Source organism: Pseudoxanthomonas spadix BD-a59 (assembly GCF_000233915.3).
Taxonomy (GTDB): Bacteria; Pseudomonadota; Gammaproteobacteria; order Xanthomonadales; family Xanthomonadaceae; genus Pseudoxanthomonas_A; species Pseudoxanthomonas_A spadix.
Map to the genome: position 1 here is coordinate 1,926,422 of NC_016147.2, position 457,651 is coordinate 2,384,072.

Consider the following 457,651-nt stretch of genomic DNA (forward strand, 5'->3'; position numbering starts at 1 on the left):
GCCATCGCGGCGGCTGGTCCAAGTCGGCCGCCGGCAGCCATGAAGTGCGCGGCAAGACCTTGGGCATCATCGGCTATGGCCACATCGGCACCCAGGTCGGGGTGCTGGCCGAGTCGCTGGGCATGAAGGTGATCTTCCACGACATCGAAACCAAGCTCTCGCTGGGCAACGCCAGCCCGGCGCTGAGCCTGGAAGACCTGCTGCAGCGCGCGGACGTGGTCACCCTGCACGTGCCGGAAACCGCGGCGACCAGGGACATGTTCGGCGCCGCCCAGATCGCCGCGATGAAGAAGGGCGCGCACCTGATCAACGCCTCGCGCGGCACGGTGGTGGACATCGATGCCCTGGCCGAAGCGCTCAGGTCAGGCCATCTCGGCGGCGCGGCGGTGGACGTGTTCCCGGTCGAGCCCAAGGGCAACGGCGATGTATTCGTGTCGCCGCTGGCCGGCCTGGACCAGGTGATCCTGACCCCGCACGTGGGCGGCAGCACCCTGGAAGCGCAGGACAACATCGGCATCGAGGTCGCCGCCAAGCTGGTGCGCTACAGCGACAACGGCAGCACCCTGTCGGCGGTGAACTTCCCCGAAGTCACCCTGCCCGGCCACGAAGGCAGCCGCCGCATCCTGCACATCCACCGCAACGTGCCCGGCGTGCTGTCGCAGATCAACGACGTGTTCCGCGACCAGGGCATCAACATCGACGGCCAGTTCCTGCGCACCGATGCGCAGGTGGGTTACGTGGTGATCGACGTCACCGCCACCGAGGCGCAGACCACCGTGTTGAAGGATGCGCTGGCCGCGATCGATGGCACCTTGCGGGTGCGCACCCTGTATTGAGTCCTGCGCTTGCCCGACGGCCGCGGCGGCCGGGCAATCTCGCGATGTATCGCGACATCTCCTGCCCGTGGGAGCCGCTACAGCGGCGATGGCGCTTCACCGGTACAGCTGCATCGCCGCCATGGCCGCTCCCACGTCAATCGACAGCCGTAATCGCCTGGCGCTTGAGCCACTTGCGCGCCATGCGCCGCAGCGACCGGTCCTGCGCCTGGGCCACCTCGCCCACCGGCCGCCAGGCCAGATCGTGCGATTCCTCGCCGACCACGTAGTCCTCGCGGTCCATGGCATGGACCACGTAGCGCACATCGAAATGCCAGTGGCCCGGCACGTCCCCGCGTGCGGGGATCCAGTGCCGGTCCAGGTCGAAGATCGCCTGCCCGTCCACCCGCAACCCAACGATGCCCGACTCTTCCAGCGCCTCGGTCAAGGCGACCCGGGCCAGGTCCGGATCGCCGTCGGCATGGCCGCCCGGCTGCAGCCAGCGGTCCAGCTTGCAGTGGTGGGTCAGCAGGGTGCGCTGGCCGTCGGCCGAGACCAGCCAGGCCGAGCCGGTGAAATGTCCCTCCAGGCGCGCGCGCACGAAGGGATCGGCCTGCCCGAGCAGTTCGCAAAACCCGGCACGGTCGGCCTGCTCGGCCGGCCAGCGGCGGAAATAGTCGTCAAGCTGCGCCGCCAGGCGCGCGCGGAGGATGTCGGGCATCACGGGTCTCGCGAGGAAGCGGGCCGCGCCATTGTCACCGGCTGGCCATGGGCGCAAGGTAACTTGTGCAACCGACAGTATGCCGGGTAAGGTTCAGCGGCCGTATCCGCGCGCCGAGGGGGCAAGCGGGTCCTTTCCGCTCTTAACCTTCTGGGGAAATCCGCGATGCTGTTCTGGCGCGTCAAGCCGCTTGAGAAAATCCTCGCCACCGCCGAGAAGAAGGCGCTCACGCGCCAGCTCGGTGCGTTCCAGCTGACCATGCTGGGCATCGGCGCCGTGATCGGCACCGGCATCTTCGTGTTGACCGCAGAGGCGGGCCAGAAAGCAGGCCCCGGCCTGATGATCGCCTTCGTCATCGCCGCGATCGTCTGCGCCCTGGCGGCGCTGGCCTACGCCGAACTGGCCGCCATGGTCCCGGTCGCCGGCTCGGCCTACACCTACACCTACGGCGTGCTGGGCGAACTGCTGGCCTGGATCGTGGGCTGGGCGCTGGTCCTGGAATACGCGGTGGCCGCCGGCGCGGTCGCGGTGGGCTGGTCCGGCTACATGAACGGGCTGCTCGACAGTGCCGGCTACGGATTGCCCATGGCCATGAAGGCCGGCCCGCAGGCCGGCGGCGTGTTCAACCTGCTGGCCTGTGGCATCGCGCTGCTGATCACCGGCCTGCTGGTGCTGGGCACCAGCAAGAGCGCCTGGGTCAACGCGGTGCTGGTCACCCTGAAGATCATCGCCCTGATCACCTTCATTGCCATCGCGGTGCCGGCCTCGCAGGACAGCAACTTCCAGCCGTTCCTGCCGACCGGCTGGGGCAGCCCGATGGGCGGGGTGGGCGTGCTGGGCGCGGCCGCGTCGATCTTCTTTGCCTACGTGGGCTTCGACGCGGTCTCCACCGCGGCCGAGGAAACCAGGAACCCGAACCGCAACATCCCGATCGGGCTGATCGGCTCGCTGGTGATCTGCACCATCTTCTACATGCTGGTCGGCTATGGCGCGGTCGGTTCGATGGGCGCCCAGCCGCTGTTCGACGCCACCGGTGCCGCCCTCGCCCCCGGCAGCAAGGAGTTCGCCGCGGCCTGCGCCCTGCCCCAGCACGCCCAGGCGCTGGTCTGCAGCCATGAGCCGCTGGCCCACGTGCTGCGCGTCCTGGGCTGGAGCAAGGTCGGCAATGCCATCGGCATCGTCGCCGCGCTGGCCCTGCCGACCGTGATCCTGATGATGATCTACGGCCAGACCCGCATCTTCTTCACCATGTCGCGCGATGGCCTGCTGCCGGCCCGGCTGTCCAAGGTGCACCCGAGGTTCCACACCCCGCACATCATCACCATGATCACCGGCGTGTTCGTGGCCCTGTTCGGCGCGATGTTCCCGGTCGGGATGCTGGCCGACATCTCCAACTCGGGCACGCTGTTCGCCTTCATCATGGTGGCGCTGGGCGTGCTGATCCTGCGGGTCAAGCAACCCAACCGCCCGCGTCCGTTCCGCACCCCGTTTGCCTGGCCGATCTGCATCCTGGCCATCGCCGGCTGCCTGCTGCTGTTCGTGAACCTGTCCGGCTACACCATCGCCCTGTTCTTCATCTGGGCAGCGATCGGCCTGGTGGTGTACTACCTGTACGGCTACAGGCGCAGCCACATGATCCCGGGCAACGAGCCGGCGGAAGACGGCGAGGGCATGCCGCCGGAGCCGGTCTTCCACGAGGGTCCGCAGGCCTGATCGGTCAACGGCCTGCACACGGGGAAGCAAAAACGGCGCGCTCACCCGCGCCGTTTCTGTATCCGGGTAAAATCGAGCCATGAACGCCCTGCCCTACGATGCCGCGCGCCTGGCTGTGCTGGCCGAGGAGATCACCACCAACGTGGCCGAACTGGCCGCCCTTGGCTGGACCCCGGCCACCAGCAGCAACTTTTCCCGACGCCTGGACGATGGCCATGTGGCAATCACCGTCTCCGGCGCGGACAAGGGCCGCATGGGCCGCGAGCACATCATGGTGGTGGATCTGCAAGGCACGCCGGTGGCCAGCGACCAGCGCCCCTCGGCCGAGACCCTGCTGCACACCCGGCTGTACCAGCGCCTGCCGCAGGTCGGCTGCGTGCTGCACACCCATTCGCCGGTGCAGACCATCGCCTCACGCCTGTACGCCGGCGCCGGCCAGGTCCGCCTGGAAGGCTACGAGCTGCTCAAGGCCTTCCACGGCAACAGCACCCACGAGGCGGCGGTGGATGTGCCGGTCTTTGCCAACACCCAGAACATGAAGGTGCTGGCCGCCCAGGTCGATGCGCTGCTGGACCAGCAACCCCTGTGGGGCTACCTGATCGATGGCCACGGCCTGTATGCGTGGGGCCGGGACATGGCCCAAGCCCGCCGCCACCTGGAAGCCTTCGAGTTCCTGCTCCACTGCGAGCTGGAACTGCGCAAGCTCGGCTGTCGCACCTGAGGTCCGGCCGCAGCGTTGCACCGTGGCAACGTTGTCGGCAGTTTGCACTTGCTACCCTTTGCACCGGTTTTCGCCTTCGCCAGGAACCTGCCATGAGCCGTCTTCGCATCTTCGACCACGCCGACCCGGCCACGCCGCTGCTGGCCAGCAACGACCCGGACCTGATCGCCGCCGAACTGAAGAAAATCGGGGTGCTGTTCGAGCGCTGGCAGGCCTCCAAGGAAGTCGCTCCCGGCGCCACGCCCGAGGAAGTGATGGAGGCCTACCGCGCCGACATCGACCGCCTGGTGAACGCGCGCGGCTTCAAGTCGGTGGACGTGATGAGCATCGCCCCGGACAACCCCAAGCGCGCCGAGCTGCGGACCAAGTTCCTGGACGAGCACTACCACAAGGAGGACGAAGTGCGCTTCTTCGTCGCCGGCTCGGGCCTGTTCACCCTGCACGTGGACGACAAGGTCTACGAGATCGAGTGCGTGCGCAACGACCTGATCGCGGTGCCCGACGGCACCAGGCACTGGTTCGACATGGGGCCTGAGCCCAGCTTCGTGGCGATCCGCTTCTTCACCGAGCCCGATGGCTGGGTCGGGCATTTCACCGGCGAGAGCATTGCCGCGCGCTTCCCGCGCTACACCCCGGGCCAGCCGGGCTGATGGGCACCGTCGTCCTGGCGATCCTCACCGACATCGAGGGCACCACCAGCAGCATTTCCTTCGTCAAGGACGTGCTGTTTCCCTACGCCCGGCGCGCGCTGCCGGCATTCGTCGCCGCGCACGGCGGCCAGCCGCAGGTGCGCGCGCTGCTGGATGCGGTCGCGGCCGAAACCGGGGCGGCCGACGACCAGGCGATCGTGGCGGCGCTGCAGGACTGGATCGACCAGGACCGCAAGCACACCGCGCTCAAGGCATTGCAGGGCCTGATCTGGGAAGCGGGCTACCGCGAGGGCGAGTTCACCGCGCACATGTATCCCGACGCGGTCCAGGCGCTGCAGCGCTGGTACGCCGAAGGCCTGGCGCTGTACGTGTACTCCTCCGGCTCGGTGGCCGCGCAGAAGCTGCTGTTCGGCCACTGCGAGGCTGGCGACCTGACCCCGCTGTTTTCCGGCTGGTTCGATACCGAAGTGGGCGGCAAGCGCGAGCGCACCAGCTATGCACGGATCGTCGAGCGCATTGGCGTGGCGGCGGGCGAGATCCTGTTCCTGTCCGACGTGGTGGCCGAGCTGGACGCCGCGCGCCAGGCCGGGCTGCAGACCGTGCTGGTGGATCGGGTCGAGGACTACCCGCAGCCGCGCAGCGCGCAGGAAACCAACGGCCATCGGCGGGTGACCAGCTTCGACCAGATCGTGCCGGCCGCCTGAGAGGCTGAGAAAAAATCGCCCGCCTACTGCGACCGTCGCCAAACGCCCGTGCCGGCGGCGCGCTGCGGGCAAATCCGGGTCATTTGGCTCACCAAACTCCCCGGATTTGCCCCCAACGCACCTTGTCACGAACGCTTGGCGGCGCTCTCGCTACGGCGGTCGAATTTTTCTCAGCCTCTGAACCTGCGCGAGCCTCAGCTGCCGCGATAGGTCGAATAGCCGAACGGCGACACCAGCAAGGGCACGTGGTAATGGCCCTGGGCGGTGAGCCCGAACTCCAGCGGGATCTGGTCCAGGAACGGCGGCTCGGGCAGTTCCACGCCGGTTGCGCGGAAATAGTCGGCCACCGCGAACACCAGCCGGTAGCGGCCTGCCTGCAGGGCCAGGGTCTTCAGCCCCGGGCAGCGCCCGTCGGCATCGGTCTGCCCCTGCCACAGGACGCTGCCGGCCGCGTCGGACAGGCGCACCGCCACGCCCGCGGCCGGGCCACCGCGGCTGGTGTCGAGCACGTGGGTGGAAAGGGTGGTCATGCCGCCGACCCCTGCAGCGGCCACTGGCCGGTGAATTCCTCCTCGTCGAAGGCCAGAAAGTCATCCAGCGCGGCCTGGCGGTCATCGACGAACAACTGGTTGGCCACCGCCTGGGCCAGGCGCGGCAGCGCGTATTTGAGGCCGGACAACGCCGCGGCCGACAGCCCCAGGTTGATCAGGGCCGAGTAGTTGAAGGCAAACAGCCCGTGCAGCGCGGCGGCATCTGCCGGCGTGCGCGGCTGCAGTTCGAAGCCCGGGCCCAGGTAGGGATGCGCGTCCAGCAGCGGGTTGGCGATCTCCGCCGGTGCGCTGTAGCGGTCGCGCCAGCGGGCGATGGCCGGCGCGATGGCGGCCAGCTCCGGGCGCAGGTCCGGATCGGTCACAAGGCCGGTGGCGATGGCCAGGAAGTCGAACTCATGCTCGCCCTGCGGCGTGGTCACCACCGCGCGGCCATCGCGCTGCCCCAGGTCCAGCCACGGCGCGCCCAGGTGCAGGTGAAAGCCGGGCATGGCCGCGGCGCGGGCGAAGGTGTCGTTGGTCGGCGGTTGGTTGCGGGCGAAGAAACTCGCCATCAGCGCGTACTTGTCCGCGTCGGGCAGCGCGGCAAAGCGCGCGATGATCCCGGCCTGCTCCATGTGCCGGATCGGGTTGACCCGCGGCAGCTGTGCACGGCGCACGAACACATGCGCCTGGGCCACCCCGCGCTGCAGCGCGTACTGGGCGTTGTCGAACGCGGAGGCACCGGCGCCGAGGATGCCGATGCGCTTGCCGGCCAGGGCGTCGTAGTCCAGCGGCCCGGAGGTGTGCGCGTACAGCGATGGCGGCAGCCGCTCGGCGACCAGCTTCGGCACCACCCATTGGCCGCCGCCCTGGATGCCGGTGGCCAGGACCACCTTGCGCGCCAGCAGCGTCTGGCCGTCCTGCAGGTGCAGGCGGTGCAGGCCAATCTCGGGCAGCGGTTCGAGCCGTTCCAGGCTGGTGTCGTTGCGCACCGGCAGGGCCAGCACGCGCCGGTACCAGCACAGGTAGGCCATCCAGTCCTGGCGCGGGATCTTGTCCAGCGCCTGCCAGCCCTGCACGCCGTGCTGGGCTTCCCACCAGGCGCGGAAGGTCAGCGATGGCAGCCCCAGATCGATCGAGGTCAGGTGCTTGGGCGTGCGCAGGGTGAGCATGCGCGCGTAGCTGAGCCACGGGCCTTCGCGCCCTTGCGGGTTCTCGTCGATCACCAGCAGGTTGGACACCCGCTCGCGCATCAGGGCGAAGGCCGCGCCGAGCCCGCTCTGGCCGCCGCCGACGATCACCACATCAAAGACGTGACCGTCGCCGTGCGTGCGCGGCCGGGTCCAGTCCGGCCTGCCATGGTCCAGGCAGGCCAGGTCGTGGGCCAGCCGCGCCTGCAGATCGGCCAGGCTCATGCGTGGCGGCCCTCCAGCGAGATGTGCGCGGCAACCACCTTCCAGCCATCGGCAAAGCGCACCCAGCTCTGGCTCTGGCGGCCGCGGCCGGTGCTGCCTTCGCGGAAGAATTCGGCGTTGGCGGTGGCGAAATCGCGCCCGAAGGTGGCGATCTCCACCCGCGCCAGGGTGCGCTGCGGCGAGCCACCACGGCCGATGCGGAACGCGCGGATCGCCTCGATCCCGTACAGCACCTCGCCCACGCCGTAGCGCACGGTGCTCGGCGCGGCATGGAACAGCGCATCCAGCGCGGCGAGATCATCGGCCATCAGCGCCCGTTCGTAGGCGTCGAACGCCGCGCGCACCTGGGCCACCACCGCCGGGTCGTTGAGCGCCATGCCCTGGCCTGCGCTCATGCGGACAGTTCCGCGTTCCATGCCGCCAGCGCCGCTTCCACCGCCACGCCGGCCGGCGCAGCGAAGCCTTCGGCGCGCAGGACCGTTTCCAGCGCGCCCAGGGTGATCAGGACCTTGTGCTTGGCCGCGTTGTAGCCCATCGCGCCAATCCGCCAGAGCCGGCCCTGCAGCGGGCCGAACGCGCTGCCGATCTCGATCTGGAAATCCTCGCGCATGCGCCGGCGCACCGCTTCGCCATCGACGCCGGCCGGGATCACGAGGCCGGTGACGTTGCTCATGCGATGGCGGTGATCGCCGAACACCTCCAGCCCCAGCGCACGCGCGCCGGCGGTGACCGCGCGGCCAGCGGCGCGATGGCGCGCACAGCGGTTTTCCAGGCCTTCCTGCAACACGATGCGCGCGCACTCGCGGGCGCCGTAGAGCATGGTGGTGGCCTCGGTGTGGTGGTTCAGGCGCTTGTCCGACCAGTAGTCCATGACCATGGCCAGGTCGAAATAGTTGGAGCCGATGCGCGGGCCTTCACCATCGTCCAGGTCATCGCGCACGATGCCGCGCTCCACGTGCCGGCGCGCGAAGATGCGTTCGGCCGCCGCCTCGGACAGGGTGATCGGCGCCGAACCGGACGGCCCGCCCAGGCATTTCTGCAGGCCGCCGCTGACCACGTCCACGGCCCAGCGGTCGGCAGCCAGTTCCATGCCGCCGATGGTCGCGGTGGCGTCCACGTAGGACAGCGCGCCGTACTTGCGGCACAGCGCGCCGAAGCCTTCCAGCGGCTGGGCCATGGTGGTGGAGGTGTCGCCGTGGATGGTGGCCACCAGCGAGGGCCGCACCCGCTTGAGGGCGTCCTCGATGGCATCCAGTTCGACGACCTGGCCCCAGGGCGCGCTGACGGTTTCGATCCTGGCCCCGATCCGCGCCAGGATCTCGCCCAGCAGCAGGCCGAAGCGGCCGAAGTCCACCACCAGCACCGTCTGTCCCGGCGCCACCAGCGATACCAGCGCCGCCTCGATCCCGGCCCGGGCGGTGCCATCGACCAGGAAGGTCTGTTGATTCTGCGTGCCGAAGATCGGCCGATACAGCGCCATGACCTCGTTCATGTACGCGGTCATCTCCGGATCGAACTGGCCCAGCAGGTCGGCGGACATGGCGCGCAGCACGCGCGGATGGGCATTGACCGGGCCCGGGCCCATCAGCAGGCGCTGCGGCGGATCGATCTCGGCAAAGACTTCAGGTGCCACGGGTTGCTCCCAATCGTTCGATGAAATCCAGCATCGCCGCCACGGCCACGCCGGCGTCGGCCGCGTGCGCGCGCTCGGCCGGGTTGTGCGAGATGCCGCCGTCGCAGCGGACGAACAGCATGGCGGTCGGGCACAGCGCACGCATCACCATCGCATCGTGCCCGGCCCCGGACACCAGCCGGTACGGGGCGATGTCCTGCGCGGCCACCGCCTGTTCCAGCAGCGCGATGAAGTGCACATCGCACGGGCTGGCGGGCAGGTCCTGCACCTGGATGGCCTGGACCTGCACCCCGCGCGCGGCGGCGATGGCCTGGAACCGGCCCAGGATCTGCGCCGCCCCCGCATCGCGGGTGGCGTCGTCGCCGGCGCGCACGTCCAGCGAGAACGGCACCTGCCCGGGCACGACATTGGTCGCGCCGGGCAGCACCTGCAGCCGGCCGACGGTGGCGACCAGGTCGCTGTCGTCGGCACGCGCGATGGCTTCGACCGCCAGCACGCATTCGGCCGCCGCCGCCAGCGCATCGGCGCGCAGCGGCATCGGCGAGGTGCCGGCATGGCCGGCGCGTCCGGTCACGGTGACCTCAAAGCGCAGCTGCGCGGCGATGCCGGTGACCACGCCCAGCGCCAGGCCCTCGGCTTCCAGCACCGGGCCCTGTTCGATATGGGCTTCGAGATAGCCGATGACCTGTTCGGGCCTGCGCGCAGCCTCGGCGATCCGGGCCGGGTCGAGCTGCCAGCCACGCAAGGCCTCGGCCACCGACACGCCGGCCGCATCGACGATCCCGTCCAGCGCCTCGGCCGACAGCGTGCCGGCCATCGCGCGACTGGTGAACATCGAAGCGGGAAAGCGCGAGCCCTCCTCGTCGCCGAAGGCGATCACCTCGATGGCAAACGGCAGCCGCGTCCCCGACGCCTGCAGCGCGGCCACGCATTCGATGCCCAGCATGATCCCGAGCGGGCCGTCGTAGCGGCCGGCGTCGCGCACGCTGTCCAGGTGGCTGCCGATCAGCAGCGCCGGGGCGTCCGGCATGTTGCCTTGGTAACGGCCGACCAGGTTGCTGGCCGCATCGATGCGCGTGGCCATGCCGGCCTGGCCCATCCACTGGGCCACCTTGTCCTGCGCGGCACGGTGGGCGGGCGTGAGCCAGGCGCGATACAGGCCGGTGTGCGAGTCGCTGTACGGCGCCACGCCCAGCGCATCGCAGCGGGCGATGGCGCGTTGCCCTGCGGCCTGCAGATCTACCATCCGGCCACCACCCCGTCGCTGCGTGGATCGCTGGCGCCGCTGAGGGTGCCATCGGCTTCGCGCACCAGGGCGCCGGCGTGGCCCATCACCGAGGTATGGGCCGGCAGCAGTTCGACCACATGGCCGGCAGCGCGCAGCGCCTGGATGAGCTCGGGCGCGAAGCGGTCCTCCAGCTTCAGCGAGGTGCTGTCCTCGCCCCAGGTGCGGCCCAGCAGCCAGCGCGGCGCGCTCACCGCCTGCTGCAGCGGCATGCCGAAGCGCGCATAGCGGCTGAAGATCGCCGCCTGGGTCTGCGGCTGGCCTTCGCCGCCCATGGTGCCGTAGCTCATCACCCGGCCATCGTCGAACACCGCCAGCGCCGGGTTGAGCGTGTGGAACGGCTTGCGCCCAGGCTTGAGCGCATTCCAGCCATCGGCGGCCAGGCCGAAGCTGCAGCCGCGGTTCTGCCAGGTGATCCCGGTCGCCGGCAGCACCAGCCCGGAGCCGAATTCGAAATACGTGGACTGGATGCAGCTCACCGCCTGGCCGCGCCCATCGATCGCGCCGAACCAGGTGGTGTCGCCGGCCTGCGCGGGCTGGGGCCACGGCAGGGCGCGGGCCGGGTCGATGCGCGCGGCCAGGCCGTCCAGGGCGGCGGCATCGTCCAGCAGCGCCTGCGGATCGAGCGACATCCAGGCCGGGTCGCCGACATGCGCATCGCGGATCAGGAACGCCTGCTTGGTCGCCTCGACCAGGCCATGCACGTGCGCGAAGCCCTCACCCTGCTGCACCTGCAGGCGCTCGAACAGCGCCAGGATCAGCAGCGAGGCCAGGCCCTGGGTCGGCGGCGCGTGGTTGTACAGCGTGGCCTGCTCCAGGCGCACGTGCAGCGGGGTGCTGGCCTGCGCGCGGTGGGCCTGCAGGTCGGCCAGCGCCAGCGGACTGCCCAGCGCGGCCAGGTCGGCGGCGATGGTCCGGGCCAGCGCGCCGCGGTAGAAATCGTCCAGGCCGGCGCGGGCCAGCTGCGCCAGCGTGTCGGCCAGCCGCGGCTGGCGCAGCAGCTCGCCCTCGCGCAGCGCACGGCCATCCGGTTCGAACGTGGCCGCGTAGGCACCGGGCTGCGCGCGCAGCTCGGCGCCCTTGGCCGCGGCGACCTGGGCGCCGCCAGCGGTCACCGGCACCCCGGCGCGGGCGTGCGCGATCGCCTCCTCCAGCAGCCGCGCCAGCGGCAGGCGGTTGCCTTCGCCGGCCAGCGCCAGCGCCAGCGCCCAGCCGGAGACCGTACCGGCCACCGTGTTGGCCGCGCCCGGACCGCGCCAGGGGATCCGGGTCTGGCCCGCGTAGAAGGCCAGCGTCGCCGCCTGGGCGCTGCGCCCGCAGGCATCGATGGCATGCACCCGGCCGTCGGCTTCGCGCACCAGCCAGAAGCCGTCGCCACCGATCCCGGTCATGTGCGGATACACCACCGCCAGGGTCGCGGCCATGGCCACGCAGGCTTCGACCGCGCTGCCGCCCTCGCGCAGCACATCGCGCCCGGCGTGCGCTGCCAGGTGGTGCGGGGCCACCGTCATGCCGCGGCGCGCGCGCAAGGTGTGCAGCATCAGGCCTGGCCCTCGACCGGCGGTGCGCTGACCCCGGTCAGGCCGATGGCCTCCAGCTGCCGGGCCAGCGCAAACAGGCGATCCTCGCGCCCCGGCGCAGCCACCAGCTGCACGCCCAGCGGCAGCCGTCCCGGGCGATGCAGCGGCACCGCCAGCACCGGGCAGCCGGCCAGGCCCAGCGGCTGGGTGAACATGCCCAGGTTGGCGCGCGCGGAGACCTGCTGGCCATCGACCTCGATGCTCGCCTGGTCGATGCGCGGGGCCACGCACGGCACCGCCGGTGCGATCAGCACATCCAAGTGCTGCCACAGCCGCGCCATCGCCTGGCCGAACCATTCGGCGAAGCGCTGCACCTGCAGCCAGTGTTCGGCCGGCTGCAACAGCCCGGCCAGCAGGCGGTCGCGCACCGCGGGATCGAAGCCATCGGGGTTGGTGCGCAGCGCCTGGCGGTGCAAGAAACCACCTTCCATCGCGGTCATCACGAACGCGGCCCGGCGCGACTGCTCGGCCTGCGGCAGCTCCACCGGGCCGGAAATCTCCAGCGCGGCGCTGATGCCATCCAGCCCGGCGCGCAGGTCCGGATCGAGATTGCGCGCGAACCAGCCGCCCAGGCGCGCGATCCGCAGGCCGGCCACATCGATCTTCGCCAGGGCGGTGTCCGCCATCACTTCATGCACGGTCTGCAGCAGGTCCAGCGACCGCGCAAACGGGCCGGCCACATCCAGGGCCTGGACGAACGGAAACACCCCTTGCAGCGGCACCTGCCCATGCGTGCTGCGCAGGCCATAGATCCCGCACAGCGCCGCCGGCACGCGGATCGACCCGTTGGTGTCCGAGCCCAGCGCGAACTGCACCAGGCCTGCGGCGACCGCCGCCGCCGAGCCGCCGGACGAGCCGCCGGCCAGGCGCGCCGGATCGTGCGGGTTGCGGGTCGTGCCAAAGTGCGCGTTGACCGTGGCAAAGCCGTAGGCGAATTCGTCCATGTTGGTCGTGCCCACCAGCACCGCGCCGGCGGCCTTGAGCCGGCGCACCACTTCGGCATCGCGCGCGGCAGGGGCAGCGTCCACGCGCATGGCCGCGCCGGCCGTGGTCGGCAGGCCCTGCACGTCGAACAGATCCTTGACCGCGAACGGCACCCCGGCCAGCGCGCCCTCGGCCGGCGTGCGAACACCCTGCCCGCTGGGGTCCACCGCGAAGATGCGGGTGAAGGCCATCAGCGCGGGATTGCGCGCGTGCAGCTGTTCGATCAGCGCCGCGTGCTCGCCGCCGACCGTATTGGCGGGCGTGGCGGCGTCGGTTTCATGGGTCGCGGGCAGCTCGGGCGCGAAGCCTGCCAGCGCGCTGGTGTATTCGGCCAGCAGCGCCAGGTTCTGGACCACGCCCGGACGGTGGCGCGGATCGAGGTCAGCGGCGGCGGCTGATGCAAGGCTCATGCGAAAACAAGATCCGGTCGGGTCAGTGCAGGCTTGGTCCCAGCCCTGCGCAGCAGGGGAAGGCTAAAGAGCATTCGGGCCCCCTCCCCTGCAACGTGTAGGGCTGGGGAACATTCTGGCCCCCTCCCCTGCGCAGCAGGGGAGGGCTGGGGAGGGGTTGCTTTTGCTTGCGCCGTGCAGCCAGAGCAAGAGCGACCCCACCCCGGCCCTCCCCTTTGCTGCGCAAAAGGCAGGGGGCAAAAAGTGCGCCGCTTGGATGCCGTGAGCTGCATCATGCCCGCAGCCGGCGCGCGGCGCAGACCCCAATGTGCGCCAGCCACGCTCACAGCGCCAGGACCAGCCGCGGGCTGTGGCTGCGCGAGCAGCACAGGGTCATCTGCCGGTTGCTGCGTTTTTCCTGCGCGCTCTGCACGCTGTCGCGGTGGTCGGGGATGCCATCGACCACATCGGTCAGGCAGGCGCCGCACATGCCCATCTCGCACGACAGGCTCAAGCTCACGCCGGCTTCCTGCAGCACCGCGGCGATGGTCCGGCCCGGGGGGATGGCGAAGACCTGGCCGGACGATGCCAGTTCGACCTCGAAACCGGTGTCGTCACCGTCGCCCTGCACGATGGCCGCCGGCGGCGCAAAGGCCTCGCTGTGGATGCGCTCGGCCGCCCAGCCGCGCGCGCGCGCCGCGGCGGCGATGTGTTCCATGAAGGCGGCCGGGCCGCACAGGTAGAGCTGATGGTCCGCCTCGCCGGCCTGCAGCGCCGCGGGCAGGTGCTGGCGCGCGTGGCGGCCCTCATCGCCACAATGCACCTGCACATGCTGCGGGCCGAGCCGTTCCTGCAGCAGGCGTTCGAAGGCCACTTCGCTGCGGCTGCGGGTGTAGTAATGCAGCTCGAAGGACGCGCCCCGTGCGTGCAGCTGCTGGGCCATGGCCAGCAGCGGGGTGACCCCGATGCCGCCGGCGACCAGCACGTGGTGCGCGCCCGGTTGCAGCGCGAACAGGTTGCGCGGCGCGGAGATGGTCAGCGTATCGCCCACGCGCAGGCGTTCGTGCACGCAGGCCGAGCCGCCGCGCGAGGCCGCTTGGCGCCGCACGCACAGCACGTAGCGCGACAGGTCGGCCGGGGTACTGGCGATCGAATATTGGCGCACCAGCCCGCCGGGCAGGTGCAGGTCCACATGCGCCCCGGCCTCGAACGCGGGCAACGGCGCGCCATCGGCCGAGACCAGCTCCAGGGCCATGTTGCCCGCGCCCTGGCGGCTCATCGCATCCACGATCACCGGCAGCAGGGCCATGGCGATCAGGCCAGGAAGAACGCGCCAAAGCCCATTTTCTTCAGGCCGCGGCGATAGGCGATGGAACTGCGGTCGGCGGGAATGTGCGCCTCCAGCGCCATGTCCAGCGGCAGGCGCTCGGGCTTCTGCATCTCGACCATGGCCCGGTCCTCCTCGAACACCCGCAGGTTGAAGGCGTGCACCTCCTCCACCGGCTGGGCCAGGTTGAAGTTGCGTGCGATCGGCACGAACAGCCGGGTCTTGCGCGCCGACATCGGGCTGGCGCAATTGAAGATCACCAGCCGGTCCTGGCCCGGGAAATGGATGGTCAGCGAGGCGGTGAACGGCAGGTGGGTCTCGAACCTGCGCAGCCAGGCAAAGTCTGCCGGCGCCAGGTGGCGAAAACCCTCGCCGTAGTTGCTGACGCTGCTGATGTAGTCGGCGCGGAAGCCGTGTTCGGTTTCCACCGTCGTGTAGTCCGGCACCCGCTGGTTGTCCGGGTCGGCGAAGGTGCCGGTGTGGATCCAGGCAAAATGCGCCACGTCCAGGAAGCCTTCCATCTGGCGCCCGGCAAAGCCGTTGATGTCGAAGGCCGGGCAGTTGATCTGCTGGAAGCCGGCATCGTCCCAGTGCGGCATCACCGGCAGCGGCGCCGGCGACTGCGGATCGGGCGCCAGGCAGGTCCAGACCAGGCCGTAGCGCTCCACCGCCGGATAGGTTGTCAGGTGCAGCTTGGCCGGGATCGGCCTGTCCGGGCTGGACGGCACCCGGTTGCAGCGCCCGCCGCTGCCAAAGCGCAGGCCGTGGTATGGACACACCACGCCCTGGTCATCGTGGCGGCCCATGCTCAACGGCACGCCGCGGTGCGGGCAGACATCGCGCGCCACCACCACTTCGCCCGCCACCCGATACAGCACCAGGGGCTCGTCCAGCAGCATGGCCTGGTGCGGGGCGCCGGTGACCTCGGCGGCATTGGCCACCGGGAACCACTGGCGCGCCAGCAGCTGCCAGTCCGGTTCGGTGAAGGTGCAGTTGGGCGGCAGCGCGCTGTACGGATTTGCGGGGTGAGCGGCGGCAGTGGCGGACATGCGGGGCAGGCGACCTGATGGCGCCGGGACCATGGACCCACGGGAGCGTGGCCATGGCGAACCGGAGGAACGCGTCCACCTTGCTGCCCGCCCGTGTTGCAGTCTATAAGAGATTTTGCAGCTCCCCGTTGCAAAAAACAGAACAGGCCAGGCCATGCTGCCCTTCTCCCGTTTCGCCAGCTACTTCATCGAGGTCGCCGCCCAGGGCAACCTGCGCAAGGCCGCCGAGGTGCTGCACGTCTCGGCTTCGGCGATCCACCGGCAGATCCAGGGCGCCGAGCAGCAGCTGGAAACCGAGTTGTTCGAACGCCTGCCCACCGGCATGAAGCTCACCACCGCCGGCGAGCTGCTGCTGGACGATCTCACCCGCTGGCGCAAGGAACACGCCCGCACGCTGGAGCGCGTGGGCGACCTGCGCGGGCTGCGCCGCGGCCACGTCAGCATCGCCCTGATCGATGCCCTGAGCGAAGGCTTCGTGCCGCAGCTGCTGGCCGAGCTGACCTGCGAATATCCCGGCTTCTCCTTCGACCTGCGCGTGGTCAAGAACCGCATCGCCAGCGAGCTGGTGGCCGCGGCCGAAGTCGACTTCGGCCTGCTGCTGGACCCGGTCGAGCACGGCAACCTGGAAGTGCGCGCGGCCATCGAGGTGCCGGTGGGCGCGGTCCTGCCGCCCGCTCACGCCCTGGCCGGCGAGAAGACCCTGGCCATGAGCCGGCTGCTGGACGAACGCCTGCTGGTGCCGGCCGCGCCGCTGGTGATCGAGGAGCGCACCCGCAGCCTGTACCTGCGCCACGGCGTGGACCCGCGCCGGGTCACCACCTGCAACGACACCCGCCTGATCCGCTCGCTGATCCGCGCCGGCGGCGGCGTGGGCGTGCTGAGCCTGGTGGACGTGGCCCACGATGTCGAACAGGGCACCCTGGCCTTCGTCCCCCTGCACGGCTGGCAGGCGCGCCCCCTGCAGCTGGCCGTGTGCACCGCCCCGCGCCGCCAGCCCAGCCGCGCCGCCCAGCTGGTGCTGGCGAGGATGGTGGCTGCGCTGCAGGAATTGCCGGAGCGGCTGGTGGGGAAGTCGGGGAAGAAGGTCGCGGCCAGAAAGACTCACAGCGGCTGAAAGCACCAGAAAGACTCACAGCGGCTGAAAGCAAAAGCGCCCGCTTTGTTCGTCATTCCCGCGAAGGCGGGAATCCAGGAACTTCGATTTCTTCGTCATTCCCGCGAAGGCGGGAATCCAGGGACTTCGATTGGCTCCCAGAGATGGGAAGAGGGAAAGTGCACTCTGACCCTGAGGTATCGCATCGCCCACGCTCAGGGTGCGTCTTCGTCTGGCACGTCGAGCAGGCGCTCACTGCGCCAGACCCGAACCACGCGCACCTGCTTCAGGTCACGCCGATAGACGATGCGAAACGGTGGCCGGATCAGCTCGCGCAGAAAAGGCTGGTCGAACTCGGGGACGATACGCCCAAGGTCCGGATGATCGGCGAGTGCCTCGATGCGCGTGACGGTTTCGCCGAGCAAGCGCTCGCCCACTTCAGGCACACCCCGTTCGGCGTACCACGCCCGTATCGACTCTAGATCGACCAGCGCGGATTCGGCGAGCCGGACGGCAACCTTGGCCACGCCGCTACTTCAAACCGAGCCGCGCCTTGGCCTGCGCCAATGACAGCTCCCGGCCCGCCTCGAGGTCGGCGAGACCGGCAACGACCGCCCGCATGAATGCGCGTTCCTCTTCGGCCGTCTCGTAGTCGCGCATCGACTGCACCACGGCCACGCCGCGCCCGCGGCTGGTGAGCAGCACAGGGCGGTGCGCGTCCGCCGCATGCTTGACGACGCGGCCGGGGTTGACCTTCAGGTCGGTCAGCGGAATCACGTCCTCGGAGAACTTGGTGCCCATACCGGTATCCTCAAGGCTCTGTAGACAGGACCAACAATAGCACCCGTTCAAGAACCTATCCAACCCAATACGCCTGTAGGAGCGGCGTTCCCGCCGCGATCGGGCTTTCCCGGCGAACCAAGCCATCGGCCCGAGGGCGGGCCTCCTACAACCGGTGCCCGGCGCGCCCGTAGGCGCTGCCGAACGCCTGCGAAACGCTTCAGTTTGGCCTCCACCTGTGCCCGGAAACGATCGGTACCCAAAGCCCTTTGCTGTTATAGATAGGCTCGTATTTCGGCCACGACCTCATCCATCAACACCTCGGCAAACAGTGCGCGGTAGGCGGCCGCCCGATCTGCCGGGTCGTGGCCCAACGCCAGCATGACCGCATGCGGCGTCGCCCCTCCCATAGCGTCCCGCTACGCCCATGCCGGCCATGGAACAGGCCCGCATAGTTCCGTGCGAACGTTTGCATCATGCGCGACACCGCACCCGCTGCCGACGGCGTCATCAGCAGATGGACATGGTTGCTCATCAGCACATAGGCGTGCAGTTCGCACCCATAGCGAAGCAACCCCTGGTGCAGACATTGCAGGTAGCGTTGCCGATCCTCGTCATCGAGGAAACAGGGCATGCGGTTGTTGCCGCGCTGAACCACATGCTGCGGCACGCCGGCAAGATCGGGGCGCGGAAGTCCGACCATAGCGCCAGAGTCCCACTCTCCGCTCCCCTGCCATATCGGCGACCCACCCTTTCCCATGTCAGATTTCTCCGCTAATGGTGTATGCAGAAAAACGCGTCAGAGTAACTCTCATTCGAAAGTGTCTCTGACACCGTTTCTCACTGACACCGTTTCTCAGACACCGTTTCTCACTGGAAGGTCGGGGCCAGAAAGACTCCCAGCGGCTGAAAGCAAAAGCGCCCTGTTTGTTCGTCATTCCCGCGAAGGCGGAAATCCAGGGACTTCGATTGGCTCCCAGAGATGAGACAAGGGAAAGTGCACTCTGACCCTGAGGTATCTGAGATGAGAAAAGGGAAAGTGCACTCTGACCCGGAGGTATCTGTTCGTCATTCCCGCGAAGGCGGGAATCCAAGGACTTCGATTGGCTCCAAGAGATGAGAAGAGGGAAAGTGCACTCTGCCCCTGAGGTTTGCGCCCGATTTCGGCTATGCCAAAGCCCGCAGCCATGCCAGCAAATCGGCCTGCGGGCTATCGGGCTGCAAGGGCCGTGGCGACAACAGGCAATAGCGCGAGCCGTCCTCCACGAAACCCAGCGGCGCGGCCAGCACGCCGCTGTCCAAGTCGTCGCGCACCAGATGCCACGGGCCGACCGCCACGCCCAAGCCGGCTACGGCCGCCTGCAAGCTGAAATAGAAGTGCTCGAAGGTCTACCCCTTCGCATCGGGTGCGGGCTGGCCTGCGGCCGCCGCCCATTCCGGCCAAGCGCCCGGCCGCGTGCGCGTGTGCAGGCGCGGTGCGCTGGCCTTGAGCGCCGCGCCGGTCTTCTTCGTGGTGAACCAGGCCGTCACCTTGTCGGGGCGGCAGACCGGGCCGACCTGTTCCGCGAACAGGGGCTCGGCGTGGTAGCCCTCGGGCCAGGGGAAGTCGTCGCGGCGGATGGCCAGGTCGATGCCGCTGGCGAAGGAGAACGGCCCGCCACCGGCGACCAGGTGAACGTCGATCCCCGGATGCCGGGCCTGGAAGCCCGGCCAGCGCGGGATCAGCCAGCGCATCAGCAGCGTCGGCTCGCACGACAGCACCCAGCGCCGCCCCTGGCGGACGCTGGCGCGCAACTCGGCGACGGCCTGCCGCATCAGATCCAGCCCATTGCCCACGGCCCGCGCCAGCGTGCGGCCGGCATCGGTCAGGAACACGCGCCGGCTGCGCCGCTCGAACAGCGCCACGCCCAGCTCGTCTTCGAGCAGGCGCACCGCGCGGCTGACCGCGCCGTGGGTCAGGTGCAGCTCCTCGGCGGCCCGGCTGAAATTCTCCAGCCGGGCCGCCGCCTCCAAGCAGCGCAGGGCCAGCAGAGAAGGCAGACGCGCTTCGCTCGATGGTGATTCCAGCTCACCATTCCTGTCAGAAAACATCGTTATTCACCGGGAGATGTTGTCGGTACCATCTCGCTAATTCGTTGTTCTTCGACAGGATACGCCATGACCGAACTGATAGCTGTCATCACAATCACCTTGCTGGCCGTCATCAGTCCTGGGCCGGACTTTGCGATGGTCACGCGCAACAGCCTGATGCTCTCGCGCCGTGCCGGCGTGCTGACGGCCTTGGGCATCGGCCTTGGCGTGCTGGTGCATGTCACCTACACACTCGTGGGCGTGGGCTTGCTGATCCAGCAGTCGCTATGGCTGTTCAACACCATCAAGCTGGTCGGTGCCGTCTATCTGGTCTATCTGGGCGTGAAGATGCTGCGGGCCAAGCCCAGCGGCGCGCTGGCCAACAGCGCCGTGGCGCCACTGTCGGATGCGGCGGCCTTGCGTACCGGCTTCCTGACCAATGCGCTGAACCCCAAGACCACGGTGTTCATCGTCAGCCTGTTCATGCAGGTGGTGCGCCCCGACACGCCGCTGGCGGTGCAGGTCGGCTACGGCGCGTTCATCTCGGTGGCGCACATGGCCTGGTTCGGCCTGGTGGCGCTGTGCTTCTCGGCCGGCGCCGTACGGGATCGGCTGCTGGCCGTGCGCCATTGGATCGACCGTGCCTTCGGCGGGCTGCTGGTCGGCTTCGGTGTCTTGCTGGCGGTGGCGCGCGGGGCGCGCTGACCAAAAACGGTGTCGACCAAAAACGGTGTCAGAGACTGAGGTATCCCCACGTTTTCATGCCGGCGCGACCATCTTATCAAGCACGTGTTCCGGAAGTTCTCGCAGCCGCTGCAGCCACTTCCAGACTGGCTCCATGGGCCAACTTCGGGCCAGCGCTTCGCGGCCCACGCGCAGGGTCGAGTACAGCTTGCGCCGCCGTTTGGCCGGATACAGCCATTGGTCGATCCCGGTGGCCTCGCAGCCCAACCCGGCCAGCCACTGGGCGAAGCTGGCCAGGGCGTTGACCAGCAGCAGCAGATCCAGCCGACGGCGCTTGCGGGTCAAGCTGTCCTCGAAGCCATGGCCGTAGTGATGCGACTTCAGATCGCGGAAGGACGATTCGATCTGCATCCTGCGGCCATACAGCGTGACCAGTTGCCGTGCGCTCATGTGCGACAGACCGGGCGAGGCCACGATCAGCCACGGTTCGCGCTCCCGCGCGGCACATTGCCGGCTGAGCTTGCTGCGCGCCACGGTGCCATGCCGGGTGATGTGTTTGCGGCCCTTGGCCGGCTTGCGATAGACCGCCAGGCAGCACTCCAGCGGACAACTGCGATTGATGTGCATCGCAGGAAGCAGCCGGGGCTTGTCGCTGGCCGACGGATGCAGGGCCCGGCACGGAACCCATTGATCGTTGTGATCTTCCACTTCGACAGGCTTGACCAACGTGGTTCCTCGCAACCGCCCCACCCAGTCCCAACCCTGTGCGCAGACTGCCCGGAACCAGGGGCTGCGGAAGCCGGCGTCGGTGACCAGGATCGGCCGTGCATGCGCCGGTATCAGGGCCGCCAGGCGCTTGAGAAAGCATTTCTCCGCCGCAGGCGATCCCTGCTGCTTGCCTGGGAAGACCATATCCAGCACAGGCAGGGTGCGTCCACCGACCGGAACGGCCGCACGCAGCAGGCACCCGGAACTGGGGTCCGGAACTGGGGGTCAGAGTGCACATTCACGCAGGCCCCCACGTAGCCAGCGCTGGGCGATAGCCAATTTGGCGTTCGCCATCAGCATTGTGCATCGCACCAGCCCCGGCCCAGTTCTTGGCTTGTCCCCGTTGAGCATGCCCGATGTCCCGCGCACTGCCCTCGCCTTCTCCGATCGATGCGGTGCCGCCGGCCGGTCCTGGTTCCTGCTCGCCATTCAGCACGTCGTGCTGATGTGTGCCGGGCGGTGGCGGTGCCATTGGTCGTGGCGGGCGCCGATACCGCCTTCCTGCTCAACGCCGACCTGTTCCGCTGCAGACTGGCCACGCCGGTGCAACCAGACCCAGATCGCGCCAGACTGCGCGCAAGCCGCGCGCCTTTCCATGTGCGGTCGGTTGTTCCTAAAGTGGGTTTCCCGCCCCGCCCTGCGTGACCCGTCCCGATGCCCGATGACGCCTATCCCCGCGACCTGATCGGCCATGGCCGCCACCCGCCGTTCGCCGACTGGCCGGGCAAGGCCAGGATCGCGGTGCAGTTCGTGCTCAATTACGAGGAGGGCGGCGAGAACAACGTGCTGCATGGCGATGCCGGTTCGGAGCAGTTCCTGTCCGAGATCGTGGGCGCGGCCAGCTATCCGGCGCGGCACATGAGCATGGAGTCGATCTACGAATACGGCTCGCGGGTGGGGGTGTGGCGGATCCTGCGCGAGTTCGAGCGACGCGGCCTGCCGTTGACCGTGTTCGGCGTGGCCATGGCGCTGCAGCGCAATCCGGAAGCCACCGCGGCGTTCGTCGAACTGGGCCACGAGATCGCCAGCCACGGCTGGCGCTGGATCCACTACCAGGACATGGACCCGGCGCTGGAACGCGCGCACCTGGAGCGCGCGGTGCAACTGCATGCGCGCCTGACCGGCAGCGCGCCGCTGGGCTGGTACACCGGCCGCGACAGTCCCAACACCCGCCGGCTGGTGGTCGAACACGGCGGCTTTGCCTATGACGCCGATTACTACGGCGACGACCTGCCGTTCTGGACCCGGGTCGAAACCTCCAGCGGCGAGCGCAAGCCGCACCTGGTGGTGCCCTACACGCTGGACGCCAACGACATGCGCTTTGCCACGCCGCAGGGCTTCAACACGGCCACGCACTTGTTCGAGTACCTGCGCGACAGCTTCGATGCGCTCTATGCCGAAGGCGAGGAGGCGCCGAAGATGCTCTCGATCGGCATGCATTGTCGGCTGCTCGGTCGGCCCGGGCGCATCGTGGGCCTGCAGAAGTTCCTGGACCACATCGCAAGACACGACCGGGTGTGGGTGTGCCGACGGATCGATATCGCCAACCACTGGCGGCAGCGGCACCCGTTCGTGGAAGCGGCGGCATGATCGCCCTGGCCGAGCTCAACGCACTGCCCGCCGATGCCTTCATCGGCGCGCTGCAAGGCATCTTCGAGCATTCGCCGTGGGTGCCGGCCGGCGCGGCGGACAGGCGGCCTTACCCCTCGCGCGATGCCCTGCACGCGGCCATGTGCGCGGTGGTGCGCGAGGCCGGCCTGGAGGCGCAGCTGGGCCTGATCCGCGCCCATCCCGAACTGGCTGGCAGGGCCGCCATCGCCGGTGGGCTCACCGCCGCATCGGCCAGCGAACAGCGCGGCGCCGGCCTGGATCAATGCAGCGCCGACGAATACGCCGAGCTGGTGGACTTGAACCACCGCTACCGCCAGCGCCACGGCTTCCCCTTCATCCTGGCCGTGCGCGGCCACACCCGTACCAGCATCATCGCCTCCCTGCGCGAGCGGCTGGCGCGCGACACGCCGACCGAGATCGCCGAATGTCTGCGCCAGATCGAGCGGATCGCCGCGCTGCGCCTGGCCGACCTGGTCCGGGAATGACTCGTGCAAGGCCGCTTCAGCGGCGGCGGCCAAGCACCTCAGCGCGGATCATGCCGCTGCTGCAGCACGGCCACCGCATCGGCCAGCGACAGGCCGCGCGCGCGCAGCAGCACGGTCAGGTGGTAGAGCAGGTCGGCGCTTTCGCCGAGCAGGTCGGCATCCTCCTGCGCCACCGCGGCCAGCGCGGTTTCCACGCCTTCCTCGCCCACTTTCTGGGCGATACGGCGGATGCCGCCTTCGAACAACCTGGTCGTGTAGCTGCCGGCGGGCTTTTGCGCATGGCGCTGGGCGATCAGCGCGTCCAGCTCGGCCAGGAACGCGATACCGCCCGATGCAGGCGTCTCCACGCCCGGCGCGGCGGCGAAACAGCTGGGCCGCTGCAGGTGGCAGGTATCGCCGTGCGGACGCGCCAACACCAGCAGCGTGTCGGCATCGCAGTCGATCTGCACGTCGACCAAATCCAGGAAATGCCCGGAGCTCTCGCCCTTGGTCCACAGCCGCTGCTTGCTGCGGCTGAAGAAGGTGACATGGCCGGTGCTGCGGGTGACCTGCAGCGCCTCGGCGTTCATGTAGCCCAGCATCAGCACGCGCAGCGTGTCGGCGTCCTGGACCACGGCCGGCAACAATCCATCGCCCTTGGCCCAGTCCAGCGTGTCGGTCGTGCTCATGATTCGGATCCAGTCACGGCCGCTCAGGCGGCCAGGCGCATCGGGATGCCGGCCGCGGCCAGCGTGCGCTTGAGGTCGGGGATGGCGATGGCGCCACTGTGGAAGACGCTGGCCGCCAGCGCGGCGTCCACGTCGGCCTGCTGGAAGGCGGCGACGAAGTGCTCTGGCGCGCCGGCCCCGCCGGAGGCCACCAGCGGCACGTGGCACACCGCACGCGCGGCCTTGAGCTGCTCGATGTCGTAGCCGCGACGCACGCCGTCGCTGTCCATGCAGTTGAGCACGATCTCGCCGGCGCCCAGCTCCTGCGCCTGCACGATCCAGTCCAGCGTGCGCAGCGGTTGCGCACGGGTCTTGCTCGGATCACCGGTATGGCTGCGCACGCGCCACTGGCCGTCGGCCTCGCGCACCGAGTCGATGCCCACCACCACGCACTGCACGCCGAAGGCGGTGGCCAGCTCGCCGATCAACGCCGGCCGCTCCAGCGCCGGAGTGTTGATCGAGACCTTGTCCGCGCCGGCATGCAGCACCGCCCGCGCGGTGGCCGCGCTGCGGATGCCACCGGCCACGCAGAACGGGATGTCGAGCAGGCGCGAGACCTTTTCCACCCAGGCATAGTCGACCGAGCGGCCCTCCGGGCTGGCGCCGATGTCGTAGAACACCAGCTCGTCGGCCCCGGCATCGCGGTAGCGCAGCGCCAGCTCGGCGATGTCGCCCATGTCGATGTGGTCGCGGAACCTCACGCCCTTGACCACGCGCCCGCCGCGCACGTCCAGGCACGGCACGATGCGACGGCTCAACATGCGCCCGCCTGCGCAAAGGCCTGCGCCAGGGTGAATCGGCCTTCCAGCAGCGCCCGCCCCAGCACGATGCCGCCGCAACCGGCGGCCTTGGCCTGGCTGACATCGGTCACCGCGTGGACGCCGCCGGAGGCCTGCACCTGCACCTGCGGCAGCAGCGCGACCAGGTGCCGATACAGGGCGAAGTTGGGCCCGGTCAGCATGCCGTCGCGGGCGATGTCGGTGCACAGCAGGTGCGCCAGGCCGGCCTGGGCATAGCGCACCGCCAGCGCGTCCAGCAGCACGCCCGAGCCTTCGGTCCAGCCGTGGATCGGCAACTGCCACACCCCGGCCGCGTCCTGGCGTGCATCCAGGGCCACGGTGATGCGCTCGGGGCCGAACTCGTCCAGCCAGCCCAGCACCTGCAGCGGCGCACGCACCGACAGCGAGCCGATCACCACCCGCGAGGCGCCCGCCTGCAGCAGCGCGGCCACGTCGCCATGGCTGCGCACGCCGCCGCCGGTCTGGACCTGCAGGCCGGTGCTGGCGCGGATCTGCTGCAGCAGCGGCAGCAGCGTGTAGCCGCCGGCGCGGGCCGCGTCCAGATCGACCAGATGCAGCCAGCGCGCGCCCTGCGCGGCATAGGCCTGTGCCGCGGCGAGCGGGTCATCGCCATAGGTCGTTTCGCGGTCGTAGTCACCCTGGGCCAGGCGCACCACCCGGCCACCGCGCACGTCGATGGCCGGATACAGCTGGAACGCCGTGGCGGCGCTGGTATCGGGCACGGCACTCACGCCAGGCCTCCTTCGATGAAGTTCTGCAGCAGGCGCGCGCCCACCGCAGCGGAACGTTCGGGATGGAACTGCGCACCGGCCACCGCTCCGCGCTGGACGATGGCGGCGAAGGTCTGGCCGTGCGTGGTCGCACTGAGGCAGTCCTCGCTGACCGGCGCGGCGTAGCTGTGCACAAAGTAGGCCTGGTCCTGGGCGCCGATGCCGCGGGTCAGCGAAGCCTCGCGCCTGGGCGTGAGCGTATTCCAGCCCATGTGCGGCACCCGGATACCCTCACTGAGCGGCAGCTTGGCGACCTTGCCGGCCAGCAGGCCCAGGCAGGGCGTGTCGTCTTCCTCGGAATGCTCGAACAACACCTGCATCCCGACACACACCCCCAAAAGCGGCGCCTGCAGCGTCTTGATCGTATCCACCAGCTGCAGCTCGCGCAGCCGGCCCATGACCTGCGCCGCAGCGCCGACACCCGGCAGGATCACCCGGTCGGCGCTGCGGATCACCTGCGCATCGGTGGTCAGTTCGGCTTCCACCCCCAGCCGGCCCAGTGCGTAGCGCACCGAGCCGATGTTGGCGCCGCCGGCATCGATCAGGGCCAGCCGCATCACAGCGCCCCCTTGGTCGAAGGCAGCTCGGAGCCTTCGCGCCTGATCGCCTGGCGCAACGCGCGCGCCAGCGCCTTGAAGCAGCCTTCGACCTGGTGGTGGTCGTTGTCGCCGCGCACCTGCAGGTTGAGGTTGAGCCCGGCCGCATCGCACAGCGAGCGGAAGAAATGCGGCACCAGCTCGGTCGGCATGTCGCCCACGCGCTCGCGCTTGAAAGTGCCGTCGAACACCAGGTACGGCCGTCCGGAAAAATCCAGCGCCGCGCTGGCCAGGCACTCGTCCATCGGCAGGGTGAAGCCGTAACGGCCGATGCCGCGCTTGTCGCCCAGCGCCTGCTTCAGGGCCTGGCCCAGGGCCAGGGCGGTGTCCTCGATGGTGTGGTGCTCGTCGATGTGCAGGTCGCCGCTGGCCTGGACCGTCAGGGCGAAGCCACCGTGCTTGCCGATCTGCTCCAGCATGTGGTCGAAGAACGGCAGGCCGGTGTGGACCTTCGGCTCGGCCGCCTGGTCCAGGTCCAGCTCGACCAGGATGTCGGTCTCCCTGGTCTTGCGGTGCACGCGGGCCGTGCGCGGCGCATCGGCCAGGGCGTGGGCGATGCCGGCCCAGTCCCACTGCCCGCCGAACTGCTCGGTCCTGAGCTGGAAGCCGCCGATGCCCAGGTTCTGCGCGAACTGCATGTCGCTGTCGCGGTCACCGATCACCGCCGAGCCGTCCAGGTCGATGCCGCGATCGCGCAGGTAGTGCATCACCAGGGCCAGGCCCGGCTTGCGCGTGGGCGCGTTGTCGGCCGGCCAGCTGCCGTCCACCAGGATTTCGCGAAAAGTGATGCCCTGGCTTTCGAAGATCTGCAGCATCAGGTTGTTGGGGCCGTCGAAGCTTTCGTGCGGATAGGCGTCGGTGCCCAGCCCGTCCTGGTTGGTGACGATCACAAACTGAAAGCCCGCATCGCGCAGCTTGAGCAGCGCCGGGATCACGCCCTTGACCAGGCGCAGCTTGTCGTAAGAGTCGATCTGGAAGTCGGCCGGCTCCTCGATCAGGGTGCCGTCGCGGTCGATGAACAGAATTTTCTGGCTCATGCGGCCACCGCCTGCGCGCTCAGCGCGGCCAGCACCCGGGCGTTCTGCTCCGGCGTGCCGATGGTGATGCGCAGCGCGTCCTGCAGTTGCGGGGCGGCGCGCTGGTCGCGCACCACCACGCCGGCGGCCAGCAATGCGCGGAACGCACCCTCGGCATCGGCGAAGCGCACCAGCAGGAAGTTCGCATCGGAGGCGTATACCCGGCGCACGCCGGGCAGCGCCGACAGCGCGCAGGCCAGCCGCGCGCGTTCCTCGATCACCAGCGCGATGCGCGCCCTGGTGGATGCCAGCGCGCCCGGCGAGAGGCCGGCCACGGCCAGTTCGGCGCACGGCGTGGGCACCGGATACGGCGCCTGGCAGGCGCGCAGCACCGCGATCAGGCGCGGGTCGGCGATCACCACGCCCACTCGCGCCGCAGCCAGCGCATGCGCCTTGGACAGCGTGCGCAGGACCGCCACTTCCGGATGACGCGCACGCAGCGTCAACGCCGAAGGCACCTGCGAGAATTCGCCATAGGCTTCGTCGACCACCACCAGCGCCCTGCCCTGCAGGGTCTGCAGCAGCGCTTCGATCCGGGCCAGCGCAATCGAGGCCCCGGTCGGGTTGGCTGGCGAGCACAGGAACACGATCTTCGCGCCCTGCTCCAGCACTGCCCCGGCAATGCCATCGAAATCCGGGGCGAAGCCTTCGGCGCCGTCGATCAGCGGCACCGCGATCAGCCGGGCATCCTGCAAGCGCGCGCTCACCGCATACATGCCGAACACCGGCGGGGTGGCCACCACCGCGTCCTGCCCGGCCACGCACAGCGCGCGCACCAGCAGGTCGATGGCCTCATCGCTGCCGCGGCCGATCAGCAGCTCCTCCGGCGCGCAGCCATACAGGCCCGCCAGCGCGGTCTTCAGCGCAGCCGGCTGCGGATCGGGATAGCGGCGCGAGCTCGCGTTGGCGTCGGCCGGATTGCTCCACGCGCTTTCGTTGGCGTTGAGCCACACATCGCCACGCAGATCCTCGCTGCGCGCGGACTTGTAGCCGCCAAAGCCGCGCAGGTCCGGGCGCACCAGCTCGAGCAGATCAGGCTTGCTCATCGCCCGGCCTCCTGCAGGCGCAGGCGCACGGCGTTGGCGTGGGCCTCCAGGCTTTCGGCCGTGGCCAGGGTCACCGCCGACGGTCCGATGGCCAGGATGCCGGCCGCACTGGCTGCCTGCACGCTGACGAAATTCTGGAAACTGGCCACCGACACGCCGCTGTAGGCGCGTGCCGCGCCGCTGGTGGGCAGCACATGGTTGGTGCCGCTGCAGTAATCGCCCAGCGCCTCGGGCGTGTAGTCGCCCAGGAACACCGAGCCGGCGGCCTCGACCTTGGCCAGCCACATGCGCGCATCGCGCAGCGCCAGGATCAGGTGTTCCGGGGCGTAGGCATTGCTGATGGCGAAGGCTTCATCCAGCGAGTCGACCTGCACCAGCCGCGAGGCCGACAGCGCCTGGCGCGCGATGTCCGCACGCGGCAGCGCGGCCAGCTGCGCTGCGAGCTCGGCTTCCACCCGATCCAGCAGGCCGGCATCGTCGGACAGCAGCAGCACCTGCGAATCCGGGCCGTGCTCGGCCTGGGAGAGCAGGTCGGCGGCGACGAAGGCGGCATTGGCGCCGGCATCGGCGATCACCAGCACTTCCGAAGGACCGGCCGGCATGTCGATCGCCGCCGCGCCGTTCTGCGCGACCTGCTGCTTGGCTTCGGTCACATACGCGTTGCCGGGTCCGAACAACTTGTCGCAGGCCGGCACCGGGCCAGCGCCGTAGGCCATCGCCGCGATTGCCTGGGCTCCGCCCAGCACGAACACCCGGCTTACCCCGGTCAGGCGCGCAGCCACCAGCACCGCAGGATCGGCGCTGCCGTCCTTGCGCGGCGGCGTGCACAGCACCACCTGGCGGCAGCCGGCCAGGCGCGCCGGCACGCCCAGCATCAGCGCGGTGGAAGGCAGCGGCGCGCTGCCGGCCGGCACATACAGGCCGACCCGAGCGATCGGCCGGATGATGCGTTCGCAGACCACGCCCGGGGCGGTTTCCACCGCGTAGGGCTGGGCGATGCCGGCCCTGTGGAAGGCTTCGATGCGCGCGGCGGCTTCGACCATGGCCTGCTTCAGCGCCGGGTCGATGGCCGCCTCGGCCGCGGCGAACTCGGCTTGGCCGACTTCAAAGGACGCCGGCGCCGCCCCATCCAGACGCGCGGTAATGGCACGCAGGGCTTCAAGCCCGCCACTGCGCACCTCATCGATCAATGCGGCGACCGTGCGCCGCGTCTGCGCAGCCACCGTCTGCGCCGGGCGTTGCAGGGTGCGTGCCTGCGCATCGGCATCCAGCGCGCGCCAGAGGCTGCGCTGCACGGTCAGCGATTGCGTGCGAAGCGATGCGTTCATGCCAGCGAGCGCTCCACCGACAGCACCATCAGCCCGCGCGCGCCCGCCCGCTCCAGTTCCTCCAGCTGCTGCCAGCTGATCGCGGTGTGGCACATGGTCTGCAGCGAAATGCCTTCGGCGTGTTCGCCCGGCAGCTGCACCAGCGGCTCGGCATCGACCAGCAGGCGCGTCAATGCCGGCACCGTATCGGGCGCGGCGCGGAACATCAGCAGCTTGCTGTCCTTGAGCTTGAGCACCCCGTCCATGCGCCGCAGCAACATCGCCGAAAGGTCAGCGCGCGCATCGTTGAAGCCATGCACTGGACCTGCCAGCACGGCCTGGCTTTCCAGCAGGGTTTCGACCGGCTTGAGCTGGTTGGCGCGCAGCGTGGCGCCGCTGGAGACCAGGTCGCAGATCAGGTCGGCGGTGCCCAGCTTGGGCGCAATCTCGACCGAACCGGACAGCTCGACCACCGCCGCATCCACACCGCGCGCGCCGAGCCACTGGCGCAGGATCGCCGGATAGCTGGTGGCGATGCGCAGGCCCTGCAGCTGCTGCGCGCCTTCCCATTCCCAGGTCTCGGGGATGGCGAGCATCAGCCGGCAGCCGCCGAAGCCAAGCGCGCGCACTTCGCGATAGGCCGGTGCCAGGCCAAGTTCCAGGCGCGCGTTGGCCTGCTCGTCCAGCTCGTTGCGGCCGACGATGCCGTAGTCGCACACGCCATCGGCGATCAGGCCGGGGATGTCGTCATCGCGGACCAGCAGCAGGTCCACGGGTAACGATTCGCCGTAGCAGAACAGCCTGTCGCGGCTCTCGCGCCAGCTCAGGCCGCAGGCGGCCAGCAGGCTGCGCGCGGGTTCGGCCAGGCGGCCGGATTTCTGGATGGCGATGCGCAGACGGTCGCGCGTCGCGTTGGCGACGATGGCAGGCATGAGAATGGACTTCACTGTGCGGCGCTGGTGCGCGAATGCTGGCGACGCAGCGCAGCGGCATAGCCGCCGGCGCCGGTCTCCAGCGTGCGCGCGACGCGCCCGATGGTGGTGACGCTGACTTCGGTCAGTTCGTGGATTTCGCGATACGGCACACCCTTGAGGATCAGCGGCACCACCCGCCAGCGGTCGGCCATGGCCTCCAGCTCGGCGGGGGTGCACAGGTCCTGCAGAAACGCGCGCACGTCCTCCGGCCGGGACAGGCCGGCCAGGGCGCGGGCCAGCGACTGCAGGGCCAGGCTGGCGGTCTTCTCGTCGATGTCGGTGCGACGCTTCATGGATGTCTCAATGTATTAACGCGCTATCACGTTAACACAATCCGTGCGCCCGGACAACCGATGGAACGTCCCCGAGCTGCGCCCCCCGCTTGCGGCCATGCGGCTCGCATCCGTGGATTGAGTCAGCCGAAGACGCCTGCAAGGATCCCGAGCTTGCCCGCATGTTCGTGGGCCGCCGCGCCCCGCTCCGGATTGGCGGCAGATGGTTATCCGGGATGCACGTCGTGGCCAGCCGTTCCGACGGGGGCGGAAGCAGAGGCCTCGGTTGCCGGGGCACACCAATGGCATTCATGGGAAATGCGCGCCGACAGGGGCTGGCCACCGAATCGGGTCCCCTGGAACAGGCAGGCCAGGAAGATCGGACGGTCGACCGCCGCATCCACCACGACTTCACCGCCCTCGAAGGTGCAGCGGACAAAGGCCAGTTCATCCTGGCCTGCCTCGATGTCGATTCGGGTTCCCGCGGGGAACCAGCTATCCCGGATCACAAGTCTCATCGGACGCCTCCGGCCGCAGTGCGGACCGCAACCGACCCCAGTCAGTCGGTTTCCACCCTCACATGATAGTCGCAGCCCACCCAGGCGCTGGACACCTGCCATCGGAACGTGAAATCCAGGCGCTGGCCGGGCCGCAGGGGCCGGACGTCCAGCTCCGCCACCTGAAAACCCAGGCCGCTGTCGACGCTGATCAGGTCCTGGGTGTCCTGCCAGCCGTCGACGCCCCAGTGGATCAGGGCTGGCGCAGGTAGCAGGATCACCAGCCCAAGCCCGGGCTGGAGGGTGCCGATGGGCGCCATCTGCGACCAGAACGCGCGCTGGATGCGCGGACGCTGTCCCTTGTAGCGCGCCCAGACCGCTCGGGGCCGGTCGAACGGAGCGCCCAGATGGCGCGACACCATCAGCTTGGTGAACTCCGCATGGGCCCAGACCAGGGGCATGGCCGCCCCGGTCGGACGCCCGAAGACCAGGCGCCGCGCCGGCACGTCCGGGCCATCCCAGACCTGCTCGGGGATCAGGCCAGTGGCATTTGCCAGCCCCGCCATGGTCTCCAGCCAGGGCAAGGGGTCCTGGCCTGCGGCCAGCGCATAGTGCCCGCGCTCGCCGGTCAGCAGGGGCCAGGGCCGTCCGCGACCGGTGCCGTCGTAGGCGCGGCCATCGTCGTGTTCGCCATAGCCGTCGCCGTTGTAGCGCCGCCACACCGGTCCGGCCGGCGTGTCGACCTTGAGCAGATGATCCACCACCGCCAGGCTGTCGAGGATCAAGGGATCATCGGCAAGCCGCAGACCAAAGCGCACCAGCTGGAGAAAGTCGGTGGAAATGTGCTCATCGGCCGGCAGGATCAGACCATCTTCGCGGTTGCGGACCGGCAGCGGCCGGCGCAGGGCGGCCGCTCCCTGCTGCAGCACTTCCGCAGGAGCGGTGCGCACATGGTAGGCCGGCACGCCCAGACGGTCCGCCAGTTCGGTGTTGCGGGCCACGGCCCAGGATTCGAGGCGATCATTCCAGTAGTCGGCCAGCGCCAGCACCCATTGGCGGGCGTCCTCGGCCACGAAGTCACTGCCCGCCACCAGGGCGGCGATACAGGTGGCAAGCGTGAAGCTGTTGATGCCGCTGTTTTCTTCCCAGCGATCCTGCTGGGTGACCGGCCCCTGCAGGGCAATGAAGCCCAGCGCCTGGCCGACCATGGCGCCCACTTCGATTCCACCCAGGCCGCCCCGTTCATCGATTGCTGCAGCCAACAGCACCGGGAAGGCCGTTTCGTCCAGCTGGACCCCCGACCAGAAGGGTTTGCCGCCCAGCCATTGGTTCTGGCTCCAGTGGCCGCCCTCGTGCTGGCTGGCGATCAGGTAGCGCAGGGTGTCGCGGGCTTCCTCCTCGGCGCCCAGGGCCAGCAGCGCGCCTGCACATTCCACCAGGTCGCGCGGCCAGACCAGGTGGTAACCGCCCCGCTCTTCCCCCGTGTCGCCCCAGGGAACGCTGAGGCTGGCCACCATCGCCCCCGGATAGGTCTTGTCCAGATGGGTGCGCAGGACCATGGCCGAGACCTGCAACTGCCGGCGCAGGGAATCGGGAAGATCCAGCGGCACCGCAAAGCGCTCACTGCGGCGCGCCTGCCAGGCCTCCCAATCGGCGACCTGATGTTGCAGGAGCATGTCGAACGGTTGCAGCAGGCTGGAGATGGCCAGGGTCGCCGCCGCGCTCATGCTGCTTCCGAAGCCCAGGGCCAGCACTGCCCGGCGCGGCAGTTCGCCGGTCAGGGCGACATTGCCCGGACCGGCGCTGGGATAACGCCAGGTCAAGGCGCCGTTGCGGGCAAAATCCTGCCAGCCGTCGCTGTGACCGACGTAACCGGCGCTGGCCGCGCTGAACGCGTCGCGCTGGTCCTCATCCACGGCGGCGAGGGCCAGCGCGAAAGGCCCTTGCCCGGCCAGCAGCACGCAGCGGCCACGATGGCGCCCGACCGTGGCGCGGTTGCCATGGCCGGTTGCCCCCAGGCGGGGGGCGAGCAGCACGTAGGGCCGCAGCTGCGCGTCGCCGTCCAGCCGAACCTCGATCGCCAGCACGTCGCGTCGCGGATCGGGGGAGATCCGCAGCCGCAGGGTGTAACGCGGATGTTCATGACAGATTTCCAGTGCCGCAACCCCCGGCGCCACGAAGTTCACTGTGTAGTTTTCCAGTCGCTTGACTTCGGACCAGAAGCCGCGGCCATCGGCCACGATGAAGCCCAGATCGCGGATCTGGGGAAGGTCGACACGCGGGTAATAGACCTCGTTGAGGATCCCGAAGCCGGTGGTGAACCACAGCCGCGAAAGCCCGAGCGAACAGCCCACGGCATCTTTCGCACTGCTGCTCCAGGTCGGCGCGATGCCGGGACGGCCGGGAGCATCCAACGCGAACTGCGGTTTCTTCAAATCGTCCAGATCACCCATCGTGTTGCCCAAATCCTCTGCGAGCTGACGCACTTGTGTCACGCCGGGCCCGTTGATCGCCCTGGAATACCGCGTCTGCCTGTGAAAGCACCAGCGTGACACGGCGAACCGCCGGAGTCAGGAGCCACCGATGCCAATGGGCGTTGACCGCCCTGACATGTCAATCATAGATTGTCGGCCCGGTGCGAGGCGTGCTGCCCGATGCGGCGCTGACACAGGATTACGCGCACATCATTTTCGACACGGCCCCTACCGGCGACAGCAGCCACGGCAGAAGCCGGCGGGCAGTTGGCGACCGAAAGGCGTTTTGATAACAGTTATCAAGTGAGCTATCCTTGGCCAGCTTCCTAGTGAAGGTGAACACCATGATCAGCGCCGACCTCGGCCAACTACTTGAGCACTATGTGGCGCAGCTAGTCGCCTCTGGCCGTTACGGCTCGAAGAGCGAAGTGCTGCGCGAAGGGGTGCGCCTGATTCAAGATCGGGAAACCCGTCTCGCAGCGTTGGACGCTTCCATCGCCCGTGGCATGGCCGACGCCGACGCCGGGCGGACGAAGCCTGCCGAAGCCGTGTTTGATCGGCTTGAAGCGAAGTATCGAGCGCAGGCGGGCTAGCACCGCATGATCGTGCAGCTGTCGGCGGAGGCCGAGGGCGACCTTGAGCGCATCGGCGATTACATCGCCAAAGATAACCCGCGCCGAGCGCTGACCTTTGTGCGCGAACTGCGTGAAAAGTGCATGGATTTGGCGCTGACACCGGAGGCTTTCCCGCTCGTGTCCCGCTATGAGCGGCACGGCATCCGCCGCTGCGTGCATGGCCCCTATTTGATCTTCTATCGTGTCGCGGCGGATCGAGTGCTGATCGTCCAGGTGTTGCACGGCGCGATGGACTACGCACCGTTGTTGTTCGCGTAGGCGAGCCCTTCTGCGGCTCGCCTGCTCGGTGGTGGTGCCTTTTGCTTTTGGCCCTTCTGGGGCGAAGTGGGTGCAGGCGGGGGCCAAGGTGTGGGCGGCGTCAGCCGTCCATCGGCTTGTCCCCCGGTCTGTGCCCACGGTGGCCGCAGGCCCTCCGCCTTGCATCCTTCCCGTCTGGGGGACAAACGCGGGTGCACAAATGGAGTGGCCATGGGGGACGATCGGCCACCGCATCTGGCAGGACACCAACAGGCAGCCCGCCAGATGCGACAGACAGACCGGAAAATCCGGTCACTCCACCTTGACTTCGATGCCTTTGGGCTTGGTTTCGGCTGTCTTGGGGATTTGCAGGGTCAGCACGCCATCCTTGAAGGTCGCCTTGGCCGCACTTGCGTTGACATTATCGGGTAGCGAGAAACTGCGGCTGAAACTGCCATAGAACCGTTCGATGCGATGGAATTTCTTGTCCTTTTCTTCTTTCTCCTGCTTGCGCTCGCCCTGGATGGTGACCACGCCGTTGTCGATCGTGATCTTGACATCGTCCTTGTTCACCTCGGGAATCTCGGCCTTGATCGTGAACTCGTCCGGTCCCTCCGTGATGTCCACCTGCGGTGACCAATCCGCCACGGCGGCGATCTCGCTTCCGCCCCCTGTACGACGCATTCCCATGGCGCGGGTATACCGGTCGAACATGTCTTCGATTTCATGCCAAGGATCCCATTTCACTAAAGCCATGATGCACCTCTCGTCAGCGGGCCGTGAATGAAGACGCTGCCGTCAAATGACCCGCATGCTTTGAACGGCGGCCGGTGAAGGGAATGATTCCGATTGGCCGCGGCGGGGATTGCGCGACCGGGATGCGTAAGGACCTCTTCGACTTGCATGTTGATTCCCGCTCTCGATGGGGTGATCGCTACGGTGTTCACTTGAACTGTTCCCACGCACTGCAGCGAGACCAGGCCACTTGGCCGATACACATCAGGCACCGGCGGCGCTCAGGCACCTCACGAACCACGCGCTGGCCAGCCTGGACACCTCGTCCAGCTTGCCCGGCTCCTCGAAAAGATGGGTCGCCTCCGGGACGATGGTGATGCGATGCTCGCAGGAGAGCCGCTGCGCTGCCCGTTCGTTCAGTGCGATGACGTCTGTGTCCCAGCCGCCGACGATGAGCAGGGTCGGCGCGCGAACCCGGCCGAGCGCCTCGCCAGCCAGGTCGGGCCGGCCACCGCGCGACACCACCGCGGCGACCGAATGCGGACGGTCTGCAGCGGTGATCAACGCGGCCGCAGCGCCGGTGCTGGCACCAAACAGCCCAACCGCCAGTGATCGCGACACGGTTTCATTGCCCAGCCAGTCGACGGCAGATGTCAGGCGCCTTGCAAGCAGTGGAATGTCGAATCGATATTCGGCGGTGACCAGATCGCGCGTGTTTTCCTCGGCAGTGAGCAGGTCGAACAACAGGGTGGCAAGCTTCGCCTGATTCAGGAATTGCGCCACACGCTGGTTGCGACGGCTGAAACGGCTGCTGCCGCTGCCGTGTGCGAAGGCCACGATGCCGAGCGCGTCCGGTGGCATGACCAGACTGCCCTGCAGCAGGGCTCTTCCGGAAGGGATGGCCACGTCGAGGATCTGGACGGGGGACATGGGCATGGGTCTTCAGGCCGCAGCTTCCACGGCTTCGGGCCAGTGCCAATGGCGCGGCGCATCCAGGGGTTCGAGCGCAGCGGTTTCGTCGAGATGGAACACTGCATCGAATTGCTGGGCCAGCGAGGTGACGAAATAATGGCTCGCGCGCTCGGTCTGCGGCACATAGATCACCCCAATGGCGCGCTCCAGCATGGTTTCTCGCAGGGGTTCGGCCGCGGGGTCGTTCAGCTTCAGGAAGAAGCGGTCGATGCCCGTACTGTGAAACAGGTATTCGTAACTGTCATGCAGCGCGGGCCGGACCCATTTGTGTTCGACCTCGCCATCCCACTGCGAGGCCGCCGAAACGTGGCCTGTGTAGGTGGTGAAACCCACCAGCAGCGCCTTGTCCCCGACCTCCTGCCGCATGAGCTGGCCCAGGTTCCATTCGCCGCGCAGATGCGCCTCGGTCGCTCGCGCGTCGCCCAGATGCGAGTTGTGCGCCCAGACGACCACCTTGCCGGTCCCGCCACGGCGAATCCGGTAATCCGCCAGCGCCAGCAGGGTATCGCGCATATGGGCGTCGCGCAGATTCCAGGTGTTGATGCGTCGACCGAACATGGCGCGGTAATAGGTCTCGGCATTGACCACCACGGCCGCGTTGCGCTCGGCAAAGAAATGCGCATCGATCGCCGCCAGGCCGTTGCGTTCGAGATAGGCCTGCGCGTCCTCGCGCAGCTGCAGCAACTGCGCCACTGTCGCCTCGCGGGCGGCCGGACGCTGGCCGAAGGCCGCCTGATAGCCGTACACCTGGGGCTCGCGCACATGATCGAGCGCTGCATAACGACCGCGGGCGATTTCCGCCTGCTCGGGATCGACCTGCTGCAGATAGTGGATCACGGCGTCGGCTGAGCGGTAGAGGCTGTAGAGATCCAGCCCGTAGAAACCGACGCGGGCTTGCGGACCGAGTTCGGCGTTGCAGGTCCGCAGCCATGAGATGAAATTCAGGACTTCGCGGTTGCGCCACATCCACTGGGGAAAACGCTCGAAGTCGTCGAGCGCCGATGCGGCATCGTCATCACCGTCGCCCTGAACGTAGCGGTTGACCCGCCACGCATCGGGCCAGTCGGCTTCGACGGCAACGGCATCGAAGCCGTGCTCGGCAATCAACCTGCGGGTGATCTCCGCGCGCATGCGATAGAACTCCTGCGTGCCGTGGGTCGCCTCGCCGAGCAGCACGAAACGCCGGTCGGCAGCCATCTCCAGCAGGGCGTCATAGTCCGTGGCGCGCTCTTGCAGCCGCTGCGCCAGTGCGCGTGTCGCCAGAAAGGGCGTCATCGGTGCGGTCATCTCAGCGCTCCGGTGGAGTCGAATTGCGCCAGCAGGGTGCGCACCTCGTCGTCGCTGGTCTGACCGAAGTTCCGGTAAAACTGACCGACCGCCTGGAAATCGGCCGGACTGTGCACGCAGACGAATTCGTCGGCCACATCCTGCAGGCGTTCTCGCGTGTCGATGGGTGCAACGGGAACGGCGACGATGATTTTTGCCGGCTTGCGCGTGCGAAGTGCCTTGAGTGCGGCGCGCATCGACGCTCCGGTGGCAATGCCGTCGTCGACGACGATGACCGTGCGCCCTTCGATCCGCGCCGCAGGACGGGCGCCACGGTACAGCGCTTCCCGCCGTGTAAGTTCGCGATATTCCTGCGCCAGCACGCCTTCGATGTCGCGCTGGGTGACGCCGGACATTGCAATCACATTGCGGTTGAGATCGATTGCGCCACCGGACGCGATGGCGCCCATCGCCAGTTCCGGGTGATGTGGCAGGCCGAGTTTGCGCACGATGAGCACGTCGAACTCGGCGCCAAGGGCCTTGGCCACCTCGTAGCCCACGGGAACTCCACCGCGAGCAAGCGCCAGGACAACGAGGTCGCTTCGACCAGCATAGGCACGAAGCGCTCCAGCCAGAAGTCGGCCAGCTGCAGGCCGGTCTTCGAAATGACTTTCCATCGCACTACCTCGCGCTGGATGTTGCGATGCCGGGATATCGGCATGCTCTTCACGCTAGGCGCCGTGCAACCCCGGCGCCTTGATCTGGATCAAACCGGCGTTGGCAAGGCCCGGGCGTTCAAGGGTGTGCCGGGTGCATTACACCTGCGCGACAATCCGGGACCGCGATAGTTCCAGCACAGGCGGCTTGGTCGCGACGTCGTGGATGCAAACGCTTCCCTGCCCGCCAACAGCAATTCCCGAGGGAGTCATCATGCGGCCTTTCTTCACAAAGCCGCGCTGAGCACCGGGACCGATACGTTCTCCGGCAGCAGCTTCGGCATAAGGGTTCGCCCGTCGATCCAGGCATCGACCATGTCCGCCCACTCCTGCAGCATGTGGCGCCGTTGCTCTGCGTACTCGGCCTTGTTGTAGACCGAGCGCGAGGAGCGCCCCTCTCCGTGCGCGAGGCACTTTTCGATCCAGTCGCCGTTGAAGCCCCTCGTTGAGCAGCGTCGAGCCGGTACGGCGCAGGTCATGCACGGTAAAGGGCTCCAGCGGCAGTCCGACCGCCTTGGCCCGCTCCACGATGAGTTGGGCCACCCGGCTCAGGGTCGCATGCGACATGCAACGGATCGGCCCGTAGTGCGAGGGCAGTACGAACATCGAGCCAGCCGCGCAGGTGTGCAACGCCACCAGGATGTGCAGGGCCTTACGTGACAAATAGACCACGTGAGGGTTGCGCCCCTTCATGCGCTGCTTCGGGGCGTCCAGGTCGCGTTCTCGAGGTCGATCTCGCTCCAGGTGGCCTCGATCAGTTCGCTCTTGCGCACCAGGGGCAGCAGGACCATGCGCAGCGCCAGGCGGATCGTCGGGTAGGTCGCGATGGACTCCAACTGGTGAAACGCCAGCCGGATCTCGGCCGGATTTCTTCGATAACTTACGATAGTCCCCCGAAGGACCCGATTTCACTCCCACTCCATCATCAACAGGCCACCCAAACCCGCGTGGTTAAAGGACTTGGCTGTGATCGACATGGGTCTTTACCGTCGTTTTTACCGTCAGAAGCGCAGATCTTTTGCTGGCGCGGGAGATGGAGCGATTCCTGAGGGAACGACGTTTTCGACGTCATCATCAATCAGCAGAAAGGATACATGAAGTGCCTTGCCTCGTGCCCGTTACGATCAGGGCATCAAGTCAAGCGTTTGCTTTACGCGCTGCCAGTTTTGCTTCAAGCAGACGATAGGCCCTCTTCTCATCGAGCTTCGGAAGGTTCGGCTCGTTCTGCAAGAGGTCAGCCAGCACCGGCGTCACAACATCGAACAGCGCCGACAGCAGCGCTTCGCCGACTGCACGCGGCTCTGCTAGGTCCTCCAGTAGTCCCGACATTTCGCCGTGGGCGAGCTTGTTGCGGCCTTCTCGATAGACCTTGTGGACGGCGGCATTCACCGTGAGCGCGCCCTCGGGCACAGTCTCCCCCTCAGGCTTGAGCGCAGTCTCGGCGAAAGCGGTCATGTCCTTGGCGGTCCCCCCCGCGCCGGAAAGTCCGTCGGCCGCGCAGCCATAGTCCACAACGGCCATGAAGTCGGAAGCCTCGCGACGAGCTTCACCGACCCAGTACAGGGCATTCGCCCAGCGCTCGACGAGATGCAGCGCATGTCCGCTTCGTCGTCCATCGACGTAGTGCTGCAAGATGCACCCGGCGGCATCCAGGAAGGATTGCTCGCCCGCCATCTTGGCTGCCAGCGCGCCGGGGCGTCCGCCAAGGCCGGGCATCTGTACGCTCGACCCCCGCAATATCCGTCCGTCCAGCGTGGTCGCGAACCGGTCCTCTGCAAAAAGATGCTGCCGGCCGGCTTTCGTAAATCGTCGCGCATCCTCGACCTGGAACCTCAGGCCGATTGCGTCAATCGCAAGTCCCACCACCACCGACGCTTTGAAATGAGACCGCGCATGCTCATGCCCTTCCATCCGGATGGTCGCTACCCAGCTGTAATGGCGCAGCGTACGCAAAACGTCCAACGCATGGGACGCACAGCGGCCACCCTCGGCTGCAGCTGATCGAGCGGTCAACTCCTCCATGTTCAGTTCACCGGCTTCGACCTGGCGGATGAGCTCGCGGACCTCCAAGTCCTTGACAAAGAAATCGAGCCATTCCGCTCTCGGCAGGAATCGCACCGGCCCCACGGCGAATGCCGGCACGGCCTGATCCGAGTGAAACAGATGGCAAGGGATATGCCGATCGACGTCGGGACTCGCGCTGGCAGCCAGCTGCTGCAAGCGCGCTTGGTAGTCGTCGGCGAGCACCGCATAAAAATCGTCACCGAGCAGCACGTCATGCTCATTCTGGCCGTCCGGTACTGTTGGAAGGCGCGATTGGCAGTCGCGAAGCGTGTCCCCGATGGCCTGGAACGAGAGCTTCATGAAGGCCTCCCGATCAATCGTCTGGCGCAGGGCTTCCCGTGATTTCCAGCTTTGCTGTGACAGCAAGTGAGCTGCGCCCACGCCGACTTGCGTGGCCCGATACTGACCGCCTTGCGACACCGGAATAGCAAGCGGAACCAAGGGGTTCTCGCTGAGGGCATGCCACTGTGCAAAAGTCATCGCCTTCGCCGTGATCACGTCCTCGACGATGGTCTCCATGAGCTTCCCAGGGGGCGTCTCTTTTGCACCGCCCGAGCTTGCAAACTTGTTCTCTCTTGCAATTCTCCCTCCCGCTTAGCCCAATATGGGGCTGGCGCTACACACAACCAGTTTCATTGATCCGCGGGTCATGGCCACATATAAGTGCTGTGCGCTCATGCCCTCCGTATTCAGCACCACCGCCACTTCTGCCTCCAGCCCTTTAAGCAACAGCGTGCTGCCGACCGCACGCTTGGGCAATGGGCGGCCCAGCAATCGGTTCTCTTCGCGCACGCGCCTGGCAGCCTCCGCAAGCGGGACGTTTCCTGCAGAGGCTCCACGCAGTGCCTTGAGCACGCCGTAAAGAATGGCGGGCCGATGCACGCGCACATTCGGCATCTCACGCAGCTCTGACAGCAGTGTTGCGGCCGCGGCGATGGACGGGGCGCGCTGGAACGCCAAGGCACTGCTCTCCGCTGCGGACGGCGGATTCCTTGCAGTTCCTCGGGCCAACGACTCCAGACGCCGTGTCAGCTCTGCGACACCCACGTTGGTCATGACGCTTTGCGCCAGCGCCAGCAACTGCCCCAAGGCACCGGCAGACGCAACATCGAAACTGTTGCCGAAGGCGATGAGGTCCTGTAAGTCGACTGCCTCAACGGTCGAGGCCCCTGGCGTCTGGCTTGCGAAGTTCTGCTGGCTCGATCGGTTACGGCTGTCGGCGATTATCAGCACGCGCCCGTCCGCGGTAGGCGGCAGTGTCCGCGCGGCAGCCAGTCGCTGCGGGTGGTCGTTAGGCGGGATGGTCTGAACCCACGTCACCTGTGCTGGTGGTCCAGTGCGCAGATCCACCGACTGACCGGCCACCAACAGGCGGCGAGCATCCAGCAGCCATTGCCCGAGTGCTTCCGCACCAGCATTGCGCCACCGCCACGGCGTGGCTAGTTCCGCCACGACCGGGAAATGCGCGCAGACTTGCTGCTCCCAGTTGGCCAAGGCGTTGCCACCGAACCCGAAGATGCCCTGCATCGGATCGCCAAGCACGCAGGTCGGCAGGATCAGCGAGAGAAAGTAGACGAGATAGTGCTGTGGCACCGAACAGTCCTGGTACTCGTCAACAATGAGGTGCGCATAGGACGCTTTCAGTACCTCGCTGACGTGCCCGGCCTGCAACAGCTTCCAGGCGAATTCGCGGATCGCCGGGTAGTCCCGCGCAGGCGTGGCGAGCCGCAGGATGTCCGGGTCATGACCGCTGCGACCCGGAAAGCTCGCAATCAACCGAATGGCCCAGCCATCGATGGTGCTCAATCGATAAGCGCTGTGCGGCACACCGGCACGGTCCAGCCGGCCACGAAGTGCCGCCACGCCAGCGTTCGTGTGCGTGAGCACGAGAATGGGTTTGTGACCTTGGTGAGCGGCCAGGGCGTGCGCGATCAACTGTGTCTTGCCGCACCCGGCAGGTGCCGTCACGGTACCGCGGGCAATCGCGCGCAGGTCGATTTCAACGGGGCCCATGGGCGGCCCACGCAGATACCTGGTCCACCAGCGCCTTGAAGCCTGGATCGCATAGCGGCAAGTCCGGCGCCACGATGGTCCTTGCTACGTCCTCCATCCAAGAGATGGACTTGAACCAACCGGCCTTGCGAATGCGCGCCGCCTGCCCGAGCATGGCACGGCTTGGCACCGACAGCGCTTGCGTGTTCTGGATTTCGTCCCAGACGGCCTGAACGGTCAGCGTGTTGTTAGAGACGGTGCGCAGGTGTTCGTGAATCAGGTCGCCATGCAGGTCGTGGGCATATTTGATCAAGTGCTGGCACGCCACCGGCGTAAGGCTGCCAAACAGTTCGTCCTCCAATGCGCGGCCTGCGCGGTAGGCGACGACCGCGCCACCGGCCTGCAGAAATGTCTGTTCGATGGCAGGCGTGGGCTTCTTGTCGTCATCCCGCACCACCATGACCCTGTAGCCCAATGACTGGAAAGCGGCCGCGCGGGCATAGGGCCGGTCGGGCTCGCCACCGCCACAGTCGACCATCGCAATGCCCTGTGCTGCCAGAGACACGCCGCCATGTTCGACCCGGTGCAAATCCAGACCACGCAGGAGTCCGATCTCGCTGGCCCCTTCGCACACGATCACGGAGCCTGCCAGAAAGGCCTCGGGATAGAGGCGAATGGTGCTCTGCGTGTCGTTATCGGTCCCCACCATGCGGGCCTCATGACCGTGGAGACTGCGGCGCAGCACAAAAAGCTGGCCGCCCGACAACTCCCTAAGCGCCACTGGCGAATGCGTGGTGAGGAACGCTTGCAGCGGGGCCGCTTCCTTCGCTCCGAGAGAGCCGAGAAACCGAGCGATGCGGTGCGGCTCAAGGCCGTACTCCAATTCGTCCGAAAGGACTATCAACGCTTGGCTGGCCGCCTTGCGCTGCAGACCGGCAACCAGGAGGCGCGTGGACCCGACGCCGAGACTGCGAAGCGGGATGCCGCCCTCGTTGTGCAGAGAGATGGTCCCGCCCCCGAACGACACGGAATGCGAGTCGAGCAGTGCCCTCGCCTTCGCGCCAATGTGGACGCCGAGTTCCTGGGCGGTCGCGGCGACGATCCCCAGCGCTTCTCCCAATTGCTGCTCGGCCTGGTCGCCAAAGGTGCCGCGCGCATCCCGTGCAGCCTTCACGAGTGCCGCCGAAGCATCAGCGCGTTCCTCCGAGATGCGGTTCAGGACCGAGCCCCGCTGCCAGGCCAAGTTGTAGTCAGCGAGCGCACCGATCCGCGTCGGCGCCAAGGCCAGACGGTCCTTCCATGCGAGTGTCTTCACCAGGCCTTGCTGGGAAGCGCGGTCGGAGATGAGAGTCCACGATGGTTCCAGGTCACTGGTGACGGTCAGATTCAGGCAGAGAACCACTTCTGCACCAGCGGACGGCTCGTCTTCGACGACGCCCGTGGCGGCGTGATAACCGCGCAGAAACGCACCGAAGCTCTCCAGCGTACTCATGCTGTCATCCAGCGCGCCCAGTGTCAGCGTGATGCTGATTGGAGCGGTGATGTCCAGGCCGGAAAAGTCAGCGTCGGAAATCTGGACATTGCGCCTGGCGCCCAAGCACAGATCGATCGCATCCAGCACCGTGGATTTTCCGCTGTCGCCCGTGCCGATCAGACAATTGATGCCAGGCGATGGACACCACACCAATTGCTTGATGCCACGGAAGTTGGCGATCTCGATCTTTCTTATTCTTGCCATTGGGTGCCCCTGTGATGGTGTGCGGCCTGGTCCGCTTTAGAAATCCGTGGTGCAGAAGCACATTGCGAAGTGCTCGATTCTTTGCACTACCTGCATTCCTTCGCAGGACATCGTCTGAGTTCCAGTGGCTCGAGGTCGCATCGAGAACCACCGATGCAACTGGCGCGCCTCAGGTCTTCGGAGCGTCTTTCGCTTCGTAGATCCGTCGGGCTAGAAGGCTGGCGAAGATCAGATACTGCGCGGCCTTCTCCGGGTCGAGGTCATGATTTAGCGAATGAGCCTTGGGATTGCGAATGCCAAGGTAAGCACCGACCAAAATTTGCATGAACCCCTTCTGGTCATTTCTGCCCGACTCCGTGTCGAGTTCGCTGAGAATCAGGTGCGGCTTTTCCAAGCTCAACACTTGTGTCGCCAGAGCCGCGCCGTCGAGATCCAGGCCGGTGCGCCCTCGCATCAGATCAAAGATCGCAACGACGGAGTTCAACACAGCATCGCGGTAGTGTCCGTCCACATAGTGCTGGAAGGCATGCGCGAAGATAACCGGATGCAGCAGTTCCTCGAAGCCTATGCTCGGTTTGGTGCCCATCGCTTCGCGCACATGCGCTTCCGCCCTCACCTCAACCTGGGGTAGATCGCGCGCAAGGATGTCGTCGTAGTCATTGGCGTCGCCAAATCCGATATGCCTGCCAAGATTTCCCATGTCTTGCTCAGGGAACCCTGCACCGGTCCACAGCTTGCGCAGCAGTTGATAGTCGGCTTTCAAATAGCCATTGATCAACTTGGCTCCTGCTTTATCGTCGCTCGCAAGGAGGCCTTGTGCATCGATCGCTTTCTGACGCATTGCCCGAAACAGGGCATTTACTTCCAAGTACCATTCAAGCATTGCGTCTCTCCCCAGTTGATCTTTTCCATTGCGCCTGGGCGACCGTCGGCATCGTCGCGCAACGTACGGGCGTTCATACGTCTACTTTTTCCTCAGCATCAGCTGAATCATGGCAAACAGGCGGTGGAACAGGTAGTCGACCTGATCCACATCGATCACGGCACCTGGCTGATCTCCGAATGTCGAATAAGGTGACTGTTTCCAATGGAGTTCAGTTCTGTCGCTTCTGTCTCCAGTCTCTCCCGTAGCAACGGAACAGAAGTGACGGCATCGAGGATGATCTTGACCGAGCGCTTCTTGTCGCTCGGGTCAGCAAGTGATTTGAGACGCTCCCATGCGTCCCACAACCGCTCCAGCGCTTCGCGACGCACCAATGGATTGCGGTCCGAAAACTTGGCCCTGCACTCGTCAAGCATGTTGTCGAGCGTGCGATCCCCAGTATTGAAGAGTGTTCGTTTCAACTCTTCGCCAAGCACAGGCGGGAGCACTCGTTCAATTCGACCATTGGGCAGCATCTCGAATGCAACCCCGTTGCGCGCGAACATGCGATTGACGGTCGCGCGGAAGTCTTCCTGCCCCGCTTCCTGGTCGAAGGTCAGGTGGTGATGACTGAAGAAGTCGTGATACTTCCCTGAGATCGGCTTTGCCACTGATGCGTGAACGAACTCGATGAAGTCCAAGACGAGTAAGGTGTCCGGCGCGAACGGCTGGCGCTCAGCAAGAAAGCCCTCCCCATCGATGGAGACGGTCTCCAATGGCCAAGCCAGACCCGGCATTTCTGCGCTTACGGAAGCCGCCAAGGCGTCCGCATCGCCACCGCAAGTGGCCTGCCCATCCGGGCAGCGTTCGGGAAAACGCAAGCCGAATGCGCCGCTATTGATCAACGCCTGCACCGTTGCCACCAGGCCCGCCCAGACCGTTGGCGAAATGACCTGCTCGGTGCGTGCGCGCGGACCGTTCTGACGATCGCTAAAGTAGTCGCTCATCGTGTTGACTCCGTTCGCGGCCACGACGCCATGGTGGCAACGTGCCTATCCAAAAAATTCATTTCCCTGAGCAGGACCATGGTGTTCATGCTTGCCCGCCGAAGCAGCTCAAGCACGCACAGCACCGCACGCGCCTTTATCGGCCAACCGTCCGTCTTGTCCGCCCCGCCCGCGAACGGCTTGCCAGCCAAAACAAAGATGAAGGCTATGGCCTTCTAGGATTGCTAATCAACGACAGTGCTCGCTGCAGATCCTCTGCGACTAGGCGTGACAACTCATCCAGCCTGGCAAGACCAGGTTGACGCTTCTCGCCTGACTCGTCAGACCAGGCCATGTCCCACAAGCAGTCCTCTGTTAGCAAGATGTCGGCGACTCGATACGAGCGCGATGCAGACCCACTCGGCGTTGGCTCGCTATTGGCTCCATTGCGCACGCTGTCTGACCGATAGAGAGACAGAAACTCGTCAAGATCCTCTCGCAGCAACGGTTTGGTCTTAAGCGAATAACGTTTGGTGGTACGCAGTTCGTATATCCACAGGTGTTCTGAGGGCAGAATCTTGTCCTGCGCCCGTCTGCGGTCGAAGAAGAGGACGTTCGCTTTAACCCCTTGGGCATAAAACAAACCAGCAGGCAGCCGGAGAAGTGTGTGAAGACGGCACTCTTCGAGTAGACGGCGACGGATGACAGCACCAGCCCCGCCCTCGTAGAGAACGTTGTCTGGCACTACCACTGCAGCGCGTCCGCCGGGCTTCAGCTGGGAAACGATATGCTGAAGGAAGTTGAGCTGCTTGTTTGCGGTCTGCACCCAGAAATCAGCGCGCACGATAGTGAGACTATCGTCGCTCCGGTTGCCTTTCTGGTCTTGCGTGTACGTCACGCTGCCCTTCACTCCGAAAGGAGGATTGGTCAACACAACATCCGCTTGAAACTTCGGTGGATGCTTCAGACTATCGGTGCAAGTGATGGGCAACTCTGATTCCGCGTTCCCACCTACGCCGTGGAGCAAAAGGTTCATGGTGGCAAGGCGCGCAACCTCTTCAACCAGTTCGACGCCCCGAATCGACTTCGTGGCCAGCCGCTTCTGCTGCGCTCGCGTCATGAGTGGATTCGTTCGCTTCAAATAGTCATGAGCGGCGAGCAAGAACCCGGCTGTGCCGCAGGCCGGATCGCACACGACCTCGCCCAGCACAGGATTGACGCATTCGACAATGACATCGATCAACGGCCTCGGCGTGAAGTATTGCCCAGCGCCACTCTTTGTATCGCGAGCATTCTTCTCCAACAGGCCTTCGTATGCATCACCTTTCAAATCGCTAGAGAGACCGGTCCATTCGGTTTGACCGATCAGATCCACGATGAGTAGCCGAAGCTTGGCCGGGTCCTTAATCTTGTTCTTTGCATTCCGGAAGATCAAACCCAGCATGCCATCACGCTCACCCAGTGCCGCAAGCACACGGACGTAGTGCGCTTGCATGCCCTCAGCGTCGAGATCGACCAGCGATCCCCAGGCGTACTCGGCAGGAACGGGGCCGCCCGCCTGCTCATCCGACATCTTGAGGAATAGCAAGTAAGTGAGCTGCTCGACATAGTCGGGATAGGAAAGGCCGTCATCCCGTAAGACATTGCAGTACTGCCAAAGTTTGCGGACAAGAGCACTCGCCTCGCCCGTTGCAGCTGTACTCTTCGCTTTCATGCTGCCACCTTCAATACGATGTCGCGCACCCACCAAAGGTGCTTGAACGACTCAACATAGACTTTGGCCGCGGCCGAGTACTCTTCTTCAGCTTTCATCGCATTCTTCAAATCACGTATGGCATCGACGAACCCATCGCTCGGTGCAAGATTCCCATCAAAATTTTTTGGCGCTTCACGTTCGCCTCGGTCCACAGTTCGCTCGATCTTGTTGTAGAGCACGACGCGTGCCTCACGAAAAGCAGGCCAATCCAAGTGCAGGATGAGTCGGCTGGCGGCGAGCTTGGCTTCTGGACCCGGTTGCCCCTTGAACTCAGGGGAGAGGTCTACTTCGCCACTCTGCCGAAAAGTCAGCAAGGCGACGTCCAAAACATTCGTGGGGTCCAGTAGCGACGGAACCTCCTGCCCTCTTCCTTGCGCCGGCGTAAAGACTCTAGCTCCCGGATCGATGAGCGGAAAATGGCCACCTTTACCGCCGGTTCCTGCGCCCTCTGGATTGATCCGGGGACGATTCGCACGGTGACAACTCAGGCGAAGGTTCGTCCAGTCAAACGCCAACCAGTAGTAGCCGGGATGCGTGGGGTCTTCTTTGACGCCGAGCTTTGGTCGGAAGTGATCTATGTCGTCATCGGTCCCGGGGTTCTTGCACTCAACGTACCAGCACTTACCGTGCGAGAACGCCGAAAACTCTACGCGCAGCGCGACCCATTGGGCACGATTGGCATTGATGATTGCAGCACGTTGCTGCGGATCTGCCTCTGCAAGAACGGCATCACGTGTTGCTTCGAGCGCCGGAATGAGATGGCGAATTTTTGGTTTGAGCTCTTCCAGATCAATGAATCGCATCAGCCGCCCTCGGCTGCTTGGAGCTGTTTAACGATCTTCGCCGCCAAGCGAGTCCGCTCGTCCATCTGCTCGGGCGTCAACTGGACAGATTCCGCCCACGCTGGATCTTGCTGTTCCGTCCATGCCTTCACAAATTGACCATAGAGAGGATCACGAATCGTCTGGTCGAAGCCCAAGGTTCTGAGGCGCGCCTTTATATCTCGAAACTCAGATTCTTCCTCCGGCGTCAGGACCTCTTTCATCGCAAGGATGCGCTGGCGGTCAAGTTCTTCCTGTGTCTTTGGATCGAGTGTGGAGCGCAACCGGAAAAGGTCACTGGTGAGGATTGCGGCGACTCCCATTCCTCGTGGGTCATTGTCCGGCAGCTCTGCAACTGCTCGTCCCTCTGCATCACGGCGGAAGATCCTCACCTGATCACGTTTGAGTCCTGCAAATACCAGTGGGTCATGCGACGACATCACAATGTGGCAACTGTCACGTCCCCGAATAAAGCGATCGAGGAACTCGAGGTACTGCGTGCTCCAGCTTGGATTGAGATGAGTGTCTGGTTCATCAAGCAAGAACAATGCCTCGTCTCGTGCGGTGAACTTCAGAAGGCCAAGAACGAGCAACAGCTGTTGCTCTCCTTCACTCAAGTCGCGATAGGTGACTTCCCCCCCGCCGGCGGAAGGAGTCATTCGAACCCGCGTTCTCACTTCGCCAAGAAGTTTCGAGAGATGCGTACTCTCCAGCGCCGTGAAGAACGCGTATTGATCGGCGTAAGACGCATACACCTCTTCAAGTGCATCTGGCTTTGGTAGGAAGAGATACAAGCTTTCAACGACGGGGTTCTTGGTCAGATCAACGGCAATACGTCTGTCCATACGCGCCGGGAGCATCGCCTTGTCATACAAGCGACTCAGGAATTCCTGCACCTCGCCCACCGCATCCCAAAAGCGTGGGTCGCCGCCGCGACGCCTCCAAGGTGGCTGCTTCAAAGCGAAGAGGACGCTGTCCAGTCCATCAATCTGAAGATGCTCGCGAAGAAATTCCCTGTCGTCATCGGAGTTTTCTTCCGCGTTCATGAAGAACGCAATGAGCGCAAATTGCCCGTGCAGCGTTTGCGCGTAAAAGAGCCTACGCAGATTGTTAGGATCGACGACGCGTACCTTGCCGCGCTGTTCTGCAGACTTGATGATCCAGTTGTAGTAACGCTCTCTATGCTTCTCAAATATCGAAGCCAACCGATCACTCGGGCCAGAGTAGTAGCCAAACACAAAGCCTGGCCGATAGAGGGGACGCCCGCTGTCATCCTCGGCCATGAAGCGCTTCCTGGTTAGCTCCTTGTATTCACTCTCAGCCCTATCCTTTATCCAGAACCTCGGAAACTGATCGCCCTCCGCCTTTATCTCAATGTCTCGATCACGGCATTGGTACTTGAGGTGATACGAAAATGGTGCCTCGACATCAAGGTCAAGATTGCGAAAGATGAGCGAAAGAGCTTCGATCAGATTCGACTTACCCGATCCGTTCTCCCCTACCAAGACCGTATAGGGCGACTGTTCATCAAAATCTACGTGCAAATTTCGCAGATTTTTGAACTCACCGATGGTGACCTCGTCAAGGCGCATCGGTGATGACCTCCAACACGGCATTCTCTGCGGCAGTTCCTGTTTGACGAATCGTTCGATCCAGCTCGGATCGAAGTGCCAAGTAGAAGGACTCCACTTGCTCCGGCTGATCACGGTCAAAGCCGGCTAAGGCGAACAGCTCTGGCAATGGCAATGGACGCCCCGCCTTTCGCAAGACTGCGCTCAGCTGCACTGTGGACTTGCTCGCTTTCGAGGGTGGTGTGCTTTTGGGCTTCACGGTGTCTCCTTTTGACTTGCTGCCCTTCTCCACTTCCGGCAGTGTTACGGCGATTTCCAATGGTTCGCCCAAACGATCCAGTAGCTGAGCCGCTGGTTCATCATCTGGTTGCTGGGGCACCAGTTCGCCGGCGACGGCAGCAGCAAGCAACTCGCGCTCCATTTCTGGGAGCCGGTCGATCGACGCGAGCACAGCATTCCCTTGTGCGTCGGCCACAGCCAGGCGTTGCCGAGCCTCATCAACGATCGCCGCCTGCTCGACCAGCGGAGGAAGCGGAAATGGCATAGATCGAAAGCGATCCAACCCCAGATGAGCGATGTTGGTAGATCCGCGGGCGATCTTGCGAAACTGGCCCGAGTGCAAGTAATGCCTGAAGACCAGCAGCGCGAACTCGGGGTCTACAGCTGGTCCAGCTCGAAAGCGAATCAATGTGTTCTGGAAACATGCCCCAGGCAGTTCATCCCGGAACATCGCTGGCCGACCAACAAGCTCTGGGCTCTGCCCTTCGTTCAAGAGGATGTCGCCCTGTTCAAGGACATACACGGGATACTCTTCCGGCGTGAAGTTCATTTCAAGAACATCACTTGTGTCGATGCGATCCTCAAACACATTCGCAACTCGTAGGTAAGGCCGAATGTGCTCGCCGTGATGATGTTCTGGAGAGCGTTGTCGCCCCAGCCTGACTTCACCTACCTGATCAATCCTGGCCCATACCCACCCGAGCGGCAAAGGCTCTAGAACGCCCTCCGGCGGCACAAGTACTCCTGCCGTGGGTTCAAACAGAGCGCCCTGCGGGGCACCTGACTTCTGATGAATCAGTGCCAACGTCGCCGAAGAATCAGTGGCACCCTCACTGCCCCCTTCCGGCATATCCACAAGCTCACCTGACACAGCCGCTGCCAAGACTTCTTTGCGCTGCGCGCCGAGTCGATCCCAGGCTGATCGCAGATGAGTTCCCGCCTGCCGAATCTCGGCAAGACGCTGGCTGACTGCTTCAGCAATACGTTTTTGCTCATTGATTGGCGGCAGCGGAAACTGCAACTCGGCAAATCGACTGGCACCGAGATGCTGGATGCCCACACCGCGCGCAACACGCCCGAATATTCCGGAGGCGGCGTAGTGACGAAACACCGCCAACGCATAGTCGGGCAGCGTGGCATGCGGGCGGAACCGGACAATCGTGTTTTGGTAGCAGCAGTCCGATAGTTCGTCGCTCCAGAGAGCTGCGCGCCCCACCTGACTCGAACTTCCAGACGCCTCGGTCAAGAGAATATCCCCGGCGTGTAGCGCAAATACCCTTCGTTCCGCTGGCGTGAAATCCATCTCAAGGACATCAGTTAGATCCAGGCCCGTCGGCTTGATATTCGCTGCGCGCAGGTACTTGGTGGCGTGCTCGCCAGTGTGCTTATCAGGGGACCTCTGACGGCCCAGCCTGACAGCACCAACCCTATCCACGCGGACCAACGCCCATCCAGTCGGAAGCTCATTGTTGTTAATGCTCATCAGCCCTTGCCCACCAATTTAGCGTTCGTGCTCACCGCAGCCTGCCTTGTACGAAGATCGCCGCCCTGGCTGACAATAGGCGTAGCCTCAGCCGGCGTTTCCCGGACGAATTGCAGCCGTTCATAGGCCTCAATCGAGAGCACCACGACCACAGCCCGACCATGCTTCTCGATAGCAACGGGCTCTGCCCTTGCGATATCAATCAACTTGCCGAACGAGTTCTTCGCATCCCGGGCCGACATCGATTGCATCGCCGCTCCCTTTGCCAAAAAGAGCCATTTTAGCCACTTTCAAACGCCCTGCAACGCTCTCTTTTCGAGAACCGCAGGGCTGCCTTGCTACGCCCGCGTATGTCGCTGCCGTCGCTGGCTCATAGGTCTACCTGAACGGATTCAGGCCGTCTCCCGGCCCATGCTAGGCCGCGCTGTTGCTGCGCATCGACCCACCTAGGGCGTCTCGCCCCTCCCGGGCGTCCATCGTTCCCTCCTAGGGTCGGCTGACGCTTCGGCCCTGGCGGGTCTGCGCGCTGCGCTGCCTCCAGAGGATCGGGTAGCAGCCATCCCCGCCGCACTTCATTTGGCGCCCCTGAAAGGCCGCCGACCAGGCTGCGCCTGATCGGCGCAGAACCGAAGTCACCGGAAGGCCTGTCGATGGCTACTTGGCTCCTTCGCGTTCACGCTGACGGAGCCGCTTCACGTAGGGGCCATCGACCAAGTCGTCGGCGCCCAGGTCCAACACACAGCTCGCCAAGGTAGCGAGCGTGTTGTCGGTGACCTTGAAATCGTTGGGCAGTTGGCCGTGGTTGCGCCCCCTGTTCTCGTCGATGGCTGCGAGCAGCGCCTTGATGAAATCCGCGCGGGACGGACGCGACGCCATGGTGGCGGCCGCGGTCAAGGGGTCTGTGGCTTCAATGACCGCGTCCTCGGCATCGGAGGCCAGCTCTTGCAGGAAGTCGCTCAGTGACGGCCAATACTTCAGATCGAACTGGCCGTGAAGAGCATCGAGGCGCTCCTGGACGTACGACGTGAAAAGATAGTTGCTCTTGGCCGCCGCCTCGATCACATCGCACACGTGGTAGTGGGTGTCGGTGCTGAAGCCGGAGGTGTTGTGCAGATCCGAGCGCTGCTGCAGCAGACCAGCCAGCTCTGCCGCCCTCCTCGCAATCTGCTGGTTGACGTTGCCGAGATCGCCTCGTGCGGTACGCGCCTGCGCGATCTTCTCCGGGCTCCAGAAGGCGGCGGTGCTCAGGACAAGCCCTAGAAAGACCTGCAGCGCATGCGGATGTGCGTGGAGCTTGCCGTGCAGTTCCTCATAGGCCTCGGTCAGCTCGATGCCACGAGCAAGCAGTCGATCGGAAACGGCATTTTCACTTGGCAGGATGCGGTGCTCGACGTTGTAGCGCTTCCCCTCGATGAGGATTTTTTCGCAGATCTGCTTCGGATTATCGGATTGGGGTGCGCTCATGGCCTGTCTTTGATAGTGAACATGGCTGGTAGCGTATTTGACCAAGCCACTTCTGTCGGTACCCCAGTGCGCGTCATCGAACGGATGCTCAGGTACCCGGATACCGACCTAAGTCTGGACGTCCCCCGGCCAAGAAGGCGGCCGGGCGCGCTGTCGTGCTGCGCATCGAGCCACCCTGCCCTGCGGTCCTGGCGTCTCGCCCCCTTGGGGCTTCCATCGTTCCCTCGCTCCGCTCGGCTGACGCCTTCGGCCCGGCTTCCAGCTTCGGGCCTGCGCGCTTCGCTTGCGTGCGGTCGGCACAAAGGGATGGCCGTTGCCTGTCCAGCCGTCTTCCCTGAACTCATCACCTTGTCCGCGACTGTAGCCCGCGTCCGTGTGCCGTCAAGGCGCGCAGGGCCGTGTCCTCGGCTGCGCCTGCGGGCCGCACCAACCCAGCGCTTGCCTCCTTGACGGCCCCCGTCCACGAGCTCCCTTCCGTCGCGGGCGATGAACTCAGGAAAGACGGTGGCAACGAGGCCAACCGGGTTCTTCGTGCCGACCGCACCGAACAGCCGAGAGGCTGGGCTCCGAATCTAGGAATCCGGTGAGGTTTCTTCAACAGCCAACTTTGTCAGGAGAAAGACCATGCAACTTGCTTCCCGCTTCGCTTCCCGTTCGCCGGTGCTGCGCTCGGAACGTCCTTTGTCGGATGACCAAATCCGAGCCGTCGCCCCATCCATCTTTGCGGACGCCCCACACGAAAGCCGCTCGGACCGTTACAGCTACATCCCCACCGCCACCGTGCTGCAAGAACTGCGTGGGGAAGGCTTCGAGCCTTTCATGGTGTGCCAGACCCGCGTGCGCAACGACGACCGCCGCGACTACACCAAGCACATGATCCGGCTGCGCCATGCCATCCAGATCAACGGCCGTGAGGCCAACGAAATCATCCTGCTGAACTCGCATGACGGCACCAGCAGCTATCAGATGCTCGCTGGAATGTTCCGCTTCGTGTGCCAAAACGGCCTGGTCTGCGGCGACACCGTGGCGGACGTGCGCATACCCCACAAGGGCGACGTGGCCGCGCATGTTATCGAAGGCGCTTACGAAGTCCTGCACGGCTTCGACCGGGCGCAGGAATCCCGCGACGCCATGCAGGCCATCGCACTCGACACGGGTGAATCGGAAGTGTTCGCCCGCGCCGCGCTGGCGTTGAAGTACGACGAGGACAAGCCCGCGCCCATCACGGAAAGCCAAATCCTGATGCCGCGCCGCACCGACGACAGCCGCCGCGACTTGTGGAGCGTGTTCAACCGCACTCAGGAAAACCTCGTCAAAGGCGGACTGTCCGCCCGCGCCGCGAACGGTCGCCGCCAGACCACCCGACCTGTGCAGGGCATTGACAACGGCATCCGCCTGAATCGCGCCCTGTGGCTGCTGGCCGACGGCCTGCGCCAGTTGAAAGCCTGAACCCCACGCGGCAGGGGCAGGCAGCAGCCCTTGCCGCTTCTCTCGCTGCTGCATCCCTAATCGCAAGGAGTTATCACCATGAACGCCGTTACCCAAACTGAAACCATCGCCATCGAAACCGCCGCGCCGCTGGAAGTGGCCGACCCGACCAAAAACCTGATTTTGGTTCCGCTCTCGCAATTGCTGCCGCGCCGCTCCAAGCGCAACGCGCGCAAGACCCCGCGCCTGTCCATCCCTGAACTGGCCGCAAGCATTGCCCGCATCGGCCTGCTGCAAAACCTCGTTGTCATCCTCTCCGCCGATGGCGAGCACTACGAAGTGGTGGCCGGTGATCGCCGCCTGACCGCCTTGAAGCTGCTGACGAAGAAGAAACGCGTCGCCGCCGATCATGATGTGCCGTGCCTGCTGGTGCCCGATGCCTCGGCCCGCACCGTCAGCCTCGCGGAAAACCTGCTGCGAGAGCAGATGCACCCCGCCGACCAATTCGAGGCGTTCGCCGCACTGGTCAAGGAGGGCCGTCCCATCGAAGACATTGCCGCCGACTTCGGCGTGTCTCCGCTGGTGGTGCAGCGCCGCTTGAAGCTGGCCAACGTCTCGCCGCGCCTGCTGGCGGACTACCGCAGCGGCAATCCAGGCGCGGTGACGCTGGAACAGTTGATGGCCCTGACCATCACCGACGACCACGCCGCGCAGGAAGCCGCGTTCTACGGCGCGCCCGAGTGGCAGCGAGGCGCATCCGCGCTGCGCGAGCGCCTGACCGAGCGCGAAATTGACGCCACGCATCCGCTGGTGCGCTTTGTCGGGTTGGACATCTACACGGCGGCAAGCGGTGGCATCCGGCGCGATCTGTTCGCCGAAGGCGATGCCGGAACCTACCTCACCGACGCCGCACTGCTGGAAACGCTGGTGCGCGGCAAGCTGGCGGTGCTGACCGAGGACGTGCGCGCCGAGGGTTGGGCGTGGGTGGAAGCCGTGCCGCACGTAAGCTACGCCGAGCGGCAGGCGTTCCAGAACGCGCCGCGCCAGCGCCGCGAACCGACCGCCCGCGAAGCCCGCCGCATTGCCTCGCTGCAAAACCGCCTCGACAAGATCGACGCCGAGCTGGAAGAAGCCTACGACGCCGAAGACGAGGACAAGACCAAGGTGATGGAACCGCTCCGCGAACAGGTCGCCGGGGAACTGCAAGCCGTGGAGGATGCCTTGCAGGGCTACGCCCCGGACGTGCGCGCCGTGGCCGGTGCCATCGTCACGCTCGACCGCGAGGGAGCAGCCGTGATTCATCGCGGGCTGCTGCGCGAAGCCGAAGCGAAGGCACTGCGCACGCTCGAACGCTTGCGGCAGGGTTTCGGCAGCGCGGAAGGCGAAGCCGGGAACGACGACGACAGCAAGGACGCCGAGCAGCCCAAGGCCGCGAGCCTGTCCGACCGGCTGGCGCAGCGGTTAAGCGCGCACCGCACCGCCGCGTTGCAAATCGAAGTCGCCCGGCATCCACAAGTCGCCCTGGCCGCGCTGGTGCATGACATGGTGCAGACCGTCTTGCAGGACAGCCCCTACGGCCACGACCTGCCGCTGGGCGTGAGCCTGAAAGTGCAAGACCGGCTGGAAGGCATGGCCCCCGACTGGCCGGAATCGGCCGCCGCCGTGGCGCTGCGCGAACTGCAACAGGTGGCGGGCGAAGCCTTGCCGCAGGACAGCGCCGAACTGTTCGCCGCGCTGCTGGCGAAGTCGCAAGACGAACTGGTGCGGCTGCTGGCCGTGTGCGTGGCTTCCACGGTGGACGTGGTGACGCCTCGCGCCACGCCTCATCAGCCCGGCGCAGAACTGGCGCAGGCCGTGGGCCTCGACATGGCCGCATGGTGGAAGCCGACCGCAGAAGGCTACTTCAAGCACGTTCCCAAGGCCGCGATTCTGGATGCCGTGAGCGAGTACGCGCCCGAGCAGGTCAATCGGCTGGCGAAATCGAAGAAGGCCGACATTGCCGGCGAAGCCGAGCGTCTGACCGAGGGAACGGGCTGGATGCCGGCCATCTTCAAGGCCGCTGGCCCGCAGGATGCCACCCAGGAAGAAGGCTCGGAGCAGGACGCCCCAGAGGATGCCGAGGCAGTGGCGGATGAACCCGCCGTGGCGCTGGCTGCTTGACCGCGCCGAAGACGAGCGCCCCGGCCTCGACCGGGGCGCTTCGCGGGAAGCAGAAACCCCATGATCCGCACCACCGCCAGCCGCCCGCGCATGGCGGCGATCTACGCCCCGGGCACGGTACGCGCCCGCCACTGGCACGGCGCAGGCGACGTGCGCGGCTACCGCCCGCCCTCGGGCTGGTCGGCCTGCGCCGACCTCACCGACATTCACCCCATCACGGGCCGCGCCTTGCCGCGTGCCGTGCGGTGGCTCCTCGAGACGAAGAAATAACCGCGATCAGCAGCCCAATCAGAAAGCCGCCGCCATCGTGGGGGGCTCCGGCGGCATTGAAACACCCTCTGGTAGCCTCATATAGCGCGCTTCAAGCGCTTTACATGGTCAAACAATGGACTCCAGAAGGAGAAATAGATGAGGATTTCCGAAATTTTGAAAGACCTTGATGCCGAGAACGACCCGGACGAGATTCTTGTTGAACTCACGTTGGATGTTCTGAAGCGGTGCAACCTGCAACTCGCGCTGGAGAGCATATGGGTGGCTTCCGGGAAAAAAGACTGGATGTACCGAGTTGACCCGCCAAATCCAAGCATTCCATTGAAGCGCCATGTCCACATCGCAAAGAGCAAACACACCAGCTCGAAAAGCATGCAGGCGTCATGGAATGACGATGGTAGTCGCCACGACAAAGGTTCTTTCAATACCTCCGTCGGAGACACAGCACGAGTGCGCGAGATTGCGAGGACGGTTTTGCAGCTTCCACCAAATGTCACGCTCGAAAGCGCTGGCAGTTCCCGTGCTGGAGCTTCCTTTGTTGAAGAAGCCTGGTTTTCTACAGATAGGAAAATCGCCTACGTTTCCATCCGCGCGCTTTGAGCGTCGCGTGCGGTGAGCGTGTCGGCGCAAGCGCCGCCGGGCTTTCGGGCTGCGCCCCGTGCCGACTTCGCTGTCACGGCCATTCGGCTTCAATCCCTCACGCCTTCGCGCCTGCGGCGCTGCGCGCTGCGCTTGCCTCCAGGGGAAAGCCCTGCGGGCTATCCCCGCCGCGCGATGCTTGGCGCCCCTCGATGCCACCGAACCGGCTGCGCCGGATCGGCCCGGCCAGCGCCCCGCCGCGATGGGCGGGCCGCTGGCGAACACGCTGGCACTTGCTGCGGCAGGTTGTGCGGAAGCGTGCCGTCCTCAACGCTGGCGGTTCCTGCCAATCACGTCACGAAGGACAGTTCACTGACACCCGCCCGGCATCGCTATGGAGCTTCCACACCACGCCTCAAGACCTGCGCTGCAAGGTGCGGCCGGGGCGCTCTCGCCTGTCGTTGGGGGTTGACCTGGCCCGCGTCAGCGGGCGAGCCGGTGCAGCCTTCGGGCGGGGATGCCGAGTCGGCCCGATCTCCTTTCGGAGCGGTTCGGCCCAAGGCGTCCTTGTCTCGTTGTGAATCCTGGCGGTGGCGCGGCTGCGCCTCGGGCTTCGTGGCTGCAACCGTGCGGCGAAAACAATTTCCCCTGCGCTGCGCGCATTCCTCGCGGGTCAAATTCTTTTCGCCTTCCGGTTCTCCACTGCGTTGCGACCGCAAGCGGTGCAGCCAGCCCGTCCCCCGCCGGCCGGATCACAACAAGGACGCGATGGGCGCGAACTTGTTCAACCGAAAGGAGAAACATCATGGCCAACATCGGCACCTTCACCGCAGACAAAGACGGCTTCACCGGCACGCTTCGCACCCTGACGCTCAACGTCAAGGTCAAGCTGGCTCCCAACGACAAGGGCAGCAGCGAGAACGCCCCCGACTTCCGCCTCCAGGCCGCCGGCCACGACATCGGCGCGGCGTGGAACAAGACCAGCGAGGCCGGGCGGGAATACAAGTCCGTAACCCTCGACGATCCTTCGTTCCCGGCTCCGGTCTATGCCCGCCTGATCGATGGCGAGGACGGCACGCACGACCTGATCTGGTCGCGCAGCAAGCCCCAGGCGGCGTGACCGCCGCAGCGCCCCGCCCGTTGCGGTGGGGCGATTTCATCCCAGCGGCTATGCCTCGGCAGCTTGAAGTCGGCTTTCCGCCTCGGCCATCAATACCGCGGTACTGCATTCCAGCGCACCGGCGATCTTGAAGATCACCGCCAGGGTCGGTGCATGTTCGCCGCGCTCGATCTTGCCCATGTGTGAACGCTCGATGCCTGCCAGGTTCGCCAGCGTCTCCTGAGCGATGCCGCGTTCCGTGCGCAGCGCACGCACCGCCGCGCCGAAGGCCTGGGCCAATTCGGCGTCGAAGGTAGTGGCGCCGACTGGTCGGCCGCGCTGGACGGGTCGCTTCTGCATAGACAGAAGCGTCGATTCGCAACACAATTAAAACCACGTTATCTTTAACTCATTCATCAAATCTCACCTGTTTTTTGCCTTTACAGAAATCCGCCTCGGCGGATTTCTTCAAAAGCGGAGAGCCTGATCCGTGTCTTTCCTGACTTCCGTACATGCGCCTTCGTGCATCTACGCTTCTGCGGATGCGTGGGCATGCGCATCTGTGCATCCGTGCCAAAACGGGGATGCGCTTTGGCGGCTTCGTTCATTCGTGGAAGCGACACGGCCGTGATCCCGCTTGTCACCGATGAAGAACGGGCGCGCCTGCTGGCCAACGGTCAGGCCCGCGCCACCGGGCAGGACAGCGACCCGCTGCCGGTGGTGCGGCTGTTCACCCCGGACGCGCACGCGACTTGGCTGCTGGCGTCGCTCGATCCTACGGATGGCGACACGGCTTATGGCCTGATCGACCTAGGCATCGGGATGCCGGCGCTGGGCATGGTCAAGCTGTCCGATCTGGCGTTCATCGTCGGGCCGCACAAGCAACCCGTGATGCGTGATCGCTACTTCCAGCCGATGCGGTGGCTGTCGGAGTACCTGCGGCTGGCCGAAGAAAACGGCTCGATCACGGACTGACCGAACCTTGCTCAGTCCGGCCAGCCGGGGCGCATTGTGACTATTTCCGTCTGACTCAAGACCGTGCAGGTCTCAATCCGCATTCTTGCACCGAAGCGGTGCGACCCTGCTGCAAACAGTCATGGTCTTCGACGCGGACTGCGGCACGGTGTCCGATGCTGACCGTCCATTCCTGGCGGCGCAGCCGTCGCATTCAGACGATTTTCGCAATGCACCGGAGCCAATCGGTCTTGACATCAGAAGACGCAACTTAACCCGATAACGATGACGCTTTGATGTTGAACCGATAGCTCCCGCACATCGAAAACCGTGGCGACGTTCCTGCTGACTGACAGGAGGTTGTGTCATGGCTGGCCCGAGCGCCGAACACTGGTATCCGACCGCCGCGTATCTCTACACGCTACACCTTGATGGCCCCGCGCTGGCCTGGGAGTACCGGCGCCGCAATCCCGACTACCGCCGCGACTGGCTGCGCCGACGCCGCCAGCCGGACGCGGCGCAGGCGTGGGGCCTGCGCCTGCTGGAAGACCCGGCCTTGGATGCGCGCGACGCGCATCCGGCCTGGTTCCCCGATCACGACGCCGTGGTGCAGCTTTACCCCGATGCCGATCCGCCGCCCGATGCCTATGCCTTCGAGTTCTGGCACCTCCCCGGTCGCAAACACTTGATCCACGACGGCAAGCGCCTGGTGCTGGTGTCGCACTGGCCCGGCTGCTGCATGCGGCTCGCGCTGGCGCCGGGCCTGGAAGACGGCATGGCCTACCTCTACGCCACCCGCGCTTGCGCTACGCCCTGCGCACGCTATCGCGCGCTCGCGGCCGGGCTGGATGCCCTGGCCGTGGCGACCGTAGCTGCGCCTGCGGCAGCGGCACGTTCCCGGCCCATGCCCGCTGCGCTGCTGGAACTGCACACCTTGCAGGCGCTTGACGCGACCCTGGCGGGCGCATCCCTGCGCGAGGTGGCCGAAGGGTTGTTCGGCGTGGATGCCGTCGCCTCCGACTGGCACCCCGACAGCGCCTTGCGTGCCCGCGTGCGGCGGCTGGTGCGTCGTGGCGAGGCGCTGATGCGCGGCGGCTATCGCAGCCTGGCGCAGCTTCCGCCAGTTGCGCCGCATTAGGGGGACGTCTTACGCCCCCTGCAATTCGTCCCTTAGCAGGAAGCCTCGCTTTCTTGAAAGTGTCTCTATCCGGCTGCGTGGTGTGGCCGGGCTTGATGGAGGACCATCCCATGCGACCTGCTCCCTTGCGACCTGCCGCTGCTGCTGTCGCTGCGCCCGCGCAGCCCCAACGCTACCTGACCAACGACGAGGCCGCCGAGTATCTGCGCCTCAGCCCTCGCACGCTGGAGAAGCAGCGCGTGATCGGTGGTGGCCCCAAGTTCCGCAAGTTCGGCCGTCGCGTCATGTACGCCGTGAGCGATCTCGATGCCTGGGCCGATGCGCGCAGCTACGAGGCCACGTCCGATCCCGAATACGCCGAGAACCATTCGGCCGACAGCCGTGCGCGCTGATCGGTGCATCGCCGGTGGCCATCGCCATGTCCAGCCCGCCAGGGCAAGCCTTGCCGCAGCGCGAACAGCTCGACCTGTTCCGCGCGCTGCCGGGCGACATGGCACCGCGCGACAGTCAGGACTTGATGGCCTTTCCGTTCTTCTCGCTCGCCAAGTCGCGGCGCACCGCGCCGATCGACTTCCGAGCCGGCGGCATCACCATCCGGGTGGAGGGCACGGCCGAGCATGGCATCGCCACCATCTGGGATGCCGACGTATTGATTTGGGCCGCCTCGCAGATCGTGGAAGCGCGCGACGCGGGCATTCGCCCGTCGCGCTGGATACGCGCCACGCCCTACGAGATCCTGCGCTTCATTGGACGAGGAACATCCCTCAACGACTACCTGCGCCTGAAAGTCGCGCTGGATCGCCTGCAATCGACCAGCGTGGCCACGTCCATCCGCGAAACCACGGGAAGGCGCTTGCATCGCTTCTCGTGGATCAACGAGTGGAAAGAACTGGCCGACGCCAGCGGCGTGCCGCTGGGCCTCGAATTGATCCTGCCGGACTGGTTCTATGCCGGCGTGGTGGACGCCGCCTTGGTGCTGACCATCGACCCCGCGTACTTCCGCCTCAAAGGCGGCATCGAACGCTGGCTGTACCGCCTGGTGCGCAAGCACGGCGGGCGGCAGGAACATGGCTGGCAGTTCGACTTCCGGCATCTGCACCGCAAGTCTGGCAGCGCGGCGCGCTTCTCGGACTTCGCCTACGACCTGCGCGTCCTGGTGGCGCGGCAGTCGCTGCCCGGCTACGTCCTCGGCATCGAGGCGATGCCGGACGAAGGATTGGAGCTGCTGACCTTCCGGCCCGTGCTGCATACGGCACGGGGATAACTGCGGTAAAGCCTGTGGACGGCCTCGTGCTATCAGGAGTACCGGGTATCGTGCTATCAGGAGTACACCTATCGTGCTATCAGGAGTACGAAAACGCCGGAAAGCCAATAACGGCGCGGGTTTGCGTCCTCTCTAACTTACCTAACTATAAATCTCTAACTTTTAGTAGAAGCGCGCCGATTCAGTGGACAACCACCGAACGGCACGGCGAACAGCGTTTCGCACGGCAGGCAAAGCCTGGCTTTCCAGCATGGAGGGCCACGCAATGATCGTCGCCTTGCTCAACCAGAAAGGCGGCGTGGGCAAGACCACGCTCGCCACGCACATCGCTGGCGAATTGGCGATGCGCGGGCAGTCGGTCATCCTGCTGGATGCCGACCCGCAGGGGTCATCACTGGACTGGACGCAACGCAGAAGCCAGCAAGGCTTGCCCCGGCTGTTCAGCGCCGTGGGCCTCGCCCGCGAGACGCTGCACCAGGAAGCGCCAGAACTCGCCCGCCGCGCAGATCACGTCATCATCGACGGGCCGCCGCGCATCGCCGCCTTGGCGCGTTCCGCGCTGCTGGCGGCCGAGCGCGTGCTGATCCCGGTACAGCCCAGCCCCTACGACCTGTGGGCCAGCGCGGAGATGGTGGCACTGATCCGCGAGGCCCAGGTGTTCCGGCCTGCGCTGCGCGCGGCCTTCGTCATCAACCGGCGCGTCAGCACCACGGTGATCGGTCGGGAGGCGCGGCAGTCGCTGGCCGAACAACCGCTGCCAGCGCTGCGCGCCGAGGTTCGCCAGCGCATCGTCTTCGCCGACAGCGTAGCCGCTGGCCGGCTCGCACGCGAGACGGCGCCGGACAGCACCGCCGCGCGCGAGATCGCCGCACTGGTGGACGAACTACTGCGGTGGCCGACATGACAGCGAAGCCACCACGCAGCAAGCGCGTCGGTATCGGCGCACGTCCGCCCGCGAATCCGCACGCCGAGGCGTGGATTCGCCAGGGCGATGCCGATGCACTCAACAAAGGCGACCTCTACACCGCACGCCTGACCCTCGACATCACACCCGCGATGCGTGCTCGCATCAAGGTGTCGGCCTTCACGCGAGGCGTGACCGTGGCCGAGTTGCTGCGCGGCTTGCTGGAACGAGAGTTCCCCGACAACCGCACGGAGAACCTGCCATGAACGCATCCGCCTTGCCTGCCGCTCACGCGGCGACGGCTGCACCGGCTGCTGCGCCGCCGCCTTCGCTTTCGACGCTCGCCGGCCAGGCTGGCAGCGTGCCGCTGACTCGCGTATCGCTCGCCTACATCGAACCGCGATTCAAGCTCTACCTGCGCTTCGGCGAGCCGGCGCGCACGCTGCGGCTCGACCGCTGGCGGCGCTGCGCAGTGTTCCTGCCGCGTGCAATGTTCTGCCGCGTGCGCTGGCAGGCCAACGACTACGGCACGATCCGCTGGCAACTCATGGTGATGCAAGCCGCCACGCCGCTGGACGACATGCAGCGCATCCCTGGCGTGCGGCCGGGCGCACGCCTGCTGCTGCACGCCGAAGGCGAAAACGCGGTGCGTGCCGTGCTGGAACGCATCGACGACATCGACGCGCAAGGCATCGCCGCCATCGACGTGTCGCCCGCGTACTGGCGCACGCTGGGCAACCGTCTGGCGGCCCGCCTGGCGCTGCCCGAATACACCGCCGAGCGGCACGCCGCCTGGCTGGCCGGAAGGGCGCTGCCATGACGACCCAATCCAACACCACATGCACGCATGAAGCCGCGCCGCATCCTCGCTCGCGCCTGCGCGTTCGCATCGTGCTGGCGGGCTTCGCCGCCGTCGGCCTCGCTGCGCTGGCCTGGGCGGCTTTCGTGTCGCCGCTGCCGCGTCTGACCTACAACCCGTCCGACAGCGTGGCGGTCGGCTGGTATCGCATCGAACCGTTCGACCCGCGCACCGCCTCGCTGCCACGTCCGCTGTCCGTGGACAACATCGTGCTGGTGCCGCTGCCCGACAGGGCCGCCATGCTGGCTGCGCAGCGCGGCTACCTGCCGACCCGCGTTCCGCTGCTCAAACGTGTGGGCGCGGTCGCGCCGCAACACGTTTGCATCGTCGCCGGGCAGGTACGCATCGACGGCGTGCCTGCGGCCGCCGCGCTGCCTACCGACCGGCTGGGCCGGCCGCTGCCATCCTTGCAGCTTTGCCGCCGCCTCGAACCGGGCGAGCTGTTCCTGTTGAGCGTGACCAATCCGGCGTCGTTCGACAGCCGCTATTTCGGCCCGGTCAGCGCATCCGCCGTGATCGGCGTCGCGCACCCGGTCTGGCTGGAGACACGCCCATGATGGCCGTCGATTCGCTGCACGTTGCCGTGCCTCTCGTCGTGCCATCGAGCATGTCGTTCCAGTGGCTGCCGCCGTGTCGTCGCGCGTGCAGCGCGGGCGCGTTCGCCGGCGGGCTGGCTGCAAGCAGCGCCGCGCCGCCGGGCCGCCGACACCCGGAGCGACAGCGAGGGGCAAAGGCGGAAGGCAAGACAAAAGGGTTCGGCACTCTGCCGCCCGCAAAGCCAGTCTGCACATGGGGGTGGCGCGGCACGGAGCGGCTTCGCCGCCGTGCCGCGTGGGGCGCGAGGGTCGCGCCAATGCAGGCATGTCCGCGTGCTTCGCACGACCGGACACGCCATAGCTTGCAGGGAGCGCAGCCATGACCGACCGCCGCGACGACGATTTTCGGGTGCGCCCCAGCGGCCCGAAGAACCGGGGCAAGGGCCAGGGACAGAGCTTCGTTTCCAAGGTGCTCAAGCAGGCGGGCAAGGCCAGCGGCGGCAAGTCGTCGGTGCGCCAATCCGCAGGCGGTGGCGGCGGCGCACGCGCAGGCCAGCGGCCCGGCTCACGCTTGGGGCGCGGCCACACGGCGGCGCGCTTCGCCGGGGCGAAGCTGACACCCATGTCGCGGCGCGTGACCATCAAGACCCTGCTGGTCAATCAGCGCAACGCCAGCCCGCAATCGCTCGCCAAGCACCTGCGCTACATCGAGCGCGACGGCGCCGGCCGTGATGGCGAGCCGGGCCGGGCCTACGGGCCACAGGCGGATGAGGCCGACCTTGACGCTTTCAAGGAGAGGGCCGCCGACGACCGGCATCATTTCCGCTTCATCGTCTCACCGGAAGACGGCGCCGAGCTGGACGACCTGCGCACCTATACCCGGCATCTGGTGAACCGGATGGAAGCCGACCTGGGGACGCGACTGGATTGGGTGGCGGTCGATCACTGGAACACCGACAACCCGCATACGCACCTCATCGTGCGCGGACGTGACGACACTGGCAAAGACCTCATCATCGCGGGCGACTACATCGCCCACGGCTTTCGCCATCGCGCCGCCGAACTGGCGACGGAATGGCTAGGGCCACGCACCGAACTGGAGATCCAGCAGACCTTGCAGCGCGAGGTGGAGCAAGAGCGGTGGACGAGCCTCGACCGCACCCTGCAACGAGAGGCCGGCGAGGCTGGCCGGGTGCAGATCGAACGCTTCAACGAACCCCGGCTGCAACGCCAGCGCCTGCTGCTGATCGGTCGCCTACAACGCTTGCAGCGTCTGGGCCTGGCTGACGAGATGCAGCCGGGCACCTGGGCCGTCCATACCGACGCGGAGAAGACCTTGCGTGCCCTGGGCGAGCGTGGCGACATCATCCGCACCATGCAGCGGGCCATGAGCGGCCAGCCGCGCGAGCTGGCGGTGTTCGAGCCGGGCGACGATGGCCGCACCGTCATCGGCCGCGTCGCTGCCAAGGGGTTGGCCGACGAACTGCACGACCGCGGCTATCTGGTCATCGACGGCGTGGACGGCAAGGCCCACTACGTCGCGCTGAACGCCCGCGACGAACCGGCGAACTATCCCACCGGCGCGGTGGTGGAGGTGCGCGGTTCCGCCGAGGTGCGGGCCGCCGACAAGAACATCGCCGCGCTGGCGAGCGATGGCCTGTACCGCACCGATCATCACCTGGCGATCGAGCAAGGCCGGGCCAAGCCCGGACGCGATCCGCAGGAAGTTATCGCGGCACATGTCCGCCGGCTGGAAGCCTTGCGCCGGGCGGGCATCGTGGAGCGCGTGGCCGAAGGGCTATGGAGGGTGCCGGACGACCTGGCCGAGCGTGGCCGCCAGTACGACGAGCAGCGGCTGGGCGGCGTGGCGGTGGAACTGAAATCGCACCTGCCGATCGAGCGGCAGGCCCGCGTAATCGGCGCGACCTGGCTCGACCAGCAATTGATCGGCGGTGGCCGAGGGCTGGGCGACCTGGGCTTTGGTGGCGAGGTCAAGAACACCCTGCAACAGCGCGCCGACTTCCTCACCGAACAGGGGTTGGCCGAACGGCGCGGGCAGCGCGTGATCCTCGCCCGCAATCTGTTGGGCACGCTGCGCAATCGGGAGTTGGCGCGGGCCGCGAAGGACATCGCCGGCGAAACTGGCCTGGAGCATCGGCCAGTGGCCGATGGGCAGCGCGTGGCCGGCATCTACCGGCGCTCGGTCATGCTCGCCAGTGGGCGCTATGCGATGCTCGATGACGGCATGGGATTCAGCCTAGTGCCGTGGCGGCCAGTGATCGAACAACGGCTGGGGCAGCAGATCGCCGCGACGGTGCGCGGCGGCGGGGTGTCGTGGGAGGTAGGGCGCGCCCGAGGGCTGTCAGTCGGCTGACGCCTGGCTCAGCCACGGCCTTGTACCAAGCTCCCCCACGATCCAGTCTGTGAACGCCCGCGTCTTGGCTGGCACCAATCGCGCGGATGGATGCACCAGGTAGACCGTCTCGTTGTTCTCCACGGGATGGTCGGGAAGTACCGGCACCAGCCGGCCGCTGCACAGTTCCGGGCCGGCCAGCCAGTCGGACACCATTGCGATGCCTGCACCGGAAACGGCTGCTTGTACGAGGCTTTGCGCATCGTCCGTGACCAGCGGGCCTGCGATCCGAATCGCCGTTGCCTTGTCGCCGTCGTGCAGGTGCCAAAGAGGATGGGAGGCCAAGCGCGAGAACCCCAGGCAGGCGTGTTGCGCAAGATCGGCTGGCCGGACAGGCGTGCCGTGCGCTTGCAGATAGGCGGGCGACGCACAAAGCAAGCGCCGCGATGGCGCGAGCCTGCGTGCCACCAGCCTGCTGTCGGCCAATGTTCCGATGCGGACAGCCACATCGAAGGACTCCGCCACCAGATCGACATAACGATCCTCGAAGGCCGCTTCCACGAGCAGATCGGGATAAGTTGCCAAGAAGGCGGGAAGGATCGGGGCAACCCACATCCGGCCGAAGGTCGCAGGCAAGGCGATGCGCAGCGTGCCGCGCACGCCGGTCGCCGCTGCTGCGGTGTCCTGCTCGATCTCCTGCAAGGCTTGCAAGGCCCCGCGCATGCGCTGATGGAAGGCTTCGCCCGCTTCGGTCAATGCCAGCCTTCGCGTGGTGCGCTCCATGAGGCGCACGCCCAGGCGCCTTTCCAATGCCGTGACGCGCCGCGAGAGGATGGAGCCATCACGCCCCAGCGCCTGCCCGGCAGAGTTGAATCCGCCATGCTCGATGGCGGCCAAAAAAGCTGTGATTTGCTCGAACTCAGTGCCGTTCATATCTGCATTATTTGCAGTAGTCATATGTATTTAGGCCATATTATCATCTTCCGGTGAATTAATTAACCTGTAGGGCAATCGTCAAGCCCTCGGCTCTATGCGCATCCGGCGTGGACGGAGGGCGCATTGGAGTTGTAATGGAAAAGACACGTTCAGCGGTCGCCGTGAAAGACCGATACAAGATACTGGCGGCGATCTGCGTCTCCGCGATCATCATCCCTCTGGTTTTCACTGGCCCGGCCATATCCACGCCGGCGGTCGGGCGCGACTTAGGCGCAATACTGTTCAGATACGCAACACCGGCGTAGGCTGATGCCGCTGGTGAAGCAGTTCGCCGCGATGGCGCACATGGAAGTTGCTCATCTTGCGTTTGACGCCACGCGGGTTGAAGCGCCCGCGACTGCTGACACGCACGCCTGCGCTGATCAGATGCGCGACGTCCGCCCTCGCCGGGAGGGTCTTGCGGGTTCTCGCCATTGTCCATGTCCACCGAAGCTTCGATGGACATGGATTGTCAATGATCTCTTTCTATCTGAACAGTATTGGACTTAGGCGGAGACCAATCCAGCTTGAGCTGGATCGTCAACGCCTACGCCATAGCGTTCGGTGGTTGCGTCATGGCCGCAGGTGCCATCGGTGACCAGATCGGCCGCAAGCGTTGCTTCGTGGCAGGACTCTGGATATTCATCGCCACGTCGCTGCTGATCGGCCTGACCCCCAGCCTACTGTTGCTCAACCTGCTGCGCGCCGCCGAAGGTGTCGGCGGCGCTTTGGTGCTGACCTCGGCCACGTCGCTGCTGGCACAGGAGTTCGAGGGAGCGGAACGCACTCGGGCTTTCAGCTTCCTGGGGACCGCGTTTGGCGTCGGTCTTGCATTCGGACCAATGGCGTCAGGATTCCTGATCGAGCACTGGGGCTGGCGTTCGCTTTACTTCGCCATCGCGCTGATCGCTGTTTTGATCCTGCTGCTAGGTACGCCAAGAATCAGGGAGTCTCGTGACCCCAATGCCCAAGGCATCGACTGGCCAGGCACCATGCTGTTCACGGCCGCCCTTGTGTCTCTGACGTTCGGTATCGTGCGCGGGCCGCAAGACGGCTGGGCTAGCCTGCGCGTGCTGTCGCTGCTGAGTTGCACTGTTCTCCTGTTCGGCGCCTTCGCCACCGTGGAACTACGTCGTCCGCGACCCATGTTGGAACTCGCCCTGTTCCGTTATCCGCGCTTCATCGGCGTGCAGTTGCTGCCGGTGGCGACCGGGTTTAGCTTCATCGCCCTGATCGTCTATGTGCCGATCTGGTTCATGGTCATCCAGGGACGCGATGCGTTCACGGCCGGTCTTGCAATCCTTCCGTTGACCGCGCCGATGCTGGTAGTGAACCGCCCCGAGTTCCGTGGAGGCTGTTTGGTTTAAGTCAGGCATCCGTCATGGCTGCCTGACTGGCGAGTTGCCGGTAGTAGTTTGCCTCGGCCTCGGCCGGCGGGATATAGCCGATAGGTTCGAGCAGTCGGTGGTGGTTGAACCAGGCTACCCATTCCAGCGTGGCAAGCTCCACCGCCTCCTTGGTTTTCCAAGGTGCTCGGCGGTGGATCAGCTCGGCTTTGTAGAGGCCGTTGATGGTCTCCGCGAGCGCGTTGTCGTAGCTGTCGCCTTTGCTGCCCACCGACGGTTCGATGCCGGCTTCGGCCAGACGCTCGCTGTAGCGAATGGAGACATATTGCGACCCGCGGTCGCTATGGTGAATCAGGCTGCTGTCACGCTCAGGCTGACATGCGTAGAGCGCCTGCTCCAACGCGTCGAGCACGAATTCCGTGTGCATCGAACGGCTGATACGCCAGCCCACGATGCGCCTGGCAAACACATCAATGACGAAGGCCACATAGAGCCAGCCCTGCCAGGTTGAGACGTAGGTGAAATCCGAGACCCAGAGCTGGTTCGGTCGCTCGGCACGGAACTGCCGATTGACCCGGTCCAGTGGGCACGGCGCCTTGCCATCGCTGACCGTCGTGCGCACCACCTTGCCGCGCCTCACACCGCGCAAGCCTTGTCGCCGCATCAAGCGCTCGACCGTGCACCGCGCTACAGCCATCCCCTCGCGTGCCAGCTGCCGCCAGACCTTGTCAGCACCGTAGACCTGCATGTTGCCTCTCCAGACACGTTCGATCTCCGGCACCAGCATCGCGTCGCGCTTGGCTCGGGCACAGCGTCGTTGCGGGTCGTGCTGAAGCGCCACATGACGTCGATATCCCGACGGGGCGACCTGCAGGACCTTGCAGATCGGCTCGACCCCGAAGGTGCGTCGATGTTCGTCGATGAAGTCCCTTAGGACTTGAGTCGGCGGTCGAGCTCCGCCTGGGCAAAAAACGCGCTGGCCAGCTTCAGGATCTCGTTGGCCCGACGCAGCTCCTTGACCTCACGCTCGAGCTCTTTCACGCGCTGCGCTTCGGCGGTGGTCACGCCGCCGCGAACACCGGTGTCGACCTCGTGCCGCTGGACCCAGCCCAGCAACGTCTGCGGCACACAGCCGATCTTCGGCGCTATTGACTCCACCGCGGCCCACAGCGATGGATACTCTCCGCGGTGCTCCTGCACCATGCGCACCGCACGCTCACGGACTTCGGGGGAAAACTTGGTGGACTTGTTCATGGCTCCATTCTCTCAAGAGTTAGAGCCTCCTCAAATCCCGGGGTGGTTCAGTAGTGCCGCTGCTGGCCGGGCGAGTAGCCCAGCACATCTCACCCGGCTTGCTGTCGGGCATCGGCTTCCTCATCTCCGCACTTGGCGCCTGGCTGTTGATGGGCCTGTCTGCTGACGGGAGCTTGTGGGCGATGGCGATCCCCATGCTGCTGATTGGCATCGGCAATGGTCTCCCGTGGGGCTTGATGGATGCCTTGTCGGTCAGCGTTGTTCCCAAGGAGCGCGCAGGAATGGCGGCCGGCATCTTCACCACTATGCGCGTAGCAGGAGAAGCCATCGCCATTGCCGTAATTGGTGCCGTGTTGGTTGGCTTGACGGCCGCGAATCTGCGCGCAGCGGCAAAGACCGCTTCGCTGTCGCTCCCGCAGAGCGCCACGGCGATCGCCAGCCAGATCGGAGCCAGCGCCGAGCACAGTTCGTCCGTCGACCCCATCAGCACGATAGACGGGGCGGTTATTGAACTTGCCCATCACGCCTACACCTCGGCTTTTCACGGCATCTTTGCTGTCCTGGCCGTGCTCTCAGTCCTAACCGCCGTGGTCTGCATTCTGACGCTGCGACGGTCAGCCGATCAGTAAGGCACATCTTTGAAATCTTGAGGCAAGTCAATGAGCGAAACAACAATCAGTGGAAGCCGAGCGATATGGAGCTTCGCCATCTGCGCTGCTTCCTAGCTGTCGCTGAAGAACTGCACTTCGCCCGCGCAGCAGAGAAGCTGCACATAGAGCAGTCGCCCTTGTCGCGCGCCATCAAGGAACTGGAAGAAGAACTGGGCGTGGTGCTGTTCGCGCGCACCACGCGCAGCACTCGGCTGACCCGTGCGGGCAAGCTATTCTTTGAGCATGTGCCGCGTGTCTTCTCTGCCTTGCAGCAAGCGCGCGACAGCGTGAAGGCGGCCGCCAACGGTTTCCACAGCCAATTGCGCATTGCACTATCCGACGGTATGACGCCCTCGCGTCTGCCGGCCTTGTTGGCACTGTGTCGGCAGGAAGAACCCGAGGTTGAAATCCGCTTCTTCGAGGTGCCGCTGTCGCAACAGATCAAAGGGCTGCACGGCGACCTGTACGACGTGGGCTTTGCGCGCGCTGATGAGGTCGGTGATGGCCTCGTTGCCGAGCCGGTATGGAGTGATCCGCTGATGGTGGCCGTGCCGGCACGGCATCCCCTGCTGGCCCACAAGCGCATCCCCTTGGAAGAACTGCTGCGCTATCCCCTGGTGCTGTGCGATCCGCAGGCGTGCGAGGGCCATGCCCGGCAAGTGGATCGTGTGCTGCGCCGTGTGGACATGGAACCGCTGGTGGCCGAACGGGTGGCGTCCTGCGACCTGATGATGGCGCTGGTGTCCGCAGGCATCGCCCTGGGGCTGACGGGCTGCGCGCACATCTTGGCCAGCCAGGAACCTGGCGTAGTGGCACGGCCACTGACAGGCCGTTCACCGCTGCTGACGACCTACTTGCTGCGTCCGGGAGGCGAGCCTTCGGAAATGCTCGCCCGCTTCATCGACCGTGTGCAGGCCATCGAATCACCCGAAGGTAGCAGGCCCACGCCGGGTCTTGATGCCGACTCCCTGGAGGAACCCGCATGATGAGAAACTCCATTCCGTTCCTGCTGGCCGTGGCATTAACCGCTTGCGGCCAATCGGAAACGCCAAAGCAGGCCGAGGTGCCGACCGTGGAGGAACTGGCCGCCGATCCGGCACTGCTGAAGGAGCTGCGCCAGCAGTGCAAGACTGATCGCGCCAGGCTTGGCGACGTGCTGTGCAATCGAGTCGCCGAGGCTACGCGCAAGCGGTTCTACGGCGATGGCAACACCCCGTACACGCCCCCGAAGGAGCCGCCCAAGTTCTGATCGCGGTCGATTCAACAACATATTCCGTTTTCTCGCCATACACGCCGCAATTCGCCTTCGCTTGCGGCGTTTTTCTTTGGCTCGACGCTGCACGAATTCTTCCTTTTTTCTAGACCTTTCTCCCGATAGCGGTCTTTGACCGGCACCGACTCGGCACCGATCCTCGCGCTATGCGGCACGTCCTTGTGCTGCGTGTGAACGAGGAATCAGCGCAGAGGAAATCGGAGGCCAGTCAATGCAAGCTCAGGGTGTGCTATTCGGGCAGATCGCGGTTGTTTTCAGCATCGTGATCGCCGGTGTGTGGAGTGCAACGCAATGGACAGCCGCCGCTCTGGCCTACCAACTACGCCTTGGCTCGCCCTGGTTCGACTTCTTCGGTACGCCGGTCTATCACCCCTGGCGGCTGTTCGAGTGGTGGTTCTTCTTCGATGCCTACGCGCCGCACGTCTTCGACATAGGCGGCGCCATTGCGGGCGGCAGCGGCCTGGTCGCCGTAGTGGTCGCCATCGCCATGTCGGTGTGGCGCTCGCGGCAATCGCGCCTGGTCACGACCTATGGCTCGGCACGTTGGGCCAATACCGCCGACATTCGCAAGGCCGGGCTGATGCAGTCTGCCGGCGTCTTTCTCGGCCTGCATGACGGACAGTACCTGCGCCATGAAGGCCCGGAACACGTCCTGACGTTCGCGCCCACGCGCTCGGGCAAAGGCGTGGGCCTGGTGGTGCCGACCTTGCTGTCATGGCCTGCATCGGCAGTGATCCACGACATCAAGGGCGAGAACTGGCAGATCACCGCCGGCTGGCGCTCACGCTTCTCGCATTGCCTGCTGTTCAACCCCACCGATGCGAAGTCGGCGGCCTACAACCCGCTGCTGGAAGTGCGGCGCGGCGCGCATGAAGTGCGCGACGTGCAGAACATCGCGGACATTCTCGTTGACCCCGAAGGTGCGTTGGAGAAGCGCAATCACTGGGAGAAGACCAGCCATGCGCTGCTGGTCGGCGCCATCCTGCATGTGCTCTATGCGGGCGAAGACAAGACGCTGCGCGGCGTCGCCAACTTCCTCTCCGATCCGGCGTGCCCGTTCGAGCTGACGCTGCACCGGATGATGACGACGAAGCACCTGGGCGATGCACCGCGCCCGGTTGTCGCGTCCGCCGCGCGTGAAGTGCTCAACAAGTCGGACAACGAGCGGTCGGGCGTGCTCTCCACCGCGATGAGCTTCTTGGGCTTGTACCGCGACCCCACGGTGGCCGAGGTCACATCACGCTGCGACTGGCGCATCGCCGATCTGATTGCGTCCGAGCATCCCGTTTCGCTGTACCTGGTGGTGCCACCTTCGGACATCAGCCGCACCAAGCCGTTGATCCGGCTCATCTTGAACCAGATCGGGCGACGCCTCACCGAATCGCTCGATGGTAGCGACGGCATCGAGCGCCGCCACAAGCTGTTGCTGATGCTCGATGAGTTCCCGGCGCTGGGTCGGCTGGACTTCTTCGAGACGGCGCTTGCCTTCATGGCCGGCTATGGCATCCGCAGTTTCCTCATCGCGCAGTCGCTCAATCAGATCGACAAAGCTTACGGCCAGAACCATTCGATTCTGGACAACTGCCATGTCCGAGTGACGTTCGCCACCAACGACGAACGCACGGCCAAACGCATTTCGGAAACGCTGGGCACCGCGACCGAACTGCGCGCGCAGCGCAACTACGCCGGCCACCGACTCGCGCCGTGGCTCGGGCATCTCATGGTGTCGCGGCAGGAAACCGCCCGGCCGCTGCTCACCCCTGGCGAGGTGATGCAGCTTCCGCCCGATCAATCGGTGGTGATGGTCTCCAGCGTCGCGCCGATCAAGGCGAAGAAGCTGCGCTACTACGTCGACGCCAATTTCAAGCAGCGCGTGCTGCCGCCGCCCACGCTGGCGGCTGGGCAGTACGCCGACGTGCCACCGGCCCGCGCCGACGACTGGATCGGCCTGGCAATCCCCGCCGTGCCCGCCGCATCAGCCACGGCATCCGCCGATGACCTGGGCGGCACCGACGACGGCGGCCCGCGCATCCAACCCGAACTCTCCGAATCCGTCGCGTACGACCCCGAGCTGGATGCGCCCGATGACCTCGCGCTGCTCGATGACGACGACGACCTGCCGCTGCTGCTTCCCGGCCAGCTCGATCCGGCCATGCAGCGCACGGCCCGGCTGGCCTCTCTCGACCCTAACGACGGAATCGACCTATGAGCCAATACCGCCTCAACCTGTTCATCCAGCACGAGCACGCCAAGCGTCTGGAAGAACTCGCCGCCAAGAAAGGCGTGTCCAAGTCGTCCATCGTCGCGGCAGCGCTGGCGTCCTGGCTGTCGCCGGACGCGGGCGACCAGCGCGAGGCCGCCATCGCCAAGCGACTGGATCGCCTGTCGCGGCAGGCCGAACGACTGGAGCGCGACCAGAACATCCAGATCGAAACGCTGGCGCTGTTCATCCGCTACTTCCTGACCGTCAGCACGCCGGTGCCTGAGGCGCATCAGGACGCGGCCCGAGCCCAGGGCAAGGCGCGTTTCGAGCAGTTCATCGAACAGCTCGGCAGGCACCTGCTGCGCGGCCGGAGCCTGGTGCGCGACGTCGTGGAAGAACTGCACCCCGACCCGATGCGAATGGACGACGCGGCGGCGCTGGCCGAAGCCCATGAACGTGCTGCGGAGCGTGCCTCATGAGCGCCGTTCCGCAGATCCCGCCCGAACCACGCTCGTCGGCCAGCACTTCACAGGATCGCCGCATCCAGATGCTGCGCACGGCAATGGGGCCGCTGATCGCCGCCGCGCTCGAAGACCCGGACGTGGTGGAAATCATGCTCAACCCTGATCGCACCCTGTGGGTGGATCGGCTGTCGTCGGGCCGCGCACCGCTGGGCGTCGAGCTGCCCGAAGCCGACGGCGAACGCATCATCCGGCTTGTTGCCGCGCACGTCGGCGCGGAAGTCCATCGCGGCCAACCGCTCTTGACCGCCGAATTGCCCGAGACGGGCGAGCGTTTCGAGGGCATCTTGCCGCCGGCCGCGCCGGGGCCAGCCTTCGCGCTGCGCAAGCGGGCCGTGAGCATCATCGGCCTGGATCGCTATGTGGCCGACGGCATTCTGACTGCCGGTCAGGCGGACTTCCTGCGCCGCGCCGTGCGCGAGCGGCAGAACATCCTGATCGCCGGCGGCACCAGTACCGGCAAGACCACGCTCGCCAATGCCTTGCTCGCGGAAATCGCTGCCACGGGCGATCGCGTGCTGGTGCTCGAAGACACCATCGAGCTGCAATGCGCCGCCCGCGACCATGTGCCGCTGCGCACGCGCGCAGGCGTCGTGTCGATGCAGGAGCTGGTGCGCGCCACGATGCGCCTGCGCCCTGATCGCGTGATCGTGGGCGAGGTGCGCGGCGGCGAGGCGCTGGATCTCATCAAGGTGTGGGGCACCGGCCACCCCGGTGGCATCGCCACGATTCACGCCGGTTCCGCCTTGGGCGCGCTGCTGCGCCTGGAGCAACTGATTCTTGAAGTGGCGGTGAATCCGCCGCGCGCGTTGATCGCCGAGGCCATCAACGTCGTCATCCACATCGCCGGGCGTGGCCGCAAGCGCCACGTCGAAAGCATCGCCCGCGTCGTCGGTTTCGACGGCGTGGGCTATCGCCTGGCGGATGCACTGGAAACGCCGTTTCCCGAGCTGCCGCCAGTTCCTTCCCCGTCCCCTGAACCCTCTGGAGAACTGCCATGACGCAGATGCACATTCATGCTTTCCGCATTTCCGTAAATCCGGCTTCGGCCGTCGCACGCCTGCGGCGCCTGACCGCGCCGGCGCAGCACGGCCTGATGCTGGCCGCCGTCATGCTGATGACGGCTGGCACCGCGCAGGCCGCCGGTTCCTCGATGCCCTGGGAAGGGCCGCTGACCTCCATCCTCGAATCCATCCAGGGGCCGGTGGCGCGCATCGTCGCGGTCATCATCATCATTTCCACCGGCCTGGCGCTGGCCTTCGGCGATACCAGTGGCGGCTTCCGCAAGCTGATCCAGATCGTGTTCGGCCTGTCCATCGCGTTCGCCGCGTCCTCGTTCTTTCTGTCGTTCTTCTCGTTCTCCGGCGGGGCGGTTGTATGAGCGCCGCCAACGAAGGAGTGCCCGGCTTCGCGTCCGGCTTCGAGATCCCACTGCATCGTTCGCTGACCGAGCCGATCCTGATGGGCGGTGCGCCGCGCACCGTGGCGATCGCCAACGGCACGCTGGCCGCGGCCGTCGGGCTGGGCCTGCAATTGTGGATTCCCGGTGCGGTGCTCTGGATCTTTGGCCATTCGCTGGCGGTGTGGGGGGCGCGCGTCGATCCGCAGTTTATGCAGGTCTTCGCCCGGCACATCAAGCACAAGCCGCTGCTGGACGTGTAGGGGGGCGCCGCCATGCTGAACCTTACCGAATACCGCCAGCGCCCCGCGCTGCTGGCCGACTGGCTGCCCTGGGCCGGTTTGATCGCGCCGGGCGTGGTTCTGAACAAGGACGGCTCGTTCCAGCGCACGGCGCGCTTTCGCGGGCCTGATCTGGACAGCGCCACGCAGGGCGAACTGATCGCCACATCGGCGCGGCTCAACAACGCGCTGCGCCGCCTGGGTTCGGGCTGGGCCTTGTTCATTGAGGCCGAGCGCCGGCCGGCGGCGGACTACCCACACTCCGACTTTCCCGAACCGCTGTCCTGGCTCGTGGACGAGGAACGCCGCGCCGCCTTCGAGGAATCGGGGCATCACTTCGAGAGCGGTTATCACCTGACGCTGGCGTACCTCCCGCCGGAGGAATCCCGCGCCCGCGCGGCCAAGCTGCTCTATGAGAACGCGCCCGGGGACGGCGTGGACTGGCGCGGCCGGCTCGATGCCTTCGTGGCGGAAACCGATCGCGTGTTCGACCTGCTCGATGGCGTGATGCCGGAAATCGCCTGGCTCGATGACGCCGAGACGCTGACCTACCTGCACGCCTCGGTTTCGACGCGGCGCTACCGCGTGGGCGTACCCGAAGTGCCGTTCCACATCGACGCGCTGCTGGCCGACTCCGCGCTGGTCGGCGGCCTTGCGCCGACGCTGGGCGACCAGCACCTGCGCGTGGTGTCGGTGCGGGGCTTTCCGACCTCAACCTGGCCGGGCCTGCTGGACGACCTCAACCGCCTGGGCTTTGGCTATCGTTGGAGCACGCGCTTTCTCTGCCTGGACAAAGCCGAAGCGGAAAAAGAGCTGGGCCGCCTGCGCCGCCAATGGTTCGCCAAGCGCAAGAACGTCATCGCGCTGCTGCGCGAGACGATCTTTCAGCAGGAATCGCCCCTGGTGGATACCGACGCCAGCAACAAGGCGGCCGACGCGGATGCCGCGATGCAGGAGCTGGGTGGCGATCAGGTGGCCTTCGGTCACTTCACTGCCACCGTGACGGTGCTCGATGCCGATCCAGCCGCGGCCGACGAAAAGCTGCGCATGGTGGAGCGCGTCATCCAGGGCCGGGGTTTCGTGACCATCCCCGAAACGCTGAACGCCGTGGATGCGTGGCTGTCGTCCATCCCCGGCAATGCCTACGCGAATGTCCGCCAGCCCATTGTCTCGACGCTGAACCTGGCGCACATGATGCCGCTGTCCGCCGTATGGGCCGGGCCGGAAAAGAACGACCACCTGGACGGCCCACCGCTGATCGTCACCCGCACCGATGGCGCCACGCCGTTTCGCCTGGTGACGCACATCGGCGACGTGGGGCACACGCTGGTCGCTGGCCCGACCGGCATGGGCAAGTCGGTGTTGCTTGCCATTCTGGTGCAGCAATTCCGCCGCTATCGCGGCTCGCGCGTGTACGCCTTCGATATGGGCCGCTCGATGCGCGCCACCATCCTGGGCCTGGGCGGCGAGCACTACGACTTGGGTGCCGATGGCGGCATTGCCTTCCAGCCGCTCGCGCGCATCGACCGGGAAAGCTATCGCTCCTGGGCAGGGGAATGGGTGGAAGGCCGCCTGTTGCACGAAGGCGTGACGGTCGGCCCGGACGAGAAGGCGGTCATCTGGTCGGCGCTGGGCAGCTTGGCCGGGGCGCCTGTTGAGCAACGCACGCTCACCGGGCTTTCCGTGCTGCTGCAATCGAACGCGCTACGGCAGGCACTCGCGCCCTATGTGCTCGGTGGCGCGCACGGCAAGCTGCTTGACGCGGACACCGATCGTCTCGGCTTCGGTGACGTGCAGGGCTTCGAGATGGAAGAGCTGATGCACAGCCCCGCCGCTGTGCAAGCCGTGCTGCGCTACCTATTCGCTCGCTTCGATGAGCGTTTCGACGGTGCGCCCACGCTGCTGATTTTGGATGAGGCGTGGCTGTTCCTCGATGAGCCGTCTTTCGCCGCGCGCATTCGCCAATGGTTGAAGACGCTGCGCAAGAAAAACGTGTCGGTGATCTTCGCCACGCAGTCGCTCGCTGACATCAAGGATTCGAGCATCGCGCCCGCGATCATCGAAAGCTGCGCCAGCCGCATCTTCCTGCCGAACCCGCAGGCCGCCGAGCCGCAGATCCGCACGATCTACGAGGGCTTCGGCCTCAACAGCCGGCAAATCGAGATTGTCGCCACCGCCCAGCCCAAGCGCGACTACTACTACCAATCGCGCCTCGGCAATCGCCTGTTCGACCTCGACCTAGGGCCGGCCGCGCTCGCGTTCGCGGGCGCATCCACTCCGCAAGACCAGCGCGACATTGACCGCGTGCTGGCGCAGGCCGGCGCTCCCGGCTTCGCCGGTGCGTGGCTTCGCCATCGCGGCCTCGACTGGGCCGCCGACCTGCTGCCGTCCTCACCGGCGGCTTCTTTCCTCGCTTCTCAACCGCTGGAGGTTTCTCCATGAAGACCCCTGCTCTTTCCGTATCCCTGGCCGCCGTGCTGTCGGTGACGCTGCTGACCGCGCAGCCCGCATCGGCGCTCACGTTCATCGACCCCGCCAACCTTGTGCAGAACACGCTGACAGCAATCCGCACGATGGAGCAGATCAACAACCAGATCAATCAACTGCAAAACGAGGCGCAGATGTTGATAAACCAGGCCCGCAATCTGGCGAGCCTCGATTTCAACGTCGTCAACCGCCTGCGCTCCACGCTCGCCACCACCGAACGCCTGATCGCCGAGGCGCAGGGGCTGGCCTACGACGTGCAAAGCATGGATGCCACGTTTGCCCGTCTGTACCCGGAGCAGTATGCCGCGACCATCAGCGGCGACCGCATGGCGCAAGACGCCCGCGAACGCTGGAAGAACACGCTCAATGGGTTGCATACCGCAATGCGGATGCAGGCGCAGGTGCCGCAGAACCTGGCACAAGACGAAAGCGCGCTGGCCGACCTCGTGAGCCAGAGCCAGTCGGCCACGGGCGCCTTGCAGGCGCAGCAGGCGACCAATCAGCTTCTTGCCTTGCAGGCCAAGCAGTCCATCCAATCCCAGCAGCTCCAGATCACGCAAGACCGCGCCGCGTCGCTGGAACTGGCGCGGCAGGCGGCGGCCACCGAGCGCGCCCGCGAAGTGCGCCGGCGCTTCCTGGGCACCGGCACGCCATACACGCCGCAGTCCATCAATTTCTACAACAACTGACGGAGGCGGCCATGCGATGCGCTCCCGTCTTGTCGGTTTCGCTGTTAGCCCTGCTGCTGACCGCTTGCGGCCAGCAGTCGGCCGAGAGCCTGGCCGATGCCTTGACCGCCGATCCCGTGCGGCTCAAGGCGTTGCGTGCGCAGTGCGCGGCCGACCGGCGGGCCGTGGGCGAAGACGACTGCCGCGCCGCCGCCGACGCCTTCCGGCGGCGCTTCTTCTCCGGCCATGCTGGGCCGGACGAATACCGGACGCTGGCCGAGCTGCCGCCGATTCCGGCGAGTTTCGATGAACCCATGGGAGAGGACACGCCATGAACGACGTGACCATCATCGACCGCTTCCTCGATACGTTCTCGCGCTACATCGACTCGGGGTTCGGGCTGCTCCAAGGCGAAGTGGCGTTTCTGACGGCCACGCTCATCGTCATTGACATGACCATCGCGGGCCTGTATTGGGCCATGAGCCACGCCACCGGCCAAGGCGAGGACGTGATCGCCAAGCTGCTGCGCAAGGTGCTCTACGTCGGTGCCTTCGCCTACATCATCGGCAACTTCAACTGGCTGGCCGGCATCGTCTTCCGCTCGTTCGCCGGGCTGGGCCTGACGGCCACCGGCTCGACCATGACGATGGAGAACTTTCTTCAGCCGGGCCGGCTGGCGAAGACGGGCATCGACGCGGGCGCGCCGATTCTAGAGCAGATCGGCGAGATGGCGGGATTCCCCGAAGTCTTCGTGAACATCGACCCCATCGTGGTGATGTTCCTCGCCTGGCTCACCGTCATCCTGTGTTTCTTCGTGCTGGCGATCCAGCTTTTCATCACGCTAATCGAGTTCAAGCTGACCACGCTGGCGGGCTTCGTGCTGGTGCCGTTCGCGCTTTGGAACAAGACCTCGTTTCTCGCCGAAAAAGTGCTCGGCAACGTGGTGTCGGCGGGCATCAAGGTCTTGGTGCTGGCCGTCATCGTCGGCATTGGCTCGGGCCTGTTCGCGGAGTTCCAGGTTCATCCCGACGAGCCTTCCATCGACCACGCCCTTGTCGTGATGCTGGCCTCGCTCGCGCTGCTGGCGCTGGGCATCTTCGGGCCAGGCATCGCCACAGGTCTCGTGTCCGGTGCGCCGCAGCTCGGCGCGGGCGCTATGGCGGGTGCCGCGGTCGGCGCCGCTGGCACGGCCGTTGCCATTGGTGCTGCCGCAACCGGCGTGGGCGGTGCCATGATCGCCGGCGCACGCATGGCGCCTGCGGCAGCCAAACTGGCCGGCGCCGGTGCGCGTGCCGCCACGTCGGCGGCCGGTAGCGCACGCTCGGCGTTCCAGGCCGGGTCCGCCGCTGCGGGCGGCGGCGCCAAGGGGGCGGTGGCCGGCTTGGGCAATGTCGCCAAGACCGGCGCGCAGGCTGCCGGGCGCAGCGCCGCATCCGGGGCTTCCGGCGCCGCGCAGAAGATCACGGGCTCTTTCCGTGCTGGATGGAACGGCACAGATGCCGGTGGCGGCGCTGCGTCCGGTGCGGCTGGCGCCGGCCAAGCGGCTGCAGGCGAAGCCGCATCCGGCGCCGCCAGCGCGCAGAAGCAGGAGCAGCCCGCCTGGGCCAAGCGGATGCACCGCCGCCAGCAGATCACCCATGCCGCGACCACTGCCGCGCACACGCTGCGCGGCGGCGACGGTGGCGGCTCCGGGCAAGGCCCGAGCCTGCGCGGCTCCGACGACTAAAGCGATTCACAAGGAGAACTGACCATGCGATTCAAACGACCGCAGGTGCGCTATGCCGATACGCCGCAGCCTGCCACTCCGTATCAAGCCGCCGCCCAGGTGTGGGACGAGCGCATAGGCTCATCGCGCGTCCAGGCGAAGAACTGGCGGCTGATGGCCTTCGGCTGCCTCACGCTCGCGCTGCTGATGGCCGGCGGTTTGGTGTGGCGCTCGGCGCAGTCCATCGTGACCCCCTACGTCATCGAAGTCGATCAATCCGGCCAGGTGCGTACCGTGGGCGAGGCCGCCACGCCGTACCGGCCTGCCGATGCGCAGATCGCGTATCACTTGGCGCGCTTCGTGACGCTGGTGCGCTCGCTGTCCATCGACCCCATCGTCGTGCGGCAGAACTGGCTCGATGCCTATGACTACACCACCGACAAGGGCGCGGCCGTGCTCAACGACTACGCGAGCAAGAACGATCCGTTCGCCCGCGTCGGCCGCGAGTCGGTGACGGTGCAGATCACCAGCGTCACGCGCGCGAGCGATGCCTCGTTCAACGTCCGCTGGACGGAGCAGCGGTTCGTCAATGGCGCACCCGCCGGTACCGAACGCTGGAATGCCGTGCTTTCCATCGTCCTGCAAACCCCACGTACCGAACAGCGCCTGCGCAAGAACCCGCTGGGTATCTATGTCAACGGCCTGTCGTGGAGCCGCGAACTGGATTCTTCCGAAGGAGCCAAACCATGAACGTGCCTTTCCGCTTTTACGCTTTCGTGCTGATGTTCTCGACCACCACGTCGTCATTGCTGGGCTGCGCCTCTCAGGGCAAGCCGCCGCCGACCATCTCGCTCGATGAGCCGGTGCAGGCGCAGCCGCTGCCCGAGCCGCCCAAGCCGGTCGAGGTCGTCGCCGTGCCCGAGCCGCTGGCGCTGCCGGCGCAGTTGAAGCCGCTGCCGAAGCTGGACGAGGCGGCGCCCGCGCCGGAGCCGGTCGACGAGAAGCTGCGCGTCTCGCGCGCCAATGCAGAAGCGCGCATCGCGCCGACCCGCGAGGGCTACGTCAACGCGATTCAGGTGTGGCCGTACAGCGACGGCGCGTTGTATCAGGTCTATGCCGCGCCGGGGCGCGTCACCGTGATTTCGCTCCAGCCCGGCGAAGAACTGGTGACGGTCGCTGCCGGCGACACCGTGCGCTGGATCGTCGGCGACACGTCCAGCGGCAGCGGCGAGGCGCTGCGCGTCAACGTGCTGGTCAAGCCCACCCGCTCGGGCCTGAAGACCAATCTGGTCATCACCACCAGCCGCAGGACCTACCTGCTGGAACTGACCTCGACGGAAAAGGCATGGATGGCGTCGGTGTCATGGGACTACCCGAAAGACCGGATGCTGGCCTTGCAGCGCCATTCGCAGGCCGCACAGACAGCCGCACCGGTCGATACCGGCTTGGCGTTGGAGAAGATCCGCTTTCGCTACGCGATCAGCGGCAGCAATCCGCCGTGGAAGCCGCAGCGGGCCTTCGATGATGGCGAGAAGGTCTATATCCAGTTCCCGCCGGGTATCGCCCAAGGCGAACTGCCGCCGCTGTTCGTCATCGGTGCGCAGGGTGACGGTCAGCTCGTCAATTACCGTTTCCGTTCGCCGTACTACATCGTGGATCGCCTCTTTGGCGCGGCCGAACTGCGCCTGGGCGGCGATGGCGGCGACGTGGTGCGGATCGAGCGCACTGACGGCGTGGCGCGGAGGAAATGACCATGAGCCAGGACGACACTTCCAACCTCGCTGCGCCGCAGGCGGCGGGCAAGATCGCGCCCGAGGCGGTGGCGCTACGCGCCCAGCCGCGTCCGGTCACGCGCCTGAACCGGCGCACGCTGGCCATCCTCACCGGCGGCCTGTCGGTCGCCGTGCTCGGCGCGCTGATGTGGTCGCTGCAACCGCAGCGGCGCGGAGCCAACGAGCAGACCGAGCTTTATAACGTCGATCGCGTCTCTAAGTCCGAAGGACTGGACGCGCTGCCGGCGGACTACTCCAAGATGCCGCCGGCTTTGCCGCCCAAGGTGCCCGAGCTGGGGCCGCCGCTGCCGGGCGATCTTGGCCCAGCCATCGTCAAGTCGCAGCAGCCGGTGACGGCCGCCTATGCGGCCCCCGGCCACGACCCGAACGACGCGCTGCGCAAGGAAGCCGAAGCGGCCGCGGCATCATCGGTGTTCTTCCGCTCGGGCACGCAGAAGGCCGCGCCGGTAGCGCAGTCGCAGGCTACCGCCGCGCCGGGCTTCGCCGCCAATGCGGCGTTCGACCCGATGGCTGCCGGGCCAGCCTCCACGGCGGCCCAGCCTGCCGACCCGACGGCCATACAGAACAGGCAAGACCAGAAGGAGGCGTTCCAGAAAGCCGGAACTGCGGAAACCCGCAATTCCGGCAATCTGACCCTTCCGGCTTCGCCGTATCAGGTCATGGCCGGGGCGGTCATCGCCGGGGCGCTGGTGACGGGCATCAAGTCGGACTTGCCGGGCGACGTGATCGCCACGGTGACCGAACCGGTCTATGACACGGCCACCGGGCGCTTCCTGCTGATTCCGCAGGGTTCGCGCATCCTGGGCAAGTACAACAGCCAGGTGAGCTATGGGCAGAGCCGCGTGCAGGTGGTGTGGAACCGGATCATCCTGCCCGACACATCTTCGTTCACGCTCGACAACCTGGTCGGAGCCGACCCGGCTGGCTACGCCGGGCTGGAAGACGACGTGGACTACCACTGGGGCCGCATCTTCGCCGGCGCGGCGTTGACCACGCTGCTGGGCGTGGGAGCCGAGCTGGCCGCGCCCGAGAACCGCCAGGACGGCGACCGCATCATCATTGCCGGGCGCGACAGCGCGCAGGACAGCATCAATCAGGTCGGCCAGGAGATGACCCGGCGCAACATGAACATCCAGCCGACGCTGACCGAGCGGCCGGGCCTGCCGGTTCGCATCATCGCCAACCGCGACTTGGTGCTGCGTCCCTACCAGCCGTTGTTCTTCAACAAGGGGATTTCACGATGACGACGCGCAAGCTGCGGCTCGGGCCGCTACCGAAAACGGAATCCACGAAGCTGACCTTTGCCTGCCCGGCCAGCCTGAAAGCCGACCTCGACCGCTACGCCGCAGTACACGCGCAGGCGTATGGCGAGGCGGTCGATGCCATGACACTGATCCCGCACATGCTTGAGGCGTTTATGGCGGGGGATCGGGGGTTCAGGAAAGACTCGACCCCTGCTATCCCGAAGCCGCCGCTGCGGAACTCACCCCCGTAGTTCAAGCGCGTGTCGCTGCCGAGTATCGACGGGCGTCTTCACGTAGCTGATTCCCGGATTTCCAAGAACTGCCACCAGCAACCGGCACACCATCGCCTGCATTTGCAGTGTGGTGTTGCCCGGATCTGCCGCGGGCTGGTTGCCACCGTAGATCGAAAAGCCCAGCGGCCCATCGAAGAACAAGGCTTCATGAACGGTGTCGTTTCGGACGACGGATAGCGACGAGGGAGTCGCCTTGTCGCTCTTGGCCCAATCGGGTACGGGCATATCGAATTTCTCGCACATCCACTGGACGCGCCCCGCATGTGGCACAGAAGGCTTTTGTGCCTCCTTGACTACGACGAGCTTGAAGCAGGCGTCCAGCGCCATGTAAAGGTATTGGAACTGCTCGAAGGGAAGGCTATGCGGATACTGCGCCAGGAACAAGGCATGGATGACAGCCGCAACCCGCGTGGGCGCACGTGAATCGCCGCCTTCCGAGTCCAGGTAGTCCAGCGCTAACTCGATGACGTCAGCCACAGTGCAGCGAACCAGGGCGAAATCAACAAGCATCCCAGATTTAATGGGCGTCGCATCGAGAAAGCCCGCCTCCGTTGTCGTCAGCCGCATGCCGAAAAAGAAAGACAAACACCACACCACGAAATCGAGCTCTTCTCGGCTCCTGCCTTCATGCAGCGTCAGGACATGTGTCTTGGGCAGGCTGAAGACCCGGGCGCTGTACGGCATCGAGCGAACGTCTCCGCTCATGAAATCCCGCTGCTGCTGCGCACCCGGATAGATCCAGTCCTTGAGGGAATTGGGGTCCCCGGTAACGGTGGCCACGCTACTTTCGTGATCAGGGAGCGTCTGGACGGAGAAGCGGCCGGTCGCGATGTCGCAGGGCTTGGGGTAGTAGCCGAACTCCATGGCAATCCCATTGAGCGGCGCTTTGAGTGGTTGCTCCATCACAGTACAGGTGGCCTCATGAACTTTGTTTCGTGAATTATCTAAAACGACCATGCTCTGACCGAACAATTCATGGGCAATTTTTGTGAGCCAAGTTGGATGGCGCCCTCCCCGCTTCGCCCCAGCGAGTTGTTCCGATTGCTGACGATAGTCACCATAGATCCATACGAACACAGTGCCTTAGGAACCTTCGATGCCCGCTCACGTTCATTGCACCGATGCAGTCGATACCGCCTTGCCGCCGAAAGCATCCATTCCTCATCCGGGTACGGATGGGTACGAAGACCTTCCGCAGTTTTCGGCCAAACTTCCCCTCCCCTTCCGCCGCACCATTCGCCGCCAAGATTTGCACCAGATCGTCCCTTTGGCGGACACGACGATCTATGGAATGGAGCAGCGTGGCGAGTTTCCACGCCGATTCAATCTGACCTCGCGCTGCGTTGTCTGGGATCTGGAGGAAGTCGAAGCTTGGATTGAAGCTCGCAAGCAGTCCTCTCGATCCGGTGCCATCACCAGGTCCAACGGACCTGATGTCAGGCTACGTAAGCGCCGACCCGTGCACGATGTAGCTTCAACGTAGCAACGTGGCTAAGCGATCAGCAGTTTGAGCTCTCGCACCGCTGCCACGGGCAGTCGGTGAATTTCCTTGGTCAGATTAACTTCCAACGCTGCACGCGCGGTTTCCAGCATCTTTCGCTCAAAGGCATAGCCCCCCTTCTCTTCCAGCCAGCCCAGCACTTCGGCCAAGTGCCAGATCGAGGCGCTGCCCTCGTGCACCGGTGCTGGAAAAGTCGCAGCATGAGAAAGCATCACCTTACGCATTGCTTGGCGCGACACACCCACCAATTCGGCGACATCGGTCAGCCCAACGAAATCCGGTGCCGCCTCCACTAGCTTCGCCAAAGGGACGGCACGCTTCACGTCGGCCAGCGCACTGCGCACTGCGGCCTGCGCGCTCTTGGCTTCGCGGGTGAACTCGAGCGCCATTCGGCCCGGCTGCCCAATCCCCACCAAGGCATCGTCGCAGCCAGCTTCACCCAACCGCTCTACCAGCGCATCGGGATCGCTTTCGTGCTCGGCAAGCTGGTACTTTAAGGTGAAGGTGTATTCCATACGTCATTCCTCGGATGAAGGGTCAGCTTCGTTTCGTTGCTTGTGCGTCGTGCAGTTGTCCACGACGCGCCGCAGCGCTCGGGCATGGTTGCCGGGGTTCTTCGGCGTGCTCCATACGCTGGTAATGCAGAACTCACCGCAGCGGCACTCATCGTCGTTGTACGGGCAGTAAATCTTGCCCCAGGCATGACTGCCACCGACCGTGACGCGCCAGCCCTGCGTTTCCGCATGTTTGAGCGCCTCTTCGACCTCCTTCTTTGGATGAGAGGAACGGGCCATTCAAGGTCTCCAGTATGGGGATGAATCGTCAGGTTGTCAACTGACAACCTGACGTGAAGTGACTCAGACCGATGCGCTCAGCACAGGCACGACCGTATTGCTCGGCAACAGCGTGGGCGCGTATGCGCCACCCTCCACCCAGGCATCGACCATGTTGGCCCACTCCTGCAGCATGTGGCGCCGCGGCTCGGCGTATTCGGCTTTGTTGTAGACCGAGCGCGAGGAACGGCCCTCTTCATGGGCCAGGCACTTCTCGATCCAGTCGCCGTTGAAGCCGACCTCGTTGAGCAGCGTCGAGCCGGTGCGGCGCAGGTCGTGCACCGTGAAAGGTTCGAGCGGCAAACCGGCAGCTTTGGCGCGCTCGGACACGATCTGGGTTACACGGTTGAGCGTCGCCTTCGACATGCAGCGGTCCGCGTCGTAGCGCGACGGCAGAACGAACCTTGACCCTGCCGCGCAGGTGTGCAGCGCAACGAAGATGTCCATGGCCTGGCGCGACAGATACACGACGTGCGGGTTGCGACCTTTCATCCGTGTCTTCGGAATCGTCCATGTCGCGTTCTCGAAATCAACCTCGGCCCATGTCGCCTCGATCAACTCGCTCTTGCGTACCAGCGTCAACAGAATCATGCGCAACGCCAGGCGAATGGTCGGATAGGTGGCCACCGATTCCATCTGCCGGTACATCAGACGGATCTCCATCGGTGACAGCGCTCGATCCTTGGGCACGAAGGTCGCGATCGAAGCCGCGCCCACGCCATCGGCCGGGTTGTCGACCTTCTCGCCGTGCAGGATGGCGAAGGCGTAGACCTGCTTCACGATGTCGCGCACGTGGACGGCTGTGGCGGGGGCGCCGCGCGCCTTCACCTTGTTGCACAAGGCGCGCAGGTCGTCGGAGCTGACTTCGTTTAGCAGCCGGTTCTTGAACGCCGGCAGGATGTCCCGGTCAACGATGCTCTTGCGCATCGCTCGTGTGCTATCGGCCATCTTGGCATCGGCAAGCCATCGGACCGTCATGTCGCCAAAGTTCTTGGCGGCAGTTAGTCGACGCTTCTCGCGCTGCTTTTCATGCGCCGGGGACTTGCCCTGGGCGACTGCCCTCTTGGCGTCTAGGAGTTTTTCACGGGCCAAGGCCAGTGAGATGCCGGCTGGCCCGTAGCGACCAATGGTCAGCGTTTCCCGCCGCCCATTGAGACGGTAATCGTAGCGGAAGGTGACGGTACCGGTGGGCGATACCGTCACGTACATACCGTCACGATCGGAAGCCTTGTAAGTCAAGGACTTAGGCTTGAGGTTGCGCAGAGCGGTGTCGGTAAGCATCGAGGTTTTTCCTCCTGTTCTTGACGGCTTTTACCGTCAGGGGTCAGGAGACCTGCTGATGCCTGGAAAGCCGCATGAAACAAGCTTTCCAGAGGAAACATTTACCGTCAAAGACCGGTTTGGTCTCAATAGTAAACGGGCGGGTCTTAATCCGACATCCAGTTCTTACCGTCAGTTCTACCGCCAACACGTTTTGCTGGCCGGCGATAGTCACCGATAGCTACCGCGACGTATTTCTTTCTAAATCAACACGTTACGTCAGTTTTTCGATAGCTGGCGATAGTCCCCGAAGGACCCGATTTCACTCCCACTCGATCGTCGCCGGGGGCTTGCCGGAGATGTCGTAGACCACGCGCGAGACGCCGCGCAGTTCGTTGATGATGCGGTTGGACACCGTGCCGAGGAACTCGTAGGGCAGCTGCGCCCAGTGCGCGGTCATGAAGTCGATGGTTTCCACCGCGCGCAGGGCGATCACCCATTCGTAGGCGCGTGCGTCGCCGACCACGCCGACCGACTTGACCGGCAGGAACACGGCGAAGGCCTGGCTGGTCCTGTCGTAGAGATCGGCCTTGCGCAGTTCGTCGATGAAGATCGCATCGGCCTTGGCCAGCAGCTCGGCGTACTCGCGCTTGACTTCGCCCAGGATGCGCACGCCCAGGCCCGGTCCGGGGAACGGATGGCGGTAGACCATGGTGCGCGGCAGGCCCAGTTCCACGCCCAGGCGGCGCACCTCGTCCTTGAACAGCTCGCGCAGCGGTTCGACCAGGCCCAGCTTCATGCGCTCGGGCAGGCCGCCGACGTTGTGGTGGCTCTTGATCACGTGGGCCTTGCCGGTCCTGCTGCCGGCCGACTCGATCACGTCGGGATAGATGGTGCCCTGGGCCAGCCACCTGGCGTTGGCCAGCTTGCTGGATTGCTCGTCGAAGATCTCCACGAACAGGTTGCCGATGATCTTGCGCTTGGCTTCGGGGTCGCTGACACCCTTGAGCGCGTTGAAGTAGCGATCGGCCGCATCGACCCGGATCACCTTGACGCCCATGTGCTCGGCGAACATGGCCATGACCTGGTCGCCTTCCTGCCAGCGCAGCAGGCCGGTGTCGACGAATACGCAGGTCAGCCTGTCGCCGATGGCCTTGTGCAGCAGCGCGGCCACCACCGACGAATCCACGCCGCCGGACAGGCCCAGGATCACCTCGTCATCGCCGACCTGCGCGCGCACCCGGGCGATCTGGTCGTCGATGATGTTGGCCGCGGTCCACAGCGTGGCGCAGCCGCAGATGTCCACCACGAAGCGGCGCAGCAGGGTCTGGCCCTGCAGGGTGTGGGTGACTTCCGGGTGGAACTGCACGCCGTACCAGCGCCTGGCCTGGTTGGCCATCGCCGCGACCGGGATGCGGTCGGTGGTGGCGGTGATGGTGAAGCCCGGCGGCACCCTGGAGACATGGTCGCCATGGCTCATCCACACATTCAGCCTGGACGCGCCGGCATGGTCGGACAGGCCCGCGAACAGCGCATCGGCGTTGACCACGTCCACCTCGGCATGGCCGAACTCGCGCTGGTCGGCCGCTTCGGTGGCTCCGCCCAGCTGCGCGGCCATGGTCTGCATGCCGTAGCAGATGCCCAGCACCGGCAGGCCGCTGTCGAACACTTCCTGCGGTGCGGCCGGCGCGCCGGGCAAGGTGGTCGATTCGGGGCCGCCGGACAGGATGATGCCCTTGGCGCCGAAGTCGGCGATCTGGCTCGGATCATGGTCCCAGGCCCAGATTTCGCAGTACACCCCGATCTCGCGGATGCGCCGGGCGATCAGCTGGGTGTACTGGGCGCCGAAGTCGAGGATCAGGATCTTGTCGGAATGTAGGTCGTCGTTGCGGGCGTTTGACATCGGGACTCGGGACTCGGGACTCGGGACTCGGGACTCGGGCTCCCATGTCCGCTGGCGATGTAGAAACGGCGACCAAGGATGCGCATCCTCCGCCGCCGATGAACTGCTTTGCCGAGTCCCGAGCCCCGAGTCCCGAGTCCCGGCTCTTACCCCATCCGGTAGTTCGGCGGTTCCTTGGTGATCTGCACGTCGTGGACGTGGCTCTCGCGCTGGCCGGCGCCGGTGATCTTCACGAACGTGGGCTTGGTGCGCATGTCTTCGATGGTGGCGCAGCCCACATAGCCCATGGTGGCGCGCAGGCCACCGGTGAGCTGATGGATGATCGAGCTCAGCGGTCCGCGGTAGGGCACCCGGCCTTCGATGCCCTCGGGCACCAGCTTGTCGGCGTCGGAGGCGTCCTGGAAATAGCGATCCTTGGAGCCCTTCTCCATCGCCCCCAGCGAGCCCATGCCGCGGTAGCTCTTGTAGCTGCGGCCCTGGAACAGTTCGATCTCGCCCGGCGCTTCCTCGGTGCCGGCGAACAGGCCGCCGATCATCACCGTGGAGGCGCCGGCCACCAGCGCCTTGCCGATGTCGCCGGAGTAACGGATGCCGCCATCGGCGATCAGCGGGATGCGGTCCTGCAGCGCCTCGGCCACCATGTTGACCGCGGTGACCTGCGGCACGCCCACCCCTGCCACCACCCGGGTGGTGCAGATCGAGCCCGGGCCGACCCCGACCTTGACCGCATCGGCACCGGCATCCATCAGCGCCAGCGCCGCATCGCCGGTGACGATGTTGCCGCCGATCACCTGGACCTGCGGATAGGTCTTCTTGACCCAGGCCACGCGGTCGATGACGCCCTGCGAATGGCCGTGCGCGGTATCGACGATCACCACATCCACGCCGGCGGCGGCCAGCGCCTCCACGCGCTGCTCGGTGTCGCCACCCACGCCCACCGCGGCCCCGACCAGCAGGCGGCTGGAAGCGTCCTTGGCGGCGTTGGGGCTGTCGGATTTCTTCTGGATGTCCTTGACCGTGATCAGGCCACGCAGGTGGAAGCCGTCGTTGACCACCAGCACCTTCTCGATGCGGTGCTTGTGCAGCAGCTCCAGTACTTCCTCATCGCTGGCCCCTTCGCGCACGGTGATCAGGCGATCCTTCTTGGTCATGATGTGGCTGACAGGATCGTCGAGCTTCTTTTCAAAGCGCATGTCGCGGCTGGTGACGATGCCGACCAGCTGGCCGCCGTCCACCACCGGCACGCCGGAGATGTTGCGCGCGCGGGTCAGCTTGAGGACCTCGCCGATGGTGGTCGTCGGGCCGACGGTGAACGGTTCGGTGATGACGCCGGATTCGAACTTCTTGACCCGGGCCACCTCGGTGGCCTGGTCGTCGATGCTCAGGTTCTTGTGGATGATGCCGATGCCGCCCAGCTGGGCCATGGTCACCGCCAGGCGGTGCTCGGTGACGGTGTCCATCGCGGCCGAGAGGATCGGCAGTTTCAGCCGCAGCTCGCGGGTCAGCCGGGTCTCCAGGTTCACCGCATTGGGCAGCACGGTGGAATGGGCCGGGACCAGGGAAACGTCGTCGTACGTCAGTGCTTCAGCCAGGATGCGGAGCATCGGCCACCTAACCAGGTTCTGGGGAAGCGCGACATTCTAGCGCAGCGCGGCAGCCTTTTCCCCCGCCGCTCGGGCGGGCTGCCACGCTGGCACGAGGCGGAAAACCGCCCGCCTGCCTGCCCGTTCAGCCAGCGTCGCTGGCCTCGGCCGCTTCCAGGGTGTTCTGCATCAGGGTGGCCACGGTCATGGGCCCCACGCCACCGGGCACCGGGGTGATCCAGCTGGCGCGCCGGGCGGCGGCTTCATAGCCGATGTCACCGGTCAGGCGGCCGTCTTCCAGCCGGTTGATGCCCACATCGATCACCACCGCGCCCGGCTTGACCCATTCGCCGGGGATCAGGCCGGGACGGCCCACGGCCACCACCAGGATGTCGGCATCGCGCACCCGCGCTTCCAGCACGGCCGGCGGGGTGAACTTGTGGCAGCTGGTCACCGTGCAGCCGGCGATCAGCAGTTCCAGCGCCATCGGCCGGCCGACGTGGTTGGACACGCCGACCACGGTGGCGTTGCGGCCGCGCACCGGCTGGTCGGTGTGGCCCAGCAGCGTGACGATGCCGCGCGGGGTGCACGGACGCAGGCCGAACTCGCGCAGGGCCAGGTGGCCGACGTTTTCCGGGTGGAAGCCGTCCACGTCCTTGCGCGGGTCGATGCGGTGGATCAGGCGGCGCGCATCGGCGATGCCCGGCAGCGGCAGCTGAACCAGGATGCCGTGGACCTTGGGGTCGGCATTGAGCTGGTCGATCAGCGCCAGCAGCTGGGCCTCGCTCGTGCCGGCCGGCAGGTCATGGTCGTAGGCGACGATGCCGACCTTCTCCGCCGCCCGGCGCTTGTTGCGCACGTAGACGGTGCTGGCCGGGTCGGCGCCCACCAGCACCACCGCCAGGCCCGGCGCGGCCTTGCCGGCGGCCACCCGCGCATCGACCCGCTGCTTGAGCTGGTCCAGCAGGTCCTCCGCGATGCGGCGGCCGTCGAGGATGCGGGCGGGGGCGGAAGCAGTCATCGAGTCGCGTTGTAAAGTGCGTGGCTCCGCATTGTCCCTGATTGCCACCATGACCGACACCACGCAGTTCGAAGCGGCCGCCTTCCGCCGCCTGCTCCAGCACCTCAACCAGGACCGGCACGACGTGCAGAACATCGACCTGATGACCCTGGCCGGGTTCTGCCGCAACTGCCTGGCGGACTGGTATCGCGAAGCGGCCCAGGCCGCCGGCACGCCGATGAGCAAGGACCAGGCCCGCGAGGCGATCTACGGCATGCCCTTCGCGCAATGGAAGGCCAAGTATCAGGCCGATGCCAGCCCCGAGCAGCTGGCGGCGTTCCAGGCGGCGCAGCAGCGCCACGGTTGAGCCCGGGCGCTTGGGTGGGCGGCTTTGCCGGCGCCCGCCTTGCCGATGAAGCGCCGGCGCCGGCCGGCGCGGGGGCACGACCCCCCCCGCGCCGACCCGCCTCAGCCGGCTTCGCGCAGATCGCCGTCGGCGTCGGCGGCGCCCCGCCCAGCACCGGCCTGCTGCGACAACAGGCGCCTGGCCAGGTCGCGGGCGGCGGCGCGCAACTCGGGCACGGCGGTGATTTCCCACAGCTGGCCGCGCAGCAAGGGACCCAGGCAGTACAGGCCGGTGACCGGGGTGCCGAACCGATCGCGCAACCGCAGGTGTGCATCGGCATCCACACCCAGGCCCAGCGGATCGGCGCCGATCAGGCCCGCATCGCGCAGCGTGGCCACCAGCGGGTGGCTGCTGCGCTCGATGTCGGTATCCAGCCCGGTGGCGCGGATCATCACGTCGAAATGGCCCAGCCAGGCACTGTCGGCGCCACGTGGGCGGATCAGCGCTTCCACATCGCCCACCCCCACCCGCGCGCGCAGCAGGCGCCCGGCCACCACCCGCAGCTGACCGGCCGCCTGCATGGCCTGCAGCTGCCCGGCCACGGACGGGGCGAGGCGATGGCGCAGGGTTTCCCAGTGCGAACGCAGGTGGCGCAGGAAGCGCGCGCGCGTGGCCAGGTCCAGGCCGCGCCAGAACGGCTGCAGGTGTGGCCGCAGCGCATCGACCACCCGGCGCCAGTCGTCGACCACCGTGGACAGCTGGCGCAGGGTGCGCACCAGGCCGCGCAGGTCGTGATCGCGCAGCGCCTGGTGCACGCCCGGCGGCAGCTCCAGCGGCGCGCCGGGCACCTCCAGGTGCGCCTGCGGCACCAGGCCGTGGCGCGAAAGCGCGGTGATCGGCCCGCGGTGGCCGCGCTGGCGCAGGGTCACGGCGACATCGGCCATGGTCAGCCCGGCGCCGACGATCAGCAGCCGCGCCTCCGGCGCGATCGTGTCGATCGCCCCGTCCTGCCACGGCCAGCCGATGTAGCGCCGGTCCACCGCCAGGCGCGGACCGACCCCGGCCAGGCGCTGCGGCGGCAGCGCGCCCACCGCCAGCACCACCACCTCGCTGAAGAAATCCTCGCCATTGGCCAGCAGCACCTGGAACCCACCGGGCACCCGGTCCACCGCGACGGCTTCCTCCTCGATCCGGGCAAGGCCGCTGGCCGCTTCGGCGGCCTGCTGCAGGCGCGACTGCAGGTATTCCCCGTAGGCAAGGCGCGGCAGGAAGTCCAGACGGCCGCGCTCGCCCAGCGCCAGGGTGTCGGCAAAGCCGCTGGGCACCGCCGCATCGGCGCCCAGGTCCTTGGCGCGCACGTTGAGCAGGTGTTCGGGCCGGGCCGCGCCGTAGGCCACGCCGCGGCCGAAGGTCTCCGGCTGGCCGACCAGGGTCACGCGCGTGTCCGGGCCGCCCTGGCGCAACAGCTCCACGGCCAGGGTGCTGCCGCAGAAACCGGCGCCGATCAGGGTGATCTGCATGGAAACGTTCTCCTCTCTCCAGGGGAAGGGCGAGTGGAACCCAGCGGCGCCGGCCACGCGTAAAGGTCTGGTTAGGATTGGCGCCGCCGGCCTGCATCCGAGTGCATGAACTCATGCCGCACCGTCATCATCGCCGCCGGCCAGCCGGCGCCGCGATGGCGTGCTGCGCGGGGCTCAGGGATCTTCCAGGTTCACCGGGCTGGAGGGATTGAGGACCTGGCTCTCGCGACGCGGGGCGGTCAACGGGGTCGGCGTCCCGGGCGCGGTGTTGCCGATCAGCAGCGGAAATCCGGCGCGGATATCGCCGGCGGCCAATTCAAGGTCGAAGCGTTCGCCATCCAGGCGCCGGACCTGTTCGGCCGTGCGCGCGGCCTCGTCGGCGTCCACGCCCATCTCCACCAGCGCCGCCTGGCCAAAGCGCAGCGCCGACTCGAAGGTTTCGCGGATCTGGTAATCCACCCCGGCCTTGACCAGCTGCAGCGCGTGCTCGCGGTCGAACGAACGCGCCAGCACCTTGGCCTGCGGAAATGCCTCGCGCACCAGCGCCACGATCCGGTTGGTCACCGCGCGCTCATCGGTGCAGACCGCGATGGCCCGCGCGGTGGCCGCGCCCGAGGCATGCAGCACGTCCAGGCGGGTGCCATCGCCGAAGAAGATCCTGAAGCCGAATTCCTCGGCGCTGCGGACCATGTCGATGTCGTTGTCGATGATGGTCACCGCGATGTCGCGCGCCAGCAGCAACTGGCTCATGACCTGGCCGAAGCGGCCAAAGCCGATGATCAGCACGCTGCCGCTGCGGTCGTGGAGCGCTTGCACCACGTCCATCGAGGCGGCCACCCCGGGCATGAACCGGCGCGGGCCGACCACCACCAGTGGGGTCAGCGCCATCGACAGCACCACCACCGCGGTCATGGTGGCGCCGACCCCGGCGTCGATCAGCCCGGCGGCCCCGGCGGCCGCGTACAGCATGAAGGCAAATTCGCCGCCCTGGGCCATCAGCACCGCCCGGTCGAGCGCCTCGCCATGGGAGCTGCGGGTCAGCCGCGCGATGAGGTAGATGCACAACGCCTTGGTGATCATCATCGCGACCACCAGCGCCGAGACCAGCAGCCAGTTCTGCGCCACCGCGGCCAGGTCCAGCGCCATGCCCACGGCCAGGAAGAACAGACCCAGCAGCACGCCACGGAAAGGCTCGATGTCCGCCTGGATCTGGTGGCGAAAGGTGGACTCGGACAGCAGCACGCCGGCCACAAAGGCGCCCATCGCCATCGGCAGCCCGCCCAGCTGCATCAACAGCGCCGTGCCCAGCACCACCAGCAACGCAGCCGAGGTCATGACCTCGCGCGCCTTGGCCTTGGCCAGCACCCGGAACAGCGGATTGAGCAGCCACATCCCGGCCGCGATCAGTGCGGCCAGGCAGGCGATGCCCAGGCCGATCGCGCGCCAATCCCAGAGCCCGCCTTCGGCCGGCGGCCGTGGCGAGAGCAAGGCCACCAGCGCTAGCAGCGGCACGATCAGCAGGTCCTCCAGCAGCAGCACCGAGACGATCTTCTGCCCGTGCGGCAGCGTGATGTCGCCGCGTTCGCCCAGCAGCTGCATCACCGTGGCCGTGGAAGTCAGCACGAACCCGGCCGCGGCGATGAACGCCGCCGGGCCGTGCAGGCCAAAGGCCCGGCCGACCCCGGTCAGCGCCAGCGTGCACACCGTGATCTGCAGCGTCCCCAGGCCGAAGATCTGCCGGCGCAGGCTCCACAGATGCAGGGGCCGCATCTCCAGCCCGACCACGAACAGGAACAGCACCACACCCAGCTCGGCCACGTGCAGGATGGCCTGCGGATCGTGGAACCACTTCAGCCCGAACGGGCCGATCGCCAGGCCGCCAGCCAGATAACCCAGCACCGAACTGAATCCAAGCCGGCGAAACACCGGCACGGCCACCACGGCCGCCGCCAGCAGGACGACGAGCTTGATCAGTTCATTGGACGGGGGCAGTGCGCTCATGGAGGAAAGTCCAGCCAGGCCATGGGCCCGGACAGGCCGGGGCCAGGGGGAGCGGGCACAGCGGGCATGGCGGGCGCTGCATTTTCATCATCTGGCACAGGCTTGCAAGACCGGTGCGCAAGGGCCGCCGCTGGTTTCCCGGCCTGCGCCCGAGCGCGCATGGCGCCACCGCATCCGCGGCCGTCGCGGGTCTCGTCAGCCGCTGGCCGGCGCGCACACCGGGCACGACGGATCGGGGTCGAGCCGCATCTGGTGGAAATGCATCGCCAGCGCATCGAAGTTGAGCAGCCGCCCGGCCAGCGACTGGCCGATGCCCAGCAGCAGCTTGATCGCCTCGGTGGCCTGCAGCAGCCCGATCACGCCGGGCAGTACGCCCAGCACGCCGGCGTCGGCGCAGTTGGGCGCCAGTTCCGGCGGCGGCGGTGCCGGGAACAGGCAGCGATAGCACGGCGCCTGCCCGCGCCGGCGGCCGGCATCGAACACGCTGACCTGGCCCTGGAACTGCAGCACCGCGCCATAGATCAGCGGCTTGCCCAGCTCCACGCAGGCATCGTTGAGCACATAGCGGGTGGCGAAGTTGTCGGCGCCGTCGATCACCACGTCCACGCCTTGGAGCAGGCGCCGGGCATTGCCGGTGGTGACCCGTTCGGCGATGGCCTCCACGCGCACCTGCGGGTTGAGCGCACCGAGGGCGCGCTCGGCCGAGGCCACCTTGGGCTGGCCGATGCGCGCCTGGGTGTGCAGGATCTGGCGCTGCAGATTGCTCAGCTCGACATGATCGTCATCGACGATGCGCAGCGTGCCCACGCCGGCCGCGGCCAGGTAGAACGCAGCCGGCGACCCCAGCCCGCCGGCGCCGACCACCAGCACGCGCGCCGCGCGCAGGCGTTGCTGGCCGGCCTCGCCCACCTCGGGCAGGCGCAGGTGGCGCGAATAGCGCTCGAGGAAATCGGCACGCTCGGCATCCAGCACCGGCTTGACCAGCGGCAGTCCGTCTTCGGCCCAGCGCGTGGTGCCACCTTCAACCGAGGCCACCTGTAAGTAACCGGCCGCCACCAGCGCCTGGGCGGCGGCCAGCGAACGGCCACCGCTCTGGCAGATCAGCACCACGTCGCCGGCGCGATCGGGCAGGTGCGCGGCCGGGTTGGCTTCCAACGTGGCGCGGGCGATGCCCAGCGCGCCTTCGGCCTGGCCGCCGGCGCGCTCGTGTTCTTCGCGCACGTCGATCAGCACAGCGCCGGCGGCCTGGCGGGCGCGGGCCTGGGCGGGGGTGAGGCGGTGGATCTGCATGCGCCGATTATCGCCCGCGCCGCGGTATCAGAGGCTGAGAAAAATTCGACCGCCGTAGCGAGAGCGCCGCCAAGTGTTCGTGACAAGGTGCGTTGGGGGCAAATCCGGGGAGTTTGGCGAGCCAAATGACCCGGATTTGCCCGCAGCGCGCCGCCGGCACGGGCGTTTGGCGACGGTCGCAGTAGGCGGGCGATTTTTTCACAGCCTCTCAGTACGGCAACACCGGCACCGGCGCGCCGGCCGGGTAAGCGCGCGCGCCGGCTTCCAGCACGATCAGGGCGTCGCTGTCGGCCGCGCCGCGCAGCTGGTGCGAGGCCTGGGCCGGGTTGGGTTCGACCAGCAGCACACCGTCCTCGCTGCAGCGCAGGCGGCCGCGCAGGAACTCCAGCCGCTCGTGCGACTTGTTCCAGGCACAGGCCAGGCGCGCGGTCAAGCGCGGCCGTGGCTCGGCCCGGCCCTGCAGCGCGTCCAGCAGCGGCCGGCCCAGCACCAGGAAGGTGGCCAGCACCGACACCGGATTGCCGGGCAGGCCCAGCAGCAACGCCTGTTCCAGCGTGCCGAACAGCACCGGCATGCCAGGCTTGATCTTCACCTTCCAGAAATGCACCTGGCCATGCGCCTGCAGCAGGCCCGGCAGCAGGTCCTTCTCGCCGGCCGACACGCCGCCGGCGGTGATCACCACGTCGAACGCGCCGGCGGCATCGCGCAGCGCCATTTCCACCCGCTGCGGATCGTCCGGCAGGCGCGGCCAGGCCACCGGCTCCAGGCCGAGCTGGCGCAGCAGGCCCATCAGCAGCGCGCGGTTGCTGTCGTAGATCTGGCCCGGCTTGAGCGCGGTGCCCGGCTCGGCCAGCTCGTCGCCGGTGGAGAATACCGCCACGGTCGGGCACGGCTGGATCGCCAGCTCCGCATGGCCCAGCGCGGCGGCCAGCGACACCCGCGCCGGGGTCAGCACCTGGCCGGCGTGCAGCACCTGCTGGCCGGCCTGCACGTCCTCGCCGGCGCGGCGGATGTCATTACCGGCCAAGATTCCGGGCGGCACGGTGACCTGGTCGCCCTGCAGCTGCACCAGTTCCTTCATCACCACCGCATCGGCCCCGCCCGGCAGCGGCGCGCCGGTGGTGATGCGCGCGCACTGGCCGGCCTGCAGGACCAGGCCGGCATCCGGCCCGGCGAACTGCTCGCCGGCCAGGGTCAGGGTGGTCGGTGCATCGGCCGCCAGATCGGCGCTGCGCACGGCAAACCCATCCATGCGGCTGTTGTCGAACCGCGGCAGCGGGAACTGCGCGGTGACCGCCTGCGCCAGCACCCGCCCGTCGACCCGCTGGATCGCAACCCGTTCGCTGCCCGGCCGGCGCGCGCCGGCCACGCGCTGGACGATCTCCAGCGCGCGGGCGTAATCGATCCGGGTCGGGAAATCGGCCACCGCGCTACTTGCGTCCCTTGACGTGGCGGATCAGGCGCTTCTTCTTGGCGATCTGGCGCTCGGTCAGCACGTTCTTCTTGCCTTCGTACGGGTTGGTGCCTTCGCGGAACAGGAACCGCACCGGCGTGCCGACCAGCTTGAAGCGCTTGCGGAAGAAGTTTTCCAGATAGCGCTTGTACGACTCGGGCAGCACTTTCAGGCGGGTGCCGTGGACGATGAAGGTCGGCGGATTCTCGCCGCCCGGATGCACGTAGCGCAGCTTGGAGACATGGCCGCGGATGCTGGGCGGCGGGTTGGCTTCATAGGCGATCTCCAGCGCGGTATTGACCTCGCTGGTACTGAACACCTTGGTCGCCGAGGCATGGGCCCGGTGCACGGCCTGGAACAGTTCGCGCAGGCCCGAGCCATGCTTGGCCGAGATGCGCACCGCCTCGGCCCATTCGACGAAGTTGAGCTTGCGCGCCAGCAGCGACTCGGCCTGCTGGCGCTGGTATTCGGTCAGCCCATCCCACTTGTTGACCGCCACCACCAGCGCCCGCCCGGCATCCAGGATCGCGCCGAGCACGCTGGCGTCCTGGTCGGTCACCCCTTCGGTGGCATCCAGCAGCAGCACCGCGACCTGGCACTGCTCGATGGCCTGCAGGGTCTTGACGATGGAGAACTTCTCCACCGCCTCCTCCACCTTGCCCTTGCGGCGGATGCCGGCGGTGTCCACCAGCCGGTACAGCTTGCCGTCGCGTTCCAGGTCCACGGCGATCGAATCGCGGGTGGTGCCCGGCACTTCCGAGGCGATCATGCGTTCGGCGCCCAGCAGCCGGTTGACCAGGGTCGACTTGCCCACGTTGGGCCGGCCGACGAAGGCGATGCGCATGCGCGCCGGATCCTCGTCCAGGGTCGCGCCGGCGCCTTCTTCCGGCAGGCGCTCGTGGATCACTTCCAGCAGCTCGTCCAGGCCCTGGCGATGCGAGGCCGACAGGGTCAGCACGTCGGTGAAGCCGTAGCGGGCGAAGTCCGAACGCGCGTTGTCCTCGTCCACCCCGTCGATCTTGTTCAGCACCAGCAGGGTCGGCCGGGTGGTCTTGCGCAACCAGGCCAGGATCTCATCGTCCAGCGCCGAGGCGCCTTCGCGCGCATCGACGATGAACAGCACCAGGTCGGCCTCGGCCGCCGCGCTGCGGGCCTGGCGCGCGGTGGCCCCGGACAGGCCCTGTTCGTCACCGGCGATGCCGCCGGTATCGACCAGCACGAACGGATGCTCCGGATCGAGCCGGCAGATGCCGTAGTTGCGATCGCGGGTCACCCCGGGCTGGTCGTGCACCAGCGCATCGCGGGTACGCGTGAGCGCATTGAACAGCGTGGACTTGCCCACGTTGGGACGGCCCACCAGGGCGACGAGAGGCAGCATGTGAGCAGGGCCGGAAAGACAAAAACGCAGGGCACCTCAGCTCCAGAGCCATCCGGGAACCGGAGCTGAGGCCATGACAGGCGCGACGAAGCGACACAGGATACGAAAACGGGGAGCCGGACGCATGTTCCGGCTCCCCCCGACAGGCTCGCAGGCCTGGTTCAGTTGATGCGGAACGCGGTCAGCTGGCCATCGGTGTTCTGCACCAGCAGCACGCCGTCGGCGACCACCGGCTGGGCCCGGACCGGGTCGCCACCGGCGCGCTCACGGGCCACGATCTGGCCATCGTCCAGGCGCAGCCAGTGCACGTAGCCCTCGTAATCGGCGACCACCGCGTAGTCGCCGTGCACCACCGGCGCGGTCAGCGCGCGGCGCAGCAGCTTCCGGTTGGACCACAGCGAACCGCCACTGCTCTTGTCCAGCGACCACACCGCGCCGCCGTTGTCGGACAGGACCAGGCTGGTCGGCCCCATGCCCAGGCCGCCCGGACCGCCGTTGTCGCGGTTCCACAGCGGGCGACCGCTGGGGCCGTCGATGGCGATGGTCGAGTTCTTGTAGCTGGTGGCGTAGATGGTGGTGCCGTCCAGGGCCGGCGCGCCATCCACATCGGCCATGCGCTCCAGCTCGGTGCGGCCCTCGGGCCGGCCGACGGTCTGGTCCCAGATCGGGTGGCCATCGTTGAGCGCCAGTGCGCTCAGGGTGCCGTCGTCGTTGCCGACGAAGACCAGGCCAGGGCCCAGGGTGACCGGACCATTGCCGCGCACGATCAGCGCCGGCTGGTCCCGGTTCCAAAACCAGCGGCGGGTGCCGTCGGTGAGCTGGTAACACAGCACCTGGCCATCGTTGGCGTGCACGACCACGTTGCCCTGGCCGATCACCGGCGGGGCGATGATCTCGTTGTTGGCCTGGGCCGACCACTTCTCATCGCCGGTGGCCGGATCCAGCGCGATCACCCTGCCCGACAGCGTGCCGACCACCACCAGACCCTGGCCTGCGCCGACGGCCGAGACCCGCTCTTCCTTCATCTTGTGCTGCCACAGCTCCTTGCCGGTCTGCAGGTCCAGGGCGCGCACGCCACCTTCGATGGCCGCTGCATAGACACGGCCGTCGAGCACGGCCGGCCCCTGGCGCGTGCCGAGCAGCTGCTCGCCCTTGCCGGCGCTGGCCGACCACAGCTTGTCGACCTTGATCGCGTTTTCCAGCTTGTCCAGCGGCAGCGGCTCGGTGGCGGCCTTTTCGGCGGCCTTCTGGTCATCGCCGAACCAGCCCTTGATCGTGCTGCAACCGGACAACACTGCGACCAGCGCGACCACCACGGCGGCGCGCTTCATGTTGACAACCACATTCATCAGATCGACTCCGCGGGCCCGGGCGGGGTTCCGCCGGCGTTGGTGAGTTTGACTTCCACCAGGCGGCGCTGCGGCGAGGCAACGTCCAGGCTGGTCAGCGCCTTGAGATAGGAATCACGCGCCTGTTCGCGCTTGCCGGCCAGGACCAGCGCATCGCCGCGCACTTCAAGGGCCAAGGCGCTGTCGTAGGCGGACAGCAACTTGATCGCATCCTCGGGCTTGCCGGCGTCGTTGAGCAGGCGCGCGGCATGCAGGTCGGCGTAAGGCTTCATCGCCGCCTCGGCCGGCATGGACTTGAGCGTGGCCAGGGCGGCATCGGCCTGCCCGGCCTTCACCTGCGCCTGGGCCAGCTGCAGCACGGCCAGCTGGGCATAGACCGAATCGCCCTGCTTGCGCAGTGCGACAACCTTGTCCTGGGCAGCCTTCAGGTCGGTGCCGGCGATGGCCTTGACCGCCGCGGTGTAATCCCCATGGCCGGCCTGGGCCTGCTGCTCCCGGTGCTGGCCCCACCACTTCCAACCGAAGATCAGCGCCAGTCCGAGTGCGATACCGCCGAGCAGGCCGGCGCCGTTGTTCTTGAGCCAGGTGCGGACGCGCTCACTCTGTTCGTGCTCGTCCAGCAGGTCATCGATTGCCATGCGTACTCTCGCCCCGCGCCGATGCGGGGTCATCTGATTGCGACTGTCTGGACCCTTCGCGGGTCAGTCCTGAACCGGCGCCAGTGATCCGTCAGAGGATACCGCAAAGCGCGCCACGTTGGCCCGCTGGTACGGCGCCAGATCCACCGTACTCCCGCCTTGCTGAACCTGAACCGCGCTCGCATTGCCGAGCTTGACCCGCGCGACTTGACCGGGCTGGAAGTGGCGCTGCTGACCTGCCCTGAGCAGCCCGCGCTCGATGATCTGGCCGTTCGGGCCGTCGATCTCGACCCAGCTGTCGCCGCTGAATTGCAGCTTCAGCGCAGGCGTGGCATTGGCCGCCGCTGGCGGCTCTCGATTCAGGCGCGGCGCCATCGACGCGGTGATCGGGGCGTCGGCCACCACGGCCGGCACCACCACCGGCGCGGACGAGGGCGCGGGCACGGCAGCACCTGGCCTGGCCTGCGCCTCGGTCGGCGGCTTGGGCAGCACGTCCAGCGAGGCGGTCCTGAGCACCTGCTGGCCGGCGCCGTCGGACAGCAGCAGCCACACCGGCACGGCGAAGAAGCACAGGGTGATCACCACGTACACCGCGCGCCGCGAAGCGCTCTCGAACATGCGCTGGTAGCGCGGGGTGTGGGTGTGGCTGACCAGTTCCACCGGCCTGACGGCCTGCAGGGTGGAGCGCTCCAGGTCATCGTCCAGGTTCACCCCGACCAGCCGGGCGTAGCTGCGCAGGTGGCCGCGCACGAACACCGCCGCGCCCAGCTGCTGCCAGCGCCCGGCTTCGATCGCCTCGACGATCCGCGCAGGCAGCTTCAGCGCCGCAGCGGCCTGCTCAAGCGTCATGCCCTGCTGCTCACGGGCGCGGCGCAGGCTTGCGCCAGTCTCCTTCTGCTGCCCGTTCTCGGGCGCCGAATGGGTCCTGTTCGGATCGGTCATGGCCGTGCACTTTCCCCGGAGCTTGCCGCAGCGGCATCGGGGAACTCCGCCCGCAGCCGCTGCCGATATTTCTCGGCGGCTGCCCTGTCGCCGAGCTTGGTTTCAATGTCGGCTGCAAGTTGTAACACGCCCGGGTCGACAGGTGCAGCTGTCATCCTGCGTTCGATGAAGGCACGCGCATCCATGAACTGGCCCAACCTGTATTTGTTGCGGGCCATCGACACCAGGGCGTACGCGTTGGTCGGGTCCAGCGCCAGCGCCTTGCGCAGGTCGGTTTCCACCCGCTCGTACTGGCCGGTCTGCAGTGCACAGCCGCCGGCATTGGCCAGGGCGCCGGCCGGGTTGTAGTTGGGTGCGGCGATGGCGCGGTCGAACCACACCAGCGCCTCGGCCGGGAAGCCGTTGCCGCAGAGCCAGGCGCCATAGTTGTTGAGCATGCCGCCATCGTTGGGTGCCAGTTCGGCAGCCTTGCGGTAATACGCGCCAGCCGCCTTGGACTGGCCGCGGCGATCGGCCACGATCGCCAGCAGCGTCAGTGCGCCGACCGAACCGGGATTGCGCCTGAGCACCTTCGACGCTTCCTGCTCGGCGGTCTTCAGGTCGCCGACCCGCAGGCGCTGTTCGGCCAGCCCCAGGCTGTCCTGTTCTTCCAGGCGTTGCCGGGTGGCCTTGCTGTCGCTGACCCTGTATTCGCTCTTGGGCGCATCGAACTCCCTGATGCCGCCCTTGGGACGGACGAAGGTCAGCCGCGAGCAGCCGCTGGCGGCCACCGCGATGAGCGTGGCAACCAGCAGCAGGTTACGCAGCCGCATCACCCAGGCCTTGTTCGCGCAACTGGCGGTTGAACGCGGCCTGGCGGCGGGTGCGGTCCATCACCTGTCCCTTGAGCTGGCCACAGGCCGCATCGATGTCGTCGCCGCGCGTGCGGCGGACCATCGTCAGTACCTGCTGGTCCAGCAGGATTTTCTGGAAGGCGCGGATGTCGCCCTCCTCCGAGCGCTGGTAGCGCGTGCCGGGGAACGGATTGAACGGGATCAGGTTGACCTTGCCCGCCTCGCGCGACTGCATCTGGTTGCCGAACTGGCGCATCAACCGCGCCAGCGCGCGCGCATGCTCAGGCTGGTCGTTGACGCCCTTCATCAAGGTGTACTCGAAGGTGATCGAGTCGCGCCTGGGGCTGGCTTTCAGATAGCGCGCGCAGGCGGCCATGAGCTGCTCGATCGGGTACTTCCTGTTGAGCGGCACCAGCTCGCTGCGCAGGGCGTCGTCGGCCGCATGCAGGGAGACGGCCAGCGACACGTCGCTTTCGCTGGACAGGCGATCGATCATCGGCACCATGCCGGCGGTGGAGAGCGTCACCCGCTTGCTGGCCAGGCCGTAGCCCAGGTCGTCGCGCATCACGCTCATGGCGCGCACGACGTTGTCGAAATTGGCCAGCGGCTCGCCCATGCCCATCATCACCACGTTGGTGAGCCGGCGGATCTGCGCCGGCACGTTGCCCAGATGGCGTGCAGCCACCCAGACCTGGCCGATGATCTCGGCCGTGGACAGGTTGCGGTTGAAGCCCTGAGTGGCGGTCGAGCAGAACTGGCAGTTCAGCGCGCAGCCGACCTGCGAGGACACGCACAGCGTGCCGCGGGTCCTGTCGGGGATGTAGACCGTTTCGATGGCGTTCTTGCCATCGGCGCCCATCGACAGCAACCACTTGTGGGTGCCGTCGGTGGAGGGCTTGTCGAACACGATGTTCGGGACGATCACTTCGGCATGCTGCTGCAGCTTGGCACGCAGGGCCTTGCCGAGGTCGGTCATTTCGTCGAAATCGGTGACGTAGCGGTGATGGATCCACTTCATGACCTGGTGGGCGCGGTAGCGCTTCTCGCCGAGGGTGTCCTCGAAGAAGCGCTCCAGCCCGAGGCGATCGAGATCGAGCAGGTTCTGCTTGCGCACCGCTGCCACGGCGACGGAGTCACCGGGCGTGGTCACGCTGGGAAGCGACACGATCTCGTTCACGATGGCGCGACCTCAGCGCGAAACCACATCGGTGGAAGCGAACCAGTAGGCCACTTCAATGGCCGCATTCTCGACCGAGTCCGAGCCGTGGGCGGCATTGGCCTGGATCGAATCGGCAAAGTCGGCGCGGATGGTGCCCGGCGCGGCGTCCTTCGGGTTGGTCGCGCCCAGCAGGTCGCGGTGGGCCAGCACGGCGTTCTCGCCTTCCAGGACCTGGATCATCACCGGTCCGGAGATCATGAACTGGACCAGCGCATTGAAGAAGGGGCGGTCCTTGTGTACCGCGTAGAAGCCTTCGGCCTCGCGACGCGAGAGTTGCCTGTACCTGGCCGCGACGACCTTCAGGCCGGCCTGCTCGAAGCGGGTATAGATCTGACCGATGACGTTCTTGGCCACGGCATCGGGCTTGATGATGGACAGGGTGCGCTCCAGCGCCATGGGGTCTTCTCCGAAGGGCGGGCCACTTGAGCCCAAGGTTACATGAAAAAACCCGCGTGGGAACGCGGGCTTAGGTTTGATTGTTGTACAAATTCTAACGTATCACCGGGCATCATGCAGCGCTTGGCCGCGCACTGATTTTGCGGCGATGCAGCATGACTTGGGCACACTGCAGGCGCAGACTCAAACAAGCGTTTGATTCAACCAATCGGAACCCATGGCCGCAGCCACTCCATTTTCCACCAAGGACCGCATCCTGGGCGCGGCCGAGGAGCTGTTCGCGCTGCACGGATTCGCCAGCACCTCGCTGCGTCAGGTCACCACCCGCGCCGATGTCAACATCGCCGCGGTCAACTATCACTTCGGGTCCAAGGAAAATCTGGTCAACGAGGTCTTCCGCCGGCGCATGGACGTGATGACCGCGGCCCGCCTGAGCCAGCTGGAAACCGCGCTGCAACAGGCACCGGGCAAGCTCGAGCCGATCCTGGCCGCGTTCGTGGAGCCGGCGCTGGCCATGGCCCAGGACGGCCAGGGCGGCGGCGCCTTCGTCCGGGTCATCGCCCGGGCCTATGCGGAGAAGAACGACAATCTGCGCAAGTTCCTGTCCGAACACTACGGACATGTGCTGCGCGAGTTCGGCAAGGCCATCGCCGGGTGCCTGCCTGAACTGAGCAAGGAAGCGCTGTACTGGCGTCTGGACTTCCTGGCCGGCGCCCTGACCTATGCCATGGCCGATTTCGGGCTGATCAAGCGCCCGGCCCACGTCGCCGAAGCTGCGCATCGCGAGCGCGCCGCACGCGAACTCATCCGCTTCGCCGAGGCCGGGCTTCGCGCCGGCAGCGTCGAATCGTAATTTCAACCAAAACAAAGGCTTGTTGACTATGTCTGAGAAACTGCTTGTCCGTCGTGCCGCGGTGCTCGGGGCCGGCGTCATGGGCGCCCAGATCGCCGCGCACCTGACCAACGCTGGCGTGGACACGGTCCTGTTCGACCTGCCGGCCAAGCAAGGCCCTGCCGACGGCATCGTGCTCAAGGCCATCGCCAACCTGGGCAAGCTCTCGCCCGCGCCGCTGGCCAGCAAGGCCCTGGCCGAGGCGATCACCCCGGCCAACTACGGTACGCCTGATGACAGCAGCGGCCTGGACCAGCTGTGCGAGTGCGACCTGATCATCGAGGCGATCGCCGAGCGGATGGACTGGAAGCAGGAGCTGTACCGGAAGATCGCCCCGTTCGTCTCGCCCACCGCGGTGCTGGCCTCCAACACCTCGGGCCTGGGGATCAACGCGCTGGCCGATGTCCTGCCCGAACAGCTGCGCCACCGCTTCTGCGGCGTGCATTTCTTCAACCCGCCGCGCTACATGCACCTGGCCGAGCTAATCCCGGCCCGGACCACCGACAAGGCCGTGCTGGAAGGCCTGGAGACCTTCCTGGTCACCACCCTGGGCAAGGGCGTGGTCTACGCCAAGGACACCCCGAACTTCATCGGCAACCGGATCGGGGTGTTTTCGATCCTGTCCACGATCCACCACACCGAGGCATTCGGCCTGGGCTTTGATGAAGTCGACGCGCTGACCGGCCCCCTGGTCGGGCGGCCCAAGTCGGCCACCTACCGCACCTCGGATGTGGTCGGCCTGGACACCATGGCCCACGTGATCGCGAACATGGCCCAGACCCTGCCCGACGACCCGTGGCACCAGTACTTCAAATCGCCCCAGTGGCTGGAAGCGCTGGTTTCAAAGGGCGCACTGGGCCAGAAGACCGGCGCCGGCATCTTCCGCAAGGCCGGCAAGGACATCGTGGTGCTGGACCTGGAAAAATTGGGATCGGCCAATCCCTACCGCCCGGCCGACCGCGCCGCGGCACCGGAAGTGGTCGAGATCCTGAAGATCAGGAATCCGGCCGAGAAGTTCGCCAGGCTGCGCGAAAGCCAGCACCCGCAGGCCCGGTTCCTGTGGGCGACCTTCCGCGACCTGTTCCATTACAGCGCCTACCACCTGGCCGACATCGCCGAAACCGCGCGCGACGTGGACCTGGCCATCCGCTGGGGCTACGGCTGGTCGCTGGGCCCGTTCGAGACCTGGCAGGCCGCAGGCTGGAAGCAGGTGGCGCAGTGGATCGCCGATGACATCGTCACCGGCAGGAGCATGTCCAGCGCACCGCTGCCGGACTGGGTGTTCGATGGCCGCGACGGCGTGCATGCGGCAGAGGGCTCGTACAGCCCGGTGCAGAACGCCAAGCTGCCGCGCTCGGCGCTGCCGGTCTACAAGCGCCAGCGTTTCCCCGATCCGCTGCTGGGCGAGCAGTTCGCGCAGGGCGAAACGGTGTTCGAGAACGAGGGCGTGCGCATGTGGCACGACGGTGACGAAGTGGCCGTGGTCAGCTTCAAGACCAAGATGAACACCGTCTCGGACCAGGTGCTCGATGGCCTGCAGGAAGTGGTCGGCCGCGCCGAGCGTGACTTCAAGGGCCTGGTGATCTGGCAGCACGCCGAGCCCTTCTCCGCCGGTGCCGACCTGGCCGGCGTGCTGGGCCTGCTGCAGGCCGGCAAGATCGATGCGTTCGAGGCGATGGTCACCAACTTCCAGGCCACCAGCCAGCGGATCAAGTATTCGCTGGTCCCGGTGGTGGCCGCAGTGCGCGGCCTGGCCCTGGGCGGTGGCTGCGAGTTCCAGATGCACGGCGCCAGGACGGTGGCCGGGCTGGAAAGCTACATCGGCCTGGTCGAGGCCGGGGTGGGCCTGCTGCCGGCCGGCGGCGGCCTGAAGGAGCTGGCGGTGCGCGCCTCCGAGGCCGCCGGCCCGGGCGGCGACGTGTTCGCCGAGCTGAAGAAGATCTTCGAGACCATCGCCATGGCCAAGGTCTCCACTTCTGCGATCAACGCCAAGGAGCTGGGCCTGCTGCGCACCACCGACAAGGTGGCCTTCAACCCGTACGAGTCGCTGTACATCGCCCGGAACGAAGCCTGCGCACTGGCCGAGTCCGGCTATCGCCCGCCCCTGCCCGCGCGCCGCATCCAGGTGGCCGGCGACGTCGGCATCGCCACCTTCAAGATGCTGCTGGTCAACATGCTGGAAGGCCGCTTCATCAGCGAGTACGACTACGAGATCGCCAGCCGTATCGCCACCGTGCTGTGCGGCGGCGAAGTCGACCGCGGCGCGCTGGTGGACGAGCAATGGCTGCTCCAGTTGGAGCGCCGCCATTTCGTCGAACTGGCCCAGCAGGACAAGACCCAGGCGCGCATCAGCCACATGCTCAAGACCGGCAAGCCGCTGAGGAACTGATTGAAGCCGGGACTCGGGTTGCGGGACTCGGGACTCGGAAAACGCCGGCCGCCCTGGCTTTTTCGAGTCCCGAAACCCCAGTCCCGAGTCCCGATCGCCCATCGCCCCAAATTTTCGAGAACCCCATGACCAGACAAATCCAGGATGCCTACATCGTCGCCGCCACCCGTACTCCGGTGGGCAAGGCGCCCAAGGGCGTGTTCCGCAACACCCGGCCCGATGACATGCTGGCGCACGTGCTGAAGTCGGTGATCGCCCAGGCACCGGGCATCGATGTGGCGCGCATCGATGACGCCATCATCGGCTGCGCCATGCCTGAGGGCGAACAAGGCATGAACGTGGCGCGCATCGGCGTGCTGCTGGCCGGCCTGCCAAACACCATTGCCGCCCAGACCATCAACCGCTTCTGCTCCTCCGGGTTGCAGGCCGTGGCCCTGGCCGCCGACCAGATCCGCCTGGGCAACGCCGACCTGATGCTGGCCGGCGGCACCGAATCGATGTCGATGGTGCCGATGATGGGCAACAGGATCGCGCTGTCGCCGTCAGTGTTCCACGACGACCACGTGGCCATCGCCTACGGCATGGGCATCACCGCCGAGAAGGTCGCCGAGGAATGGAAGGTCTCGCGCGAAGACCAGGACGCCTTCGCCGTGGCCTCGCACCAGAAGGCCACCGCCGCAATCCAGGCCGGCGAGTTCAAGTCGGAAATCTCGCCTTACCAGGTCGTCTCGCACCAGCCGGACCTGGCCGCTGGCGGCACCATCCGTTTGCACAAACTGCTGGTGGAAAACGACGAAGGTCCGCGCCCGGATTCGTCGATCGAAAGCCTGGCCAAACTGCGCCCGGTTTTCCGCAACGGCCAGTTCGGTGGCAGCGTGACCGCCGGCAACTCCTCGCAGATGAGCGACGGCGCCGGTGCGGTGCTGCTGGCCTCCGAGCAGGCGATCAAGGACTACGGTCTGACCCCGCTGGCGCGCTTTGTCAGCTTCTCGGTCGCCGGCGTGCGACCGGAGGTGATGGGCATCGGCCCGATCGCCGCGATTCCCAAGGCGCTCAAGCAGGCCGGCCTGAACAAGGGCCAGCTGGACTGGATCGAACTCAACGAAGCCTTCGCCGCGCAGGCGCTGGCGGTGATCCGCGACAGCGAGCTGGATCCATCCAAGGTCAACCCGCTCGGCGGTGCGATCGCCCTGGGCCATCCGCTGGGCGCGACCGGCGCGGTCCGCACCGCCACCATCGTCCACGGCATGCGCCGTCGCCAGCACAAGTACGGCATGGTGACCATGTGCATCGGCACCGGCATGGGCGCAGCCGGCATCTTCGAAGCACTTTGATCGGATCCTGGCAGCGCCCTGGAATCGAACCTGGCGAACCGGCATGAAGAAGGCGGCCATTGGCCGCCTTCTTCGTCAGCACACTGAAACCGGCAAGATCATTCGGACTCGCGAACGCCCAGTTCCTTCAGCGCATTGCGCATGGCTTCGGCCGCGGCTTCGCCGATCTTTTCGCTATGCAGCGCGTAATGGATGGTGGCCTCGACCAGGCCGATGTGCGCCCCGCAGTCAAAGCGCGTGCCCTTGAAGCGATACGCATTCACGGGCTTGCGCTTGAGCAGCGCGGCGATGGCATCGGTCAGCTGGATCTCGCCGCCGGCACCGGGCCTGGTGTCTTCCAGCAGTTTGAAGATGCTGCCATCGAGCACGTAGCGTCCGACCACGCCAAGGTTGCTCGGCGCGTCCTCTGGCTTGGGCTTTTCGACTATCGCATTGATCCTGCCACTGCGACCGTCAAAGGCATCGGTGGCGACGATGCCGTAGCTGGCGGTCTGTTCAGGCTCGACATCCTGCACCGCGATCTGGCTGGCGCCGGTGGATGCATGGGCGTCGGCCATCTGCTTGAGCGCGCCGGCACCGTTGCGATTGACGATCAGATCGTCAGGCAACATCACCGCAAATGGCTCGTCGCCGACAATGGTCTTGGCGCACAGGACCGCATGGCCCAGGCCCAGGGCTTCGGTCTGGGTCACGAAAATCGCACGCACGCCCTTGGGCAGCGGATTGCGGACCTTGTCCAGCAGCTCCAGCTTGCCCGCGGCCTCGAGCTTGTCTTCCAGCTCGTAGGCCTTGTCGAAGTAGTCGCCGATCGCATGCTTGTAGCGGTTGGTCACGAAGATCAGCGTATCGCAGCCGGCTTCGACGGCCTCATCGACCGCGTACTGGATCAATGGCCTGTCAATGATGGGCAGCATTTCCTTGGGCACCGTCTTGGTTGCCGGCAGAAAGCGCGTGCCAAGCCCGGCAACGGGAAACACTGCCTTGTGGATACGCTGGGTCATCGGTAAGTCCTGGCCTCTCTGGTTGGGAAGGGAACCACGGTGCTGCTCGCCTTGTGCTCCGGCGCGGGGCTGAACTCTGGGATCGCCGCGTGCAGGATGCGGGTGATCGCATCGGTGTCGTAATCGGCGACAGCTTGCCGCAGCTGTTGCAATGCACGCGTGATGGATTCGCCGGAAACCTCGCGCGCGCGCGCTTCCAGGATCTTGGAATGGGCCGTGGGTTGATACAGCTCATCGGCATGGAACAGGGTCTCGTGCAGCTTCTCGCCCGGACGCAGGCCGGTGTAGGTGATGGCCACGTCGCGTCCGGGCTGCTTGCCTGCAAGGCGGATCATCTGTTCGGCCAGCACGCGGATCGGGATCGGCTCGCCCATGTCCAGGGTGTAGATCGACGCATGGGCCGCGCTGGCGGCGGCCTGCACGATCAACTGGCAGGCTTCCGGGATGGTCATGAAGTATCGGGTCACCTCGGGATGGGTCACCGTCACCGGGCCGCCATTGCGGATCTGTTCGCGAAACAGCGGCACCACCGAGCCGGCCGAATCGAGCACGTTGCCAAAGCGCACCGTGGTGAAGCGGGTCCGGCCACGTTCGTCCAGGCTCTGGCAGGCCATTTCGGCCAGGCGCTTGCTCGCCCCCAGCACGTTGGCCGGGTCGACCGCCTTGTCGGTGGAGATGAAGACAAAGGTCCCGACCTCGGCCTGGCGGCAGGCGCGCGCCATGGTTTCGGTCACCAGCACGTTGTTGCAGATGGCCTCGCGCAACTGGCCTTCCAGCAAGGGCACGTGCTTGTAGGCCGCGGCGTGGAAGACCGCGTCGGGCCGGGCCATGTCCAGTGCACGCCTGATCGCGGCCGGATCGCCGCAGTTGCCGAGAAATGGCAGGATTTCCAGGTCGGGAAACGCCCGGGTCAATGCCTCGTGCGACTTGATCAGGGCCAGCTCGCTGATTTCCATCAGCGCGATGCGCTGCGCACCGTGGCGCGCGCACTGCCGGCACAGTTCCGAACCGATCGAGCCGCCTGCACCGGTCACCAGCACCGTGCGCCCACCCAGCCAGCCGCGGATCAGCTTCCAGTCAGGGGTGACCGGCTTGCGGCCCAGCAGGTCGTCGATCGCCACTTCCTTGAGCTCGCCCGGCAGCGAGCGCCCCTCGAGGATGTCGACCAGCCGCGGCACGGTCCGGAACGGCAGGCCGGTGCCTTCGCAGATGCCGACCACGCGCTGCATCGCGGTGGCATCCAGGGAAGGCATGGCGATGACGATCAGGCGCGCGGCGGTCTCGCGCGCGATCGTGCCGGCGTCGGCCAGTTCGCCCAGGACCGGCACGCCGCGCAGCTTGGTGCCGTGCAGGCGTTTGGCATCGTCGAGGATGCCCACCGGCTCCCAGGCGCCGCTGCGGCGCAGGTCACGCAGCAAGGCCTCGGCGGCGCGCCCGGCGCCCAGCACGAGCACCCGCTTGGCCCCCAGCTCCATGACATCGCTGGTCTGGTTGTCCTTCCATGCGCGGTACAGCAGCCGCGGCAGGCCCAGCAGGCCCACCAATGCGAACGGATACAAGACCAGCGCAGCACGCGACACCGCATCAATGCGGTTGTAGATCACCAGTCCGATGGCAATGGCGAGCAGGCCGACCAGACCGGCCTTGAAGATGTTGCCCAGGTCCGGGACGCTGGCAAAACGCCACAGCCCGCGATACAGGCCGACCCGCCAGAACACCAATCCCTGGGCGCCCAATACGATCCACGATTCGGTCGACCACCAGGGGAGCGCAGGGGCCCCGGGCACCATCGCGTAGCGCAGCCAGTGCAGTCCATGCCAGCACAGCCAGACCATGACCAGGTCGTGGCAAATGATGGCCACGCGTGGCAGCGAAATGGACAGGCGTGTGCGCCATTGCTTCATTCAGCGTTCCTTATCCCTGGAGTTTCGAGCCTTTGCTGCCGCGACCAGATCCAGGACGCGAGCACACACACACCCAGTGTGACCATCAGCGCGACCATGAAGGTGGTCTGCCAAAGGGTCACCATGGAAATGGTAGCGGCGATTGAGAACAAAGCACAGAGGACGGTCACCGGTGTGTGCCCATGGCGACGCGCAGCGCGCTGGTAGGCATGCGTGGTGTGCGGCTGCCACCAGGCTTCTTGGCAAAGTACACGACGGAGCAGAGTGAAGCCTGCGTCAATGCTGAACGCGCAGATCGGCAACAGCGTCAATGGCAGCGCTTCCACACCCGTGATCGACAGTGCGATCAGCCCGGCGAGCACATAGCCCAGCGCCCCGCTGCCGACGTCGCCCATGAAGATCCTGGCGCGCGGGAAGTTCATCGGCAGAAAGCCCAGGCATCCGGCACACAGCGCCCAGGCAATCCAGGCCCACGGTGCGGGCAGCACCAGGGCATAGCCGGCGGCGGCAATGGCCGCCTGGCTCGCGGCCAGGCCGTTGATGCCGTCCATGAAGTTCCAGATGTTCACCAGGCACACGGCAAACAGCCAGCCCAGCACGACCTGCCACCATGGCAACGCCTGCATGGCCAGTGCGCCGGCCAGCAGCGAGGCGGCCAGCAGGTGCACCACGAAGCGTCGCGCAGCAGGCAACGGGCGATGATCGTCCATCCAGCCGATCGCCGCCACCATCAGCAGTCCACCTGCAAACAGGCCGATCGACCGCGCATGCGTCGGCGCGCGCCAGGCCAGCCATGCACAGGCAAGCAGGACCACGGCCGCGATCGCGATGCCGCCACCGCGCGGGGTGGGCACCCGATGGCTTCGGCGTTGGCCCGGCGCGTCCAGCAGGCCACGCCACAACGCGTAACGACGGGTTCCCCAGGTCAGCGCAGCAGCGGCGCCTGCGTGCAACAACAGCCACGGCAGCAGGCCCGGCATCAGACGACGGCGTAGTTCAGCAAGGGCTTGACCGTGCCCCACTCCTTGCAGCTGGGACATTGCCAGTGGTGGGTCCGTGCGCCGAAGCCACAACGGGTGCAGCGATAGCTGGGGTTGCGCACCAGCAACTGGTCGGTGATGTGCTTGAGGTCATGCAGCGTGGCGTCCGGATCGGTGCCTTCCTGCAGGGTCAGATCGATCAGGGCCGCCTCGCCACGCACCGAGGGGCGATCCTTGAGCTGGCGGGCCAGGTACACGCGCGCCTGGTGCAGGCCGTCGTGCTTTTCCACCAGCTTGGCCAACGCCAGCACTGGTGCGATGCCGCGATAGTGCTCGCACATCTCCGACAGGAACGCCCGTGCACCCGGCACATCCCCCACCTTCTCGTAACTGTCCAGCAGTCCGGGCAGGACTTCGGGCAGGTAGTCTGGATCGTGCCGTGCGGCACGCTCGAAGGCGCGAATGGCCGCCTCGGGGTTGCCTGCCTCCACTTCCAGCCGCCCTTCCAGGATGCCGGCCCGCACCGACTTGGCATCGGCCTGGTAGGCACGGGCGATGGCGGCGCGGGCCGAATCAATGGCATTGGCCGTGCGATAGCGCTCGGCCAGCTCGCATTCGAACTGGGCCACCAGCTTGCCCATCGGCTCGCCCGTGGCTTCCTCGAAACGGGTCGCGTTGTCGATCGCCTTTTCCCAGTCGCGCTCGGCCTGGTAGATGCCGATCAGATGGCGCAGCGCCTGCGGCGCGCGCTGGTCGATCCGGGCCAGGTCGGTGAATACGGTTTCGGCGCGGTCCAGCAGCCCGGACTTCATGTAGTCCTCGCCCAGGGCCAGCAGCGCCTGGACCCGCTGCTGATCGCTCAGGTCGTTGCGCTGGACCAGCCCCTGGTGCAGGCGGATCGCGCGATCGACTTCGCCGCGACGACGGAACAGGTGTCCCAGGGCGACCTGGGTCTCGAAGGTTTCCTTGTCCAGCTCGGCCACATGCAGGAACAGCTCAATGGCCTTGTCCGGCTGTTCGTTGAGCAGGTAGTTCAGGCCGCGGAAGTAGGTACTGGACAGATGGCTGACCTGGCTGACGTTGTGGCGCTGGCCACCGCGGCGGCCGATCACCCAGCCGATCAGCGCAGCCAGTGGCACGAACAGGACAAACCAGAACCACTGGTCGAGGAACTCCATCGAATCAGACTCCGCTGCCCGGGGGGGCGTCGCTGGTGGGCGGGGACACGGGCGCGGCGGCAACGGGAAGCTTGCCGGCCTTGCGCAGGCGCGCATACAGCGGCCAGGCGACGGTGGCCAGGACGATCAGCGCACCGATGCAGACGCCGGCCAGCAGCGAGACGATGATCGCCGCGCCCGAGCCGGTGGAGATCTGGGTAAACAGCAGGTTGAGCGTGATCGGCTGGGTATTGAGAATGCCGATGACCAGCCCGATGGCCAGGAATGCCAGGGCAATGAGCAGGCGAAGAATGTTCATGGAGCCCCTTCTTTCGGGTACGTCGGGCGCCTAGCTTAGCCGAGGCACGATCGGGGGCGGGACAGACGCGGGCCGCCGAAGGCGGACCTGAAGCATGCGGGCAGACAGCAGGCGACCTTCAGTCGCTGCCGATCTCCTCGATGGGCGCCACGGTGCTGACGCGTTCGCGCAGCTCCTTGCCGGGCTTGAAATGCGGCACATGCTTGGCCGGCAACGCGACCGGATCGCCGGTCTTGGGATTGCGGCCCATGCGTGGCGGACGATAGTGCAGCGAGAAACTGCCGAAGCCGCGGATCTCGATCCGTTCGCCACGCGTCAGCGCCCCGCCCATCATTTCCAGCAACGACTTGACCGCGAGGTCGACGTCGTCCGGCTTCAGGTGTGGCTGCTTGCGGGTCAGGATTTCGATCAGTTCGGATTTCGTCATCGTCTGCGATGTGGAACATGGGGCATGCATGACCACAGCCGGCCCGGGCGAACCGGGCCGGCGTGGCTTCACGCGTACGACTGACTTACTCGGACTTGCCGCCGTCCAGCTGCGCGCGCAGCAGGGCGCCCAGGCTGGTGGTCCCGGTGGAGGCTTCGGCCGTGGTCTTGTTGTACTCGGCCAGGGCTTCGGCGGTGTCTGCCTCATCCTTGGCCTTGATCGACAGCTGCAGGGTGCGGCCCTTGCGGTCCATGCCCATGAACTTGGCTTCGATCTTCTGGCCGACCTTCAGGTGCTGGCTGGCATCGTCCACCCGGTCATAAGAGATGTCACGGGCCATCACGTAGCCCTCGACGCCGTCGGCCAGTTCGATCGTGGCACCCTTGGCATCCACTTCCTTGACCGTCCCTTGGACCTTGGAGCCCTTCGGATGGGCGGCCATGTACTGGCCGAACGGATCCTGCTCCAGCTGCTTGACGCCCAGGCTGATGCGCTCGCGCTCCGGGTCAACGGCCAGGACCACCGCTTCCAGGGTGTCGCCCTTCTTGAAGTTGCGCGCGACATCTTCGCCGGTGGAGTTCCAGCTGATGTCCGACAGGTGGATCAGGCCGTCGATGCCGCCGTCCAGGCCGATGAAGATGCCGAAGTCGGTGATCGACTTGATCTGGCCGGACACCTTGTCGTTCTTCTTGTGGATCGCAGCAAAGGTTTCCCACGGATTGGCGGCAACCTGCTTCATGCCCAGCGAGATGCGGCGACGCTCCTCGTCCACGTCCAGGACCATGACTTCCACTTCGTCACCGACCTGCACCACCTTGGACGGGTTGACGTTCTTGTTGGTCCAGTCCATCTCCGAGACGTGCACCAGGCCTTCCACGCCCGGCTCGATCTCGACGAACGCGCCGTAATCGGTGACGTTGGAGACCTTGCCGAACACCCGGCTGTTGGACGGGTAGCGGCGGGCGATGTTGTCCCACGGATCCTCGCCCAGCTGCTTCAGGCCCAGGCTGACGCGGTTGCGCTCGCGGTCGTACTTGAGCACGCGCACTTCCAGTTCCTGGCCCACTTCGACCACTTCGGATGGATGGCGCACGCGCTTCCAGGCCATGTCGGTGATGTGCAGCAGGCCATCGATGCCGCCCAGGTCGACGAAGGCGCCGTAGTCGGTGAGGTTCTTGACCACACCCTTCAGCACCACGCCTTCCTGCAGCCGGTCCATCAGCGCCTCGCGCTCCTCGGAGTGCTCGGACTCGACCACGGCGCGGCGCGAGACCACGACGTTGTTGCGCTTGCGGTCAAGCTTGATGAGCTTGAACTCCAGCTCCTTGCCTTCCAGGTAGCCGGGATCGCGCACCGGGCGCACATCGACCAGCGAACCTGGCAGGAACGCACGCACGTCCTTGATGTCGACGGTGAAACCACCCTTGACCTTGCCGCTGATGCGGCCGGTGATGGTTTCGTTCTTTTCCAGCGCTTCTTCCAGCTCGTCCCACACCATGGCGCGCTTGGCCTTCTCGCGCGACAGGACGGTTTCGCCAAAGCCGTTCTCGAGGGAGTCCAGCGCGACCTTGACCTGGTCGCCCACACCCACATCGATCTCGCCGGCGTCGTTACGGAACTGTTCGATCGGCACGATGCCTTCGGACTTGAGGCCGGCATTGATCACCACCACGTCGTTGCGCACCTCGACCACGGTGCCGACCACGATGGAGCCAGGCTTCAGCTTGGCCAGATGGGTCTGGCTCTGCTCAAACAGTTCTGCAAATGATTCGGTCATTGTTGAATACTCGGTTGGACACACGGACAGGTGGCGGCCTTTCGGCCATCGCCCCTGTCCACCCTTCAAGGCACCAAGACGGCTGCCGTGTGTAGTTGGTTTAAGGTAAACCGCGACGGCGACATGCCGGCGTGGCGCTGTTCTGCTGCGAAGGACCTTTCAGGCCACCGGTGTTGGCACCAGGGCCAACACCCGCTGGACGACGGCATCGATGGCCAATCCGGTGGTGTCGATGAGGACGGCGTCTTCGGCCGGCCGCAGCGGCGCCACCGTGCGTTGGGCATCGCGGGCGTCGCGCGCGAGGATCTCGCGCAGCAGACCGTCAATTGTCACCGAAACCCCCTTGTCTTTCAACTGCTTATAGCGACGCTCCGCGCGCTCCTCGGCGCTGGCGGTCAGGAACACCTTGTAAGGAGCGTCCGGGAAGATCACCGTGCCCATGTCGCGGCCGTCGGCGACCAGGCCAGGCGCGACCCGAAACGCCCGCTGGCGCTCCTTCAGCGCCGAGCGCACCTCCGGGATGGCGGCGATGGCCGAAGCGACCGCGCCGGTGGTTTCCAGGCGCAACTCGTCGGTGGCATCGACCCCGTTCACGATGACCCGCATCTCCGCGCCGGCCTGTTCACGAAAGGTCACGGTCGTGTCGAACGCGCAGCGCACCAGTGCGGCCGAATCGGACAGGTCCAGGTTGGCCCAGCTGGCCGCCACGCCGACGGCGCGGTACAACGCGCCCGAATCCAGGTAGTGCCAGCCCAGCCGCGAGGCGACCATGCGGCTGACCGTGCCCTTGCCAGCGCCGGACGGGCCATCGATGGTGAGCACGGGGATCGGTAAAGTCATTGCAGGACCTGCGTGGGGGGCAAGCGTGAAATTATGGCCGAAGCGGCCGCGCGCCCGGCCCCATTTCCAGGCGCCGGAACACATGTCCATTCAACTGCTTGAATCGGCTGGGAAAGGAAGGCTAGAATGGGCGGCTTGAGTCCGCTTCAATCCATTCTACGCCGAGGTTTTACATCATGAAGGTCCTGTCCTCCCTGAAGTCGGCGAAGGCCCGTCACCGCGACTGCAAGGTGGTTCGCCGTCGTGGCAAGGTCTTCGTGATCTGCAAGTCCAACCCGCGCTTCAAGGCCCGCCAGCGCTGAGTTGCAGCGCCGGCCGGTCCAGCAGAAGCCGCCCGCCCGGGCGGTTTTTTGTTGCCCACCATCCCTGGCGGCCACCCTTCGGGCCGTTGCTGCGCAACGTCAAAAATCGCTCCAGGCGATCTTTGGTGGCCCGCCATCCCTGGCGGCCACCCTTCGGGCCGTTGCTGCGCAACGTCAAAAATCGCTCCAGGCGATTTTTTGTGGCCGGCACTGCTGTTATAAAGACCGCCTCACCCGGGGGTCCCTTGCCATGAAAGCTCACCTGCGCGCGCTGTCCCTGCTCGTCCTGACCAGTCTGGGCACGCCGGCATGGTCGGAAACCCTGCTGGTGGACCGTACCCGCGACCCGGCGTCGAACCTGCCCGTGCGTGGCCTGACCACCGCGCAGGTGGAGGCCAGGTTCGGTGCGCCCGCCCAGCGCCTGGAGCCGCGCGGCGGCCAGAAGCGCCAGTGGCCGACGATCAACCGCTGGGTCTACCCGGACTTCACCGTGTACTTCGAGAAGAACAAGGTGATCGACGTGGTGGCCAACAAGGCCAGCCCCAACGAGATTGGCCCCAAGCCGCCGATCCGCTGACACGACGTGGCGCGCGTGCCGCGTTGCGCCGTGCCGCTTGCCTGCCCGGCCAGCGAGGCGGCCCAGCGCATCCTTGAAAATCGCCGGTGACCCATCCCGGCCCAGCCGATGGAAAATCCGATGACCAATGTCCGTTTGCCCGCGGAGTGGGAACCCCAGTCCGCGATCCTGATCGCCTGGCCGCACGCAGGAACCGACTGGGCGCCGCGCCTGGAGTCCGTCGAAGAGACCTATATCGCCCTGGTGGCCGGCATCACCGGCTTCGAGCCGGTGGTGATCTGCGTGGCCGACGCCGACCTGCAGATCTACGCCGAAGCACGGCTGCGCTCGGCGTGCGTGGACATGGGCCAGGTGCGCTTCATCGAGGCACCGTACAACGACACCTGGCTGCGCGATTCCGGCCCGATCTGCCTGCGTGGCCAGGACGGCTTCAAACTGATGGATTTCCGTTTCACCGGCTGGGGCGGCAAGTACGAAGCCTCACTGGACGACCAGCTGGTCGGCACCCTGACCGGCGCGGGTGTGTTCCGCGATGACTATGTGCAAAGCGTGGATTTCGCCCTGGAAGGCGGCGCCATCGAGACCGACGGCCGCGGCACGCTGCTGACCACTTGGCGCTGCCTGCACGAGCGCCATCCGGATGCCTCGCGCGAGCAGATCACCCAGACCCTGCAGTCCACCCTGCACCAGCAGCGCGTGCTGTGGCTGGACCATGGCTATCTGGAAGGCGACGACACCGACGCGCACATCGACACCCTGGCCCGCTTCGCCCCGGACGACGCGATCGTCTACCAGGCCTGCGATGACCCTGCCGACGCGCACCACGCCGAACTCACCGCGATGGCCGGCGAACTGGCGGCCTTGCGCACGCTCGACGGTGCGCCCTACACGCTGTATCCGCTGCCGTGGGCGCAGCCGATCCTGGACGGCGGCCGTCGTCTGGCTGCCAGCTATGCCAACTACCTGATCGTCAATGGCGCAGTGCTGATGCCAGCCTATGGCGATCCGGCCGATGACCCGGCGGCCAAGGTGCTGGCCAAGGCGTATCCAGGCCGCCAGATCGTGCAGATCCCCTGCCGTGCGCTGATCTGGCAGAACGGCAGCCTGCATTGCGTGACCATGCAGCTGCCCGAGGGGCTGCTGGCGCTGTGAACGTTCGCCGCGTCGCTTCACCCAAGGACGGGTGATGCGACCTGTGGAGCGCGGTGCAGCGCGCGCCAGGTGTTTTCGCCATCCGCGTTACCATGGCTTCTCCCCGCCGTCCCGCCACAATGCCATGACCCGTAATCGCCTGCCCGTCGCGCTGATCCAGGAAAACAACCATGGGGACGCCGATGCCAACCTGGCGGTGATCGAGCAGCGCGTGGCCGAAGCGGCCCGCCGCGGCGCCAGGCTGGTGCTGCTGCAGGAACTGCACAACGGCGCGTACTTCTGCCAGCACGAATCGGTCCAGGAGTTCGACCTGGCCGAACCGATTCCCGGCCCCAGCACCCAGCGCCTGGCCGCACTGGCCAGGCAGCACAAGGTCGTGCTAGTCAGCTCGCTGTTCGAGCGCCGCGCCGCCGGGCTGTATCACAACACCGCGGTGGTGTTCGACGCCGACGGCAGCATCGCCGGCAAGTACCGCAAGATGCACATCCCGGATGATCCGGGCTTCTACGAGAAGTTCTACTTCACCCCGGGCGACCTGGGCTTTACCCCCATCGACACCTCGGTCGGCCGGCTGGGCGTGCTGGTGTGCTGGGACCAGTGGTATCCGGAAGGCGCGCGCCTGATGGCGCTGGCCGGTGCGGACCTGCTGCTGTATCCGACCGCGATCGGCTGGGACCCGGATGATGCACAGGACGAAAGGAATCGTCAGCGCGATGCCTGGGTGCTGAGCCATCGTGGCCATGCCGTGGCCAACGGCCTGCCGGTGCTCAGCTGCAACCGGGTTGGCCATGAACCCTCGCCGCTGGGCGCGGCGGGCATCGACTTCTGGGGCAACAGCCACGTGCTGGGACCGCAGGGCGAATTCCTGGCGCAAGCCGGCGGCGGACCGGAAATCCTGAGCGTGGAAGTGGACCTGCAGCGCAGCGAGCACGTGCGCCGGATCTGGCCGTTCCTGCGCGATCGCCGCATCGACGCCTACGGCGAGCTGACCAAGCGCTACATCGACTGATGGCGATCCCCGCGGGCATCGGCCGCAAGCACGGCCGCTGGCTCGACACGGTACACAGGCAGCGGGCGCCGGCGACGGCACCGCATGCGATCCCCTTGATGAGTAATCCATGACCGATCCAGACTCCCCCGCCCTGCCCGCGCCGCTGGTGCTCGACGATGCGGTCGAACAACCCATGCGCGTGGTCGAGCGCGATGGCGTGCGCTACACCCTGCTGGGCACCGCACACGTGTCCAGGGCCAGCGTCGATGCGGTGCAGCACGCCATCGATTCGCATCCCTACGATGCGGTGGCGGTGGAACTGGACACCCAGCGGCTGCAGGCCCTGAGCGATCCGGATGCGCTGGCCAAGCTGGACCTGGTACAGGTGATCCGCAAGGGCCGGGTGGCGCTGTTCGCCGCCAACCTGGCCCTGGCTGCCTACCAGCGTCGCCTGGCCGAGCAGCTGGGCATCGAGCCCGGCGCCGAACTCAAGCGCGCGGTGGCCGCCGCACACGAACGCGGCATGGCCGTGCACCTGATCGACCGCGAGGTCGGCCTGACCTTCAAGCGGGCCTCGGCCAAGCTGGGCTTCTTCGGCAAGCTCAAGCTGGGCACCAGCCTGCTCGGTGGCCTGTTCGCCTCCGAACACGTGGGCGAAGCGGAGATCGAGCAGCTCAAACGGGGCGACATGCTGGAAGCCAGCTTCGGCGAGTTCGCCAGGGAAAGCCCGGCCCTGTTCGAGGCGGTGATCGCCGAGCGCGACCGCTACATGGCCGCCAGCCTGCGCCAACACGCCGGCACCGCGCGCGAAGTGCTGGCGGTGGTCGGGGCCGGCCACCTTCAGGGCCTGGCCCGGCACCTGGCCGAGGACCACGACGACCCGGCCACCGTGCGTGCCGAACTTGAACACGTGCAGGCCCGGCGCAGGCTGCCGTGGATCATGATCCTGCTGAGCGTGCTGGTGCTGGGCGGCATCGGCTGGGGCTTCTACAGCGGCGGGTTCAAGCTCGGCAGCACCCTGCTGCTGCAGTGGCTGGTGCTGACCGGCGGCCTGGCCGGCCTGGGTTGCCTGGCCGCGGCCGGCCACCCGCTGAGCATCCTGGCGGCGGTCATCGCCGCCCCGCTCAAGCCGTTCCGTCCCGGCCTGCCTGCCGGCGCCTTCAGCGCCCTGGCCGAAGTGCACCTGCGCAAGCCGGCCTACGGCGATTTCCTGGCCCTGCGCGACGATGCGCAGACCCTCAGGGGTTGGTACCGCAACCGGGTGTGCCGGGTGGTGCTGACCTTCCTGCTGACCAACCTGGGCAGCATGCTCGGCTTCTGGATGACCGGTGCGCTGATCGCCGGCAAGCTGCTGGGCTGACCACCGCAACCTGCCCAAGTGTGCAAGGCACGGCCAGCTGCGCGCCCGCCGCAGCACATGGCCTGGTTCTCGCAAGGCCAGGTCCGCACCCGGAACGTGCAAGTTGTTGCGATGCATCAATTTTTCCCCGGCATGTGCCTTGCCGGAGACGCTGAACGGCAGGCTATACTCGGCATGGCCAAGCGCTGCGGATCGAACGCGGCGCGCGCAAATTTCGGAACACGACATGACGCGACCGCTGTTGTTCGCCGCCTGTTTCGGCTTGCTGCTCGCTGGGGTGATCCCCGCCAGCCAGGCTCGCCAGGATGCCAAGGATCCCGTTTCCCCACCCGCAACGCCGGCACCTGCCGCGCCGGCTGCCGAACCGGCTCCGCCCGCGCCGACGGCCCCCAAGCCCAACCTGGAAGCCGGCAAGCAGCTTGCCTACACCTGCCAGGGCTGCCATGGCGTCACCGGCTACAAGAACGCCTACCCCAACTACCATGTGCCGCGGATCGGCGGGCAGACGAGCCAATACCTGGTCCAGGCGCTGACCGAGTACAAGGCCGGCAAGCGCAAGCATCCAACGATGCAGGCCCAGGCCCAGAGCTTCTCCGACCAGGACATCACCGACCTGGCCGCCTACCTGTCCAGCCTGAAGTAAGCCGACCATGCGCACAGCCGTCCTCGTTCCACGCCCGCCACGCCTGCCCCTGATCGTGGCCCTGCTGGCCGCCCTTGCGCTTGGTGCCTGTTCCAAGACCGAGACCTCCGACACCGCCGCGGCCAACCCCGGCCACGCCAGCGGCGAATACGGCAGCGGTTCGTCCGCAGGCCTCCCGCCCGGCAACATCGCCGCCGGCGAAAAGCGCGCCCAGGAAAAGGGCAAGGCCACCGGCCAGAGCTGCGTGGACTGCCACGGCCCGGAAGGCAACCAACCCATCGCCGCCAGCTACCCGCGCCTGGCCGGTCAGTACGCCGACTACCTCGCCCAAGCGCTGCAGGCCTACCGTGCCGGCGATCGCGATCAGGCCCTGATGACGCCGCAGGCCAAGGACCTCAGCGATGCGGACATCGCCAACCTTGCCGCGTACTTCGCCTCGCGCAAGGGCCAGCTGCGCGACCTGCATGGGTTGGACTGAGTCCGGCTCCGCCGAACGAATAACGGGGCTGCAGGGCCCTTTTCCCCTGATACAGCCGCGACCAGCTGCGACCTCAGGCCGGTGCAGCCGCTGCGTCAGCTGCCCACCGGGATCGGCTTGCGCTTGACCGGGATGTCCGGCGGCGGTCGCGCGCCTGCAGGTTGCGCATTCTTGTCCGGATCGAACAGACCGCACGCGCCGCCTGCCTGCAGCACCGAGATCACGCAGCGGATCCGCTTGCCGGTGCCGGGGATCGGGATCTCCATCTCGCGCACGCCGGCACGCACCCAGTCCTGCAGCAGCGAGCCGCCGGGGATCCAGTACTTGTCGAACATGGTCGGCTCGTAACCGAAGGACGGGCGGTCGAGCCAGGTGCCGGCGTGGTCGGCATCGATCCTGGCCTGCTGGCGCGAGCCGGGCACACCCGGCTTGACCGTACTGCCGCCGGCCAGCCCGTCGGGCAGCCTGGCGCTGCCGTCGGCATTGAACAGGCCCTTCAGCCCCTGGCCGGCGCCGGCCTCGGTTCCTGGCGCGGCCTTGCTGGACCGACCCCAGTCGTCGGCGGCCTTTGGACCCGGCGTGCCCAGGCCGTCGCTGGCTTTGGCGCCGGCGCCAGGGGCGTTGGCCAGGCTGCCGGCGGTCTGCCCGCCCGGCATCGGCGAAGCAGGCGCGCCGCTGTCGGCGGTGCTGCTGGACGCCTGCGCGGCCTGGCCCTGCTCGGCCTGGGCACTGGCCGTGGAGGGGCGGCTGGCGCTTGCGGAAGCGGCGGCGGTCGCCTGCGCTTCTGCAGCAGCCTGCGGGGCGGCGGCGCTGGAGGCTGCACTGGCCGTGGCCGGGGCGGGGGTGTCCGCTGGCGCGGCGGGCGCGGGCGGCATCGGAATCTCGCGCACGCGGGCCTGCGCCGGCTGGGCGGCGCGCAGCGGGACCTCGGCGGCCGTGGTCGCGGCCGGGCGGCTGTTCGGCCGGCGCCGGTTGCGGCGGTTCGGGCTGCGGTTCGGCTTGCGCCGCCGCGGGCGGCGCGGCGAGCGGCGGCTGGGCCGCGGGTGGCGGTGGCGCGGGCTCGGCAGGCGCCGGCGGCGCCGCCACGGGTGCCGCCGGCGGCGCCGCCACGGGTGCCGCCGCCGCGCTGGCCCGACGCGGCGGACTGGGCGCACGCGCCGCTGGCGCCGCCGCGGCCTGTGCACCGGTGTCCGGGGTCTGCGGACCGGCGCCACCGCCCTCGCCCTGGCTGCCGCGTCCGATCAGGGTCAACTCCACGCGCGTGCCGTCAGTGTCCTGTTGCGGCGCGGGCATGTTGATCAGGCTGGCCAGGATCAGTAACGCGAAGAACCCCAGGTGCAGCAGCAGGCTGCCCAGGCCGCCGGCCCAGCGCGTGCCGCGTTCCTCGCGCGGCGGCGGATCCCAGTGCTGCCACAGCAGCGAACGCAGCGCGCGCCAGCGGCCCATCGGCACCACCGGCGGCGTCGGCCTGGCCGCACGCGCGCCCAGCTGCGCGATCAGCGCATCGATCGGCTCATAGGTCAGCCGGCCATGGCGCTGCGGCGCGTTGCGCAGCCAGATTTCCCAGCCATGTGGCAGCAGGCCGGTGGTCCTCTGGATAATGGGCGCGGTCCTGCGTGACAGCAGGAAGGCGATGATCTCGGTGGCTGTCGTCACCGGGCCGCGGAATCAGGCAGCGTCGCGCGGCATGTACGGTGCTTGGCCGGTGTCATGGTCGGTCGCGTCGCGTACCGCGGTGACCCCCGGCACGCGCGTGAGCAAGGTCTTCTCGATGCCCTGCTTCATTGTCACATCGGCCATGCCGCAGCCGTGGCAGCCGCCACCAAAGCGCAGCAGCACCACGCCTTCGCCGGTCACCTCCTCCACCGCCACCCGGCCGCCATGCGAGGCCAGCTGCGGATTGACCTCATGCTCGACCACCCAGCGCACGCGCTCGACCAGCGAGGCGCCCTCGGCCGGCGCCTTGCCCTTGATGTGCGGCGCCTTGATGGTCAGCTGACTGCCGGCGCCCCGGGTGACGAAATCGATCTCGGCATCGCCCAGCCACGGCACGCTGGCCGCATCGATGTAGACGGTGAATCCCTCGCAATCCACGGCCCATTCGTCGCCGGCCAGCTCGCGCGGTTCGGCGAACTCCAACCGCGCATCAGCGCGCGGCGTACCGGGGTCGACCGCGCTCAGGCGCACGCCCAGGCCGGGCGTGGCCTCGCGTTCGATCAGCTTGCGGAAATGGGCTTGGGCAGTGTCGGTGATCTGGATCATGGCCGTATTCTACCGAGCCCACGGCCGAGCGGTCAGAACACAGCGGTCACGCCGGGCAGTGGTACGTTCAGCTGGTTGAACCCCATACGCACATTGCACCCACGCAGGAGATTGTCCATGTCCGATCTGATTCCCCTGGCGCAGGCGCACTGCCTGCGGCGCAGCGGTGTCGAACACCGCCTGGGACAGGCGCGCGTGGCCGAGTTGCTGCCGCAGATTCCCGGCTGGGAACTGGCCGAACAGGGCAAGGCCCTGACCCGCACGTTTCGTTTCCCCGACTACTACCGCACCCTGGCCTTCGTCAACGCCATGGCCTACATCGCCCACACCGAGGACCACCATCCCGACCTGGGCGTGCACTACGACCGGGTGGTGGTGCGTTTCTCCACCCATGACGTCGGCGGACTGAGCGAGAATGACTTCATCTGCGCCGCCAAGGTGCAGGCACTGGAGCCCGACGCATGAACCTTTCTTTTGTCCGTACCCCGCTGCGTGTCGCGGCGTCCTGCTCGCTGGTTGCGCTGATCGCCGCCTGCGGCCGGCAGCCCGAGGCCGCCGCCCCGGCCACCCCGCCACCGACCGAACTGGCCGCCCTGGAAACCCCGCCGCCACAGTACCCGCTGGAAGCAGCCTGCAACGGCAACGGCGGCACCTCCACGCTCAAGGTCACCGTGGGCACGGCCGGCACCCCGACCGAGGTCACCGTCCTGCGCGGCAGTGGCACGCCTGCGCTGGACGAGGCCGCCGTGGCCGCGGTCAAGACCTGGAAGTTCAAGCCCGCCACCCGCGCCGGCCAGCCGGTTCCGCAGACCATCAACGTGCCGGTGAACTTCCCCACCCCACAGGTCCGGCCGGACGCCTGCCTCACGCTGGACGAGAACAAATCCGCACAACCCTAGACCTGATTGTGCGGCCGGCTCGGGCATGGCCGCGAGAGGCTTTACCGGGAACGCCCATCGCGCCCCTGCGGTGCGCTCCTACGCCAGCGCGTCCAGCGCCGCGGCCAGGTCGTCGGCCAGCGGCGCATTCAGGACATAGGGCGTGCGTCCGGCATCCAGCGAGAACTCCAGCGAGGCGGCGTGCAGGAACAGCCGCTTCAGCCCGGCCTGTTCGCGCAGGCGCCTGTTGGCCTGCGGATCGCCGTACTTGTCGTCCCCGGCCACCGGATGGCCCAGGTGCTGGGCGTGCACGCGGATCTGGTGGGTGCGGCCGGTTTCGATCAGCACCTCGCAATAGGACTGGCCGCCGCGGCGTTCCAGTACCTTGAAGTGACTGACGCTGGGCTTGCCGGCGTCGTTGACCTGGACATGGCGCTCGCCGCCCTGGCGCAGGCCGACCAGCAGTGGTGCGTCCACGGTCATGGTGCCGTCGGGCAGGCGCCCGGTCAGCAGGGTCAGGTAGCGCTTGCGAATGCCCTTGTTCGGGCCGGCGTCCTCGCGCAGCAGCGCCTGCAACTCGGTCAGGGCCGCGCGCTTCTTGGCCAGGACCAGCAGGCCGGAGGTGTCCCGGTCCAGGCGGTGGACCAGTTCCAGCGCCTGCTTGGGGCGCAGCGCGCGCATGGTCTCGATCGCGCCGTGGCTGATCCCGCTGCCGCCGTGGCTGGCCACCCCGGTCGGCTTGTTGATCACCAGCAGGCGCGCATCCTCGAACACGATCGCCGCCTCCATCCGGGCCAGGAACCCGGCCGGCGGGGCTGAACCGGGCGCGGTGTCCTCCAGGTTCACCGGCGGCACCCGCACCTGGTCACCGGCCAGCAGCTTGCGCTCGGCCTTGGCCCGGCCCCCGTTCACCCGGACCTGGCCGCTGCGGACCAGCTTGTAGACCAGGCTGCGCGGGGCCCCCTTGAGCTGGCCCAGCAGGAAATTGTCCAGCCGCTGGCCCTCCCGATCCTCGGGCACCACCACGGTCCGCACGGCGCTGCGCGCGGCGGGATGTTCGGGGCGTGCGGGGGCAGTCATTCGTCCATCTTGTCTGTTACACTCGGCGTGCGAGATAAGGGTTTGATTTCGCAGGGAAGTTGCTTCATGGGCCAGAAGCCCAGCTTTCCTGGCGAAGCCCGGCACAGTACGCGACCACCGTCCCCGGGGCGGCCATGTTAGCGGCTCGCCGGCAATCCCTGACACCGCCGGGTGCGTCAGACATCCGAGCTGAACACGTCCCGCGCGGCACAACCGGCCTGATGGCCGGATGGCCGACGGTCCCGCAACACCGACAACAACAACAAGCGCTCCCGCGGCTCGCCGTGGTGTCGAAGCGCTGGAAGCTCCAACCCGCCCACCCGCGCCTGCGCGGGAAGCGGCCGAACGTTCCAGAAGCAAGAACGCCATGGCGTTTGTCGCGCGGTAGAGCGCGAGGAACGCGACAATGAAACGTATGTTGATCAATGCCACGCAGGCAGAAGAACTGCGCGTGGCCATCGTCGACGGGCAGACGCTCTACGACATCGATATCGAGCAGCCGTCCAAGGAACAGAAGAAGTCCAACATCTACAAGGGCCGCATCACCCGGCTCGAGCCGTCGCTGGAAGCGGCTTTCGTCGACTATGGCGCCGAGCGCCATGGCTTCCTGCCGCTCAAGGAAATCTCCCGCGACTACTTCCAGTCCGGGGTCGACCACAACAAGGCCGGCCTGCGCGAACTGCTGCGCGAGGGCCAGGAAGTGGTGGTCCAGGTCGACAAGGACGAGCGCGGCAACAAGGGCGCGGCCCTGACCACGTTCATCTCCCTGGCCGGCCGCTACATGGTGCTGATGCCCAATTCGCCCACCGCCGGCGGCGTCTCGCGCCGGATCGAGGGTGACGACCGGGCCGCGCTGAAAGCCGCCATGGATGCGCTGACCATTCCCGAGGACATGGGCGTGATCATCCGCACCGCCGGCGTCGGCCGCGATGCCGAAGAGCTGCAGTGGGACCTGGATTACCTGCTGAGCGTATGGAAGGCCGTGGCCGAAGCCGCCCTGTCCAGGCCGGCGCCGTTTCTGATCTACCAGGAGTCGCGCCTGATCGTGCGTGCCCTGCGCGACTACCTGCGCGCGGACGTGGGCGAGATCCTGGTCGATACCGAGGAGCTCTACGCCACCGCCCAGGAATTCATGCAGCAGGTCATGCCGCACAACCTGCGCAAGCTCAAGCTTTACACCGACGACATTCCGCTGTTCAACCGCTTCCAGATCGAATCGCAGATCGAGGCGGCCTACGAGCGCAACGTGCGCCTGCCCTCGGGCGGCTCGATCGTGGTCGACCAGACCGAAGCGCTGACCGCCATCGACGTCAATTCGTCCCGCGCCACCAAGGGCGGCGACATCGAGGAAACCGCGTTCCAGACCAACTGCGAGGCGGCCGAGGAAGTGGCCCGCCAGCTGCGCCTGCGCGACCTGGGCGGGCTGGTGGTGATCGACTTCATCGACATGTCCTCGGCCAAGCACCAGCGTGAAGTCGAGAACCGCCTGCAGAACGCGCTCAAGTACGATCGGGCCCGGGTCCAGCTGGGCCGGATCTCGCGCTTTGGCCTGATGGAAATGAGCCGCCAGCGCCTGCGCCCCAGCCTGGGCGAGTCCAGCCAGATCGTCTGCCCGCGCTGCGAGGGCCACGGCCGCATGCGCAGCGTCGAGTCGCTGTCGCTGTCCATCATCCGGGTGGCCGAAGAGCACGCCATGAAGGACAACACCGGCCAGGTGCTGGTGCAGGCGCCGCTGGAAATCGCCAACTACCTGCTCAACGAGAAACGCAACGCCCTGCGCGAGATCGAGCAGCGCCACGATGCGCCGATCATCATCGTCGCCGACGAGCAACTGCAGACCCCGCACTACGAGGTCACCCGCCTGCGCGAGAACGAGCTGGGCGAAGAGTCCGCCAAGCCCAGCTACCAGCGCGGCACCCCGCGCAAGCTGCCGGTGCATGCACTGACCAAGGCCCAGCTCAACATCCCGGCCGCACCGGCGGTGACCACGGTCAAGCACGCCCAGCCGGCGCCGGTGCGTCAGGAACGCGAGGCCCCGGCCCCGGTCGAAGCAACGCCGGCACCCGTCGTCGCAGCGCCGGTCGCCCAGCCCGCAGCCGGCGGCGTGGTCGGCTGGTTCAAGCGCGTGTTCGGCGCCGCCAGCAGCCCGGCCACCGCGCCAGCCCAGCCGCAGCGCAGCCAGACCGCTCCGGCCCGCAACGATCACGCTGGCAACACCGGCCCGCAGCGTCGCGAGGGTGGCCGCGGCCAGGGCGGCAGCCATGCCCGCGGCGGCCAGCAGAACGCTCAGCGCCGTGAGCGCGACGCCCGCAACAAGGACAAGGATGCCATCCAGGCCCCGGGCAATGGCTCCTCGCCGCGCACCCGCGCAGAACCGCCGGCCCGGCCGCAGCAGCCGCAACAGCAGGCCAAGCCACAGCAGCCGCCCAGGCCGCCCCGGCCGCAGCACGACGGCGCCCAGGAGCAGCCGGCCAACGGCAACCGTCCGCCCAGACCGCCTCGCGAGCCACGCGAGCCGCGCAAGCCGCTTGAGAGCGGTGATGCGGTGACTGCAGCGGCGGTCGCGACCGCCCTTCAGCCCGATGGTGCCGCACCGGTCCAGGCCGCGCCCGCGCCGCAGGCCGAAGCGCCCGCAGCGGTGACCGAAGCCAAGGCCGAGCCGCAGGCAGAACCGCGCAAGCCCAAGCCGCCGGTCGCCCCTGAGGAAGACCAGGCCCTGGCCGATGCCGAGGATGGCAGCGACGAGGCGGGTGACGACAACCAGACCGAGGGTGTCGATGAAACCGGCACGCCGCGTCGTCGTCGCGGCCGTCGCGGCGGTCGTCGCCGTCGTCGCGGCAGTGGCGAGGCCGCCAATGTCGCCGGCGAACTGGACGAATCCGAGCTGGGGGGCGAGGAGGAACCGGTGGTGGTGCCTTCCTCCTCGCAGCCGGAGTTCGACTTCGACGACGCCGAACCGGCGACCGCCAGGCCGACCCCGGCGCGGGCCCAGGCCAATGCCGCCAGCACCGCGGCGGTGGCCGCCGCCAGCGCGACCGCCGTGGTGGTCGAGGCGAGCACCGGCAAGCAAGCGCCGATCGCGCCCGCACCGGGCAGTGAAGCAGCGCAGCCCGCCGCACCGGCCGTGATCGCCTCGCCTGCCCCGGTCGCCGAGCAGGTGAACCCGCCGAGCCCGGCCGCCGCTGCAGCCTCGGCCGAAGTCGCACCTGCGACCGAGATCGAGGTCGAACCGCGGATCGCCAACCACCGGCCCGCCGGACCCGAGGCCGTCGTCGCCGAACCGGCACAGGCGCAGGTTCAGGCGGTGGCCAGCGAGGCCGCGCCGAGCATCTCCACGCCTTCGGCTGGAGCCCCGGAACCGGTCGCCGTTGCCCCGGCCCAGGACACGCCAGCCCGGCACGCCCCGATCGCGCAGCCGCAGCCCGACCTGCCGGCCGAAGCCCAGTCCGCGCCGTCCGTGCGCCAGGCCGAGGCCGCCCGGCCCATTGAGGACGCGTCGGTCGGCCCGGCGCCGCCGGCTGCAGCACCGGCCATGCCGGCCAGCGGCCCGGCAGCAGGCTCGCCGTTCTTCAGCGCCGACCCCGACCTGCCGGAGTCGATGACCGGCCACCTGTTCGAGCCGGTGTCGGCCCCGCGTCCGACCCAGGGGGAAACCGAAGCCCACAACGACGACCAGCGCGCGCCGGACAGGCCCGGGAGCGAACGCAGCGCCTGATTCCGGGCGCTGCTCGGCAGGCCCGCGTCTAGACGACCCGGGCCGTGTCGACCAATCCATATTGCGCGGCCAACCGGGCCAGCGCCACCGTGTCCTGCACCCGGGCCTTCTGGAACACGCGGGTCTTGTGCGTGCTCACCGTCTTGGGACTCAGGCTGAGCCGGGCAGCGATTTCGTTCTGGCGCAGGCCCTGCACCAGCAGCATCACCACTTCCAGCTCGCGCGCGGTCAGCCCGTCAAACGGCGAGGCGTCCTGGCTCATCGACGACAGCGCCAGATTCTGGGCCACGTTGCTGCCCAGGTAGCGCTTGCCACGCGAGACATCGCGCACCGCGCGCAGCAGTTCGTTGGCATCGCCACCCTTGCCCACGTAGCCCGAAGCACCGGCTTCGAGCACGCGCTTGGGCAATGGCCCGTCCTCCAGCACCGAGACGATGATCACCCGGCTGCCGGAGCCACCGCGCACGATGCGCTCGGTCACATCGAACCCGCTCAGGCCCGGCAGGTGCATGTCGCACAGCACCACGTGCGGCTTGAGCCTGCGGATCTGCGGCAGTGCCTGCTCGCCGCTTTCGGCTTCCCCGACCACCTCGATATCGACCTGATCGGCCAGAATCATCTTCAGCCCGGTGCGGACCAGCGCGTGGTCGTCCACCAGAAAGACCCGGATCGTCATCCCTGTCCCCCTTGTCAAACACGGCAATTCCCCGCCTCGGAGCCTACCCCCGGCGTCTGCGAGGGGCAAGCCTGCCGGGCTAGTCCCTCTTGCGCAGCACGGTGATCCTGCCGGAGGTCTCCAGGATGGCCAGGTCGATCTCGCTGTCGTCGCGGCAGTCGGCCTCACGCTTGGAGGTTTCGAAATCGGCGTAGCTGACATTGCGCTTGACCAGTTCTTCCCAGGCGATCTGGCCGTCGCGGGCCAACACCACCGGCCTGCCCTGGACCAGCAGGTCCAGACGCCTGCTGCGCGCGGTGGCGAAGCCCACCAGCCAGTTCAGCAGCAGCAGCACCGCCGCCAGGATCAGCCCGCCCAGCAGCGAGGTATCCTCGCCGATCAGGGAGTTCTGCACCGCCTCGCCCAGCAGCACGATCACCAGCATGTCGAACGGCGCTGTCTGCCCCAGGGCGCGCTTGCCGGTCACGCGCACCATCAACAGCACCACCACGTACACCGCGACCGCGCGCAGGACGAACTGCCACCACGGCATCGCCAGATCAAACAGGCTGTGTTCCATTCCCGCGCTCCTTCCCCGGGCGCACCGGCGGCCCGATCATGGCGCGCAGCTTGCGCACGCGCCGACGTTCAAGGTGTGAACAGTGCGCGCTGTCGCGTCAGCGCTCCGGTCCTTGCAGGACAGCCGGACCGACCCTGATGGCGGGCAACGGCATTGACGGGCCGCGCGCCCGGCAGTGACTTTTCCGGGAAACACCCGAGCAGGACCACGGGGCTCCACCTTGCCTGCTGGACACGCCACGATCGACCCACGATCACGCTGACCCTCCCACCCGCTGGTGATGTCACCCGACAATTGGCTGGAGGCGCCGCGCGCGAACCCCTCAGGCCGAGGCACGATTGCGCAGCAGGCCGATGAGCTGGGCCAGGCTGTAGGGCTTCTGCACGAACTCCACACTGGCCGGCAGCTCCGGCAGTTGGTGGCGGCCCTGGCCCGAGGCCAGGATCACGCGCACCTCGGGAAACTTGCTGCAAACGCGCACGGCCAGCTCGGCGCCGCTCATCTGGCCGGGCATGTAAACGTCGCTCAGGAGCACGTCGACGACGGGGTCCGCATCGAGCAGCGACAAGGCACTGTTGGCATCGGCGGCGGTGGCGACCTGCATGCCAAGGCCGGTCAAGGCATCGGCCATCAATTCGCGAAGGTCGGCCTGATCCTCGACAAGGAGGACGCGCAAGGGTTGGCTCATGGAAAACCTGTCCTGACGATCAAAAACGGCGGCGCGGCGCGCCGCACGCAGCCCACGCCCCGGAGTCTGGCAAGCTGCGGCGTGAAGGATTCGTGCATGCGTCAAAGGCGGCTGCGCGCGCTGGTGATCGGATAAAATCCTCCGTCTTTTTCGACTTCCACGATCAAGCATGAGCGCTGCGCCCGTATCGCGTGACCCCTGGATCTGGGCGGCCGCAGCCGCCCTGTCGATCGCAACGCTGTTTGCGGAACTGGTCACACCGCTGGGTTATGCGGTATGGCTGGGCTACTTCCTGGCCGTGTCCGTGTGCCTGTTCCAGCGTCGTCCTCAGGTGCCGCTGATCCTGGCCCTGCTCGCCTGCGTACTGCTGGTGGTGGGCTACCACCTGGCACCGGCCAGCAACAGCGCATCGTTCTCCATCGTCAACCGCAGCATGGGCGGGATCTGCTTCATCGCCACCGGGTTGATCGCGATGCAGGCCATCCGCGCACGCCTGCACGCCGAATACATGCTGTGGCTGCAGGAGAGCGAAAACGCGGTGGCGGTCAGCCTGCAGGGCGATCTGGAACCTGCGCAGATGGCCGAACTGGCACTGCGCATCCTGTGCGAGCAGCTCGATGCGCAGGTCGGCGCCCTGTACCGGGTGCAGGGCCAGCGCCTGCTGCTGACCGGCGGCATTGCCCTGCCCCAATCAGCCGTGCGCGAGCTGCCACTGGACAGCGGCCAGTTGGGCGAAGTGGTGCAGCAGGCACGCCCGCGCCATCTGCGCGGCCCGCAGGGCGCACACTTGCCGATCGAATCGGCGCTGGGGCGCAGTGCGCCGGCCGAGCTGTTCATCGCGCCGGTCACCGCCGACGGGCGCGTGGTCGGCGTCCTGGAACTGGGCCGACTTGCGGTCAGCGACGATGGCCGCCGCGCGCTGGCGCTGCTGGAGCGCTGCATGGAAACCATCGGCGTGGCCCTGCGCACCGCGCAGCTGCGTTCGGAACTGGTCGAACTGCTGGAAGAAACCCAGCGCCAGAGCGAGGAACTGCAGACCCAGCAGGAAGAACTGCGGGTGACCAACGAGGAACTGGAGGAGCAGAGCCGCAGCCTGCAGCAATCCCAGGCCAACCTGGAGCAGCAGCAGGCCGAGCTGGAACAGATCAACGTGCACCTGGAAGAACGCACCCACGAGCTGGAATCCCAGCGCCACCTGCTGCTGAGCGCGCAGGCCGACCTGGTGCGCAGCAGCCGCGAGCTGGCGGCCTCCTCGCGCTACAAATCCGAGTTCCTGGCCAACATGTCCCATGAGTTGCGCACCCCGCTCAACAGCTCACTGATCCTGGCCAGGCTGCTTGCGGACAACCGCGAGGGCAACCTCAACGCCGAGCAGGTCAAATATGCGCAGGCGATCCATTCGTCCAACACCGACCTGTTGGCATTGATCAACGACATCCTGGACCTGTCCAGGATCGAGGCCGGCCACGTCGAACTGGCCGAGGAGACCGTCGCCACCGAAGCGATCCTGCTGCGCCTGCGCGAGACCTTCGAGCCGCTGGCCGCACAGAAGGGCCTGCAGCTGCAGATCGCCGCCAGCGCCGACGCGCCGGCACAGCTGCAGGTGGACAGCCATCGCCTGCAACAGATCCTCAACAACCTGCTGGCCAACGCGGTCAAGTTCACCGAACGCGGCAGCGTCACCCTGGACGTACAGGCCCACGGCCCGCAGCGGGTGCGCTTCGTGGTCCGCGACACCGGCATCGGCATCGCCCCGGAACAGACCGAGGTGATCTTCCAGGCCTTCCGCCAGGCCGACGGCAGCACCCAGCGCCGCTTCGGCGGCACCGGCCTGGGTCTGTCGATCTCGCGCGATCTGGCCGTGCGCATGGGCGGTGCGATCAGCGTGGCCAGCACGCCCGGCCAGGGCAGCAGCTTCACCCTGGAACTGCCGGTGGACGGCGCGCCCGCCGCCGCGCTGGCACCCGCCGTGCCGGCCAGCAGCCAGGCCACGTCGGCGCCGGTCGCAATGCCTGCACCGGCGGCGGTGGCGCGCACCCAACGCCCCGCCACTGCAGCCGCGCAGTCCGCGCCGTTGCCCAGGGCGCAGGACGACCGCGACCGTGGCCACCGTCCGGGCCGGATGATCCTGGCGGTGGAGGACGATCCGGCCTTCGCCCATGCACTGGTCGAGCTGGCGCACGACATGGACTTCGACTGCGTGGTGGCGTCAACGGCCGAGGAAGCCATGGCCCTGGCGGCCGAGCTGCGACCCAGCGGCGTGCTGCTGGATCTGGGCCTGCCTGACGTGTCGGGCCTGAGCGTGCTCGAGCGGCTCAAGCGCGATCCGTCCACGCGCCACATCCCGGTGCACGTGGTCTCGGCGCAGGAGCACAGCCAGGTGGCGATGGAACTGGGCGCGGTGGGGTACCTGCTCAAGCCGGCCACGCGCGAGCGCCTGGTCAGCGCGATCCGCCAGCTGGAGGAAACCAGCGCGCGCGACCTGCGCCGGCTGCTGATCGTCGAGGATGACCGCGAGCTGCGTGAAAGCCTGCGCCGCCTGCTGGCCCACGAGCAGCTGGAAATCACCACCGTGGGCAGCATCGCCGAGGCGATGGAGCAGCTGGCCGCGGCCACCTTCGACTGCATGGTCACCGACCTGGCCCTTCCCGACGGCAGCGGCTACGACCTGCTCGAACGCATGGCCGACAACGAGGCGGTCGCTTTCCCGCCGGTGATCGTCTACACCGGCCGCGCGCTGACCCGCGACGAGGAACAGCGCCTGCGCCGTTACTCCAAGAGCATCATCATCAAGGGCGCGCGCTCGCCGGAACGGTTGCTGGACGAGGTCACCCTGTTCCTGCACAGCGTGGAGGCCTCGCTGCCCAGCGACCAGCAGCGCCTGCTGCGCGAGGCGCGCCGCCGCGATGCGGTGCTCGACGGACGCACCGTGCTGCTGGCCGAAGACGACGTGCGCAACATCTTCGCCCTGTCCAGCGTGCTCGAGCCGCTGGGCGTCAAGCTGGAAATCGCCCGCAACGGGCTGGAGGCGCTGGAGCGGCTGAAGGTGCGCCAGGTCGACCTGGTGCTGATGGACATCATGATGCCGGAGATGGACGGCCTGACCGCGATGCGCGAGATCCGCAAGATCCGCCACCTGCAGCATCTGCCGATCATCGCGCTCACCGCCAAGGCCATGGCCGACGATCGCGAGCGCTGCCTGGAAGCCGGCGCCAACGACTACATCGCCAAGCCGATCGACGTGGACAAGCTGGTCTCGCTGTGCCGGGTGTGGTGCTCGCGCCAGTGAAGGAGGCCGAGCTCTTCGACCTGGAGCTGAAGCTGCTGCTGGAGGCGATCTACCAGCGCTACCACTACGATTTCCGCCAGTATGCGATGTCCTCGCTGCGCCGGCGCGTGCGCCAGGCGATGGCGCGCTACGACTGCACGCAGGTGGCGCAGCTGCAGCACCGGCTGCTGCACGAGCCGGAGCTGTTTGCCCAGGCCATGCAGTTTTTCACCGTGCAGGTCTCGGAAATGTTCCGCGATCCGGATTATTTCGGCGCATTGCGCGAGCAGGCTGTCCCGGTGCTGCGCACCTATCCGTCGATCAAGCTGTGGGTGGCCGGCTGCAGCACCGGCGAGGAAGTGTGGTCGCTGGCGATCCTGCTGCGCGAGGAAGGCCTGCTGGAGCGCAGCATCCTCTATGCCACCGACATCAATCCCGAGGCGCTGAGCACGGCCGAGGCCGGCATCTTCGACCTGGAGCGGATGGCCTTGTTCAGCCGCAACTACCTCAAGGCCGGCGGCAAGGGATCGCTGTCGGACTACTACACCGGCGCCTACAACGGCGCGGTGTTCGACCGCACGCTCCGGCGCAACATCGTGTTCGCCGACCACAGCCTGGCCACCGACACGGTGTTCTCCGAGGTGCACCTGGTGTCGTGCCGCAACGTGCTGATCTACTTCAACCGGGCCTTGCAGGACCGGGCGATCGGCCTGTTCCACGAGGCCCTTGTGCATCGCGGCTTCCTGGGCCTGGGCAGCAAGGAGTCGCTGCAGTTCGGCGCCCATGCCCGTGCCTTTGAAGCCTGTGCGCGCGAGCAGCGCCTGTACCGCAAGGTCGCATGAGCATGCCGGCGCCCAGCTCGCGCTTCGACGCCATCGTCATCGGCGCATCGGCTGGCGGCGTGCTGGCGCTGCAGCAGCTGCTGGCTTGCCTGTCCGCGCAGCTGCCGGTGCCGGTGCTGATCGTGTTGCACCTGCCACGCGACCGCACCAGCCGCATCGCCGAACTGCTCGCCACCCATTGCCGCCTGCCGGTCAGCGAGGCGCAGGACAAGCAGCCGCTACAGCCCGGCACGGTGGTGTTTGCGCCGCCGGACTACCACCTGCTGGTGGAAGATCGCAACACGCTGGCGCTGTCGGTGGATGCGCCGGTGCTGTTCTCGCGCCCGGCGATCGATCCGCTGTTCGAATCGGCCGCCGAGGTGTTCGGCACGCGATTGCTGGCGATCCTGCTGACCGGCGCCAGCAGCGATGGCACGGCCGGCATCGCCGCGGTGCGCGCGGCCGGCGGCACCGCCTGGATCCAGTCGCCGCAGGAAGCCAGCTCGCCGCTGATGCCCGCTTCGGCCCTGGCCCACGCCGGCGCCGATGCCGTGCTGACCCTGCAAGATCTTTGCACCCATTTGAGGCAGCTTTATCCATGAAGCTCACCCAGTCCGACGCCACCCCACCGCCCAGCGAGCCGGTCAACCTGCTCATCGTCGATGACGTTCCGGAGAACCTGGTGGCGATGGAGGCGCTGCTGCGCCGCGACGGCCTGAACATCCTGTGCGCCAGTTCCGGCGCGCAGGCGCTGGAACTGCTGCTGCAGCACGAGGTCGCCCTGGCCCTGCTGGATGTGCACATGCCGGACATGGACGGCTTCACCCTGGCCGAGCTGATGCGTGGCTCGCAGCGCACCCGGCAGGTGCCGATCATCTTCCTCACTGCCTCGCCCAACGATCCCACGCGTGCATTCAAGGGCTATGAAAGCGGCGCGGTGGATTTCCTGCACAAGCCGATCGAGCCGCATGTGATCCTGGGCAAGATCAAGGTGTTCATCGAGCTCTACCAGCAGCGCCAGCTGCTGGCCAAGCGCAACGCGGCGCTGGAGCGTGCGCTGGAACTGAACGAGACCATGATGGCCGTGCTCACCCACGACTTGCGCACGCCGCTGTCGGTGGTGCTGCTCTGCGCCGAGAAGCTCAGCCACGAGCTTCCACAGGACCAGGGCACCCGGCGCACCCTGCGCTTTCTGGAGAGCAGCGGCCGGCGCATGGCGCGCATGGTCGAGCAGCTGCTGGATTTCTCGCGCATCCGCAGCGGCGGGCTGCGCATGAAGTTCAGGCCTGGCGACCTGGCCGAGCTGGCCCGCGCAGCGGTGGAGGAATCAGCCCAGGCTCACCCCGGCGCGGACATCCAGCTGACCTGCACTGGCAACCTGCAGGCCAGCGTCGATGCGGACCGCTTCGCCCAGGTGATGTCCAACCTGATCGGCAATGCGGTGGTCCACGGCGGCGGCGCGCCGGTGCAGGTGGAACTGGAAGGCCTGGACGCGGACAAGATCCGGCTGCGGGTGCGCAACGCCGGGGCCATTGCCGATGAACTGCTGCCGCGGTTGTTCGAGCCGTTCAAGGGCCGCTTCCGGGCCAGCGATGGGCTCGGGCTGGGCTTGTATATCGCGCAGCAGTTCGTACAGGCCCACCGCGGCACCCTGGTCGCACGCAACGAGGATGGACAGGTGGTGATGGAAGCATTGCTGGCGCGTGGCAACAGCTGAGGCAACGCCGCCGGCCTGGGCGCTGCTCAGCGGGCGCGCATCAGCCGGAACAGGAAGCCCTCGCCTTCCAGCATCTGGCGCATGCGCTGCTCGGCGTCGTGTTCGAGCACGTCCATATGCGCGGCCAGAAGATAGGTGCGATCGTCCTGCTGTCCTGGCTGACGTGAGACGCTGATATCAGGGCAGGCGCAGGCCATTTTCCACATCTGCTGCAGGCGCGCCGGGCCGATCGACTGGCTGCGGCCCAGGCGCAGGATGAACATGTGATTTCCGGCTGGCCTCACCGCAGGCGCGGTTCGGGCGCAACAAACGAGGGCAGCAGCGTCGCCGGGTCCAGCGGGAAAGCCGGCGGCTGACCATCGTTGCTGGCGCGCTCGGGCACGCCGCCGCCGGCGATCACCGTGCCCGGCGCAAAGGATCGACACACGATCCGATGCAGCTTGATGCCGTCCATGCCAATCCTTCTCGAGCGGGCGTAGCTGCCACCTTCGGCACGCTACGCTGATTCACTGCAGCGCATGCGGGATTCGGACAGACGGTGCAGGCCCTGTCGCTGCAGGGCTTCAGCGATCATCGTAGCCACCGGGCCCATGGCCCCGGTGCAGGCCATGTTGCTGTTGCATCAGCGCCAGGCGGTGCTGCACGTACTGGACATCCTGCGGCGGGGCGTCGTCGACGATGGCCTGGGCCAGAGCATCGAACTGCGGCCAGAACTCGCTCGGGTGGCGCAGCTTCTCGATCCAGATCGGCAGCATCTGCTCCAGCTGGTCCAGTTCGCGGTCCAGCTGCATGCGCGTACTCATCGCCCGCCTCCCGGCCAGACCAGCGTCACCGCGTGGTCGGCCCCGTCATCGATCAAGGGAAAGTCCAGTCCGTCCTGGACGATGCCATCCAGCTGCAGGCTTGGCGCCGCGTCTGCGCGCTGGACCACATCGATCACATAGCCGCTGCCGCCGTGACGATAGCGCAGCTGATAGCCCGGCCAGGCCGCGGGCATGCACGGCACGATCCGCATGCGGGTGCCGTCACGCTGCAGGCCCAGCAGCGATTCGGTCAGCAGCCGATACATCCAGCCGGCCGCGCCGGTGTACCAGCTCCAGCCACCGCGGCCCTGGTGCGGGGGCACCGCGTAGACATCGGCCGACAGCACGTAGGGTTCGACCTTGTAACGTTGCACCGCCGCCGCGTCGCGGGCATGGCCGATGGGATTGATGATGCCGGCCAGTTCCCACGCGCGCTGGTGGTCACCGAGCTCGGCGAAAGCCATCGCCGCCCACACCGCAGCATGGGTGTACTGGCCACCGTTCTCGCGCACGCCAGGGACATAGCCGCGGATGTAACCGGGGTCGTGTCCGCTCAGGTCGAACGGCGGTGCCAGCAGCTTGACCACCTGCGCATCGGCATCGACCAGCTGCGCGTACATCGCCTCCATCGCCTGCTGGCGCCGCGCCGGGCTGGCCGCGCCGGACAGCACCGACCAGCTCTGCGAGAGCGAATCGATCCGGCATTCGGCCGACGCACTCGAGCCCAGCGGCGTGCCGTCGTCGAACCAGGCCCGTCGATACCAGGTGCCGTCCCAGGCGTGGGTTTCCAGTGCATCGCGCAGGGCCTGCGCCTGGGCGATGCACTCGGCGGCAAACCCGGCATCGCCCTGCCGGGTGGCCAGCGGCGCAAACCGCAGCAGCGCATCGTGCAGGAAGAAGCCCAGCCACACGCTCTCGCCCCTGCCGTCCTTGCCGACCCGGTTGAGGCCATCGTTCCAGTCGCCACTGCCGATCAACGGCAGCCCGCGCGCACCGCGCTGCGCCAATCCGCGCTGCAACGCCAGCCGCGCATGCGCATACAGCGACTGCGCCGGGCCGGCTGGCTGCGGCTGGTCGTAGTAGGACTCCTCGTCGGCATTCAACGCACGGCCGTCGATGAACCCCACCGGTTCGCCCAGCACCGCCGCATCGCCGGTGACCTCGAGGTAACGACACAGCGCCTGCGGCAGCCACAGGAAATCATCCGAACAATGCGTGCGCACGCCGCGATCGTGCGGCGGATGCCACCAGTGCAGCACGTCGCCCTGCAGGAACTGGTGCGCCGCACTGCGCAGCAGATGGGCGCGGCTCAACGCCGGCTGCGCGTGGACCATGGCCATGCTGTCCTGCAGCTGGTCGCGAAAGCCGAATGCCCCGCCCGACTGGTAATAGCCGCTGCGCGCCAGGAACCGGCAGGCGATGGTCTGGTACAGCAGCCAGCCGTTGGCCAGCAGGTCCACCGAAGGCTCCGGCGTGCGCACCTGCACCGCGCCGAGGGTGTGGTCCCAGTAGCGGCGCACCGCCTGCAGCGCCGCCTGCGCGGCCGCCACGCCGCGCACCTGGGTGGCCAGGGCCAGCGCTGCATCGCGGCCCTGGCCTGCGCCGAGGCGGAACACGGTCTGGAACTGCTGGTCGATGCCCAGTTCGATCGGGACCTGCAATGCCGCGCACGGGTCCAGCCCGGCGCCCACGCGCCCGGACAGCCGCTGCCGGCGCAAGGCTTCCGGCGCGGCCAGGCTGCCGTTGCGGCCGATGAATTCCACCCGGTCGGCGCTGACGCTGCGCACCTGCGCATCCACATCGAAGAACGCCACCCGTCCGTCGAACTCGGTGTTGTAGGGATTGCGCGCGGTCAGCACGCCACTGGCCAGGTCCACCTCGCTCACCACGTGCAAGTGCGAGCGCGCGCGGATGTCGCCCAGCACCCATTCGACATAGCCGGTGGCGCTGAGCCGGCGCGCACGACCGCTCAGGTTCTTCAGGCGCAGCAGGCTGTACTTGACCGGTTGCTCGACATCCACGAACACCCACAGCTCGCTGTCGATGCCGTGCTCGAGGTGGCTGTACACGCTGTAGCCGAAGCCGTGGCGCACCTGGTAGCGGCCGTGGCCGCGGCGCGGCAGCGCCATCGGCGACCACACCTGGCCGCTGTCCTCGTCGCGCAGGTAGAAGGCCTCGCCGCTGGCATCGGCCACCGGATCGTTGTGCCAAGGCGTGAGCCGGAATTCGTGCGCGTTCTCGGCCCAGGTGTAACCGGCGCCGCTGTCGCTGAGCACGGTGCCGAAGCCGGCGTTGGCCAGCACGTTGGCCCAGGGCGCGGGGGTGGGTGCGCCCTCTTCCAGCACGATCCGGTATTCGCGGCCGTCGGCGGCGAAGGCACCGATTCCATTGTCGAACAGCAGCGCCGCCTCATCCGGCGGCGGCGTGCTCGCAGGCGCCGGCTCGAACGCGCCGGCGGCCATCGCATCGCTTGCAGGCGCCAGCGCGATCGGCTCCAGCAGCGGCGGCTGCATGCGCAGGGTGGGATGGCGTTCCAGCTGCGCGGCCAGGCTGCCGTTGGCATCGCTGAGGATGGCGCGCGCCACGGTCTGCAGCAGCACCCGGTCTTCGTGCGGAATGTGTTCGATCGCGCGCACGAAGATGCCGCCGGGACGGTCGAGCACGTTGGCTTCCGGGTCGGCGGCAAGCAGGCCGACGATGGTGTCCTGCAGCTGCTGGCGATAGCCGGCCTGGCTTTCGTTCCAGATCACCAGGTCCACGCGCAGGCCCTTGAGGCGCCAGTACGCGTGCGCCTGCACCATCTGCCTGACCAGGGCCATGGTGTCCGGGTCGGCCAGGCGCAGCAGCACGATCGGCAGGTCGCCGGAAATGCCATGCGCCCACAGTGCCGACTGCCCGCGCCGGTTCTGCAGCAGCACCTCGGCCTCGGCCCGTAGCTGCGGATCGGCGAACAGCACGCGCGCGGCCAGGCGCTCGTACAGCAGCGCATCGTCCAGCGAGGCGTTGATCTGCCGACGCGTCACCTGGCTCTGGGTCAGGGCCAGGTCGAACACCCGGTCGGCCAGGCGCCGGTCGCGATACTTGTCGATCAGCGCCACGCAGGCCGCGCGGTCCCCGCCGAGGCCATAGACCATGTCCACCTGCGCCTGCTGGTCCGGTGCCAGGGTGATCCGGCAGCGGATCGCCACGATCGGGTCGAGCACCGAGCCGGCGGTGCCGGACAGGGCAGCGGTCTCCACCAGCGCGATCGGATCGCGCGTGCTGCGGCCGCGACCGATGAAGGCCGCGCGGTCGGTCTGGTAGGAAATCGTGGCGATGTCCGCGTCATGCACGGCCACCAGGTGCAGCATCCATGGCTGCGCCTCGTCATCGGCGCGCGGACGCCGTGTGCACAGCAGCGCCTGCCTGTCGGCCAGCAGCTCGGTCTGCACGAACAGGTTGCTGAAGGCCGGGTGCATCTCGTCGGACAGCGCCGGGGCCAGCACCACTTCGGCGTAGGTGGTGATCTCGATCACCCGCGCGTGGCGCGAACGGTTGCGGATGCGCAGCCGGCGCAGTTCCACGTCGTCCTCGGCGGAGATGGCGATCTCCAGGTGACTGTCGTAGCCAAGGTGGCTGCCCTTGAACTCGGCCTTGGCGTCGGAAAAGATCGCCTCATAGCGGTCCACCGGCACGCAGGTGGGCTGGTGGGTGGCCGACCAGAACGCGCCGCCCTCCACCGCCCGCAGGTAGCAGAACGTGCCCCATGGATCGCGCGTGCCGTCCTCGCGCCAGCGGGTGACGGCCATGTCGCGGACCCGGCTGTAGCCGCCGCCGGCGCTGGTGAGCATGCCGTGGTAGCGGCCGTTGGACAGCAGCTGCAGCGCCGGCTGGGCCTGGTCGGGATCGCGGAAGATGCGCAGCGGCATGCCGGTGTCCAGCGGTGCGGCGCGCGCGGCCACCTCGGCCAGGCCCTTGGCGTACACCCCGCCGGTGCGTGGCGCGCGCTCCTGCAGCAGCAGCAAGGTGGCCTGGAACTCCGGGTCGGCCACGAAGCGCTTGTGCATCGGCCCATCGCGCAGCACGTGGTCCAGCGCCAGCAGCGCCATGCCCTGGTGGTGCGACATGAACGAGCGCACCAGCACATGGGTTTCGCCGCGCGGCACCCGCGAAGGCGTGTAGTCGATCGCTTCGTACAAGCCGAAGCGCCCGCCGAAGCCCAGTCCGTCCAGCCGCTGCAGGTTGCGGCAGGCCGCGTCGGGTTCGACCATCAAGGCCATCGCGCTGGCATAGGGGGCGATCACCAGGTCCTGGCCCAGCCCGCGCTTGAGCCCAAGGCCGGGCACGCCGAAGGCGCGGTACTGGTAGTTGCGGCGGGTGTCGACGCTGTTGTAGCCGGACTCGGACACGCCCCAGGGCACCTGGTGCTGCGCGCCGTAGCGGATCTGCGCCTGCACCGCGCCATGCGCGGTCCGGTCCAGCAGGGTATGCGGATAGCTGGGCATCACCAGCTGCGGCATCAGGTACTCGAACATCGAGCCGCTCCAGGACAGCAGCGTCGGTTCGCCGCCGGTCTCGGTGAGCGTGCGGCCCAGCGCGAACCAGCTTTCCTGCGGCAGCTGCCCCTGGGCGATGGCCACGAAGTTGCCCAGCCGCGCCTCGGAGGCCAGCAGGTCGTAGCGGCTTTCGTCCAGGCGCCGCTCCTCGACGTTGTAGCCGATCGAGAGCAGGTGCTGGGTGCGGTCGTAGAGGAAGCCATAGTCCATCAGCGACAGCTGCCCGGCCACGTGCGCCAGGCGCTCCAGCTGCTGGATGCGCTCGCCGGCCCAGCGCTGCACGCTGGCGATCTGACTGGATTGGCGCAGCTGGCGCAGGCTCGGCACCGCGCGCGGGCCATGCTGCTCGCCGTCCAGGGCCGCGCTGACCAGCCACGGCGCGCAGTGATGCAGATCGGCGCGCGCGGCCTGGCACGCGCTGACCAGGCGCTGCGCCCAGGGTTCGTCGCCGTCGCTGCCTGCCGCCTGGCCCGCCATCACGATCAGCTCGCCCTGCTCGATCAGCCTGCCCAGGGCATCGGACACCTGGCGCAGGCTGGGCTCGGGCAGCGCCCGTATCTCGTTGAGCGTATGGCCGAACACGGCGGTGGCCCGCTCGGCCGCTTCGCTCTGGCGAGCCTGCGGCAGGCGCAGCAGGCCCAGGGTGTCGGCCAGCCCGTCGAAGGTCGCCATCGACATGGCCGGCGCATCGACCAGCGCCAGCAGCCCCTGGCGCAGGGTCAGCAGATGGCCGCCCAGGTTGCCGCTGTCCACGCTGGAGACATAGCGCGGCGGCAGTGGCGCCAGGGTCTGGGTGTCGTACCAGTTGTAGAAGTGGCCACGGTGGCGGGGCAGGGTCTCCAGCGTGGCCAGGGTGTCGGCCACGCGCGTGATCACGCCGGACACGGCCAGGTATCCCAGGTCATAGGCGGCCAGGTTGGCCAGCAGCGCCAGGCCGATGTTGGTCGGCGAGGTCCGGCTGGCGACCACGGCCACCGGATGCTCCTGGATGTTGTCCGGCGGCAGCCAGTGGTGCAGCGCGGTGCAGTGGGTTTCGAAGAACGCCCAGGTGCGCCGCGACAGGCGCCCAAGGAAGGCGCGCTGATCGGCATCCAGCTCGGTCCCCGGCGCCGGTGGCGGCGCGCCCAGCCAGGCCATCAGCCAGGGCGCGGCCACCCACGCGGCCAGCAACGGCAGTGCGGCCCACAGCGCCAACGGCGACCGCCACGCCACCGCGACCGCGATCACCACCGCCAGGCCTGCGGCCGGCGCCATCATCCGGTGCTCGGCCTGGCCACCTCGCAGGCTGCGCTCGACCTCGCTGGACGGGCTCCACTGCAGCAGGTGGCGCCGGCTCACGCCCATGCGGTAGAGCGTGCGCACGATCGCCGAGATTTGCAGGCCGGCCTCGAACGGCAGGCAGGCCAGGGTCACGCCCACCCGCCGCAGCTGCCGGCCCAGGTCCCACGCCACCTGGCGCGCGTGATGGCGCATGGTCATGCCTTCGGGCACGTGCACCAGGGCGTGCACCGCCGAGGCCAGGCCGGGCAGCAGCCACAACACCAACAGCCACAGCGTCCAGCGCAGCGGTGCGGGCGAATACAGCCAGCCAGCCACCAGCAGCACCAGCGCGGCCGGCGCGACCAGGCTGCGCCGCAGGTTGTCCAGCAGCTTGCCGCGCGAGAGCCAGGACAGCCGATTGCGCACGCGCCCGCCCGTCGCGGTGGGCACCCACGGCAGCAACCACGGCAGCAGCTGCCAGTCGCCGCGCACCCAGCGCGCTCGGCGCTTGGCGTCGGCGGCATAACGCTGCGGATGCTGTTCGTACAGGCGCACGTCGCTGACCAGCCCGGCACGCGCGTAGCAGCCTTCCAGCAGGTCGTGGCTGAGCACGCGGTTGTCCGGGAAGCGACCGGCCAACACGTGTTCGAACGTGGCCACCGCGTAGATGCCCTTGCCGATGAACGAGCCTTCGCCGAACAGGTCCTGGTAGACGTCCGACACCACCCGCGTGTACGGGTCGATGCCCGGCTCGATCCCGAACATGCGCGCGAAGCGCGAGTCCTCGCCGCGGCCCATGCCCGTGCCCAGCCCGGGCTGCAGGATCCCGTAACCGGCCTGGACGACCTGCCCGGTCGGATCCAGGCGCGGCACGTTCAGCGGATGCGACATCGCCCCGACCAGCGCCCGCGCCGCATCGCGTGGCAGCTGGGTGTCGCTGTCCAGGGTGATCACGTAGCGCACCTGGCGCAACCCGGCCAGCTCGCCGCGGGTCTGCAGGAAATCCCTGGCCGCCTGGGCCGGCATGTCCGGCGCGCTCAGCAGGCGGTTGAGCGCCTCCAGCTTGCCGCGCTTGCGCTCGGCGCCCATCCAGCAGCCTTCGGCCGCATTCCAAAGGCGCGGCCGGTGCAGCAGGAAGAACCGGCTGCCGTGTTCGGGCGCATAGCGGCTGTTGAGCCCGTCGATCTGGGTGGCCGCGTGATCCAGCAGCGCCAGGTCTTCGGCCAGCAGCGCCTGGCCGGCATCCAGGAAATCGGTGAGCAGCGCGAAATGCAGCTGCCCGTCGCGATTGGCCAGGTAATGCACTTCCATCCCGGCAACCAGTTCGTCGATCGCCTCGCGCCCGGCCAGCATGCTGGGGATCACCACCAGCGTGCGGCAATCCTCCGCAATGCCCAGGCGCAGGTCCATGCGCGGCAGCGGTCGCGGCGGCACCTGCAGGGTGGCGACCCAGTTGACCAGGACGATGCCCAGCTCGCTGGCCGCCAGCAGCGCAAGCGCGCCGGCCAGCCACCACCAGCCTGCCGCCACATGCGCCGGCATCGCGCGCAGCAGCACCGCGCTCCACAGCAGCATGACCGCCGCGATCGGTGCCAGGTAGGCGGCCAGCGGCACGCGCCGCGCCCGATGCCGCGGCAGACGCGCTGGCGATGCCTGCGCCTGGCCGCGCAACACCGCGCGCAGCAGCGGCAATCCGGCATCGATCAGGAAATAGCCGACGTGGGCCTGGAGGTCGGCCGGCGACGGCGCGCGCCGGGCCAGCGTCACCACTTCGCGCGCCACATCCGGCTCGTCGCGACCACTGCGGCGCGCCAGGTTTTCGACCACGTGGCGATAGGCGTCGCGGGTCTGGAAATCCATGCGCGCGTACACCCCGGCCGGATCCTCGCGCAGCGCCTGTTCGACCACGCTCATGGTCTCCACGAACTGGCGCCAGTCCATGCCATCCAGGAACCGCAGGCTGCCGATGCTGTTGCTCACCGACACCTGGTCGGCGGCCTGGCGCTGGCTTTCGGCATGGACCAGCCCGCCCACGCTGTGCCCTTCGCTCGCCAGCCACTGTTCGACCCAGCCGCTGGCCATCGACAGCACCGGTCCGCGCCCATGCAGGCCACGGGTCAGTTCGGCCACGAACGCACCACTGGCCGGCGGCCGCGAACGGGCCAGCTCGGCCACCACCAGCACCAGGTCCGCCGGCGCACGCGCGGCGGTCGCGTTCAGGCGCTGCGACCAGGCGTTGGCCAGGCGATGATCCTCGCCCTCACGCATGATGGCGTCGGCAATCCGGCGCAGGTTGTCGATCAGTGCCAACCGCAGCATGATCGGGATCGCCCACAGCTCGCCCAGTTTCAGCGGCGATGTTTGCTGGTAGGCGGCAATGAACCGGCTCAGGGTGAGCGCATCGACCCGGCCATCGCCATGGGCGATCACCTGCTGCCCCAGCGCATACACGCGCGGCAATCCCGGGCAGGTGCCGCTGTGCAGGCGCGGCAACTGCCGGCTGTAGCCGGGCGGCAGGTGCAGCCGGGCCACCCGCATCTGTTCCTCGACCAGGTAGTAGTTGTCCAGCAACCATTCGCCGGCCGGATGCAGGCTCAGGCCATCGCCGGCCAGCTGGGCCAGCTTCGAGGCGGCCTCGGCCAGGGCCCGTTCGTTGGACTTCAGCCGCGCCAGCAGCAGTTCGCGCGAAGAGCCAGCAAGCAGGACGTGCTCCTGCGCCAGCGCGCGCGCCAGCGCTTCCATCTGCTCGTCACCCAACAGGGCTGCACGCAGTGGCGGCGCTTCCACGCGCCGATCGAGCTGCGGCTCGAGCAGCGCTGCTGCGCGTGGCTGAAAGACCCGGCGCCATGCAGAAAAACGGGACATCCTCCCAACTGGAGGCATGGTGATGCGCCTGTGCAGCGTCAGCGCCGCTCGTGCGAACGATCATGCGCGCCCACCCCTTCGATCACGTGAAGGGCGCGTGCAGCCGCACCACCTGCAGCCCGATGCCACGACCCTATCGCGTGCGGCCAGTGGGCAAGCGATCGGGCCGGTGCATGCCACACGAGCAACCACGAAACAGGAGTAACATCAAGGCATGAGCACCATACCCGACTACGACAAGACCCACGCCGAAATCTCCAAGCTACTGGCCGAGACGGCAAAGACCTTGGAGGAAGTGCGCAAGGTGTCCGCCGAGACGGCCAAGTTGCAAACCGAGTCGAAGTGGCACCCGGTCGTGGTCGCTGCAAGCTTGCTCGCCGGCGGCGCCGCCCTCGCCGGCGCACTGTCGGCCGTCATCAAGCTGGTTGGAGGCTAGCTCCGCGCTGGCCTGGATCAGCGCGGCGCGCCCACTTGCGGCGTCCTCCACGGCCGGCGCAGGCCGGAGAACACCGCTGCATAGACCCCCACCGTCCAGGCCATCGCCGCGGCCCAGCCGCCCAGCACGTCCGAGGGATAGTGCACGCCCAGGTAGATGCGCGAGACGCCCACCGACAGGCCGAACAGCACCGACAGCAGCAGCACCGGCCAGCGCCAGCGCGTGCCCCAGGCCAGCAGCACCAGCACCAGCACCAGGGTCATCGAGCCCATCGCATGGGCGCTGGGAAAACTGAAGGTGTCCTGCGGCGAGATCGATGGCCACAGGCTCGGACGGGCACGCCCGAACAACTGCTTGGTGCCCACGTTCAACAGGGCCGAGCCGATCACTGCCACGCCGGCAAAGGTTGCCTCGCGCCAGCGTCGCAGCGCCGGCAGGGCCATGATCAACAGCACATCGGCGATGATCACGCCCTGGTAGCCGGCCCAGCTGATGGCCAGGAAGGCCTGGTCCAGCCACGGACCCGAGGCAGCCCTGGCGCGCAATAGCAGCGGCTGGTCGAAGACAAAGCTTTCCGCTTCGTGGACCTCCTCGCCCAGCTCGGCAAAGCCCCACAGCGGCAGCAGGATCGCCACGAACAACAGGCCCGTGCGCCAGCCGATCCGCCGCAGCACGCGGCCGACGACACCGGCGCCGCTGACCCCCGGCTCAGGCGGCACTGCGCGAATAATGCGCGTCGACGTATTCGTCGATCAGCGCGACGAATGCCTGGGCGATGTTCTCGCCGCGCAGGGTGACGGTTTTTTCGCCATCGACAAACACCGGCGCCGAAGGCGCTTCGCCGGTGCCCGGCAGCGAGATGCCGATGTTGGCGTGGCGCGATTCGCCCGGGCCATTGACCACGCAGCCCATCACCGCCAGGGTCATGTGCTCGGCGCCGGGACGGGTGATCTTCCACTCGGGCATCTTGCCGCGCACGTGTTCCTGCACGACCTTGGCCAGTTCCTGGAAGAACTCACTGGTCGTGCGCCCGCAGCCCGGGCAGGCGGTGACCATCGGCGTGAACGCGCGCAGGCCGGTGGTCTGCAGCAGCTCCTGGGCGACGATGACTTCCTGGGTGCGCGAGGCGCCCGGCTCGGGGGTGAGCGAGATGCGGATGGTGTCGCCGATGCCCTCCTGCAGCAGCACCGCCAGCGCCGCGCACGAGGCGACGATGCCCTTGGAGCCGATGCCGGCTTCGGTCAGGCCCAGGTGCAGGGCGAACGGGCTGCGGCGGGCCAGGTCGCGGTACACCGCGATCAGCTCCTGCACGCCGGAGACCTTGGCCGACAGCACGATGCGCTCGGCCGGCAGGCCGATCTCCACCGCGCGATGGGCCGAATCCAGGGCCGAACGGATCAGCGCCTCGCGCAACACCGCGGTGGCGTCCCACGGGGTGGCGCGCCGGGCGTTCTCGTCCATCAGCTGGGCGGCCAGCGACTGGTCCAGCGAGCCCCAGTTGGCGCCGATGCGCACCGGCTTGTCGTACTGGATGGCCAGCTCGATCAGCTGGGCGAACTGGGTGTCGCGCTTCTTGCCGAAACCGACGTTGCCCGGGTTGATGCGATACTTGGCCAGCGCCTGGGCACAGGCCGGCTCATTGGTCAGCAGCTGGTGCCCGTTGTAGTGGAAGTCGCCGATGATCGGCACCTCGATGCCCATCATCGCCAGCTTGTCGACGATGCGCGGCACCGCGGCAGCCGACTCGGGGTTGTTGACCGTGACCCGGACCAGCTCCGAACCGGCGCGCCACAGCTCGGCAACCTGCCTGACCGTGCCGGCAACGTCGGCGGTGTCGGTGTTGGTCATCGACTGCACCACCACCGGGGCGCCACCGCCGAGCTGCACCTTGCCCACCTGCACCGGGTGGGTGATGCGCCGGGCCTGGCCGGCGGCGGCCACGGGCGTGGGTTCGGGGGTCGCAAGCGGGGCGGGAATGGCGTTCATGCCTGCCATTTTAGCGGAGCGCCGGTGACCGCGAGGCGACCGGCAGCCGGCAGGCCACTGGCGAGCTGACCGGGCTCGGTACACTTGTGCGCAGATGAACGACCTGCCCGCCCGCGACATCCTCACCCCCTCCCAGCTCAACATCCTGGCCCGCGACCTGCTGGAAGGCAGCTTCCCGGCGATCTGGATCGAGGCCGAACTGGGCAACGTCACCCGCCCGGCGTCCGGGCACCTGTATTTCACCCTCAAGGACGCCCGCGCCCAGGTGCGCTGCGCGATGTTCAAGCCCAAGAGCAGCTGGCTGAAGTTCGTCCCGCGCGAGGGCCTGCGCGTGCTCGCCCGCGGCCGGGTGACCCTGTACGAGGCGCGCGGCGAGTACCAGCTGGTGCTGGACCACATGGAAGAGGCCGGCGAAGGCGCGCTGCGTCGCGCATTCGAGCAGCTCAGGGCGCGGCTGGCGGCCGAAGGCCTGTTCGCCGGCGAACGCAAGCGGCCACTGCCCGCATTCCCGCGGCGGCTGGCGCTGATCACCTCGCCCAGCGGCGCGGCGGTGCGCGATGTGATCAGCGTGCTGGGCCGGCGCTTTCCGCTGCTGGAAGTCGAGGTGCTGCCGACCCAGGTGCAGGGCGCCACCGCCGCGTCACAGATCGCTGCACTGGTGCGCGCTGCCGGTGACAGCGGCCGTTACGAGGTGGTGCTAGTGACCCGCGGCGGTGGCTCCATCGAGGACCTGTGGGCCTTCAACGACGAGGCGCTGGTCCGCGCGGTGGCCGCCTGCGCGGTGCCGGTGGTGTCCGCGGTGGGCCACGAAACCGACTTCACCCTGTGCGATTTCGCCGCCGACCTGCGCGCGCCGACGCCCTCGGCCGCGGCCGAGCTGCTGGTGCCCTCCCAGGCCGATCTGGACATGCGCGTGCGCGGGCTGGGCCGGCGTCTGTACAGCCTGCACGCGCACCGCATGGACCGGGTGCAGCAGCGCGTGGATCGCGCCTGGCTGCGCCTGCAGGCACAAAGCCCGCAGGCGCGACTGCAGCTGATGCGTCGCCGCCACGCCGATGCACTGCGCCACCTGCAGGCGCAGTGGCAGGCGCAGCTGGATCGCCGCCGCGCGCGCCTGCGCCACGCGCTGAGCGCACTGGGCGCGCATTCGCCGCAGCGCCGCCTGGCGGCCCTGGCCGAACGCCTGGCCGCCCTGCAGCCGCGTCCGCAGGCGGCCATCGCCCGCCAGCTGCAACGCGACAGCCTGCGCCTGCGCGGCCTGGTGCGCTCGCTGGAAGCGATCAGCCCGCTGGCGACCGTGGCCCGCGGCTATGCGCTGATCACCACGGCCGACGGCACGCTGGTGCGTTCGACCGCCCAGGTGAAGGTCGGCGACCGCCTGAACGCACGCCTGGCCGACGGCCAGCTGGGCGTGCGGGTGGAAACGACCCCGGACTGAGAGGCTGAAAAAAATCGCCCGCCTACTGCGACCGTCGCCAAACGCCCGTGCCGGCGGCGCGCTGCGGGCAAATCCGGGTCATTTGGCTCACCAAACTCCCCGGATTTGCCCCCAACGCACATTGTCACGAACGCTTGGCGGCGCTCTCGCTACGGCGGTCGAATTTTTCTCAGCCTCTGAGGGCCGCCACCACGCCGGGCGGCAACCCGCGCCCGGTGATCGGCGCGGCCGCTGGCGCCGCCCCCTTCCGCGATGGCGCTGGTGCGCTTGCCGGCGGCGCCTCGCGTCACGCACAAGCAGGGCGCCCACGCCCCGGCCGGCCCTGCCCGCGCGGTCCTCCAGGCTGGCGACCCGCTGTCCCGGCTATTGCGGCGCAACATCGTGGGCGCACCGTTCTTGCTAGATTGGCCAGCGTCGCTGCTCCCCGGATCGCCTGCCCATGTCTGCCTCGGCAACCCCAACCCCAACCCCAACCCCAACCCTGCTCCCGCCGGCGCGCGCCGCGCGCAAGGTCGGGCTATGCCGCCGCGGCGAGCGGCGCGTGGAGAAATTCCTGGATGCGGCCACCGAGGTGTTCGCCGAAAAGGGCTACCAGCACGCGCGCCTGAGCGAGATCGTGGCGCGCGCCGGGGGTTCGCTGGCCACGCTGTATCGCGCCTTCGGCGACAAGGAAGGCCTGGCCTTCGCCATCGTCGAGCGCCGCCTGCAGGACATGACCCGGCAGCTGGACGCCATGGAGCTGAAAGGCCTGCCGCCGCCGCAGGCGCTGCGCAAGGCCGCCCGCTCGATCACCGAAAGCCTGACCACGCCTGATGCCTACCTGGTCAACCGCATCGTGATCGGCGAAGGCCGCGATTTCCCGGCGCTGCGCGACTGGTACTTCGACAACGCGGTCACCACCATCCGCAACCGCCTGGCCAGCTATTTCCAGCAACAGGTCGCTGCTGGCGCACTGGTCCTGCACAGCACACCGGAGTTGGCGGCAAGCCAGTTCTTCATGATGCTGTTCGGCGACCTGACCATCCGCACCGCGTGCGGCTACATGCCCAACCCGGAAACCGACCAGGTGCTGGCCTTCATCGACGGTGCGGTCGAGCAGTTCCTGCACGGCGCCCTGCCACGCTGAGCGCCTGCACGCGGCCTGCATGGGCCGACATGCAACGGACGGTGGACCCGGGCCGATATCCCAGGAAGTTGGCCGGCTGCGTTGCCACATCTTGCGCATGTTCGGCCAGGGCCGCCCGGCGTGCGCCCTGACCCAGAACCCACCACACCCATTGCACGCGCCTCTGGTTCCCGCGCCTGACCTGCAGCCAGGCGGTGTCAGTCGGGCAACTGCGCCGGCCACCAGCCGCGCCCGGTCAGCGCATAGCGGTCGGCGGCGCGTTCGAACCGGTTGCGCCCGCTGATCCCGCCGCCCAGCAAGTACAGCGGCAGGAACAGCGGCCCCAGTGCCATGTATTGCAGCACGTGGGCACGTTCGTGATCGCCCAGGCGCACGGCCGGCTCCACGCAGCGCCCGGCCCGGTGCGCATAGGTAGGGCAACGCCGGTCGAGCGAATCGCCGGTATGGACGATGCTGTTGCCGAAGGTGATCGCCCCGCCCGGCCCCCACGGCCAGCGCGAAAACACCAGCGCATGTTCGCTTCGACTGAAGTGCACGCGCGCGCCGCGCAGCATCCCGAACGAGCCGATCAACAAGCCGATCGCGGTATTCGGCGCGGTCCACAGCGCGCCGGCACCCCAGGCCAGCGCGCGCAGCCAGGCCGGCATGGGCGGCCGCTTCAAGCCGGGTCGGCAGTCAGCAACCACGGCGGCAGGCAGACCCCGATGCCCGGGTCCAGGGCCCAGGCCATGACACGATCACCAACACCGCGTTCGACCGTGGCAGCGGCTGCGCTTCAACGTTCGGCCAGCCAGCCGGCGATGGCGGCGGGGACTTCGCGCTGGGCGCGGCTGGACACGTAGATGCCGATATGGCCGCCGCGGAAACCGAGCTCGCTGTAGTCGTCACTGGCGACCAGGCCACGCAGCGCCCTGGAGGCATCCGGTGGCACCAGATGGTCCTGCTCGGCGTAGATGTTCAGGATCGGCATCGTGAGCCGCTTCAGATCGATGGTGTGATCACCGATGACGATGCCGCCCTGGACAAACCCGTTGCCCTGGTAGAACTGCTTGACGAACTGGCGGAAGGATTCGCCGACCTGATCGGGCGAATCGAAGATCCACTTCTCCATGCGCAAAAAGTCCTGCACCGCACGGCGGTCGTCCAGGATGTCCAGCAGGCCCACGTACTTCTGCACGTTCAGGCGGAATGGCTTGAGCATCAGGTAGCTCAGGTTCATCAGGTCGGCCGGAACGTTGCCCAGGGTATCCACCAGCAGGTCCACATCGACCAGCCGCGCCCAGTTGGAGAGCATGTTGTCGGGGGTGTGGAAGTCCACCGGGGTAACCATGGTGATCAGGTTGCGCAGCTTGTGCGGGTGCAGCGCGGCATGGCACAGCGACAGCGCGCCGCCCTGGCAGATGCCCACTACGTTGATCGCGTGCTGGCCGCTGGCCTGGCGCAGGTAGTCGATCGCGCCGTCGATGAACCGATTGATGTAATCGTCCAGCAGCAGGAACCGGTCCGAACGATCCGGGTAGCCCCAGTCGATCAGGTACACGTCCTGGCCCTGGGCCAGCAGGCCCTTCACCAGCGAACGGTCTTCCTGCAGGTCCACCATGTAGGGCCGGTTGACCAGCGCGTAGGTGATCAGCAGCGGCACCCTGGCGGTGGGCGCCTGCTGGCCGATGAAGCGGTACAGCACCACCTTGCCATCGCGCCAGACCTCCTGGCGCGCAGTCACCCCGTAATGCACGTCGCCCACTTCCGGCAGGGTACGCAGGCCGGCGCCCAGCTTGTGCCGCAGCGAAGCGGCTTCGGCCGCCAGGGCCTCGGCGGTGACCTTCAGCGGGCTGCTCATGGGCGCGACTTGGCGCGAGTGCGCGTGGTGGCCGGCGCCTTGCCCGTGCCGCGCCTGCTGGCGGCGGCGACCGCCTTGGCAGTGGACTTGGCAGCCTTGCCGGCGCTGGCCTTGCGTGCCGGGCGCTTGGGCGCCGGGTCAGGCGCGGCCTTGGCCTGGGTCTTGCGCGCTGCCGCCTTGGAACTGGACTTGCGTGCAGCGGACAGGGGCCCGGCATCGGCCGACCGCCTGGACTTCGGCCGCGCTGCAGATGACCCAGCGGATGCGCCTGGCGTGGCTGGCTCGGTCGGCGCCGCAGCCAGCCCGGAGGCGCGCATCAGCCCACGCAGCGCACGTTCGAGCTCCTGGATCTTGCGGTGCGCGGCATCGACTTCGGAACGCGAGGGCAGGCCCAGCATGTCGCCGACCTGTTCGACCTCGCGCTGCATGCCTGCGCGCATGCGCATCTGGGCGTTGGCCAGGGCCGCGTAGACCTGGCTGAATTCGGGGGACAGGGCCATCTTCTCGTAGGCGTCCTCGGCCGCGTCGATCCACTCGTCGAACAACGCGCGGGCGCTGTCCAGCGGCGCGGCTGATTCGGCGCGCTTGCCCAGCTTCTGTTCGAACAGGACATACGCCTGACGCGAGGCCTCTTCCAGCAGGCGCTGGCAGCTTTCGGCGGCCTCGCGCAGCGCCTGCTGGGTCTGCACCAGCGCCTTCCAGCGCTGCTGATGTTCGCGCGCGGGGCCGAAGGCGGGCATCGCGGCCCATTCGTCCAGCGGACCGCGCAGCGCCTCCAGCCACGGCATCCACTGTTCGCCCAGCCCTTCCAGGCCGAACGCGCCGGGGCCGAACAGGCTGCTGAACAGGTCCGGATACGGCCTGGCCTCGGTCGCCCCCAGGGCCTTGCGCCAGGCGGCCACGATTTCCTCGGGGGTATTGTCGCGGTCGGCGAACTGCGCGGCAACGTGCTGCATGCGGCCAAACCAGTGACGGGCGATGCCTTCGGATCGCTCCATCACATCGCCATCGTTCACGCCCTGCGGCGGGGTCCAGCCCGGCCAGCCGCCCGGCACCTGCTGCCAAGCCGGCGCGGCGATCTCAAGCGGCACCGCCGCGGCCTTGCGCAGTGCTTGGCCCCAGGCCTCCCAGGCCGTGCGACCCAGGGCCTCGGCCCGCTCATCCCACCCCGACTGCGCACCCGCCATCACCGCACTCCCGACGCCAGTCCAGATCATAGCAACCTGCGCGTTCGGCCAAGCGTCAGGGCTTGGGAACATGCAGCGTCTTGCTGATCATCAGCGAGCCGGACAGCGCAAACAGCAGCACCAGCGGATGGAACTGCCACGGCCCCAGCTGCCACTGACCCCACCAGATGTCCGCCCCGATGTCGCCCATGGCCGCGGCGACGGCCAGGACCACCACCAGCGTCAGACTGGTCGGGATGGGGGTGCCCTCGAAATATTTCACCTTGCCCTGGTCAGCGGACAGCGCCTCGGCGGTGACGTTGTAGCGCGCCAGGCGGCTCACCCCGCAGCAGATGAAGTAGCTCAGCACCAGCCAGTCCCAGCCGCCCTGCAGGCCGCAGGCATAGGCCAGCGCGGCCGGCGCGACGCCGAAGGAGATCACGTCGGCCAGCGAGTCCAGCTCGCGCCCCAGGGTGGAAGCCGAATTGCGCCAGCGCGCCACCCGGCCATCGAGCGCATCGAAGATGAAGGCCAGCGGGATCAGCGCCATGCCCATCAGCAGCACGCCGACCCGACCCTGCTGCATGTAGTGCAGCGAGGCGAACACCGCACCACTGCCGCAGAACGCGTTGCCCAGGGTGAACCAGTCGGCCAGCTGGAAATCGCGCAACATCGAAAAATGGCGTTGTCGTGGCATGGACCTGACCGGTAGGCGAAGAGAAGCCACAGCCTGACAAGGCCAGTGTCGCCTGGCAATCAAGGCCACGCGGTGCGGATCCTGCGGCCAGCACCGGCACCGGACGCGGCCGGCGCGGTACATCCGGGCAAGCGCCCCTGGCCGGCAGTCACCCCGCCACCGGTTTTCAGCAAGGCGCGTCGAAATCCTTCAACAGGGCTGGTCATTTTTTCGCCAAACCGCTTGACACGCCTGCCGCGCAACGCGCTCCGGCGGTTGTCCACATCCTTGCCCGGAAGTCATCCACAGCCCCTGTGGATACACCGCTGCGCACGGGTCATTTTTTCGCCATCCCGGCCGGGACGTCGCGCTGCAGGCGCACACCGAAGTTATCCACATCCTTGTCCCGAAGGTGATCCACATCATCTGTGGATGAAGCCGCCCCACGCAGGCTCAGGCGCGCGAGACGTTCCACGAGACCATGCGGCCATCCTTGTACGGCATCACCGCGTGGAAGCTGCGCGGGTCACCATCGAACACCAGCGGCAGGAAATGCTGGTCGCCCTCCCACAGCGGCAGCTCCAGCAGCCGGTCCAGGTCCACCCACTCCAGCGTGCCTTCCGGATTTTCGGCCAGCGGGGTGCCGGTCCAGGCGCTGACCACGAACACGAACGCCAGCCAGTCCTCGCCGTGCTTGCCGAAGCCCGGCCAGCTGATCGTGCCGCGCAGGCTCAGTGCCTGACATTCGATGCCGGCTTCCTCGCCGATCTCGCGGCGCATGCAGGCCAGCACGTCCTCGTCCGGCTCGAGCTTGCCACCCAGCCCGTTGTACTTGCCCAGGTGGATGTCATTGGGCCGCGCGTTGCGATGGATCATCAGCACCTGCTTGCCGTCGGCTGACAGCACGTAGCCGAGCGTGGCAACGATGGGGGTATAAGGCATGGAGAGCGCCACGGCAGTGAAGGATCGACCATTGTAGGAGGCCCACGCCGCAGCGCGTCCGCCTGCCTGAAGGCGCTGTTTTTTACTTGCGCAGACGCGAAAGGCGGGCCACTGGCCCGCCTTTTTCGATTGCAGCCATTGCGCGGACCGTTACTCGACCGGCATGCCCTCACCGTCTTCCACCGCCTTCATGGACAGGCGGATGCGGCCCTGCTTGTCCACTTCCAGCACCTTGACCCGGATCAGGTCGCCTTCCTTGAGCTTGTCGGAAACCTTTTCCACGCGCTCGACGGAAATCTGCGAGACATGGACCAGACCATCCTTGCCCGGCGCGATGGTGACAAACGCACCGAAGTCCATCAGCTTGGCGACCTTGCCCTCGTAGATGCGGCCCGGCTCGATGTCCGAGGTGATCTGCTCGATGCGGGCCTTGGCGGCCTGGCCGGCGGCGCCGTTCACCGATGCGATGGTGATGGTGCCATCGTCCTGGATATCGATCTGGGTGCCGGTTTCCTTGGTGATGGCCTGGATCACCGCGCCGCCCTTGCCGATCACCTCGCGGATCTTGTCGGGGTGGATCCTGATGGTGATCAGGCGTGGCGCGAACTCGCTCAGCTCCTGGCGCGGCGTGGTCAGCGCGTGGGCCATCTCGCCCAGGATATGCAGTCGACCGGCCTTGGCCTGGGCCAGGGCCTGCTTCATGATTTCCTCGGTGATGCCTTCGATCTTGATGTCCATCTGCAGCGCCGACACGCCGTTGGAAGTGCCGGCGACCTTGAAGTCCATGTCGCCCAGGTGATCCTCGTCACCGAGGATGTCCGAGAGCACCACGAAGTCGTCGCCTTCCTTGACCAGGCCCATGGCGATGCCGGCCACCGGCGCCTTGATCGGCACGCCGGCGTCCATCAGCGACAACGAGCTGCCGCACACCGAGGCCATCGAGGAGGAGCCATTGGACTCGGTGATTTCCGAGACCACGCGGATGGTGTAGGGGAACTCCTCCATCGTCGGCATGACCGCCAGCACGCCACGCTTGGCCAGACGGCCGTGGCCGATCTCGCGACGCTTGGGGCCCATCATGCGGCCGGCCTCGCCCACCGAGTACGGGGGGAAGTTGTAATGGAACAGGAAGTTGTCCTTGTACTCGCCCGAGACCGCATCAATCACCTGGCCGTCGCGCGCAGTGCCCAGGGTGGTGACCACGATGGCCTGGGTCTCGCCGCGGGTGAACAGGGCCGAGCCGTGGGTGCGCGGCAGCACGCTGACCTTGGCGCTGATCGGACGGACCGTGTCCAGCGCGCGCCCGTCGATGCGGACCTTGGTGCTCAGGACCGCGCCGCGCAGGGTCTGGTATTCCAGCTCGGAAAATTCCTTGGACAGCTCGGCGGTGCTCCAGCCATCGGCCTGCACGCGGCCGGCCAGCGACTCCAGCACGTCGGACTTGATCGCGGCGATGGCGTCGCGGCGCTGCAGCTTGTCGCGCACCTGGAAGGCTTCGGCCAGCCGATTGCCGACGGCTTCCTCCAGCGCCGAGACCAGGGCCTGGTTCCTGGCCGGGGCGGACCAGTTCCAGGACTGGGTGCCGGCTTCGACGACCAGCTCGTTGATGACGTGGATGACCTTCTGCATCTCGCGATGGCCAAACATCACCGCGCCCAGCATCACCTCCTCGGACAGCTCGGCCGCTTCGGATTCGACCATCAGCACAGCGTTGGACGTGCCGGCCACGACCAGCTCGAGCCTGGACTCCTTCAGCTCGGACACGGTCGGGTTGAGCACGTACTGACCGTTGATGTAGCCGACCTTGGCCGCGCCGATCGGTCCGCTGAACGGCGCGCCGGTCAGGGCCACGGCGGCCGAGGCCCCGATCAGGGCCGGGATGTCGCCGTCGATGTCCGGGTTCAGCGACATCACCGTGGCGATGACCTGGACCTCGTTGCGGAATTCTTCCGGGAACAGCGGACGCAGCGGTCGGTCGATCAGGCGCGAGATCAGCGTCTCCTTCTCCGTGGCGCGGCCTTCGCGCTTGAAGAAACCACCGGGAATGCGGCCACCGGCATAGAACCTTTCCTGGTAATCGACCGTCAGCGGGAAGAAGTCCTGGCCTTCGCGGGCCTTCTTTGCGGCCACGGCCGAAACCAGCAGTACGGTGTCATCGAACTTGACGATGACCGCGCCGCCGGCCTGGCGGGCGATTTCGCCGGTTTCCAGGGTGACCTGGTGCTTGCCGTACTGGAAGGTCTTTGTGATTTTTGCCACGTGGGTTTTCCTAAGTGTCTCGAACTGGTTGACCCGGTTGCGACCCTTGTCGCGCGCGGGTGGCCGGCGTATGCGGCCGTTGTTGCAGTGCGATTTTTTCCGATCGCCGGAAAAAATGAACCGCGGCGCATCACTGCGCCGCGGTCGGTCATTCTGGTTTTAGCGGCGCAGACCCAGTTTCTCGATCAGGGCCTTGTAGCGCGGGGCGTCCTTGCGGTGCAGGTAATCCAGCAGGCTGCGGCGCTGGTTGACCAGCTGCAGCAGGCCGCGGCGGCTGTGGTGGTCCTTCTTGTGGGTCTTGAAGTGGCCGGAGAGCTGCTCGATGCGGGCGGTCAGCAGCGCGACCTGGACTTCCGGCGAACCGGTATCGTTGGCGGCGCGCTTGTTCTCTTCGATGATCTTCTGGGTGTCGATGGACATGGTGGTGGCTCTCTTGTGATGCGCGACCTGCAGGAACGCGGACTGTCCACCGCGCGCACCGCCTGGTCCGCCGCTTGCGATTGAGGAAATGGCCCGTGGGCCAGGCGCCTGAAAAGGCCGCAGCATTGTAGGCGGGGCCACCTTGCGGCACAAGGTTTCAGTCCGGCGACAGGCCGCCGCCGGTCGGCCAGTTGAACAGCCGCTGGGGCGAAAGCACCCCGTCCCTGGACAGCTGGGCCAGCCCGACCACCGCGCCGGTTTCGGAAAACACCGCCACCAGGCCGGCCGGCCCGGGCACCTTGTTCAGGCGCTGGCCCTGGCCGAAGCGGGCGGCGGCCTCGACGGTCAGGTCGATCCGCGGCAGGCCGACCAGGCCCGCCTCCACCGGCAGCAGACAGGCCTGCAGGGCGCGTGGGTCGCGTTCGGCCAGGGCCTGGAGCTGCTCGATGGTCCACATGCGCGGCTCGCGGAACGGATCGACCCACAGCCGGCGCAGCTGCGCCACGTGCGCGCCACACCCCAGCGCCTCACCCAGGTCGCGGACCAGGCTGCGCACGTAGGTGCCCGAGCCGCATTCCACGTGCAGGCGCAGCAGCGGACGGCCGTCGTCGAGCAGGTCGTCGGCGGCCTGCAGCTCGAAGGTGCGCACGAACACCTCGCGTGCCTGGACCTCCACCACTTCACCGCGACGGGCCTTGGCATACAGCGGCTCGCCCCCGCGCTTGAGTGCCGAATAGATCGGCGGGCGCTGCTGGATACGGCCGGTCAGCGAACGCAGGGCCGCGTCGATCCGGTCGATCGGATAGGCCTGGACGTTGCGTTCGCACAGCACCTGGCCCTGGGCATCATCGGTATCGGTGACCTGGCCCAGGCGGGCCACGGTGTCGTAGGCCTTGCTGGCGCCGAGCAGGTTGCCGGCGATCTTGGTCGCTTCGCCGAAGCAGATCGGCAGCAGCCCGGTGGCCAGCGGATCCAGTGCGCCGGTGTGGCCGCCCTTCTCGGCGCAGAACAGGTGCCGCACCCGCTGCAGGGCCTGGTTGGAACTCATGCCGGCAGGCTTGTCGAGCAGCAGGATGCCGTCGACGCGACCGAACCTGGTGCGCGCACGCTGCGGACGCCGGCGGCTGCTGGCCGGCGCCGGACCGCCACGTCCGGCACCGTCGTCCGGGGTCGCGGCGGGGTCGATCGACACCATCAGTCCTGGTCAGGCTCGGGTTGCAGCGGCGGCAGCGGGTTTTCGCGCAGCAGCGTTTCGATGCGCTCGCCCTTGTCCACCGAATCGTCGTAGTGGAAATGCAGTTCGGGCACGTGGCGCATCTTCACCGCGCGGCCCAGGGCGTAGCGGATCTGCGGCGCCAGTTCCTTCAGTGCCTTGAGCGCCTCGCGCGAGCGTTCGGGCATCAGCGCGGTGACGAACACCTTGGCGTGGGCCAGGTCGCGGGTCACTTCAACGTCGGACACGCTGACCGACGGCAGGCCGTGCTCGCGCACGGTGTCATGCACGATCGTGCCCAGCTCGCGGCGGAGCTGGGCCGAGACGCGATCGCTGCGGTGGAAGGATTTGGTGGGCATGGTCGGGAACCTCTCTGATTCGCGGGACTTGCGGACTCGGGACTCGGGTTCCTGGACTCGGGAAGTCAGAAGCAGCTGCAGCAATGCCGGGGCCGTGGGCTCGGGACCGGGGAGCCGGGAGAGCAGGGTTGGCGCCTTGCTTTTCCCGAGTCCCGGGTTCCGAAACCCGAGTCCCGGCTCTTACAGCGTGCGCTGGACCTCGATGCGCTCGAAGCACTCGATCTGGTCGCCGACCTTGACGTCGTTGTAGGCCTTCACGCCGATGCCGCACTCCATGCCGTTGCGCACCTCGTCGACGTTTTCCTTGAAGCGGCGCAGCGATTCCAGCTCGCCCTCGAACACGACCGTATTGTCGCGCAGCACGCGGATCGGCTTGGACCGCTTGACCGTGCCTTCGATGACCATGCAGCCGGCCACCGCGCCGAACTTGGAACTGCGGAACACGTCGCGGACCTGGGCGACACCGATGATCTCCTCGCGGATTTCCACGCCCAGCAGGCCCGAAGCGACCTGCTTCACCTGGTCGATCACGTCATAGATGATCGAGAAGTAGCGCATGTCCACGCCATTGGCCTCGACGATGCGGCGGGCCGAGGCGTCGGCACGCACGTTGAAGCCGATGATGGTGGCCTTGGAGGCGACCGCCGAATTGGCGTCCGACTCGGTGATCCCGCCCACGCCGGAGCTGATGATGTTGATCCGGATGTCCTCGTTGGACAGCGCAACCAGCGCGTGGCGCAGTGCTTCGACCGAACCCTGGACATCGGCCTTGATGATCAGGTTCAGGCTGAGCTGGCCCTCGCCCTTGCCCAGCTGGGCCATGATGTCTTCCATGCGGCTGCCGGCCGAGGCGACCAGGCGCGACTCGCGACGCTTGGCATCGCGCTGCTGGGCCACGTCCTTGGCCAGGCGCTCGTCCTCGACCACCACGAAGTCATCGCCGGCATCGGGCACGCCGGACAGGCCCAGGACCTGCACCGGGATCGAGGGACCGGCCGAGGCCGGCTGGCCACCGGTTTCGTCGAACAGCGCGCGCACGCGGCCGTACTGCACGCCGCACACCAGGTAGTCGCCGCGCTTGAGCAGGCCCTGCTGGACCAGCACCGTGGCCACCGGGCCGCGGCCCTTGTCCAGCGAGGACTCGATGACCGTCCCGCTGGCGCGGCCTTCCGGTGCGGCCTTGAGCTCGAGCACCTCGGCCTGCAGGCTGATGGCATCGAGCAGAGTGTCGATGCCCTGGCCGGTCTTGGCCGAGACTTCGATGAACTGGGTGTCGCCACCGAACTCTTCGGCGACCACGTCATGGGCCAACAGCTCGTTTTTTACCCGCAGCGGATCGGCGCCGGACTTGTCGATCTTGTTGATCGCCACGATCAGCGGCACGCCGGCGGCCTTGGCCTGCTGCACCGACTCCACGGTCTGCGGCATGACCCCGTCATCGGCCGCCACCACCAGCACCACGATGTCGGTCAGCTTGGCGCCACGGGCGCGCATGGCGGTGAACGCTGCGTGGCCCGGGGTATCCAGGAAGCTGATGACGCCCTTGTCGGTTTGGACGTGGTAGGCACCGATGTGCTGGGTGATGCCGCCGGCTTCGCCGCTGGCGACCTTGGTGCGCCGGATGTAGTCCAGCAGCGAGGTCTTGCCGTGGTCGACGTGGCCCATGATGGTGACCACCGGCGGACGCGGCGCGGTCTTGCCCTGGACGTCCTCGACATGGGCCAGCAGCGCGTCCTCGGCGTCCTCGCTGTCCGCGCGCACGACCTTGTGGCCGAGCTCTTCGGTGATCAGCGCTGCGGTGTCATGGTCGATGGTCTGGGTGATGGTGGCCATCACGCCCATCTTGAACAGCGCCTTGACCACATCGCCACCCTTGAGCGCCAGCTTCTGGGCCAGGTCGCCGACGGTGATGGCTTCGCCGATCGCCACTTCCCGCACCACCGGTGCGGTCGGACGTTCGAACTGGTGGCTGCCCGAGCCGCCGCGGCTCTGTTCCAGCTGGCGACGCGGCTTGGGCTTGCCGCGGGCGGCCCCGCGACGGGCGCGATCGGCGGCCGACAGGTGCAGCTGGCCGGCAAAGCGCTGGGTGCTCTCGTCGTCCTCGACCCCGGCGACCATCGCGTGCGAACCGCGGGTCTTGTGCTTGGCCGCAGTGGTGGCGCGGTCGGGTTCCTTGCGCGCCGGCGCCGGCGCGGTGCGCGGCGGATGGGCGGCACCGGCCTTGGCCGGGACCCGGATCGAGGTGCCCGGCGCAGGCCCGACGCTCTCGTCGATCGGCGTGCGCACGGGGGCAGCGGCTTGTTCGGCGTCCTCGACGGCGGCGCGGGCTTCGGCCTCGGCCTGGGCGCGCACGGCGGCCTCGGCCTGGCGCTTGCGCTCGCTTTCCTCGTTGCGGGCGCGGTCCATCTCGGCCAGGCGCGCCTGCTCGGCCAGGTTGCGCTGGCGCGATTCCTCCAGCTTGCGCAGGATCTCGGCGCGCTCGTCGCCACCGGCGGCAGCACCGGCACGACGGGCCTCGTTGGCCTGGGCTTCGGTCGGCTTGACGTAGGTGCGCTTCTGGCGCACTTCCACGGCCACGGTCGCATTGCTGCGGCCGGTCTTGACGGTCACTTCCTGCACCTTGCGGCGGGCCAGGGTGATCTTCTTGGAAGCCTCGCTCTCTTCGCCGCCACCCTCGGTCTTGCCGTGGGTGCGACGCAGGAAGCCGAGCAGCTTCATTTTCTCGGTACTGGACACTTCCTGGTCGGGGCCACTGAACTTCATGCCGGCCTCGGCCAGCTGTTCGATCAGTTTATCGACTGGGGTATTGACCAGTTCGGCGAGCTTGCGGATGGTGGTTTGCTGCGACATTCGGATCCTATGATCTGGTTGGCGCCCCCTCGCCCAGAGCAAGGGAAGCGCGAATTCTAAGCCCTGACGCCATCAGGGCGATGGTCATGGCTGGCTCATTGGCCGCGCTCCAGTCGGGCGATCTCCTCGGCGCGTGCGGCCAGGATCAACGTGGCCGCGCGCGCCTCGTCCAGCCCTTCGATGCCGAACTCGACGACCTCGTCGGCGGCCAGGTCGGACAGGTCCTCGCTGGTCTTCACGCCATGGCTGGCCAACGCGTGGGCGGTGTCCTCGTCCATGCCTTCCAGGGCCAGCAGGTCGGCGGCCGGACCTTCGTCCTCGGCACCTTCTTCCTCGGCCAGGGCCGCGTTGAGCAAGGCATCGCGGGCACGGGCGCGCAGCTCCTCGACGATGTCCTCGTCGAAGCCTTCCACCGCCAGCAGTTCGCCGACCGGCACGTAGGCGATTTCCTCGACGGTGTTGAAGCCCTCCGACACCAGGATCGCGGCGATTTCCTCATCCACTTCCAGCTTGTCGATGAACAGCTGGCGGGCCACGGCCTGCTCGGCCTCGGACTTGGCCGAGACCTGGTCCTGGGTCATCACGTTGAGCTGCCAACCGGTCAGCCGGCTGGCCAGACGCACGTTCTGGCCGCCCTTGCCGATCGCCTGGGCCAGGCGATCCTCGGCCACTGCCAGGTCCATCGAATGACGTTCCTCGTCGACGATGATCGACTGGACTTCAGCCGGCGCCATGGCATTGATGACGAAGTTGGCCGGGTTCTCGTTCCACAGCACGATGTCCACGCGCTCGCCGTTGAGCTCGTTGCTCACCGCCTGCACGCGCGAACCGCGCATGCCGATGCACGCACCGATCGGATCGGTCCGGGTGTCGTGGGCCAGCACGGCGATCTTGGCGCGGTCGCCCGGGTCGCGTGCGCAGGCCTTGATCTCGACCAGGCCCTGGCCCACTTCCGGCACTTCCAGCTTGAACAGCTCCATCATGAATTCCGGCGCGGCGCGGCTGATGAACAGCTGCGGGCCGCGCGGCTCGGAACGCACGTCGTACAGATAGCCGCGGACGCGGTCGCCGGCGCGCAGCACGTCGCGCGGAATGCCCTTGTCCTTGGAGATGAAGGCCTCGGCGTTGCCGCCCAGGTCCACGTAGATGTTGCCGCGCTCGGCACGCTTGACGATGCCGGTGACCAGCTCGCCCACCCGATCCTTCCAGGCGTCCACGACCTGGGCACGCTCGGCCTCGCGCACGCGCTGGACGATGACCTGCTTGGCGGCCTGGGCGGCGATCCGGCCGAAATCGGGGTTTTCGATCTTTTCTTCGATGTACTGCCCTACCGCCACGCCCTCGGCCTCCTCCACCGCATCCATCAGGCGGATCTGCCGGTCCGGCGACTCCATGACCACATCGTCGGCCACCACTTCCCAGCGCCGGAACGTCTCGTAGGTGCCGTCCTTGTGGTTGATGGTCACCCGGATCAGCACATCCTGCTCGGGATAGCGCTTTTTGGCGGCCGAGGCCAGGGCAGCTTCGATGGCGTCGAAGATCACTTCACGCGGGACGCCTTTTTCGTTGGCGACCGCGTCCACCACCAGCAACAATTCCTTACTCATCTTTCACTCCGCGCGCGACCCTTGAGGCCGTCGTTGGGTTGGGTTGTCATCAATGCAGCTTCCTCGGCGCGGCAGGCTTTTTCCTGGGCTTGCCTGCGCCGATGTTCTTCTTTGGTTGTGGCGCCATGCCCAGCGCCACCCAGTCGGGCATCAGCCGCGCCTTGTCCAGGTTGTCGGCGGCAAAGGTCAGCTGGCGGTTGTCGAAGGCCAGGGTGATGCGGTCACCTTCGACCGAGACGATGTGGCCTTGCACGCGGCGGCGCCCTTCCTGCGGCAGCTTCAGCACCACCTTGACCTCTTCGCCGATGAAACGGGCGAAATGCGCTGCGTTGAACAGCGGGCGATCGACCCCGGGCGAGGACACTTCCAGGGTGTAGTGGTCGCTGATCGGGTCCTGGACATCGAGCTGGGCGGAGACTTCGCGGCTGACCGCCTCGCAGTCCTCGATGTTGACCACGCGGGTCTGGCGCTCGGCCTGGCTCACGTCGATGTACAGACGCAGGGTCGCATTGCCGGCGGCCGGCAGGTATTCCACGCCCAGCAGCTCCAGGCCCAGGGCCTGGACGGTGGGCTGCAGCAGCTCTGCAATCTCGGTTGCCTTGTCGCTCACGTCGCTGAAGATCTCGTCCTGTGTTTGTTCCAGAAACCGAAAAGGGCCCGAACGGGCCCTTGTCCGATGACGCTGGATGTGGAGGCGCCATCGCACCTCTACGAGCCCAGGCTTCTGGCCAGCGGAAGGCTTCACCTCGAAGCGTCCGGCATACCTGAAACGTTGGTCGCGGCACACAGGGGAAAGGTCGTCCACAAAAGGACCACCGGCATCACACCGTGCCGCAGCAGCGCATCATAAAGAGACCGGGCTTGCCGCGCAACCTGCAGCCATTCAGGAGCAATGGCGCGGCGCCCATCCCATCCGCGCCACACCGCGTCGGTATCGTGGCCGCCCGGCGCACAAGCGCAACGCGCGGCTACCGCGTCGACCGCCGACCCAGCGTCCGCACCCGGAAACGAGAAGGCCGGGACGCTGCCCGGCCTTTGCGCTCCGCCTTGCCGCTGGCTCAGGTCTGCGCAGCCGGTCCGGCAATGGGTGGCAGCGGACGCTTGGGCGTGCCACCGCCGTCGTTGTCGCCCTTGGTCGGGGCCTTGGCCCAGCCCATAGGCGGCGGCGGATCACGACCTTCCATGATCGCGTCGATCTGCGGCACGTCGATGGTTTCGTATTCCAGCAGCAGCCTGGCCATCGTGTGCAGCTTGTCCAGGTTGTCGCTCAGGATCTTGGTGGTGCGCTGATAGGCGTTGTCCAGGATCGCGCGGACCACCTCGTCGATCTTGCGTGCGGTGTCGTCCGAGACGCTCTTGTGCTGGGTCACCGAACGGCCCAGGAACACCTCGTCGTCCTCCTCGCCATAGGCGATGGGCCCCATCTGGTCGCTCAGGCCCCACTTGGTGACCATGTTGCGGGCCATCTTGGTCGCCCGCTCGATGTCGTTGGAGGCGCCGGTGGTGACCTTGTCCGCGCCGAACACCAACTCCTCGGCCACGCGGCCGCCGTACAGCGAGCACAGCTGCGACTCGATCGCGGTACGGTTGTAGCTGTACTTGTCGCCTTCAGGCAGATACATGGTCACGCCCAGCGCGCGGCCACGCGGAATGATGGTGACCTTGTAGACCGGGTCGTGCTCGGGCATCAGGCGACCGACGATGGCGTGGCCGGCCTCGTGGTAGGCGGTCAGGGTCTTCTCGTCCTCGCTCATGGCCATCGAGCGACGCTCGGCGCCCATCAGGATCTTGTCGCGCGCCCGGTCGAAGTGATCCATGCGGACCTCCTTCTCGTTGTGGCGCGCGGCAAACAGCGCCGCCTCGTTGCACAGGTTGGCAAGGTCCGCGCCGGAGAAGCCCGGTGTGCCGCGCGCGATGGTCATCGGCACCACGTCATCGGCCAGCGGCAGCTTGCGCATGTGGACCTTGAGGATCTGCTCACGGCCCTTCACGTCCGGCAGGCCGACCACCACCTGGCGGTCGAAGCGGCCCGGACGCAGCAGCGCTGGATCCAGCACGTCCGGACGGTTGGTCGCGGCGATGATGATCACGCCCTCACCGCCCTCGAAGCCGTCCATCTCCACCAGCAGCTGGTTCAGGGTCTGCTCGCGCTCGTCATGGCCGCCGCCCAGGCCAGCGCCACGATGGCGGCCGACCGCGTCGATTTCGTCGATGAAGATGATGCACGGGGCGTGCTTCTTGGCCTGCTCGAACATGTCGCGCACGCGGCTGGCGCCGACGCCGACGAACATCTCGACGAAGTCCGAACCGGAGATGGAGAAGAACGGCACCTTGGCTTCGCCGGCGATGGCCTTGGCCAGCAGGGTCTTGCCGGTCCCGGGCTGGCCGACCATCAGCACGCCGCGCGGGATCTTGCCCCCGACCTTCTGGAACTTGGTCGGCTCGCGCAGGAATTCGACCAGTTCGCTGACCTCTTCCTTGGCCTCATCGCAGCCGGCGACATCGGCGAAGGTCACCTTGACCTGATCTTCGCCCTGCAGCTTGGCCCGCGACTTGCCAAAAGACATCGCGCCCTTGGCCCCGCCGCCACCGCCCTGCATCTGGCGCATGATGAAGATCCAGAAGCCGATGATCAGCAGCACGGGCAGGAAGTTGAGCAGGATCACGCCCAGCGAGATGCCGCTGTCCGGCTCCTGCTGGGTGACGTTGACGCCCTTGTTGATCAGCTGGTTGATCAGGCTGTCGTCCTTGGGCCCATAGACCATGCCCTGGGTCCCATCGCTGCGCTTGTAGCTGATCGCGTTGGTCTTCAGATCGCCCTTGTTGGTGAAGTCGACCGAACTGATCTGGCCGTTGTTCACTTCCTGCAGGAACTGGGTGTAGGTGGTCTGCCCGCTGCCCTGGCCGGCGCCCATGCGCGGCGAGAAACTCTGGAACACCACCATGAGCACTACCGCCACTACGACCCACAGCAGCAGATTCTTGGTCAAGTCGTTCATCCTCATGGGCCTCGGTATTCCTCTGGCTGTGTCACTACGTTAACGCGGATATTCGTGCCGGCTCGAGGCCGACTTCACTGGGGCAGGCTGCGCTTTCCCTGCCCCAGTGCGTAAACCTCCGGCGACCGCTTGCGCGAGGCGTCCGGCTTGCGGATCACCACGCGCTCGTAGCGCCGGCGCATGTCACGGATGTAATCATCGAACCCTACGCCCTGAAACAGCTTGATCAGGAACGCACCACCGGGCTTGAGATGGCCATCGGCGAAATCGATCGCCAGTTCGGCCAGATGCATCATTCTCGGCTGGTCCACCGCATCCACACCGCTTTTATTGGGGGCCATGTCGGAAAGCACAAGGTCCGCCTGCCGGCCTTCGAGCATGGCCTCCAGCCGGGATAACACGACCTGCTCCCTGAAGTCCCCGTGAAGGAAATCGACCCCGGCCAGCGAGGGCATCTCCAGGATGTCCATTGCCACGACCCGGCCCTGCCCGCCCATGGCCTGACGCACGTACTGCGACCAGCCGCCCGGGGCCGCGCCCAGATCGACCACGACCATGCCTGGTTTGAGCAGGCGGTCACGTTCGATCAGCTCTTCCAGCTTGTACGCCGCACGCGAGCGCAGACCCTCGGCCTGCGCCCGTTTGACATAGGGGTCGGCGAAGTGTTCCTTGAGCCAGCGCTGGCTGCTTTGACTGCGTTTGGCCATGGATGCGAAAACGGCGACCTGCCAGGCCGCGCGATTCAAGGTGGGGATGGCGCCCATGATACGCTGAACGCCCCTCGTCACCTGAAAGCCCCGTCTGCATGTCCGTTGCCCTTACCGCCGCCCAGAACCGTTTCCTGCGTGGGCAGGCCCACGGGCTCAAGGCCGTGCTGCAGACCGGGGACAAGGGCCTGAGCGAGGCTTTCCTTGCCGGGCTGGAAGAAGTGCTGGAACGCCATGAGCTGATCAAGGTGAAGCTGGCCGCCGAGGACCGCCAGGCCCGGGAGGCGATGATCGGGCAGATCGCCCAGCGCACCGGCGCGGCCGTGGTCCAGCGCATCGGCCACGTGGTCATCCTGTACCGGCCCAGCCGCGACAAGCGCACCATCGTCCTGCCGCGCGCCTGACCGAGCCGCCGGCGCCTTCCGGCCTGCCGGCCTCGCCAGGGTCGGCCGTCCGATTCTTGCGGAGCCCCTCCATGCAGCTCAGCCACGAACGCCCCGACTACCCTTACAGCCTGCGCACGGCCAACGGGCACAGCGCCACGGTCAACAACCAGGTCCTGCAGCGCAGCTTCATCCTGACCCCATCGGTCCTGCAGACCGATTGGCCGGCCGCGGCCGCCGAGGCCCTGGATCCGGCCGCCCTGCAGCCGCTGCTGGCGCTGGAGCCGGAAATCGTCCTGCTGGGCACCGGCGCGCGCCAGGTGTTCCCGCCGGCCGAGGCCATGGCCGCCTGCCTGACCCGGGGGGTGGGGATCGAAGTGATGGCCAATGCCGCCGCCGCGCGCACCTTCCATATCCTGGCCGGTGAGGGTCGGCGGGTGGTGGCCGGGTTCATCCTGCAGGCCTGAGCCGCGCGCCGCCGGGCCGCGTCGCCGCAGCGGCGGATACCTACCGCGCCGGCAGGTAACCCAGCGGATCGACCGGCTTGCCGTTGTAGCGGATCTCGAAGTGCAGCATGTCGCGCGAGGCACCGCTGCGGCCCATCTCGGCGATCTGCTGGCCGGCCTTGACATTCTGGCCTTCATTGACCAGGCGCTTGCGGTTATGACCGTAGGCCGAGAGCCAGGCTTCGCTGTGCTTGACGATGATCAGTTCGCCGTAACCCACCAGGCCGGCGCCGGAATACACCACCACGCCGTCGGCCGCGGCCCGCACTGCATCGCCACCATGGCCGGCGATGTCCACGCCCTGGTTGGTGGCATCGCCGGCAACGAACCGACCCACCAGCTGGCCGTCGGCCGGCCAGCGCCATTTGATGTCGCTCTTGATCGGCGCGGCGGCCGCGGCCGTGCCGCTGGCGGATGCGCTGGCCGCACGGCCGCTGGCCACGCTCGTGCCGGCGGAACCGCGCGCAGCGGCGCCACCGGGTGGATACAGCTTCAGGGACTGGCCCGGATAGATCGTGTACGGCGGCGCCAGGCCGTTCCAGGCGGCCAGGTCGCTCGGCACGATGCCGTTGTCGGTGGCGATGCGGTACAGGGTCTGGCCGCGCTGGACGGTGGCGCTCTGGCCATATTTGGGCCTGGACACCGCCCGTGGCGCGCTGGCCGAAGCACTCGTCCCACGACCGGAAGACGCGCTGCCGGTGCGGGTGACCGTGCTGCTGCACGCGGCGACAAGCAACGCTGCGCCGGCGACCAGCCCCAGTTGCGCGGCACGCGCTTTAAAGGAAACGGCCAGGTCCATGCGCTTGTTCATCCGTACTCAGCTCTCCACACCAGGTAACCCACCACCGCCAGCAGCAACACGCTGGCGGTCCAGCCGACCGGTTCGATCCAGCGCCGCAGCGCCGCCTCGGCGCGCACCCCGCCCAGGCGCAGCGCCAGGGCGACCAAGAACACCCGCTTGCCGCGCCCCACCACCATCGCGGCGATGAACGGTAGCAGCGGCACTCCGACGATGCCTGAGGCCCATGTAAATATCTTCAGCGGGATCGGGGTGAATCCGGCCAGCACCAGCAGCCAGAAGGCGCGCCAGGGGGAATGGGCCACCAGCTCGCGCAGCTGCGCGACCTGCCCATCGACCGCCGCCCGCCAGCCCATTGCGTCGATCAACGGCTGCACCGCGTGATAGGCAAAATGGCCCAGGCCATAGCCGGCCAGCGCCCCCAGCAGCGAGCCGGCCAGGCTGGTGGCGGCAAAGGAGAACGCGCGCCGGGGGTGGGCCAGCGACATCGGCGCCAGCATCACTTCCGGCGGCACCGGGAAGAAGATCGCTTCGATCAGGCTCAACCCGAACAACAGGCGCGGGGCATGACGATGGCGCGACCAGGCAATGGTGCGCGCATACAGCGGTGCGAACACCTGCATCAGTCCAGGGTTCCCGACAGCAGGGGCACGAACATCACCGGGGCCAGCGTGGCCTGCTGTAGCTGCCCGTCGGCATCGCGGGTGACCTGCACCAGTTCCTGCGCCGCGGCGCCGCCGACCGGCGCCACCAGGCAGCCGCCGGGCGCGAGCTGTTCGACCAGGGCCGACACCAGCGCCGGCCCGGCCGCGGTGACGATGATGGCGTCATAGGGCGCATGCTCGGGCCAGCCGACGCGGCCGTCGTCATGCTTGCTGCGCACGTTCATGCCCAGCTGGCGCAGGCGCTTGCGGGCCAGGCGCAGCAGGTCGCCGATGCGCTCGACCGTGTAGACCTCGAGCCCCAGCGCGGCCAGCACCGCGGCCTGGTAGCCCGAGCCGGTGCCCACTTCCAGCACGGTCTTCGGATTGCGGCCGGCCAGCAGCACTTCGGTCATGCGCGCCACCACCCACGGCTGGGAAATGGTCTGGCTGTGGCCGATCGGCAGGGCGGTGTCCTCATAGGCACGCGTGGCCAGGGCTTCGTCGACGAAAAGATGCCGGGGCACGGTACCGATGGCGTCCAAGACATTCTCGTCGGCGATGCCCGCCGCGCGCAGGCGCTGGACCAGGCGGTCGCGCACGCGCTGGGAGGTCATGCCCGAGCCGCTGGCCTGCCCAGGGTGCACCCGCAGCCGCAGGGTCATGCCGCCGACTCCAGGCTTGCGCTCAGCCCGCCGACCCAGCTGGCCACCGTTTCCAGCGCCTGGTAGCGGGTCAAATCGACGTGGATCGGGGTGATGGAGATGCAGCCGCTGCGCACGGCGTGGAAATCGGTACCGATGCCGGCGTCCTGCTCCGGGCCGGCCGGGCCGATCCAGTAGACGGTGCCGCCGCGCGGATCGTTCTGCGGCATGCAGGCCTCGGAACGGTGGCGGTTGCCCAGGCGGGTGACCTCGAAGCCCTGCACCTGTTCCCACGGCAGGTCCGGCACGTTGACGTTGAGGATGGTGTTGGCCGGCAGCGGATCGGACTTGAGCCGGGCCACGATCTCCACCGCGGCGCGCGCGGCGGTCTGGTAATGCTGGGCGATGTGGTCGCGGGTCACCAGGGAGACGGCCACCGCCGGCAGGCCCAGGAAACGCCCTTCCATCGCCGCCGAGACGGTCCCCGAATAGATCACGTCATCGCCCAGGTTGGCCGCGTTGTTGATCCCGGACACCACGATGTCCGGATCGAAGTCCAGCATGCCGGTCAGGGCCAGGTGCACGCAGTCGGTGGGCGTGCCGTTGACGCGGATGGTGCGTTCATCCAGCTGGCGGATGCGGATGGGCAGGTCCAGGGTGAGCGAATTGCTGGCGCCGGAGCGGTCGCGGTCCGGGGCCACCACCCACACCTGGTGGCCGGCGCCGCGCAGGCCTTCGGCGAGGATCCGGATTCCGGGGGCGTCGACGCCGTCGTCGTTCGATACAAGTACGCGCACTTGGCTTCCTTCGATGGTGCGCGTCGATGATACCGGATCGACCCGGACGCTTCGCCCTTGCACCCGGCCACATCCGACGTAACCTGCAAGCCATGAGCGATGCAGGCGACGAAGACGACCAGGCCCGCCTGTTCCGCGAGGCGATTGGCCAGGTGCGGCGCATCGCGCCTACGCCCACGCCGCCGCGCAAGCCGCGGCCGCGTCCGCTGGCACGCATGGCCCAGGCCGATGAACGGGCCGCGGCCAGCGAATTCCGCCGGGCGCTGCAGGCCATGCCGATCGGTGCCGGCGATGTGCTTTCACACCGGGTCCAGGCGCTGCCGGTGGGCGTGTTCAACCGGCTCAGGCGCGGCCAGTTCTCGGTCCAGGACGAACTGGACCTGCACGGGGCCACCGCCGCCCAGGCAGAAACCGCGCTGCGCCAGTTCCTGCGCGATGCCCAGCGCAGCGGCAGCGCCTGCGTGCGCATCATCCACGGCAAGGGACTCGGCTCGCAGGCCGAGATTCCGGTGCTGAAGAACGTGGTGGACCGCGTGCTGCGCCACCGCAGCGATGTGCTGGCGTTCCATTCGGCCACCCCGGCCCAGGGCGGCACCGGCGCGGTGGTGGTGCTGCTGGGCGCGCGCTGAGGGGCCCGAGCGGGCCTGCATGGCAATGGCGCCTGGTTCAGGCCGGTGAGCGGTGTTCGTGCCCCTGCGCAGGCGCCTGGTTCGTCAGGGCGATGCCTGGTACCGCAACCCGAAGATATCGAAACGTGAAAGCGCGTCTTCAAGCCCAGGGCTTGAATCCATCACTGTCACCATGTTCCGTTATCTCCGGGCTACGGTACTAGCCAGGGCAGGTGCCGCAGGTCAGCGGGAGCAGGACTTTTGCCTCCAGCCCGCCGAGCGTGTTGGACACGCCGAGCTCGATGCGCCCGCCGTGCGCGATCACCACCTCGTTGGCGATGGACAGGCCAAGGCCACTGCCCTCCACGCCGGTTCCCAGTTCGCGATGGAACCTCAGGAACACCCGCTCACGGGCTTCCTCGGCAATGCCCGGCCCGGAGTCCTCGACGCAGATCATCGCAACGTTGGCCATCAGCTGGGTCGAGACTGCGATGCAACCGCCTTCGGGCGTATAGCGCACCGCGTTTTCCACCAGGCTGCGCACCAGCAGCGCCAGCGTGAACTCATCGCCGCGCAACTGCACCCCTGCCAGCGACAGGGCCAGGACCTGGCCCTTGGCCCGCGCCAGCGCCCGCACGTCCTCCACCTCCATGCTGACCACGGTGTCCAGGTCCAGCAAGGCCGGCCTGTGCGCTTGCGGGCCCTGCTCGGCGCGACTGAGCGCCAGCAGCTGCGCGACCAGTTTTTCGAGCCGGCTGGCGCTGGCCTCCACATGCTGCTGCGACTCAGCCCGCTCATCGTCATTGCTGGCCTGGAGCAGGTTGGCCACATGCACCTTGAGCGCACTGATCGGCGTGCGCAATTCGTGCGCCGCATCGGCGATGAAGCGACGCTCCCGCGCCAGTGCCGAATCCAGCCGCTGCAACAGTCCGTTCACCGCACGCACCAGGCCGTGGACTTCAGCGGGCAGGTTGGAAAATTCCAGGGGCGACATCCGTTCGGGATCGCGCTCGCCGATCTGGTCAGAGACGCGGACCAGCGACCGGGTCGCCCACCGGACCACGATCCAGATCAGCGCGGCCATCAGCGGCAATGCCACCAGCAGCGGAACCAGGGTGGCCATGGCGATGTCCGCGGCCAGCTCCTGGCGGATGTCGGCATGCTCGGCCGACTGGAACCACCACCCTTGCGGCGAGCGCAGCGTGAACACCCGCCAGGTCGCCTGATCGATCCGCTGGTCGGTGAAGCCGGGCCGCAGCGGGGCGAAGGCCTGCACCGGCGCACTGTCCGAACGCAGCAGCAGCCGCCCCTGGGCGTCCCGGATCTGGAAGGCCAGCTTGGTTTCGTAGGCATGCCCGTCCGCAAACGCCAACGCCTCGCCGACCCCTTCCACCCGACCGTGCCAACCATGCAGCACGATGGGTTCGCCGGGATGCTCGGCAAGATCTGCCAGCGACTCGTCGACCAGACCGACCAGGACCCGGGCCGACTGCACCAGGCGCGCATCGAACATCTCGCCAGCTTCCTGCAGACCGGCACGGTAACTGAATGCCGCCGCCAATGCCATCAGGATCGAGAGCAGGCCGATCAGCGCAACCAGCAGCACGCGCCGGATCGAATTCAAGCAGGCGTCTCGCCGGCACGCGCCACCGCGTCCTGGTCGAAGGCGTAGCCGATCCCGTGCACGGTGCGCACCACTGAAGGATGGAGCTTGCGGCGGAGCTGGTGGACATGCACATCGACCGCGTTGCTGGCCACGTCCTCGTTCCACCCATACAGGTGCTGCTGGATCGTCTCGCGGCCCAGCGGGCGGCCGCGTTGCTCCATGAGCAGGCGCAGCAGGGCGAATTCGCGACGGGTCAGATCCACGCCCCGGCCCTGCCAGGTCACCGTCAGGCGGGCCGGATCCAGGTGCAGGGGGCCCGAGTCAAGGGCCGGCTTGGCACGGCCGGCGCTGCGCCGCAGCAGGGCCCGGATGCGGGCGTGCAGCTCGGCGGTATCGAACGGCTTGCCCAGGTAGTCGTCGGCGCCGACATCCAGGCCCAGGGTGCGATCGGCGGCGCGCTCACGCGCGCTCAGGACCAGGATGGGAACATCGCTGTCCTGGGCCCGGACCTGGCGGATCACCTCGATGCCGTCCACCCGCGGCAGGCCCAGGTCGAGCAGGACCAGGTCCACCCCGCCATCGTTGATCGCGGCCAGGGCACTGGCCCCGTCACGTACCCAGTCCACCGCGAAGGCCTCGCGCCGCAGCGCGATGCAGATGCCCTGGCCCAGCGAAACGTCGTCTTCAACCAGCAGGATGCGCATGGGCCCAGTCTCTGTCGGGTCGGCTCAGCGGCCGGCAAGGTGGGCGTTGACTTGTTTCAGTTTCGCCTCGGCCTCCTGGCGCCGGCCGCTGTCGGCCAGCGCCCGCACGGTGCGGGCCCGGCGCGGCCAGGGCCTTCTGCAGGGCCGCCGCCGCGCCCGCCCAGTCCTTCTGGTCACGCAGGAAGTCGCCATAGAAATAATTCGCATCGATGCCGTCGGGGTTGATCTCCAGGCCCTTGCGCAGCATCTGGCGCGCGGTGTCATCGTTGCCAAAGCCCAGCGGCCAGCCTGGGACCTGGTAATACAAGGCGCCCAGGCTGGTATAGGCCGAACCATCCAGTGCGTCGGGATCGAGCTTCAGCGCCGCTTCGAAGTCCGCCCTTGCCTGCTTGACCAGGCTCAGCGCGCCCATGCCGCCTTTCTCGCCGGCCCAGCTGGACAACACGATGCCCTCCCAGATCAGCGTCGCCGCATCCCTGGGCTGGGCCTGGCGCGCCTGCGCGGCCTGCCCGGCCAAGGCCTCGAAAGCCGCCTGGCGCTCGGACTTGGGCAGCTGGTAGTTGATCTGCGCCCAGCGGTCGCGGATCTGGACCACGGCGGGCGACACGGCCTGGCCGGCGGCCTGGGCCAGGCCGGCGAGCAGCAACAGCGCGCCCAGTCCGAGCACGCGCAGCGCGTCAGCGCGAAGAAGGTTCATGGATCGGTTCCTCGAAAGTGGCCGGCGCCTGACTGCTGGCGTGGCGCCGGATGATGGGAAGCTGGGCGCGCAGGCTGCGGTCGACCAGCGCGGGCAAGGCGCCATTGAGGCGCGCGAACAGTTTCTCCGGCCAGCCCAGCTGGCGCCGCAGATCACCGCGCTCGATCGCCCGGACCAGCTGGCGGGCAACCTGCTCGGGCGTGTCCGAGCGGGTCTTCAGCTCGGCATTGAGCGCATCGACGCGGGCCGAATTGAATGCGGTGCGGGTGGCGCGCGGCGACAGGTACTGGAAACGCACCGGGCTCTCGGCGTACTCCCGGGCCAGGGCCTCGAACAGGCCGCGCAAACCAAACTTGCTGGCGCTGTAACCGGCAAAGGCCGGAAAACCGATGCTGCCGAAGGTGGAGCCGATCGCGACCACCGCCGCCTGCGGATGCTGGGTCAGCACCGGCAGCAGCGCATGGACCAGCAGCGCGGGGGCCACCAGGTTGGTGTGCAGCACGTTCTCAAGCTCCGCTGCGCTGTGCTGGCCGAACAGGCCGAACGCACTCTGGGCATGCCCCAGCACCAGCACGTCCGCAGCCGCAGGCTGTTCCCGTGCGGCCTGGACCAGCCGCGCCCGTCCTTCGGCGCCGGACAGGTCGGCGACCACGGTCACCACCCGACCCTGCGGCTGGGACTCGGCCAGCGCCGCCAGGCGCGCCGGATTGCGTCCCACCGCCAGCACCTGTGCACCCGATTGCACCAGCGCCGCGCACAGCGCCGCGCCGATGCCACCGGTTGCGCCGGTCACGATCACGTTCTTGCCGCGCAGGTCCATCAGGCGGCCTCGGCCAGGCGCAGGCCGTCGCGGCGCAGGGTGCGGAAGATGTCGCCATAGAGCACGTAGAAGCGCCGCGCGGCGTGGACCACGGCCTGGCGATCGGCTTCGTCGTCCAGGCGGTTCATCAGTCCTTCGAAGAATCCGGTGTGCTCCACGTCCAGCTCGCCATGCGAGAGCAGGTAGCTGAAGGCATTGCGCGGCAGCCCCAGGGCGGTCTGGATGGTGTTGGCCGCGCGGGTGGCCAGGGCCACGCTGGCCCCTTCCAGGACCAGCACCATGCCGAAGAAGCCCACCGGATTGCCACGGGCGATGGTGTCGTAGGCATAGCTGACCATCAGCTCGGTGGCCAGCGACGGCTGCGAAGCGGCGCAGGTGGCGCGGTCTGCGCCGCAGGCGACCAGGTCGTCCAGGACCCACTCGTGGTGGCCCATTTCCTCGCCGATGTATTCGCCGATCGCGGCCCGCAGCCATTCCAGCCGGGCCGGCAGGCGCGCGCCGCAGGCCATCAGCAGCGGCACGGTGTGGCGCACGTGGTGGTAGGCCTGGCCGAGGAAGGCCACATAGTCCTGGCGGGCGATCTGGCCGGCCAGCGCGGCCTTGAGGATGGGCACGGACAGCAGTTCGGCGCGTTCGGCCTGGGTCTGCTCGAGCAATGTGTCGTGAAAGGTCATGCGGCAACTCCGGAAGCGGGGATGGTAGCCGGGCGGCGATAGCAGGCATCCACCTCGGACTGGTAGCGGGACAGGATCGCCTCGCGGCGCGGGCGGCCGTTGGCGGTGAGCAGGCCGTCGGCGGCGGTGAACGGCGCCCGGGCCCGGACGAATCGCGCCACCCGCGCGTAGTCGGGCAGTCCGGCGTTGACCTCGGCCAGGGCCTGGGCGATGAGCGCGTCATCGGCGTCGGGCCGGCGCGGCCAGAGCACGGCGATGTTGTCGGCCTGGGCCTCGCCCCAGACCACCGCCTGGGCCAGCACCGGGTGCTGCAGCAGCTCGCTTTCGACCCACTCGGGCGAGACGTTGCGCCCGAAGGAGGTGATGAACACATTCTTGCGGCGGCCGGTGATGTGCACGAACCCCTCGCCGTCCAGGTGGCCCAGGTCGCCGGTCCGCACCGGCCCGGGCGCAAGCGCTTCACCGCCGAGGTAGCCCAGCGCGCGCACGCCATCGACCAGGATCTCGCCGCCATCGAAGGACACCCGGGCATGCGGCAGGGCCTGGCCGACGCTGCCGGCGCGCTGCGCCCCGGGCCGGTTCAGGCACACCACCGAGGCGCATTCGGTCAGGCCATAGCCTTCGAACACCGGCAGGCCCAGCGCCTGGGCGCGTGCCAGCAACGCCGGGCCGACCCGGCCCCCGCCCACCGCGATGTAGCGCAACGAGGCCGGCAACGGCGCGCCCTGTTCGGCTGCCATCACCAGCGCCAGCAGCAGCTGCGGCACCAGGATCACGCTCTCGGGCTGGTAGCGGTGCAGGCAACCGAGCAGGGTGGGCACGTCCAGGCCGGAGGCACCGGTGTAGCCGATCTCGCTCAACGACGGCAGCGCGATCTGGGCATCGGCCAGCAGCGCGGCGTAGAGCCCGGCGACGTTCTCCAGCAGCGTGGACAGCGGCATCAGGCACAGGTGGCGGCGCGGGGCGATGGCGCTGGAGGCCTGCACCAGCGAACCGGCCACGGTCAGCAGGCTGGCGCCATCCAGGCACACGCCCTTGGGCCGGCCGGTGGTGCCGGAGGTGTAGGTGACGCAGGCAGTCCCGGTTGGCAGCGCGACCGGGCGATCGGCAGCCAGTCGCCAGCCGGCCAGCCCGGTGCCGGCCAGCGGCGGCCCGAGCACCGGGGCACCGGCAGGCAGCGGCGTGGCTTCGGCCACGATCACCGCCTGCGCGCCGCTGGACGCCAGCGCATGGTCCACCTGCTCGGCCGAGAAGAACGTCGGCAGCGGCACGTGCACCCCGTCGATCAGGCGCAGGGCCAGGTCCAGTTCGAGCCAGGCCACCCCGTTGTCGAGGCGACTGGCGATGCAGGTCGTGCCGGCGCGCTGCAGGCGCTCGGCCAGGCTGCGCACGCGCCCGGCCAAGGCCGCATCGCCGATACCGCCATCGGCGACGATGACCCGCTCCGGGACCCCGCGCAGCGCATCGAACAAGGCCTGTGAGACCGGCGCGCTCACAGCGACACGGCCAGGCAAAATCCCGAGGCGTCCGCCACCGGCTCGGCACGGGCCTGTTCGGCCTGGCGCATGACGTAGCCGTAGCCGGAGGTCACGTTGCCGCACATCACCCTGGGCTGGGCCTGGTAATAGCGGCCCCACTCGCTTGCATCGCCCTGCAGCCGGTCCGCGCGCGCCTCGGCCAGCTCGGTCAGCGACAGATGCAGACGGTCGAACGCATTGCGCAGCTGGCGGGTGGCGGCAAACAGGACCCAACGCACGTGTGCGGCATGCAGCGTGCAGGTCAGCTGCAGGATCAGTTCGCGCGCCGCGCCCGGGGTCGATGCAGCAAAGCTGCCGACCTCGGCCAGGTCGCGGCGCTGCACGCCCTCGGCCAGCTGCCGCGAGGCCAGCAGTGTCTCGGCGGGGACATCCAGGTACTGCTCGACAAACAGCGGGCCCTCCTGGCCCAGCCGCAGGCCCACCGCCGCCAGCAGCTGCCCTTCGCTGTCGCGATAGGCCAGCAGATGAGGCAGGAAACTGTGCAGTTGCGCGCCATGGCGGTCGCGGTAGACCTGGGCGATGAACGCCTCCACCACGGACCGCTGCGGATGGTGCGCCTGAACCAGCTCGGCGCGCGCGAAACGTCCCTCCAGCGGGACAAGGGAGGCGGTGGGGATCCAGGACATGGCGCCAGACTGGCGTGGCCAGATTAAGTCGCAATTAGCCAAATGTTAGCCGTTCATTCGCTTTTCGATCAGGAATCGTTGCACGCGGCCGATACGAACGACCAAAGCCGTTGCCCTTCATGCGCTGCGGTTGGCCTCGCGCACCGGCCCCAGTTCGTGCAGCAGCGCGGTGGCATAGCTGCCCGGCGCCAGGGCGAACCCAAGCTCCAGCGTTTGCCCATCAAGCCAGGTCCAGCGCAGATCGAACGCCTGCTGGCGCAGGGCGCGGCGCTCCTGCTTCAGGCCCGCCGCCTCCAGGCCCGCGCGCAGGGCCGGGCCGTCAGCTTCTGACAGCACGCGCAACTCCAGGGCTGCGCACACGCCCTGCGCACGCAGCTCGCCCTGACCCCATTGCGGGCCAGTGGGATGGATGTCGAACGTGGCCAGGCGCCGGGCCAGGGTGTCGCTGCAGGGTTCCGGGCCGAACACGCTGCGGCTGCCGGCGAGCATCCAGACCTCGCCCTCCAGGCCGCGCTCCCAGCTGCCGTCGGCCACGCGCGCGGCCAGCACCCGGTTGAACAGTTCCGAGCGTGCGGCCGAAAGCAGGATCGAGCGCTGCTCGCGCCTGACCCGGCGTTTTGGAACGTCCGCACATGGAGGTGCGGGCTCTTGCGAGGGACTCGCATATCCGAACATCGCCAGGGCCTGGTTGACGTTGCCGCCGCCACGGCCAAAACGCTGCTCGCCGAACCAGTTGGGCAGGCCGCGATCGGCGATCGCCTGCAGCCGAGCTTCGATGGCCGAGCGCTCGCCCTGGACCTGGCGCAGCACCAGCGTGAAGCGATTGCCGGCCAGCGCCCCGCGCGGCAGCTTGCGGTTGTGCCAGGCCGAATCGACGATCTCCAGCGGGTCGCCGGCCAGGGCCGCCAGCGCCGGCGACACGCGCCTGGGCAGGTGCACGCTGAAGCGCTGGGTGGTGACCGCATGACGGTCCTTCAGCCCGGCGTAGCCGATGCCGACCTCGCCGATTCCGGCCCATTGCGCCAGCCGGCGCGCGACCTCTGATGTGTTCAGGCCGCGCTTGCGCAGGGTCAGCAGCAGGTGTTCGCCCTCGCCATGGGCGGCGAAGCTGTCGATCTCCACGACCTGGAAATCTTCGGGCTGGCTGCGGAATGCCGCACTCAGCACGGGTGGACCATAGGCGTGGGGAAGAAGAGATGTCTCGGTCATGGACCTTGCAGTTCAAAGCCCCTCTCCTTCACCACGGAGAGGATGCCGGGGTGAGGATACACGGGCAAAGGCTATGCCGAATCCGGTATGCGTGGCTTCGCCCGTACCCTCATCCCGAACCTGCAATTGCAGGTTCACTTCGCGCCACCTTCTCCCGATGGGAGAAGGAAGAGCTCACGCCCGCACCAGCAGCAGCACGGCCTGCGCGGCGATGCCTTCACCGCGACCGGTGAAGCCCAGCTGCTCGGTGGTGGTGGCCTTGACGCTCATCGCATCGACCTCGATGCCCAGCACCTGGGCCAGGTGCGTGCACATCGCCCGGGCATGGGGGCCGACCCTGGGCCGCTCGCAGATCACCGTGACATCGGCATTGCCCACCTGCCAGCCACGCGCACGCAGCAGGCCGTCGCAGTGCCGCAGGAAATCGGTGCTGTCGGCATCCTTCCAGCGCGGGTCGCCGGGCGGGAAATGCCGGCCGATATCACCCAGCGCCAGCGCGCCCAGCATCGCATCGCACAGCGCGTGGATGACCACATCGCCATCGCTGTGCGCCAGTACGCCACAGCGGTGCGGCACGCGCACACCGCCGAGCATCAGGTGGTCGCCGTCGGCGGCGAAGGCATGCACATCGAAGCCTTGGCCGATGCGGAAGGGCGTGCCGGGACCCGGGACCCGGGACCCGGGACCCGGAAGAGCCGAGACGGCCGAATCGGCGCTGGAGGCTTGTTGCTGTTGCTGTTGTTGCACCTGCTCTTGCTCTCCCCGAGTCCCGGGTCCCGGGTCCCGGGTCCGGACGATATAGGCAAAGCGCTCCAGATCGGCCCAGGTGGTGATCTTGAAGTTGGTTTCGCTGCCCTCGACCAGCAGCGGGCGCAGGCCCAGCCGCTCCATGGCCATCGACTCGTCGGTCACATCGATGCCGGCGCCGGCGGCCTGGTCCAGCGCCCGGGTCAGCTGCAGGCGCCGGAACATCTGCGGGGTCAGCGCGCGCCACAGCCGCTCGCGCGGCTCGGTGCCGTCCACGCCGCCGTCGTCGCCGGCCCGCTTGAGCGTGTCGCGCAGCGGCGCGGCCAGCAGCGCGCCGACCGGATCCTGGCGGCCGCGTTCGATCAGCTGCTCCAGGTCGGCCCCGGCCAGGTTCGGCCGCGCCGCATCGTGTACCAGCACGAAGTCATCGCCGCGCACCTGCTCGGGCAGCGCCTGCAGCGCGGCCAGCACCGAGGCCGCCCGGGTGCCGCCACCGAGGCAGGCCAGCACCGGCTTGCCGCCGAATTCGGTCCAGCCTGGCCACCACGGATCGTCGGCCGAAATGGCCACCACCACGCCCTCGACCAGCGGGTGCGAGAGCAGCGTGGACAGCGTCCAGGCCAGGACCGGTTGGCCACCGACCTGCAGGTATTGCTTGGGGACCTGGCCACCGAAGCGCAGCCCACGGCCGGCCGCGGGCACGATCACCCAGATACCGCGCATCAGTGGCCCTCGGCCTGCGCCGGGGCCGGATCCTGCGCGGCCTGCGGGACGGCAGGCAGCTGGTCACCGGACATGCCGGCCTGGCCTGCGGGCGTGTCGACCACGCGATAGAACTTCTCGCCCGGCTTGATCATGCCCAGCTCGCTGCGGGCACGCTCTTCCACCGCCGCCTCGCCGGACTTGAGGTCTTCCACTTCCGCCGCCAGCGCCGCGTTGCGCTGCTGCAGGCCCTGATTCTCGCGCACCTGGCTGGCCACCTGCGCACGCATGGCGATCACCTCGCCCGAGCTGCCGCGCCCGAACCACAGGTGGTACTGCAGGAACACCAGCAGCAACACCAGCACCAGCAGCAGCCAGCGCGGCTTGGCCATCTCAGTTTCCCAGGGTGAAGGTGAAACCGCCCAGGCCCATGGCGCTGCCTCAGCGCCTGAGCGAGACGAACGCGTCGCGGCCGGCGTAGCGTGCGCCCTTGCCCAGTGCTTCCTCGATGCGCAGCAGCTGGTTGTACTTGGCCACGCGGTCGGAGCGGCACAGCGAGCCGGTCTTGATCTGGGTGGCGGTGGTGGCCACGGCGATGTCGGCGATGGTGGTGTCCTCGGTTTCGCCCGAGCGGTGCGAGACGATCGCCGCGTAGTTGGCATGGTGGGCCATGGCGATGGCTTCCAGGGTCTCGGTCAGGGTGCCGATCTGGTTGACCTTGATCAGGATGGCGTTGGCCGTGCCGGTCTCGATGCCTTCCTTGAAGATCTTCGGGTTGGTGACGAACAGGTCGTCGCCCACCAGCTGCACCTTCTTGCCCAGGCGCTCGGTCAGCTGCTTCCAGCCGGCCCAGTCGTCCTCGGCCATGCCGTCCTCGATGGTGATGATCGGGTACTGCACGACCCAGTCGGCCAGGAAGTCGATGAACTGCTCGGAGGTCAGGCGCTTGTTCTCGCCGACCAGGTTGTACTTGCCATTGTCGTGGAACTCGCTGGAGGCCACGTCCAGGCCCAGCAGGATGTCTTCGCCGGCGGTGTAGCCGGCCTTGCCGATCGCTTCCAGGATGGTGTCCAGCGCTTCGACGTTGCTGCGGAAGTCCGGGGCGAAGCCGCCCTCGTCACCGACCGCCGTGCTCAGGCCGTGGCCCTTGAGCACGCTCTTGAGTGCGTGGAAGATCTCGGCGCCGGCGCGCAGCGATTCGGAGAACGAATCAAAGCCCACCGGCAGCACCATGAACTCCTGGAAGTCCACGTTGTTGTCGGCGTGGGCACCGCCGTTGATGATGTTCATCATCGGCACCGGCAGGCTGATGTCCGATTCGCTGGTGTCGGCCAGGTGCTGCCACAATGGTTTGCGCTTCGAGGCGGCCAGCGCATGCGCGTTGGCCAGCGACACGCCCAGCAGCGCGTTGGCGCCCAGGCGGCCCTTGTTCTCGGTGCCGTCCAGGTCGATCAGGCGGCGGTCCAGGCCTTCCTGGTCCAGCGCATCGAAGCCCTTGAGCGCATGGGCGATGGCGGTGTTGACGTTGTCCACCGCCTTGCGCACGCCCTTGCCCAGGTAGCGGGTCTTGTCGCCATCGCGCAGTTCCACCGCTTCCCTGGCGCCGGTGGAGGCGCCGGAGGGCACCGCCGCACGGCCAAGGGAACCATCGGTGAGCGTGACTTCCGCCTCCAGCGTGGGGTTGCCACGGGAGTCGAGGATTTCGCGGGCGTGGATCTTGGCGATAATGGTCATGAGGTCAGTCTTGGCTCTTTCGATCGGATGAAGGTCGGCGGCCGGGCAGGCGATGGCCGAGTGAGGTCAAGAACGCGATTTGGCGCGCATCCGCCTCGCGGCGCCGTGCACGTTCGCGCGCGAAGCGATTGTAGAGGGTGCAGGCCAGCAACGCGCCGCCCAGCACGGCCAGCATCAGGCCGCCGGTCGATGCGGCAGCCGAGTCGATGGCATCGGCTGCAGCCAGCGTGCCGCTGGCGACCCGTTGCTGCAGACGCGGCACCAGCAGGTGCCAGGCAATCAATTCAGCGGCAAGGGTGAGCAGGACGCAGGCCACCACCTGGCGATGGCCCAGCCCGGCAAAGCCGCGCGATGGAGGTTGCCCGTCGGACATCAGGCACAGGCGCCTGCGGATGCGCGAGCGCGTTCCATGATGATCGCAGCGGACACGGCGGCCCGTCCGACCCACGCGCGCGGGGCGAGCGCCAGGCCATTCACGCCCGCGCTTCCTTGAGCAGCTTGCCGCCGGCCTTGCGCTCGCGCGCGGCGCGGATGAAGCCGACGAACAGCGGATGCCCGTCGCGCGGGGTGGACAGGAATTCCGGATGCGCCTGGCAGGCCAGGTACCACGGGTGCCTGTCGCGCGGCAGTTCGACCATTTCCACCAGGGTGTCGTCCATCGACTTGGCGCAGATCACCAGGCCGGCGTCTTCCAGCTGGGCGCGGTAGCGGTTGTTGAACTCGTAGCGATGACGGTGCCGCTCGGACACCACGTCCGCACCATACATCTCGCGTGCCAGGGTGCCCGGCTTGAGGCGCTGTTCCTGCAGCCCCAGGCGCATGGTGCCGCCCAGGTCGGAACGCTCGTCGCGCTTTTCCACCTCGCCGGTGGCGGTGCGCCATTCGGTGATCAGGCCGATCACCGGATGCGGGGTCTGCTTGTCGTTCTCGGTGCTGTTGGCACCTTCCAGGCCACAGACGTGGCGCGCGTAATCGACCACTGCCGCCTGCATGCCGTAACAGATGCCGAAGTACGGCACGCCATGTTCGCGCGCGTACCGGGCGGTGAGCACCTTGCCTTCGAAACCGCGGTCACCAAAGCCACCCGGCACCAGGATGCCGTCGACGCCTTCCAGGGCGCCGGTGCCGGCCTCGATATCCTGCGATTCGAGCCACTTGAGGTTGACCCGGGTACGCTGGCGCAGGCCGCCGTGCTTGAGCGCCTCGCCGACCGACTTGTAGGCGTCCTTGTGGTCCACGTACTTGCCGACCACCGCGATGGTGACCTCGTCCAGCGGATTGACCGTGGCGTCCACGGCCGCTTCCCACTCGTGCAGGTCGGCCTGGTTGCGCACCGGCAGATGCAAGCGGTCGACCACGAACTGGTCCAGGCCCTGCTCGTGCAGGTTCAGCGGGATCTTGTAGAGCACATCCACGTCGCGCAGGGTGATCACCGCGCGCTCGGAGACGTTGGTGAACAAGGCGATCTTGCGGCGTTCGCCGTCCGGGATTTCCTGCTCGGAGCGGCACAGCAGCACGTCGGGCTGGATGCCGATCGAACGCAGTTCCTTGACCGAATGCTGGGTCGGCTTGGTCTTCAGCTCACCGGCGGCGGCGATGTACGGCACCAGGGTCAGGTGTACGAAGACCGCCTTTTCCTGGCCGCGCTCGCTGCGGATCTGGCGGATCGCCTCCAGGAACGGCAGCGATTCGATGTCGCCCACGGTGCCGCCGATCTCGATCAGGCCCACGTCGAAGCCGGCGGTGGCCTCGTCGATGCTGCGCTTGATCTCGTCGGTGATGTGCGGGATGACCTGCACGGTCGCACCCAGGTAGTCACCGCGGCGCTCCTTGCGGATCACGTTCTCGTAGATGCGGCCGGTGGTGACCGAGTTCTTGCGGCTCAGGCGGGTGCGCACGAAGCGCTCGTAGTGGCCCAGGTCCAGGTCGGTCTCGGCGCCATCGTCGGTGACGTAGACCTCGCCATGCTGGAACGGACTCATGGTGCCCGGATCGACGTTGATGTAGGGATCCAGCTTCATCATCGTGACCTTCAGGCCGCGCGACTCGAGGATGGACGCCAGCGACGCGGCGGCAATGCCCTTGCCCAGTGAGGACACCACCCCGCCGGTCACGAAAATCAGGGGAGTCATAAAGTGAAGGCTCCTGGAAAGCCATAGTCTACCGGCTGCGGCACCGGCGGCCAAACAACCCGCCAGCCTGTGCCCAACGCTGCGCAAACGGCGAAAACACGCACGCCCCGACAAGCGGGGCGTGGGCGATCGAGCGAGGCAGGAATCGTTCGCGTTACGGCTTGCGCGCCTGTTTCAGCTCTTCTTCCTCCTCCTCGATCGGCGCCGGCTGGCTCGCAGCGGGGTCCAGGCCCTTGAGGCGCTTCTCGTTGGCGGCACGGCGCGCGGCGCGCTTTTCAGCCTCGCTGCGGGTGTCCTCGGTCCTGGCCGGACCGGAGCTGGCGTCCTTGCGCTCGGCCTGCGGCGCGCCCGCATTGGCCAGGGCCAAGGCGGCAGTGGACAGCGCGGCCACGGCACCGGCCAGCAGCAATACGGTTCGGGATTTCATGGATGACTCCTGGTGACGAACCTTGGGGTGTCGCCGCGCGCAGGAGCGCACTGCAACGCGACAAAGGCTACGCCTGTCGCTTTAGCGCGCCCTGAATGTCGTGCCCGTATGCCGTGCGCGATACCACGCGGCCGCCCCGACGATCCCCAGCCAGCCATGTTCGATACGGAACACCGGCACCTGCTGCAGGGCCGACGCGAGCACGCCCTTGTCCAGGAACCGGCGCAGGAAGCCGCCACGGCTCAGGTGTTGGCCGATATGGCCGGTGATGCCGCCGGCCAGGTAGACCGTGCCGGCGCAGAAGGTGATCGCCAAATCGCCGGCCAGGCTGCCCAGCCAGGCGCAAAACACCTCCAGGCACTGCGTGGCCAGCGGATCGTCACCGGCATCGGCCGCGGCGATCACCTCGGCTGGGGTGTGCCAGCGCGGCGCCTGGCCCTGCTGCATGCACAGCGCGGCGTACAGCCGCACCAGGCCGGTCCCGGACAGGATGCGCTCGTTGTCCACGTGCTCGAACTGGTCCTGCAACCGGCGCAGGATCTCCAGCTCCAGCGCGTTGCCGGCGCCCAGCGCGGCGTGGCCGGCCTCGCTGGGCAAGACCCGGTAACCGCCGCCCTCGGACAGCACCAGGGCCGCGCCCAGGCCGGTGCCGGGGCCGAGCAGCAGCGCCGGCAGCCTGGGCACCAGGGCCGCATCGGCGTGCAGCGGCAGCATCTGCCCGGGCGATAGCTGCGGCAGCGCCCAGGCCAGGGCCTGGAAGTCGTTGATCAGCTGTAGCTCCTGCAGCCCGGCGTGGCTGCGGGTGGCGGCCAGCGACACCGGCCACGGCAGGTTGCTGTTGAGCAGCCTGTCGCCCTGCAGCACGCCGGCGATGGCCACCACCGCCGCGCTCGGCGCCTGGCCGCGCCCTTCGGCCTGCAGCTCCTGGCCAAACTGCCGCAGCACGGCCGCCAGGCTGGGGAACTCGGCGCAGGCGTAGCGCCGCTGGGCAATGACCTCGGGCGCGCCCGGGCCGCCACGGGCCAGCCCCAGCCGGGCGAACGTGCCGCCCACGTCGGCGGCGATGAAGCCGCTCTGGCCATCCTCCACATCACCCGCTCGCAGCGGCGCGGTTGTCTCCACCACCGGTTCCCTCTCCTGGCATCCATCGCCCGCGCGGCTCGCCACGCCGCCACGCGCAACGGGCCGCACGCGCCGTCGTTGGGTGATTGTATCGGCCGACGCCGCCGCGACGGGAGCGCATGGCAAAGCATCTCCTGGCCTGTGAGCCATTGCGCCTGCAGCCTACCTGCGCGCAGGCGTGCAAAACCGCGCCCCAGCCCCCACACTTGCCCGCCTTGGTGGCTGCCACACGACCTGAATGACCGCATGAACACCCGCTACAACGCCGCCGATATCGAAGTCCTCTCCGGCCTTGACCCGGTCAAGCGCCGTCCGGGCATGTACACCGACACCACCCGCCCCAACCATCTGGCGCAGGAAGTGATCGACAACTCGGTCGACGAGGCATTGGGCGGGCACGCCAAGGTGGTGGAAGTGACCCTGTTCAGGGACGGCAGCGTCGAGGTCTGCGACGACGGCCGCGGCATGCCGGTGGACATCCACCCGGAGGAAAGGATCTCCGGCGTCGAACTGATCCTCACCCGGCTGCACGCCGGCGGCAAGTTCAACAACAACAACTACACCTTCTCTGGCGGCCTGCACGGGGTGGGCGTGAGCGTGGTCAACGCGCTGTCCACCCTGGTGGAGCTGCACATCAAGCGCGACGGCAGCGAGCACCGCATCACCTTCCGCCACGGCGAGCGCGCCAGCCCGCTGGAGGTGGTCGGCAGCGTCGGCAGGAAGAACACCGGCACCCGCCTGCGCTTCTGGCCCGATCCCAAGTACTTCGACACGCCCAGGATCAACGTGCGCGCCCTGCGCCACCTGCTGCGTGCCAAGGCGGTGCTGTGCCCGGGCCTGACGGTCAAGCTGTATGACGAAGCCAGCGGCGAGCGCGAGACCTGGCTCTACGAGGACGGCCTGCGCGCGTATCTGCAGCAGGAACTGCGCAAGGGCCAGTCCGGCGAGCGCGAGCTGTTGCCCGCGCAGCTGTTCGTGGGCGGCCTGAAGAAGCAGACCGAGATCGTCGACTGGGCGCTGGCCTGGGTGCCGGAGGGCGAGCTGGTCCAGGAAAGCTACGTCAACCTGATCCCCACCCCCCAGCACGGCACCCACGTCAACGGCCTGCGTTCGGGCCTGACCGATGCGCTGCGCGAGTTCTGCGATTTCCGCAACCTGCTGCCGCGCGGGGTCAAGCTGGCCCCGGAAGATGTGTGGGACCGGGTCGCCTTCGTGCTGTCGCTGAAGATGACCGACCCGCAGTTCTCCGGGCAGACCAAGGAACGGCTGTCCTCGCGCCAGGCCGCCGGCTTCATCGAAGGCGCCGCGCACGACGCCTTCAGCCTGTGGCTGAACCAGCACGTGGAGACCGGCCTGCAGATCGCCCAGCTGGCCATCGACCGGGCCAGCGCGCGGCTGAAGACCGAAAAGCAGATCGTGCGCAAGAAGGTCACCTCCGGCCCGGCCCTGCCCGGCAAGCTGGCCGACTGCATCAGCCAGGACCTGTCGCGCACCGAGCTGTTCCTGGTGGAAGGCGACTCGGCCGGCGGCAGCGCCAAGCAGGCCCGCGACAAGGATTTCCAGGCGATCCTTCCGCTGCGCGGCAAGATCCTCAACACCTGGGAAGTGGCTTCGGGCAGCGTCCTGGCCTCGGAGGAAGTGCACAACCTGGCCATCGCCATCGGCTGCGATCCGGGCAAGGACGACATCAGCGGCCTGCGCTACGGCAAGGTGGTGGTGCTGGCCGACGCCGACTCGGACGGACTGCACATCGCCACCCTGCTGAGCGCGCTGTTCCTGAAGCACTTCCCGGCGCTGGTCAACGCCGGGCACGTGTTCGTGGCGATGCCGCCGCTGTTCCGGGTGGACGTGGGCAAGCAGGTGTTCTACGCGCTGGATGAGGAAGAAAAGCGCCTGCTGCTGGAAAAGATCGCCCGCGAAAAGCTCAAGGGCCAGGTCAACGTGACCCGCTTCAAGGGCCTGGGCGAAATGAACCCCTCGCAGCTGCGTGAATCGGCCATCCATCCCGACACCCGCCGCCTGGTCCAGCTGACCGTGGAGGACGGCGACCAGACCCACGGCCTGATGGACATGCTGCTGGCCAAGAAGCGCGCCGGCGACCGCAAGACCTGGCTGGAGACCAAGGGCGACCTGGCCTCGCTGGAAGTCTGAAGGCCAGAAACGAAGGGAGATGAGTGAGAAACGAGAGAAAGCCGGGTCGCAGTGCCTGACCCTCGTTTCTCACTCCTCCCCCCTCGCCCCTCGCTCCACCCCCCTCGCCCCTCGCTCCTGCGCCCTCGTTTCTGGCCGTTTCGGCTAGACTTGCCGGCGTTTGCCCCCACCCCCCAAAGAGGCCACCCCCGATGACCGCGCCCCTCGCCTATCGCCGCATCCTGTTGAAACTTTCCGGGGAGGCGCTGATGGGATCAGAGGATTACGGCATCGACCCCAAGGTCATCGGCCGCATCGCCCGTGAAATCATCGAGGCCCGCGACGCCGGGGCCGAGGTCGCGCTGGTGATCGGCGGCGGCAATATCTTCCGCGGCGCCGGCCTGGCCGCCAACGGCATGGACCGGGTCACCGGCGACCAGATGGGCATGCTGGCCACGGTCATCAACGCGCTGGCCATGCAGGATGCGCTGGAAAAGCTCGGCGCCAAGGTCCGGGTGATGAGCGCCCTGAAGATCAACGACGTGTGCGAGGGCTACATCCGCCGCCGGGCCGTGCGCCACCTGGAAAAAGGCCGGATCGCGATCTTCGCCGCCGGCACCGGCAACCCGTTTTTCACCACCGACTCGGGCGCGGCGCTGCGCGCGATCGAGATCGAAGCCGACCTGCTGCTCAAGGCCACCAAGGTCGACGGCGTGTACGACAAGGATCCGCGCAAGTTCCCCGATGCCAGGCGCTTTGACACCCTGACCTACGACGAAGTCCTCAACCGCGGCCTGGAAGTGATGGACACCGCCGCGTTTGCCCTGTGCCGCGACAGCGAGGTGCCGCTGCGCATCTACGACCTGTCGGTGCCCGGCAACCTGATGAACATCCTGCGCGGCCAGAACATCGGCACCCTGGTCCAGGGCCGCAGCTGAGCCGGCACGCAGGCGCCGCGCGCCTGTCATTGTGTCCGCGGCCACCGCGCGGCACCCTGGCGGCCATGGCACACGCACCTTCCGACGATCACGCAGGCCACGGCCACGCCCACCCCGCCACCGGCGGTCGCGCACACGGCACCGGCACCGGCGGCTATGCCATGGCGATGCTGGTCAACCTGGGCTATACCGCGCTGGAGGCCGGCTACGGCCTGCACATCAACTCCCTGACACTGCTGTCCGACGCCCTGCACAACCTGGGCGACGTGCTTGGCCTGGGCCTGGCCTGGGCCGCTGCGGCCATGGCCCGACGCCGGCCCACGGCCCACCACACCTACGGCTGGCGCAAATCCACCCTGCTGGCGCCGCTGGCCAACGCGCTCGTGCTGATGGCGTTCTCCGGCGGCCTGGCCTGGGAGGCGATCGGCCGCTTCAGCGCGCCACCATCGATCCCTGCAGTGCCGGTGATGGTGGTGGCTGCGATCGGCATCGTGGTGAACCTGGGCGCGGGCTGGCTGCTGCACGGCGGCGGCAGGCATGCGCACGAAGGGCAGGACCTCAACCGCCGCGGCGCAATCCTGCACCTGATGGCCGATGCGGCCGTGTCGCTGGCCGCAGTGATGGCCGGCGCCGGGATGTGGTGGCTGGGCTGGGCCTGGCTGGACCCGGCCACCGCGCTGTTGGTGGGGGTGATGATCGCCGCGGGCACCTATGGCCTGCTGCGCGAAAGCTTTTCGGCGGCGATGGATGCCGTTCCCCGCCATATCGACCAGGGCGCAGTGGCCGCGTTCCTGTCCGGCCAGCCGGGCGTAAGCGCCATCCACCATCTGCATATCTGGCCGCTGGGCGCCGGCGAAGTGGCCCTGACCGCGCACCTGGTGCGGCCCGAGCCGGGCGACGACGATGCCTTCATCGATGCCACCGCGCTGGCACTGTCCGAGCAATTCGGCATCAGCCACGCGACCTTGCAGCTGGAACGCGGCCAGGCCTGCACCCAGCCCTGCCATGGCGCCCCCACGGCCGGGCCCGCACACCACCACTGAGCCTTCCTGCACGCAGCCCAAGTCCGGCCGGTGCGGGCTTTCGCCTATAATCCCCGGTTTGACGAAACCCGGGACCCGGCGATGCTGAACGACATCAAGAAAGACGCGCAGGCGCGCATGAACAAGAGCATCGAATCGCTGCGTCATGACCTGACCAAGCTGCGCACCGGCCGGGCCACCACCGCGCTGGTCGACCACCTGAAGGTCAACTACTACGGTTCGGACATGCCCCTGACCCAGGTCGCCTCGGTGGTGGTCAGCGACGCCCGCTCGCTGACCATCACCCCGTGGGAAAAGCAGATGGTCTCGGCGGTGGAGAAGGCGATCCTGGGCTCGGACCTGGGCCTGACCCCCAACACCGCCGGCACCGTCATCCGCATCAACATCCCGGCCCTGACCGAGGAACGCCGCCGCGACCTGTCCAAGGTCGTGCATGCCAACGGCGAGGATGCCAAGGTGGCCATCCGCAACATCCGCCGCGACGCCAACCAGCAGATCAAGGACCTGCTGAAGGAAAAGGAAGTCACCGAGGACGAGGTGCGCCGCGCCGAGGAAGAGATCCAGAAGATCACCGACAAGGCAATCAAGGATGTGGACGAAGTGGTCAAGGCGAAAGAACAGGAACTGATGGCCGTCTGAGCGGGTCACACCACCTCCGTGACCGCCATGTCGCCTCCCCTGCCCCGGATCCCGCGCCACCTGGCCATCATCATGGATGGCAACGGGCGCTGGGCCGAGCGCCGCCGCCGCCCGCGCATGATCGGCCACCGCGCCGGCGCGCGCGCGGTCAACCTGTGCATCGACTTCTGCCTGGACCGCGGGGTCCAGGTGCTGACCCTGTTCGCCTTCTCCAGCGAAAACTGGGGTCGCCCGGCCGAGGAGGTCAGCGCGCTGATGAAGCTGTTCATGGGTGCGCTGGAGCGCGAGGTGGACGAACTGCACCGCCGCGGGGTGCGCGTGCGCTTCATCGGCCAGCGCGAGAAGTTCCAGCCGGCCATCGTCCAGCGCATGCACGCGGCCGAAGCGCTGACGGCCGGCAACGCCCGCCTGACCCTGGTCATCGCCGCCAGCTACGGCGGCCGCCAGGACCTGGCCCAGGCCGCCCGGGCGCTGGCCGAGGAGGTGGCCGCCGGCCGCCTGCAGCCGGCAGACATCGACGAGGCCCGCCTGGCCGCCCAGGTGGCGCTGGCCGACCTGCCGCCGCCGGACCTGTTCATCCGCACCGGTGGCGACCACCGCATCAGCAATTTCCTGCTGTGGCAGCTGGCCTACACCGAACTATGGTTCACCGAGACGCTGTGGCCCGACCTGGATGCCACGGTCCTGCAGGCCGCGCTGGACGACTTCGCCGTGCGTGAACGCCGCTTCGGCCTGACTGCCGCCCAGGTGGCCACGCAAGGAACCTGCCCATGACCCGGACCCGCGTGCTCGCCGCCCTGGTCATGGGCCCGTCGGCGATCCTCGCCATCCTGTTCCTGCCCACGCGGTGGATGGCGGCCATCGCGGCGCTGATGTTCCTGGTCGGCCTGTGGGAGTGGCTGAAGCTGGCCGAGATCGAGGACACGCTGTCGCGCACCGTGCTGCTGCTGTTGAACCTGGCGCTGATGGTGGTGCTGACCTGGGCCAGCCGTTCGACCAGCGGGTTTTCGCCGGCGCTGTTCCAGATCGTGTCGCTGGTGGGCGCGGCCTGGTGGCTGGTGGCGCTGCTGTGGCTGCGTTTCTACAGTTTCGCCTCGGACCACCAGACCTGGGCGCGGCTGTTCAAGCTGGCCGCCGGCACCCTGGCGATCGTGCCGGCCTGGTGCGCGCTGTGCCTGATCCATTCGGACAATTTCACTGCCCAGGGCGGTTTCCAGGAAAATCTGTGGCGGCAACACCTGTGGCTGCTGACCGCGCTGGCCATCGTCTGGGCCGCCGACAGCGGCGCGTATTTCGCCGGGCGTGCGTTCGGCAGGCACAAGCTGGCCCCGCGCATCAGCCCCAACAAGACGGTCGAAGGCCTCCTCGGCGGCCTGGTCAGCGGCCTGGTCGTCGGCCTGCTGGGTGGCTGGCTGGCCGGGGTGCAAGCCTCCCAGCTCGGGGCGCTGGCGCTGGTCAGCGTCACCACGGTGCTGGTCTCGGTGGTCGGCGACCTGTTCGAGAGCCTGCTCAAGCGGCATGTGGGTGCCAAGGACTCCGGCAACCTCATCCCGGGCCATGGCGGGATCCTGGACCGCATCGACAGTGTGATCGCCGCGCTGCCGGTGTTCCTGATCGGCCGCGAACTGCTGGGCTTCTGATCGCGATGGACACCACCACGCTCCCCTCACGCAACGTCGCGGTCCTGGGCGCGACCGGCTCGATCGGCAGCTCGGCCCTGGATCTGATCGCGCGCCACCCTGGCAGGCTGCGCGCCACCGTGCTGGCCGCCGGCAGCAATGTCGCTGCGCTGGTCGCGCTGTGCCGCAGCCATCGCCCCGAGCACGCCGTGATCGCCGACCAGGCCTGCTTCACCCAGCTGCGCGACGCCCTGGCCGAGGCGGGCCTGGCGACCCAGGCGCACGCCGGCAGTGCGGCGCTGGATGCGCTGGTGGCCGGCGACGCCTGCGACACCGTGGTGGCGGCCATCGTCGGTGCCGCCGGCCTGTCCTCGACCCTGGCCGCAGCCGGCGCCGGCAAGCGGCTGCTGCTGGCCAACAAGGAATCGCTGGTCCTGGCCGGCGCGCTGGTGATCGCCGTCGCCGAGGCCTCCGGCGCGCAGATCGTGCCGATCGACAGCGAACACAACGCCGTCTTCCAGTGCCTGGGCTCGCGCCAGGCCGGCGCGCAGGTGCGCCGGATCGTGCTGACCGCCTCCGGTGGCCCGTTCCGCGGCCGCAGCCGTGCCTCGCTGGAAACGGTCACCGTCGCCCAGGCCGTGGCCCATCCAAAGTGGTCGATGGGCCCGAAGATCTCGGTCGACTCGGCCACCCTGATGAACAAGGGCCTGGAGCTGATCGAGGCCGCGCACCTGTTCAACGTCGGCCGCGAGCGCCTGGACGTGCTGGTCCATCCGCAGAGCCTGGTCCACTCGCTGGTGGAGTTCATCGACGGCTCGACCCTGGCCCAGCTGGGCCTGCCGGACATGCGCACCGCCCTGTCGGTGGGCCTGGGCTGGCCGCAGCGCATCGATTCGGGGGTGGCCGGGCTGGATCTTCTGCGCCACGGCACCCTGGAATTCGAAGCGCCGGACCTAGACGCCTTCCCCTGCCTGCGCCTGGCCTGGAGCGCACTTGAGAGCGGCGGTGCGGCCCCGGCGGTGCTGAACGCCGCCAACGAAACTGCTGTTTCAGCGTTTCTTCAGGGCAAAATCGGTTTCCTAGCGATCCCTGCATTGGTCGAGGACGCCCTCGCCGCCCACGCGCATGCCCCGGCCGGAAGCCTGGAGGCGCTGCTGGCGGCCGATGGTCTCGCGCGGCATTTCAGCCAGGGCTGGATCCACCGCACCACCACAGGCCAAGCCCGTTCCGCATGAGTGAAATCGCAGGCTCCATCTGGTGGATGATCGTCGCCCTCGGCGTGCTGGTCACGTTCCACGAGTTCGGCCACTACTGGGTCGCGCGCCGTTGCGGGGTGGGCGTGCTGCGGTTTTCGGTGGGCTTCGGCAAGCCGATCTGGTCGCGCCGTGACCGGCACGGCACCGAGTTCGCCATCGCCCCGATCCCGCTGGGCGGCTACGTCAAGATGGTCGACGAGCGCGAAGGCGAGGTTCCGGCCGAGCGCCTGGGCGAGGCCTTCAACCGCAAGCCGGTCCTGCAGCGCATCGCCGTGGTGGCCGCCGGCCCGATCGCCAACCTGCTGCTGTGCGTGGCCCTGCTGTGGGCCATGTTCGTGATCGGCAAGGAGGATTACGCACCGGTGGTCGGCCGCGTGGACGGCATCGCCCAGCAGTCCGGCCTGCGTCCGGGCGACCGGATCGTGGCCGTCGACGGGCGCGCCATCGCCACGGCCACCGAGGCGGTGATGGGCCTGACCGGCGCGGCAATGGACCGGCGCGATGTCCAGCTGCGCGTCGAGGACGCCTCGGGCAACGACATCAGCCGTCGGGTCTACACCTCACGCCTGCCGGCCGGCTTCGACGAACAGGACGTCACCGGCGCGCTTGGCCTGCGCTGGCAGTTCACCGTCGAACCAGCCGAGGTCCGCCAGGTCAGGCCCGGTTCGCCGGCCGCCGGCACGCTGCAGGTCGGCGACCTGATCACCGCCATCGATGGCCAAGCGGTGGACACTGCCGACACCTTGCGTCCGCTGCTGCAGAAGTTCGGCGCACGCGGCGGCGAGGTGATGGTGGAAGTCGAGCGCGAAGGCAGCCGCCTGGCCCTGCCGCTGCAGCCGCAGCGCATGACCGATCCGGACACCGGCGCCGAGTTCTGGGCCCTGGGCATCGCCCTGGGCCGCGGCCATGCGCCGGCCTACGACGCCCTGCAGCGCTACGGTCCGCTGGCGGCGATCCCGGTGGCGGTGCGCCAGACCGGGCAGCTGGCGGCCGATTCGCTGGGCATGATCCGGCGCATGGTCACCGGCCACGCCTCGCTGCAGAACGTGTCCGGCCCGGTGACCATCGCCAAGGTGGCCAATGCCTCGGCCGATCGCGGGCTTACCTGGTTCCTGCAGTTCCTGGCCCTGCTGTCGCTGAGCCTGGCGATTGTGAACCTGCTGCCGATCCCGGTCTTGGACGGCGGACACCTGCTGTATTACCTTATCGAGTTGGTCAAGGGCAGCCCGCTGAGCGAGCGGGCCATGGCCGCTGGCCAGTTTATTGGCCTGGCCATCCTGGCCGGCCTGATGGGGCTGGCGCTCTACAACGACATCCTGCGCCCGGTGATCTGAATGCCTTTGCCTGTTTTTCCTGCGGCCGCCCAGCGGCGGCCTGCCCCCTGCGGGGGCCTTTCCGAAACCAGTTCCCCGACGGATGTGACGATGACGCGACTCCCGACCCGCCGCCTGCTCGCCCTTGCCCTGGCGTCCGCCATCGCGGCCCCGGCGATGGCTCAGTCCAGCGGCATGGTGCCGGCCTTCGGGTCCGAGCAGCAGCCGTCCCAGGCACCGGCCTTCGGCATGCAGCCTGCGCCGGCCGCTTCGCCGTCGGACTTCGTCGCCACCGATATCCGCATCGATGGCGTCCAGCGCATTTCCAGTGGCACGGTGCTGACCTACTTGCCGATCGAGCGCGGTGACATCGTCACCCAGGCCAAGGTCGGCGATGCGATCCGCGCGCTGTACCGCACCGGCTTCTTCGAGAACGTCAAGCTCAGCCGGCAGGGTTCGATCCTGGTGGTGACGCTGCAGGAACGGCCGGCCATCAACAAGCTGACCCTGACCGGCAACAAGGACATCAAGACCGAGGACCTGACCAAGGGCCTGAACGACATCGGCCTGTCCGAAGGCGGCACCTTCGACCGTCTGGCACTGGACCGGGTGACCCAGGAGCTGGTGCGCCAGTACAACAACCGCGGCAAGTACAACGTCCAGATCACCCCGACCGTGAGCCCGCTGGACCGCAACCGTGTGGACATCACCATTGCAGTCAAGGAAGGCAAGGCCGCCAAGATCCGCCACATCAACCTGATCGGCACCGACAAGTTCGACCAGGAAGAAATCCGCGCCGGCTGGGAATCGCAGGAACACAACTGGTTGTCCTGGTATCGCCGCGACGACCAGTACTCCAAGGAAAAGCTCTCCGGCGACATCGAGAAGCTCAACTCCTACTATCTGGACCGCGGCTATGTCGATTTCAGCCTGGACTCGACCCAGGTGGCGATCAGCCCGGACAAGAAGGACATGTTCCTCACCGCCGGCGTCACCGAGGGCGAGCAGTACACCGTGTCCGACGTCAAGGTCAGCGGCGACACCGTGCTGCCGCAGGAGCGCGTGGAGAAGATGGTACTGGTGCGCAAGGACCAGATCTTCTCGCGCCGGCTGCTGGAGGTCAGCTCCGACGGCATCACCGCGACCCTGGCCAACGTCGGCTACGCCTTCGCCCAAGTCAACCCGATCCCGACGGTGGACCGCGAAAAGCGCACCGTGGCCATCAACATGCAGGTCGTGCCCGGTCCGCGCGTCAACGTGCGCCGGATCGAGTTCAAGGGCAACTCGCGCACCGCCGACGAAGTGCTGCGCCGGGAGATGCGCCAATTCGAAGGCGCCTGGTACTCGCAGGCTGCGATCGACCGGTCCAAGGTGCGCCTGCAGCGGCTGGGTTACTTCGAAACCGTGGACGTAGCCAACCAGCCGGTGCCGGGCACGCGCGACCAGGTCGACGTGGTCTACACGGTGAAGGAGACCACGTCGGGCAGCTTCGTGTTCGGCCTGGGCTACTCGCAACTCTCGGGGGTGACCACCTCGATCCAGCTGTCGCAGAACAACTTCCTGGGCGGCGGCAACCGGGTCGCGATCGAGGCCTCGCGCAGCGACTACCTGAGCCGCTATTCGTTTTCGTTCACCAACCCGTACTTTACCGACGACGGCGTGTCGCTGGGCTACAACCTGTCCTACAGCGACCTGGACTATTCGGACTACAACACCGCCGCGTATTCGTCAAAGAATACCGCCGCGCAGGCGATCCTGGGCATTCCGCTGAGCGAAAGCGACAGCGTGTCGCTGATGTTCGGGGTCGACTCCACCCAGGTCAGTGTCTATGAAGGCACCACCCCGCAGGCGATCGTCGACTATATCAACGCCCTGGGCAGTCGGACCTTCCACGCCTGGCGCAGCCAGATCGGCTGGGCGCGCGATACCCGCAACGACTATTTCATGCCCACCCGTGGCATTTTCCAGCGGGTCTCGGCAGAAATCTCCCTGCCCGGGTCGACGGTGGAGTACTACAAGCTCAACTACGAGTTCTCCAAGTACTGGATGCTCAGCCCGGCCTTCGTCCTGCGCACCGGCGGCGAAGTCGGCTATGGCGACAGCTATGGCGACGACGTCACCCGCACGGTCTGCTATGACCCCACCACCGGGCTGGCGGTGTCGTGCGACACCAGCGGCGCCGCATCGCGCACGCTCACCGCCTCGGGCCTGCCGTTCTACGAGAATTTCTACGCCGGTGGCGTGCGTTCGGTGCGCGGCTTCGAGGACAACACCCTGGGCCCGCGTTCGGAGCCAACGCCCTACTACAGCGACGGCCAGCCGCTGGGCGGCTCGCTCAAGACCATCGGCCAGCTGGAGCTGATCTTCCCGAAGCTGTTCGACTCCAACGCCGCGCGCGTCTCGGCGTTCATCGATGTCGGCAACGTCTACGACGGTTACGACAATTTCAAGGCCAACGAGCTGCGCGCCTCCACCGGCGTGTCGCTGCTGTGGCGGGCGCCGGTCGGACCGATCTCGATCAGCTACGCGTTCCCGCTCAAGAGCGAGGACCAGGACAAGGTCGAGCGCCTGCAGTTCACCTTCGGCGGTTCGTTCTGAGCCAACGCGCCGGCGCTGGCGTGGCGGGGGCCCGGCTTGTCCGGGCTTTCGTTTGTGCGCTGCGGGCTCGGTTAAAATCCTGCGCATGAGCCCTTCGATCCACACTGCCGGCGCACTGGCCGAGCGCTTCGGCTTGGTCCTGCATGGCGACGCCGACGCGGCCGTGACCGGCGCTGCGCCCCTGGCCACGGCCAGGCCCGGCCAGCTGTCCTTCCTGGGCAACCCGCGTTATGCCGATCTGCTGGCGACCACCCAGGCCTCGATCGTGATCGTGGACCCCGACCATGTCCAGGGCGTGCGTGGCACCGCCCTGGTGGCCAGGGACCCGCACGTGGCCTTTGCCAAGGTGTCCGAACTGTTCGAGTCCAGGTTCGAGCGCCCGCCTGGCATCCATCCCACCGCGGTGATCCATGCCGGTGCGCAGGTGGCCGCCAGCGCCAGCATCGGCCCGCACGTGTGCATCGGCGAAGGCAGCCGCGTGGGCGAGCGCAGCATCATCGGGCCGGGCTGCGTGATCGGCGAGCACTGCAGCGTGGGCGATGACTGCGAGCTGGTCGCGCGGGTCACTCTGGTGCTGCGCGTGCGCCTGGGCCGCAATGTCCGCATCCATCCCGGCGCGGTGCTGGGCGCGCAGGGTTTCGGCATGGCCATGGAACACGGCCGCTGGCTCAATGTGCCGCAGCTGGGCGGGGTGGTGGTCGGCGACGACTGCGAGATCGGCGCCAACACCACCATCGATCGCGGCGCGCTGGAAGACACCGTGCTGGAAGAGGATGTGCGCCTGGACAACCAGATCCAGATCGGCCACAACGTCCACGTCGGCGCGCATACGGCCATGGCCGCGCAGGTCGGCATTGCAGGCAGCGCCAGGATCGGCCGCTACTGCATGCTGGCCGGCAAGGTCGGCGTCTCCGGCCATCTGGAAATCTGCGACAAGGTCACCGTGCTGGCCATGTCGATGGTCGCCGGGCCGATCACCGCGCCCGGCACCTATGCCTCTTCCCTTCCCATCACCGATGTGCGCACCTGGCGCCGGAACGCGGCGCGTTTCCGCCAGCTGGACGCACTCGCCCGGCGCATTCCCGCCGAGAAAAAGGACTCCTGAGACTCGATGAACATGACAATCAAACTGCCCCTGGACATCCAGGCCATCCAGCACCTGCTGCCGCATCGCTATCCGTTCCTGCTGGTGGACCGGGTGACCGAGTTCGAGCCGGAAAAGCGCATCGTGGCCTACAAGAACGTGACCTTCAACGAGCCGTTCTTCAACGGGCACTTCCCGGGCCGCTCGGTGATGCCGGGGGTGCTGATCATCGAGGCCATGGCCCAGGCCGGGGGCCTGATCACCCAGCTCGGCTATGGTCCCGAAGCGGGCAGCAAGCTGTTCTACATGGTCAAGGTCGAGAACACCAAGTTCAGCCGCACCGTGGTCCCGGGCGACCGCCTGGACATGGAGGTGGTCATCAAGCGCCGGATCCGCAACATGGCGCTCTACCACGGCATCGCCCGGGTCGACGGCCAGCAGGCCGCCTGCTCGGAGATCCTGTGCGCAGAAACTTCCAGGGACTGAGCATGACGACCGGCACCCTGATCCATCCCTCCGCGGTCATCGAACCGGGCGCCAAGCTGGGCGTCGGCGTACAGGTGGGTGCCTTTGCCCTGATCGGATCCGAGGTGGAGATTGGCGATGGCACCATCATCGGCCCGCACTGCACGGTGAGCGGGCCGACCCGCATCGGCCGCGACAACCATTTCGTCGGCCATGCCGCCATCGGCGGCCCGCCGCAGGACAAGAAGTTCAACGGCGAACGCACCGAACTGGTGATCGGCGAGCGCAACGTGGTGCGCGAGTTCGTCACGCTCAACCGCGGCACGGTGACCGGCCAGGGCGTGACCCGCATCGGCGACGACAACTGGCTGCTGGCCTACACCCATATCGCCCATGACTGCCAGGTCGGCAACCACTGCGTGTTCTCCAACAACACCACCCTGGCCGGCCACGTGACCATCGGCGACTGGGTGATCATGAGCGGGTTTTCCGGCGCCCATCAGTTCTGCCGGATCGGCGCGCATGCCTTCATCGGCATGGGCGCACTGGTCGGCGGCGACGTCACCCCCTTCACCATGGTCGCGGCCGACGAACACGGCCGCCCGCGCGGCATCAACAGCGAAGGCCTCAGGCGCCGCGGCTTCGATCCCGAACGCATCGCCGCGATCAAGCGCGCCTACCGCACCCTGTACGTGGCCGGCCTGCCGCTGGCGCAAGCCCAGCAGCAGCTGGCCGAACAGGCCCGGGACAGCGAGGATGTCAAGGCGATGCTGGACTTCATCACCAGCGGCGAGCGCCGGCTACTGCGATGAACATGTCCGGGACCCGGGACCCGGGACCGGGGACCCGGGAAAAGCAGCCCCCCCCCCTGGACGCGCCCGGGTCCCGGCTCCACATCGCCCTGGTGGCCGGCGAAGCATCCGGGGATCAGCTTGGCGCCGAGCTGATCGCCCAACTGAAGCAGCGCCATCCCGATGCGCAGTTTGCCGGGATCGGCGGCGATGGCATGCGCGCGGCCGGGCTGGAGGCGTGGTTCGATGCCAGCGAGCTGGCGGTGATGGGCCTGGCCGAGGTGCTGCGCCACCTGCCCCGCCTGCTCAGGCTGCGCCAGGTGTTGCGCCAGCGGCTGCTGGACTGGCAGCCGGATGTGTTCATCGGCATCGATGCGCCCGACTTCAACCTGGCCGTGGAGGCCTGGCTCAAGCGGCGCGGCGTGCGCACCGTGCATTACGTCAGCCCGTCGGTATGGGCCTGGCGCGAGCAGCGCGCCGGCAAGATCGGCCGCAGCGCGGACCTGGTGTTGTGCCTGTTCCCGATGGAACCGGCGATCTACGCCCGCCACGGCGTCGATGCGCGCTATGTCGGCCACCCGATGGCCGATGCGCTGCCGCTGCTGCCCGACCGCGCCGCCGCGCGCGCCACCCTGGGGCTGCACCCCAACACGCCGGTGCTGGCCGTGCTGCCCGGCAGCCGGCTGGGCGAGATCCATCGGCTGGCCGCGGATTTCATCCAGGCCGCGCGCCTGGTCGCCGAGCAGGTGCCGCACCTGCAGGTGGTCATCCCCGCCGCCAACGCCGCCTGTCATGCGGCGCTGGAGCCGCTGCTGGCGGCCACGCCGTTTCCCTCGCCACGGCCGCAGCTGCTCACCGGCCGGGCGCGCGAGGCGATGGTCGCCAGCGATGTGGTGCTGCTGGCCTCGGGCACCGCGGCGCTGGAGGCGATGCTGGCCAAGCGGCCGATGGTGGTGGGCTACAGGGTCGCCCCGCTGTCGGCCTGGATCGCCCGCACGCTGGGCCTGCTCAAGGTCGAGCGCTTCGCCCTGCCCAACGTGCTGGCCGGCCAAGACCTCGCCCCGGAACTGATGCAGGAAGCCTGCACCCCGCAGGCGCTGGCGGCCGCCGTGCTGCACTGGCTGCACGCGCCCCAGGCGGTCGCAGCGCTGCAGCCGCGCTATCAGCAGCTGCACGCACTCCTGCGCCAGGACGCCTCGGCGCGCGCAGCCGAGGCCGTGGACCAACTGCTGGCCGCCGCGCCCAGGGACCTGCCATGAAGATGGCTGCGCCCGCGCTGCGGGTGGCCGGGGTGGACGAAGCCGGCCGCGGTCCGCTGGCCGGTCCCCTGACCGTGGCCGCGGTGGTGTTCGATCCGGCGCGCCCACGCATCAACGGGCTGGACGATTCCAAGCAGCTCAGCGCCGACAAGCGCGCATTGCTCTATGGCCGCATCACCGAACGCGCGCTCGCCTGGCACGTGGTGGTGGTGCCGGTGGCCGACATCGACCGGCTCAACATCTACCAGGCCACGCTGCTGGGCATGCGCCTGGCGGTGGAGGCGGTGGCGCACGTGGCCGAGGTGGCCCACATCGATGGCAACTGCGTGCCGCCTGGCCTGCCCTGCAGCGGGCATGCACTGATCGGCGGCGACGGACGCGACCGCGCGATCATGGCCGCTTCGATCCTGGCCAAGGTCGCCCGGGACCGGCTGATGCTGGGCCTGCACGCGCAGCACCCCGAGTACGACTTCGCCGCGCACAAGGGCTACTGCACGCCGACCCATCTGGCCGCACTGCGCCTGCATGGCCCCTGCATCCACCATCGCCACAGCTTCGCGCCCGTGCGCGAGGCCGCCGATGCCCGCGCCGGGCTGGGCCAGGCCACGCTGTTCTGAAACACACCGCCCGTCGCGCCGCCGTTCCACCTTGACGCAGCACGGCCTGGATGGCCTGAACAGGCCACGCGCCGGCCGACCGCGCGCCCTTCCCGAGGCCCGGTCCGGCGCTGTCAAGCCTGCCCGGCCATCCCTGCCTTGCGTACACTGGCCCCGATGTCCTCGCGCTTCATCCACCTGCACCTGCACACCGAATTCTCGCTGGCGGATTCGACCATTCGCGTGCCCGAGAAGCCGGACGAAGGCTTCCCGGCCAAGGCCAAGCGGCCCAACCTGGTCAGCGCGGCGGTGCAGCTGCAACTGCCGGCGCTGGCGGTCACCGACCGCAACAACCTGTTCGCGCTGGTGAAGTACTACAAGGCCTGCGAGGCGGTCGGGATCAAGCCGATCGCCGGCGCCGATGTGAGCATCGTCGAGGAAGACGGCACGCCGTGGTCGATCACCCTGCTGTGTCGCGACCACAGCGGTTATCTCACCCTCTCGCGGCTGCTCACGCGCGCATGGCTGGAAGGCCACCGCAGCGATGGCGTGGCGATCGACCCGGCCTGGCTGCGCGAGGACACCACCGGCCTGTTCGGGCTCATCGGCCGCAACAGCCAGGCCGGGCGGTTGGCCGGCGGCGGCCGCCACGAGCTGGCCGAACAGCACCTGGCCGGCTGGCAGCGCGCATTCGGCGAGAACCTGCACCTGGAACTGACCCGCACCGGCCGCGAGGGTGAGGACGCCTTCAACGCCTTTGCCCTGCACGCGGCCGCCGCGCGCGGCCTGCCGGTGGTGGCCAGTAACGATGTGCGCTTCCTGGAGGCCTCCGGCTTCGACGCGCACGAGGCACGGGTGTGCATCTCCTCGGGCCGTGTGCTGGACGATCCCAAGCGTCCGCGCGAGTACAGCCCCGAGCAGTTCCTCAAGTCCGCCGCGCAGATGTCGGCCCTGTTTGCCGATGTGCCCGATGCGATCGACAACACCTGGGCCCTGGCCCAGCGCTGCAATCTCGAACTGAAACTGGGCACCTATTTTCTGCCGGCCTATCCGGTGCCCGCTGATCAGACCCTGGACAGCTGGATCCGCAGCCAGGCCCGCCACGGCCTGGAGGCGCGCCTGGAGAAGAACCCGCTGGCGCCGGGCAAGACCCGCCAGGACTACCTGGACCGGCTCGAGTTCGAGCTGGACACCATCATCAAGATGGGCTTTCCCGGCTACTTCCTGATCGTGGCCGACTTCATCCAGTGGGGAAAGCAACAGGGCATCCCGATCGGCCCGGGTCGCGGTTCGGGCGCCGGTTCGCTGGTGGCCTGGGCGCTGCAGATCACCGACCTGGATCCGCTGCCGTACAACCTGCTGTTCGAGCGCTTCCTGAACCCGGAGCGGGTGTCGATGCCCGACTTCGACATCGACTTCTGCATGGACCGGCGCGATGAGGTCATCGACTACGTAGCGCGCAAGTACGGGCGCGACCGGGTCAGCCAGATCATCACCTACGGCACCATGGCGGCCAAGGCCGTGGTCCGCGATGTCGGCCGCGTGCTGGGCTTTCCGTACGGGTTCGTCGACGGCGTGGCCAAGCTGATCCCCAACGTCCTGGGCATCACGCTCAAGGACGCGCTGGGCGAAGGCAAGGACGAATCCATGCATTCGTCCGAGCTGAGCCAGCGCTACCGCGAACAGGACGATGTGCGCGACCTGATCGAGCTGGCGCGCCAGCTGGAGGACCTGACCCGCAACGCCGGCAAGCATGCCGGCGGCGTGGTGATCGCGCCCTCGCCACTGTCCGATTTCTGTCCCCTGTTTGCCGAACACGACGAAGGCACCCGGGGCAGGAACCCGGTCACCCAGTTTGACAAGGACGACGTGGAGGCGGTGGGCCTGGTGAAGTTCGACTTCCTCGGCCTGCGCACGCTGACGATCATCGACTGGGCGGTCAAGGCCATCAACGGCCGGGACTCGGGACCCGGGACCCGGGACCCGGAAAAGCCATCCGGCGGGAATCCTGCCGCGGTGCCGACGGCGAACACCTGGCGAGACGCTCGGGACTCGGGACCCGGGACCCGGGACCCGGCAGCGCCATCCGGCGGCAATCCTGCCGCCGTGCCGACGCCGAATACCTTGCGGGTAGAAACAGCGGCAGCGTTCGCGGAATGCCACGACCTTGCCATCGCTTCTCCCGGGTCCCGAGTCCCGAGTCCCGAGTCCCGGCCGCTGCTGGACATCGCCGCCATCCCGCTCGACGACCAGGCCACCTACCGCGACATCTTTGCCGCCGGCAACACCGGCGCGGTGTTCCAGTTCGAATCGGCGGGCATGCGCCGGTTGCTCAAGGATGCCCGACCCGACCGCTTCGAGGACCTGATCGCGCTGGTCTCGCTGTACCGCCCCGGCCCGATGGACCTGATCCCGGACTTCAACGCGCGCAAGCACGGCCAGCAGCAGATCATCTATCCCGATCCGCGCACCGAAACGATCCTCAAGGACACCTACGGCATCATGGTGTACCAGGAGCAGGTCATGCAGATGGCCCAGATCGTCGGCGGCTACTCGCTGGGCGGCGCTGATCTGCTGCGCCGGGCGATGGGCAAGAAGGTGCCGGCGGAAATGGCCAAACACCGCGAGATCTTCCGCACCGGCGCGGCCGCCGGCGGGGTCAGCGCGGCCAAGGCCGACGAGATCTTCGACCTGATGGAGAAGTTCGCCGGCTACGGCTTCAACAAGTCGCACGCGGCCGCCTACGCGCTGGTCAGCTACCAGACCGCCTGGCTCAAGCGCCACTACCCGGCCGAGTTCCTCGCCGCCACGCTGTCCTCGGACATGGACAACACCGACAAGGTGGTCGGCTTCCTGGGCGAGGCGCGCGTGATGGAACTGGAAATCCTGCCGCCCAAGGTGAATCACTCCGACTACATGTTCGTGGCCACCGACGCCAGGACCGTGCGCTACGGCCTGGGCGCGATCAAGGGCGTCGGCCAGGGCGCGTGCGAGGCGATCGTGGCCGAGCGCGCCCGTGGCGGGGCATTCACCGACCTGCTGGATTTCTGCAAGCGGGTCGGTTCGGCCAGACTCAACCGGCGCACGCTCGAAGCGATGGTCAATGCCGGTGCGCTGGATGAGCTGGGCCGCAACCGCGCCTCGTTGATGCTGCAGCTGCCCGAAGTGATCAAGGTGACCGAGCAGCTCGCGCGCGAACGCGCCTCGGGCCAGAGCTCGCTGTTCGGCGGCGGCGACAGCGGCCCGGCGCTGGAGGTCGAGCTGCCGGAAGTGGACGAATGGCCGCTGGCGCACAAGCTCAATGGCGAACGCGAGACGCTGGGCCATTACCTGTCCGGCCATCCGATGGATCCCTATCGCGATGACCTCAAGGCGCTGGTCGGCAATGACCTGGGCAGCCTGGAGACCATCGTCAACGCCCAGTTCAGCGGCGGCGAGAAGAAGGGCTGGCGCCCGGGCGTGACCGCGGTGCTGGCCGGCAAGGTCGTGGCGGTGCGCCAGAAGGGCGACAGCCAGAGCTTTGTCACCCTCGAAGACGGCCGCGGCCGGGTCGAATGCAGCGCCTTCTCCGATGCGATGGGCGATTTCGGCCACCTGCTCACCCGCGACCGCATCCTGGTGGTCAAGGGCGAACTGCGCGAGGACGAATTCAACGGTGGCTACGCCCTGCGCCTGCGCCAGTGCTGGGACTACGCGCAGCTGGTGCAACAGGCGCAGAAGCTGTCCATGCGCCTGGACCTGCGCGTACCCGGCGTGCTGGCGCGGATCGAGTCGCTGCTGGCCGAGCGTCGCCCCGGCAGCACCTCGCTGCGTCTGGATTTGCTGCTGCCCGAGGGTGTGGCCGGCACGCTGGAGATCAACGGCAGTCAGTCGGTGCGCGTGGATGCCGAGCTGGTCGGCACCCTGCGCGAGCTGCCCGGCGTGTGCGCGGTGAAGATGGCCATGGGCCAGCGCCCCTGGACGCATTGAAGCCGTACCGGCCGTTGCGCCGCCGCACTGCCCGCTCCCGGGGCCTGGCGCCGGCTTGGGCTAAACTGCCCGCTTTACGGCCACGCGCTTGTCGATGACTCCCAATTACCTCGATTTCGAACAACCCATCGCCGACCTGGAAGCCAAGATCCAGGAACTGCGCAACGCCAGCGCCGGCACGGCGGTCAATGTCGATACCGAAGTGCGCACCCTGCAGGACAAGCTGCGCGTGCGCACCGCCCAGATCTTCCGCGATCTCACGCCCTGGCAGGTCTCGCAGCTTTCGCGCCATCCGGCCCGTCCCCACACCGCCGATTACATCAAGGTGTTCTGCGAACAGTTCCAGGAACTGGCCGGCGACCGCGCCTTCGCCGACGACAAGGCCATCATCGGCGGCCTGGGCCGGATCAACGGCCGCGCGGTGATGATCATCGGCCACCAGAAAGGCCGCGCCACCAAGGAAAAGATCATGCGCAACTTCGGCATGCCCAAGCCGGAGGGCTACCGCAAGGCACTGCGCCTGATGAAGATGGCCGAGCGCTTCGGCCTGCCGATCCTCACCCTGATCGACACCGCCGGCGCCTGGCCGGGCATCGATGCCGAGGAACGCGGCCAGTCCGAAGCCATCGCCCGCAACCTGATCGAAATGGCCGAGCTGAAGGTGCCGATCATCTGCACCGTGATCGGCGAGGGCGGCTCCGGCGGCGCGCTGGCCATCGGCGTGGGCGACCGCACGATCATGCTCGAATACAGCACCTACTCGGTCATCACCCCCGAGGGCTGCGCCTCGATCCTGTGGAAGGACGCCGGCAAGGCCAAGGATGCGGCCGAACAGCTGGGCCTGACCGCCAGGCGCCTGCAGGGCCTGGGGCTGGTGGACAAGGTGGTGCGCGAGCCCAGCGGCGGCGCCCACCGCAATCCGCGCGCGATGGCCACCCGGCTCAAGGCCGTGCTGGTCGGCGAACTGGAATCGATGGACAACCTGCCGATCGACCTGCTGCTGCAGCGCCGCTACGAACGCCTGCGCAGCTACGGCGCCTACGAGGTGGCCTGATCGCCAGCGATGGCCCGCCACGACCATCGCTTGTCCCAAAAAAAAACGAAGCAGATCGCAGTGCGAGCGCCGGCGCCTGAGCCGGTGAACCACGCCCACTGCAGGCGGCGACTACGACGAGAAGGGGCCGCACCGGGTGCGGCCCTTCAACTTCCGCGATTGCCTGCGCGGCGTGCGACTACCTGGCGATCAGCAGTTTGCTCAGCGTGTCGGTGGTGCCGGCGATGCGTTCCAGCGACGGATACTGCAGGCCGCCGTGGTAGTCGACCTTGAAGGTCTCGTAGCGGTCCAGGCGCTTGACCAGCAGTTCGATCGGCGCCTTGTCGGTCCTGGCCGCGGTCACCGCGTCCTTGATCACATCACCGGTGAAGGCCATGCCGTTGACCGCCACCACGGTCATTTCCGGGGCGATGCCGGCCTGGAAGGCCGGGCCGTCCCACAGCACGTCGCCCACGTTGCCGTCGTTGCCCACCACCATGCCCAGCGAGTAGGTCAGATTGACGTTCTTGCCGCGGGTCTCGCCCGCCTTCACCGACGCACTGGGCTTGTCGCTGAACACCAGCTTCCAGCCGCTGGCCTCGATGCCGCCGGTCAGCCCCATCTTGCCATCCAGACGATCGCGCAGGAAGCTGGCCCAGTCGTCAGGCGCAACGCCGTTGAGCGTGGCCACCACTTCCTCGAAGTCATACGGCCTGACAACGTAGCTGCCGTTGTCCATGCCGAAGAACGCCCTGGCGAAATCGTCGATGGACTTTTTGCCCTTGCTCAGCGCCCGCAGCCTGGCGTCGGCTTCCAGCCAGATCATCTGGCCGCCGGCGTAGTAATCCTCGCTCAGCTGGTAGTTGCGATACGCCTGCGGCTGGCGACGGTTGATGGTCGGGTCGTTGGTGGTGTCCTGCAGCGCGCGCCATTCCAGGCCCGGACGGCCCCTGGCGTAGGTGGCTGCGACATTGGCCAGCGAATCCATCGCCTGCTCCCTGGACCACAGGCCCGAGCGCGCGGCCAGCACGTAGCCGAAGAACTGGGTCTGACCCTCGTACACCCACAGCAGGCTGTCGCCCATGGGCACGTTGAAGTTGGGCGTGGCCAGGTCGGCGCCGCGACGGAACTTGCCGTTCCAGGAGTGGTTGAACTCATGCGGCAGCAAGTCGCGGCCGGCCCAGGTCTCGTCCCACTTGCTGAAGTAATCCGGGCTGCCGCTGTTCTCGCTGGAGCGGTGGTGCTCCAGGCCGATACCGCCCAGCTGGCTGGTCAGGGCCAGCAGGAAATCGTAGTGGTCGTAGTGATGGGCGCCGTAGAGCTTATAGGCCTGCTCGACCAGCGCCCTGTGCCTGGCGACCTGCTCGGGCTTGGCCTCCAGCGACTTGGGCGTGTCGGCAAACACGTTGAGCTTGACCGGCGTATCGCCCACGCTCAGGTCGAACTGCCTGTAGTGCCGGCCGGCGAACAGCGGCGAATCCTGCAGCATGTCCCAGCCCAGGGTCTTGAACTGCACTGTATCGCCGGCCCTGGAGGCGGTCTCGGCGGCAGTGGCGTACGACCAGCCGGCCGGCAACTTGACGCTGGCCTGGACCGGGATCTGACGCGCGAAGTAGCCGGCCGGATACAGCGTGGTCAGGTTCCACTGCAGGTTGAGCATGCTGGGCGTCATCACCACCCGGCCCTGGCCCGGCGCCAGCGGCGAGAGGTATTCGAACGCGACCTGCAGCTCGCTCGCCCCATCCGGCACCTGCACCTTGAACGCGTACACATCGTACTGATCGCGCTTCCACTCCAGCTTGCTGCCATTGGCGGTGAAGGTCAGGCCGGCGACCTTGTTGATCTGGCCGCTCGGGCTGTGATTGCCGGGAATCCACTGTGGGTACAACAGGGTCAGCTCGCCAGGCTTGACCGGCAGGGTCTGGCGCACCTTGAAGATGCGGCGATTCAGGTCGGTGGCGTCCACCTCCACGCGCAGCGTGCCCGGATACGGGATGTCCTGCGGGGCAGGCGTGGACGACTGCTGGGCGTGGACAGTCCCGGCCAGCGCGCACAATACGGCCAGTGCGACGGGCGGGAAGACGATCTTCATGGCGACTCCGGACGGATTCGAGAGGGAGAGGTAGCGCACCTGTCGATCCTATCGCCTGACATGGCACTGGCGTTCCTGCCATTGGTCATGGTCCGCGCCCGCGCACCGTGCGCCCCAATGCACAAGGCCACCGCTGCGGGTGGCCTTGTGCGCGGGCAAATCCTGGTAGCAGCCTCACTGCATCATGTTTGCGTTCATGTTGTGCATCACCCACAGCGACCCCACGATCACGATGCCGATCACCAGCACGGTGAACACGAATACCAGCACGTTCCAGCGCTGTGTGGCCGAGCGGTCCATGTGCAGGAAATACACCAGGTGCACCACGATCTGCACCGCGGCCAGGACCGCCGCGACCACCGCGGTGACGCCCGCCGGGAAGAAGCCGGTCATGGCCAGCGCGAACGGGATCACCGTCAGCAGCACCGCCCAGAAGAACCCGACCAGGTAGGACTTCACGCTGCCATGGCTGGCACCGGCGTCGTGCAGCGCGCCGTGCGCGTGATCATCGGAGGGGTGGACAGGACCGCTCATCACAGGACTCCCAGCAGATAGACAACGGTGAACACGCCGATCCAGATGATGTCCAGGAAGTGCCAGAACAGGCTCAGGCACGACAGGCGCGTCATCATCTTCGGCGTCAGGCCACGCATCAGCACCTGGATGACCAGCACGATCATCCACAGGATGCCAGCGGTGACGTGCAGGCCGTGGGTGGCCACCAGGGTGAAGAAGGCGGACAGGAACGCGCTGCGGCCCGGGCCGGCGCCCTCGGCGATCAGGTGGTTGAACTCGTACAGCTCCATGCCCAGGAAGCCGGCACCCAGCAGGAAGGTCACCAACAACCAGCCCAGCAGCGTGGCCTTGCTGCCCTTATGCGCCCCGATCATGGCCAGGCCAAAGGTCAGGCTGGAGCAAAGCAGCAGGAACGTCTCGCCCAGCACGAACTTCAGGTCGAACAGTTCCTTGCCGGTCGGTCCATCCACGGTGGAACCGGACAACACCGCATAGGCAGCGAACAGCCCCGAGAACAGCAGGCAGTCGCTCATCAGATAGATCCAGAACCCGAACACCGTGGTGCCGCCGGCATCGTGGTGCCCGTGATCCTGATCATGGTCATGCCCGTCGGGGCGCGCGTGGTTGATCGTGGTCGTGGCGGACATGGTCAGACAGCCTCCTGCGGCTTGGCGGCACGCAGCCGATCGAGCTGGTCGTAGCGCGCGTTCTCGATGCGAGCGACCTCGGCGGCCGGCACGTAGTAATCGGTGTCTTCATCGAAGGTGCGCACGATGTAGCTGCCGATCATGCCGACCAGGCCAACAATGGCCATCCACCAGATGTGCCAGACCATCCCAAAGCCCAGCAACACCCCGAAGGCTCCCATGAACACACCGATGGACGTATTGCGCGGCATGTGGATGTCTTCGTAGTGGGTCGGACGCTGGTAGGCGGTCCCTGCCTGCTTGTCGGCCCAGTGTTGATCACGCCCGGTGACCTTGGGCAGGTGCGCGAAATTGTAGAACGGTGCCGGCGAAGAGCTCGCCCACTCCAGTGTGCGGCCATCCCATGGATCCCCGGTGAGATCCCGGTTGTCGTTGCGCTTCCAGATGCTCCAGCCGATCTGGATGATGTTCAGCGCGATGCCGCAAGCGATGATCACCGCGCCACAGGCGGCCACGTAAAGCCACGGCACCCATTCGGGATTGTTGTAGGTGTTCAGGCGACGGGTCATGCCCAGGAAGCCCAGCACGTACAGCGGCATGAAGGCGATGAAGAACCCCACGATCCAGCACCAGAACGAGGCCTTGCCCAGCTTGTCCACCAGCTTGAAGCCGAAGGCCTTGGGCCACCAGTAGGTCAGGCCGCACAGGCAGCCGAACACCACCCCGCCGATGATCACGTTATGGAAGTGCGCGATCAGGAACAGGCTGTTGTGCAGCACGAAGGACACCGCCGGGATCGCCATCATCACGCCGGTCATGCCGCCGATGGTGAAGGTGACGATGAAGCCCACCGTCCAGTACATCATCGAGGTCATCTCGATGCGGCCGCGGAACATGGTGAACAGCCAGTTGAAGATCTTCACCCCGGTGGGCACCGCGATGATCATCGTGGTGATGCCGAAGAACGCGTTGACATTGGCGCCCGAACCCATCGTGAAGAAGTGGTGCAGCCACACGATGAAGGACAGCACGCCGATGGCGCTGGTCGCCCACACCATGGAGGTGTAGCCGAACAGCGGCTTGCGCGAGAACGTGGAGACCACCTCGGAGAACACGCCAAAGCACGGCAGGATCAGGATGTAGACTTCCGGGTGACCCCAGATCCAGATCATGTTGATGTACATCATGGCGTTGCCGCCGCCGTCGTTGGTGAAGAAGTGCGTGCCCAGGTAACGGTCCGCGGTCAGCAGCGCCAGGCTGATGGTCAGGAACGGGAAGGCGGCGATCATCAGGATGTTGGTGATCAGCGCGGTCCAGGTGAAGATCGGCATGCGCATCAGGGTCATGCCCGGAGCGCGCATCTTGAAGATGGTCGCCACGAAATTGACGCCGGTGAGCGTGGTGCCCAGGCCGGAGATCTGCAGGGCCCAGATGTAGTAGTCGACGCCGACCCCCGGACTGTACTGGAGCTCGGACAGCGGCGGGAACGCCAGCCAGCCGGTCTGGGCGAATTCGCCGACGAACAGCGACAGCATCATCAGCACCACCCCGGCCACGAACAGCCAGAAGCTGAGCGAGTTCAGGAATGGAAACGCCACATCGCGTGCGCCGATCTGCAGCGGCACGATCAGGTTCATCAGGCCGGTGATGAACGGCATGGCCATGAAGAAGATCATGATCACGCCGTGCGCGGTGAAGATCTGGTCGTAGTGATGCGGCGGCAGGAAACCCTCGTTGCCGCCATGTCCCATCGCCAGCTGCATGCGCATCATGATCGCGTCGGCGAAGCCGCGCAGCAGCATCACCAACGCCACGAAGATGTACATCACGCCGATCTTCTTGTGGTCCACCGTGGTCAGCCACTCACGCCACAGCCAGCCCCACTTCTTGTAGTAGGTCATCAACGCCACGACGAGGACACCGGCCAAGCCGACACCTGCGGCGGTCGCGATCAGGATGGGCTCGTGGTACGGAATCGACTCGAGCGTCAGCTTGCCCAGCAACATTAGTGCTTCTCCTGCAAAGTCTGCGTGCCACCCGCCGGCGCCGGGGCGTCGTCGTGGTGCGTGTCCCCCATGCCGGGCATGGAATCCATCGAATGGGTGTCGTGTGCGTCCGAATCGCCGTTGTCGGCCGCCCCGGAAGCGGCATCCGGGGTGGCGTAATCGCCGGCGTGTGCGTTGGCCTGCGCGGCCGCTTCGGTGCCCGGCTCGGCCGGGTTGTCCATGCCTGGCATCCCGTGCTCACCGGTGCCGTGCGAACCCATCATGTACTTGGCGATGATGGTGTCGAACAGCTCGGGCTGTACCGAAGCGTAGTAGGTCGGAGGCACGTCTTCGCTGGGCTTGGCCAGTTCTGCGTAGGCCGCCGCATCCAGGGCACGGCCCGAGGCCCTGACCTTGGCGATCCAGGCGTCGAAGCCAGCCTGGTCGGTGGCCAGGGCCTTGAAATGCATGCCCGAAAAGCCGTGCCCGCTGTAGTGCGAGGACAGGCCACGGAAGCTGCCCTGCTCGTTGGCGATCAGATGGAGCTTGGTCTCCATGCCGGCCATCGAGTAGATCATCGTGCCCAACTGCGGAATGAAGAACGAGTTCATCACCGAATCGGAGGTGATGCGGAAGTTCAGCGGCGTTTGCTCCGGGAACGCCATCTCGTTGACCACCGCGATGTTCTGCTCGGGATAGATGAACAGCCACTTCCAGTCCAGCGATACCGCCTCGATGGTGACCGGTGCGACCTCCGAATCGAGCGGGCGGTATGGATCCAGTGCGTGCGAGGAGCGCCACACCAGCACACCCAACACCGTGATGATCACGCAGGGGATGGCCCACACGACGATCTCGATCGGCGTGGAATGGTGCCACTCCGGCTCGTAGCGGTGCTGCCTGGTGGCGCGGTAGCGGTAGGCGAATACCAGGGTCATCACGATGACCGGGACCACCACCAACAGCATCAGTACCGTGCAGGTCACCAGCAGGTTGCGCTCGTCGATGCCGATCTGACCCTTGGGGTTGAGAATGGCGGACTGGCATCCGCCGAGAAACACACTGGCCAGCAAAATCCATGGACGCGCTCGTCCAGGAAGCTTCAGCAGGGACATGGTCAATCCAGTTGCGAGAAGAAATCGACTCCTAGCGGACGGCCGTGCCTCTGGTCGCCCGTAACACTGTCGCGCGTGGCGGTCGCCTTCAGGCAGGCCGTGTCGCAGGCGGGCAAGTGCTAGAACCGCTCCATTTTATGCTGTCCCGCAGCATCTGGGGAATCCCCTGGCAGATCTCCTTCCTCGGCCTTGCCGCAATCTCGCCCGGGCAGGCGCTGGATGCACAGCCTTCCCATCCCCGGACAAGCGGAACTGGCCACCGCCCGCGCGCAACTCCCAAACAGCGCGCGGGCTGACCCCTGCCCAGCCAGCATGCGGGCAGCGGCGTTGCTGCCGACCACCCGGGGCCACGTGATCGGCCCGGGCCACCGCGATCATCGGTGCGAGCAGCGGCGCGGGGGGATCGCCCGCGCCGCCATGCCACCATCAGTCCAGGAGTTCGCTACACGCCTGGCGATTCCGTCAAGGGGTAAGCACGACCTTGCGGCAGGCGTCCTTCTTCTCATCGAAGATCCTGTAGCCCTGCGCAGCATCGGCCAGCTTCATGCGATGGGAGATGATGATCTCAGGGTCCAGGGTCCCTTCCTCGATGTAGCGCAACAGTTCAGGCAGGTACTTGTGCACATGGGTCTGTCCCATGGCAAAGGTCAAGCCCTTGTCGAAGGCATCGCCAATCAGGAACCCATGGATGAATCCTGCATAGACGCCAGGGACGCTGACAACGCCGCCGCGCCGCGTTGCCGTGATGCATTGGCGGAGCACTTCGCCAGAGCTGGTTTCGAGCTTGAGCGTACTCAACACGGTTTCTGTCGTGCTGCCCTTGGCTTCGAACCCCACCGCATCGATGGAAGCAGACACGCCCCGCCCGTTGGTCTTCTCCAGGATGCGTTCGGAGGGATCGCCGTCACTGAGGTTCACCGGAATGACGCCATAGGCGGTCACGCCGAAGTCGAGGCGGTACTGTTCCGAATCGACCATGAAGATTTGCTCTGCGCCCAGCATGCGCGCGCACGCGGCCGCCATCAGGCCAACCGGCCCGGCACCGAAGATCGCCACACTGGAGCCAGCCTGGATCTTGGCGTTGAGCACGGCCTGATAGCCGGTGGGGAGGATGTCAGACATGAACAGCACCTTCTCATCGGCCAGGCTGCCCGGCACCGCAAACGGGCCCACGTTCGCCTTTGGCACCCGCACAAACTCGGCCTGGCCTCCGGGCACGCCCCCGTAGAGATGCGAGTAGCCAAACAAGGCCGCGGGCGGGGTCATGCTCGCGCGTTTGCGCAGACTCGCGCCCTGGTCGGGGTTGGTCGTCTCGCACGCTGCAAACAGGTCGTTTTCGCAGAAAAAACACTGGCCGCACGCGATGACGAAGGGGATCACGACCCGATCGCCCACCTTGAGCTCGGTGACTGCCGGCCCTGCTTCCTCCACGATGCCCATGAACTCGTGCCCGAAGATGTCCCCGTGCCTGGTTTCGGGAATCTTCCCGTGGAACAGATGAAGGTCTGACCCGCAGATGGCGGTCGCGGTGACCCGCAGCACGATGTCGTCGGACTCGATCAGCGTGGGATCGGGGACTGTCTCAACCCGAACGTCCCTGGAACCGTGATAGGTCAATGCCTGCATTGCTTTCTCCGTGGATGGATGTCTGAAACCACTGGGCCTGGCCATCGCGCGAATCCGGCATCGGCCAAGCCCGCCATGCCGCGCTCAATCCCGTTGCCCACTTGGATCCGAGTAATCGTGCTCTGGATCCACGTGCGATTCCTTTGGATCGTCGGGCATGTCGTGGTGCTTGCGCAGCGCCTTCTCATCGTTGAGCCAGGTCTCGGCGGTATGTCCCTTGGCCTGGTCGCTGTGCTCATTGGTGGCGAATTCTTCCTTCCCATTCCCCTGGTCCCGGACCGCCGGTACGAAGGGCGAGATCGGATCGCTGGCCGGAAAGGTTTCTTCCAGCGCCTCGTCATGCTGCGCGTCCTGATTCGGTTTTTCTGAAGCGCCCTGCGCACCGGACCTGGGCAAGGCGGACTTCCGGGGGTGATTGCTCATGGTGGCTTCCCTCATAACGGCGGGCCGTGGCGGCCCGCCTGTGGTTGTCATTGGGCCAGGGTCCGCGCAGTGGACTTGACCGCACCCTTGACCTTCTCGGCACCGACCCGCGCAAGACCTGCAGCCGATGCCTTCCAGTCCTGGTATTGCTGGTCGAACTGAGCCAGTTCCTCGGCGCTGAACAACGCCCGGGCCAGCTTGAAAACCGTGCCTTCTTCTTCGGTGGCGTGGTGATCGAGTTGCTCGCCAAATACCTTCGCCGCGCCGGCAAACTCCGGGCTTGCCGTGTCCGATGCCTTCACTTCCGGCATCACCACCGATTCGATGGCGTGGTGCTCCAGATAGGCTTCGGCGATGGCTTTCTTGCCATCCCGATCCGCGCGCTCGCCGATCGCCGGATAGAACACCTCTTCTTCCCAGTTGGCGTGCGGCAGCAGCCCCGCCTCCACCTTGCGAAGCAGCTCGGCGCGCGTCTTGACCGCGCGGTCGGTCGTGGCATTGATCTGCTCGAACAGGGCGCGCAGTTCGTCGTGCTCGCTGCGCAGGGTCTTGAGGATGTCGCGTTTGGGGGTTGCCGTTGCCATCTCCGATCTCCGACAGGGTGGGATGCCTACCCTCCCCCATGGCCCGTTACCGCCGCGACGCGCTTGCCGGCGATGCGCATCAAGCCGACTTAACGAAAGCGGGGAGGCGCAATACCGCATGCAGCGACCAAACGAGATCCAGGCCAAAAATGACCCGCTGGCTTCCGGCGCCACCCGCAAACGGCGCGGTCCTGATCGGGGCGTATCAGATGGCAGATCAGGGCTCGGCTGCCGGATTCTTGGTCGCCCCCGCCCCGGGCCCAGCGCCCAGATCGGCACCGGTCAGCGGGTCGCCTTCCGGATTGGAGGCCGTGCGAGCGGCGAAGGCCTGCAACGCGGCCTTCTGCGTTTTCGAAAGCTCCACGCTTGCGCTGCCGTCCCCACCATCGACCGCCGACTGGGCGTCGCGATCGTCCACGACTTCCCATTGCGCGCCCTGATTCCAGGGGCCGCTGGCATTGCCGGCGCCCTGGGAAATATCGAAGTACAGGTCGGTGTATGCGGGATCGCCGGGCAGTTTCCCTGGCGGGAAGTTTGGCGTGATGGCGTACAGGGCCTTTTCGAAGGACTTCTGGTGCGCGATTTCGCGCGTCATCAGGAACGTGAGCGCATCCTTGATTCCCGGATCGTCGGTCACGTTGATCAGGCGTTCGTAGACCATCTTGGCGCGTGCTTCTGCGGCAATGTTCGATCTCAGGTCTGCAGTCGGCTCACCGATGGTATCGATGTAGGCCGCCGTCCACGGCACGCCCGATGAGTTCACCAGAGCCGTGCCACTGCCGTACAGAATGGCTTCTGTCTGACTGGTGCTGTTGCCGGTGAGAAGCCGCATTCCAGCGGCCTCGATCATGCCTTCGGCCAGCTCGCCCTTGGTGCCCTTGTTGAGCAGGGTAATGATCGAGCCGATGATCTCAAGGTGGCTGAGCTCCTCGGTGGAGATGTCGTAAAGCATGTCCTTGCGGCCAGGATCATCTTCTGCCAGGGCCTGGGTGAAGTACCTCATGGCCGCGGCCAGCTCGCCCTGCGGCCCGCCGAACTGCTCCAAAAGCAGAACCGCCAGTTGAGGATTGGGTTCAGCTACATGGACGGTGTACTGGAGGCGTTTGTTGTGCATGTACATGGCAGGCTCCTATGGTGTGTGATCCCCCTCGGGCCCAGACCATAGGACGGCCTCAGTAAATCGACATGAGACCTGCCAAAAATCGCCTTCACCGACGCATAGCACGTGGCGGCAACAGGCACCCCGTTCGCTGACCACCAGATCGCGGCTGCTGCGTGCCTGATTTTCAGAAGGGCATACAGACGAAAGGGTCGGACGGAAACCGGCCAACCCTTGATCTGATGGAGCGTTTTTATCGGCTTGAACCTGGTGCCGGAAACAGGAGTCGAACCTGCGACCTACGCATTACGAATGCGCCGCTCTACCAACTGAGCTATTCCGGCGAGGAGCGCGATTCTAGGGACCGGGCCTGGCCTGGTCAATTGACCAGCTGCAGGCGCAGTTCCTTGGGCAGGGCGAAGACCATGCTTTCCGGTTCGCCGGCCAGCTCGCTGACCCCGCCGGCGCCCAGCTCGCGCAGGCGCTGGATCACCCCGTCGATCAGCACGTCCGGGGCCGAGGCGCCGGCGGTGACGCCGACCTTGCGCTTGCCGTCGATCCAGGCCGGGTCGATCTCCTGCGCACCGTCGATCAGGTAGGCCTCCACACCATCGCGCTCGGCCAGCTCGCGCAGGCGGTTGGAATTGGAGCTGTTGGGCGAGCCGACCACCAGCACCAGGTCGCATTGGCGCGCCAGGTCGCGCACGGCGTCCTGGCGGTTCTGGGTGGCGTAGCAGATATCGTCGTTTTTCGGTCCCTGCATGGCGGGGAATCTGGCCCGCAGCGCGGCGATGATGCCGACCGTGTCGTCCACCGACAGCGTGGTCTGGGTGGTATAGGCAAAATTGTCCGGCTGCTCGATCTGAAGCGTGGCCACCCCGGCGATGTCCTCGACCAGGTAGATGCGCCCGGTGCCGCATTCGCGGTCCCACTGGCCCATCGTGCCCTCCACTTCCGGGTGGCCGGCGTGGCCGATCAGGACCACATCGCGCCCGGCCCGGCAGTGGCGGGCCACTTCCAGGTGGACCTTGGTCACCAGCGGACAGGTGGCATCGAAGACCTTCAGGCCGCGGCGCTCGGCCTCCTGGCGCACCGCCTGGGACACGCCATGGGCGCTGAAGATGACCGTGCTGTTGTCGGGCACCTCGTCCAGTTCCTCGACGAAGACCGCGCCGCGGGCCTTGAGGTCATCGACCACGAAACGGTTGTGCACGACCTCGTGGCGCACGTAGATCGGCGCGCCCAGCGCCTCGATCGCGCGCTTGACGATCTCGATCGCACGGTCGACACCGGCGCAGAAGCCACGGGGATTGGCGAGCAGGACATCCATGGACGCAGTTTAGAGCGAGGGACGCGGGAAGGGGAGTGAGAAACGAAGGACAGCCCTGCAAGCAACGCCACAGGCCGTGAATCTGACCCGCCACGACTCACGCCCCTTTTTTCTCACTCCTCTTCCCTCGTTTCGCGCTTCAACAGTCCGGACAGGGCAATGCCGACGGCCCCGCAGACGATGGCCGAATCGGCGATGTTGAACGAAGGCCAGTAGTGGTCGCCCACGTACCACTGGATGAAATCGATCACGTGGCCATGCAGCAGCCGGTCGATCACGTTGCCCAGCGCACCGCCGATCACCAGCGCATACGGCAGCGCGGTGCGCCAGTCGCCACGCGGGGTCCGCGACAGCCACCAGCCAAGCAGGCCGCAGACGATCACCGCCAGCGCGGTGAAGAACCAGATCTGCCAGCCGCCGGCATTGCTCAGGAAGCTGAACGCCGCGCCGGTGTTGTAGGTCCGGTACCAGTTCCAGAAACCGTCGATCACCTGGACCGCCTCGAACTCGGGCAGGCGCGCCAGGACCCAGGCCTTGGACCACTGGTCCAGGCCGATCACCAGCGCAGAGAGCAGCAGCCAGATCAGTGCCGAAGGCCGGGACCGCGGACCCGGGGCCCGGGAGCCGGGAAGATCCGCTCGGCGAGCTCGCCGAAGATCGGCACCAGGGCTCCCGGCCTGCGGCGGCGCGCCCGACCCTGCCGGTGCATTGCCCGGCGTCTTGGCTGCGTTCAGAACCACTGCCGGTTCTCGCCTGCGCCTTCGATGTTGTCCACGCAGCGCCCGCACAGCTCCGGATGGGCCGCGTTGGCGCCGACATCGGCCCGGTGCTGCCAGCAGCGCACGCACTTGGGCTTGCTGGTCCGCGCGGCCCGCACCAACACCCCGTCGGCCTGCACCGCACTCACCGTCACGTCGCCGCTGATGAACAGGAAGCGCAGCTCATCGCCCAGTGCCTGCCAGCGCGCGGCAGTGGCCGGCTCGGCGGAGATGGCGATTTCTGCTTCCAGCGCCGCGCCGATCGCGCCGCTGGCGCGCATCGGTTCGAGCACCTTGGCCACCTGCTCGCGCAGCGCCAGCAGTGCATCGACATCGTCCGCCGACAGCGCGGCATCGGCCGGCAGCGGCGCCAGGCCGTCGTAGAAGGTGGCGAACAGCACATTGTCCAGGCGCTTGCCCGGCAGGTAGCTCCACATTTCATCGGCGGTGAAGCTCAGGATCGGCGCGATCCAGCGCACCAGGCCTTCGGCAATGCGGTACATCGCGCTCTGCGCCGAGCGGCGCCCGCGCGAGTCCTCCGGCATCGTGTACAGGCGGTCCTTGGTCACATCCAGGTACAGCGAGCCCAGGTCCACGCTGCAGAAGTTCAGCAGCGCCTGGACGATGGCGGCAAAGTCGTAGCGCTGGTAGGCCGCCTTGATCTTCTCCTGCAGCTCCCAGGCGCGATGCACGATCCAGCGGTCCAGCGCGACCATGTCTTGCAGCGGGCGCAGGTGCACGGCCGGGTCGAAGCCGTGCAGGTTGCCCAGCAGGAAGCGCGCGGTATTGCGCAGGCGGCGATAGGCATCGGCGTTGCGCTTGAGGATCTCCTGCGACAGCGCCATCTCGTTGCTGTAGTCGGCGCTGGCGATCCACAGGCGCAGGATGTCCGCGCCCAGGGTCTTCATGATGTCCTGCGGCTCGATCCCGTTGCCCAGAGACTTGGACATCTTGCGGCCATGCTCGTCCACGGTGAAACCATGGGTCAGGCACTGCCTGTACGGGGCCGCCCTGTCGATGGCCACCCCGGTCAGCAGCGAGGACTGGAACCAGCCGCGATGCTGGTCCGAGCCTTCCAGGTACAGGTCGGCCGGCTTGCCGAAGCCGCGTTCCAGCAGCACCCCTTCGTGGGTGACGCCCGAGTCGAACCACACATCCAGGATGTCCGTGACCTTGTCGTAGTCCGCGGCCTGCTCGCCGAGCAGTTCGGCCGCGTCCAGGTCGTACCAGGCATCGACGCCGCCCTGCTCGACCTTCAGTGCCACCTGTTCCATCAACTCGACCGAACGCGGATGCGGCTCCTGGGTCTGACGATGGACGAACAGCGCGATCGGCACACCCCAGGTGCGCTGGCGGCTGATGCACCAGTCCGGACGGCCTTCGACCATGCCGGCGATGCGCGCCTGGCCCCAGGCCGGGAACCAGCGCACCTCCTTGATCGCGGCCAGCGCATCGGCGCGCAGGTTGGCCTGGTCCATCGAGATGAACCACTGCGGGGTGGCGCGGAACACCACCGGGGTCTTGTGCCGCCAGCAGTGCGGGTAGCTGTGGGTCAGCGGGTGGAAGGCCAGCAGCGAAGCGTTGGCCCGGGCCAGTTCGACGATGACATCGTTGGCCTTCCAGATGTGCATGCCGGCCAGCTCGGTGCCATCGAACGCGGGCGTGGACGGCAGGTACACGCCGCGGCCGTCGACCGGGTTGATCTGGGCGGCGGTGTACTGCTCGACCAGCCCGTATTCCAGACCGACCGCGTAGTCCTCCTGGCCGTGGCCGGGCGCGGTGTGGACCGCGCCGGTGCCGTCCTCGGCCGACACGTGTTCGCCCAGGATCAGCGGAATGTCGCGCTGGGCGTAGAACGGATGGGTCAGCACCAGGTGCTCCAGCGCTGCGCCCTTGGCGTGGCCCTTCATCACCACGCCGGTCACCCCATAACGGGCCAGTGCGCGCTGCGCCAGCGCTTCGGCCACCACCAGCCAGCGCGGCGCGCCGTCACGTGCCGGCCCTTCGACCAGCACGTAATCCAGCTGCGGACCGACGCTCACGGCCAGCGAGGCCGGCAGGGTCCACGGCGTGGTGGTCCAGATCGGCACGGCCACTTCCACCCCCGCCGGAACCTCAACGCCGAAGGCGGCGCCCAGCGCCTGTGGATCGCGCGCGGTGTAGGCCACGTCGATCGCCGGGGACAGCTTGTCCTGGTATTCGATCTCGGCCTCGGCCAGGGCCGAGCCGCAGTCGAAGCACCAGTGCACCGGCTTGGCCCCGCGCAGCAGGTGGCCGTTGGCGATGATCTTGGCCAGGGCGCGGATCTCGTCGGCCTCGAAACGGAAATTCAGCGTCTTGTACGGGTTGTCCCAGTCGCCGATCACGCCCAGGCGCTTGAAGTCCTTGCGCTGCAGGTCGATCTGCTCCTCGGCGTATTGGCGGCACTTGGCGCGGAACTGCCTGGCGTCGAGCTTGCTGCCGACCTTGCCGTACTTCTTCTCGATCGCCACCTCGATCGGCAGGCCGTGGCAGTCCCAGCCCGGCACGTAAGGTGCATCGAAGCCGGCGAGATGGCGCGACTTGACGATGATGTCCTTGAGGATCTTGTTGACCGCATGGCCCAGGTGGATGGTGCCATTGGCGTACGGCGGACCATCGTGCAGCACAAACAGCGGCCGGCCGCTGGCGTGGGCGCGCAGCCGGGCGTACAGGTCCTGCTCGTACCAGCGCTTGAGCATGTCCGGCTCGCGCCTGGGCAGGTCGCCGCGCATCGGGAAATCCGTGGCCGGCAGGTGCAGGGTGGCTTTGTAGTCGATGCTCACGGAACTGGGTTTCTCGGCGGCTGTGCTTGGGGGCGTCCACGCCTGACGGCGCGGACATGGGGGCGGACCGGGGCGCGATTCACGCAGTGGCCCTGTAGCGTTCGGTGGACAGCAGCTGGCGCGCCTGGGCGGCGTCGCGCTGCATCTGCGCGGTCAGGGCATCGAGCCCGTCGAACTTCTCTTCATCGCGCAGCTTGGCGACGAACTCGACCCGCAGGTGGCGCCCGTACAGGTCGGCGTTGAAGTCGAACAGGTGCGCTTCCAGCAGCGGTTCGACGCCCTGCACCGTCGGCCGGGTGCCGAAGCTGGAGACCGACGGCCACGGCCGCTCGGTCACCCCATGCACCCAGGTCGCATAGATGCCCGACAGCACCGGCGTCCTGGGAAAGCGCAGGTTGGCGGTGGGAAAGCCCAGCGTGCGGCCCAGCTGCCTGCCGCGCACGACCCGCCCGCTGATCGCGTACGGACGGCCCAGCAGGCGCTGCGCATGGGCAAAGTCGCCCTGGCGCAGCGCCGCGCGGATGCGCGTGGACGAGACCCGCTCGCCATCGTCGCACCGCACCGGCTCGATCTGCCCGGCGGCAAAGCCCAGCGCGGCACCCATCGCCTGCAGCAGCGCCAGGTCGCCACCACGCCTGTGGCCGAAGCGGAACTCCGGCCCGATCCACACCTCGCGCGCCTGCAGCCGGCCAACCAGCAAGGTGTGGACGAAATCCTGCGCCGACATCGCGGTCATGCGCTGGTTGAAGCGCAGCAACCCGACCTGGTCGGCGCCGGCCTCGAACAGGCCTTCGACCTTGGCCCGCGGCAGGCTCAGGCGCGGCGGTGGATCGTGCGGCAGGAAGAACTCGCGCGGCAGCGGCTCGAAGGTCAGCGCGACCAATGGCACGCCCAGGGCACGGGCACGCTGCCGGGCGTGGCGCAACAGTGCCCGATGGCCCAGGTGCAGGCCGTCGAACGCACCGATGCACGCCACGCTGCCACCCGGGGTCAGCACCCCGCCTTCGACGTCACGAAACAGCCTGCTCATCGCTGGGACATCGGGCCGCGCGGCGCGCGCACCGGCCGACCCATGAGATCTCTTGGGAAACCCGTGAAGTATAGCCGCCACGCGCCGGCACAAGCTCGCGTCTGGGTCAGTGCTCGCGCAGATCGCGTGGACGCAATCCGAGCAGCACCTGCACCGTGGCGTAGGTCGCCGCGCCGGCCGCCACCAGCGCCAGCAGCAGGCCGATGCGATGCCACTTGTCCATGCCGGTGAAGTCAGGCAGCCAGTGCAGCCCGGCGCCGACCACCGCCGCCATCGCCAGACACGACACCACCAGGCGCAGCAGGAATCGCCCCCAGCCCGGCCTGCGCTGGTAGACGCCACTGCGCCCCAGCCAGCGCCAGAGCAACCCCAGGTTGATGAAACTGGCCACGGCACTGGCCAGGCCCAGGGCCAGGTGCAGGCCGGGCGTTTGCGCCAGGGCTGCGGTCACACCCAGCGCGCGCACTTCCGGCTTGACCATGACCTGGTACAGCACGGCCAGGAAGATCAGGTTCAGCGCCATGTTGGCGATCAGTGCTGCCACGCCTGCACGCACCGGGGTGCGCGTGTCCTGGCGCGCATAGAACGCAGGCAGCACGATTTTCAGCAGGGCAAAGGCCGGCAGGCCAAAGCTCAGGCCGAACACCGACATCGCCGCCATGCGCGTATCGAACACGGTGAACTTGCCGTACTGGAAGAGGGTGGCCACCAGCGGCGTGCTCAGCAGCATCAGCCCGACCATCGCCGGCACCGCGATCAACAGCGTGGTCCGCAGCCCCCAATCGAGCGCGTTCGAAAAGCCGCTTGCATCGGTGCGTACGTGATGGCGCGACAGCGCCGGCAGGATCACCGTGCCCAACGCCACGCCGAACACGCCCAGCGGCAGCTCCAGAAACCGGTCGGCCTGCGACAGCCAGCTCTGCGAACCGGCAAACAGGTACGAAGCGATCACCGTGTCCAGCAGCAGGTTGATCTGGGCCACCGATGAGCCGAACAGGGTCGGCACCATCAGGGTCAGCACCCGGCGCACGTCCGGATGGTTCCAACCCCAGCGCGGCATGGCCAGCAGGTTGATGCCGCGCAGTGCCGGAATCTGGAACAGCAGCTGCAGCGCGCCGGCCGCCAGCACGGCCCAGCCCAGCGCCAGGATCGACATGCCCATGGCCGGGGCCAGCCACAGCGCGCCGGCAATCATGCACAGGTTGAGGATCACCGGGGTGAGCGCCGGAATGGCGAAGCGATTGAAGCTGTTCAGCGCCCCGCCCGACAGCGCGGTCAGCGAGACGAACAGCAAAAAAGGAAAGGTCAGCCGCAGCAGGTCGACAATGGTCCCGAACTTGGCCGGGTCATCGACCGAGCCCGGATTGAAGATCATCGCCACCTGCGGGGTGAAGATCAGCCCCAGCGCCGTCACCAGCAGCAGGATGCCGCCCAGGGTGCCGGACACCCGCGCCATCAGCTCACGCAGGTCCGCGTGTGGACGGGTTTCCTTGACCTGCATGAATACCGGCACGAAGGCGGTGGAGAACGCGCCTTCGGCAAACAGCCGGCGCAGAAAGTTCGGGATCCGGAAGGCCACCCAGAACGCATCGGTCACCGCATTGGCGCCGAAGCTGTAGGTGATGGCCTGGTCGCGGACCAGCCCCAGCACCCGTGAGACCATGGTCATGCTGCTGAAGGACAGCACCCCGCGCAGCATCCTCGGCGGGCTCACGCGCCCTGCCCCGCCAGCCGGACACCATGCCGTGGCCGGCTCACGCCCACCGCCTTGACCCAACCCATTGAATAGCCCATAATTTCCCGTTCGTTTTTCCGTCCGCCGTCAACCCCAAGAATTCTCAGGATCCCAACGTGGCCAATATCAAGTCCGCCAAGAAGCGCGCCAAGCAGACCGTCGTGCGCAACGCGCGCAACGTCGCCCAGCGCTCCATGCTGCGCACCGCCGTCAAGAAAGTCATCAAGGCGCTGGACGCCAACGACGCGGCCGGCGCAGAAGCCGCCTTCGCCACCGCCCAGCCGATCCTCGATCGCTTCAGCGCCCGCGGCCTGATCCACAAGAACAAGGCCGCCCGTCACAAGAGCCGCCTGGTCGCGCGCATCAAGGCCCTCAAGGCCGCGTGACATCTGCCTGACGGCAGGGCAACAGGAAACCCGGCTTCGGCCGGGTTTTTTGTGGCCCACCCTCCCTGGCGGCCACCCTTCGGGCCGTTGCTGCGCAACGTCAAAAATCGCTCCAGGCGATTTTTTGTGGCCCACCCTCCCTGGCGGCCACCCTTCGGGCCGTTGCTGCGCAACGTCAAAAATCGCTCCAGGCGATTTTTTGTTGTCTGTACGCCTGCCGCCTGCAGTTCCAGGGGTGCCAGACGGCCAGGCCCGCTCGGCGCCGCGAGGGCCCAACCCAGGAAACGGGAAAGCACCGCCAGTGCTCAGCTGGCGTTGCGCGCAGCCTCGAGCGCGTCCTCGCGCTGGCGATCGAAGAAGGCCATCACATCCTTCATGATCGGGAAGGTGCCCTCGCGCGAGATCGCCGAGGTCACATACCACGGCCCGGTCCAGCCCAGTTCCTCGACGATGGCCTTGGCCCGCGCGGCCGCCTCGTCGGCGAACATCAGGTCGGCCTTGTTCAGCACCAGCCAGCGCGGCTTGTCCAGCAACTGCGGGTCGTGCTTGCGCAGCTCGCGTTCGATCGCCCGGACCTGCTCGGCCGGAGAGACGGTCACCCCGGTCCGGGCGAATTCCTCGGCCACCGGCGCCATGTCCACCAGGTGCAGCAGCAGGCGGGTGCGCTGCAGGTGGCGCAGGAACTGCGCGCCCAGGCCCGCGCCTTCGGCCGCGCCCTCGATCAGGCCGGGAATGTCGGCGATCACGAAGCTGCGGTGCGCCTCGACACTGACCACGCCCAGGTTGGGATAAAGCGTGGTGAACGGGTAGTCGGCCACCTTTGGGGTGGCCGCCGAGACCGCCCGGATCAGCGTGCTCTTGCCGGCATTGGGGAAGCCCAGCAGGCCCACGTCGGCCAGCAGCTTCAGTTCCAGCTTGAGCAGGCGCTGCTCGCCTTCCTCGCCCGGGGTGGCCTTGCGCGGCGCACGGGTGATCGAGGACTTGAAATGCATGTTGCCCAGGCCGCCCTTGCCGCCGCGGGCCACCAGCAGCCGATCGCCATGGGCGACCAGGTCGCCGATGACTTCGTCGGTGCCGACATTGACCACCATCGTGCCGACCGGCACGGTGATCACCAGGTCCTGGCCCGCCTTGCCATACATCTGCCGGCCCATGCCGTTCTCGCCGCGCTGGGCCTTGAAGTGACGCTGGTGACGGAAGTCGACCAGGGTGTTGAGGTTCTCGTCGGCCTGCAGCCAGACGCTGCCGCCGTCGCCGCCGTCGCCGCCGTCCGGCCCGCCCAGCGGAATGAACTTCTCGCGGCGGAAGCCGACGCAACCATTGCCGCCGTTGCCGGCAACGACCTGGATTTCGGCTTCATCGACGAGTTTCATGGGATCGGGACCGCAAAAAGGAATGAGGATTGGCCAGCGCACCAGGCGCCGGCGGAAAATTCTAGCGGCTGCGACCCCACCGGGCCTTGCCGCGCCAGGCCGCCGCGCGGATGCGCCAGCGCATGAAACGAAAAACCCCGCCGAAGCGGGGCTTTCGCGGCGCTGTCGCGAAGGCTTACGCCTGGGCCAACACACTGACGGTGCGGCGCTTTTTGGCGCCCTTCACCGAGAAGTCAACCTTTCCATCGACCAGCGCGAACAGCGTGTGGTCGCGGCCCAGGCCGACGCCCTGGCCCGGATGGAACTGGGTGCCGCGCTGGCGGATGATGATGTTGCCGGCTTCGATGGCCTGGCCACCGTAGACCTTCACGCCCAGCATCTTCGGGTTGGAATCGCGGCCGTTGCGCGAGGAACCTACGCCCTTTTTATGTGCCATGAGTGCTTCTCCTTACTGCCTGCTGCCACCGGCGATGCCGGTGATCTCGATTTCGGTGTAGTACTGCCGGTGCCCCTGCTGCTTCATGTGGTGCTTGCGGCGGCGGAACTTGATGATGCGGACCTTGTCGGCACGGCCCTGCGACTTGACGGTCGCGGTGACGCTGGCGCCCTTGAGCGCCTCGCCCAGGGTGATGCCGTTTTCGTCGCCCAGCATCAGCAGGGTGTCAAAAGTGATGTCCTTGCCGATTTCGGCGTCGAGCTTCTCAACGCGCAGGGTTTCGCCCTGCATGACGCGATACTGCTTGCCGCCCGTGACCATAACTGCGTACATGGGTGTTTCCTCTAGGTGTTGGCTTTTCGTAGTTATTCTCATGCCTGCCGCCCATCGAGGGGCGCGCAGAGCTGGCAATGATAGCTGGATCAGTGACTTGGAGCAAGTCACCGCATGAACCGGACGTGCAGGCCAGGCCTTGGCCCGCGCGCCCCGGCCCCGACGCCGGCAATGCCTGCACCGGCTCTTCCAAACACCTCGATTGCCCCCATACAGGGGACTCGCTAGGCTGACCGATTCGCACTGGATCCACACGCGCCAGCGCTCCCCTTCCCTGCACAGGCCAGACCCCCAAAGGCATGGACAGCATCCGCATCCGCGGCGCACGCACCCACAACCTGAAGAACATCGACCTCGACCTGCCGCGCGACAAGCTGATCGTGATCACCGGCCTGTCCGGGTCGGGCAAGTCCTCGCTGGCCTTCGACACGATCTATGCCGAAGGCCAGCGCCGCTATGTCGAATCGCTGTCGGCCTACGCCCGCCAGTTCCTGAGCGTGATGGAAAAGCCCGACGTGGACCACATCGAAGGCCTGTCGCCGGCCATCTCGATCGAGCAGAAGTCCACCTCGCACAATCCGCGCTCGACGGTGGGCACGATCACCGAGATCTACGACTACCTGCGCCTGCTCTACGCCCGCGTGGGGGTCCCGCGCTGCCCGGATCACGGCTATCCGCTGGAAGCGCAGACGGTGAGCCAGATGGTCGACCAGGTGCTGGCGCTGGACGGCGAGCAGCGCTGGATGCTGCTGGCGCCGGTGATCCGCGAACGCAAGGGCGAGCACGCCCAGGTGTTCGAACAGCTGCGTGCACAGGGCTTCGTGCGCGTGCGCGTGGACGGGGCACTGCATGAAATCGATGCGGTGCCGCCGCTGGCGCTGCGGGTCAAGCACACCATCGAGGCGGTGATCGACCGCTTCAAGCCGCGCCAGGACATCAAGCAACGCCTGACCGAAAGTTTCGAGACTGCGCTGAAGCTGGGCGAGGGCATGGCCGCGGTGAGGTCGCTGGATGATCCGGCTGCCGCGCCGCACCTGTTCTCCTCCAAGTATTCCTGCCCGGTCTGCGACTACTCGCTGCCCGAACTGGAGCCGCGCCTGTTTTCCTTCAATTCGCCGGTGGGCGCCTGCCCCAAGTGCGACGGCCTGGGGGTGGCGCAGTTCTTTGATCCGGCCCGCGTGGTCGTGCATCCGGAGCTGTCGCTGTCGGCCGGCGCGGTGCGCGGCTGGGACCGGCGCAACGCGTACTACTTCCAGCTGATCGCCTCGCTGGCCAGGCACTACAAGTTCGACGTCGATGCGCCGTGGATGATCCTGCCGGAGAAGGTCCGGCAGGCGGTGCTGTACGGCAGCGGCAACGAGCTGGTGTCCTTCACCTACCTCACCGAATCGGGCGGACGCAGCCAGCGCAAGCACAAGTTCGAAGGCATCCTGCCCAACCTGGAGCGCCGCTACCGCGAGACCGAGTCGGCGGCCGTGCGCGAGGAACTGGCCCGGTACATCAGCGAGCAGGCCTGCCCCGAATGCGGTGGCGCGCGCCTGAACCGCGCCGCACGCAACGTGTTCGTCGCCGACCGTGCGCTGCCGGAAATCGCGGTGCTGCCGGTCGACCAGGCGCTGGCGTTCTTCACCGGCCTGAAGCTGGCCGGCTGGCGTGGTGAAGTCGCGACCAAGATCGTCAAGGAGATCGGCGAGCGGCTGGGCTTTCTGATCGACGTGGGCCTGGATTACCTCACCCTTGAACGCAAGGCCGATACGCTGTCCGGTGGTGAAGCCCAGCGCATCCGTCTGGCCAGCCAGATCGGCGCCGGCCTGGTCGGGGTGATGTACGTGCTGGACGAACCGTCGATCGGCCTGCACCAGCGCGACAACGAGCGCCTGCTCGGCACCCTCACCCGCCTGCGCGACCTGGGCAACACGGTGATCGTGGTCGAACACGACGAGGATGCGATCCGCGCGGCCGACTACGTGCTGGACATCGGCCCCGGCGCCGGCGTGCATGGCGGCGAGATCGTCGGCCAGGGCACGGTCGCCGACCTGCTCAAGGCGCCGCGTTCGCTGACCGGCCAGTACCTCTCGGGCAAGCGCCGGATCGAGGTGCCCAGGACCCGGCACAGGCCCAACCCGGACATGACCCTGCGGCTCACCGGCGCCAGGGGCAACAACCTCAAGGGCGTGGACCTGGAGATCGCAGCGGGTCTGTTCACCTGCATCACCGGCGTGTCCGGTTCCGGCAAGTCGACCCTGATCAACGACACCCTGTATGCGCTCAGCGCCAACGCGATCAACGGTGCTTCGCATCCGGTCGCGCCGTTCGGCGAGATCCATGGCCTGGACCTGTTCGACAAGGTCGTGGACATCGACCAGTCGCCGATCGGGCGCACGCCACGCTCCAATCCGGCCACCTACACCGGCCTGTTCACGCCGCTGCGCGAGCTGTACGCACAGGTGCCCGAGGCGCGCGCGCGCGGCTACTCGCCGGGGCGTTTCAGCTTCAATGTCCGTGGCGGCCGCTGCGAGGCCTGCCAGGGCGATGGCCTGATCAAGGTGGAGATGCACTTCCTGCCCGATGTCTATGTGCCGTGCGATGTGTGCCACGGCAAGCGCTACAACCGCGAAACCCTGGAGATCCTCTACAAGGGCTTCAACATCAACGACGTGCTGGAAATGACCGTCGAGGATGCGCTGAAGCTGTTCGAGCCGGTCCCCTCGATCGCGCGCAAGCTGGAAACGCTGATGGACGTGGGCCTGAGTTACGTCAAGCTGGGCCAGAGCGCGACCACGCTGTCCGGCGGCGAGGCCCAGCGGGTCAAGCTGTCCAAGGAACTCTCGCGCCGCGACACCGGGCGCACGCTCTACATCCTGGACGAGCCGACCACCGGCCTGCACTTCCACGACATCGAGCACCTGCTGGCGGTGCTGCACAAGCTGCGCGACGACGGCAACACCATCGTGGTGATCGAACACAACCTGGACGTGATCAAGACCGCTGACCAGGTGGTGGACCTGGGCCCGGACGGCGGCCACCGTGGCGGTACCATCATCGCCACCGGCACGCCGGAGGAGATCGCGGCCAACCCGGCATCGCACACCGGCCGGTTCCTGGCCAGGCTGCTGCCGCAGACCGCGGCCAAGGCGACCAGACCGGCGGCAATGGCCAAGGCCGAGGTACTGCCGCCGCGCATGGCCGCCAAGGTCGCGGCCAAGCAGGCGGCGGTGAAAAACAAGATCAAGAAGAAGGCTTCCTCATGAGCGATCACAACGACACCGTCCACGTCCCGCGCCCGGTGCTGGCGCGCATTCCGATCAGCGTGCGCTGGCGCGACATGGATGCCTACGGCCACGTCAACAACGCCAAGTACGTTTCCTATCTGGAGGAAGCGCGCGTGCGCTGGCTGCACGGCGTCACCGACATTTCAAAGATGGGCAGCGGCGTCTCGCCGGTGGTGGCCAATACCCACGTCAACTACCGCCTGCCGATCGTGTGGCCCAACGATATCGTGGTCGAGCTGTTCATCGAGCGCCTGGGCAACTCGAGCATGACCATCGGCCATCGGATCGTGGCCGACAACGACGATACGGTCGTGTACGCCGATGGCCACGTCGTGCTGGTGTGGATCGACACGGCCACCGGCAAGAGCGCGCCCCTGCCCGATGCGGTGCGCGCGGCGAGCACGGTCGCCTGAGGCGGCAGCATCCCGGGGAGCGGATCGGCCCTGCCGCTCCGCCTGCCGCCACCTCCATACCGCGGCGCACGGCGGGCTATCATCCCAAGTTGACCGCTTCCGGGAGGGGCCCGCAATGTCCGAACTGATCCAGGTGGTGCAGCACGACGATGTGCGCGAACTGCGCATGGCCCGCGCACCGGTCAACGCGCTCGACGATGCGCTCTGTGCGGCCCTGCTGGAGGCGCTGCAGGGCGCATTCGACGACGGCGTTGCCGGCGTCCTGCTGTCGGGCAACGAGCGCGTCTTCTCGGCCGGCCTGGACGTGCCGTCCCTGCTCTCGCATGGCGACGACCGCGCTGCGCTGCATGCCAGCTGGAGCGCGTTCTTCAACGTCGCCAGGACCCTGGCCGGCGCGCCGATGCCGGTCGCCGCTGCACTGACCGGCCACGCGCCCGCAGGTGGCTGCGCGCTGGCGCTATGCTGCGATTACCGGGTGATGACGCGCAGCGCCGATCCGGCGCGGCCGCTGCAGATCGGCCTGAACGAAACCCAGGTCGGCCTGGCCGTGCCGGACGGCATCCAGCACCTGATGCGGCGCGTGGTCGGGGTGCATCGCGCCGAACGCCTGCTGGTGACAGGGGCGATGATCCCGGCCGAACAGGCCGAGGCCATCGGACTGGTCGACGCCCTGGCCGACGATGCCGCTGCCACCGTGGCTCAGGCCCTGCGCTGGCTGCAGGAGATGGCCCGGCTGCCGCGGGCACCGCAGCGCAAGACCCGCCAGATCGCCCGTGCCGACGTGCGCGCGGCGCTGAACCGCGTGGACCTGGACGAGTTCATCAACGACTGGTACCAGCCCGATGCGCAGGCCGCGCTGCAGGCGATGGTGGCCCGACTCAGGAAGTAGTCGCGATCGGACGCGCCGGATCGGAAATCCAGCCACTCCACGAGCCGGGATAGACACGCGGGCCCGCCAGGCCGGCATGTTCGAACGCCAGCAGCAGATGGCAGGCGGTGACGCCGGAACCGCACATCAGCACGACCTGGTCCGGCGCGTGCGCGCCCAGCAATGGTTGCAGCTCACCGCGCAAGGCATCCGGGTCGCGCAGGCGGCCCGCGTGGACGTTGTCCAGGTACGGGCGGTTGACCGCACCCGGCACGTGGCCGGCGATGCGGTCCACCGGTTCCTGGCCACCGCTGAAGCGTTCGGCCGAGCGCGCATCGATGAGCCAGCCCGGCGCCTGGTGCAGGCGCGCGGCCACTTCCCCGGTGCCGGCAATGCGGGCGCTGTCGTAGCCGCCCGGATACGGCGGTTGCCGAGGCGGCCACTGGAGCTCATCGGTCAGCGCCAGGCCGCCCGCCTGCCAGGCTGCCAGACCGCCATCGAGCACCGCCACCTGCGCATGTCCCAGCAGCCGCAGCAGCCACCACAGGCGCGCGGCGGCCATGCTGCCGTCGCCGGCGTCGTAGACCACCACCTGATGCCGGGGCGCGATGCCCCAGCGCCCGAGCGTCCCGGTGAATGCGTCCACTTCCGGCAACGGATGCCGGCCCTGCCCCGACGCGACCCTGGACAGATCGGCCAGGTCCTCGTTGAGATCGGCGTAGACCGCATGGGGCAGGTGCGACTGCGCATACGCCGCGCGCCCGGCACCAGGATCGGTCAGCACGAAGCGCGCATCGACGATGCGCAGGTCCGGATCATCCAGATGCAATGCCAGCACGGCCGGATCGACCAGCGTGGTCCAGTTCATGCAACCGCCTCCAGGCGACGCCGCAGGTTGTAGAGGATGGCCGCGGTCGCGCCCCAGATGCGCTGCTCGGCCCAGTCGTATTCCAGCACGGTGCGCGGGCGGCCCTTCAATTCCAGGGCCACGCTGCGCAGGTTGTGTGGCGCCATCAGGTAGTCCAGCGGCACTTCGAACACCTCGGCCACCTCGCCTGGATTGGGCAGCGGCACGAACCCGGGATGGATCACCGCCACCACCGGGGTGACCAGGAAGCCAGTGATCGTGGCAAAGGTGTCGAGCAGGCCGATCGGTTGCACCTGGGCGCGCTTGAGCGCGATTTCCTCATCGCTCTCGCGCAGCGCGGCGGCCACGGCATCGGCATCGCCGGCATCGACGCGGCCACCGGGGAAACTCACCTGGCCGCCGTGCTGGCGCAGCCCGTCGTGGCGACGGGTCAGCAGCACGGTGGTCCCCGTGCTGCGCGGCACCAGGCCGGCCAGCACCGCCGCCGCGGCCGGCGGACCTGGCGGCAGGAGCCCTTCCAATTGATCGGCGTTCCAGCCGCGCGGCGCAGGGCGCGCATCCAGCGGATGCAACGCGCGTTGCAGGGCGTCGTATTCCGGCAACAGGATGTGCAGATCGTGGGGCATGCGTGCGCGTTCGGGCAGGCGTTCCGTCAGCGCCTTGCGTGCATCATCGCCCATCTGCGGCCAGGCGGCGATCTCTTCCAGCGCGCGCAGGCAGCCACGGCACAGGCCATCGCCACGCAGCGTGCACAGGCCGATGCAGGGCGACAACGTGGGGCCGGTGGCGGGGAACATCGGATCTACCTTGCTGTGGGTACGGGCATGGCCATGTCCAAAACGACGATGCGCCGGACAGGCCGGCGCATCGTCTTGGTCATGCAGTCGGCGTCAACTTACTTGGCGACGCTGACCAGCTTGACGTCGAAGACAACCGCCTGGTTCGGGCCGATCGGCGACTGCGGGGTATTGCCGTAGGCCTTTTCCGGCGGCATGGTCACTTCCCAGCGCGAACCGGCCGGCATCTGCAGCAGTGCATCGCGCAGGCCTGCCAGGGGGATCTCGCTGACCTTCAGGCTGGCCGGCGGCGGCGGGGTGGTCTGGCCCTCCCGCGGGCTGAAGGTGTCGACGAAGGTGCGGCCATCGGACAGCGAGCCCTTGTACTGGATGGTCACGGTGCTGGCCTGGGTCGGCTTGGCGCCGCTGCCGGCCTCCACCACACGGTACTGGACGCCGCCGGGCAGGGTCTGCACCCCGGCCTTGGCCTTGTTCTGCGCAAGGAAGGCGTCGGACTTGACCTTGTTGGCGGCAGCGGCCTGTTCGAAGGCGGCCTTGGCCTTGGCCTGCTGGCGCGCTTCCATCTGCTGGACCGCGTTGCGCAGCTGGTCGACCGGCACGGAAGGCTCCTTTTTCGCATAGCCTTCGCTCAGGGCCTTCTGCACGGTGGCCAGATCGATGGACTCACCGCTCTCGATCAGGTTGCGACCCAGGTCGTAACCCAGCGCGTAGCTGAGCGCGTTGCGCTCCGAGCCCGCAGTGGACGCCGGTGCGGCGGGTGAGGTCTGTGCGGCAGCGGTGCCTGCGGCCAGGGTCATGGCCAGCACGCTGGCAGAAAGCAAACGCAACTTCATGTCTTACAAACCTCCGGGGTTTATGGGAATGGGCTCGCGACCGGCGGCCCAGATTGACGCGCTAGGATAGCCCTGCCCGAACTTAACAGCCAGTGAGGCATTGCCGGCATTGACTCGGTCCCGGGACGCAAAGTTCCGGCTTTACCTTTTATTTACGAAAAAACAAGGCTCCCCATATGGACCAAACACCTGTCTTGACCACCGATTCGGGCGCAATCCGCCAGATCACCGTCAACCGCCCCGACAAGCTCAACGCGCTCAACGCGGCCACCATCGCCGCCCTCACCCAGGCCTTCCAGGCGGCCGAGGCCGATCCGGCCGTGCGCGTGGTGGTGCTGACCGGGGCCGGTGCCAAGGCCTTCGTCGCCGGCGCGGACATCGGCGAGATGGCCGACATGGGCGCCATGGCCGGACGCGACTTCGGTCTGCGCGGCCAGCTGCTGATGCGCACCATCGAGACCCTGACCAAGCCGGTGATCGCCCGGGTCAACGGCTTTGCGCTCGGTGGCGGACTGGAACTGGCGATGGCCTGCCACCTGCGCATCGCCGCCGACACCGCCAAGGTCGGCCAGCCGGAAATCAACCTGGGGCTGATCCCCGGCTTCGGCGGCACCCAGCGCCTGCTGCGCCTGGCCGGCCGCGCCGCGACCCTGGAACTGTGCCTGCTGGGCGCGCCGATCAGCGCCGCGCGCGCGCTCGAGCTGGGCATCGTCAATGAAGTGGTCACCGCCGATGCGCTGGATGCGCGCGTGCAAGCGCTGGCCGTGCAGCTGGCCAACGCCGCCCCGCTGGCGCTGCGCGCGATCCTGGAATCGGTGATCCACGGCGGCGAATGCGCGCTGAGCGAAGGCCTGCAGTTCGAAGGCGCGCAGTTTGGCCTGATGTTTGCCACGCAGGACATGCGCGAAGGCACCGCCGCCTTCGTCGGCAAGCGCAAGCCGAGCTTCTCGGGCCGTTGATGAGCGCCATCGACCACGACTGCAGGCCGCTGCAGCAGCTGGCCGTGTTGCTGGCCGACGGCCAGGTCGATGCGGCGATCGAGGCCGGCCTGATGGAGGCGGCCCCCCGGCCCGACTGCGGCCGATGCGCCAGCGCCAGCGGGCAGGTCCAGGCCGCACAGCAACGCCTGCGCAAGGCCTGGGCCGCACGCGAACGTTACCGCGCACGCGGCGCACGCCTGACCCGGCGCGCGGCCGAACGCCAGGCCCGCCGTGCGCCGCCGCCTGCGCCTTCGAACACCCCGGTTGCACCCGCCCTGCCGCCGGCCGTGGCCGCGGCGCTGGCACGTGCCAGGGCGCGCGCGGCCGGAACACCAAACGGGTGAGCACCAAGGCCGCACGCCGCACCCGCACGCTCACGCGCGCGCAGATCGAAGAGATGTTTTCGCGCCTGGCCGAGCTCAATCCACAGCCGACCACCGAGCTGGAATACAGCTCGCCATTCGAACTGCTGATCGCGGTGATCCTGTCGGCCCAGGCCACCGACGCGGGCGTCAACAAGGCCACCCGCCGGCTGTATCCGGTCGCCAACACGCCGCAGGCGATCCTGGAGCTGGGCGAGGAAGGGTTGAAGCGCTACCTGTCCACCATCGGCCTGTTCAACGCCAAGGCCAGGAACATCATCGCCACCTGCCAGATCCTGGTCGACCAGCATGGCGGGCAAGTGCCACGCCAGCGCGAGGCATTGGAAGCCCTGCCCGGGGTCGGCCGCAAGACCGCCAACGTGGTGCTCAACACCGCCTTCGGCGAGCCGACCATCGCGGTGGACACGCATCTGTTCCGCGTCGCCAACCGCACCGGGCTGGCGCCCGGCAAGGACGTGCGCGCGGTCGAGGACAAGCTGGTCAAGGTGATCCCGGCCCGTTACCTGCACAACGCGCACCATTGGCTGATCCTGCACGGGCGCTACGTGTGCAAGGCGCGGCGTCCGGACTGTCCCAACTGCGTGATCCGCGATCTGTGCCGGTATCGAGACAAAACCGCCGGCCAACCCGGGGATGGCGGGCCTGTGGCGCGTGCAGCGCGATCGCTGACACCCGCCTGACGGCCGGTCCAGCAGCAGCACGGTCCTGCTGCTCAGGCGCCGGGTGTGGCGGCCCGGCCCACCGGTCAGGCGGTGCGCGGCGCCATGCCCGGGTGCGCCAGGGGCAACTGCCTGCTAGGCACTGCTGGCCGAGGCAGCGAAGGCGGCCGCCTGCGCCGCATCGGCCTTGCGCTCCGAATACCGGTCGGTGAGCTGGGCGAGGTGCGGGCGCAGCAGCAGGGTGAAGCGCACCAGTTCCTCCATCACATCGACGATGCGGTCGTAGTAAGCCGACGGCAGCATCCGTCCCCGCTCGTCGAACTGTTCCCAGGCACGCGCCACGCTGGACTGGTTGGGGATGGTGAACATCCGCATCCAGCGGCCCAGCAGCCGCAGGGTATTGACCGCGTTGAAGGATTGCGAGCCGCCCGAAACCTGCATGACCGCCAGGGTGCGGCCCTGGGTTGGCCGCACCGCGCCGATGTTCAGCGGCAGGTGGTCGATCTGCGCCTTCATCAGCCCGGTGATCTGGCCGTGACGCTCCGGGCTACACCACACCTGCCCTTCGGACCACAGCGACAATTCGCGCAGGCGTTCGACGGCCGGGTGTGCGTCGCCCGCCACCTGGTCCGGCAGTGGCAGGTCCAGTGGATCGAAAATGCGGGTGTCTGCGCCCAACCATTGCAGGATGCGCGCAGCTTCCTCGGTCGCCAGGCGCGAGTACGAGCGTTCGCGCAGGGATCCATACAGCAGCAGGATGCGCGGCGCATGGCCGGGGTCTGCTTCCCGCCACAGGGGCGCGGGCAACAGGTCCACCTGCAGCGCAGGCAACCGGTCCGCCTCGCCCAGTGGCCGCAGCCGGTCGGGCCTGGCAGCGGGCAGGCAGGGGGGCGTGGTGGCACTCATGCGCGCCCCTGCCCGACGGGGGCCGCGCGCGGCGCGCTGCCGCGGAAATAGCGCCGGCCCAGGCGCAAGGCCACGTGCACCAGCGCAATCATCACCGGCACCTCCACCAGCGGCCCGATCACCGCGGCAAAGGCGACCGGCGAGGCCAGGCCGAAGCTGGCGATGGCCACGGCGATCGCCAGCTCGAAATTGTTGCTGGCCGCGGTGAAGGCCAGTGCCGTGGTGCGCGGATAGTCGGCACGGATCAACCGGCCCATGAAGAAACTGACCACGAACATCACCAGAAAATAGAGGGTGAGGGGGATGGCGATGCGCAAGGCATCCAGCGGCAGCCGGATCACGTCGCCGCCCTTCATCACGAACATCGCGGCGATGGTGAACAGCAGCGCCAGCAGCGCCAGCGGCCCGATCCGCGGCAGGAACACGGTCTCGTACCACTGCTGGCCACGCGCGCGGGTGAGCCCGCGCCGGGTCAGGTAGCCCGCGGCGAACGGGATGCCCAGGTACACCAGCACCGCCCGGGTGATGGTCCAGAAGCCGACATCGACCACGCTGCCCTCCAGCCCGAACAAGGGCGGCAGAACACTGAGGAACAACCAGGCGTAGGTGCTGAAAAACAGGATCTGGAACAGGGAGTTGAACGCCACCAGGCCTGCCGCGTACTGGTTGTCGCCACAGGCCAGCTGGTTCCAGATCAGCACCATTGCGATACAGCGCGCCAGGCCGATCAGGATCACCCCGGTCATGTACTCCGGGGAGTCGTGCAGGAACACGACGGCCAGCGTGAACATCAGCATCGGGCCGATCAGCCAGTTCTGCACCAGTGACAGCAGCAGCACGCGGCTGTCGGCAAACACGCGATGCAGTTCACCGTAGCGGACCCGGGCCAGCGGCGGGTACATCATGACGATCAGGCCGATCGCGATGGGCAGGTTGGTGCCGCCCACCGTCATCGCCTCCAGCGCCTGCGGCAGGCCATCGACCAGCGCCCCCAGCGCCGCGCCCAGTGCCATGGCGGCAAAAATCCACAGGGTCAGGTAGCGGTCCAGGAACGACAGGCCTGGCCTGGCGGCGGACACCGATCCACTCATGCGCGGTCACCCACGCGCCGGCCATCGGCGTCGACCACCACTTCTCCATCCTCCTTGGCGAAGGCGCCTAGTTGCGGCTGGGGCAGAAGCTCCAGCACGCGCTCGGAGGGCCGGCACAGGGCTACCCCCAGCGGGGATACGACGATCGGCCGGTTGATCAACAGCGGATGGGCCAGCATCGCGTCGAGCAGGGCCTGGTCAGGCAAGGCCGGGTCGTCCAGTCCGAGTTGCGCGTAGGGCGTGCCCTTTTCGCGCAGCAATCCGCGCACCGGGATGCCCATGCGCGTGATGAGCCATTCCAGCATGGCGCGGCTGGGTGGCGTCTTCAGGTACTCGACCACATGTGGCTCGATGCCGGCGTTGCGGATCATGGCCAGCGCGTTGCGCGAGGTGCCGCAGTCGGGATTGTGGTAGATGACGATGTCAACAGGATGCGGGGTCATGTGGGTCTCCTGGAATGAATGCTGTGACGGCGATCGCGGTATCGGCACCCACCGCCCGCCGCTTGCCCACCACCAGGCGGGACCGCACCGAGGCCGCCGACGGTTCCTTGCACGGTCAGCTCATTCCCGTTGCCTGCGGCGGGAAGAAGACGGCGGCGCGGTGCGCCGCAGCGGGCGCCGGGCTTCCGGAGCAGTGATTGCGCAGGCGGCCGGGACCCCGCCGCAGCAGTTCTCGGTCAGGAAGTCCAGCAGCTCCTGCATGGCCGCGAAGTCGGCGCGGTACACGATGCTGCGGCCATCAGGCCAGGCCTGGACCAGGCCGGCGTGGGCCAGCGCCTTGAGGTGAAATGAAAGCGTGGAAGGGCTGACGGCCAGGGACTCGGCGATCGCGCCCGGTCGCGCGCCGACCGGACCGAGCTGGACCAGATGGCGGAACACCGCCAGGCGCGAGTCCTGGGCCAAGGCGGCGAGACGGGTCACGGCCGTTTTGATTTCCATATTTCCATGATAATGGATCTATCAAATTGATCAAGCCGACCTCGCACCCCGCCGCCTCAGTCGTGCCTTCGTTCCCGCAGCCACTTGGTGGCCACCCATTTCTCACCCTCGACCACGGGCGCTCCGCCGTGCAGGGTGCCGGTCATCGGGTGGGGACGGTCGTAACTGAAATACACGGCGTTGCCCTTGATCGGCGCCACTTCCAAATGCGCGTCGGGGAAGGTGGTGGCTCCGCCCTGGGTCGGCGTGTTCAGGTAGATGACAAGAGAAGCCACGCGCTGGCCCCCACGGCGCAGGGCCACCTCGGCGCCAGGGCGGGCGGGATCGAAATAATCGTAGTGCGGCTCGTACTGCGCGCCGGGGCCATAGCGCAGGACCTGCAGGCCTTCACCATTCTCCAGCGGCCAGTTCAACAGGGCGGCGATGCGCGCCTCCACCCGCGCGCACAGCGGGTTGGCACCTCGGCCGAAAAACATGCCCTCACTGGTGCGGGCCTGGTGCTGCTGGTCCTGGCCGGTGTCCGGATCGAACACGGGCGAACGCTTGATCTGCCGCCGCGCAAGGGCGATCAACGCGTCGCATTCCTCGGCCGCAAGCAGGTTGCCGAACACGATCACGCGCGGGTGCAACAGGCTGGCCAGCACCTGGACCTGGCGGTCCCCAGCCTGCAACAGCGCAGGTCCGTTGCGCTCGATCGGTGCTGGCACCGGCACCGGCACCGGCAGCCCGTGGCGGCGGGCGTGGCTCTCCAGGTGCTCGCGCATGGTCCGCTCCACCGCGTCGATCGCCGCCTGTTCGGTCCAACCCTGCGCCAGCATCGCGGCGGTGACCTCGCGCGGATCGGTGCCGGCTTCGGCCTGGGTGAGGATCCAGGCACGCAGGTCCGGGGTGGGAAGCGGGCTGGTCATGGGAAATCCTGTAGCGGGTGGGCCATCCCACGGCATCGGAACACTGTGACATGACGATGACAGCGCCAGCGGCCCTGCCCCGGCCACGACTGTGTGGCGGGTGTAGACGACCATCTCGTCACGATCGCCTTCATTTCGTAATGCATCGGTCACATCGGCGACCTAACGTTTGCCCCGCATTCACGTGGGACCGCCGCGGACGTTGCCACGCGCACCGCCCTGGCGCCGACCCGTACCGCCCGCCAGTCCATTTCCGTTTGGAGAACCCGATGTCCATGAGCAACAGTTCCAAGACCCTGTTGATGACCTTCGGCGCCGTATTGGCGCTGAGCGGCTGCGGCGGCGGTGCAGACCGCGTGGCTTCGCCAGGCGAGGGTGGATTCGCACCGCCGCCGCCGCCGGCCGCGCCGCCACCGCCGCCGCCGGCCGCGCCACCACCGCCGCCGCCAGTGGCCGGCCCGCCCAGCGACTGCCCGACCGGCTTCGTCAATGGCGGCCTGGACGTCAACGACACACTGCGCGTGTGCCGCCTCCCGTCGGAGATCATCGGCAACCTGCTGGTGCCCAACCGCGCTTCCACCGTGTATGCCATTTCCGGCCGGGTCAACGTCGGCCAGGACCGCGGCGGTGATGCGCAGAACCCGATCGCCGGGGCCTCGGCCGGCATCCTGACCATCGAACCCGGCGTGCGCCTGTTCGGTTCCTCCGGCCTGGACTACGTCGTGGTCAACCGTGGTTCGCAGATGATCGCCGACGGCACCCCGACCCAGCCCATCGTGTTCACCAGCGCCGCCAGCATCCGTGGCCAGACCAACGTCGACTCGGTCGGCCAGTGGGGCGGCGTGGTGTTGCTGGGCCGCGCGCCGATCAGCGCCTGTCCGTCCGCCACCATCGCCCCGGGCACTCCGCAGTGTCAGGCGCAGGTGGAAGGCACCAACGCGTTCTACGGCGGCAACTCGGCCACCGACAGCAGCGGCCGTTACCGCTACATGCGGGTGATGCATTCCGGCTTCCAGATCCTGCCCAACGTCGAGCTCAATGGCATCAGCTTGGCCGGACTCGGCAGCGGCACGGTGTTCGAGTACGTCCAGGTGCACAACAGCTCCGATGACGGCTTCGAATGGTTCGGCGGCACGCTCAATGCCAAGTACCTGGTGGCCACCGGCAACGATGACGACAGCTTCGATACCGACACCGGCTGGCAGGGCGCCGTGCAGTTCGGCATCGTCATGCAACGCGCCGGTGGCGGCGATCGCATGAGCGAGATGAGCTCGGCCGGCCAGCAGACCGTCCTGCCCTCGCGTCCCAAGTTCGCCAACATCACCTATGTCGGCCGCGCCGGCGGCGGCGCGGGCATCGTCATGAACAGCGGCACCAACAGCACCTTCATCAACACCGTGGTGACCCGCGCGGCCGGCGGCACCGGCGCGGCTGCGGCCTGCCTGGACGTGGATGACAGCACCACCACCGGTCGCTTCGAGTCGGTGTTCTTCTCCTGCCCAGTGGCCTTCGATGACGATGCCAACGGCCAGGCGGCCGCCCTGTTCAGTGCCGGCACCAACAACACCGCCAATGGCACGTCCACCCTCACCGACGGGTTCATCAACGGCGCCAACGAGACGGCGGTGACCGCGTTCCCCACCATCACCACCATCAGTCCCACCTTCACGCAGGTGAACTACATCGGCGCGGTGCGCAATGCGTCCGACACCTGGTGGCAGGGCTGGACCTGTGGCCTGACCGCGGCCAACCCGTGCTGATCGCTGGATGACGCCCCTCCGGGGCCGCGGCACCCGCCGCGGCCCCGCTGCCCGCCAACCGGGCGCGCGCGCGCCCACTGCCGAATCCAGACAAGGCCACCTCCATGAAACGCACCACCCCCAGGGCTCCGCTACGCAGCGGACTGTTCCTTGCCATCGGCGGCCTGCTGGCCAGCCATGGCGCTGCGGCCCAGACCGTCACGCCCGAGACACCCACCCCCCCCGCTGATCAGGCAACCCAGCTGGATGCGGTGACGGTGCGCGGGGCATTCATTCCCGAGCCGATGCAGATGACCTCTGAAGTCGCCTCGTTCGTGACCCGCGCGGACTTCCAGCGCACCGGCGACGACGACGCCGCCGAAGCCCTGTCCCGGGTCACCGGGCTGAGCGTGGCCCAGGGCAAGTTCGTGTACGTGCGCGGCCTGGGCGAGCGCTATTCCTCGGCACTGCTCAACGGCTCGCCCTTGCCCAGTCCCGAACCCCTGCAGCGCGTGGTCCCGCTGGACCTGTTTCCAAGCAGTGTGCTTGAAAGCATCACCGTGCAGAAAACCTACTCGGCCAAGTATCCGGGCGAGTTCGGCGGCGGCGTGATCGACCTGCGCTCGATCGTGACCCCGGACGAACCTTTCCTGACCCTTTCCATCGGTACCGGCGGCAACTCCGAGACCACCAGCCGTGACGGCCTCACCTATTACGGCTCGGAGGATGATTTCTGGGGTTACGACGATGGAACCCGCAAGAAGCAGTCGGACCTGAGCCGCGCGATCGCCACCGGACGGCGCATCGACAGCGGCACCTTCAGCGACGCCGAACTCAAGCGCATCGGCCGCAGCTTCGTCAACGCCCCGCTCAACCTGCTGCAGGTCACCGAGAACGTTGATCCGGATTTCAGCATGGGCGGCAGCGCCGGCACTTCGGTCGAAACGAATTGGGGCAAACTCGGCTTTGTGGCCGTGGCCGGCTTCGAGAACAAGTGGCGCACCCGCGTCGGTACCCAGCAGGAAGGCCTGGTGCAGGGCGATGCGATCGAGGTCCGCACCGACTACGACTACGTGTCCACCCAGAACGACGCCAAGGTCAACGCGCTGCTCGGCACCGGCGCCGAGTGGGGCGACCACAGGGTCGGCCTGACCTCCATCTACGTGCATGACACGACCAAGGAAGCGCGCAGCCGCGAGGGCAACGACGAACTGGCCGGTGCGTACGTGCGCGATGACTACACCGAGTGGTTCGAGCGTGACCTGCTCAGTCACCAGATCAACGGCGAGCACGCCTTCGGCGAGTACCAGGACCTGAAGATCGAATGGCGCGGTGCCTACTCGCGCGCGCGCCGCGACGCGCCCTACGAGAAAGGCATCCGCTATCGGCGCGTCGATGGTCGTTTCGTGCACGACGCGGCGCAGGAGCAGAACTACACCCGCTTCAGCGATGTGGAGGACAAGGTGGCCAGCGGTGGCGTGGACGTCAGCTGGCGCCTGCCGACCGACCGGGAAGTGACCCTGTCCGGCGGCCTGGCGTACTCGGACAACGACCGCAACGCCACCTCGCGCGAATTCCGCTTCCTGGCGCTCAACGGGCCACTGCCGGAAAACGTGCGTCGCGAGCGAGTGGACTTCCTGCTGTCTGACTACAACATCGACCAGGGCCTGATTACCCTGCGCGAGACCACCGGTGGCGATGGCGCCGCGGCCTATGACGCCACCCTCAAGGTCGGCGCGGCCTACCTGCAGGCCGAGGCCGAAATCGTGCCGATGGTGCGGGCCACGCTGGGCGCGCGCTACGAGGATGCCACCCAGGCGGTGCATCCCTACGACATCTTCACTGGCGCGCGGGTCGGCGGGGTCGCGCCGCTGGAGAACGATTACCTGCTGCCCGCGCTCACGGTCACCTGGAACTTTGCCGACAACCAGCAGATCCGCTTTGGTGCTTCCAAGACCATCGGTCGCCCGCAGTTCCGCGAACTGGCCCCGCAGCAGTACTTCGATACCGAGAACGATCGGTTGTTCATCGGCAACCCCTACCTGGTCGACAGCGAACTGCAGAACTTCGACGTCCGCTATGAGTGGTTCTTCGGTGCGGGCGAGTCGTTCACCCTGGGCGGTTTCTACAAGGATATCGACCGACCAGTGGAGTCCCTGGTCAACGAGACCGGTGGCGGGATCCAGCAGACCTACATCAACGCGCCACGCGCCACGCTCTACGGCGCGGAAATCGACGCCAAGAAGTACCTGGACCTGCCGATCGAGGCAGCTTGGTGGGGCGAAAAGCGCCTGTACCTGGCCGGCAACTACACCTATTCCAAGTCCGAGGTGAAGGTGGAAGACGGTGACACCGTGGTGCCGCTGGGGTTCAACGGCGTGCCCCAGGATGCCACCCTGTTCGTGCGCGACGGCAGCCAGATGCAGGGCCAGTCAGAGCATATCGCCAACCTGCAGATCGGCATCGAGGACCCCAACAGCCGCACCCAGGCCACGCTGGCGGCGACCTACGTGGGCGAGCGGATCGCCGCCCGTGGCCGCGCCGGCCAGCCCGACATCATGCAGGAGCCGGGCACCATGCTGGACCTGATCCTGCGCAAGGGCGTGGACATCGGCCAGACCGAGGTCACCGTGAGCCTGGAGGCCCGCAACCTGCTGGACACCGAATATCAGGAGTACCAGGAAATGGGCGGCGGACGGGTCGACATCAACCGATACGACATCGGGACAAGCTTCTCGCTCAACGTCAGCGCTTCATTCTGACCAAACTGTGACAGACGCGGGTCCGGCCGGGCGACCGGTCGGACTTTCATGTCACAAACATTGCCGTTTGAAGCATTACCGTCACAAAACTGTCCCATGCTTGCCCGACCGCAGATCTTCCTGCAGTCCACTGGATCTCGAACGTGCAACTCGCTGCTCATCGCCAGGCCTGGCTCCGGCCGTCTGGTTCGGCCATCAGGCGTGCGCTGCAATGGCTGTTGCTTGGCCTGTTGGCGCTGCAGGCGGTCCGCCTGGCCTGGCTGGTCGCGGTTCCGCCCGCTCCGGTTGGCGCCTTTCGGCCCGATGCGGTACCGCAGGCCCAGGTCACACCAACCGGACCCACGCTCGACCCGTTCTTCCCGTCCGACTCGGCCGCCAGCCAGGCCACCGCCAGCGGCGTGACCCTGCACGGCATCAGCACCGGGCCAGGCGGCGCCTCGGCGATCCTGGGCGATTCAGAAGGTCCGCAGCGATCCCTGCGGGTGGGCGAATCGATGCCATCCGGCGTTCGTCTGGCCGGCATCGGCCCGGACCATGTGTGGATCGAATCAAGCCAGGGCCGCCAGCGGCTCGACTTCGCCGCCGCGCCGGTGTCCCGCTCGGCAGCGGGAACCCTGCCCTCGGCAGCCCCGGTTGCGCCCGTCACGGGCGCCGCGTCGGCGCCCGTGGACCCGGCGCGCCTGCTGGAGCAGGCCGGCCTGGTCCCGCGCGAGGTCAACGGCCAGGTGTCCAGTTACACCCTGATACCGCGCGGCGACGGCGCGGCGTTGCGCAAGGCTGGCCTGCAGGCAGGTGATGTGCTGCTGTCGGTCAACGGTCAGGCACTGACCCCCGAGCGTTACCACGAACTGGCCGCGGAGCTGGCCGGACGGGACAGCGTGGAACTGACCGTCCAGCGCGACGGCGCCACCCGCTCGGTGACGGTGCCGCTGCAATGAGGGTCCACAAGTTGTCCATGCTGACGCTGGCCGCAGTGCTGCTGGTCATGCCCGGAAAGCCCGCGCCGGCCCAGGAAGCGCAGGGCCTGAACCTGCAGGAAGCCGACCTGCGCGCCTTCATCCAGGACGTCTCGCGCGCCACCGGCACCACCTTCATCGTCGACCCACGCGTGCAGGGCACCGTGACCGTGTCACGCGATCGGGCCATGTCCGAATCGGAGATGCTGGGCGTGCTGCTGGCGGTGTTGCGCGCCAACGGCCTGGTGGCCGTGCCCACCGGCGCCGGTGCCTACCGGGTGGTGCCAGACGACACCGCCGCCCAGCAACCGGGCACCTATGGCGGCTCGGCCATGGGTTTTGCCACCGAGGTGTTCGCCCTGCGCCGCATCGATGCACGCATCGCCGCCGAAACCCTGCGCCCGCTGGTGGGCCGCGGCGGCGTGGTCCTGGCCACGCCCCAGGGCAACAGCGTGTTGGTGGCCGACTACGCCGACAACCTGCGGCGCCTGCGCGGACTGGTGGCGCAGATCGACCAGGACCGGGCCAGCATCGACACGGTGACCCTGCGCAACAGTTCGGCACGGGAGATGGCGACCACCATCAACAGCCTGTTCGGCGCCCGCGGGGCGGACACCGCCAGCGCGGTGCTGTCGGTGCTGCCGGTGGAGAGCAGCAACTCGGTGGTCGTGCGCGGTGACCCCACCCTGGTGCAACGCGTGGTCCAGACCGTGCTGGAGCTGGACCGACGGGCCGAGCGCAGCGGCGACGTGCGCGTGGTCAAGCTGCAGCATGCCAACGCCGAGCAGCTGCTGCCGGTGCTGCAGGAACTGATCGGCCAGGCGCCGGGCGCGGCCAACGGCGATGCATCGCAAGCAGCCGCATCCGCCAGCCCGGCCAGCAAGGACACCCAGGTGATCGGCCCGCCGGGCGGCAAGCGCCCGGTGATCGCGCGCTACCCGGGCGCCAACGCGTTGATCATCAATGCCGACCCGGAAACCCAGCGCCTGCTCACCGACGTGATCACCCGGTTGGACACGCGCCGCGAGCAGGTCCTGGTCGAGGCGATCGTGGTGGAGATCTCCGACGATGCGGCGCGCGAACTGGGGGTGCAGTTGCTGATCGCAGGCCGCGAAGGCAGCGACGTGCCGTTCATGGCCACCCAGTATCCGAGCGCGAGCCCGGGCATCCTGCCGCTGGCGGCCGGCGTCATCGCCGCCCAGCGCGGGCGCGGCAGCAGCGATGCGGACAATGACGCGCTGGACCTGGCCGGTCGCACCGCATTGCAGTCGCTGCTCGGCCTCAATGGCGGCCTGGCCGGCTTCGGCGGCAGCCGCGGCGATGCCCTGTTCGGGTTGATCATCAACGCGGTCAAGAGCGATACCAGCTCCAACCTGCTGTCCACGCCCTCGATCATGACCCTGGACAACGAGGAGGCGCGGATCCTGGTCGGCCAGGAGGTGCCAATCACCACCGGCGAGGTGCTCGGCGACGCCAATACCAACCCGTTCCGTACCACCGCGCGCCAGGACGTTGGCATCCAGCTGGAGGTCAAGCCGCAGATCAACACCGGTGGCGGCATTACCCTGTTCCTGCGCCAGGAAGTCTCCTCGATCGCCGGGCCGGTGACCACCGGATCTTCCGACCTGATCCTCAACAAGCGCGAGCTGGAGACCAAGGTCCTGGTGGACGATGGCGCGATCGTGGCGCTGGGCGGATTGCTGGACCAGAACGACCGCCAGACCGTCGACAAGATTCCGCTGCTGGGCGATATCCCGGTGGTCGGTGGACTGTTCCGCAACACCGCGCGCGCACGCGCCAAGACCAACCTGATGGTGTTCATCCGGCCCACGATCGTGCGCGGCACGCAGGATGCCCAGCGCATCGCCGGGCCGCGCTATGACTACATGCGTGACAGCCAGGTGCGCGATCCGGGCGAGCAGGCCATGCTCGATGCACTGGTGCGCGACTACCTGCGCACGGTGCCGCCGGTGGCGCCGCCACCGGGGACGACCGTGCCCGGGCCGACCGCGCCGGCAACGCCCCCCGCCGCGACATCGCCCGCCACGCCCGCAGCCGAGCCTGCCCGCGCGCCGAAGCCGGTCCGATGAGCGCACGCCCGGCCTTCGACTATGGCTTTGCGCGCGAGCACGGCGTCGTGCCGATGGCCGCGGCAAGCGATGACACGCTCGGCCAGCACGTCCGCGTCGGCCTGCGCGAGGGCGCCGATCCGCGCGGCCTGCTGGAGGCGCGCCGCTGCCTGGGTGCACCGCTGCAGGTGGAAGTGCTGCAACGGGTCGCCTTTGATCGGCAACTTGCCGAGACCTATGCCGACGCCGGCCACGGCGCTTCGGTCGAATCGCTGGACCTGCACGCGAACCTCGACCTGCTGGTCGAGGACATCCCGGCCACCGCCGATCTGCTGGAGAGCCAGGACGATGCGCCGATCATCCGCCTGATCAACGGGCTGATCGCCGAAGCCGCGCGCATCGGCGCCTCGGACGTGCACATCGAGCCGTTCGAGGCCGCCCTGGTGGTGCGCTTCAGGGTGGACGGGGTGATGCGCGAGGCGCTGCGCCTGCCTGCCCGCGTGGCGCCGCTGCTGGTCTCGCGGATCAAGGTGATGGCGCGGCTGGACATCGCCGAGAAGCGCATCCCGCAGGATGGCCGCATCTCGCTGTCGATGGGCGTCAAGGCACTGGACGTGCGCGTGTCCACCCTGCCCGCGCGTGGCGGCGAGCGCGTGGTGCTGCGCATCCTGGACAAGGACCAGGGCACCCTTTCGCTCGAGGACCTGGGCATGCAGCCGACCGTGCTGCGCGCGTTGCGCGCCGCGTTGTGCCAGCCCAATGGCATCATCCTGGTCACCGGCCCGACGGGCTCGGGCAAGACCACCACGCTGTACGCGGGCCTGGCCACGCTCAACGACGGGCTGCGCAACATCCTCACCGTGGAGGATCCGGTCGAATACGCGATGGATGGCGTGGGCCAGACCCAGGTCAATACCAAGGTCGGCATGGGATTCGCCACCGGGCTGCGGGCGATCCTGCGCCAGGACCCGGACGTGGTCATGGTGGGCGAAGTGCGTGACCCGGAGACCGCGCAGATCGCGGTGCAGGCCGCGCTCACCGGCCACCTGGTGCTGTCCACCGTGCATACCAACGACGCCGCCGGTGCCATCACCCGCCTGCGCGACATGGGGGTCGAACCTTTCCTGCTGGCGTCCACCGTGCGCCTGATCCTGGCCCAACGCCTGGTGCGCCGGCTGTGCGTGCACTGCCGGCGCGAGCGTGCGTCCGATCCGGCATCGCTGCGGCTGCTGGGCGAGGACTTCACGGGAATCATGTACGAAGCGGTCGGCTGCCCCCGCTGCAACCACACCGGCTATGCAGGACGGGTCGGCATCTACGAAGCGATCACCGTCGATGACCAGATCCGACGGCTTGTGGGCGCCAATGCCGACGAGGACGCCATCGCCGCGGCCGCGTTCGCCGGCGGACCCCGGCTGGCCGATGCCGCGCGCAGCTGCGTCGCCCAGGGCTTGACCACGCTGGAGGAGGCCCTGCGCGTCACCCGGCAGGAGCTGCACGCCGATGCCGACGTTTGACTACGCCGCCCTGGACCTGGACGGGCGCGTCAGCAGTGGCGTGCTCGACGCGCCCAGCGCGCGCGACGCGCGGCGGCAGCTGGAGCAGCGCCGGCTGGTGCCGGTGCGCCTTCAGCCGGTCGCCGGCACCGGCGCCGGTGAGGCCAGCGGCAACACCCGTCCCGGACGCGGCCGCTTCAGCACCAAGGCGCTGACCCTGTTCACCCGCCAGCTGGCGACCCTGATCGTGGCAGTGCCACTGGAAGAGGCGCTGCGCACGATCGGCTCGCAGTCCGAGCACAGGCCGACCCGCGAAGTGGTGATGGCCACCCACGCACTGGTGCTGGAGGGCTTCCGCCTGTCCGATGCGATGACCCGGCAGGGCAATCGCTTCCCGGCGCTGTACCGGGCCATGGTGGCCGCCGGTGAAGGGTCTGGCGCCCTGCCGCAGATCCTCGAGCGCCTGGCCGACCTGCTGGAGCGCGAACAGCAGGTACGTGGCAAGCTGCTGGCCGCGTTGGCCTATCCGGCCGCGCTGTCGCTGACCGCGGTGCTGGTGGTGATCGCGCTGATGGCCTTTGTGGTGCCGCGGGTGGTCGAGCAGTTCGAGTCGATGGGCCGGGAACTGCCGCTGCTGACCCGGGCGGTGATCGGCGTCTCCGATGGCATGGCAGCCTGGGGTCTGCCGGCTCTGCTGGTCATGGCAGTGGCGGCCGTGGTCTTTGCCCGGCTGCTGCGCCGCGACAGGGTCCGTCTGGCCGTCGATGCCCGCATCCTCGCCCTGCCCGTGCTTGGCCGCATCCTGCGTGATGTCCATGCCGCGCGCCTGGCCCGCACCCTGGCGATCATGCTCACCAATGGCCTACCGTTGATGGAAGGCCTGTCGATCACCGCGCGCACCGTGCACAACCGGGTCCTGCGCGCGGCCACCGAGCGCATGGTGGCGGTGATCCGCGAAGGCGGCAGCCTGTCCAACGCAATGCGGCGCGCGGCCGTGTTCCCGCCCACCCTGCTGTACATGACCTCCAGCGGCGAGAACAGCGGGCGCCTGGCGCCGATGCTGGACCGCGCGGCGGACTACCTGGAACGCGAGTTTAACACGTTCACCAATGTGGTCATGAGCCTGCTGGAGCCGGTCATCATCGTCCTGCTGGGCGGGGTGGTGGCGGTAATCGTGCTGGCCATCCTGCTGCCCATCCTGCAGTTCAACACGCTGGCGATGGCGTGACTGCCACCGTCCACGGAGAAACCCCCATGCGCCTGCGATCCCGCGCCCTTGCCCCCAGCCCCCTGCACCTGCCCCGGGTCGCGCCCGCGTCCGGGATGCACCCCCAGCGCGGCTTCACCTTGGTCGAACTGATGGTGGTGATCGTGATCATCGGCCTGCTGGCCACGGTGGTGGCGATCAACGTGCTGCCCAGCCAGGACCGCGCCATGGTGGAAAAGGCCCGTGCCGATGTCGCCGTGCTCGAGCAGGCCATCGAAACCTACCGCCTGGAGAACATGACCTATCCGCGCACCGAAGACGGGCTGAACGCGCTCATGGTCGCGCCGCGCGGCCTGCCGCGGCCGGAACGCTACCGCCAGGGCGGCTACATCCGCCGCCTGCCCACCGACCCGTGGGGCAATGCCTACCAGTACCGCTACCCCGGCAGTCATGGTGCCTTCGATGTGTACTCGTTCGGCGCCGACGGCGTGGAAGGCGGCGAAGGTGACGGCGCCGACATCGGCAATTGGAGCTGAGCCGACCATGCACGGCCGCCGCACCGGCGCGCAGGGCTTCACCCTGGTCGAGCTGCTGGCCGTGCTCGCCGTGGTCGCGCTTGCCGGCAGCGCCGTGCTGCTGACCCAGCCTGGCGATGGACAGCAACTGGTGCGCGAGGGCGAGCGCTTCGCCGCGCGGCTGCAGCACGCGCAGGAGGAAGCGATCCTGGGCACGCGGGCGATCGAAGTGGTCGCCGCAGCGGAGGGCTACCGCTTCAACCGCCAGCACTTTGCCGACTGGGAACCGCTGCGCGAACGGCCATTCGGCGACATCGCCTGGGAGCAAGGCACCACGCCGCGCCTGTCGCGCGAGCTGCCGCAGGTGCGCTTCGACTTCGACCCCACCGGCATCGCCGAGCCGGCCGAGCTGGTCCTGCAGCGCGGCGACGCCAGCGTGCGCGTTGCGGTGGATGCTGCCGGACAGGTACGCCTCGATGCGCTGCGCGACTGAACCCCACCATGCCAGGTTCGCCATGCGCGGCTTCTCCCTGATCGAGTTGCTGGTGGCGCTGGCGGTGTTCGCGCTGGCGGTGCTGGCCCTGCTCAACCTGGCCGGCGAAAGCACCCGCACCGCGGTGCTGCTGGAAGAACGGGTGCTGGCCGGCGTGGTCGCCGAGAACCGCGCGGTGGAGTCGATGATCGAACCCCTGGAACGCATTGCCGCCGAGCCCGCCGGCACCGAAAGCGCTGGCGACCTGCAATGGCAGTGGAGCCGCACCGTGCAGGCAACCGAAGAGCCGGGCATCGTGCGCATCGACATCCGGGTGCAGGCGCAGGGCCGCGATCAGGCGTTGGCGGTGTTGTCGGTGTTGCGCGAGACCGGCCGATGAGCACCACGGCAGCCGCCAGCGCCAGCCCTGCGCCGCGCACGGCACGATCCGGCGGCTTCACCCTGCTGGAGGTGATGGTGGCGCTGGCGATCTTCGGCCTGCTCGCGGCCGCCGGCGTCGGCGTGATGGCCTACGCGACCGACAACCAGGGCGCGGTCGGCGAACGCATGGACCGGCTGGCCGAACTGCAGCGCTCGCGGGGCGTGCTGCGCGCCGACCTGGCCCAGGTGGCCGCGCGGCGCATCCGCCAGGCCGACGGCAGCCCCGCGCGCAGCGTGTTCCATGGGGCTCGCGACGGCGATCCGGGTGCCCTGCTCGGGTTCGTACGCCGCGGCTGGGCCAATCCGGGCCAACAACGGCGCCCGTCCCTGCAATACGTCGAATACCGCATCGCCGATGGCCAGCTGGAGCGCTCGACCCGCCCGGTGCTGGACGGTGGCATGTCCGGCACCCCTCAGGTGCTGCTGACCGGCGTGCGCGCGGCCCACATTCGCTATCGCGACCACGGCCAGTGGAGCGACGGCTGGTCCGGCAGCAGCGAGGCGGTCCCCGAGGCGATCGCACTGCAACTGGACCTGGAGCGCATCGGCGCCCTGGAGCAGCTGTTTCTCTTGCCCGGGAGTGGAGGCTGATGCACCCGCGCAAGCCGCAGCGAGGCGCCGCGCTGCTCACCGTGCTGCTGCTGGTGGCGGTGATGGGCGTGCTGCTGATGGCCATGCTGGACGAGATCCGGTTCGGCCTGCGCCGGGTCGGCAACGCCGAATCGGTCGGCCAGGCGCAATGGCAGGCGCTGGGCGCCGAGACCCTGGCGCGCGCGCGCATCCAGCGCATGGCTCGCTCGGGCGATGGCCGCACCACCCTGGCCGGTGGCTGGAACGGACGCACCGTGGTGTTCCCGCTGGATGCCGACGGTGGTGGGCCCGGCATGGTGCGCGCGCGCCTGTCCGATGCAACCGCCTGCTTCAACCTCAACAGCGTGGTCCAGGGCGCGGTCGGGCAGTGGCAGCTCAACGAAATCGGCCTGGCCCAGTACCGAGCGCTGCTGACCGCGCTGGGATTCACCTCGACGCGCGGCGCGGCCCTGGCCGATGCGCTGGTGGACTGGATCGATTCGGACCAGCAGCAGCGCCCGGCCGGTGCCGAGGACCGGGCCTATGCCACGGTCACGCCGCGCCGGCGTACCGCCTCGACCCTGCTGGCCGAACCCAGCGAGCTGCGCGCCATCGCCGGCTACGACCCCGACGCCTATGCACGCCTGCGCCCGCATGTGTGCGCCCTGCCCGAGGCCGCCCTGGCCCCGGTCAATGTCAACACCCTGCAGGCGCAGGATGCGGTGATCCTGTCCATGCTGTCCGACAATGCGCTCGACCTGCGGGCGGCGACCAGCCTGCTGGCCCGGCGCCCAACCGACGGCTGGCACAGCGTGGCCGAATTCTGGTCGCATCCGGTCCTGGCCGAGGCCGCGCTGCCCAATCCGGTATTGCAGCAGGTCCAGCTGCGCACCCGCTATTTCGACCTGCATGCCGAGGTGGAGCACGGCCACGCGCAGGCGGTGTTGAGCGCACTGCTGCAGGTAGGCAACGACGGCCAGGTGCGCACGGTCGCCAGGCGCTGGGGGCGCGACGAATGAACACGCGGGTGCTGTTGCTGCCGCCGGATGCGGCCGATCCGGTGCGCTGCCTGGCCGTGGACGGCGAGGGCCGCGTCGTGGAGGCGCTGGAGGTGCCGGTCGGCGAACCCGTGCCCGCCGGGTTCGCCGGCGCGGCGCCGCGCACGGTGCTGGTGGTCCCGGGCGAGGAAATCGGAACCTGGCACACGGAACTGCCGACACGCGATGCCGCGCAGGCGCTGGCGGCGGCCAGGCTGGCCCTGGCCGACCGCGTGGCCGAACCGGCCGATGCCCTGCACATCGCCATCGGCCCGCTGCAACCAGGCCAGCCGCGCCTGCTGTGCTGGGTCAAGCCGGCGCGCCTGCGCCAATGGCTGGAGCGGGTCCAGGCCCTGGGCGTGCAGGTCGACTCGGTGGTCCCGGATTACCTGGCACTGCCGGCACCTGCTGACGGCATGATCCTGGCCATTTATCAGGGTCGTTGGCTGGCACGCGGGCAGACGCTGGCCTTCAGCGCCGAACCCGACCTTGCCCGCCAGGTGATTGGAGAGCGCCCGGTCCAATGGCTTGCCCAGGACCAGGTGGAGAGCTGCCTTGCCGCCGGCGCGGGCCAGGCGCCCATCAACCTGCTGCAATACCAATTCCAGCCACGCCGCGGCGGCCGTGCACAGGCCCCCTCCTGGCGCAGGCTGGCACTGCTCGCCGGGCTGGTGCTGGTTTCACCGGTGCTGCTGCTGCTGGTCGATGCGGCGCGCTATCGACTGGTGGCACGGTCGCTGGAGGCACGCGCCGCAGCGCTGGCCGCCCCCCACCTGCGGGCAGGCGCCAGCGGCGATCCGGCCGCTGGCCTGGCCGCCGAGCTGGCCTTGCGCAAGGGTCCGGCCAGCGCCGCGGCCCTGCGCCAGGCACTGTTCGATGCCCTGGCCGCCACGCCGGGGACCCGGCTGGAATCGCTTGATTCCAGTGTCGCCGCCGGGCTGCAGGCCACCATCGTCCATCGCACCCCGGAACAGCTCGAACAGCTCCGGGCAGCGCTGCTGGCACACGGCCATGCCACCACCTTCGCACCACTGGAACCTGGCGGCGACGGGCAACGCAGCCGCCTGCAAGCGGAGCCGGCCCGGTGAGCAGCTTCCAGCGCCTCCACCACTGGTGGACCCAACGCAACCGGCGCGAGCAGGCGATGCTCGCCGTCATGTTCGCGGCCATCGCTGCGTTCGCCTTCTGGTATGGAATGCTGTCACCGGCGCGCGCCCTGCGCGAGGCCGCGCGCCGGGATTACAGCGCTGCAGTGCGCCAGCTGCACCGGGTGCAGGCCGACGCAAGCCAGCTGCAGGCGCTGGCCGACCAGCGCCCCGCCGACCGCGACGCGCTGGCCGGGCTGATCGAGCAAAGCGCTGCCCAGGCCGGGGTCGCCCTCTCGCGCCAACGGCGCGACAGCCAGGACCAGTGGGTGGTGGAGATGGACGCGGTGGATGCGCCCGCACTGCTGGCATGGCTGGATCGACTGCAAGCCCAGGGCGTGCAGCCAGTGGCCCTGGTCGCCGAGCGCGACGGAGCCCGCCTGCGGGCGCAGGCCACCTTCGTCCCGGCCTCGCCGCGCGGTCGGCCATGAACCGTCCGCTGCGTGCCAGCCTGATCGTCGCCGCCATGGCAGGGGTGATCGCCGGCACCCTACCGCTGGGCCTGGCCTTCCGAGTCCCGGCGTGGGTTCCCATCGGGCTGACCGCGGACGACGCCGTGGGCACGCCCTGGCACGGTGTCCTGCGCAATGCCCGCTGGAATGGACAGCCGCTGGGTGATGTCCGGGTGGGCCTGCAGCCGCTCCCCATGCTGCTGGGCCGGATCCGGCTGCAGCTGTCCACGCCCACCTTCGCCGGCGTGGCCGAGCGTGGCACCCGCCAAGGGTTCGAAGCGGCCAACGGCCGGTTGGCCTATCCCCTGCCACTGCTGCCCGGTGCGCAGGCCTGGCTCGAATTGCGCGAGGCGGGACTGCTGTTTGCCAACGGCCAATGCCTGCGTGCGGGCGGCCAGGTCCGCGTGCTGGTGCAAATGGCCGGACCCGACGTGCCGCAACTGCAGCTCGCCGGCACTCCCGCCTGCAAGGGCGCCGAAGGCCAACTGGTGCTGGCGAGCGACCCCGGGGCCGCGTTCGACGTGCAGGTGCACGCCTCGATCGGGCAGGACGGCCACTACTCGGTCAGCACCCGGGTCCGCAGCGAGGACCCGGCCGCCCGCCTGGCCCTGCAACTGGCGGGCTTCGATCCGGGTCCGGAGGGGCTGGTGCGCCTGGATTCGGGCCGCGCCGGACAGCCGCCCGCGCCATGAGCGCGGAGCCAGCGGCTGACCTCCAGGCGCCGGCGCTGGTTCCGCGCACCGCAGGCGCCTTCCCCGCCGCTGGCGGCGAGCAACGGCCCGGAGAGCCGTCGTCGTGATGCTGTAAACCTTGGCGCGATTCAATGCCGTCGGCGCGCGCCGACCGCATCGGACAAGCCCCTGCTCATCCGGGCCGGCAGGCCGGCTTTGCCCCCGCGTCGTTGTGCAAGACCGGGCTTGACCAGCCAGGAGATGCCGAGTTTGTACAATATGTGACAGGCCATGTCACGACCCTGCAACAAAAGAATCATTTCATGGCCCCTCTCGGCCCGCGACCCGGCCACGCTTCCATGGAGATCGACCACATGACCGTCAAGCCCCTGCGCGCCAGCCTGTATGCCCTGGCTGCTGCCCTCACGCTGGCCGCCTGCGGTGGTGGCGGTAGCAACCCGCCCCCGCCCGCCGCCGATGGCGCTCCCACTGATGGCGCCCCCGCCACTGACGGCGATGCACGCAGCTCCGTGCAGATCACCGGCGCCGGCGCGACTTTCATCTATCCGCTGCTGTCGCGCTGGTCGGCCGACTACAACCAGGTCACCGGGGTCCGGGTGAATTACCAGTCGATCGGCTCGGGCGGCGGCATCGCCCAGATCAAGGCCGGGACGGTGGACTTTGGCTCATCAGACAAGCCGCTGTCCTCCGAAGAGCTAGCCCAGGCCGGCCTGGGCCAGTTCCCGTCGGCGATCGGCGGCGTGGTCCCGGTGGTCAACCTGGACGGGGTTGAAGCCGGCAAGCTGCGCCTGACCGGCGAGCTGCTGGCCAACATCTTCCTGGCCAAGATCGAGAACTGGAACGACCCGGCCATCGCCGCGGCCAACCCGGGCCTGAAGCTGCCCGATGCCAGGATCAATCTGGTCCACCGCTCCGACGGTTCGGGCACCAGCTTCAACTTCACCAACTACCTGTCCAAGGTCAGCCCGGAGTGGAAGGACAAGGTTGGCGAAGGCACCTCGGTGCAATGGCCCGGCGGTGTCGGCGGCAAGGGCAACGAAGGGGTGGCCTCGTACGTGAAGCAGATCAAGAACTCGATCGGCTACGTCGAACTGGCCTACGCCCTGCAGAGCGCGATGCCCTACACCTCGATGCAGAACGCGGCCGGCCAGTGGGTCGAGCCGAACGCCGAATCCTTCGCCGCCGCGGCCGAAAGCGCCGACTGGGCCAGCGCCAAGGACTTCAACCTGGTCATTACCAACGCGCCGGGCGAGAAGGCCTGGCCGATCACCGCCACCAACTTCATTCTGATGCACAAGCAGCCAGCCAATGCGCAGCGCAGCGCCGCCACCCTGGCGTTCTTCAGGTGGGCCTTCGAAAACGGCCAGCGGCAGGCGCAGGAACTGCACTACGTCCCGCTGCCGGCGCCACTGGTGCAGCAGATCGAAGCCTACTGGGCAGCCGAGTTCAAGTGACGCAACGGCGCGCCCGCGACTTCGCGGGCGCCTTTGCCGTTGCGTCACCCCCGCGCAGGCGGGGATCCAGGGACGTTGCTATTGCTTCTGCGCGCACCTTCACGCACGAACCGCTGAAACATCCCTGACGTATCACTGCATCCCTCCGAAGTCCTCACGCGAGCGCATCGCCCCCGCATGAACGCAACGACACTCCCCGCCGCCGGCAGCGCTCGCGACAATGCACAGGGCGACCGCATCTTCCGCTGGATCCTGGTCGGCACGGTCATCTTCGTGCTGGTCGCCCTGGCCAGTGCCGCCTTGTCCATGCTCTGGGGCGGCCGTGATGCGCTGTTGACCCAGGGGTTTGGCTTCATCACCTCATCGGAATGGAATCCGGTCGAGAACAAGTACGGTGCCCTGGCGCCGATCTACGGCACCCTGGTGACGTCGCTGATTGCCATGGTGATCGCCGTGCCGGTGAGCTTCGGCATCGCTTTCTTCCTGACCGAGGTGGCGCCGCGCTGGTTGCGCGGGCCAGTTGGGACTGCGATCGAGCTGCTGGCCGGCATCCCTTCGATCATCTACGGCATGTGGGGCCTGTTCGTGCTGGTGCCGGTGATGACCAATCACGTCACCCCCTGGCTCAATGACCACCTGGGCACGCTGCCGCTGGTCGGCCCGCTGTTCCAGGGCCCGCCGCTGGGCATCGGCATTCTCACCGCCGGGCTGGTGCTGGCGATCATGGTGATCCCGTTCATCTCCTCGGTGATACGCGAAGTGTTTCTGACCGTACCCACGCCGCTGAAGGAATCGGCCTACGCGCTGGGTTCGACCAAGTGGGAAGTCAACTGGGACATCGTCCTGCCCTACACCCGCTCGGCAGTGATCGGCGGCATCTTCCTGGGTCTGGGCCGTGCGCTCGGTGAGACCATGGCCGTGGCCTTCGTGGTCGGCAACAGCGTGACGCTGTCGGCCTCGCTGCTGATGCCAGGCACCACCATCGCCGCGCTGATCGCCAATGACTTCGGCGAGGCGACCGAGACCTATCGCTCGGCGCTGCTGCTGCTGGGCTTCGTGCTGTTCGTGGTCACCTTCGCGGTGCTGGCGGTGGCGCGCTACATGCTCATGCAGCTCTCGCGCCGGGAGGGCTACTGATGGACGCGCCGGGCCTGTACTGGCGGCGCCGCGTGGTCAACGTGGCGGCCATCGCGCTGTCCTGCGCCACGGCGGCGTTCGGCCTGCTGTTCCTGGTCTGGATCCTGTGGACGCTGCTGGCCAAGGGCATTGCCGGGATCAACCTCAACCTGTTCACCATGAACACCCCGCCGCCGATGCAGGACGGCGGCCTGCTCAACGCGTTCTTCGGCAGCGCGTTGATGTGCACGCTGGCCATCCTCATCGGCGCCCCGCTGGGGGTCCTGGCCGGCACCTGGTTGTCTGAATTCGGCCACACGCGCAAGGCCGGCACGGTGGTGCGCTTCGTCAACGACATCCTGCTGTCGGCACCATCGATCGTGCTGGGCCTGTTCGTGTATGCGATGGTGGTCTCGGTGATCGGCTTCTCGGCGCTGGCCGGCGCGATCTCGCTGGCCTTCATCGTCCTGCCGGTGGTGGTGCGCACCACCGACGAGATGCTGCGCCTGGTGCCGGCGCAGATGCGCGAGGCCGCGCTGTCGCTGGGCGTGCCGCAATGGAAGGTGACCCTGCAGGTGCTCTATCGCAGCGCCTCGGCCGGCATCGTCACCGGCATCCTGCTGGCCCTGGCCCGCATTTCCGGCGAGACCGCGCCACTGCTGTTCACCGCCTTCGGCAACCAGTTCTGGAGCAGCAGTCTCTTCCGCCCCATGGCCTCGGTGCCGGTGGTGATGAACCAGTTCGCCGGCAGCCCCTACGAATCCTGGCAGACCCTGGCCTGGGCCGGTGCGCTGGTGTTGACCGTGTTCGTGCTGCTGGTCGGCCTGGGTGCGCGCTTCTTCCTGCTGCGCAACAGGATCTCCAATGACTGACTTATCGACGGACCCGACCATGAACGATGTGCAGCACACCGCCCCGAGCCCGCGCCTGAGCCAGGTCACCACCGACCGCGGCATCCTGCCGCCAGCGGCGGTAAAGCTGGAAGCGCGCGGGCTGGACTTCTACTACGACAAGTTCCACGCGCTGAAGAACATCAACCTGCAGATTCCGGAGAAGCGCGTGACCGCGCTGATCGGGCCGTCCGGCTGCGGCAAGTCCACGCTGCTGCGCGTGTTCAACCGCATCTATGCGCTCTACCCCAAGCTCAGGGCCACCGGCCAGGTGCTGCTGGACAATGAGGACATCCTCTCGCCCAAGTATCCGATGAACCGGCTGCGCAGCAAGGTCGGCATGGTGTTCCAGAAGCCGGTGCCGTTTCCGATGACCATCTTCGAGAACGTCGCCTACGGTATCCGCCACCACGAGAGGCTGTCCAAGGCAGAGATGAATGCCCGCGTCGAGCATGCGCTGCACCAGGGCGCGCTGTGGGACGAGGTCAAGGACAAGCTGGGCCAGAGCGCGCTGGGCCTGTCCGGTGGCCAGCAGCAGCGCCTGTGCATCGCCCGCGCGGTGGCACTCAGGCCCGACGTGCTGCTGCTGGATGAACCCACCTCCGCGCTGGACCCCATTTCCACCAGCCGCATCGAGCAGTTGGTGGAGGAACTCAAGCGCGATTACACCATCTGCATCGTCACCCACAACATGCAGCAGGCCGCGCGGGTAAGCGATTACACCGCCTTCATGTACCTGGGCGACCTAATTGAACACGACGTCACCTCGACCATCTTCTCGCATCCGTCAAAGCAGCAGACCGAGGACTACATCACCGGCCGGTTTGGGTGAGGAACGCGCTCGTCTGACGCCAACCGGTCTGAGATGCGCAAGACGCCCGACCATGGCTGCTTGGGCCAGAGGTCGAAGAAGCCACGGGAGCACGCCGCCGACGGCAGCAGCACCCACGGCCAGCACGGCACGACAGCAGCAGCCACACCCAGCAAGCATTCCCGCTTCCCAGGATCCGTCATGCCCACCACCACCCCCCCGCACGAACACATCGTCAAGAGCTACGACGAAGAGCAGCGCCGTCTGACCGGCGAGATCCTGCACATGGGCGAGATCGCCGTGGCCCAGCTGGAAGCGGCCATGGACGTGGTCGACCGGCGCGATGACCGCGCCGCCCAGCGCATCATCGCCAACGATGAGGCCATCGACCTGCTGGAAGCCCAGGTCAGCCACGACGTGATGCAGTTGGCGCTGCGCGGACCGATGGCGCGCGACCTGCGCGAGATCCTGGCAGCCCTGCGCATCCCCACCGACCTGGAGCGCATCGGCGACTACGCGGCCAACGTGGCCAAGCGCTCGATGGCGCTCAACACGCTACCGCCGGTCCCGCACGCCACCGGCCTGCGCGGGCTGGCCCAGGTCGCCGCGCAACTGGTGCGCGATGCCATGGCCGCCTACCGCGACAGCGATGCCGAACTGGCCCTGCAGGTACGTGAGCGCGATGCAGAACTCGATGCGCTCTACACCGGGCTGTTCCGCGAACTGCTGACCTACATGATGGAGGACGCCCGCGCCATCACCCCGTGCACACACCTGCTGTTCATGGCCAAGAACCTGGAACGCATCGGCGACCACGCCACCAACATCGCCGAGAACGTCTGGTTCCTGGTCCGTGGTGACCATCCGTTGCCACCACGCGACAAGCGCGACGAAAGCCCGTTCGCCGGTGCCCCGACGGCCCGCCTCTGAGGCTCCATCGGGGTCCAGCGCCGGACGAGCAGCGGCCATGGACGTCCTGTTCATCCTGGCGGGTGCACGCTTGGCCGGTCCGAAGGCCATCACGGCCATCCACGATGGAGCACACCATGAGGCGCATGTCCATTCTGATGCTGGCCCTGTCCCTGACCGCAAGCGGCGCCGCGATGGCCACCGCGAAGGACCCCGATGACCGTGGTCGCGGCAAGGACAGTCACGACCAGCGCCATGACAAGGGCCGCGACGATCATCGCCCGCCGGCGCACCATGACAACGGTCGGCGCCGCTATGGCCGCGGCGACCACCTGGACAACGGCCGTCGGGGCGTCCCTGTCGATTACCACCACCACCACCTGAAGCCACCGCCGCCCGGCCATGAATGGCGCCGTGTGGACGAGGACTACGTGCTGGTGGCCGTGGCCACCGGAATCATCGTCAGCGTGATCGCCGCAAGCCAGTAATCCGGCGCGCGTGGTTTACGGCGTGCCGGTTGTCCGCTGCACGGGGCGCACCCTTCCGGGTGCGCCCTTTTTTCCGGCCGATGCCTGGGCGTGCACCTGGCCGGCTCTGCTAGGCTTTCCGGATGCAAGACACCCCCGCCACACCTGCTGTTGCCAGCCCCTGCGTTTCGCCGATGACCCGCCGCTTCCGCGGTTTCCTGCCCGTGGTGGTGGACGTGGAAACCGGCGGCTTCGACTGGAACCGCCATGCGCTGCTGGAAATCGCCGTGGTGCCGATCGACCTGGACCAGGCCGGCCGCTTCATCCTGGGCGACACCGCGTGCGCGCACCTGGAGCCGGCCCCGGGCCTGGAGATCGATCCCAAGTCGCTGGAGATCACCGGCATCGTGCTGGACCATCCGTTCCGCCTGGCCAAGCCGGAGAAAGAGGCGCTGGACCACGTGTTCGCCCCGGTCCGCGCAGCCATGAAGAAGCACGGCTGCCAGCGCGCGATCCTGGTGGGCCACAACGCGCACTTCGACCTGAACTTCCTCAACGCCGCGGTCGCACGCACCCAGCACAAGCGCAATCCGTTCCATCCCTTCAGCGTGTTCGACACGGTGACCATGGCCGGCCTGGCCTACGGCCAGACGGTGCTGGCACGCGCGGTGCAGGCCGCAGGCATGGAATGGAACCCGGAACAAGCGCACTCGGCCGTCTACGACGTCGAGCAGACCGCGCGGCTGTTCTGCACCATCGCCAACCAGTGGCCGCAGCCGGGTGCGAGCGGCGCCTGAAGCGGACCGCCACCGAGCCCGTCCCGCCGCTCATTGCCGCCCGACAACCCGGCTGCGGTGCCGTGTGCTTTCGCCATCATCCACACTCCGCGCGCACGGCGGCTGCCGCCACTGCACCTGCCCGCGTGCAACCCAGGTTGGTAGGGCGGGTCTTGACCCGCCACCGCGAAACACGGCCAGCCGCACGATGGATACGGCTTGCGGAAACGAGCAAGCCGAGGCGGGGCGTTGCGAGGACCGGCGAACGAGGGGCTCCTTCGCCGGTGCATGGCGGGTCGAGACCCGCCCTACGTCTGCTCAGCGCTGGCCGTACTCCTGGCGCAACTCGCGCTTGAGCAGCTTGCCCGAGCCGTTGCGCGGCAGCCCGTCACGGAAGAACACCCGCCGCGGCGCCTTGAAATGGGCCAGGTGCGCGCGCGCATGGGCGATCAGCTCGGCCTCGTCGGCGTGCATCCCGTCCTTGAGCGCCACCACCGCGGCCACGGCTTCGACCAGGCGCGGATCGGGCAGCGCGAACACCGCCACTTCGGCCACGGCCGGATGCCGGTACAGGCATTCCTCGACCTCACGGCTGGACACCACGATGCCGCCACTGTTGATGACGTCCTTCACCCGGTCGACGATGGTCAGGTAGCCCTCGGCGTCCATCACCCCCAGGTCGCCGGTATGGAACCAGCCGCCGGCGAAGGCCTCGGCCGTTTCTTCCGGCTTGTCCCAGTAGCCGCGCAGCAGCTGCGGCGAGCGGTGCACGATCTCGCCCTGCTCGCCGGGCGCCACCGGTTGGCCGTCGGCATCGACCACCCGGGTCTGGACGTTGAAGACCGGCCGCCCGGCCGACGCCGGACGCTGTGCGTGGTCTTCGGGCCTGAGCACCGTGGCCAGCGGGCCGATCTCGCTCTGCCCGTAGCAGTTGAACAGGCGCACCGGCAGGCGCCTTGCCAGTTCCTCCAGCACCGGCACGGGCATGATCGAGGCGCCGTAGTAACCGCGCTTGAGGCAGCTCAGGTCGAAGCCGTCGAACCCCGGATGGCGCAGCAGCGAGATCCACACCGTGGGTGGCGCGAAGAACGAATCCAGCCGGTGCTGGGCAATCGTGGACAGGCACAGCTCGGCCTGGGCCGAGGCCAGGATGTGCACGTAGCCGCCCATGATCAGCTGCGGCACGGTGAACACGTGCATCTGCGCCGAGTGGTACAGCGGCAACGCGGCCAGGGCGCGGTCATGCGCGCTCAGTTCCAGCTCGATGATGGCGCTGGTGTATTCGGCCAGCAGCGCCGCGTGGGTGAGCATGGCGCCCTTGGGCGCGGCGGTGGTGCCGGAGGTATAGAGGATCTGGGCCAGGTCGTCGGCGGCGGGGGTGGGCAGCGGCTGGCGCGGCTGGCCCGGCTCGGCCGAAGCCATCGCCAGCACATCGTGGCCCGATCCGCCATGCAACGTGCCGCGCCACTGGACCGCCTCGGCGGCGTGGGCCAGCCGCTCCAGGTCGCCCGGGTCGTGGAACAGCGCGCGGCTGCCGGACTGGCGCAGGATGTAGTCCACCTCCTCTGCGGTCAGGCCGTGGTTGATCGGCACATGCACCAGTCCGGCGCGCGCGCAGGCCAACCACAGCAGCACGTAGGCATCGGAGTTGGCACCAAAGGCGGCCACCCGCTCGCCGCTGGCCAGGCCCAGCGCACGCAGCGCGTTGGCCAGGCCGGTGATGGCCTGCTCCAGCTGCGCGTAGGTCCATTCGCGCTGGCCGAAACGCAACGCCGTGCGCGGGCCGTGGCGGGCGGCCGAACGGGCAAAGGCGGCGGCGATGTTGTCGGCGCGCGCGGCGGCGATGTGCGAGGCGGAAGTGGACGAGCTGGCGCTGCGGTCCATGCGAGGGTCCCTTGTGAAAGTCCCGCGGCGCGGGTGGATGCGGGAGAGCGTGCACCTTAGCGCGGCGTGCGCCGGGCTGTCGTTCCGCAGCGCAGCAACCGCACCGCTTCGGCATGGTCAGCGGCCCGGCGCGCGATCCTGTCCGGGCCACCGCATGGCCTCTTCCGGCAAAGGCTGCCGCCAGGCCGATGCGCCGCTGCCGGAACCATCAACCGTGCTCGCCGCGGCTGCGCCGCTGGGCCGGCGCGGTCGACGCGCTCGTGGAGCCAGGCCGGCGACACGTCTCCGGCCGCAGCGGATCGGCGCTCAGGTGCTCGCCGCACCCGCCGCTGGACCCGGATCTTGCAGGCCGCGCTGGCGGACCGCCTCGAACAGGGTCACGCCAGTGGCCACCGAGACGTTGAGGCTTTCGATATCACCGGGCATCGGGATCCGCACCAGCCCGTCGCAGTGCTCGCGGGTGAGCCGGCGCAGGCCGTCGCCTTCGCCGCCCAGGACCAGGGCGATGTTGCCCTTCAGGTCGAGCGAATACAGCGAGGTCTGCGCCTCTCCGGCCAGGCCATAGATCCACACGCCCGATTTCTGCATCTCGCGCAGCGCACGGGCCAGGTTGGTCACCGCCACCACCGGCACCCGATCGGCCGCGCCGGCCGAGGTCTTGCGCACGGTTGCGTTCAGGCCAACCGACCTGTCCTTGGGGATCACCACCGCGGTCACGCCCGCAGCCGCGGCGCTGCGCAGGCAGGCGCCGAGGTTGTGCGGATCCTGCACCCCGTCCAGCACCAGGACCAGCGCCCGCCCTGCGGCGGCCTGGATCAGCCCCGCAAGCTCGGACTCGTCCCAGGTCTTGGCGGCGGCATAGCGCGCGGCCACGCCCTGGTGGCGCACCTGGCCGCCCACCCCATCCAGTGCCTGGGTGTTGACGCGGCGCACCTCGATGCCCTTGCGGCGTGCGTTCTCCTCGATCTCGGTCAGGCGCGCGTTCTTGCTGCTGCCGTCGATCAGGACTTCGCGCACGTGGTCGGCATCGTTCTCGATCGAGGAAGCCACGGCGTTGACGCCGACGATCCATTGGTTCTGTTTGCTCATGAGGCTCTTGTGGGCGGGCGGTCAGCCGCGCCCGGGCGGCCAGATGGGAGTGTCGTGGTCGGGATGCTGGAAGGACACGATGCGCGAGAGGAACGCCTGCGCGGCGATGTCCTCCTCGGTACGGCGCGCCGGCAGGGCGTGCAGGGAATCTGTGAATGGCAGTCGGCCTTCGACGCCGTACTGGATGTGCGGGGGCAACGCCGCCGGATCATCGAACGCACCGGCCGCCAGCGCCACGCCATCGGGCGCCTCGTAGGTCAGCGGCGTGCCGCACTGCGCGCAGAAGCCGCGCGCAACCAGGTTGGAGGACCGGTAGCGCGCCGGAGTGCCGCGCGTCCAGACCAGTGCGGCACCGCGCGTGGAGACCAGCGGCGCGTAGTACGCACCGAAGGCCTTTTGGCACATCCGGCAATGGCAGATGGAGGCATCGTCCAGCGTGCCGGTGACGTGGAAACGCACCGCACCGCACTGGCAGCCGCCGCTGTACTCGACCATGGGCCAGCTCAGTATTTCTGCTTCTTGCGACGAGCGGGCAAGGCCGGCCGAGGCGCGTCGACGCCGGCCTGGTCCCCACCCGGCTCGACCAGGCGGAAGTCGATCTTGCGCTCTTCCATGCTCGCCTTCATGACCTGCACGGTGACCGCATCGCCCAGCCGGAACTCGGTGCCGCGGCGTTCGCCGGACAGGGTCTTGCGGATCGGGTCGAAGTGGTAATAGTCGTGCGGCAACTGGGTCACGTGGACCAGGCCGTTGACCTTGGACTGGTTCAGTTCCACGAACAGCCCGAAGCTGGTCACGCCGCTGATCACGCCATCGAAGATGCCGCCGACATGCTGCTCCATCCATGCGGCGCGGTAGCGCTCGTCGACCTCGCGCTCGGCCTCCTCGGCACGGCGCGAACGCTCGGAACACTGCAGCGACAGCGCGACCATCTCGTGCAGCGAATACTGGAACTTTTCGGCCCTGGCGCCGGTGAGCGCGTGCTTGATCGCACGGTGCACCAGCAGGTCCGGGTAGCGACGGATCGGCGAGGTGAAGTGCGCGTATGCATCCAGCGCCAGGCCGAAGTGACCGGCGTTGTCCGGCGTGTACACCGCCAGGCTCTGGCTGCGCAGCAACACCGATTCCAGCAACGCCGCGTCCGGACGCTGGCGGACCTTCTTCAGCAGCGCGGTGAAGTCGCGCGGCTCGACCTTGCTCCAGGCCGGCATCGACAGCTTGAACTCCTTGAGGAACTCCAGCAGGTCGGCGTACTTGGACTCCGGCGGCCGCTCGTGCACGCGGTATGGCGCGGGAACGCCCTTTTCCAGCAGGTAGCGCGCGGCCTGCACGTTGGCTGCGATCATGCATTCCTCGATCAGCTTGTGCGCATCGTTGCGCACCTGCATGCCGGCCTGGGTGACCTCGCCGCGGTTGTCCAGGACAAAGCGCACCTCGCTGGTCTCGAACTCGATCGCGCCGCGCTTCTCGCGCGCCTTGGACAGCAGACCGTACAACTCGTGCAGGCGCTTGACGTGCGGCAACAGGTCCAGGCCGATCTCGGCCTGCGCCTGGGCATCGTCCTCGCCCACCGCCTTCCACACCTGGTCGTAGGTCAGGCGCGCGTGCGAGCGCATCACGGCCTCGTAGAACCTGGCGGCGGTCACTTCCCCGTTCTTGTCCACCTGCATGTCGCAGACAAAGCACATCCGGTCGACCTTGGGGTTCAGCGAGCAGATGCCGTTGGAGATGGTCTCCGGCAGCATCGGCACCACGAACCCCGGGAAGTACACCGAGGTCGCGCGCCTGGAAGCCTCCTGGTCCAGCAGCGTGCCAGGACGCACGTAGTGCGACACATCGGCGATGGCCACCACCAGACGGTAGCCGGAGCGGTTGCTGATGCGCAGGCCCTTGCGGTTGGATTCGCAATAGACCGCGTCGTCGAAGTCCTTGGAATCGGCGCCGTCGATGGTCACCAGTGGCAGCTCGCGCAGGTCGACGCGGCCGGCGATCATCGACGGCGCCACCGCCAATGGCACCGCGCTGGCCTCGGCCAGCACTTCCGTCGGGAATTCGTAGGGCAGCTCGTGGCCGTGGATGGCCGTTTCCACCACCAGCGATGGGGTCAGCTTGTCACCGAGTACCGCCACGATCCGGCCGATCGGATCGCGGCGGCCGTCCGGGGCGTGGGTCAGTTCCAGCACCACCAGCTGGCCGTCGCGCGCCTGGCTGCGGGCATCGGGCGGGATCAGGATGTTGCGCTGGATGCGCTTGTCGTCGGGGATCACAAAGCTCACCCCCGACTCCATCGCAAAGCGCCCGATCAGGCGGTGCACGCGACGCTCCAGCACCTCGACGATGGCGCCCTCGCGGCGGCCACGACGATCCAGGCCGGTGACCGAAGCCAGCACGCGGTCGCCGTGCATGACCTTGCGCATCTCCGACGGCGGCAGGAACAGATCGTCGCCACCGGCCTCGGCGCGCAGGAAACCGAAGCCTTCCGGATTGGCGATCACCACGCCGGGCACCAGGTCCATCTGCTCGGCCGGCGCGTAACCGCCGCGGCGGTTGAGCAGCAGCTGGCCGTCGCGGACCATCGCGGTCAGGCGCTTGGTCAGGGCTTCGAAACGCTCCGGCGCGGTCAGGTCGAGCTTGCCGGCCAGTTCCTCGGCGGTCAGCGGACCTTCACTGGCCGCCAGCGTGCCCAGGATCACCTCGCGGCTGGCGATGGGCTGGGCATAGCGCTCGGCCTCGCGCGCGGCATACGGATCGGTGAAGCCGGCCTGGCCCACACCCTGCGCGGGCACCACCACGCGCGGGGCCTGGCGGCCACGGCGTTCAAAGGGACGCGGTGCGTTGCCGTGGTCACCGCCGCCGTGCGGACCCTTGCGTCGGCCACCGGCAGCGTGGGCCTTGCCGCCCTTGCCCGGGCCGGCGGCGGGCGCGGGCATCGATTCAGGCATCCATGGCGGAAGCTTGGACTTGCCGGCGCCTTTGTTTCCCCCTGTGCCCTGGGTCGTCGTCTTTTTCGAGGCCGGGGCCTTGTCCGATGGGGGTCTGCGCCCGCCTGTTCCAGTCTTTTTTGTCATTGCCAAATGGTACACCCCCACCCTGGTTTCCGCCGTCGTGCGCGCCTCCTGCCAGCGCAGCACACGATGCTGTCCCGACCCAACGACCGAACCGCGAGCCGTGCGGCGCCTTTTCGCCTTGTCGTTCATCGAAGACACCTCGCTTGCGAAGGAGCGAAGGGATGGACAAGGGAATGGAATCAAGGGTCAACGGGCCCGCCTGAAAAGGGGAAAGGCCCGTTGCCACTGCCTACCGCAGATCGTTCTAGTGTAGTGTTCCATTCTGTTTGGAACTTAAGCGCTGATTGGCGCGGATCACCTTCTGCAGGATGTCGCGGGCGCTTCTGGTCCAGATGAACGGCTTGGGTTTGGTGTTGTGATGCGCGAGGTACTCGTCGATGGCGGCGATCAGTTCGGGCACGCTGGTGAACACCCCGCGGCGCAGCCGCTCGGCGGTGATGTCGCGGAAGAAGCGCTCAACCATGTTCAGCCACGAGGCGGAGGTAGGCGTGAAGTGCATGGTGAAGCGCGGGTGCTTGGCCAGCCACTTCTGGACATTGGGATGCTTGTGGGTGACCGTGGGCGTGCCAATGCCGCATCACGGTGCTGGGGCTCACGCCCAGCTCGGCGGCCATCTTGCGCGTACTCCAGTGCGTGGCCGCCGCCGGCCGGCTCTGCGTGGTCAACTCCACCAGCCGCGCCGCGTCGACCTTGGCCGGCGGCGCCCCGCGCGGCAAGTCGCGCTCGATCCCGGCCATCCGCGACTGCGCATATCGCGCGCGCCAGCGCGAGACCTGTACGCGCCCCACCCCTACTTGCTCGGCGATCTCCTTGTTCTGCATGCCGTCCGCAGCCAGCAGCACCATGCGGGCGCGCTGCGCCAGCCTCACGCTCGTGCGCTTGGAGCGAACCAGTCTCGTCAACTCGGCTCGCTCCTCGTCGCTCAGCACAATCTCAGGGGCAACTCGCACTTGCACTCTCCACTCTTCGTCCTCGTAGAGTGTTGGAGTGATGGATTTCATCCAAGTTCCCTCAAGAACAGAACGGTACACTAGGAGTCTGTCGGGCTTTGGCGGTCGAGGCGAAAATTCGGCTGCGCGAGGACAGATTTTCGGCGATTCGCCGCCCCATAGTGGTTCTCTGGGGCAAGAAGCGACGGAAATATGGACCGCACAGCCGGATTTGCAGCCCGGCCGGCCAAAGTCCGACAGGCTCCTAGCCCGCCCTCACTTCGCGATACCGAGGAACAGCGCCAGGCACCGTTCCACCTCGACCAACACGTTCGCATCCAATCGCCCGAAGGTCGGCCCTACCTTCTCGCGCTTGACCGTCATGATCTTGTCGATCATCACCTGCGACGGCTTCTGCAAGCCGTTCTCCATTTCCGGCTGGAGCTTGATCCGCAGCAGTGGCGCAGCCACCAACGTGCTGGTCACCGGCAACACCGTCACGGTCGCGCTCTCGCTGAAGTGGTTGGCCTGGATCACCAACGCCGGGCGCGGCTTGCCGAAATCGCCCTGCATGGTGATCGTCACAAAATCGCCGCGCTTCATTCAGTCCAGCCGTCCACCTCGGCCATCGCTTCATCCAGCAACTGCTGCAGGCCGGCATCGGCTTGGTCAGCCTGGGCCACCAACCGCGCTTGGCGATGGCACTCCTGCTCGAAGTCCGGTCGCCGGGTATCGGGCACCCAGATCTGCACCGGGCGCAACCCCGCCACGCGCAGGGCGTCGCGATGCTTCTGGACACGGGAATTTACATGGGCCATCTCATCACTCCACGCTCGTTACATGCAACAAGATAGACCGCCCACGCGTTACATGCAACATTCCCGGAAGCCCTGCGGCAGCAGCCCACCTCCCTGTGTACCGGGACGCCGGATGTCCTGCAGCCCCGGCGCGCGTGCGAAAAAACATTTGACACCCTGCGATGACATCCGCAGAATGCGCGCCCTGAGTCGCCCGGGTGGCGGAATTGGTAGACGCACTAGCTTCAGGTGCTAGCGGGGGCAACTCCGTGGAGGTTCGAGTCCTCTCCCGGGCACCATGACCCAGATAAAAAAGCCCCGTCGCAAGCGGGGTTTTTTTATTGCCGATCGTTTGCGCGCGTGCGTGCCAAGACAATGCGTTCGCGCGCTCATGTGCGATAACCACGCGCGCCGTCCCTTCTCGAGTGCCCGCAGTTGCAACCCCAACAGATCCTGTTCCTGGCCATCCTGGCCGTCACCCTGTTCCTGTTCGTCAGCGAGAAGCTGCGCGTGGACCTGGTGGCGATGCTGGCCTTGCTGGCCCTGGCCCTGACCGGCATCCTCGATCCGCGCGAAGCGCTGTCCGGGTTTTCCAGCGAACCGGCGATCATCGTGGCCGCGGTGTTCGTGCTGTCCTCGGGCCTGGCCGCCACCGGCATCACCGACCGGATCGGTCAGGCCATCGGCAGGGCCGCCGGCGGCAGCGAGTGGCGCACCATCGCGGTGGTGATGCCGGCGACCGCGGCGCTGGCCGCGTTCTCGCACCATCTGATGGTCACCGCGATGATGCTGCCGATCCTGATGCGGCTGGCGCGCGAGCAGAAGCTGGCCGCCTCGCGCCTGCTGATGCCGATGTCGCTGGCCGCTTCGCTGGGTACCACGCTCACCCTGATCGGGGCGCCGGCGTTCCTGCTGGCCAACGACCTGCTCAAGCGCACCGGCAGCCAAGGCCTGGGGTTCTTCACCATTACCCCGATCGGCGCGGTGCTGGTGTTGATCGGCACCGCCTACATGCTGCTGGGCCGCTGGCTGGTGCCCAAGCGTTCGGGCGAAGCCGGCAGCGAAAGCTACATGCGCCTGGAGCGCTACTACACCGAGCTGGTGGTGGACGAAGGCTCGCCGTGGATCGGCAAGACCTACGGCCAGTTCCGCGAGCACTTCGACGAGCGCCTGCAGGTGGTGGACTGGCTGCGCTACGGCATGCGCCGGCGCAACCAGCAGGCCGACAGCCCGCTGCGACAGGGTGATGTCCTGCTGGTGCGTGCCTCGCCCGACGAGATCGCCTCGATCAAGGACGAGCCCGGCCTGTCGCTGCACGCAGTGGTCAAGTACGGCGAGCAGCCCAAGGAAGGCGATGGCCGCCAGACCGAACTGCTGGGCGAGGAGCAGCTGGTCCAGGCGGTGGTCGCGCCGAACTCCGAGTTCATCGGCCGCAGCGTGTCCAGCATCGACTTCCTGCACACCCTGGGCGTGGTGGTCGTGGGCCTGTGGCGCAAGGAAGGCTGGCTGCATGGCGAGCTGTCCGAGCTGAAGCTGGAGGAAGGCGACCTGCTGGTGCTGTGGGGCCGCCAGCAGACCTTCGGCAAGCTCGCCCAGCATCACGGCTTCCTGATGCTGATGCCGTTCCAGGCGCAGAAGCGCACCCGCAAGCGCGCCCCGCTGGCCCTGGCGATCATGGTCGCCTCGGTGGTCGCCGCCGCCAGCGGCTGGCTGAGTCCGCAGATCGCCTTCCTGGCCGGTGCGGTGGCGATGGTGATCAGCCGCTGCGTCGGCATCGAGCGCGCCTACCAGGAAATCGATGTGCGCATCTTCGTGATGATCGCCGGGGTGATCCCGTTGGGACTGGCGATGGAGAAGACCGGCACGGCGGCCTGGTTTGCCGACATCCTGAGCGCGCACGCGCAGGGCTGGAGCGCGCTGACCCTGCTGCTGGTGATGTTCGCCAGCGCCGCGCTGCTGACCCAGATCCTGTCAGATGCAGCCACCACCGTGCTGCTGACCCCGATCGCCCTGGCCATGGCCACAACGCTGGGCCAGTCGCCGACCCCATTCGTCATGTGCATCGCGGTGGGTGCGGTGGCCTCGTTCCTGACCCCGATCGGCCACCACGGCAACCTGCTGATCCTCAATCCGGGCCAGTACACCTTCGGCGACTTCCTGCGCGTGGGCGTGCCGCTGACGATGCTGATCGCCCTGGCCACGGCGTGGATGGCGCGCTGGCTGTGGATGGGCGGCCCGCTGCTGCCGTTCGGCGCCGGCGCTTGATGGGCGCGTGGGCAGGGCGGCATCGGCACCGCGGCCGGCCGGCGGGCGCGGGCTCGAGGAAGGTCCGTGCCAGGGCGTCTGCCCTGCACGTTCTGCAGCGCCGGCGCGCGGGGCCGTGCGCGGCGCGTTGCAGCGGTCGCGGGCGCTGCGACGGGCGCGCGGCTAAACTCCTCAGGTTCACTCCCAGCGCAGTGCCCGCATGACCGACCCGACCGTCCGCCCGACCTTCCACGGCTTCGAACAGATCCCGCTGCGCGAGTACGCCGAGCGCGCCTACCTGGATTATTCGATGTACGTGGTCCTGGACCGCGCCCTGCCCTTCATCGGTGATGGGCTCAAGCCGGTCCAGCGGCGGATCATCTACTCGATGAGCGAACTGGGGCTGGGCGCCGCGTCCAAGCCCAAGAAATCCGCGCGCACCGTCGGCGATGTGATCGGCAAGTTCCACCCGCACGGGGACAGTGCCTGCTACGAGGCGCTGGTGCTGATGGCCCAGCCGTTCTCCTACCGCTATCCGCTGATCGACGGCCAGGGCAACTTCGGTTCGCCGGACGATCCCAAGTCGTTTGCGGCCATGCGCTACACCGAATCCAAGCTCACCCCGATCGCCGAGGTGCTGCTGGGCGAGCTGACCCAGGGCACGGTGGACTGGGTGCCCAACTTCGACGGCACCCTGGAGGAACCGAGCTGGCTGCCGGCACGCCTGCCGCACCTGCTGCTCAACGGCACCACCGGGATCGCGGTGGGCATGGCCACCGACGTGCCGCCGCACAACCTGGGCGAGATCGTCAGCGCGCTGATCCGCCTGATCGACGACCCCGAGGCCAGCGTGGCCGACCTGTGCGAACACGTGCGCGGCCCGGACTACCCGACCGCCGCCGAGATCATCACCTCGCCTGCCGACCTGCAGGCGATGTACCAGACCGGCCACGGCAGCGTGCGCGCACGGGCGACCTTCAGCAGGGAAAACGCCAACATCGTGGTGACCGCGCTGCCCTACCAGGTGTCCCCGTCCAAGGTGATCGAACAGATCGCCACGCAGATGCGCGCCAAGAAGCTGCCCTGGCTGGAGGACATCCGCGACGAATCGGACCACCAGAACCCGGTCCGCGTGGTCATGATCCCGCGCTCGAACCGGGTCGATGCCGAGCAGCTGATGGGGCACCTGTTCGCCACCACTGATCTGGAAAAGAGCTATCGGGTCAACCTCAACATCATCGGCCTGGACGGGCGCCCGCAGGTCAAGAACCTGCGCGCCTTTCTGAGCGAATGGCTGGGCTTTCGCTACGACACGGTCACCCGTCGCCTCAAGCACCGCCTGGAAAGGGTCGAGCGCCGCCTGCACCTGCTGGAAGGCCTGCTGACCGCCTTCCTCAACCTGGATGAGGTGATCGGCATCATCCGCAGCCAGGACGAGCCCAGACCGGCCTTGATTGCGCGCTTTGCCCTGAGCGAAGAGCAGGCCGATTACATCCTGGAGACCCGCCTGCGCCAGCTGGCGCGGCTGGAGGAGATGAAGATCCGCGGCGAGCAGGACGCGCTGGCCAGCGAACGCGAGCGCCTGACCGCCACGCTGGGCTCCAACGCCAAGCTCAAGAAGCTGGTCAAGGATGAACTGCTGGCCGATGCGAGCAAGTTCGGCGACGCGCGCCGCTCGCCGCTGGTCTCGCGCCAGGCCGCCCAGGCCCTGGACCAGACCGAGCTGCTCGCCAGCGAACCGATGACCGTGATCATGTCCGAAAAGGGCTGGGTACGCGCAGCCAAGGGCCATGACATCGACATCGCCAAGCTCGGCTATCGCGAGGGCGACAGCCCGCTGGCGGCCGTGCGCACGCGCAGCAACCACCAGGTCGCGTTCCTGGATTCGACCGGGCGCAGCTATTCCACCGCCGTGCACACCCTGCCCTCGGCGCGTGGCAACGGCGAGCCGCTGACCGGGCGGTTCTCGCCGGCCGCGGGCGCATCGTTCCAGGCGCTGGCCTCGGGCGAGAACGAGACCCGCCTGGTGCTGGCCTCCAGTCACGGCTACGGCTTTGTCACCCGGTTTGAAAACCTCACCAGCCGCAACAAGGCCGGCAAGGCGATGCTCAACCTGACGCCCAACGCCAGGGTGCTGCAGCCGGCGCTGCTGGCCGACGCTGCCAGCGACCGCATCGTGGCAGTGACCAGCGCCGGCAACCTGCTGGCCATCGCCGCCAGCGACCTGCCCGAGCTGGACAAGGGCAAGGGCAACAAGATCATCGACATCCCCAAGGCCAAGCTGTCCACCGAACGGGTGGTCGCCATCGCCGCGATCTCGCCCGGTGGCACCCTGCACGTGCACAGCGGCGCGCGCACGATGACCCTCTCGTTCAAGGACCTGGACCTGTACACCGGCACCCGCGCCACGCGCGGCGCGCTGCTGCCACGTGGCTGGCAGAAAGTGGACGGGCTGGAAGTCCAGTAAGCTCACATCCAGCGCAGCGCGTTGAAGCACTGTGCCTTTTGCCGGCACCGAGCGCGGGGCCGCCTTGATCGGGAGACGCATTGATGCAACCGGAGTTCTGGCACGAACGCTGGCAGTCGCAACGCATCGGCTTCCACCAGAACAAGGTGATGCCGCTGCTGCAGAAGCACTGGCCATCACTGGGATTGCCCACCGGCAGCCAGGTGTTCGTGCCGCTGGCCGGCAAGTCGCTGGACATGGCCTGGCTGGCGGCGCAGGGCCATCGCGTGCTCGGTGTGGAGCTCTCACCGCTGGCCGTGCAGCAGTTCTTCGCCGAACATGATCTGACCCCGCAGATCCGTGAAACCGCTCATGGCGTGCACTACCTGGCCGGTGACATCGAACTGATCTGCGGCGATGCCTTCGATCTGGATGCCCAAGTCCTGGCCGACTGTGTTGGCGTCTACGACCGCGCTGCGTTGATCGCCCTGCCCGAGCCCATGCGCCGCCGTTACCTGGCCGAGCTTTATGCACGGCTGCCGGCGCAGTGCCGGGGCCTGCTGATCACGCTGGAGTACCCGCAGGCGCAAAAGGAAGGGCCGCCGTTCTCGGTCGAGCCGGCCGAGGTGCACGCGCTGTTCGCCCCGGAATGGGAACTGGAGGAGCTCGAGCATCGGGATATCCTGCCGTATGAGCCGGGGTTCGTGGCCGAGGGCGTGACGGCATTGCAGACCAGGGTGTATCGGTTGGCGCGCCGGTGATGGCCGCCCTGGCTTCTGGGTTGAAGCCGTGCACGCTGTCCCGTCGCTTCGCGGAGCGAGCTCCCGCATGACCCGCTGGATCCGACGTTCGCTCTTGCTGCTGCTGACGCTGGGCATCATCGCTGCCGGCCTGGGCTGGTGGCTGCTGCGCGGCAGCCTGCCGACGCTGGAAGGCCAGGTCCGCCTGCCCGGCCTGTCCGCACCGGTCGGCATGGCCCGCGATGACCGCGGCGTGGTCACCATCGATGCGGCCAATCCCACCGACGCGGCGCGCGCCCTGGGGTTCGTGCATGCACAGGAACGGTATTTCGAAATGGACCTGATGCGGCGCAGTTCGGCCGGCGAGCTGGCGGCGCTGTTCGGCGCGCGGGCGCTGCCGCTGGACCGCCAGCGTCGCCTGCATCGCATGCGCGCACGCGCCGAAGCCGGCCTGGCCGATTTCGCCGGGACCCATCGCGCCGAGCTGCAGGCCTACACCGCCGGCGTCAATGCCGGCCTGGACGCGCTCCCGGTGCGGCCCTGGCCGTACCTGCTGCTGCGCCAGAAACCGCAGCCGTGGACCGTGGCCGACGTGGTCCTGGCCGGCGATGCGATGTACTTCGACCTGCAGGACGCCGACGACGCGCGCGGGCTGGCGCTGTGGCAGCTGGGGCAGCACCTGCCGCCGGCGCTGTTCGCCCTGCTCACCGCCGATGGCACCGAGTGGGATGCGCCGCTGCTGGGGGCCGCGCGGCCGGCCCCGACCTTGCCCGATGCGGACACGATCGACCTGCGCCGCCTGCCCACGCCTGGCCAGGGCATGCCCGCCCGGGACGAAGCCAGGGCGCTGGGCAGCAACAACTTCGCCGTGGCCGGCCGCCTGACCGGTGACGGTCGGGCGATCGTGGCCGACGACATGCACCTGGCCCTGCGCGTGCCCAACCTGTGGTTCCGGGTGCGCCTGCACTATGCCGATCCACGGGCGGCCGGCGGCAAGGTCGATGTGACCGGCTTCAGCCTGCCCGGCCTGCCGGCGGTGATCGTCGGCAGCAACACCCATGTCGCCTGGGGATTCACCAACAGCTATGCCGACACCGCCGACCTGTTCCGGGTCACCCCCTGTGCCGCCGGGCCCGCGCCCGGCTGCGCGGCGCTGACCGTGCAGCATGAGCGCATCGCGGTGGCAGGTGCAGCCGATGACCTGCTGGAGGTGCGCCAAACCCAGGCCGGCCCCCTGGTGCGCGATCTGCCCGGTGGCCAGGCGCTGGCGCTGCGCTGGGTCGGCCACCTGCCTGGCGCGCTCAACCTGGGCCTGTCCGACTTCGCCCGCGCGGGCGATCTGGATGCCGCGCTGGGCATGGCCGAGACCATCGCGCTGCCGGCGCAGAACCTGGTCATCGCCGATGCCGGCGGCCGCATCGCCTGGCGCGTGCTGGGCCCGCTGCCCCGGCGCACGCCTGGCTGCGGCGCCGAACATCACGTCCTGCCCGGCGCCAGTCCTGCCGCCACCGCCTGCGTGCCGTGGTCCATCTCCACCACCGAGGTCGCCGCGCTGGCCGATCCGGCCGATGGCCGGCTGTGGAGCGCCAACAACCGCTTGGTCGATGGCCCGCTGCTGGCCACGCTGGGCGATGGTGGCTATCAGCTCGGCGCGCGGGCACAACAGATCCGTGACGCCCTGCGCCAACGCGACCGCTTCGACGAATCGGCCCTGCTGGCGGTGCAGCTGGACACCCGCGCGGTGTTCCTGCAGCGCTGGTGGGCGTTGCTGCAGGACCAGGCCAGGCAGGCGCCGGCCGGCTCGGCGCTGCGCGCGCTGGCAAGCGCCGCGCATCAGTGGGACGGCTCGGCCAGCGTGGACTCGGTGAGCTTCCGGCTGGTGCGCGCGTGGCGGCTGGCGGTGCTGAGGCGGGTCGAAGACGGCCTGACCGCACCGGCGCGCGCCGCGCTGGGCAGCGATTTGCGCATGCCGGCGCTGCCGCAGTTCGAAGGCACGCTGTGGGCCCTGCTGCAGCAGCGACCGGTGCACCTGCTGCCGCGTGCGGACAGCTGCGCGGCGCTGCATCCAGCGCCGGCCAACTGCGACGATGCACAGGGCTGGCAGCGCCTGCTCGAAGCGGCCGCCGCCGGAGTCCGCGATGACCTCTCCGCCGATGCACCGCTGGAGCGCCGCACCTGGGGTGAACACAACACCGCGAAGATCTGCCATCCGCTGGCCGCCGCGCTGCCGGGGCCCGCCGGGCGCCTGCTGTGCATGCCGGCCGATCCATTGCCCGGTGCCGCCGATATGCCACGCGTGCAGGCGCCGGACTTCGGCGCGTCCGAGCGCATGGTGGTCTCGCCCGGCCACGAAGCCGATGGCTTCATCCACATGCCTGGTGGCCAGAGTGGCCATCCGCTTTCGCCGTACTGGGGCGCGGGCCATGCGGACTGGGTGCACGGCCGGCCCACGCCGTTCCTGCCCGGACCGGCCCGGCACACGCTGACCCTGCAGCCGCGCTGAGCTGGGCTGGCGGCGCGCTTCAGAGCAGGCTGGCTTCCTCGGTCAGGGCCGACATCAGCCCGCCGAACTGGTAGGGCTTGGGCAGGAAGCGCACGCCGCGCGGCAGTTCCGGCAGTTGCGTGCGCGGATAGCCGGAGGTCAGGACCACGGCGATCTGCGGGTATTCGCGCGTGACCATGTCCACCAGCTGCACCCCGGACAGGCCGCGCGGCATCAGCACGTCGCTCATCAGCACGTCGAAGCCCTGGTCGCGGATCAGGATATCCAGCGCCGCGGTCGCATCCAGTGCGGTGACGACCTCCACGTCATACATCGACAGCCCTTCCTGCAGCACGCGCAGCAGTTCAGGGTTGTCATCGACCATCAGCACGCGCAGGCGCTTGGACATGCGATTCCTCACCAGATAATGCGGACCCCGGCCGGGACCGGCCCGGACTATGGCGCGGCCTGCGACAAGACCGCGTGTTTTTTGCGCCGCCGCGCTGCGCCCCCCCCGATCGTGGCGCCAGGGTGGGCACTGCACGCCGCCCTTACGCCGGTCCGGGACAATGCTGCGGCGCCGCAGCAGGTTCATGCGGCGCCTTTCCCCGTTTTGTCACAGGTTCCGGATGAGTCACCGACGCTGGTCTTCCCCCCTCGCCCTGATGGCGCCGCTGCTGCTGGCCCTGCCCTTCTTCAGCCCGAGCGCGCGCGCGGCCCTGGCCGACGACCAGCCTGCGGCCTGCACCGCCAGGGCCGGCCCCAAGGACAACCTGCAGGGCGTCATCAACGCCCTGCCCGCCGACGGTTCGCACGCGGTGCTGTGCCTGGCCGCCGGCGATTACCAGCTGCAGGGCCTGCTGTGGATCCTGCGTGACAACACCACCGTGCGCGGGGTCGGCCCCAGGACCGCGCTGCACATGCGCGATGGTGTGCAGCAGCCGCTGCTGGTGGTGGGTGATTACCTCAACCAGGTGCCGGACCGCACCATCACCAACGTCACCATCTCCGACCTGTCCCTGGTCGGTGGCCAGGCCGACAATGAGTTCATGCCCGAACGTCCGTACCTGAGCAACAGCGGCGTGGTCGTGCGCAAGGGCTATCGGGTGCGCCTGACCCGGCTCAAGGCCAGCGGCTGCCGCAGCGCCTGCCTGCTGACCGAACAGCACAGCGATGCGATCACCATCGACCACAACGACGTCTTCGGCGCGGTCTGGGACGGGGTGTCCTTCAACAGCACCTCCAACGTGGTGATGTTCGACAACCACGTGCACGACAACATCGCCGCCGGAATCACCGCCGAGCACCTCACCGACAGCGAGATCCGCAACAACGTGCTGGCCAATAACGGCAGCCAGGGCGTCTACCTGTCCGATTCGGCGCGCAACCTGTTCATCGGCAACACCTTCACCGGCAACCGCGGCGCCGGAGTGTTCCTGACCTGCGCGATCCGTTTCCGCAACGCCGACGGCAGTACCCAGTGCTGGGACAACAGCATGAGCCAGGACAACGTGTTCGAGAACAACCACTTCGACAAGGACCCGTTCACCTACACCATCGGCGTGGACAAGGCTGCCAACTGCAAGAGCGCCGGCTTCAAACCCAACGTGTGGAAGGCCAGCAACCGGGCCAGCGCCTCGGGCGTGGACATCGACCCGCAGCGCTACGGCTATTGCGTACGCCATGAACCGTAGGGCGGGTCTTGACCCGCCATCGCCACCCCGGTAGGGCGGGTCTTGACCCGCCCCATTGCAATGCCCACAACGGCCGGCGGGTCGAGACCCGCCCTACAGCGCCTGCGCGTGCACCCCGGCAATGGCACGGCCGGACGGATCTGCCGCGGCGGCGAAGCTCGCGTCCCAGGCGATCGCCGCCGGCGAGGAGCAGGCGATCGACTTGCCGCCCGGCACCGTCTCGGCCGCGGCCGGCGTCGGGAACGCCTGCTCGAACAGCGCGCGATAGAAGTACGCCTCCTTGGTCAGCGGCGGGTTGAACGGGAAGCGCTTGTCGGCTGCGGCCAGCTCGCGGTCGCTGACCTGGGCCTCGGCGTGGGCCTTGAGCCCGTCGATCCAGCCGTAGCCGACGCCGTCGCTGAACTGCTCCTTCTGCCGCCACAGGATCGAATCGGGCAGGTAGCCTTCGAAGGCCTCGCGCAGCACCGCTTTCTCGATCCGCTTCTTGCCATCGGCACCGACCGTGATCATCTTGTGCGACGCATCCATGCGCATGGCCACATCCAGGAACTCGCGGTCCAGGAACGGCACGCGCGGCTCCACGCCCCAGGCCATCATCGACTTGTTGGCGCGCAGGCAGTCGTAGTTGTGCAGCGCGTCCAGCTTGCGGATCAGCTCCTCGTGGAATTCGCGCGCGTTCGGCGCCTTGTGGAAGTACAGGTAGCCGCCGAAGATCTCGTCGGAGCCTTCGCCGCTGAGCACCATCTTCACGCCCATCGCCTTGATCCGGCGCGCCAGCAGGAACATCGGGGTGGAGGCGCGGATGGTGGTCACATCGTAGGTCTCGATGTGCCTGATGACCTCCGGCAGCGCATCCAGGCCTTCCTCGAAGGTGTATTCGAAGCCGTGGTGCACCGTGCCCAGCGCGTCGGCAGCGATCCTGGCCGCGGCCAGGTCGGGCGAGCCCTTCAAGCCGATGGCGAATGAATGCAGGCGCGGCCACCAGGCCTCGGTCCTGTCGCCGTCCTCGACGCGATGGCGCGCATAGCGCGCGGCCACCGCGGCCACCAGCGACGAATCCAGGCCGCCGGACAACAGCACCCCGTAGGGCACATCGGTCATCAACTGGCGATGCACGGCGGCCTCGAAGGCCTCGCGCAACTCGGTCGGGCTCACCTGGACCCCCTTGACCGCCTCGTAGTCACGCCATGGGCGCCTGTAGTACTGGGTCAACTTGCCGGTGGCGGTGTCGTACCAGTGGCCGGGCGGGAACTGGGCCACATCGGCGCAATGCTCGCACAGCGACTTCATTTCCGAGGCCACGCGCAGGCGGCCTTCGCGGTCGTGGCCCCAGTACAGCGGGCACACCCCGATGGGGTCGCGCGCGATGAGGGCGCGGCCGGTCTGCCTGTCCCACAGCGCGAAGGCAAAGATGCCGTTGAGGCGGTTGAGGAACGATTCCGGCGCATCCTCGCGATACAGGGCGTTGATCACCTCGCAGTCCGAGCCGGTCTGGAACGCGTAGGGCTGGGTCAGCTCGGCCTTCAATTCGGCGTGGTTGTAGATCTCGCCGTTGACCGCCAGCGCCAGCGCGCCGTCCTGACTCAGCAACGGCTGCGAACCGCCGGCCGGATCGACGATGGCCAGGCGCTCGTGCACCAGGATCGCGCCCTCGTCCACGTACACCCCGCTCCAGTCCGGGCCGCGATGGCGCTGGCGCTGAGAGCACTCCAGCGCCTGACGGCGCAGCGCGCCAAGATCATCGCCGGATTGCAGGCCGAAGATGCCGAAGATCGAACACATGGGAAAACTCCTGGGGAAACATGACGTGGGAAAGGGTTCGGGGCGGTCCAAAAAGAAAAAACCCGCATCTTGCGATGCGGGTTTTCTGGTTTCCTGGCTGTTCCGTTCTGTGCCTAGTCGCAGACCCGCATCGGCCGCGCGCGATTGCTCGCACGCAGGGCATTGCGGTTGGTGTTGTTCACGACGGTGGCGCGGCTGGACGGCATGGGGGCAACTTAACCCGGGCGTTTGCTGCAACGCAACTGTTACGCCAGCAACCGTTCGATCAACGTGCGATACAGGTCCGGCAGCCGCTCCAGGTCGGCCACGCGCACGTGCTCGTCGATCTGGTGGATGCTGGCGTTGACCGGCCCGACCTCGATGCACTGCGCGCCCAGCGGGGCGATGAAGCGCGCGTCCGAGGTGCCGCCGCCGGTGCTTTCCTGCGGCGGCGCTCCGGCAAACTCGCCCAGCACCTGACGCGCCACGCAGCGCAGCGTGCCTTCGGGCGTGTAGAACGGCTCGCCGCTGCGATGCCATTGCAGCGCGTACTCCAGGCCGTGGCGCTCCAGCAGTGCGGCGACTTCGGCCTCCAGCCTGGGCGCATCCCAGTGCGGGTTGTAGCGCAGGTTGAACAGCACCTGCAGCTGGCCCGGGATCACGTTGCTGGCGCCGGTGCCGGCATGGATGTTGGACACCTGCAGGCTGGTCGGCGGGAAGCTTTCATAGCCGTCGTCCCACTGGCGCGAGGTCAGCTCGGCCAGGGCGGGGGCGGCCTGGTGGATCGGATTGCGGGCCTTGTGCGGATAGGCCACGTGGCCCTGCACGCCCTTGACCGTCAAGGTGCCGGTCAGGCTGCCGCGACGGCCCACACGCAGCAGGTCGCCCAGCGTGTGCGTGGAAGACGGCTCGCCGGTGATGCACCAGTCGATGCCCTGCCCGCGCTCGGCCAACACCCTGGCGACCCGGCGCACGCCATCGATGGCATCGCCTTCCTCGTCACTGGTGAGCAGCACCGCCAGGGTGCCGGCATGGTCCGGATGGGCAGCCACGTATTGCTCGGCAGCGACCACGAACGCAGCCACGCTGCCCTTCATGTCGGCGCTGCCGCGGCCGTAGAGGTTGCCCTGGCGCACCTGCGGCTTGAACGGATCACTGGTCCAGGCCTCGACCGGCCCGGTCGGCACCACGTCGGTATGGCCCAGCAGCACCAGCACCGGCGCGCCGCTGCCGTGCGTGGCCCACAGGTTGTCGACCCGGCCAAAGCGCAGTTGCTCGCAGGTGAAGCCAGCCGCCTGCAGGCGCGAGGCGATCAGCGCCTGGCAGCCGGCGTCCTCGGGTGTGACCGAAGGCCGGGCGATCAGCTCGCAGGCCAGCGCCAGGACCGGCTCGGTGGGCGCAGCATCGGCAGGCGCGCGCGCGTCGCCGTCGTGGGAGCCGCTGGCGGCCTTCATCGGCACACCCCAGCGGTCATGGCGATGGCGCGGCCTGGCCGGCGCGATACGGAAACTGGGCGAAGATCCCCGCCATCGCCGAATCGATCTTCGCCGCACGTTCGGCCGGGGTCAGCTTGTGCACGGTGCCCACCGCCACGCCTTCCCATACCAGCCGCCGCTGCGCCACATCGACCAGGTCCACGTTGAGCGTGCCCTCGGTGTAGGTGCGCACCGTGGTGTGTTCATGCCAGTAGGGCGAGACGAAATAGCCGCCGGCGCGATAGCTGTAGTAGGCGTCGTAGCCCACGTCCGGGATCGAGGAGACCTGTATCTTCTCCTGCAGGTAGGCGCCCAGGTTGACCCACAGGTCCGGCGCGACCGGATCGTAGCGGTAGCCGCGCGCTTCCATCTCCCGACGCGCTGCTGCCTTAATCGCCTCGCTGGTGGCGGTGGCGTAACCCTTGCTCTCGATCGCCAGCGGCGCATAGAAGGCGAAGCTGCGATAGCGCGAGAAGTCGGCCTGGGGATCGGCCACGCTGCTGATCTTGGGGCCGGTGGCGCAGGCGGCCAGCAGCAGCAGACAACTGACAAAAAGACAACGGATGACCCGGTCTTGCACTGCGTTCATGGCATGGACTCCGTGGGAGGAAAGCGTGCACGCATCACCGCACGCGCGGCATCCTCGCATGATCCCCCTGCTGCGCGCACCGCCGTGTCACTCACCCGATGCCAAACAACCGCTTGAAGCCGTTGTCGGAGAAGCCCTGGCTGAAACGACCATCCTGTGTGATCACCACCGGCCTGCGGATCAGCTGCGGATGCTCGCGCAGCAACAGCTTCCATTCAGCCTCGCTGCCGGGGGTCTTGCGGTTTTCTGGCAACTGGCGCCAGGTGGTGGAGGACCTGTTGACCAGCGCCTGGAACCCACCGGCCCTGCCCGCCCAGTCCACCAGCATCTCTGGCGTGGGTTTGTGATCGCGATAGTCGATGAAGGTGTAGGCCAGGCCGAACCGGTCCAGCCACTTGCAGGCCTTCTTGCAGGTGTCGCAGTTGTTGAGTCCGTAAAGCGTGGTCATGGGGCGAGAGACGAGGGGAGCGGAGTGAGAAACGGAGGCAAGGCTGGAGCGAGAAGGAACAAGCTGGCGGGGCGTGCGCAATGGGCGAGGGCATCTGCCCTCGTTCCTTCGCTTTCAGTCCGCCAACCCGCGCAGCAGGTCGTTCACCGAGGTCTTGCTGCGGGTCTTCTCGTCGACCTGCTTGACGATGACCGCCGCGTACAGCGAATGCGAGCCGTCGCTTGCCGGCAGCGAACCTGCCACCACCACGCTGCCCGGCGGCACGTAGCCGTAGGAAATCTCGCCGCTGGCGCGGTTGTAGATGCGGGTGGACTGGCCCAGGAACACGCCCATGCCGATCACGCTGTGGTGGCCAACGACCACGCCTTCGACCACTTCCGAACGCGCGCCGATGAAGCAGTGGTCCTCGATGATGGTCGGCGCGGCCTGCAGCGGCTCCAGCACCCCGCCGATGCCGGCGCCGCCGGACAGGTGGCAGTGCCTGCCGATCTGCGCGCAGGAGCCGACCGTGGCCCAGGTATCGACCATCGTGCCCTCGCCCACGTAGGCGCCGATGTTGGTGAAGCTGGGCATCAGCACCACGTCCTTGCCGAAATAGGTGCCGCGACGGGCCACCGCGCCCGGGACCACGCGCACGCCTGCGGCGCGGAACCTGGCCGCATCGTAGCCGGCAAAGCGCGCCTCGACCTTGTCCCAGAACGGTGCCGGCTGCGCCGGGATCACGGCCATGTCGTTGACGCGGAAATACAGCAGCACCGCCTTCTTCAGCCACTGGTTGACCTGCCAGCCGCCCTCGGCCGTGGGTTCGGCCACGCGCAGGGCGCCGGTTTCCAGCCCGTCGATGGCCGCGTACACGGCCGGGCGCACCTGGTCGTTGATCTGCTCGGCGGTGAGCTCGGCGCGGCGATCGAACGCGCTTTCCAGGGTGGACTTGAGGGACTCGATGGCAACTGCGGACATGGCGCGGAGCGTTCCTGGAAGGGGGGGGAAGGGATCAGACAGCCGTTTCGAGCTGCGCGCGCAGCGCATCGCGCAGCGCATCGCGCGCCTGGCCACTCAGCGGCCTGTCGGCCTCGTCGCTGAGATGGAACACATCCTCGGCACGCTCGCCGAAGGTGGCGATGCGCGCCTCGTGCACGCGCAGGCGCTGGCCGCGCAGCACCTGGGCCACCTGTGCCAGCAGGCCTGGGCGATCGGGTGCGACCAGCTCCAGCACCGTATGGCGGCCATCGAGCGTGGTGCCGAATTCAAAGCGCGGCGGAAAGCGGAAATGCCGCAGCTGGCGCGGCACCGTGCGCTGGGAGACACGCACTTGGTCCAGCGGGCCGGCCAGCGCGCGGCGCAGGGTTTCGGCCACGGTGGCGGTGTCGGCGCTGGCGTAGGTATCGGCGGGCAGGATCTCGAAGGTATCGAACACCGTGCCATGCGGCCCCATCAGCACGCGCGCCTGGTGGATGCCGAACCCCAGCCGGTCCAGGGTGGCCAGGATCGCGGCGAACAGGCCGTCGCGGTCCGGCGAATGGACGAACACTTCCATCGCCCGCGCCTCCCCGTCGATGTGGCGCACCTTGACCAGGGTCTGCCCGTGCCGCACATCCACCAGCGCGGCGGCCTGCCAGGCCAGCTGCTCGGGACGGAAACGCATGAAGCCCTCGTCCGGCATTTCGGCGAACTGGCGCGCGATGGTGTCCGCGTCGAAACCCTGCTGCAGCATCAGCGCGCAGGTCGCCTCGCGGCCCTCGGCCACGCACTGCTCCACCGCCATCGGCTGCTCCAGACCCTCGCGCAGCACCCGGCGCGTGGCGAAGTACAGATCGGCCAGCAGCCGGTCCTTCCATGCGTTCCACAGCTTGGGGCTGGTGCCGGCGATGTCGGCACAGGTCAGCAGGTACAGGTAATCCAGGTGTTCGCGGTCACCGATCACGGTGGCGAAGCGATGGATCACCTCCGGATCGGCGATGTCCTGCTTCTGCGCGGTGACCGACATGCGCAGGTGCTGCTCGACCAGCCAGGTCACCAGACTGGTGTCCGAAGCCTTGAGCCCGTGCGCTTCACAGAACGCGCGCGCATCGCTCGCGCCCAGTTCGGAATGGTCACCACCCCGGCCCTTGGCGATGTCATGGAACAGCCCGGCCAGCAGCAGCAGCTCCGGCTTGCGCAGGCGCGGCCAGACTTCGTGGGCGATGGAAAACCGCTCGTCGGCGCGGCCGCTGGAAAACACCGCCAGGTTGCGCAGCACCATCAAGGTGTGCTGGTCGACCGTGTATACGTGGAACAGGTCGAACTGCATGCGTCCGGACACCAGCGCGAACGCCGGCAGCCACTGCCCCAGCACGCCCAGGCGCGCCATCCGCGTCAGCGTGTCCACCGCGCGCGGTGCGCGCATCAAGGCCATGAACTGCGCGCGCTGTTGGGCACTGGCGTCGGTGTAGGGCTTCAGGCCGGGCAGTGCCTCGGCCAATGCACGCGCGGTCTGTGAATGCAGCCCGCTGATCTTCGGCTGCCCGGCCCAGGTGGCAAACAGCGCGAAGACATCGCCGATCTCGCGCGGCCACTGCGGGCTGCTGGCGGCCAGGTAGTTGCGGCGCAGCTCGAAGGCCTGGTCCAGCGCGCGCGGCACCGGCTCGCCTTCGAATTGTTCCTCGAAGCGCTGCAGGAGCCGGTCACTGATCTGGCGCACGACCGCCGCGCTGCGGTAGAACCCCTGCATCATCTGCTCGACCGCCAGGCTGCCCGGCGCATCGACATAGCCCAGGCGCGCGGCCAGGGTCTTCTGGTAATCGAAACGCAGGCGCTCTTCCGGCCGGCCCGCCATCAGGTGCAGGCCGTAGCGCAGCCGTCCCAGCGCGCGGCGCTCGCGCGCCAGGGCGATGGCCTCGTCCGGGCCCAGCTGGCCGATGCCGACCAGCGGCTCCAGGTCGCGCACACCAAATGTGCGCAGCGCCATCCAGCCCAGGGTATGCAGGTCGCGCAGCCCGCCGGGACCATCCTTGATGTCCGGCTCCAGGTTGTCGGAGGTATCGCCGAAGCGCGCGTGGCGCAGCGCCATCTCCTCGCGCTTGATCGCGAAAAACTCGCGCGGCGGCCACACCTTGTCCGGCGAGACCGCAGCGGCCAGCGCCTTGCGGGCCACCTCGCTGGCCATCAGCGGGCGCGCTTCGATCAACGCGGTGAGCACGGTCTGGTCGGCGGCCGCCTCGGTGCACTCCTGCGGCGAGCGCACCGCATGGCTGAGCTTGAGGCCGACATCCCAGACCAGCGCCAGACAGCGCGCCAGGGCTTCGTGCCCGCGCTGCTGCGCCTGCGGATCGCCCAGCACCAGCACGTCCACGTCCGAATGCGGAAACAGCTCGCCGCGCCCGTACCCGCCCACCGCAAACAGCGACAGGCCCACGTCCTGGGCCATGCAGCGCCGCCAAGCCTCGCGCAGCAGCTGGTCGACCGCGCGCGCGCGCAGCGCCAGCACATGGTCGATGCGTTCGACATCATCAAACCGGCGCGAGAGTTTCTCGTCGGTGGCGGCCAGGGCCGCACGCGCCTGCTGCGACCAGGCGCTGTCGCAGGCCAAGGCGCTCAAGAGCGGGCGCGGCAAGGCGTCGCTGGCGGCCGCCGGGGTCCTCACAGGTCGTTGTCGTCGCCCGGCAGCCGGGTCAGGATCTCCACCCCGTCCTCGGTCACCGCCACGGTGTGTTCCCACTGCGCCGAGAGCCTGCGGTCCTTGGTCACCACGGTCCAGCCGTCCGGCAGGGTCCTGGTGTAGCGGGTGCCCTCGTTGATCATCGGTTCGATGGTGAAGGTCATGCCCGGCTTGAGCACGACCCCTTCGCCCGGACGCCCGTAGTGCAGCACCTGCGGCTCGTCGTGGTACACCGTGCCGATGCCGTGGCCGCAGTACTCGCGCACCACGCTGAAACGCTCGGATTCGGCGTACTGCTGGATCGCATGACCGACATCGCCCAGCGTCGCGCCCGGCTTGACCGCACGGATGCCGCGGAACATCGCCTCGCGGGTGACATCGACCAGGCGTCTGGCCATCACCGACGGGGTGCCGACGATGTACATGCGGCTGGTATCGCCATGCCAGCCATCCTTGATCACGGTGACATCGATGTTAACGATGTCGCCGTCCTTCAACACCTTGGCCTCGTTGGGGATGCCGTGGCAGATCACGTTGTTGACCGAGGTACACACCGCGGCGGGGAAGCCACGGTAGCCGACGTTGGCCGGAATGGCGTCCTGCACCTTGACGATATGGTCGTGGCAGATGCGGTCCAGCTCGGCGGTGGTCACGCCGGGCTTCACGTGCGGGGCGACGACCTGCAGCACCTCGGCGGCCAGGCGGCCGGCCACGCGCATTTTTTCCAGGTCGGCGGCGGATTTCAGTTGGATGCTCATGATCACCATTATCGCTGATTCGGGCCGTGCCTGAACGGAACCGGGGCGCGCGGCCCGGTTAGGGGGGGCGAAAAATCGCGCGCGGCAAACAGCGCGCGGCTTGCCGCTTGCCAAGCCCGGCGGGAGTCCCCAGGTGACCAACAACGGGCGAACCAGGTGTTGGCCGGCGGCCAAATGTGACGCGTGGATGCACGACAACGCGGCCGCAGTGCCGGTACCCGCCACCACGCAACCCATTGTCTGTACAGGGTTTTAGCCCCACGAGGGCCGGTTGGCACGGCCCATGCTTACACCATCTCCCCAAGGCCGACGCATCCCGCTGCGGCCACTCCCCCGGAAAACCCATGCCATGCGTCTGACCGCCTCGCGCCGCCTGCTGCTGCTCGTCATCCTGATGGCCGCGCCGCTGTTTGCCTGAAACACCCCGACGCCTGCGCGATTTGCGCCAGCGTCCGCCGCGGGGCTATAATCCGCCGGCTATGCGAGGCCTGCCGGCCCGCATGAAGCGCCCACGCCGGGCGTCACCGGCGAATACACACCTGCTGCCACAGCCCGTGCCGGGGTGCCTTTCCACGAGGAAGGTTCGGACACGGACGCCGCAGGGAGGCCCAACCCCGGAACCGTCAAAACCGCATCCAAAACGCGCGGTTGGTTCCACTGCCCTGGAGTTTTGCAATGTCCCAGATCACCATGCGCCAGATGCTGGAAGCCGGCGTCCATTTCGGCCACCAGACCCGCTACTGGAACCCGAAGATGGCTCCGTACATCTTCGGCGCCCGCGGCAAGATCCACATCATCAACCTGGAAAAGACCCTGCCGTTGTTCGTCGATGCGATGAACTTCATCAGCGCCATTGCCCAGAAGCGCGGCACCATTCTGTTCATCGGCACCAAGCGCAGCGCCCGCGATTCCATCAAGGAAGAAGCCGAGCGCTGCAACATGCCGTACATGACCCAGCGCTGGCTGGGCGGCACCCTGACCAACTTCGCCACGGTGAAGAAGTCCGTGGCCCGCCTGAAGGAACTGGAAGCCGCCGAAACCGACGGCACCTTCGAAAAGCTGGTCAAGCACGAAGTGCTGGGCCTGCGCCGCGAGCGCGACAAGCTGCTGGCCTCGCTGGGCGGCATCAAGGAAATGAACCGCCTGCCCGACGCGCTGTTCGTGATCGACATCGGCCACGAGGACATCGCCATCAAGGAAGCCAAGAAGCTCGGCATCCCGGTGGTGGCCGTGGTCGACTCCAACTACGATCCGGCCCTGGTCGACTACCCGATCCCGGGCAACGACGACGCCATCCGCGCCGTGCAGCTGTACGCCCGCGCCGCCGCCGACGCGGTGCTGGAAGGCAAGGCCGCTTCGCCCAACAACGCCGTCGTGCGCGAGGAAGAGTTCAGCGAAGGCAGCGCCGAGGCCAAGCCGGCCCGTCGTGGCCGCAAGAGCGACGAAGCCTCCGCCTGAGGCGTCATCGCCGCGCAACGGTCGGCGCGCCATGGTCGCGCGTCGGCCCCAGCGGCAGGCATGCGTCCGGCCGTTGTCGCTTGGAATGGCGCCATGCGCCTTCCCAACCAATACCCAAAAAACCGAGGTCACCACCGTGGAAATCACTGCTTCCCTGGTCAAGGAACTGCGCGAGCGCACCGGCGCCGGCATGATGGAGTGCAAGAAGGCACTCACCGAGAACGCGGGCAACATCGACGCCGCCGCCGAGTGGCTGCGCAAGTCCGGCCTGGCCAAGGCCGACAAGAAGGCTGACCGGGTCGCCGCCGAAGGCAAGATCGCCTCGGCCCAGGACGGCGGCAAGGCCGTGCTGGTCGAGATCAACTCCGAGACCGACTTCGTCGCCAAGGACAGCAACTTCCTGACCTTCGCCGACGCCGTCGCCCAGGCCGCCCTGGCCTCCGGCGCGACCGATGTCCAGGCGCTGAAGTCGGCCAGGCTGCCCTCCGGCCAAACCATCGAGGAAACCCGCGCCGCCGTCATCGCCAAGGTCGGCGAGAACGTGCAGGTGCGTCGCATGGTCGCCATCAACAGCACCAACAACGTGGCCGCCTACGTCCACGGCGGCCGCATCGGGGTGCTGGTCGAAGTGGCCGGCGGTGACGCCGAGCTGGCCCGTGGCCTGGCCATGCACGTGGCCGCGATGAACCCGCCGTACAACAAGGCCAGCGACGTGCCGGCCGAGTTCGTGGCCAAGGAAAAGGAAATCGAGCTGGCCAAGATGTCCGAGAAGGACAAGTCCAAGCCGGCCGACATCCTGGAGAAGATCATCAGCGGCAAGATCGCCAAGATCGTCAACGAAGTGACCCTGTACGGACAGCCCTACGTGCTGGACACCAACCAGAGCGTGGAGCAGGTGCTCAAGGCGGCCGGCGCCGAGGTCGTGGGCTTCAAGCGGCTGGCCGTGGGCGAAGGCATCGAGAAGGTGGTGGAAGACTACGCCGCCGAAGTGATGAAGCAGGCCGGCCTGGCCTGATCCGCGCCGACTGGTCGGCAACAAAAAAGCCGCGGGAAACCGCGGCTTTTTTGTTGTTCCAGCCCGTGGGAGCCGCCATGGCGGCGATGCGCCTCTGCCGACACCGCCGCCGCAAAACCAGACATTTCCGACAGACCACCACGCCCCATGCTGATTGCAGCAGATCCATCGCCAGACCATGCTGACCGCATGCCGCTTCCCCGATCTCACCTTCTCCGGAAGCACCGATTTTCCGAATCCGGAAGGATTTACCTGATCACCTTCGCGACCCACCGGCGCACGCCCTACTTCTCTGAACACCCTCATGCAGCTGTTGTCGCGCGCTGCCTGAACAGCCCGCAAGCCTGGCCCCATGGAAGACTGCTTTGCTGGACCCTGATGCCAGATCACTGGCATGGCCTGCTTGAGCTGGGCACCGAATCCCTTGATCGCAGCATCGGCCGCGCCAAAGCGCTGGCAACCCGCCAGTGGCACAAGGCGTTGGATTGCCAACACGTGCTGTGGGGGCGCGGATTCCACGACCGCGCAGTCCGCAAGGACGAGGACGTCCTGCACATGGCGCGTTACATCGTGGCCAACCCCGTTCGCGCAGGACTGGTCCGCCGGGTCGGCGACTATCCTTATTGGAATGCGATCTGGCTCTGAAGCTGCCAGGCGTGGAAGCGGCGCGGACCTTCCAGTACCCAAGGTGATTCCAACGCGCCGGTAAGGAAGGCATCGCCGCCGTGGCGGCTCCCACCGGTCTTATCCCACTCAACCCTTATCCCACTCAACCCAGCGCCCTCAACCCAGCGCCGCCTCCAGCGCGTCGGTCAGGCGCTCCACCGCCACGATCTCCATGCCCTTGATGCTGGTGGCCTTGGGCGCATTGGCCCTGGGCACGATCGCGCGCTTGAAGCCGTGGGTCGCAGCCTCTTTCAGGCGGTCCTCGCCGTTGGGCACCGGGCGGATCTCGCCGGACAGGCCGACCTCGCCGAAGGCGATGGTCTTTTCGGCCAGCGGCGCATCGCGCAAGCTTGAGAGCACCGCCAGCAGCACCGGCAGGTCGGCGGCGGTTTCCTGCACCCGGATGCCGCCCACCACATTGACGAACACGTCCTGATCGCCCACCACGATGCCGCCGTGGCGATGCAGCACCGCCAGCAGCATCGCCAGGCGGTTCTGCTCCAGGCCCACGGCCACCCGGCGCGGGTTGGACAGCGGCGAGGCATCGACCAGCGCCTGGACTTCCACCAGCAGCGGGCGGGTGCCCTCGCGGGTGACCATCACGCAACTGCCGGGCTGGCGGGTGCTGCCGCCGGAGAGGAAGATCGCCGAGGGGTTGGAGACTTCCTTCAAGCCCTTCTCGCCCATTGCGAACACGCCCAGCTCGTTGACCGCGCCGAAGCGGTTCTTGAAGGCGCGCAGCAGGCGGAAACGGCTGCCCGACTCGCCCTCGAAATACAGCACCGCATCGACCATGTGTTCCAGCACGCGCGGGCCGGCGATGCCGCCCTCCTTGGTGACGTGGCCGACCAGGAACACGGCCGTGCCGGTCTCCTTGGCATAGCGCACCAGGCGCGCGGCGCTCTCGCGGACCTGGCTGACCGAGCCGGGCGCGGCGGTCAGGGTTTCGGTCCACAGGGTCTGGACCGAATCGGCCACGATCAGCTTCGGCCTGGCCGCCGAGGCGTGTTGCAGGATGCTTTCGATGCCGGTTTCGGCCAGCGCGTTCAGGCCCTCCAGCGGCAGGTCCAGGCGGATCGCGCGGCCGGCGACCTGGGCCAGCGACTCCTCGCCGGTGACGTACAGCACCGGCAGGGTGGCGGCCATGCTGGCCAGGGCCTGCAGCAGCAGGGTGGACTTGCCGATGCCCGGGTCGCCACCGACCAGCACCACCGCGCCTTCGACCAGGCCGCCGCCCAGCACCCGGTCGAATTCGCCGATGCCGGTGGACACGCGCACTTCCTCGCCGTTGCGCACGTCCTTGAGCGCGGTAATCTTCGGCGACTCGGTCTTGCCGGCCCAGCCGGAGCGGCGCGCAGCGGGCGGCGCCCCGGCCGCCGGCTCCAGCACGATCTGCGAGAGCGAGTTCCACGCATTGCACTCGGTGCACTGACCCTGCCATTTGCTGTATTCGGCGCCGCATTCGCTGCACACATACGCGGTGCGCGCCTTGGAGGTGGCCTTGGCCATGAAGCATCCCACTGGAAATCCGGGGATCACTGTAGCGGCGCGGCGTCTCCTGGCGCGAGACCGGGGCGACCGCTGCGGGCAGGTTCTGCCGTGGTAACAAAGGCCGACGCATCGAAGCCCGCGCACTTGGCCAGCCTCCCCCGCGCCACCCGTCCGACCTGGAACCTGCAGCCTGTGCTGGGGCGCGTGCTGCGCGCGACGCTGGCGCTGGCGACGCTGGCAGGATGCGTCTACCTGCTCCTGCCGCTGGACACGACGCCTGCGCCACAGGCGCCACTGGATCCGGCCGACTATTTCAGCGGCCCGGGCCTGGAGATGGCCCGCGCCGTGGACCGCTACGACTGGCCCGCGCTGGACAGGCTGGTCTACCAGCGCGGGATCGATCCGGACACGATCTTCGACGCGCACGGCCGGCCGCTGCTGGCCTGGCCACTGGCCACGCGCAACCCGATGGGCCTGCACCTGCTGCTCAACGTCGGCGCCACGCCTGACATCCGCATGCAGTCGACCGGCATCGGCGTGGGCGCGGCAGCGGAGACGGCGCTGGTGCAGGCCGCGGCGATGGCCGATTCGCGCTACCTGACCGAGCTGCTGCTGCGCGGCGGCGACCCGAACGGGCGCAACGCCGCCGGCCAGCCGCTGCTGTACGTGGCCTTCATCAACGGCCATTGGGACAACGTGAAGGCGCTGGTCATGTCCGGTGCCAACCTGGACACCACGCTGTACACCGAGGACGGCTACGACACGGTGCTGAGCTGGTATTCCAGGATCGGCCGCTTCGACCGCCTGTACTGGCTGCTGGAACACGGCGGCGACCCGACCCGAATCATGCGCGACCTTCCCGATTCGCGCCTGGCCGATACCGCAGACTCCAACGAAGGCCGCATGCCGGTGGTCGAGGACGTCTTCTATGCGCAGGTGCCCGCGCACCAGCGTGACTGGCAGCAGGCCTGCCAGGCCTGGCTGCTGCTGCACAACGTCGATCGCCCGCCGCCGCCACCGACCTGGCGCATGCGCCAACGCCAGCGCAGCCAGGACGAGGACGGCAACGCGATCCAGTTTTAGGAGCCGCGCAGGTGCGTGGCACCATCTGCGCATGTCCCAACCGCTCGCGCTGCTCTGGCTTCCACCGGCCGCACCTGCCCAGGCGCAGCTGTGGGTGGCGTTGAGCGGCGGCCTGGATTCGACCGCGCTGCTGCACGCCATGGCCCAGCGCTGGCGGGGCACACGGCAGCTGCGCGCGATCCACGTCCACCACGGCCTGCAGGCCCAGGCCGATGACTGGGCCGCACATTGCGCCAGGCTCTGCGCGCAGCTGCAGGTGCCGCTGGAGATCGTGCGCGTGCGGGTGGACCGCAGTGGCGGCGCAGGCCTTGAAGCGGCTGCCCGCCACGCCCGCCACGCGGCGTTCGCCCAAGTGATGCAGGCCGGCGAGGTGCTGGTGGCCGCGCACCACCAGGACGACCAGGCCGAAACCTTCCTGCTGCGGGCACTGCGCGCATCCGGGCCGGACGGGCTGGCGGCGATGCGGCCGTGGCGCGCCTTCGCCAGCGGCTGGCTGTGGCGGCCGTGGCTGGCGCTGCCGCGCAGTGCGATCGCCGCCTACGCGCGCGAACACGCCCTGCACTGGATCGAGGACGCCAGCAACGCCGACACCACGCTGGACCGCAATTTCCTGCGCCACCAGGTGCTGCCGCTGCTGCAGGCGCGCTGGCCGCACGCGGCCACCGCCCTGGCACGCAGCGCCGCGCTGAGCGCGCAGGCCAGCGCACTGCTGGAAGGCCAGGACCAGGCCGCGCTGGAACAGGCCCGCACCGCCGATCCGGCCGTGCTGTCGGTGCCGGCCCTGCAGGCGCTGCCGCCCGCGCTGCGCGCACGCGTGGTGCGATGCTGGATCCAGGCCCGCGGCCTGCCGCCCTTGCCCGCCCGCGGCCTGGCCCGGCTGGAAGACACCCTGCTCACCGCGCGAGCCGACGCCCAGGCGCAGTTCGACTGGAACGGCGCCTGCCTGCGCCGCTGGCGCGACCAGCTGCACGCCGGCCCGTTGACGCCGCCGCTGCCGGCGGACTGGGAGGTGCGCTGGGATGGTCGCGCGCCGTTGCTGCTTGCCGATGGCGGCGGCCTGCAGCTTGTGGGTCATGCGGTGTTCGATCCAGCGCTGCGGGTCACCGCGCGCCACGGTGGCGAACGCATCCACCTGCCCGGGCGCAGCCATTCGCACGCACTCAAGCACGTGCTGCAGGCGCTCGACCTGCCGCCCTGGCAGCGCAGGCACCTGCCGCTGCTGCGCGACCAGGCCGGCCAGGTGCTGGCCGCTGGCGATCGCATCCACTCCGCCGATTTCGCCGCATGGCTGCAGGCACGTGCAGCCAGCCTGCGCTGGACACCGCCGGGCGCGTGATTGACCCATCACCCATGCGCGCACACACTTTGCCCATGGCCAAGAAACCCGCAACAGAGACTTCGCCGGTGGCGCATTTCGAAACCTCGCTGGACGAGCTGGAACGGCTGGTCGGGCGCATGGAACTGGGCGAACTGAGCCTGGAAGAATCGCTGGCCGCCTACGAACGCGGCGTCGGCCTCTACCGCAGCTGCCGCACCGCGCTGGAGCAGGCCGAACTGCGCGTGCGCCTGCTCAGCGACCCGGACCGCCCCGACACCGCCGAACCCTTCGCCCCGCTGCCCGATGGCGAGTGAAGCCGTATTCACGCGCTGGGCCCAGCGCGTGGAGGCTTCGCTGGACGCTGCCCTTCCCGACCCGGTCCGCGCCCCGCAGCGCCTGCACGCGGCCATGCGCCACGCAGCCTTGGGCGGTGGCAAGCGCATGCGTCCGCTGCTGGTCTACGCCGCCGGCACGATGACCGGCGCCGATGAAGGCGTGCTGGATGCGCCGGCCACCGCGGTCGAACTGATCCACGCCTACTCGCTGGTCCACGACGACCTGCCGGCAATGGACGATGACGCCCTGCGCCGTGGCCAGCCCACCGTGCACATCGCCTTCGACGAGGCCACCGCCGTCCTCGCCGGAGACGCGCTGCAGACCCTGGCCTTCGAGGTGCTGGCCGGCAGCGATGCCGGCGCCGTGCTGCGCGTGGCCTGGCTGCAGACCCTGGCCCAGGCCAGCGGCGTGGCCGGCATGTGCGGCGGCCAGGCCCTGGACATCGATGCCACCGGACAACTGCAATCGCTACAGGCGCTGCAGCACATGCACGCGCTCAAGACCGGCGCCCTGATCCGCGCCAGCGTGCGCCTGGGCGCCCTGGCCGGCGGCGTGGAAGAAGCCACTTTGCAACGCCTGGATGCCTTCGCTCAGGCCCTGGGCCTGGCCTTCCAGGTCCGCGACGACATCCTCGACATCGAAGCCAGCTCCGAAACCCTCGGCAAGACCGCCGGCAAGGATGCCGCCCAGTCCAAGTCCACCTATCCTGCGCTGCTCGGCATCGACGGTGCGAAGGCGAAGCTCGACGCGCTGGCGGCGCAGATGCACGAGTTGCTGGCACCCTTTGGCGCGCGCGCCGATGCGCTGTTGGCGTTGGGCGAGCTGGCGATCAAGCGCGAGCGTTGAGTTCGCATCAAATGACAAAATCGCTGCGCTATTGTGTGCCAGGCGTGGAACTTCGAACGAAGTGAATTGCGACCCCTGTCTCGCACGCAGGAAACCAGAGCATGTCGGTGGAGGACGCCGATTTACCAGCCCCTCCCCCCGACACAAGGCAAAGGAGCGTTGTCATGCAACCAGTGAATGTGCTTGTGACCGCCAAGCTCGATGAGAATCTGAAAACAATCATCGACGACCATCTGCGCGATGTTGCCAATGTCACGTATCTCGGCCCGGATGAGGGCCGAAACCAAGCCATTGGGCATGCAGATGTGCTTCTTTCCTGGAACCCTTCGCGGGAGTTCTCGGAGGATGAGTACCCGCGAATGAGCAAGGCGCGATTCATGCAGCTGTTGTCTGCCGGTGCCGACCATGTTCCCTTCAGGCTATTCCCCGAGACGCTGGTCGTCGCCGGGAACGCGGGTGCATACGCAGGACCCATGGCTGAGCATGTCATGGCCATGACCCTGGCCCTGTCCAAAAACCTCAGGGAAGGTCACAGGAAGCTTGTCGCTGGGCAGTTCGATCAGTTTGGCATGAACAGATTTCTTCGTGGCTCCACATGCGCCATCCTTGGTTTTGGCGGGATCGGCAAGGCCACCGCCCAGCTCATGAAGGCCTTTGGGGTCAAGATACTTGCGGTCAATACCAGCGGCAGGACCGAGGAAGACGTCGACTTCATCGGCACGACAAAAGATCTGGAGGATGTCCTGGGCCGCGCCGACATCGTGGTCGTCTCAATGCCCTTGTCGCGCTCGACAAAAGGGCTCATCGGCGCGCGCGAGCTGACATGGATGAAGCCCGATGCCATCCTGGTGAACGTGGCAAGAGGGGAGATCATCGATGAAGGCGCTTTCTACGAACATCTGAAGTCGCATCCGGCCTTCAAGGCAGGCATCGACGCCTGGTGGGTCGAGCCCTTCAGGCATGGAAGGTTTGAGGTGCATTATCCCTTCCTCGATCTGCCCAACGTCCTGGGCTCGCCACACAATTCCGGCATGGTGCCCGAGGCCATGGCGCAAGCAACAAAAGAGGCTGCGGAAAACATCAAGCACTACATGACGGGAGGAAAGGTAAAGGGGGTTTTCAGGAGGGAAGAATATCTTTAGATACGGGCCACGGGCTGCCTTGCTGTTGCCAGCGTGGGCCACGCGCAGCACCTGGCCATGGCGAAGCAGACAGTCGCGATGGGAGCCGTGCAACGCGCCGACCCTGGAAGAGCAAAACGAGGACGGGTAGAAAACCGAAAAAAAAGGCAGGCAGGGTCACTCTGCTCTCTTTTTCTGGCAGTGCAGATGCACGAACTGCTGGCACCCTTGTCGGATGCGTCGGCGGTGCCACGTGAATTGGCAGTCAGGGCGCGGGCATCGAGTCCGCATCAGACTACAAGATCTTCGCAACCTGACGTGGGTGCGGACCTTCAACTTACGGTAAGTGCATTCCCCCTGTTTCCCTTGGTGTCGCGATTCGGCGTCGGCTTGAACGGCGCAGCCGTTAGGCCGCGCCGTAGTCAGTCGTGCAGATCGGCCAGATCGGCCGGCATCAGCTGCCGATAGTGCAGCACCGTCAGAATCTCCACCTGCGTCTGCGTCACGCGGTAGATCAAGCGATAGGGCCGCTCCAGCAGCTCCCGCACGTCCGCAGGCCGATAGCGTTCCAGCCGCTTGCCCATCGCTGGCAACTCGCCCAGTTCCAGTGCGCGGCGCGCCAGCTGGAGCGTCACCGACGCCGCAACGTCCGGGGCGTGCGCTTTCAGGTAGGTCTGGTCTGGATCTCCAGCGGCCGGGCCCGGGCGCCTGGCGTCCAGCAGACCCTCATGCGGCCAGTTCGAGTTGCCGAAGCACGTCCTCGGCGGCAATGAGCTGCCCGGCATCGGCCTGCTCGATGCCCTTTTCGATCGCCCGGTGCAAGGCGGCCTGATAGATCAGGTCCTCCCAACTGGCCTCGTCGGGCAGGTCGTCCACTAGCTGATGGGCCTGCTGTTTGAACGCGGCGGCCATGGGCTGTTCTCTCGCAAGGGATGTCCTGATCATCTTAGCCCCGGCCGACCTGGCTGTCCCCATCGTCCCCGGGCAGGCGTTCAGCGTGCTGCAGACGCCGCCAGTGCACCCGCAGCAGCCGTTCGACCACCCGCCGCCACCTGCGTCGCCTCCCGGTTGTAGAGCACCAGGTCGCCGTAGTCGGTGTGCAAGGTGCACTTCTCCACGCCGGCCCCTCCTGGGCGTCAGCGAGGCATCACCGTGTCACCCCAGCAGGCCATCCATCGCCCGCACCTTGCCACTTTCCGGGAACACCGCCTTTTCCAGCCGGCCCTGGTCCACGCGCAGGTGACCGGCCAGCACGGCCTTGAACAGCGCGCGCATGTCGGTGGTCACGCGCAGATCGCGACCGTCGTTGAGGGCCGCTTGCGACAGTCCGGGCCAGTGGCCGGCGATGCGGCCGCCGCGTACGGCGCCCCCTGCCAGCAGGGCCAGGCCGCCGGTGCCGTGGTCGGTGCCGCCGGTGCCGTTGACCCTGGCGGTGCGGCCGAACTCGGTGACCACCACGACCACGGTCTTGTCCCAGAGGCTTTGCGCGCCGTCGTGGAAGGCGCGCAGGCCGTTGTCCAGTTCGGTCAGTTTGTTCTTCAGGATCGCTGCCTGGCCGGCGTGGGTGTCCCAGCCGGAATCCTCGACGAAGGCGATGCGCGGGCCGTCGGGTTGGGACATGAAGGTCGCCGCCGCAGCGGTTGCCGCCGCCATGCGGCCCTTGCCGCCGGCGCCCTGCACCGCGGCCATGCCCTGGTTGGCCACCGCCCGCTGGAAGTTTTCGGCCAACGCGCTATCGTGCGCGTACAGGGCCTGCAGGCGCTGCAGCAGGATCGGGTTGACCTGCCTGGGCAACGGCGGCGACCAGGTGGAGGCATCGCCGGGGCCGCGCATGATCAGCGGCATCACCGTGGTGATCGACAGCGCCTGGGTGCCGGCCATCGCGCCAGCGCAGCGGTTGAGCCAGCCGGTGTTGGCGCCGCCGGGGCGGGCGCTGCCGTTCTCCAGGCAGTCCTGCGCCTCGAAGTGGGAGCGCTGCCGGTACGGCGGGGCAATGGCCACCACCGGCAGTAGCTGCTTCTTGCCATACAGCGCATGGGTGAAGGCCAGCGAGGGATGCAGCGCGAAGTCGGCGTCCAGCTTGCGCGCATCGCCTGGCGCCAGGGCGCCACGCAGGCTGCGGTAGTTGGGGTCGTCGACCGGGATCAACGTATGCAGGCCATCCAGGCCGCCGCGCAGCAGCACCACCAGCAGGCGCGTGTCGTTGCCGCGCGACGCGGCCAGGCCGAGCGAGGGCCACAGCGTCAGGGTGGTCATCGCGCCAGCGGCGCCGAGGAAGGCGCGTCGGGTCAATGGCATTTCAGGTCCTCCACTGGAACGCGGGGCTGGCGAACAACAGCGCCAGGCCATCGCGCGGCGATTCGGCACGCCTGAGCGCGGCCAGGGTGTCGGCGTCGAGGGTGTCGGCGAACACCGCCTGCGCGGTGCCCAGCGGATCGAGCAGGGCCTCAGGCACCGCTTCGGCCAGCGCCTGCGCACTCTGCACCCGCTTCCACAGCGCGTCGGGCCCGCTCCACTGCGCGGCATCGTCCTCGAAGCCGGCCGGCGAGCGCGGGGTCAAGGTCGGCTGGCCCATGCGGTTGAGCAGCGTGGCCAGCGCCTGCGGGCGCCGGTCGTCGGGCCGGCCGCCGGCGCGCAGCGCGGACACCACGAAATCGTCGGGCGTCTTGAACTTGCGCGCCTGCGCGCCCCACGCGGCCGGGTGGCGGATCAGCGTGGCGTAGACGCTGGCCAGATCGCCATCGGTTTTCAGCCAGGCGCGGGTCATGGCCTCGACCACGCCCGGCGGCGGCGCATCGCTGATCAGGTGCCGGGCGATCTTGCTCGAAACATGCCGCGCGGTGGCCGGATGCACGGCCAGCTGCGCCAGCACGGCCTTGCCCTGGTCCATGCCGGCCTGCCGGTAGCGCTTGCCCATGACCGTGCGCGCGCCGCCTTCATGGGCGTTGGCGCGGAACACGAAGGCGCTTTGGACCCCGCCGCGCTTGAAGTCCTGCGGCATCGGCACGCCCCAGCCGGTGATGGCCTTGGCCAGCTCGGTGACATCGGCCTGGGTATAGCCGCCGTTGGCGCCGACGGTGTGCAGCTCCAGGATCTCGCGGGCGAGGTTTTCGTTGAGGCCCGGGGCCTTGTCCGGATTGCGCCGGCGCGCGCGCATGGCCACCATCGAGTCGGCGCCGACCGAGCGCGCGTTGTCCAGGAAGCGCAGCATCGCCGGGTGCGTTTCCACCGCCAGCAGCAGCTCGCCAAAGCGACCGATGACATGTGGGCGGATCGCTTCGCGCTCCATTGGCGCGGCGTAAGGTGCGGCCACCGGCTTGTCCAGCGACACGGCGAAGTGGTTGGACCAGAACCGCACCATGCGCTCGACAAAGCTCGCCTGGCTCTCGACGGCGACCTGGTGGCGCAGGGCCAGTTCGCGCGCCTGGCCCTGGCGCAATGCCTTGACCAGCCCGGCGGGCTTGTCACCGCCGTTCTGCCTGGCTTCGCGCCGTGCCTGCTGCAGGGCGATGTCCTGCTGCAGGACCTCCAGGCTGGTCGGCAGGCCCGCCAACGCCGCGGGCGGCGCGCCGGGATGCAGCTGCGCAAGCAGCCAGCCCTGCGGGTCGGCCAGCCCGGCCAGTTCGCCCGGGCGCGCGCCCAGGCCAAAGCGATTGGTGGCGCTGACGGCGGTCTGGCGGGTCATGCGCATGGCACCTGCTGCGAAGAAACACTGCACATGCAAACGCCCCACCGCGCATCGGGTTGACCTGCGCCGGAACGTGTTCAGTGAGGTTCATGGCGCGAGCGCATTGCGATGCGGCCAGCGTCAACGCCTGGGTCAGACCCGGCAAGATGCAGGTGCGGCGGAAAGCTGGCTCAGGCAGGTCCTTGCCGGCAGGCACCGCGGCGCCCATGCGAAAGGCCTGGCGATGCCGGGCCTGTTTGCTGCCAGTCCGCCGGCTACTTGATCAGGCGCAGCGCGAACGGGTAGCGGTAGCTGACGCCTTCGTTGGCCTTGATCCCGGCCAGGATGCACAGCACCAGGTTGGCGATCCAGACCAGCGGCATCAGCAGGAAACCGATCCCGATCACACCCAGCACGCTGCAGACGAGATAGGCGATGAACACGGTGATCTGGAAGTTCAGCGCTTCCTTGGACTGGTCAGTGAGCCAGGCCTTGGCCGGATTGTCCTTGTTCACCAGCCACAGGATCAGTGGCACGACAAAACTGGCCACGATGCCGGTCAGGTGCACGATCAGGGCGACGGTGCGGTCTTCCTGCGGGGCCACGCCTGTGGGCGGCGGCGGCGGAGCGGTGACGTTCTCGAATTCGTTCATGCGCTTGCGGTTCCTGAAGTGGGGTGGTGGAACGCATCCGGCCGTGGGCTGGCCGCGGCCACTGTCGTGGCCGGCGCGGCGCGCGTCAATCCCCCTGCACGGCAGGTATCAGGCAAGACGTCATTGCCCACCGGCAACGGTCATGCGCCCGACCAGGACCGAGCCGATGCCGATGTGCGAGCGCCGATCCACGTCGCTGCCCACCGCTTCGATCGCGGCGAAGATGTCCTTGAGATTGCCGGCCACGGTGACGTTGTCCACCGGATAGGCGATCTGGCCATTTTCGATCCAGAAGCCGCCGGCGCCGCGCGAGTAGTCGCCGGTCACCGGATTGACCCCCTGGCCCATCAATTCGGTCACCAGCAGGCCGGTGCCCATGTCCTTGAGCATCGTCGTCAGGTCGCCGGCATTGGCGGCGACCTCCAGGTTGTGGATGCCGCCGGCATTGCCGGTGCTGGACAGGCCCAGCTTGCGCGCTGAATAGCTGCCCAGCACATAGCGCTGGAGGACGCCACGGGACACCAGCGCCGAATCGGCCGTGGCCACGCCTTCGGCATCGAATGCGCCCGAACGCAGGCCCTCGCGCAGCAGCGGCCGTTCCTCGATGGAGAACCAGTCCGGGAAGATCTGCCTGCCGGCGTGGTCCAGCAGGAAGCTGGCCTTGCGGTACAACGCCCCACCGCTGACCGCGCCCAGCAGGTGGCCGATCAGCGAGCGGGCGACCTCGGCGCTGTACAGCACCGGGTACTGGCCGGTGGCCAGCTCGCGCGGCCCCAGCCGGGCCACGGTGCGCTGCGCGGCGCGGCGGCCGATGGCCTCGGGCGCTTCCAGCCGCTCGCGCGCCAGCGCGGTCGAATACCAGCCGTCGCGTTGCATGCCTTCACCGGTACCGGCGATCAGCGCGCAGCTGATCGAATGGTGGGTGCCGCGCTCGCGGCCGACGAAGCCATGCGAGTTGGCATACACCGACAGGCCATGGCTGCTGCTGACCGAGGCGCCGTCGGAATTGCGCACTCGCGCATCGGCGTCGCGCCCGGCCGCTTCGCAGGCCAGGGCCAGGTCCACTGCCGCATCGGCATCGAGCTGCCAGGGGTGCCAGCCGCCCAGGTCCGGGAATTCGCGCGCCATGCGCTGCGGGTCGGCCAGGCCGGCCGCTGGGTCGTCCTCGGTATAGCGGGCGATCGCGCAGGCCTGTTCGACCGTGGCGGCCAGGCTTTCCTCGCGCAGGTCGCCGGTGCTGGCGCTGCCCTTGCGCTGGCCGAAGTAGACGGTCACGCCGATCGCGCGGTCCTGGGTGGACTCGACCGTTTCCACCTCGCCCATGCGCACGTTGACGCTCAGGCCGAAATCCTCGCTGCAGCTGACCTCGGCCTGGCTGGCGCCGCGGCTGCGGGCCATGGCCAGCAGCCGCTCGGACAGCTCGGCCAGGTGATCAAGGCGCTGGGCGCTGTCGTCGCGGGCGGGGGAAGTGAGTGCGTTCAATGGCTTATCCTGTTGTCTCTGCTTGATTGATCCGGCGCGCGCATCTGGCGCGCCTTTGAGGAAGGTGTGATGCATGCGCGGACGCGATCCTGAAACCGGCGAATTTCGCGGCCCCAGCCGGACCCAGCAGCGCCAGGGCGCGCTGGAAGTGCGTGCGCTGGCCGAACAGCTGGTGGCGCTGAGCCCGGCGCAGCTGGCGCGCCTGCCGCTGAGCGAGGAACTGGCCGGACATGTGGATGAAACGCGCCGGGTCACCTCGCACATCGCGCACAAGCGCCAGCTGCAGTTCCTGGCCAAGCAGATGCGCAAGGAAGACGACCAGACGCTGGAGGCAATCCGCGACGCGCTGGACACCAGCGGCGATGCGGCGCGCATCGAGACCGGCCTGATGCACCAGGCCGAAAGCTGGCGCGAGCGCCTGCTCGACGATCCCGAAGCGCTGACCCAACTGCTGGACGAATATCCGCACGCCGACCGCCAGCGCCTGCGCCAGCTGATCCGCAACGTGGCCGAAGAACGCAAGCGCAACAAGCCGCCGGCGTCCTACCGCGAGCTGTTCCGGGTCCTGCGCCAGGTACTGACGGCGGCAGAACCGGACCCCAGGTAACAGCGGATCGGCCCCCTCTCCCGCACTTGTGGGGGAGAGCTCGAAGTCGCGGCGAGCGACTGAGGGGGTGAGGGGGTTGCCGAAGACCAGAACCGGCCGATTGTCTGCGCAGGTGCCCAAGCCAACGACATCGTGATGCGCCACCAGCGGAAAACCCCCCTCATCTACCCTGCGGGCATCTTCTCCCCCGCAAGCGGGGGAGAAGGGGCAAGCCTGCACCCCTGTCGGGACATCAGCCGCAAGCCTGCTCCAAGCAAGTGATAAAGAGACAGCGCCTGCGGGCAAGAGGCCGCGGCAGGATCGGCATGCCGAGCAGTCCGTTGCTCCTGCGCAGCTGGGTGTTCCCCGCGACCCGGGGCCCGGGCCCAGAGTCCCGGCGCTGCTCACGCCCTGGTGCCGCCCACGGTCAGCCCGTCGATCAGCAGCGACGGCTGGCCCACACCGACCGGCACGCTCTGCCCGTCCTTGCCGCACACGCCCACGCCGGCATCCAGGGCCAGGTCGTTGCCGATCATGCGCACCTTCTGCATGGTCTCCGGGCCGTTGCCGATCAGGGTGGCGCCCTTGACCGGCGCGGTGACCTTGCCGTCCTCGATCAGGTAGGCCTCGGTCGCGGAGAACACGTACTTGCCGCTGGTGATGTCGACCTGGCCACCGCCGAAGTTGACCGCGTACAGGCCCTTTTTGACCGAACGGATCATCTCCTGCGGATCGTGCTGGCCGGCCAGCATGTAGGTGTTGGTCATGCGCGGCATCGGCAGGTGGGCAAAGGATTCGCGGCGGCCGTTGCCGGTCGGCGCCATGCCCATCAGGCGCGCGTTGAGGCTGTCCTGCATGTAGCCGACCAGGACGCCGTCCTCGATCAGCGTGGTGCATTGGGTGCGCTGGCCTTCGTCATCGACGTTGAGCGAGCCGCGGCGGCCTTCCAGGGTACCGTCATCGACGATGGTCACGCCCTTGGCGGCCACGCGCTGGCCGATGCGGTCGGCGTAGACGCTGGTGCCCTTGCGGTTGAAGTCGCCTTCCAGGCCGTGGCCGACCGCTTCGTGCAGCAGCACGCCGGGCCAGCCGGAGGCCAGCACCACCGGCATCACCCCGGCCGGCGCGTCGACCGCTTCCAGGTTCACCAGCGCCTGGCGCAGGGCCTCGCGGGCGAATTCCTCGGGGCGGCCGGTGCCGAGCAGTTCGGCGTAGGAATAGCGCCCGCCGTAGCCGGCGTAGCCGGATTCGCGGCGGCCGTTCTGTTCGACGATCACCTGGATGTTCAGACGCACCAGCGGGCGCACGTCCGAGGCCAGCACCCCGTCGCTGCGCGCCACCAGCACCGTGTCCACGCCGCCGGACAGGCTGACGGTGACCTGCTGCACGCGCGGATCGGCCGCGCGCAGGAATTTGTCCACCGCGCGCAGTGCGGCGACCTTGTCGTCGTTGTCCATCGCATCGACCGGATCTTCCGGCGCATACAGCGCCCGGCCCTGGCCGCGCACCAGGGTGCGCGCAGCGTGGCTGGCGCCATCGCGCGCGATCGCCCGGGCCGAACCGGCCGCGCTCAGCAGCGCAGCCGCGTTGATGTCGTCCGAGTAGGCAAAGCCGGTCTTCTCGCCGGAGATCGCGCGCACGCCCACGCCCTGTTCGATCGAATGCGCGCCGTCCTTGACGATGCCGTCCTCCACCGTCCAGCTCTCGCGGCGCGCATGCTGGAAATACAGGTCACCAAAGTCGATGCCCGGCCCCAGCAGCGCGCCGAAGGCACGCTCCAGACCGGTCTGGTCAAGGCCAGCGGGAACCAGCAGGCGGGATTGGGCAAGTGCGAGTGCGGATGTGCTCATGGGGTAATGATCGGGTCCTGAAGGGGGAATGCAAGCCGCGCGCGCTCAGCGCGGCTGTGCGGGCGTGACAGGTGCAGGCATCTGGACTGGCTTGGTCGCAGGTGTGGCCGGGCCTTCGTGTTCGGTCACATCCACCTTGGGGTCCTTCCACGGACCGGTCACGTGGTAGGTCTTGGCGCCGATCTCTCCCAGTGGCTTGCCCAGCATCGCGTTGGCGGCCGCGCCGACCGCCGCGCCGACCGGGCCGCCGGTGAAGGCCCCGACCATGGTCAGCAGGTTGCCCGAGCGCGGCAGGACGTGGATGGTCTGGTCGAAGGTCTGCTTGCCCAGGTCGGTGCTGCCACCAATGAGGATCTGCGCCGCTGGACCTTCGATCACGGTGTTGTCGGTGCGGGCGCGGCCATCGTTGAAGGCCACATCGCCCTCGATCCGGTTGAAGGCAAAGCCCTTGGAGAAGAAGTCGCGGAAATCCAGCATCAGCCGGCGCGGCAGCTGGGTCAGGCTGAACAGGCCGAGCACGCGGCCGGCGCCCGGTTCGACTTCCAGCAGCGCACCGTTGTGCGCGCTCAACCTGGCGCTGCCGTCCAGCCCGCCCAGCGAGAAGTCCGCCGGACTCGACGGCCAGGCCAGGTCCAGCTCGACCTTGCCGGTGCCGCCGCGCACCCGCCCGGTGAAGCCCAGGCCGTCCATCAACGCGCCCAGGTCCTGGCTGTCGACCTTGGCCACCAGGTGGGTACGCGCGCTGCGGCCGCGCCCGGTCCAGTCACCGTTGATGTCCAGCTTCTGCTGCGGCGAGCGCATCCTGAGGGCTTCCACGCGCAGGCCGGAGGGCAGCTTGCGCGTGCGCAGGGTGGTCTGGCCCAGCCGGGCCTGGCCGAAGCGCAGGTCGTCCACGTCCAGCGCCAGCGAGGGCAGCGCGGACGGGTCCAGGTCGTCTGCGGCCGGTGTCGAGCCGGTATCAGCCGTCGGCGGCGGCGCGGCCGACACCCAGTGCAGCCGCGCCAGCCGGCCGCGCACCGGCGCGTTTTCATCCTCCGGCACATGCACGCTGCCTGAGAGCGCCGCGCCGTCCAGCTTCACCTCCAGGGCTTGGGGCGCCGGCACCACTTGCACCCGGGTGGCCGGAAAGGCGCCGCCAATCAGCAGCAGCTTCTGCGCGGTGATGTCGATGCCACGCAGCTTGAGCGGCTGGCTGGCGGCGGCCGGAACAGGATCGACCACGGCCTGCGGATTGGTCAGCGCGGCGGCTGCGGCGGCCGCCTTGACCAGGGGAGTATCGGCCGGTGCGCTGCCAGAGGCGCGCGCCACCGCGATCCAGCCGGCTGCATCCAGCGAGGTCGCCGTGCCGCCGGCGCTGAGGCCGCTGTCCGGCACCGGCTGGGCGATGCTGCTGCGGCCCATTTCCACGCGCACACCGGTGTTGCCGCCACGCTGCTGCATGCGCAGTGCCATTAGCTTGCCGAAGCCCACATCCACCTGGCCCCTATCCAACGGCAGCTGCACGTCCACGCTGGCAGGCAGCGCCTGGCTGGCGGATTTCGCCAGCGGCGCGGGCAGACTCAGGGTGGTGCCGACGAGGTTGGAAGCGGCGCTGATCCTGACCGGCGGATCGGCCCCGGCCTGCGCCGGCGCCCCCACTCCGACCTTGACCGTCCACGGTGAACGCCCGTGCAGATAGGCCTTGAGCCAGCCGATTTCCGGCACCCGCTGCAGCAGTTCATCGCTGGTCAGTGGCGCCTGCAGCTGGGCTTCGAAGACATGCGCCGGATCCTGCGTCGAGGTGCCCGCGCGCAGGGCCAGCTGGCCCGGCTGGCCGCCGGTGTTGACGCTGAGCGCGGGCGCCTGGAAGCCGCCATCGCTGAAGCTGGCCGCACCGCGCACCTGGCTGAAATCCAGGTCCCAGGTGCGGTCGGTCAGGCGCGCGCCGTCCAGCGCCACCTGGCCGCCGATCTGCCGTTCCACCCCCGAACCGGCGCGCAGTGGCAGCTGCATCCGGTAGTCGACCGTGGCCGGGCCGGAGGCGCTCAGGCCCTTGATCGCGCTGCCGTAGCGCTGCTGCAGCGGGCTGTTGCGCACCAGCGACAGCAGCCCGCCGGCATCGTCGCCGCCGGCCGCGTCCACCTTGAGCACGGTCTGGTGCCAATCGGCGATGCCGGCCTCGATGCGACTGACCGGCACCTGCCCCAGCTGGCCCTTGCCGCTGAGCTGGAAGCCGTTGTTGACAAAGCGCACGTGCGCATCCACGCCCTGCATGTCCGGCCAGTCGGCCTGGAAGCGGATGCGTCCGCCTTCGATGTCAGCACTGGCATCAAACAACCCCTGGTTGTGCAGGAACGGCCAGTGGTCCAGGTCACCGGCGACCAGCCCGGTGCCGTTGCGCAGCGTGCCGCCCTGCAGGGCCATGTTCAGCCAGCCCAGCGCCGCCCTGGACATGCGGTGGCGCACCCAGAACCCGCGTGCGGCCGCCAGTGGCGTGTCGTGCACCTCGGCGGCCAGGTTGAGCCAGGGTCGGCTGGAATCGTTCTGGAACCACACATCGCCGCGCACGTCCAGCCCGAAATCCGGGCCGACCACCCGCAGCGCCGGCGTGCCGAACTTCCACCCGGCGCCTTCGCGCCAGCCGGCCAGGGTGCCGCGCAGCGACGCGGCGTGGACCACGCCGAAGCCGGCCGGCCAGTCGAACCTGAACGGCGCCGCCTCATCCAGCACCAGCGCCACGCCCTGCGCGTCGCCGGTCAGGCGGCCGGCCAGGCCGCTCAGGCCCGGGGCCTGGCCCACCGGGGCAAACCCGGCGTCCTGGACCTGCGCCGCCAGCCACAGCGGTCCCCGTACCGAGCCGGCCACCTGCACCTGGCGCAACACCGCCTGCGGCCGGGCCTGCCGCAGCCAGGTGCGCAGGCCCGGCTTGAGCTGGTCGCTCATCGCCAGCGCCTGCAGCAGCGGCGCGACCTCGATCCGGTCCGCCACCAACGCCGAGCGCGCGCCGCCGATCAGGCTCACTCCATCGACACCGCCGCTGCCGCCCTTCGGCCCCAGCCGCAGCCGGGGCACGTCCAGCCGCCACTGCTCGGGCTGCTTCTGGAAACGCCCCTGCCCGCTGATTTCCGCGAAGGCCACCGTGCCGCTGCCGTCGCGGGTGGCCAGCTGCACCTGTTTCAGCGCCAGCTCGGCCTGCACCTGCTGGACGCGATGGCCCTTCAGCTGCACCCAGGCCTGCACATCACCACGGCCGCCGCGCAGTTGCATCCCGGCCAGTCCGGACAGGGCCTGCCAGTGGGCCAGGGTGATGCCCTCGCCCTGCAGGTAGGCGCGCCCGTCGCCGCTGTGACGGTCGAACCGGGCGGCGATCCCGATCGGTTTGCCGCCCTGGCGGCTGCCGCGCAGGCGTGCGCCGGCCCGCACCTGCGGCCCCTGCACGCGCAGGCGCAGGTCGATGCTGGGCAGCTGCAGGTCCCAGCCCAGCGAGGGCGCCAGCACGCGCAGGCGGCCGTCGACCACCTGCAGTTCGCCCAGGCCATCGAGCGACTGCAGCGGATCGGGCCTGTGCTGGCCGGGAAATCCACGGATCGTCCAGCTGCCATCCTCGGCACGCACCGCTTCCAGGGCGATGTTGCGCAGGCGCAGCTCGGTGAAGGCCCGGCCCGGCAGCAGGCCCGAATACAGCGCCACCAACACTTCGCCCTGGCCGATCTGCACGCCCTGCCCGGCGCCACTGCCGCCGACCTGCAGGCCATCGAGCCGCAGCAGCGGGCCGCGCCGGGTCCATTCGGTCTTGAGCGTGCGGAAGGTCACTGGCCGCCCGGCGCGCTGGCTCAGCCAGGCCGCGACCCTGTCCGGGTGGCGCTCGGCCAGCGGCAGCAGCTGGCTGACCACGCCCAGCACCAGGGCCACGCAGACCAGCGCCACGGCCAGCGCATACCAGGCCACGCGGCGCAGCACGCGCAGGCGGTGGTGGAAGGCAATGGGCATCAAGCGATGGCCGGGGCCGGGGAGCCGGGACCCGGGGCCCGGGACCCGGGACCCGGGGAAGCAACGGCAAACGCTGGACCGACAGCCTCACGCTGTCGCCGGAGTGTTGGATCTCGCCCCTGAAACGGCGAAAGCGGCAACGGACACGCCGAAATCCCGCTTTGCCGGGTCCCGGGTCCCGGGTCCCCGGTCCCGGCCCCCGGGGAAGCAACGGCAAACGCTGGACCGACAGCCTCACGCTGTCGCCGGAGTGTTGGATCTCGCCCCTGAAACGGCGAAAGCGGCAACGGACACGCCGAAATCCCGCTTTGCCGGGCCCCGGGTCCCGGGTCCCGGGTCCCGGCCTCAAAGCAGCACGACATCAAACTGTTCCTGCAGGTACTGCCCATCGGCCTGGAAGCGGATCGACTTGCCCAGGAACTCCTCCAGCTCGGCCACCGCCTGCGACTCCTCGTCGGTGATCCGCGCCACCACCTGCGGCGAGGCGATCACCAGCAGGCGCGCGGCTTCGAACTGGCGGGTGGCGCGGGTGATCTCGCGGAAGATCTCGTAGGTCACCGTCTCGGCGGTCTTGACCATGCCCCGCCCGCCGCAGGCGCTGCAGGGCTCGGACAGCTGGCGTTCCAGGCTTTCCACGGTGCGCTTGCGGGTCATCTCGACCAGCCCCAGCGGCGAGAAGTCGTAGACCGTGGTGCGGGCATGGTCGCGCGCCAGGCCCTTTTCCAGCGTGCGCAGCACCTGGCGCTTGTGCTCGGCATCGGACATGTCGATGAAGTCGATGATGATGATCCCGCCCAGGTTGCGCAGCCGCAGCTGCCGGGCCACCGCCTGCGCCGCTTCCAGGTTGGTGCGGTAGACCGTTTCCTCCAGGTTGCGCTGGCCCAGGAACGAACCGGTGTTGACGTCGATCGTGGTCATCGCCTCGGTCTGGTCGATCACCAGGTAGCCTCCGGACTTCAGCGGCACCTGCTTGTCCAGGGCGCGGCCGATCTCGTCCTCGACCCCGTACAGGTCGAAGATCGGCCGATCGCCGCCATACAGCTCGATGCGCTCGGCCAGCGGCGGCATGTACTTGGCGACGAAGGCCTGCAGGCGCTCGTAGGTTTCGCGCGAATCGACCTTGACCTTCTCCACGTCCTTGCGGATCAGGTCGCGGACCGCGCGCAGCGGCAGGCTCAGGTCCTCGTAGAGCAGCGCGCGCGGGGCCATCTCGCCGGCGCGCCGGTTGATCACGTTCCACACCCGCGACAGATAGGCCACGTCCTCGGCCAGCGCCTCGGCCGGCTGGCCTTCGGCATTGGTGCGCACGATGTAGCCCATGCTGCCGTGCTGCGAAGACAGCTCGGTGATCAGACTCCTGAGCCGGGCGCGCTCGGCCTCGTCCTCGATCCGCGCCGACACCCCGATCACCCTGGACTGCGGCAGCAGCACCAGATAGCGCGAGGGAATGCTGATCTGGGTGGTCAGGCGCGCGCCCTTGGAACCGATCGGGTCCTTGACCACCTGCACCACCACGTCCTGGCCGTCGCGCACCAGCTCCAAAATGGACGCCGGCGCGATGGGTGCCGGCGGCAGCGGCACTTCCTCGCCGGCAGCCACGTTCGACGGTGGCCCGGCGCGGACGATGTCGCTGGCGTGCAGGAAGGCGGCCCGGTCATGGCCGATCTCCACGAAAGCCGCCTGCATCCCGGGCATCACCCGCTGCACCTGACCCTTGTAGATGTTGCCGACGATGCCGCGGCGCCAGCCGCGCTCGATGTGCAGTTCCTGCAGCATGCCGTTTTCCACCACCGCCACCCGGGTCTCCCGCGGGGTGACGTTGACCAGGATCTCCTCGGACATCAAAGCACTCCGAATTGCGCAAGCAGGCGCGCTGCATCGTGCAGCGGAAGACCCATTACACCGGAATAGCTGCCGGAAAGGTGGGTGATCAGTGCCTCGCCACGGCCCTGGATGGCGTAGGCGCCGGCCTTGCCCATCGATTCGCCGGTGGCCACGTAGCGGGCAATGGCCTGCCCGGTCAGCTCCGCGAAGGTCACCTGCGACACGTTGAGCAGCTGCGCCTGGCGCCCGGCCGCGACCACCGACACCGCGCTGGCCACCGCGTGCGTGCGCCCGGACAGGCGCTGCAGCATGGCCGCCGCATCGGCCTGGTCGGCCGGCTTGCCGAACACGACATCGTCCAGGATCACTTCGGTGTCCGCACCAAGCACCACCGCGCCCGGCTGCTCGGGCAGCCGTGCCAGGCCGGCCTGCGCCTTCTCCTGCGCCACCCGGCGCACGTAGTCCAGCGCCGCCTCGCCAGGCTGGCGCTGCTCGGGGATGTCCAGGGTCAACACATCGAAGCGCACCCCGAGACGGGCCAGCAGCTCGGCGCGCCGGGGGGATTGGGAGGCAAGAAACAGCATGGGTGCAGGATACTCCGCGGCGCCTGGCGCAACGATGACCCGGCGCGCGCGCGCGCGCCGCAACCCCGCCTTGGCCGACCGCCCGTTCATGGCGTGGGATACCCTCCCGCCACCGCCCTGAACAGGACACCGCCATGCGCAACTGCCGTCTTCGCCCGCTGCTGATCGCCCTTGCACTCGCCCTTGGAGGCACCGCCATGACCGCTTCGGCCCAGACCGCCTCCGGCTACACCCTGCCGGCCGACGGCACGCTGCTGTCGGTGTCCTCCCAGGCACAAGCCAGCCGCGCGCCGGACATCGCCACCCTCTCCGCCGGCGTGGTCACCCAGGCCGTGGACGGCAACACCGCCATGCGCGGCAACGCCACCCAGATGACCCAGCTCATGGCGGCGATCAGGAAGGCCGGCATCGCCGAGAAGGACATCCAGACCAGCGGGGTGATGCTCAGCCCGCAATACGACTACCGCGACAACCAGGCCCCGAAGATCACCGGCTACCAGGCCACCAATACCGTCAACCTCAGGGTCCGCAGGCTCGCCGAGCTGGGTCAGGTGCTCGATGCCCTCGCCGCCCAGGGCGCCAACCAGATCAACGGCCCGACCTTCGAGATCGAGCAGCCCGAACCGCTCTACGACCAGGCCCGCCTGTCTGCCCTCAAGCAGGCCCAGGCCCGCGCCGAAACCTACGCCAGCGGCCTGGGCCTCAAGGTCCGGCGCATCGTCAGCATTTCCGAAGGCGCCAGCGGCGGCGGCCCGAGCCCGGTGATGATGACCGCGCGCGCCAAGGTGGCCGACAGCACCCCGGTCTCGCCGGGTGAAGCCACGCTCTCGGTGAGCATCGATGTGGTGTTTGAGCTGGGGCGTTGACCGCGACGCGAGCCAGCCTTCGGCCAAGGCGCGCAGCCGACCGTCTCTGCGGGTGACCGCAACCAGGCAACTTCACATGACTGAATTTGACTCACGTCGGGAAATCCGCCTTCGCACCGGCACTTCATTAATTTTTCGTGACTTGTGCGGCGAAGACCGCTAAATTCCGGTTAACCGTTGTCACGGCTTGCCAGAGATGACACACGGGATCCTTCAATTCATACCGTAGTCAGGAGAGAGACTGTGGCAGTCAACCGCACCAAACAAGCGATGCAGCGCACCGCACTCAGCGTTGCCCTTGGCATGTGTTTCAGCACCGTCGCGTTCGCGCAGCAATCGACCGGCTCCATTTCCGGTCAGGCACCGGCAGGCTCGACCCTGCAGATCACCAACCCGGATACGGGTTTTTCCCGCTCCGTGACGGCGGGCGCAGACGGAAGCTATCGCTTCTCCACGCTGCCCACCGGCACCTATACCCTGACCAAGCAGGGCGCCGACGGGACCACCGAAGTCCGCGAGGGCGTGCGCGTCCTGGTCGGCAGTGGCTCGACCGTCAATTTCGTCACTGCTGAAGGCGCCGCCTCGACCCTGGGCACGGTGCAGGTCCGCGGAACCGCCATGCTCAACCCGATCGACGTGTCTTCGGTAGAGTCCACCACCATCCTGACCGCCGAGCAGATCGCGCGCATCCCGGTGGCGCGCGACACCACCTCAGTCGCCCTGCTGGCGCCGGGCACCGTGCGCGGCGACTCCGCGTTCGGCAACCTCGCCTCGTTCGGTGGCGCCTCGGTGGCCGAGAACCAGTATTACGTCAACGGCTTCAACATCACCAACTCGTTCCGCGGCCTCAACTTTGCCCAGGTCCCGTTTGAGGCGATCGCCGAGCAGCAGATCAAGACCGGCGGTTATGGCGCCGAATTCGGCCGTTCGCTCGGTGGCGTGGTCAGCCAGGTCACCAAGCGCGGTACCAATGAATTCCATGCCGGCGGCAACGTGTTCTTCGAGCCCAAGGCACTGCAGGCCCATACCCGCGACACGCTCTATGCCAATCCGCTGACCGGCGAATACGGCACGCTGCGCTCGGACAACTCCGAAGATGAAAGCGAGAGCTGGGTCACCTCGGCCTGGGCCAGCGGCGCGCTGATCCAGGACAAGTTGTTTGCCTACGGCCTGATCCAGTACGGGAAGACCGAGAGTGACGAATGGGGCTCGGTCCTGTCCAACCAGAACCTCAATGAGGACCAACGCGATCCGACCTGGCTGGTCAAGCTGGACTGGAACATCAGCGACCGCCACACCTTGGAGTTCACCGCGTTCTCCGACAAGGAGAAGACCAAGCAGGTCGCCTACGCCAACACGCCCGGAGAGACCGATCGCGGAGACAAGATCGGTAGCTTCTTCAGTGAGCAGGGCGGCGAGAACTATATCGGCCGCTACACCGGTTACCTCACCGATACATTCACCCTCTCGGCCCTGTATGGCCACAGCGAGTTCTCGCGCGAACAGTATCTGCGCTATCCCGACGGCAGCAAGGCATCCTACGGCGGCGACCTCAACAACCCGGCTACCGGTTGCCCCATCATCCAGGATTCGCGTCCGTTGGCGCAGCGGCAGCTGACCGGCCAGTACCGCAGCACCTGCAACATCACCGGCACGACCATCGACGCCGAGAACGGCGAGGACACCCGCGACCAGTACCGCATCGACGCTGAGTGGGCACTGGGCGACCACCTGATCCGCTTTGGCTACGACCGCGACGACTACGAGTCTGTGGCGGGCGCCTCCTACGAGGGCGGCCGCATTTGGCAGTACAGCACCACCGCCGCCGGCGTCAATCGCGTGCGTGAGCAGATCGTCAACCAGGGCGCCACCGTCGAGGTGAACCAGGAGGCCTTCTACATCGAGGACAACTGGAACATCACCGACAACTTCCTGGCCTATGTGGGCCTGCGCTGGGATTCGTTCGAGAACCTCAACGGCGACGGCGATGCCTACGTCGAGATCGAGAACCAGTTTGGCCCCCGGCTTGGCTTTTCGTGGGATGTCAACGGCGATTCGTCGCTGAAGATCTATGGTAACGCCGGCCGTTATGCGCTGCCGCTGACCTCCAGCGTGGCCATCCGCGGCGCCAGCGCATCGGTGTTTTCGCGGCAGTTCTACAGCTACACCGGCGTCGATCCGGTCACCGGCGCGCCGCTGGGTGCCGTTCCGATCAGCCCGATCCAGTACATCAACGGCGAGTTCGGTGGTTCCAAGGATCCCAAGACGATCGCCTCGACCAACCTCGACCCGATGTACCAGGACGAATATATCCTGGGCTTCCAGCAGGCATTGACCGAGCACCTGAGCTTCGGCGTCAAGGGCACCTATCGCAAGCTCAAGGCCGCCATCGACGACAACTGCGATTACACGCCGATCGCCCATGCGGCCGAGGAGGCCGGGCTGGACTACATCCTTCCCAACGGTGGCTTCCCGTACTGCCGCATGTTCAACCCGGGCGAGGACGCGGTCTACATCACCGATCTGCTGGGCGACGGCAACTACATCACCACCGAAGTGGACGCGGACCTGCTCAGCCCGCAGGCCAAGCGCACCTACAGGGCACTGGACTTCACCCTGGACGGCAACTACGACAAGTTCTTCTTCCAGGCCAACTACACGCTGGCCTACAGCAAGGGCAACACCGAAGGTGGCGTGAAATCCGACATCGGCCAGGACGACACCAATGTCACCCAGGACTTCGACTACAAGGAACTGACGGTCGATACCTACGGCTACCTGCCCAATGACCGGCGCCATACGATCAAGTTGTTCGGCAACTACCAGTTCAACGAGGAATGGTCGGTGGGCGGCAACTTCATCGTGCAATCCGGACGTCCGAAGAACTGCATGGGCATGCTGGATCTGAACGACGCGCCGCCGGTGCGCGACCCCACCGGCAAGATCATCCAGACCAACTTCGCGCCCCACCCGTACGGCTCGTCCTTCATGCGTTGCGGCACGACGACCGATGGTGGCGTGGACGATGCAACGGTCGTGGCGGTCCCACGTGGCAAGGCAGGACGCCTGCCATGGACCAACAACCTGGACCTGAACGTCGCCTACAAACCCTCCGCCATGGAAGGCTGGCAGTTCAAGGTCGACGTGTTCAACGTCTTCAACAGGCAGAAGGTGACCGCCATCAACGAGACGGCGGAAATCAACCCCACCGGTCAGCCTTCGCCGACCTACCTGCTGCCGGACTCGTACCAGACGCCGCGCTATTTCCGCTTCATGGCGCAGTACGACTTCTGATCGAAGCCTGCAACACCATCGTCAAACAGGGGCCGCCGCAAGGCGGCCCTTTCTTTTCTGCCTTTTCTGCCAGGCCCTGCCCGGCGGGGCAGGACGACCGCTATCCTTGCACCCGCACAGACCTTCCAAGATCACGCCAGATGCAGCCACCATTGAACGCCCACTGGGCCCGTGGACAGGAATTCGAGGCGCAGCGCGACCTTCAGTCGGCACGCAAAGAATACGAAGCACTGCTGCGGCTCGACGCGCGCCACATCCCGGCCCGACTGCGCCTGTCGCGGTTCGCGCAATTCAACGGGCGCTATCGCCAGGCCCGCCAGCACGCGCTCCAGGCCGCCGATGCGGTCCGACTGGGGGCGAGCGCGCGCCATCTTGGCTATGTGACCCTGCGACTGCTGGACTTTGCCGAAGACGCCGAAGTGGCTTCGGTCATCCTTTCTGCCGACTGGAGCGACCCTGACGTCCTGCGGCAATCGCCGGCACTGGCCCAGCATCTCTGGCTGGCCGGACGCTATGACGATGCCCTGCGTTTCCTCGATGGCGTCCAGCCTCGGCTGGCTCCCAATGCGCTGCTGGTGTTCACGCGCGCCAACGTGTTGCGCTATCTCGGCCGCCTCCAGGAGGCCGCCGTGCTCCATGAGCGCAGCCTGGCGCTGGACCCGGCCCTGGTCGACGCACACTGGGCGATCGCGACCCAGGCGCGCGATGGCATGCAGGGCCACCGCCTGGCCCGACTGGAAGCCGCGCGCCAGGCGCATCCCGCCGACGGCATCGAGCAGGCGCACCTGCTGTACTCGCTCTTCCATGAGTACGACCGGGGCCGCGATCCGCGCGCCTGGCAGGCACTGGCATCGGGCGCCGGCATCATGCAGCAGCGGCTGCACCACGACCCGGCGCAGGACCAGGCCAGGCTCGAGGCACTGCATGCGCTGGACTGGTCGCCTGGCACCCGAACGGACACCAAGGCCGAGCAACCCACGCCGCTGTTCATCGTGGGACTCCCGCGCACCGGGACCACGCTCCTGGACCGGATCCTGGGCAACCACGGATGGGTCAGCTCGGTGGGCGAGCGCAACGACTTCGCGGTGGCGGTCAGCGAAGTCTCCGACCGGTTCTTCAGCACCCTGCTGGAAGCGCATCGGCCCGCGGACTTCATGCGCCTGGACCATCGTGCGATGGGGCATCTGTACATGCAGCGCCTGCGTCGGCATGCCTCGGCCACCGCCTTTGCCATCGACAAGAACCCGCAGAATTTCTTCAACATCCCGCTGATCGTGCAGGCGTTGCCCCACGCCCGGATCCTGGTGATGCAGCGGCAGCCGATGGATGCGGCGTTCTCCAACCTGAAGGAGCTGTTCCAGGGCAGCGCGTACCCCTACAGCTACGACTTCAAGTCGCTGGCCACGCGTGTTCGCGGCGTCGAGAAGCTGATGGCGCGCTGGCAGCGCATGGCGCCGCAGGCGGTGAAGGTGGTGTCCTACGAGGCACTGGTGGAGGATTCGCCGCGGGTGATCGCCGAGGTGCTGGATTTCGCCGGCCTTCCGGCCTGGCCTGGCCTGACCGACATCACCGGCAACCCGGCGCCGGTTGCCACCGCCAGCAGCGCCCAGGTCCGCGAACCGATCAACAGCCGGGGCGTCGGCGCCTGGAAACGGTACGCCGACGAACTGGAACCGCTGCGGATCCTGCTGGAGGCGCCCGCGGCATGAGCCCTGCCGTTCCCGCGCCCGGATATGGCGCCCTGCTCGAACGCGCCGAAGCCTGCGCGGCGCGGCGGGACATCGACCAGGCCATCGCCCTGTATGGCGCAGCGCTCGTGCAGAAGCCGGCAGACCCCTACGTCCTGGTCCAGTTGTCCTACATGCATTCCCTGCGCGGGCAATACCGCAAGGCGCTCGCCTGTGCGATGCAGGCCCATGCGACCGGGACCAGCTCGCCAAAGGTCCTGGACGAGCTGCTCCCCAGGCTGCGGACATTCAACGAGATCCCGGCCTTGCTGGAGTGCATCAAGCGCATGCTGCCGGCTTCGCGCATGTCCATTCCGGCCCTGATCCGGGCCGCGGCGCAATTGAGCTACGTCAACCTGCCCGATCAGGCCATCGTCCTGCTGGACGAAGCCCGGCGCGCGGACCCCGATTATCCAACGACCCTGCTGGCAAGGACCCAGGTGCTGACTTATCTGGGGCGTTTCAGGGAAGCCGAGCAGGACGTGGCGCGGGCGCTCAAGCGGGCACCGGAGATTGCGCAGGGCTGGTGGCTGCAGGCCGCGCTGCGCAGGCAGCAGCCGACCTCGCACCACGTCGACGCCATCAAGGCGCAGTTGCAGCGGCCGGGCCGCAGTGCCGCCGATGTCGCCCTGCTGGGTTTCGCGCTGCACAAGGAACTGGACGACCTGGGAGACACCCAGGGCGCCTGGCAGGCGCTGATGCTGGGCTGCCGCGCGAAGCGTTCGACCCTGCAATACGAAACTGGCGCGTCCTACCGGTTGATGCAGGCGCTGGCCGCATTCACCCCGCCGCCGACGCCTGCCACGGGCAATGCCGGTGCCACGCCCATCTTCATCGTCGGAATGCACCGCTCGGGCACCACCCTGCTCGAGCAGATGATGGACGGATCGCCGCATGTCAGGGGCATTGGCGAGCTCTATGACTTCACCAGCGCCATGCGCCACGCCACCGACCACCACTGCCGCGGAGTGATCGACACCACGATCGTGGAGCGTGCGCAACGCGCGGACCTGGCTGCTGCCGGGCAGCGCTATCTGGACGGAATTGCGTGGCGCCTGCAGGGCGAGGCGTTCTTCACCGACAAGCTGCCTTCGAACTTCCTCAACATCGGATTCATCGCCGCGGCATTGCCGCAGGCCAGGATCCTGCACCTGGTCCGCGACCCGGTGGAAACCTGCTTCTCCAACCTGCGCGAGCTGTTTTCCGAGGCCAATCCCTATAGCTATGACCTGCAGGAGCTGGCGGCGTACTACCGCCAGTACCGCGCGCTCATGGCCCATTGGCACCGGCGCTTTCCCGGCCGCATCCTGGACGTGGAATACGCACGCCTGGTGCGCGAGCCCGAAGCCGTGCTGCGCCAGGTGTGTGCCTTCTGCGGACTGGACTTCGATCCGGCGATGCTGGAGCTCGCAGGCCGGCAGCGCGGAGTGGTGACCGCCAGCGCGGTCCAGGTCCGTGGCGGCATCCAGGCCAGGGACGTGCCGAAATGGGCGCCCTACGCCAACCACCTGGCGCCCTTGATCCAGGCGTTGCGCCGCCCGGATTGAGCCGGCCAGCCATCGGCATCGCCCTGGTCGCCGGGCGGTTTACGGGGCAGCTCGGGCGTCTTGCGTTTCATCACTGCGGTCCGTGGCGCGGCCGGTGGCGGTGATCAGCCGCGATGGTAGGGATGATTGGCCAGCATCGCCGCGGCGCGGTAGAGCTGTTCGGCCACCACCAGGCGCGCCAGCATGTGCGGCAGGGTCAACGGGCCGAGCGACCAGGTCTCGTGCGCGGCGGCCAGGACCGCTGGCGCGTGCCCTTCCGGCCCGCCGATCAGCAATGCCAGGTCGCGGCCCTGGCCGCGCCAATGTTCCAGGCGCTGGGCCAGCTGTTCGGAAGAGTGCTGCTTGCCGGTGACTTCCAGGGCGACGATGTGCGCGTTCCTGGGCAGTGCGGCGAGCACGCGCTGGCCCTCGTCCTCGATCGCGCGCTGGGCATCGCGGTTCCTGCCACGCAGGCCCGGCGTCACTTCCACCAGTTCAAGCGGCAGCCAGTGCGAGAGCCGCTTCTGGTATTCGGCAAACCCCTGCGCGACCCAGCCGGGGGCGCGCTCACCGGTGGCGATCAGGCGGGCCTTCATCGCCCGGCGCAACCGTCAGCGACGGCCGTCTGCTTCGCCGTCGTCTTCCGGCGGCTGGTCGCCCACCGTCCACAGGCGCTCCAGTGCGTAGAACTCGCGCACGCGCGGCAGCATGACGTGGACGATCACATCGCCCAGGTCGACCAGCACCCATTCGGCTTCGCGCTCGCCTTCCACGCCCAGCGGCATGACGTCCAGCTTCTTGGCGAACTTCACCACTTCGTCGGCGATGGACTTCACGTGGCGGGTCGAGGTGCCCGAGGCGATCACCAGGAAATCGGCGACGCTGGATTTGCCGCGCACGTCGATCTCGATGACTTCCTTGGCCTTGAGCTCACCCACCGCGGCATGCACGCTGGCAAGCAGGTCCGGGACGGACGGGGGCGGGCTGGGCAGGCGGGTCTTGATGACGTGGGCTTGGCTGGACAAAAGAGCGACTTGGTGGACGGACCAGCCGCGATTATAGCGCCGCCGCTCCGTACAGGCCGTGGGCCATGATGAATGCCGCCACTGCAGGCGGCACCAGCGCCTGCCAGGACTGGCCGGCGGCGATGCGCGCACGCACGTCGCTGGCCGATTCGGCCTGCAGCGGCTGGTGCAGGCGCAGGACCCGGCCCGCGGGGGCAGACTGCAGGTCGGCAGACTCGCTGGTCCAACGTGCCGCCACCGCCTCGGCCAGCACTGCCGGCAGCTGCTCGAGCATGGTGTCAGCGCGCTCGGCCACGACCAGATGTGCCAGGCCGAACAGCGCTTGCCATTGGTGCCAGTCCGGCAGGCCCAGGAAACTGTCGGCGCCGATCAGCAAGGCCAGCGGTGCCTGGGGGCCAAGCTCGGCGCGCAGTTCGCGCAAGGTATCGACCGTGTAGGAAGGTCCCGGGCGATCCAGCTCGCGCCGGTCCACGCGCAGGCCCGGGTCGCCTGCGACGGCCGCTTCCAGCATCGCCAGCCGTTGCCCGGCGTTGGCACCGGGCGGCGGGCGATGCGGCGGATCAGCCGCGGGCACCAGGGTCACCGGGACCTGCAGGGTCTGCCCTGCCAGGCGGGCAATGGCCAGGTGCCCGTTGTGGAAGGGATCGAAGGTCCCGCCGTAGATGAGATGGGGCCGGGACTCGGGGCGTGCAAGCCGGGACTCGGGACCCGGGACCCGGGACCCGGAAGCGCCAGAAGCCAGCACAGGCCCCGGGTGGTGCTGTTTACGGGACCCGGGGCCCGGGACCCGGGACCCGGAAGCGCCAGAAGCCAGCACAGGCCCCGGGTGGTGCTGTTTACGGGACCCGGGGCCCGGGACCCGGGACCCGGAAGCGCCAGAAGCCAGCACAGGCCCCGGGTGGTGCTGTTCACGGGACTCGGGACTCGGGACCCGGGACCCGGAAGCGCCAGAAGCCAGCACAGGCCCGGGGTGGTGTTGTTCACGGGACCCGGGACCCGGGACCCGGGACCCGGAAGAGCCAGAAGCCAGCACAGCCCACGGGTGTTGTTGTTGTTGTTGTTGTTGTTGTTGTTGTTGCTGTTGCTGTTCCCGGGTCCCGAGTCCCGGGTCCCGGGTCCCGGCTTTTAGGTCCCGAGTCCCGGCTTCCAGCCCCCCGTCCCTCACACCAGCAGCTCCACCGCCTTGGCATCGGCGATCGCCAGCAGCAGCCGTTCCAGGGCGACCCAGGCATCGCCTTCGGCGCGGCCCTTGGCGATGCGATCGATGTGTCCGGCCTCGGCGACGAAACGGTCCCAGCGGGCCGGGCTGGCATGGCGCTGCAGCGCGCGCTTGAACGGCGCCTGCCGGCTTTCCCAGATGCCCTGCCCCTTCATCGCGGCGGCCAGACCGGATCCGGAGTTGCCGCCCTGCCCGGCCACGCGCGCAAGGTGCGCGGTGCTGAGCAGGTTGCGCACCACCATCGGCATCAGCCCGGCGACCGCCTCGCCTTCGGCGCGCAGTCCGGCGAGCATGCGCGCGGCCTGGCCGGCATGGCCCGACAGGGTGGTCTCGATCAGACCGAACACGTCAAAGCGCGCCGCATCGGCCACCAGCGACTGCATCGTCGCCAGGTCCAGGGTCCGGCCATCGGCCAGCAGGACCAGCTTGTCGATTTCCTGGGCGGCGGCCAGCAGGTTGCCTTCCACCCGCTCGACCAGCAGCGCGATCGCATCGCGCTCGGCGCGCAGGCCGCGCGCACGCAATCGTGCCTGGACCCAGCCGGAGAGTTCGTGCGGCTTGATCGCCCAGGCCACCGAGAGCACGCCGATGCGCTCGATCGCATCGGCCCACTTGCCGCGATGGGCCTTGCTCCATTCGCCGGCGGTGACCAGCAGCACCACGTCCTGCGGCGGGCGCGCGCAGAAGGCACTGATGACCTCGGCCCCCTCCTTGCCCGGCTTGCCGGTGGGCAGGCGGACCTCGACGATGCGGCGGGCACTGAACAGGCTGGGCGCATCGAAGCTGGCCTGCAGCCCGGCCCAGTCGATGTCGCGGCCCTCCAGGTCGAAGATTTCGCGCTCGGCGATGCCCAGCGCGCGCCCGCGCGCGCGGACCGCATCGGCGGCCTCCAGCACCAGCAGCGGTTCCGGCCCGGCGATCAGGTAGGCCGGCGCCAGCGCCGCATCGGCGACCTGCGCGGCCAGCCGGTCGGGGGCCAGTTCCATCGCTACTGCGCGTGAGGTGGCGGCACCCGGCCCACGCCACGCACCACACCGTCGACGCGACGCAGGATCGAGGCGGACATGTCGCGGCGCAGTTCTTCGGACAGGATTTCGCGCTCGGAGGTGGTACCGGTCAGGTCGGTCGCTTCGGCCACATAATCGCGCGAGAGTTCGACCACTTGCTGCGGGACCAGCTCGCTGCCATCGGCGCGCACGAAGCGGAACACCACCGCATAGCGCAGGCTGTATTCCAGCGCGCGGCCCTGCTCGTCCAGCGCGATCGGGCGATCGCCCCATTGCTCGGACAGGATCTCCAGGGTGGCGGCCTTGGCGTTGGCGTCTTCGGCCGGGATGGCGCCGGCGGCTTTCAGGCCCATCGCCACATCACGCGCCAACGGGCTGTACGGATCGCTGGCCGAGACCTTGACCGGGCCCAGATCCGCCGGCAGCGCGATCTTGCTGCGCAGGTGAAAGCCACAGGCCGACAGGGAGACAGCAAGCAGGGTGACGGCCAGCAGCCGCAGCATCGGGGTCGGTTTCATGGCGGGGAGTCTGGACGAGGCCGGCAGGCGCGGCAAGGGTGGCAGGGACGGCAGCTGAGCGACGGGCGAGCCTGCCTGATCCAGCGTGAACGCGGCTTGAGAGCTCACGCTGCGACCAGGTTGACGATCTTGCCCGGCACCAGGATCACCTTGCGGATCGTGCTGCCTGCCAGGAACCTGGCGGTGTTGGGCTCGGCCCTGGCCAGCGATTCGATCAGATCCCTGGGTGCATCGGCGGCGACCTCGATCGTGCCGCGCAGCTTGCCGTTGACCTGCACGGCCAGGGTCACCGAGTCGCGCACCATCGCCGCCGGGTCGGCCTGCGGGAACGGCAGGTCCTCCAGCAGCGTCTGGGCATGGCCCAGCAGCTGCCACAGCGCGTGACTGGAGTGCGGGGTGATCGGGTTGAGCAGCAGCACCGCCGCTTCCAGCGCCTCCTGGCGTACGGCGCGGCCGGGCTCGCTGAGGTCATCGAACCTGGCCAGCGCGTTGGACAGCTCCATCACCGCGGCGATGGCGGTGTTGAAGCCATGGCGCTTGCCATAATCGTCGCCGACCTTGGCGATGGTTTCGTGGGTCTTGCGGCGCAGGGCCTTCTGCTCGGTATTCAACGCCGCCACGTCCAGTGCCGGGGCGGCGCCGCCGGCGGCATGGCGCTGGGCCTGGGTCCACAGCCGGCGCAGGAACCGCGACATGCCTTCCACCCCGGCTTCGTTCCATTCCAGCGACTGCTCGGGCGGCGCGGCGAACATGGAAAACAGCCGCACCGTGTCGGCACCGAACTTGTCCACCATCGATTGCGGATCCACGCCGTTGTTCTTGGACTTGGACATCTTCTCCACGCCACCGATCTGCACCGGCTGGCCGTCGCTGGCCAGGACCGCACCGACGATGCGGCCGCGCTCATCGCGCTGCACCTGGACCTGGGCCGGGTTGATCCACTCCCTGGAACCGTCGGCATTGAGGCGGTAATAGGTCTCGGCGATCACCATGCCCTGGGTCAGCAGATTGGTGGCCGGCTCGTCGCTGTCCACCAGCCGCGCGTCGCGCATGAGCTTGTGGTAGAAGCGGAAATACATCAGGTGCAGGATCGCGTGCTCGATCCCGCCGACGTACATGTCCGCCGGCATCCAGTAGTTGGCGCGCTTGTCGACCATCGTCGCCGCACCCGGGCTGGTGTAACGGGCCACATACCAGCTCGATTCCATGAAGGTGTCGAAGGTGTCGGTCTCGCGCTCGGCCGCGCCGCCGCACTCCGGACAGGGGGTCACGCGCCACGTCGGATCGGCCTTCAGCGGCGACTTCAACCCGTCCAGGGTCACGTTCTCCGGCAGCAGCACCGGCAGCTGGTCGTCCGGCACCGGCACCGCACCACACTGGGGGCAGTGGATCACCGGGATCGGGCAGCCCCAGTAGCGCTGGCGGCTCACCCCCCAGTCGCGCAGGCGATAGTTCACCCGGCGCTGGCCCTGGCCCTTGCGTTCGAAGCGCTCGGCCAGCGCCTCGAAGGCTTCGTGGAAATCCAGTCCGTCGAACTCGGCCGAATTGATCAGCTCGAATTCGCGGGTCTTGTCCGCATACCAGTCCTGCCATTGGCTGCTGTCGTAGTGGCGTTCGGCCTCGTTGCGCGGCTCCTTGAGCTGGATCACCTGCACGATCGGCAGCGCGTACTTGGTCGCGAACTCGAAATCGCGCTGGTCATGGCCGGGCACGGCCATCACCGCGCCGGTGCCATAGCCCATCAGCACGAAGTTGGCCACCCACACCGGCACGCTCTCGCCGCTGATCGGGTGCACGGCCTTCAGGCCGGTGTCCATGCCGCGTTTTTCCTGGGTCTCCAGCTCGGCTTCGGACACCCCGCCCAGCTTGAGCTGCTCCAGGAAGGCGGCCAGTTCCGGGTTGGACGCAGCGGCCTTCAGGGCCAGCGGATGCTCGCCGGCGATCGACACGAAGGTCACGCCCATCAGCGTGTCCGGGCGGGTGGTGAACACCATCAACGGCTCATGGCCGCCTTCGACGTTGAACTGGATTTCCAGGCCTTCGGAGCGGCCGATCCAGTTGCGCTGCATGGTCTTGACCGACTCGGGCCAGCCTTGCAACGTATCAAGGCCGTCCAGCAGCTCCTGGGCGTAGTCGGTGATGCGCAGGAACCACTGCGGGATCTCGCGCTTTTCCACCAGCGCGCCCGAGCGCCAGCCGCGGCCGTCGATGACCTGCTCGTTGGCCAGCACGGTCTGGTCCACCGGGTCCCAGTTCACCACCGAGGCCTTGCGGTAGGCGATGCCCTTGCGCAGCAGCCGGGTGAACATGCGCTGCTCGTGCACGTAGTACTCGGGGCTGCAGGTGGCGAACTCGCGGGTCCAGTCGATCGCGTAACCCAGCGCCTTGAGCTGGCTGCGCATGTGCTCGATGTTGGCGTAGGTCCACTGGGCCGGCGCGGTCCTGTTCTTGATCGCGGCGTTCTCGGCCGGCAGGCCGAAGGCGTCCCAGCCCATCGGCTGCAGCACGTTGTGCCCGGTCATGCGCTTGTAGCGGGCGATGACGTCGGAGATGGTGTAGTTGCGCACGTGGCCCATGTGCAGCGCACCGGACGGGTAGGGCAGCATCGACAGGCAGTAGTACTTGGGCTTGTCCGAGGTCTCGCTGACCTCGAAGGCCTTGCTGGCGTTCCAGAACTGCTGCGCGGAGGTTTCGACCTGCTTGGGGTCGTAGGCGTGGGTTTCGGGAACGGCGGACATGGGTAGGGGCTGCGAAGGCGGCTGCAAAGCCGCAAAGCGTACCGCAGCGCACCACCGGCTGCACCCGCGCGCTGTGCCGGTGCGCAGGCCCGCTTCAGCCTTGCAAGCTGCCCGCCAGGGACCGCGAAGGACCGCTCAAGCCCGCCAGCGCGCACCATCCGAACCACAGCAGCAGCGCGATCCGCTGCGACAGGCCATCCGGCAGCACCGCTGGAAGCACCAGGGCGAACGCGACCACGCCCAGGGCCAGGACCGGCCCGCCCAGGACCAGTCCGCGCCAGGGCGCCTGCCCGCGCAGGCCCAGTGCCAGCAGCAGCGCCGAGGCCAGGCCGGTGGCCCACCACAGGCCCCAGGCAGTGGCGTGCAGCTGGGTCTGGGTACCGCGCAGCTGCTGCGGCTGGAGCTGGAACAGGCCCATCGCCACCAGCCCCAGCGCCGAGAGGAACATCAGCTGTGCCCCGATCCGCTGCGGCCAGGCCGCCCTGAGCGGGATCCGCAGGCGCAGGCCCAATCCGACCATCGCGCACAGCGCGCCGGGCAGGATGAAGCCCAGCAGGTTGAACCACCGCGCATTCGGAACGCCCTGCGCGCCCAGCACCGCCAGCGGATGATCCCAGGGCGAGTACCCCGGCAGCGCCGCGCCGAACCCCAGCGCCGCACCCAGGCAGAGCAAGGCGGCCAGCGGACTGCACACGCGCCACCAGCGCAGGCTCGCCAGCTTCACCGACGGGCCGTGGCGTTGCGCGCGTGGCCGTGCGCGCATTGGATCGAGCGGGGGGATTCCATGCGCGGGCAGGCTACCGGCACCGCCGCCGGTGTCAATGGCCGCCGCCACCCGGCTTGTATCCTCGCCGCCCCGGCACCATCTGCCTGCCATCGCCGTTGCAAGGACCAGACCTCCCATGAGCCCGCTGCCCCACGTCTTCAATGCCACCACCGACACCTTCGAAACCGAGGTGCTGCAAAAATCCATGACCACCCCGGTGCTGGTGGATTTCTGGGCAACCTGGTGCGGCCCCTGCAAGACCCTGGGCCCGATCCTGGAAAAGCTGGCCGGCGAGTACAACGGCGCCTTCGAGCTGGCCAAGGTCGATGTCGATGCCGAGCAGCAGATCGCCGCGGCCTTCCAGATCCGCTCGGTGCCGACCGTGTTCCTGGTCCGCGACGGGCAGATCGTGGACGGCTTTCCCGGCGCGTTGCCGGAGGGCCAGCTGCGCGCCTTCCTGCAGCAGCATGGCGTGGAGCCGGCCGAGGCGGCCGCCAATGATGAGCCCGAAGCGTTGACCGCGCTCAGCCCGGCCGAACAGGTCGCCGCGCTGCGCCAGGCCATCGCCGCCGAGCCGGACAGGGACGAGCTGAAGCTCGATCTGGCCCTGGCCCTGCTGGCCACCGGTGATGCAACCGAGGCCGAAGCCCTGCTCGACGCCCTGCCCGCCAACCTGGCCACCGACGAGCGCGCGGTCAAGGCCCGCGCCCGCCTGGGCTTCGCCGCCCTGCTCAAGGACGCACCGGCCCCGCAGGCACTGGAGGCCGCGCTGGCCAGGGACGAGAACGACCTGCGCGCCCGCCACCTGCTGGGCGTGCACAAGCTGGTCGCCGGCGACGCCGAGGGCGCGCTGGAACAGTTCATCGAACTGCTGCGCCGCGACCGCGCCTGGGAAGACGGCCAGGCCAGAAAGTCGCTGATCGATGCCTTCCGCGTGATCGAAGACCAGGACCTGGTCGGCAAGTACCGTCGCCGGATGTCCTCGCTGCTGTTCTGAACCGTGCCGTCGTTCCTGCCCGGCGGCCTCCACCCGCCGGCCCGTGCTGCCTCAGGGGCGGCCTTGCGTGGGACTGGTGACCCCGAGTGGATTCGAACCACTGACCTTCCCCTTAGGAGGGGGACGCTCTATCCAGCTGAGCTACGGGGCCAAGCGCGGGGGCCATTGTAGCCGCAGTTGCCACCGCCGGCCCGTCCGGTGGCCACGGCCGCCGGCGCTGGGCGCGGCCATGAGGGCTTGGCCCGGACCGGCGCCGGCCACGGGTTAGCAGGCGTCCCCGTCGTGGGCAGAGGCCCGCCGCTGCGGCGCGTGCTACCGTGGCCAAGGTCGGGTCCAGGCCCGGCCTTGGGGGGTGGATCGGGGGAAATCGCGGCACCGGGCCACTTGCCTGATGGCCGCCTCGCGGCGAAGGCTTTCCGCGTCATTCAACCCGTTTCCCGCAGGAGTCAGAGCCCCGTCATGTGTCCGAGCAAGGTCGCCGAGGGTGACCAAAGAGGCTGGATCGTTCCCATCGGCGGTGCCGAGAACAAGGACGAGAACCCGCGCATCCTCAAGCGATTCCTGGCCGTTGCCGGCGGCAGCACGGCCGAGATCGTGGTGATCCCCACCGCCAGCCAGCTGCGCGATACCGGGCCGCGCTACCAGCGCCTGTTCGGCGAGCTGGGCGCGCGCAAGGTGGAGGTGGTCGATTTCGACAGCCGCGGCGACTGCACCGACTCCGGCCGCCTGGACCGGATCGAGCGGGCCAGTGCGATCTTCTTCACCGGCGGCAACCAGCTGCGCCTGTCCACGATCCTGGGCGGCACGCCGGCGGCGCAGATGATCCGCGCCTGCAATGCCGCCGGGGTGACCGTGGGCGGCACCAGCGCCGGGGCCAGCATCCTGTCCGAACACATGATCGCCTTCGGCAAGGAAGGCTCCTCGCCGCGGGCCGACTCGGTGCGCCTGGCGCCCGGGCTGGGCCTGACCAACCGCTTCGTGATCGACCAGCATTTCCGCCAGCGCGATCGGCTGGGTCGCCTGCTCGCGGCGCTGGCCTACAACCCGTTTGCCATCGGCATCGGCCTGGACGAGGACACCGCGGCCTTCATCGGCCCGGACAACACGCTGGAAGTGGAAGGCTCCGGCTCGGTCAGCGTGGTCGATGCCGGCAACCTTGGCTTTTCCTCGATGGCCGATGCCGGCGAGGAGCAGCCGGTGTGCATGCTGGGCCTGACCGTGCACATCCTGCTGGCCGGGGCGACCTTCAACCTGGCCACCCGCAAGGCCTCGGCCGGCACCCTGGCCCGTTCCAAGACATGAGGTAGTGCATGCGCATCCTTGAGCGTTCGGTCTACGTCGGTCCTTCGCTGTACGCGCACTTCCCGGTCATCAAGCTCGAGCTGGACCTGGAGGCGCTGGAAGACTGGCCTACCGGCAGGCTGGGCAGCGCATTCGTCAATGGCCTGGTCGCGGCCCTGCCCGGCCTGGCCGAACACGGCTGCTCGTATCGCCAGCCCGGTGGCCTGATCCGGCGCATGCGCGAGGGCGAAGGCACCTGGCTGGGCCATGTGCTGGAACATGTGGCCATCGAACTGCAGAACATCGCCGGCGAGGACGTCACCTTCGGCAAGACCCGCGGCGTGGGCGACCGGCGCCGCGGGGTCTACGAGGTGATCTACGAATACGCCCAGCGCGAGGAAGGCATCGCCGCCGGCGAGCTGGCGCTGCGGCTGCTGACTTCGCTGCTGCCGGCCGAGCTGCGCGGCAGTGAAAAACTTCCCGAGGACTGGGACTGGGACACCGCGCGGGTGGAGTTCATCCGCTACGCGCAGCGGCGTGCGCTGGGCCCGTCCACCGCCGCGCTGGTCAAGGCGGCCGAGGATCGCCGGATTCCGTGGTTCCGCCTCAACAACCAGTCGCTGGTCCAGTTTGGCCACGGCAAGTACCAGCAGCGCATCCAGGCCACGGTCACCGGCAAGACCTCGCACATCGCCGTGGAGCTGGCCGGCGACAAGGAAGAAACCAACAACATCCTGGGCGGCCTGGGCCTGCCGGTGCCGCGCCAGATGCTGGCCAGCGATGCGGCCGGTGCAGTGCGCGCGGCCAGGCGGCTGGGCGGGGCGGTGGTGACCAAGCCGTACAACGGCAACCACGGCCGCGGCATCACCATCAACATCTCCAGCGACGATGAAGTGCGCGCAGGCTTTCAAGCCGCGCGCGAGCATGCACGTTCGGTGATCGTGGAAACCTACATCGCCGGCGACGACCATCGCCTGCTGGTGGTCAATGGCGAGCTGATCGCCGCCACCCGACGCACGCCCGGTCACGTGGTCGGTGACGGCATCGCCGACATCGCCGAGCTGGTCGACCGGGTCAACGCCGACCCGCGCCGCGGCATCGGCCACGAGAAGGTGCTGACCCAGCTGGAGCTGGACGAACAGGCCGATCTGATGCTGGGCCGTATCGGCTACACCCATTTCTCGGTGCCGGCGCCAGGCGAGGTGGTGTTCCTGCGCTCCACCGCCAACCTGTCCACCGGCGGCACCGCCACCGATGTCACCGACATCATCCATCCGGACAACTGCGACATGGCCGTGCGTGCGGTGCGCGCGATCGGCCTGGACGTGGCCGGCGTGGACTTCATCAGCCCCAACATCGCCGAAAGCTACAAGGCCATCGGCGGGGCGATCTGCGAGGTCAACGCCGCGCCCGGCTTGCGCATGCACGTGGCACCCAGCGAGGGCACCGCGCGCGATGCGGCCGGCCCGGTGATCGACATGCTGTTCCCGCCGGGCACCCCGGCGCGCGTGCCGATCGCCGCGGTCACCGGCACCAACGGCAAGACCACCACCGCGCGCATGCTGGCCCACATCACCAAGATGGCCGGCCACACGCCGGGCCTGACCACCACCGAGGGGGTCTACATCGACGGCCAGCGCACCGTGGAAGGCGACATGACCGGGCCGGTCTCGGCGCGGATGGTGCTGGGCGACCCGCAGATCGACATCGCGATCCTGGAAACCGCGCGCGGCGGCCTGCTGCGCGCCGGCATGGGTGTGCCGGAGGTCAATGTGGGCGCGGTGCTCAACGTCGCCTCCGACCACCTTGGCTTGAAGGGCATCGACACCCTGGAGCAGCTGGCGCAGGTCAAGCGCATCGTGGTCGAGGTGGCGCGCGACTGCGCGGTGCTCAATGCCGACGATCCCAACGTGATCAAGATGTCCGCCTACACCGATGCGCGCACCATCTGCTACGTCACCACCAACCCCTCGCATCCGCTGGTGCGCGAGCACATCCGCGCCGGAGGCCGCGCATGCGCGCTGGAAGCTGGCGTCAACGGCCAGATGATCACCCTCTACGACAAGGGCAGCCACATCCCGCTGCTGTGGACGCACCTGATCCCGGCCACCCTGGAAGGCCGCGCCCTGCACAACGTGCAGAACGCGATGTTCGCCGCGGCGATGGCGTTTTCGCTGGGCCTGAAGCTGGAAGCGATCCGCCAGGGCCTGCGCACTTTCGACACCACCTTCTTCCAGGCGCCGGGGCGGATGAACCTGTTTTCCGAGCATCCGTTCAAGGTACTGATGGACTACGCCCACAACGCGCACGCGGTGGGCGTGATGGCCGAGCTGGCCCAGCGCATGGACGTGTCCGGCCGGCGCATCGTGGTGCTGACCGGCCCGGGCGATCGTCGCGACCAGGACCTGGTGGAAATCGCCGGTGCGGTGGCCGGGCGCTTCGATCATTACATCGTGCGTCGCGACGATTCACTGCGCGGCCGCGATGGCGACGAGGTACCGCGGATCATCGCCGGCGCGCTGCGCCAGGCCGGCATCGGCAGCGGGGCGATCAGCGTGATCCCCGACGAGCAGCAGGCCGTGGACGCGGCGCTGGGCATGGGCCAGCCCGGCGACCTGCTGGTGATCTTCGCCGATGCCCTGGCCCGCACCTGGAAACAGATCACCAAGTTCAGGCCGGCCGGGCAGCCCGCACAGCCGGCGCCGGTGCCCGATGCGCCGGTCACGCTCGGCCAGCCGCCCGGCCAGGCCCTGGCCGCGATGCTGGAGGGCATGGTCCGCGACGAGCGCGGGCTGGTGTTCGAGCGCGTGGATGAGCAGGGCGACTAGTGCCGTCTCCCGCAGAAAATCCCCCGATCGTCCCCATGCGCCCTGAACCCTTCCAGGATTCGCGCCGGCTGACCGGCTGCAACGTCTACTTCGCCGGTCCCGGGGTGGCGCTGGAGTCGGCGCACGGCCTGCCCTTCGACGCCATCGCGCCCAAGCGCTGGCGCGGGCTGGTGCGGCAGATGCGCAAGGCGCTGGGCTGGGCCGACGGCGCGGTGCACCAGCGTGTGCATGCCAGCGGCGTGACCCTGGCCTTCGCCGCGCCGCTGGATCAGCTCTACACCGCCACCGAAGTAAACGAGTGGGCCTGGTGGCAGGCCGCGGGCAGCGATGCGCCGGCCTTCCATGCGCCCGGCCACGCGGCGGTGTGGGATGCGACCCTGGCCCTGCACACGCTGCGCGAGGCGGCCGCTGCCGAGGCGCTTCCACAGCTGGTCACGCTGCAGGCCGAAGCCCTGGCGCACGACCTGCCGTTCCTGCTGGACGAGGACGAACTGACCCTGGGCAGCGGCGACGGCGCGCGCAGCTGGTTCCTGGACGAACTGCCGCAGGCCGCCGAAATCCCGTGGGCGCGCCTGCACGGCATCCCCACCGCGCTGGTCACCGGCTCCAACGGCAAGACCACCACCGTGCGCCTGCTGGCCGCGCTGTGCCGGGCGCACGGCTGGCACACCGCGCACAGCTGCACCGATGGGGTGTTCTTCGAGGACATTGCGCTGGAGACCGGTGATTTCTCCGGCCCCTCCGGTGCGCGCGCCGCGCTGCGCCAGGGCCGGGCCCAGGCTGCCGTGCTGGAAACCGCGCGCGGCGGCATGCTGCGCCGCGGCCTGGCCACCTGCCGCGCCGAGGCGGCGGTGGTGACCAACGTGGCCGCCGATCATTTCGGCGAATACGGCGTGCATGGCCTGGACGACTTGGCCGCGGTCAAGCTGACCGTGGCCCGCGCGATCGGCGTGGGCGGACGGCTGGTGCTCAACGCCGACGATGCGCTGCTGCGGGCCCAGGCCAGCGCGCTGTCGTGCCCGCTGGCGTGGTTCTCGCTGGACTTCGACCATCCGCTGCTGCGCAGCCAGCGCGCCGACGGCCAGCCGGCCTGTGGCGTGCGCGAAGGCCACCTGTGGCTGTCGCTGGCCGGGATCGACCATGACCTGGGCGCCACCGCAATCATGCCGCTGAGCCTGGACGATCGCGCCCGCTACAACCTGGAGAACCTGGCCGGCGCCGCGCTGGCGGCGGCCGCGCTGGGCATCCCGGCGCCGACCATCGCCGCGGTGCTGGCGCGCTTCGGCCGCGATTCCCACGACAACCCCGGGCGCCTGCAGCACTGGACCTTGGGCCAGGTGCAGGTGGTCCTGGATTACGCGCACAACCCCGACGGCCTGCGCGGGCTGCTCGATGCGGTGGGCGCGGGCGAGCGTGCCGGCCGCATGGCCATCGTGCTGGGCCATGCCGGCAACCGCGAGGACGCCGACCTGCGCGCGGTGGCCGCCACCGCGGCGGCGTATCGGCCCGAGCTGGTGGTGCTCAAGGACATCGCCGGTTACGAACGTGGCCGCGCCAGTGGCGAGGTGGCCGGCATCATGCGCGCCCAGCTGCTGGCCGACGGCATCGCCGCGGCCACGATCGCCGTGTGCCTGGACGAGGTCCAAGCGGCCCGCGCCACACTGTGCTGGGCGCGCCCCGGCGACCTGCTGGTGCTGCCGGTGCATGAACTCGATGCGCGCACGCGGGTGGTGGCGCTGCTGGACCGGATGGCCGCCGATGGCTGGCGCCCGGGTCAGCCGCTGCCGGCCGCGCCGCCGGCGGCCTGACGGCGCAGGTAAACCCTGCAACCTTGCGTGATTGGCCGCCCGGATCAAGACATCCGGGCGCAATCACTCGGTGCGCGACATCCAGTCCTGCGCCTCATGCCACACGTGCAGCACTTCCAGCGCATCCACGCCTTGGCGATACACCAGCAGGTACGGAGTCCTGGCCACCCTCCATTCCCGGGTCCCCCCCACTGCACCGGGACGGCCGATCGCCGGCTGCCTGCACAACCGCTGCGCCCCTCCATGACGCGCAGTGCCATGCGTGTGGCCGCTCTCGGATTGAGCGCCTGGTAATAATCCTGTGCGTGTTCGAGTTGGTTGGCAGCGGGTGTGGTCCACTCAAGTCTCAGCATCAACGCCCCATTTGGCGAACATCGCCTTCACCCGCTCGGCGCTGGCGAAGTCACCGCGATCGGCTGCCTCGATGCCGTCCCGCACCGCCTCCTGGAACCGGGCTTGGTCCACCACCCGCACCACATCGTCCCAGCTGGCCGCCTCGGGCAGCGTATCGATCAGCTTGTGCGCTTGCTGTTTGACGGCGGACATGGCGGGCACCTCATCAAGGACCACTCGCATTCTAGCTTCCAGGTCGGCAGGGGCTGCACGGGTCAGCCCGGGAAAGAGGCCGGAACATGCCTGCTAAAATCGCCGGCCTGCCGCGCCCGTCAGCGGCCATTGCCGGAAAACGCCTGCCATGCGCCAGCCGCGACAGCCAGCGTCCCGTGCGACACCGAAAGAGGCCGACATGGCGCTGAACCCGGCCGAACGCTTCACCACCCGGGTGGCCGATTACGTGCGCTATCGGCCCGATTATCCGGCCGCGCTGGTGGACTGGCTGCATCGCGAGCTAGGGGTACCGGCCGAGGCACAGGTGGCCGATATCGGTGCCGGCACCGGCATCTCCTCCAAGCTGTTCCTGGATGGCGGCCACCCGGTGAGCGCGGTGGAACCCAACGCGGCCATGCGCGCGGCCGCGGTCCAGTGGCTGGGCGGCGATGCGCGCTTTGCCGCGGTAGCCGGCAGCGCCGAGGCCACCACCCTGGCCGATGCCAGCGTGGACCTGATCGTCGCCGCGCAGGCCTTCCACTGGTTCGACCAGCAGGCGATCAAGGACGAGTGGCGCCGCATCCTGCGGCCACACGGGCTGGTGGTGGTGTTCTGGAACTCGCGCCGGCTGTCCGGCACGCCGTTCCTGGAAGGCTACGAACAGCTGCTGCTGGACTACGGTCTGGACTACTCCAGCGTGTCCGAGCGCTACAACGACGATGCCTCGATGGCTGCCTGGTTCGAGGGCGGGCTGCGCGGCATGGCCCGCTTCGACCACAGCCAACTGCTGGATTTCGATGCGCTGCGCGGGCGCCTGCTGTCCTCCTCCTACGCCCCGCAGGCAGGCCATCGGCGGCACGCGCCGATGCTGGAGGCGCTGCGCGCCCTGTTCGATGCCAGCGCGGCCGATGGCCGGGTGCGTTTCGACTACGACACCCGGGTCTTTGCCGGTACCCTTGGCGACCGCAACCCCTCAGGAACCCGCCCATGAACACCGTCGCACGTCCCACCAGCAGCCTGGCCGTGGTCTCGCTGGTGTTCGGCATCCTGGGCTGGACCCTGCTGCCGGCCGTCGGCGCCGTGGTCGCGGTGATCACCGGGCACATGGCCCGCGCCGAGATCCGCCGCAGCGCCGGCCAGCTGGAAGGCGACGGCATGGCGGTGGCCGGCCTGGTCCTGGGCTGGCTGGCCATCGGCCTGGCGGTCGCGGCGGTGCTGGCCTTCATCCTGTTCTTCGGCGGCATCGCGGCCCTCGCTGCGCTGGATCACTAAAAATCCATGTACGGCCTGGCCCGCCCGTTCCTGTTCGCCCTGGACGCCGAGCGCGCCCACGGCGTCGGCCTGCGGGCACTGGAAGCGGCGTATCGCAGCGGGACCTTGCGCCTGCTCGCGCCCCGGCCCAGGCCGCTGCCGACCAGGGCGTTCGGGCTCGAGTTCCCCAATCCGGTCGGCCTGGCCGCCGGGCTGGACAAGAACGGCGCGCACATCGACGCGCTGCTGGCGCTGGGCTTCGGCTTCGTCGAAATCGGCACCGTCACCCCGCGCCCGCAGCCGGGCAATCCGCCGCCGCGCATGTTCCGCCTGCCGCAGCACAAGGCGGTGATCAACCGGCTGGGCTTCAACAACCAGGGCGTGGATGCGCTGGTCCGCAACGTGCAGCGTGCGCGCCGCAAGGGCGGCCTGCTGGGCATCAACATCGGCAAGAACAAGGGCACCCCCAACGCCTCGGCGGCCGAGGACTACCTGTTCTGCCTGGAGCGGGTGTATCCGCTGGCCGACTACATCACCGTCAACATCTCATCGCCCAACACCGCCGGCCTGCGCGAGCTGCAGGAGGAACAGGCCCTGCGCCAGTTGGTCGGCACCCTGCGCCAGGCCCAGGAAAAACTCGGCGCCCAGCACGGCAAGCGCGTGCCGATGCTGGTCAAGGTGGCACCGGACCTGTCCGACGAGGACATCGACGCGGTCTGCCGGGTGCTGGGCGACCTGTCGGTCGATGGCGTGATCGCCACCAATACCACGGTGGATCGCAGCGTGGTCCACGCCCATCGTCACGCCGGCCAGGCCGGCGGCCTGTCCGGCGCGCCGCTCATGGCCCAGTCGACCCTGGTCCTGCGGCGCATGCGCGCGCGTCTGCCCGATTCGATCCCGCTGATCGGCGTGGGCGGAATCACCTGCGGCGCCGACGCGGTGGCCAAGGTGTCGGCCGGCGCCACCCTGATCCAGCTCTACACCGGCCTGATCTACCAGGGACCGTCGCTGGTGTACGACTGCGTGGAAGCCATCCGCCGCCGCCGCGAGCAGCCAAGCCGCGGCGCCGTGGCGCCGGTATGAGGGCAGGCTGGCGCCTGACGGAACACGCCCCGCTCCGCTCGCGCAACACCCTGGGCGTCGACGCGCAGGCGCGGTTCCTGCTGGAACTGCAGGATCTGGCCGCGCTGCCTGCCGCCCTGGCGCTGGAGCCGCTGCGGCACCGCCACTGGCTGCCGATCGGCGCCGGCAGCAACCTGCTGCTGGCCGGCGACGTGGACGCGGTGGCGCTGTCCTTCGATGCGCGTGCGATCACCGTGGTGGGCGCGGACGCCGACGCGGTGCTGGTGCGGGCCGAGGCCGGCGTGGCCTGGCACGCACTGGTGCTGTGGACGCTGGACCACGGCCTGTGCGGCCTGGAGAACCTGGCCCTGATCCCCGGCACCGCCGGTGCCTGCCCGATCCAGAACATCGGCGCCTACGGCGTGGAGGCCGGCGAACACATCGTCGGCGTCGAAGCCTGGGACACCCGCGCCGGCGACTGGTGCCGGCTTTCGCGCGCCCAATGCGCCTTCGGCTATCGCGACAGCGTGTTCAAGCGCCAGCCCGGGCGCTGGCTCATCACCGCGGTCACCTTCGCCCTGTCGCGCACCCCGGCCCTGCGCATCGAGTACGCCGGCCTGCGCCACGAGCTGGAGGACATGGGCATCGAGCACCCCGGCCCGCGCGAAGTGGCCGCGGCGGTGATCCGCGTGCGCCGCCGCAAGCTGCCCGACCCGGCGGTGCTGGGCAACGCCGGCAGCTTCTTCAAGAACCCGATCGTGCCGGCCGAAGTGGCCGATCGGCTGCAATCCCGATTGCCGGGCCTGCCGGTGTTCAGCGGTGACGCCGCCGACACCCGCAAGCTCTCGGCCGCCTGGCTGATCGAGCAGGCCGGCTGGAAGGGCCACCGCGCCGGCGATGCCGGCGTCTCGCCGGACCACGCGCTGGTGCTGGTCAACTACGGCCAGGCCAGCGGTGCGCAGCTGCTGGCGCTGGCGCGGCAGATCGCCGCCTCGGTGCAGCAGCGCTTCGGGGTGGCGATCGAACCGGAACCGCGCATCGTCGGGGCCAGCTGGTGAGCGCCGCACCCGTCGCGCCGCTGCGGGCGGCCCTGCTGATGCTGGCCAGCACCCTGTCCTTCGGCCTGATGGCCATCGCCATCCGCCTGGCCTCGCAATCGCTGCAAACCACCGAGGTCGCCTTCTTCCGCAACGCCTTCGGACTGCTGGCGCTGCTGCCGGTGATCCTGCGCCCGGGGCGGCCGCTGCCACGCACCCGCCACCTGCCGCGCTACCTGGTGCGCACCGTGATCGGGCTGGCCTCGATGCTGTGCGGCTTCTGGGCGATCGGCCACCTGCCGCTGTCGCAGGCAATCTCGCTGTCGTATTCCACGCCTTTGTTCGTGACCATCGCGGCGGTGTTCTGGCTGGGCGAAAAGGTCCACATGCGCCGCTGGCTGGCGGTGGCCGCCGGCTTCCTCGGCGTGCTGGTGATCCTGCGCCCGGGCTCGTCGCAGTTCTCGCCCGGGCTGCTGGTGGCCGTGGCCGCGGCGCTGATCAGCGCACTGGTGGCGATCCAGATCAAGCAGCTCTCGCGCCTGGACCCGCCGGACACGGTGGTGTTCTACACCTACCTGTTCTGGGTGCCGATGTCGCTGCTGCCGGCGCTGTTCCAGTGGCAGTGGCCGCAGGGCATCGCCTGGCTGTGGCTGGTGTGCACCGGCGTGTCCGGCACCGCCGGGCAGCTGCTGTGGACGCGCGCCCTGCGCCTGGGCGAAGTCTCGGCCCTGCAGCCGATCAGCTTCATGCAGCTGCCGGTGGTGATCGTGCTGGGCTGGTGGTTGTTCGACGAACGCCTGGACGCCTGGACCGCGCTCGGCGCCGGCATCATCCTGGCCTCCACCGCCTACATCGCCCACCGCGAAGCCATGCTGGCCCGGCGTGCGGCAACCACCGCGCCGGTGGAAGGGGCAAAGCCGGGGGAGTGACGCCACCAGCGAGGACATGCGATGCAGACCATCGGCCTGATCGGCGGCATGAGCTGGGAATCCACCCTGCTCTACTACCAGATCATCAACCAGACCGTCCGCGACACGCTCGGCGGCCTGCATTCGGCCAGGCTGTTGCTGCACAGCGTGGATTTCCACGAGATCGAAACGCTGCAGCACGCCGGCCACTGGGATGCCGCCGGTGAGGCCATGGCCGCGGCGGCGCGTTCGCTGCAGGAAGGTGGCGCCGATTTCATCGTGTTGTGCACCAACACCATGCACAAGGTCGCAGACGCGATCACCGGGGCCACGCCGCTGCCGCTGCTGCACATCGCCGATGGCACCGCCGATGCGCTCGCGGCCGCCGGCATCACCCGCGTCGGCCTGCTCGGCACGCGCTTCACGATGGAGCAGGATTTCTATCGCCAGCGGCTGGAGGCACGTGGCTTCGAAGTCATCACCCCGAACGCCGACGACCGCGATGACGTGCACCGGATCATCTACGACGAGCTTTGCCAGGGCGCGATCCGCGACGACTCGCGCAACACCTACCGCCGGATCATGGCCGCACTGGCCGAAGCCGGCGCCGAAGGCATCATCCTGGGCTGCACCGAGATCTCGCTGCTGGTGGACCATCGCGATGCGACCGTGCCCCTGCTGGACACCACCGCGCTGCACGCGCGCGCAGCGGCGTTGCGGGCGCTTGGCGGCTGAGCGCCTTCAACACATGCTGGCGCACCGTTTGTCCACGGTGCAGCCGGACAAAGCAAAGGGCTGGGCTGCCAAGCCCTTGTTCGTGCTGATGCGCAGCCTGGACTCGCATTTCCTGTCAAAAAACTTTCGGACCGCAAGGCCTCCTGATACCGCGAAAAAACGCCGAAGCACCGCGCCTGGCACTGTCGAGCGGTGCCGTCAAAGAACGTCGACATCGATCCCGTGCTCGGCCAGCCAGGCCTTGCGCTGCGCGTAGTCCGGCATGGCACGCTCCACGCGCAGCCAGAACGCTGGGGTGTGGTGCGGCTCGTGCAGATGGGCGAGCTCGTGCACCACCACGTATTCGGCGATGCGCGCCGGCAGCAGGATCGCCTTCCAGTGAAAGTACAGCCAGTCGCCCTTGCCGCACGATCCCCAGCGGTGGCCCAGCTCCTGCACCTTCACGCCTGCTGGCGCCGCCTCCATGCGCGACTGGTAATCGGCCACCCGGCTCGACAGCCAAGCCCGGCCGCGCTGGCTGTACCAGCGGATGAAGTGCTCGCGCGCGGCGGGCAGCGCGTCGCGGCGCAGGCAGAAGTCGATCTCGCGATCGATCGGTCGGAATCGGCTCATGCAATCGGGCTTCCGGAGGGGTGCTCGATTTTAGCCGGAAGAGGGGATAGTCCGACAGGCTGCTAGTTGATTTATTTCCTCCTCTGTCAAGGCGCTTTGGGTAGAGTTCGCGTCTTGCTGCCCATTTGAATCATCACTCATCTCGCATTCCTTTATAGATGTCTTTGATTAAGTAAAAGAATATTAAAATCGAGGCATACGCCGTTGCTATGAACGATATAACAAATGCTCCATACATCGCACAGAACGCTGCGTGAGATCGACCAACGCTTATAACAAACCTCATTCCTTGGGTAGGCGTTTCAATTGAACTTATTGGCGGCCCCAGTATAATTATACAAAGCAGAACAAATGAAACCGCCGCACAACCCACAGACAAGATGCTTGCCTTTATTCTAGATATTCCTTGAAAACTTGCCATAGAATTAATCCAGATCACTGCAAGCGGAGCCATCAACAAATAAAGCGTTGCCGCGAGCGCATACTCATTAGACCGACCCAAAGCTGCGCTGTAGAATTTCTTCCAACCGTAGATTATACCAATATCATGAATTCCAAATATAGCAGCTGCCTTACTGCCCACCAGCGGCACAACAAAAAATATAAATATAATAATTGAGCGATGTTCTTTTAGTTCGTTCATTTAGAATACTCGACAAGCGACCAAAAAAACGGTGTCAGAGACACTTTCATAGGGGCACGTCCTCCGCTTGTCTTTTCGGCCTATGCGCAGGACGAACGCCTGCGAAACGCTTCAGTTTGGCCTCCACCTGTGCCCGGAAACGATGGGTACCCAAAGCCCTTTGCTGTTGTAGATAGGCTCGTATTTCGGCCACGACCTCATCCATCAACACCTCGGCAAACAGTGCGCGGTAGGCGGCCGCCCGATCTGCCGGGTCGTGGCCCAACGCCAGCATGACCGCATGCGGCGTAACCAGTCCACCAGGCAGGACTTGTAGCGCCCCTCCCATAGCGTCCCGCTACGCCCATGCCGGCCATGGAACAGGCCCGCATAGTTCCGTGCGAACGTTTGCATCATGCGCGACACCGCACCCGCTGCCGACGGCGTCACCAGCAGATTGCGTAGTCAAGTTCGGTCGTCATTTCTCGTTCCTTGAAGAGACAGGGTATGGATCAGCAGTTTGTTTTCACGAACGGCATTATTTTCACAAAACGTTCCGAGGATCTCCGCTTTCGTTCCGACTTCTCTTGCAACGTCACCAAGCGGTCCTCATCTGTTTGACGCGGGCCGGTAAGTAGATTGCTTTTCTGCCCGAAATATCCCACGTCCAACGGCACCAATGCCCAAGGCGCGCCGTCCTGAGTCACGTACTGGAGATAGGGTGCGGACGGCCTCCCCAGTGCATACCACTGCGGACAGGTCAAGACAGTGGCCAACAACGTCCACCGGTCCTGCTGGGCGTCGTAGTCCAGCAGGACCGGTATGTATGTCCCGTGCCACGGCGGCGGCGCCCGCCGGCCCGGCATCACCGCCGGGATGCGCAGTGTCGTCTCACTGGACAACCACTCAACAGGTCCACCCCAGGCACCACCTGTTCGACCCATCACCACACTATTGGTCACCGCCTGTTCGCCTCCCGGCAACCGGACCTGCTCCGACCACGCAAGCCGCATGTCCCCGGCATGTGAACCCATGTCACTCAAGCCGCAGCCCACTAATGACACGACAAATAAATTAGTAAAAAAATCTCTTAAATAATTAATCTTCATCATCACCCCCATCCGCTTAACCTGACATCAAAATAACGGCTATTGATAAACTTCCATATCCCCATCTACTTTCTTCGCGCTTCGCGGCAAATGTACGGACCGTATATAGATGGCGCCACGAATGGATCAAGCTTTCCCAGCGCATTGACGCGATAGATGGAGCAGATGCCCTGATCTTCATTTCTGAACCCATAAAAGCGGAATTCGCCAAAGCTGCGTCAGATACTCACTCGTATCGATAATTGTCTCTGACACCGTTTTTCACCATCTCCGGAATATTGAGCTATAACTCCAAGCGATGTTTCTATTGACGCGTCATTATCTGCAATTGCCCCTAAACCACTATGTAGCATGCCCTGAACGAAAGACTCCTCGCTCGTTGTGTTCCCTTCACTTCCCGTCTCATATGTACCGGTATCTGGGTTAAATTTAATGACATTTGTTGACCCATCCGGATTTTGGAACGTGATATCTCCCGTGACTTCACTAACTGTGTAGTTCGGGTCCACGGGCTTTATCTGCAATGGCATATTATCATCCTCTTAAGGAAGGCAATTGATCACACCTGATTAGCACGCTATTTCAGCCGAGAAAACCGGGACATCGCGCAAGCGGCGCTCGGGCCATGGCTTGATCCTCGCCGCGGCCACCAGCAGTCTTGGCACCAGGGCCACCAGATCGAAGCGCCGGTTGAACCGCCATTGCGTCTCGGCCAGATAGCGATGGGCATACTTGGTGAACTTGAAGGCGTGGTAGGCTCCATCCAGTGATCGCTTCAAATTGGACAGCACGACGTTGACCCAGCGGGCGTTGTCCTGCTCGCAGCCAGCTCGCCCACCGCCTTCAATCACCGTGTGCGCGTGTTCGGCTTCCAGCGCCCGAAAAGCCCCCAGACCGTCGCTGTAGACATCCGAACGCGGGTGCAGGCGCCGGGCGATCCAGTCCGACAGCGCCGTCTTGGTGAATCCCGGGACCGGGTCGATGACCACATGCCGTGGCCGACCGTCCTGCGTGGTTTCCACGGCGATCACGAAAGGACGCTTGTTCTCCGATCCCCGGCCGGCCTTGCCGCCGTTGCGCTCCCCGCCCAGATAGGCATCGTCCAACTGCACCACGCCCCCGAGCTTGCGCCCGGCTTCCCGTTCGTCCATGGCCTGCATCAGCTTGTGCTTCATCCGCCAGGCCGCCGGATAGCTCACTTCAAGATGCCGCATCAACTCCAAGGCAGACAGGTTGGTCTTGCTCTGGCCCAGCAGGTACATCGCCAGCAGCCAGGTCCTCAAGGGCAGCCGGCTGTGCTCGAACACCGTTCCCGAGCGCAGGCTGCTCTGGTGGCGGCACTGCGAACACTGCCAGTAGGCCTGCCGGTGACGGTAGAACTTGCTACATCCCTTGTCGGCGCAGCGGGGACAGACGAACCCATCCGGCCAGCGGGCCGCCTCCAACGCGCGCTCGCACTGACCTTCGCTGCCGTACTGGGCCAGGAAGGCCGGCAGCGACAGCCCTGGTTGGAACTGGACGCGATTCATTGCCATGATCTGACCCCTGCACAAGCGACTTGCCGTCAATGTGCAGGGCTGCTGACTCACAGGCTGCGACCGGGCTGAAGTAGCGTGCTAATCAGGTGATCACAAGAAAGGGAGCATCAGACCTCATTAATACTTCCTCATATCAAGATCCGAGATCCACTCATGGAGCTGTAAACCAAGAAGTGTATGTAAGCACTAAGACCAAACCAAAAATGACAACCCAAAAAATTTCGGTCGCAACTAGGCCAGTCCAAAATCCAATTGAGTCTCTGTGCCGATAGCTGAGAGATGTCGGCTGCGTCCCAGAAACCACTCCTGACTTAATTACGGAAAATGGGTACAAAACTACGAATGAAAACCAAAAAAATAGATTTATTAGAAGTAATATGTTTCTTATCGAACTGGGGCCAATGCGAGAAACGATGATTGCCCCAGACACGCATATCGCAGCAACAAGGAATATGAATGCAATCTTTTTCATCAATACCTATCCAGATCGTATTTCTTGAAGTTTTAGTGGATGACTTCATAGAATAAAATTCAATCTTTTCTCATTATCGTTCCTTAAACGCCTCGGTAGTGTGCTCCTGCAACGGACTGAGCAAGTAATCAATCACCCGCCGCTTGCCGGTCTTGATCTCCACGCTCAGGCTCATGCCAGGCGTCAGCATCACTTTCACCCCGTCGATGACAAGGCTGGCGTTCTGCAACTTCACGCGTGCCGGAAATATCAGCCCCAGGTTCTCGTCCTGTGCGGCGTCATGCGACACTGTCTCAACGATGCCTTCCAAATAGCCGTAGCGGGTGTACGGGAAGCTCTCCACCTTCACCGTCGCCCGCTGGCCCGGCCTGACGAACCCGATGTCCTTGTTCAGCACCGTGGCCTCGACTTCCAGCAATTCCTCGCTGGGCACGATCGCCATCAACGCCTGCGCTGGCGTCACCACGCCGCCGACCGTGTGAATCGCCAGTTGCTGTACCGTGCCCTCCACCGGCGCCCGCAGTTGCATCAACTTGTCGCGCTGCTCGGTCTTGGCGACCTGTGGCGCGTATTGGCCGATTTGCTCGCGTGCCTGCCGCAGCCCGTCATAGGTCTTCTGCCGGGTGTCCGCGATCAGGACGCGAAGCTCTTCCCGCGCTCCGGCAATGGCCGATTGCGACTCCACCAGGGTGGCCTGTTGCGCCGCCAGCAGGCGCTCCATCTCCACCATTTCCTGCTTGCGCGCCAGATACTCGTGCTTGCTGACGTATTGGCTGCCGAGCAGCCGCTCCATGTCCGCCACGCGCTCACGGGCGATGGAGAGGCTGCGCTGCAAGGGATCGATCTGGCTGCGAACCGTCTGCGCCTGCGCCTGCTGCTGTTCGATGGTGGCCTTCAACCGCTGCTGCTGTGCCTGGAAACTGGCGAACTCGCTGCCGGTCAGTTGCCAGGCCGATTGCAGGCGGTCTTCCGCGATGCCCGGTATCGGCAGAGGCGGCGCAGGCAAGCGATCCGTACCCAGAGCCTGGGTCATCGCCGCATGGCGCAGTTCGGCCAGCCGGGCGCTGTCCAGCGCGTCGTCCGCCTGCCGGTAATCCGCGCCGGTGGCGGTGGCGTCCAGCTCGATCAGCAGGTCGCCCCGCCTGACCGTTTGTCCATCCTTGACCCGGATGCTGCGCACCACCGCTGTCTCGGCCGTCTGGATGACCTTGGTGCGGCTGCCGACCACGGTCTTGCCCGGCGCCACGGCCACGATGTCCAGCTTGCCGACGATGGCCCACAGCAAGGCCACGCAGAACAGCGCCATGATGATCCGCGCCGTCCAGCGTGCCGCCGGCGAAGTCGGGCTCTCGACCAGTTCCAGTTGCGCCGGCAGGAATGCCAACTCGTCTTCGGTCCGCTTGGGCGGATCCAACAGATCGCGGATCTTCCACGCCGCGCCGAACGCCTGCCGGTAGCGGCCCAGGAACTCCTTCGCGCCTTCCCAGACGTGCTTCATGCGATCCCCTGTTGCAGCTTGTAGAGGTGTGCGTACTGCCCGCCGGGCCGGTCGACCAATTCCTCGTGCTTGCCGGTCTCGACGATGCGCCCCTTGTCGACAACGACGATCCGGTTCGCCATGCGCACCGTGGACAGGCGGTGGGCGATGATCAGGACCGTACGGCCCTGGCAGATGGCGCGCATGTTCTGCATCACTGCATGCTCGGACTCGTAGTCCAGCGCGCTGGTGGCCTCGTCGAAGATCAGGATGCGCGGGTTGGTGACCAGCGCCCGGGCGATGGCGATGCGCTGGCGCTGCCCGCCGGACAGGCCGGCGCCGTTGTCGCCGACCTTGGTGTCGTAGCCTTCGGGCAGTTGCAGGATGAACTCGTGGGCGCCGGCCAGCTGCGCGGCCTGGATCACCCGCTCCAGCGGCATGCCGGGGTCGCCGAGCGCGATGTTCTCGCGGATGCTGCGGTTGAACAGGAAGTTCTCCTGCAGCACCACGCCCAGTTGCCGGCGCAGCCAGGCCGGGTCGGCCAAGGCCAGGTCGTGGCCGTCGACCAGGACCCGCCCGCCCTGCGGCACGTACAGCCGCTGCACCAGCTTGGTCAGGGTGCTCTTGCCCGAGCCGGAGCGGCCGACGATGCCGATGACCTCGCCCGGGGCGATATCCAGATCGATGCCGGATAGCACGTCGGCCGTGTCGGGGCGATAGCGGAACGTGAGCTGGTCGAACGTGACCCTGCCCTGGATCGGCGGCAGCGCCATGCGGCTGCCGGGCACTTCCGTGCGCGTATTGAGGATGTCGCCCAGCCGCTCGACCGAGATCCCGACCTGCTGGAAGTCCTGCCACACCTGGGCCAGGCGCACGATCGGCGCGGCCACCTGCCCGGACAGCATGTTGAACGCAATCAACTGGCCAACCGAGAGCTTGCCGTCGATGACCAGCCTGGCGCCGAAGAACAGGATGCCGACGCCGACCAGCTTCTGCACCAGTTGCACGCTTTGCTGGCCGATGTTGGCCAGCCGGGTAACGCGGAAGCTGGCGCCGACATAGCCGGCCAGCTGGTTGTCCCAGGTGCGGGCCATGCGTGGATCGACCGCGGTGGCCTTGACCGTGCCGATGCCGCTGACGGTCTCGACCAGGAAGGACTGGTTTTCCGCGCCGCGCGCGAACTTCTCGTCCAGCCGCTTGCGCAGGATCGGGATGATGCCCGCCGAGATCAGCGCATAGACCGGCAGCGACAACACCACGATCAGGGTCAGCCAGCCGCTGTAGTAGAACATCACCGCCAGGAACACCCCGGTGAACAGCAGGTCCAGCACCGAGGTCAGCGCCTGCCCGGTCAGGAACGTGCGGATGTTCTCCAGTTCGCGGACGCGGGCAATGGTCTCGCCGACCCGGCGCGATTCGAAGTAGGCCAGCGGCAGGTTGAGGATGTGGCGGAACAGCCGCGCGCCCAGTTCCACGTCGATCTTGCTGGTGGTGTGGGCGAAGACGTAGGTGCGCAGGCCGTTGAGGGCCACGTCGAACAACGCGATGGCGACCAGGCCGACCGCGATGACCTCCAGCGTGGTCATGCCGTGGTGGACCAGCACCTTGTCCATCACCACCTGGAAGAACAGCGGCGTGACCAGCGCGAACAGCTGGATGAACAGTGAGACGACGAAGACTTCCAGCAGGATGCGACGGTACTTCACCACCGCTGGAACGAACCAGCGGAAATCGAACCTGGCGAGTTCCCCCAGCACCGATGCGCGCGACGCTGCCAGCAACAGGCGCCCCTCGTAGCGCTCTTCGAATTCGGCACGCGACAGCACCTTCGGCCGGCGCAGGCGAAGGTCCTGGATCAACACCTTCTGCTCGCCCAGCTTGGCGACAATGAAGTGCTCGCCATCGCGCCGCCACGCCAACGCGGGCAACGCGACCTTGTCCAGGCGATCGGCGGCGATGGCCAAAAACCCGGCTTTCAGGCCGAGTTGCCTGGCGGCCAGAAGCAACACGCTCTCGTCGAACGGTTCGCCCGCCCGGCCGTGCTGATGCGCCAGTTGCCCGGCGTCGGCGGCGATGCCATGGAATTGCGCCAACAGCACCAATCCGGCCAGACCGAGGTCTTCGGGCAAGGCAGCGGTTGCCCGATCCGGCAACGGTTCGACAACGGCAAGACTTGGCCTTCCTTCTGCCATGCAGGATTCCCCTGATCCTTGAAGCGCTATCCCAACGCTCTCCGGCTCTCCATCCGCTACCAGAGCCGACTGAACCGCCGCCGGATCAGAGCATGCCCACCGGACGGGTGTCAATCACCGATATAAATGGCAATCTTGCAGAATTATGACGCGCAGGAATAAACACCCCTGGCATCCAAATCCCGTTTCATCGCCCATCTTCCATGGACCTGACCGGGCGAAGGTCCGAACAACCGCCATTATCTCCGCGAGGACGGGGATCGAGCGACTTCAATCTGTTGAGATAACAGGCGCTGGATAACCAGCTATGCGGCTGGCGCTCGACGCTCATCAGTCAAGACAGAGCGTCTTTTTTTGCGGTGCAGGAGATTATACTAAAGTGCCGAAAAACGGTTTTTATAATCATGTGCAGGACGAATGAAGTACATTGACGCGATGCAGACCATTGGCCTGATCGGCGGCATGAGCTGGGAATCCACCCTGCTCTACTACCGGATCATCAACCAGACCGTGCGCGACACGCTCGGCGGGCTGCATTCGGCCAGGCTGCTGCTGCACAGCGTGGATTTCCACGAGATCGAAACGCTGCAGCACGCCGGCCACTGGGATGCCGCCGGTGAGGCCATGGCCGCGGCGGCGCGTTCGCTGCAGGCAGGTGGCGCCGATTTCATCGTGTTGTGCACCAACACCATGCACAAGGTCGCAGACGCGATCACCGAGGCCACGCCGCTGCCGCTGCTGCACATCGCCGATGGCACCGCCGATGCGCTCGCGGCCGCCGGCATCACCCGCGTCGGCCTGCTCGGCACGCGCTTCACGATGGAGCAGGATTTCTATCGCCAGCGGCTGGAGGCGCGCGGCTTCGAAGTCATCACCCCGAACGCCGACGAGCGCGGGCAGGTGCACCGGATCATCTACGACGAACTGTGCAAGGGCGTGATCGGCGAGGATTCGCGCACGACCTACCGCCAGATCATGGCCGCACTGGCCGAAGCCGGCGCCGAAGGCATCATCCTGGGCTGCACCGAGATCTCGCTGCTGGTGGACCATCGCGATGCGACCGTGCCCCTGCTGGACACCACCGCGCTGCACGCGCGCGCAGCGGCGTTGCGGGCGCTTGGCGGCTGAGCGCCTTCAACACATGCTGGCGCACCGTTTGTCCACGGTGCAGCCGGACAAAGCAAGGGGCTGGGCTGCCAAGCCCAACCCTTGTTTGTACTGGTGCCGAAGGTGGGACTCGAACCCACACGCTTTTAAGGGCGGCGGATTTTGAGTCCCGTTCTATGGCTGTCGCAGCTTGTTGACTGTCTTAGAATTCAATGGGTTAGGCGTTGTCAGTCATTGCCAGAAGTTGGCTTTTTCAGGTGCCGGTGTCCCACATTTGTCCCATGCAAAAAGAAGGCCCGAACCTAGGTGCACCTGCCTATGGATCCGCAACATCCGCAACATCCGCAACAACGGCTGCCGTGCAGGCAAAAAGAAGGCCCGAACCTAGGTCACCCAGGCTCAGGCCTTGCAGGTTCGAGCGCTGGATGACGCCCCTCTGCGGCCGGTGTTTTTCATGAGACGGCACGAACCGGCTTATCCGTCACGGTGGGGGTGAAACCCTGGCCCGCAGGCCCCCAGCCGCCATGCCCGCGGGCCTCAAATGAAGATCAGCCCTCGCTCGGCGTAGGGATCAACGGCAGGCGCCTCGGCCACCATGTAGCGGCCGATGCCCATGACAGCGGCCACCACGCCATCAATGCGCTCATTTGACTTGGCCTTGGATGGCTTCAAGTTGCCAGCCGCGTCCATCTCGACGGTGACGTTAGACACCATCCACCGCAACACCGGGTGCCCGTCGTGCAGCAGCTCACGCCCGATAATCCGGCGCTCTAATTCCTTTGTCGGCGCCGCCATGGATGCGAAGCCCTGCCCGAATCCCACCATCGCCAAGCCGTCACCCTGAAGTTGGGTTGCAAGCTGCGTGGCGTTCCAGCGGTCATAGGCAATTTCGCGGATGCGGTAGCGGTCAGCCAGTGCATGGATATCGGCACGGATGCGGTCGTAGTCCGTCACAGCGCCGTCGGTGGCCGTCACCAGGCCCTTGGCCACCCAGATATCGAACGGCACCCGGTCGCGCCTCACGCGCTCGTGGATGCGCTCTGAGGGTATCCAGAAGTGCGGCACCAGCACCAGCTTGTCGCCCACGCCAAACACCAGCACCAGCGCCGTGACGTCGATTGTGGATGCCAGGTCCAGGCCGCCATAGCAGTCCGCATGGGTCAGGTCCGGCAATTCACCCTTGCATGAGTCCCAATCCTTCATGCCCAGCCATCTGGCGTCCTGCTCCGTCCATTGATTCAGCAGCAGGCGCCTGAACGTGTTCTCATAGGCCGGTGTCGCTTGCGCCTTGGCACACTCGGCCTCGAAGTAATCAAGCTTCACGGACACGCCCAGCCCCGGATGCGCCTTGCGCCAGGTTGTCGGGTCTTTCCAGTCGTCATCCTCGCCCGCCTCAAACAGCACCGGCAGAAACGATGCGTCCTCGATGATGCCGGCCTCTACCTTCTTCGCGTAGTCGTAGAGTTCGAAGCACAGCGAATGCTTGTCAAAGCCGGCCGTGGTGGTGACGACTGTCAGGGGTTGCCGGCGTGCGCCCGTGCTCGTTGTCAACGTGTCCCACAAGTCACGCCCAGGCCAGCAGTGCAGCTCATCGGCGCCAATGAAGTGACAATTCAGTCCGTGCTTTGTGTAGGCATCGGACGACAAAACCCGATAGCTGCTGCCCGTCGCCGGTATGACCATGCTGTTTTTGTAAACCTCGCTTCGGCATGACAGCTCGGTCTCCATCTCCACCATTTGCTTGGCTGCGTCAAAGCACAGCCGCGCTTGGTCCCGGTCCGCCGCTGCGTTGATGACTTGCGCGCCCGGCTCGTCGTCGCAGTACAGCGCATAAAGTGCCAGCCCGGCCGCCAGCGTTGTCTTGCCTGCCTTGCGAGGGATGAAAACGAAACAGGTGCGATAGCGGCGTGTCCCGTCGGCGCGTTTCCACCCAAACAGCGGCCGCACTATGCGGTCAGCCTGCCAGTCGCTCAGGACAAACGGCAGCCCTCGCCATTCGCCGGTGGTGTGACGGATGCACTCAGCGAAAAACGAGACAGCGCGCTCTGCTGCCTCGGCGTCATACCAGAATTCTGGCTCACGAACCGAAGAATCGCGCTTTGCCATTGTCGGCCTCCGGCGCCTTGTCAGCAGTGATGCGCGCACGTGCAGCCGGCGTCATGCCAAGCTCGCCCATCAACTGCCGAAGCTGCCCCACCATCGACATGGGTGCACCGCCGCTGCGCACGGCGTCCAGGTAGGCCGCGAAGGTTTCGCAGTACGTCACCAGCAGGTCATGGTCGGACGCCTTCAGGACGCCAGCACGTGCCAGCATCGGCGCCAATCTCACCCAATGAGAAACTGCCCCCTCGCTCAGGCAGTCAGGCACCCGAGTATCGGCAGGACCGGTGTCAGGCTCGGCCGGATTGATTGGCCTTTTGCCTGCATTGCCGTTCAGCAGCCGCAGTGCAACTGGCTTGGGTCTCTGTCCACGGGTTGCCATGGTGTTATCTCTCAGTGGTCCGGATAATGCGCGGTTGCGCGTGTGAAGGTTGGGCGGCGTGCTTTGAAACTCACCTCACCAGCGATTTTCTCTGTTCCATGCATGCGTCGGATCAGTCGGGTTGCCGTCGGCGTCGTGTTCCAACCACATCTCAAGCGCATGGCAGGCCTCGCACAGTCCCAGCAGGTTGCCCGGTAAATTGTTGCGGCGGTTGCCATCCAGGTGGTGAACCTCAGTGGCCAATGCGTTATTGCATTGCCTGCACACCGGATCCCGGGCAAGTACCTTGTCCCTAATATCTCGCCAGGACAGTTTAGTCGGCTGCATTATCCAGGCCCTCGATAGTCGGAAGGTTCTCAAGCCGGCGTGCCTCACTCGGAAGCAGCCAGCCAGCACTAATGCCCTTTGCATAGAAGTCTGCACGGTTGACTGCATCGCCTCTCAGCAGCCCCTCTGCACTGTGCTCGACATAATATCGGCCGCGTGCGATAGGCCCCAGCAGTGAACGTTCTAGCGCCTGCTCCCAGCGTGTCAGCCACGGCCGCAGGGTGACGGTGACAAAGTGCCGCATCATCTCAACTGAATTACTGAAGTTGGCGTGGCGCAAATCACCCAGCAGGACAGGTGGGACATTGAATAACCGTGCCACTTCCTCGACGCTGAACTGTTGCGCTTGCAACCATTGCGCATCCTCGTTGCTCATGCTCAACGGTGAGAACGACAACCCGCCTTCAAGAATCGCAGTCTTGCCGACATTATCGGCGCCGGCATATTGCGCACGCCAGGACTCACCCAAGCGCTTGACTTGCTCTGCCGTCAAAATGCCGCTCGTTTGCAGCACACCGCTAAGCCTTGCCGAATTAGCAAAGGATCGGTTGCCATGCGCCTGCAAAGCCAGTGCACCGCCAAGCGTCTCTCGCGACGCTTGCACGCGACTACGGCCAACCAAGCCGTCGTCACTACGGTCCCGCAGGTGTAGCACTTCCTCGGCCAACAGCGAACGCACACGGCCGTCTGTGCTCACGTCATAGCGGTGGCGGCCATTTGCGAGCCTCACCACGGTGACATCACGCGGGTGAATCGGCCGCAGCTCTGCCACTGTCCCGGCTGCGTCGGTTCGGATTTCGGCGAAGGCATTGCCATGCAGCAGGCATTGCGCGGTCATCATTTCGCGCAGCTCGAATGCAGTCTGCACGCTGTTCGGACGTGCCCCCAAAATGCTTGCAAGCGGGTGCTCACTGGCCCTCTCACGATCGCCGTTATCAAGGCGCCGGTAGACATGCAACGGCAGGCTGGCAACGGTCCCTGCAATGAGGTTCACCGCTGAAAAGGCGGTGCTCACAGACTCGACACTGCGTGCGTCAACAAACTGCCCGGACGCTGAAACGGCTCCATGATTAACCAGCGCAGCCCAGCTCGGATCCGCGTCGCGCTTCTCAGTCTTTGCCCAGGGCCACTTCATACCGTCTCCAGCCACAGGCGCCGGTGGTCTGCGTGCGGCATGCGGTGGCGCAGGTTTGCAGACGTGCCATCGTAGGCCGGCCAGGACTGGACGATGCTGACTTCATGCAGCGTGACGGCCCTCAGCTCGCGCTTGTTGCCTGTCCACCGCTCGCCATCTGCGCCTACCGTAAACCCGAACGAACAGCCGCCCAGGTCGCCACGCTCGGCCAAGGCCACCAGATCGCGCCCAGCTTGCGTGTCAGGCAGTTGCAGGCTGAAGGCCAGGCCCTCACCATCCTCGGCCAGGTGCAGCGTGCCGGAGCGTGTGCGGCCCAGTACGCGCGATGGGTCATGGTCGGCCAAGGCCAGCACGTCGGCGCCGGAGTCAAGCGAAGCACGGAACGCGCCAGGCTTGATGACTTCGACGAAGCTGCCGATGCGCGCCTCAGTGCCGAATCGTGCAACGTAGCCGCTCAGGGTGCGCCCGGACGCACGGACTTCATGTGCGAAGCGCTGCTCGATCATCTTACGGGCCAGCGACAACGAACGCCTGCTCATGGCGAACGCCGACGTCAACACTTGCCATGGCGCGAACCAGGACACCTCCGCGACGGTACGGGGTTTCGGCGAACGGGTTCACCAGCAGCTCGACTGCGCCCCACTGGCCCAGCAGCACCTGACTCCAGTCACCCAGGATGGCCACGCCGGCAGGTGCGGCGTTGCTCGATGCAACCGGCAGCTCACCGATGGCGCTGGAAGTGGCGAGATAGTCAGAACCGGACGTGGCGGCCTTCAGCGTGCCGCGCAAGGCGCTCAGTGCGGCAGGCGAGGTGAACCAGCCGGACGGCACAACATTCACGCCGGCAAGCTGCTGCTCAATGGCAAGGATGTCGTCCCAGTCGGCCGGCATTGCGGCAGTCTGCACGCCAGCGCGCCCGATAATCCCCTGCGGCTGCCCGGCCAGGCCAGTGCCCGAGATGATGGCAGTATCGACAGCAGCGGCAATGGCAAAACTCAGGTCGTCGCGCACCAATGCCTCGATGTCCGGCGCGGACTGCAAGATAAGCTGCCGGCTCATTTCGGTGATGCCACCGACGGTTTTCGGGCTCAGGGTGATTGCGTCGAACGTCATGTCGCTTTCAGGCAGCGCGGCGCCCTCGGCAACCCAACCAACCGACAAGCCGGTGCCGGCCTTCGGAATGCTGACATTGCCAGTCAGGCCGGACAGGGTGCGAACGCCCAAGGTCCGCACCAGCAGGCTGTTTCGCAGTGGCCCGATAAACTGGTCGGCCATGTGCGCGGTGCCCACCAGCTCAGGCGCGGTGGCCGTGGTGGTGGCGCGTCGCTCGAATGCGGACATGGGCACTAGGACGCCGCCATGCTTTGCTGCACCGTGCCGCCGCTCAAGCTCTGCATGCATTTCAGCCTCGGCACCGCTCAATGCTCGGCCTTCAACCATGCTGCGAATGACGCTCAGGACGGACACCCGGCTCTCGAGCGCACTACCGTGCTCGCCCGATACCGGCGTCCCAGGTGCGCGGCGTTCGGCCTCGGCCATGAACTGCGCGCGGGCCTCGGCGGCTTCCAGGCTCTGGATCTCGGCCTTGAGGCTATCGAACTTGGCCGTTTCGTCAGCCGTGAGCGCGCGGTCACCGGCGGCAGAGATAATGGCTCGGGCTTCGGCGACTTTGGCGCTGCGCAGCTCGCGGATGGCTTGAACGGACATTTTGCGGGTTTCTCATGAATGAATTACCGCGCGAGATATCACCGGCCGGCGCGCCATGCAACCTCACTTGCGGGTGATACTTAGCGACACGTGGCGAGGCTAACTATCAGTGAGACTTCATGGGTGAAGTGCGCAGGTGCCGGGTGGGACACTGGCACCTCGCAACCTGCGTAGGTTTGCGTAGGTTCGAACTAACGCAGAACTCACGAACTCACGCAGGCAAGCACCGCGTCTTCCCCATGATGGCGGCGCTTTTTGCCTATCCCTCAGAAGCTCCGGCAGCAGGGGTAGAACCGGCGGTAGGCGGCTCGACTCAACAACGACGCCCTATAGGGTTTTGCTACCGTCGTTGAGTCAGTCAGTGACGTTGTGCGAGCAAGGCAAAGGGACGAATGCGCCTGCTTCGCGCTTTTCGTCTCCATTGCTTGCCTGTATCGACTCGACGCCACCCACCGTCGAGTCAACCGTTGAGTCAAAGCCATACACAGCAAGGCTTTCAGCGGCCAGTGACGGTTTCAAGAGACAACCACCGTCGAGTCAGCGGGCCGATACACCGCACCGCCGTCCTTCATGCGCGGTATCGGCTCTTTGGTGCAGGTCAACAGCCCCTCGTCCACCGCCGCTTCAAGGTAGGGTTTGGCCCAGGTCGATGACTTGCCAGCAGCGACACTCACTGCCCGTGCAGTGGGTTGTTTGCCGGCCTTGTGCAGTTTCTCCGCCAGCGCAACCACATGCGTCACGCTGGCGCCCTGTGCGTTGCTGCGAGCCTCTGCGCGCACATTGCCACGCTCGGCCATCACCATTTCCCGAACCTTGCGCCAGGGTTTGCCTTGCAGCGTGGGTAGCGGCTCGTGCTCGATAGCGGCGGGTCCGAAGTCGGTCTGCCGCCACGCGAAGAACAGCGGCGGCGGATCCATGCCCTTTGAGCTGTCCAGGGTGACAAGCGCCGTCACTCGGCCATCGTGGCTGCCTGCCATCTTGCGCAGCACGGTTCTAGCGTCGGTAGCGTCGAACGGGTCAGCGTCACTGCCAAGGTTCACCAGCATGGCGTTCTGGCGACTGTTGTAGACAAGCGCCGTCCCGCCGCGAATGTCGGCCGTGCTGATATTCAGGTCGGCCAGGTTGTTGTCGGCCGCCTGGCTTGTGTGGTGCACCAGAATGCAGGCCACGTTCAATTCGCGTGCGACACGCTTCAGGCAAGCAATGAGCATTTTGTGTCCGCGCGTGTCCTCCTCGGCATCGCTCAAGGTTGAAGCTGTCTCGAACACCACCAGCACCGGCGCATCTGGCCTGTCCATCAGCGGCCGCATGGCCTCTACCAGTGCCGCATCGGTGCCGGTAGGGACTGGACTGCGGTCGGCCACAGTCACCAGCGTGCGAAAGGCTGCCATCTCCTGCGAGTCAAGGTCTGGCACCAGAATGCGGCGCTTCACCTGTGCGGCCTGCTGCGGCCCAAGCTGCGAGCATTGCGCGGCAACCTTGCGTGCGTACTGCCGGCGGTCGTCCTCTGCCGAGAAAATAACCACGCTCCGTCCAACGGGTGGGTTCAGCCGTCCAACGTCGTGCTGAATCGCCACCGCCACCGCCAGTCCGACGATAACCGTTGTCTTACCCTCACGGCCGCGCGCACCGATAACGCTCACCTCGCCAAGCGGAAACAGGCCACGCTCACCAGCCTGGAACACGTGCGGGTGTGGCGCACGCGAAGCCTCAAGCTCGGCGTCTGTCATTGGCCGCAAAAGGCCTGAAATGGTGTCCGATAGGCTCGGCGGCCTGTCAGGCTCCACGTCAGCCGCACAATAGTCGCCGGCCAGTTGCTCAAGCCGTGCCAGCTCATCGTCGTCAATGCGCCCTTGAATTTCAGAAATTGTTGCGGTAGAGTGCGAATGCAGCCTGTCAACGCCTGCGTCTCGCCCTGAAGCCCCGGCCCGCCAGCCGGGGTTTCGCTTTTCATGCATGCTCATGCGCGATCCCTCCCCATGGTTTGCGCCATCTCCTTGAGATATCCGCGCTCCGACGCCTGTGCCGCAGCCGCCACGTGCAATGCGTTTTCAGGCAATAGCGCCTCGATCCGCTTCCGCAGCAGGCCGCGCATGATGTGAGCCGGCATGGCCTCGGCCTCAACCGTTTCTTTGATGTGCAGCGCGCGCCGGTCGCCTTCCTTCCTTGGCTTGGTCGGCAGGTCGTAGTGCTCTATCTGCTCCTGCGTGATGCCGATGCGCTCGAATGTCATTTTGACGGCCGGGTCCAGGTGCTGGCGCAACGCCTCTTCGATCTTTCGGTCAATCAGCACACCGGCCGGGTCATAGTCGCCAGCGTAGAAAATGTGCAGCGGCCGGCCGTCGTCGTCCTCATTGATCTGGACGGCGGCGTCATGGGTAAAGCTCAGCGACGCGAAGCCTCCAGACGGATAAAGTGTGACTGCAAGCTCCTGGCATGTTTCCAGTAGCACGCTGGCCAGTGATCGGGACTCAACCCAAACTTCGCAGCGATATTCGGCGTCCCGCCATGGGTCGGCACGATATAAGTGCGTCATTCGCTCTACAAAGTCAGCAGCGCCGCTGAATGTGTTGACGAAAAACCCGTTCCTCGTTGCATCGACAACCCACCCGTAAGGCACGCGCCCGGACGCTCGCAGCTCGACAAGCCGGTGCTGGACGTGGCGGTAACCTCGGTCCGACTTTTCGACGGGTTCAGGCAAGCGCGGGTTAGTCATCAGGTAGAACACGTGCCGGACGGACTGCGGGTGATCCGCCTTCAGTGCCGCGATGATCTGTAGGTCCAGCTGCTCAACCTGCGCACTGGTGCGGCGGAATCGCTTTATTGCGCGCGCGTGATAAAAGTCTGCCGGTGCGACGCTCATGCGCACACCTCCTGACTCAACGCCACAGTCAGCAGGCTCGCAGTCCGTGCCATGCCGTGCAGGTGCCGGGTGACTGCCTCTGCACGCTTGACGCTGGGATCCAACCTGAGCCGCTGTAGCTCGGCCACCAGGCGATCGGCGGCCCAGATAAGCTCGCTGGCGCGCCCCTCCGGCGTGCGTGAATACGTGGCGTCGTAGGCGGCGTTCATACGGCAACCTCGCGACGGGTTTGCTGCTGCGAGTCCACCCACCGGTCGAATGCGTCGGTGTCGATGTAAACGCGCTTGCCGATGCGGACAATGACTCCGTTATCGGACATGCCGTTTGTCTTTTCGTTGAAAATCCACCAGCGAACTTGCGCCTCGCTGAAGGGCGAACCATCCGCGAACGCTGAAACTGTCTTTAGTGCGCGTGCCATAACCATTCCTCTAGGTGACTCTCAATAACGGATGTCATTGAGTGTCAGGAATAGTTATGCATGCTCCCGCCTCACGCAAAAACCAATAATAATTATTGGTTGCCGGGGTCAGGGATTCCCACCATGTCGAACGCACCAGGCCGGTATTTTTTGATCGCTTTTTCCACGGCCTGCTCACTCACGCCCACGCGGTCCGCGATCCTCTCCAGCGCCTGCCCGTGAGTCAGGCCATTTGCACGGCCCACCGCGTACACAAGCGCCTCAGAACCGTGGCAGAACTTCGGCGCCGGCCCCTGCTTGCGTTTTGGCCCCATCGGAATTGATGCGGCGAACGCACGGATCGCACCGGCTGCAAAAGTTTGCTCCATCCGACTGGTGAGCGCCTCGCCGGACTCGATGCGTTTTGCCAGCCCCTCGAGAAACTCTTTCTGGCTCCCCGCGACTTGCGCGTGCTTCTCATCGGACACGTGGAAGGTGACTTTGCTCATCGTCAGCCCCCCAGCTTGCCGGCGATGCTCGCCAGCGTGGCGCGGACGTGCTCACCGCTTTGGTGCGAGTACCGGCGCGCCATCGTCAAAGTCTTGTGTCCCAGCGCATCGGCCACCTGCGCCAGCCCGGCGCCGCCTTGGGTCAGCCATGATGCGGTCGTGTGCCGCAGGTCGTGAAACCGGAAGTCCTTCAGTCCAGCCGCATCACGGACGCGCTGCCACGCGCTGTGCAGGCCCCAGGGTGAGCCGTCGCGGTAGCCCTTGAACACCCACCCTTGCTTTGTCGGGTCGCGGTCGTAGTGCGCCTGTAGCGCGCCCTGTGCCATGCCGACAATGGGGACGTGACGCGGCTGCCCGTTCTTTGTCTCGCGGATTGTCAGCGTCCATTCCTCAAAGGACACGTCCTCCCATCGCAGAAACCGGATGTTTGACTGCCGTAGCCCGGTGGCGAGCGCCAGCACCACGCACACCTCGATGTTCGGGTCGTGGTCGGCACGGCAGGCATCCAGCAGCGCGCGGCGTTCGTCGTCAGAAAGGAACCGGATGACGCCTTCGGACTCCCTCGCCTTGCCCACGGACAGCACCGGGTTAGCAGGTAGCCAGCCAAGCTCCTTCCAGGCCCACTTGCACACGCCCGAGATGCCCGCCAGGTATCGGTTGATGGTGGCGCCGGACAGCGGCGTCCCGTTGCGTGTCATGCGCTTGGCCAGCTTGCCGCGTCCCTCTGCGATAGTGGCCGGCGTCAGTCGGTCGAGCGTGACGTGCCCGAACTCGGCGCGCCACCATGCCAGCTGTGTCCTGACATCAGCGGCACTCAGGTTGTGCGCCTTTGTCGGCAGGTAGTCGGCCAGGTACTTGTCGATCAGATCGGCCAGCGTGCGCCGGCGGTCGGCGGTCTGCGCCACGAACACGCCATGCCCAAGGTCGCTTTCAGTCTTGGCGGCCCACGCCTTAGCGTCTGTCAGCCGCTTGAAAGTGCGTGTGCGCGGTGCCTCGCCTCGAAGCCGAACCTTCACTCGGTAGCTGACAGTGCCTGTCCCGGTGGTGCGTTTCTCAATGGTGGCCATTGTCTTTTGTTGACAGTTGTGTCCCGCTTTTGTCCCACGGACTCTTGCGGGTGTCAACCAAACACGGCCAAGTCATTGATTTCATTGGTGCCGAAGGTGGGACTCGAACCCACACGCTTTTAAGGGCGGCGGATTTTGAGTCCGCTGCGTCTACCGTTCCGCCACTTCGGCGCGGCCGGGCAGTATAGCGAGATGCAGGCCGTCGGGGTATGGGATTGCCGACCCCGGTGACGGCAGCGCCCACCGGGTCTGGCACGGCGCCCGGCAGCCGTGCTGGCTCCCCGGCATCCTTGAAAGCGCCTGCGCGGCGCCGCGCAGGCGTCGGGAATGGTCACCTGCGCATGTCGCGGCATGGCCGACCCGGCACCGGCGTGCCAGGCGCCACGGCCTCGGGCGGCGGCGTGGTGAACTTTTTCGGATCGGTTCACCCCGCTGGTCGGGCTCGCGCGTTTGCAGCCTGGGTCCAACACGGGAGTTGCCGCCATGTCGCACCTGTCTCGCCCCTGCCTGACCCTGCTCACCGTCGCCATGCTGGCGGCCTGTTCTTCCGCGCCATCGCCGCAGGCGCTTGCCCCTGCCCCGCCGGAAGCCGCGCGCGCGGACCGCCTGCAAGTGCAGGCCGGAAAAACCGCCAACCAGGCGGCACATCCGAGCGCAACCACCGAACGCCGCGTGCGGACCTATACGCCACCCGCCGCGCCCGCGCAGCCCCCACCACCGGCAGCCATCGCCGCCTACCCTGCACCTGCCGCGATCGCGCCGCCGCCACCGCCGCCGTCGGTCAACACCGAGCGCTATGCCCGGCATGAGGACAACCCGGTCCGGCGCACCGCCGAGCAGCCGCTGTCCACCTTCTCCATCGATGTCGATACCGGCAGCTACGCCAACATGCGGCGCATGGTCAGCCACGGCCAGCGCCCGCCGGCCGATGCGGTGCGCGCGGAGGAGTTCATCAACTACTTCGACTACCACCATCGCGCGCCGGCCACGCGCGACACGCCGTTCCGGGTCACCACCGAACTGGCGCCGGCGCCGTGGAATGCACAGCGCCAGCTGCTGATGATCGGCATCAAGGGCTACGAACTGCCCAGGCGCGATCTGCCGCCGTCCAATCTGGTGTTCCTGCTGGACACCTCCGGTTCGATGGACGCGCAGGACAAGCTGCCGCTGCTCAAGCGCGCGCTGGCCATGCTGGTGCCGCAGCTGCGCGCGCAGGACCGGGTGTCGATCGTGGTCTATGCCGGCTCGGCCGGGTTGGTGCTGCCGCCGACGCCCGGCGACCGGCACGACAAGATCCTGGCGGCGCTGGATCAGTTGCAGGCCGGCGGCAGCACCAACGGCGGCGATGGCATTCGGCTGGCATACGCGATGGCGCGGCAGGGCTTCATCAAGGACGGCAGCAACCGGGTGATCCTGGCGACCGATGGCGATTTCAACGTCGGCACGGTCAGCCAGGACGCGCTGGAAACCCTGGTCGGCGATGGGCGCGCCGCCGGCATCGCGCTGACCACGCTGGGCTTGGGCCAGGGCAACTACAACGACGCGCTGGCCGAGCGCCTGGCGGATGTGGGCGATGGCAACCACGCCTACATCGACTCGGACCAGGAAGCGCGCAAGGTGCTGGTCCAGCAGATGCAGGGCACGCTGCTGACCATCGCGCGCGATGTGAAGATCCAGGTGGAATTCAACCCCGCCGCGGTCGCCGAGTACCGCCTGATCGGCTACGAGAACCGCGCCCTGCGCCGCGAGGATTTCGCCAACGACAAGGTCGATGCCGGCGACATCGGCGCCGGCCATGAGGTCACCGCCCTGTACGAACTGACCCCGACCGGCTCGCAGGCCGCGCGCCTTCAGGCCCTGCGCTACGGGGCCAAGTCCATCGCCGGCGGCGATGCGCGCGAAGTGGCCCAGCTGCGCCTGCGCTACAAGCGGCCCGGCCAGCAGACCAGCGCCCTGATCGAGACCCCGATCCTGGCCGACGCGCTCAGGCGCCAGCCCAGCGAAAGTGCGCGCTTTGCCAGTGCGGTGGCCGGCTACGCCGACCTGCTGCGCGGTGGCAGCCGCTTCGATGGCTGGCGCTGGGAGCAGGTGCTGGCCACCGCGCGCGGGGCGCGGGGCGAGGATCGCGACAGCCGGCGTACCGAGTTCGTCGGCCTGATCGAACAGGCCCGCGGCCTGATCGAGCCGGCGCACGGTGCCGTGGCGCTGGCCCCGCCACGCTGACCAACGCCCTGTGAAACGCGGCGCAGGCCGATCCGCAGACGGGGCGGCCTACTGCGAAGTCGTTTCCCCGCCGGGGCGCCCGGCCCGGGTGCGCCCCCGGACAGAGGCTTCAGAGCACCTTTTCGCCCAGCACCGGTCCGGGCCGCCCCAGCAGGTAGCCCTGCGCGTAATCGCAGCCCAGCCCACGCAGGGCCTGCAGCTGCTCGGAGGTTTCCACCCCTTCGGCCACGGTCTGGATGCCCAGGGTGCCGGCCAGGGCCAGGATCGCGCGCACCAGGCCCACGCTCTCGGGCCGGTACTCGCTGGAGATGCCGGAAATGAAACTGCGGTCGATCTTCAGTGCCGAGATCGGGAAGCGATGCAGGTAGGACAGCGCCGAAAACCCGGTGCCGAAATCGTCCAGCTGGGCCAGTGCGCCGTGTTCGCGCAGCAGCTGCAGCATGTGCAGGGTGCGCGGGGCATCATCCAGCAGCGCCGTCTCGGTGATCTCCACGCGCAACTGGGCCGGGTTGGCGCCGGCGCGCTCGAACAACGCCAGCATCCGCTCGGCGAAGTCGGGCGAACGCAAGTGCCGCGGCGACACGTTCACCGAAACGTAGCCGTCCACGCCGTGGGCGATGCGCTCGGCGACCTGCTCGTACAGCAGCCAGTCGACCTGCTCGATCAGGCCGCTGTCCTCGCCCAGGGCGATGAACTGCGCCGGCAGCAGCAGGCCGCGGTGCTCGTGGTGCCAGCGCAGCAGTGCCTCGTGGCCGATCACCTGGCCATCGCTCAGGCGCACGATCGGCTGGTAGTGCGGGCTGAAGTCGCGGCCCTTGATCGCCCGGCGCAGGTCGGCCTCCAGGTCCAGGCTCTTCATCGCCACTTCGCGCATGGCCTCATCGAACACCGCACTGCGGTCGCGCCCCTGCGCCTTGGCCCGGTACATCGCCGCGTCGGCGTCGCGCAGCATTTCCTCGCCGCCGGTGTAGCGCGGATGCCAGGTGGCGATGCCGATGCTGGCGGCGGGGAACAGCTCGCGCCCGGCCACCCAGATCGGCCGGTTCAAGGCTTCCAGCAGGCGCGCGGCGAACTCGGTCACTTCCAGCGCATCGGTGTGGTAATGGATGACCATCGCGAACTCGTCCCCGCCCAGGCGCGCGACCAGATCGCCATCGCGCACCTGCGAGGTGATGCGGCGCGCCACTTCGATCAGCAGCTCGTCGCCGGCGGCGTGGCCGATCGAATCGTTGACCAGCTTGAACCGGTCCAGGTCCATGAACAGCACCGCGAAATGGCCGCCCTGCCCGGCGCCGGCGCGGGCGATCGCCTCGGCCAGGCTGTCCAGCAGCAGGGCGCGGTTGGGCAGCCCGGTCAGCGCATCGTGGGTGGCCTGGTAGGTCAGGCGCTGCTCGGCGCGCAGGCGCTCGCCGATCTGCGCCATCAGCTTGGCGTTGGCCTCGGCCAGCTCGAAGGTCCGCTCCTCGACCCGCCGCTCCAGCTCCAGGTGCGCGGCGCGCAGCGATTCGCGCGCGCGCTGGCGCGAGAGGCCGTTGCCGATGTGATGGGCGACGAAGGTCAAAAGGTTCTGGTCGTGCGCGGTGTAGCGCACCTGCGGCGAATAACTCTGCACCACCACGCAGCCGCGCGTTTCGTGCCCCTGCAGCAGCGGCACGCCCAGCCAACTGTGCGCCGCAGGCCCGTGCTGGACCGCCTTGCCGCTGCGGGTAAGCGTGGCGATCACCGCCGGGTCGGCCAGCAGTGGCGCGCCGGTTTCGATCACGTATTCGGTCAGGCCGCGGCTGACCTGGCGCGACTGGCGCACCGGGTCGCGTTCGTCGATCGAGTAGGGGAAATGCAGGGCCTGGCCGTCCTCGTCAAGCAGCGCGATGTAGAAGTTGCGGGCCACGATCAGCTCGTCCACCACCGCGTGCACCGCGGCATAGAACTGCTCCAGGGTGGGCGAGGTATTGGCCAGGTCGGTGATGCGGAACAGCGCGCCCTGCAGTTTTTCGGCGCGCTTGCGCTCGATGACCTCGGCCTGCAGCTCGCGGTTGGCCCGCTGCAGCTCGTGGGTGCGTTCCTGGATGCGGTCTTCCAGCTCGTCGTGGGCTTGGCGCCGGTCCACGGCGGTGAGGATGTGCTGGGCCACGTAAACCAGCAGCGCGCGGTCCTCGTCGGTGTAGCTGGCCGGGGTGTCATAGCTCTGCACCACGATCGCGCCGCAGACCCGGCCCTCGCGCAGCATCGGCACGCCCAGCCAGTCCAGGCTGTCCGGGCCGTGGCTGACATCGGGCGCCACCGCCAGGCGCTGGCGCACCACCGGGGACGGCCCACGCAGCGGCTGGCCATGCCGCAGCAGGCCCATGGTCATGCTGTTGTGCATTTCCTCTTCGCTGAACTCGCGATCCGGCTCGGCCACGTACGGATCGATCAGGTCGGCGAAATAGAGAAACCGGAGCGTGCGCCGGACATCGTCGTAGAGCACGATGTAGCAGTTCTCCGCATACATGAGGGTGCCGATCACCGCATGGATCCGCCGCAGCATCTCCTGCATTTCAAGGCCGGCGCTGGCCACGTCGGCGATCTCGTACAGCGCCTGCTGCAGGCGCTTGGATTTTTCCAGCGTGACCACCCGGGCCTGGGCGCGTTCGGATTCCAGGGTCGCACCGATCAACGCGCGGGCGGCATTCTCCCAGGCCAGCAGCTGCGCTGGCGGGACCGCCGCCGGCAGGCTGGCAGCGACCGACATGCGCGCGTTGCCTTCAGGATTGGACCAGGCCCGCACCACGGTCAGCGGGTCCTGGACCTGCGCAGGCTGGCGGTCCCACAGCGCCTGCTCGGCCTGGCCACGCAGCTCCGGACAGGCCTCGGCGGTGACCGCACCGCCGGCGCCGATGGCCCAGTCGCGCCAGCACACCACCACCTGCGCGCCCTCTGGCAGCAGCGCGCACAGCACCTGCGCCACGGCGTCGCTGGCCATGGCATCGGTCTGCACCTTGGCAGGGACAGGCTGGCCGAGCATTCGTGTTTCCCCTGTAAGCGCGGTCGCACGTGGCGCCCGCAGACGTTGATGGACACCAGCCCTGGACGGTCCGGCCGCGACCTCAACCCCGGACCGAACAGGCGCACGTTTGCACTTCCATGTCTCCAGCCACTTCCTGTCTGGCAGTATACGCAAGCGGCTACCACGGAAATCCGTCGCGGACAAGCTGCCGACGATGGCCAACCAACCTTGGTGTGGGCGTCCGGCACCACGGGCCTGGCGTGGTGAACGAGGCGAGTGCCGCCGCCGATGAGGTCCTGATGCTGGCCTACGCCGCCGGCGATGTGCGCGCCTTCGAGCAGCTCTATGCGCGCCATCGCGGGCCGTTGTACCGGTTCCTCATGCGCCAGCTGCGCAATGCGGCGCTGGCCGACGAGGTGTTCCAGGATGTGTGGCAGCGGGTGATCGCCGCGCGTGCCAGCTGGCAGCCGGAGGCGGCGTTCTCCACCTGGTTGTTCCGGATCGCGCACAACCGCCTCAACGATCATTGGCGGGCCCAGCGCCATCGCCCGGCCGCGCCGGAGGACGCCGATCAACGCGTCGCCGGCCTGGCCGATCCCGACACCCCCGAGCGGCAGCTGGCCCAGTTCGAACAGCGCCGCGACCTGCAGCGCGCCCTGGCTGCGCTGCCGGACGACCAACGCGAGGTCCTTGTTTTGCGCCTGGAACAGGAACTGACCCTGGAGGAGATCGGCCAGATCACCGGCGTCGGCCGCGAGACGGTGAAGTCGCGCCTGCGCTACGCCATGGACAAGCTGCGCGCGGGGATCGGCGCATGAGCACGCCACGCGAGCCGCTGAGTGCGCAAGAGCGCGCCCTGGCGCAGCGCCTGGCCCGCGCCGCCGGTGCACATGAGCCTGGCCCGGCGCTGGATGCCCGGATCCTGGCCGCAGCCCGAGCGGCGGTGGACGAAGCGGCGCAGGCCGCGGCGCCCGCATCCGAAGTGCCGGTGCCCAGGGCCACGCCCTCGCCGCGGTTGCCGCCGTCGCAGGCCCGGCGCCGCGATCGCAGGCGCTGGACGGTCGGCTTTGGCGTGGCCGCTTCGCTGCTGCTGGCGGTGACCGTGGCCTGGCAGCTGCGCCCGCAGCACACGCGCCGGCTCGTCCACGAATCGGCGCAGGCACCCGCCTCACCGCAGGCGGTGACCGAAGTGCCGGTCCCGGCCGCGGCCGATCGCGCCGAACCGGTGGGCACGGCCAGTGCCCCGGCACCCGGACCGGTGCGGGAGGATCCAGCGGCCAGCGCACCGCGCGCGGCACCGGCCCCGTCGGCCAAGCCCGAGCAGATCGGACTTCCGCCGCCGTCCACACCCAAGGCGCTGTCGCCAGAGCCGGCGCAAAGGCGCGAGCGGTACCCGGCCGGACCGCAAGCCGTTGCGCCAGCCGTGCCCGCCGCACAGCAGGATGCCGTCGCGCCCGCGGCACAGGCCGAGCCGCCACGCGCGGCCAGTCTTGCCCCCCCGCCGGCAGCACCGCCGGCGCCGGTGGTCGAAGCCGGCGCGGCGCCCCCGCCGCCGGCTCCATCCGATCCCATGCCCGCCCTTGAGGGCCCAGTGGACCGCCCCGATGCCCAGCGCGTCATGGCCGAAACCCCGGAGACGGCCCGCGCCGACCACCTCCAGGACGACCCCGGCGCCGGCAACCGCGAATCCGCCCCGGCCCTGGCCACCGGTGGCGACAACCCCGCCGCGCTGCAATCGGCCATCGCCCAGGACCAAGGCCTGCCCGCCCAGGCCTGGCTGCAGCGCATCCGTACCCACCGCCTTGAAGGCAACGGCGCCCTGGCCCGCGCCAGCCTGCAGGCATTCCGGCAGGCGCATCCGGACGCGCCGATCCCCGAAGACCTGCGTGCGCTGCTGCCATGACCGACACGCTGACCGGCTTGCTGCGGCAGGAAACGCTGATCAAGCACAGCCGTTTCATCGTCCAGGCCGGCCCGGTCGCATCGGCCGAAGCAGCCACGGCGTTCGTTTCGGCCGCCAGCCAGGTCGGCGCCACCCACAATTGCTGGGCCTGGCGGGTCGGTGATGCGCTGCGCTCCAGCGACGATGGCGAACCCGGCGGCAGCGCCGGCCGGCCGATCCTGGCGGCCATCGACGGCGCCGGCTTGGACCGGGTCGCGGTGGTGGTCACGCGCTGGTACGGCGGGGTCAAGCTGGGCGTGGGCGGCCTGGTCCGCGCCTACGGCGGCTGCACTGCAAGCGCCCTGCGCGACGCCCCGCGCCTGCCGCTGCGGGCCATGGCCGAACTGGACATCGCCTGCGGCTTTGACGACCTGGGCCGGGTCCATGCCGCGCTGGCCGCCGTCGCCGCCGAAAAAGCCAGCGAAACCTTCGAGGCGACCGGCGTGCGCCTGCGCGTGCGCCTGCCGGCCGATCAGGCCTGCGCCTTGAAAAACCAGCTGCGCGACGCCACCCGGGATCGGGTGCGTTGCGCCGCTGCAGCCGGGCCTGCCCAGGCCTGGACGGGACCGACCCTGTAGGCTTCCCAACCGGAACCCCCGGTCGCCGCTCGCGGCCGATGCCACGCGCCTTTCCTTATCGCCGGAACCCCCCATGACGCCCCCGCAGGCTTCCACCCTTCCCGCCGCTGGCGTCACCGAGACCACCCCACGCACCAGAGCCAAGCTGGGCAGCCTGCGGGCGCTGTGGCCGTTCGTGCGCCGGCACATGCGCCTGTTCGTGTCGTGGCTGGTCGCACTGGCGGTGGCCTCGGCGGCGACCTTGAGCCTGCCACACGCGTTCAAGCAGATGATCGACCACGGCTTCTCCAACGCCAGTGGCGCCGATATCGACAAGGCCTTCCTCGGCGTCTTCGCGGTGGTGGTGGTGCTGGCGCTGGCCAGTGCGGCCCGGTTCTTTTTCGTCTCGCTGCTGGGCGAGCGCGTGGTGGCCGACCTGCGTCGCCAGCTCTACGCCCACCTGCTGGACCTGGATGCGCAATTCCACGACCGCAACCGCAGCGGCGAGCTGCTTTCGCGGCTGTCGGCCGACAGCGAACTGCTGCGCAGCGTGGTCGGCAGCGCGATGTCGGTGGCGGTGCGCAGCTCGGTCACCGCGATCGGCTCGGTGGTGATGATGTTCGTGGCCAGTCCACGGATGGCCGCCTTCGCGCTGATTGGCATCCCGGTGGCGGTGATCCCGATCATCCTGGGCGCGCGCAGGCTGGGCAAGATGTCCCGCGCCAGCCAGGACCGGGTCGCCGATGCCAACGCGCTGGCTGGCGAGAGTCTGGGCGCGGTGCGCACGGTACAGGCGCAAGCGCGCGAACCCTACGAGCGCAGCCGCTTCGAATCGGCCGTGGCCATTTCGGTGGACACCGCGCGCCGGCGCATCCGCGCCCAGTCGCTGGTCACCGCCAGTGCCATCACGCTGGTGTTCGGGGCGATCGTGCTGGTGCTGTGGTCGGGCGCACACGATGTCATCGCCGGGCAGATGAGCGCCGGCACGCTGGCCCAGTTTGTGCTGTATGCGCTGATCGGCGGTGGCTCGATCGGGTCGCTGGCCGAGGTGTGGAACGAGCTGCAGCGCGCGGCCGGCGGCATGGGCCGGATCGGCGAACTGCTCGACGAGACCCCGCAGGTGCGCGCACCGGCCAAGCCGTTGCCCTTGCCGCGGCCAGTGCGTGGCCAGATCCGCTTCGACCATGTCACCTTCCGCTACCCCAGCCGCCCGGACCTGCCGGCGCTGGAGGATTTCACCCTGTCGATCGAACCGGGCGAAACCGTCGCGCTGGTCGGCCCCTCCGGTGCCGGCAAGAGCACCGTGCTGTCGCTGTTGTTGCGCTTCTACGACGTGCAGGCCGGGGCGATCCGCATCGACGGACTGGACCTGCGCCAGCTGGACCTGGCGGCGCTGCGCGAGCAGATCGCGCTGGTGCCGCAGGCGCCGACGATCTTCGCTGCCAGCGCGGCCGAGAACATCCGCTACGGCAAGCTCGAGGCGACCGAGCAGCAGCTGCACCAGGCTGCGATCGCCGCCGAAGCCGACGGCTTCCTGCGCGAACTGCCGGAAGGCTACGACAGCCAGCTGGGCGAGCGCGGCGCGCGCCTGTCCGGGGGCCAGCAGCAGCGCATCGCCATTGCCAGGGCCTTGCTCAAGGACGCGCCGATCCTGCTGCTGGACGAGGCCACCAGCGCGCTGGACGCGCAGAGCGAGCGCGCCGTGCAGAGCGCGCTGGAACGGCTGATGACCGGGCGCACCACCCTGGCCATCGCCCACCGCCTGGCCACCGTGCTCAGGGCCGACCGGATCGTGGTCATGGATCGCGGCCGGATCGTCGCCCAGGGCACGCACGAGGCGCTGATGGCCCAGGGCGGCCTGTATGCGGAGCTGGCCCGGCTGCAGTTCATCGACTGATCGGTCACGCCACTTTACGTCGGCCGCTCGCAGTCTGGCAGCAGCCACGTCATACGAATTCACCATGAGCAACGCATCCGAATCCCGCATTCCCAAGGACATCGCCAAGGTCGAGCTGACCGAGGAATGGCAGCTGACCTACTGGACCCGGCAGCTGGGCGTCATTGAGCAGGACCTGCGCGCGGCGGTGCAGCAAGTCGGCGACTCGAGCGAGCAGGTCAGGCGTCATCTCGAATCGCGGCGGCAGTAACGGCTGCGCCGGCGGACGCAACGATGGCGTGGCCTCGCGCCCTCCACTTGGCGTGTGTGGCGATGATGGGCCTGCTTGCGGCCTGCGCGTCTGCACCGACCAGGCCAGCGGCCGTCCTGCCCGCCCATGCAGATGCCGAGACAGTCTTCATCCTGGTGCCGCATGCGGAAACCGCCGAGGACGACCCGGACGATCCGGCGCTTTCACCCACAGGCCGGGCGCGCGCCCAAGCGCTGGCACGGCAGCTTCGGGATGTGCCGCTGGAGGCGGTCTACGCCGATGAATTCCGCCGCACCCAGCAGACCGTGATGCCGACCCTGCAGGCGCGCGGTGACCTGAAGCTCTCGCGCTATTTTTCGCGCGGCCCGCTGGACCAGACCGCACGCCAGTGGCGCCAGCAACACCGCGGCCACGTGCTGGTGGCCGGTGAGCCTGAAGCCATCGCCCCGCTGGCCAATGCCCTGTGCAATTGCACGGTCAGGCCGCTGCAGGCCGGCGAAACCGACCGCCTGATCCGCATCACGGCCGTGGCCGGCAGCCCGGTGCGGGTGGAGGACCGGCGCTACGGCGCACCGCCATGAGCCGGTCCGCATTCGGCGACTGGGACGGCAGCATCGAGGGCGCGCGCCGCCTGCAGACCCAGCTGGCCGCCCAGGTGCGGCTGGTCGACGAAGCGCCGGCGGCACCGCGCACCATCGCCGGCTTGGACGTCGGTTTCGAGGACCAAGGTGCAACCACCCGCGCCGCCGCGGTGCTGCTGGACGGCACCACGCTGCAGCTGCTGGACAGCGTGGTCGAGCGCGTGCCGACCGCGATGCCGTACGTGCCCGGGCTGCTGAGCTTCCGCGAGCTGCCGGCCCTGCTGGCCGCCCTGCAGCGGCTGGCGCAGGTGCCCGAGCTGGTGCTGGTCGATGGTCAGGGCATCGCCCATCCGCGCCGGCTGGGCATCGCCGCGCATTTCGGCCTGGCCACCGGACTGCCGACCATCGGCGTGGCCAAGAAGGTCCTGTGCGGGCGCTTCGAGCCGCCAGGCCCGCAGCCCGGCGCGCACACGCCGCTGGTCCACAACGGCGAGCAGATCGCCTGGATGCTGCGCAGCAAGGCACGCTGCAATCCGCTGGTGGTGTCCCCGGGCCATCGGGTCTCGATGGACGGCGCGCGCGAACGGGTCATGGCGCTGTTGCGCGGCTACCGCCTGCCCGAACCCACGCGCCTGGCCGACCGCCTGGCCTCGCGCCGCGGCGCCATGCCCGAGCGCGTGCCGGCGCCAACCGGCCGGTTCTAGGAAACGCGCCGGCCTCCCCAACCGGCACCTGATCGTGCTGGAGCGCGGCACCGGCCCGGTGCTGCGCGCCGGCCCCGCGCTCAAGGCGATGGATGCCGGGCGGCGAGCCGCTGGATGGCCCGCGCCACCTGTGGTGGAACTTCGTTTCGAATTCGAGGGAGCGCCTGGAGCAGGCCCGGCAGGACTGGCGGGCCGATTCGGCAGGATCGAAGGCGATCCGACGTTCATCCCATTGCCGGAACATTGAACCAGCGCACAGTCTCAAGGACCGCCCGTTGCGGATTTGTCACGCTGCCCAGGATTGGCTTATGGTGCGGCGCGGGGCAACTGTGCGCCGTGTACCGGCCATCGCTGCCGCCCGCACTCACGCGTCGGCCGGACGGATGCGCAAACGCCTGCAGGGAAACGGGGAAGCAGGCTGTCCCGGACGTTGCGTCCACGATCCATCCCGCCTCGCCTGCCGGCGCGCGGCACACCTGGGGACTGTTCGATGAAGGCACGCCTTGTTTCCGCTACTGGCCTGTTGCTGTTGCTGGCCGCGCCGATGTGCCTGGCCCAGTCCGCCATGACCTGTCCGACCCTGCCGGTGGGAACTGCCCTGCACTGGGAACGCAGTGGCAGCGGCAGCCTGCTGATCTGCAAGGCCCTCGATGCCCAGGGTGCGCAGGCCTTCGGCGTGATGCTGACCAGCAAGGCGCCGGACAAGCCCAGCGGCGCGCGCGAGGAAAAGGGCGTGATCGACGGCCACCAGGCGCGTTGGTACCACGCGCAGATCGCCAACCGACCCGACGCGCAGACCCGCCTGGCGGTGATCGAACTGGACAATGACCGCTACGCCCAGATCTGGATCGATGCCCCCAACCAGGCCGCACTGGAAACCAGTATGGCCACGGTGCGCAACCTGCAGTTCGGCCCGAACCGCCCGGTCGCCGACACCCACGGCGTCGACTGACCCCCCGCCGCGTCCAGGCGCAGCAACGAACAAGGCCGCTCGTTCGCGCGGCCTTGTTCGTTCAAGGACATGCTGTGCCGCGGCTCAGAAGCGCCCTTCCCGGAAATCGGCCACCGCCTGCATCAGCTCCTGCCTGGTGTTCATCACGAACGGCCCATGCCGCGCCACTGGCTCGCGCAGCGGACGGCCCGCCACCAGGATCAGGCGCGCGCCCTGCGGGCCGGCACGCAGCGGCAGCCGCTCCCCGCCACCGAGCACCGCCAGGGTATGGCTCTCCAGCGCGCCGGTGGCGTCGCCCTCGCCCACCATGACCGCGCCTTCGTAGGCGTAGGCAAAGGCGTTGTGGCCTTGGGGCAAGGCGTATTCCCAGCCGGCGCCGGCTTCCAGCGCGATGTCCAGGTACAGCGGATCGGTGGCCGGCTGCACGATCGGGCCGACCACCTCGCCCACCGCCCCGGCGATCACCTTGACCATGACCCCGGGCGCCGGCGTGGCCACCGGGATCTGGTCCGGTGCGAATTCCTGGTATCTGGGGTCGGTCATCTTGTCGCGCGCCGGCAGGTTCACCCACAGCTGGAAGCCGCGCAACCGGCCCGATTCCTGCTCGGGCATTTCCGAATGCACCAGGCCGCGACCGGCCGTCATCCACTGCACGCTGCCGGGCGTGAGCAAGCCCTGGTTGCCGTGGTTGTCGCGGTGGCGCATGCGCCCGTCCAGCATGTAGGTCACCGTCTCGAACCCGCGATGCGGATGTTCGGGGAAGCCGGCCAGATAGTCCTCCGGCCGGTCGGTGCCGAACTGGTCCAGCAGCAGGAACGGATCCAGCTCCGGCAGCTGCTCGGTGCCGATCACGCGGGTGAGCTTGACCCCCGCGCCATCGGAGGTCGGCTGGCCGCGCACGGTGCGCAGGATGCGGGCGGAACTGCGTTGGGCGTTCATGCAAGGGCTCCATTGACTGCCCATAACATGGCACCGGCAGGTCCGCGGGCAAAGCGCAGCGCCTTGCAACCCTGCGTTCCAGCAGAGCCGCCCGTGTCACCGCCCGCACGCCGGCGATCGACCAGCAAGGTCGGCACGACTGGCGGCGCTGCGGCCGACTTCCACACCAGCCTGGCCCACGAGCCGTCATGGAAGGGGCCCCGAACATGCGCAGGCCAGTGCCCAGCGCCTTCAACGCGATCAGGCCGTGCGCGGCCTTGGTCCGCTACAAAAAAAACCCCGCCGAAGCGGGGTTCAAGAAATCCCTGTTGGTTGCTTCTTCAGGTGACCGGGGTGATGTTGGACGCCTGTGCGCCCTTCGGTCCCTGTGTCACCTCGTAGCTCACGCGCTGGCCTTCCTGCAGGGTGCGGAAGCCTTTTGCGTTGATCGCGGTGTGATGTGCAAAGACATCGGCGCTGCCATCTTCCGGCGCGATGAATCCGAAGCCTTTCGCATCGTTGAACCACTTGACGGTACCGTACGGCATAGCTGCTTGTTTCCCCAGATTGGATCGATGGTGGTGGCACGGCTGGGCAGCCGTACCAGCCCGAGTATGCAAAGCCGCGGCCGGCTTGACAATCACCCGCGCGCCAGTTCGCCCACCAGCTCGGCCATGCCGGCCGAAGCGGCCTGGACGTTGGCCAGCACTTCGGCCATGGTGATCTCCTCGCCGCCGCCGCAGCCGGCGGCCCAGTTGGCCACGATCGCCAGGCAGGCGTAGTCCAGGCCGAGCTCACGCGCCAGGCCCGCTTCGGGCATGCCGGTCATGCCGACCAGGTCGCAGCCATCGCGGCGCAGGCGCGCGATTTCGGCCCGGGTTTCCAGGCGCGGGCCCTGGGTGACGCCGTAGCAGCCGCCGTCGACCACCTTGACGCCGGTGACCCGCGCGGCGGCCAGGATCTTGTGCCGGAGCATCGGGGCGTAGGGTTCGCCGAAATCCACGTGCAGCACCTGGCCACCTTCCTCGCACAGGGTGGAAATGCGGCCCCAGGTGTAGTCGATCAGCTGGTCCGGGCAGGCCAGCGCGCGCGGGCCGAAGCGCTCGGTGATGCCGCCGACGGTGTTGAGCGCCAGCACGCGGGTGGCGCCGAGCGACTTGAGTGCGGCCAGGTTGGCGCGGTAGTTGATCCTGTGCGGCGGCAGCGCGTGGTCTTCGCCATGCCGGGCCAGGAAGGCCACGCGCCTGCCCAGCACGGTGCCCACACGGACCGGCCCGGACGGCACGCCGTAGGGCGTGTCGAGGTGGCGGGTTTCCACGTCATCGAGCGTGGCCAGGCTGTAGACGCCGGTGCCGCCGATGATGGCCAGGGCAATGTGCTGACTCACTTGCCTTCCTTCATCGCGTAGATCGCTGGCAGGTTGCGCAGGTGCTCGTGCACGTCCATGCCAAATCCGAACACGTAGCGATCCGGCACTTCGACACCGACATAATCGGCGCCGACCTCGGCCACCGCGCGGCCGTGGCGCTTGCGCGTCAGCACCGCGATGCGCACGTCGGTGGCGCCCTGTTCCAGGCACCACTGGCACACCGCCAAAAGGGTCAGGCCTTCGTCCAGGATGTCATCGACCAGCAGCACCCGGCGCCCGTACAGGGCGGTGGCCGGGCGGTGCTTCCAGACCAGTTCGCCGCCGTCGGTCTGGCCGCGGTAGCGGGTGGCATGCAGGTAGTCGTACTGCAGGTCCAGCCCGCGCAGGCCCAGCTCCAGCGACAGCTGGCCGGCGAACGGCAGGCCGCCGTGCATGATGGTCAGGAACACCGGCACCTCGCCGGCGTAGTCACGGGCGATGGCATCGGCCATCCTGACGATGGCCGCGTCGATGGTGGGGCGGTCCACCAGCAGGTCGGCGTTGGCCAGGGCCTGGCGGATGGTGGGGGCGGTATCGGACATCAGGCGGTTCCCTTGGAAGATGGCAGGCGCGCGAGCGCGGTGTCGTAACGCGTATCGGCCAGCAGGCCTTCCCACGCGCGCGGACCGCGGCCGATCAGTCCGATCAGCGCGGCGGTGTTGAGGCTGCGGTCCTGCACGGCGCGCAGGGCGTCTTCGACCACCTCCGGCTGGCAGGCCAGGACCACATCGCAGCCGGCATCCAGGTGCCGGGTGACGCGCTGGGCGACGCCGCCGGCCGCATGCGCGGCGGCCATGGAGATGTCGTCGGAAAACACCACCCCGCGAAAGCCCATGTCCTGGCGCAGCAGATGGATCCAGCGCGGCGAGCATCCGGCAGGTTCCGGCGCCACGGCCGGATACACCACGTGGGCCATCATCACCGCATCGGCGCCGGCCTGAATGCCCGCGGCAAACGGCACCAGGTCCTCGGCCTGCAGCACCGCCAGCGGGCGCGGATCGACGGCGCTGTCCAAATGGGTATCCTCGGCCACCGTGCCGTGCCCGGGAAAATGCTTGAGCGTGGCGGCCATGTCGGCTTCGTGCATGCCGCGCACGTAGGCGCGGGTAAAGGCGGCCACCACCTGCGGATCGGCGTGGAAGGCGCGAGAGCCGATGGCCTTGTTGCCGCGGCCCAGGTCCACCACCGGCGCAAAGCTCAGGTCCACGCCGCTGGCACGCACCTGGCTGGCCATCAGCCAGGCATGCTCGCGCGCCAGCTCCAGCGCGCCGGCCGGATCGGTGGCGTACAGGTCGCCGAACACCTGCAGCGGCGGCAGGGTGGCGTAGCCGTCGCCGAAGCGCTGCACGCGCCCGCCTTCCTGGTCCACGCAGATCAACAATGGGCGTGGGACGGCGGCGCGGATCGCGGCCGACAGCTCGCTCACCTGCTGGCGCGAGATGAAGTTGCGCGCAAACAGCACCACCCCGGCCACGGCGTCGTGCTGCAGCCAGTGGTGCTCGTGGGCGGCCAGTTCGGTGCCGGCGATGCCGATTGCAAGCATGGGGAGGTGGTCCTTATTCGACGTCGGCCGCGTTGCGCTCGTCTTCGCTCCATTGCGAATACGGCCGCCCGGCCAGGGCCAGATTGTAATAGCGCAGGCGATCGGTGACCTGCCGGCCCAGCCAGGGCGGACGTTCGAAGGCCTCGTCGGCGTGGCCCAGTTCGATCTCGGCCACCACCAGGCCAGCGTTGTCGCCGGTGAACTCGTCGATTTCCCACAGGTGGGCACCGACCTGCACCAGGTGGCGGGTCTTTTCGACCAGGCCGCCCACGCACAGCTCGAGCAGGGCCCGGGCATCGGCCACCGGGATCGGATATTCGAACTCCTGGCGGGTGGGACCGGCCTGGCGCGACTTGAAGTTCAGCGTGGCGCTCTGCCCTTCGATGCGCACCCGCACCGAGGCCTTCTGCGCGCCGCTTTCCACCACGGCCAGGTCGTTGAGATAGCCCTGGGCCATCGGGATGGCCCGATGCACCGCGGCGCGCCAGCCATCGTTGGCCAGCAGGAACTTGCGCTCGATTTCGATCCCCATGGGCGGTCTCGGGTTGGTGGGTGGAGCGGTGGAAGGCTGCCTGCCTCAGCGCTGGAACAGGGCGATCGACTCCACGTGCGCGGTGTGCGGGAACATGTCCATCACCCCGGCACTGACCAGCCTGAAGCCGCATTCGTTGACCAGGTAGCCGGCATCGCGCGCCAGCGAGCCGGGATGGCAGCTGACGTAGACGATGCGCTCGAATTTCTTCAGCGGCAGCTGCCTGAGCACCTCGATCGCGCCCGAGCGCGGCGGGTCCAGCAACAGCTTGTCCAGGCCCTGTTTCATCCACGGTGCATTGCGCTGGTCCAAGGTCAGGTCGGCGGCGAAGAACTGCGCATTGGCCAGGCCGTTGCGCTGGGCGTTGTCCCTGGCACGGGCGACCAGGCCGGCCTCGCCTTCCACGCCGACCACCTCGCCCACCAGGCGCGCCAGCGGCAGGGTGAAGTTGCCCAGCCCGCAGAACAGGTCCAGCACCCGCTCGCCCGGCTGCGGGTCGAGCAGGCCCAAGGCGTGGGCGATCATCTTCTCGTTGAGCCTGGCGTTGACCTGGATGAAGTCCAGCGGCCGGAACGCCAGTTCCACATCCCACCGCGCCAATCGGAACGACAGCGGCACCTGCGCCGGCCACAGCGGATGCACGGTGTGGTTGCCGCCGGGTTGCAGGAAGATGGCGAAGTTCTCGGCCTGGGCGAAGGCGGTGAGCCTGCCCAGGTCCGCCGGCGTCAGTGGATTGAGGTGGCGCACGACCAGGGCGATGGCCTCATCGCCGGCGATGAACTCGATCTGCGGGATATCCGCGCGCCCGTCCAGGCTGTCGACCAGGGCGCCGAGCGCTTGGATCCTGAAACCGATCTGCGGGATCAGCGTATGGCACTGGCGCAGGTCGGCGACGAAGCGCGGATCCTGCTCGCGGAAACCGATCAGGGTCCTGTCCTTCTTCTCCACCCGGCGGACCGAGAACCGGCCCTTGCGGCGGTAGCCCCAGCTGCCCTCTGTCAGCGCCGGCAGCACCGACTCGGGCTTGACGTGGCCGATCCGCTCCAGGTTTTCCAACAGCGTGTGCTGCTTGGCGGCGATCTGCCGGGTCGGGTCCAGGTGCTGCAGCACGCAGCCGCCGCAGGTGCCGAAATGCGGGCAGCGTGGGTCGACGCGGTCGGGCGATGCCTCGAGCACCTTCAGGGTGCGGGCCTGGTCGAACTGGCGGCTGCGCGCGGTCTGTTCGACCAGGACGCGCTCGCCCGGCAGCGCGCCGGAGACGAACACCGCCTTGCCCGACTGGCCCTGCACGGCCGAAGGGCGGCGGCCCACGCCACGGCCGTCGTGGCTGAGGTCGTGGATGGACAGTTCAAAGGGGGTCTTGTCGATGCGCGGGGAACGGGCCACGTGACGCTCTGGCGGCATGCAGGGAATCGGGTATTGTCGCAGATGCATCTGGCGCACGAGGGACCGCGCAGGACGCATGCCAGTGCAGGCACGTCAATTCAGGAAGGAACACGGCCATGACGCCACGGATCCTGCTGGTCGAAGACGATCCCACCACCCACGAATTCATGCGCCTGGCGCTGGAGGCGCTGCCTGCGACCGTGCTGGGCGCGCGCTCGCAGGCCGAAGCTCTGGCGGTGGCGCAGACCTTCGACCTGTGCCTGGTCGATGCCAACCTGCCCGATGGCCGTGGCGAAGAACTGCTGGGGCGCCTGCGCGCGCGCCAGCCGCAGCTGCCCGCGCTGGCCCACACTGCCGACCATTCCCCGGCGTTGCACGCGGCGCTGTGCGCGTCGGGCTTCGCCGCAGTGGTGGTCAAGCCGGTGACCGCCGCGGCCCTGGGCCAGGCCGTGCGCAGCGTGCTGGCACCGGACACGCCGTTGCCGCAGGCGGCGGTGCGCGTCTGCAGCGACGACCTGCCGGTCTGGGACGACGCCCGCGCGCTGGTCGCCCTCGGCGGCAATCCGGCCCACCTGCAGAGCCTGCGCGGGCTGTTCCTGCAGGAGCTGGATGGCCAGGCCGCGGCCATCAACGCGGCCCTGGCCGCTGGCGACTGGGCCGGCGCGCACCAGCAGCTGCACCGACTGCGCGCCAGCAGCGGCCTGGTCGGCGCCGCCCGCCTGCAGGCCGCCGCGCAGACCCTGGACACCAGCCTGCCCGATCTGTCCGGCCAGGCTGAGTTCCACGCCGCCTGGCAGCGGACCCGTTCGTAGAAGCGGCCTTTATCCCCTCTTCGGGGGCACGGCCGCGAGTGGCTTCACCGGGAAAGCTCCATCGCGCCCCTGCGGTGCGCTCCTACGAAAAGCGGGGCATCACCGGAGGTCAAGGGGGTGGGCCGGGGCGCGGCGGACGCGGCAGGGTGGCCAGCATTTCCCAGGATTTGAGCCCGCGCGGGCCCAGGTGGTGGGCCAGCAGCAGGCGCATGGCCCGACGCAGGTCGGCCAGGTCCGACGGTGCGGGCAAGGTGTCGTGGGCCAGCGCCAGCAGCGCCTGCCCGGTCGGGGCGCACTGGCGCTCGCCGGCGCGTTCGCTCAGCAGTCGGCGCGCGCCGTGTTCGGGATCCAGGCGATAGCGTGCGGCCGGGTCGATCGGCTCGCCATCGCCGTCGATGTCCAGGCCGACGCCGAAACCCAGCGCATCGAGCAGGTCGCGCTCGAACCGGCGCAACGTCCAGGCCAGCGCCGCGCCATGGGCCAGGCGCGCGCGGACCTTGGCATAGCCCACATACAGGTCGGGCAGCGGGTCCTGGCGCGGGACCAGCCGCAGCATCAGTTCGTTGACGTAGAAGGCGGCCAGCATCGCCTCGCCCTGCAGGCGCGGCGCCGCATCCAGTGCTTCGGCCGACACCAGCCGGCCCAGTTCGCCCCGCAGCTGCACAACGAGCCGGATGTGCTGCAGCGGCTGCAGCGCCGCGCGCAGCACATGCCGCTTGGACCCCTGCAAGCCACGCGCGATCAGACCCATGCGGCCGTGGCGATCGCTCAGCACTTCCACCAGCAGGCTGGTCTCGCGCCAGGGCCGGGTGTGCAGGACGAAGGCGGTGAGGTCGTCAGGTTGCATCGGGGGCTCGGGAGAGAGGAACCGGACTCGGGACTGGTGAAGCCGGGACTCGGGACTGATGAAGCCGGGACTCGGGACTGATGAAGCCGGGACCCGGGACCCGGGACCCGGGACCCGGGACTCGGGCTCGGGACTTGGGACCCGGGACTCGGGAAGAACCTCGCACCTTCTTCAAGTCCCTGCCTTCTTCAAGTCCTTGTGTGTGGCGGCAGCAAAAAAAGGCCAGAGACCCCAGCGCCGTTGCTTTCCCCGGGTCCCGGGTCCCGAGTCCCGAGTCCCGGGTCCCGGCTTCATCAGTCCCGGGTCCCGAGTCCCGGGTCCCGGCTTCACTCGTACCCGAACGCCTTCAGCGCGGTCTCATCGTCCGACCAGCCCTCGCGCACCCGCACCCAGGTCTCCAGGAACACCTTGCGCCCGAACAGATGCTCCATCTGCTGGCGTGCCTTGCTGCCGATGTCCTTCAGGCGCGCGCCACCCTTGCCGATGACGATCGCCTTCTGGCTTTCGCGCTCGACCCAGATCACCGCGCCGATGCGCAGCATGTTGCCGTCCACGCTGAAGTTCTCGATCTCGGTGGTGGTGGCGTACGGCAGCTCGGCGCCGAGCTGGCGCATCAGCTGCTCGCGCACCAGTTCGCCGGCCAGAAAGCGCTCGCTGCGGTCGGTGATCTCGTCCTGGCCGAACATCGGCGGCGCTTGCGGCAGGTGCGCCAGCAGCTCGCGCACCAGCGCCTCCAGGCCGTTTTTCTTCAATGCCGAGATCGGATGCACCGCGGCGAAGGTGCGACCTTCAGTGACCTGCGCCAGGAACGGCAGCAGTTCGGATTTGTCCTTGAGCCGGTCGACCTTGTTGATCACCAGGATCACCGGGATGCCGGTGTCGCTGAGCACGTTGTAGGCCAGCGTGTCGGCCTCGTCCCAGCGGCCGGCCTCGATCACCAGCAGGCCGGCGTCGACGCCTTCCAACGCCCCGCGCGCGGCGCGGTTCATCACCCGGCTCATGGCCGAGGCCGAATACTTGCCCTGCTGCCTGTGCAGGCCGGGCGTATCGACCAGCGCGATCTGCCCTTCGGGGAAGGTCGCGATGCCCAGCAGCCGGTGGCGGGTGGTCTGCGGACGGCTGGAGGTGATGGACACCTTGGCGCCGACCAGCGCGTTGGTCAGGGTGGACTTGCCGACGTTGGGACGGCCGATGACCGCCACGCTGCCGCTGCGGTGGGATGCGGGGGTATTCATGGGGACCACTTTACCTGCGTGGCAGCTGACTGATGAGCGCGGCCGCGGCCGCCTGCTCGGCGACCCGGCGCGAATTGCCTTCGCCTTCGGCCGCCAGCGGCGGATCGGCGGTCCTGCAGCGGATCTGGAAATGCCGGGCGTGTTCCTCGCCCGATTCGCCGACCAGCTCATAGCTTGGCAGCGGCTTCTGCTTGCCCTGCAGCCATTCCTGGAGCCGGGTCTTGGGGTCTTTTTCCGGCTTGCCCACCGGCAATGCCGCCAGCGCGCTCTCGAACCACGGCAGGACGCAGGCGCGGCAGGCCTCCAGCCCGGCATCGAGATAGATCGCCGCCACCACCGCTTCCAGGGCATCGGCCAGGATCGAATCGCGACGGTGGCCGCCGGATTTCATCTCGCCCGGGCCCATGGTCAAACGCGTCCCCAGGTCCAGCTCACGGGCGATGGTGGCCAGCGAGGCTTCGCGCACCAGCTCGGCCCGGGCCCGGGTCAGCGCGCCCTCATCGGCCCTGGGCCAGCGCTGGAACAGCACCTCGGCGATCAGCAGGTTGACGATGCCATCGCCCAGGAACTCCAGCCGCTCGTTGTGCGGAGTGCCGGCGCTGCGATGGGTCAGCGCCTGCGCCAGCAGCTTGGGATCGGCGAAACGATGGCCGATGCGGTCGCTGCCGGCGACGGGGTCAGCCTTCGCCACCACCACCCCGGGTGATGTCCTGGGACAGCTCGAACCTGCCGACCACATCCAGGTTGCCGACCATCGGCCTGCGCACCTCGTACTGCACGTGCATGTTCCAGCCGGTATCGATGCGCTTGAAGGTCACATCGGCCGGCTTGATGCTGTCCGAATAGTTGATGTCCAGGCGGCGGAACAGCAGGTCCTGCAGCCTGGATGGATCCATGCTGGCCGAACCCGGCTCCTCGGCCAGCCCCTTGGCCGCCATCTTGAGCGAGTAGTACTCCTGGTACATCGGGAACAGCTTCATCCCGATGTAGGCGGCAAAGCCCACCACCGCCAGGGTGATGACGAAGCCGATCAGCGTGATGCCATCTTGATTGCGTTTCATGACCTTCCCCATTCCCCGTTGAGACATCCCGATCACTCGATGACGCGCCCGATGCGCGAGGGATCGAACCCGTTCTTGCAGAACCACCCCTCGCAATTGAGCCAGATCAGGAACGCCTTTCCCCTGAGGTTCCTTTCCGGCAGGAAGTGGGTGTCCGGCCACAGCCGGCCATCCTCGCTATTATCACGATTGTCGCCCATGACGAAATAGTGGGCGGCAGGCACCGTCCAGGTGCCCTCGCCGGTGTAGCGGTCCAGGTCTTCGTAGAGGGTGTGGGTCTTGCCCGGCAGGTCTTCCTGCAGCAGGGTGACCCGATCGCTGCCCGGCGGCAGGCCGCGGCCCTGGTAGGTGCCCAGCGGCTTGTAGCGCACCGCCTTGCCGTTCACCGACAAGGTGTTGCCGGTGAAGCCGATGGTGTCGCCGGGCAGGCCGACGATGCGCTTGACCCAGCTGTTTTCCGGGTCCATCGGCGGCTTGAACACCACCACATCGCCACGCCTGGGCTCGCCCAGCGGCAGGAACTTGGTGTTGGTGATCGGCAGGCGCAGGCCATAGGCGAACTTGTTGACCAGGATGAAGTCGCCGATCAGCAGGTTGGGCATCATCGAGGCCGAGGGAATCTTGTACGGCTCGGCCACGAAGCTGCGCAGGACCAGCACGATCGCCAGCACCGGGAAGAACGCCTTGGAGTAGTCGACGATGACCGGCTCCTCCTCCTCCAGCAGCCCGGCCCTGGCCGCGCGGCGCCTGGCCAGGAACAGCTTGTCGACCAGCCACACTGCGCCGGTCAGCAGGGTGAGCACCACCAGGATTGTTTCGAACCAGACCATGGACACTCCATTCAAAAGCCCTTCTCCCGCCGGCACCCGAAGCAGCGCCCAGTGGAGAAAGGGGTCGGCGGCGAGGATCGGACCCAAGCCCTGGTGCCTGCAGCACACGGACTTGGCCGAACCCTGATCCGCCCTTGGGGGCACCTTCTCCCCACGGAGAAGGCATCAATTACTTGCTGTCCATCTGCAGCACGGCCAGGAAGGCTTCCTGTGGGATCTCCACGCGGCCGACCTGCTTCATGCGCTTCTTGCCTTCCTTCTGCTTTTCCAGAAGTTTCTTCTTGCGGCTGATGTCGCCGCCGTAGCACTTGGCCAGCACGTTCTTGCGCAGCGCCTTGACCGTGGAACGGGCGATGATCTGCGCGCCGACGGCGGCCTGGATGGCCACATCGAACATCTGCCGCGGGATCAGCTCGCGCATCTTCTCGGTCAGTTCGCGGCCGCGCCGGTCGGCCTGGCTGCGGTGCACGATCAGGCTCAAGGCATCGACCTTGTCGCCGTTGATCAGCGTGTCCAGGCGCACGAACGGGCCGGCCTGGAAGCGCAGGAACGCGTAGTCCAGCGATGCATAGCCGCGCGAGACCGACTTGAGCTTGTCGAAGAAATCCAGCACCACCTCGGCCATCGGCAGCTCGTAGCTGATCTGCACCTGGCTGGCCAGGTACTGGATGCCGATCTGCACGCCGCGCTTTTCCTCGCACAGCTTGATGATCGGACCGATGTAGGCTTCGGGGGTGAGGATGTTGGCGCGGATGATGGGCTCGCGCACTTCCGCAATCAGGTTGGCCGGCGGCAGCTTGGCCGGATTGTCCAGCACCATGGTGCTGCCATCGGTCTTGAGGACCTCGTAGACCACCGTCGGCGCGGTGCTGATCAGGTCCAGGTCGTACTCGCGCTCCAGGCGCTCCTGGACGATCTCCATGTGCAGCATGCCCAGGAAGCCGCAGCGGAAGCCAAAGCCCATCGCCTCGGAGCTTTCCGGCTCGAAGCGCAGCGCCGCATCGTTCAGGCGCAGCTTGTCCAGTGCCTCGCGCAGGGCCGGGTAATCCTCGGCGTTGGTCGGGAACAGCCCGGCGAACACCCGCGGCTGCATTTCCTGGAAGCCCGGCAGCGGCTTGGGCGCCGGATCGCTGGCCAGGGTCAGGGTGTCGCCGACCGGCGCGCCGTGCACGTCCTTGATCGAGGCGGTGATCCAGCCCACTTCGCCAGGGCCGAGCCTGGGCAGCTCCTTGCGCTTGGGCGTGAACACGCCGACCTTGTCGACCTCGTGGGTGCGGCCGGTGGACATCACCAGCAGCTTGGTGCGCGGGCCGATTTCGCCCTGCATCACCCGCACCAGCGAGACCACGCCCAGGTAGTTGTCGAACCAGGAGTCGATGATCAGCGCCTGCAGCTTGTCGGTGTCGCGCGGCCGCGGTGGCGGGATGCGCTTGACGATCGCCTCCAGCACCAGGTCCACGTTCAGCCCGGTCTTGGCGCTGACCGCCACCGCGTCCTCGGCGTCGATGCCGATCACCGCCTCGATCTCGGCCTTGGTCTTTTCGATATCGGCGGTCGGCAGGTCGATCTTGTTGAGCACCGGCACCACTTCCAGGCCCTGCTCGATGGCGGTGTAGCAGTTGGCCACCGACTGGGCTTCCACGCCCTGCGCCGCGTCGACCACCAGCAGCGCGCCCTCGCAGGCGGCCAGCGAGCGACTGACCTCATAGGAGAAGTCCACATGGCCCGGGGTATCGATGAAATTCAGCTGGTAGGTCTGCCCATCCTTGGCCGTATACGGCAGCGACACGGACTGGGCCTTGATGGTGATGCCGCGCTCGCGCTCGATCGGATTGGAGTCCAGGACCTGGGCCTCCATCTCACGCGCCTGCAGACCACCGCACAGCTGGATGATGCGGTCGGCCAGGGTGGACTTGCCGTGGTCGACATGGGCGATGATCGAGAAATTGCGGATATTCCGCATCGAGGCGGGTGAGTCAGGCGGCATGGGGGCGGCGGCTCGCGGCCGTCGTAGGGCAAACGCCGATTATCGCATGGCTGCTGCCGGACCGCCGGAATTCGGCGGCCCGGCGTCGGCCGGGGACAGTTCCCGGCGCGGGCGCGCTGCTCAGCCCGCGCCGCCGACGGTCACGGCCACGAACTGCCTGACCCCGCGCGGGCTCTGCACCAGCAGCATCAGGACATCGCCCTTCTTGATCCCGGCCACGGCCTTGTTGAAGTCGGCCACGCTGGAGATCTCGCTGCGGTTGACCTGCAGCACGACCAGACCCGGGGCAAGTCCGGTCTCGGCGGCCAGCGCGCGGCTGACACTGGAGATGACCACCCCGCCTTCGGGCAGGCCCAGGCGCTGGCGCTGGCTTTCCGGTAACTCCTGGACCGAGAAGCCCAGCGCCCTCTGGGGGACCGCCGGCGAGGCGCCCGGGGTTCCATCGCTGTCGGTTTCATCCTGCAGGCCGCCGGCATCTCCCACGGCCTTCTGCTCGAGCGCAGTCAGGGTCACCTCCACCTTGCGCGGCTTGCCGTCGCGGATCACCGTCAGGCTGACCTTGGTGCCCGGCGGCAGCGGCGCCACGCGCGAAGGCAGGTCCGAATAGTCGGAGACCTTCTCGCCATTGAACTCGGTGATCACGTCCATCGGCTTGATCCCGGCCTTGTCCGCGCCACTGCCCGGCTGCACGCTGGTGACCAGCACGCCGTTGGTGTCGGGCAGGCCGAGCTTGCTGGCCATCGCCTCGCTGATTTCAGGGTTCATGGTCACCCCCAGCATCGCGCGGCTGACCTTGCCGGTTTTCTTCAGCTGGTCGGCGGCGCTGATGGCCAGGTCGATCGGGATCGCGAAGCTGATGCCCATGTAGCCGCCGGACTGGGAAAAGATCTGCGAATTGATGCCGACCACCTCGCCGGAGGTATTGAGCAGCGGTCCGCCGGAGTTGCCGGGATTGATCGCCACGTCGGTCTGGATGAAGCGCACGTAGTTTGGCCCGCCCATGCCGGCCTGGGTGCGGCCGGTGGCACTGACCACGCCGGCGGTGACCGAGTGGTCCAGGCCGAACGGCGAGCCAAGCGCCACCACCCACTGCCCGGGTTTGAGGCTGTTGGCCGTGCCCATGCGCAGCGACGGCAGGTTCCTGGCGTCGATCTTCAGCAAAGCCACGTCATACCCCTGATCGGTACCGACCACCTTGGCCTTGAGCGAACGGCCGTCGGAAAGCTTGACCTGGACGGTGCTGGAGCCGTCGACCACGTGGTTGTTGGTCAGGATGTAGCCGTCGGGCGAGATGATGAAACCCGAGCCCATTGATTTGCCGCGCGGACGCATCCTGCCGCCCTCACCGTCCATGCCCGGCATCTGCAGGCCGGGGCCGAAGATCTGGCGGAAGATTTCCGGGATCTGCGATTCGTCGATGCCCTGGCTGCCATCAAACTGTGCGCCTGCAGCGCTGTCCTCGTCCGGGCCGCCGATGGTGGCGTCGATGTTGACCACGCCCGGGGCGACCTGTTCGACCAGCCGGGTGAAGTCCGGCAGGCCAGTCACGATCTGCGGCGCACTGCTCTGGGCAATGGTCGGCGCGATCGCGGCGGCGCTGCCGCTGGTGCTGTCCTGCTTGGCGCAGGCGGCCAGCGGCATGGTCAGGGAGATCAGGCCAATCAGGCCGAGACGGACGTGTGCATTCATCGGCTGCTAGCCTCTGCGTCGGGAATAGGGAAGAGCGGCTGGGGGCGCGGCATGGGCCACCTGCCGCGCGCGGGATCACGGTTGCGGTGAAGAGGTCGGCGGCGCCGCGCGGGCTGGCGCCTCGGGCAGGCGCGGCTGGAAGGGCTGGAAAGGGTAATACGGTGCCTGTTCGCTCGCGGCATAGCCGGTGCTGTAGGCGCCACCGGCATGCAGTTGCGGCAGGCTGGTCCGCGGCCAGGGACGCGCGGCAGCCTGGCCCAGGTGGACACCGGCGAACGGGTCCTGGTTGACTGCGGGGATTTCCGCCACCGCGCGGGCCGGCGGCGCCTTGGCCGCGGCCAGGGCCTGCCGGGTGATCGCCGCGGTGGCGCGCGCGGCCTGCTGGTTGCGGGTGGCGCTGCCGCGGCGACTGTCATCGGCCCGATGCGGCAGGCTGGCCACTGCGACCGCGGAGGCCGCCAACGCGGCGCCGGTGCCGGCGTCGTTGCGTGCGGCCGGTGCCGGTGCCGGTGCCGGCGCGGCCGGCATGGCGGCCGCTGGCGCAGGGCGGCTGGCCACCGCTGCCGGCCGCGGCGCGCTGGAAGCGGGCCTGTTCTGCTGGCCGGCCATGAATACCGCCAACAGCGCCACCGAGGCGGCGACCGCGCCACCGCCCCAGCGCAGCAGGCGATTGCCCGGACGAGGCAATTCCTGGTTGGCCGCCGGCTGCAGCGCCTGCACGGCGATCGCCGCCGACACCCGTTCGGCAAAGCCCTGCGGCGCCGGCGCCTGGGCGCGGCCACGCAGCACATCGCCACACAGCTGCCAGCGCTCCCAGGTGTCGTTGAGCGCCCGGTCCTCGGCCATGCGCCGCATCAGGAAACGCGCCTGGTCCGGCGCCAGTTCGCCATCCATCAATGCGGACATCTGCTGGCGATAGTGCTGCTGGAACTTGTCGTCGATCATCGGGCGCGCTCCCGGGTGGCGCTGTCGGTTTCGAGCAAGGGACGCAGTTCGGCGTCGATGGCATCTCGGGCACGGAAGATGCGCGAGCGCACCGTGCCGATCGGGCAGCCCATCCTGGCGGCGATCTCCTCGTAGCTCAGGCCCTCGACCTCGCGCAGGGTGATCGCCGCGCGCAGTTCCTCTGGCAGTGCCTGGACCGCGCGCATCACGGCCTGCTCCAGCTGCTGGCGCATGAGTTCGCGCTCGGGCGTGTCGGTGTCGCGCAGGCGCGCACCGGAGTCGTATTGTTCTGCGTCTGACGCATCGACATCGTCGGTGGGCGGACGGCGGTTGTGGGCAACCAGATGGTTCTTGGCGGTGTTCACGGCGATCCTGTGCAGCCAGGTATAAAACTGCGCGTCTCCACGGAAATTTCCAATCGCACGATAGGCGCGCATGAAAGTGTCCTGGGCCACGTCCTGGCACTCGCTCCAGTCGTGCACGTAGCGGCCGATCAACGCCAGGATCCGGTGCTGGTACTTGCGCACCAGCAGGTCGAATGCGGCGCTGTCCCCGCGCTGTACGCGCTTGACCAGCTCGAGATCCAGCTCGACGGGTGGATCAGCGTCGGTCATGCCGGGCCGCACGCCAGTGGGCGCGGTCATGAGCCGCATCCTGTGACCGCGACGGTGGGAAAAAGTTCACCGGCGGCATGGTGGTCCTGCTGCGAGGAGATCGTGGCGGGAAAATAGCGCATCGCGCGTCGGCTGCTTGTCGGCGGTTGGCCGTGGAACATGGGGATTTGACGCAGGCCAAACAACCTGCCGATCATAACGGGCTTCCCATACTGCAACGGATGGTCCACTCCATGACAGCCAGCTTCGATGGGCTCCGATTCAGTCACTGGCGCACGCAGACCCGGCCGGACGGTGTGGTCGTGCTGCATCTGGACCGCGCGCACGCCTCGGTCAACAGCTTCTCGCAGGACGTGCTGATCGAACTGGGCGAACTGGTCGAACGCCTGGCGATCGACCCGCCCCGGGGGGTGGTGATCGCCTCGGGCAAGGCCAACGGCTTCATCGCCGGCGCGGATCTGAAGGAGTTCCAGGAGTACGACCGCAAGGGCACGGTCAACGATGCGATCCGCCGCGGCCAGGCCACCTTCCAGAAGCTGGCCGAGCTGCCATGCCCCACGGTCGCGGCGATCCATGGCTTCTGCATGGGCGGCGGCACCGAGCTGTCGCTGGCCTGCCGCTATCGGCTGGCGTCCAACGACGATTCCACCCGCATCGGCCTGCCGGAAACCAAGCTGGGCATCTTCCCCGGCTGGGGTGGCAGCGCGCGCCTGCCGCGCCTGATCGGCGCGCCGGCGGCGATGGACCTGATGCTCACCGGCCGTACCGTCTCGGCCAGCGCTGCGCGCGCGCTGGGCCTGGTCGACAAGGTCGTGGACAAGGCCGTGCTGATCGAAAGCGCCGCGGCCCTGGCGCTCAAGGGCGCCGTGCGCCCGTTCAAGCAGCGCGCCATGGGCTGGCTCACCAACACCCTGCCCGCCCGCAAGCTGCTGGCGCCGCAGATGACCCGGCAGGTCGCGCGCAAGGCGCGCAAGGAGCATTATCCGGCGCCGTATGCGCTGATCGACACCTGGGAGCGCTTTGGCGGCAAGGACATCAATGCGCGCCTGGAGGCCGAGCGTCGCGCAGTGGTCAAGCTGGCCGCCACGCCCACCGCGCGCAACCTGATCCGGATCTTCTTCCTGACCGAGCGCCTCAAGGGCCTGGGCGGAAAAGATGGCGGCGGCATGCCGCTGCCGGGGATCAGGCACGTGCACGTGATCGGTGCCGGGGTGATGGGCGGCGACATCGCCGCCTGGTCGGCCTACAGGGGCTTCGAGGTGACCCTGCAGGATCGCGAGCAGCGCTACATCGACCATGCCCTGACCCGCGCCCAGGCGCTGTTCGAGAAGAAGGTCAGGGACCCGGCCAGGCGTCCGGCGGTGGCCGCGCGCCTGAAGTCGGACCTGGCCGGCGCCGGTGTGGAAAGCGCGGACCTGCTGATCGAGGCGATCATCGAAGACCCCGAAGCCAAGCGCGAGCTCTACGCCGCAGTCGAGCCACGGCTCAAGCCGGATGCGCTGCTGACCACCAATACCTCCTCGATCCCGCTGGCGGAGCTGCGCACCCACATCGCCCGACCCGCGCAGTTCGGCGGCCTGCACTACTTCAATCCGGTGGCGATGATGCCGCTGGTGGAAGTGGTCCACCACGATGGCATGTCGGCTGAAACGGGCCAGCGTCTGGCCGCGTTCTGCAAGGCACTGGACAAGTATCCGGTGCCGGTGGCCGGCACGCCGGGCTTCCTGGTCAACCGGGTGCTGTTTCCGTACCTGCTCGAGGCGGCCACGGCCTACGCCGAAGGCATTCCCGGGGCGGTGATCGACAAGGCGGCGGTGAAGTTCGGCATGCCGATGGGACCGATCGAACTGATCGACACGGTCGGCCTGGACGTGGCCGCTGGTGTGGGCAAGGAGCTTTCGCCGTTCCTGGGCCTGCAGGTGCCGGCGGCGCTGGCCGCGGTCACCCCGGACAGCCGCGGCAGGAAGGACGGCCAGGGCCTGTACAAGTGGGAGAACGGCAAGGCCGTCAAGCCCGAGGTGCCCAAGGACTACCAGGCGCCGGCCGATCTGGAAGACCGCCTGATCCTGCCGCTGCTCAACGAGGCGGTGGCCTGCCTGCACGACGATGTCGTTGCCGATGCCGACCTGCTCGATGCCGGGGTGATCTTCGGCACCGGCTTCGCGCCGTTCCGCGGCGGCCCGATCCAGCACATCCGCGCGACCGGCGCCGATGCGCTGATCGAGCGCCTGCGCACGCTGCAGGCACGGCATGGCGATCGTTTCGCGCCACGCCCGGGCTGGGACAATCCGGTCCTGCGCGAGCCGATCGCCTGATCTTCGGCCACGCCAATCCGACCCCGCCGGCAGCAAGCCACGCGGTGGATCGGGCATCATGAGCAGCTTCCGAACCAAGACGAAACCGACCTGCATGTTCCATCTGTCTGCGCCGACTTCCGGCACGTTCTTCCTGTCGCTGCTGCTCGGCGGCCTGGGCGTGGCAGCCAAGCTGCACTACATCCCGGCGCTGGTGCCATATGCGTTCTGGCTGGTCTGCGCCGGGCTGGTGGTACTGCTGCTGGGCAACCTGCTCAAGAGCCTGTAGCGACCACACGCGCAAAACGCGGCCCCGGATGAGCTGCGTTTTTTGTCGGGGGAAGGCGTGGCGGCGGCTTACATCGTGTGCGTAGGCTTGTCCGCGTTGAGCGTGCCAGCCAGCAGGGTTTCGATCCGGTTGCGCACCGTGTCGCCCTCGCTGCCTTCGGTGAACTGCACACCGATGCCAGCCGTGCGCGCGCCCTGCGCGCCCACCGGCGTCACCCAGATCACCCTGCCGGCAACGGGCAGGCGCGCGCTGGATTCGGGCAGGGTCACCAGCACGAACACCTCATCGCCCAGGAAGTAGCGCCTGGGGGTGGGCACGAAGATGCCGCCGTTCTTCACGAAGGGGATGTAGGCGCTGTAGAGCTGCGCCTTGTCTTTCACTGTCAGCGACAGGATCCCGCCCTTTGTTGCATTCATCCCCTTCCTCCCCCGGTCGGCCCGCGCCCACCATCGCGCCAGGCCAGCAGTAGCTCCACGATCGCCAGGTCGGCGCGCACCGTGGTGCGCAACAGGTCGCGGGTGCGATTGGCCGCGTCAAACCATGCAGCCAGCTTGTTCAATCGTGCCGGATCGGTCAAGGCCGGATCAGCGGCCTGGGCCAGCACCAGATCGGCGGCATGACGCAGGCGCAGCGCGGCGTGCTCGTCGCCGGCCCAGCGCTGGGCGGTGTCGACCACGGCCAGCTGGCCGCGTTCGAGCCTGGCCAGGTCGCCGGCCACCTCGCGGCGCAGGGCCATGCCGCCTTCGGCCATCCACGCCAGGGCCAGATTGGGATGGCCGCGCGCGGCGTCCAATGCCTCGGCGGCGGCGCCTTCGGGATAGCCCTGCGCCAGCAGCCAGGCCATCGCCTCGGCGCGCGGTGGCAGGCGGATTTCCAGCTTCTGACAGCGGCTGCGGATGGTCGCCGGCAGGCGTGCCGGCTCGGCGCTGAGCAGCCACAGGTAGCGGCCGGGCTGGGGTTCTTCCAGGGTCTTGAGCAGTGCGTTCCACGCTGCCCGGTTGACCGCATCGGCCGGATCGATGATGACCACCTGGGCGCGCCCGTACTGCGGGGTGAGCGAAAGCTTCTGCGACAGCTCGCGGATCTGCTCGATCACGATCTCGGACCGCAGCTTGGTGCCGTCGCGGGTCGGGATGAACGACACCCGTTGCAGGTCCGGATGCGTCCCGGCATCGATCAACTGGGTATCGCGGTTGCTGCTGTCGGGCGCGCCGCCACTGAGCACATGCCGCGCCAGGCGATCGGCGATCGCGCGCTTGCCCAGCCCGGCAGCGCCGCACAACAGCAGTGCATGGCCCATGCGCCCGGATTGCAGCGCATCCAATGCCTGGTCGTGGGCGCGCTGCTGCCAGGGCGCCAAAGCCGTGCTCATGCCTGCGCCCCCAGCCAGGCGCGCACCGCTTCGGCGACCGCCACGGCCACCGATTGCGGCGACTGCGACGCATCGATCACCCGGAAACGCTGCGGAAAGGCCTGCGCGCGGCGACGGTAGCCTTCGCGCACCCGCTCGAAGAAATCGTCCTGCTCGCGCTCGATCCGGTCCGGCCACAGGTCGCGGCCAGCGGTGCGGGCGCGGCCTTCGCGCACGTCCAGATCCAGCAGCAAGGTCATGGCCGGCGCCACATGCACCACCCGGCGTTCGAGGTCTTCGACCAGGCTGCGATCCAGGCCACGGCCGTGGACCTGGTAGGCATAGCTGGAATCGGTGAAGCGGTCGCTGACCACGAATGCACCACCTGCCAGGGCCGGTGCGATCACCCGCTGCACGTGCTGGGCGCGCGCGGCGAACATCAGCAGCAGCTCGGCTTCCGGCGCCAGCGTTTCCTCGGCCGGCTCGAGCAGGATGGCGCGGATGCGCTCGGCCAGCGGCGTGCCGCCCGGCTCGCGGGTGAGCACGACCTGGTGACCGGCCGCCTGCAGGGTGTCGCGGATCGCGGCCAGCGCACTGGTCTTGCCCGCGCCCTCGCCGCCTTCCAGGCTGATGAACCGCGGATGCTCGACCGGTTGCCGACTCATCGCGGGCCGATCCTGGCATCGGGCGCCGGCCCAGCCTGCGCATCGGCCGGCGCAAGCGCGGCTTGTTCCTCCGGCAACGGCGGCCGGCGCATGCGGTCCAGGTACTGGCGCACGGCGGCGTTGTGCTGGGCCAGCGTGGCCGAGAACACGTGCCGGCCACTGCCATCGCCCAGCGCGACGAAATACAACGCATCGCCGGGAGCCGGATGCAGCGCGGCCTGCAGCGCATCGCGACCGGGCATGGCGATCGGCGTGGGTGTCAGGCCGCTGCGCGTGTAGGTGTTGTATGGCGTGTCGGTGGCCAGGTCGCGGCGGCGGATGTTGCCGTCGTATGCGCTGCCGATGCCGTAGATCACGGTCGGATCGGTCTGCAGCTTCATGCCCAGCCGCAGGCGGCGGACGAACACCCCGGCGATCTGCGCGCGCTCCTCGGCGATGCCGGTTTCCTTTTCCACGATCGAGGCCAGGATCAGCGCCTGGTCGGGCGTGGTCAGCGGCAAATCGGCGGCGCGTTCGGCCCAGGCCGCGGCCAGGGCCCTGGCCATGGCCTCGTACGCCCGTTTGAGGACATCCAGGTCGCTGTCGCCACGGACATACAGGTAGGTCTCGGGCAGGAAGCGGCCTTCGGGATGCTGGCCGGCGTGGCCGATCGCGGCCATCAGCGCGGCATCGTCCAACTGCCGGGTCTGGTGCAGCAGCGGGGTGGCGGCGTCGAGCGCGGCGCGCAGCTGGCGGAAGTTCCAGCCTTCGACGATGGTGAAGCGGTACTGGATGATCCGCCCGGCGCGCATGTTCTGCAGCAGCGTGCGCGGGGTGGTGCCGGGGTCCAGGGCGTATTCGCCCACTTTCAGCTTGCCGGCCGCATCGAGCTGGCGCGCCAGCAGCTGCCATTCCAGATCGGTGCCGGCGTTGATGCCCTGCGCGCGCAGGCGCGCCAGCACGGCCCGGAAGGAATCGCCCTGCTTGACCTGCACGACCTGGCCGGTGTGCAGGCCCGGCAGCGGCGCGGACTGGAAGCCTTGATAGCGCTGCCAGCCCCACAGCGCCACGGCCGCAACGGCCAGCACCAGCAGGACGCCAACGAGGACGATGGCGCGCAGTGCGCGCCTGCAACCTGAAGCCACGGCGATCGATCGGCGGTGAGAACGGTCGCGCAGGATACCAGCCGGCCACGGCGCAGGCGGTTCAGGCGCCAGCCACCGGGCCGAGCGCGGCCAGCATGCCGCGCGCCTTGGCGCGGGTTTCCGCAAGCTCGGCGCCCGGGCGTGAATCGATCACGATCCCGGCCCCGGTGCGCAAGCACAGCGTGCTGCCGCCAGCTTCGTCCACCAGCCGCGCGCTGCGGATCAGGATGTTCAGGTCCAGGTCGCCATCGCGGCCCAGCCAGCCGAACGCGCCGGTGTAGGCGCCGCGCGGAGCCTGTTCCAGCTCGGCGATGATCTGCATGCAGCGCACCTTCGGGCAGCCGGTGATGGTGCCGCCGGGGAAGGTCGCGGCGATCACCTGCCCAGGGGTGACCTCGGCGCGCAGCTGGCCGCGTACGTTGCTGACGATGTGGTGCACGTGGGCGTAGCTTTCCACCGTCATCAGCTCGTCAACCTCGACGCTGCCGGGCGTGCACACCCGGCCCAGGTCGTTGCGCTCCAGGTCGATCAGCATCACGTGTTCGGCGCGCTCTTTGGGATGGCCGACCAGCTCGCGAATCCGCGCGGTATCGTCGTCGCCTTCCAAACGCGCACGCGTTCCGGCGATCGGGCGCGTCTGGGCGATCCCGTCGCGCACCGACACCAGCCGCTCGGGCGAGGCACTGACCACCGCCACGCCCTGGTGCCGGAACAACCCGGCAAACGGTGCCGGATTGCAGTGGCGCAATCGTGCATACAGCGCGGCCGGATCCAGCGGCGCATCGAAGCGCGCACGCCAGCCGCGCGAGAGGTTCACCTGGAAGACATCGCCAGCGGCCAGGTACGCGAGGATGCGGTCGACGCCATCGAGGAAGGCCTGCGGATCATCCTCGGCCAGCGCCGACGGCGCCGACCACACCGGCGCGGCCAGTGCGGCGCCGGCCTGGACATCGCCTGCGATCACCTCCAGCAGACCTGCATGCCCGGGCTCGGCGATCGCGATGCATTGGCCGGTTGCGCGGTCGCGCAGCGCCGCCGCCGGGCAGCGCAGGGCCAGCGCGATGGGCATGCCATCGGCGTCCTGCGGGAGCTGCAGTACCGGCTCGACCTGGCCGGCCAGCTCATAGCCCAGCATCAGCGCCCAGCCACCGTGGAACGGCCAGCGCGATTGTTCGCGCAGCGCACGCAGCGGCCGCCACTGCGCATCGAGCAACTCCAGGAACGCGCCTTCCAGCACCTGGCCCTGCAGCGTGCGGGTCACGCCCTGCCGGTCCAGGCACAGGCCCTGGCCGTTGCCCATCAGCAGCAGGTCCCAGCGCCCATGCGCGGTGCCCGAGGCCACCGACTCCATCAGCAGCGGATAGCGCGACGGCGCCACCCGCTGCAGCAACAGCAGGTCGAAGTGATCGGGCAGCGGGCGGGTCAGGAGCATGGTGGTCGTTCTCAAACGCACATCGGGAGCGGTTTGCGCCGCTCCCGATGGAGGTGTTGCCGATGGGTAAAGGCGTGGATCAGAGGCGCTTGAACACCAGGGTGCCGTTGGTGCCGCCGAAGCCAAAGCCGTTGGACATGGCCACATCGATCTTCTTCTCGCGCGCCACGTTGGGCACGTAGTCCAGGTCGCAGCCTTCGCCCGGGTTGTCCAGGTTGATGGTCGGCGGGATCACGTTCTCCTGCAGCGCCATCACGGTGAAGATCGCTTCCACGCCGCCGGCGGCGCCCAGCAGGTGGCCGGTCATCGACTTGGTCGAGCTGACCATGACCTTGTAGGCGTGCTCGCCCAGGGCGCGCTTCATCGCCAGGGTTTCGGCCAGATCGCCCAGTGGCGTGGAAGTGCCATGTGCGTTGAGGTATTCGACCTGCTCGGCACTGACGCCGGCGTCCTTCATGGCCATGGTCATGCAGCGCGCCGGGCCTTCGCCGTTCTCGCTGGGCGCGGTCATGTGCCAGGCGTCCTGGCTGGCGCCGAAACCGGCCAGCTCGCAGTAGATGCGCGCGCCGCGGGCCTTGGCGTGCTCGTATTCCTCGATCACCAGGATGCCGGCGCCGTCGCCCATGACGAAGCCATCGCGCTCGGCGTCCCACGGGCGCGAGGCCCGGGTCGGATCGTCGTTGCGGGTGGACATGGCCTTCATCGAACAGAAGCCGGCCATCGAGGTCGGCGAGGAGCCGCGTTCGGCACCACCGGCGACCATCACCTCGGCATCGCCGTACTGGATGGTGCGCATCGCCATGCCGATCGAATGGTTGGCCGAGGCGCACGCCGACACCGCCGAAAAGCCGGGCCCTTTCAGGCCCTTCATGATGCTCAGGTGGCCCGGCAGCATGTTGATGATGGTGCTGGGGATGTAGAACGGCGACACCTTGCGTGCGCCGCCCTCCAGGTATTTCTCGGTCTGCTGTTCGATGCCCAGGATGCCGCCGATACCCGAGCCGATCATCGCCCCGATGCGCTCGGCGTTGGCCTCGGTCACCTCCAGCCCCGAGTCCTCCAGCGCCATCAGCGAGGCGGCCATGCCGTAATGGATGAACGCATCCATCTTCCTGGCCTCCTTGGGGCTGATGAACCGGGTGATGTCCAGCTCACGCACTTCGCCGCAGATGCGGGTGGCGAAAGTGGAGGCATCGAACGAGGTCAGCGGGCCGATGCCCGAACGGCCGTTCTTGATGCCATCCCAACTGCTGGCCAGGTCATTGCCCAGCGGCGAGACCATGCCCATGCCGGTAATGACGACGCGACGTCGGCTCATAACGTTCTACTCCGCGATCCTGCTGGCCGGGCGAGGCCGGCATTGAATTGACTGGAAACCCGGCGCCACGCGCCAGATGCGCACGGGGCCGCAAGCGCGGCCCCGGGGTGACTTGCTTCCATCAGGCCGGTCAGGCCTTGACGTGGGCCTTGACGTAGTCGATGGCCTGCTGGACGGAGGTGATCTTCTCGGCCTCTTCGTCCGGAATTTCGCACTCGAACTCTTCTTCCAGCGCCATGACCAGCTCGACGGTGTCCAGGGAGTCGGCGCCCAGATCGTCCACGAACGATGCGCTGGTGGTGACTTCTTCTTCTTTGACGCCAAGTTGTTCGACAACGATCTTCTTGACGCGTTCTTCAATGCTGCTCATGGATTTCGCTCCAGACGGAGATGGGGTAAAGACGGGATAGTGTAAGGGAAAGCCGGGCTTGCGGACACGATGCCGCAAGCCCCGTTGAATCAGCCACTTAGGGCCGAATCCTGGGTCACGGCATGTACATGCCGCCGTTGACGTGCAAGGTTTCGCCGGTGATGTACCGGGCCTGGGGGCCGGCCAGGAACGCCACCGCGGCGGCGATGTCGGCCGGCTCGCCCAGGTGGCCCAGGGCGATCTGGCCGATCAGCGCGGCCTTGGCGTCCTCGGGCAGGGCCCTGGTCATGTCGGTGTCGATGAAGCCAGGCGCCACGACATTGACCGTCACCCCGCGCGAACCGATTTCCTTGGCCAGCGACTTGGAGAAGGCGATGATACCGGCCTTGGCCGCCGCGTAGTTGGTCTGCCCGGGATTGCCGGTCACCCCGACCACCGAGGCGATGTTGATGATGCGGCCCTTGCGCGCCTTCATCATGCCGCGCATGACCGCCTTGCAGGTACGGAAGACGCTGGACAGGTTGGTGTCCAGGATCGCGTTCCAGTCCTGCTCCTTCATCCGCATCAGCAGGTTGTCGCGGGTGATGCCGGCGTTGTTGACCAGGATCGAGACGGGTCCGAACTCCCTGGCGGTCGCCTCGATCAACGCTTCGACCGCGGCCGCGTCGGTGACGTCCAGGGTGCGGCCGTGGCCACCGAGCACTTCCATGCGCTGGGCGATGGCCTGCGCGCCGCTGTCGGTGGTCGCGGTGCCGATCACGGTCGCGCCCTGCACGGCCAGCGTGTCGGCGATGGCCGCGCCGATGCCGCGGCTGGCGCCGGTGACCAGCGCGATTTCCCCTTCCAGGGGACGGGCGGTGTTCATGCGGCCTTCCATGTTTCCAGGGCGCCCTGGAAGTCGGCCGGCGTGGACAGCGCACGGCTGTCCACGGACTTGTCGATGCGCTTGGCCAGGCCGGTCAGCACCTTGCCGGGGCCGCATTCGGCGATGCGCGTCGCACCCGCGGCGATCAGTGCCTGCACGCAGTCGGTCCAGCGCACCGGCAGATACAGCTGGCGCACCAGCGCCTGGCCGATGGCCTCGATGCTGTCGTGGACCTGCGCGTCGACGTTCTGCACCACCGGCAGGGCTGGCAGCTGCCAGGCGATGCCCTTGATGGTCTCGGCCAGGCGGTTGGCTGCTTCGCGCATCAACGGAGTATGCGAGGGCACGCTCACCGCCAGCTTGACGGTCTTGCGGATGCCGCGGGCGTTGAGTTCGGCAATGGCTGCATCGACCGCTGCGGCATCGCCACCGATCACGATCTGGCCCGGCGCGTTGTAGTTGGCCGGCACCACGACCTTGGTCCCGGAGACCTGCTCGCACACTTGCGCGACCATCGCGTCTTCGGCGCCCAGCACTGCGGCCATCGCGCCGACACCTGCCGGCGCGGCGTCCTGCATCAGCTGCCCGCGGATGCGCACCAGATGCGCGCCATCGTGCAGCGACAGCGCGCCGGCTGCGACCAGCGCGGTGTATTCGCCCAGACTGTGGCCGGCCAGGCGCGCGGGGACGGCGCCGCCCTGCTCCTGCCACAGGCGCCACACCGCGATGCCCGCCGCCAGCAGGGCCGGCTGGGTGTATTCGGTGCGGCCCAGCATTTCTTCCGGCCCGCCCTGGGAGAGCGCCCACAGATCGGCGCCGGCACCGTCGGAAGCTTCATTGAAGGTGTCGCGTACCCGCGGGTGCAGTTCGGCCAGTTCGGCCAGCATGCCCAGGGACTGCGACCCCTGGCCGGGAAACACGAAGGCGAGTGCGGAGTCGGTCACGCGCGAGAAGACCTGAGCTGCAGAAACGAGCGCCGATGATACGGGCGAAACGAGCGAGGCGTCTGTACTGGGGCGTATGCCGCCGCGGCGCGCCCACCTGATGCCGCATCGCCTGACGCCCAGCCTGGGCCGCTTTTCCTGACCATGGATCGGACACGTGCAGGCTTTAGGCCGGCCACCGTCCTGCAGGCGCCGGGCGTGATCGGCAGCACTGCCCCGGGTCAGCCCCGACTGGATTCGCGCAACATCGATCCGCCACCGGCGGAGGAGTCGCCGCCTGGCCAACACCATGGCTGGGCCTCTGGCGCGGGCAGCGCTCAGTAGCGGATCAGCACCGAACCCCAGGTGAAACCGCCACCGAAGGCTTCCAGCAGCAGCAGCTGGCCGCGCTGGATGCGACCGTCGCGCACCGCTTCATCCAGTGCCATCGGCACCGAGGCCGAGGAGGTATTGCCGTGCCGATCGACCGTGACCACGACCTGGTCCATGGACATGTCCAGCCGCTTGGCGGTGGCTTCGATGATGCGCAGGTTGGCCTGGTGCGGCACCAGCCAATCCAGGTCGTGCTTGTCCAGCTGGTTGGCGTTGAGGGCTTCATCCACGACCGCATCCAAGGCCTTGACCGCGTACTTGAAGACCTCGCCGCCCTTCATCAGGATCCGCGAGCCGTTGTTGGTCTGGTGAGGTTTGAAGCCGGCCGAGACGCCAACCGGATTCCAGAGCAGTTCCTTCTTGCTGCCATCGGCATGCAGATGGGTGCTGAGGATGCCGGCCTGGCTGTCGGCCTTGAGCACCACCGCGCCGGCGCCATCGCCGAACAGCACGCAGGTGGTGCGATCGGTCCAGTCGGTGATGCGGGTCAGGGTCTCGGTGCCGATCACCAGGGCCGTCCTGGCGTCACCGCTGCGGATGAACTTGTCGGCCACCGTCAGCGCATAGATGAAGCCCGAACAGGCCGCATTGACGTCCATCGCCATGCAGCCTTCGGCGCCCAGCCGGGCCTGGATCAGGCACGACGTGGATGGGAAAACGATGTCCGGCGTGGTGGTGCCCACCACGATCATGTCCAGGTCGGCCGCAGTGACGCCGGCCGCCTCCATCGCACGCAATGCCGCCCGGTAACCCAGGTCGCCACTGGTCTGCCCTTCGGCTGCCATGTGGCGCTCGCGGATGCCGGTGCGGGTCTGGATCCACTCGTCGCTGGTCTCGACGATCCTGCACAGGTCGTCGTTGGTCAGGACCTTGTCCGGCAGATAGCTGCCGGTGCCTGCGATACGCGAGTAGATACGACCGTTGGTCACCGGCTGGCTCATCATGATTCCCGTTGCGCGACCCGCAGGCCAGGCCTGAACAATGCAGCAGTCAGGCGCGCATCACTGCGCGCCGGAAGGCTCACTCTTCGCTGACAGCCGACTTGGTGGCGATGACCTTCTTGCCACGGTAGTAGCCGTCGGCGGTCACGTGATGGCGGATGTGGGTTTCGCCGGTGGTCGGGTCGGTGGCCAGCTGCTTGGCGGTGAGGGCGTCGTGCGAACGGCGCTGGCCGCGGCGGGACGGGGTGACGCGGGATTTCTGAACTGCCATGGTCTTGCTCCAAACGAGTCTTCATTCCAACCGCCGCACAGGCGATCAGTTCTTCTTGAGCGAAGCCAGCGCCGCGAACGGGCTGGCCTGCGCCAGTTCTTCCTGCTGCGGGGAAACATCGAGTTCCACCGCAGGCAAATCCGGATTCATCGGTACCGCGGGCACAGCCAGCACCAGTTCGTCCTCGATCAGGTCCAGCGTCCGCAACATGCCGTCTTCGGGCACCAGCAGCGCCTCGGTCTCCGGCGGCAGGGCCGCTTCGCCGGCTTCGTCCCTGATCAGGCCAAGCCGCTGCACCATCGACACCGGGTACAGGAACCGCTGCAGGCTGCGCTGGCATTCCAGCGGCAGCGCCGTGTCGATCTTCAGTTCCACGTAGGGCACCTGCAGCGCATCGCGATCGAACTGCAGCGCGAACGTCACCTCACCCTCGGCATCGGCCAGCAAACCGTCGAGCCGGCGCAATGCCGCCAGCGGCACCTTGCCTTCGAAGCTGCGTCGTGCCGCGACCATGCGCCAGGCATCAAGGATTTCGGGCACGTGCGCGGGCATAAGCCGCAAAATGGTAGAGAGCCTGGACATGTGTGTCAAATCGGCTGTGCCCGCCGCCGTTGCGATCCCGGGCCGGCCGGGGCCACACTGCCCGACCCTGCCGCTCCAACCCTGTCGATGACGCTGATCCTGGCTTCCACCTCGGTGTATCGACGCGACCTGCTGAAAAGGCTGCGCCTGCCCTTCCAGGCCGTCGGCCCGGAGGTGGACGAAACCGCGCTGGCGGGCGAATCGCCCCTGGCCATGGTCCAGCGCCTGGCCCGTGCCAAGGCCCGCGCGATCGCGGCCAAGGCACCGGGAAGCTGGGTGATCGGCTCGGATCAGGCCGCCGACCTGGACGGCCTGGCCCTGGGCAAGCCCGGCCACCGGGACGCGGCGATCGCCCAGCTGCAGGCGATGTCGGGCCGCCAGGTCCGGTTCCATACCGCGGTCTGGGTCAGCAACGGCGATCGCGACCTGGCCGCCGTCGACACCACCTGCGTGATCCTGCGCACGCTCGCCGACGCCGAGATCGAACGCTACGTGGACGCCGAGCAGCCGTTCGACTGCGCCGGCAGCTTCAAATGCGAAGGCCTGGGCGTGGTCCTGTTCGAAGCCATCCAGACCTGCGACCCCACCGCCCTGATCGGCCTGCCCCTGATCGCCACCGCCGCGCTGCTGCGCCAGGCCGGGTTCGCCCTGCCCTGAACTACTCGTGGCGGGACAGATCGATGGGTTGCTCGGACCAGGTCTCGATGCTGCCGTCGCTGGCCTGCAGCCGAAGGCCCAGCCAGTGGCGGCCGCTGCGCAGGTTGCGCGCGTCCACCTGGGCGCGGAAGCCGACGTTGGGGTGGTTGGGGTCGTCGGAGATCTTCCAGTAGCTGGCCACGCCCGGGTTCGGCAGGCCGTACTCGGCCTGGGCCACGACCTTGCCATCGAGGGTGACCTCCACGCCCCTGAGGCCGACGCCATCCTTGAACGCCCAGCCACTGACTTCGAAGCGGCCGGGCACGGTGGCGCCATCGACCGGGACATCGATCCAGGCCATCGCAGGGGCGGTGCATGGCGCATCGGCGCTGGGTTGCGCCGCCGCCTCCTCGCGCCTTGGCAGGTAGAACAGCAAAAAGCGCTGGCGGCCGTGGTCGACGTTGACCACGCGCGGCGGCGGCAACGGCCCCAGCCGCTCGCACAGCGCGTGGTATTGGGCCAGCAGGCCCTTGTACTGGACCTCGCTGGCGCCGACCACCAGCAGCTGGGCGGTCGGGCTGGCGCCGTCGCTGTGCAGGTTCCACAGGCGCAGCTGCGGCGCGCGTCCGTGCTTGATGTTGAGCGGATGGTCCAGCACCGGGATCGCATCGTCGCCAAGGGCGAAGCCCAGCTCGGCGCCGACCTTGAAGTTGTCGGCCAGCATGCCGGTCTGGCCCGGATGGCGCGCCAGCTCCTCGCGCACGGCCTGGGCCAGCACGTCCCAACCGGCGAAGTTGTAGGGATAGACCTTGCTCGAGGCCAGGTCCGCGCGCCAGCGCGGCACCGAAGCGACCAGGTAATAGCCCAGCACCACCGCCAGGCCCGCCCCGCACATCGCCCAGGTCGCGCGCCGCAGCCAGAGCGGCCAACGGCGCAGCAATGCCGGCACGGCCAACAGCAGCGGCAGGTAGCCCGGCATCGTCCAGTGGAAACTGACGCGCTCGACATCGGCGAAAAAGCCCAGCAAGAAGTAACCCAGCGTCGACAATCCACCAAGCAGGCCGAAATACCGCCATTGCGAAGGCATGTCGCTGGCCTTGCCGAACGCGCGGGCGAGCACCTGCAGCAGCGCGAAGAACAGCAGCGGCGTCACCAGCGCCGCCTGGATCACCAGGAACAGCAGGCCGGTGAGCTGGAAGGTCCAGGGATGGCGATCGACCAGCTGGAAGCGCAGGCCGGCATCGGCATTCTCGATGTTCCAGGCGATCAAGGGCGCCCATGCCGCGATGCCCAGCGCCAGCGCCACCCACACCCGCACATCCAGCAGCACGCGCCGGCCTTCGGGCAACAGCAGCAGCGCGACAAAGCCCACGCCGATCACCCCGACGAAGCGGTAGTGGCTCAGCGCGCCGATCACCAGGCCCAGCGCCAGTTCGGCCGCGCCGGCGGCATCGATCTGGCGCAGCAGGCGCGCGCCGGCGTCCAGGCACAGCACCGTGGCAAAGGCCAGCGGCACGTCGGGCACGGCCATGATCCCCAGGCTTCCCGACAACGGCATCAGCAACACCAGCATGCCCGCGCGCCATCCGGCGACGGCGCCAAACCAGCGCGTGCCGATGCCGGCAAGCAGCCAGGGCAGGAGCGCGGCCAGCAGCAGGAACGGCATGCGGATGGCCAGCACATGCTGGCCCCCGATCGCGGTGCCCAGGCGCGTCATCCACGCGGTCAGTCCGGGCAGGTCCGAATAGGCAGCGGCCAGATGGCGCCCTTCCTGCCAGTAGAACGCTTCGTCCACGAACAGCGGCAGCCGCGCGGCGATCAGGATCTTGATCACGGTCAGGCACACCCACAGCGTCAGGAACGTGCGCTGCGCGCGCGCCTCTTCGTTCATATTGTCGCTACACTCGATTGGAAGACGCGAAACGGATGTTGACGATGCAGGCCAGTTCCGCAGCACGCACGATGCTACCCGATGACCTGTTGCAGGCGTTGCGGCAGGCCCAGGCGCAGGTCAACGGCTTGGTGCTGGGCAAGCCGTTGCAGGTGCGGCTGGCGTTCGTGGCGCTGCTGGCCGATGGCCATCTGCTGATCGAGGACCTGCCCGGCCTGGGCAAGACCACCCTGGCCCATGCGCTTGCGGCGACCCTGGGACTTGGCTTCCAGCGCGTGCAGTTCACCTCGGACCTGTTGCCCGGCGACGTGCTGGGCGTGTCGATCTACGACGCCCAGGCGCGCAGGTTCCAGTTCCACCCCGGCCCGGTGTTCACCAACGTGCTGCTGGCCGACGAGATCAACCGCGCGCCACCGCGCACCCAGAGCGCGCTGCTGGAGGCCATGGCCGAGCATCAGGTCACCCTGGATGGCACCACGCACGTGCTGGACGAGCCGTTCTTCGTCATCGCCACCCAGAACCCGGTGGACCTGTCGGGCACCTACCCGCTGCCCGATTCGCAGCTGGACCGCTTCCTGCTGCGCATGGGCCTGGGCTATCCGGACCGCAAGGACGAACGCGCCCTGCTGGCCGGCAGCGACCGGCGCGAACTGATCGCCCAGGCCAGGCCGCTGCTCGACGTGGCCCGCGTGCTGGCCCTGCGCAAGGCGGTGGCGCAGGTCCATGCCAGCGAGGTGCTGATCGATTACGTGCAGGCCCTGCTGACCCGCAGCCGCCGCCATCCGGGCGTGCGCGTGGGACTCTCGCCCCGCGCCGGCCTGGCGCTGCTCAAGGGCGCACGCGCCCATGCCCTGCTGCTCGGCCGCGACCACGTGCTGCCCGAAGACGTGCAGACCCTGTTCCCGGCCGTGGCCTCGCATCGACTGGTGCCCGATTCGGAAGGCGCCTCGGCCAGCGAACTGACCCACGCCATCCTGCATGCGGTGGCGGTGGACTGAAGGATGCAAGCAGCCTTGCTCCAGCGGCTGCGCGCACGCCTGGCGCTGCTGGCCCGGCCGCGTGCTGCCGAAAGCCTGCCGCTGACCCTGGACCGGCGCCGGGTGTACGTGCTGCCCACCGCCTTCGGTCTGTTCGCCGGCCTGCTGGTCGGCACCATGCTGCTGGGCGCGCTGAACTACAACAACAACCCGGCGCTGCTGCTGGCCCTGTTGCTGGCGGCCACCTTCATGGCCAGCCTGATGGCCGCGCACCTGCAGTTGTCGGGGCTGCGCGTGGACTCGATCGCTGCCGAACCGGTCCACGCCGGCACGCCCCTGCGCCTGCAGCTGGCGCTGTCCATCCACGACCGCCGCCCGCGCATCGGCCTGCGCCTGCGCGCCGGCCAGCAGGAGGTGCTGGTGCCGGCGCTGGCCGACCAGCCGGTCACCGCCGAACTGTCCTACCCGACCAGCACCCGCGGCTGGCTGCAGCTGGGGCGCCTGCGCCTGTCCACCACCCAGCCACTGGGCGTGGCGGTGGCCTGGTCCTATGTGTGGCCACAGACGCCGCTGCTGGTCTATCCGGCGACGGAAGTGGACGGCCCGCCGCTGCCCGAGCCGGCCGGCACCTCGCGCCAGACCCGGGTGGACGCCGCCGGCGAGGAGTTGCACCACCTGCGTGCCTACCGGCCCGGCGATCCGCAGCACACCATCGCCTGGAAGCCCAGCGCGCGCCGCGAGGTGCTGCTGGTGCGCGAATACGAACAGCCCGTCGGCGTGGAAGTCACCCTGGACTGGACCACCCTGGCCCCGCTCACCCATGAAGCCCGCATCCGCCGCCTGACCCACTGGATCGAACTGGCCGAACGCCAGGCGCGGCGCTATCGCCTGCGCCTGCCCGGACATGCCCCGATCGGACCCGCCCTGGGGCCGGCCCACCGCCACCAGTGCCTGCGCGCGCTGGCGCTGCTGCCCAAGGGCCTGGCGTGATCGGCCGTCGCCGCCGCGCCGCATCGCCGGCGCTGGATGCACGCAGCCGGCTGTGGGTATTGGCGGCCGCAGCCTCGGGCCTGTTGCCGCTGCTGCTGCAGCTGCCGGGCACGACCGCGGTCGCGGTGGCGGTGATCGGCGCGCTCAGCGCCTTGGTGTCGTGGAAGCGCCCGATCCCGCTGGTCCTGCGCGTGCTGCTGGCCATCGCGGCCCTGGCCGCGGTGCTGTGGGCGGCTGGGCCGCGCTTTGGCCGCGACACCGGCTGCGCGCTGCTGGCAGCCATGCTGGCGATCAAGCCGACCGAGACCACCGGGCTGCGCGATGGTCGCAGCCTGGTCGGCTTTGCGCTGTTTGCACCCTTTGCCGCCTTCCTGCTGGACCAGGGGCCGATGACCATGGCCCTGGGCCTGGTCGCGGTGCTGTGCGCGCTGGTGGCGATGCTGCGCCTGGCGGCGCTGGAATCGGGCCTGCTCGCCGCCGACAGCACCAGCATCGGGCGCCTGGGTGCCTGGCAGATCGGGCGGCTGGTGCTGATGGGCATTCCGCTGGCGCTGCTGACCTTCTGGCTGTTTCCGCGCCTGGGCAGCCCGCTGTGGGGCCTGCCCGACCGCGCCATCGGCCGGCCCGGCCTGTCGGACACGATGTCACCGGGCCAATGGATCGACCTGCTGGCCGACGATACCCCGGCCGCGCGGGTGGTCTTCTTCGGCCCGACGCCGCGGCCTTCGCAGATGTACTGGCGCGGGCCGGTGATGGCCGAGTTCGACGGTCGCACCTGGCGCCGCGCCGACTGGCCAGCTGCGCCCACACCGGCTCCGGTCACCCGCCAGGGCCCGCGCTACGACTACCAGCTCGATTACGAGCCCACCGACCGTCGCCAGCTCATCGCGCTGGAGCTGGCCTGGTCAGCACCGGAAGGGACCACGCTGTCGGCAGACTACGAATTGAGCGCGCAGCGGCCGCTGGCGGCGCTGACCCGCTGGCGGCTGCAGTCACAGGCGGTGGCCACCTTCAATCCGCAGCCGCGTGCGCAGGTGCTGCGCCAGGCGCTGCAGCTGCCGCCGGGGTTCAATCCGCGCACGCTGGCGCTGGGCTCGCAGTGGCGGCGCGAAGCCGGGCCACAGGGCGATGCGGCCATCGTCCAGCGCGCGCTGGCCTGGATCGGCAAGGACTTCGCCTACACCCTGGACGTGCCGCTGCCGGGCCGCGAGATCGCCGATGAGTTCCTGTTCCAGACCAGGCGCGGGTTCTGCGAGCATTTCAGTTCCTCGTTCGTGATCCTGATGCGCGCCGCAGGCATTCCCGCGCGCGTGGTCACCGGCTACGTCGGCGGCGTGCGCAATCCGCTGGGTGGTGGCTACTGGATCGTGCGTCGCCAGGATGCCCATGCCTGGGCCGAGGTCTGGCTGCCGCAGCGCGGCTGGGTGCGGGTGGACCCCACCGCCGCGGTTGCGCCCGAGCGCATCTACGACACCCTGGAAGACCGCGCCCAGGCCGAGGGAACCGGTGCCGAGGGGCTGATCCACATGAACCGCTACGCCCAGCTCAGCGACTGGCTGCGACGCAACTGGAACGAGGCGGTGCTGGGCTTCAACGCCGACCGCCAGAGCCGGCTGCTCGAATCCTTCGGCGTGGACCGGCTGGACCAGACCAAGCTGGGCTTGCTGTTTGCGCTGGCCTTCGGCACCACCTTGCTGGGCATGGCCTGGCTGCTGGCACGTGGCGAACGTGAAGCCGACCCGCTGCTGCGCCAATGGCATCGCCTGGGCCGGCGCTACCGCCGCTTCGGCCTGCAGCCGGCAGCGTCCGAACCGGCCATCGCCTGGGCCGAGCGGGTGGCCCTGGCGCGCGGGGGCAGTGGCGACAAAAACCTGGAGCTGATTTCACTCAGCCAGCGTTTTGCGCAAGCGCGCTACGCTTGCGCTCCCGCGGACGTCCGAGCGCTGATACGCGACCTTCGCCGGCACCGTCCATGATCACCGCGAGGCTTGCATGAACACCCGCTCTTCGGTTCGCCTGCTGGCTGCTGCAGCCTTGGCGCTGCTGCTCGGCGCCTGTGCCACCGCACCCAAGCCGTTGCGCGGCCAGTTCCCCAGCATCACCCCGCTCGATGCGGTCAGCGGCACCCAGCAGGTCGGCGCGCAGGTCCGCTGGGGGGGCCGCATCGTGGAAACCAAACCCGGCCCGCACAGCACCTGCTTCCAGGTGATCTCATCGCCGCTGAGCGCCACCGGCCGGCCGCTGCGCGACGCGCCCGACGCCACCGACGGCCGCTTCATCGCCTGCCGGGCCGGCTTCTACGACCCGGCGATCTTTGCCGAAGGCCGCGAAGTCACTTTCATCGGCCGTATCGAAGGCATGGAGAATGCCCGCATCGGCGACTACGACTATCGCCTGCCGCGGGTGGCCGCCGACGTGGTGTACCTGTGGCCACAGATCCGCGAGGTAGAGGTGCGTCCTTATTATCCCTCGCCGTACTACTACGACCCGTTCTGGGGCCCGGGCTGGTGGGGCCCCGGCTGGGGTCCGCGCTGGGGCTGGTGAGCGGCAGCTTCCCGCCACATCGCCGGGACAGGAAAGGGCCGGAACATTCCGGCCCTTTTCAATTGCAGCTGACACACCAGCGGATCTCGATCAGCGGCCGGGAACACCGAAGTGGCCAAGCGGCGCCCCGGCCAGCAGATGCAGGTGGATGTGGTAGACGGTCTGGCCTGCATCCTGGCGGCAGTTCATCACCACCCGGTAGCCATTTTGCGCAAAGCCCTCATCGCGCGCGTACTGCGCCGCGGCCAGGATCAGCTTGCCCACCAGGAACGCCTGCTCGGGGGTGAGGTCATCCAGGGTCGGCACGTGCACGGCCTTGGGGATGAACAGCACATGCACCGGCGCCTGCGGCGCGATGTCCTTGAAGCCCAGCACCTCGTCGTCTTCATAGACGATGCTCGCCGGGAGTTCGCGACGGATGATCTTGCCGAAGATGGTGTCGTTCATGGGCTGGCCGAGTGCGTTGCGGATGAGCGCACAAGCTTAGCTTCCGCGCGATGACTGGCAAGCGCTCAGCCCATCTCGCTGCGCGAGCCGAATGCGTGCGAGAGCGTGCCGCGGTCCACATATTCCAGCTCGCCGCCCAGCGGCACGCCGTGGGCCAGGCGCATCGGGCGCACCTTGGCCTGGCGCGCCAGTTGCGCCAGGTAATGGGCGGTGGCCTCGCCTTCCACGGTGGGATTGGTGGCGATGATCAGCTCGCTGACCTCACCTTCGGCCAGGCGCGCGGACAGGCGCTCCAGCCCCAGCTCGCGCGGGCCGATGCCATCCAGCGGCGACAGCCGGCCCTGCAGGACGAAGTACAGGCCGCGATAGCCGGTGGCTTGCTCGATCGCCAACCGGTCGGCCGGGGTTTCCACCGCGCACAGCTGGTGCCGGTCGCGGCTGGCGCTGGCGCAGATGGCGCACAGCGGGCCTTCGGTGAAGTCGCGGCACTGCGCGCAATGGCCGACGTGCTCCATCGCCTGGGCCAGTGCGGCGGACAGGCGCCGGCCGCCGTCGCGGTCGCGCTCCAGCAGCTGGTAGGCCATGCGCTGGGCGCTCTTGCCGCCGACCCCGGGCAGCACGCGCAGCGCGTCGATCAGTTGTTCCAGCAGCGAGGCACTCATGCGATGGCGGCGCGATGGCCTGCCGGCGCAAGGCCGACAGGCAGGATCCAGGGCAGGCTCAGAACGGCAGCTTCATGCCCGGCGGCAGCTGCATGCCGGCGGTGGCCGCGCCCATCCGGCTCTTGGACTCGGCGTCGATCTTGTTGGACGCATCGTTGAAGGCGGCGGCGATCAGGTCTTCCAGCATCTCCGCATCGGACAACAGGGTCGGATCGATGCGCACCTTGCGGCACTCCTTGGCGCCGGTCAGGGTCACGCTGACCATGCCGCCGCCGGCGCTGCCGGTGACTTCCAGCCTGGCCAGTTCTTCCTGCGCCTTCTGCAGGTTTTCCTGCATCTTCTGCGCCTGCTGCATCATCTGGGCAATATTTCCACGCATTTTTTTTTACTCGTCGAAAGGGCGGATGGAATCGGGGACCACGCGCGCGCCCTGCTGCCGGATCAGGCGCTGCACGTCGGGGTGGTTCATGAAGCTTTCCTCGGCCAGGGACCGGCGCGCATCCTGCGCACGCGCGTGGCGCTGGGCCAGCGTCTCGCCGTGGTCGGCCGCGGACTCGAACACGATCCTGGGCGCCTGGCCCAGCGCCGCGGCAAGTGCCTGGGCCAGCTCACCGACCGAACGCTCGGTGCGCAGGTAGTCCAGGCCCGGGGCCAGCGACAGCCGCAGCACCGCATCGCCATAGCCGGAAAACGCCGCATGGGCCGCCAGCTCCCTGGACGGGCCGGTGAGCCGGGACGAAGCCACCAGCGCCAGCCAGTGGTCTGCGTCGGCGATCCCTGCCACAGCCGCTGGCACCGGATCATGGACCGGCGCGCGATCAACCTTGCCCGAGGCGGCCACTGGCCGCGTGTCGAGCGCGACCTGCGGTTCGGGCACTTGCCAGGGCGGCACCTCGTCTTGAACCGGGACAGGTGCGTGCCGTGGTGCGCAAGTCACTGGTACCGCAGCATCCGGCGATGCGACGGTCGCCCTCGGCTCGTTCCAGGGCGGCATCTGCCCGGGCGCGCGGTCTGCAGGCGTGTCCGCGGCAGGCGGCGCCGGCGGCGCAGGCGCATGGGATCGTTCAACCGGCGGTGCGGTCGCCGCTTCCGGCGCGAGCGGCGCCTGGCGCGACGCGTCGCTCGGCACCGCTGCCGCGGCCGGTCCGGCCACCGGCGCAACCGCGCCAGCCGAAGCCTTCGCCCGGCCTGGCGCCGCGCCGGCCGGCGCGACATCGCCGGCATTGGCCGGACGGAACGCCAGCATGCGCAGCAGGCTCATTTCAAACCCGGCGCGTGGGCTCGGCGCCAGATACAGGTCGCGACGGCCGTTGAGCGCCATCTGGTACCACAGCTGCACCACTTCCGGCCGCAGCCGCTCGGCGAAGACCTGCGCATCCACGCCATCGGCCTCGATCGCCACGCCCGGCACCAGCTGCCGCACCTGGATGCGGTGCAGCGCCTCGGCCACCGCCTCCAGCACCCCGCCCCAGTCGGGCGAAAATTCGGCCACCGCGGCGATGGTCGCCATCAGCTGCGCGCCATCGCCATCGGCCAGGGCCTGCAGCAGCGCCCCGACCTGGGTGCGGTCGACGCTGCCCAGCATCGTGCGCACCGCCGCATCGCCCAGCTCGCCGCCGGTGTAGGCGATGGCCTGGTCCAGCAAGGAGAGCCCGTCGCGCAGCGAGCCATCGGCCGCCTTGGCGATCTGGCGCACCGCACCGTCTTCGGCAGGGATTGCCTCGGCGGCCAGGATCCTGCTGATCTGGCCGCCGATCTGCTCCTGGTCCAGGCGCTTGAGGTTGAACTGCAGGCAGCGGCTGAGCACGGTCACCGGCAGCTTCTGCGGGTCGGTGGTGGCCAGCAGGAACTTCACGTGCTCCGGCGGCTCTTCCAGGGTCTTGAGCAGCGCGTTGAACGCCGCCTTGGACAGCATGTGCACTTCGTCGATCAGGTAGACCTTGAACTTGCCGCGCGAGGGCATGTACTGCGCGTTCTCGATCACCTCGCGCACGTCGTCCACGCCGGTGTTGGAGGCCGCGTCGATCTCCAGCAGGTCGATGTAGCGGCCCGCATCGATGTCCAGGCAGGCCGGACACTGGCCGCACGGGTCGGCGCTGGTGCCGGTCTGGCAGTTCAGCGACTTGGCAAAGATGCGCGCGATGGTGGTCTTGCCGACGCCGCGGGTACCGGTGAACAGGAAGGCATGGTGGATGCGGCCGCTATCCAGGGCGTTGGACAGGGCGCGGACCACGTGCTCCTGCCCGACCAGCTCGGCAAAACGCTTGGGGCGCCACTTGCGGGCCAGGACGAGATAGGACATGGCCACATTGTGCCACGCACCCGCCGCAAGTCCTGGCGATCGGCGCCAGTTGAACAGCAGCGAACGGGCCGCTCGCAATAAACCCGCGCCGCGGCTAGAATCTGCGCCCCTGGGCACGGCCGCCGGCCGTGTTCAGGTCCCGGAGAGGTGTCCGAGCGGTTGAAGGAGCACGCCTGGAAAGTGTGTAAGCGTCTAAACCGCGCTTCGGGGGTTCGAATCCCCCTCTCTCCGCCAGATCACTGAACTAAGCCCCTGATTTTTAGGGGCTTTTTTCTTTTGTGCCCGCATCGGTATGCCATGCAGTATGCCATATCGAATTGACTGCGGTTAGGCGAAGTTGGGCGGCGTTACGTCATGCCCTGCTGAGGGATCCCACGAATACCGGTGCAACCCAACCCTCTACGGAGTACGGGTCATTGGACTATCTCCCCGCGCTGGTCTCGGTTCAACTCGATCGAGCAACTGCAGCGCACGTCGACTCGGCTGCGACCATATCCATAGATGGCCCGCACTACGGCGCGCCCGAGCTTCGGAGACCACTCACGCCGGCCAAGAGCACCTGTCCTAGGGATCGTCTGGACGTACCTGATCACGTCCAGTGGGCCAAAAGCGGACCTAGGGGCGGACCCTGTCGTGTCTGCTTTAGGCCGATAAGTCTAGAGATATCAGCGGTCCGCCCGACAGCGGCGGCACGCGTGTAAGGGCGCTTGCTAGGCAGCGCGATCGGTTGGCCGAACTATGCGTCTTGCGAATGGCGCAGTCTTGCGCCTAGACTTCATCTAAGGCGACGGCCTGAGTTGTGAGCAACTCCAATCCGTTCGGTTTGTAGCACCCTTCGCTTGTTTCCGAGGCAGTAGCCGGCGGATGCAGTCGTAATCGCTCACCTGCTTCCGTTCCAGAGGCTCACCTCATGCCATCTCCGATTTACTCGCGCCCTGTGTTCATGGCGCACGACGCTCTCTCTTCAAACAACATCAATACGACGAAAGGTCACCTTCGCGAAGTAGTTGCAGCGCTTCATGGCTTCAAGTCGCTCGCCTCCATGCAGGCGGAGGAGCCACCGCACCGCTCCGCTGCCCCGCAGAGTACGGCAGTCATTTTGGATCGCCGATTGGCCGTCGATCGATGCGTGACACTCATGCCTACCGACGACGCGGAGCGCATAGTTCAAGAAGTCGCGCGCGCACTCTTTGCCACCGCCTCGCCAGGTCACTTTTACTTAGACAAGTGGGCTGATTTGCCTCCGGCGGTAACCCAGATGGCAAGGTTGTGTGCACTTGCCCAGCCCGAGATGTCTGGGACCGTGGACGACCTAGAAGGAAGAGTTCTTGCTTCTCTGGAACACTTTTCGATGGGAAGTGAGGTTGTGCGTGGAGCAGCGAATGAGAGAATCCTGCGCAGCCTTAGCGCCAACGGCGGACCGATTGTGCTTCACCAAGCGGGTTCTGATCCGCATGTAGCCGGAAGAATCCTCTCGTTCATCGGTGAGTACACCGCCGTTTCGGGTAAAGGCGGGATCGTTCATGTGGATGCCATATATCAAAAGGCAACTGCTGCGATTTATTACCTTCATTCCGTCGGCGTCCTTTTTAGGCCGGGTGAGAATTATTTCCAGTTCTACGAGGACTCGCACGAAAGCGAGTACTCGTTCGTTGGGGAGTGAAAGTACGTTCAGACCCAGCGGCGCAGCCAATAGGTCGGCTCAGGGTCGGTCGTTCAGACGTGGTGCCTGAGGTCCGGATGCAGGTGCGATTGCCTCGACTGAGTTCGTGAGGCTAGTGCCTAGCGCCTGCCACACTGCTGACGGTGGCACGCCGCAAGCGCCTAGGGCCTTATTTGTCTCGGGGGCCCTGCCGAGCGGCCTAGTTACCCGGACGTTATGCCGGGACATTGGGCTCGCGAATTTCCCCACCAATTTTCCGGGCCTAACCCGAAATCCGCTCCTTATCTAATTTGCTCGCCCCAAGCCAGCATGTCCCGAAAGGGCGGCAATCCTGCCGCCCAATCTCGAGGACAAGCACATGCCACCCGGCACCGTTAACGAAATGGCCGCGCAGTTCACCGCGGCGTACCAGGCACTCAAAGACAAGAAGGACACCGAGAGGCTCCTTACGCTCATCAAGCCCATGATCCTGACCGCAAGGGCGGACGGCATTAGCGACAAGGAGTTGATCGACCTGATCAATAGCTTGGGCGTGCGGGAGAAGTTCTACCCCGCGAAGCTCAAAGAACTGCGCGGCCGGCTACGCAAGGCTGAGTCGGATGCGCCCGCCAATGGCGAGGAGCGTCCGTCGGCGAACGAGAGCTCCATCCATCCGCTCGCAGCCGCGCTCAGCGGCTGTCTCGATGGGGCCGCGGCGTGAACATGCTTGTCCCGTTCACGACCTTCCAGGCCCCTGACTACAACTTCGGCATGCTCCCGCCGATGGCGGCCGCTGCCGCGAGGGCAGTGTGCGCCAGGGCCACGGAAGCCTGCCCCGCCATGGTCCGGACGCACCTGTTGTCGGTCCTGTCCTCCGCGGTTGCGCCTCTTTATGTGATTTCGCCGCCCAACTGGACGCCCATTCCCATCGGCGTCAACACGCTGTGCATCGCCGATGTTGGTGGAAGCAAGAGCCCGGTACACGAGTGCATGATCCAGCCGCTCAAGGAACACGCTCGGGACAGCTTCGCTCGGCACGAGGTCGCACGGAGCGAAGCGAGCGCCGCGTCGGCCGAGCACAAGTTCCACATCAAGCTCCTGGAGGCCGAGATCGCGCGCTGCCGGCGCAAGCAGGAGCCCGCGCAGGATCTTCTGGCGACGCTGGCCGAGCTGCGCCGCATGGCCACGCCGGTTCCAAAGCACCGTCCGCGCCTCGCGAGCAACCTTGACCTGGAAAGCCTTCTTCACCAGCTGGATGGCGAGTACGAAGCGATCGATTTCCTTACCGACGAAGGCGACAGGCTGCTGAGCTCCAGCTTGATGCGCCACGTGTCCGATCTGGTCGATCTGATTGACGGCAAGTCGCTGAAATTTCGGCGAGAGAAAAAAAAGCATCTCAATGCCAGCCAGCCACGTGGCACGTTCGGCTTAATGGCGCAGTCCTCTGCGATCGCGCCATTCCGCCCCCAGTGCAAGCGCAACGAGTACATCGAGCATAAGGCGGTCAAGCTCGGCTTTTTCGCGCGCTTTCTCGTCTGCGTCGCCCAGCCGATGCCAATGGGCAATCAGTATGCCCCCGCGAGCGACGATGACGATGCCCTCTCGAATCTCCACGACGCACTCAGGGAGCTTTACGAGCTGCACCGGGACAATCAGGACGCCGGTGGCATTGCCCCCATCGAACTGGTGTTTGCTCCTGACGCGCTCGACTACTGGGAGGAGCTGTGCCGCATCGCCAACAATCTGAAGTTCGGGCAGCTTGCGCATATCGCAGACTTTGTCTCCAAAATGCTCAACCTGACCGCCCGATTGGCGGCGGTGCTGCATGTCTGGGAAAGCGAAACCCGCTATGTCTCGACCTCCTGCCTCCAGCGCGCTTGGGCGCTCGTTTCCTGGCATGCCACCCAGTACGAGCTCGTGTTTGTCCCGCCCCCTCCCCTCCCTCAACAGGAGGCCGACGTGACGGCCATCATTGAGCACCTGAAGATCAATCGCTTCTCGATCGACTACAAGGAAGTTCCGACCGAGCGCATAGGCCTATTGCTGGGCATCCCTAGTAACCGCCTGCGCGCCGCTCTACTGCGCATGGAGGATCGTGACCTGATTGAGCTTTGCGGAGGGAAGACCACCTTCATCAACTGCATGAAGATGTTCTCGCAATTCCGCAATATCACCTGGCGATGACATAGGCCAGCGAGCAAAAATGCCCGGCAACCGCCGGGCATTTTTCTATCCGCCACTTCGTCGCCGTGCTTTGCCCACGCCTAGTTGCCGACCGTCCGTCACTAGTAGTACTGACGGATGTAGCCGTATGCCTTCTCGAACAGCTCTTCGTCGGCGTGGAGCTTGTACTTGAACAGCGCCTTGCGCAGTGCCTTCTTGACGCCGCGCTCTCCAGCCTGCGTTCCTTGCCAACCGGGGAACCGCACCAGGCGGACGATCTCGTCAATGTCCGCAACAATGCGCTCGACGATGATGGGTGTCTCCTCCGTCCGGACTTCGTTGAACAGTTCGGTCAGCGCGGCCTTGCCACGGTCCTCGTCCTCGTCCGGCGGGATTTCCTTCTCGGCCTGCAACGTCTCTTTAGCAATCTCTAGAAGCTGCTTCAGGAATTCGACGCTATTGACCTGGCCCGTCTCGAAGCGATCCTTGAGCGCGTCGAGGCGCTCCGAGAGCTGCTTGAACTTCGGATTGCCAGCGTGGCCGCGGAGCCGACGCTTGAGCTTGATCTCGATTTCCTTGGCCTTCTTCGGGTCCGGATTCGAGAGCACGGCCTCCAGCAGATCGGCATCGAGCACCAGGGTATCGAGGTCATCCCGCACGGCATCGACGTGCACGTTCTGGTGGATCAGCTCGATCGTCTTGGCGCCCAGCGAATGCCAGATCAGCTTACCGTGGCCGCTGGACGGCTGGACCGACTGGTACACCTGAGACAACCACTTGTAGTCTTTCTCGAATGGGCCAAGCACCGTGTCGGGCGACAGCGCCTCCCAGATCGTGCTGAGCACGCTGTACTCGGCGGCGAAGTTATCTCGGATCTCGTTGCTGGGCAGGCACTGCTGGGCAGCAATCAGGCCCTCGTAGCCCTGCAGGCTAAGGTCGCACCCCGCGAAAAACGCCAGACACTTCTGCATGGCATCCGGCAACTTGTCCTTGAGCTCCTGGATGTTGCTGACCACCTGCCTGACGCTCTCGTCGTCGAACTCCAGCGCCGCCGCCACGTCGTCGAAGATGCCGAGGTAGTCCACTATCAGGCCGTGGGTCTTCTGCTCGGAGTAGGTGCGGTTCACCCGGCAGATGGCCTGTAGCAGCGTGTGGTCCCGCAACGGCTTGTCCAGGTACATCGCCTGCAGGATGGGCGCGTCGAAGCCCGTCAGCAGCTTGGCCGTGACGATGATCAGCTTCAGCGGGTCGGCCGGGTCGCGGAAGCGATCCAGCAGCCGTTCTTCCTCATCACGTGTGCGGTCGTACTTCGCGTACTCAGGGTGATCCTTTTTGTCGGACGCCTGCACCGACATCACGATGTCCGTGGCCTCGGGCGGGAGCAGCTTGTCCAGTTCGGCCTTGAAAAGCACGCATGACTCACGATCGAACGTGACAATCTGGCCCTTGAATCCGTTGGGCTCCACCTTGGTCTGGAAGTGCTCGACGATGTCCTCGCACACCTTGCGGATTCGCTCTGGCGTCTTGACCAGCACGGCCATCTTGGCGGCTGTCTTGGCCAGGTTGTCCTTATCCAGATCCGACAGGCCGCCGGTCAGGTCCTTGTAGGCGGCATCGAGGGCGACCTTGTCGATGTGCAGATCGATCAAGCGCGGCTCGAAGTGCAATTTGAGTGTGGCACCGTCGCGGATCGACTCCTCGAAGCCGTACCGGCTCATGTAGCCTTTCTCGTCTTCGTCGGCCCCAAACGCGTAGAAGGTGTTTCGGTCGGAGCGGTTGATCGGCGTTCCTGTCAGACCGAACAGAAACGCATTAGGCAGAGCCTCGCGCATCTTGCGGCCCAAGTCGCCTTCCTGCGTGCGGTGGGCTTCATCCACTAGGGCAATGATGTTGCTGCGGTCGTTCAGGCTGCCCGTGGCCTCACCGAACTTGAAGATCGTGGTGATGATGATCTTGCGTACATCCTGCGCCAGCAGTTGCTGCAGTTTCTCGCGCGTGTCGGCCTTCTCCAGATTTGGAATGTCCGCCCCAGTGAAAGTGCCGGTGATCTGGCTGTCGAGATCGATCCGGTCCACCACGATCAGCACTGTGGGATTCTTCAAATCTGCGTGCATGCGCAGCTTCTGCGCGGCAAAGACCATCAGCAGTGATTTGCCTGAGCCCTGGAAATGCCAAATCAAGCCCTTCCTAGGGTAGCCCGCCAGCACACGCTCCACGATCTTGTTGGCCGCCTCGTACTGCTGGTAGCGGCAAATGATCTTGATGCGACGCTTCTTCTTGTCCGTGGCGAACAGGGTGAAGCTACCAAGGATGTCCAGCACCACATGTGGCCGCAGCATGCTCTCGGTCGACAGCTTGAGTGATTTCAGCGGGTGGTGCTGACCATCATCGCCATCACTATCCAGATGCCATGGGCCCCAATCCTTGACTGGCAGCCCGATGGAACCGTAGTGGTAGGCCTTGCCCTCGGTGGCCACCGAGAAGACGTTGCAGACGAAGAGCTCCGGAACGAACTTTTCATAGTCGTCGTGCACCTGCACTGCGCCATCGACCCAGCTGATGCACTTCTTGACCGGCGTCTTGGCCTCGATCAGCACCAGCGGCAGACCGTTGACCAGCAGCACCAGATCCGCCCGGCGCTCGGAGGGCCCTGCGCGGTAGATGAACTGCTGGGTGACGATGTACTGGTTTTGCTTCAGATCGTCCAGATCGATCAGCCGTACCGGCACATGCTCGTTGTTGGCGCCAAAGGGCATGGAGCGCTCCCCGCGCATCCAGGCAGTCATTTCCTCGTTGGCGCGGATCAGTCCATCCGAGCGCACCGACAGCACGATGGCGCGTAGCTTGTAGAGCACCTCGTCGGCCCGGTCGGGCTGGGCGGCAATCTCGGAATTCAGGCGAATCAGAGCATCCCGCAGCCAGGGCTCGACCAAAACTTCCTGAATCTGGCGGGGCACTTCTGCCGCCGCTGCGTAGCGCCAGCCGACGCCTTCGGGGATGGGACCGTAGCCGGCTTTCGGTTCTTGAACGGTGCTGGCCGGGATAGCCTTGCCGGGCCCAGCGAGCAAGTCACGGACGTAGGCTTCGACGGTATTTGATTCATTGAAAGAGCTCACACTGCGCCCCCCCCAATTTCGGCCAGCACCTGCTTCTTGATCTCCTGCGCGGAAGAGTGGCGATCCATCGCTGCTCTTTCCGCTGACTTCGCGCTCGCGACCTCGTCTAGCAGCTGCTTCTGCACTTCCAATGGAGGTAAGGACAGACGAACTCGGAGCAAGTTGCTAGCGTTAACGTTCGCTTGGCTTACCGCTTTCGTCGCGTATGCAAGAACCTGTCGACGCCCGAAATCAGAATTCAGATACAGTGTTAGAAACTTCGGCTCCAACTTTTCAAGGTCCGTCTTGACCCGCACAAGGTACGAAGCAAAGACGTGATCGCCCTCAAGCTCGTACACCCCAGTTCGACCAACCAGCTCATAGCTGTTGGTCCGATTGAAAAGCACATCGCCGTGGACGAGCCGATAGGCTTCGAAGTCTTTCTCGTTGAGGTCTACATGTTTGATGTCATTCTCAACGCAAAGCCCATCTTCGATATTCATCATTCGCAGCATCGGATACTGACCGTCTGCTCCGGCGTTGATTGAAAGGCCGTATTGGGTTCCCTGAACAACTGAGCCAAGGTCGACAACTGGCCATTCGCGACTCAGTACGTCAGAAAGTAATGCGCGAACAAGTTCGTCTGCAAATCCACCGATCTCCTGATATGACTCGCTGGTGCGTTCGATTGCTCTAAGAAGATCAACAAGCCTTACTTGCTCGTCAATTGGCGGTAGCGTGAACTTCTGAACCGCCATCGTTTTCCAGTTGATCGTGGGCGACAGCGAACCAACCGAAATCTCGACCGCTCGGTTCATAAAAAGATCGCTCTGCATGAAGAAGGGTAGAAACTCAGGCAGCACGACGTCGGGCTTGGCGCGCAGCACCATCGCATGGGCCGAGCAAATGCCTTCGAACGCGGCAACACCGAGCTTCCGCTGGTAGGCCCGTCGGCGCCCGAAAATGATGTCGCCCTCCTTGAACATCAGTTTGGTCGCTTCGACATCGCTGGGCGTACCCCAGCGACGAATCTTCAGTGAGTCGGAATCCAGATGTTCCAGGCCTATGTAGTGCTCCATCCCGGACTCAGATGGGTTGTCGATCCGAACATTGACGTTGGTCGCCATCTGATCGAAGCGCCAGATTTTCCAGCCCGGCTTCAAGTTTTCGTTGTCAGACACGCTCGATGTTCTCCGCAATGAGGCCGTCCAGCGTTTCCACTAGCGCGTCCATCTGGTGCCAGAAGGCAGGGGCGTCGTTGTGCCACTGAGCCCAAGACGATCCCAGCGATACCGTGTCGCCATTGCTGTCGGTTGCGATGGCTGCTGCAATGCGCTTCACATACATCGCGATCGACAGGTTGGCTCCATTGGCGCCAATCTCGGAAAGGTTGGCGACCTTGGCAAAGCCGGGCACATCCAAAAAGGTCTTGTAGGCGGTCAGGATGCGCTGCTGGTGCTCGGGCCTGAGGAAGCTCTGCGCACGTTCGCGGGTGACCTCGTTCACCGCGTCGATGAAGATCACCCTGCCCTTGCGTGCAGCCGTCTTCTTACGGTTGCAGATGACGATGCACGACTCCATCGGGGAGTTGTAGAACAGGTTGGGCCCCAGGCCGATGACGGCCTCCACCCAGTCGTCCTCGACCATCTTGGCGCGCATGGCCTGCTCTTCGTTTCGGAACAGCACGCCGTGCGGCCAGAGCACGGCAGAGCGCCCCTTGGCGGTTAGGCTGCTCAAGATGTGCTGCTGGAACGCATAGTCGGCGCGGCCCTGCGGCGGCGTGCCAAGGGAATTGCGGCCCCACTTGTCGCTGCTCCAGGCCTCACGATTCCATTGCTTGATGGAGTACGGCGGGTTGGCGAGGATCACGTCGAACTGGCGCAGGCGGTCGCCTTCGATGTGCTTCGGATCGGCCAGGGTGTCGCCCCGGATGATCTCGAAGTCCTCCACGCCGTGCAGGAACAAGTTCATGCGGGCGATGGACGAGGTGATGAGGTTGCGCTCCTGCCCGTAGAGCTTGAGCGTGCGGTGCTCACCGCCCGAGCGCTTCACTTCGTCCAGCGCCGAGATCAGCATGCCGCCGGTTCCGCACGTGGGGTCGTAGATCGACTCGCCCGCCTGAGGCGCCAAGAGTTGCGTCATCAGGTGAACGACCGTGCGGTTGGTGTAGAACTCTGCGGCCGTGTGGCCGGAGTCGTCCGCGAATTTTTTGATCAGGTACTCGTAAGCGTTGCCGAGCTCGTCCTCGGGCACGTTGGCCACCGACAGCGTCTGGGTCGAGAAGTGCTCGATCAGGTTCTTCAGCGTTTCGTCGGGCAGGCGCTCGCGGTTGGTCCAGGCGGCGTCGCCGAAAATCCCGTCGAGCAGATCCGGGTTGGCGGTCTCGATGGCGCGCATCGCCTTCTGGATGGCCCCACCGACATTCTTGGGGGCTTGGCGCACGTCATTCCAATGCGCCCCAGCGGGAATCTGGAAGCGGTGGTTCTCTGCGAATTGGGCATAAGAGAGGTCGCCGTTGGAACCGGCCAGTGCTACTTGGTATTCCTCTTCCCATACATCGGCTAGGCGCTTGTAGAACAGCAGCGGAAAGATGAACTGCTTGTAGTCGCCCGCGTCAATGAGGCCACGCAGCAACACGGCGGCGGCCCAAAGGTACGATTCCAGCGTCTGCTGGGAAATACGTAGCGTCATTTATCAGTCCTCGAATGCGCGAATGTTTCCATCTTCACGTTCAGCAGATTGTTGGCGAAGCCACGGACCATGAGAGCCTCCAGGTCATCGATCATTCCGTCGTCGACACCATAGGCACTGAAATAGAACGCCAAGTCGCACAGTTCCAGTTGAGTGTCCCTCGGTTGGCGGAGCTTCTCGTAACCCGGCTTGAACTCCTGATTTCGATCTGGGTGGTGCACCAGCGTGATCATCTGAACATCGCGCTTTCGGTTGAATGCCAGATTCATCTCTTTCCAAAGCGACTGCTCACGCGCTTTGCCAACGTAGAGCGCTTGTCCCCGGGAGTCGTAGAAGATGTAAATTCCGCATGAGTTCAATAGCACGTCCTTAAGCCCACGCGCATACAGCGAGGCATGGCTGCTGAAGTCGAACAGGTTGTATCCGGCATCAAATTTTGTGTCACACCTGTCGATTCCGTAGAACTCCACAATCGGACGGATGGTCTCGAGTTGGGCCTGCCTGACGGCCGCCGTCCTTGACTTGGCGAGTGCGGATGCGACTTGTAGTGGCGACAGATCCTCGTCGCGGTTCTTCCAATTCATCACTGTCTGCATGGATACGCCCAGCACATCAGCCAATTCACCTTGAGACGTCGTCCCGAGTTTTTTGCTAAGGGCGCTGAGAAGCTCACTGGCTCGCATCGGTCACTCCTCCCGTATTGAACCAGCCGCGCTCTGCCATGACTTTGGCAAGCTGCGCCTCCGCATCGCGGCATCGCACGAGTGCTTCCTTGAACGCCGCAATGGCATCGGGGAGTGGGGGGATGTTTTCTTGAAGTGGCGGCAATACGTAGCGCGAGACGTTGAGCGTCCAGTCCTCGGCTTTGATCTCGTCGACGGTGACGACCTTCGCAGCGTCCTGCACATCGGCAAAGCCGCGATACCAGCCGAGGATTTGGGTGGCGTGCTCCGGTTCAAGATAGTTCTGCGCACGACCTCGGCGGAACAGGCGCGAGGCATCGGCGATCAGCACCCTATTTCTGTGCTTCGTCGGTTTACGCTTGCGCAGCACCAGGATGCACGCGGCCAGACCCGTGCCGTAAAACAGGTTGGGGGCGAGCCCGATCACGGCCTCCACCAGGTCCATCTCCAGAAGCTTCTGGCGGATGCGCCCCTCCATGCCCTTGCGGAACAACGCGCCTTGCGGGAGCACCACTGCCATCCGACCCGTCACATCGGCCATCGACTTGACCATGTGCTGGACCCACGCGTAGTCACCGCTCGACGAAGGCGGCAGACCGGCGAAGTTGCGCCCAAACGGATCGTTCCCCCACAGGTCCTCGCCCCATTTCTCCAGGGAAAACGGTGGATTGGCAATCACGCAGTCGAATGTAGCCAACCGATCGACCTCAAAAAAAGCAGGATTGCGCAGGGTGTCACCACGCACCACCTGGAAGTCCTCAATGCCATGTAGAAACAGGTTCATCCGCGCGATGGACGAGGTTGTGAGGTTCTTTTCCTGCCCGTACACCTTGCCCCACAGTCGCTTGACGTCGCCTTGCATCTCTTTGACGTGCTGCACGGCGGCCAGCAACATGCCGCCTGTACCGCAGGCGGGGTCGTAAATGGTTTCGGCTTCTTTCGGATCGAGCATGTCGATCATCAACCGCACCACGCTGCGGGGGGTGTAGAACTCGCCGGCCTTCTTGTTGGTGGCGTCGGCGAACTTCTTGATCAGGTATTCGTAGGCGTCGCCTACCAGGTCCGAATCTGCGTTCTTGTTGCCGAATGGCAGCTTGGAGAAATGCTCGATCAGGTCCTTGAGCAAGGCATCCGACAGGCGGTCCTTGTTCGACCACTGTGCGTCACCGAACACGCCGTACAAGGTCTCCGGGTTAGCCTTTTCAATCTCGCGCATCGCGCGCTGCAAGGCCGCGCCAACATTGCTCGCCTTGGTGCGGACATCGTTCCAATGGCAGTCTTCCGGGATCTGGAAGCGGTGCGATTCTGGAAACCACGCGAGCTGCTCGTCCCCGGTCTCATCTACGATTTCCTGGTATTCCTCATCCCAGACGTCGCATATGCGCTTGAAGAACAGCAGCGGAAAAATGTAGGTCTTGAAGTCTGCCGCATCAACGGGCCCGCGCAGGATGTTGGCGGATTCCCAGAGGTGGCCTTCGAGCTGGCTGAGGGTGATGTGTTGAGTGTTCAAATCGTTGTCCCGAGTGCAAAGGCGTGACTGGATGCGGTGGGATTACTGGAGCATTCCGGCTGCCCAGTCGTCTCCAGAAACAGCGGACTGTTGACGCGTGAGATTCTCGATCTGGCGCTGCAGCGCGTCTTCTGCATCGAGCACCTCGGCGGCGCGACGGCCGCTTGCTACCGACGGCAGGGGAACTTCGAGCCTTGAAAGATCCCGAAGGGTAATCATGGGAATCGTCGACCCGCTCGTGATCGTCTTGAGCAGGTCCTGACCCAGACTCGAGCGCAACAGCAAGAAGAGGGCTTTCGGGTCGACAGGGGTCGCGGATTTTGCACGCAATACCGTGGCAGAGGAGCCGGCAACCCAGCCTCCAGTGCCGGGATTCGGGACGTGGTCCGGGACAATGCCGACCTTGCCGGTGCTGCCGCGGATGGTCAGCACGATGTCTCCGGGCCGTAGGAACTGATCAAATCCCTTGTTCATGGCCGCGGGCTCGGCGTAGAGCTCGCGCCCAGCGCTGACATAGCCGACAGGCGGTATGTCTGCGGTGCCGACTTCGCGGACGGAAAACAGGCCGTCGGCGATATTCGCGGAGGCAGACAAGGGTCTTACGGTTTCGACCAAATCGCCCAGCGGTGCGAGCCGCGCGCCGGCGAGCTTGGAGCGAAGCTTTTCCTGATTCGCTGCCAGCACGTATCGACCCACGAGAAGTTGATAGTCGTTGGCCTCGATCTCGGCGCGCGAAATGGTACGCGCCACGGGACTGCGCTCGCCGGTCATCGCTTCATCGACGATCCGGTCAATGTTCAGCAACGTTGTCCGGGTTCGACTCGCGGATTCGCGAAAATCCTCCCCGCTGGCGTCAACGAAACGAACGCGGTCCGCAGCGCCAGCTGGTGCCAGGACCAGCACGGCGATCTGGATGGCGGTTCCGAAGACTAACCCCGGCGGAAGCGAAACCACTGCCTGCAGACGACCGGAATCGACGATCTGCTGCCGTAGAGCCCGCTCCGAGCCGAGGCCCTGCAGAAGGCTATGCGGGACAGCGACGACCACTCGCTTTCGGGACTGAGCCAGCAGGTGCTGAACGGCCAATACCGCCCAGGTCGCTTTCGGAATATCGAAGCGATCCAAAAGATCCCGTTCAACAATCCCCGGCTCAGGCTTGATGCCCAACGGTGGGAGGGCGATGGCGACATCCGACTGGCGCAGCTTTCCTCTGCTCACGAATCCTGGCGAACGCACAGGGTCACTGAACGAGGTTTCGATCCTTTGGCCGGAAAAGATCTCGACCAGCGCAGGGAAGGGGCTTGCCACAGGGTTTTCAACCATGACGTTGCATCCGCGGCGACTCAGGCGATCTGCAAGCTGTGCGGTCACGTCCCAGGCCGTGTATGCAGTAACGCCCTCCAGAGGACCCGCGAGTCGGACCATGAGATCCGCAAGCGACGGTTCGATGGTCGGCCAGTAGTGCTGGATGCTGACAACATCAAAGGCGACATCTGCGGGCGAGAAATCGGCCAACAGACCATCGGCTTCAAACCGGACGGCGTCTTCCGCCACCTGCTGCAGGCGTGCAGTGGCGTTCGCAGCTGCAGTCACAGCGCCCTGGAATGCCAAGGCAAATGGAGACGCGGGCCTTTCAAGCTCCGCCAAACCTTGGACCAGGCTTTCCGTGCCACGCTGCTGCACGCGCTCCAGTCGAAGTGCCGGCTCGACCAATTCGCGCGCAGAAAGCCGCGCCCACGCGAGCATCTGAATCGAGAGCAGGATCGCGTCGGGACCGCGCAGAGGCGTGGCCGTGAAGTGGTCTACCAGCTGCCATAGAACCTTTGCGCTCATGGGCTCAGTACCTCGGATGGGGCAGGTTGTAGGTCGTGATGAGGGATTCACCGGTCTCGACTACGACCAGCCCGCCCTTGTCTTGGATCCTCTTTAGGACCCGAAGCTTCTGCATGAGCTGGTCGATGACCTTGGCTGCATCGCGCCGGCCAAAGACGAGCTTGTCGCCTTCGGGCACTCCGTAATCCCTCACAAGCTCCACCATCTCGCGGCTTACGCCACGCTGGGACATTCGTTGAGCGAAATGGTGAGTCGTGTGCATGGCCGGCCTCCTTCGGATCTTGCGGCCACAATGGCGTACGCGCCACCTACTGTCAATAGGTAGCGTCTACTTTTTTTACATAGCTCAAAATCGGCCAGCGCGGGTCACCCCGTGGGCTATCCCTATCCCGGGCAAAAAAAGAAAGCGCCCCGCACGGGAGGAGGAGGCGCGGGGCCCCCTCCTCTTTGGTCCGCTAACCCGCTTTCGCCAGCCGCTCCTGCAGGCGACCCCTCAGGACAGGCCCGACCCCTTGCTGCTTCCCCTCGGTGTCCGAGCCGTCCAGCTCCGGGAAGAACTCTTCAACAACCGCCGGAACGTCTTCCGCCAGATCCTCAAAAGCCCCGTTCGCAAATCCACGGCGGGCTGCTTCATCCAGCGCGTCCTGATCCATCCCAACGGCCTTACGCGCCTCATCCTTCTGAATCGACTCAGCGATTGCCTGCTCGAGAGTGACGCCGGGCCGAACGACCAGGTCAACATAGAAGATTGCTGAGCGATGGCTCATGGTTGTGGATTTGCCTCGGAGCTTTAGCTCCAGGGACATGCACGCCAAGCGTCTACCCGAGACCGCGCTGAAGTACTGCAGCCGTGCCGCAAGGGTGCGGATGGTGTTGAACGAGGTGGTGCGCAACACGAAGCTCCCAAGCGCATCCTCCTCACCATCCCCAACGACAACGTTCAGCCGGGCGTACGCCTTGCAATCGCCCATCGCGAACGCACAGGTGTCAGGTCCCGCACACGGATGCTGGGCGACACCTTCCTTTTCCATCCGCCGACAGGTCTCCCCGTTGCCCACACACCGCGGTCGGCCCGTAGTGCGGTCGAAGAGAGAGTAGTCGGCCCGCAGGTTCAGAGCAGGATCGTTAAAGAGCATCCTCACGGGGATGGACCGCAGCTTCTGTCCCTCCCCCGCCTTCCTGAGCTGGTCATCCAGTGGATGCAGCACCCAGCCGTCCCGGTTCTGCACCTGGCTGGTCAGGGTGAACTGGTCGTCCTTTTCCGGCAGGCGCTTGCCGTTGCGTTCCACCACGCGCCCGATGGATATCCGCCCGACCACCGGCGGGGTGATTGCAAGTCTCTTTAACATGTCTTACCTCCTTCGGCTTGTCGGCAAGTCCGCGCCACGACGAACCGGCGTGAGCCGGGTCGGGGCACGGTGTATCGGGCAGCGATGCCCGGCTGATCAGCGGCGAGCTTCTTGGCGTCCAACACCGTTCCGTCCTTGGCCCGCTTGAAGGTCACGACGCCGTTGGCAAATGTCGCCTTGGATGCGTCACCCATCGCCTGCTGGATGGACTGCTTGAGCTGCTCCGCTTGCGCCTGCTTGGCCTCGAGGTCCTCCCTGAGTGCACAAAGCGTGTCGAATGCCTGGCCCAGCATCTCGTCCGTCGTGAAGTCCAGGCTGGTGTCATTACCCTGGTAGAGCTCGCGCAGCGCTCTGGCGGCTGACTCGCTTCCGTCGGCAGGGGGCGGCGTGTCGGCTTCTACCAACTCCCAAAAGCGGGCCTCCAGCACCACCAGACGGGAGATCACCTCTTCGTCGCGTTCGATGCGATGGATATGCAGTTGCTGACCGCATAGCAGCACCGCAACGTCCGCCGCGGCTTTACCCGTCACGGCCAGCTGATGTTGCACCTGCAGGGTGATGTACTCGGGAACGCCGTCCTTCCACAAGCGCGATCCGAACTCACCGCCGGTCTTGCACTCCAGGATCTGGACCTCTGGGCTGCCGACCACTTCTCGGTCGATGTTCGCCAGCATGAAGGGGAAGGTCGGATGTTTGAGGACGGCGTTGACCTTCCTAACCTTCCGGTCGGTCTTCTGCTGGTAGGCGACCGCCACGTACGGCTCCAGCAGTGTTCCCCAGAAGCGCGGATCGTCCATTCCGCCACCGTTGTCGTTAGCGGCCGACCGTCCGGTCTTCTCCAGCCACAGCTCCAACCGGCTCTTGTACGGATTCAAACCAACCGCAGCTGCAGCATCCGAACTACCGATGCCGCCCTTGCGCACTTCCAACCATTGGTCCCGATCGAGCGCCCGCGTGTCGACCAGCCGCAATGCAGCGTGCCTCGTCATTTGCATTCTCCCAAGGAAAAGCCCGGCCATTGGCCGGGCGTTGTGTGCTGAACAAATGGATTCAAGCCACGAGCTTGACCATCTCATCCCAGGCCTTCTGCTTGATCTGCGCCCCCGGACCGAACCAAGCGGCATCCCGCCGGTAGTCATCGCTGCGGGCACGTCGGTGATGGTCCACGTACTCGGTGACGCTGTTAAGCAAACCCCAGGCGGTGCCTCGGCTGGAGGCGAGCATCGCCCCTCGCCCCCCGCCTTCATACAAAGCACGGGCGTTCGCCAATGCCTGCTCGTTGACCACATTCGCTTTGCCCTCTGCAACCGGGTAGGTCAGCACTCGGCGCAGCAGCCCCTCAACGGTGTCGGGATCCACTGGGCATTCGACGAGCGCCTTCATCCGGGCCACAAAGCCATCCCAGGCCGAGACGGTGATGCCGAGCTGCCGTTTCACCGTGTCCGCGTCGAAATGGCTGCGGTGCGGCACCTTGATCGCACCGCTGGCGCCACCCAACGCGATCCGTAACGTGTTGTTGCAGACCACTCGCACCGATGTGAACTGAGCTGTGGTGGCGAGCGTTCCGTCACACGCCGTGGCGAGCAGCAGGTAGCCATCCACGCGGTCGCGCCCCTTGAGTAAGGTGCTCTGCCCGGTCTTCGCCAGCGCCCAGAACTTGCGGCCTTCCCGGAGTACCCCTGCCGTGTCGAGCTCAAAGCCACTGTGAGCCGTTAGATCGCGGTAGAACTCGAGAACCTCGCTCGGCTGGACCACCTTGAAGCGCTTACTGACAACCGCCAGTGGCGCCTTCGTATCGGAGCGATACAGAACCTTCTGTTCGGGAAAAGCGTTGATCACGCCCACGTTGTTGTTTCCCGTGACGTACCGGACCTCCGATTCCTCAATTGCCCAGTCCATGCCCGCCTGCTCCCTCCACACTTCGATCGGTTGCAGACCAGCCAACTTGTTGCCAAGACCATGCCAGGGCCGCTCGCCCGTGTAGGCCATCGTTTGAACCAGATGCATCCTGAATTTCCTCGATTGTCGGCACAAACACAGAAGGCCCGCCTGTGAGGGCGGACCTTCTGCGACGCCAGCGAAGTGGCTTACGGCAGACGCGTGTCTCGCTTGGTCAGCAGGCTAGCCAAAACAACAGCAGCCAGCGTGAGTAGCTGAACAATCGTCTCCTTGGTGTCATCGCGCATGGCTCTGACCTTGCCGCGAACGCTTGGGACGTAGCGCTCAGACGTGAAGCGAGGACATCCCGCTTCTAGGAGGTATTAAGGGTCTGAAAAACTTTTGGATCGGGACGCGGCAACGATGCGCAAGAGCGGCTCAGATCGCACGATGCCGAGCCAAGTGCCCTAAGCGACGCGAGCTCGCCGAAGCATTCTGTTGAAATCCACACCGCGCCCGACGGCGTTCGGTTGTAAGGCGCGTCCGGTCGCCCAGGCTGTCGCAGAGGCACCTCCCAGACGCCGCATGAAATAGCGCCCCTGCTCGGTCTCTGTCGCCGTCGCTCCAACCGCGGAACCCACCGGCAATCCGCCGCGGGATCCCGACACTGGCCATCGTTTAGTGAAGTGGCCTCAATGCAAGACCCCACGGAAAAGAGCGGTCATGCAGGCAAGCGACTGCATTGGCGGCCCCAGGACGGGAGCCTGAACCGCCAAGCCGACTAAGCCCTGCAAAGGCGCAGATTCCGCAGACGGGGTACTGGCTTGATCGAGACGATCCAGCGTGCGTCAGCGCGGGACCGCAGCCTTTTGTGTCCGGTTGGGGCGTCAAGTTGATTCCTTTCCCTGTCCGCCCAGCGAAGTCACCCGCGGCGCTCGGCAACATGCGCCGGATGTCCGCCCTCAACGGGGACCAATTTCCCCACCTCTTTTTTCCGCGACCTCAATTTTCCGCTCCTTATGCACGACTTCGGCGGAGGCGCATCGTGGCCGCGTGACAGGCATAGGGCCTGTCGCTGCACCGAGATCGCGTTATGAACCCTCACTACAACAGTTTGACCCATACGACCCACTCGCCCAGCTTCGTCACACAGGACACCGCGCCCCCATCGACGCGCTCCAAGCGTGTCCTGCGCAAGAAGGATCTGGCGAAGAAGCTCTCGTGCTCCGAGAGCACCATCGATAACCGCCTGAACCCGTCGTGCCGCTGGCACGACGAAACGTTTCCGCGCCCCGTCCCGCTGGGCGCTGGCGGGTCGCGCAGTTCCGCCAAAGGCTGGATTGAGTACGTCATCGACGAGTGGCTGGAAAGCCGTATGGAGGGTGCCCGCCACATGTGACGACCTCACTAAGTCGACGTGGCGACTCAACACACAAAAACCCAAGGTGCTTGGCGTTTTCAATTTCCGGATCTGGAGATTCTCGACCATCCATTTCACGTGAATTCCGGTTTCTATCTTATTAGCAATACAGCTAGCCAAAAACAGAGAAGTATCAACATGAATGAGATTAATCAGTCCCCCTTCTACACCCACACACCTGATGTCGACTGGGACCAGATCAAGGAGCAGGTGGCAGACGTTTCAACTACCCCCGAGTACAAGGCCGCAGCGATGCCCCCGGCAGAGCAGGAACACCATCTCTTCGTACGCAAGTCCAGTCCACGCTACGGCCACACTTATGTCGGCGCCGAATACGACTTCATCTACTGGCTGCTCCGAGCGGAGAAATTGGTCGACAGAATCGTCCGCGGCGATGATCAGACCGTTGAAGTGACGCACGATCGCAAGGGACAGGCCCGCTATCAACTGACCAGGATCGGCAAGGCGGTCTTCAACGTATGCAAGAGCTACAACGAAGACAGCGCGGAGTACTACAAGCACCACCGTTTCAATCCGCCCTTGACCGTTATCCTCAAGGTCATCGACCAGTGGTCGCGTGAGCTCTGGGCTCACACCAACCGTAATGGCGATCCGATGCCGAGTGATCCACGGACGCGCGAGATTATTGAGAGCACAGTGGCTTCAATACGCACCGCTTGTCGGACCCAGGAATACAAGAATGAAGTCGACAACTACAAGCGCAACGAGGAAAAAAACATCATCAGCTGCTGTGAATACTTGGCAGCACAGTTCCAGCGTCGTGCGCAACTACTGATCTTGCGGATCGACTTGTACTTCCGGCCGCCGTTCAAGGGCTGGGGCTACACCCGTGAAGCGGATCGGCACTACGCGAAGTTGCTGCGCGCCCTGCGCGAGAATCGAATCGTGCCAGACGTCCTCGGCTACATCAGCAAGCGCGAGGACGGAATCGATCGTGGTATCCATTTTCATGCCCTCATTGTTCTGGACGGGCATAAGCATCGCGATGCCGCCAATCTGACACGCATGGTCGGAGAGGACTGGGTACACCGGTGCGGCCATGGAGACTACGAGGACGGGGTTGATGTGGGCGAGACGGGCAAGAAGGACAAGGCGAGCTATTTCAACTGCTACACCCGGATGGATCAGTACCGTTTCAACGGTCTGGGCCTTATCCACCCGACCGATGCGGACAAGCTGCGCGGCTTGCGGTTGGCGATTGAGTACATGTGCAAGGAAACCACGCAGCTCAAACCCAGCCCGCCGAAGTCGCACGATAGCGACCAGGACGCCGGCACTGCGAGTAGGAAGGGGATCCGCAACTTGCGTAAAGGAATTATGCCCAAGGGCCACAGCGGCCGCGGCGCGCCGCGGAGCAGCGGCCTCGACACTTCAGCCATCGACCGAGAGTTGCTGAAGAACTGAACGCAATGCGAAGGGTGAATTAGGGGCCGGCTTGCCGGCCCTTTTCTTGACCTCGGCAATGTACCGACGAATGATGCCAATCAAACAACCGTGCGATTTGGTGCAACCACTCGCCCTTCCGCCACCGGTCCCACATCACGGCCTTCTGGTTGTCGGTGTACCGGATCCGGGTCCTTCGCTTCATACGCAACACTCCTGCTGCAAAGGCGGCTAGCTGTGTGTTGCATCGATCGTATGAACCGCCGCCAATAGCGGACAAGCACCGCTTAGGATGTAGCTGGGGAGCACTCGCCTAACCTGGCGACGCTTGGGTGCGCTGAATTGCGGTGTGCGGCCGGGTTAATGACGGCAACCGAAGCAAACTTGCCACAAGCGAGCTCGTCGCAGGATCGCGAGGAATGAGCAAGCGTAGTGCCCGGAATGACTAGTCCCGGTCTTCGGCCAGAATCGGATCTTCCAGTGAATCGATCGCAATTTCGTCAATTGCATTGACGAGTTCGTCGCCGGGCTCGAATCCGTCGGAAATCTTGATGCGAAGCGTACCGCGAACAAATAGCACAGCGGCCTCATGAGCTTCCACCACGTAATCGTTGTGGTCGCTGTAACTGCCACCGCGCCTTTCGATGTCCTCCACGTCCCATTTCGGCACGTAGTAGGTGATGTTGAATTCGCCCTCCCCAGAGAAAGGCACGACGTAGACCAAGTTGCCGTGATAGGCGGCACGGCTCCAGTCGAACTCGATGTCGTCCAGACTTCCGAACATGTAAATGTAGGCTTCCCGATCGTCGCCCGGGATACTTGGCGAACTGAAGCTAGTGCTCGCTAACCCTTCGCCACCGCGCTCGGAAACAAATTCGGCGAGCGGATTAGGCGAGGTTGAGGCAAGCTTCTCCAGACGCTGCAGAAGATTGGTTGCGCGTTCCGCGGCCTCTTGCTCGGAGATGATGGCTTGGACATCGTCCGAAGCAATAAACTCATTTAGGTCGTTGTAGTGGGTGATGTTTCCGATGCCGACCATCGCGCTCGCCAGCTTCTGGTCGTTACACACGAATACAATCGGCCCACCTTCCGCGGAACTGACTACCGCCTGGTAGATCATTGCGTCGGGGATGTCTTCGCGCCTCTTCGCCGACTGAAAAGGAGGGCCGGCAGAGAAGTAGTTCTCCATCGCAGCAACGGCGTGTTCTCCGTCGAGGGTTAACTCGGTCACCGCGTATTCTTTCAGCCAAGCGGAAAAGTGCGCATTGTGGGATCCGAGGACTTCCTGTTTTTGCGCCTTGAGCTTCGCTAAAAGCCCATCGAGCTCCCCACGAAGATCGTCAGGAATCGGGCCGCCGGCCAGCCTTTTGCCAAACTTTTCGAAGCCGGTCACGATCTCGGTGGCATTGGCTTCAAGCTGCGTCTCGAATTCGCGTTTAACGATGTACGGCAGCATCACCTCGACATGTTTGTTCTTGCACAAGCTGCCGAGTGTCTTGAACCCCTGTCCCAAGCGGAACTTGTCGCTGCTGTAAACGTTGGTATCGAGGACCACCTTGATCGGCATCGAGCGGCTGCTTGGTTGCGGATATCAGATGATATCGAGTATTTCGTCACGGAAGCACCCGGAGCGGCGCTGGCTCTGCTCCCTCCTCTCAACGGGGGAGCGTGGTCGCTGGCTACTGTTCCATCGTACGTGAGCATGTACTGAGCCAGCAGCAGTTGCTGGCGCTTGGTTTCGACGTCATTGCCCGTAGGACCTCCCCAGCGGCGGCGCTCTTGCGCTGTTGCATGCCGGAGTGCAACACTGTGCAACAGATGAAACACGGAGCTCCCATGGCGACACCATCTTCCGACGCCGAGTGGCTGGCCCTTGTCCGGGAGGGGTGCGCCGGCAACGCCGCGGCGTTCCAGCTGCGCTTGAGCCGGTTGATCGCCCGCTTGCGGCGAGAGAAGTCTGCGTTGGCACCTCTGCTGGCTAAAGCGCTGACCGAGGCCAACAGCTCCCGCCTCACGCTCGCACGCGATGCCGCTACTCACCAGGCATTGGTCAGCCCTGTCGACGCTGACAGCAATCTCGCCCTGACCACGGTTCAGTTTCCCGCCTGGCTCGAGCACGCGCCGGTGTGGCCGCCAATCGTCGAAGAAGCTCTAGACGGGCTCGTGCATGAATGGCGGCATGCCGATCGCCTGCGTGACGCGGGTCTGTCGCCCTCTCGCACCGTCTTGCTCTCCGGACCACCGGGCGTCGGCAAAACCCTGGCCGCGAGCTATCTGGCCGAACAGCTGCAGTTCCCCTTGATCACGCTCAACCTCGCGGCTGCCGTTAACAGCCTGCTGGGCAAGACGGGCACGAACCTCACCCGCGTGCTGGTTCATGCCAAGGCTCAGCCGTGCGTCTTGTTGCTGGATGAATTCGACGCCTTGGCCAAGCGACGGGACGACGGCCAAGACGTCGGCGAGCTCAAGCGCGTTGTCAACGTGCTGCTGCAAGCCATCGACGAATGGCCAGGGACATCGTTGCTGGTCGCGGCCACCAATCACGAGGAACTGCTCGATCGCGCCGTCTTTCGCCGTTTCGATATCTGGCTGCGCTTCCCCGACAGCACGACCCGTCAGGTTGAGGCTTTGCTCTGCAACTTGGGGGCCGGCCACGCCGTCGCCCGGCAGATGGCGCCAGCGTTAACCGGAAAGCCGCTCTCGGACGCGAGTCGGCTGGTGACCCGGGCGCGGCGCGAAATCGCCCTCAACGGCGGCGAGCTCGACGACGTATTGATGCGTTTGGCGCTGCCTGGTGCGACCGATCCAGCCGAAAGAGAGCGATGGCTGCTGGTCAAACGCCTACATGCCGATGGCTTGTCTACACGCGCCATCGCCAAGCACGTTGGCGTGAGCGCCGCCACCGTCTCACGCTGGCTGCACAAGTAGGAGCCTTCGCATGGCCGCAACCCCTCGGAATATGCTGATCGCCAACGGGCAAGAACTCATCGGTTCCTTGTCGTGGCCCCAGGGGGGCGGACCTAAGTGGCACCCGTACACAATCGCAGATGCACGCGAGACTTTGCATCTCCAGTTGGCCGCCGTCGCCGGCGCGGCCCGAGCGGTGTCCCGCAGATATTCCCCCCGTGGTGAGATCACGGCGCAACTGACCCTGCATCCCACCTTCCTTGCGAAAACCCACTTCCCCGCCCACATCCTCCGCGACGCGGGCTTGACCATCCTGGGTTCGCGAACGACGCGCGTCACGCCACGGATCAGCCAAGGCGGCAAGCCGGGGGCGCAGGACACCGCCGAAATTCTGGTGGCAGGAACGCCGGAGGAGTTTGAGGCGATGGATCGCTACCTCCAGGATCCGGCGATCGGTAAAGGCCGCCAGGAAGAGTTCACCCACATCGAGTCGATCCACGCCTACGCAAGCAACGCCAAGCTGCGGCTGGAGCCCGAAACCCCGTGGCCGAACTTCGTGCACGTCACCTTGCACGCGGGCGAAAACGACGCCGACATTCTCGCCGCGTTCCAGACGCTGGTGCTGCAGCTCGGCGGTGAAATCAGTCCGCGCGGCTTCCGCTTCGTGCCCGGGCTGGCCTTCGTGGCCGTGCGGTTACCCGCGGCGCAGGTGCCGGAGCTCGCGCGCTTCGAACGCATCAGGCTGGTGCGCTCGATGCCGCGTCTGCGCGAGGAAGCCGATCTGACGGCAGCCTTGGGCCGTTCGTATCCGAAGTTGAGCTTGCCCGCACCGATGCCGACCGCGCAGGGGCCGCGCGTGGCGGTGTTCGACGGCGGTACCGCGCAAGCGTTCGGTGGTCACGTGGTCGAACTGGCCGCGTCCGCTTTGCCACCGGCCGCCATCGGCGACCTGACCCATGGAGTCAACGTCACCTCGGCGCTGCTGTTTGGTCCGGTCGACCCGAAGCAAGGGACATTGCCTACTCCATCGTGGGCGGTCGAGCACCATCGCGTGCTGCCCACGACCGACAGCCCGGAGCAGGCCCTCGACGTGCTCGATCGCATCGTCACTGCCTTGCGCAGCGCCCGGACCGCGGGTCGCCCCTACCGCTTTGCCAACATCAGCCTCGGCCCCGTGGCGACCTTTTTTGATGACGACATCCACGAGTGGACTTCGCGACTGGACACTGAACTCGCCGACGGGAGCACCTTGTGTACGGCAGCTATCGGTAACAACGGTGCGCTGGGCGGAGAGCTCGGCCGCATCCAGCCCCCGGGCGACGCCGTGAACGTGTTTGCGATCGGCGCCGCTGATACCCGCCGCAAGAAATGGAATCGCGCCCCGTACAGCGCCACCGGACCCGGGCGCAGTCCGGGCTTCGTGAAACCTGACGTGCTTGCCTTCGGAGGATCCATGGGGGAGCCCCTGCCGGTGTACAGCCCGCTGGCCGGTGGCGTCGTGGCCGTGGGCGGCACCAGCTTCGCCAGCCCCTTGGCCCTGCGCACGGCGGTGGGGGTGGACGTTCTCAGTCAGTCGCGCTTTGCTCCGATCACGCTGCAGGCCCTGCTGATCAACGCGGCCGAGTACCGGCGCAGTCACAAGCGAGCGGATGTGGGTTGGGGGCGCATTCCTCTCGATCCGGAGGGGATCCTGTACACACCGCTCGATGTCGTGCGCGTGGTGTACCAGGGCATCACGCGTCCGGGTCATCCGCAAAAGGCGTTGATCCCCGTGCCCAAAGGGCTGCCTCCCGGCACCAGGGTGCGCATTGGCGCGACGTTCTGTTACCGCGCGCCGGTCGATTCGGCCCACGCGATCAATTACACGCGGGCGGGGCTGTGGGTGCGCTGCTACAAGGCGCCGGGCAAAAGCCTGCCCCTCTTCGGCACCGGCATGTACAAGTCCGAAGAAGAACTGCGCCGGGACGCGATGCGCTGGGACACTGTGTTGAACAACACCTGCACGGTCAATGCTGACGAGCTGGATTCGCCCTACTTCCACATCAATTACCAAGTGCGGGACGAGAGCGAAGCGGTCCGCATTGAAGACGCCGTGCCCATGCCCTACGCGCTGATCGTGACGCTGCAGGCCCCGGGGGTCGTCGATCTAATGACGCGGGTCCAGACCGAGTACCCGGTCCTCCAGACCCTCCCCGTCGAGGTGCAGGTGCCTGTGGGGGGCGCCCAATGAGTCCCCGCTAGTCCGATCTCACGGCGGCGAGCCCCAGGGGGCAGCCCGCCGCGCCACCTTAGCCCCTACGGAGACGCGACATGACCAAGAAGAACGAGTCCTCAGGTCCAAAGGTGACGCGCACGGCGTCTTCGGTGCTGCGCGACGGCGGCGCCAGCAAGACCGCCAAGAGCCTCGCGGGCAGCGCCCTCGCCCAGGCGCGCACGACGAAGTCATCCACGGCGACCACGGCCCGAACCGCAGCGAAGGCGCTCAACGACGGTCGAACCCGCGCCAGCACCAAGACCTTGGCCGGCAGCGTGCTCACGCAACGCCCTGGGACGCGTAAGTAGCCGAACAAAACCCCGTCACACCCCGTAGCCGGTACGGCGGCCGGTACCCACCCAGTGCGTCGACCCCCAAACGAACCTGGCGATCCCGAAAACGCGCTCAAGACGGCCCCGGTGCCCCCCCCCTTCGGCGAAGACCCGATTTCCGATTTGCTTCGCGGCCTGCGACTTTCCTACTAGGGGATGTACGCCACGGTGGCGGTGGGGACCCTGCTAACCAAGATGGAAGACGCGATGGACACATCCGAAACAGAATGTCTGGACAACTTGGCGGACCGGGAACTGGTCGAGCGCCTGGGCTGCGCCGACTGGGACGATCCGCTTTTCATCAGCGAGGAGCGGCTCGTACAGCTGTTCCAGGTCGCACGGGCCGCGGGGAACACGACCCGCGTCGGTCTGTTCACCAGCGAGCTGTCGCGGCGGATATCGCGGCGCTCCCTGTCGTTCGCGCTCAAGAACAGCTTGGTTCCCCAGCATTTTTCCGACATCAAGGAGGCCGCCTACGAGCTGTCCGCGTACGTGTGGGAACGCCTGCTCAAGGACAAGAACGCGCAGTTCGCCGCGCGCCGGTTCGGCGTCTTTTTCAAGAACCAGTCGATCTCGTTCTTGCGCTCGATCCTGGCGCAATGTCGCGCGCGGATGGACAGCCTCGAAGAATGGCACCACGTGGAGCGCGAAGAAGACGACGGCGACGGCGACGACGAGGACGGTGGCGGCGATGACGCGGACACCCCTTTGCAGGACGAATGGACGCCGGATCTGGTCCTTGGCCGCGCGCGGGGATTCGAGCAGCTCCATGCCCGCCTGCAGTCCCTGCTCACGCGCAACGAGTATTCGGTCTTCGTGATGTTGTGGCGCCAGCAGATGAAGATCAAGGACATCGCCGCAGCGCTCGGCGTCACCCCGCGCACCATCAACAACTACGAAAGAAGCATCAAAGACAAGATTAACAAGGAGTTCAACGTATGACTTCGCCCAACCGTAATCCCTCGCTCGAGGACGTGTTGGACGCGTTGTTTCAGCAAGACGACGCGCCGACGCCCGAGATGATCGTCCAGGCCTGTCAAGCGCACGCGGAGTATCGCGAGGAGATCTTGGAGTTCTCGGCGCTCTGGATGGCGCAAGACGCCCTGCCCGAACCGGCCGAGTCCGAACTGGAGGTGTCCGACGCTTCCGTCATGCGCCTGCAGAGCCGCGTGCTCAATCAACTGTATTCCCCGCCTGTCCTGGAGGGCGCTGACGCCGTTCGCAAGGCGATCGGGGCGCTGGCCGGGCAACGTCTCAGGTCGGCCGCGCAGACGACCGGCGTAGGCTCGACGGTGCTTCTAAGCAAGATTCTGACGCGGACGATCATCGATCCGCCTCGGGCGGTGCTGGACCGACTCGCGCAATTTTTGAATGTCACAGTGACATTGCTCTCGGAAGAATTGGGGCCCCAGGTGGCGTTGCATCGCAGTTACAGGGCAGCGGACAAGCCGATCGTGACCGCTAGCGAGTCGTGGGAGGACGCGATCCGTGCGCTCGCCGTTGACGAGGCGGAAAAGGCCCGACTGCGGTCGCTGCAGGATCCAGGCCGCAAGTCTTGACACCGTTTCGGCAAGCGCGGCTGGCGGCGCAGCAGTTGCGCGAGCGGCACTGCGGCGAAGCCACGCCAACCAGCATTCGCTCCAGCGACCTGATCGCGCGCATTGCCGCGGTGGACGCCGAGGATTTTGATATCACGCTGGCCCGGCCGGACGATTCGGCGTTGAGCGGGGCCGACGCGGTGCTGGTCCGCGCCTTTCGCCAAATCATTCTCCGCGATGACGTGGACGTACCAGAGAGGGCCTTTCTGGTGGCGCACGAGTTCGGACACTGGGTGCTGCATCCAGAAGAGCAGGAGGGCTGCCGGAAAGTCATCGCCAGCCACCTGGATCCGACCGAGGACGACACCCTCGGCGCCAAGCGCGTCGAAGCGTACGGCGCTCGCGAGCGGGCCGAGCTGCAAGCCAACCTCTTCGCGCGGGAGCTTCTGTTGCCCCACTCCCTGGCACGCGCCCTGTTCCTGGCCGGTCGGACGGCGCGCCAGATTGCGGCGGAGCTCGAACTGCCGCTCGAACTGGTTCGCCAGCAGCTGTTGGATGCCGTCCTGCTGCCGCACGACGCCATCTCGGAGGAAGCGCCCGAGCCGGCCTTGACCCCGACGACCGAGCAACGCGAGGCCGCGCGCTCGGATGCGCGGACCTCCCTGGTCGTCGCCGGACCGGGCACCGGCAAGACCGCCACCTTGCTCATGCGCATTGAGCACCTGCTGGCCAACGGCGCCAAGCCGGCAGAACTGCTGGTCCTGACGTTTTCCAACCGCGCCGCGCGAGAGTTGGTCGACCGCCTCGAGGCCGCAGGAGTGCCCGGCGCGCACGAAATGTGGGTGGGGACCTTTCACGCCTTCGGCCTGGAATTCCTCCGCAAGAACCATGAACGATTCGGGCTGCGACCCGAGTTCAGCGTGGCGGACAAGATGGCGCAGATCGCCCTCCTCGAACCGCACATTTACGGCCTATCCCTTCGGTCGTTCAACCCGCTGGGCGATCCGCTGCCTTGGCTGGATCAGGTCGTCAAGACAATCCAGCGCTCCAAGGACGAACTGCTGGACGCCCAAGCGTTTGAAAAGATGGTGGAAGACAGCGCCGCCAGCAGTGACGCAGACCGGCTTGCCAGAGAGCGCGACGTAGCCACGCTGTACCGCCACTACGAGTCCCTGTTGCGGGCCCATGGCGGGCTCGTCGACTTTGGCGACCTCATCATGTTGCCCGCCAGAGCGCTGGGCTCGGGCATGGGTATGGGCGAATTCCTGCCCAGTGTCGGCCGATTCCGGCACCTGTTGGTCGATGAATACCAGGATGTGAACCGCGCCAGCGCCGAACTGGTGAAGGCGCTCGCGGCGAACGCCGACAGCCTGTGGGTGGTGGGCGATCCGCGTCAGGCGATCTATCGCTTCCGCGGCGCATCGATGCGCAACATCGTTCGCTTCGGGGATGATTTTCCCAAGCACCGCGTGTTTCGACTCAACGGTAACTGGCGCAGCTTTGAGGAAATCGTTCGGCTCGTGGAGCACACCGGCCGCGACGACAACCCGCTGCAGGGCGTGCTTCCGCTGGACGGCGTCGCGCCGATCCGGGGTCAAGGCGGGCTGCGTCCGACACTCGTGAGCTGCGACGACTCCAACATCGCCCATGGCGAACTCGTCTCGCGTGTGCGCCGGCTGCACGCCGAAGGCGTCGCCTATCGCGACCAGGTGATCCTGGCCAGCAGGCACGACACCTGCGATAGCGCGGCGGCGGCCTTGGTGGCCGCCGGCATCCCGGTGCTGCATCTGGGCGACATCTTTCAACGCCCGGAGGTCAAAGACCTGCTGGCGTTGCTGCAATTGTTCGTCGATCGTTCGGGAAGTCCGCTCGTGCGGATCGCGCAATTGCCGGGATTGGCCCTGCCGGGCGAAGACCTGGATCTTCTGCTTGCCCATCTCCGGCGTACCCGCCCCGAGCCCTTGTCTTGGCTCACCGCTCCGCCGATCGGCCTGTCCGTCGCGGGCGTCGCGGCGTTGCAGCGGTGGCGCGACACCTTTGCTGGATTGAGCGCACGCGACTCGCCTTGGGACGTGGCATGCACGGTGCTGTTCGACCGCACCGGATGGCTCGCGGCATACGAAGCGGGCGACGACCTGCAAGCGGTGACGCGACGACTGGCGCTATGGCAGGTCATCTACTACCTGCGCGTTCCTGACGGCGGCCGCGCCTACCAGACCGTGGGCACGTTCCTGACCCGGTTGCGCCGGCGCCTGCGTCTGGCCGAGGACCGCGATCTGCGCATCCCGCCGCCGGAAGCCGAGCGGCTGGATGCAGTGGCTGTGATGACGATCCACCAGAGCAAAGGACTGGAGTTTGAAGCCGTGCACTTGATGGACGTCGACGCCCGCCACTTCGAGCGGTCCGACGACGCAGCCTGGCTGCCCGCAGCGTTTACGCAGTCTGCCGGTGGCGTGGACGAAGCCAAGTCCGAGGCGTCCAACAAGCTTTACGTCGCCCTGTCCCGTGCGCGCTCGCATCTGACCTTGTACGAGGAGAAGAGCTACTACAAGGCGGCGTGCACGCCTACGGTGCAGCGCGCCTCTCACTTGCTCGATCGCGTTGTCGGCAAGCTGGTCCAGGCCGACCACACCTGCACCACGCACCGGACTGCACCAGGACCCTCCTTGCCCGTGGGCCTGAAGGAGTTCGTGACCTACCGCACGTGTCCTCGTCGCTACTACTACGACGAAGTGAGGCAGCTGACGCCCGCGGCGGGATTACACCCGGCCGCACGCATCGAGTCTGCGGTCTTGCGCGAGCTGTTCGTGCCGTACGGAGGCGAGGTTTCGACGCCAGTGAACGACGTTGAACTCGAACTGAGCCGGCTGCCCGAGGACTATGAGGTGGCGAAACCGCACCTGCGGGCGTACGCCGAGCAGCTCTTGCAGGCCGGACGCGCCTGGTCCGGCGCCGACCGCGTGGCGATGGCGCCCCCGGTCGACGTAGTGTGCGACGGGTTGCCCATGCGCGTGACCCCACACCGCATCACGCGCCAAGGCAATGCCGTTACCTTGCACTTTGTGCGCGCGCAGCCGTCCAGCCCGCTGGCCAAGCAGCACAAGGCCATCCGATGGGTGCTGAAACACCTCAATGAAGCCCACCCGCCACTGCGCTTCCAAGGCAGCTTGCATGTGCTGAGCACACGCCAGACCGAGTCCGTCGCCGCGTATGGCTATCTGGTTCCGGACTTCAATTTGACGCGCTTCGCGCAAGCGCTATCGGACGGTCAGTTCAGCGCGGCGCCCAGTTCCTGGGTGTGCCCGGGATGCCGGCACTTCCTGTATTGCCCTGCGTAGCGTCACGCGGCGAATTGGTTTCCGATTTTTGCGATTCACTGCGACTTACTCCTTAAGAGTCACGCAAAAACGCGCGGCTCCAACCCAAAGGAGTAACACCGCATGTCCAGTACCCGTGTCTATGTGCAGTCGGAGCACTTTTCCGACATCAAGCTGGTCGAGATCGACGGCCATGCCACCATCGCCGATCTCAAGCGCGCCGCCCTTGCCCTGCTGCCGCCTGGCACCGACGCCTCGGACCTTTCGCTTTCCATCGAGGACGATGACGCGGACGACGAGGACGCCCCGTCGCCGCGACGTGTCAAGGATCTGAACCCGGGACAAGGCGTGCGCGTCCACCTGCATCGCTGCAAGCACGTGACGGTCGGGGTTCGTTTCGGGGGTCGCACGGAGGAACACCGCTTCCGCCCTGCGACCACGATCGGTCGCATTCGCCAGTGGGCTGGGCGTCAGTTCGGCATGAAGGCCGGCGACATTGCCGAGCACGTCGTGCAGATCGTCGGCTCCAACGAGCAGCCAGACATGGACACCCACGTCGGCGCCCTCGTGCAGCACCCCAACTGCTCCATCGTGTTCGACCTGGTGCCTGCACACCGGATCAACGGCTGATGGCCGCGCAGGTATCGCCGGATGAGCTGTCTTTGCGCGCCGACCTCGCGTCGGCGCGCTTCCTGTCCGGCCAGGATCGGGGACGCTGGCGATTTAACCGGCTCGACTGGCCGTTCGTCTTCGTGGGCGTCTTCGCACCTGACGGGCAGGAGTTCGTGCTCCGGCTCGACTGCAAAGGCTTTCCGACTACCGCGCCGACCGGCGGCTTCTGGGACTTGGAAGGCGATTGTCACCTGGCCGCTGCACGCTGGCCCAGCGGTGGCGAGTGCATGCGCCTGGCCTTCAGGCCTGACTGGAAGAACGGACATGCCCTGTACCTGCCCTGCGACCGGGAGAGCCTGGTCGGTCACGATGCATGGCCGTCTCAGTACCCCCAGCTCATCTGGAAACCGGCGAAGGGGATCTCGCACTACCTGGAAGTCGTCCACGACCTCTTGCAAGGCCACGACGATGTCAGCGCCGCTGCTTGAGCTCCCCCCTGCGTTGTGGGATGCGACCCTCGCGCATCTTCGCCAGCAGGGGGCGGGGGTGCGCGAGAGCGGCGGCTTTCTGCTGGGCAAGGTACAGCGCGACCGGCGCGTCGCGACCCACTTCCTTCCCTACGAACAGCTGCAGCACGACGCCCTGCAGGCGGACTTCGTGCACTTGTCCGCTGCCAGCTTCGGTCGGCTGTGGGACTACTGCGCCGACCACGACCTCGACGTGGTGGCCGACGTGCACACCCATCGTTACGGGGCCGGACAGAGCCGCAGCGACAGCGAGAACCCGATGCTGGCCATCGCCGGTCACCTCGCACTCATCGTTCCCGATTTCGCCCAAGGGCCCGTGCACCTCGAAGAGGTCGGCCTGTACCTGTACCAGGGTACTCATCGCTGGCAGCGCTTTCGCGGCCAGCCTGTCACCACGCTTATCAAGTTCGCTGCGGCGGAGGACACCCCATGAACCAGTTCGATGCCGACTCGATGCACCGCTTGGCCAAGCTGGCGCTTGATGCCGGCGAAGTCACCACGCCCGAAGCAGCGCTTGTCCTGTTCCAGCAGTATCGCGTGCGAATCCACTTGGGCGCGGGCTGGGCGGACACCCTGGCCGGCCAAGCCTGCTTCGTGACGGCGCTTAGCACGGCGTCCCGAGCGTTCCTTGGCGGCGTCGAGGTGGATGGCGACCTCACCCCCCTCCTTCGCGTGCCCCTGTTCGCTGGCCTGCCTGCGGCGCAGGTCGTGCAGGCACTGGGCGGCACAGTGGTCGACATCCCGACCCTGCAGCTTCCATCGCTGCTCATCGGGGACGGTGGGGTATCGCCCAGCACCACGTTCGCCATTCGACCGACGTGGGATGGTTGGTGCGCGCAAATCGCTCCCGTCGGCAGTAGCCACCATCTGACCGCGAACGATGACAACCCCTTGGCGGGCGTTTGCGCCGGCGCATTGGCGGTCAGCGAAGCGTTCTCGCACGTACGCGGGGATTCGCTCGAGGCAGGTAATCGCCGAATCGGCCTGTCCTTGTGGAATCCGTTGGCGATCGCCGACTGGCAGTCGCCCGAATGCCGAGGTCCTCGACTGGCGTATTTGCCCAACGACCTGTGGCTGGTCGGGGTGGGACATTTGGGCCAAGCCTATGTATGGGGGCTGGGGATGCTGCCGTATCCGCCGGATCGACGTCCCCGCCTGGTCCTTCAAGACGTGGACCGGGTCACTACGTCGAACCTGAGTACCTGCCTTCTGGTGGGTGCCGACGATCTCGCGATGCGCAAGACCCGCGTGGTGGCGCGCCGCCTGGAGGCGATCGGCTTTGAAATCGAGCTTGTTGAACGCCGGTTCGGCGCACACCACCACCTACAGCCCGGTGAACCGACGGTCGCCTTGTTTGGCGTAGACAACATCGCCGCGCGGCGCGACCTCGACACGGCCGCATTCGCGCTGGTGGTCGAGGCCGGTCTAGGCAGTGGCTATCGCGACTTCCGCAGCCTGCGGATGCATACACTGCCCGGGCCGCGGCCGGCCAGCGAGCTGTGGCCTGCACAGGCCGCGAGCCAAGGGGTGGCCGCGCTCAATGAGGCGTACCAACAGCTCGCGCACGACAGCGGCGACTTGTGCGGAGTGACGATGCTCGCCACCAAGGCAGTGGCCACGCCGTTCGTGGGCGCGTTCGCCGCGAGCTTGGTCATGGCGGAACTGATGCGGCCCCTGCACGGCGGTGGCATCCACACCAGCGTCGACGTGCAGTTGCATTCCCTCCCGCATCGCCTGGGCGCGCCGATAACACCCCCGAGCATGCGCTGCGCGTTTATTGAGTCCACATAGGCCGACCCATGAAGAAACTTCGCAACAAGCGCCATCAATCCGCGCTCACTGGCCCCATCCCGCTGCCGACGTCCGCGATCGAGCGAAGCTTGCTCCTCCTGCGAGCCTGCGAAGGGGAGCGTGGCGTGGCTTACCTGCTAGGCACGGTCGGCGTGTTCGCCCCGACGACCGTCGCCTTGTTTCTGATCGATCGCCACGCCTACCTAGAGATGGGCTGGAGCCAAACTCTGCTCGTGGTCGGAGCTGTGGGCAGCATGGCCACGGCCTTGCTCATGTGCGGCATCGTGGTCCAGGACTTGGCTGAACGCCGGCAACCGATTCCTTCGGACGAGCGCCAGAGATTGATGCGCAGCACGTTAGTTCTTGGGCCAGTGCTGGCCATGTTCGCGCAGTTCGCGGGCCTGACCATCGCCCTCACCTACCGCATGGCCTTTCCGAGTTACGCCTACACCGTTTTGCTCATTGCTGCGGGAATTGCCATCACTCAAGGCGCCGGCGCATTTTGCACGTGCCTGCACCAGCGAGTGATAACGATGATCCGTCGCCGGGTCCGCACTCGAGGCGGCCTTCTCACCAGGAAGGCCATGGAATCGAATTGAGCGCGATCGGACCGAACGCGATCGGATCGACTATTCCCTGTGGTGCTTTTGGGACATGTGATAGTCGTAGGAACACAGCCCGCCAAGATCTTGATCCTCGACCGACAGTTCCTCGCCACACTGCTCACAATGCGTGTACATCAGCTTGCCACCGCAAGCCAGGCAGACGCTGGCGGCGACGGAAAAACACTCGCGACCGCAGTCAAAGCATGTCGTGAGCGGTGCTTCGCCGCCCTGACTCATCGCCAAGTACATCTCGCTAAAGTGACAGTCCCGCGCCGCGGATTCGGCGAGATATTCAAATTCGTGCATGTTGCCGCAAGACGTGCACTGCAGGGAGACCGTCGCCACGGTTGTTTGCGTCAGGTCGATCGGCTTGAACAGAGCCGAGCCGCAGTCCGGACAGCGCAGATGACGCACAATCGCCGACGCGTAATCCCACTGGACCTCTGCCATCGCCGCAGCCGATGCGGCTTCCTCGCTGCGATAGATCTCCCCGACCGATAGCAACGTTCCCCACGTCGTGGCGCCAAGAACGTCCACCGGTTCGGCGTCGAGGTGCGTCGAAATGAAATCGCGAACGACGAGAAACGTATCGGCGAGTAATTCCTTAATTCTAGGCGTCGGGGTGGCGGTGCAGTAGTGCTCGATGTCGTTTCTCAGCGCCACGATGGCATCGACCCGCTTCCAGTCGACGTCGACCCCCAGCGACTGGAGTCGCTCCTTGATCTGAAAGACATCGACGGTCTTCTTGCCCCGGCCGCGGAAAACGACCGTGCCTTGCGCATCACGCTGTGGCACGAGTTGCTGGCGGATCAGCGCTTCGTCGCTATCGGCCGGCGACAACTCGCGAAGGCGCTCCTTAAGCAGCAACAGGACCCCTGCGGAGACATTTCGCACTGCGGAAAGCGTGCGCCGAGGGTCGGTTGATAGATAGTCTTCAACCCCAATCTGGATTGACTGAATCGCGTTTTCGAGAAGGGTATCCATCGCACGTCATTGTAATGCGCAGCGATCCCATCCAAGCCAAGGGGGCGGCTCAGGCATTGGTCAACTCCGACGATTGTCTGTCAATCTCGCGGGTTCAGGCGCGGCATCTCCACGCCGATTGCCCAAGGTGCACGCTCATGCCCACGTATCAACCGGTGGCCCCGCACATCATTGAGAACATTCTGTTGGGTGCCTGTCCGGAACGCGAGGCGGAGATGCGACAGAGCTGGGAAACGTTCAAGCCGGAGTTCAATTTCCGGGAAGACGCCGTCGGCGCCGCCATCAGCGCCAACGGCAACCGTGTCACCTACGAACTGCGCCACGTGCAGTTCGCGGCACAACGCGATGCACCCCCACTCGCCGTCGAGGAGGAGCGGGCCTGTGATGTGCATGAGCGCTCCATGTTGCTCGACCGCGTGGCCGACTACTGCACGACGACCGGGGAGCCCCACCCGCAGGTACTGAACAAGCGGATCATGGGTCTGGCAACCGCGGCGTTCTGCATTGCCCACGTGGAGCCGGCGGGCCTGCAGGCAGCGATCGCGGATACGCATCCACCCTTGGCCGAGAGATTCAAGGCCCTAGTCTTGGACGCGGCCGCTGCCGACGATGCGGATGGCTGGGTCTATACGGCTTGTCTGCTGATGCATTTGCTCCGCCGGACGAATCGGCTTCCGCCCAGCATGACCTTTGCATCGGCAAAGGAACTTTGCAGGCGGCTCGTCGACTTGCTCTAGGCGCATCGCACGTCATGCGTTGGTGCCTCCGAACTCACTGCGACTTTCGCCATCGTGCTGCACCAAGCGCAGCGCCCTTGAGCAAGGTGCCGCTTCCCGGGCGGGCGCCCTTCGCAGCAGATTGTTCCCGGCTTCGCTACTCGGGGTAAACGAACTCCGCCCGACTGACATCAGGAGTGGGGTGTCCGACGACGAAGCGAATGAAGACGCCGTGGTCGTAACCCAGGTGGCGGCCGTAGGCGCGCAACTTTGTGAGATCACGGTCATCTGGTTCGCGATTGGTGGATTTCTTAAGTTCGAAAACGACGTGGTTTCCACCCGGGCCACGGTGGTGGACGATGATGTCTGGCAACACCGCGCTGCCCTCGTCATCGTCGTTCCCAGAACCGTCGGGGATCATTTTTCGCGCATCGCCATCGCGGTCGTACTCGCAGTCGACGTCCCACCCCGGGAATTGTGCCTCCACGTAGATCGCTAGCCGATGGGAGATGGCGCGCTCACCGACGCGATGGACGAATAGGTACGGATCGCGCGCCAGCAACAGTGCGACGGCCTCAATGACTTTAGCGGCTAGATCGGGATCCCGTGCTGTGCGTCTCAAATCGTTCTGCCACGTCATGTCGCCCTCTCTTGCGAACTTGCCGGCGGTCCTTATCAATCCTGCGCCGATGATGGCCGCTCGCGCGATCGATCGCCGTATTCCCGCAGGAGGGCGGGAGTTGCCCAGCGAAACCACGGAGCGGAAGGGACGCATGAACACACGCCATTTCATTGCGGTCAATCTTGCGTTGCTACTCACGCTCCCCGACGCTTCCGCACAGAACTCGGGTGATATGACCATCGACTACGTCCCGAGCGCCGAGTTGGGGATGGGGTGGAACTCGATTACGGGAAAGCCCACGCACAACCGATGCATCCTGTTCAGGAAGAAACTGGACCCAGGTAGCAGACGCTACGTGGATTTTCGTCGGGTGACGGATAGCGCCATGCTGCAGAGCGCGCTCAATATCTCTGCCGAAGCTAAGGCTAAGGGGGTGTTCGGAAGCGCTGGTGCAAAGGCGTCTTTCAGCCAGACCCAGTCAACCTCGCTCGACACGCTCACGGTGGCCGCGATCGCCACGGTCGTCAACGAGCCGGAAGTTGCGATGGCGAGGGGCGATGAAAATGCGGCCGGCACCATCATGCTTGACGACAAGTTTGCCAAGCTTAGCCGCAGTCACCCCGGTCATTTCTTGACGCAATGCGGGGACTCATTCGTCAAGGAAATCCAGCGCGGTGCCGAAATCGTGGGCACCCTGAATTCCTCAACGACCGAGGAAACCATGAAGTCCGAAGCGATGGCCGAAATTCGGGCCGATTTTACTACATGGGCATTTAATGGTCGGGTGGACACGTCCAGGTTGGAGAAGCGTAAGAAGTACAACTTTCATGTCAACTACCAACAGGTCGGCACGAACGAAACCAAGTTATCCACGACCTATGAAGGGCTCGTTGCGGCCGTCGAGGCATTACCTGAGGCCGCAATTAAAGGGCCAGTTGGGAAGACGATGCGGCTTGAGCGCTACGACATCACCGGAAACTGGGGCGGTGCGGAGGGCGCTACTTGGCTGCAAAAACAATACCTTCCGCTGGTCAACCAATATCTCCGCTATGCATCGCTGGAGAAGGAGATCGCCAATGTCGTCTCGACCCAAGACAAGTACATCCTCGGCTATGGCACAAACTTGCAGTCCGTCAAGGACATGGGGACCGAGCTTCAGGCGAAAACCATCCTACTGAAGAACGCCCTTCAGAAGTGCATCAACTCCAGCAACAGCAAACCAACGTGTTCAATCCCGAAGAGCGCGAGCCTGTCCGATTACGACTATCTGTACCGCATCCCACTGCGGAAAGGCTCATTTCCGCTCGATGCACAACTGCAGAGCGACTTGCAGGCGCTCGAGATCGCAAGAGCCAGCGAGAGGACCACCAGTCCAACCAACACTGAAACTAGGTGCCACCATCGGGAGCCTGTAAGCCGTTTGTGTGTTGGCGAACACCAGGTACGGGTGGCAAATCCAGCCTACGATGCCATCCGCGCGAACATCGAGAGGCTCAAGGGCAACATCACGACAGCGGAGAATCAATACGTCGGTGAATTGCGTAAACAAACGCTCGAGCAGCGCGTGCAATACATCGCGATGAATCGCTGCAGCCTCCAAAGCGAGGATCTCGGATGCCTGACGTACGCCGAAATCGACGCGTACAAGCCACGCATTGACACTCTCATACCAACTCCTGTGTTGCGGTCCACCCTCGAAAGGCGCCTCTCTCCGGAGGAAACCAGGCTCATCCGAAAGTTGGACTAACAACCCCACAGGACGCTTCTATGGCGATCGCGGCAATCAATGTTCTATTGGAAGCAGCGGGCGACACAGTCATGGTTTCAATGTTCAAGGCTGGTCATTGGAGTGTCGCCGGAGACCCCAAAGACGTCTTGCCCGAGGACGAAGGCACCTGGGCCTGGCATCCAACGGTCGGGGTAGAACTCAATGGCGTCGCCGTGACCCTCGTGGCCCTTGCAGGCTTCAATTTCACCACCGCGAAGGTGGGTGACGCCGGCAGGGCGCTCCTGTTCCCTAAGCTCAGGGACGATCTGGGCAGCTTCCGGGTGACTCAGGTCGAGTCCGGGTAATGCCATCTGCGCCCCCCGCTCATTGTGGCTCACCCCATTCCTTGGCCGACGGTCCAGGAAGCTGGGTCCGGCCAACAAGCGGCGCATAACCGGACCCAGCGGGCCGAAACAGATGAACTAGTGGAGGTTCGCTTTGGGTCGGAAGCGGTCCTTGCCGTTCCTTCGCATTGCGCCCGGGGTCGGGCGAAATTACGCGGTATCATCTTGCCCTTTCCGCCACGTGCTCAGCGCCGCAGGATCGATCCGATGACGATGATCACTTGTATCGGAAAAGACGGAATTGAACGCCCCTTCTATGTGCACTTCCGCGATGATCTCAGGGGCGAACGACGCCTGCTCGTGAGCGACACCATCGCGATCGTGGAGGATTTTTTCGATGTCGTTCTCAGGCCCCAGGGGCCGACCCTGCTGCGCGTCGTGTCGATCAATAACTACGGATTGGCAAAGTACACACACAAAGGTATACCCGCCGCCGTGCTTACCCGCGTCGCGCAGCTCTTCAGTTGCCGGATTGAGTCCAGCCCCGCCATGTCGGAAGACCAAAAGGATCGACGGTCTGAGGATGCGACGAGGATGTGGGAAGGCATGGTCCGACGCGGCCAAGCAGAGCGCTACGTCGATCGTGACCAGTTTTTCATCGATCCGCCCAGCGAGACCCCGACCACTGCCTGACGTCCGCTTTCGGCCAGGAGCGGACGCTCAACATATCGCTGCTTGAGTGCGTTGTTTGGCGCCGGATCGGCTTCGGCGCAAAGTTTAGGCGACGCAGCTCGCGAATGCAGCCGCCGCCTCTCTACGAGGACTGCGGAAGACGAGCGTGGGTGCTTCAAATCACTCACAACTGACGGTGTGGGACTAACAGCAATTAGTCCGCGGAAACTTCGGCGTAGAGCGTCTGGAATGTTCCTGCGGAGTTTTGATGCTGCATAGGTCCGCCCCTAAAGCTGATTCGATAAAGCCTACTCGGGGTGCTGTCCGTAGGCTCCCGTAAATAGATGTAGTGGAAGTCTTGTCCAATTACCTCGTATTCGGAGTCAACTTGAGGCTCTTCCAAATCGAACTGTTTAAAGGTCCCGGAACTCTGTCGAATGATTTTCTTCGCATTGAGGGGATGGAGAGTCCTAAATTCCGTCACTTCAACACGCACAGGAATTACACAATTTTGAATTACGACGGAACGCTCTTCCTTTCCGATTGGCGCGACGTAGCGACTAAGGATTCGCGCATGGGGAGCGTCAGCGCTGAGCTTCGGCACGAGCACTATTTCGAGCCTTCCGCCCTCGGCAACTAACATGGCGGCCGTTCGAAGCGACACTGCGATGGCATCCCTTTCATGGGCGAAGACGGCATATGCAGTCCCGGCGCCTGCGAGCCCCGCAATCCCGCTCAGCGACAAATCAGCCACCAGAGGTACTTCAAATCCCGCCGCTTGGCGCTTGAAGTAGTCTCTCAACGATTGTGCTCTGGCCTTGTCGAGCACAACAGTTGAAAGGATCTGAGCTGGTGCAAGGCTCGATCCCTTAAACATGTCCCTAACTTGGAGTTTTACGTAGACATGGCCGTTTGTTGACGCTACCAGCACTGGACCTTCCAGACCAATCGTACGCAGCACGTCGGTAGCGGACGCAGTAGCCGCAGCGCACGAGCCTGAAGCTTTCGCGTACCAATCTAGTTCCTGTGCAGACGAGTAGGGAGGCGCGAACCCGAGCAGCAAAGCAAGCCCTGAAAGCATTATGGATTTACAGCCAAACAAGCTCAGTCCTCGCCCGCGGGATCAAGTTTTCGTTTGCGAAGGTCCATCCTCAGATACTGCGGCGACGGCATGTGTCTGTGATGGCGGATCCTCTTGGGACGGAGCAATAGTCGTAGTATTGATCCTCAGGGATCACAACTTCGTACCGCTGCCCGTAGTCCAAGTCGATGCCTGCAGTCGAACCGACCTGCCCCCCCGTCTTAACGTCGTGCTTGTAAACGATGACGGAGCATCCCTGTTTGTGCTCGCAGGTGAACCCAGCGATCCGATTCGAGGCATCAGCCTCCATGACGACCAGACCAAAAGCGATTCCGAAAAGTACCTGAACGTTCTTCACCGTCAGCTCCTCGTTAGGCTTGCTTCCTCCACAACGAACGTTCACACGATGAGCGGCCAGAAGATCTGCCAGAGCGGCAATTTCACCAGCGAGGGGATGTGAGGGTCGGACCGACGATTTCCCGGGGTCACAACCAGCCTTGCAATGCAGGCTTGGCCCGACCAAGTGGAGGCACTCAAGCGGCCGTTCGAAATGTCCGCTCTGGGTCGGAAGCGGACCTCCTGCGGGCTCAGATAGGGCGGTCGGCTGCCGGTCACGATGTGGGCCTGCGGAACCTTGCACACCGCTGCCTTATCCCTCTCGCGATGTGCGCTCCACGACGACGACCGGAAAGCCCCTATGTGGGTACGTGCCCGAAAGACGGACGCGAAGCTTTCGCAGCGCGGCGAGCAAGGCGCGAGCAACGAGATGGAAGGGGAGCGAATAGAAAGTCGAACTCTTCCGGCGAGGGCCTGTTTCGCTGAACAGGTGGCTAGGCCAGCCGTAGGCCTCGCACACCAGCATGAGTTGGTGACAGAGATCACTCCAGTCCGGAGGCGACGCCGTAGAGGCCAACTTGAAGTCGGTAGCGGCTAAACGCGAGGCGTCGAAGTGGAAAGCCTTGCCCACGCGTTCCACACCGCCCCGCTCGCCCTGGTCTTGCAAAACCGCGAAGAGCAGCTCACCGAGCGAGGCGTTGCACGGCGCGGCATATTCGGCCGGTCCAGCGATCCACCGCGGGCGCCAAGGATGATCCGTTTTGGGCGAGGCGCCGATGTACCACGCATGAGGCTGAGTCGGCCGAGCGCTCTCGCGCAACTCGTATCCCTCCTGTACCCAGTCCTTCGATCCGGAAGTGAAATACAGATTGAATCTGGGCCAACTTGAAATCAGAGCAAGCTCTTTCAGCGTTGAGCTGTTAGGAGTCCGAGGCAACGCGACGATGGGCACAGAAAGTGCGGGCGATTGAGATTCCGCTTGCTTTGCCTGCAGCAGGAGCCCGCGCGCAGAGACGGACGGGTTGGCAGGCTTCGGCAGGAAAACCGTGTCGATGAAAAAGAATGCGGCGTCTCCCAGCTCAGTCTTCTGGGTGATTGGGCTTCCGTGAATATCTTTAATCGGCGGATCGAACTCCGCCATGGGAATTTTGTCTATATAACCGAGGCTGACGGATACCTCTTGGGCAAAGCTAGGTCCACTTCGCACAAAATCGCGGCGGAGCAGTGACTCGAAGGCGCTCCAGAAGGCGGGTGAAAAGAGCACGGCCAGCTGTTTGAGTTCCCCTCCCCCCGTTTTGCCGCGGTAGTGTGCGTCGATCAGATCGTCGATTGCTTCGCTGCTGAAAGCCATCCGGGTTGCTCCGAAGACAGGGCGATGTCCATGCTCGCAAATTTGTAGCCAAGCCACTCACGGCTGAGCCAGATGCGAGCCTCTAAGGTGGCGCTCGCTCTCGGTGAACTTGCGCTTGGCGCCGCCGACACGCGGCGCCACCACGCACCACGCCGACAGTGATGCTGACAGAGCTCGGGTCACGCGAGGTAGCGCTTATACGATTCAGTAGTGCGGCTGTACCCCGCTTCCATCCGCCGCTGAGGTAACGCTCGGCGTACCGGATTGATTGCCAGTACCCGTCTGAGCTGACCGCTTCGCTGCTATTGACCAGGTCCGCTTTCGGCCAGAAGCGGACATTCGCCTAGGGTCCGCTGAAGCCGGCGTCGCGGCGGAAGACTACGGTTGCCTGCTCCGCTACGGTGGCTGCGCCTACGTACTCCGCGCGGTAGATGCGGTCGGAAGGGACTGCCGAAGAAGAACCCGCTGAGACCGGTACGGTTAAGCAGGAAGTTGTACCCGCAACGACGGCGAGTGCGAGCAGGAATGCACAGGCTGCTTTCATGGTCATTGGTCCGCGCGATTGTTCGGCTGGTAAAGCGCCTCGCACTCATCCGACTCGTACACATTCGTCAGCGCCGCCATCTGGCCGCTCACCGTCATTCGATAGAGCGGCACGTCGTCCTGGAACCGCTCGCCCATCTCCATCGCAAATTGCGCGAAGCTGCCGCCGCGGCCTTCCAGCTCCTTCAGCTCGGGCATGACATTCGACAACGCGATATCACCTTGCGTGTCACGCTCCAGCAGCGTCGCGACCTTGCTGCACTTGAAGGCCAGGTACACGCGATCTTCCGGGCTGCTTCCGCAGCCCGATACCAACAACACCGACGCCGTCCCCACCGCGCAGACCCACGTACGAGCCGCCTTCATCAGGAAGGCCGCCTGCGCATGAAGAACGTGGCGAACACCACTAGGGCGAGAACCACGATGACGCCTAGGATCTGGCCGACCGCCGGGAACATGATCGCGGGCCACACCAGCGCACGACCGAAGTTGAATGCCCAGCCGCGGTAAGCGAACGCGCCCCAATTCGCGAGATAGATCCATGACAGAAACGCCATCGCGAAATAGCCACCCATCAAAATCTTCTTCATCTTTTCCCCCTGTTGCCTTGTTGAATCGTAAATGACTGAACCGACTGTCACGCTTGCTCGAACATGCTGACCAGCGCCGCTTCGATGTCTTCGCCGATCTCTTCCAGGAACGCCGCAGCCGCGTGCGCGGGTAAGGCGCGATCGATGGCTTCTTCCGCGAAATACTGCAACTGCACCCGCGCCTCCGCGCTCTGCGGAATGAACGCAGCCGGATCCTTGAGCGAGTCGTGGAATTCCTTGGCGAGATCCCCGCTCGCCCCCCTCAACAGCAGGCCGTAACGGAACCACCGGCGACGGAACTCCATGAAGAAATGCGACTCCTGCAACGCAGCCATCGGGTTGGCCATGCTGCGCAGTGTCTTCTTCTG

General features: G+C 67.1%; 421 protein-coding genes, 5 tRNA genes, 8 pseudogenes and 1 other annotated feature (2 of these 435 cut by a window edge). Of the genes and pseudogenes, 180 read left to right on the forward strand and 254 right to left on the reverse strand.

Annotation, left to right across the window (positions count from 1 at the left end):
• Positions 1-836, forward strand: the 3' portion of a protein-coding gene (serA, locus tag DSC_RS08635) for a phosphoglycerate dehydrogenase (RefSeq protein ID WP_014160780.1). The gene continues 403 nt to the left of window position 1, outside the view; only the last 836 of its 1,239 coding nucleotides appear in the window; its start codon lies off the left edge, out of view; it ends in the stop codon at positions 834-836.
• Positions 837-972: 136 nt separating this feature from the next.
• On the opposite strand, the gene DSC_RS08640 is transcribed toward serA, so the two are convergent.
• The gene (locus tag DSC_RS08640; protein WP_425476590.1) at positions 973-1,593 is read right to left on the reverse strand and encodes an NUDIX hydrolase; all 621 of its coding nucleotides are present in this window, start codon (positions 1,591-1,593) and stop codon (positions 973-975) included.
• A gap of 108 nt (positions 1,594-1,701) precedes the next feature.
• Between DSC_RS08640 and DSC_RS08645 the strand changes: the two genes are divergently transcribed.
• The 4 genes from DSC_RS08645 to mtnC all read left to right on the forward strand — a co-directional run bounded on the left by DSC_RS08645 (position 1,702) and on the right by mtnC (position 5,324).
• Positions 1,702-3,249 (forward strand): amino acid permease, encoded by a 1,548-nt coding sequence (locus DSC_RS08645; protein WP_014160782.1) that lies wholly within the window; start codon positions 1,702-1,704, stop codon positions 3,247-3,249.
• Positions 3,250-3,328: 79 nt separating this feature from the next.
• Positions 3,329-3,970, forward strand: a complete 642-nt coding sequence (locus tag DSC_RS08650) for a methylthioribulose 1-phosphate dehydratase (protein ID WP_014160783.1) — start codon at positions 3,329-3,331, stop codon at positions 3,968-3,970.
• A 92-nt stretch (positions 3,971-4,062) separates the two neighbouring features.
• Entirely contained in the window at positions 4,063-4,620 is a 558-nt protein-coding gene (locus tag DSC_RS08655) for a 1,2-dihydroxy-3-keto-5-methylthiopentene dioxygenase (RefSeq protein WP_014160784.1), read from the forward strand.
• Positions 4,620-5,324 (forward strand): acireductone synthase, encoded by a 705-nt coding sequence (gene mtnC, locus DSC_RS08660; protein ID WP_014160785.1) that lies wholly within the window; start codon positions 4,620-4,622, stop codon positions 5,322-5,324. The genes DSC_RS08655 and mtnC overlap by 1 nt, the downstream gene beginning before the upstream one ends.
• A gap of 194 nt (positions 5,325-5,518) precedes the next feature.
• Here the strand turns inward: mtnC and uraH are convergent, their stop codons facing one another.
• The 9 genes from uraH to DSC_RS08705 form a co-directional block, all read right to left on the reverse strand.
• Positions 5,519-5,854, reverse strand: coding sequence for a hydroxyisourate hydrolase (gene uraH / locus DSC_RS08665; protein WP_014160786.1), 336 nt, complete (start codon positions 5,852-5,854; stop codon positions 5,519-5,521).
• Complete coding sequence (locus tag DSC_RS08670; protein WP_014160787.1) at positions 5,851-7,269, reverse strand: FAD/NAD(P)-binding protein; 1,419 nt, start codon at positions 7,267-7,269, stop codon at positions 5,851-5,853. The genes uraH and DSC_RS08670 overlap by 4 nt, the downstream gene beginning before the upstream one ends.
• Positions 7,266-7,646 (reverse strand): oxalurate catabolism protein HpxZ, encoded by a 381-nt coding sequence (gene hpxZ / locus DSC_RS08675; protein WP_122227654.1) that lies wholly within the window; start codon positions 7,644-7,646, stop codon positions 7,266-7,268. Before hpxZ ends, DSC_RS08670 begins: the two co-directional genes overlap by 4 nt.
• 14 nt (positions 7,647-7,660) lie before the next feature.
• Positions 7,661-8,854 (reverse strand): pyridoxal-phosphate-dependent aminotransferase family protein, encoded by a 1,194-nt coding sequence (locus DSC_RS08680; RefSeq protein ID WP_425476618.1) that lies wholly within the window; start codon positions 8,852-8,854, stop codon positions 7,661-7,663.
• 37 nt (positions 8,855-8,891) lie between these two features.
• The gene (locus DSC_RS08685) at positions 8,892-10,115 is read right to left on the reverse strand and encodes an allantoate amidohydrolase (RefSeq protein WP_238527722.1); all 1,224 of its coding nucleotides are present in this window, start codon (positions 10,113-10,115) and stop codon (positions 8,892-8,894) included.
• Between the two features lie 26 nt (positions 10,116-10,141).
• Entirely contained in the window at positions 10,142-11,728 is a 1,587-nt protein-coding gene (locus DSC_RS08690) for a gamma-glutamyltransferase family protein (protein WP_014160791.1), read from the reverse strand.
• Positions 11,728-13,161 (reverse strand): AtzE family amidohydrolase, encoded by a 1,434-nt coding sequence (locus tag DSC_RS08695; protein WP_014160792.1) that lies wholly within the window; start codon positions 13,159-13,161, stop codon positions 11,728-11,730. Before DSC_RS08695 ends, DSC_RS08690 begins: the two co-directional genes overlap by 1 nt.
• Before the next feature lie 322 nt (positions 13,162-13,483).
• Entirely contained in the window at positions 13,484-14,449 is a 966-nt protein-coding gene (locus DSC_RS08700; RefSeq protein WP_014160793.1) for a PDR/VanB family oxidoreductase, read from the reverse strand.
• A 5-nt stretch (positions 14,450-14,454) separates the two neighbouring features.
• Positions 14,455-15,516 (reverse strand): aromatic ring-hydroxylating oxygenase subunit alpha, encoded by a 1,062-nt coding sequence (locus DSC_RS08705; RefSeq protein WP_014160794.1) that lies wholly within the window; start codon positions 15,514-15,516, stop codon positions 14,455-14,457.
• A gap of 154 nt (positions 15,517-15,670) precedes the next feature.
• Between DSC_RS08705 and DSC_RS08710 the strand changes: the two genes are divergently transcribed.
• Positions 15,671-16,630, forward strand: coding sequence for a LysR family transcriptional regulator (locus DSC_RS08710; protein WP_014160795.1), 960 nt, complete (start codon positions 15,671-15,673; stop codon positions 16,628-16,630).
• A 194-nt stretch (positions 16,631-16,824) separates the two neighbouring features.
• Here the strand turns inward: DSC_RS08710 and DSC_RS08715 are convergent, their stop codons facing one another.
• The 4 genes and pseudogenes from DSC_RS08715 to DSC_RS08730 all read right to left on the reverse strand — a co-directional run bounded on the left by DSC_RS08715 (position 16,825) and on the right by DSC_RS08730 (position 19,480).
• The gene (locus DSC_RS08715) at positions 16,825-17,136 is read right to left on the reverse strand and encodes a type II toxin-antitoxin system RelE/ParE family toxin (RefSeq protein WP_014160796.1); all 312 of its coding nucleotides are present in this window, start codon (positions 17,134-17,136) and stop codon (positions 16,825-16,827) included.
• Between the two features lie 4 nt (positions 17,137-17,140).
• Complete coding sequence (locus DSC_RS08720) at positions 17,141-17,410, reverse strand: type II toxin-antitoxin system Phd/YefM family antitoxin (protein ID WP_014160797.1); 270 nt, start codon at positions 17,408-17,410, stop codon at positions 17,141-17,143.
• Positions 17,411-17,702: 292 nt separating this feature from the next.
• Positions 17,703-18,149: a transposase gene (locus tag DSC_RS16085; RefSeq protein WP_337998569.1), complete on the reverse strand. Its 447-nt coding sequence runs from the start codon at positions 18,147-18,149 to the stop codon at positions 17,703-17,705.
• Between the two features lie 407 nt (positions 18,150-18,556).
• Positions 18,557-19,480 (reverse strand): annotated as a pseudogene (locus DSC_RS08730) (LysR family transcriptional regulator).
• 66 nt (positions 19,481-19,546) lie between these two features.
• Here DSC_RS08730 and DSC_RS08735 point away from each other — a divergent pair.
• Positions 19,547-20,164: a LysE family transporter gene (locus tag DSC_RS08735; protein ID WP_014160800.1), complete on the forward strand. Its 618-nt coding sequence runs from the start codon at positions 19,547-19,549 to the stop codon at positions 20,162-20,164.
• A gap of 54 nt (positions 20,165-20,218) precedes the next feature.
• Here DSC_RS08735 and DSC_RS08740 read toward each other — a convergent pair.
• A pseudogene (locus tag DSC_RS08740) lies at positions 20,219-21,127 on the reverse strand (IS4 family transposase); the annotation flags it as partial.
• Positions 21,128-21,565: 438 nt separating this feature from the next.
• On the opposite strand from DSC_RS08740, the gene puuE reads away from it, so the two are divergent.
• Complete coding sequence (puuE, locus tag DSC_RS08745) at positions 21,566-22,501, forward strand: allantoinase PuuE (RefSeq protein ID WP_014160802.1); 936 nt, start codon at positions 21,566-21,568, stop codon at positions 22,499-22,501.
• Entirely contained in the window at positions 22,498-23,007 is a 510-nt protein-coding gene (uraD, locus tag DSC_RS08750) for a 2-oxo-4-hydroxy-4-carboxy-5-ureidoimidazoline decarboxylase (protein ID WP_014160803.1), read from the forward strand. The genes puuE and uraD overlap by 4 nt, the downstream gene beginning before the upstream one ends.
• A 38-nt stretch (positions 23,008-23,045) precedes the next feature.
• Here uraD and hisIE read toward each other — a convergent pair whose 3' ends face one another.
• The 11 genes from hisIE to DSC_RS08805 all read right to left on the reverse strand — a co-directional run bounded on the left by hisIE (position 23,046) and on the right by DSC_RS08805 (position 33,505).
• Positions 23,046-23,675 carry a bifunctional phosphoribosyl-AMP cyclohydrolase/phosphoribosyl-ATP diphosphatase HisIE gene (hisIE, locus tag DSC_RS08755; RefSeq protein ID WP_014160804.1) on the reverse strand — a complete coding sequence of 210 codons (630 nt, stop codon included), beginning with the start codon at positions 23,673-23,675 and terminating at the stop codon, positions 23,046-23,048.
• Between the two features lie 23 nt (positions 23,676-23,698).
• Positions 23,699-24,475 (reverse strand): imidazole glycerol phosphate synthase subunit HisF, encoded by a 777-nt coding sequence (gene hisF, locus DSC_RS08760; RefSeq protein ID WP_014160805.1) that lies wholly within the window; start codon positions 24,473-24,475, stop codon positions 23,699-23,701.
• Positions 24,469-25,236, reverse strand: a complete 768-nt coding sequence (hisA, locus tag DSC_RS08765) for a 1-(5-phosphoribosyl)-5-[(5-phosphoribosylamino)methylideneamino]imidazole-4-carboxamide isomerase (RefSeq protein WP_043291162.1) — start codon at positions 25,234-25,236, stop codon at positions 24,469-24,471. The genes hisF and hisA overlap by 7 nt, the downstream gene beginning before the upstream one ends.
• Before the next feature lie 5 nt (positions 25,237-25,241).
• Complete coding sequence (gene hisH / locus DSC_RS08770; RefSeq protein ID WP_014160807.1) at positions 25,242-25,841, reverse strand: imidazole glycerol phosphate synthase subunit HisH; 600 nt, start codon at positions 25,839-25,841, stop codon at positions 25,242-25,244.
• Positions 25,841-26,917 (reverse strand): bifunctional histidinol-phosphatase/imidazoleglycerol-phosphate dehydratase HisB, encoded by a 1,077-nt coding sequence (gene hisB / locus DSC_RS08775; protein WP_014160808.1) that lies wholly within the window; start codon positions 26,915-26,917, stop codon positions 25,841-25,843. The genes hisH and hisB overlap by 1 nt, the downstream gene beginning before the upstream one ends.
• Complete coding sequence (gene hisC, locus DSC_RS08780; RefSeq protein WP_014160809.1) at positions 26,914-28,002, reverse strand: histidinol-phosphate transaminase; 1,089 nt, start codon at positions 28,000-28,002, stop codon at positions 26,914-26,916. Before hisC ends, hisB begins: the two co-directional genes overlap by 4 nt.
• On the reverse strand, positions 27,999-29,330 hold the full coding sequence (hisD, locus tag DSC_RS08785; protein ID WP_014160810.1) for a histidinol dehydrogenase: 1,332 nt from the start codon (positions 29,328-29,330) through the stop codon (positions 27,999-28,001). Before hisD ends, hisC begins: the two co-directional genes overlap by 4 nt.
• Entirely contained in the window at positions 29,327-30,241 is a 915-nt protein-coding gene (gene hisG / locus DSC_RS08790) for an ATP phosphoribosyltransferase (RefSeq protein WP_014160811.1), read from the reverse strand. The genes hisD and hisG overlap by 4 nt, the downstream gene beginning before the upstream one ends.
• Before the next feature lie 11 nt (positions 30,242-30,252).
• Positions 30,253-30,576 (reverse strand): YerC/YecD family TrpR-related protein, encoded by a 324-nt coding sequence (locus DSC_RS08795; RefSeq protein WP_014160812.1) that lies wholly within the window; start codon positions 30,574-30,576, stop codon positions 30,253-30,255.
• 206 nt (positions 30,577-30,782) lie between these two features.
• The gene (locus tag DSC_RS08800; RefSeq protein WP_014160813.1) at positions 30,783-31,073 is read right to left on the reverse strand and encodes a hypothetical protein; all 291 of its coding nucleotides are present in this window, start codon (positions 31,071-31,073) and stop codon (positions 30,783-30,785) included.
• A gap of 41 nt (positions 31,074-31,114) precedes the next feature.
• On the reverse strand, positions 31,115-33,505 hold the full coding sequence (locus DSC_RS08805; RefSeq protein ID WP_014160814.1) for a glycoside hydrolase family 15 protein: 2,391 nt from the start codon (positions 33,503-33,505) through the stop codon (positions 31,115-31,117).
• A gap of 365 nt (positions 33,506-33,870) precedes the next feature.
• On the opposite strand from DSC_RS08805, the gene DSC_RS08810 reads away from it, so the two are divergent.
• Together DSC_RS08810 and DSC_RS08815 are read left to right on the forward strand one after the other, a co-directional pair.
• Positions 33,871-34,119, forward strand: a complete 249-nt coding sequence (locus DSC_RS08810; protein ID WP_043291167.1) for a type II toxin-antitoxin system ParD family antitoxin — start codon at positions 33,871-33,873, stop codon at positions 34,117-34,119.
• Between the two features lie 6 nt (positions 34,120-34,125).
• Entirely contained in the window at positions 34,126-34,419 is a 294-nt protein-coding gene (locus DSC_RS08815) for a type II toxin-antitoxin system RelE/ParE family toxin (RefSeq protein ID WP_014160816.1), read from the forward strand.
• A 291-nt stretch (positions 34,420-34,710) separates the two neighbouring features.
• Here DSC_RS08815 and DSC_RS08820 read toward each other — a convergent pair whose 3' ends face one another.
• The 16 genes and pseudogenes from DSC_RS08820 to DSC_RS08895 all read right to left on the reverse strand — a co-directional run bounded on the left by DSC_RS08820 (position 34,711) and on the right by DSC_RS08895 (position 53,103).
• Positions 34,711-35,154, reverse strand: a complete 444-nt coding sequence (locus DSC_RS08820) for an Hsp20/alpha crystallin family protein (RefSeq protein ID WP_043290499.1) — start codon at positions 35,152-35,154, stop codon at positions 34,711-34,713.
• A gap of 243 nt (positions 35,155-35,397) precedes the next feature.
• Positions 35,398-36,063, reverse strand: a complete 666-nt coding sequence (locus tag DSC_RS08825) for a dienelactone hydrolase family protein (RefSeq protein WP_014160818.1) — start codon at positions 36,061-36,063, stop codon at positions 35,398-35,400.
• Positions 36,064-36,075: 12 nt separating this feature from the next.
• Positions 36,076-37,392 (reverse strand): erythromycin esterase family protein, encoded by a 1,317-nt coding sequence (locus DSC_RS08830; RefSeq protein ID WP_014160819.1) that lies wholly within the window; start codon positions 37,390-37,392, stop codon positions 36,076-36,078.
• Positions 37,389-38,048 carry a phosphoribosyltransferase gene (locus tag DSC_RS08835; protein WP_043290500.1) on the reverse strand — a complete coding sequence of 220 codons (660 nt, stop codon included), beginning with the start codon at positions 38,046-38,048 and terminating at the stop codon, positions 37,389-37,391. The genes DSC_RS08830 and DSC_RS08835 overlap by 4 nt, the downstream gene beginning before the upstream one ends.
• 266 nt (positions 38,049-38,314) lie before the next feature.
• Positions 38,315-38,956: pseudogene (locus DSC_RS08840) on the reverse strand (tyrosine-type recombinase/integrase); the annotation flags it as partial.
• Positions 38,957-39,224: 268 nt separating this feature from the next.
• Positions 39,225-40,670 (reverse strand): hypothetical protein, encoded by a 1,446-nt coding sequence (locus DSC_RS08845; RefSeq protein WP_014160821.1) that lies wholly within the window; start codon positions 40,668-40,670, stop codon positions 39,225-39,227.
• 75 nt (positions 40,671-40,745) lie between these two features.
• The gene (locus tag DSC_RS08850; RefSeq protein WP_014160822.1) at positions 40,746-42,164 is read right to left on the reverse strand and encodes a UvrD-helicase domain-containing protein; all 1,419 of its coding nucleotides are present in this window, start codon (positions 42,162-42,164) and stop codon (positions 40,746-40,748) included.
• Positions 42,151-43,881, reverse strand: a complete 1,731-nt coding sequence (locus tag DSC_RS08855) for an ATP-dependent nuclease (protein ID WP_014160823.1) — start codon at positions 43,879-43,881, stop codon at positions 42,151-42,153. The genes DSC_RS08850 and DSC_RS08855 overlap by 14 nt, the downstream gene beginning before the upstream one ends.
• A gap of 169 nt (positions 43,882-44,050) precedes the next feature.
• Entirely contained in the window at positions 44,051-44,764 is a 714-nt protein-coding gene (locus tag DSC_RS08860; RefSeq protein ID WP_043290501.1) for a TIGR02391 family protein, read from the reverse strand.
• Between the two features lie 155 nt (positions 44,765-44,919).
• Entirely contained in the window at positions 44,920-45,750 is an 831-nt protein-coding gene (locus DSC_RS08865) for an AbiJ-NTD4 domain-containing protein (protein WP_014160825.1), read from the reverse strand.
• Positions 45,751-45,955: 205 nt separating this feature from the next.
• The gene (locus tag DSC_RS08870) at positions 45,956-47,443 is read right to left on the reverse strand and encodes a class I SAM-dependent DNA methyltransferase (RefSeq protein ID WP_014160826.1); all 1,488 of its coding nucleotides are present in this window, start codon (positions 47,441-47,443) and stop codon (positions 45,956-45,958) included.
• Positions 47,440-48,288 (reverse strand): HNH endonuclease family protein, encoded by an 849-nt coding sequence (locus tag DSC_RS16630; protein ID WP_148268112.1) that lies wholly within the window; start codon positions 48,286-48,288, stop codon positions 47,440-47,442. The genes DSC_RS08870 and DSC_RS16630 overlap by 4 nt, the downstream gene beginning before the upstream one ends.
• Positions 48,288-49,898, reverse strand: coding sequence for an AAA family ATPase (locus DSC_RS08880; RefSeq protein WP_014160828.1), 1,611 nt, complete (start codon positions 49,896-49,898; stop codon positions 48,288-48,290). The genes DSC_RS16630 and DSC_RS08880 overlap by 1 nt, the downstream gene beginning before the upstream one ends.
• Positions 49,888-51,639, reverse strand: coding sequence for a restriction endonuclease subunit S (locus tag DSC_RS16090; protein WP_083833515.1), 1,752 nt, complete (start codon positions 51,637-51,639; stop codon positions 49,888-49,890). The genes DSC_RS08880 and DSC_RS16090 overlap by 11 nt, the downstream gene beginning before the upstream one ends.
• Positions 51,639-51,890, reverse strand: a complete 252-nt coding sequence (locus DSC_RS08890; protein WP_014160830.1) for a type II toxin-antitoxin system Phd/YefM family antitoxin — start codon at positions 51,888-51,890, stop codon at positions 51,639-51,641. Before DSC_RS08890 ends, DSC_RS16090 begins: the two co-directional genes overlap by 1 nt.
• Positions 51,891-52,293: 403 nt before the next feature.
• Positions 52,294-53,103 carry a hypothetical protein gene (locus DSC_RS08895; RefSeq protein WP_014160831.1) on the reverse strand — a complete coding sequence of 270 codons (810 nt, stop codon included), beginning with the start codon at positions 53,101-53,103 and terminating at the stop codon, positions 52,294-52,296.
• 624 nt (positions 53,104-53,727) lie between these two features.
• Here DSC_RS08895 and DSC_RS08900 point away from each other — a divergent pair.
• The 5 genes from DSC_RS08900 (at position 53,728) to DSC_RS08915 (ending at position 58,660) form a co-directional block, all read left to right on the forward strand.
• Positions 53,728-54,552, forward strand: a complete 825-nt coding sequence (locus DSC_RS08900; protein WP_014160832.1) for a DUF932 domain-containing protein — start codon at positions 53,728-53,730, stop codon at positions 54,550-54,552.
• Between the two features lie 78 nt (positions 54,553-54,630).
• Positions 54,631-56,691, forward strand: a complete 2,061-nt coding sequence (locus DSC_RS08905; protein WP_014160833.1) for a ParB/RepB/Spo0J family partition protein — start codon at positions 54,631-54,633, stop codon at positions 56,689-56,691.
• 60 nt (positions 56,692-56,751) lie between these two features.
• On the forward strand, positions 56,752-56,961 hold the full coding sequence (locus DSC_RS08910) for a hypothetical protein (RefSeq protein ID WP_014160834.1): 210 nt from the start codon (positions 56,752-56,754) through the stop codon (positions 56,959-56,961).
• Positions 56,962-57,099: 138 nt separating this feature from the next.
• The gene (locus DSC_RS16635) at positions 57,100-57,561 is read left to right on the forward strand and encodes a DUF6367 family protein (RefSeq protein ID WP_148268113.1); all 462 of its coding nucleotides are present in this window, start codon (positions 57,100-57,102) and stop codon (positions 57,559-57,561) included.
• Between the two features lie 784 nt (positions 57,562-58,345).
• The gene (locus DSC_RS08915) at positions 58,346-58,660 is read left to right on the forward strand and encodes a DUF736 domain-containing protein (RefSeq protein ID WP_014160835.1); all 315 of its coding nucleotides are present in this window, start codon (positions 58,346-58,348) and stop codon (positions 58,658-58,660) included.
• Positions 58,661-58,708: 48 nt separating this feature from the next.
• Here DSC_RS08915 and DSC_RS08920 read toward each other — a convergent pair whose 3' ends face one another.
• Positions 58,709-58,999, reverse strand: coding sequence for a helix-turn-helix domain-containing protein (locus DSC_RS08920; protein WP_006452450.1), 291 nt, complete (start codon positions 58,997-58,999; stop codon positions 58,709-58,711).
• Positions 59,000-59,266: 267 nt separating this feature from the next.
• Between DSC_RS08920 and DSC_RS08925 the strand changes: the two genes are divergently transcribed.
• The 9 genes from DSC_RS08925 to DSC_RS08965 all read left to right on the forward strand — a co-directional run bounded on the left by DSC_RS08925 (position 59,267) and on the right by DSC_RS08965 (position 66,668).
• The gene (locus DSC_RS08925; protein WP_043290503.1) at positions 59,267-59,614 is read left to right on the forward strand and encodes a DUF2958 domain-containing protein; all 348 of its coding nucleotides are present in this window, start codon (positions 59,267-59,269) and stop codon (positions 59,612-59,614) included.
• 346 nt (positions 59,615-59,960) lie between these two features.
• Positions 59,961-60,731 (forward strand): DUF2285 domain-containing protein, encoded by a 771-nt coding sequence (locus DSC_RS08930; protein WP_014160837.1) that lies wholly within the window; start codon positions 59,961-59,963, stop codon positions 60,729-60,731.
• 110 nt (positions 60,732-60,841) lie between these two features.
• Positions 60,842-61,123 (forward strand): helix-turn-helix transcriptional regulator, encoded by a 282-nt coding sequence (locus DSC_RS08935; RefSeq protein WP_043291169.1) that lies wholly within the window; start codon positions 60,842-60,844, stop codon positions 61,121-61,123.
• A 14-nt stretch (positions 61,124-61,137) separates the two neighbouring features.
• Complete coding sequence (locus DSC_RS08940) at positions 61,138-61,995, forward strand: replication initiator protein A (protein ID WP_014160839.1); 858 nt, start codon at positions 61,138-61,140, stop codon at positions 61,993-61,995.
• A 265-nt stretch (positions 61,996-62,260) separates the two neighbouring features.
• Complete coding sequence (gene parA / locus DSC_RS08945) at positions 62,261-62,899, forward strand: ParA family partition ATPase (RefSeq protein WP_014160840.1); 639 nt, start codon at positions 62,261-62,263, stop codon at positions 62,897-62,899.
• Positions 62,896-63,165 (forward strand): hypothetical protein, encoded by a 270-nt coding sequence (locus tag DSC_RS08950; protein WP_014160841.1) that lies wholly within the window; start codon positions 62,896-62,898, stop codon positions 63,163-63,165. The genes parA and DSC_RS08950 overlap by 4 nt, the downstream gene beginning before the upstream one ends.
• The gene (locus DSC_RS08955) at positions 63,162-63,719 is read left to right on the forward strand and encodes a DUF2840 domain-containing protein (RefSeq protein ID WP_014160842.1); all 558 of its coding nucleotides are present in this window, start codon (positions 63,162-63,164) and stop codon (positions 63,717-63,719) included. The genes DSC_RS08950 and DSC_RS08955 overlap by 4 nt, the downstream gene beginning before the upstream one ends.
• A complete protein-coding gene (locus DSC_RS08960) occupies positions 63,716-64,315 on the forward strand; it encodes a S26 family signal peptidase (protein ID WP_014160843.1) in 600 nt (199 codons plus the stop codon). The genes DSC_RS08955 and DSC_RS08960 overlap by 4 nt, the downstream gene beginning before the upstream one ends.
• Before the next feature lie 358 nt (positions 64,316-64,673).
• Positions 64,674-66,668, forward strand: coding sequence for a relaxase/mobilization nuclease and DUF3363 domain-containing protein (locus DSC_RS08965; RefSeq protein ID WP_014160844.1), 1,995 nt, complete (start codon positions 64,674-64,676; stop codon positions 66,666-66,668).
• Here the strand turns inward: DSC_RS08965 and DSC_RS08970 are convergent.
• Both DSC_RS08970 and DSC_RS16640 read right to left on the reverse strand, forming a co-directional pair.
• On the reverse strand, positions 66,657-67,580 hold the full coding sequence (locus tag DSC_RS08970) for a LysR family transcriptional regulator (RefSeq protein WP_014160845.1): 924 nt from the start codon (positions 67,578-67,580) through the stop codon (positions 66,657-66,659). The genes DSC_RS08965 and DSC_RS08970 overlap by 12 nt on opposite strands.
• A gap of 285 nt (positions 67,581-67,865) precedes the next feature.
• Positions 67,866-68,057: a hypothetical protein gene (locus tag DSC_RS16640; protein ID WP_043290504.1), complete on the reverse strand. Its 192-nt coding sequence runs from the start codon at positions 68,055-68,057 to the stop codon at positions 67,866-67,868.
• Positions 68,058-68,122: 65 nt separating this feature from the next.
• Between DSC_RS16640 and DSC_RS08980 the strand changes: the two genes are divergently transcribed.
• Positions 68,123-68,989, forward strand: a complete 867-nt coding sequence (locus DSC_RS08980) for an MFS transporter (protein WP_014160846.1) — start codon at positions 68,123-68,125, stop codon at positions 68,987-68,989.
• A gap of 1 nt (position 68,990) precedes the next feature.
• On the opposite strand, the gene DSC_RS16110 is transcribed toward DSC_RS08980, so the two are convergent.
• A protein-coding gene (locus DSC_RS16110; RefSeq protein ID WP_148268114.1) for an IS3 family transposase occupies positions 68,991-70,222 on the reverse strand; the annotation gives its coding sequence in 2 pieces (ribosomal slippage) (positions 68,991-69,934 and positions 69,934-70,222; 1,233 coding nt in all).
• Positions 69,828-69,944, reverse strand: a sequence feature (AL1L pseudoknot). (Overlaps the previous gene by 117 nt.)
• A gap of 53 nt (positions 70,223-70,275) precedes the next feature.
• Between DSC_RS16110 and DSC_RS08995 the strand changes: the two genes are divergently transcribed.
• The 16 genes from DSC_RS08995 (at position 70,276) to DSC_RS09070 (ending at position 84,697) form a co-directional block, all read left to right on the forward strand.
• A complete protein-coding gene (locus DSC_RS08995) occupies positions 70,276-70,851 on the forward strand; it encodes an MFS transporter (RefSeq protein WP_238527633.1) in 576 nt (191 codons plus the stop codon).
• A gap of 65 nt (positions 70,852-70,916) precedes the next feature.
• Complete coding sequence (locus DSC_RS09000; RefSeq protein ID WP_014160850.1) at positions 70,917-71,858, forward strand: LysR family transcriptional regulator; 942 nt, start codon at positions 70,917-70,919, stop codon at positions 71,856-71,858.
• Positions 71,858-72,121 carry an EexN family lipoprotein gene (locus DSC_RS09005; RefSeq protein ID WP_014160851.1) on the forward strand — a complete coding sequence of 88 codons (264 nt, stop codon included), beginning with the start codon at positions 71,858-71,860 and terminating at the stop codon, positions 72,119-72,121. The genes DSC_RS09000 and DSC_RS09005 overlap by 1 nt, the downstream gene beginning before the upstream one ends.
• A gap of 235 nt (positions 72,122-72,356) precedes the next feature.
• Positions 72,357-74,354 (forward strand): conjugal transfer protein TraG, encoded by a 1,998-nt coding sequence (locus DSC_RS09010; protein WP_014160852.1) that lies wholly within the window; start codon positions 72,357-72,359, stop codon positions 74,352-74,354.
• The gene (locus tag DSC_RS09015; protein WP_014160853.1) at positions 74,351-74,827 is read left to right on the forward strand and encodes a CopG family transcriptional regulator; all 477 of its coding nucleotides are present in this window, start codon (positions 74,351-74,353) and stop codon (positions 74,825-74,827) included. The genes DSC_RS09010 and DSC_RS09015 overlap by 4 nt, the downstream gene beginning before the upstream one ends.
• Positions 74,828-74,895: 68 nt before the next feature.
• Positions 74,896-75,870 (forward strand): P-type conjugative transfer ATPase TrbB, encoded by a 975-nt coding sequence (gene trbB, locus DSC_RS09020; protein WP_425476619.1) that lies wholly within the window; start codon positions 74,896-74,898, stop codon positions 75,868-75,870.
• Positions 75,867-76,250: a TrbC/VirB2 family type IV secretion system protein gene (locus DSC_RS09025; protein ID WP_014160855.1), complete on the forward strand. Its 384-nt coding sequence runs from the start codon at positions 75,867-75,869 to the stop codon at positions 76,248-76,250. The genes trbB and DSC_RS09025 overlap by 4 nt, the downstream gene beginning before the upstream one ends.
• Positions 76,247-76,531, forward strand: coding sequence for a VirB3 family type IV secretion system protein (locus DSC_RS09030; protein WP_014160856.1), 285 nt, complete (start codon positions 76,247-76,249; stop codon positions 76,529-76,531). Before DSC_RS09025 ends, DSC_RS09030 begins: the two co-directional genes overlap by 4 nt.
• Before the next feature lie 12 nt (positions 76,532-76,543).
• Positions 76,544-78,991, forward strand: a complete 2,448-nt coding sequence (gene trbE, locus DSC_RS09035) for a conjugal transfer protein TrbE (RefSeq protein ID WP_014160857.1) — start codon at positions 76,544-76,546, stop codon at positions 78,989-78,991.
• Positions 78,988-79,725: a P-type conjugative transfer protein TrbJ gene (trbJ, locus tag DSC_RS09040; RefSeq protein WP_014160858.1), complete on the forward strand. Its 738-nt coding sequence runs from the start codon at positions 78,988-78,990 to the stop codon at positions 79,723-79,725. The genes trbE and trbJ overlap by 4 nt, the downstream gene beginning before the upstream one ends.
• Before the next feature lie 11 nt (positions 79,726-79,736).
• Complete coding sequence (locus DSC_RS09045; RefSeq protein WP_043290505.1) at positions 79,737-80,039, forward strand: hypothetical protein; 303 nt, start codon at positions 79,737-79,739, stop codon at positions 80,037-80,039.
• Positions 80,036-81,430 carry a P-type conjugative transfer protein TrbL gene (gene trbL, locus DSC_RS09050; RefSeq protein ID WP_014160860.1) on the forward strand — a complete coding sequence of 465 codons (1,395 nt, stop codon included), beginning with the start codon at positions 80,036-80,038 and terminating at the stop codon, positions 81,428-81,430. The genes DSC_RS09045 and trbL overlap by 4 nt, the downstream gene beginning before the upstream one ends.
• 24 nt (positions 81,431-81,454) lie before the next feature.
• Positions 81,455-82,159, forward strand: a complete 705-nt coding sequence (trbF, locus tag DSC_RS09055) for a conjugal transfer protein TrbF (RefSeq protein ID WP_014160861.1) — start codon at positions 81,455-81,457, stop codon at positions 82,157-82,159.
• Positions 82,156-83,160, forward strand: coding sequence for a P-type conjugative transfer protein TrbG (trbG, locus tag DSC_RS09060; protein WP_014160862.1), 1,005 nt, complete (start codon positions 82,156-82,158; stop codon positions 83,158-83,160). The genes trbF and trbG overlap by 4 nt, the downstream gene beginning before the upstream one ends.
• 2 nt (positions 83,161-83,162) lie before the next feature.
• Entirely contained in the window at positions 83,163-84,446 is a 1,284-nt protein-coding gene (locus tag DSC_RS09065; protein ID WP_014160863.1) for a TraB/TrbI/VirB10 family type IV secretion system protein, read from the forward strand.
• Positions 84,443-84,697: a DUF2274 domain-containing protein gene (locus DSC_RS09070; protein ID WP_014160864.1), complete on the forward strand. Its 255-nt coding sequence runs from the start codon at positions 84,443-84,445 to the stop codon at positions 84,695-84,697. The genes DSC_RS09065 and DSC_RS09070 overlap by 4 nt, the downstream gene beginning before the upstream one ends.
• Here the strand turns inward: DSC_RS09070 and DSC_RS09075 are convergent.
• Entirely contained in the window at positions 84,686-85,642 is a 957-nt protein-coding gene (locus DSC_RS09075) for a hypothetical protein (RefSeq protein ID WP_014160865.1), read from the reverse strand. The genes DSC_RS09070 and DSC_RS09075 overlap by 12 nt on opposite strands.
• A gap of 193 nt (positions 85,643-85,835) precedes the next feature.
• Here DSC_RS09075 and DSC_RS16115 point away from each other — a divergent pair, with 193 nt between their 5' ends.
• Positions 85,836-86,222, forward strand: a complete 387-nt coding sequence (locus DSC_RS16115) for a helix-turn-helix transcriptional regulator (protein ID WP_014160866.1) — start codon at positions 85,836-85,838, stop codon at positions 86,220-86,222.
• A gap of 8 nt (positions 86,223-86,230) precedes the next feature.
• On the opposite strand, the gene DSC_RS09080 is transcribed toward DSC_RS16115, so the two are convergent.
• The 6 genes from DSC_RS09080 to folD form a co-directional block, all read right to left on the reverse strand.
• Positions 86,231-86,755, reverse strand: coding sequence for a helix-turn-helix transcriptional regulator (locus DSC_RS09080; RefSeq protein WP_014160867.1), 525 nt, complete (start codon positions 86,753-86,755; stop codon positions 86,231-86,233).
• A gap of 3 nt (positions 86,756-86,758) precedes the next feature.
• On the reverse strand, positions 86,759-87,034 hold the full coding sequence (locus tag DSC_RS16120) for a hypothetical protein (RefSeq protein WP_083833518.1): 276 nt from the start codon (positions 87,032-87,034) through the stop codon (positions 86,759-86,761).
• 63 nt (positions 87,035-87,097) lie between these two features.
• The gene (locus tag DSC_RS09085) at positions 87,098-88,354 is read right to left on the reverse strand and encodes a tyrosine-type recombinase/integrase (protein ID WP_014160868.1); all 1,257 of its coding nucleotides are present in this window, start codon (positions 88,352-88,354) and stop codon (positions 87,098-87,100) included.
• Between the two features lie 301 nt (positions 88,355-88,655).
• Positions 88,656-90,236, reverse strand: a complete 1,581-nt coding sequence (gene guaA / locus DSC_RS09090; RefSeq protein WP_014160869.1) for a glutamine-hydrolyzing GMP synthase — start codon at positions 90,234-90,236, stop codon at positions 88,656-88,658.
• Positions 90,237-90,382: 146 nt separating this feature from the next.
• Positions 90,383-91,840 (reverse strand): IMP dehydrogenase, encoded by a 1,458-nt coding sequence (gene guaB / locus DSC_RS09095; RefSeq protein WP_014160870.1) that lies wholly within the window; start codon positions 91,838-91,840, stop codon positions 90,383-90,385.
• A gap of 124 nt (positions 91,841-91,964) precedes the next feature.
• Entirely contained in the window at positions 91,965-92,840 is an 876-nt protein-coding gene (gene folD, locus DSC_RS09100) for a bifunctional methylenetetrahydrofolate dehydrogenase/methenyltetrahydrofolate cyclohydrolase FolD (protein ID WP_014160871.1), read from the reverse strand.
• A gap of 49 nt (positions 92,841-92,889) precedes the next feature.
• Between folD and DSC_RS09105 the strand changes: the two genes are divergently transcribed.
• Positions 92,890-93,186 carry a DUF1244 domain-containing protein gene (locus DSC_RS09105; RefSeq protein ID WP_014160872.1) on the forward strand — a complete coding sequence of 99 codons (297 nt, stop codon included), beginning with the start codon at positions 92,890-92,892 and terminating at the stop codon, positions 93,184-93,186.
• Between the two features lie 101 nt (positions 93,187-93,287).
• Here DSC_RS09105 and DSC_RS09110 read toward each other — a convergent pair whose 3' ends face one another.
• The 11 genes from DSC_RS09110 to ndk all read right to left on the reverse strand — a co-directional run bounded on the left by DSC_RS09110 (position 93,288) and on the right by ndk (position 106,184).
• Positions 93,288-94,685, reverse strand: coding sequence for an FAD/NAD(P)-binding protein (locus tag DSC_RS09110; protein WP_014160873.1), 1,398 nt, complete (start codon positions 94,683-94,685; stop codon positions 93,288-93,290).
• Positions 94,686-94,859: 174 nt separating this feature from the next.
• The gene (locus DSC_RS09115) at positions 94,860-96,686 is read right to left on the reverse strand and encodes a monovalent cation:proton antiporter-2 (CPA2) family protein (protein WP_014160874.1); all 1,827 of its coding nucleotides are present in this window, start codon (positions 96,684-96,686) and stop codon (positions 94,860-94,862) included.
• Positions 96,687-96,881: 195 nt separating this feature from the next.
• Complete coding sequence (moeB, locus tag DSC_RS09120) at positions 96,882-97,976, reverse strand: molybdopterin-synthase adenylyltransferase MoeB (RefSeq protein ID WP_014160875.1); 1,095 nt, start codon at positions 97,974-97,976, stop codon at positions 96,882-96,884.
• 208 nt (positions 97,977-98,184) lie between these two features.
• Positions 98,185-99,402, reverse strand: a complete 1,218-nt coding sequence (locus tag DSC_RS09125; RefSeq protein ID WP_014160876.1) for a molybdopterin molybdotransferase MoeA — start codon at positions 99,400-99,402, stop codon at positions 98,185-98,187.
• 4 nt (positions 99,403-99,406) lie between these two features.
• Entirely contained in the window at positions 99,407-100,807 is a 1,401-nt protein-coding gene (der, locus tag DSC_RS09130) for a ribosome biogenesis GTPase Der (protein WP_014160877.1), read from the reverse strand.
• Positions 100,808-100,968: 161 nt separating this feature from the next.
• Positions 100,969-102,156: an outer membrane protein assembly factor BamB gene (gene bamB / locus DSC_RS09135; RefSeq protein ID WP_014160878.1), complete on the reverse strand. Its 1,188-nt coding sequence runs from the start codon at positions 102,154-102,156 to the stop codon at positions 100,969-100,971.
• The gene (locus DSC_RS09140; RefSeq protein ID WP_014160879.1) at positions 102,156-102,794 is read right to left on the reverse strand and encodes a YfgM family protein; all 639 of its coding nucleotides are present in this window, start codon (positions 102,792-102,794) and stop codon (positions 102,156-102,158) included. Before DSC_RS09140 ends, bamB begins: the two co-directional genes overlap by 1 nt.
• Positions 102,795-102,857: 63 nt before the next feature.
• Entirely contained in the window at positions 102,858-103,736 is an 879-nt protein-coding gene (locus tag DSC_RS09145) for a helix-turn-helix domain-containing protein (RefSeq protein ID WP_014160880.1), read from the reverse strand.
• A complete protein-coding gene (gene pilW, locus DSC_RS09150; protein ID WP_425476620.1) occupies positions 103,733-104,527 on the reverse strand; it encodes a type IV pilus biogenesis/stability protein PilW in 795 nt (264 codons plus the stop codon). The genes DSC_RS09145 and pilW overlap by 4 nt, the downstream gene beginning before the upstream one ends.
• A 7-nt stretch (positions 104,528-104,534) precedes the next feature.
• Complete coding sequence (gene rlmN / locus DSC_RS09155) at positions 104,535-105,746, reverse strand: dual-specificity RNA methyltransferase RlmN (RefSeq protein WP_014160882.1); 1,212 nt, start codon at positions 105,744-105,746, stop codon at positions 104,535-104,537.
• A gap of 12 nt (positions 105,747-105,758) precedes the next feature.
• Positions 105,759-106,184 carry a nucleoside-diphosphate kinase gene (gene ndk, locus DSC_RS09160; protein WP_014160883.1) on the reverse strand — a complete coding sequence of 142 codons (426 nt, stop codon included), beginning with the start codon at positions 106,182-106,184 and terminating at the stop codon, positions 105,759-105,761.
• A 217-nt stretch (positions 106,185-106,401) separates the two neighbouring features.
• Between ndk and DSC_RS09165 the strand changes: the two genes are divergently transcribed.
• The 3 genes from DSC_RS09165 (at position 106,402) to DSC_RS09175 (ending at position 110,799) form a co-directional block, all read left to right on the forward strand.
• Entirely contained in the window at positions 106,402-107,037 is a 636-nt protein-coding gene (locus DSC_RS09165; protein WP_014160884.1) for a TetR/AcrR family transcriptional regulator, read from the forward strand.
• A 28-nt stretch (positions 107,038-107,065) separates the two neighbouring features.
• The gene (locus DSC_RS09170; protein ID WP_014160885.1) at positions 107,066-109,465 is read left to right on the forward strand and encodes a 3-hydroxyacyl-CoA dehydrogenase/enoyl-CoA hydratase family protein; all 2,400 of its coding nucleotides are present in this window, start codon (positions 107,066-107,068) and stop codon (positions 109,463-109,465) included.
• 125 nt (positions 109,466-109,590) lie between these two features.
• A complete protein-coding gene (locus tag DSC_RS09175; protein WP_014160886.1) occupies positions 109,591-110,799 on the forward strand; it encodes an acetyl-CoA C-acyltransferase in 1,209 nt (402 codons plus the stop codon).
• A 98-nt stretch (positions 110,800-110,897) separates the two neighbouring features.
• Here the strand turns inward: DSC_RS09175 and galU are convergent, their stop codons facing one another.
• The 8 genes from galU to cmk all read right to left on the reverse strand — a co-directional run bounded on the left by galU (position 110,898) and on the right by cmk (position 119,204).
• Entirely contained in the window at positions 110,898-111,800 is a 903-nt protein-coding gene (galU, locus tag DSC_RS09180) for a UTP--glucose-1-phosphate uridylyltransferase GalU (protein WP_014160887.1), read from the reverse strand.
• Complete coding sequence (locus tag DSC_RS09185) at positions 111,797-113,704, reverse strand: polysaccharide biosynthesis protein (RefSeq protein ID WP_014160888.1); 1,908 nt, start codon at positions 113,702-113,704, stop codon at positions 111,797-111,799. The genes galU and DSC_RS09185 overlap by 4 nt, the downstream gene beginning before the upstream one ends.
• Entirely contained in the window at positions 113,701-114,684 is a 984-nt protein-coding gene (locus DSC_RS09190; RefSeq protein WP_014160889.1) for an MraY family glycosyltransferase, read from the reverse strand. The genes DSC_RS09185 and DSC_RS09190 overlap by 4 nt, the downstream gene beginning before the upstream one ends.
• The gene (lapB, locus tag DSC_RS09195; RefSeq protein ID WP_014160890.1) at positions 114,684-115,862 is read right to left on the reverse strand and encodes a lipopolysaccharide assembly protein LapB; all 1,179 of its coding nucleotides are present in this window, start codon (positions 115,860-115,862) and stop codon (positions 114,684-114,686) included. Before lapB ends, DSC_RS09190 begins: the two co-directional genes overlap by 1 nt.
• A gap of 4 nt (positions 115,863-115,866) precedes the next feature.
• Positions 115,867-116,160, reverse strand: coding sequence for a LapA family protein (locus DSC_RS09200; protein ID WP_014160891.1), 294 nt, complete (start codon positions 116,158-116,160; stop codon positions 115,867-115,869).
• 118 nt (positions 116,161-116,278) lie between these two features.
• The gene (locus tag DSC_RS09205) at positions 116,279-116,617 is read right to left on the reverse strand and encodes an integration host factor subunit beta (RefSeq protein ID WP_158308251.1); all 339 of its coding nucleotides are present in this window, start codon (positions 116,615-116,617) and stop codon (positions 116,279-116,281) included.
• Between the two features lie 55 nt (positions 116,618-116,672).
• A complete protein-coding gene (gene rpsA / locus DSC_RS09210; protein ID WP_014160893.1) occupies positions 116,673-118,364 on the reverse strand; it encodes a 30S ribosomal protein S1 in 1,692 nt (563 codons plus the stop codon).
• A 159-nt stretch (positions 118,365-118,523) separates the two neighbouring features.
• Positions 118,524-119,204 carry a (d)CMP kinase gene (cmk, locus tag DSC_RS09215; protein WP_043290506.1) on the reverse strand — a complete coding sequence of 227 codons (681 nt, stop codon included), beginning with the start codon at positions 119,202-119,204 and terminating at the stop codon, positions 118,524-118,526.
• Positions 119,205-119,380: 176 nt separating this feature from the next.
• Between cmk and ykgO the strand changes: the two genes are divergently transcribed.
• From ykgO to DSC_RS09250, 7 genes are all read left to right on the forward strand, one after another.
• Positions 119,381-119,506, forward strand: a complete 126-nt coding sequence (ykgO, locus tag DSC_RS09220) for a type B 50S ribosomal protein L36 (RefSeq protein WP_010342887.1) — start codon at positions 119,381-119,383, stop codon at positions 119,504-119,506.
• Between the two features lie 250 nt (positions 119,507-119,756).
• Positions 119,757-120,083, forward strand: coding sequence for a hypothetical protein (locus DSC_RS09225; RefSeq protein ID WP_014160895.1), 327 nt, complete (start codon positions 119,757-119,759; stop codon positions 120,081-120,083).
• A gap of 120 nt (positions 120,084-120,203) precedes the next feature.
• Entirely contained in the window at positions 120,204-121,235 is a 1,032-nt protein-coding gene (locus DSC_RS09230) for an agmatine deiminase family protein (protein ID WP_014160896.1), read from the forward strand.
• Positions 121,236-121,359: 124 nt separating this feature from the next.
• The gene (locus DSC_RS09235; RefSeq protein ID WP_014160897.1) at positions 121,360-122,244 is read left to right on the forward strand and encodes a carbon-nitrogen hydrolase; all 885 of its coding nucleotides are present in this window, start codon (positions 121,360-121,362) and stop codon (positions 122,242-122,244) included.
• 109 nt (positions 122,245-122,353) lie between these two features.
• The gene (locus DSC_RS09240) at positions 122,354-123,586 is read left to right on the forward strand and encodes a TraB/GumN family protein (RefSeq protein ID WP_014160898.1); all 1,233 of its coding nucleotides are present in this window, start codon (positions 122,354-122,356) and stop codon (positions 123,584-123,586) included.
• A gap of 226 nt (positions 123,587-123,812) precedes the next feature.
• On the forward strand, positions 123,813-124,229 hold the full coding sequence (locus tag DSC_RS09245) for a c-type cytochrome (RefSeq protein WP_043290507.1): 417 nt from the start codon (positions 123,813-123,815) through the stop codon (positions 124,227-124,229).
• A gap of 7 nt (positions 124,230-124,236) precedes the next feature.
• Positions 124,237-124,707 (forward strand): c-type cytochrome, encoded by a 471-nt coding sequence (locus DSC_RS09250; RefSeq protein ID WP_014160900.1) that lies wholly within the window; start codon positions 124,237-124,239, stop codon positions 124,705-124,707.
• 95 nt (positions 124,708-124,802) lie between these two features.
• On the opposite strand, the gene DSC_RS09255 is transcribed toward DSC_RS09250, so the two are convergent.
• Together DSC_RS09255 and DSC_RS09265 are read right to left on the reverse strand one after the other, a co-directional pair.
• Positions 124,803-125,582, reverse strand: coding sequence for a hypothetical protein (locus tag DSC_RS09255; RefSeq protein ID WP_043290508.1), 780 nt, complete (start codon positions 125,580-125,582; stop codon positions 124,803-124,805).
• A 793-nt stretch (positions 125,583-126,375) separates the two neighbouring features.
• Positions 126,376-126,969, reverse strand: coding sequence for an NfuA family Fe-S biogenesis protein (locus tag DSC_RS09265; protein ID WP_014160903.1), 594 nt, complete (start codon positions 126,967-126,969; stop codon positions 126,376-126,378).
• Positions 126,970-127,086: 117 nt separating this feature from the next.
• Between DSC_RS09265 and DSC_RS09270 the strand changes: the two genes are divergently transcribed.
• Together DSC_RS09270 and DSC_RS09275 are read left to right on the forward strand one after the other, a co-directional pair.
• The gene (locus tag DSC_RS09270; RefSeq protein WP_014160904.1) at positions 127,087-127,434 is read left to right on the forward strand and encodes a 4a-hydroxytetrahydrobiopterin dehydratase; all 348 of its coding nucleotides are present in this window, start codon (positions 127,087-127,089) and stop codon (positions 127,432-127,434) included.
• Positions 127,431-127,868 (forward strand): energy transducer TonB, encoded by a 438-nt coding sequence (locus DSC_RS09275; RefSeq protein ID WP_014160905.1) that lies wholly within the window; start codon positions 127,431-127,433, stop codon positions 127,866-127,868. Before DSC_RS09270 ends, DSC_RS09275 begins: the two co-directional genes overlap by 4 nt.
• 78 nt (positions 127,869-127,946) lie before the next feature.
• Here the strand turns inward: DSC_RS09275 and DSC_RS09280 are convergent, their stop codons facing one another.
• Positions 127,947-128,927 (reverse strand): RluA family pseudouridine synthase, encoded by a 981-nt coding sequence (locus tag DSC_RS09280; protein ID WP_014160906.1) that lies wholly within the window; start codon positions 128,925-128,927, stop codon positions 127,947-127,949.
• Between the two features lie 406 nt (positions 128,928-129,333).
• On the opposite strand from DSC_RS09280, the gene DSC_RS09285 reads away from it, so the two are divergent.
• Positions 129,334-132,642 (forward strand): Rne/Rng family ribonuclease, encoded by a 3,309-nt coding sequence (locus DSC_RS09285; protein WP_083833519.1) that lies wholly within the window; start codon positions 129,334-129,336, stop codon positions 132,640-132,642.
• Between the two features lie 28 nt (positions 132,643-132,670).
• Here DSC_RS09285 and DSC_RS09290 read toward each other — a convergent pair whose 3' ends face one another.
• The 3 genes from DSC_RS09290 to DSC_RS09300 all read right to left on the reverse strand — a co-directional run bounded on the left by DSC_RS09290 (position 132,671) and on the right by DSC_RS09300 (position 134,565).
• Positions 132,671-133,318, reverse strand: a complete 648-nt coding sequence (locus DSC_RS09290) for a response regulator (RefSeq protein WP_014160908.1) — start codon at positions 133,316-133,318, stop codon at positions 132,671-132,673.
• Positions 133,319-133,397: 79 nt separating this feature from the next.
• Positions 133,398-133,877, reverse strand: a complete 480-nt coding sequence (locus DSC_RS09295) for a DUF421 domain-containing protein (RefSeq protein ID WP_014160909.1) — start codon at positions 133,875-133,877, stop codon at positions 133,398-133,400.
• A gap of 322 nt (positions 133,878-134,199) precedes the next feature.
• The gene (locus tag DSC_RS09300) at positions 134,200-134,565 is read right to left on the reverse strand and encodes a response regulator (RefSeq protein ID WP_014160910.1); all 366 of its coding nucleotides are present in this window, start codon (positions 134,563-134,565) and stop codon (positions 134,200-134,202) included.
• Positions 134,566-134,734: 169 nt separating this feature from the next.
• Between DSC_RS09300 and DSC_RS09305 the strand changes: the two genes are divergently transcribed.
• Genes DSC_RS09305 through DSC_RS09320 form a run of 4 tightly spaced genes read left to right on the forward strand, consistent with a single transcriptional unit; the run spans position 134,735 to position 140,371 of the window.
• Positions 134,735-137,854 (forward strand): response regulator, encoded by a 3,120-nt coding sequence (locus tag DSC_RS09305; protein WP_014160911.1) that lies wholly within the window; start codon positions 134,735-134,737, stop codon positions 137,852-137,854.
• Positions 137,827-138,675, forward strand: a complete 849-nt coding sequence (locus tag DSC_RS09310) for a CheR family methyltransferase (protein ID WP_014160912.1) — start codon at positions 137,827-137,829, stop codon at positions 138,673-138,675. Before DSC_RS09305 ends, DSC_RS09310 begins: the two co-directional genes overlap by 28 nt.
• 2 nt (positions 138,676-138,677) lie before the next feature.
• The gene (locus DSC_RS09315) at positions 138,678-139,256 is read left to right on the forward strand and encodes a chemotaxis protein CheB (protein WP_014160913.1); all 579 of its coding nucleotides are present in this window, start codon (positions 138,678-138,680) and stop codon (positions 139,254-139,256) included.
• Positions 139,253-140,371 (forward strand): hybrid sensor histidine kinase/response regulator, encoded by a 1,119-nt coding sequence (locus DSC_RS09320; RefSeq protein WP_014160914.1) that lies wholly within the window; start codon positions 139,253-139,255, stop codon positions 140,369-140,371. Before DSC_RS09315 ends, DSC_RS09320 begins: the two co-directional genes overlap by 4 nt.
• A 26-nt stretch (positions 140,372-140,397) precedes the next feature.
• Here DSC_RS09320 and DSC_RS09325 read toward each other — a convergent pair whose 3' ends face one another.
• The 4 genes from DSC_RS09325 to DSC_RS09335 all read right to left on the reverse strand — a co-directional run bounded on the left by DSC_RS09325 (position 140,398) and on the right by DSC_RS09335 (position 149,834).
• Positions 140,398-140,634, reverse strand: a complete 237-nt coding sequence (locus tag DSC_RS09325) for a hypothetical protein (protein ID WP_014160915.1) — start codon at positions 140,632-140,634, stop codon at positions 140,398-140,400.
• A gap of 17 nt (positions 140,635-140,651) precedes the next feature.
• A complete protein-coding gene (locus DSC_RS16870; RefSeq protein WP_014160916.1) occupies positions 140,652-140,825 on the reverse strand; it encodes a hypothetical protein in 174 nt (57 codons plus the stop codon).
• Positions 140,826-140,934: 109 nt separating this feature from the next.
• A complete protein-coding gene (locus DSC_RS09330; protein ID WP_043290510.1) occupies positions 140,935-141,174 on the reverse strand; it encodes a hypothetical protein in 240 nt (79 codons plus the stop codon).
• Positions 141,171-149,834 carry a GH36-type glycosyl hydrolase domain-containing protein gene (locus tag DSC_RS09335; protein ID WP_014160918.1) on the reverse strand — a complete coding sequence of 2,888 codons (8,664 nt, stop codon included), beginning with the start codon at positions 149,832-149,834 and terminating at the stop codon, positions 141,171-141,173. The genes DSC_RS09330 and DSC_RS09335 overlap by 4 nt, the downstream gene beginning before the upstream one ends.
• A gap of 214 nt (positions 149,835-150,048) precedes the next feature.
• Here DSC_RS09335 and DSC_RS09340 point away from each other — a divergent pair, with 214 nt between their 5' ends.
• Positions 150,049-150,270, forward strand: coding sequence for a hypothetical protein (locus tag DSC_RS09340; RefSeq protein ID WP_014160919.1), 222 nt, complete (start codon positions 150,049-150,051; stop codon positions 150,268-150,270).
• Positions 150,271-150,287: 17 nt separating this feature from the next.
• On the opposite strand, the gene DSC_RS09345 is transcribed toward DSC_RS09340, so the two are convergent.
• On the reverse strand, positions 150,288-150,989 hold the full coding sequence (locus DSC_RS09345) for a phosphatase PAP2 family protein (RefSeq protein WP_014160920.1): 702 nt from the start codon (positions 150,987-150,989) through the stop codon (positions 150,288-150,290).
• Positions 150,979-152,256, reverse strand: a complete 1,278-nt coding sequence (ispG, locus tag DSC_RS09350) for a flavodoxin-dependent (E)-4-hydroxy-3-methylbut-2-enyl-diphosphate synthase (protein WP_043290512.1) — start codon at positions 152,254-152,256, stop codon at positions 150,979-150,981. Before ispG ends, DSC_RS09345 begins: the two co-directional genes overlap by 11 nt.
• Positions 152,257-152,350: 94 nt before the next feature.
• On the opposite strand from ispG, the gene xseA reads away from it, so the two are divergent.
• Both xseA and DSC_RS09360 read left to right on the forward strand, forming a co-directional pair.
• Positions 152,351-153,694, forward strand: a complete 1,344-nt coding sequence (gene xseA / locus DSC_RS09355; RefSeq protein WP_014160922.1) for an exodeoxyribonuclease VII large subunit — start codon at positions 152,351-152,353, stop codon at positions 153,692-153,694.
• 439 nt (positions 153,695-154,133) lie between these two features.
• A complete protein-coding gene (locus tag DSC_RS09360) occupies positions 154,134-154,820 on the forward strand; it encodes a TetR/AcrR family transcriptional regulator (protein ID WP_083833521.1) in 687 nt (228 codons plus the stop codon).
• A gap of 197 nt (positions 154,821-155,017) precedes the next feature.
• Here DSC_RS09360 and DSC_RS09365 read toward each other — a convergent pair whose 3' ends face one another.
• The 14 genes from DSC_RS09365 to rlmE form a co-directional block, all read right to left on the reverse strand.
• Complete coding sequence (locus tag DSC_RS09365) at positions 155,018-155,467, reverse strand: hypothetical protein (protein WP_014160924.1); 450 nt, start codon at positions 155,465-155,467, stop codon at positions 155,018-155,020.
• 128 nt (positions 155,468-155,595) lie between these two features.
• Complete coding sequence (locus DSC_RS09370; RefSeq protein ID WP_014160925.1) at positions 155,596-156,660, reverse strand: class III poly(R)-hydroxyalkanoic acid synthase subunit PhaC; 1,065 nt, start codon at positions 156,658-156,660, stop codon at positions 155,596-155,598.
• Entirely contained in the window at positions 156,657-157,847 is a 1,191-nt protein-coding gene (locus tag DSC_RS09375) for a poly(R)-hydroxyalkanoic acid synthase subunit PhaE (RefSeq protein WP_158308233.1), read from the reverse strand. The genes DSC_RS09370 and DSC_RS09375 overlap by 4 nt, the downstream gene beginning before the upstream one ends.
• Positions 157,848-157,902: 55 nt before the next feature.
• Complete coding sequence (pssA, locus tag DSC_RS09380) at positions 157,903-158,523, reverse strand: CDP-diacylglycerol--serine O-phosphatidyltransferase (protein WP_043290513.1); 621 nt, start codon at positions 158,521-158,523, stop codon at positions 157,903-157,905.
• A gap of 432 nt (positions 158,524-158,955) precedes the next feature.
• Positions 158,956-159,444 (reverse strand): NUDIX hydrolase, encoded by a 489-nt coding sequence (locus DSC_RS09385; RefSeq protein WP_014160928.1) that lies wholly within the window; start codon positions 159,442-159,444, stop codon positions 158,956-158,958.
• 150 nt (positions 159,445-159,594) lie between these two features.
• Positions 159,595-161,703, reverse strand: coding sequence for a polyribonucleotide nucleotidyltransferase (gene pnp / locus DSC_RS09390; protein ID WP_014160929.1), 2,109 nt, complete (start codon positions 161,701-161,703; stop codon positions 159,595-159,597).
• Between the two features lie 159 nt (positions 161,704-161,862).
• Complete coding sequence (gene rpsO / locus DSC_RS09395; protein ID WP_014160930.1) at positions 161,863-162,123, reverse strand: 30S ribosomal protein S15; 261 nt, start codon at positions 162,121-162,123, stop codon at positions 161,863-161,865.
• Positions 162,124-162,280: 157 nt separating this feature from the next.
• Positions 162,281-163,318 carry a tRNA pseudouridine(55) synthase TruB gene (gene truB, locus DSC_RS09400; protein WP_014160931.1) on the reverse strand — a complete coding sequence of 346 codons (1,038 nt, stop codon included), beginning with the start codon at positions 163,316-163,318 and terminating at the stop codon, positions 162,281-162,283.
• Positions 163,318-163,695: a 30S ribosome-binding factor RbfA gene (rbfA, locus tag DSC_RS09405; protein ID WP_014160932.1), complete on the reverse strand. Its 378-nt coding sequence runs from the start codon at positions 163,693-163,695 to the stop codon at positions 163,318-163,320. The genes truB and rbfA overlap by 1 nt, the downstream gene beginning before the upstream one ends.
• A 180-nt stretch (positions 163,696-163,875) precedes the next feature.
• Complete coding sequence (gene infB / locus DSC_RS09410; RefSeq protein WP_014160933.1) at positions 163,876-166,545, reverse strand: translation initiation factor IF-2; 2,670 nt, start codon at positions 166,543-166,545, stop codon at positions 163,876-163,878.
• Positions 166,546-166,640: 95 nt separating this feature from the next.
• Entirely contained in the window at positions 166,641-168,152 is a 1,512-nt protein-coding gene (gene nusA, locus DSC_RS09415; RefSeq protein WP_043290514.1) for a transcription termination factor NusA, read from the reverse strand.
• Between the two features lie 49 nt (positions 168,153-168,201).
• Positions 168,202-168,762, reverse strand: coding sequence for a ribosome maturation factor RimP (gene rimP / locus DSC_RS09420; protein WP_014160935.1), 561 nt, complete (start codon positions 168,760-168,762; stop codon positions 168,202-168,204).
• 448 nt (positions 168,763-169,210) lie between these two features.
• Positions 169,211-171,151: an ATP-dependent zinc metalloprotease FtsH gene (ftsH, locus tag DSC_RS09425; RefSeq protein WP_043290515.1), complete on the reverse strand. Its 1,941-nt coding sequence runs from the start codon at positions 171,149-171,151 to the stop codon at positions 169,211-169,213.
• A 74-nt stretch (positions 171,152-171,225) separates the two neighbouring features.
• Positions 171,226-171,858, reverse strand: a complete 633-nt coding sequence (rlmE, locus tag DSC_RS09430) for a 23S rRNA (uridine(2552)-2'-O)-methyltransferase RlmE (RefSeq protein WP_014160937.1) — start codon at positions 171,856-171,858, stop codon at positions 171,226-171,228.
• Positions 171,859-171,956: 98 nt separating this feature from the next.
• Here rlmE and yhbY point away from each other — a divergent pair, with 98 nt between their 5' ends.
• On the forward strand, positions 171,957-172,262 hold the full coding sequence (gene yhbY / locus DSC_RS09435) for a ribosome assembly RNA-binding protein YhbY (RefSeq protein WP_014160938.1): 306 nt from the start codon (positions 171,957-171,959) through the stop codon (positions 172,260-172,262).
• A 71-nt stretch (positions 172,263-172,333) separates the two neighbouring features.
• Complete coding sequence (locus DSC_RS09440; protein WP_014160939.1) at positions 172,334-172,708, forward strand: Mth938-like domain-containing protein; 375 nt, start codon at positions 172,334-172,336, stop codon at positions 172,706-172,708.
• Between the two features lie 40 nt (positions 172,709-172,748).
• On the opposite strand, the gene DSC_RS09445 is transcribed toward DSC_RS09440, so the two are convergent.
• Genes DSC_RS09445 through surE form a run of 4 tightly spaced genes read right to left on the reverse strand, consistent with a single transcriptional unit; the run spans position 172,749 to position 175,628 of the window.
• Entirely contained in the window at positions 172,749-173,558 is an 810-nt protein-coding gene (locus DSC_RS09445; protein WP_014160940.1) for a peptidoglycan DD-metalloendopeptidase family protein, read from the reverse strand.
• Complete coding sequence (locus tag DSC_RS09450) at positions 173,555-174,169, reverse strand: YqaA family protein (protein ID WP_014160941.1); 615 nt, start codon at positions 174,167-174,169, stop codon at positions 173,555-173,557. Before DSC_RS09450 ends, DSC_RS09445 begins: the two co-directional genes overlap by 4 nt.
• Positions 174,169-174,852, reverse strand: a complete 684-nt coding sequence (locus tag DSC_RS09455; protein WP_014160942.1) for a protein-L-isoaspartate(D-aspartate) O-methyltransferase — start codon at positions 174,850-174,852, stop codon at positions 174,169-174,171. Before DSC_RS09455 ends, DSC_RS09450 begins: the two co-directional genes overlap by 1 nt.
• Positions 174,849-175,628, reverse strand: coding sequence for a 5'/3'-nucleotidase SurE (surE, locus tag DSC_RS09460; protein ID WP_014160943.1), 780 nt, complete (start codon positions 175,626-175,628; stop codon positions 174,849-174,851). Before surE ends, DSC_RS09455 begins: the two co-directional genes overlap by 4 nt.
• 92 nt (positions 175,629-175,720) lie before the next feature.
• On the opposite strand from surE, the gene DSC_RS09465 reads away from it, so the two are divergent.
• On the forward strand, positions 175,721-176,257 hold the full coding sequence (locus DSC_RS09465) for a Smr/MutS family protein (RefSeq protein WP_014160944.1): 537 nt from the start codon (positions 175,721-175,723) through the stop codon (positions 176,255-176,257).
• A 199-nt stretch (positions 176,258-176,456) separates the two neighbouring features.
• Here the strand turns inward: DSC_RS09465 and DSC_RS09470 are convergent, their stop codons facing one another.
• The 16 genes and pseudogenes from DSC_RS09470 to DSC_RS09540 all read right to left on the reverse strand — a co-directional run bounded on the left by DSC_RS09470 (position 176,457) and on the right by DSC_RS09540 (position 190,977).
• Positions 176,457-177,839, reverse strand: coding sequence for an ATP-binding protein (locus DSC_RS09470; protein WP_043291180.1), 1,383 nt, complete (start codon positions 177,837-177,839; stop codon positions 176,457-176,459).
• Positions 177,840-177,856: 17 nt separating this feature from the next.
• Entirely contained in the window at positions 177,857-178,546 is a 690-nt protein-coding gene (locus DSC_RS09475; protein ID WP_014160946.1) for a response regulator, read from the reverse strand.
• A 24-nt stretch (positions 178,547-178,570) separates the two neighbouring features.
• Positions 178,571-179,243, reverse strand: a pseudogene (locus tag DSC_RS09480) (hypothetical protein).
• Complete coding sequence (locus DSC_RS09485) at positions 179,224-180,063, reverse strand: SDR family oxidoreductase (RefSeq protein ID WP_014160948.1); 840 nt, start codon at positions 180,061-180,063, stop codon at positions 179,224-179,226. The pseudogene DSC_RS09480 and the gene DSC_RS09485 overlap by 20 nt, the downstream one beginning before the upstream one ends.
• Complete coding sequence (locus DSC_RS09490) at positions 180,063-180,737, reverse strand: iron-containing redox enzyme family protein (RefSeq protein ID WP_014160949.1); 675 nt, start codon at positions 180,735-180,737, stop codon at positions 180,063-180,065. The genes DSC_RS09485 and DSC_RS09490 overlap by 1 nt, the downstream gene beginning before the upstream one ends.
• Positions 180,734-182,233 carry an AMP-binding protein gene (locus DSC_RS09495; protein ID WP_014160950.1) on the reverse strand — a complete coding sequence of 500 codons (1,500 nt, stop codon included), beginning with the start codon at positions 182,231-182,233 and terminating at the stop codon, positions 180,734-180,736. Before DSC_RS09495 ends, DSC_RS09490 begins: the two co-directional genes overlap by 4 nt.
• Positions 182,230-182,901, reverse strand: a complete 672-nt coding sequence (locus DSC_RS09500) for a thermostable hemolysin (protein WP_014160951.1) — start codon at positions 182,899-182,901, stop codon at positions 182,230-182,232. The genes DSC_RS09495 and DSC_RS09500 overlap by 4 nt, the downstream gene beginning before the upstream one ends.
• A gap of 117 nt (positions 182,902-183,018) precedes the next feature.
• A complete protein-coding gene (gene truD / locus DSC_RS09505) occupies positions 183,019-184,110 on the reverse strand; it encodes a tRNA pseudouridine(13) synthase TruD (RefSeq protein ID WP_043290516.1) in 1,092 nt (363 codons plus the stop codon).
• A 174-nt stretch (positions 184,111-184,284) separates the two neighbouring features.
• Entirely contained in the window at positions 184,285-184,755 is a 471-nt protein-coding gene (gene ispF / locus DSC_RS17250; RefSeq protein ID WP_274377831.1) for a 2-C-methyl-D-erythritol 2,4-cyclodiphosphate synthase, read from the reverse strand.
• A 204-nt stretch (positions 184,756-184,959) separates the two neighbouring features.
• Positions 184,960-185,580, reverse strand: a pseudogene (gene ispD / locus DSC_RS09510) (2-C-methyl-D-erythritol 4-phosphate cytidylyltransferase); the annotation flags it as partial.
• Positions 185,580-185,951, reverse strand: a complete 372-nt coding sequence (ftsB, locus tag DSC_RS09515; protein WP_014160954.1) for a cell division protein FtsB — start codon at positions 185,949-185,951, stop codon at positions 185,580-185,582. The gene ftsB and the pseudogene ispD, both read right to left, overlap by 1 nt.
• A 49-nt stretch (positions 185,952-186,000) precedes the next feature.
• A complete protein-coding gene (gene eno, locus DSC_RS09520) occupies positions 186,001-187,293 on the reverse strand; it encodes a phosphopyruvate hydratase (RefSeq protein ID WP_014160955.1) in 1,293 nt (430 codons plus the stop codon).
• A 4-nt stretch (positions 187,294-187,297) separates the two neighbouring features.
• On the reverse strand, positions 187,298-187,609 hold the full coding sequence (locus DSC_RS09525) for a hypothetical protein (protein ID WP_148268116.1): 312 nt from the start codon (positions 187,607-187,609) through the stop codon (positions 187,298-187,300).
• Between the two features lie 157 nt (positions 187,610-187,766).
• Positions 187,767-189,425, reverse strand: coding sequence for a CTP synthase (gene pyrG / locus DSC_RS09530; protein WP_014160957.1), 1,659 nt, complete (start codon positions 189,423-189,425; stop codon positions 187,767-187,769).
• A 154-nt stretch (positions 189,426-189,579) separates the two neighbouring features.
• Entirely contained in the window at positions 189,580-189,852 is a 273-nt protein-coding gene (locus DSC_RS09535; protein WP_148268117.1) for a hypothetical protein, read from the reverse strand.
• An 81-nt stretch (positions 189,853-189,933) separates the two neighbouring features.
• Entirely contained in the window at positions 189,934-190,977 is a 1,044-nt protein-coding gene (locus DSC_RS09540) for a glucokinase (RefSeq protein WP_014160959.1), read from the reverse strand.
• A gap of 243 nt (positions 190,978-191,220) precedes the next feature.
• Here DSC_RS09540 and parE point away from each other — a divergent pair, with 243 nt between their 5' ends.
• The 16 genes from parE (at position 191,221) to DSC_RS09620 (ending at position 211,728) form a co-directional block, all read left to right on the forward strand.
• Entirely contained in the window at positions 191,221-193,125 is a 1,905-nt protein-coding gene (parE, locus tag DSC_RS09545) for a DNA topoisomerase IV subunit B (RefSeq protein ID WP_014160960.1), read from the forward strand.
• A 191-nt stretch (positions 193,126-193,316) separates the two neighbouring features.
• Positions 193,317-194,042, forward strand: coding sequence for a UMP kinase (gene pyrH / locus DSC_RS09550; protein WP_014160961.1), 726 nt, complete (start codon positions 193,317-193,319; stop codon positions 194,040-194,042).
• Positions 194,043-194,107: 65 nt separating this feature from the next.
• Positions 194,108-195,085 carry a cation diffusion facilitator family transporter gene (locus DSC_RS09555; protein ID WP_014160962.1) on the forward strand — a complete coding sequence of 326 codons (978 nt, stop codon included), beginning with the start codon at positions 194,108-194,110 and terminating at the stop codon, positions 195,083-195,085.
• Between the two features lie 81 nt (positions 195,086-195,166).
• On the forward strand, positions 195,167-195,724 hold the full coding sequence (gene frr, locus DSC_RS09560; protein ID WP_014160963.1) for a ribosome recycling factor: 558 nt from the start codon (positions 195,167-195,169) through the stop codon (positions 195,722-195,724).
• Positions 195,725-195,751: 27 nt separating this feature from the next.
• On the forward strand, positions 195,752-196,498 hold the full coding sequence (uppS, locus tag DSC_RS09565) for a polyprenyl diphosphate synthase (protein WP_014160964.1): 747 nt from the start codon (positions 195,752-195,754) through the stop codon (positions 196,496-196,498).
• Positions 196,495-197,364 carry a phosphatidate cytidylyltransferase gene (locus tag DSC_RS09570; RefSeq protein ID WP_014160965.1) on the forward strand — a complete coding sequence of 290 codons (870 nt, stop codon included), beginning with the start codon at positions 196,495-196,497 and terminating at the stop codon, positions 197,362-197,364. The genes uppS and DSC_RS09570 overlap by 4 nt, the downstream gene beginning before the upstream one ends.
• A 5-nt stretch (positions 197,365-197,369) precedes the next feature.
• Positions 197,370-198,578, forward strand: a complete 1,209-nt coding sequence (gene dxr, locus DSC_RS09575; RefSeq protein WP_014160966.1) for a 1-deoxy-D-xylulose-5-phosphate reductoisomerase — start codon at positions 197,370-197,372, stop codon at positions 198,576-198,578.
• Positions 198,575-199,933: an RIP metalloprotease RseP gene (rseP, locus tag DSC_RS09580; protein ID WP_014160967.1), complete on the forward strand. Its 1,359-nt coding sequence runs from the start codon at positions 198,575-198,577 to the stop codon at positions 199,931-199,933. Before dxr ends, rseP begins: the two co-directional genes overlap by 4 nt.
• Before the next feature lie 90 nt (positions 199,934-200,023).
• The gene (gene bamA, locus DSC_RS09585) at positions 200,024-202,510 is read left to right on the forward strand and encodes an outer membrane protein assembly factor BamA (RefSeq protein ID WP_014160968.1); all 2,487 of its coding nucleotides are present in this window, start codon (positions 200,024-200,026) and stop codon (positions 202,508-202,510) included.
• A gap of 85 nt (positions 202,511-202,595) precedes the next feature.
• Complete coding sequence (gene lpxD / locus DSC_RS09590; RefSeq protein ID WP_014160969.1) at positions 202,596-203,615, forward strand: UDP-3-O-(3-hydroxymyristoyl)glucosamine N-acyltransferase; 1,020 nt, start codon at positions 202,596-202,598, stop codon at positions 203,613-203,615.
• Between the two features lie 6 nt (positions 203,616-203,621).
• Positions 203,622-204,080 (forward strand): 3-hydroxyacyl-ACP dehydratase FabZ, encoded by a 459-nt coding sequence (gene fabZ / locus DSC_RS09595; RefSeq protein WP_014160970.1) that lies wholly within the window; start codon positions 203,622-203,624, stop codon positions 204,078-204,080.
• Positions 204,081-204,082: 2 nt separating this feature from the next.
• Positions 204,083-204,871 (forward strand): acyl-ACP--UDP-N-acetylglucosamine O-acyltransferase, encoded by a 789-nt coding sequence (gene lpxA / locus DSC_RS09600; RefSeq protein ID WP_014160971.1) that lies wholly within the window; start codon positions 204,083-204,085, stop codon positions 204,869-204,871.
• Between the two features lie 2 nt (positions 204,872-204,873).
• Positions 204,874-206,109 carry a lipid-A-disaccharide synthase gene (lpxB, locus tag DSC_RS09605; protein ID WP_425476591.1) on the forward strand — a complete coding sequence of 412 codons (1,236 nt, stop codon included), beginning with the start codon at positions 204,874-204,876 and terminating at the stop codon, positions 206,107-206,109.
• Positions 206,106-206,726, forward strand: coding sequence for a ribonuclease HII (locus DSC_RS09610; RefSeq protein ID WP_014160973.1), 621 nt, complete (start codon positions 206,106-206,108; stop codon positions 206,724-206,726). The genes lpxB and DSC_RS09610 overlap by 4 nt, the downstream gene beginning before the upstream one ends.
• A 156-nt stretch (positions 206,727-206,882) precedes the next feature.
• The gene (locus DSC_RS17255) at positions 206,883-210,674 is read left to right on the forward strand and encodes a DNA polymerase III subunit alpha (RefSeq protein WP_014160974.1); all 3,792 of its coding nucleotides are present in this window, start codon (positions 206,883-206,885) and stop codon (positions 210,672-210,674) included.
• 94 nt (positions 210,675-210,768) lie between these two features.
• A complete protein-coding gene (locus tag DSC_RS09620; RefSeq protein ID WP_014160975.1) occupies positions 210,769-211,728 on the forward strand; it encodes an acetyl-CoA carboxylase carboxyltransferase subunit alpha in 960 nt (319 codons plus the stop codon).
• Positions 211,729-211,906: 178 nt separating this feature from the next.
• On the opposite strand, the gene DSC_RS09625 is transcribed toward DSC_RS09620, so the two are convergent.
• From DSC_RS09625 to murJ, 15 genes are all read right to left on the reverse strand, one after another.
• Entirely contained in the window at positions 211,907-213,799 is a 1,893-nt protein-coding gene (locus DSC_RS09625; protein WP_014160976.1) for a M61 family metallopeptidase, read from the reverse strand.
• A 174-nt stretch (positions 213,800-213,973) separates the two neighbouring features.
• A complete protein-coding gene (gene cyoD, locus DSC_RS09630) occupies positions 213,974-214,333 on the reverse strand; it encodes a cytochrome o ubiquinol oxidase subunit IV (RefSeq protein WP_014160977.1) in 360 nt (119 codons plus the stop codon).
• The gene (cyoC, locus tag DSC_RS09635; RefSeq protein WP_193384100.1) at positions 214,333-214,968 is read right to left on the reverse strand and encodes a cytochrome o ubiquinol oxidase subunit III; all 636 of its coding nucleotides are present in this window, start codon (positions 214,966-214,968) and stop codon (positions 214,333-214,335) included. The genes cyoD and cyoC overlap by 1 nt, the downstream gene beginning before the upstream one ends.
• Positions 214,965-216,965: a cytochrome o ubiquinol oxidase subunit I gene (gene cyoB / locus DSC_RS09640; RefSeq protein ID WP_014160979.1), complete on the reverse strand. Its 2,001-nt coding sequence runs from the start codon at positions 216,963-216,965 to the stop codon at positions 214,965-214,967. Before cyoB ends, cyoC begins: the two co-directional genes overlap by 4 nt.
• Positions 216,966-216,967: 2 nt before the next feature.
• Positions 216,968-218,062: a ubiquinol oxidase subunit II gene (gene cyoA / locus DSC_RS09645; RefSeq protein WP_052299786.1), complete on the reverse strand. Its 1,095-nt coding sequence runs from the start codon at positions 218,060-218,062 to the stop codon at positions 216,968-216,970.
• 462 nt (positions 218,063-218,524) lie between these two features.
• On the reverse strand, positions 218,525-219,688 hold the full coding sequence (locus DSC_RS09650; RefSeq protein ID WP_014160981.1) for a zinc-dependent alcohol dehydrogenase: 1,164 nt from the start codon (positions 219,686-219,688) through the stop codon (positions 218,525-218,527).
• 84 nt (positions 219,689-219,772) lie between these two features.
• Positions 219,773-220,111, reverse strand: coding sequence for a hypothetical protein (locus tag DSC_RS09655; protein ID WP_014160982.1), 339 nt, complete (start codon positions 220,109-220,111; stop codon positions 219,773-219,775).
• Between the two features lie 47 nt (positions 220,112-220,158).
• Positions 220,159-220,695, reverse strand: coding sequence for a hemerythrin domain-containing protein (locus tag DSC_RS09660; RefSeq protein ID WP_014160983.1), 537 nt, complete (start codon positions 220,693-220,695; stop codon positions 220,159-220,161).
• 217 nt (positions 220,696-220,912) lie between these two features.
• Positions 220,913-221,815 (reverse strand): manganese catalase family protein, encoded by a 903-nt coding sequence (locus DSC_RS09665; protein WP_014160984.1) that lies wholly within the window; start codon positions 221,813-221,815, stop codon positions 220,913-220,915.
• A gap of 247 nt (positions 221,816-222,062) precedes the next feature.
• Positions 222,063-222,138: transfer RNA gene (locus DSC_RS09670), tRNA-Thr, on the reverse strand.
• A 35-nt stretch (positions 222,139-222,173) separates the two neighbouring features.
• Positions 222,174-223,124, reverse strand: a complete 951-nt coding sequence (gene ispH, locus DSC_RS09675) for a 4-hydroxy-3-methylbut-2-enyl diphosphate reductase (protein WP_014160985.1) — start codon at positions 223,122-223,124, stop codon at positions 222,174-222,176.
• 113 nt (positions 223,125-223,237) lie between these two features.
• Positions 223,238-223,711: a signal peptidase II gene (gene lspA, locus DSC_RS09680; RefSeq protein ID WP_083833604.1), complete on the reverse strand. Its 474-nt coding sequence runs from the start codon at positions 223,709-223,711 to the stop codon at positions 223,238-223,240.
• Positions 223,712-223,854: 143 nt separating this feature from the next.
• On the reverse strand, positions 223,855-226,686 hold the full coding sequence (gene ileS / locus DSC_RS09685) for an isoleucine--tRNA ligase (protein WP_014160987.1): 2,832 nt from the start codon (positions 226,684-226,686) through the stop codon (positions 223,855-223,857).
• 79 nt (positions 226,687-226,765) lie between these two features.
• Positions 226,766-227,716 (reverse strand): bifunctional riboflavin kinase/FAD synthetase, encoded by a 951-nt coding sequence (locus DSC_RS09690; RefSeq protein ID WP_014160988.1) that lies wholly within the window; start codon positions 227,714-227,716, stop codon positions 226,766-226,768.
• A 106-nt stretch (positions 227,717-227,822) separates the two neighbouring features.
• Positions 227,823-229,415: a murein biosynthesis integral membrane protein MurJ gene (gene murJ / locus DSC_RS09695; protein ID WP_148268199.1), complete on the reverse strand. Its 1,593-nt coding sequence runs from the start codon at positions 229,413-229,415 to the stop codon at positions 227,823-227,825.
• Between the two features lie 152 nt (positions 229,416-229,567).
• Here murJ and rpsT point away from each other — a divergent pair, with 152 nt between their 5' ends.
• Positions 229,568-229,837: a 30S ribosomal protein S20 gene (gene rpsT / locus DSC_RS09700; protein ID WP_014160990.1), complete on the forward strand. Its 270-nt coding sequence runs from the start codon at positions 229,568-229,570 to the stop codon at positions 229,835-229,837.
• Positions 229,838-230,142: 305 nt separating this feature from the next.
• Here the strand turns inward: rpsT and obgE are convergent, their stop codons facing one another.
• The 3 genes from obgE to rplU form a co-directional block, all read right to left on the reverse strand.
• Positions 230,143-231,210, reverse strand: coding sequence for a GTPase ObgE (obgE, locus tag DSC_RS09705; RefSeq protein WP_014160991.1), 1,068 nt, complete (start codon positions 231,208-231,210; stop codon positions 230,143-230,145).
• Positions 231,211-231,385: 175 nt separating this feature from the next.
• Entirely contained in the window at positions 231,386-231,646 is a 261-nt protein-coding gene (gene rpmA, locus DSC_RS09710) for a 50S ribosomal protein L27 (RefSeq protein ID WP_014160992.1), read from the reverse strand.
• Positions 231,647-231,658: 12 nt separating this feature from the next.
• Positions 231,659-231,979, reverse strand: coding sequence for a 50S ribosomal protein L21 (rplU, locus tag DSC_RS09715; RefSeq protein ID WP_014160993.1), 321 nt, complete (start codon positions 231,977-231,979; stop codon positions 231,659-231,661).
• A 299-nt stretch (positions 231,980-232,278) separates the two neighbouring features.
• On the opposite strand from rplU, the gene uvrA reads away from it, so the two are divergent.
• The 3 genes from uvrA (at position 232,279) to DSC_RS09730 (ending at position 236,553) form a co-directional block, all read left to right on the forward strand.
• Positions 232,279-235,230 (forward strand): excinuclease ABC subunit UvrA, encoded by a 2,952-nt coding sequence (uvrA, locus tag DSC_RS09720; protein ID WP_014160994.1) that lies wholly within the window; start codon positions 232,279-232,281, stop codon positions 235,228-235,230.
• Positions 235,227-235,664, forward strand: a complete 438-nt coding sequence (locus DSC_RS09725; protein ID WP_014160995.1) for an acyl-CoA thioesterase — start codon at positions 235,227-235,229, stop codon at positions 235,662-235,664. Before uvrA ends, DSC_RS09725 begins: the two co-directional genes overlap by 4 nt.
• A gap of 115 nt (positions 235,665-235,779) precedes the next feature.
• Positions 235,780-236,553, forward strand: a complete 774-nt coding sequence (locus DSC_RS09730) for an enoyl-CoA hydratase/isomerase family protein (protein ID WP_014160996.1) — start codon at positions 235,780-235,782, stop codon at positions 236,551-236,553.
• Here DSC_RS09730 and DSC_RS09735 read toward each other — a convergent pair.
• From DSC_RS09735 to DSC_RS09745, 3 genes are all read right to left on the reverse strand, one after another.
• Entirely contained in the window at positions 236,543-237,400 is an 858-nt protein-coding gene (locus tag DSC_RS09735) for a sulfurtransferase (protein ID WP_014160997.1), read from the reverse strand. The two genes, DSC_RS09730 and DSC_RS09735, sit on opposite strands and share 11 nt — an antisense overlap.
• Positions 237,397-238,197: a CoA pyrophosphatase gene (locus tag DSC_RS09740; RefSeq protein ID WP_014160998.1), complete on the reverse strand. Its 801-nt coding sequence runs from the start codon at positions 238,195-238,197 to the stop codon at positions 237,397-237,399. Before DSC_RS09740 ends, DSC_RS09735 begins: the two co-directional genes overlap by 4 nt.
• Positions 238,198-238,295: 98 nt before the next feature.
• Entirely contained in the window at positions 238,296-239,030 is a 735-nt protein-coding gene (locus tag DSC_RS09745) for an FKBP-type peptidyl-prolyl cis-trans isomerase N-terminal domain-containing protein (RefSeq protein ID WP_014160999.1), read from the reverse strand.
• A gap of 176 nt (positions 239,031-239,206) precedes the next feature.
• Here DSC_RS09745 and DSC_RS09750 point away from each other — a divergent pair, with 176 nt between their 5' ends.
• Genes DSC_RS09750 through nth form a run of 3 tightly spaced genes read left to right on the forward strand, consistent with a single transcriptional unit; the run spans position 239,207 to position 241,073 of the window.
• Positions 239,207-239,989: an enoyl-CoA hydratase/isomerase family protein gene (locus tag DSC_RS09750; protein ID WP_043290518.1), complete on the forward strand. Its 783-nt coding sequence runs from the start codon at positions 239,207-239,209 to the stop codon at positions 239,987-239,989.
• Positions 239,989-240,354: a hypothetical protein gene (locus DSC_RS09755; RefSeq protein ID WP_014161001.1), complete on the forward strand. Its 366-nt coding sequence runs from the start codon at positions 239,989-239,991 to the stop codon at positions 240,352-240,354. Before DSC_RS09750 ends, DSC_RS09755 begins: the two co-directional genes overlap by 1 nt.
• Positions 240,351-241,073, forward strand: a complete 723-nt coding sequence (gene nth, locus DSC_RS09760; protein ID WP_014161002.1) for an endonuclease III — start codon at positions 240,351-240,353, stop codon at positions 241,071-241,073. Before DSC_RS09755 ends, nth begins: the two co-directional genes overlap by 4 nt.
• Before the next feature lie 114 nt (positions 241,074-241,187).
• On the opposite strand, the gene arsH is transcribed toward nth, so the two are convergent.
• The 5 genes from arsH to DSC_RS09785 form a co-directional block, all read right to left on the reverse strand.
• The gene (gene arsH / locus DSC_RS09765) at positions 241,188-241,958 is read right to left on the reverse strand and encodes an arsenical resistance protein ArsH (protein WP_014161003.1); all 771 of its coding nucleotides are present in this window, start codon (positions 241,956-241,958) and stop codon (positions 241,188-241,190) included.
• Positions 241,955-243,049 (reverse strand): ACR3 family arsenite efflux transporter, encoded by a 1,095-nt coding sequence (arsB, locus tag DSC_RS09770; RefSeq protein WP_043290519.1) that lies wholly within the window; start codon positions 243,047-243,049, stop codon positions 241,955-241,957. Before arsB ends, arsH begins: the two co-directional genes overlap by 4 nt.
• Complete coding sequence (gene arsC, locus DSC_RS09775; protein WP_014161005.1) at positions 243,046-243,492, reverse strand: arsenate reductase (glutaredoxin); 447 nt, start codon at positions 243,490-243,492, stop codon at positions 243,046-243,048. The genes arsB and arsC overlap by 4 nt, the downstream gene beginning before the upstream one ends.
• A 120-nt stretch (positions 243,493-243,612) precedes the next feature.
• Positions 243,613-243,972, reverse strand: coding sequence for an ArsR/SmtB family transcription factor (locus tag DSC_RS09780; RefSeq protein WP_425476592.1), 360 nt, complete (start codon positions 243,970-243,972; stop codon positions 243,613-243,615).
• Between the two features lie 74 nt (positions 243,973-244,046).
• Positions 244,047-244,898 carry a 2OG-Fe(II) oxygenase gene (locus DSC_RS09785; RefSeq protein ID WP_014161007.1) on the reverse strand — a complete coding sequence of 284 codons (852 nt, stop codon included), beginning with the start codon at positions 244,896-244,898 and terminating at the stop codon, positions 244,047-244,049.
• 269 nt (positions 244,899-245,167) lie between these two features.
• On the opposite strand from DSC_RS09785, the gene DSC_RS09790 reads away from it, so the two are divergent.
• From DSC_RS09790 to rnt, 21 genes are all read left to right on the forward strand, one after another.
• Entirely contained in the window at positions 245,168-246,658 is a 1,491-nt protein-coding gene (locus DSC_RS09790) for a hypothetical protein (protein WP_014161008.1), read from the forward strand.
• A 104-nt stretch (positions 246,659-246,762) separates the two neighbouring features.
• Entirely contained in the window at positions 246,763-249,399 is a 2,637-nt protein-coding gene (locus DSC_RS09795; protein WP_014161009.1) for a TonB-dependent receptor domain-containing protein, read from the forward strand.
• 143 nt (positions 249,400-249,542) lie between these two features.
• Entirely contained in the window at positions 249,543-250,337 is a 795-nt protein-coding gene (locus tag DSC_RS09800) for a type II secretion system protein N (RefSeq protein ID WP_043290520.1), read from the forward strand.
• On the forward strand, positions 250,334-252,445 hold the full coding sequence (gspD, locus tag DSC_RS09805) for a type II secretion system secretin GspD (RefSeq protein ID WP_043290521.1): 2,112 nt from the start codon (positions 250,334-250,336) through the stop codon (positions 252,443-252,445). The genes DSC_RS09800 and gspD overlap by 4 nt, the downstream gene beginning before the upstream one ends.
• Entirely contained in the window at positions 252,442-253,941 is a 1,500-nt protein-coding gene (gene gspE, locus DSC_RS09810) for a type II secretion system ATPase GspE (protein WP_014161012.1), read from the forward strand. The genes gspD and gspE overlap by 4 nt, the downstream gene beginning before the upstream one ends.
• Positions 253,928-255,148: a type II secretion system inner membrane protein GspF gene (gspF, locus tag DSC_RS09815; protein ID WP_014161013.1), complete on the forward strand. Its 1,221-nt coding sequence runs from the start codon at positions 253,928-253,930 to the stop codon at positions 255,146-255,148. Before gspE ends, gspF begins: the two co-directional genes overlap by 14 nt.
• Before the next feature lie 95 nt (positions 255,149-255,243).
• Positions 255,244-255,663 (forward strand): type II secretion system major pseudopilin GspG, encoded by a 420-nt coding sequence (gene gspG / locus DSC_RS09820; protein ID WP_043290523.1) that lies wholly within the window; start codon positions 255,244-255,246, stop codon positions 255,661-255,663.
• 7 nt (positions 255,664-255,670) lie between these two features.
• A complete protein-coding gene (locus DSC_RS09825; protein WP_014161015.1) occupies positions 255,671-256,135 on the forward strand; it encodes a GspH/FimT family pseudopilin in 465 nt (154 codons plus the stop codon).
• Complete coding sequence (gene gspI, locus DSC_RS09830) at positions 256,119-256,514, forward strand: type II secretion system minor pseudopilin GspI (RefSeq protein WP_014161016.1); 396 nt, start codon at positions 256,119-256,121, stop codon at positions 256,512-256,514. The genes DSC_RS09825 and gspI overlap by 17 nt, the downstream gene beginning before the upstream one ends.
• On the forward strand, positions 256,511-257,146 hold the full coding sequence (gene gspJ, locus DSC_RS09835; protein WP_014161017.1) for a type II secretion system minor pseudopilin GspJ: 636 nt from the start codon (positions 256,511-256,513) through the stop codon (positions 257,144-257,146). Before gspI ends, gspJ begins: the two co-directional genes overlap by 4 nt.
• The gene (gene gspK, locus DSC_RS09840; protein WP_014161018.1) at positions 257,146-258,144 is read left to right on the forward strand and encodes a type II secretion system minor pseudopilin GspK; all 999 of its coding nucleotides are present in this window, start codon (positions 257,146-257,148) and stop codon (positions 258,142-258,144) included. The genes gspJ and gspK overlap by 1 nt, the downstream gene beginning before the upstream one ends.
• Positions 258,141-259,250, forward strand: a complete 1,110-nt coding sequence (gene gspL / locus DSC_RS15715; protein ID WP_014161019.1) for a type II secretion system protein GspL — start codon at positions 258,141-258,143, stop codon at positions 259,248-259,250. The genes gspK and gspL overlap by 4 nt, the downstream gene beginning before the upstream one ends.
• Positions 259,247-259,738 carry a type II secretion system protein GspM gene (gene gspM / locus DSC_RS09850; RefSeq protein ID WP_014161020.1) on the forward strand — a complete coding sequence of 164 codons (492 nt, stop codon included), beginning with the start codon at positions 259,247-259,249 and terminating at the stop codon, positions 259,736-259,738. Before gspL ends, gspM begins: the two co-directional genes overlap by 4 nt.
• Positions 259,735-260,451 carry a type II secretion system protein N gene (gspN, locus tag DSC_RS09855; protein WP_014161021.1) on the forward strand — a complete coding sequence of 239 codons (717 nt, stop codon included), beginning with the start codon at positions 259,735-259,737 and terminating at the stop codon, positions 260,449-260,451. The genes gspM and gspN overlap by 4 nt, the downstream gene beginning before the upstream one ends.
• Before the next feature lie 353 nt (positions 260,452-260,804).
• On the forward strand, positions 260,805-261,905 hold the full coding sequence (pstS, locus tag DSC_RS09860; protein WP_043291212.1) for a phosphate ABC transporter substrate-binding protein PstS: 1,101 nt from the start codon (positions 260,805-260,807) through the stop codon (positions 261,903-261,905).
• A 177-nt stretch (positions 261,906-262,082) separates the two neighbouring features.
• Complete coding sequence (gene pstC / locus DSC_RS09865; protein ID WP_014161023.1) at positions 262,083-263,042, forward strand: phosphate ABC transporter permease subunit PstC; 960 nt, start codon at positions 262,083-262,085, stop codon at positions 263,040-263,042.
• Complete coding sequence (pstA, locus tag DSC_RS09870) at positions 263,042-263,893, forward strand: phosphate ABC transporter permease PstA (RefSeq protein WP_014161024.1); 852 nt, start codon at positions 263,042-263,044, stop codon at positions 263,891-263,893. The genes pstC and pstA overlap by 1 nt, the downstream gene beginning before the upstream one ends.
• Positions 263,886-264,743: a phosphate ABC transporter ATP-binding protein PstB gene (gene pstB, locus DSC_RS09875; RefSeq protein WP_425476593.1), complete on the forward strand. Its 858-nt coding sequence runs from the start codon at positions 263,886-263,888 to the stop codon at positions 264,741-264,743. The genes pstA and pstB overlap by 8 nt, the downstream gene beginning before the upstream one ends.
• A 180-nt stretch (positions 264,744-264,923) precedes the next feature.
• Positions 264,924-265,652 carry a phosphate signaling complex protein PhoU gene (gene phoU / locus DSC_RS09880; protein WP_014161026.1) on the forward strand — a complete coding sequence of 243 codons (729 nt, stop codon included), beginning with the start codon at positions 264,924-264,926 and terminating at the stop codon, positions 265,650-265,652.
• A gap of 116 nt (positions 265,653-265,768) precedes the next feature.
• Positions 265,769-266,119: an RcnB family protein gene (locus tag DSC_RS09885; RefSeq protein WP_043291215.1), complete on the forward strand. Its 351-nt coding sequence runs from the start codon at positions 265,769-265,771 to the stop codon at positions 266,117-266,119.
• A 122-nt stretch (positions 266,120-266,241) separates the two neighbouring features.
• The gene (gene rnt / locus DSC_RS09890; RefSeq protein ID WP_043290525.1) at positions 266,242-266,895 is read left to right on the forward strand and encodes a ribonuclease T; all 654 of its coding nucleotides are present in this window, start codon (positions 266,242-266,244) and stop codon (positions 266,893-266,895) included.
• Positions 266,896-267,192: 297 nt separating this feature from the next.
• Here the strand turns inward: rnt and DSC_RS09895 are convergent, their stop codons facing one another.
• The 8 genes and pseudogenes from DSC_RS09895 to DSC_RS09930 form a co-directional block, all read right to left on the reverse strand.
• Positions 267,193-268,758 (reverse strand): fatty acyl-CoA synthetase, encoded by a 1,566-nt coding sequence (locus DSC_RS09895; RefSeq protein ID WP_014161029.1) that lies wholly within the window; start codon positions 268,756-268,758, stop codon positions 267,193-267,195.
• Between the two features lie 306 nt (positions 268,759-269,064).
• A complete protein-coding gene (gene rlmB / locus DSC_RS09900) occupies positions 269,065-269,847 on the reverse strand; it encodes a 23S rRNA (guanosine(2251)-2'-O)-methyltransferase RlmB (RefSeq protein WP_014161030.1) in 783 nt (260 codons plus the stop codon).
• Positions 269,848-269,868: 21 nt separating this feature from the next.
• Positions 269,869-270,342 (reverse strand): GFA family protein, encoded by a 474-nt coding sequence (locus DSC_RS09905; RefSeq protein ID WP_014161031.1) that lies wholly within the window; start codon positions 270,340-270,342, stop codon positions 269,869-269,871.
• 8 nt (positions 270,343-270,350) lie between these two features.
• Positions 270,351-272,915, reverse strand: a complete 2,565-nt coding sequence (rnr, locus tag DSC_RS09910) for a ribonuclease R (RefSeq protein ID WP_043291218.1) — start codon at positions 272,913-272,915, stop codon at positions 270,351-270,353.
• 244 nt (positions 272,916-273,159) lie between these two features.
• Positions 273,160-273,468: pseudogene (locus DSC_RS17555) on the reverse strand (transposase); the annotation flags it as partial.
• Positions 273,371-273,916 carry a helix-turn-helix domain-containing protein gene (locus DSC_RS17560; protein WP_014161033.1) on the reverse strand — a complete coding sequence of 182 codons (546 nt, stop codon included), beginning with the start codon at positions 273,914-273,916 and terminating at the stop codon, positions 273,371-273,373. The pseudogene DSC_RS17555 and the gene DSC_RS17560, both read right to left, overlap by 98 nt.
• 204 nt (positions 273,917-274,120) lie before the next feature.
• Positions 274,121-274,447, reverse strand: coding sequence for a type II toxin-antitoxin system PemK/MazF family toxin (locus tag DSC_RS09925; RefSeq protein ID WP_014161034.1), 327 nt, complete (start codon positions 274,445-274,447; stop codon positions 274,121-274,123).
• Positions 274,444-274,614, reverse strand: coding sequence for an antitoxin MazE family protein (locus DSC_RS09930; protein WP_238527735.1), 171 nt, complete (start codon positions 274,612-274,614; stop codon positions 274,444-274,446). The genes DSC_RS09925 and DSC_RS09930 overlap by 4 nt, the downstream gene beginning before the upstream one ends.
• A 239-nt stretch (positions 274,615-274,853) precedes the next feature.
• On the opposite strand from DSC_RS09930, the gene DSC_RS09935 reads away from it, so the two are divergent.
• The 5 genes from DSC_RS09935 to DSC_RS09955 all read left to right on the forward strand — a co-directional run bounded on the left by DSC_RS09935 (position 274,854) and on the right by DSC_RS09955 (position 282,574).
• A tRNA-Leu gene (locus tag DSC_RS09935) sits at positions 274,854-274,940 on the forward strand.
• 136 nt (positions 274,941-275,076) lie between these two features.
• Complete coding sequence (locus DSC_RS09940; protein ID WP_014161036.1) at positions 275,077-276,906, forward strand: SLC13 family permease; 1,830 nt, start codon at positions 275,077-275,079, stop codon at positions 276,904-276,906.
• 199 nt (positions 276,907-277,105) lie between these two features.
• Positions 277,106-279,352: a DNA topoisomerase IV subunit A gene (gene parC / locus DSC_RS09945; protein WP_014161037.1), complete on the forward strand. Its 2,247-nt coding sequence runs from the start codon at positions 277,106-277,108 to the stop codon at positions 279,350-279,352.
• 83 nt (positions 279,353-279,435) lie between these two features.
• Positions 279,436-280,092, forward strand: a complete 657-nt coding sequence (locus tag DSC_RS09950) for a thiopurine S-methyltransferase (protein WP_014161038.1) — start codon at positions 279,436-279,438, stop codon at positions 280,090-280,092.
• Positions 280,093-280,159: 67 nt separating this feature from the next.
• Positions 280,160-282,574, forward strand: coding sequence for a penicillin acylase family protein (locus tag DSC_RS09955; protein WP_014161039.1), 2,415 nt, complete (start codon positions 280,160-280,162; stop codon positions 282,572-282,574).
• A gap of 19 nt (positions 282,575-282,593) precedes the next feature.
• Here the strand turns inward: DSC_RS09955 and DSC_RS09960 are convergent, their stop codons facing one another.
• On the reverse strand, positions 282,594-282,962 hold the full coding sequence (locus DSC_RS09960; RefSeq protein WP_014161040.1) for a response regulator: 369 nt from the start codon (positions 282,960-282,962) through the stop codon (positions 282,594-282,596).
• 256 nt (positions 282,963-283,218) lie between these two features.
• Here DSC_RS09960 and DSC_RS09965 point away from each other — a divergent pair, with 256 nt between their 5' ends.
• The gene (locus tag DSC_RS09965; protein WP_014161041.1) at positions 283,219-284,247 is read left to right on the forward strand and encodes a right-handed parallel beta-helix repeat-containing protein; all 1,029 of its coding nucleotides are present in this window, start codon (positions 283,219-283,221) and stop codon (positions 284,245-284,247) included.
• Between the two features lie 93 nt (positions 284,248-284,340).
• Here the strand turns inward: DSC_RS09965 and asnB are convergent, their stop codons facing one another.
• The 7 genes from asnB to map all read right to left on the reverse strand — a co-directional run bounded on the left by asnB (position 284,341) and on the right by map (position 292,915).
• Positions 284,341-286,029 carry an asparagine synthase B gene (asnB, locus tag DSC_RS09970; protein ID WP_014161042.1) on the reverse strand — a complete coding sequence of 563 codons (1,689 nt, stop codon included), beginning with the start codon at positions 286,027-286,029 and terminating at the stop codon, positions 284,341-284,343.
• A 245-nt stretch (positions 286,030-286,274) separates the two neighbouring features.
• The gene (gene dapE, locus DSC_RS09975) at positions 286,275-287,462 is read right to left on the reverse strand and encodes a succinyl-diaminopimelate desuccinylase (protein WP_014161044.1); all 1,188 of its coding nucleotides are present in this window, start codon (positions 287,460-287,462) and stop codon (positions 286,275-286,277) included.
• A gap of 16 nt (positions 287,463-287,478) precedes the next feature.
• Entirely contained in the window at positions 287,479-288,072 is a 594-nt protein-coding gene (locus DSC_RS09980; RefSeq protein WP_014161045.1) for a DUF4136 domain-containing protein, read from the reverse strand.
• Positions 288,073-288,163: 91 nt separating this feature from the next.
• The gene (locus tag DSC_RS09985) at positions 288,164-288,520 is read right to left on the reverse strand and encodes an arsenate reductase (protein WP_014161046.1); all 357 of its coding nucleotides are present in this window, start codon (positions 288,518-288,520) and stop codon (positions 288,164-288,166) included.
• A 114-nt stretch (positions 288,521-288,634) separates the two neighbouring features.
• Positions 288,635-289,480, reverse strand: a complete 846-nt coding sequence (gene dapD / locus DSC_RS09990; RefSeq protein WP_014161047.1) for a 2,3,4,5-tetrahydropyridine-2,6-dicarboxylate N-succinyltransferase — start codon at positions 289,478-289,480, stop codon at positions 288,635-288,637.
• Positions 289,481-289,514: 34 nt separating this feature from the next.
• Positions 289,515-292,097, reverse strand: coding sequence for a [protein-PII] uridylyltransferase (glnD, locus tag DSC_RS09995; RefSeq protein WP_238527634.1), 2,583 nt, complete (start codon positions 292,095-292,097; stop codon positions 289,515-289,517).
• A gap of 41 nt (positions 292,098-292,138) precedes the next feature.
• The gene (map, locus tag DSC_RS10000) at positions 292,139-292,915 is read right to left on the reverse strand and encodes a type I methionyl aminopeptidase (RefSeq protein WP_014161049.1); all 777 of its coding nucleotides are present in this window, start codon (positions 292,913-292,915) and stop codon (positions 292,139-292,141) included.
• Between the two features lie 675 nt (positions 292,916-293,590).
• Between map and rpsB the strand changes: the two genes are divergently transcribed.
• The 3 genes from rpsB to DSC_RS10015 all read left to right on the forward strand — a co-directional run bounded on the left by rpsB (position 293,591) and on the right by DSC_RS10015 (position 296,033).
• Positions 293,591-294,373 carry a 30S ribosomal protein S2 gene (rpsB, locus tag DSC_RS10005; RefSeq protein WP_014161050.1) on the forward strand — a complete coding sequence of 261 codons (783 nt, stop codon included), beginning with the start codon at positions 293,591-293,593 and terminating at the stop codon, positions 294,371-294,373.
• Positions 294,374-294,509: 136 nt separating this feature from the next.
• A complete protein-coding gene (gene tsf / locus DSC_RS10010) occupies positions 294,510-295,388 on the forward strand; it encodes a translation elongation factor Ts (RefSeq protein ID WP_014161051.1) in 879 nt (292 codons plus the stop codon).
• Between the two features lie 147 nt (positions 295,389-295,535).
• On the forward strand, positions 295,536-296,033 hold the full coding sequence (locus DSC_RS10015; protein ID WP_238527635.1) for an REP-associated tyrosine transposase: 498 nt from the start codon (positions 295,536-295,538) through the stop codon (positions 296,031-296,033).
• A gap of 138 nt (positions 296,034-296,171) precedes the next feature.
• Here the strand turns inward: DSC_RS10015 and radA are convergent, their stop codons facing one another.
• Positions 296,172-297,563 carry a DNA repair protein RadA gene (gene radA, locus DSC_RS10020; RefSeq protein ID WP_014161053.1) on the reverse strand — a complete coding sequence of 464 codons (1,392 nt, stop codon included), beginning with the start codon at positions 297,561-297,563 and terminating at the stop codon, positions 296,172-296,174.
• A gap of 126 nt (positions 297,564-297,689) precedes the next feature.
• Here radA and DSC_RS10025 point away from each other — a divergent pair, with 126 nt between their 5' ends.
• From DSC_RS10025 to DSC_RS10045, 5 genes are all read left to right on the forward strand, one after another.
• Positions 297,690-298,628, forward strand: a complete 939-nt coding sequence (locus DSC_RS10025; protein WP_014161054.1) for an ankyrin repeat domain-containing protein — start codon at positions 297,690-297,692, stop codon at positions 298,626-298,628.
• Positions 298,629-298,659: 31 nt separating this feature from the next.
• Positions 298,660-299,964, forward strand: coding sequence for a tRNA lysidine(34) synthetase TilS (gene tilS / locus DSC_RS10030; RefSeq protein WP_014161055.1), 1,305 nt, complete (start codon positions 298,660-298,662; stop codon positions 299,962-299,964).
• 35 nt (positions 299,965-299,999) lie between these two features.
• A complete protein-coding gene (locus DSC_RS10035) occupies positions 300,000-300,260 on the forward strand; it encodes an exodeoxyribonuclease VII small subunit (RefSeq protein ID WP_043290532.1) in 261 nt (86 codons plus the stop codon).
• Positions 300,250-301,128: a polyprenyl synthetase family protein gene (locus tag DSC_RS10040; protein WP_014161057.1), complete on the forward strand. Its 879-nt coding sequence runs from the start codon at positions 300,250-300,252 to the stop codon at positions 301,126-301,128. Before DSC_RS10035 ends, DSC_RS10040 begins: the two co-directional genes overlap by 11 nt.
• Positions 301,129-301,292: 164 nt before the next feature.
• Positions 301,293-302,270, forward strand: a complete 978-nt coding sequence (locus DSC_RS10045) for a 2-hydroxyacid dehydrogenase (RefSeq protein WP_014161058.1) — start codon at positions 301,293-301,295, stop codon at positions 302,268-302,270.
• A gap of 401 nt (positions 302,271-302,671) precedes the next feature.
• Here DSC_RS10045 and DSC_RS17565 read toward each other — a convergent pair whose 3' ends face one another.
• The 6 genes from DSC_RS17565 to pmbA form a co-directional block, all read right to left on the reverse strand.
• The gene (locus tag DSC_RS17565; RefSeq protein ID WP_083833534.1) at positions 302,672-303,034 is read right to left on the reverse strand and encodes a type II toxin-antitoxin system RelE/ParE family toxin; all 363 of its coding nucleotides are present in this window, start codon (positions 303,032-303,034) and stop codon (positions 302,672-302,674) included.
• Positions 302,976-303,161 (reverse strand): hypothetical protein, encoded by a 186-nt coding sequence (locus tag DSC_RS10055; RefSeq protein WP_043290534.1) that lies wholly within the window; start codon positions 303,159-303,161, stop codon positions 302,976-302,978. Before DSC_RS10055 ends, DSC_RS17565 begins: the two co-directional genes overlap by 59 nt.
• A 243-nt stretch (positions 303,162-303,404) precedes the next feature.
• On the reverse strand, positions 303,405-304,547 hold the full coding sequence (locus tag DSC_RS10060) for a DUF1501 domain-containing protein (protein WP_043290536.1): 1,143 nt from the start codon (positions 304,545-304,547) through the stop codon (positions 303,405-303,407).
• Between the two features lies 1 nt (position 304,548).
• A complete protein-coding gene (locus DSC_RS10065) occupies positions 304,549-305,934 on the reverse strand; it encodes a DUF1800 domain-containing protein (RefSeq protein ID WP_014161062.1) in 1,386 nt (461 codons plus the stop codon).
• 257 nt (positions 305,935-306,191) lie between these two features.
• Positions 306,192-306,569: a DUF4870 domain-containing protein gene (locus DSC_RS10070; RefSeq protein ID WP_014161063.1), complete on the reverse strand. Its 378-nt coding sequence runs from the start codon at positions 306,567-306,569 to the stop codon at positions 306,192-306,194.
• A gap of 120 nt (positions 306,570-306,689) precedes the next feature.
• Complete coding sequence (pmbA, locus tag DSC_RS10075; protein WP_014161064.1) at positions 306,690-308,051, reverse strand: metalloprotease PmbA; 1,362 nt, start codon at positions 308,049-308,051, stop codon at positions 306,690-306,692.
• 73 nt (positions 308,052-308,124) lie between these two features.
• Between pmbA and yjgA the strand changes: the two genes are divergently transcribed.
• A complete protein-coding gene (yjgA, locus tag DSC_RS10080; RefSeq protein ID WP_014161065.1) occupies positions 308,125-308,658 on the forward strand; it encodes a ribosome biogenesis factor YjgA in 534 nt (177 codons plus the stop codon).
• Between the two features lie 383 nt (positions 308,659-309,041).
• Here the strand turns inward: yjgA and tldD are convergent, their stop codons facing one another.
• The 4 genes from tldD to DSC_RS10100 form a co-directional block, all read right to left on the reverse strand.
• Positions 309,042-310,487: a metalloprotease TldD gene (tldD, locus tag DSC_RS10085; protein WP_014161066.1), complete on the reverse strand. Its 1,446-nt coding sequence runs from the start codon at positions 310,485-310,487 to the stop codon at positions 309,042-309,044.
• Positions 310,488-310,532: 45 nt separating this feature from the next.
• Positions 310,533-314,456: a YhdP family protein gene (locus tag DSC_RS10090; RefSeq protein ID WP_014161067.1), complete on the reverse strand. Its 3,924-nt coding sequence runs from the start codon at positions 314,454-314,456 to the stop codon at positions 310,533-310,535.
• A gap of 345 nt (positions 314,457-314,801) precedes the next feature.
• Positions 314,802-316,298, reverse strand: a complete 1,497-nt coding sequence (rng, locus tag DSC_RS10095) for a ribonuclease G (protein ID WP_014161068.1) — start codon at positions 316,296-316,298, stop codon at positions 314,802-314,804.
• The gene (locus tag DSC_RS10100; RefSeq protein ID WP_014161069.1) at positions 316,298-316,864 is read right to left on the reverse strand and encodes a Maf family protein; all 567 of its coding nucleotides are present in this window, start codon (positions 316,862-316,864) and stop codon (positions 316,298-316,300) included. Before DSC_RS10100 ends, rng begins: the two co-directional genes overlap by 1 nt.
• 134 nt (positions 316,865-316,998) lie before the next feature.
• Here DSC_RS10100 and DSC_RS10105 point away from each other — a divergent pair, with 134 nt between their 5' ends.
• The 4 genes from DSC_RS10105 (at position 316,999) to DSC_RS15725 (ending at position 324,298) form a co-directional block, all read left to right on the forward strand.
• Positions 316,999-317,730, forward strand: a complete 732-nt coding sequence (locus tag DSC_RS10105; protein WP_014161070.1) for an SIMPL domain-containing protein — start codon at positions 316,999-317,001, stop codon at positions 317,728-317,730.
• Between the two features lie 243 nt (positions 317,731-317,973).
• Entirely contained in the window at positions 317,974-321,024 is a 3,051-nt protein-coding gene (locus DSC_RS10110; RefSeq protein WP_014161071.1) for a TonB-dependent receptor, read from the forward strand.
• A 140-nt stretch (positions 321,025-321,164) separates the two neighbouring features.
• Positions 321,165-322,733, forward strand: a complete 1,569-nt coding sequence (locus DSC_RS15720; protein WP_014161072.1) for a tetratricopeptide repeat-containing sulfotransferase family protein — start codon at positions 321,165-321,167, stop codon at positions 322,731-322,733.
• The gene (locus DSC_RS15725) at positions 322,730-324,298 is read left to right on the forward strand and encodes a tetratricopeptide repeat-containing sulfotransferase family protein (protein ID WP_014161073.1); all 1,569 of its coding nucleotides are present in this window, start codon (positions 322,730-322,732) and stop codon (positions 324,296-324,298) included. Before DSC_RS15720 ends, DSC_RS15725 begins: the two co-directional genes overlap by 4 nt.
• Positions 324,299-324,402: 104 nt before the next feature.
• Here DSC_RS15725 and rlmH read toward each other — a convergent pair whose 3' ends face one another.
• The 7 genes from rlmH to DSC_RS10155 form a co-directional block, all read right to left on the reverse strand.
• Entirely contained in the window at positions 324,403-324,873 is a 471-nt protein-coding gene (rlmH, locus tag DSC_RS10125; protein ID WP_014161074.1) for a 23S rRNA (pseudouridine(1915)-N(3))-methyltransferase RlmH, read from the reverse strand.
• Between the two features lie 15 nt (positions 324,874-324,888).
• Positions 324,889-325,302: a ribosome silencing factor gene (gene rsfS, locus DSC_RS10130; protein ID WP_014161075.1), complete on the reverse strand. Its 414-nt coding sequence runs from the start codon at positions 325,300-325,302 to the stop codon at positions 324,889-324,891.
• A 31-nt stretch (positions 325,303-325,333) separates the two neighbouring features.
• The gene (gene nadD, locus DSC_RS10135) at positions 325,334-326,188 is read right to left on the reverse strand and encodes a nicotinate-nucleotide adenylyltransferase (RefSeq protein WP_083833609.1); all 855 of its coding nucleotides are present in this window, start codon (positions 326,186-326,188) and stop codon (positions 325,334-325,336) included.
• A gap of 275 nt (positions 326,189-326,463) precedes the next feature.
• Complete coding sequence (gene holA / locus DSC_RS10140) at positions 326,464-327,507, reverse strand: DNA polymerase III subunit delta (protein WP_014161077.1); 1,044 nt, start codon at positions 327,505-327,507, stop codon at positions 326,464-326,466.
• A gap of 2 nt (positions 327,508-327,509) precedes the next feature.
• On the reverse strand, positions 327,510-328,031 hold the full coding sequence (locus DSC_RS10145; RefSeq protein ID WP_014161078.1) for an LPS-assembly lipoprotein LptE: 522 nt from the start codon (positions 328,029-328,031) through the stop codon (positions 327,510-327,512).
• Between the two features lie 119 nt (positions 328,032-328,150).
• Entirely contained in the window at positions 328,151-330,784 is a 2,634-nt protein-coding gene (leuS, locus tag DSC_RS10150; protein ID WP_014161079.1) for a leucine--tRNA ligase, read from the reverse strand.
• Positions 330,785-330,878: 94 nt separating this feature from the next.
• Positions 330,879-331,508 carry a DUF998 domain-containing protein gene (locus DSC_RS10155; RefSeq protein WP_238527637.1) on the reverse strand — a complete coding sequence of 210 codons (630 nt, stop codon included), beginning with the start codon at positions 331,506-331,508 and terminating at the stop codon, positions 330,879-330,881.
• Positions 331,509-331,686: 178 nt separating this feature from the next.
• On the opposite strand from DSC_RS10155, the gene trxA reads away from it, so the two are divergent.
• Positions 331,687-332,547 (forward strand): thioredoxin, encoded by an 861-nt coding sequence (gene trxA / locus DSC_RS10160; protein WP_014161081.1) that lies wholly within the window; start codon positions 331,687-331,689, stop codon positions 332,545-332,547.
• Between the two features lie 74 nt (positions 332,548-332,621).
• Here trxA and DSC_RS10165 read toward each other — a convergent pair.
• Positions 332,622-332,698 (reverse strand) — tRNA-Arg (locus DSC_RS10165).
• A gap of 308 nt (positions 332,699-333,006) precedes the next feature.
• On the opposite strand from DSC_RS10165, the gene DSC_RS10170 reads away from it, so the two are divergent.
• Genes DSC_RS10170 through DSC_RS10180 form a run of 3 tightly spaced genes read left to right on the forward strand, consistent with a single transcriptional unit; the run spans position 333,007 to position 338,464 of the window.
• Positions 333,007-333,849, forward strand: coding sequence for a cyanophycinase (locus tag DSC_RS10170; RefSeq protein ID WP_014161082.1), 843 nt, complete (start codon positions 333,007-333,009; stop codon positions 333,847-333,849).
• 8 nt (positions 333,850-333,857) lie between these two features.
• Entirely contained in the window at positions 333,858-336,656 is a 2,799-nt protein-coding gene (gene cphA / locus DSC_RS10175) for a cyanophycin synthetase (protein WP_014161083.1), read from the forward strand.
• 35 nt (positions 336,657-336,691) lie between these two features.
• Positions 336,692-338,464, forward strand: coding sequence for a Mur ligase family protein (locus DSC_RS10180; protein ID WP_014161084.1), 1,773 nt, complete (start codon positions 336,692-336,694; stop codon positions 338,462-338,464).
• A gap of 63 nt (positions 338,465-338,527) precedes the next feature.
• Here DSC_RS10180 and DSC_RS17425 read toward each other — a convergent pair whose 3' ends face one another.
• Both DSC_RS17425 and DSC_RS10185 read right to left on the reverse strand, forming a co-directional pair.
• Complete coding sequence (locus tag DSC_RS17425) at positions 338,528-338,803, reverse strand: type II toxin-antitoxin system RelE/ParE family toxin (RefSeq protein WP_083833536.1); 276 nt, start codon at positions 338,801-338,803, stop codon at positions 338,528-338,530.
• The gene (locus DSC_RS10185) at positions 338,804-339,010 is read right to left on the reverse strand and encodes a hypothetical protein (protein ID WP_014161086.1); all 207 of its coding nucleotides are present in this window, start codon (positions 339,008-339,010) and stop codon (positions 338,804-338,806) included.
• Positions 339,011-339,209: 199 nt separating this feature from the next.
• Between DSC_RS10185 and DSC_RS10190 the strand changes: the two genes are divergently transcribed.
• From DSC_RS10190 to DSC_RS10215, 6 genes are read left to right on the forward strand one after another with little or no spacing between them, the layout of a single operon-like run.
• Complete coding sequence (locus DSC_RS10190) at positions 339,210-340,001, forward strand: class I SAM-dependent methyltransferase (protein WP_014161087.1); 792 nt, start codon at positions 339,210-339,212, stop codon at positions 339,999-340,001.
• Positions 339,998-340,282 (forward strand): DUF4190 domain-containing protein, encoded by a 285-nt coding sequence (locus DSC_RS10195; protein ID WP_014161088.1) that lies wholly within the window; start codon positions 339,998-340,000, stop codon positions 340,280-340,282. The genes DSC_RS10190 and DSC_RS10195 overlap by 4 nt, the downstream gene beginning before the upstream one ends.
• A gap of 6 nt (positions 340,283-340,288) precedes the next feature.
• Positions 340,289-341,344 carry a quinone-dependent dihydroorotate dehydrogenase gene (locus DSC_RS10200; RefSeq protein ID WP_014161089.1) on the forward strand — a complete coding sequence of 352 codons (1,056 nt, stop codon included), beginning with the start codon at positions 340,289-340,291 and terminating at the stop codon, positions 341,342-341,344.
• Positions 341,341-342,381 carry a UDP-N-acetylmuramate dehydrogenase gene (murB, locus tag DSC_RS10205; protein WP_014161090.1) on the forward strand — a complete coding sequence of 347 codons (1,041 nt, stop codon included), beginning with the start codon at positions 341,341-341,343 and terminating at the stop codon, positions 342,379-342,381. Before DSC_RS10200 ends, murB begins: the two co-directional genes overlap by 4 nt.
• On the forward strand, positions 342,375-343,289 hold the full coding sequence (locus DSC_RS10210; RefSeq protein WP_043290538.1) for a DMT family transporter: 915 nt from the start codon (positions 342,375-342,377) through the stop codon (positions 343,287-343,289). Before murB ends, DSC_RS10210 begins: the two co-directional genes overlap by 7 nt.
• Positions 343,290-343,310: 21 nt before the next feature.
• A complete protein-coding gene (locus tag DSC_RS10215) occupies positions 343,311-344,003 on the forward strand; it encodes an aspartate/glutamate racemase family protein (RefSeq protein WP_014161092.1) in 693 nt (230 codons plus the stop codon).
• A gap of 198 nt (positions 344,004-344,201) precedes the next feature.
• Here the strand turns inward: DSC_RS10215 and DSC_RS10220 are convergent, their stop codons facing one another.
• From DSC_RS10220 to DSC_RS10235, 6 genes are all read right to left on the reverse strand, one after another.
• Positions 344,202-344,615 (reverse strand): M48 family metallopeptidase, encoded by a 414-nt coding sequence (locus DSC_RS10220; protein ID WP_014161093.1) that lies wholly within the window; start codon positions 344,613-344,615, stop codon positions 344,202-344,204.
• Between the two features lie 133 nt (positions 344,616-344,748).
• Positions 344,749-345,258 (reverse strand): hypothetical protein, encoded by a 510-nt coding sequence (locus DSC_RS16650; RefSeq protein WP_148268122.1) that lies wholly within the window; start codon positions 345,256-345,258, stop codon positions 344,749-344,751.
• Positions 345,259-345,749: 491 nt separating this feature from the next.
• Complete coding sequence (locus DSC_RS16655; RefSeq protein WP_148268123.1) at positions 345,750-346,346, reverse strand: hypothetical protein; 597 nt, start codon at positions 346,344-346,346, stop codon at positions 345,750-345,752.
• A gap of 569 nt (positions 346,347-346,915) precedes the next feature.
• A complete protein-coding gene (locus tag DSC_RS10225) occupies positions 346,916-347,881 on the reverse strand; it encodes an IS1595 family transposase (protein ID WP_083833538.1) in 966 nt (321 codons plus the stop codon).
• 548 nt (positions 347,882-348,429) lie between these two features.
• Positions 348,430-349,854: an HlyD family type I secretion periplasmic adaptor subunit gene (locus DSC_RS10230; RefSeq protein ID WP_014161095.1), complete on the reverse strand. Its 1,425-nt coding sequence runs from the start codon at positions 349,852-349,854 to the stop codon at positions 348,430-348,432.
• A complete protein-coding gene (locus DSC_RS10235) occupies positions 349,851-352,025 on the reverse strand; it encodes a type I secretion system permease/ATPase (protein WP_043290539.1) in 2,175 nt (724 codons plus the stop codon). Before DSC_RS10235 ends, DSC_RS10230 begins: the two co-directional genes overlap by 4 nt.
• 435 nt (positions 352,026-352,460) lie before the next feature.
• Between DSC_RS10235 and DSC_RS10240 the strand changes: the two genes are divergently transcribed.
• On the forward strand, positions 352,461-353,153 hold the full coding sequence (locus DSC_RS10240; RefSeq protein WP_043291238.1) for an aspartate/glutamate racemase family protein: 693 nt from the start codon (positions 352,461-352,463) through the stop codon (positions 353,151-353,153).
• 516 nt (positions 353,154-353,669) lie between these two features.
• Here DSC_RS10240 and DSC_RS10245 read toward each other — a convergent pair.
• The 13 genes from DSC_RS10245 to DSC_RS10300 form a co-directional block, all read right to left on the reverse strand.
• Positions 353,670-355,238, reverse strand: coding sequence for a terminase large subunit (locus tag DSC_RS10245; protein WP_014161098.1), 1,569 nt, complete (start codon positions 355,236-355,238; stop codon positions 353,670-353,672).
• Positions 355,210-355,614: a P27 family phage terminase small subunit gene (locus DSC_RS16660; RefSeq protein ID WP_148268124.1), complete on the reverse strand. Its 405-nt coding sequence runs from the start codon at positions 355,612-355,614 to the stop codon at positions 355,210-355,212. Before DSC_RS16660 ends, DSC_RS10245 begins: the two co-directional genes overlap by 29 nt.
• Before the next feature lie 75 nt (positions 355,615-355,689).
• Positions 355,690-355,857: an HNH endonuclease gene (locus DSC_RS16880; RefSeq protein ID WP_158308234.1), complete on the reverse strand. Its 168-nt coding sequence runs from the start codon at positions 355,855-355,857 to the stop codon at positions 355,690-355,692.
• A gap of 70 nt (positions 355,858-355,927) precedes the next feature.
• On the reverse strand, positions 355,928-357,076 hold the full coding sequence (locus tag DSC_RS10255; protein WP_014161100.1) for a phage portal protein: 1,149 nt from the start codon (positions 357,074-357,076) through the stop codon (positions 355,928-355,930).
• On the reverse strand, positions 357,073-357,582 hold the full coding sequence (locus tag DSC_RS10260; RefSeq protein ID WP_148268125.1) for an HK97 family phage prohead protease: 510 nt from the start codon (positions 357,580-357,582) through the stop codon (positions 357,073-357,075). The genes DSC_RS10255 and DSC_RS10260 overlap by 4 nt, the downstream gene beginning before the upstream one ends.
• Position 357,583: 1 nt before the next feature.
• A complete protein-coding gene (locus DSC_RS10265; protein WP_014161102.1) occupies positions 357,584-358,783 on the reverse strand; it encodes a phage major capsid protein in 1,200 nt (399 codons plus the stop codon).
• Between the two features lie 515 nt (positions 358,784-359,298).
• Entirely contained in the window at positions 359,299-360,747 is a 1,449-nt protein-coding gene (locus DSC_RS10270) for an AAA family ATPase (RefSeq protein ID WP_083833540.1), read from the reverse strand.
• Complete coding sequence (locus DSC_RS10275) at positions 360,744-361,646, reverse strand: hypothetical protein (RefSeq protein ID WP_014161104.1); 903 nt, start codon at positions 361,644-361,646, stop codon at positions 360,744-360,746. The genes DSC_RS10270 and DSC_RS10275 overlap by 4 nt, the downstream gene beginning before the upstream one ends.
• Complete coding sequence (locus DSC_RS10280; protein ID WP_014161105.1) at positions 361,643-361,855, reverse strand: hypothetical protein; 213 nt, start codon at positions 361,853-361,855, stop codon at positions 361,643-361,645. Before DSC_RS10280 ends, DSC_RS10275 begins: the two co-directional genes overlap by 4 nt.
• Positions 361,852-362,064, reverse strand: coding sequence for a DNA-binding protein (locus DSC_RS10285; RefSeq protein WP_148268126.1), 213 nt, complete (start codon positions 362,062-362,064; stop codon positions 361,852-361,854). Before DSC_RS10285 ends, DSC_RS10280 begins: the two co-directional genes overlap by 4 nt.
• Before the next feature lie 92 nt (positions 362,065-362,156).
• Positions 362,157-362,552 (reverse strand): hypothetical protein, encoded by a 396-nt coding sequence (locus tag DSC_RS10290; protein WP_014161107.1) that lies wholly within the window; start codon positions 362,550-362,552, stop codon positions 362,157-362,159.
• A 2-nt stretch (positions 362,553-362,554) separates the two neighbouring features.
• Positions 362,555-363,619, reverse strand: a complete 1,065-nt coding sequence (locus DSC_RS10295) for a tyrosine-type recombinase/integrase (protein ID WP_043290542.1) — start codon at positions 363,617-363,619, stop codon at positions 362,555-362,557.
• 85 nt (positions 363,620-363,704) lie between these two features.
• Positions 363,705-363,790: transfer RNA gene (locus DSC_RS10300), tRNA-Leu, on the reverse strand.
• Between the two features lie 312 nt (positions 363,791-364,102).
• On the opposite strand from DSC_RS10300, the gene DSC_RS10305 reads away from it, so the two are divergent.
• On the forward strand, positions 364,103-365,842 hold the full coding sequence (locus DSC_RS10305) for a vWA domain-containing protein (RefSeq protein ID WP_014161109.1): 1,740 nt from the start codon (positions 364,103-364,105) through the stop codon (positions 365,840-365,842).
• Positions 365,843-365,951: 109 nt separating this feature from the next.
• Here DSC_RS10305 and DSC_RS10310 read toward each other — a convergent pair whose 3' ends face one another.
• Positions 365,952-368,846, reverse strand: a complete 2,895-nt coding sequence (locus DSC_RS10310; RefSeq protein WP_014161110.1) for an EAL domain-containing protein — start codon at positions 368,844-368,846, stop codon at positions 365,952-365,954.
• Positions 368,847-369,091: 245 nt separating this feature from the next.
• Here DSC_RS10310 and DSC_RS10315 point away from each other — a divergent pair, with 245 nt between their 5' ends.
• The 9 genes and pseudogenes from DSC_RS10315 (at position 369,092) to DSC_RS10355 (ending at position 375,711) form a co-directional block, all read left to right on the forward strand.
• The gene (locus DSC_RS10315) at positions 369,092-369,646 is read left to right on the forward strand and encodes an RNA polymerase sigma factor (RefSeq protein ID WP_014161111.1); all 555 of its coding nucleotides are present in this window, start codon (positions 369,092-369,094) and stop codon (positions 369,644-369,646) included.
• Positions 369,643-370,731 carry a hypothetical protein gene (locus tag DSC_RS15730; protein ID WP_014161112.1) on the forward strand — a complete coding sequence of 363 codons (1,089 nt, stop codon included), beginning with the start codon at positions 369,643-369,645 and terminating at the stop codon, positions 370,729-370,731. Before DSC_RS10315 ends, DSC_RS15730 begins: the two co-directional genes overlap by 4 nt.
• A complete protein-coding gene (locus DSC_RS10330; RefSeq protein WP_014161113.1) occupies positions 370,728-371,348 on the forward strand; it encodes an IMPACT family protein in 621 nt (206 codons plus the stop codon). Before DSC_RS15730 ends, DSC_RS10330 begins: the two co-directional genes overlap by 4 nt.
• A gap of 73 nt (positions 371,349-371,421) precedes the next feature.
• Positions 371,422-373,224: an ABC transporter transmembrane domain-containing protein gene (locus DSC_RS10335; RefSeq protein ID WP_014161114.1), complete on the forward strand. Its 1,803-nt coding sequence runs from the start codon at positions 371,422-371,424 to the stop codon at positions 373,222-373,224.
• Positions 373,225-373,288: 64 nt separating this feature from the next.
• On the forward strand, positions 373,289-373,474 hold the full coding sequence (locus DSC_RS10340) for a DUF3606 domain-containing protein (protein ID WP_014161115.1): 186 nt from the start codon (positions 373,289-373,291) through the stop codon (positions 373,472-373,474).
• 65 nt (positions 373,475-373,539) lie between these two features.
• Positions 373,540-374,055, forward strand: coding sequence for a histidine phosphatase family protein (locus tag DSC_RS15735; RefSeq protein ID WP_148268127.1), 516 nt, complete (start codon positions 373,540-373,542; stop codon positions 374,053-374,055).
• Complete coding sequence (gene nfi / locus DSC_RS10350; protein WP_014161117.1) at positions 374,052-374,759, forward strand: deoxyribonuclease V; 708 nt, start codon at positions 374,052-374,054, stop codon at positions 374,757-374,759. The genes DSC_RS15735 and nfi overlap by 4 nt, the downstream gene beginning before the upstream one ends.
• Positions 374,760-374,766: 7 nt before the next feature.
• Positions 374,767-375,006, forward strand: a pseudogene (locus tag DSC_RS17265) (pirin-like C-terminal cupin domain-containing protein); the annotation flags it as partial.
• Between the two features lie 243 nt (positions 375,007-375,249).
• Positions 375,250-375,711: a hypothetical protein gene (locus tag DSC_RS10355; protein ID WP_148268128.1), complete on the forward strand. Its 462-nt coding sequence runs from the start codon at positions 375,250-375,252 to the stop codon at positions 375,709-375,711.
• Positions 375,712-375,795: 84 nt separating this feature from the next.
• Here DSC_RS10355 and DSC_RS10360 read toward each other — a convergent pair whose 3' ends face one another.
• From DSC_RS10360 to rlmD, 7 genes are all read right to left on the reverse strand, one after another.
• The gene (locus DSC_RS10360) at positions 375,796-376,650 is read right to left on the reverse strand and encodes a pirin family protein (protein WP_014161119.1); all 855 of its coding nucleotides are present in this window, start codon (positions 376,648-376,650) and stop codon (positions 375,796-375,798) included.
• Between the two features lie 320 nt (positions 376,651-376,970).
• On the reverse strand, positions 376,971-377,177 hold the full coding sequence (locus tag DSC_RS10365) for a cold-shock protein (RefSeq protein WP_014161120.1): 207 nt from the start codon (positions 377,175-377,177) through the stop codon (positions 376,971-376,973).
• Positions 377,178-377,269: 92 nt separating this feature from the next.
• A complete protein-coding gene (locus DSC_RS10370) occupies positions 377,270-378,016 on the reverse strand; it encodes an S-methyl-5'-thioinosine phosphorylase (protein WP_014161121.1) in 747 nt (248 codons plus the stop codon).
• Positions 378,013-378,579 (reverse strand): hypoxanthine-guanine phosphoribosyltransferase, encoded by a 567-nt coding sequence (locus DSC_RS10375; protein ID WP_014161122.1) that lies wholly within the window; start codon positions 378,577-378,579, stop codon positions 378,013-378,015. The genes DSC_RS10370 and DSC_RS10375 overlap by 4 nt, the downstream gene beginning before the upstream one ends.
• Entirely contained in the window at positions 378,579-379,580 is a 1,002-nt protein-coding gene (gene nagZ, locus DSC_RS10380) for a beta-N-acetylhexosaminidase (RefSeq protein WP_014161123.1), read from the reverse strand. The genes DSC_RS10375 and nagZ overlap by 1 nt, the downstream gene beginning before the upstream one ends.
• 13 nt (positions 379,581-379,593) lie before the next feature.
• Entirely contained in the window at positions 379,594-380,112 is a 519-nt protein-coding gene (locus DSC_RS10385) for a CYTH domain-containing protein (RefSeq protein WP_014161124.1), read from the reverse strand.
• Positions 380,113-380,157: 45 nt separating this feature from the next.
• Positions 380,158-381,516: a 23S rRNA (uracil(1939)-C(5))-methyltransferase RlmD gene (gene rlmD, locus DSC_RS10390; protein ID WP_425476594.1), complete on the reverse strand. Its 1,359-nt coding sequence runs from the start codon at positions 381,514-381,516 to the stop codon at positions 380,158-380,160.
• 98 nt (positions 381,517-381,614) lie between these two features.
• Here rlmD and DSC_RS10395 point away from each other — a divergent pair, with 98 nt between their 5' ends.
• Positions 381,615-382,310 (forward strand): response regulator, encoded by a 696-nt coding sequence (locus DSC_RS10395; RefSeq protein WP_014161126.1) that lies wholly within the window; start codon positions 381,615-381,617, stop codon positions 382,308-382,310.
• Between the two features lie 109 nt (positions 382,311-382,419).
• Here DSC_RS10395 and recO read toward each other — a convergent pair whose 3' ends face one another.
• The 9 genes from recO to rpoE all read right to left on the reverse strand — a co-directional run bounded on the left by recO (position 382,420) and on the right by rpoE (position 391,518).
• A complete protein-coding gene (gene recO, locus DSC_RS10400; RefSeq protein WP_014161127.1) occupies positions 382,420-383,157 on the reverse strand; it encodes a DNA repair protein RecO in 738 nt (245 codons plus the stop codon).
• Positions 383,158-383,483: 326 nt separating this feature from the next.
• A complete protein-coding gene (era, locus tag DSC_RS10405) occupies positions 383,484-384,392 on the reverse strand; it encodes a GTPase Era (RefSeq protein WP_014161128.1) in 909 nt (302 codons plus the stop codon).
• A gap of 10 nt (positions 384,393-384,402) precedes the next feature.
• Entirely contained in the window at positions 384,403-385,089 is a 687-nt protein-coding gene (gene rnc, locus DSC_RS10410) for a ribonuclease III (protein ID WP_014161129.1), read from the reverse strand.
• On the reverse strand, positions 385,070-385,453 hold the full coding sequence (locus DSC_RS10415) for a DUF4845 domain-containing protein (protein WP_014161130.1): 384 nt from the start codon (positions 385,451-385,453) through the stop codon (positions 385,070-385,072). The genes rnc and DSC_RS10415 overlap by 20 nt, the downstream gene beginning before the upstream one ends.
• Before the next feature lie 32 nt (positions 385,454-385,485).
• Complete coding sequence (gene lepB, locus DSC_RS10420; RefSeq protein ID WP_014161131.1) at positions 385,486-386,283, reverse strand: signal peptidase I; 798 nt, start codon at positions 386,281-386,283, stop codon at positions 385,486-385,488.
• 169 nt (positions 386,284-386,452) lie between these two features.
• Positions 386,453-388,246, reverse strand: a complete 1,794-nt coding sequence (lepA, locus tag DSC_RS10425; protein WP_014161132.1) for a translation elongation factor 4 — start codon at positions 388,244-388,246, stop codon at positions 386,453-386,455.
• Between the two features lie 144 nt (positions 388,247-388,390).
• The gene (locus DSC_RS10430; RefSeq protein WP_014161133.1) at positions 388,391-389,959 is read right to left on the reverse strand and encodes a Do family serine endopeptidase; all 1,569 of its coding nucleotides are present in this window, start codon (positions 389,957-389,959) and stop codon (positions 388,391-388,393) included.
• Between the two features lie 75 nt (positions 389,960-390,034).
• Positions 390,035-390,904 (reverse strand): sigma-E factor negative regulatory protein, encoded by an 870-nt coding sequence (locus DSC_RS10435; protein WP_014161134.1) that lies wholly within the window; start codon positions 390,902-390,904, stop codon positions 390,035-390,037.
• Positions 390,901-391,518 (reverse strand): RNA polymerase sigma factor RpoE, encoded by a 618-nt coding sequence (gene rpoE / locus DSC_RS10440; RefSeq protein ID WP_014161135.1) that lies wholly within the window; start codon positions 391,516-391,518, stop codon positions 390,901-390,903. Before rpoE ends, DSC_RS10435 begins: the two co-directional genes overlap by 4 nt.
• Before the next feature lie 233 nt (positions 391,519-391,751).
• On the opposite strand from rpoE, the gene DSC_RS10445 reads away from it, so the two are divergent.
• Both DSC_RS10445 and DSC_RS16885 read left to right on the forward strand, forming a co-directional pair.
• A complete protein-coding gene (locus DSC_RS10445) occupies positions 391,752-393,833 on the forward strand; it encodes a 3-hydroxyacyl-CoA dehydrogenase NAD-binding domain-containing protein (protein WP_014161136.1) in 2,082 nt (693 codons plus the stop codon).
• 94 nt (positions 393,834-393,927) lie between these two features.
• Entirely contained in the window at positions 393,928-394,101 is a 174-nt protein-coding gene (locus tag DSC_RS16885) for a hypothetical protein (protein ID WP_014161137.1), read from the forward strand.
• 68 nt (positions 394,102-394,169) lie between these two features.
• Here DSC_RS16885 and DSC_RS10450 read toward each other — a convergent pair whose 3' ends face one another.
• From DSC_RS10450 to DSC_RS10505, 12 genes are all read right to left on the reverse strand, one after another.
• Positions 394,170-394,517: a PilZ domain-containing protein gene (locus tag DSC_RS10450; protein ID WP_014161138.1), complete on the reverse strand. Its 348-nt coding sequence runs from the start codon at positions 394,515-394,517 to the stop codon at positions 394,170-394,172.
• Complete coding sequence (locus DSC_RS10455; protein WP_043290546.1) at positions 394,514-395,473, reverse strand: DNA polymerase III subunit delta'; 960 nt, start codon at positions 395,471-395,473, stop codon at positions 394,514-394,516. The genes DSC_RS10450 and DSC_RS10455 overlap by 4 nt, the downstream gene beginning before the upstream one ends.
• On the reverse strand, positions 395,470-396,117 hold the full coding sequence (gene tmk, locus DSC_RS10460) for a dTMP kinase (protein WP_014161140.1): 648 nt from the start codon (positions 396,115-396,117) through the stop codon (positions 395,470-395,472). Before tmk ends, DSC_RS10455 begins: the two co-directional genes overlap by 4 nt.
• Entirely contained in the window at positions 396,114-397,247 is a 1,134-nt protein-coding gene (mltG, locus tag DSC_RS10465) for an endolytic transglycosylase MltG (protein WP_083833610.1), read from the reverse strand. Before mltG ends, tmk begins: the two co-directional genes overlap by 4 nt.
• 55 nt (positions 397,248-397,302) lie before the next feature.
• Positions 397,303-398,673, reverse strand: a complete 1,371-nt coding sequence (locus DSC_RS10470; protein ID WP_014161142.1) for an aminodeoxychorismate synthase component I — start codon at positions 398,671-398,673, stop codon at positions 397,303-397,305.
• A gap of 79 nt (positions 398,674-398,752) precedes the next feature.
• The gene (fabF, locus tag DSC_RS10475; RefSeq protein WP_014161143.1) at positions 398,753-399,991 is read right to left on the reverse strand and encodes a beta-ketoacyl-ACP synthase II; all 1,239 of its coding nucleotides are present in this window, start codon (positions 399,989-399,991) and stop codon (positions 398,753-398,755) included.
• A gap of 130 nt (positions 399,992-400,121) precedes the next feature.
• Positions 400,122-400,361 (reverse strand): acyl carrier protein, encoded by a 240-nt coding sequence (gene acpP / locus DSC_RS10480; protein WP_014161144.1) that lies wholly within the window; start codon positions 400,359-400,361, stop codon positions 400,122-400,124.
• Positions 400,362-400,476: 115 nt separating this feature from the next.
• Complete coding sequence (fabG, locus tag DSC_RS10485; RefSeq protein WP_043291249.1) at positions 400,477-401,226, reverse strand: 3-oxoacyl-ACP reductase FabG; 750 nt, start codon at positions 401,224-401,226, stop codon at positions 400,477-400,479.
• Positions 401,223-402,170: an ACP S-malonyltransferase gene (fabD, locus tag DSC_RS10490; RefSeq protein ID WP_014161146.1), complete on the reverse strand. Its 948-nt coding sequence runs from the start codon at positions 402,168-402,170 to the stop codon at positions 401,223-401,225. The genes fabG and fabD overlap by 4 nt, the downstream gene beginning before the upstream one ends.
• A 317-nt stretch (positions 402,171-402,487) precedes the next feature.
• Positions 402,488-403,483 (reverse strand): beta-ketoacyl-ACP synthase III, encoded by a 996-nt coding sequence (locus tag DSC_RS10495; protein ID WP_014161147.1) that lies wholly within the window; start codon positions 403,481-403,483, stop codon positions 402,488-402,490.
• A 79-nt stretch (positions 403,484-403,562) separates the two neighbouring features.
• Positions 403,563-403,754 carry a 50S ribosomal protein L32 gene (rpmF, locus tag DSC_RS10500; RefSeq protein WP_014161148.1) on the reverse strand — a complete coding sequence of 64 codons (192 nt, stop codon included), beginning with the start codon at positions 403,752-403,754 and terminating at the stop codon, positions 403,563-403,565.
• A 45-nt stretch (positions 403,755-403,799) separates the two neighbouring features.
• Positions 403,800-404,306 carry a YceD family protein gene (locus DSC_RS10505; protein WP_014161149.1) on the reverse strand — a complete coding sequence of 169 codons (507 nt, stop codon included), beginning with the start codon at positions 404,304-404,306 and terminating at the stop codon, positions 403,800-403,802.
• 117 nt (positions 404,307-404,423) lie between these two features.
• Here DSC_RS10505 and DSC_RS10510 point away from each other — a divergent pair, with 117 nt between their 5' ends.
• Positions 404,424-404,993, forward strand: a complete 570-nt coding sequence (locus DSC_RS10510; RefSeq protein ID WP_014161150.1) for a Maf family protein — start codon at positions 404,424-404,426, stop codon at positions 404,991-404,993.
• Position 404,994: 1 nt separating this feature from the next.
• On the opposite strand, the gene DSC_RS10515 is transcribed toward DSC_RS10510, so the two are convergent.
• On the reverse strand, positions 404,995-406,863 hold the full coding sequence (locus tag DSC_RS10515; protein WP_014161151.1) for an ArnT family glycosyltransferase: 1,869 nt from the start codon (positions 406,861-406,863) through the stop codon (positions 404,995-404,997).
• 44 nt (positions 406,864-406,907) lie between these two features.
• On the opposite strand from DSC_RS10515, the gene DSC_RS10520 reads away from it, so the two are divergent.
• From DSC_RS10520 to DSC_RS10535, 4 genes are read left to right on the forward strand one after another with little or no spacing between them, the layout of a single operon-like run.
• Positions 406,908-407,861, forward strand: coding sequence for an AAA family ATPase (locus DSC_RS10520; protein WP_014161152.1), 954 nt, complete (start codon positions 406,908-406,910; stop codon positions 407,859-407,861).
• Positions 407,862-407,864: 3 nt separating this feature from the next.
• Positions 407,865-408,830 carry a DUF58 domain-containing protein gene (locus DSC_RS10525; RefSeq protein ID WP_043290551.1) on the forward strand — a complete coding sequence of 322 codons (966 nt, stop codon included), beginning with the start codon at positions 407,865-407,867 and terminating at the stop codon, positions 408,828-408,830.
• Positions 408,827-410,806: a transglutaminase TgpA family protein gene (locus tag DSC_RS10530; RefSeq protein WP_014161154.1), complete on the forward strand. Its 1,980-nt coding sequence runs from the start codon at positions 408,827-408,829 to the stop codon at positions 410,804-410,806. The genes DSC_RS10525 and DSC_RS10530 overlap by 4 nt, the downstream gene beginning before the upstream one ends.
• Before the next feature lie 16 nt (positions 410,807-410,822).
• Positions 410,823-411,374: a Slp family lipoprotein gene (locus DSC_RS10535; protein WP_014161155.1), complete on the forward strand. Its 552-nt coding sequence runs from the start codon at positions 410,823-410,825 to the stop codon at positions 411,372-411,374.
• A 90-nt stretch (positions 411,375-411,464) separates the two neighbouring features.
• Here the strand turns inward: DSC_RS10535 and DSC_RS10540 are convergent, their stop codons facing one another.
• From DSC_RS10540 to dnaX, 4 genes are all read right to left on the reverse strand, one after another.
• The gene (locus DSC_RS10540; RefSeq protein WP_014161156.1) at positions 411,465-411,821 is read right to left on the reverse strand and encodes a histidine triad nucleotide-binding protein; all 357 of its coding nucleotides are present in this window, start codon (positions 411,819-411,821) and stop codon (positions 411,465-411,467) included.
• A 65-nt stretch (positions 411,822-411,886) separates the two neighbouring features.
• Complete coding sequence (recR, locus tag DSC_RS10545) at positions 411,887-412,483, reverse strand: recombination mediator RecR (protein ID WP_014161157.1); 597 nt, start codon at positions 412,481-412,483, stop codon at positions 411,887-411,889.
• 58 nt (positions 412,484-412,541) lie between these two features.
• The gene (locus DSC_RS10550; RefSeq protein WP_014161158.1) at positions 412,542-412,862 is read right to left on the reverse strand and encodes a YbaB/EbfC family nucleoid-associated protein; all 321 of its coding nucleotides are present in this window, start codon (positions 412,860-412,862) and stop codon (positions 412,542-412,544) included.
• A 6-nt stretch (positions 412,863-412,868) separates the two neighbouring features.
• The gene (gene dnaX / locus DSC_RS10555) at positions 412,869-414,785 is read right to left on the reverse strand and encodes a DNA polymerase III subunit gamma/tau (protein ID WP_014161159.1); all 1,917 of its coding nucleotides are present in this window, start codon (positions 414,783-414,785) and stop codon (positions 412,869-412,871) included.
• A 141-nt stretch (positions 414,786-414,926) separates the two neighbouring features.
• On the opposite strand from dnaX, the gene DSC_RS10560 reads away from it, so the two are divergent.
• From DSC_RS10560 to DSC_RS10575, 4 genes are all read left to right on the forward strand, one after another.
• Positions 414,927-415,019, forward strand: a tRNA-Ser gene (locus DSC_RS10560).
• Between the two features lie 676 nt (positions 415,020-415,695).
• On the forward strand, positions 415,696-416,448 hold the full coding sequence (locus DSC_RS10565) for a hypothetical protein (protein ID WP_158308235.1): 753 nt from the start codon (positions 415,696-415,698) through the stop codon (positions 416,446-416,448).
• 358 nt (positions 416,449-416,806) lie between these two features.
• Entirely contained in the window at positions 416,807-417,148 is a 342-nt protein-coding gene (locus tag DSC_RS10570; protein ID WP_014161161.1) for a hypothetical protein, read from the forward strand.
• Positions 417,149-417,150: 2 nt separating this feature from the next.
• The gene (locus DSC_RS10575; protein ID WP_238527736.1) at positions 417,151-418,611 is read left to right on the forward strand and encodes a YfjI family protein; all 1,461 of its coding nucleotides are present in this window, start codon (positions 417,151-417,153) and stop codon (positions 418,609-418,611) included.
• Between the two features lie 101 nt (positions 418,612-418,712).
• On the opposite strand, the gene DSC_RS10580 is transcribed toward DSC_RS10575, so the two are convergent.
• The 10 genes from DSC_RS10580 to DSC_RS10625 form a co-directional block, all read right to left on the reverse strand.
• Positions 418,713-421,706, reverse strand: coding sequence for a type I restriction endonuclease subunit R (locus tag DSC_RS10580; protein ID WP_043290554.1), 2,994 nt, complete (start codon positions 421,704-421,706; stop codon positions 418,713-418,715).
• The gene (locus DSC_RS10585; protein ID WP_014161164.1) at positions 421,703-422,866 is read right to left on the reverse strand and encodes a restriction endonuclease subunit S; all 1,164 of its coding nucleotides are present in this window, start codon (positions 422,864-422,866) and stop codon (positions 421,703-421,705) included. Before DSC_RS10585 ends, DSC_RS10580 begins: the two co-directional genes overlap by 4 nt.
• On the reverse strand, positions 422,859-424,376 hold the full coding sequence (locus tag DSC_RS10590; RefSeq protein ID WP_014161165.1) for a type I restriction-modification system subunit M: 1,518 nt from the start codon (positions 424,374-424,376) through the stop codon (positions 422,859-422,861). Before DSC_RS10590 ends, DSC_RS10585 begins: the two co-directional genes overlap by 8 nt.
• Entirely contained in the window at positions 424,373-425,059 is a 687-nt protein-coding gene (locus DSC_RS10595) for a helix-turn-helix domain-containing protein (protein WP_014161166.1), read from the reverse strand. Before DSC_RS10595 ends, DSC_RS10590 begins: the two co-directional genes overlap by 4 nt.
• A complete protein-coding gene (locus tag DSC_RS10600; protein ID WP_014161167.1) occupies positions 425,046-426,569 on the reverse strand; it encodes an HsdM family class I SAM-dependent methyltransferase in 1,524 nt (507 codons plus the stop codon). The genes DSC_RS10595 and DSC_RS10600 overlap by 14 nt, the downstream gene beginning before the upstream one ends.
• A gap of 42 nt (positions 426,570-426,611) precedes the next feature.
• Positions 426,612-428,402, reverse strand: coding sequence for an N-6 DNA methylase (locus DSC_RS10605; RefSeq protein WP_014161168.1), 1,791 nt, complete (start codon positions 428,400-428,402; stop codon positions 426,612-426,614).
• 4 nt (positions 428,403-428,406) lie between these two features.
• Entirely contained in the window at positions 428,407-428,664 is a 258-nt protein-coding gene (locus DSC_RS10610) for a DUF4258 domain-containing protein (RefSeq protein ID WP_014161169.1), read from the reverse strand.
• A gap of 193 nt (positions 428,665-428,857) precedes the next feature.
• Entirely contained in the window at positions 428,858-429,751 is an 894-nt protein-coding gene (locus tag DSC_RS10615) for a recombination directionality factor (protein WP_014161170.1), read from the reverse strand.
• Positions 429,745-430,740 carry a YqaJ viral recombinase family nuclease gene (locus DSC_RS10620; protein ID WP_043291255.1) on the reverse strand — a complete coding sequence of 332 codons (996 nt, stop codon included), beginning with the start codon at positions 430,738-430,740 and terminating at the stop codon, positions 429,745-429,747. Before DSC_RS10620 ends, DSC_RS10615 begins: the two co-directional genes overlap by 7 nt.
• Before the next feature lie 61 nt (positions 430,741-430,801).
• Positions 430,802-431,758: a DUF932 domain-containing protein gene (locus DSC_RS10625; RefSeq protein WP_014161172.1), complete on the reverse strand. Its 957-nt coding sequence runs from the start codon at positions 431,756-431,758 to the stop codon at positions 430,802-430,804.
• Between the two features lie 964 nt (positions 431,759-432,722).
• Here DSC_RS10625 and DSC_RS16150 point away from each other — a divergent pair.
• Both DSC_RS16150 and DSC_RS10635 read left to right on the forward strand, forming a co-directional pair.
• On the forward strand, positions 432,723-433,028 hold the full coding sequence (locus tag DSC_RS16150; RefSeq protein ID WP_014161174.1) for a helix-turn-helix transcriptional regulator: 306 nt from the start codon (positions 432,723-432,725) through the stop codon (positions 433,026-433,028).
• A 159-nt stretch (positions 433,029-433,187) separates the two neighbouring features.
• On the forward strand, positions 433,188-434,474 hold the full coding sequence (locus tag DSC_RS10635) for a YagK/YfjJ domain-containing protein (RefSeq protein WP_014161175.1): 1,287 nt from the start codon (positions 433,188-433,190) through the stop codon (positions 434,472-434,474).
• A gap of 61 nt (positions 434,475-434,535) precedes the next feature.
• Here the strand turns inward: DSC_RS10635 and DSC_RS16155 are convergent.
• Positions 434,536-434,658 (reverse strand): annotated as a pseudogene (locus DSC_RS16155) (IS30 family transposase); the annotation flags it as partial.
• Positions 434,659-434,898: 240 nt separating this feature from the next.
• A complete protein-coding gene (locus DSC_RS10640) occupies positions 434,899-436,020 on the reverse strand; it encodes a PIN domain-containing protein (protein ID WP_014161176.1) in 1,122 nt (373 codons plus the stop codon).
• Between the two features lie 269 nt (positions 436,021-436,289).
• Between DSC_RS10640 and DSC_RS10645 the strand changes: the two genes are divergently transcribed.
• The 11 genes from DSC_RS10645 to DSC_RS10695 all read left to right on the forward strand — a co-directional run bounded on the left by DSC_RS10645 (position 436,290) and on the right by DSC_RS10695 (position 448,330).
• Positions 436,290-437,381, forward strand: coding sequence for an AAA family ATPase (locus DSC_RS10645; RefSeq protein ID WP_014161177.1), 1,092 nt, complete (start codon positions 436,290-436,292; stop codon positions 437,379-437,381).
• Between the two features lie 145 nt (positions 437,382-437,526).
• Entirely contained in the window at positions 437,527-439,590 is a 2,064-nt protein-coding gene (locus DSC_RS10650; protein WP_238527639.1) for a S8 family peptidase, read from the forward strand.
• Between the two features lie 80 nt (positions 439,591-439,670).
• Positions 439,671-439,922: a hypothetical protein gene (locus tag DSC_RS16160; RefSeq protein ID WP_083833545.1), complete on the forward strand. Its 252-nt coding sequence runs from the start codon at positions 439,671-439,673 to the stop codon at positions 439,920-439,922.
• Positions 439,923-440,153: 231 nt separating this feature from the next.
• Positions 440,154-440,888, forward strand: coding sequence for a helix-turn-helix transcriptional regulator (locus DSC_RS10660; protein ID WP_238527640.1), 735 nt, complete (start codon positions 440,154-440,156; stop codon positions 440,886-440,888).
• Positions 440,885-441,505, forward strand: coding sequence for a hypothetical protein (locus DSC_RS10665; protein ID WP_014161180.1), 621 nt, complete (start codon positions 440,885-440,887; stop codon positions 441,503-441,505). The genes DSC_RS10660 and DSC_RS10665 overlap by 4 nt, the downstream gene beginning before the upstream one ends.
• A complete protein-coding gene (locus DSC_RS10670) occupies positions 441,502-444,822 on the forward strand; it encodes a UvrD-helicase domain-containing protein (protein WP_014161181.1) in 3,321 nt (1,106 codons plus the stop codon). The genes DSC_RS10665 and DSC_RS10670 overlap by 4 nt, the downstream gene beginning before the upstream one ends.
• A gap of 102 nt (positions 444,823-444,924) precedes the next feature.
• Positions 444,925-445,431: a hypothetical protein gene (locus tag DSC_RS10675; RefSeq protein WP_014161182.1), complete on the forward strand. Its 507-nt coding sequence runs from the start codon at positions 444,925-444,927 to the stop codon at positions 445,429-445,431.
• A complete protein-coding gene (locus DSC_RS10680) occupies positions 445,431-445,901 on the forward strand; it encodes a DUF7665 family protein (RefSeq protein WP_014161183.1) in 471 nt (156 codons plus the stop codon). Before DSC_RS10675 ends, DSC_RS10680 begins: the two co-directional genes overlap by 1 nt.
• A complete protein-coding gene (locus DSC_RS10685) occupies positions 445,882-446,373 on the forward strand; it encodes a Mov34/MPN/PAD-1 family protein (RefSeq protein ID WP_014161184.1) in 492 nt (163 codons plus the stop codon). The genes DSC_RS10680 and DSC_RS10685 overlap by 20 nt, the downstream gene beginning before the upstream one ends.
• Positions 446,370-447,731 (forward strand): ThiF family adenylyltransferase, encoded by a 1,362-nt coding sequence (locus DSC_RS10690; RefSeq protein ID WP_014161185.1) that lies wholly within the window; start codon positions 446,370-446,372, stop codon positions 447,729-447,731. Before DSC_RS10685 ends, DSC_RS10690 begins: the two co-directional genes overlap by 4 nt.
• 8 nt (positions 447,732-447,739) lie before the next feature.
• Entirely contained in the window at positions 447,740-448,330 is a 591-nt protein-coding gene (locus DSC_RS10695; RefSeq protein WP_014161186.1) for a hypothetical protein, read from the forward strand.
• Positions 448,331-448,360: 30 nt separating this feature from the next.
• On the opposite strand, the gene DSC_RS10700 is transcribed toward DSC_RS10695, so the two are convergent.
• The gene (locus tag DSC_RS10700; RefSeq protein WP_014161187.1) at positions 448,361-449,320 is read right to left on the reverse strand and encodes a hypothetical protein; all 960 of its coding nucleotides are present in this window, start codon (positions 449,318-449,320) and stop codon (positions 448,361-448,363) included.
• Positions 449,321-449,457: 137 nt separating this feature from the next.
• Here DSC_RS10700 and DSC_RS10705 point away from each other — a divergent pair, with 137 nt between their 5' ends.
• Complete coding sequence (locus tag DSC_RS10705; protein ID WP_014161188.1) at positions 449,458-450,057, forward strand: phage exclusion protein Lit family protein; 600 nt, start codon at positions 449,458-449,460, stop codon at positions 450,055-450,057.
• Positions 450,058-450,193: 136 nt separating this feature from the next.
• On the opposite strand, the gene DSC_RS10710 is transcribed toward DSC_RS10705, so the two are convergent.
• Positions 450,194-450,676 (reverse strand): hypothetical protein, encoded by a 483-nt coding sequence (locus tag DSC_RS10710; protein ID WP_014161189.1) that lies wholly within the window; start codon positions 450,674-450,676, stop codon positions 450,194-450,196.
• Here DSC_RS10710 and DSC_RS10715 point away from each other — a divergent pair.
• From DSC_RS10715 to DSC_RS10725, 3 genes are all read left to right on the forward strand, one after another.
• Positions 450,675-452,405: a hypothetical protein gene (locus DSC_RS10715; RefSeq protein ID WP_158308236.1), complete on the forward strand. Its 1,731-nt coding sequence runs from the start codon at positions 450,675-450,677 to the stop codon at positions 452,403-452,405. The genes DSC_RS10710 and DSC_RS10715 overlap by 2 nt on opposite strands.
• A gap of 20 nt (positions 452,406-452,425) precedes the next feature.
• Positions 452,426-452,731 carry a hypothetical protein gene (locus DSC_RS10720; protein WP_014161191.1) on the forward strand — a complete coding sequence of 102 codons (306 nt, stop codon included), beginning with the start codon at positions 452,426-452,428 and terminating at the stop codon, positions 452,729-452,731.
• Between the two features lie 246 nt (positions 452,732-452,977).
• Complete coding sequence (locus DSC_RS10725) at positions 452,978-453,403, forward strand: hypothetical protein (RefSeq protein ID WP_014161192.1); 426 nt, start codon at positions 452,978-452,980, stop codon at positions 453,401-453,403.
• A gap of 193 nt (positions 453,404-453,596) precedes the next feature.
• Here DSC_RS10725 and DSC_RS16670 read toward each other — a convergent pair whose 3' ends face one another.
• From DSC_RS16670 to DSC_RS16165, 6 genes are all read right to left on the reverse strand, one after another.
• On the reverse strand, positions 453,597-454,463 hold the full coding sequence (locus DSC_RS16670) for a hypothetical protein (protein WP_238527641.1): 867 nt from the start codon (positions 454,461-454,463) through the stop codon (positions 453,597-453,599).
• Positions 454,464-454,533: 70 nt separating this feature from the next.
• Positions 454,534-454,821 (reverse strand): hypothetical protein, encoded by a 288-nt coding sequence (locus DSC_RS16890; RefSeq protein WP_014161194.1) that lies wholly within the window; start codon positions 454,819-454,821, stop codon positions 454,534-454,536.
• Positions 454,822-455,112: 291 nt separating this feature from the next.
• On the reverse strand, positions 455,113-456,150 hold the full coding sequence (locus DSC_RS10740) for a hypothetical protein (RefSeq protein ID WP_014161195.1): 1,038 nt from the start codon (positions 456,148-456,150) through the stop codon (positions 455,113-455,115).
• A gap of 546 nt (positions 456,151-456,696) precedes the next feature.
• Entirely contained in the window at positions 456,697-457,059 is a 363-nt protein-coding gene (locus tag DSC_RS10745; RefSeq protein ID WP_014161196.1) for a hypothetical protein, read from the reverse strand.
• Positions 457,059-457,283, reverse strand: a complete 225-nt coding sequence (locus DSC_RS10750; RefSeq protein WP_014161197.1) for a hypothetical protein — start codon at positions 457,281-457,283, stop codon at positions 457,059-457,061. The genes DSC_RS10745 and DSC_RS10750 overlap by 1 nt, the downstream gene beginning before the upstream one ends.
• 47 nt (positions 457,284-457,330) lie before the next feature.
• Positions 457,331-457,651 carry the 3' end of a J domain-containing protein gene (locus DSC_RS16165; RefSeq protein WP_083833546.1) on the reverse strand. It continues 1,197 nt past the right edge of the window, so only the last 321 of its 1,518 coding nucleotides appear in the window; its start codon lies beyond the right edge, outside the window; its stop codon occupies positions 457,331-457,333.

Coding starts and splice junctions, on each gene's coding strand:
- DSC_RS08645 (WP_014160782.1), top strand. CDS start 1,702: ATGCTGTTCTGGCGCGTCAAGCCGCTTGAGAAAATCCTCGCCACCGCC.
- DSC_RS08650 (WP_014160783.1), top strand. CDS start 3,329: ATGAACGCCCTGCCCTACGATGCCGCGCGCCTGGCTGTGCTGGCCGAG.
- DSC_RS08655 (WP_014160784.1), top strand. CDS start 4,063: ATGAGCCGTCTTCGCATCTTCGACCACGCCGACCCGGCCACGCCGCTG.
- mtnC (WP_014160785.1), top strand. CDS start 4,620: ATGGGCACCGTCGTCCTGGCGATCCTCACCGACATCGAGGGCACCACC.
- uraH (WP_014160786.1), bottom strand. CDS start 5,854: ATGACCACCCTTTCCACCCACGTGCTCGACACCAGCCGCGGTGGCCCG.
- DSC_RS08670 (WP_014160787.1), bottom strand. CDS start 7,269: ATGAGCCTGGCCGATCTGCAGGCGCGGCTGGCCCACGACCTGGCCTGC.
- hpxZ (WP_122227654.1), bottom strand. CDS start 7,646: ATGGCGCTCAACGACCCGGCGGTGGTGGCCCAGGTGCGCGCGGCGTTC.
- DSC_RS08680 (WP_425476618.1), bottom strand. CDS start 8,854: ATGGGCCCGGGCCCGGTCAATGCCCATCCGCGCGTGCTGCGCGCCATG.
- DSC_RS08690 (WP_014160791.1), bottom strand. CDS start 11,728: ATGCTGCACACCTTGCGCGCGCGCCGCGGCATGACGGTGGCCCCGCAC.
- DSC_RS08695 (WP_014160792.1), bottom strand. CDS start 13,161: ATGAGCCTTGCATCAGCCGCCGCCGCTGACCTCGATCCGCGCCACCGT.
- DSC_RS08700 (WP_014160793.1), bottom strand. CDS start 14,449: ATGGCCCTGCTGCCGGTGATCGTGGATGCGATGAGCCGCCAGGGCGCG.
- DSC_RS08705 (WP_014160794.1), bottom strand. CDS start 15,516: ATGTCCGCCACTGCCGCCGCTCACCCCGCAAATCCGTACAGCGCGCTG.
- DSC_RS08710 (WP_014160795.1), top strand. CDS start 15,671: ATGCTGCCCTTCTCCCGTTTCGCCAGCTACTTCATCGAGGTCGCCGCC.
- DSC_RS08720 (WP_014160797.1), bottom strand. CDS start 17,410: ATGGGCACCAAGTTCTCCGAGGACGTGATTCCGCTGACCGACCTGAAG.
- DSC_RS16085 (WP_337998569.1), bottom strand. CDS start 18,149: ATGGGAAAGGGTGGGTCGCCGATATGGCAGGGGAGCGGAGAGTGGGAC.
- DSC_RS08735 (WP_014160800.1), top strand. CDS start 19,547: ATGACCGAACTGATAGCTGTCATCACAATCACCTTGCTGGCCGTCATC.
- puuE (WP_014160802.1), top strand. CDS start 21,566: ATGCCCGATGACGCCTATCCCCGCGACCTGATCGGCCATGGCCGCCAC.
- uraD (WP_014160803.1), top strand. CDS start 22,498: ATGATCGCCCTGGCCGAGCTCAACGCACTGCCCGCCGATGCCTTCATC.
- hisIE (WP_014160804.1), bottom strand. CDS start 23,675: ATGAGCACGACCGACACGCTGGACTGGGCCAAGGGCGATGGATTGTTG.
- hisF (WP_014160805.1), bottom strand. CDS start 24,475: ATGTTGAGCCGTCGCATCGTGCCGTGCCTGGACGTGCGCGGCGGGCGC.
- hisH (WP_014160807.1), bottom strand. CDS start 25,841: ATGCGGCTGGCCCTGATCGATGCCGGCGGCGCCAACATCGGCTCGGTG.
- hisB (WP_014160808.1), bottom strand. CDS start 26,917: ATGAGCCAGAAAATTCTGTTCATCGACCGCGACGGCACCCTGATCGAG.
- hisC (WP_014160809.1), bottom strand. CDS start 28,002: ATGAGCAAGCCTGATCTGCTCGAGCTGGTGCGCCCGGACCTGCGCGGC.
- hisD (WP_014160810.1), bottom strand. CDS start 29,330: ATGAACGCATCGCTTCGCACGCAATCGCTGACCGTGCAGCGCAGCCTC.
- hisG (WP_014160811.1), bottom strand. CDS start 30,241: ATGCCTGCCATCGTCGCCAACGCGACGCGCGACCGTCTGCGCATCGCC.
- DSC_RS08795 (WP_014160812.1), bottom strand. CDS start 30,576: ATGAAGCGTCGCACCGACATCGACGAGAAGACCGCCAGCCTGGCCCTG.
- DSC_RS08800 (WP_014160813.1), bottom strand. CDS start 31,073: ATGAGACTTGTGATCCGGGATAGCTGGTTCCCCGCGGGAACCCGAATC.
- DSC_RS08805 (WP_014160814.1), bottom strand. CDS start 33,505: ATGGGTGATCTGGACGATTTGAAGAAACCGCAGTTCGCGTTGGATGCT.
- DSC_RS08810 (WP_043291167.1), top strand. CDS start 33,871: ATGATCAGCGCCGACCTCGGCCAACTACTTGAGCACTATGTGGCGCAG.
- DSC_RS08815 (WP_014160816.1), top strand. CDS start 34,126: ATGATCGTGCAGCTGTCGGCGGAGGCCGAGGGCGACCTTGAGCGCATC.
- DSC_RS08820 (WP_043290499.1), bottom strand. CDS start 35,154: ATGGCTTTAGTGAAATGGGATCCTTGGCATGAAATCGAAGACATGTTC.
- DSC_RS08825 (WP_014160818.1), bottom strand. CDS start 36,063: ATGTCCCCCGTCCAGATCCTCGACGTGGCCATCCCTTCCGGAAGAGCC.
- DSC_RS08830 (WP_014160819.1), bottom strand. CDS start 37,392: ATGACCGCACCGATGACGCCCTTTCTGGCGACACGCGCACTGGCGCAG.
- DSC_RS08835 (WP_043290500.1), bottom strand. CDS start 38,048: ATGGAAAGTCATTTCGAAGACCGGCCTGCAGCTGGCCGACTTCTGGCT.
- DSC_RS08845 (WP_014160821.1), bottom strand. CDS start 40,670: ATGGAGACCATCGTCGAGGACGTGATCACGGCGAAGGCGATGACTTTT.
- DSC_RS08850 (WP_014160822.1), bottom strand. CDS start 42,164: ATGGGCCCCGTTGAAATCGACCTGCGCGCGATTGCCCGCGGTACCGTG.
- DSC_RS08855 (WP_014160823.1), bottom strand. CDS start 43,881: ATGGCAAGAATAAGAAAGATCGAGATCGCCAACTTCCGTGGCATCAAG.
- DSC_RS08860 (WP_043290501.1), bottom strand. CDS start 44,764: ATGCTTGAATGGTACTTGGAAGTAAATGCCCTGTTTCGGGCAATGCGT.
- DSC_RS08865 (WP_014160825.1), bottom strand. CDS start 45,750: ATGAGCGACTACTTTAGCGATCGTCAGAACGGTCCGCGCGCACGCACC.
- DSC_RS08870 (WP_014160826.1), bottom strand. CDS start 47,443: ATGAAAGCGAAGAGTACAGCTGCAACGGGCGAGGCGAGTGCTCTTGTC.
- DSC_RS16630 (WP_148268112.1), bottom strand. CDS start 48,288: ATGCGATTCATTGATCTGGAAGAGCTCAAACCAAAAATTCGCCATCTC.
- DSC_RS08880 (WP_014160828.1), bottom strand. CDS start 49,898: ATGCGCCTTGACGAGGTCACCATCGGTGAGTTCAAAAATCTGCGAAAT.
- DSC_RS16090 (WP_083833515.1), bottom strand. CDS start 51,639: ATGAGCATTAACAACAATGAGCTTCCGACTGGATGGGCGTTGGTCCGC.
- DSC_RS08890 (WP_014160830.1), bottom strand. CDS start 51,890: ATGCAATCGATGTCGGCCCGGGATGCGAAGAACTCGTTCGGCAAGTTG.
- DSC_RS08895 (WP_014160831.1), bottom strand. CDS start 53,103: ATGAGCGCACCCCAATCCGATAATCCGAAGCAGATCTGCGAAAAAATC.
- DSC_RS08900 (WP_014160832.1), top strand. CDS start 53,728: ATGCAACTTGCTTCCCGCTTCGCTTCCCGTTCGCCGGTGCTGCGCTCG.
- DSC_RS08905 (WP_014160833.1), top strand. CDS start 54,631: ATGAACGCCGTTACCCAAACTGAAACCATCGCCATCGAAACCGCCGCG.
- DSC_RS08910 (WP_014160834.1), top strand. CDS start 56,752: ATGATCCGCACCACCGCCAGCCGCCCGCGCATGGCGGCGATCTACGCC.
- DSC_RS16635 (WP_148268113.1), top strand. CDS start 57,100: ATGAGGATTTCCGAAATTTTGAAAGACCTTGATGCCGAGAACGACCCG.
- DSC_RS08915 (WP_014160835.1), top strand. CDS start 58,346: ATGGCCAACATCGGCACCTTCACCGCAGACAAAGACGGCTTCACCGGC.
- DSC_RS08920 (WP_006452450.1), bottom strand. CDS start 58,999: ATGCAGAAGCGACCCGTCCAGCGCGGCCGACCAGTCGGCGCCACTACC.
- DSC_RS08930 (WP_014160837.1), top strand. CDS start 59,961: ATGGCTGGCCCGAGCGCCGAACACTGGTATCCGACCGCCGCGTATCTC.
- DSC_RS08935 (WP_043291169.1), top strand. CDS start 60,842: ATGCGACCTGCTCCCTTGCGACCTGCCGCTGCTGCTGTCGCTGCGCCC.
- parA (WP_014160840.1), top strand. CDS start 62,261: ATGATCGTCGCCTTGCTCAACCAGAAAGGCGGCGTGGGCAAGACCACG.
- DSC_RS08950 (WP_014160841.1), top strand. CDS start 62,896: ATGACAGCGAAGCCACCACGCAGCAAGCGCGTCGGTATCGGCGCACGT.
- DSC_RS08955 (WP_014160842.1), top strand. CDS start 63,162: ATGAACGCATCCGCCTTGCCTGCCGCTCACGCGGCGACGGCTGCACCG.
- DSC_RS08960 (WP_014160843.1), top strand. CDS start 63,716: ATGACGACCCAATCCAACACCACATGCACGCATGAAGCCGCGCCGCAT.
- DSC_RS08965 (WP_014160844.1), top strand. CDS start 64,674: ATGACCGACCGCCGCGACGACGATTTTCGGGTGCGCCCCAGCGGCCCG.
- DSC_RS08970 (WP_014160845.1), bottom strand. CDS start 67,580: ATGAACGGCACTGAGTTCGAGCAAATCACAGCTTTTTTGGCCGCCATC.
- DSC_RS16640 (WP_043290504.1), bottom strand. CDS start 68,057: ATGGCGAGAACCCGCAAGACCCTCCCGGCGAGGGCGGACGTCGCGCAT.
- DSC_RS09000 (WP_014160850.1), top strand. CDS start 70,917: ATGGAGCTTCGCCATCTGCGCTGCTTCCTAGCTGTCGCTGAAGAACTG.
- DSC_RS09005 (WP_014160851.1), top strand. CDS start 71,858: ATGAGAAACTCCATTCCGTTCCTGCTGGCCGTGGCATTAACCGCTTGC.
- DSC_RS09010 (WP_014160852.1), top strand. CDS start 72,357: ATGCAAGCTCAGGGTGTGCTATTCGGGCAGATCGCGGTTGTTTTCAGC.
- DSC_RS09015 (WP_014160853.1), top strand. CDS start 74,351: ATGAGCCAATACCGCCTCAACCTGTTCATCCAGCACGAGCACGCCAAG.
- trbB (WP_425476619.1), top strand. CDS start 74,896: ATGCTGCGCACGGCAATGGGGCCGCTGATCGCCGCCGCGCTCGAAGAC.
- DSC_RS09025 (WP_014160855.1), top strand. CDS start 75,867: ATGACGCAGATGCACATTCATGCTTTCCGCATTTCCGTAAATCCGGCT.
- DSC_RS09030 (WP_014160856.1), top strand. CDS start 76,247: ATGAGCGCCGCCAACGAAGGAGTGCCCGGCTTCGCGTCCGGCTTCGAG.
- trbE (WP_014160857.1), top strand. CDS start 76,544: ATGCTGAACCTTACCGAATACCGCCAGCGCCCCGCGCTGCTGGCCGAC.
- trbJ (WP_014160858.1), top strand. CDS start 78,988: ATGAAGACCCCTGCTCTTTCCGTATCCCTGGCCGCCGTGCTGTCGGTG.
- DSC_RS09045 (WP_043290505.1), top strand. CDS start 79,737: ATGCGATGCGCTCCCGTCTTGTCGGTTTCGCTGTTAGCCCTGCTGCTG.
- trbL (WP_014160860.1), top strand. CDS start 80,036: ATGAACGACGTGACCATCATCGACCGCTTCCTCGATACGTTCTCGCGC.
- trbF (WP_014160861.1), top strand. CDS start 81,455: ATGCGATTCAAACGACCGCAGGTGCGCTATGCCGATACGCCGCAGCCT.
- trbG (WP_014160862.1), top strand. CDS start 82,156: ATGAACGTGCCTTTCCGCTTTTACGCTTTCGTGCTGATGTTCTCGACC.
- DSC_RS09065 (WP_014160863.1), top strand. CDS start 83,163: ATGAGCCAGGACGACACTTCCAACCTCGCTGCGCCGCAGGCGGCGGGC.
- DSC_RS09070 (WP_014160864.1), top strand. CDS start 84,443: ATGACGACGCGCAAGCTGCGGCTCGGGCCGCTACCGAAAACGGAATCC.
- DSC_RS09075 (WP_014160865.1), bottom strand. CDS start 85,642: ATGGAGCAACCACTCAAAGCGCCGCTCAATGGGATTGCCATGGAGTTC.
- DSC_RS16115 (WP_014160866.1), top strand. CDS start 85,836: ATGCCCGCTCACGTTCATTGCACCGATGCAGTCGATACCGCCTTGCCG.
- DSC_RS09080 (WP_014160867.1), bottom strand. CDS start 86,755: ATGGAATACACCTTCACCTTAAAGTACCAGCTTGCCGAGCACGAAAGC.
- DSC_RS16120 (WP_083833518.1), bottom strand. CDS start 87,034: ATGGCCCGTTCCTCTCATCCAAAGAAGGAGGTCGAAGAGGCGCTCAAA.
- DSC_RS09085 (WP_014160868.1), bottom strand. CDS start 88,354: ATGCTTACCGACACCGCTCTGCGCAACCTCAAGCCTAAGTCCTTGACT.
- guaA (WP_014160869.1), bottom strand. CDS start 90,236: ATGTCAAACGCCCGCAACGACGACCTACATTCCGACAAGATCCTGATC.
- guaB (WP_014160870.1), bottom strand. CDS start 91,840: ATGCTCCGCATCCTGGCTGAAGCACTGACGTACGACGACGTTTCCCTG.
- folD (WP_014160871.1), bottom strand. CDS start 92,840: ATGACTGCTTCCGCCCCCGCCCGCATCCTCGACGGCCGCCGCATCGCG.
- DSC_RS09105 (WP_014160872.1), top strand. CDS start 92,890: ATGACCGACACCACGCAGTTCGAAGCGGCCGCCTTCCGCCGCCTGCTC.
- DSC_RS09110 (WP_014160873.1), bottom strand. CDS start 94,685: ATGCAGATCACCCTGATCGGCGCCGGTTTCTGCGGCAGCACCCTGGCC.
- DSC_RS09115 (WP_014160874.1), bottom strand. CDS start 96,686: ATGAGCGCACTGCCCCCGTCCAATGAACTGATCAAGCTCGTCGTCCTG.
- moeB (WP_014160875.1), bottom strand. CDS start 97,976: ATGCAGATCCACCGCCTCACCCCCGCCCAGGCCCGCGCCCGCCAGGCC.
- der (WP_014160877.1), bottom strand. CDS start 100,807: ATGCTGCCTCTCGTCGCCCTGGTGGGCCGTCCCAACGTGGGCAAGTCC.
- bamB (WP_014160878.1), bottom strand. CDS start 102,156: ATGAATGTGGTTGTCAACATGAAGCGCGCCGCCGTGGTGGTCGCGCTG.
- DSC_RS09140 (WP_014160879.1), bottom strand. CDS start 102,794: ATGGCAATCGATGACCTGCTGGACGAGCACGAACAGAGTGAGCGCGTC.
- DSC_RS09145 (WP_014160880.1), bottom strand. CDS start 103,736: ATGACCGATCCGAACAGGACCCATTCGGCGCCCGAGAACGGGCAGCAG.
- ndk (WP_014160883.1), bottom strand. CDS start 106,184: ATGGCGCTGGAGCGCACCCTGTCCATCATCAAGCCCGATGCCGTGGCC.
- DSC_RS09165 (WP_014160884.1), top strand. CDS start 106,402: ATGGCCGCAGCCACTCCATTTTCCACCAAGGACCGCATCCTGGGCGCG.
- DSC_RS09170 (WP_014160885.1), top strand. CDS start 107,066: ATGTCTGAGAAACTGCTTGTCCGTCGTGCCGCGGTGCTCGGGGCCGGC.
- DSC_RS09175 (WP_014160886.1), top strand. CDS start 109,591: ATGACCAGACAAATCCAGGATGCCTACATCGTCGCCGCCACCCGTACT.
- galU (WP_014160887.1), bottom strand. CDS start 111,800: ATGACCCAGCGTATCCACAAGGCAGTGTTTCCCGTTGCCGGGCTTGGC.
- DSC_RS09185 (WP_014160888.1), bottom strand. CDS start 113,704: ATGAAGCAATGGCGCACACGCCTGTCCATTTCGCTGCCACGCGTGGCC.
- DSC_RS09190 (WP_014160889.1), bottom strand. CDS start 114,684: ATGCCGGGCCTGCTGCCGTGGCTGTTGTTGCACGCAGGCGCCGCTGCT.
- lapB (WP_014160890.1), bottom strand. CDS start 115,862: ATGGAGTTCCTCGACCAGTGGTTCTGGTTTGTCCTGTTCGTGCCACTG.
- DSC_RS09200 (WP_014160891.1), bottom strand. CDS start 116,160: ATGAACATTCTTCGCCTGCTCATTGCCCTGGCATTCCTGGCCATCGGG.
- DSC_RS09205 (WP_158308251.1), bottom strand. CDS start 116,617: ATGCATGCCCCATGTTCCACATCGCAGACGATGACGAAATCCGAACTG.
- rpsA (WP_014160893.1), bottom strand. CDS start 118,364: ATGACCGAATCATTTGCAGAACTGTTTGAGCAGAGCCAGACCCATCTG.
- cmk (WP_043290506.1), bottom strand. CDS start 119,204: ATGACTTTACCGATCCCCGTGCTCACCATCGATGGCCCGTCCGGCGCT.
- ykgO (WP_010342887.1), top strand. CDS start 119,381: ATGAAGGTCCTGTCCTCCCTGAAGTCGGCGAAGGCCCGTCACCGCGAC.
- DSC_RS09225 (WP_014160895.1), top strand. CDS start 119,757: ATGAAAGCTCACCTGCGCGCGCTGTCCCTGCTCGTCCTGACCAGTCTG.
- DSC_RS09230 (WP_014160896.1), top strand. CDS start 120,204: ATGACCAATGTCCGTTTGCCCGCGGAGTGGGAACCCCAGTCCGCGATC.
- DSC_RS09235 (WP_014160897.1), top strand. CDS start 121,360: ATGACCCGTAATCGCCTGCCCGTCGCGCTGATCCAGGAAAACAACCAT.
- DSC_RS09240 (WP_014160898.1), top strand. CDS start 122,354: ATGACCGATCCAGACTCCCCCGCCCTGCCCGCGCCGCTGGTGCTCGAC.
- DSC_RS09245 (WP_043290507.1), top strand. CDS start 123,813: ATGACGCGACCGCTGTTGTTCGCCGCCTGTTTCGGCTTGCTGCTCGCT.
- DSC_RS09250 (WP_014160900.1), top strand. CDS start 124,237: ATGCGCACAGCCGTCCTCGTTCCACGCCCGCCACGCCTGCCCCTGATC.
- DSC_RS09255 (WP_043290508.1), bottom strand. CDS start 125,582: ATGCCGCCCGCGCCCGCCGCGCCAGCGGACACCCCCGCCCCGGCCACG.
- DSC_RS09265 (WP_014160903.1), bottom strand. CDS start 126,969: ATGATCCAGATCACCGACACTGCCCAAGCCCATTTCCGCAAGCTGATC.
- DSC_RS09270 (WP_014160904.1), top strand. CDS start 127,087: ATGTCCGATCTGATTCCCCTGGCGCAGGCGCACTGCCTGCGGCGCAGC.
- DSC_RS09275 (WP_014160905.1), top strand. CDS start 127,431: ATGAACCTTTCTTTTGTCCGTACCCCGCTGCGTGTCGCGGCGTCCTGC.
- DSC_RS09280 (WP_014160906.1), bottom strand. CDS start 128,927: ATGACTGCCCCCGCACGCCCCGAACATCCCGCCGCGCGCAGCGCCGTG.
- DSC_RS09285 (WP_083833519.1), top strand. CDS start 129,334: ATGAAACGTATGTTGATCAATGCCACGCAGGCAGAAGAACTGCGCGTG.
- DSC_RS09290 (WP_014160908.1), bottom strand. CDS start 133,318: ATGACGATCCGGGTCTTTCTGGTGGACGACCACGCGCTGGTCCGCACC.
- DSC_RS09295 (WP_014160909.1), bottom strand. CDS start 133,877: ATGGAACACAGCCTGTTTGATCTGGCGATGCCGTGGTGGCAGTTCGTC.
- DSC_RS09300 (WP_014160910.1), bottom strand. CDS start 134,565: ATGAGCCAACCCTTGCGCGTCCTCCTTGTCGAGGATCAGGCCGACCTT.
- DSC_RS09305 (WP_014160911.1), top strand. CDS start 134,735: ATGAGCGCTGCGCCCGTATCGCGTGACCCCTGGATCTGGGCGGCCGCA.
- DSC_RS09315 (WP_014160913.1), top strand. CDS start 138,678: ATGCCGGCGCCCAGCTCGCGCTTCGACGCCATCGTCATCGGCGCATCG.
- DSC_RS09320 (WP_014160914.1), top strand. CDS start 139,253: ATGAAGCTCACCCAGTCCGACGCCACCCCACCGCCCAGCGAGCCGGTC.
- DSC_RS09325 (WP_014160915.1), bottom strand. CDS start 140,634: ATGTTCATCCTGCGCCTGGGCCGCAGCCAGTCGATCGGCCCGGCGCGC.
- DSC_RS16870 (WP_014160916.1), bottom strand. CDS start 140,825: ATGGACGGCATCAAGCTGCATCGGATCGTGTGTCGATCCTTTGCGCCG.
- DSC_RS09330 (WP_043290510.1), bottom strand. CDS start 141,174: ATGAGTACGCGCATGCAGCTGGACCGCGAACTGGACCAGCTGGAGCAG.
- DSC_RS09335 (WP_014160918.1), bottom strand. CDS start 149,834: ATGTCCCGTTTTTCTGCATGGCGCCGGGTCTTTCAGCCACGCGCAGCA.
- DSC_RS09340 (WP_014160919.1), top strand. CDS start 150,049: ATGAGCACCATACCCGACTACGACAAGACCCACGCCGAAATCTCCAAG.
- ispG (WP_043290512.1), bottom strand. CDS start 152,256: ATGAACGCCATTCCCGCCCCGCTTGCGACCCCCGAACCCACGCCCGTG.
- xseA (WP_014160922.1), top strand. CDS start 152,351: ATGAACGACCTGCCCGCCCGCGACATCCTCACCCCCTCCCAGCTCAAC.
- DSC_RS09360 (WP_083833521.1), top strand. CDS start 154,134: ATGTCTGCCTCGGCAACCCCAACCCCAACCCCAACCCCAACCCTGCTC.
- DSC_RS09365 (WP_014160924.1), bottom strand. CDS start 155,467: ATGCCGGCCTGGCTGCGCGCGCTGGCCTGGGGTGCCGGCGCGCTGTGG.
- DSC_RS09370 (WP_014160925.1), bottom strand. CDS start 156,660: ATGAGCAGCCCGCTGAAGGTCACCGCCGAGGCCCTGGCGGCCGAAGCC.
- DSC_RS09375 (WP_158308233.1), bottom strand. CDS start 157,847: ATGGCGGGTGCGCAGTCGGGGTGGGATGAGCGGGCCGAGGCCCTGGGT.
- pssA (WP_043290513.1), bottom strand. CDS start 158,523: ATGCCACGACAACGCCATTTTTCGATGTTGCGCGATTTCCAGCTGGCC.
- DSC_RS09385 (WP_014160928.1), bottom strand. CDS start 159,444: ATGCCTTATACCCCCATCGTTGCCACGCTCGGCTACGTGCTGTCAGCC.
- rpsO (WP_014160930.1), bottom strand. CDS start 162,123: ATGTCCATCGACACCCAGAAGATCATCGAAGAGAACAAGCGCGCCGCC.
- truB (WP_014160931.1), bottom strand. CDS start 163,318: ATGGTGTCGATCGACCCCGCCGCGACCCCGGACGACGGTGCCGGACGT.
- rbfA (WP_014160932.1), bottom strand. CDS start 163,695: ATGCCCACCAAATCCTTCCACCGCAGCGATCGCGTCTCGGCCCAGCTC.
- infB (WP_014160933.1), bottom strand. CDS start 166,545: ATGTCGCAGCAAACCACCATCCGCAAGCTCGCCGAACTGGTCAATACC.
- nusA (WP_043290514.1), bottom strand. CDS start 168,152: ATGAGTAAGGAATTGTTGCTGGTGGTGGACGCGGTCGCCAACGAAAAA.
- ftsH (WP_043290515.1), bottom strand. CDS start 171,151: ATGAACGACTTGACCAAGAATCTGCTGCTGTGGGTCGTAGTGGCGGTA.
- rlmE (WP_014160937.1), bottom strand. CDS start 171,858: ATGGCCAAACGCAGTCAAAGCAGCCAGCGCTGGCTCAAGGAACACTTC.
- yhbY (WP_014160938.1), top strand. CDS start 171,957: ATGTCCGTTGCCCTTACCGCCGCCCAGAACCGTTTCCTGCGTGGGCAG.
- DSC_RS09440 (WP_014160939.1), top strand. CDS start 172,334: ATGCAGCTCAGCCACGAACGCCCCGACTACCCTTACAGCCTGCGCACG.
- DSC_RS09445 (WP_014160940.1), bottom strand. CDS start 173,558: ATGAACAAGCGCATGGACCTGGCCGTTTCCTTTAAAGCGCGTGCCGCG.
- DSC_RS09450 (WP_014160941.1), bottom strand. CDS start 174,169: ATGCAGGTGTTCGCACCGCTGTATGCGCGCACCATTGCCTGGTCGCGC.
- DSC_RS09455 (WP_014160942.1), bottom strand. CDS start 174,852: ATGACCCTGCGGCTGCGGGTGCACCCTGGGCAGGCCAGCGGCTCGGGC.
- DSC_RS09465 (WP_014160944.1), top strand. CDS start 175,721: ATGAGCGATGCAGGCGACGAAGACGACCAGGCCCGCCTGTTCCGCGAG.
- DSC_RS09475 (WP_014160946.1), bottom strand. CDS start 178,546: ATGCGCATCCTGCTGGTTGAAGACGACGTTTCGCTGGGCCAGGGCATC.
- DSC_RS09485 (WP_014160948.1), bottom strand. CDS start 180,063: ATGGACCTGCGCGGCAAGAACGTGATCGTGACCGGCGCAACCGGTGGC.
- DSC_RS09490 (WP_014160949.1), bottom strand. CDS start 180,737: ATGACCTTTCACGACACATTGCTCGAGCAGACCCAGGCCGAACGCGCC.
- DSC_RS09500 (WP_014160951.1), bottom strand. CDS start 182,901: ATGTCCTGGATCCCCACCGCCTCCCTTGTCCCGCTGGAGGGACGTTTC.
- truD (WP_043290516.1), bottom strand. CDS start 184,110: ATGACCGAGACATCTCTTCTTCCCCACGCCTATGGTCCACCCGTGCTG.
- ftsB (WP_014160954.1), bottom strand. CDS start 185,951: ATGGCCAAGCCGCGCTGGCTGCTGCTGGTGCTGGTGTTGCTGCTGGTG.
- eno (WP_014160955.1), bottom strand. CDS start 187,293: ATGACCATTATCGCCAAGATCCACGCCCGCGAAATCCTCGACTCCCGT.
- pyrG (WP_014160957.1), bottom strand. CDS start 189,425: ATGACTCCCCTGATTTTCGTGACCGGCGGGGTGGTGTCCTCACTGGGC.
- DSC_RS09535 (WP_148268117.1), bottom strand. CDS start 189,852: ATGAAATCCCGAACCGTATTGCTGCTGGCCGGTGCCGTGGCCGCGCTG.
- parE (WP_014160960.1), top strand. CDS start 191,221: ATGAACACCCGCTACAACGCCGCCGATATCGAAGTCCTCTCCGGCCTT.
- pyrH (WP_014160961.1), top strand. CDS start 193,317: ATGACCGCGCCCCTCGCCTATCGCCGCATCCTGTTGAAACTTTCCGGG.
- DSC_RS09555 (WP_014160962.1), top strand. CDS start 194,108: ATGGCACACGCACCTTCCGACGATCACGCAGGCCACGGCCACGCCCAC.
- frr (WP_014160963.1), top strand. CDS start 195,167: ATGCTGAACGACATCAAGAAAGACGCGCAGGCGCGCATGAACAAGAGC.
- uppS (WP_014160964.1), top strand. CDS start 195,752: ATGTCGCCTCCCCTGCCCCGGATCCCGCGCCACCTGGCCATCATCATG.
- DSC_RS09570 (WP_014160965.1), top strand. CDS start 196,495: ATGACCCGGACCCGCGTGCTCGCCGCCCTGGTCATGGGCCCGTCGGCG.
- dxr (WP_014160966.1), top strand. CDS start 197,370: ATGGACACCACCACGCTCCCCTCACGCAACGTCGCGGTCCTGGGCGCG.
- rseP (WP_014160967.1), top strand. CDS start 198,575: ATGAGTGAAATCGCAGGCTCCATCTGGTGGATGATCGTCGCCCTCGGC.
- bamA (WP_014160968.1), top strand. CDS start 200,024: ATGACGCGACTCCCGACCCGCCGCCTGCTCGCCCTTGCCCTGGCGTCC.
- lpxD (WP_014160969.1), top strand. CDS start 202,596: ATGAGCCCTTCGATCCACACTGCCGGCGCACTGGCCGAGCGCTTCGGC.
- fabZ (WP_014160970.1), top strand. CDS start 203,622: ATGAACATGACAATCAAACTGCCCCTGGACATCCAGGCCATCCAGCAC.
- lpxA (WP_014160971.1), top strand. CDS start 204,083: ATGACGACCGGCACCCTGATCCATCCCTCCGCGGTCATCGAACCGGGC.
- lpxB (WP_425476591.1), top strand. CDS start 204,874: ATGTCCGGGACCCGGGACCCGGGACCGGGGACCCGGGAAAAGCAGCCC.
- DSC_RS09610 (WP_014160973.1), top strand. CDS start 206,106: ATGAAGATGGCTGCGCCCGCGCTGCGGGTGGCCGGGGTGGACGAAGCC.
- DSC_RS17255 (WP_014160974.1), top strand. CDS start 206,883: ATGTCCTCGCGCTTCATCCACCTGCACCTGCACACCGAATTCTCGCTG.
- DSC_RS09620 (WP_014160975.1), top strand. CDS start 210,769: ATGACTCCCAATTACCTCGATTTCGAACAACCCATCGCCGACCTGGAA.
- DSC_RS09625 (WP_014160976.1), bottom strand. CDS start 213,799: ATGAAGATCGTCTTCCCGCCCGTCGCACTGGCCGTATTGTGCGCGCTG.
- cyoD (WP_014160977.1), bottom strand. CDS start 214,333: ATGAGCGGTCCTGTCCACCCCTCCGATGATCACGCGCACGGCGCGCTG.
- cyoA (WP_052299786.1), bottom strand. CDS start 218,062: ATGTCCCTGCTGAAGCTTCCTGGACGAGCGCGTCCATGGATTTTGCTG.
- DSC_RS09650 (WP_014160981.1), bottom strand. CDS start 219,688: ATGCAGGCATTGACCTATCACGGTTCCAGGGACGTTCGGGTTGAGACA.
- DSC_RS09655 (WP_014160982.1), bottom strand. CDS start 220,111: ATGAGCAATCACCCCCGGAAGTCCGCCTTGCCCAGGTCCGGTGCGCAG.
- DSC_RS09660 (WP_014160983.1), bottom strand. CDS start 220,695: ATGGCAACGGCAACCCCCAAACGCGACATCCTCAAGACCCTGCGCAGC.
- DSC_RS09665 (WP_014160984.1), bottom strand. CDS start 221,815: ATGTACATGCACAACAAACGCCTCCAGTACACCGTCCATGTAGCTGAA.
- ispH (WP_014160985.1), bottom strand. CDS start 223,124: ATGGATGTCCTGCTCGCCAATCCCCGTGGCTTCTGCGCCGGTGTCGAC.
- DSC_RS09690 (WP_014160988.1), bottom strand. CDS start 227,716: ATGAGCAGGCTGTTTCGTGACGTCGAAGGCGGGGTGCTGACCCCGGGT.
- murJ (WP_148268199.1), bottom strand. CDS start 229,415: ATGCTGCGCGGGGTGCTGTCCTTCAGCAGCATGACCATGGTCTCACGG.
- obgE (WP_014160991.1), bottom strand. CDS start 231,210: ATGAAACTCGTCGATGAAGCCGAAATCCAGGTCGTTGCCGGCAACGGC.
- rpmA (WP_014160992.1), bottom strand. CDS start 231,646: ATGGCACATAAAAAGGGCGTAGGTTCCTCGCGCAACGGCCGCGATTCC.
- rplU (WP_014160993.1), bottom strand. CDS start 231,979: ATGTACGCAGTTATGGTCACGGGCGGCAAGCAGTATCGCGTCATGCAG.
- uvrA (WP_014160994.1), top strand. CDS start 232,279: ATGGACAGCATCCGCATCCGCGGCGCACGCACCCACAACCTGAAGAAC.
- DSC_RS09725 (WP_014160995.1), top strand. CDS start 235,227: ATGAGCGATCACAACGACACCGTCCACGTCCCGCGCCCGGTGCTGGCG.
- DSC_RS09730 (WP_014160996.1), top strand. CDS start 235,780: ATGTCCGAACTGATCCAGGTGGTGCAGCACGACGATGTGCGCGAACTG.
- DSC_RS09735 (WP_014160997.1), bottom strand. CDS start 237,400: ATGAACTGGACCACGCTGGTCGATCCGGCCGTGCTGGCATTGCATCTG.
- DSC_RS09740 (WP_014160998.1), bottom strand. CDS start 238,197: ATGTTCCCCGCCACCGGCCCCACGTTGTCGCCCTGCATCGGCCTGTGC.
- DSC_RS09745 (WP_014160999.1), bottom strand. CDS start 239,030: ATGAAGTTGCGTTTGCTTTCTGCCAGCGTGCTGGCCATGACCCTGGCC.
- DSC_RS09750 (WP_043290518.1), top strand. CDS start 239,207: ATGGACCAAACACCTGTCTTGACCACCGATTCGGGCGCAATCCGCCAG.
- DSC_RS09755 (WP_014161001.1), top strand. CDS start 239,989: ATGAGCGCCATCGACCACGACTGCAGGCCGCTGCAGCAGCTGGCCGTG.
- arsH (WP_014161003.1), bottom strand. CDS start 241,958: ATGAGTGCCACCACGCCCCCCTGCCTGCCCGCTGCCAGGCCCGACCGG.
- arsB (WP_043290519.1), bottom strand. CDS start 243,049: ATGAGTGGATCGGTGTCCGCCGCCAGGCCAGGCCTGTCGTTCCTGGAC.
- arsC (WP_014161005.1), bottom strand. CDS start 243,492: ATGACCCCGCATCCTGTTGACATCGTCATCTACCACAATCCCGACTGC.
- DSC_RS09785 (WP_014161007.1), bottom strand. CDS start 244,898: ATGACCAGCCCGCTTCCCACCCCGGACCTGCGTGCCTGGATCCTCACC.
- DSC_RS09790 (WP_014161008.1), top strand. CDS start 245,168: ATGTCCATGAGCAACAGTTCCAAGACCCTGTTGATGACCTTCGGCGCC.
- DSC_RS09795 (WP_014161009.1), top strand. CDS start 246,763: ATGAAACGCACCACCCCCAGGGCTCCGCTACGCAGCGGACTGTTCCTT.
- gspD (WP_043290521.1), top strand. CDS start 250,334: ATGAGGGTCCACAAGTTGTCCATGCTGACGCTGGCCGCAGTGCTGCTG.
- gspE (WP_014161012.1), top strand. CDS start 252,442: ATGAGCGCACGCCCGGCCTTCGACTATGGCTTTGCGCGCGAGCACGGC.
- gspF (WP_014161013.1), top strand. CDS start 253,928: ATGCCGACGTTTGACTACGCCGCCCTGGACCTGGACGGGCGCGTCAGC.
- gspG (WP_043290523.1), top strand. CDS start 255,244: ATGCACCCCCAGCGCGGCTTCACCTTGGTCGAACTGATGGTGGTGATC.
- DSC_RS09825 (WP_014161015.1), top strand. CDS start 255,671: ATGCACGGCCGCCGCACCGGCGCGCAGGGCTTCACCCTGGTCGAGCTG.
- gspI (WP_014161016.1), top strand. CDS start 256,119: ATGCGCTGCGCGACTGAACCCCACCATGCCAGGTTCGCCATGCGCGGC.
- gspJ (WP_014161017.1), top strand. CDS start 256,511: ATGAGCACCACGGCAGCCGCCAGCGCCAGCCCTGCGCCGCGCACGGCA.
- gspK (WP_014161018.1), top strand. CDS start 257,146: ATGCACCCGCGCAAGCCGCAGCGAGGCGCCGCGCTGCTCACCGTGCTG.
- gspL (WP_014161019.1), top strand. CDS start 258,141: ATGAACACGCGGGTGCTGTTGCTGCCGCCGGATGCGGCCGATCCGGTG.
- gspN (WP_014161021.1), top strand. CDS start 259,735: ATGAACCGTCCGCTGCGTGCCAGCCTGATCGTCGCCGCCATGGCAGGG.
- pstS (WP_043291212.1), top strand. CDS start 260,805: ATGACCGTCAAGCCCCTGCGCGCCAGCCTGTATGCCCTGGCTGCTGCC.
- pstC (WP_014161023.1), top strand. CDS start 262,083: ATGAACGCAACGACACTCCCCGCCGCCGGCAGCGCTCGCGACAATGCA.
- pstA (WP_014161024.1), top strand. CDS start 263,042: ATGGACGCGCCGGGCCTGTACTGGCGGCGCCGCGTGGTCAACGTGGCG.
- pstB (WP_425476593.1), top strand. CDS start 263,886: ATGACTGACTTATCGACGGACCCGACCATGAACGATGTGCAGCACACC.
- phoU (WP_014161026.1), top strand. CDS start 264,924: ATGCCCACCACCACCCCCCCGCACGAACACATCGTCAAGAGCTACGAC.
- DSC_RS09885 (WP_043291215.1), top strand. CDS start 265,769: ATGAGGCGCATGTCCATTCTGATGCTGGCCCTGTCCCTGACCGCAAGC.
- rnt (WP_043290525.1), top strand. CDS start 266,242: ATGCAAGACACCCCCGCCACACCTGCTGTTGCCAGCCCCTGCGTTTCG.
- DSC_RS09895 (WP_014161029.1), bottom strand. CDS start 268,758: ATGGACCGCAGCGCCAGCTCGTCCACTTCCGCCTCGCACATCGCCGCC.
- rlmB (WP_014161030.1), bottom strand. CDS start 269,847: ATGAGCAAACAGAACCAATGGATCGTCGGCGTCAACGCCGTGGCTTCC.
- DSC_RS09905 (WP_014161031.1), bottom strand. CDS start 270,342: ATGGTCGAGTACAGCGGCGGCTGCCAGTGCGGTGCGGTGCGTTTCCAC.
- rnr (WP_043291218.1), bottom strand. CDS start 272,915: ATGACAAAAAAGACTGGAACAGGCGGGCGCAGACCCCCATCGGACAAG.
- DSC_RS17560 (WP_014161033.1), bottom strand. CDS start 273,916: ATGAAATCCATCACTCCAACACTCTACGAGGACGAAGAGTGGAGAGTG.
- DSC_RS09925 (WP_014161034.1), bottom strand. CDS start 274,447: ATGAAGCGCGGCGATTTTGTGACGATCACCATGCAGGGCGATTTCGGC.
- parC (WP_014161037.1), top strand. CDS start 277,106: ATGACCGACCCGACCGTCCGCCCGACCTTCCACGGCTTCGAACAGATC.
- DSC_RS09950 (WP_014161038.1), top strand. CDS start 279,436: ATGCAACCGGAGTTCTGGCACGAACGCTGGCAGTCGCAACGCATCGGC.
- DSC_RS09955 (WP_014161039.1), top strand. CDS start 280,160: ATGACCCGCTGGATCCGACGTTCGCTCTTGCTGCTGCTGACGCTGGGC.
- DSC_RS09960 (WP_014161040.1), bottom strand. CDS start 282,962: ATGTCCAAGCGCCTGCGCGTGCTGATGGTCGATGACAACCCTGAACTG.
- DSC_RS09965 (WP_014161041.1), top strand. CDS start 283,219: ATGGCGCCGCTGCTGCTGGCCCTGCCCTTCTTCAGCCCGAGCGCGCGC.
- asnB (WP_014161042.1), bottom strand. CDS start 286,029: ATGTGTTCGATCTTCGGCATCTTCGGCCTGCAATCCGGCGATGATCTT.
- dapE (WP_014161044.1), bottom strand. CDS start 287,462: ATGAAGGCCGCCAGCGGCTCCCACGACGGCGACGCGCGCGCGCCTGCC.
- DSC_RS09980 (WP_014161045.1), bottom strand. CDS start 288,072: ATGAACGCAGTGCAAGACCGGGTCATCCGTTGTCTTTTTGTCAGTTGT.
- DSC_RS09985 (WP_014161046.1), bottom strand. CDS start 288,520: ATGACCACGCTTTACGGACTCAACAACTGCGACACCTGCAAGAAGGCC.
- dapD (WP_014161047.1), bottom strand. CDS start 289,480: ATGTCCGCAGTTGCCATCGAGTCCCTCAAGTCCACCCTGGAAAGCGCG.
- map (WP_014161049.1), bottom strand. CDS start 292,915: ATGAGCATCCAACTGAAATCCGCCGCCGACCTGGAAAAAATGCGCGTG.
- rpsB (WP_014161050.1), top strand. CDS start 293,591: ATGTCCCAGATCACCATGCGCCAGATGCTGGAAGCCGGCGTCCATTTC.
- DSC_RS10015 (WP_238527635.1), top strand. CDS start 295,536: ATGCTGATTGCAGCAGATCCATCGCCAGACCATGCTGACCGCATGCCG.
- radA (WP_014161053.1), bottom strand. CDS start 297,563: ATGGCCAAGGCCACCTCCAAGGCGCGCACCGCGTATGTGTGCAGCGAA.
- tilS (WP_014161055.1), top strand. CDS start 298,660: ATGTCCCAACCGCTCGCGCTGCTCTGGCTTCCACCGGCCGCACCTGCC.
- DSC_RS10035 (WP_043290532.1), top strand. CDS start 300,000: ATGGCCAAGAAACCCGCAACAGAGACTTCGCCGGTGGCGCATTTCGAA.
- DSC_RS10040 (WP_014161057.1), top strand. CDS start 300,250: ATGGCGAGTGAAGCCGTATTCACGCGCTGGGCCCAGCGCGTGGAGGCT.
- DSC_RS10045 (WP_014161058.1), top strand. CDS start 301,293: ATGCAACCAGTGAATGTGCTTGTGACCGCCAAGCTCGATGAGAATCTG.
- DSC_RS17565 (WP_083833534.1), bottom strand. CDS start 303,034: ATGCCGGGCAGCTCATTGCCGCCGAGGACGTGCTTCGGCAACTCGAAC.
- DSC_RS10055 (WP_043290534.1), bottom strand. CDS start 303,161: ATGGCCGCCGCGTTCAAACAGCAGGCCCATCAGCTAGTGGACGACCTG.
- DSC_RS10060 (WP_043290536.1), bottom strand. CDS start 304,547: ATGCCATTGACCCGACGCGCCTTCCTCGGCGCCGCTGGCGCGATGACC.
- DSC_RS10065 (WP_014161062.1), bottom strand. CDS start 305,934: ATGACCCGCCAGACCGCCGTCAGCGCCACCAATCGCTTTGGCCTGGGC.
- DSC_RS10070 (WP_014161063.1), bottom strand. CDS start 306,569: ATGAACGAATTCGAGAACGTCACCGCTCCGCCGCCGCCGCCCACAGGC.
- yjgA (WP_014161065.1), top strand. CDS start 308,125: ATGCGCGGACGCGATCCTGAAACCGGCGAATTTCGCGGCCCCAGCCGG.
- tldD (WP_014161066.1), bottom strand. CDS start 310,487: ATGAGCACATCCGCACTCGCACTTGCCCAATCCCGCCTGCTGGTTCCC.
- DSC_RS10090 (WP_014161067.1), bottom strand. CDS start 314,456: ATGCCCATTGCCTTCCACCACCGCCTGCGCGTGCTGCGCCGCGTGGCC.
- rng (WP_014161068.1), bottom strand. CDS start 316,298: ATGTCCGAGGAGATCCTGGTCAACGTCACCCCGCGGGAGACCCGGGTG.
- DSC_RS10100 (WP_014161069.1), bottom strand. CDS start 316,864: ATGCTGTTTCTTGCCTCCCAATCCCCCCGGCGCGCCGAGCTGCTGGCC.
- DSC_RS10105 (WP_014161070.1), top strand. CDS start 316,999: ATGCGCAACTGCCGTCTTCGCCCGCTGCTGATCGCCCTTGCACTCGCC.
- DSC_RS15720 (WP_014161072.1), top strand. CDS start 321,165: ATGCAGCCACCATTGAACGCCCACTGGGCCCGTGGACAGGAATTCGAG.
- DSC_RS15725 (WP_014161073.1), top strand. CDS start 322,730: ATGAGCCCTGCCGTTCCCGCGCCCGGATATGGCGCCCTGCTCGAACGC.
- rlmH (WP_014161074.1), bottom strand. CDS start 324,873: ATGAAGGCCCGCCTGATCGCCACCGGTGAGCGCGCCCCCGGCTGGGTC.
- holA (WP_014161077.1), bottom strand. CDS start 327,507: ATGGAACTGGCCCCCGACCGGCTGGCCGCGCAGGTCGCCGATGCGGCG.
- DSC_RS10145 (WP_014161078.1), bottom strand. CDS start 328,031: ATGCTGCGGCTGCTGGCCGTCACCCTGCTTGCTGTCTCCCTGTCGGCC.
- leuS (WP_014161079.1), bottom strand. CDS start 330,784: ATGTCCGCCGTTCCCGAAACCCACGCCTACGACCCCAAGCAGGTCGAA.
- trxA (WP_014161081.1), top strand. CDS start 331,687: ATGAGCCCGCTGCCCCACGTCTTCAATGCCACCACCGACACCTTCGAA.
- DSC_RS10170 (WP_014161082.1), top strand. CDS start 333,007: ATGTGTCCGAGCAAGGTCGCCGAGGGTGACCAAAGAGGCTGGATCGTT.
- cphA (WP_014161083.1), top strand. CDS start 333,858: ATGCGCATCCTTGAGCGTTCGGTCTACGTCGGTCCTTCGCTGTACGCG.
- DSC_RS10180 (WP_014161084.1), top strand. CDS start 336,692: ATGCGCCCTGAACCCTTCCAGGATTCGCGCCGGCTGACCGGCTGCAAC.
- DSC_RS10185 (WP_014161086.1), bottom strand. CDS start 339,010: ATGTCCGCCGTCAAACAGCAAGCGCACAAGCTGATCGATACGCTGCCC.
- DSC_RS10190 (WP_014161087.1), top strand. CDS start 339,210: ATGGCGCTGAACCCGGCCGAACGCTTCACCACCCGGGTGGCCGATTAC.
- DSC_RS10195 (WP_014161088.1), top strand. CDS start 339,998: ATGAACACCGTCGCACGTCCCACCAGCAGCCTGGCCGTGGTCTCGCTG.
- DSC_RS10200 (WP_014161089.1), top strand. CDS start 340,289: ATGTACGGCCTGGCCCGCCCGTTCCTGTTCGCCCTGGACGCCGAGCGC.
- murB (WP_014161090.1), top strand. CDS start 341,341: ATGAGGGCAGGCTGGCGCCTGACGGAACACGCCCCGCTCCGCTCGCGC.
- DSC_RS10215 (WP_014161092.1), top strand. CDS start 343,311: ATGCAGACCATCGGCCTGATCGGCGGCATGAGCTGGGAATCCACCCTG.
- DSC_RS10220 (WP_014161093.1), bottom strand. CDS start 344,615: ATGAGCCGATTCCGACCGATCGATCGCGAGATCGACTTCTGCCTGCGC.
- DSC_RS16650 (WP_148268122.1), bottom strand. CDS start 345,258: ATGAACGAACTAAAAGAACATCGCTCAATTATTATATTTATATTTTTT.
- DSC_RS16655 (WP_148268123.1), bottom strand. CDS start 346,346: ATGAAGATTAATTATTTAAGAGATTTTTTTACTAATTTATTTGTCGTG.
- DSC_RS10225 (WP_083833538.1), bottom strand. CDS start 347,881: ATGGCAATGAATCGCGTCCAGTTCCAACCAGGGCTGTCGCTGCCGGCC.
- DSC_RS10230 (WP_014161095.1), bottom strand. CDS start 349,854: ATGAAGCACGTCTGGGAAGGCGCGAAGGAGTTCCTGGGCCGCTACCGG.
- DSC_RS10235 (WP_043290539.1), bottom strand. CDS start 352,025: ATGGCAGAAGGAAGGCCAAGTCTTGCCGTTGTCGAACCGTTGCCGGAT.
- DSC_RS10240 (WP_043291238.1), top strand. CDS start 352,461: ATGCAGACCATTGGCCTGATCGGCGGCATGAGCTGGGAATCCACCCTG.
- DSC_RS10245 (WP_014161098.1), bottom strand. CDS start 355,238: ATGGCAAAGCGCGATTCTTCGGTTCGTGAGCCAGAATTCTGGTATGAC.
- DSC_RS16660 (WP_148268124.1), bottom strand. CDS start 355,614: ATGGCAACCCGTGGACAGAGACCCAAGCCAGTTGCACTGCGGCTGCTG.
- DSC_RS10255 (WP_014161100.1), bottom strand. CDS start 357,076: ATGAAGTGGCCCTGGGCAAAGACTGAGAAGCGCGACGCGGATCCGAGC.
- DSC_RS10260 (WP_148268125.1), bottom strand. CDS start 357,582: ATGATCGAGCAGCGCTTCGCACATGAAGTCCGTGCGTCCGGGCGCACC.
- DSC_RS10265 (WP_014161102.1), bottom strand. CDS start 358,783: ATGTCCGTTCAAGCCATCCGCGAGCTGCGCAGCGCCAAAGTCGCCGAA.
- DSC_RS10270 (WP_083833540.1), bottom strand. CDS start 360,747: ATGAGCATGCATGAAAAGCGAAACCCCGGCTGGCGGGCCGGGGCTTCA.
- DSC_RS10275 (WP_014161104.1), bottom strand. CDS start 361,646: ATGAGCGTCGCACCGGCAGACTTTTATCACGCGCGCGCAATAAAGCGA.
- DSC_RS10280 (WP_014161105.1), bottom strand. CDS start 361,855: ATGAACGCCGCCTACGACGCCACGTATTCACGCACGCCGGAGGGGCGC.
- DSC_RS10285 (WP_148268126.1), bottom strand. CDS start 362,064: ATGGCACGCGCACTAAAGACAGTTTCAGCGTTCGCGGATGGTTCGCCC.
- DSC_RS10290 (WP_014161107.1), bottom strand. CDS start 362,552: ATGAGCAAAGTCACCTTCCACGTGTCCGATGAGAAGCACGCGCAAGTC.
- DSC_RS10295 (WP_043290542.1), bottom strand. CDS start 363,619: ATGGCCACCATTGAGAAACGCACCACCGGGACAGGCACTGTCAGCTAC.
- DSC_RS10305 (WP_014161109.1), top strand. CDS start 364,103: ATGTCGCACCTGTCTCGCCCCTGCCTGACCCTGCTCACCGTCGCCATG.
- DSC_RS10310 (WP_014161110.1), bottom strand. CDS start 368,846: ATGCTCGGCCAGCCTGTCCCTGCCAAGGTGCAGACCGATGCCATGGCC.
- DSC_RS15730 (WP_014161112.1), top strand. CDS start 369,643: ATGAGCACGCCACGCGAGCCGCTGAGTGCGCAAGAGCGCGCCCTGGCG.
- DSC_RS10330 (WP_014161113.1), top strand. CDS start 370,728: ATGACCGACACGCTGACCGGCTTGCTGCGGCAGGAAACGCTGATCAAG.
- DSC_RS10335 (WP_014161114.1), top strand. CDS start 371,422: ATGACGCCCCCGCAGGCTTCCACCCTTCCCGCCGCTGGCGTCACCGAG.
- DSC_RS10340 (WP_014161115.1), top strand. CDS start 373,289: ATGAGCAACGCATCCGAATCCCGCATTCCCAAGGACATCGCCAAGGTC.
- DSC_RS15735 (WP_148268127.1), top strand. CDS start 373,540: ATGGGCCTGCTTGCGGCCTGCGCGTCTGCACCGACCAGGCCAGCGGCC.
- nfi (WP_014161117.1), top strand. CDS start 374,052: ATGAGCCGGTCCGCATTCGGCGACTGGGACGGCAGCATCGAGGGCGCG.
- DSC_RS10355 (WP_148268128.1), top strand. CDS start 375,250: ATGAAGGCACGCCTTGTTTCCGCTACTGGCCTGTTGCTGTTGCTGGCC.
- DSC_RS10360 (WP_014161119.1), bottom strand. CDS start 376,650: ATGAACGCCCAACGCAGTTCCGCCCGCATCCTGCGCACCGTGCGCGGC.
- DSC_RS10365 (WP_014161120.1), bottom strand. CDS start 377,177: ATGCCGTACGGTACCGTCAAGTGGTTCAACGATGCGAAAGGCTTCGGA.
- DSC_RS10375 (WP_014161122.1), bottom strand. CDS start 378,579: ATGTCCGATACCGCCCCCACCATCCGCCAGGCCCTGGCCAACGCCGAC.
- nagZ (WP_014161123.1), bottom strand. CDS start 379,580: ATGCTTGCAATCGGCATCGCCGGCACCGAACTGGCCGCCCACGAGCAC.
- DSC_RS10385 (WP_014161124.1), bottom strand. CDS start 380,112: ATGGGGATCGAAATCGAGCGCAAGTTCCTGCTGGCCAACGATGGCTGG.
- rlmD (WP_425476594.1), bottom strand. CDS start 381,516: ATGCCGCCAGAGCGTCACGTGGCCCGTTCCCCGCGCATCGACAAGACC.
- DSC_RS10395 (WP_014161126.1), top strand. CDS start 381,615: ATGACGCCACGGATCCTGCTGGTCGAAGACGATCCCACCACCCACGAA.
- recO (WP_014161127.1), bottom strand. CDS start 383,157: ATGCAACCTGACGACCTCACCGCCTTCGTCCTGCACACCCGGCCCTGG.
- era (WP_014161128.1), bottom strand. CDS start 384,392: ATGAATACCCCCGCATCCCACCGCAGCGGCAGCGTGGCGGTCATCGGC.
- DSC_RS10415 (WP_014161130.1), bottom strand. CDS start 385,453: ATGAAACGCAATCAAGATGGCATCACGCTGATCGGCTTCGTCATCACC.
- lepB (WP_014161131.1), bottom strand. CDS start 386,283: ATGGTCTGGTTCGAAACAATCCTGGTGGTGCTCACCCTGCTGACCGGC.
- lepA (WP_014161132.1), bottom strand. CDS start 388,246: ATGCGGAATATCCGCAATTTCTCGATCATCGCCCATGTCGACCACGGC.
- DSC_RS10430 (WP_014161133.1), bottom strand. CDS start 389,959: ATGAATGCACACGTCCGTCTCGGCCTGATTGGCCTGATCTCCCTGACC.
- DSC_RS10435 (WP_014161134.1), bottom strand. CDS start 390,904: ATGATCGACGACAAGTTCCAGCAGCACTATCGCCAGCAGATGTCCGCA.
- rpoE (WP_014161135.1), bottom strand. CDS start 391,518: ATGACCGACGCTGATCCACCCGTCGAGCTGGATCTCGAGCTGGTCAAG.
- DSC_RS10445 (WP_014161136.1), top strand. CDS start 391,752: ATGACAGCCAGCTTCGATGGGCTCCGATTCAGTCACTGGCGCACGCAG.
- DSC_RS16885 (WP_014161137.1), top strand. CDS start 393,928: ATGTTCCATCTGTCTGCGCCGACTTCCGGCACGTTCTTCCTGTCGCTG.
- DSC_RS10450 (WP_014161138.1), bottom strand. CDS start 394,517: ATGAATGCAACAAAGGGCGGGATCCTGTCGCTGACAGTGAAAGACAAG.
- DSC_RS10455 (WP_043290546.1), bottom strand. CDS start 395,473: ATGAGCACGGCTTTGGCGCCCTGGCAGCAGCGCGCCCACGACCAGGCA.
- tmk (WP_014161140.1), bottom strand. CDS start 396,117: ATGAGTCGGCAACCGGTCGAGCATCCGCGGTTCATCAGCCTGGAAGGC.
- DSC_RS10470 (WP_014161142.1), bottom strand. CDS start 398,673: ATGCTCCTGACCCGCCCGCTGCCCGATCACTTCGACCTGCTGTTGCTG.
- fabF (WP_014161143.1), bottom strand. CDS start 399,991: ATGAGCCGACGTCGCGTCGTCATTACCGGCATGGGCATGGTCTCGCCG.
- acpP (WP_014161144.1), bottom strand. CDS start 400,361: ATGAGCAGCATTGAAGAACGCGTCAAGAAGATCGTTGTCGAACAACTT.
- fabG (WP_043291249.1), bottom strand. CDS start 401,226: ATGAACACCGCCCGTCCCCTGGAAGGGGAAATCGCGCTGGTCACCGGC.
- DSC_RS10495 (WP_014161147.1), bottom strand. CDS start 403,483: ATGAGCCAGCCGGTGACCAACGGTCGTATCTACTCGCGTATCGCAGGC.
- rpmF (WP_014161148.1), bottom strand. CDS start 403,754: ATGGCAGTTCAGAAATCCCGCGTCACCCCGTCCCGCCGCGGCCAGCGC.
- DSC_RS10505 (WP_014161149.1), bottom strand. CDS start 404,306: ATGCCCGCGCACGTGCCCGAAATCCTTGATGCCTGGCGCATGGTCGCG.
- DSC_RS10510 (WP_014161150.1), top strand. CDS start 404,424: ATGACGCTGATCCTGGCTTCCACCTCGGTGTATCGACGCGACCTGCTG.
- DSC_RS10515 (WP_014161151.1), bottom strand. CDS start 406,863: ATGAACGAAGAGGCGCGCGCGCAGCGCACGTTCCTGACGCTGTGGGTG.
- DSC_RS10520 (WP_014161152.1), top strand. CDS start 406,908: ATGCAGGCCAGTTCCGCAGCACGCACGATGCTACCCGATGACCTGTTG.
- DSC_RS10525 (WP_043290551.1), top strand. CDS start 407,865: ATGCAAGCAGCCTTGCTCCAGCGGCTGCGCGCACGCCTGGCGCTGCTG.
- DSC_RS10535 (WP_014161155.1), top strand. CDS start 410,823: ATGAACACCCGCTCTTCGGTTCGCCTGCTGGCTGCTGCAGCCTTGGCG.
- DSC_RS10540 (WP_014161156.1), bottom strand. CDS start 411,821: ATGAACGACACCATCTTCGGCAAGATCATCCGTCGCGAACTCCCGGCG.
- recR (WP_014161157.1), bottom strand. CDS start 412,483: ATGAGTGCCTCGCTGCTGGAACAACTGATCGACGCGCTGCGCGTGCTG.
- DSC_RS10550 (WP_014161158.1), bottom strand. CDS start 412,862: ATGCGTGGAAATATTGCCCAGATGATGCAGCAGGCGCAGAAGATGCAG.
- dnaX (WP_014161159.1), bottom strand. CDS start 414,785: ATGTCCTATCTCGTCCTGGCCCGCAAGTGGCGCCCCAAGCGTTTTGCC.
- DSC_RS10565 (WP_158308235.1), top strand. CDS start 415,696: ATGCCATCTCCGATTTACTCGCGCCCTGTGTTCATGGCGCACGACGCT.
- DSC_RS10570 (WP_014161161.1), top strand. CDS start 416,807: ATGCCACCCGGCACCGTTAACGAAATGGCCGCGCAGTTCACCGCGGCG.
- DSC_RS10575 (WP_238527736.1), top strand. CDS start 417,151: ATGCTTGTCCCGTTCACGACCTTCCAGGCCCCTGACTACAACTTCGGC.
- DSC_RS10590 (WP_014161165.1), bottom strand. CDS start 424,376: ATGACGCTACGTATTTCCCAGCAGACGCTGGAATCGTACCTTTGGGCC.
- DSC_RS10595 (WP_014161166.1), bottom strand. CDS start 425,059: ATGCGAGCCAGTGAGCTTCTCAGCGCCCTTAGCAAAAAACTCGGGACG.
- DSC_RS10605 (WP_014161168.1), bottom strand. CDS start 428,402: ATGAGCGCAAAGGTTCTATGGCAGCTGGTAGACCACTTCACGGCCACG.
- DSC_RS10610 (WP_014161169.1), bottom strand. CDS start 428,664: ATGCACACGACTCACCATTTCGCTCAACGAATGTCCCAGCGTGGCGTA.
- DSC_RS10615 (WP_014161170.1), bottom strand. CDS start 429,751: ATGTTAAAGAGACTTGCAATCACCCCGCCGGTGGTCGGGCGGATATCC.
- DSC_RS10620 (WP_043291255.1), bottom strand. CDS start 430,740: ATGACGAGGCACGCTGCATTGCGGCTGGTCGACACGCGGGCGCTCGAT.
- DSC_RS10625 (WP_014161172.1), bottom strand. CDS start 431,758: ATGCATCTGGTTCAAACGATGGCCTACACGGGCGAGCGGCCCTGGCAT.
- DSC_RS16150 (WP_014161174.1), top strand. CDS start 432,723: ATGAACCCTCACTACAACAGTTTGACCCATACGACCCACTCGCCCAGC.
- DSC_RS10635 (WP_014161175.1), top strand. CDS start 433,188: ATGAATGAGATTAATCAGTCCCCCTTCTACACCCACACACCTGATGTC.
- DSC_RS10640 (WP_014161176.1), bottom strand. CDS start 436,020: ATGCCGATCAAGGTGGTCCTCGATACCAACGTTTACAGCAGCGACAAG.
- DSC_RS10645 (WP_014161177.1), top strand. CDS start 436,290: ATGGCGACACCATCTTCCGACGCCGAGTGGCTGGCCCTTGTCCGGGAG.
- DSC_RS16160 (WP_083833545.1), top strand. CDS start 439,671: ATGACCAAGAAGAACGAGTCCTCAGGTCCAAAGGTGACGCGCACGGCG.
- DSC_RS10660 (WP_238527640.1), top strand. CDS start 440,154: ATGGACACATCCGAAACAGAATGTCTGGACAACTTGGCGGACCGGGAA.
- DSC_RS10665 (WP_014161180.1), top strand. CDS start 440,885: ATGACTTCGCCCAACCGTAATCCCTCGCTCGAGGACGTGTTGGACGCG.
- DSC_RS10675 (WP_014161182.1), top strand. CDS start 444,925: ATGTCCAGTACCCGTGTCTATGTGCAGTCGGAGCACTTTTCCGACATC.
- DSC_RS10680 (WP_014161183.1), top strand. CDS start 445,431: ATGGCCGCGCAGGTATCGCCGGATGAGCTGTCTTTGCGCGCCGACCTC.
- DSC_RS10685 (WP_014161184.1), top strand. CDS start 445,882: ATGTCAGCGCCGCTGCTTGAGCTCCCCCCTGCGTTGTGGGATGCGACC.
- DSC_RS10690 (WP_014161185.1), top strand. CDS start 446,370: ATGAACCAGTTCGATGCCGACTCGATGCACCGCTTGGCCAAGCTGGCG.
- DSC_RS10695 (WP_014161186.1), top strand. CDS start 447,740: ATGAAGAAACTTCGCAACAAGCGCCATCAATCCGCGCTCACTGGCCCC.
- DSC_RS10700 (WP_014161187.1), bottom strand. CDS start 449,320: ATGGATACCCTTCTCGAAAACGCGATTCAGTCAATCCAGATTGGGGTT.
- DSC_RS10705 (WP_014161188.1), top strand. CDS start 449,458: ATGCCCACGTATCAACCGGTGGCCCCGCACATCATTGAGAACATTCTG.
- DSC_RS10715 (WP_158308236.1), top strand. CDS start 450,675: ATGTCGCCCTCTCTTGCGAACTTGCCGGCGGTCCTTATCAATCCTGCG.
- DSC_RS10710 (WP_014161189.1), bottom strand. CDS start 450,676: ATGACGTGGCAGAACGATTTGAGACGCACAGCACGGGATCCCGATCTA.
- DSC_RS10720 (WP_014161191.1), top strand. CDS start 452,426: ATGGCGATCGCGGCAATCAATGTTCTATTGGAAGCAGCGGGCGACACA.
- DSC_RS10725 (WP_014161192.1), top strand. CDS start 452,978: ATGACGATGATCACTTGTATCGGAAAAGACGGAATTGAACGCCCCTTC.
- DSC_RS16670 (WP_238527641.1), bottom strand. CDS start 454,463: ATGCTTTCAGGGCTTGCTTTGCTGCTCGGGTTCGCGCCTCCCTACTCG.
- DSC_RS10740 (WP_014161195.1), bottom strand. CDS start 456,150: ATGGCTTTCAGCAGCGAAGCAATCGACGATCTGATCGACGCACACTAC.
- DSC_RS10745 (WP_014161196.1), bottom strand. CDS start 457,059: ATGAAGGCGGCTCGTACGTGGGTCTGCGCGGTGGGGACGGCGTCGGTG.
- DSC_RS10750 (WP_014161197.1), bottom strand. CDS start 457,283: ATGAAGAAGATTTTGATGGGTGGCTATTTCGCGATGGCGTTTCTGTCA.